This is a genomic window from Tropicimonas sediminicola, from assembly GCF_900188335.1.
In the GTDB taxonomy this organism is placed as follows: Bacteria; Pseudomonadota; Alphaproteobacteria; order Rhodobacterales; family Rhodobacteraceae; genus Tropicimonas; species Tropicimonas sediminicola.
The window spans coordinates 169,377-500,863 of sequence record NZ_FZOY01000004.1 but is presented as its reverse complement, the minus strand read 5'-3'; the positions used below and the strand labels follow the sequence as shown (position 1 = coordinate 500,863).

348 protein-coding genes and 1 tRNA gene (1 of these 349 only partly in view) are annotated in these 331,487 nt (G+C 67.3%); 199 read left to right on the top strand and 150 right to left on the bottom strand.

Annotated features, from left to right (window positions below; translation table 11 throughout):
- The first annotated feature begins 286 nt into the window (after positions 1 to 286).
- From serB to CHB86_RS13470, 5 genes are all read left to right on the top strand, one after another.
- The gene (serB, locus tag CHB86_RS13490) at positions 287 to 1,165 is read left to right on the top strand and encodes a phosphoserine phosphatase SerB (RefSeq protein WP_089233564.1); all 879 of its coding nucleotides are present in this window, start codon (positions 287 to 289) and stop codon (positions 1,163 to 1,165) included.
- A 71-nt stretch (positions 1,166 to 1,236) separates the two neighbouring features.
- A complete protein-coding gene (locus CHB86_RS13485) occupies positions 1,237 to 1,560 on the top strand; it encodes an ArsR/SmtB family transcription factor (RefSeq protein ID WP_089233563.1) in 324 nt (107 codons plus the stop codon).
- Positions 1,560 to 1,997 carry an SRPBCC family protein gene (locus CHB86_RS13480; protein WP_089233562.1) on the top strand — a complete coding sequence of 146 codons (438 nt, stop codon included), beginning with the start codon at positions 1,560 to 1,562 and terminating at the stop codon, positions 1,995 to 1,997. Before CHB86_RS13485 ends, CHB86_RS13480 begins: the two co-directional genes overlap by 1 nt.
- 39 nt (positions 1,998 to 2,036) lie before the next feature.
- On the top strand, positions 2,037 to 2,351 hold the full coding sequence (locus CHB86_RS13475; RefSeq protein WP_089233561.1) for a YciI family protein: 315 nt from the start codon (positions 2,037 to 2,039) through the stop codon (positions 2,349 to 2,351).
- 108 nt (positions 2,352 to 2,459) lie between these two features.
- The gene (locus CHB86_RS13470; protein ID WP_089233560.1) at positions 2,460 to 2,693 is read left to right on the top strand and encodes a hypothetical protein; all 234 of its coding nucleotides are present in this window, start codon (positions 2,460 to 2,462) and stop codon (positions 2,691 to 2,693) included.
- A 33-nt stretch (positions 2,694 to 2,726) separates the two neighbouring features.
- Here CHB86_RS13470 and CHB86_RS13465 read toward each other — a convergent pair whose 3' ends face one another.
- On the bottom strand, positions 2,727 to 3,722 hold the full coding sequence (locus tag CHB86_RS13465; RefSeq protein WP_089233559.1) for an asparaginase: 996 nt from the start codon (positions 3,720 to 3,722) through the stop codon (positions 2,727 to 2,729).
- Positions 3,723 to 3,887: 165 nt separating this feature from the next.
- Here CHB86_RS13465 and CHB86_RS13460 point away from each other — a divergent pair, with 165 nt between their 5' ends.
- Positions 3,888 to 4,415, top strand: a complete 528-nt coding sequence (locus CHB86_RS13460) for an invasion associated locus B family protein (RefSeq protein WP_089233558.1) — start codon at positions 3,888 to 3,890, stop codon at positions 4,413 to 4,415.
- Between the two features lie 53 nt (positions 4,416 to 4,468).
- Here the strand turns inward: CHB86_RS13460 and CHB86_RS13455 are convergent, their stop codons facing one another.
- Positions 4,469 to 5,515 (bottom strand): NAD(P)/FAD-dependent oxidoreductase, encoded by a 1,047-nt coding sequence (locus CHB86_RS13455; RefSeq protein WP_089233557.1) that lies wholly within the window; start codon positions 5,513 to 5,515, stop codon positions 4,469 to 4,471.
- Positions 5,516 to 5,566: 51 nt separating this feature from the next.
- Here CHB86_RS13455 and mnmC2 point away from each other — a divergent pair, with 51 nt between their 5' ends.
- Together mnmC2 and CHB86_RS13445 are read left to right on the top strand one after the other, a co-directional pair.
- Entirely contained in the window at positions 5,567 to 6,244 is a 678-nt protein-coding gene (gene mnmC2 / locus CHB86_RS13450; RefSeq protein WP_245837955.1) for a tRNA (5-methylaminomethyl-2-thiouridine)(34)-methyltransferase MnmC2, read from the top strand.
- Entirely contained in the window at positions 6,241 to 7,113 is an 873-nt protein-coding gene (locus CHB86_RS13445; protein WP_089233556.1) for a DMT family transporter, read from the top strand. Before mnmC2 ends, CHB86_RS13445 begins: the two co-directional genes overlap by 4 nt.
- Positions 7,114 to 7,314: 201 nt before the next feature.
- Here the strand turns inward: CHB86_RS13445 and CHB86_RS13440 are convergent, their stop codons facing one another.
- Entirely contained in the window at positions 7,315 to 9,261 is a 1,947-nt protein-coding gene (locus CHB86_RS13440; RefSeq protein WP_176442868.1) for a lytic transglycosylase domain-containing protein, read from the bottom strand.
- A gap of 187 nt (positions 9,262 to 9,448) precedes the next feature.
- On the opposite strand from CHB86_RS13440, the gene dapA reads away from it, so the two are divergent.
- Both dapA and CHB86_RS13430 read left to right on the top strand, forming a co-directional pair.
- The gene (dapA, locus tag CHB86_RS13435; RefSeq protein ID WP_089233554.1) at positions 9,449 to 10,324 is read left to right on the top strand and encodes a 4-hydroxy-tetrahydrodipicolinate synthase; all 876 of its coding nucleotides are present in this window, start codon (positions 9,449 to 9,451) and stop codon (positions 10,322 to 10,324) included.
- A 27-nt stretch (positions 10,325 to 10,351) separates the two neighbouring features.
- Positions 10,352 to 10,732, top strand: coding sequence for a GFA family protein (locus tag CHB86_RS13430; RefSeq protein ID WP_089233553.1), 381 nt, complete (start codon positions 10,352 to 10,354; stop codon positions 10,730 to 10,732).
- Between the two features lie 9 nt (positions 10,733 to 10,741).
- Here the strand turns inward: CHB86_RS13430 and CHB86_RS13425 are convergent, their stop codons facing one another.
- Positions 10,742 to 11,311, bottom strand: a complete 570-nt coding sequence (locus CHB86_RS13425; protein ID WP_089233552.1) for an NYN domain-containing protein — start codon at positions 11,309 to 11,311, stop codon at positions 10,742 to 10,744.
- Between the two features lie 131 nt (positions 11,312 to 11,442).
- On the opposite strand from CHB86_RS13425, the gene smpB reads away from it, so the two are divergent.
- The 4 genes from smpB (at position 11,443) to CHB86_RS13405 (ending at position 14,607) form a co-directional block, all read left to right on the top strand.
- Positions 11,443 to 11,916, top strand: a complete 474-nt coding sequence (gene smpB, locus CHB86_RS13420) for an SsrA-binding protein SmpB (protein ID WP_089233551.1) — start codon at positions 11,443 to 11,445, stop codon at positions 11,914 to 11,916.
- An 83-nt stretch (positions 11,917 to 11,999) separates the two neighbouring features.
- Entirely contained in the window at positions 12,000 to 12,851 is an 852-nt protein-coding gene (gene sseA / locus CHB86_RS13415; RefSeq protein ID WP_089233550.1) for a 3-mercaptopyruvate sulfurtransferase, read from the top strand.
- Positions 12,848 to 13,414, top strand: a complete 567-nt coding sequence (locus tag CHB86_RS13410) for a GNAT family N-acetyltransferase (RefSeq protein ID WP_089233549.1) — start codon at positions 12,848 to 12,850, stop codon at positions 13,412 to 13,414. The genes sseA and CHB86_RS13410 overlap by 4 nt, the downstream gene beginning before the upstream one ends.
- An 8-nt stretch (positions 13,415 to 13,422) precedes the next feature.
- Positions 13,423 to 14,607, top strand: coding sequence for an amino acid aminotransferase (locus CHB86_RS13405; protein WP_089233548.1), 1,185 nt, complete (start codon positions 13,423 to 13,425; stop codon positions 14,605 to 14,607).
- Positions 14,608 to 14,791: 184 nt separating this feature from the next.
- Here CHB86_RS13405 and CHB86_RS13400 read toward each other — a convergent pair whose 3' ends face one another.
- Entirely contained in the window at positions 14,792 to 16,144 is a 1,353-nt protein-coding gene (locus tag CHB86_RS13400) for an ammonium transporter (protein WP_089233547.1), read from the bottom strand.
- A gap of 33 nt (positions 16,145 to 16,177) precedes the next feature.
- The gene (locus tag CHB86_RS13395) at positions 16,178 to 16,516 is read right to left on the bottom strand and encodes a P-II family nitrogen regulator (protein WP_089233546.1); all 339 of its coding nucleotides are present in this window, start codon (positions 16,514 to 16,516) and stop codon (positions 16,178 to 16,180) included.
- A 266-nt stretch (positions 16,517 to 16,782) separates the two neighbouring features.
- Here CHB86_RS13395 and CHB86_RS13390 point away from each other — a divergent pair, with 266 nt between their 5' ends.
- Complete coding sequence (locus tag CHB86_RS13390) at positions 16,783 to 19,026, top strand: transglycosylase domain-containing protein (RefSeq protein WP_089233545.1); 2,244 nt, start codon at positions 16,783 to 16,785, stop codon at positions 19,024 to 19,026.
- Positions 19,027 to 19,091: 65 nt separating this feature from the next.
- A complete protein-coding gene (locus CHB86_RS13385; RefSeq protein WP_217898306.1) occupies positions 19,092 to 19,652 on the top strand; it encodes an MOSC domain-containing protein in 561 nt (186 codons plus the stop codon).
- A gap of 18 nt (positions 19,653 to 19,670) precedes the next feature.
- Here the strand turns inward: CHB86_RS13385 and CHB86_RS13380 are convergent, their stop codons facing one another.
- Complete coding sequence (locus CHB86_RS13380) at positions 19,671 to 20,300, bottom strand: MlaC/ttg2D family ABC transporter substrate-binding protein (protein ID WP_425445424.1); 630 nt, start codon at positions 20,298 to 20,300, stop codon at positions 19,671 to 19,673.
- Positions 20,269 to 21,126 (bottom strand): MlaA family lipoprotein, encoded by an 858-nt coding sequence (locus CHB86_RS13375; protein ID WP_089233544.1) that lies wholly within the window; start codon positions 21,124 to 21,126, stop codon positions 20,269 to 20,271. The genes CHB86_RS13380 and CHB86_RS13375 overlap by 32 nt, the downstream gene beginning before the upstream one ends.
- A gap of 131 nt (positions 21,127 to 21,257) precedes the next feature.
- Between CHB86_RS13375 and CHB86_RS13370 the strand changes: the two genes are divergently transcribed.
- The 8 genes from CHB86_RS13370 (at position 21,258) to rsmD (ending at position 28,992) form a co-directional block, all read left to right on the top strand.
- Positions 21,258 to 22,994 carry a type I secretion system permease/ATPase gene (locus tag CHB86_RS13370; protein WP_089233543.1) on the top strand — a complete coding sequence of 579 codons (1,737 nt, stop codon included), beginning with the start codon at positions 21,258 to 21,260 and terminating at the stop codon, positions 22,992 to 22,994.
- Entirely contained in the window at positions 22,991 to 24,292 is a 1,302-nt protein-coding gene (locus CHB86_RS13365) for an HlyD family type I secretion periplasmic adaptor subunit (protein ID WP_089233542.1), read from the top strand. The genes CHB86_RS13370 and CHB86_RS13365 overlap by 4 nt, the downstream gene beginning before the upstream one ends.
- Positions 24,293 to 24,317: 25 nt before the next feature.
- A complete protein-coding gene (locus tag CHB86_RS13360; RefSeq protein ID WP_089233541.1) occupies positions 24,318 to 24,782 on the top strand; it encodes a RidA family protein in 465 nt (154 codons plus the stop codon).
- 30 nt (positions 24,783 to 24,812) lie between these two features.
- Positions 24,813 to 25,568, top strand: coding sequence for a glycerophosphodiester phosphodiesterase family protein (locus tag CHB86_RS13355; protein ID WP_089233540.1), 756 nt, complete (start codon positions 24,813 to 24,815; stop codon positions 25,566 to 25,568).
- Between the two features lie 53 nt (positions 25,569 to 25,621).
- Positions 25,622 to 26,812 (top strand): GNAT family N-acetyltransferase, encoded by a 1,191-nt coding sequence (locus tag CHB86_RS24905; RefSeq protein ID WP_217898305.1) that lies wholly within the window; start codon positions 25,622 to 25,624, stop codon positions 26,810 to 26,812.
- On the top strand, positions 26,809 to 27,093 hold the full coding sequence (locus tag CHB86_RS24900; protein WP_217898304.1) for a 4a-hydroxytetrahydrobiopterin dehydratase: 285 nt from the start codon (positions 26,809 to 26,811) through the stop codon (positions 27,091 to 27,093). Before CHB86_RS24905 ends, CHB86_RS24900 begins: the two co-directional genes overlap by 4 nt.
- A gap of 103 nt (positions 27,094 to 27,196) precedes the next feature.
- Positions 27,197 to 28,408: an NAD(P)/FAD-dependent oxidoreductase gene (locus tag CHB86_RS13345; RefSeq protein ID WP_089233539.1), complete on the top strand. Its 1,212-nt coding sequence runs from the start codon at positions 27,197 to 27,199 to the stop codon at positions 28,406 to 28,408.
- Entirely contained in the window at positions 28,405 to 28,992 is a 588-nt protein-coding gene (rsmD, locus tag CHB86_RS13340) for a 16S rRNA (guanine(966)-N(2))-methyltransferase RsmD (protein ID WP_089233538.1), read from the top strand. Before CHB86_RS13345 ends, rsmD begins: the two co-directional genes overlap by 4 nt.
- A 148-nt stretch (positions 28,993 to 29,140) precedes the next feature.
- On the opposite strand, the gene CHB86_RS13335 is transcribed toward rsmD, so the two are convergent.
- The 3 genes from CHB86_RS13335 to sfsA all read right to left on the bottom strand — a co-directional run bounded on the left by CHB86_RS13335 (position 29,141) and on the right by sfsA (position 31,962).
- Positions 29,141 to 30,202 (bottom strand): TRAP transporter substrate-binding protein, encoded by a 1,062-nt coding sequence (locus tag CHB86_RS13335; RefSeq protein WP_089233537.1) that lies wholly within the window; start codon positions 30,200 to 30,202, stop codon positions 29,141 to 29,143.
- 147 nt (positions 30,203 to 30,349) lie between these two features.
- Positions 30,350 to 31,159: a type I methionyl aminopeptidase gene (gene map, locus CHB86_RS13330; protein ID WP_089233536.1), complete on the bottom strand. Its 810-nt coding sequence runs from the start codon at positions 31,157 to 31,159 to the stop codon at positions 30,350 to 30,352.
- 74 nt (positions 31,160 to 31,233) lie between these two features.
- Positions 31,234 to 31,962 (bottom strand): DNA/RNA nuclease SfsA, encoded by a 729-nt coding sequence (gene sfsA / locus CHB86_RS13325; protein WP_089233535.1) that lies wholly within the window; start codon positions 31,960 to 31,962, stop codon positions 31,234 to 31,236.
- A gap of 49 nt (positions 31,963 to 32,011) precedes the next feature.
- Here sfsA and CHB86_RS13320 point away from each other — a divergent pair, with 49 nt between their 5' ends.
- Genes CHB86_RS13320 through CHB86_RS13305 form a run of 4 tightly spaced genes read left to right on the top strand, consistent with a single transcriptional unit; the run spans position 32,012 to position 34,996 of the window.
- On the top strand, positions 32,012 to 32,743 hold the full coding sequence (locus CHB86_RS13320; RefSeq protein ID WP_089233534.1) for a competence/damage-inducible protein A: 732 nt from the start codon (positions 32,012 to 32,014) through the stop codon (positions 32,741 to 32,743).
- Positions 32,740 to 33,453, top strand: coding sequence for a GNAT family N-acetyltransferase (locus CHB86_RS13315; protein WP_089233533.1), 714 nt, complete (start codon positions 32,740 to 32,742; stop codon positions 33,451 to 33,453). The genes CHB86_RS13320 and CHB86_RS13315 overlap by 4 nt, the downstream gene beginning before the upstream one ends.
- 26 nt (positions 33,454 to 33,479) lie before the next feature.
- The gene (locus CHB86_RS13310) at positions 33,480 to 34,046 is read left to right on the top strand and encodes a peroxidase-related enzyme (RefSeq protein WP_089233532.1); all 567 of its coding nucleotides are present in this window, start codon (positions 33,480 to 33,482) and stop codon (positions 34,044 to 34,046) included.
- Complete coding sequence (locus CHB86_RS13305; RefSeq protein ID WP_089233531.1) at positions 34,043 to 34,996, top strand: OmpA family protein; 954 nt, start codon at positions 34,043 to 34,045, stop codon at positions 34,994 to 34,996. Before CHB86_RS13310 ends, CHB86_RS13305 begins: the two co-directional genes overlap by 4 nt.
- 181 nt (positions 34,997 to 35,177) lie before the next feature.
- Here CHB86_RS13305 and CHB86_RS13300 read toward each other — a convergent pair whose 3' ends face one another.
- The 5 genes from CHB86_RS13300 to ilvD all read right to left on the bottom strand — a co-directional run bounded on the left by CHB86_RS13300 (position 35,178) and on the right by ilvD (position 41,599).
- Positions 35,178 to 36,083: a LysR family transcriptional regulator gene (locus tag CHB86_RS13300; protein ID WP_089233530.1), complete on the bottom strand. Its 906-nt coding sequence runs from the start codon at positions 36,081 to 36,083 to the stop codon at positions 35,178 to 35,180.
- A gap of 261 nt (positions 36,084 to 36,344) precedes the next feature.
- Entirely contained in the window at positions 36,345 to 38,369 is a 2,025-nt protein-coding gene (locus CHB86_RS13295; protein ID WP_089233529.1) for an FAD-dependent oxidoreductase, read from the bottom strand.
- A gap of 90 nt (positions 38,370 to 38,459) precedes the next feature.
- Positions 38,460 to 39,104: a DUF6478 family protein gene (locus tag CHB86_RS13290; protein WP_089233528.1), complete on the bottom strand. Its 645-nt coding sequence runs from the start codon at positions 39,102 to 39,104 to the stop codon at positions 38,460 to 38,462.
- 130 nt (positions 39,105 to 39,234) lie between these two features.
- Positions 39,235 to 39,885 carry a hypothetical protein gene (locus tag CHB86_RS13285; protein ID WP_141134894.1) on the bottom strand — a complete coding sequence of 217 codons (651 nt, stop codon included), beginning with the start codon at positions 39,883 to 39,885 and terminating at the stop codon, positions 39,235 to 39,237.
- Positions 39,866 to 41,599 (bottom strand): dihydroxy-acid dehydratase, encoded by a 1,734-nt coding sequence (ilvD, locus tag CHB86_RS13280; RefSeq protein WP_089233526.1) that lies wholly within the window; start codon positions 41,597 to 41,599, stop codon positions 39,866 to 39,868. The genes CHB86_RS13285 and ilvD overlap by 20 nt, the downstream gene beginning before the upstream one ends.
- Before the next feature lie 138 nt (positions 41,600 to 41,737).
- Between ilvD and CHB86_RS13275 the strand changes: the two genes are divergently transcribed.
- The 5 genes from CHB86_RS13275 (at position 41,738) to CHB86_RS13255 (ending at position 47,292) form a co-directional block, all read left to right on the top strand.
- Complete coding sequence (locus CHB86_RS13275) at positions 41,738 to 42,628, top strand: CPBP family intramembrane glutamic endopeptidase (protein ID WP_176442867.1); 891 nt, start codon at positions 41,738 to 41,740, stop codon at positions 42,626 to 42,628.
- 67 nt (positions 42,629 to 42,695) lie between these two features.
- Positions 42,696 to 43,628, top strand: coding sequence for a CPBP family intramembrane glutamic endopeptidase (locus tag CHB86_RS13270; RefSeq protein ID WP_089233524.1), 933 nt, complete (start codon positions 42,696 to 42,698; stop codon positions 43,626 to 43,628).
- Positions 43,629 to 43,695: 67 nt separating this feature from the next.
- Complete coding sequence (accD, locus tag CHB86_RS13265; RefSeq protein WP_089233523.1) at positions 43,696 to 44,679, top strand: acetyl-CoA carboxylase, carboxyltransferase subunit beta; 984 nt, start codon at positions 43,696 to 43,698, stop codon at positions 44,677 to 44,679.
- Positions 44,676 to 45,968: a bifunctional folylpolyglutamate synthase/dihydrofolate synthase gene (locus CHB86_RS13260; protein WP_245837954.1), complete on the top strand. Its 1,293-nt coding sequence runs from the start codon at positions 44,676 to 44,678 to the stop codon at positions 45,966 to 45,968. Before accD ends, CHB86_RS13260 begins: the two co-directional genes overlap by 4 nt.
- A 100-nt stretch (positions 45,969 to 46,068) precedes the next feature.
- Positions 46,069 to 47,292, top strand: coding sequence for a DUF1963 domain-containing protein (locus CHB86_RS13255; protein ID WP_089233522.1), 1,224 nt, complete (start codon positions 46,069 to 46,071; stop codon positions 47,290 to 47,292).
- Here CHB86_RS13255 and zapE read toward each other — a convergent pair.
- Complete coding sequence (zapE, locus tag CHB86_RS13250; protein WP_089233521.1) at positions 47,270 to 48,388, bottom strand: cell division protein ZapE; 1,119 nt, start codon at positions 48,386 to 48,388, stop codon at positions 47,270 to 47,272. The two genes, CHB86_RS13255 and zapE, sit on opposite strands and share 23 nt — an antisense overlap.
- A 134-nt stretch (positions 48,389 to 48,522) precedes the next feature.
- Here zapE and CHB86_RS13245 point away from each other — a divergent pair, with 134 nt between their 5' ends.
- Positions 48,523 to 49,767 carry an MFS transporter gene (locus CHB86_RS13245; RefSeq protein WP_089233520.1) on the top strand — a complete coding sequence of 415 codons (1,245 nt, stop codon included), beginning with the start codon at positions 48,523 to 48,525 and terminating at the stop codon, positions 49,765 to 49,767.
- A 122-nt stretch (positions 49,768 to 49,889) separates the two neighbouring features.
- On the opposite strand, the gene CHB86_RS13240 is transcribed toward CHB86_RS13245, so the two are convergent.
- The 4 genes from CHB86_RS13240 to CHB86_RS13225 form a co-directional block, all read right to left on the bottom strand.
- Positions 49,890 to 50,510, bottom strand: a complete 621-nt coding sequence (locus CHB86_RS13240) for an HAD family hydrolase (RefSeq protein WP_089233519.1) — start codon at positions 50,508 to 50,510, stop codon at positions 49,890 to 49,892.
- A gap of 29 nt (positions 50,511 to 50,539) precedes the next feature.
- On the bottom strand, positions 50,540 to 50,998 hold the full coding sequence (locus CHB86_RS13235) for a YaiI/YqxD family protein (protein WP_089233518.1): 459 nt from the start codon (positions 50,996 to 50,998) through the stop codon (positions 50,540 to 50,542).
- Entirely contained in the window at positions 50,995 to 51,828 is an 834-nt protein-coding gene (gene fghA, locus CHB86_RS13230; RefSeq protein WP_089233517.1) for an S-formylglutathione hydrolase, read from the bottom strand. The genes CHB86_RS13235 and fghA overlap by 4 nt, the downstream gene beginning before the upstream one ends.
- 68 nt (positions 51,829 to 51,896) lie before the next feature.
- Positions 51,897 to 52,823 (bottom strand): AEC family transporter, encoded by a 927-nt coding sequence (locus CHB86_RS13225; RefSeq protein WP_089233516.1) that lies wholly within the window; start codon positions 52,821 to 52,823, stop codon positions 51,897 to 51,899.
- Between the two features lie 146 nt (positions 52,824 to 52,969).
- Between CHB86_RS13225 and CHB86_RS24640 the strand changes: the two genes are divergently transcribed.
- Both CHB86_RS24640 and CHB86_RS13220 read left to right on the top strand, forming a co-directional pair.
- Positions 52,970 to 53,146, top strand: coding sequence for a hypothetical protein (locus CHB86_RS24640; protein WP_176442866.1), 177 nt, complete (start codon positions 52,970 to 52,972; stop codon positions 53,144 to 53,146).
- Positions 53,147 to 53,225: 79 nt separating this feature from the next.
- The gene (locus CHB86_RS13220; RefSeq protein WP_089233515.1) at positions 53,226 to 53,843 is read left to right on the top strand and encodes a TetR/AcrR family transcriptional regulator; all 618 of its coding nucleotides are present in this window, start codon (positions 53,226 to 53,228) and stop codon (positions 53,841 to 53,843) included.
- Positions 53,844 to 53,891: 48 nt separating this feature from the next.
- On the opposite strand, the gene CHB86_RS13215 is transcribed toward CHB86_RS13220, so the two are convergent.
- The 4 genes from CHB86_RS13215 to CHB86_RS13200 form a co-directional block, all read right to left on the bottom strand.
- Positions 53,892 to 55,073, bottom strand: coding sequence for a hypothetical protein (locus CHB86_RS13215; protein ID WP_089233514.1), 1,182 nt, complete (start codon positions 55,071 to 55,073; stop codon positions 53,892 to 53,894).
- Between the two features lie 327 nt (positions 55,074 to 55,400).
- On the bottom strand, positions 55,401 to 56,585 hold the full coding sequence (locus CHB86_RS13210; protein ID WP_089233513.1) for a hypothetical protein: 1,185 nt from the start codon (positions 56,583 to 56,585) through the stop codon (positions 55,401 to 55,403).
- A gap of 129 nt (positions 56,586 to 56,714) precedes the next feature.
- Complete coding sequence (locus tag CHB86_RS13205; RefSeq protein ID WP_089233512.1) at positions 56,715 to 57,437, bottom strand: NYN domain-containing protein; 723 nt, start codon at positions 57,435 to 57,437, stop codon at positions 56,715 to 56,717.
- A gap of 105 nt (positions 57,438 to 57,542) precedes the next feature.
- Entirely contained in the window at positions 57,543 to 58,655 is a 1,113-nt protein-coding gene (locus tag CHB86_RS13200; RefSeq protein ID WP_089233511.1) for an S-(hydroxymethyl)glutathione dehydrogenase/class III alcohol dehydrogenase, read from the bottom strand.
- Between the two features lie 73 nt (positions 58,656 to 58,728).
- On the opposite strand from CHB86_RS13200, the gene CHB86_RS13195 reads away from it, so the two are divergent.
- Entirely contained in the window at positions 58,729 to 59,193 is a 465-nt protein-coding gene (locus CHB86_RS13195; RefSeq protein ID WP_141134893.1) for an I78 family peptidase inhibitor, read from the top strand.
- Positions 59,194 to 59,206: 13 nt separating this feature from the next.
- On the opposite strand, the gene CHB86_RS13190 is transcribed toward CHB86_RS13195, so the two are convergent.
- From CHB86_RS13190 to rnr, 3 genes are all read right to left on the bottom strand, one after another.
- Positions 59,207 to 60,886 carry a thiamine pyrophosphate-binding protein gene (locus CHB86_RS13190; protein WP_089233509.1) on the bottom strand — a complete coding sequence of 560 codons (1,680 nt, stop codon included), beginning with the start codon at positions 60,884 to 60,886 and terminating at the stop codon, positions 59,207 to 59,209.
- A 622-nt stretch (positions 60,887 to 61,508) separates the two neighbouring features.
- Entirely contained in the window at positions 61,509 to 62,777 is a 1,269-nt protein-coding gene (locus CHB86_RS13185; protein ID WP_089233508.1) for a lytic murein transglycosylase, read from the bottom strand.
- A 111-nt stretch (positions 62,778 to 62,888) separates the two neighbouring features.
- A complete protein-coding gene (gene rnr, locus CHB86_RS13180) occupies positions 62,889 to 65,195 on the bottom strand; it encodes a ribonuclease R (RefSeq protein ID WP_089233507.1) in 2,307 nt (768 codons plus the stop codon).
- Between the two features lie 233 nt (positions 65,196 to 65,428).
- Between rnr and CHB86_RS13175 the strand changes: the two genes are divergently transcribed.
- A complete protein-coding gene (locus CHB86_RS13175; protein ID WP_089233506.1) occupies positions 65,429 to 67,105 on the top strand; it encodes a Y-family DNA polymerase in 1,677 nt (558 codons plus the stop codon).
- Positions 67,106 to 67,195: 90 nt separating this feature from the next.
- Positions 67,196 to 67,813 (top strand): GNAT family N-acetyltransferase, encoded by a 618-nt coding sequence (locus tag CHB86_RS13170; protein ID WP_217898303.1) that lies wholly within the window; start codon positions 67,196 to 67,198, stop codon positions 67,811 to 67,813.
- Positions 67,814 to 67,822: 9 nt separating this feature from the next.
- On the opposite strand, the gene CHB86_RS13165 is transcribed toward CHB86_RS13170, so the two are convergent.
- Both CHB86_RS13165 and rbfA read right to left on the bottom strand, forming a co-directional pair.
- Positions 67,823 to 68,596: a phosphodiester glycosidase family protein gene (locus CHB86_RS13165; RefSeq protein WP_089233505.1), complete on the bottom strand. Its 774-nt coding sequence runs from the start codon at positions 68,594 to 68,596 to the stop codon at positions 67,823 to 67,825.
- On the bottom strand, positions 68,580 to 68,999 hold the full coding sequence (gene rbfA / locus CHB86_RS13160) for a 30S ribosome-binding factor RbfA (protein WP_089233504.1): 420 nt from the start codon (positions 68,997 to 68,999) through the stop codon (positions 68,580 to 68,582). Before rbfA ends, CHB86_RS13165 begins: the two co-directional genes overlap by 17 nt.
- Positions 69,000 to 69,096: 97 nt before the next feature.
- Here rbfA and dapB point away from each other — a divergent pair, with 97 nt between their 5' ends.
- Positions 69,097 to 69,906: a 4-hydroxy-tetrahydrodipicolinate reductase gene (gene dapB, locus CHB86_RS13155; RefSeq protein ID WP_089233503.1), complete on the top strand. Its 810-nt coding sequence runs from the start codon at positions 69,097 to 69,099 to the stop codon at positions 69,904 to 69,906.
- 7 nt (positions 69,907 to 69,913) lie between these two features.
- Here dapB and CHB86_RS13150 read toward each other — a convergent pair whose 3' ends face one another.
- Positions 69,914 to 70,228, bottom strand: a complete 315-nt coding sequence (locus CHB86_RS13150) for a hypothetical protein (RefSeq protein WP_089233502.1) — start codon at positions 70,226 to 70,228, stop codon at positions 69,914 to 69,916.
- 85 nt (positions 70,229 to 70,313) lie between these two features.
- Positions 70,314 to 70,511: a DUF1674 domain-containing protein gene (locus tag CHB86_RS13145; protein WP_089233501.1), complete on the bottom strand. Its 198-nt coding sequence runs from the start codon at positions 70,509 to 70,511 to the stop codon at positions 70,314 to 70,316.
- Between the two features lie 73 nt (positions 70,512 to 70,584).
- On the opposite strand from CHB86_RS13145, the gene CHB86_RS13140 reads away from it, so the two are divergent.
- From CHB86_RS13140 to CHB86_RS13100, 9 genes are all read left to right on the top strand, one after another.
- Entirely contained in the window at positions 70,585 to 71,868 is a 1,284-nt protein-coding gene (locus CHB86_RS13140) for an RsmB/NOP family class I SAM-dependent RNA methyltransferase (RefSeq protein WP_089233500.1), read from the top strand.
- A gap of 72 nt (positions 71,869 to 71,940) precedes the next feature.
- Positions 71,941 to 73,704, top strand: a complete 1,764-nt coding sequence (locus CHB86_RS13135; protein WP_425445423.1) for a heparinase II/III family protein — start codon at positions 71,941 to 71,943, stop codon at positions 73,702 to 73,704.
- An 11-nt stretch (positions 73,705 to 73,715) separates the two neighbouring features.
- Entirely contained in the window at positions 73,716 to 75,305 is a 1,590-nt protein-coding gene (purH, locus tag CHB86_RS13130) for a bifunctional phosphoribosylaminoimidazolecarboxamide formyltransferase/IMP cyclohydrolase (protein ID WP_089233499.1), read from the top strand.
- Between the two features lie 3 nt (positions 75,306 to 75,308).
- Positions 75,309 to 75,791, top strand: a complete 483-nt coding sequence (lspA, locus tag CHB86_RS13125; RefSeq protein WP_089233498.1) for a signal peptidase II — start codon at positions 75,309 to 75,311, stop codon at positions 75,789 to 75,791.
- 53 nt (positions 75,792 to 75,844) lie between these two features.
- Positions 75,845 to 76,378 carry a DUF3035 domain-containing protein gene (locus tag CHB86_RS13120; protein ID WP_245837953.1) on the top strand — a complete coding sequence of 178 codons (534 nt, stop codon included), beginning with the start codon at positions 75,845 to 75,847 and terminating at the stop codon, positions 76,376 to 76,378.
- Positions 76,379 to 76,472: 94 nt separating this feature from the next.
- Positions 76,473 to 77,828 (top strand): M16 family metallopeptidase, encoded by a 1,356-nt coding sequence (locus CHB86_RS13115; RefSeq protein WP_089233496.1) that lies wholly within the window; start codon positions 76,473 to 76,475, stop codon positions 77,826 to 77,828.
- A gap of 11 nt (positions 77,829 to 77,839) precedes the next feature.
- Entirely contained in the window at positions 77,840 to 79,150 is a 1,311-nt protein-coding gene (locus CHB86_RS13110; protein WP_089233495.1) for a M16 family metallopeptidase, read from the top strand.
- Between the two features lie 86 nt (positions 79,151 to 79,236).
- Complete coding sequence (gene mutL, locus CHB86_RS13105) at positions 79,237 to 81,099, top strand: DNA mismatch repair endonuclease MutL (RefSeq protein ID WP_089233494.1); 1,863 nt, start codon at positions 79,237 to 79,239, stop codon at positions 81,097 to 81,099.
- Positions 81,096 to 82,289, top strand: coding sequence for a DNA recombination protein RmuC (locus CHB86_RS13100; RefSeq protein WP_089233493.1), 1,194 nt, complete (start codon positions 81,096 to 81,098; stop codon positions 82,287 to 82,289). Before mutL ends, CHB86_RS13100 begins: the two co-directional genes overlap by 4 nt.
- Before the next feature lie 150 nt (positions 82,290 to 82,439).
- Here the strand turns inward: CHB86_RS13100 and CHB86_RS13095 are convergent, their stop codons facing one another.
- Both CHB86_RS13095 and CHB86_RS13090 read right to left on the bottom strand, forming a co-directional pair.
- A complete protein-coding gene (locus CHB86_RS13095) occupies positions 82,440 to 83,090 on the bottom strand; it encodes a ChrR family anti-sigma-E factor (RefSeq protein WP_089233492.1) in 651 nt (216 codons plus the stop codon).
- Positions 83,090 to 83,743 (bottom strand): sigma-70 family RNA polymerase sigma factor, encoded by a 654-nt coding sequence (locus CHB86_RS13090; protein ID WP_089233491.1) that lies wholly within the window; start codon positions 83,741 to 83,743, stop codon positions 83,090 to 83,092. Before CHB86_RS13090 ends, CHB86_RS13095 begins: the two co-directional genes overlap by 1 nt.
- Before the next feature lie 116 nt (positions 83,744 to 83,859).
- Between CHB86_RS13090 and CHB86_RS13085 the strand changes: the two genes are divergently transcribed.
- The 4 genes from CHB86_RS13085 (at position 83,860) to CHB86_RS13070 (ending at position 87,061) form a co-directional block, all read left to right on the top strand.
- Positions 83,860 to 85,164, top strand: a complete 1,305-nt coding sequence (locus CHB86_RS13085) for an NAD(P)/FAD-dependent oxidoreductase (RefSeq protein WP_089233490.1) — start codon at positions 83,860 to 83,862, stop codon at positions 85,162 to 85,164.
- On the top strand, positions 85,161 to 85,922 hold the full coding sequence (locus CHB86_RS13080) for a DUF1365 domain-containing protein (protein WP_089233489.1): 762 nt from the start codon (positions 85,161 to 85,163) through the stop codon (positions 85,920 to 85,922). The genes CHB86_RS13085 and CHB86_RS13080 overlap by 4 nt, the downstream gene beginning before the upstream one ends.
- On the top strand, positions 85,919 to 86,647 hold the full coding sequence (locus CHB86_RS13075) for an SDR family NAD(P)-dependent oxidoreductase (protein ID WP_089233488.1): 729 nt from the start codon (positions 85,919 to 85,921) through the stop codon (positions 86,645 to 86,647). The genes CHB86_RS13080 and CHB86_RS13075 overlap by 4 nt, the downstream gene beginning before the upstream one ends.
- Before the next feature lie 87 nt (positions 86,648 to 86,734).
- Positions 86,735 to 87,061, top strand: a complete 327-nt coding sequence (locus CHB86_RS13070; protein WP_089233487.1) for a DUF3775 domain-containing protein — start codon at positions 86,735 to 86,737, stop codon at positions 87,059 to 87,061.
- A 12-nt stretch (positions 87,062 to 87,073) separates the two neighbouring features.
- Here CHB86_RS13070 and CHB86_RS13065 read toward each other — a convergent pair whose 3' ends face one another.
- Positions 87,074 to 87,607: a peroxiredoxin gene (locus CHB86_RS13065; RefSeq protein WP_089233486.1), complete on the bottom strand. Its 534-nt coding sequence runs from the start codon at positions 87,605 to 87,607 to the stop codon at positions 87,074 to 87,076.
- A gap of 173 nt (positions 87,608 to 87,780) precedes the next feature.
- Entirely contained in the window at positions 87,781 to 88,563 is a 783-nt protein-coding gene (locus CHB86_RS13060) for a ZIP family metal transporter (protein ID WP_089233485.1), read from the bottom strand.
- A gap of 224 nt (positions 88,564 to 88,787) precedes the next feature.
- On the opposite strand from CHB86_RS13060, the gene CHB86_RS13055 reads away from it, so the two are divergent.
- On the top strand, positions 88,788 to 89,585 hold the full coding sequence (locus tag CHB86_RS13055; RefSeq protein WP_089233484.1) for a DUF6635 family protein: 798 nt from the start codon (positions 88,788 to 88,790) through the stop codon (positions 89,583 to 89,585).
- 12 nt (positions 89,586 to 89,597) lie between these two features.
- Here CHB86_RS13055 and CHB86_RS13050 read toward each other — a convergent pair whose 3' ends face one another.
- The 4 genes from CHB86_RS13050 to CHB86_RS13035 form a co-directional block, all read right to left on the bottom strand.
- Positions 89,598 to 90,305: a dimethylsulfonioproprionate lyase family protein gene (locus CHB86_RS13050; RefSeq protein WP_089233483.1), complete on the bottom strand. Its 708-nt coding sequence runs from the start codon at positions 90,303 to 90,305 to the stop codon at positions 89,598 to 89,600.
- Between the two features lie 30 nt (positions 90,306 to 90,335).
- Positions 90,336 to 91,328: an acrylyl-CoA reductase (NADPH) gene (gene acuI / locus CHB86_RS13045; protein ID WP_089233482.1), complete on the bottom strand. Its 993-nt coding sequence runs from the start codon at positions 91,326 to 91,328 to the stop codon at positions 90,336 to 90,338.
- A gap of 10 nt (positions 91,329 to 91,338) precedes the next feature.
- Complete coding sequence (gene acuR, locus CHB86_RS13040) at positions 91,339 to 91,986, bottom strand: acrylate utilization transcriptional regulator AcuR (RefSeq protein WP_089233481.1); 648 nt, start codon at positions 91,984 to 91,986, stop codon at positions 91,339 to 91,341.
- A 190-nt stretch (positions 91,987 to 92,176) separates the two neighbouring features.
- Positions 92,177 to 93,313, bottom strand: a complete 1,137-nt coding sequence (locus CHB86_RS13035; protein WP_089233480.1) for an NAD(P)/FAD-dependent oxidoreductase — start codon at positions 93,311 to 93,313, stop codon at positions 92,177 to 92,179.
- Between the two features lie 131 nt (positions 93,314 to 93,444).
- Between CHB86_RS13035 and CHB86_RS13030 the strand changes: the two genes are divergently transcribed.
- A complete protein-coding gene (locus CHB86_RS13030; protein WP_089233479.1) occupies positions 93,445 to 94,341 on the top strand; it encodes a cation diffusion facilitator family transporter in 897 nt (298 codons plus the stop codon).
- A gap of 2 nt (positions 94,342 to 94,343) precedes the next feature.
- Here the strand turns inward: CHB86_RS13030 and CHB86_RS13025 are convergent, their stop codons facing one another.
- The 7 genes from CHB86_RS13025 to CHB86_RS24635 all read right to left on the bottom strand — a co-directional run bounded on the left by CHB86_RS13025 (position 94,344) and on the right by CHB86_RS24635 (position 99,726).
- On the bottom strand, positions 94,344 to 94,859 hold the full coding sequence (locus CHB86_RS13025) for a DUF3299 domain-containing protein (protein ID WP_245837945.1): 516 nt from the start codon (positions 94,857 to 94,859) through the stop codon (positions 94,344 to 94,346).
- A gap of 13 nt (positions 94,860 to 94,872) precedes the next feature.
- Positions 94,873 to 95,946, bottom strand: coding sequence for a hypothetical protein (locus CHB86_RS13020; RefSeq protein WP_089233477.1), 1,074 nt, complete (start codon positions 95,944 to 95,946; stop codon positions 94,873 to 94,875).
- Positions 95,947 to 95,960: 14 nt separating this feature from the next.
- Complete coding sequence (locus tag CHB86_RS13015) at positions 95,961 to 97,208, bottom strand: ABC transporter permease (RefSeq protein WP_089233592.1); 1,248 nt, start codon at positions 97,206 to 97,208, stop codon at positions 95,961 to 95,963.
- Positions 97,208 to 97,927, bottom strand: coding sequence for an ABC transporter ATP-binding protein (locus CHB86_RS13010; RefSeq protein WP_089233476.1), 720 nt, complete (start codon positions 97,925 to 97,927; stop codon positions 97,208 to 97,210). Before CHB86_RS13010 ends, CHB86_RS13015 begins: the two co-directional genes overlap by 1 nt.
- Positions 97,928 to 97,933: 6 nt before the next feature.
- A complete protein-coding gene (locus CHB86_RS13005) occupies positions 97,934 to 98,524 on the bottom strand; it encodes a DUF2796 domain-containing protein (protein WP_089233475.1) in 591 nt (196 codons plus the stop codon).
- 92 nt (positions 98,525 to 98,616) lie between these two features.
- A complete protein-coding gene (locus CHB86_RS13000; RefSeq protein WP_089233474.1) occupies positions 98,617 to 99,561 on the bottom strand; it encodes an endonuclease/exonuclease/phosphatase family protein in 945 nt (314 codons plus the stop codon).
- 12 nt (positions 99,562 to 99,573) lie between these two features.
- Positions 99,574 to 99,726, bottom strand: coding sequence for a hypothetical protein (locus CHB86_RS24635; protein WP_176442865.1), 153 nt, complete (start codon positions 99,724 to 99,726; stop codon positions 99,574 to 99,576).
- Between the two features lie 241 nt (positions 99,727 to 99,967).
- On the opposite strand from CHB86_RS24635, the gene CHB86_RS12995 reads away from it, so the two are divergent.
- From CHB86_RS12995 to rplP, 16 genes are all read left to right on the top strand, one after another.
- Entirely contained in the window at positions 99,968 to 100,906 is a 939-nt protein-coding gene (locus CHB86_RS12995) for a DMT family transporter (protein ID WP_089233473.1), read from the top strand.
- A gap of 226 nt (positions 100,907 to 101,132) precedes the next feature.
- Positions 101,133 to 101,504 (top strand): 30S ribosomal protein S12, encoded by a 372-nt coding sequence (rpsL, locus tag CHB86_RS12990; RefSeq protein ID WP_008182915.1) that lies wholly within the window; start codon positions 101,133 to 101,135, stop codon positions 101,502 to 101,504.
- A gap of 12 nt (positions 101,505 to 101,516) precedes the next feature.
- Positions 101,517 to 101,987 carry a 30S ribosomal protein S7 gene (gene rpsG, locus CHB86_RS12985; protein ID WP_089233472.1) on the top strand — a complete coding sequence of 157 codons (471 nt, stop codon included), beginning with the start codon at positions 101,517 to 101,519 and terminating at the stop codon, positions 101,985 to 101,987.
- Between the two features lie 27 nt (positions 101,988 to 102,014).
- Positions 102,015 to 104,138 (top strand): elongation factor G, encoded by a 2,124-nt coding sequence (gene fusA, locus CHB86_RS12980; protein ID WP_089233471.1) that lies wholly within the window; start codon positions 102,015 to 102,017, stop codon positions 104,136 to 104,138.
- Between the two features lie 61 nt (positions 104,139 to 104,199).
- Positions 104,200 to 105,375 (top strand): elongation factor Tu, encoded by a 1,176-nt coding sequence (tuf, locus tag CHB86_RS12975; protein ID WP_089233262.1) that lies wholly within the window; start codon positions 104,200 to 104,202, stop codon positions 105,373 to 105,375.
- A gap of 133 nt (positions 105,376 to 105,508) precedes the next feature.
- Complete coding sequence (rpsJ, locus tag CHB86_RS12970) at positions 105,509 to 105,820, top strand: 30S ribosomal protein S10 (RefSeq protein WP_068118569.1); 312 nt, start codon at positions 105,509 to 105,511, stop codon at positions 105,818 to 105,820.
- 15 nt (positions 105,821 to 105,835) lie between these two features.
- A complete protein-coding gene (gene rplC / locus CHB86_RS12965; protein WP_068118568.1) occupies positions 105,836 to 106,573 on the top strand; it encodes a 50S ribosomal protein L3 in 738 nt (245 codons plus the stop codon).
- Complete coding sequence (gene rplD, locus CHB86_RS12960) at positions 106,570 to 107,190, top strand: 50S ribosomal protein L4 (protein ID WP_089233470.1); 621 nt, start codon at positions 106,570 to 106,572, stop codon at positions 107,188 to 107,190. Before rplC ends, rplD begins: the two co-directional genes overlap by 4 nt.
- Entirely contained in the window at positions 107,187 to 107,483 is a 297-nt protein-coding gene (locus CHB86_RS12955; protein WP_089233469.1) for a 50S ribosomal protein L23, read from the top strand. Before rplD ends, CHB86_RS12955 begins: the two co-directional genes overlap by 4 nt.
- A gap of 197 nt (positions 107,484 to 107,680) precedes the next feature.
- Positions 107,681 to 107,971, top strand: a complete 291-nt coding sequence (locus CHB86_RS12950) for a hypothetical protein (RefSeq protein WP_141134892.1) — start codon at positions 107,681 to 107,683, stop codon at positions 107,969 to 107,971.
- A gap of 51 nt (positions 107,972 to 108,022) precedes the next feature.
- Positions 108,023 to 108,646 carry a sulfotransferase gene (locus tag CHB86_RS12945; RefSeq protein WP_089233467.1) on the top strand — a complete coding sequence of 208 codons (624 nt, stop codon included), beginning with the start codon at positions 108,023 to 108,025 and terminating at the stop codon, positions 108,644 to 108,646.
- A gap of 316 nt (positions 108,647 to 108,962) precedes the next feature.
- On the top strand, positions 108,963 to 109,805 hold the full coding sequence (gene rplB / locus CHB86_RS12940; protein ID WP_089233466.1) for a 50S ribosomal protein L2: 843 nt from the start codon (positions 108,963 to 108,965) through the stop codon (positions 109,803 to 109,805).
- A gap of 3 nt (positions 109,806 to 109,808) precedes the next feature.
- On the top strand, positions 109,809 to 110,087 hold the full coding sequence (gene rpsS / locus CHB86_RS12935) for a 30S ribosomal protein S19 (RefSeq protein WP_089233465.1): 279 nt from the start codon (positions 109,809 to 109,811) through the stop codon (positions 110,085 to 110,087).
- Between the two features lie 6 nt (positions 110,088 to 110,093).
- Positions 110,094 to 110,474, top strand: a complete 381-nt coding sequence (gene rplV / locus CHB86_RS12930; protein ID WP_089233464.1) for a 50S ribosomal protein L22 — start codon at positions 110,094 to 110,096, stop codon at positions 110,472 to 110,474.
- Positions 110,474 to 111,211: a 30S ribosomal protein S3 gene (gene rpsC, locus CHB86_RS12925; RefSeq protein WP_089233463.1), complete on the top strand. Its 738-nt coding sequence runs from the start codon at positions 110,474 to 110,476 to the stop codon at positions 111,209 to 111,211. Before rplV ends, rpsC begins: the two co-directional genes overlap by 1 nt.
- A gap of 12 nt (positions 111,212 to 111,223) precedes the next feature.
- Positions 111,224 to 111,637: a 50S ribosomal protein L16 gene (gene rplP, locus CHB86_RS12920; protein ID WP_089233462.1), complete on the top strand. Its 414-nt coding sequence runs from the start codon at positions 111,224 to 111,226 to the stop codon at positions 111,635 to 111,637.
- 79 nt (positions 111,638 to 111,716) lie between these two features.
- Here rplP and CHB86_RS12915 read toward each other — a convergent pair whose 3' ends face one another.
- Positions 111,717 to 112,160, bottom strand: coding sequence for a hypothetical protein (locus CHB86_RS12915; protein ID WP_089233461.1), 444 nt, complete (start codon positions 112,158 to 112,160; stop codon positions 111,717 to 111,719).
- Positions 112,161 to 112,328: 168 nt separating this feature from the next.
- On the opposite strand from CHB86_RS12915, the gene CHB86_RS12910 reads away from it, so the two are divergent.
- Complete coding sequence (locus CHB86_RS12910; RefSeq protein WP_089233460.1) at positions 112,329 to 112,949, top strand: 2OG-Fe(II) oxygenase family protein; 621 nt, start codon at positions 112,329 to 112,331, stop codon at positions 112,947 to 112,949.
- A gap of 92 nt (positions 112,950 to 113,041) precedes the next feature.
- Here the strand turns inward: CHB86_RS12910 and CHB86_RS12905 are convergent, their stop codons facing one another.
- Complete coding sequence (locus tag CHB86_RS12905) at positions 113,042 to 114,478, bottom strand: alanine/glycine:cation symporter family protein (protein WP_089233459.1); 1,437 nt, start codon at positions 114,476 to 114,478, stop codon at positions 113,042 to 113,044.
- Between the two features lie 301 nt (positions 114,479 to 114,779).
- On the opposite strand from CHB86_RS12905, the gene CHB86_RS12900 reads away from it, so the two are divergent.
- From CHB86_RS12900 to CHB86_RS12735, 34 genes are all read left to right on the top strand, one after another.
- Complete coding sequence (locus tag CHB86_RS12900) at positions 114,780 to 115,007, top strand: hypothetical protein (RefSeq protein WP_089233458.1); 228 nt, start codon at positions 114,780 to 114,782, stop codon at positions 115,005 to 115,007.
- A gap of 261 nt (positions 115,008 to 115,268) precedes the next feature.
- On the top strand, positions 115,269 to 115,475 hold the full coding sequence (gene rpmC / locus CHB86_RS12895; protein WP_089233457.1) for a 50S ribosomal protein L29: 207 nt from the start codon (positions 115,269 to 115,271) through the stop codon (positions 115,473 to 115,475).
- A 4-nt stretch (positions 115,476 to 115,479) separates the two neighbouring features.
- Positions 115,480 to 115,713 (top strand): 30S ribosomal protein S17, encoded by a 234-nt coding sequence (gene rpsQ / locus CHB86_RS12890; RefSeq protein WP_089233456.1) that lies wholly within the window; start codon positions 115,480 to 115,482, stop codon positions 115,711 to 115,713.
- A 76-nt stretch (positions 115,714 to 115,789) separates the two neighbouring features.
- Positions 115,790 to 116,158 carry a 50S ribosomal protein L14 gene (gene rplN, locus CHB86_RS12885; RefSeq protein WP_005621870.1) on the top strand — a complete coding sequence of 123 codons (369 nt, stop codon included), beginning with the start codon at positions 115,790 to 115,792 and terminating at the stop codon, positions 116,156 to 116,158.
- 1 nt (position 116,159) lies between these two features.
- Positions 116,160 to 116,465 carry a 50S ribosomal protein L24 gene (gene rplX, locus CHB86_RS12880; protein ID WP_089233455.1) on the top strand — a complete coding sequence of 102 codons (306 nt, stop codon included), beginning with the start codon at positions 116,160 to 116,162 and terminating at the stop codon, positions 116,463 to 116,465.
- Entirely contained in the window at positions 116,465 to 117,028 is a 564-nt protein-coding gene (gene rplE, locus CHB86_RS12875) for a 50S ribosomal protein L5 (protein ID WP_089233454.1), read from the top strand. The genes rplX and rplE overlap by 1 nt, the downstream gene beginning before the upstream one ends.
- A gap of 12 nt (positions 117,029 to 117,040) precedes the next feature.
- Positions 117,041 to 117,346 (top strand): 30S ribosomal protein S14, encoded by a 306-nt coding sequence (gene rpsN / locus CHB86_RS12870; RefSeq protein WP_089233453.1) that lies wholly within the window; start codon positions 117,041 to 117,043, stop codon positions 117,344 to 117,346.
- Positions 117,347 to 117,358: 12 nt separating this feature from the next.
- The gene (gene rpsH, locus CHB86_RS12865) at positions 117,359 to 117,748 is read left to right on the top strand and encodes a 30S ribosomal protein S8 (protein WP_089233452.1); all 390 of its coding nucleotides are present in this window, start codon (positions 117,359 to 117,361) and stop codon (positions 117,746 to 117,748) included.
- A gap of 14 nt (positions 117,749 to 117,762) precedes the next feature.
- Positions 117,763 to 118,296: a 50S ribosomal protein L6 gene (gene rplF / locus CHB86_RS12860; RefSeq protein WP_089233451.1), complete on the top strand. Its 534-nt coding sequence runs from the start codon at positions 117,763 to 117,765 to the stop codon at positions 118,294 to 118,296.
- 11 nt (positions 118,297 to 118,307) lie between these two features.
- Positions 118,308 to 118,667 (top strand): 50S ribosomal protein L18, encoded by a 360-nt coding sequence (gene rplR / locus CHB86_RS12855; protein WP_089233450.1) that lies wholly within the window; start codon positions 118,308 to 118,310, stop codon positions 118,665 to 118,667.
- Positions 118,668 to 118,784: 117 nt separating this feature from the next.
- A complete protein-coding gene (gene rpsE / locus CHB86_RS12850; RefSeq protein WP_089233449.1) occupies positions 118,785 to 119,354 on the top strand; it encodes a 30S ribosomal protein S5 in 570 nt (189 codons plus the stop codon).
- 12 nt (positions 119,355 to 119,366) lie between these two features.
- On the top strand, positions 119,367 to 119,555 hold the full coding sequence (rpmD, locus tag CHB86_RS12845) for a 50S ribosomal protein L30 (RefSeq protein ID WP_089233448.1): 189 nt from the start codon (positions 119,367 to 119,369) through the stop codon (positions 119,553 to 119,555).
- A 142-nt stretch (positions 119,556 to 119,697) separates the two neighbouring features.
- A complete protein-coding gene (locus CHB86_RS12840) occupies positions 119,698 to 121,545 on the top strand; it encodes a glycerophosphodiester phosphodiesterase family protein (protein ID WP_089233447.1) in 1,848 nt (615 codons plus the stop codon).
- Positions 121,532 to 122,113, top strand: a complete 582-nt coding sequence (locus CHB86_RS12835; RefSeq protein ID WP_245837936.1) for a hypothetical protein — start codon at positions 121,532 to 121,534, stop codon at positions 122,111 to 122,113. Before CHB86_RS12840 ends, CHB86_RS12835 begins: the two co-directional genes overlap by 14 nt.
- 82 nt (positions 122,114 to 122,195) lie before the next feature.
- Positions 122,196 to 122,882, top strand: a complete 687-nt coding sequence (locus tag CHB86_RS12830; RefSeq protein WP_245837934.1) for a MarC family protein — start codon at positions 122,196 to 122,198, stop codon at positions 122,880 to 122,882.
- A 162-nt stretch (positions 122,883 to 123,044) separates the two neighbouring features.
- Positions 123,045 to 123,530: a 50S ribosomal protein L15 gene (gene rplO / locus CHB86_RS12825; RefSeq protein WP_089233445.1), complete on the top strand. Its 486-nt coding sequence runs from the start codon at positions 123,045 to 123,047 to the stop codon at positions 123,528 to 123,530.
- A gap of 100 nt (positions 123,531 to 123,630) precedes the next feature.
- On the top strand, positions 123,631 to 124,986 hold the full coding sequence (gene secY / locus CHB86_RS12820; protein WP_089233444.1) for a preprotein translocase subunit SecY: 1,356 nt from the start codon (positions 123,631 to 123,633) through the stop codon (positions 124,984 to 124,986).
- Between the two features lie 166 nt (positions 124,987 to 125,152).
- Positions 125,153 to 126,100 carry a RadC family protein gene (gene radC, locus CHB86_RS12815; protein WP_089233443.1) on the top strand — a complete coding sequence of 316 codons (948 nt, stop codon included), beginning with the start codon at positions 125,153 to 125,155 and terminating at the stop codon, positions 126,098 to 126,100.
- A 303-nt stretch (positions 126,101 to 126,403) separates the two neighbouring features.
- Entirely contained in the window at positions 126,404 to 126,772 is a 369-nt protein-coding gene (gene rpsM / locus CHB86_RS12810; RefSeq protein WP_089233442.1) for a 30S ribosomal protein S13, read from the top strand.
- Positions 126,773 to 126,787: 15 nt separating this feature from the next.
- Positions 126,788 to 127,177 (top strand): 30S ribosomal protein S11, encoded by a 390-nt coding sequence (gene rpsK, locus CHB86_RS12805; RefSeq protein ID WP_089233441.1) that lies wholly within the window; start codon positions 126,788 to 126,790, stop codon positions 127,175 to 127,177.
- 118 nt (positions 127,178 to 127,295) lie between these two features.
- A complete protein-coding gene (locus CHB86_RS12800; protein ID WP_089233590.1) occupies positions 127,296 to 128,312 on the top strand; it encodes a DNA-directed RNA polymerase subunit alpha in 1,017 nt (338 codons plus the stop codon).
- Between the two features lie 116 nt (positions 128,313 to 128,428).
- Positions 128,429 to 128,842: a 50S ribosomal protein L17 gene (rplQ, locus tag CHB86_RS12795; RefSeq protein WP_089233440.1), complete on the top strand. Its 414-nt coding sequence runs from the start codon at positions 128,429 to 128,431 to the stop codon at positions 128,840 to 128,842.
- 165 nt (positions 128,843 to 129,007) lie between these two features.
- Positions 129,008 to 129,619, top strand: coding sequence for an autoinducer binding domain-containing protein (locus CHB86_RS12790; protein ID WP_089233439.1), 612 nt, complete (start codon positions 129,008 to 129,010; stop codon positions 129,617 to 129,619).
- A gap of 110 nt (positions 129,620 to 129,729) precedes the next feature.
- Positions 129,730 to 131,040: a replication-associated recombination protein A gene (locus CHB86_RS12785; RefSeq protein WP_089233438.1), complete on the top strand. Its 1,311-nt coding sequence runs from the start codon at positions 129,730 to 129,732 to the stop codon at positions 131,038 to 131,040.
- A gap of 131 nt (positions 131,041 to 131,171) precedes the next feature.
- Positions 131,172 to 131,627, top strand: a complete 456-nt coding sequence (locus tag CHB86_RS12780) for a c-type cytochrome (protein WP_176442864.1) — start codon at positions 131,172 to 131,174, stop codon at positions 131,625 to 131,627.
- 5 nt (positions 131,628 to 131,632) lie between these two features.
- Complete coding sequence (locus CHB86_RS12775; RefSeq protein WP_089233436.1) at positions 131,633 to 132,304, top strand: cytochrome b/b6 domain-containing protein; 672 nt, start codon at positions 131,633 to 131,635, stop codon at positions 132,302 to 132,304.
- A 51-nt stretch (positions 132,305 to 132,355) separates the two neighbouring features.
- On the top strand, positions 132,356 to 132,739 hold the full coding sequence (gene crcB / locus CHB86_RS12770) for a fluoride efflux transporter CrcB (RefSeq protein ID WP_089233435.1): 384 nt from the start codon (positions 132,356 to 132,358) through the stop codon (positions 132,737 to 132,739).
- On the top strand, positions 132,736 to 133,785 hold the full coding sequence (locus tag CHB86_RS12765; RefSeq protein ID WP_089233434.1) for an RluA family pseudouridine synthase: 1,050 nt from the start codon (positions 132,736 to 132,738) through the stop codon (positions 133,783 to 133,785). The genes crcB and CHB86_RS12765 overlap by 4 nt, the downstream gene beginning before the upstream one ends.
- Positions 133,782 to 134,468, top strand: a complete 687-nt coding sequence (locus tag CHB86_RS12760; protein ID WP_089233433.1) for an HAD-IA family hydrolase — start codon at positions 133,782 to 133,784, stop codon at positions 134,466 to 134,468. Before CHB86_RS12765 ends, CHB86_RS12760 begins: the two co-directional genes overlap by 4 nt.
- A complete protein-coding gene (locus tag CHB86_RS12755) occupies positions 134,469 to 135,185 on the top strand; it encodes an ATP12 family chaperone protein (RefSeq protein WP_089233432.1) in 717 nt (238 codons plus the stop codon).
- 240 nt (positions 135,186 to 135,425) lie between these two features.
- Complete coding sequence (locus tag CHB86_RS12750; RefSeq protein WP_089233431.1) at positions 135,426 to 136,442, top strand: amino acid ABC transporter substrate-binding protein; 1,017 nt, start codon at positions 135,426 to 135,428, stop codon at positions 136,440 to 136,442.
- A 135-nt stretch (positions 136,443 to 136,577) separates the two neighbouring features.
- Positions 136,578 to 137,897: an amino acid ABC transporter permease gene (locus tag CHB86_RS12745; protein ID WP_089233430.1), complete on the top strand. Its 1,320-nt coding sequence runs from the start codon at positions 136,578 to 136,580 to the stop codon at positions 137,895 to 137,897.
- Position 137,898: 1 nt separating this feature from the next.
- Positions 137,899 to 139,191, top strand: coding sequence for an amino acid ABC transporter permease (locus CHB86_RS12740; RefSeq protein WP_089233429.1), 1,293 nt, complete (start codon positions 137,899 to 137,901; stop codon positions 139,189 to 139,191).
- Between the two features lie 10 nt (positions 139,192 to 139,201).
- Positions 139,202 to 139,993, top strand: a complete 792-nt coding sequence (locus CHB86_RS12735) for an amino acid ABC transporter ATP-binding protein (protein WP_089233428.1) — start codon at positions 139,202 to 139,204, stop codon at positions 139,991 to 139,993.
- A gap of 63 nt (positions 139,994 to 140,056) precedes the next feature.
- Here the strand turns inward: CHB86_RS12735 and CHB86_RS12730 are convergent, their stop codons facing one another.
- The 3 genes from CHB86_RS12730 to argB are packed head-to-tail and all read right to left on the bottom strand — an operon-like array spanning position 140,057 to position 142,169.
- A complete protein-coding gene (locus CHB86_RS12730) occupies positions 140,057 to 140,557 on the bottom strand; it encodes a SixA phosphatase family protein (protein WP_089233427.1) in 501 nt (166 codons plus the stop codon).
- Positions 140,554 to 141,237, bottom strand: coding sequence for a ferredoxin (locus CHB86_RS12725; RefSeq protein WP_245837933.1), 684 nt, complete (start codon positions 141,235 to 141,237; stop codon positions 140,554 to 140,556). Before CHB86_RS12725 ends, CHB86_RS12730 begins: the two co-directional genes overlap by 4 nt.
- Before the next feature lie 44 nt (positions 141,238 to 141,281).
- On the bottom strand, positions 141,282 to 142,169 hold the full coding sequence (argB, locus tag CHB86_RS12720; protein ID WP_089233426.1) for an acetylglutamate kinase: 888 nt from the start codon (positions 142,167 to 142,169) through the stop codon (positions 141,282 to 141,284).
- Between the two features lie 117 nt (positions 142,170 to 142,286).
- Between argB and CHB86_RS12715 the strand changes: the two genes are divergently transcribed.
- A complete protein-coding gene (locus CHB86_RS12715) occupies positions 142,287 to 143,027 on the top strand; it encodes an SDR family NAD(P)-dependent oxidoreductase (protein ID WP_089233425.1) in 741 nt (246 codons plus the stop codon).
- 109 nt (positions 143,028 to 143,136) lie between these two features.
- Here CHB86_RS12715 and yihA read toward each other — a convergent pair whose 3' ends face one another.
- From yihA to CHB86_RS12680, 7 genes are all read right to left on the bottom strand, one after another.
- On the bottom strand, positions 143,137 to 143,790 hold the full coding sequence (gene yihA, locus CHB86_RS12710) for a ribosome biogenesis GTP-binding protein YihA/YsxC (RefSeq protein WP_089233424.1): 654 nt from the start codon (positions 143,788 to 143,790) through the stop codon (positions 143,137 to 143,139).
- Positions 143,787 to 144,548: an MOSC domain-containing protein gene (locus tag CHB86_RS12705; protein WP_089233423.1), complete on the bottom strand. Its 762-nt coding sequence runs from the start codon at positions 144,546 to 144,548 to the stop codon at positions 143,787 to 143,789. The genes yihA and CHB86_RS12705 overlap by 4 nt, the downstream gene beginning before the upstream one ends.
- A complete protein-coding gene (gene yidC / locus CHB86_RS12700; protein ID WP_089233422.1) occupies positions 144,545 to 146,362 on the bottom strand; it encodes a membrane protein insertase YidC in 1,818 nt (605 codons plus the stop codon). The genes CHB86_RS12705 and yidC overlap by 4 nt, the downstream gene beginning before the upstream one ends.
- 150 nt (positions 146,363 to 146,512) lie before the next feature.
- Complete coding sequence (locus CHB86_RS12695) at positions 146,513 to 148,051, bottom strand: putative bifunctional diguanylate cyclase/phosphodiesterase (protein WP_089233421.1); 1,539 nt, start codon at positions 148,049 to 148,051, stop codon at positions 146,513 to 146,515.
- Between the two features lie 93 nt (positions 148,052 to 148,144).
- Positions 148,145 to 148,990 carry a tRNA 2-thiocytidine(32) synthetase TtcA gene (gene ttcA, locus CHB86_RS12690; protein ID WP_089233420.1) on the bottom strand — a complete coding sequence of 282 codons (846 nt, stop codon included), beginning with the start codon at positions 148,988 to 148,990 and terminating at the stop codon, positions 148,145 to 148,147.
- Positions 148,991 to 149,035: 45 nt separating this feature from the next.
- Entirely contained in the window at positions 149,036 to 150,445 is a 1,410-nt protein-coding gene (locus CHB86_RS12685; RefSeq protein ID WP_089233419.1) for an FAD-binding oxidoreductase, read from the bottom strand.
- A gap of 22 nt (positions 150,446 to 150,467) precedes the next feature.
- Positions 150,468 to 151,106 (bottom strand): arylesterase, encoded by a 639-nt coding sequence (locus CHB86_RS12680; protein WP_245837932.1) that lies wholly within the window; start codon positions 151,104 to 151,106, stop codon positions 150,468 to 150,470.
- Positions 151,107 to 151,170: 64 nt separating this feature from the next.
- Here CHB86_RS12680 and CHB86_RS12675 point away from each other — a divergent pair, with 64 nt between their 5' ends.
- Both CHB86_RS12675 and CHB86_RS12670 read left to right on the top strand, forming a co-directional pair.
- Positions 151,171 to 151,872, top strand: coding sequence for an ABC transporter ATP-binding protein (locus CHB86_RS12675; RefSeq protein ID WP_089233418.1), 702 nt, complete (start codon positions 151,171 to 151,173; stop codon positions 151,870 to 151,872).
- Positions 151,869 to 154,403, top strand: a complete 2,535-nt coding sequence (locus CHB86_RS12670; RefSeq protein WP_089233417.1) for an ABC transporter permease — start codon at positions 151,869 to 151,871, stop codon at positions 154,401 to 154,403. The genes CHB86_RS12675 and CHB86_RS12670 overlap by 4 nt, the downstream gene beginning before the upstream one ends.
- Before the next feature lie 18 nt (positions 154,404 to 154,421).
- On the opposite strand, the gene CHB86_RS12665 is transcribed toward CHB86_RS12670, so the two are convergent.
- Positions 154,422 to 155,318, bottom strand: a complete 897-nt coding sequence (locus CHB86_RS12665) for an isopenicillin N synthase family dioxygenase (RefSeq protein WP_089233416.1) — start codon at positions 155,316 to 155,318, stop codon at positions 154,422 to 154,424.
- Between the two features lie 349 nt (positions 155,319 to 155,667).
- On the opposite strand from CHB86_RS12665, the gene mnmH reads away from it, so the two are divergent.
- Positions 155,668 to 156,735: a tRNA 2-selenouridine(34) synthase MnmH gene (gene mnmH, locus CHB86_RS12660; protein WP_089233415.1), complete on the top strand. Its 1,068-nt coding sequence runs from the start codon at positions 155,668 to 155,670 to the stop codon at positions 156,733 to 156,735.
- Here mnmH and selD read toward each other — a convergent pair.
- Positions 156,719 to 158,896 (bottom strand): selenide, water dikinase SelD, encoded by a 2,178-nt coding sequence (gene selD, locus CHB86_RS12655; protein WP_089233414.1) that lies wholly within the window; start codon positions 158,894 to 158,896, stop codon positions 156,719 to 156,721. The two genes, mnmH and selD, sit on opposite strands and share 17 nt — an antisense overlap.
- A 150-nt stretch (positions 158,897 to 159,046) precedes the next feature.
- On the opposite strand from selD, the gene CHB86_RS12650 reads away from it, so the two are divergent.
- Positions 159,047 to 159,123: transfer RNA gene (locus tag CHB86_RS12650), tRNA-Met, on the top strand.
- Positions 159,124 to 159,340: 217 nt separating this feature from the next.
- On the opposite strand, the gene gndA is transcribed toward CHB86_RS12650, so the two are convergent.
- The 6 genes from gndA to CHB86_RS12620 all read right to left on the bottom strand — a co-directional run bounded on the left by gndA (position 159,341) and on the right by CHB86_RS12620 (position 164,466).
- The gene (gene gndA, locus CHB86_RS12645) at positions 159,341 to 160,750 is read right to left on the bottom strand and encodes an NADP-dependent phosphogluconate dehydrogenase (RefSeq protein WP_089233413.1); all 1,410 of its coding nucleotides are present in this window, start codon (positions 160,748 to 160,750) and stop codon (positions 159,341 to 159,343) included.
- Positions 160,751 to 160,831: 81 nt separating this feature from the next.
- Positions 160,832 to 161,794, bottom strand: a complete 963-nt coding sequence (locus CHB86_RS12640; RefSeq protein ID WP_089233412.1) for a pirin family protein — start codon at positions 161,792 to 161,794, stop codon at positions 160,832 to 160,834.
- Between the two features lie 35 nt (positions 161,795 to 161,829).
- Positions 161,830 to 162,507 (bottom strand): cupin domain-containing protein, encoded by a 678-nt coding sequence (locus CHB86_RS12635; RefSeq protein ID WP_089233411.1) that lies wholly within the window; start codon positions 162,505 to 162,507, stop codon positions 161,830 to 161,832.
- A gap of 43 nt (positions 162,508 to 162,550) precedes the next feature.
- Positions 162,551 to 162,850, bottom strand: coding sequence for a GNAT family N-acetyltransferase (locus tag CHB86_RS12630; protein WP_089233410.1), 300 nt, complete (start codon positions 162,848 to 162,850; stop codon positions 162,551 to 162,553).
- Between the two features lie 35 nt (positions 162,851 to 162,885).
- Complete coding sequence (locus CHB86_RS12625) at positions 162,886 to 163,506, bottom strand: alpha/beta hydrolase (RefSeq protein WP_089233409.1); 621 nt, start codon at positions 163,504 to 163,506, stop codon at positions 162,886 to 162,888.
- Between the two features lie 27 nt (positions 163,507 to 163,533).
- Entirely contained in the window at positions 163,534 to 164,466 is a 933-nt protein-coding gene (locus CHB86_RS12620; protein WP_089233408.1) for a VOC family protein, read from the bottom strand.
- Between the two features lie 115 nt (positions 164,467 to 164,581).
- Between CHB86_RS12620 and CHB86_RS12615 the strand changes: the two genes are divergently transcribed.
- Positions 164,582 to 165,496 (top strand): LysR family transcriptional regulator, encoded by a 915-nt coding sequence (locus CHB86_RS12615; protein WP_089233407.1) that lies wholly within the window; start codon positions 164,582 to 164,584, stop codon positions 165,494 to 165,496.
- A gap of 138 nt (positions 165,497 to 165,634) precedes the next feature.
- Here the strand turns inward: CHB86_RS12615 and CHB86_RS12610 are convergent, their stop codons facing one another.
- Positions 165,635 to 165,913 (bottom strand): DUF6525 family protein, encoded by a 279-nt coding sequence (locus tag CHB86_RS12610; RefSeq protein ID WP_089233406.1) that lies wholly within the window; start codon positions 165,911 to 165,913, stop codon positions 165,635 to 165,637.
- A gap of 121 nt (positions 165,914 to 166,034) precedes the next feature.
- Positions 166,035 to 167,231, bottom strand: a complete 1,197-nt coding sequence (locus CHB86_RS12605) for a GTP-binding protein (RefSeq protein WP_089233405.1) — start codon at positions 167,229 to 167,231, stop codon at positions 166,035 to 166,037.
- A 634-nt stretch (positions 167,232 to 167,865) separates the two neighbouring features.
- Here CHB86_RS12605 and CHB86_RS12600 point away from each other — a divergent pair.
- Positions 167,866 to 168,117 (top strand): hypothetical protein, encoded by a 252-nt coding sequence (locus CHB86_RS12600; protein ID WP_089233404.1) that lies wholly within the window; start codon positions 167,866 to 167,868, stop codon positions 168,115 to 168,117.
- Between the two features lie 167 nt (positions 168,118 to 168,284).
- Here CHB86_RS12600 and CHB86_RS12595 read toward each other — a convergent pair whose 3' ends face one another.
- From CHB86_RS12595 to CHB86_RS12570, 6 genes are all read right to left on the bottom strand, one after another.
- Positions 168,285 to 170,081, bottom strand: coding sequence for a sodium:solute symporter family transporter (locus tag CHB86_RS12595; RefSeq protein ID WP_089233403.1), 1,797 nt, complete (start codon positions 170,079 to 170,081; stop codon positions 168,285 to 168,287).
- Between the two features lie 556 nt (positions 170,082 to 170,637).
- Positions 170,638 to 171,150, bottom strand: a complete 513-nt coding sequence (locus CHB86_RS12590; RefSeq protein ID WP_245837930.1) for a GNAT family N-acetyltransferase — start codon at positions 171,148 to 171,150, stop codon at positions 170,638 to 170,640.
- Positions 171,147 to 172,022, bottom strand: a complete 876-nt coding sequence (locus CHB86_RS12585; RefSeq protein WP_089233402.1) for an ABC transporter permease subunit — start codon at positions 172,020 to 172,022, stop codon at positions 171,147 to 171,149. Before CHB86_RS12585 ends, CHB86_RS12590 begins: the two co-directional genes overlap by 4 nt.
- Positions 172,019 to 172,804 (bottom strand): taurine ABC transporter ATP-binding protein, encoded by a 786-nt coding sequence (locus CHB86_RS12580; RefSeq protein WP_089233401.1) that lies wholly within the window; start codon positions 172,802 to 172,804, stop codon positions 172,019 to 172,021. The genes CHB86_RS12585 and CHB86_RS12580 overlap by 4 nt, the downstream gene beginning before the upstream one ends.
- Before the next feature lie 59 nt (positions 172,805 to 172,863).
- Positions 172,864 to 173,862 carry a taurine ABC transporter substrate-binding protein gene (gene tauA / locus CHB86_RS12575; RefSeq protein WP_089233400.1) on the bottom strand — a complete coding sequence of 333 codons (999 nt, stop codon included), beginning with the start codon at positions 173,860 to 173,862 and terminating at the stop codon, positions 172,864 to 172,866.
- A gap of 78 nt (positions 173,863 to 173,940) precedes the next feature.
- Positions 173,941 to 175,308, bottom strand: coding sequence for an aminotransferase family protein (locus CHB86_RS12570; protein WP_425445425.1), 1,368 nt, complete (start codon positions 175,306 to 175,308; stop codon positions 173,941 to 173,943).
- A 268-nt stretch (positions 175,309 to 175,576) separates the two neighbouring features.
- Between CHB86_RS12570 and CHB86_RS12565 the strand changes: the two genes are divergently transcribed.
- The 12 genes from CHB86_RS12565 to CHB86_RS12510 all read left to right on the top strand — a co-directional run bounded on the left by CHB86_RS12565 (position 175,577) and on the right by CHB86_RS12510 (position 190,477).
- Complete coding sequence (locus CHB86_RS12565) at positions 175,577 to 177,079, top strand: aminotransferase-like domain-containing protein (protein ID WP_089233398.1); 1,503 nt, start codon at positions 175,577 to 175,579, stop codon at positions 177,077 to 177,079.
- Between the two features lie 40 nt (positions 177,080 to 177,119).
- Positions 177,120 to 177,860, top strand: coding sequence for a sulfite exporter TauE/SafE family protein (locus CHB86_RS12560; RefSeq protein ID WP_089233397.1), 741 nt, complete (start codon positions 177,120 to 177,122; stop codon positions 177,858 to 177,860).
- Positions 177,861 to 178,090: 230 nt separating this feature from the next.
- A complete protein-coding gene (locus tag CHB86_RS12555) occupies positions 178,091 to 179,362 on the top strand; it encodes a hydroxymethylglutaryl-CoA reductase (RefSeq protein ID WP_141134891.1) in 1,272 nt (423 codons plus the stop codon).
- A complete protein-coding gene (locus CHB86_RS12550; RefSeq protein ID WP_089233396.1) occupies positions 179,359 to 180,273 on the top strand; it encodes a UbiA family prenyltransferase in 915 nt (304 codons plus the stop codon). The genes CHB86_RS12555 and CHB86_RS12550 overlap by 4 nt, the downstream gene beginning before the upstream one ends.
- A gap of 3 nt (positions 180,274 to 180,276) precedes the next feature.
- Positions 180,277 to 182,733, top strand: coding sequence for a PEP/pyruvate-binding domain-containing protein (locus tag CHB86_RS12545; protein ID WP_089233395.1), 2,457 nt, complete (start codon positions 180,277 to 180,279; stop codon positions 182,731 to 182,733).
- On the top strand, positions 182,720 to 183,811 hold the full coding sequence (locus tag CHB86_RS12540) for a BtaA family protein (RefSeq protein ID WP_089233394.1): 1,092 nt from the start codon (positions 182,720 to 182,722) through the stop codon (positions 183,809 to 183,811). Before CHB86_RS12545 ends, CHB86_RS12540 begins: the two co-directional genes overlap by 14 nt.
- Entirely contained in the window at positions 183,811 to 185,136 is a 1,326-nt protein-coding gene (locus tag CHB86_RS12535) for a hypothetical protein (RefSeq protein ID WP_089233393.1), read from the top strand. Before CHB86_RS12540 ends, CHB86_RS12535 begins: the two co-directional genes overlap by 1 nt.
- Positions 185,133 to 185,981, top strand: a complete 849-nt coding sequence (locus CHB86_RS12530) for a hypothetical protein (protein ID WP_089233392.1) — start codon at positions 185,133 to 185,135, stop codon at positions 185,979 to 185,981. The genes CHB86_RS12535 and CHB86_RS12530 overlap by 4 nt, the downstream gene beginning before the upstream one ends.
- Positions 185,965 to 187,386, top strand: a complete 1,422-nt coding sequence (locus CHB86_RS12525) for an AMP-binding protein (RefSeq protein ID WP_089233391.1) — start codon at positions 185,965 to 185,967, stop codon at positions 187,384 to 187,386. Before CHB86_RS12530 ends, CHB86_RS12525 begins: the two co-directional genes overlap by 17 nt.
- 24 nt (positions 187,387 to 187,410) lie before the next feature.
- Positions 187,411 to 188,175 carry a hydroxypyruvate isomerase family protein gene (locus CHB86_RS12520; RefSeq protein WP_089233390.1) on the top strand — a complete coding sequence of 255 codons (765 nt, stop codon included), beginning with the start codon at positions 187,411 to 187,413 and terminating at the stop codon, positions 188,173 to 188,175.
- Positions 188,176 to 188,376: 201 nt separating this feature from the next.
- A complete protein-coding gene (locus CHB86_RS12515) occupies positions 188,377 to 190,170 on the top strand; it encodes a Na/Pi cotransporter family protein (protein WP_089233389.1) in 1,794 nt (597 codons plus the stop codon).
- Between the two features lie 49 nt (positions 190,171 to 190,219).
- Positions 190,220 to 190,477 (top strand): hypothetical protein, encoded by a 258-nt coding sequence (locus tag CHB86_RS12510; RefSeq protein WP_089233388.1) that lies wholly within the window; start codon positions 190,220 to 190,222, stop codon positions 190,475 to 190,477.
- Between the two features lie 66 nt (positions 190,478 to 190,543).
- Here CHB86_RS12510 and CHB86_RS12505 read toward each other — a convergent pair whose 3' ends face one another.
- From CHB86_RS12505 to speB, 7 genes are all read right to left on the bottom strand, one after another.
- Positions 190,544 to 191,548, bottom strand: coding sequence for an ABC transporter ATP-binding protein (locus tag CHB86_RS12505; protein ID WP_089233387.1), 1,005 nt, complete (start codon positions 191,546 to 191,548; stop codon positions 190,544 to 190,546).
- Positions 191,549 to 192,385 carry a sn-glycerol-3-phosphate ABC transporter permease UgpE gene (ugpE, locus tag CHB86_RS12500; protein ID WP_089233585.1) on the bottom strand — a complete coding sequence of 279 codons (837 nt, stop codon included), beginning with the start codon at positions 192,383 to 192,385 and terminating at the stop codon, positions 191,549 to 191,551. It abuts the gene before it with no gap.
- A gap of 17 nt (positions 192,386 to 192,402) precedes the next feature.
- A complete protein-coding gene (gene ugpA, locus CHB86_RS12495; RefSeq protein ID WP_089233386.1) occupies positions 192,403 to 193,284 on the bottom strand; it encodes a sn-glycerol-3-phosphate ABC transporter permease UgpA in 882 nt (293 codons plus the stop codon).
- Between the two features lie 46 nt (positions 193,285 to 193,330).
- Positions 193,331 to 194,641: a sn-glycerol-3-phosphate ABC transporter substrate-binding protein UgpB gene (gene ugpB / locus CHB86_RS12490; protein WP_089233385.1), complete on the bottom strand. Its 1,311-nt coding sequence runs from the start codon at positions 194,639 to 194,641 to the stop codon at positions 193,331 to 193,333.
- A gap of 111 nt (positions 194,642 to 194,752) precedes the next feature.
- Positions 194,753 to 195,661, bottom strand: coding sequence for an HAD-IIA family hydrolase (locus CHB86_RS12485; RefSeq protein WP_089233384.1), 909 nt, complete (start codon positions 195,659 to 195,661; stop codon positions 194,753 to 194,755).
- Between the two features lie 58 nt (positions 195,662 to 195,719).
- Positions 195,720 to 196,529, bottom strand: coding sequence for a DeoR/GlpR family DNA-binding transcription regulator (locus CHB86_RS12480; RefSeq protein ID WP_089233383.1), 810 nt, complete (start codon positions 196,527 to 196,529; stop codon positions 195,720 to 195,722).
- Positions 196,530 to 196,759: 230 nt separating this feature from the next.
- Complete coding sequence (gene speB / locus CHB86_RS12475; protein WP_089233382.1) at positions 196,760 to 197,728, bottom strand: agmatinase; 969 nt, start codon at positions 197,726 to 197,728, stop codon at positions 196,760 to 196,762.
- A 298-nt stretch (positions 197,729 to 198,026) separates the two neighbouring features.
- On the opposite strand from speB, the gene CHB86_RS12470 reads away from it, so the two are divergent.
- Positions 198,027 to 198,860: a 3-oxoadipate:acetyl-CoA acetyltransferase gene (locus CHB86_RS12470; protein WP_089233381.1), complete on the top strand. Its 834-nt coding sequence runs from the start codon at positions 198,027 to 198,029 to the stop codon at positions 198,858 to 198,860.
- Here CHB86_RS12470 and CHB86_RS12465 read toward each other — a convergent pair.
- From CHB86_RS12465 to CHB86_RS12435, 7 genes are all read right to left on the bottom strand, one after another.
- Positions 198,857 to 199,132 (bottom strand): hypothetical protein, encoded by a 276-nt coding sequence (locus CHB86_RS12465; RefSeq protein ID WP_089233380.1) that lies wholly within the window; start codon positions 199,130 to 199,132, stop codon positions 198,857 to 198,859. The genes CHB86_RS12470 and CHB86_RS12465 overlap by 4 nt on opposite strands.
- Complete coding sequence (feoB, locus tag CHB86_RS12460) at positions 199,129 to 201,639, bottom strand: ferrous iron transport protein B (RefSeq protein WP_089233379.1); 2,511 nt, start codon at positions 201,637 to 201,639, stop codon at positions 199,129 to 199,131. The genes CHB86_RS12465 and feoB overlap by 4 nt, the downstream gene beginning before the upstream one ends.
- A complete protein-coding gene (locus tag CHB86_RS24895) occupies positions 201,632 to 201,967 on the bottom strand; it encodes a FeoA family protein (RefSeq protein WP_217898301.1) in 336 nt (111 codons plus the stop codon). Before CHB86_RS24895 ends, feoB begins: the two co-directional genes overlap by 8 nt.
- A gap of 175 nt (positions 201,968 to 202,142) precedes the next feature.
- Positions 202,143 to 203,297 (bottom strand): N-acetylglucosamine-6-phosphate deacetylase, encoded by a 1,155-nt coding sequence (nagA, locus tag CHB86_RS12450; RefSeq protein WP_089233378.1) that lies wholly within the window; start codon positions 203,295 to 203,297, stop codon positions 202,143 to 202,145.
- Positions 203,294 to 204,325, bottom strand: a complete 1,032-nt coding sequence (locus tag CHB86_RS12445; RefSeq protein WP_089233377.1) for an SIS domain-containing protein — start codon at positions 204,323 to 204,325, stop codon at positions 203,294 to 203,296. The genes nagA and CHB86_RS12445 overlap by 4 nt, the downstream gene beginning before the upstream one ends.
- Before the next feature lie 12 nt (positions 204,326 to 204,337).
- Entirely contained in the window at positions 204,338 to 205,099 is a 762-nt protein-coding gene (locus tag CHB86_RS12440; protein ID WP_089233376.1) for a GntR family transcriptional regulator, read from the bottom strand.
- A complete protein-coding gene (locus CHB86_RS12435; RefSeq protein ID WP_089233375.1) occupies positions 205,096 to 205,974 on the bottom strand; it encodes a glucosamine kinase nucleotide-binding domain-containing protein in 879 nt (292 codons plus the stop codon). The genes CHB86_RS12440 and CHB86_RS12435 overlap by 4 nt, the downstream gene beginning before the upstream one ends.
- A 162-nt stretch (positions 205,975 to 206,136) precedes the next feature.
- Here CHB86_RS12435 and CHB86_RS12430 point away from each other — a divergent pair, with 162 nt between their 5' ends.
- The 6 genes from CHB86_RS12430 to CHB86_RS12405 all read left to right on the top strand — a co-directional run bounded on the left by CHB86_RS12430 (position 206,137) and on the right by CHB86_RS12405 (position 212,377).
- Positions 206,137 to 207,030, top strand: coding sequence for an N-acetylmuramic acid 6-phosphate etherase (locus tag CHB86_RS12430; protein WP_089233374.1), 894 nt, complete (start codon positions 206,137 to 206,139; stop codon positions 207,028 to 207,030).
- A 44-nt stretch (positions 207,031 to 207,074) separates the two neighbouring features.
- Positions 207,075 to 208,331: an ABC transporter substrate-binding protein gene (locus CHB86_RS12425; RefSeq protein ID WP_089233583.1), complete on the top strand. Its 1,257-nt coding sequence runs from the start codon at positions 207,075 to 207,077 to the stop codon at positions 208,329 to 208,331.
- Between the two features lie 255 nt (positions 208,332 to 208,586).
- Positions 208,587 to 209,504, top strand: coding sequence for a carbohydrate ABC transporter permease (locus CHB86_RS12420; RefSeq protein WP_089233373.1), 918 nt, complete (start codon positions 208,587 to 208,589; stop codon positions 209,502 to 209,504).
- A gap of 10 nt (positions 209,505 to 209,514) precedes the next feature.
- On the top strand, positions 209,515 to 210,354 hold the full coding sequence (locus CHB86_RS12415) for a carbohydrate ABC transporter permease (protein ID WP_089233372.1): 840 nt from the start codon (positions 209,515 to 209,517) through the stop codon (positions 210,352 to 210,354).
- Positions 210,351 to 211,385, top strand: a complete 1,035-nt coding sequence (locus tag CHB86_RS12410) for a Gfo/Idh/MocA family protein (RefSeq protein ID WP_176442863.1) — start codon at positions 210,351 to 210,353, stop codon at positions 211,383 to 211,385. The genes CHB86_RS12415 and CHB86_RS12410 overlap by 4 nt, the downstream gene beginning before the upstream one ends.
- Positions 211,382 to 212,377 (top strand): ABC transporter ATP-binding protein, encoded by a 996-nt coding sequence (locus tag CHB86_RS12405; protein WP_089233371.1) that lies wholly within the window; start codon positions 211,382 to 211,384, stop codon positions 212,375 to 212,377. Before CHB86_RS12410 ends, CHB86_RS12405 begins: the two co-directional genes overlap by 4 nt.
- A 6-nt stretch (positions 212,378 to 212,383) precedes the next feature.
- On the opposite strand, the gene CHB86_RS12400 is transcribed toward CHB86_RS12405, so the two are convergent.
- On the bottom strand, positions 212,384 to 213,040 hold the full coding sequence (locus CHB86_RS12400) for an NnrU family protein (RefSeq protein WP_089233370.1): 657 nt from the start codon (positions 213,038 to 213,040) through the stop codon (positions 212,384 to 212,386).
- A 142-nt stretch (positions 213,041 to 213,182) separates the two neighbouring features.
- Here CHB86_RS12400 and CHB86_RS12395 point away from each other — a divergent pair, with 142 nt between their 5' ends.
- A complete protein-coding gene (locus tag CHB86_RS12395; protein ID WP_176442869.1) occupies positions 213,183 to 214,556 on the top strand; it encodes a phosphohexomutase domain-containing protein in 1,374 nt (457 codons plus the stop codon).
- Here CHB86_RS12395 and CHB86_RS12390 read toward each other — a convergent pair.
- The 6 genes from CHB86_RS12390 to CHB86_RS12365 all read right to left on the bottom strand — a co-directional run bounded on the left by CHB86_RS12390 (position 214,553) and on the right by CHB86_RS12365 (position 220,160).
- Positions 214,553 to 215,284: a class I SAM-dependent methyltransferase gene (locus CHB86_RS12390; protein ID WP_089233368.1), complete on the bottom strand. Its 732-nt coding sequence runs from the start codon at positions 215,282 to 215,284 to the stop codon at positions 214,553 to 214,555. The two genes, CHB86_RS12395 and CHB86_RS12390, sit on opposite strands and share 4 nt — an antisense overlap.
- A gap of 145 nt (positions 215,285 to 215,429) precedes the next feature.
- Positions 215,430 to 216,494 (bottom strand): DUF1513 domain-containing protein, encoded by a 1,065-nt coding sequence (locus tag CHB86_RS12385; protein ID WP_089233367.1) that lies wholly within the window; start codon positions 216,492 to 216,494, stop codon positions 215,430 to 215,432.
- Between the two features lie 14 nt (positions 216,495 to 216,508).
- Positions 216,509 to 218,053: a di-heme oxidoreductase family protein gene (locus CHB86_RS12380; protein WP_089233366.1), complete on the bottom strand. Its 1,545-nt coding sequence runs from the start codon at positions 218,051 to 218,053 to the stop codon at positions 216,509 to 216,511.
- A 64-nt stretch (positions 218,054 to 218,117) separates the two neighbouring features.
- On the bottom strand, positions 218,118 to 218,603 hold the full coding sequence (gene bfr, locus CHB86_RS12375) for a bacterioferritin (RefSeq protein WP_089233365.1): 486 nt from the start codon (positions 218,601 to 218,603) through the stop codon (positions 218,118 to 218,120).
- Positions 218,590 to 218,844: a (2Fe-2S)-binding protein gene (locus tag CHB86_RS12370; protein ID WP_089233364.1), complete on the bottom strand. Its 255-nt coding sequence runs from the start codon at positions 218,842 to 218,844 to the stop codon at positions 218,590 to 218,592. Before CHB86_RS12370 ends, bfr begins: the two co-directional genes overlap by 14 nt.
- Before the next feature lie 62 nt (positions 218,845 to 218,906).
- The gene (locus CHB86_RS12365; RefSeq protein WP_089233363.1) at positions 218,907 to 220,160 is read right to left on the bottom strand and encodes an imelysin family protein; all 1,254 of its coding nucleotides are present in this window, start codon (positions 220,158 to 220,160) and stop codon (positions 218,907 to 218,909) included.
- Between the two features lie 528 nt (positions 220,161 to 220,688).
- On the opposite strand from CHB86_RS12365, the gene CHB86_RS12360 reads away from it, so the two are divergent.
- From CHB86_RS12360 to CHB86_RS12340, 5 genes are all read left to right on the top strand, one after another.
- Entirely contained in the window at positions 220,689 to 222,305 is a 1,617-nt protein-coding gene (locus CHB86_RS12360; RefSeq protein ID WP_089233362.1) for a peptide ABC transporter substrate-binding protein, read from the top strand.
- Between the two features lie 63 nt (positions 222,306 to 222,368).
- A complete protein-coding gene (gene oppB, locus CHB86_RS12355) occupies positions 222,369 to 223,292 on the top strand; it encodes an oligopeptide ABC transporter permease OppB (RefSeq protein WP_089233361.1) in 924 nt (307 codons plus the stop codon).
- Positions 223,293 to 223,300: 8 nt separating this feature from the next.
- A complete protein-coding gene (locus CHB86_RS12350) occupies positions 223,301 to 224,245 on the top strand; it encodes an ABC transporter permease subunit (protein ID WP_089233360.1) in 945 nt (314 codons plus the stop codon).
- Positions 224,246 to 224,248: 3 nt separating this feature from the next.
- On the top strand, positions 224,249 to 225,217 hold the full coding sequence (locus CHB86_RS12345; protein WP_089233359.1) for an oligopeptide/dipeptide ABC transporter ATP-binding protein: 969 nt from the start codon (positions 224,249 to 224,251) through the stop codon (positions 225,215 to 225,217).
- On the top strand, positions 225,214 to 226,224 hold the full coding sequence (locus CHB86_RS12340; RefSeq protein WP_089233358.1) for an oligopeptide/dipeptide ABC transporter ATP-binding protein: 1,011 nt from the start codon (positions 225,214 to 225,216) through the stop codon (positions 226,222 to 226,224). Before CHB86_RS12345 ends, CHB86_RS12340 begins: the two co-directional genes overlap by 4 nt.
- 103 nt (positions 226,225 to 226,327) lie before the next feature.
- Here the strand turns inward: CHB86_RS12340 and CHB86_RS12335 are convergent, their stop codons facing one another.
- Positions 226,328 to 227,821, bottom strand: a complete 1,494-nt coding sequence (locus CHB86_RS12335; RefSeq protein ID WP_089233357.1) for a mechanosensitive ion channel family protein — start codon at positions 227,819 to 227,821, stop codon at positions 226,328 to 226,330.
- 176 nt (positions 227,822 to 227,997) lie between these two features.
- Between CHB86_RS12335 and CHB86_RS12330 the strand changes: the two genes are divergently transcribed.
- The 4 genes from CHB86_RS12330 (at position 227,998) to CHB86_RS12315 (ending at position 232,643) form a co-directional block, all read left to right on the top strand.
- Positions 227,998 to 228,687 (top strand): paraquat-inducible protein A, encoded by a 690-nt coding sequence (locus tag CHB86_RS12330; protein ID WP_245837928.1) that lies wholly within the window; start codon positions 227,998 to 228,000, stop codon positions 228,685 to 228,687.
- Complete coding sequence (locus tag CHB86_RS12325; RefSeq protein WP_089233356.1) at positions 228,680 to 229,327, top strand: paraquat-inducible protein A; 648 nt, start codon at positions 228,680 to 228,682, stop codon at positions 229,325 to 229,327. The genes CHB86_RS12330 and CHB86_RS12325 overlap by 8 nt, the downstream gene beginning before the upstream one ends.
- The gene (locus CHB86_RS12320; RefSeq protein WP_089233355.1) at positions 229,324 to 231,717 is read left to right on the top strand and encodes an MlaD family protein; all 2,394 of its coding nucleotides are present in this window, start codon (positions 229,324 to 229,326) and stop codon (positions 231,715 to 231,717) included. The genes CHB86_RS12325 and CHB86_RS12320 overlap by 4 nt, the downstream gene beginning before the upstream one ends.
- A gap of 368 nt (positions 231,718 to 232,085) precedes the next feature.
- The gene (locus CHB86_RS12315) at positions 232,086 to 232,643 is read left to right on the top strand and encodes a PqiC family protein (RefSeq protein WP_089233354.1); all 558 of its coding nucleotides are present in this window, start codon (positions 232,086 to 232,088) and stop codon (positions 232,641 to 232,643) included.
- Positions 232,644 to 232,693: 50 nt separating this feature from the next.
- Here the strand turns inward: CHB86_RS12315 and alc are convergent, their stop codons facing one another.
- Positions 232,694 to 233,704: an allantoicase gene (alc, locus tag CHB86_RS12310; protein ID WP_089233353.1), complete on the bottom strand. Its 1,011-nt coding sequence runs from the start codon at positions 233,702 to 233,704 to the stop codon at positions 232,694 to 232,696.
- Between the two features lie 331 nt (positions 233,705 to 234,035).
- On the opposite strand from alc, the gene CHB86_RS12305 reads away from it, so the two are divergent.
- Positions 234,036 to 235,277, top strand: a complete 1,242-nt coding sequence (locus tag CHB86_RS12305; protein ID WP_425445422.1) for a urate hydroxylase PuuD — start codon at positions 234,036 to 234,038, stop codon at positions 235,275 to 235,277.
- A 265-nt stretch (positions 235,278 to 235,542) separates the two neighbouring features.
- On the opposite strand, the gene CHB86_RS12295 is transcribed toward CHB86_RS12305, so the two are convergent.
- The 3 genes from CHB86_RS12295 to CHB86_RS12285 are packed head-to-tail and all read right to left on the bottom strand — an operon-like array spanning position 235,543 to position 237,846.
- Positions 235,543 to 236,268 (bottom strand): lysophospholipid acyltransferase family protein, encoded by a 726-nt coding sequence (locus CHB86_RS12295; protein WP_089233350.1) that lies wholly within the window; start codon positions 236,266 to 236,268, stop codon positions 235,543 to 235,545.
- 1 nt (position 236,269) lies between these two features.
- Positions 236,270 to 237,172, bottom strand: a complete 903-nt coding sequence (locus CHB86_RS12290; protein ID WP_089233349.1) for a cell division protein FtsX — start codon at positions 237,170 to 237,172, stop codon at positions 236,270 to 236,272.
- Positions 237,169 to 237,846: a cell division ATP-binding protein FtsE gene (locus tag CHB86_RS12285; RefSeq protein WP_089233348.1), complete on the bottom strand. Its 678-nt coding sequence runs from the start codon at positions 237,844 to 237,846 to the stop codon at positions 237,169 to 237,171. Before CHB86_RS12285 ends, CHB86_RS12290 begins: the two co-directional genes overlap by 4 nt.
- A 174-nt stretch (positions 237,847 to 238,020) precedes the next feature.
- On the opposite strand from CHB86_RS12285, the gene CHB86_RS12280 reads away from it, so the two are divergent.
- From CHB86_RS12280 to CHB86_RS12255, 6 genes are all read left to right on the top strand, one after another.
- Positions 238,021 to 238,992 (top strand): zinc-ribbon domain-containing protein, encoded by a 972-nt coding sequence (locus tag CHB86_RS12280; RefSeq protein WP_089233347.1) that lies wholly within the window; start codon positions 238,021 to 238,023, stop codon positions 238,990 to 238,992.
- A gap of 190 nt (positions 238,993 to 239,182) precedes the next feature.
- A complete protein-coding gene (locus CHB86_RS12275; protein WP_089233346.1) occupies positions 239,183 to 240,139 on the top strand; it encodes an L-malyl-CoA/beta-methylmalyl-CoA lyase in 957 nt (318 codons plus the stop codon).
- 214 nt (positions 240,140 to 240,353) lie between these two features.
- Positions 240,354 to 241,313: an acetyl-CoA carboxylase carboxyltransferase subunit alpha gene (locus CHB86_RS12270; RefSeq protein WP_089233345.1), complete on the top strand. Its 960-nt coding sequence runs from the start codon at positions 240,354 to 240,356 to the stop codon at positions 241,311 to 241,313.
- A 225-nt stretch (positions 241,314 to 241,538) separates the two neighbouring features.
- Positions 241,539 to 242,543, top strand: a complete 1,005-nt coding sequence (dgcN, locus tag CHB86_RS12265) for an N-acetyltransferase DgcN (RefSeq protein ID WP_089233344.1) — start codon at positions 241,539 to 241,541, stop codon at positions 242,541 to 242,543.
- 104 nt (positions 242,544 to 242,647) lie between these two features.
- The gene (gene dgcA / locus CHB86_RS12260; RefSeq protein WP_089233343.1) at positions 242,648 to 243,613 is read left to right on the top strand and encodes an N-acetyl-D-Glu racemase DgcA; all 966 of its coding nucleotides are present in this window, start codon (positions 242,648 to 242,650) and stop codon (positions 243,611 to 243,613) included.
- Between the two features lie 9 nt (positions 243,614 to 243,622).
- Positions 243,623 to 244,483, top strand: coding sequence for a D-amino-acid transaminase (locus CHB86_RS12255; RefSeq protein ID WP_089233342.1), 861 nt, complete (start codon positions 243,623 to 243,625; stop codon positions 244,481 to 244,483).
- A 90-nt stretch (positions 244,484 to 244,573) separates the two neighbouring features.
- Here the strand turns inward: CHB86_RS12255 and CHB86_RS12250 are convergent, their stop codons facing one another.
- The 3 genes from CHB86_RS12250 to CHB86_RS12240 all read right to left on the bottom strand — a co-directional run bounded on the left by CHB86_RS12250 (position 244,574) and on the right by CHB86_RS12240 (position 246,273).
- A complete protein-coding gene (locus tag CHB86_RS12250; RefSeq protein WP_089233341.1) occupies positions 244,574 to 244,966 on the bottom strand; it encodes a hypothetical protein in 393 nt (130 codons plus the stop codon).
- A 197-nt stretch (positions 244,967 to 245,163) separates the two neighbouring features.
- Complete coding sequence (locus CHB86_RS12245) at positions 245,164 to 245,484, bottom strand: DUF1244 domain-containing protein (protein ID WP_089233340.1); 321 nt, start codon at positions 245,482 to 245,484, stop codon at positions 245,164 to 245,166.
- A gap of 21 nt (positions 245,485 to 245,505) precedes the next feature.
- Positions 245,506 to 246,273 (bottom strand): N-formylglutamate amidohydrolase, encoded by a 768-nt coding sequence (locus tag CHB86_RS12240; protein ID WP_425445421.1) that lies wholly within the window; start codon positions 246,271 to 246,273, stop codon positions 245,506 to 245,508.
- 119 nt (positions 246,274 to 246,392) lie between these two features.
- Here CHB86_RS12240 and pyk point away from each other — a divergent pair, with 119 nt between their 5' ends.
- From pyk to CHB86_RS12215, 5 genes are all read left to right on the top strand, one after another.
- Positions 246,393 to 247,841, top strand: a complete 1,449-nt coding sequence (gene pyk / locus CHB86_RS12235) for a pyruvate kinase (RefSeq protein WP_089233339.1) — start codon at positions 246,393 to 246,395, stop codon at positions 247,839 to 247,841.
- Positions 247,842 to 247,873: 32 nt separating this feature from the next.
- On the top strand, positions 247,874 to 248,104 hold the full coding sequence (locus CHB86_RS12230) for a hypothetical protein (RefSeq protein ID WP_245837926.1): 231 nt from the start codon (positions 247,874 to 247,876) through the stop codon (positions 248,102 to 248,104).
- Between the two features lie 174 nt (positions 248,105 to 248,278).
- Positions 248,279 to 248,479: a 50S ribosomal protein L35 gene (gene rpmI, locus CHB86_RS12225; protein ID WP_089233338.1), complete on the top strand. Its 201-nt coding sequence runs from the start codon at positions 248,279 to 248,281 to the stop codon at positions 248,477 to 248,479.
- Positions 248,480 to 248,492: 13 nt separating this feature from the next.
- Entirely contained in the window at positions 248,493 to 248,855 is a 363-nt protein-coding gene (gene rplT / locus CHB86_RS12220) for a 50S ribosomal protein L20 (RefSeq protein WP_089233337.1), read from the top strand.
- A gap of 200 nt (positions 248,856 to 249,055) precedes the next feature.
- Positions 249,056 to 250,129 carry a Hint domain-containing protein gene (locus CHB86_RS12215; RefSeq protein ID WP_089233336.1) on the top strand — a complete coding sequence of 358 codons (1,074 nt, stop codon included), beginning with the start codon at positions 249,056 to 249,058 and terminating at the stop codon, positions 250,127 to 250,129.
- Positions 250,130 to 250,132: 3 nt separating this feature from the next.
- Here CHB86_RS12215 and CHB86_RS12210 read toward each other — a convergent pair whose 3' ends face one another.
- Positions 250,133 to 251,395 (bottom strand): SulP family inorganic anion transporter, encoded by a 1,263-nt coding sequence (locus tag CHB86_RS12210; protein WP_089233335.1) that lies wholly within the window; start codon positions 251,393 to 251,395, stop codon positions 250,133 to 250,135.
- A 171-nt stretch (positions 251,396 to 251,566) separates the two neighbouring features.
- Between CHB86_RS12210 and pheS the strand changes: the two genes are divergently transcribed.
- Positions 251,567 to 252,637 (top strand): phenylalanine--tRNA ligase subunit alpha, encoded by a 1,071-nt coding sequence (gene pheS, locus CHB86_RS12205; protein WP_089233334.1) that lies wholly within the window; start codon positions 251,567 to 251,569, stop codon positions 252,635 to 252,637.
- A 101-nt stretch (positions 252,638 to 252,738) separates the two neighbouring features.
- Complete coding sequence (locus CHB86_RS12200; protein ID WP_089233333.1) at positions 252,739 to 253,167, top strand: ASCH domain-containing protein; 429 nt, start codon at positions 252,739 to 252,741, stop codon at positions 253,165 to 253,167.
- A 3-nt stretch (positions 253,168 to 253,170) separates the two neighbouring features.
- On the opposite strand, the gene CHB86_RS12195 is transcribed toward CHB86_RS12200, so the two are convergent.
- Positions 253,171 to 253,431 carry a hypothetical protein gene (locus tag CHB86_RS12195; protein WP_141134890.1) on the bottom strand — a complete coding sequence of 87 codons (261 nt, stop codon included), beginning with the start codon at positions 253,429 to 253,431 and terminating at the stop codon, positions 253,171 to 253,173.
- Between the two features lie 288 nt (positions 253,432 to 253,719).
- Between CHB86_RS12195 and pheT the strand changes: the two genes are divergently transcribed.
- The 3 genes from pheT to CHB86_RS12180 all read left to right on the top strand — a co-directional run bounded on the left by pheT (position 253,720) and on the right by CHB86_RS12180 (position 257,281).
- On the top strand, positions 253,720 to 256,128 hold the full coding sequence (gene pheT, locus CHB86_RS12190) for a phenylalanine--tRNA ligase subunit beta (protein ID WP_089233331.1): 2,409 nt from the start codon (positions 253,720 to 253,722) through the stop codon (positions 256,126 to 256,128).
- Positions 256,129 to 256,204: 76 nt separating this feature from the next.
- The gene (locus CHB86_RS12185; protein WP_089233330.1) at positions 256,205 to 256,804 is read left to right on the top strand and encodes a protein-methionine-sulfoxide reductase heme-binding subunit MsrQ; all 600 of its coding nucleotides are present in this window, start codon (positions 256,205 to 256,207) and stop codon (positions 256,802 to 256,804) included.
- A gap of 27 nt (positions 256,805 to 256,831) precedes the next feature.
- Positions 256,832 to 257,281: a YtoQ family protein gene (locus tag CHB86_RS12180; protein WP_089233329.1), complete on the top strand. Its 450-nt coding sequence runs from the start codon at positions 256,832 to 256,834 to the stop codon at positions 257,279 to 257,281.
- A gap of 12 nt (positions 257,282 to 257,293) precedes the next feature.
- On the opposite strand, the gene CHB86_RS12175 is transcribed toward CHB86_RS12180, so the two are convergent.
- Together CHB86_RS12175 and rpsU are read right to left on the bottom strand one after the other, a co-directional pair.
- Positions 257,294 to 258,019: a glutathione S-transferase family protein gene (locus tag CHB86_RS12175; protein ID WP_245837924.1), complete on the bottom strand. Its 726-nt coding sequence runs from the start codon at positions 258,017 to 258,019 to the stop codon at positions 257,294 to 257,296.
- Positions 258,020 to 258,238: 219 nt separating this feature from the next.
- Complete coding sequence (rpsU, locus tag CHB86_RS12170; RefSeq protein ID WP_005614280.1) at positions 258,239 to 258,445, bottom strand: 30S ribosomal protein S21; 207 nt, start codon at positions 258,443 to 258,445, stop codon at positions 258,239 to 258,241.
- A gap of 117 nt (positions 258,446 to 258,562) precedes the next feature.
- On the opposite strand from rpsU, the gene CHB86_RS12165 reads away from it, so the two are divergent.
- From CHB86_RS12165 to aqpZ, 3 genes are all read left to right on the top strand, one after another.
- Positions 258,563 to 259,330 carry a COQ9 family protein gene (locus CHB86_RS12165; protein WP_089233328.1) on the top strand — a complete coding sequence of 256 codons (768 nt, stop codon included), beginning with the start codon at positions 258,563 to 258,565 and terminating at the stop codon, positions 259,328 to 259,330.
- Between the two features lie 63 nt (positions 259,331 to 259,393).
- Entirely contained in the window at positions 259,394 to 260,383 is a 990-nt protein-coding gene (locus tag CHB86_RS12160) for an NAD(P)H-quinone oxidoreductase (RefSeq protein WP_089233327.1), read from the top strand.
- 111 nt (positions 260,384 to 260,494) lie between these two features.
- Complete coding sequence (gene aqpZ / locus CHB86_RS12155; protein WP_089233326.1) at positions 260,495 to 261,229, top strand: aquaporin Z; 735 nt, start codon at positions 260,495 to 260,497, stop codon at positions 261,227 to 261,229.
- Between the two features lie 10 nt (positions 261,230 to 261,239).
- Here the strand turns inward: aqpZ and CHB86_RS12150 are convergent, their stop codons facing one another.
- Both CHB86_RS12150 and CHB86_RS12145 read right to left on the bottom strand, forming a co-directional pair.
- The gene (locus tag CHB86_RS12150; protein ID WP_089233325.1) at positions 261,240 to 261,827 is read right to left on the bottom strand and encodes a rhodanese-like domain-containing protein; all 588 of its coding nucleotides are present in this window, start codon (positions 261,825 to 261,827) and stop codon (positions 261,240 to 261,242) included.
- Positions 261,828 to 262,025: 198 nt separating this feature from the next.
- A complete protein-coding gene (locus CHB86_RS12145; protein WP_089233324.1) occupies positions 262,026 to 262,655 on the bottom strand; it encodes a ribonuclease T2 family protein in 630 nt (209 codons plus the stop codon).
- Between the two features lie 122 nt (positions 262,656 to 262,777).
- On the opposite strand from CHB86_RS12145, the gene CHB86_RS12140 reads away from it, so the two are divergent.
- Positions 262,778 to 263,545: a DUF1013 domain-containing protein gene (locus tag CHB86_RS12140; protein WP_089233323.1), complete on the top strand. Its 768-nt coding sequence runs from the start codon at positions 262,778 to 262,780 to the stop codon at positions 263,543 to 263,545.
- A 105-nt stretch (positions 263,546 to 263,650) separates the two neighbouring features.
- On the opposite strand, the gene idi is transcribed toward CHB86_RS12140, so the two are convergent.
- Positions 263,651 to 264,184, bottom strand: coding sequence for an isopentenyl-diphosphate Delta-isomerase (gene idi / locus CHB86_RS12135; RefSeq protein ID WP_089233322.1), 534 nt, complete (start codon positions 264,182 to 264,184; stop codon positions 263,651 to 263,653).
- Between the two features lie 338 nt (positions 264,185 to 264,522).
- On the opposite strand from idi, the gene CHB86_RS12130 reads away from it, so the two are divergent.
- The 5 genes from CHB86_RS12130 to CHB86_RS12110 all read left to right on the top strand — a co-directional run bounded on the left by CHB86_RS12130 (position 264,523) and on the right by CHB86_RS12110 (position 269,798).
- Positions 264,523 to 264,945 (top strand): c-type cytochrome, encoded by a 423-nt coding sequence (locus tag CHB86_RS12130; protein ID WP_089233321.1) that lies wholly within the window; start codon positions 264,523 to 264,525, stop codon positions 264,943 to 264,945.
- Between the two features lie 116 nt (positions 264,946 to 265,061).
- Positions 265,062 to 266,534 carry an ABC transporter substrate-binding protein gene (locus CHB86_RS12125; RefSeq protein WP_089233320.1) on the top strand — a complete coding sequence of 491 codons (1,473 nt, stop codon included), beginning with the start codon at positions 265,062 to 265,064 and terminating at the stop codon, positions 266,532 to 266,534.
- 183 nt (positions 266,535 to 266,717) lie between these two features.
- Positions 266,718 to 267,761 (top strand): hypothetical protein, encoded by a 1,044-nt coding sequence (locus CHB86_RS12120; protein WP_089233319.1) that lies wholly within the window; start codon positions 266,718 to 266,720, stop codon positions 267,759 to 267,761.
- Positions 267,762 to 267,901: 140 nt separating this feature from the next.
- Complete coding sequence (locus CHB86_RS12115; RefSeq protein ID WP_176442862.1) at positions 267,902 to 268,669, top strand: DeoR/GlpR family DNA-binding transcription regulator; 768 nt, start codon at positions 267,902 to 267,904, stop codon at positions 268,667 to 268,669.
- The gene (locus CHB86_RS12110) at positions 268,662 to 269,798 is read left to right on the top strand and encodes an MFS transporter (protein ID WP_089233317.1); all 1,137 of its coding nucleotides are present in this window, start codon (positions 268,662 to 268,664) and stop codon (positions 269,796 to 269,798) included. Before CHB86_RS12115 ends, CHB86_RS12110 begins: the two co-directional genes overlap by 8 nt.
- Before the next feature lie 16 nt (positions 269,799 to 269,814).
- Here the strand turns inward: CHB86_RS12110 and CHB86_RS12105 are convergent, their stop codons facing one another.
- The 3 genes from CHB86_RS12105 to cobD form a co-directional block, all read right to left on the bottom strand.
- A complete protein-coding gene (locus CHB86_RS12105; protein WP_089233316.1) occupies positions 269,815 to 271,026 on the bottom strand; it encodes an aminopeptidase P family protein in 1,212 nt (403 codons plus the stop codon).
- A 148-nt stretch (positions 271,027 to 271,174) separates the two neighbouring features.
- A complete protein-coding gene (cbiB, locus tag CHB86_RS12100) occupies positions 271,175 to 272,092 on the bottom strand; it encodes an adenosylcobinamide-phosphate synthase CbiB (protein WP_089233315.1) in 918 nt (305 codons plus the stop codon).
- The gene (gene cobD / locus CHB86_RS12095; protein WP_089233314.1) at positions 272,089 to 273,066 is read right to left on the bottom strand and encodes a threonine-phosphate decarboxylase CobD; all 978 of its coding nucleotides are present in this window, start codon (positions 273,064 to 273,066) and stop codon (positions 272,089 to 272,091) included. The genes cbiB and cobD overlap by 4 nt, the downstream gene beginning before the upstream one ends.
- A 189-nt stretch (positions 273,067 to 273,255) precedes the next feature.
- Here cobD and CHB86_RS12090 point away from each other — a divergent pair, with 189 nt between their 5' ends.
- Both CHB86_RS12090 and CHB86_RS12085 read left to right on the top strand, forming a co-directional pair.
- Positions 273,256 to 273,621 (top strand): response regulator transcription factor, encoded by a 366-nt coding sequence (locus CHB86_RS12090; RefSeq protein ID WP_089233313.1) that lies wholly within the window; start codon positions 273,256 to 273,258, stop codon positions 273,619 to 273,621.
- 143 nt (positions 273,622 to 273,764) lie between these two features.
- Positions 273,765 to 274,118: a hypothetical protein gene (locus CHB86_RS12085; RefSeq protein WP_089233312.1), complete on the top strand. Its 354-nt coding sequence runs from the start codon at positions 273,765 to 273,767 to the stop codon at positions 274,116 to 274,118.
- 54 nt (positions 274,119 to 274,172) lie between these two features.
- Here the strand turns inward: CHB86_RS12085 and CHB86_RS12080 are convergent, their stop codons facing one another.
- Together CHB86_RS12080 and CHB86_RS12075 are read right to left on the bottom strand one after the other, a co-directional pair.
- The gene (locus tag CHB86_RS12080; protein ID WP_245837922.1) at positions 274,173 to 274,715 is read right to left on the bottom strand and encodes a L,D-transpeptidase family protein; all 543 of its coding nucleotides are present in this window, start codon (positions 274,713 to 274,715) and stop codon (positions 274,173 to 274,175) included.
- Entirely contained in the window at positions 274,715 to 275,884 is a 1,170-nt protein-coding gene (locus CHB86_RS12075; protein WP_089233311.1) for a MalY/PatB family protein, read from the bottom strand. The genes CHB86_RS12080 and CHB86_RS12075 overlap by 1 nt, the downstream gene beginning before the upstream one ends.
- Before the next feature lie 113 nt (positions 275,885 to 275,997).
- Between CHB86_RS12075 and def (CHB86_RS12070) the strand changes: the two genes are divergently transcribed.
- The 4 genes from def (CHB86_RS12070) to fmt are packed head-to-tail and all read left to right on the top strand — an operon-like array spanning position 275,998 to position 278,416.
- The gene (gene def, locus CHB86_RS12070) at positions 275,998 to 276,519 is read left to right on the top strand and encodes a peptide deformylase (protein ID WP_089233310.1); all 522 of its coding nucleotides are present in this window, start codon (positions 275,998 to 276,000) and stop codon (positions 276,517 to 276,519) included.
- Between the two features lie 4 nt (positions 276,520 to 276,523).
- Positions 276,524 to 277,018, top strand: coding sequence for a peptide deformylase (gene def, locus CHB86_RS12065; RefSeq protein ID WP_089233309.1), 495 nt, complete (start codon positions 276,524 to 276,526; stop codon positions 277,016 to 277,018).
- Positions 277,015 to 277,512, top strand: coding sequence for a peptide deformylase (gene def / locus CHB86_RS12060; protein ID WP_089233308.1), 498 nt, complete (start codon positions 277,015 to 277,017; stop codon positions 277,510 to 277,512). Before def (CHB86_RS12065) ends, def (CHB86_RS12060) begins: the two co-directional genes overlap by 4 nt.
- Positions 277,513 to 277,516: 4 nt before the next feature.
- Positions 277,517 to 278,416, top strand: coding sequence for a methionyl-tRNA formyltransferase (gene fmt, locus CHB86_RS12055; protein WP_089233307.1), 900 nt, complete (start codon positions 277,517 to 277,519; stop codon positions 278,414 to 278,416).
- Between the two features lie 106 nt (positions 278,417 to 278,522).
- On the opposite strand, the gene rnhA is transcribed toward fmt, so the two are convergent.
- From rnhA to CHB86_RS12030, 5 genes are all read right to left on the bottom strand, one after another.
- Positions 278,523 to 278,975 (bottom strand): ribonuclease HI, encoded by a 453-nt coding sequence (gene rnhA / locus CHB86_RS12050; protein ID WP_089233306.1) that lies wholly within the window; start codon positions 278,973 to 278,975, stop codon positions 278,523 to 278,525.
- A 69-nt stretch (positions 278,976 to 279,044) separates the two neighbouring features.
- Positions 279,045 to 279,497, bottom strand: a complete 453-nt coding sequence (locus tag CHB86_RS12045; RefSeq protein WP_089233305.1) for a DUF3429 domain-containing protein — start codon at positions 279,495 to 279,497, stop codon at positions 279,045 to 279,047.
- Positions 279,494 to 280,108, bottom strand: coding sequence for a LysE family translocator (locus CHB86_RS12040; RefSeq protein ID WP_089233304.1), 615 nt, complete (start codon positions 280,106 to 280,108; stop codon positions 279,494 to 279,496). The genes CHB86_RS12045 and CHB86_RS12040 overlap by 4 nt, the downstream gene beginning before the upstream one ends.
- Positions 280,105 to 281,058, bottom strand: a complete 954-nt coding sequence (gene ispH / locus CHB86_RS12035; protein WP_089233303.1) for a 4-hydroxy-3-methylbut-2-enyl diphosphate reductase — start codon at positions 281,056 to 281,058, stop codon at positions 280,105 to 280,107. Before ispH ends, CHB86_RS12040 begins: the two co-directional genes overlap by 4 nt.
- Positions 281,059 to 281,207: 149 nt before the next feature.
- Entirely contained in the window at positions 281,208 to 281,786 is a 579-nt protein-coding gene (locus tag CHB86_RS12030) for a LabA-like NYN domain-containing protein (protein ID WP_089233302.1), read from the bottom strand.
- A gap of 132 nt (positions 281,787 to 281,918) precedes the next feature.
- On the opposite strand from CHB86_RS12030, the gene folK reads away from it, so the two are divergent.
- The 4 genes from folK to CHB86_RS12010 are packed head-to-tail and all read left to right on the top strand — an operon-like array spanning position 281,919 to position 285,799.
- The gene (gene folK, locus CHB86_RS12025) at positions 281,919 to 282,503 is read left to right on the top strand and encodes a 2-amino-4-hydroxy-6-hydroxymethyldihydropteridine diphosphokinase (protein ID WP_342747464.1); all 585 of its coding nucleotides are present in this window, start codon (positions 281,919 to 281,921) and stop codon (positions 282,501 to 282,503) included.
- A 38-nt stretch (positions 282,504 to 282,541) separates the two neighbouring features.
- Positions 282,542 to 282,898 carry a DNA-directed RNA polymerase subunit omega gene (gene rpoZ / locus CHB86_RS12020; protein ID WP_089233300.1) on the top strand — a complete coding sequence of 119 codons (357 nt, stop codon included), beginning with the start codon at positions 282,542 to 282,544 and terminating at the stop codon, positions 282,896 to 282,898.
- A 35-nt stretch (positions 282,899 to 282,933) separates the two neighbouring features.
- Entirely contained in the window at positions 282,934 to 285,051 is a 2,118-nt protein-coding gene (locus tag CHB86_RS12015; protein ID WP_089233299.1) for a RelA/SpoT family protein, read from the top strand.
- Between the two features lie 34 nt (positions 285,052 to 285,085).
- Positions 285,086 to 285,799: a DUF2062 domain-containing protein gene (locus tag CHB86_RS12010; protein ID WP_089233298.1), complete on the top strand. Its 714-nt coding sequence runs from the start codon at positions 285,086 to 285,088 to the stop codon at positions 285,797 to 285,799.
- 69 nt (positions 285,800 to 285,868) lie between these two features.
- On the opposite strand, the gene CHB86_RS12005 is transcribed toward CHB86_RS12010, so the two are convergent.
- Positions 285,869 to 288,217, bottom strand: a complete 2,349-nt coding sequence (locus CHB86_RS12005) for a DNA topoisomerase IV subunit A (protein ID WP_089233297.1) — start codon at positions 288,215 to 288,217, stop codon at positions 285,869 to 285,871.
- Positions 288,218 to 288,366: 149 nt separating this feature from the next.
- Between CHB86_RS12005 and CHB86_RS12000 the strand changes: the two genes are divergently transcribed.
- The 7 genes from CHB86_RS12000 to CHB86_RS11970 all read left to right on the top strand — a co-directional run bounded on the left by CHB86_RS12000 (position 288,367) and on the right by CHB86_RS11970 (position 293,358).
- On the top strand, positions 288,367 to 289,005 hold the full coding sequence (locus CHB86_RS12000; protein ID WP_089233296.1) for an SH3 domain-containing protein: 639 nt from the start codon (positions 288,367 to 288,369) through the stop codon (positions 289,003 to 289,005).
- Between the two features lie 121 nt (positions 289,006 to 289,126).
- Positions 289,127 to 289,702, top strand: a complete 576-nt coding sequence (locus CHB86_RS11995; protein WP_141134889.1) for an SH3 domain-containing protein — start codon at positions 289,127 to 289,129, stop codon at positions 289,700 to 289,702.
- A gap of 60 nt (positions 289,703 to 289,762) precedes the next feature.
- A complete protein-coding gene (locus CHB86_RS11990; protein WP_089233294.1) occupies positions 289,763 to 290,593 on the top strand; it encodes an SDR family oxidoreductase in 831 nt (276 codons plus the stop codon).
- Positions 290,594 to 290,653: 60 nt separating this feature from the next.
- Positions 290,654 to 290,857, top strand: coding sequence for a twin transmembrane helix small protein (locus CHB86_RS11985; RefSeq protein WP_089233293.1), 204 nt, complete (start codon positions 290,654 to 290,656; stop codon positions 290,855 to 290,857).
- A gap of 1 nt (position 290,858) precedes the next feature.
- Complete coding sequence (locus CHB86_RS11980; RefSeq protein ID WP_089233292.1) at positions 290,859 to 291,431, top strand: cob(I)yrinic acid a,c-diamide adenosyltransferase; 573 nt, start codon at positions 290,859 to 290,861, stop codon at positions 291,429 to 291,431.
- Between the two features lie 239 nt (positions 291,432 to 291,670).
- Positions 291,671 to 292,432 carry an electron transfer flavoprotein subunit beta/FixA family protein gene (locus tag CHB86_RS11975; RefSeq protein ID WP_089233291.1) on the top strand — a complete coding sequence of 254 codons (762 nt, stop codon included), beginning with the start codon at positions 291,671 to 291,673 and terminating at the stop codon, positions 292,430 to 292,432.
- The gene (locus CHB86_RS11970) at positions 292,432 to 293,358 is read left to right on the top strand and encodes an FAD-binding protein (protein WP_089233290.1); all 927 of its coding nucleotides are present in this window, start codon (positions 292,432 to 292,434) and stop codon (positions 293,356 to 293,358) included. The genes CHB86_RS11975 and CHB86_RS11970 overlap by 1 nt, the downstream gene beginning before the upstream one ends.
- Positions 293,359 to 293,413: 55 nt before the next feature.
- On the opposite strand, the gene CHB86_RS11965 is transcribed toward CHB86_RS11970, so the two are convergent.
- Entirely contained in the window at positions 293,414 to 294,259 is an 846-nt protein-coding gene (locus CHB86_RS11965) for a DUF6473 family protein (protein WP_089233289.1), read from the bottom strand.
- Between the two features lie 182 nt (positions 294,260 to 294,441).
- On the opposite strand from CHB86_RS11965, the gene CHB86_RS11960 reads away from it, so the two are divergent.
- Positions 294,442 to 295,317 carry a 3-hydroxybutyryl-CoA dehydrogenase gene (locus CHB86_RS11960; RefSeq protein WP_089233288.1) on the top strand — a complete coding sequence of 292 codons (876 nt, stop codon included), beginning with the start codon at positions 294,442 to 294,444 and terminating at the stop codon, positions 295,315 to 295,317.
- Positions 295,318 to 295,384: 67 nt separating this feature from the next.
- Here the strand turns inward: CHB86_RS11960 and CHB86_RS11955 are convergent, their stop codons facing one another.
- The 7 genes from CHB86_RS11955 to CHB86_RS11925 form a co-directional block, all read right to left on the bottom strand.
- On the bottom strand, positions 295,385 to 296,239 hold the full coding sequence (locus CHB86_RS11955; protein ID WP_245837920.1) for a lysophospholipid acyltransferase family protein: 855 nt from the start codon (positions 296,237 to 296,239) through the stop codon (positions 295,385 to 295,387).
- 84 nt (positions 296,240 to 296,323) lie between these two features.
- Positions 296,324 to 296,602, bottom strand: a complete 279-nt coding sequence (locus CHB86_RS11950) for an HPr family phosphocarrier protein (RefSeq protein ID WP_089233287.1) — start codon at positions 296,600 to 296,602, stop codon at positions 296,324 to 296,326.
- A complete protein-coding gene (locus tag CHB86_RS11945; RefSeq protein ID WP_089233286.1) occupies positions 296,603 to 297,004 on the bottom strand; it encodes a PTS sugar transporter subunit IIA in 402 nt (133 codons plus the stop codon). It abuts the gene before it with no gap.
- A 1-nt stretch (position 297,005) separates the two neighbouring features.
- Positions 297,006 to 297,938 carry an RNase adapter RapZ gene (rapZ, locus tag CHB86_RS11940; RefSeq protein WP_089233285.1) on the bottom strand — a complete coding sequence of 311 codons (933 nt, stop codon included), beginning with the start codon at positions 297,936 to 297,938 and terminating at the stop codon, positions 297,006 to 297,008.
- Entirely contained in the window at positions 297,935 to 298,408 is a 474-nt protein-coding gene (locus tag CHB86_RS11935) for an HPr kinase/phosphorylase (protein ID WP_089233284.1), read from the bottom strand. Before CHB86_RS11935 ends, rapZ begins: the two co-directional genes overlap by 4 nt.
- Positions 298,409 to 298,424: 16 nt before the next feature.
- The gene (locus tag CHB86_RS11930) at positions 298,425 to 300,113 is read right to left on the bottom strand and encodes a sensor histidine kinase (protein WP_089233283.1); all 1,689 of its coding nucleotides are present in this window, start codon (positions 300,111 to 300,113) and stop codon (positions 298,425 to 298,427) included.
- Between the two features lie 22 nt (positions 300,114 to 300,135).
- The gene (locus CHB86_RS11925; protein ID WP_089233282.1) at positions 300,136 to 300,837 is read right to left on the bottom strand and encodes a response regulator transcription factor; all 702 of its coding nucleotides are present in this window, start codon (positions 300,835 to 300,837) and stop codon (positions 300,136 to 300,138) included.
- Between the two features lie 417 nt (positions 300,838 to 301,254).
- Between CHB86_RS11925 and CHB86_RS11920 the strand changes: the two genes are divergently transcribed.
- Positions 301,255 to 303,117 carry a phosphoenolpyruvate carboxykinase (GTP) gene (locus tag CHB86_RS11920; RefSeq protein WP_089233281.1) on the top strand — a complete coding sequence of 621 codons (1,863 nt, stop codon included), beginning with the start codon at positions 301,255 to 301,257 and terminating at the stop codon, positions 303,115 to 303,117.
- Between the two features lie 229 nt (positions 303,118 to 303,346).
- Positions 303,347 to 304,945, top strand: coding sequence for a phosphoenolpyruvate carboxykinase (locus CHB86_RS11915; protein ID WP_089233280.1), 1,599 nt, complete (start codon positions 303,347 to 303,349; stop codon positions 304,943 to 304,945).
- 75 nt (positions 304,946 to 305,020) lie between these two features.
- Here the strand turns inward: CHB86_RS11915 and CHB86_RS11910 are convergent, their stop codons facing one another.
- Positions 305,021 to 305,794 (bottom strand): sulfite exporter TauE/SafE family protein, encoded by a 774-nt coding sequence (locus tag CHB86_RS11910; protein ID WP_089233279.1) that lies wholly within the window; start codon positions 305,792 to 305,794, stop codon positions 305,021 to 305,023.
- Positions 305,795 to 305,945: 151 nt separating this feature from the next.
- Between CHB86_RS11910 and CHB86_RS11905 the strand changes: the two genes are divergently transcribed.
- The gene (locus tag CHB86_RS11905) at positions 305,946 to 307,643 is read left to right on the top strand and encodes an acyl-CoA dehydrogenase family protein (protein WP_089233278.1); all 1,698 of its coding nucleotides are present in this window, start codon (positions 305,946 to 305,948) and stop codon (positions 307,641 to 307,643) included.
- Positions 307,644 to 307,757: 114 nt separating this feature from the next.
- Here CHB86_RS11905 and CHB86_RS11900 read toward each other — a convergent pair whose 3' ends face one another.
- The 8 genes from CHB86_RS11900 to lepB form a co-directional block, all read right to left on the bottom strand.
- Positions 307,758 to 308,378 (bottom strand): NUDIX hydrolase, encoded by a 621-nt coding sequence (locus tag CHB86_RS11900; protein WP_089233277.1) that lies wholly within the window; start codon positions 308,376 to 308,378, stop codon positions 307,758 to 307,760.
- Between the two features lie 66 nt (positions 308,379 to 308,444).
- Positions 308,445 to 309,110, bottom strand: coding sequence for a DNA-3-methyladenine glycosylase I (locus CHB86_RS11895; protein WP_089233276.1), 666 nt, complete (start codon positions 309,108 to 309,110; stop codon positions 308,445 to 308,447).
- Complete coding sequence (gene recO, locus CHB86_RS11890) at positions 309,107 to 309,841, bottom strand: DNA repair protein RecO (RefSeq protein ID WP_089233275.1); 735 nt, start codon at positions 309,839 to 309,841, stop codon at positions 309,107 to 309,109. The genes CHB86_RS11895 and recO overlap by 4 nt, the downstream gene beginning before the upstream one ends.
- Positions 309,842 to 310,001: 160 nt before the next feature.
- Entirely contained in the window at positions 310,002 to 310,328 is a 327-nt protein-coding gene (locus CHB86_RS11885; protein WP_089233274.1) for a DUF1491 family protein, read from the bottom strand.
- Positions 310,325 to 311,233: a GTPase Era gene (gene era, locus CHB86_RS11880; protein WP_089233273.1), complete on the bottom strand. Its 909-nt coding sequence runs from the start codon at positions 311,231 to 311,233 to the stop codon at positions 310,325 to 310,327. The genes CHB86_RS11885 and era overlap by 4 nt, the downstream gene beginning before the upstream one ends.
- A 93-nt stretch (positions 311,234 to 311,326) precedes the next feature.
- On the bottom strand, positions 311,327 to 311,818 hold the full coding sequence (locus CHB86_RS11875) for a bacterioferritin (protein ID WP_089233272.1): 492 nt from the start codon (positions 311,816 to 311,818) through the stop codon (positions 311,327 to 311,329).
- 112 nt (positions 311,819 to 311,930) lie between these two features.
- Positions 311,931 to 312,611: a ribonuclease III gene (gene rnc / locus CHB86_RS11870; protein ID WP_089233271.1), complete on the bottom strand. Its 681-nt coding sequence runs from the start codon at positions 312,609 to 312,611 to the stop codon at positions 311,931 to 311,933.
- Positions 312,608 to 313,384, bottom strand: coding sequence for a signal peptidase I (gene lepB / locus CHB86_RS11865; RefSeq protein ID WP_089233270.1), 777 nt, complete (start codon positions 313,382 to 313,384; stop codon positions 312,608 to 312,610). The genes rnc and lepB overlap by 4 nt, the downstream gene beginning before the upstream one ends.
- 255 nt (positions 313,385 to 313,639) lie before the next feature.
- Here lepB and CHB86_RS11860 point away from each other — a divergent pair, with 255 nt between their 5' ends.
- Positions 313,640 to 314,419, top strand: coding sequence for a calcium-binding protein (locus CHB86_RS11860; protein ID WP_141134888.1), 780 nt, complete (start codon positions 313,640 to 313,642; stop codon positions 314,417 to 314,419).
- 4 nt (positions 314,420 to 314,423) lie between these two features.
- Here the strand turns inward: CHB86_RS11860 and acpS are convergent, their stop codons facing one another.
- The 3 genes from acpS to CHB86_RS11845 are packed head-to-tail and all read right to left on the bottom strand — an operon-like array spanning position 314,424 to position 316,072.
- On the bottom strand, positions 314,424 to 314,834 hold the full coding sequence (gene acpS, locus CHB86_RS11855) for a holo-ACP synthase (protein ID WP_089233268.1): 411 nt from the start codon (positions 314,832 to 314,834) through the stop codon (positions 314,424 to 314,426).
- Positions 314,835 to 315,302, bottom strand: a complete 468-nt coding sequence (locus tag CHB86_RS11850) for a nucleoside deaminase (RefSeq protein ID WP_089233267.1) — start codon at positions 315,300 to 315,302, stop codon at positions 314,835 to 314,837.
- Positions 315,299 to 316,072 carry a pyridoxine 5'-phosphate synthase gene (locus tag CHB86_RS11845; protein ID WP_089233266.1) on the bottom strand — a complete coding sequence of 258 codons (774 nt, stop codon included), beginning with the start codon at positions 316,070 to 316,072 and terminating at the stop codon, positions 315,299 to 315,301. Before CHB86_RS11845 ends, CHB86_RS11850 begins: the two co-directional genes overlap by 4 nt.
- 134 nt (positions 316,073 to 316,206) lie before the next feature.
- On the opposite strand from CHB86_RS11845, the gene CHB86_RS11840 reads away from it, so the two are divergent.
- The 4 genes from CHB86_RS11840 (at position 316,207) to tuf (CHB86_RS11825) (ending at position 319,522) form a co-directional block, all read left to right on the top strand.
- Entirely contained in the window at positions 316,207 to 316,758 is a 552-nt protein-coding gene (locus CHB86_RS11840; RefSeq protein WP_089233265.1) for a hypothetical protein, read from the top strand.
- 85 nt (positions 316,759 to 316,843) lie between these two features.
- Complete coding sequence (locus CHB86_RS11835) at positions 316,844 to 317,491, top strand: sulfotransferase family 2 domain-containing protein (RefSeq protein WP_089233264.1); 648 nt, start codon at positions 316,844 to 316,846, stop codon at positions 317,489 to 317,491.
- Positions 317,492 to 317,537: 46 nt separating this feature from the next.
- Positions 317,538 to 318,185 carry a sulfotransferase family 2 domain-containing protein gene (locus tag CHB86_RS11830; RefSeq protein WP_141134887.1) on the top strand — a complete coding sequence of 216 codons (648 nt, stop codon included), beginning with the start codon at positions 317,538 to 317,540 and terminating at the stop codon, positions 318,183 to 318,185.
- A 161-nt stretch (positions 318,186 to 318,346) separates the two neighbouring features.
- Positions 318,347 to 319,522, top strand: coding sequence for an elongation factor Tu (gene tuf / locus CHB86_RS11825; protein ID WP_089233262.1), 1,176 nt, complete (start codon positions 318,347 to 318,349; stop codon positions 319,520 to 319,522).
- Positions 319,523 to 319,583: 61 nt separating this feature from the next.
- Here the strand turns inward: tuf (CHB86_RS11825) and CHB86_RS11820 are convergent, their stop codons facing one another.
- The 5 genes from CHB86_RS11820 to CHB86_RS11800 all read right to left on the bottom strand — a co-directional run bounded on the left by CHB86_RS11820 (position 319,584) and on the right by CHB86_RS11800 (position 324,906).
- Positions 319,584 to 320,780: a class I SAM-dependent methyltransferase gene (locus CHB86_RS11820; protein ID WP_089233261.1), complete on the bottom strand. Its 1,197-nt coding sequence runs from the start codon at positions 320,778 to 320,780 to the stop codon at positions 319,584 to 319,586.
- A 179-nt stretch (positions 320,781 to 320,959) separates the two neighbouring features.
- Positions 320,960 to 321,757: an FAD binding domain-containing protein gene (locus tag CHB86_RS11815; protein WP_089233260.1), complete on the bottom strand. Its 798-nt coding sequence runs from the start codon at positions 321,755 to 321,757 to the stop codon at positions 320,960 to 320,962.
- A 13-nt stretch (positions 321,758 to 321,770) separates the two neighbouring features.
- Positions 321,771 to 324,131: a xanthine dehydrogenase family protein molybdopterin-binding subunit gene (locus CHB86_RS11810; RefSeq protein ID WP_089233259.1), complete on the bottom strand. Its 2,361-nt coding sequence runs from the start codon at positions 324,129 to 324,131 to the stop codon at positions 321,771 to 321,773.
- Between the two features lie 58 nt (positions 324,132 to 324,189).
- A complete protein-coding gene (locus tag CHB86_RS11805; RefSeq protein ID WP_089233258.1) occupies positions 324,190 to 324,660 on the bottom strand; it encodes a (2Fe-2S)-binding protein in 471 nt (156 codons plus the stop codon).
- A 60-nt stretch (positions 324,661 to 324,720) separates the two neighbouring features.
- Complete coding sequence (locus tag CHB86_RS11800) at positions 324,721 to 324,906, bottom strand: hypothetical protein (protein WP_089233257.1); 186 nt, start codon at positions 324,904 to 324,906, stop codon at positions 324,721 to 324,723.
- A 292-nt stretch (positions 324,907 to 325,198) separates the two neighbouring features.
- Between CHB86_RS11800 and CHB86_RS11795 the strand changes: the two genes are divergently transcribed.
- Both CHB86_RS11795 and CHB86_RS11790 read left to right on the top strand, forming a co-directional pair.
- A complete protein-coding gene (locus tag CHB86_RS11795) occupies positions 325,199 to 326,203 on the top strand; it encodes a class I SAM-dependent methyltransferase (protein WP_089233256.1) in 1,005 nt (334 codons plus the stop codon).
- A gap of 52 nt (positions 326,204 to 326,255) precedes the next feature.
- Positions 326,256 to 327,077, top strand: coding sequence for an SDR family NAD(P)-dependent oxidoreductase (locus tag CHB86_RS11790; RefSeq protein ID WP_089233255.1), 822 nt, complete (start codon positions 326,256 to 326,258; stop codon positions 327,075 to 327,077).
- 22 nt (positions 327,078 to 327,099) lie between these two features.
- Here CHB86_RS11790 and CHB86_RS11785 read toward each other — a convergent pair whose 3' ends face one another.
- The gene (locus tag CHB86_RS11785) at positions 327,100 to 327,504 is read right to left on the bottom strand and encodes a hypothetical protein (protein WP_089233254.1); all 405 of its coding nucleotides are present in this window, start codon (positions 327,502 to 327,504) and stop codon (positions 327,100 to 327,102) included.
- A 105-nt stretch (positions 327,505 to 327,609) separates the two neighbouring features.
- On the opposite strand from CHB86_RS11785, the gene hemF reads away from it, so the two are divergent.
- The gene (gene hemF / locus CHB86_RS11780) at positions 327,610 to 328,500 is read left to right on the top strand and encodes an oxygen-dependent coproporphyrinogen oxidase (protein ID WP_089233253.1); all 891 of its coding nucleotides are present in this window, start codon (positions 327,610 to 327,612) and stop codon (positions 328,498 to 328,500) included.
- On the top strand, positions 328,491 to 329,222 hold the full coding sequence (locus tag CHB86_RS11775; protein WP_089233252.1) for a GNAT family N-acetyltransferase: 732 nt from the start codon (positions 328,491 to 328,493) through the stop codon (positions 329,220 to 329,222). The genes hemF and CHB86_RS11775 overlap by 10 nt, the downstream gene beginning before the upstream one ends.
- Before the next feature lie 6 nt (positions 329,223 to 329,228).
- On the opposite strand, the gene hemE is transcribed toward CHB86_RS11775, so the two are convergent.
- Complete coding sequence (gene hemE / locus CHB86_RS11770; protein WP_089233251.1) at positions 329,229 to 330,263, bottom strand: uroporphyrinogen decarboxylase; 1,035 nt, start codon at positions 330,261 to 330,263, stop codon at positions 329,229 to 329,231.
- 104 nt (positions 330,264 to 330,367) lie between these two features.
- On the opposite strand from hemE, the gene hemC reads away from it, so the two are divergent.
- Positions 330,368 to 331,330 (top strand): hydroxymethylbilane synthase, encoded by a 963-nt coding sequence (hemC, locus tag CHB86_RS11765; RefSeq protein ID WP_089233250.1) that lies wholly within the window; start codon positions 330,368 to 330,370, stop codon positions 331,328 to 331,330.
- 54 nt (positions 331,331 to 331,384) lie between these two features.
- Here hemC and yidD read toward each other — a convergent pair whose 3' ends face one another.
- On the bottom strand, positions 331,385 to 331,487 hold the end of the coding sequence (gene yidD, locus CHB86_RS11760; protein WP_089233249.1) for a membrane protein insertion efficiency factor YidD. It continues 152 nt past the right edge of the window; only the last 103 of its 255 coding nucleotides appear in the window; its start codon lies beyond the right edge, outside the window; its stop codon occupies positions 331,385 to 331,387.

The following is a 331,487-nucleotide window of genomic DNA, read 5'->3' as shown; positions in this document are numbered from 1 at the left end:
GCTATACGAGGAGCACGTTTGCCAAGGCGACGGTCATGCCCAGACTGGCCGACTTTTGCTCCGCCCAGTGGTCGGTTTTTGCGCCGCCGTTGACAGGTCCTGTGGGACGAGGCCGTTTCGGCACCGCCGGGAATGTCCATCGCGACCGCGGACAAGATCTGCATGGAAGAGGGCCGTCGCCGGGCCGGCAGGTAAGCGGTCTGCCGTTGTGCGGGGCTGAGGGGGCTGGCGAAGGCCGGCGGTTCCTGCTTTATGCCCGCCAGATCCCGTGCCGCAGGAGCCTCGCATGTATGTCACCACGCTGCTGACCAATCCCGAACGGCCCCGCCTCGAGCCGGCGGCCATCGAGGCGCTGCGCAATGCCTGGGGCGGTGGAGCGGCGGTCTGGCTGGCGCCCGGGGCGGCGGCGGAGTTCCCGATGGAGGCGCTGCCCGAGAACCGCTGGCAGGTCTGGGAGGACATGCAGGTGCTTGGCATCGACCTCGTGGTGCAGCCCGCCGAAGGGCGGCGCAAGCGGATGCTGCTGGCCGACATGGACAGCACCATGATCGGCCAGGAATGCATCGACGAGTTGGCCGACGAGGCCGGCGTCGGCGCACGCGTGAAGGAGATCACCGCGCGGGCGATGAATGGTGAACTCGATTTCGAAGGCGCGCTGCGCGAGCGCGTGGGACTGCTCAAGGGACTGCCGGAGAGCGTGATCGCCAAGGTACTGTCCGAGCGCATCACCTTCACACCGGGTGGCCGCCAACTGATCGCAACGATGAAGGCCAATGGCGGCTATGCCGCGCTTGTCTCCGGCGGTTTCACCGCCTTCACCGCGCAGGTCGCAGCCGGGCTCGGTTTTGACGAGCACCGGGCCAACACCCTGCTGGTCGAGAACGGCGTGCTGACGGGCGTGCCATCCGAGCCGATCCTCGGGCGGGAGGCCAAGGTGACAGCGCTCAGGGAGATCACAGCCCGGCTCGGCATCACGGCCGCCGATGTGCTCGCGGTGGGGGACGGGGCCAACGACCTCGGCATGCTCGAACTCGCGGGGGCCGGCGTGGCGCTCCACGCCAAGCCGAGCGTCGCGGCGCAATGCGACATCCGCATCAACCACGGCGACCTCACGGCGCTGCTGTTCATCCAGGGATACTCGGTCGACGAGTTCGTCGAGGTCTGAGGATCGGCTGAAATTCACCGTAACGTTAATTAACATTTGCGTTAATAATGGAATCGGCGCAGGCTGGTTGCATGACACCGCTGCCCGAGACCTTTGCCGCCCTGGCCGACGACACCCGCTTCGCCATCGTCGAGCGTCTTCTGACCGAGGGCGCACGCACCGCTGGTGAATTGTCGGAGGTCGCGCCGATCTCCGCGCCGGCAATCTCGCGCCATCTCAAGGTGCTCCGCGAGGCCGGTGTCATCGATCAGCGGGTGCAGGGCACGAAACGCATCTATTCCGTGAACCCCGAGGCGCTGCGGGCCATTTCCGCCTGGACGATTTCGCATCGGGCCTTCTGGGAGGGCAGCCTCAACCGGCTCGAGCAGGCATTGCAGAGCAAGGAGGAGATCTGATGGAAACGCTTGAAGACGTCCGGCTGGAACGGGTCTTCCCGGTCAGTGCCGAGACCCTGTACCGCTATGTCAGCTCGCCCGAAGGCCTGGCCCGATGGTGGGGCCCCGATGGCATGACGGTTCCGGAACATGCGCTGGATTTCACCCGCAAGGGGCCTTGGTTCTCGGTGATGGAGAACGGGGAGGGGCAGCGCTTCAAGGTCTCGGGGCATGTCACCCATGTCGACCCGCCGAAGTCGGTGGGCTTCACCTGGGCCTGGCATGATGACCAGGGTCGGCGCGGCGCCGAAAGCCACGTTACCTTCACCGTGACCGAAACCGACCGCGGCGCGCATCTGGTGATCGACCATCTCGGCCTGCCAGACGCCGAAGCCGCGGAAAACCATACGAGGGGCTGGACCTCGTCGCTCGTCAAGCTGGAGCGGCTGGCCGTCTGAAAGCCATTTCCCCGCATCTCAACAGGAAAGGAAACCGGGATGCCAAAGTATTTATTTGCCTATCATGGCGGGAAGAAACCCGAGACCGAGGAGGAAGGCGCCAGGGTCATGGCCGAATGGACGGCCTGGTTCGAGGCGATGGGCGACGCGGTCGTCGACGGGGGCAACCCGGTGGGCCAGTCCTGGACGGTGCATTCCAAGGGCGTGGACGACAACGGCGGCGCCAATCCGATCTCCGGTTACACGCTGATCCAGGCCCCGGACATGCCGGCCGCGATCGCTCACGCCAGGGGCTGCCCGATGGTCAAGGATGGCAGCGGGACGGTCGAGGTGGCGGAAACCTTCGACATGTGACCACGGTCGGCCCTGTGCCGGAGCACGGCGAGGGCCGTCACCTTGCCGCCTTACGCCGGCCATACCCGTCCGCCAGGTTGAGCCGGGGCGAGTAACCGGGAGCCGGCGATGGTTGGACGAATGGCGGGAGTGCTTGCGTGGATATGCTGGGTCGCTGCCCTGCTGACGGTTCTGTTCGGATTCAGCCTGCCTGATCCCGAGGCCGGTTTAGCCGCGCTCGGCCTGTGGGTGGCGGTCGTGCTCATGGCCTCGCCCTTCCTGATCGCGGGCACGGTGCTGAGCCTGATTTCCGCGATGCTCCGCAGGCGCGCCTTGCGCAGAGAGGCCAGCGCGCGCGCCTGACGCGCCGCCCGGCCCCTCCGGCGGGGTCCTCTGTCAATCAAACAGGCCCGGCACCGGACGCATCTGCCCCGTATCGAGCCCCCGTCGGCTGAGCAGCCGCGGGTTGCGGAGCCGTTGCGCCACCGGGTGCTCCGGGCTGAGGACGCCTAGGCGCACCAGGATCGCGGTGATGACGCATTCGCTGGCGCGGGTCGTTCCGTCCTCGACCTTGAGCGCCACGCCGATCTGCCGTTCCGGCAGGATCGCGATGTAGAACCCCTCCGCCCCGGTCTTGACCACGCCCGCGCCGCCGAGCGTGCGGGTCAGATCGGTGCAGGCCCGGCCCTCGCCGGCGATCAGCGCCGGATGCGCCATCATCGCCTGCACCAGCCGCGCCTGCGCGCCTTGCCGGCGCCCTCGGCCCTCTCGCGCCGCCGCGTAGCCCGCCATCGCCCGGCCAATGCCGGCGAGGCTGGCGGCGAAGTTCGGGGCAGAGCAGCCGTCGATGCCGAAGCCGGGGCAGGTCTCTCCGGTGACCTCCTCCCAGGCCGCCCGGACGGCCAGCTGCACCGGATGGTCGGGTTCGGTGTATTCCGGCCCCGCCCCAATGTGCCGGTTCAGCGTCAGGAACCCGCAATGCTTGCCGGAGCAGTTGTTGTGCACCTGGCAGGGGCTTTCGTCGGAGCAGAGCAGGCGCTTGTGCTCGGCCGGGTCTTCGGGGTCCTGCGGGCCGCAGCGCAGGTCGCTGTCTGTCAGCCCGAGATCCGCAAGCCAGCGCTCCGCCCGACCGGTGTGGATCGCCGCCCCACTGTGGCTGGCGCAGGCGAGCGCGAGCTGTTCGGTAGTCAGCCCGGCAGCATCGGCGGCCCCGCTCTCCAGCAGCGGCAGCGCCTGCACCATCTTGGCCGAGGATCGCGGCAGAACGATCTTGTCGGCGTCTCCCCAGGCCTCGATGACGGCGCCCGAACCGTCGCAGATCACCGCATGTCCGCGGTGCACGGACTCGCGGATGTCTCCGCGCCAGAGTTCAACCAGTTCCACGGCGCTCATTTCGTCTCTTCTCCCGGCAAATTTCCGCCGTCAGGGCTTCACCCTCCCGGCACATCTGCGTTACCATGCAAAACAGCAGGTTGAAATTCCATCCGCTTTCCGAAGAGTCCATCAAGGGCCAAGAGCGGCTAGTGTGAGGCAGAGACAGCTGGAGGCTGCAGACAGATGAAATCCTGGATCACGACCGGACTGGCGGCCGGTGCACTCGTTCTTTCGGGGGCCGTTGCCGGTGCGCAGGAATCCTCGAACCGGGTCGCCGCCAAGACCGACTGGAGCGTGTTCGTCGAGGAAAACCCGACGGAATGCTGGGGCGTGTCCTCGCCCAAGGAAACCGTGAACAGCCGCGATGGCAAGCCGGTCTCGGTGCAACGCGGGGATATCCTGCTGTTCGTCACCTTCCGTCCGGGTGCGGGTGCGGCGGGCGAGGTGTCCTTTACCGGCGGCTATCCCTTTGCCGGGGGCTCGACCGTGACGGTCGAGGTGGGCGACAGCAGCTTCGAGCTGTTCACCGAGGGCGAATGGGCCTGGCCGGCATCGCCGGAGGACGACGCCAAGCTGGTGACGGCGCTGAAGCGCGGTGCGGAAGCCAAGCTGACCGCACGTTCCAGCCGCGGGACACGAACCGAGGATACCTTCTCGCTGATGGGGTTCACCGCGGCGATGGAAGAGGCCGAGCAGCGCTGCGCCCAGTAGGGCGCGACGCCTGATCCCGAAATCGCTGACGGCCGGCGGACCGGCCGCGCAGATCATAGATTGTCCTCGACGCGGAAGCCGTCGGGGATGCCTTTCGCGTGGCCGTCCAGGATCAGGTCGGCCATCACCTGGGCCACCTTGGGCGCCATCCCGAAACCGATCTTGAAACCGCCATTGGCGACGAAGTGGCCGGGCCGCCCGGGCCAGGGGCCCAGCATCGGCGCCCGGCTTCGCGCTCGCGGCCGCAGCCCGGCCCATCTCGCGATCACCGGCGCATCGGCCAGGGCCGGGCAGGCGGCCCGCGCCCGCGCCACGACCTCGTCGATCTGGCAGTCCACCGTGTCGGGAGCGTCGAACTCCCGCTCGGTGGTGGAGCCGATCGCGAGGGTGCCATCGGCATGCGGGATCGCGTGGACGCCGCCGGCGAGGTATTGCGGCGCATCGGGGCGGTCGAGCTTCAGAAGCGCGGCCTGCCCCTTGATCGGCGTGCCGACCGTCTTGCCCAGATCTTTGCCCAGGGCGGCCAGCCCCCAATGCCCGGTCGCCCAGAGCACCGGCCCTGCGTCTTCTGCCTCGCCGATCACCACCTCGCCCCCGGCGGCTTCGATCGCGGCCACCAGCGCGGCAGCGGCCTGCCGCGGATGGAGCCGTGCGGTCAGCGTGTCATGGATCAGCCAGCCGGTTGGGCTCAGCGGCGCCCAGTCGCCGAAGCCCTCGGCCGGCACCACGCGCCACTCGGCCTTGCCCTGCCAGAGCGTCTCGGCCTCCACCCCGCGCTCCCGCGCTCGTTCGAGTCCGGCGGAATTCTCCACCGGCTGGAGCCGGCCGCTGCGCAGGTAGCCCGGATCGCGGCCCGACGCCTCGGCCACCCCCGCCCAGAACGCCCCGGCCATGACAAGGCTTTCGAACTGGAACTGCTTCTTCGGATTCCAGTTCTCCGGCACATGCGGCGCCAGCGCGCCCACCAGCCCGCCGGAGGAGCCGGCGCCGATCCGCTCCCGTTCGATCAGACGGACTTTCGCCCCGCGGCGGGCCATTTCCCAGGCACAGGCGAGGCCGAAGATTCCGCCCCCCCGCACCGTGCAGTCGATCCTTGCCAAGGTCTCACCTCTCGCCCATTGTCCGCGCGCTTGAAGAGGGGTCTAGACCAGGTGCAGCAGAGTGACCAGAAAGACGGGTTGATCTGGCGGGACGGCAATGTGCCGGTCTCCGCACGGTTCGACGATCCCTATTACTCGCTCGACGACGGGCTGGCGGAGACCAGCCACGTCTTTCTCGACGGCAACGACCTTCCGGCGCGGCTGTGGCCAGGCTTCCAGGTGGCCGAACTCGGCGTCGGCACCGGGCTGAACCTGCTGGCGCTGGCCGATTGCGCGGCGCGGGCCGGGGTGGACGGGGTCCGCTATGTCGGGTTCGAGGCCTTCCCGCTGGAGGCCGGCGACCTCGCCCGCGCGCTGGCGCCCTTCTCCGGGCTCGAGGCCTTCCGCGAACCGCTGCTCGCCGCCTGGGATCCCGCCGGGTTCGAATCCCGCATCGGTCCGGTCTCGGCGGTGATGATCCGGGGCGACGCGCGCGACACTCTCCCGGCCTGGCAAGGCGCGGCCGATGCCTGGTTTCTCGACGGCTTCGCCCCGGCGCGGAACCCCGAACTCTGGCAGGACGACCTGATGGCGGAGGTCGGGCGCCGCACCGCCCCGGGTGGCAGTTTTGCGACCTACACCGCCGCCGGCGCTGTCCGGCGTGCACTCGCCGCGGCCGGTTTCACGGTGGAGCGGCGGGCGGGGTACGGGCGCAAGCGGCACATGAGCTCCGGGAGGATGCCGGCATGACCGCGGGCACCGACAACAACCGCCTCGGCATCATGCTGATGATCCTCACGACCTTCGTCTTTGCCATGCAGGACGGGATTTCGCGGCATCTGGCGGCCGAGTACAACGTCTTCATGGTGGTGATGATCCGCTACTGGTTCTTCGCTGCCTTCGTGCTGACCCTCGCCCGGCAGCGCTCCGGCTCAATCGTGACCGCGGCGCGGACGACGCAGCCGCTGCTGCAGATTGGACGCGGCGTCCTGCTGGCGCTGGAGATCTGCGTCGCGATCCAGGCCTTCGTGTATCTCGGGCTGGTGGAAAGCCACGCGATCTTCGCCTGCTACCCGCTGATGATCGCCGCGCTCTCCGGCCCGATCCTGGGGGAAAGGGTCGGCTGGCGCCGCTGGGCCGCGATCGGCGTGGGCTTTGTCGGCATCCTCGTGATCCTGCAGCCGGGGCGGGCGGTGTTCTCGCCCTATGCGCTGGTGGCGCTCGCCTCGGCGCTGCTCTTTGCCCTGTACGGGCTGATGACCCGCTACGCCGCCCGGCGCGACACCAGCGCCACGAGCTTCTTCTGGACCGGCGTGTCCGGCGCCGTGGTGATGACGATCGTCGGCGCCTCGCACTGGCAGCCGATGGCCTCCGGGGATTGGGCCTGGATGGGCCTTCTGTGCCTGACGGGGGCCTCCGGGCACTGGCTGCTGATCCGCGTCTACGAAGTCGCCGAGGCCAGCGCCGTGCAGCCATTCGCCTATTTCCAGCTGGTCTTCGCCAGCGCCCTCGGCGTCCTGGCCTTCGGCGAGACGATTCGCCCGAATGTGCTGGTCGGCGGCATGATCGTGATTTCGGCCGGGCTGTTCACCCTCTGGCGTCAACGCCGCGCCAGCTAATGTTGCGAGCCATGAGAGCGGGGCGCTCCCGCCCCCGGAGCTGCGCCGCAAGCGGCTTGTCCGGCGTTGGGCCGGGCCGCGCCTTCGGCGCGGCAGCTGCGCCTGGCCCGGGGTCTGCGCCAGCACGCCGAAGGCGTGCCCGGCCCAACGCTTTCCTGCCCCGCAAGGGGCCGGAAAGGGGCGGGAGCGCCACCGGATCGGTCAGCCGTTGCGAAGGAAGTCGATAACCTTGGGCGGGGCATCGCCGGTCTCGCCCGACAGGCGGGCGCGGTAGATCAGGATACTTTCCGTCACGCGCATCACGTAGTTGCGGGTTTCTCGGAACGGGATGTGCTCGATCCAGTCGATCACGTCCACCTCCTCCGACCGCGGATCGCCGAAGCGCGACACCCAGTCGAGCGAGCGCCCCGGCCCGGCGTTGTAGCCCACGGAGACCAGCACCGGGGCCGGGCCGAACACCTCGATCAGCCCGGCGAGATAGGTCGAGCCCAGCGTCACGTTGTAGGTCGGATCTCCGGTCAGCCCGTCGCGGTCGTAGGGGATCTTCAGCTCCGCCGCCACGTCGCGGGCTGTGCCCGGCATCAGCTGCATAAGCCCACGAGCGCCTGCGGGGCTCACGACCCGAGGGTCGAACTCGCTCTCCCTTCGCGCAATCGACAGTGCGAGGGCCTTCGACACGGGCAGGTCGCGTTCCATCAGCGGGCTGAGCGGGTAATAGGCGGCCGGGAGCACCATCCCGCCTTCCGCCGCGCGCTTGGCGATCATCAGCGCGATGTGCGTCTCGCCCAGCTCCAGCATCAGGTTCGCCAGCGTGCCGGCTTCCTCTCGCGGCAGCCCTTCGACCAGATGCGACAGGAAGCGCTCCGCCAGTGGGTCGTCGCCGGCGTCGAGCAGCAGGAGACCGGCGGTCAGGACCGAGCTCTGGCGCAGCGGGCTGTCTTCGAGCTTCGGGAAGACCTCGCGGCCCGACAGGGTGGGATCGAAGGGCAAACCGCCGGCCTCGGCGGCCAGCAACCCGTAATAGCTCGACTGGTAGAGCGCCCCGTCCGCATAGGCCGCGCTCGCGCCCGCCGTGTCGCCAAGCGCCTCCAGCGCGCGCCCGCGCCAGTAGCCGGCGCGGCCAAGGCTGATCGGCGTCTGCACCCCCGCGGCGAGCCGGTCGAAGTGGAACAGCGCCAGTTCCGGGTCGCCGAGCTTCCTGAGCGCGATATAGCCGGCCAGCCATTCCAGGTCCGCGAAGTTCCCGCCTTCCACGAGGAAATGCTGGCTGGCGAGCGAATAGGCCGCGACCGCCTCGCCGTCCCGCATCAGCTGCCGTGCGTAGATCCGTCGCCAGTTCGCCCAGTGCTCCGGTCGCCCGAGCGACTCCGGTGCGATCGAGCGCTCGACCATCAACGCGATGGCGTCCTCGCTGCGCCCCTTGCGAACCCGCCAGTTGAACCGTTCATAGGCCAGCCCGGCATCCCCGGCGAGCGCCTCCGGCACGGCCTCGATCCGGCTGTCGACCCCGGGCGCCTGCGCCGCCAGCGCCAGGCGGGCCTCCGCGAGCTTCTGCCAACCTTCGGGGACGAATTGCAGCATCCGCCGCGCGGCGGTCTCCTCGCCGCGCCAGAGCAGGTCGTCGAGCCGCGCCGTGTGGTGCTCCGACAGCAGCGCGCGATAAAGGCCGAGCAGGCTGGTCTCGATCTCGGGCGACAGGGTGCGGGTGCGCCAGGCCATGACCGCGATCGCCTCGGCGTCGCCGGCATGCCCGAGGGCGCGATGCGCCTCGACCAGCCGCAACACGCCGGTGCCGGTCTCGGGCAGGCGCTCGCCGAAATAGGCCACGACCTCGGCCGGGTCGGCATCCTCCGGGATCGACCCCTCGCCGCGGGTCTGCAGCAGGTCGAGCCCAGGCCAGTCGGGCCTGCGCGCGAGGAAATCGCGATAGGCGTCGAACGGGGCCTGTCCGCCCTGCCGCAGCCGGTGCCATTCGATGATGTCGCGCCCCTCGTCGCCGGCCGGCCGCACGGCGACGGCCGCGCCGCGCCAGTTGCCGGTGCGCATCTGCTGCAGGGCATCGGCAAGCGCCGCGCCCTGCGCCGACGGCGCAGCATCGACCTGAAGCGGCAGCATCAGGAAGAGGAGCATCAGAGAGACGAATCGCAAGGTATCTGCCCGGTTGTTCTTGTCGGTCCGAATTCGATCGCACCGACCCTAAAGGACATGTATCTCGCCGCAACTCACAAACTTGGCAATTCCCTTTCGGCCATATAGGGTCCGCCGCGTTTTGACGATGAGCGACTCGGGCTGCGGCCCGGTCAGGCGCGCCGCGGCGCGGGAAACGGAGGAAATCATGTTCAAAGGCTCAATTCCCGCTCTGGTCACTCCGTTCAAGGACGGCAAGGTGGACGCGGAAACGCTTGATGCGCTGATCGAATGGCACATCGCAGAGGGCAGCAGCGGCTTCGTTCCGGTGGGAACCACCGGCGAAAGCCCGACCCTCAGCCATGCCGAGCACGGCGAAGTGGTGGCGCGCGTGGTGCAGGCCGCCGCCGGCCGGGTTCCGGTGATTGCCGGCGCGGGGTCGAACAACACGGCCGAGGGCATCAACCTGATCCGCCACGCGGAAACCGTGGGCGCCGATGCGGCGCTGGTGGTCACGCCCTATTACAACAAGCCGACGCAGGAGGGCCTCTACGCCCACTTCAAGGCGATGCACGACGCCAGCAACCTGCCGATCATCATCTACAACATCCCCGGCCGTTCGGTCGTGGACATGTCGCCCGCGACCATGGGCCGGCTCGCCGAGCTTCCCCGAATCGTCGGGGTGAAGGACGCCACCGGCGACATCACCCGGGTCAGCAAGCAGCGCCAGACCTGCGGGCCGGATTTTATCCAGCTTTCGGGCGAGGACGCCTCCGCGCTCGGGTTCAACGCGCATGGCGGCGTCGGCTGCATCTCGGTCACCGCCAACGTCGCGCCGAAGCTTTGCGCCGAGTTCCAGGCCGCGACGCTGGCCGGCGACTACGCCAAGGCGCTGGAATACCAGGACCGGCTGATGCCGCTGCACACGGCGATCTTCCTCGAGCCTGGGCTGGCGGGCGCAAAATACGGCCTGTCGCTGCTCGGCAAGTGCTCCGAAGACGTGCGCCTGCCGCTGGTCGGGCTCACCGACGGCACCAAGGCGGCGATCCGCGACGCGATGGAATTCGCAGGCCTCCTCGACTGAGGCCGGCGCTGGAGAGGGGACGGCAGGATGGCCCCTTTCAGCGGTGGATGCCTCTGCGGCGAAGTCCGCTTCGTGGCCAGAGGCCGGCCGGATCGGGTCGGCCTGTGCCATTGCCTCGATTGCCGCAAGCACCACGGCGCGCTATTCTACGCCGCCGCGATCTTCTCCGCGCAGGCCGTTACCGTGCAGGGCGAGACCCGGAGCTACGCTGGGCGGCATTTCTGCCCGCGCTGCGGCGCCTCGGTCTTCGCGTGCAGCGGTGACGAGATCCAACTGCAGCTCGCGGCGCTCGACGACACCGCCGGCCTTGTCCCCGATTACGAATGCTGGGCGGTTCGGCGCGAGGCCTGGCTGCCGCCCTTCCCGTTTCAGAGCTTCGAGCGGGACCGGGAGGAACCCGAGGGCTAGGCCCGCGGCCTAGCCGATATCGAGCCAGAGCTTGCCATTGCGATATCCGCCCCGGATCAGGTGGCCGGGCTCCCGGATCTCGGGGTGATCGAAGGCCCAGTCGCGGAACTGGTCGTTCGACACCACCCGCGCGCCCAGATCGCGCGCCACTTCCAGCAGGATCGGATCGGCCGGCGTCCCCTTGTCGACCACGATCACGTTGTCCCTGGGCAGGGAAAGGCGCCGCGCCAGCGCCCGCTCGTCGAGATACTTTCCCGCAAGTTTGTAGCCGGCATTGGCGTCGAACACGACGCCGGCCTTGAAGCCCCGGTCGGAAAGGTGCCGAATGACCTCGCGAAGCGTGTCCATCTGCGGGGTCTCGTCCCGCCAGTGCATGACGTTCGAGCCGTCGATCACCACCGGCCCGGCCGGTGCGCGCGGCCCCTCGCGCCAGCGCCGCAACCCGGTGCTGAGCAGCAGCCAGAGGCTCGCCAGGGTCGCGGGAACGGCAAGCAGGAACAGATCCGCCAGGTCCGCGAAGAGATAGGACACGGCGAGCATGGAAACGGAAAGCGCAAACAGGATGAACGGTAATATCATGGCCTTAGACTAGGTCCGCCGCCCGTTGCCGTCATCCGGATTTTGACTGAGGCGTCAAGGTGCATGGCGCTATGCGGCACGCCTGCCATAGCGCTTGGAAGTTGCCGGTAAAGCGCCTATATCCGCCCTCCATGGCTAAACCGAAGGACAACCCGAATTACAAGGTGATCGCCGAGAACCGGCGGGCGCGGTATGACTATGCGATCGAGGACGATCTCGAATGTGGCATCATGCTCACCGGCTCCGAGGTGAAGAGCCTGCGCACCACCTCCGCCAACATCGCCGAGAGTTACGCGGCGGTGGAGGACGGCGAGTTGTGGCTGGTGAACAGCTACATCGCCCCCTACGACCGCGCCATGTTCGGCCACGAGGAGCGGCGGCGGCGCAAGCTGCTGGTCTCCCGCAAGGAACTGTCGCGGCTCTGGAACGACACGCAGCGCAAGGGCATGACGCTGGTGCCGCTGGTGCTCTACTTCAACCACAAGGGCATCGCGAAGCTGAAGATCGGCATCGCCAAAGGCAAGAAGACCCAGGACAAGCGCGCCACCGAGGCCAAGCGCGACTGGAACCGCCAGAAGCAGCGCCTGCTCCGCCACGGCGGCTGAGTCGCGCACCCGCCTTGTTAGGCTTGCGTCCCGCCCCGGCGGCGGGTAGCCCTTTCGGACAAGATGCTTGCGTGGAGGGCCGGATGGGCAGAGACGATCCGAAAACGCTTGTCAGCACCGACTGGCTGGCAGCCCACCTGAACGATCCCGACCTGCGGGTGCTGGACGCGTCGTGGTACCTGCCGGCGATGAACCGCGACGCCAGGGCGGAATATGACGCCGGCCACATTCCGGGCGCGCGCTTCTTCGACATCGACGAGATCAGCGATCTGCGCTCGGACCTGCCGCACATGGTGCCGCCGACAGAGAAATTCATCAGCCGGATGCGCAAGCTCGGGGTGGGCGACGGTCACCAGGTCGTCGTCTACGACGGTATGGGGCTGTTCTCGGCCGCGCGGGTCTGGTGGCTGTTCCGCCTGATGGGGCATTTCGACATCGCGGTGCTCGACGGCGGCTTCCCGAAATGGCAGCGCGAGGAACGCCCGGTGGAGGACGTGCCGCCGCTGATGCGGGACCGGCACATCACCGTGCGGCGCCAGTCGGACATGATCAAGGACGTGACCCAGGTCGCCCAGGCCGTGAAGCTCAAGGACTGGCAGATCGTCGACGCGCGCGGCCCCGGCCGGTTCCGTGGCGAGGAGACGGAGCCGCGGCCCGGGCTGCGCCCCGGACATATTCCCGGCTCGCTGAACGTCCATTGGGAGACGCTGACCAACGAGGACGGCACGGTGAAATCCGATGCCGAGCTGCGGAGCCTGTTTGCCGAGGCTGGCGTGGATCTCGACCGTCCGATCATCACCACCTGCGGCTCCGGCGTGACCGCGGCCGCGCTCACGCTCGCCCTGACCCTGCTCGGCCACGGGCGCAACGCGCTCTATGACGGCTCCTGGGCGGAATGGGGCATGTATCCGGATCTGAAGGTAGAGATCGGATGAGCCTGACCCCCGCCGGAACCGAGATCTCCTACACCGTCACCTGGCTCGAGATGACCAAGCGGCCGACTTTCGGCTGGCCTCACCAGCCCGTCGGCGCGCCCTCGGCGCTGCTGAAGGCGGACACGCCTCCGGCCTGGTTCTTTCTCGGCCTCTACGATGCGGTCGGCCGGGACTATGCCTGGGAGGACATGCACGACCGCAGCGAGGAGGAACTGGCCGAGTGGCTGGCGAGCGACAGTACCTCGCTCTACACGCTGATGCGCCAAGGCTGGCCGCACGGGTTCTTCATGCTCGACCATCGCAAGCCGGGCATCTGCGACCTCGCCTATTTCGGCCTTGTGCCGCAGGCGATCGGCCGTGGCCTCGGGCGCTTCCTGCTGGAAAGCGCCGTGCTGACCGGGTGGGACATTCCGGGCGTCGAGAAGATGACGGTCAACACCAATACGCTCGACCATCCGCGCGCCCTCGGGCTCTACCAGCGGATGGGTTTCGAGGCGGTGCGGCGGACCGATCACACCCGGGTTCTGAAGCGGGCGCATGACGCCGGCCGTATCCCGGACTGACCCGGACCATGTTCAAGGATCATCGGGCCCCGGCGCCTGACCCCATTCTGGGCGTGATGCAGGCCTTCGCCGAAGACATGCGCGACGGCAAGATCGACCTGGGCGTCGGTGTCTACCGGACGGCCGACGGGCGCACGCCGGTGATGCAGGCGGTCAAGGCCGCGGAGCGGGCGCTGCTCGAAAGCCAGGAGACCAAGGGCTACGTCGCGCTGTCCGGCGATCCTGCCTTCCATGCCGCCATGCGCGATCTCGTCCTGGGGGGGGTCGTCCCGTCCGACCGTGTCGCGGCGCTGGCGACCCCGGGCGGCACCGGTGCGGTGCGGCAGGCGTTTGAACTGGTGCGCCGTGTCCGGCCCGAGGCAATTGTCTGGACGCCGTCGCCGACCTGGCCGAACCACCTCGCCATTCTCGACGGGCTCGGCATGAAGCGCCGCAGCTACCGCCATTACGACGCGGAGACCGGCGGCCTGGATCGCGAGGGCATGCGGGCCGATCTCGCGGAGGTGGCGGCGGGCGATCTCGTGCTTCTGCACGGCTGTTGCCACAACCCCACCGGCGCCGACCTGGCGCCGGACGACTGGCGCGACATCGCGCTTTTGCTTGCCGAGCGTGGGGCCGTGCCGATGGTGGATCTGGCCTATCTCGGTTTCGGCGACGGGCTGGAGCAGGATGCGGCCGGTTTGCGGCTGATGGCCGGGGCGCTGCCGGAAATGCTGATCGCCATCTCGGGTTCCAAGAACTTCGGGCTCTACCGGGAGCGCGTCGGCCTCGTGCTCGCGCTCTGCGACGGGCCGGGCGCGGCGGCTGCGGTGCGGGGCACGCTGGCCTGGCTCAACCGCCAATCCTATGCCTTCCCGCCCGACCATGGCGCGCGGGTGGTGACGACGATCCTGACCGACCCGGCGCTGCGCGCGCTTTGGGAGGAGGAGCTGACCGGGATGCGGGAACGGATCGATGGCATGCGGCGCGGGCTCGCCGATGCGCTGCGGGAGGCGTCCGGATCGGACCGCTTCGGCCACCTGGCCGGCCATCGCGGCATGTTCTCGCTGCTGCCGGCCACGCCGGAGCAGGTGGAGACCCTGCGCCGCGAACATGCGCTCTACATGATCGGCGACGGGCGGATCAACGTGGCCGGCCTGACGCCGGAAACCCTCGCCCCGGCCGCGCGCGCGATCGCCACCGTGCTGCGCTGAGCCTCGCCCGGGCGGGCTTGCGGCGCGTTCCCTTCAGATCTTTCTTCCAACTGGGTCACTGATGGCGCGGATGGTGCCCTGCGGCACCTTCACGTCGGCGGGAATCGCTCATGAGGGGTGCGCAAAGAAAAAGCCCCGGGCGCTGTCGCGTCCGGGGCCAGGGTCGGGCTGACTGGAAGGGAGGTCAGCCTTTTGCGAACTCGGGGTAGGCTTCCATGCCCAGCTCGGCGGTGTCGAGACCGGTGATCTCGTCCTCGGCCGGCACCCGGATGCCCATGGTCATCTTGAGGATGTACCAGACCACCGCGGAGACGACGAAGACGAACACGCCGACGATCACGATCGAGATCAGCTGGCCGCCAAGGGTCGCATCGGGGTTGGTCAGAACGACCGCGAGCGTGCCCCAGATGCCGCAGACGAGGTGCACCGGGATGGCGCCGACAACGTCGTCGATCTTGAACTTGTCGAGCAGCGGCACGGTGAAGACGATCAGCACGCCACCCACGGCACCGATCAGCGTCGCAGCCCCGAGGGAGGGGGTCAGCGGCTCGGCGGTGATCGACACCAGACCGGCCAGGGCGCCGTTGAGCACCATGGTGAGGTCGACCTTGCCGTACATGACCTGGGTCATGATCAGCGCGGCGATCGCGCCACCGGCAGCGGCGGTGTTGGTGTTGGCGAAGATGCGGCTGACGTCGGCGGCATCACCCACGGTGCCGATGGCGAGCTGGGAGGCGCCGTTGAAGCCGAACCAGCCGAGCCACAGGATGAACGTGCCGAGCGTGGCGAGGGCCAGGTTGGAGCCCGGGTAGGGATGCACGCGGCCGTCCTTGTACTTGCCGATACGCGGGCCGAGGATCAGCGCGCCTGCAAGAGCGGCCCAGCCACCCACGGAGTGCACCACGGTCGAACCGGCGAAGTCGAGGAAGCCGTACTGGCTGTCGAGGAAGCCGCCGCCCCACTTCCAGGAGGCCTGGATCGGGTAGATGAACGCGGTCAGAACGATCGTGAAGATCAGGAAGGGCCACAGCTTGATGCGCTCGGCCAGGGTGCCGGAGACGATGGAGGCGGTGGTGGCGCAGAACATCAGCTGAAAGAAGAAGTCCGAGCCGGTGGAGGCGTAGCCGTAGTCGTCGGCGGCGTCGCGGGTGATCCCCACGGCTTCCAGAACGGCCGGGCCGAAGGCGCCGAGGTAGCCGCCGGTCTCGTCAGAGCCGATCGACCAGTTGCCCAGCGGGTACATCAGGTTGTAGCCGACCAGGTAGTAGAAGATCGCGGCGAGCGAGAAGAGCGCCACGTTCTTGGTGAGCTGCATGGTGACGTTCTTCTGGCGCACCAGGCCGGCCTCGAGCATGGAGAAGCCCGCGGCCATCCACATCACGAGGAAGCCGCCGATGAGGAAGAGCAGCGTGTTGAAGATGAAGATGCTGTCGGTCGAGGCGTCGACCCCCGGAACCGGCGCGTCCTGCGCGAGGGCCACCGTCGGCAGCGCAACAGCGGCCGCAGCGATGGCAGGAATGAACTTCTTGAGCGTCATGTCTTTTTCTTTTCCCCTGTAGGACCCGGGCTCTCAGAGCGCGTCGTCATTGATTTCGCCGGTCCGCACGCGGACGGCCTGGTTCACGTCGAGAACGAAGATCTTGCCGTCGCCGATCTTGTCGGTCTTGGCGGTCTTCTGGATCGTCTCGACCACCTGGTCGGCCATCGCGGCGTTGACCACGATTTCCAGCTTGACCTTGGGCACGAAATTCACGGCGTATTCCGCACCGCGATAGATCTCGGTGTGTCCCGACTGCGAGCCGAACCCCTTGATCTCGGTAACCATCATGCCGCGGACGCCGATGGCGGTGAGCGCTTCGCGCACCTCCTCGAGCTTGAACGGCTTGATTGCTGCAATGATGAGTTTCACTTTGCTCCCCTTCCGCTTGGCCGGGGGGAGGTCCCCGGCGGGTCTACGCAGGCAGACAGCCGATGGAACGGGGCAGGTTCAAGAAATCCGTGGCCGGATCCGCGGGCAGATTCCGGATATTTTGCACAATATTTGCACAATGGAGCGGTGCTGCATAATTTTTAAGCGATCTCAAGACGCGCCATCGGCACGTCCGCTCTCCCAATTGATTGCCATTCGGGGTATCAACTCGGAAAAACGAGCAGGTAAACGGTCCAGAGGCTCCCATGAGCTCCAAAGGCGGAAAGCGCCCGGTCCTTCGGGCCGACAAGCGCCCCACAAAGGCTACATCGCGCGGCACAACGGCAAAAAAACCGGCCGCGAGCGCCAGCAAGGTCAGCAAGCGCAAGGCTGCACCGCGCAAATCGCGGCGCGTCGGCGCGACCGCACGTCCGCGCGGTCCGATCGGCTGGTTGCGCCGACTCATCGGCTTTGTCCTTGGCCTGATCTGGAGCCTGACCTGGCGCAGCGCGGCCGTGGTCGGCCTCGTGCTCGGCGGGGCGGTGCTGTATTTCTATGCACAACTGCCGCCTTTCACCGACCTGATCGACGGGCGCACCCGCGGCTCCGTGACCCTGATGGATCGGGAGGGCGATGTCTTTGCCTGGCGCGGCGAGCAGTTCGGCTCGATCACCGACATCAACCAGGTCTCCCCGAACGTGAAGAACGCCGTGGTGGCCACCGAGGACCGTCGCTTCTACTGGCACCTCGGCGTCAGCCCGCGCGGCGTGGCCTCCGCCATCCGGATCAACCTGTCCGAGGGGCGCAGCGCGCTGTCAGGCCACGGCGGCTCGACGCTGACCCAGCAGACCGCCAAGCTGCTATGCCTCGGCGTTCCCTATGATGCCAGCGTCTGGAAGACCGAGGCCGCCTACGAGGACGACTGCCGGCGCACGACGATCTGGCGCAAGGTCAAGGAGGCCATCTACGCGATGGCCATGGAGGCGAAGTACACCAAGGACGAGATCCTGGTGATCTACCTCAACCGGGCCTACCTCGGCGCCTCCGCCCGCGGATTCGAAGCCGCCGCGCAGCGCTATTTCGGCGTTCCGGCCTCGCAGCTCGACCCCGGTCAGGCGGCGATGCTGGCGGGCCTGCTCAAGGCGCCGACCCGTTACGCCCCGACCAACAACCTGCAACGTGCCCAGGACCGTGCCGACACGGTGATCAAGCTGATGTACGATCAGGGCTACATCACCGCGGCGGAGCGGGACCGTGCCTGGGACCGGCCGGCGACGTTGAGCGCCGCGGCCGAATCCAACACCGGCGGCTATTTCGCCGACTGGGTCATGGACACCGGTCCGAACTTCCTGACCCGCGACACCACCGAGGACGTGCTGCTCTTCACCACCATCGACCAGCGGATCCAGAAGGCGGCCGAAGGCGCGATGCGCGATGTCTTCGAGAGCAAGCTGAAGGAGGGTTCCGAAGCTCAGGCCGCGATCGTTGTGATGTCGGCCGACGGGGCGGTGCGGGCCATGGTCGGCGGGCGCGAGACGCAGGTTTCGGGCGCCTTCAACCGCGCCACGATGGCCAAGCGGCAGACCGGCTCCTCGTTCAAGCCCTTCGTCTATGCCGCCGCAATGGACCTTGGCTATACGCCGCTGGCCACCGTGGTCGACGAACCCTACTGCATCAACGTGCCCGGATCGGGCGACTACTGCCCCAAGAACTACAGCCGCGAATTCAAGGGCCGTGTCACACTGAGCGACGCCCTGAAGGAATCGCTCAACATCCCGGCGGTGAAGGTCTCCGAGGCGGTCGGCCGCGAGAACGTGCGCAAGATCGCCACCGAGTTCGGAATCGACAATGCGCTGGCCAACGGCCCCGCGCTGGCGCTCGGCGTTTCCGAATCGACCCTCGTGGAAATGACCGGCGCCTATGCCGGTATTCTGAACGGCGGCCGCTCGGTGACGCCCTACGGGCTGAACGAGCTGCGCCTGCAGGGGGAGAACGAGACGCTGATGGGGCAGGGCGGCGGTTTCGGCGAGCGGGTGATCTCGGAACAGGCGGCGCGCTACCTCGTCTACATGATGAGCCAGGTGATCGACGGCGGCACCGGCCAGCGCGCCAAGCTGGGCGACCGCCCGGCCGCCGGCAAGACCGGCACCACGCAGGCCGCGCGCGATGCCTGGTTCATCGGCTTCACCGCCGATTACGTCGCCGGGGTCTGGATGGGCTATGACGACAACACGCCGCTCAGCGGTGTGACGGGTGGCGGCCTGCCGGCGGACATCTGGCGCGAGACCATGCTGCGCGTCCACGAGGGCGTGCCGATCTCGCCGTTGCCGATGGATGTGCCCCAGGCCCCCGCGGGCGTCGCGGCGCCGCAATACCAGGGCAACACCACCACCGCGAACAGCAACGGCGCCGGACGCCAGCAGGCACCCGCCCAGGCCGAGCAGAAGGACAACCTCGCCGAGCGGGTGCTGCAGGACGTGCTCGGCAACCTGTTCGGCCGCCGGAACTGAGATCGCGCTTTGCCGGGGTGACGATCCGGTGCAGGCTGCGGCCTGACGGATCAGGGGATTGCACCATGCCCGCAGAAAACCACCGGAGCCGCGCCGAACTTGGCGCGGCCTTGCCGCATATCCTGGCCGGCCCGAAGGACGCGGGGCGGCTCGACATGATCGTCGTGCGTCCGGAAAAGGGCGCGCGCCTCTCGCCGGCGACGGTCGGGATCAGCGCCAAGGGCGGCGTCGACGGCGATCACTGGGCCAAGGGGTGCTGGAAGACCACCGCGGACGGGGCCCCGCATCCGGACGTGCAGATCTGCATCATGCCGTCCCGCTGCATCGAGGCCATCGCCGGCGACCGGGAGAGCTGGCCGCCCGCCGGGGACAACCTGTTCATCGACATGGATCTCACGCCGGAGAACACGCCACCGGGCACGAGGCTGGCCATCGGCAGCGCCGAGATCGTGATCACCGAGGAGCCGCATACCGGCTGCCAGCAGTTCATCGAGCGGTACGGCCGGGATGCCTGTGTCTTCGTGAATACCGGGCCGGGCAAGCAGCACCGCCTGCGCGGCATCTATGCCCGCGTCACCCGTGACGGGGTGGTCTCGGTCGGCGACAGGGTGCGCAAGCTCGGCTGAGCCGACCCCATGCCGGCGTCAGCTCAGGGACTGGAGATCCTGGGTCAGCGCGTCGATCCGGCCGCCGCGACGGTCCAGCATGGCGCCGATCTCGGTGCGTTCGGTGAGCAGCATGTTCACGCCCTCGATGAACATGTTGAAGAACTTCGCGCTGCCGGAGCGATCCGAGACGAGGAAGGTCACCTCGAACGGGTCCTCCCCGCGCAGGTAGGCGATGGTCTTCACCTCGATGAAGCTCTTCACCGGCTTGGATCCCTGCACCTCGAGCCGTCCGCCGATGAACTCGCGGAACCGCTTGCCGTACTTGCGGGAGATGTAGCCGGTGTAGGCCTTGGTATAGGCATTGATCTGCGCCGAACTGGCAGAACGCGCCGCGGCGCCCAGCGAGTAGCGGGCGATGGTCGGCACGTCGGCGTAGCGCAGGAAGATCTTCTCGAAATCGCGGTACATCGAGCTCTCGGACTTGCCCGAGGCGATCACCTTGTTGATGTCGTTGACTGCGGCCGTGACCAGCTGCTCCGCGCTGCCGGCGCTCAGCGCCAGGGCCGGTGCGCCCGGCACGGCCGCCAGAGCGACGCCCCCGAGAAGCATCCCCAGCACCTTGCGCCGGGTGGGTTCACTCGCCAGTGCCAGAGATGTCGTCGCCATAGATATCCTCGTAGGGGTCAAAATAGTCTTCTTCTGCAACTTCGCCGCGCCCAAGCTCGAAGCGGCGGTTCTGGAGGTAGATCAGCCGGGTCTGGGCGTAGCTGTCGGCCGAGTCGTAGAGAACGGAATCCACCGTCTCGGAATACCGCAGCCGGTCTGTCGCCTCGCCGGCCCAGGTGAAACCGTTGGCGACGAGGTTCTGCGGCCACGGGAACAGATACCACAGCGGATTGCCCGCGAAGTCCACCGCCATTCCCACGGTGTCACGCCGAGTTGAGGGGCCGATCACCGGCAGCTCCTGGTAGGGACCCTCGGGCACGCCCCAGACGTGCAGCGTCTCGCCGAAATCGGTGTCGATCTCGGGCAGGCCGGCGGCGCGGGCCACGTCGAACAGGCCGAACACGCCGATGGTGGAATTGATGCCGAGCCGCAAGGTGTTGTGCGCCGCATCGCCCGGGCGCACCTGCAGCAGGCTGTTGGCGATGCGCCGCGGGTTGTCGAGGTTGGCGCCGAAGTTGGCGACCATGATCAGCAGCGGCCCGGGCCCCTCCAGCGGCGCCTCTTCCGCGGCGACCACCGTGCTGTCGTCCACCGCCGCGGGCGCGTCGCCCACGACCGGCGCCGGGCTCTCGGCCTCCGGCCCGCCGCCCAGCACGCGCTCGTCGAGCCGCTTGTTGAACTCGTGGACCTCGCGATTGCTGGCCTCGTTGGGATCGTTGATGCCGCTGGGGATCGCCGCCGGGCCGCATCCCGCCGGAACCAGCAGGAGACCGGACAAAGCGATTGCACTCAGACGGCGGGGAAAATATCCGGTGTGAAACTTCATTGGAATTATCAAACGCTTCATCATAGTTTGCCATCCGAGGCTGACCAAAGACCCGCCGGCCCCACTGTTCGTGCAACGTAGCGGTGGGGATGATGGGTGACAACCGGCCGAAAACGAGGAGACCGGCGAGAATGCGCGCACCTGACACAAGAGCCGGACGGCAGGAGCTTCAGCAGGCCCGGGCCGAGAGTCGAAGCCTCTTCACATCCGCCTTCGTGTTCTCGATCTTCGTCAACCTGCTTATGCTGACCGGCCCGCTCTACATGCTGCAGATCTACGACCGGGTGCTCGGCTCGCGGTCCGAGGAGACGTTGCTGGCGCTGTCGGTTCTCGTGGCCTTCCTCTACCTGATGATGGGTCTGCTGGATTATGCGCGCGGCCGGGTCATGGCCCGGGCCGGGGCGCGCTTCCAGACGCTGCTGGACAGCCGCGTGTTCTCGGCGGTGCTGCGCAGCGAGACCGGCCGTCCCGGCGCCGAAGCCGCGCAGACCGGCCTGCGCGATCTCGAGATCGTTCAGCGGTTTCTCGGCTCGCCCGCGCTCCTCGCCTTTTTCGACATGCCGTGGACGCCGATCTTCCTGTTCGCGATCTTCATCTTCCATCCCTGGCTCGGAGCGCTGGCCGTCGCAGGTGGCATCACGCTGGTCTGCGTGACGCTGCTCAACCAGTGGCGCACCCGGCAGCCTGCGCTGGAAGCCGCCGGGATGGGCCAGCGCGCGGAGCGGATGTCGGACCAGATGCGCGACGAGGCCGAGGCTGTCGAGGCGCTCGGGATGCGCGGTTCCACCTTCGACCGCTGGCAGATGGCCCGCGGCACGGCGATGGACCTGCAACTTGCCGCCTCCGACCGCGCCGGCGCCTTTACCTCGGCCACCAAGTCGCTCCGCCTGTTCCTGCAATCGGCGATGCTCGGTCTCGGCGCCTACCTGGTGCTGCAGAACGAACTGTCCGCCGGTGCCATGATCGCGGGCTCGATCCTGCTCGGCCGGGCGCTCGCCCCGGTGGAGCTGGCGATCGGCCAGTGGGAGCTGCTGCAGCGCGCCTCGCGCGGCTGGCAAAACCTGACGCGGCTGCTTTCGGACGTCCCGCCGGAGATTCAGCGCACGCCCCTGCCGCGCCCTGCCGCGCGGCTCGAGGGCCAGCAGGTGACGGTGGTGCCGCCCGGCGAGAGCCAGGCCTCGCTCCGGATGGTCAGCTTCACGCTTCCGCCCGGCAAGGCGATGGGCGTGATCGGCCCCTCCGGCTCCGGCAAGACGACGCTCGCCCGCGCCATCACCGGGGTCTGGCGTTGCGCCGGCGGCAAGATCCGCCTCGATGGCGCGGCACTCGATCAATACGATCCGGACGTCCTCGGCCAGCACATCGGCTACCTGCCGCAGCGGGTGACCCTCTTCGACGGCACCATCGCCGAGAACATCGCCCGCCTGTCCACCCAGCCGGACCCTAAGAAGGTGGTGGAGGCGGCGCAGAAGGCCGCCGCGCACGAGATGATCCTGAAGCTGCCCCAGGGCTACGACACGCCGCTGGTTTCGGCCTCCAACCGGCTTTCCGGCGGGCAGGTCCAGCGGATCGGCCTGGCGCGTGCGCTCTACGGCGATCCGGTGATCCTCGTGCTCGACGAGCCCAACTCGAACCTCGACAACGAAGGCTCCGAGGCGCTCAACCGGGCGATCCGGCAGATGAAGTCCGAGCAGCGATCGGTTATCATCATGGCGCACCGCCCGGCGGCGATCCAGGAATGTGAACTCCTGCTCGTCCTCGATGGCGGCATCCGCCGCGCCTTCGGACCGCGCGACGAGGTTCTCTCCGAAGTGGTCCAGAACGCGGCCCAGATTCAAAGCTCCAAGGGGCAGGGAGGTGTCTCGTGAGCACGCGCAAAATTCCGTCGGCCCGCGGGCCGCTGATCGTCGGCTTCGTTGCCCTGCTGATCCTCGTGGGCGGCTTCGGCACCTGGTCGGTGATGACCTACATCTCCGGCGCCATCGTCGCGCCGGGCCAGCTCGAGGTGGAGCAGAACCGCCAGGTCGTCCAGCACCTGGACGGCGGCATCGTGGATGAGGTGCTCGTCGAGGAGGGCGACATGGTCGCCGCCGGCGACGTGCTGATCCGTCTCGACCCGACCGACCTGAGCTCCGAACTGGCCATCGTCGAGGGTCAGCTCTACGAACTGATGGCGCGCATCGGCCGGATGGTGGCCGAGCGCGACGGGCTGGACGAGATCGAGTTCCATCCTGAGCTCGCGGAAGTCGCCGCCGAGCGCGAGGAAGTGGCCGAATTGCTCGAAGGCCAGGAACGGCTGTTCGACGCGCGGCGCACAACGCTGGAGAAGGAATCCGAGCAGCTCGCCCGCCGTCGGGACCAGATCCAGTCGCAGGTCGAGGGGATCGATTCCCAGAGCGCGGCACTCGGCGAGCAGCTGGAGCTGATCGACGAGGAACTGACCGACCAGCAGTCGCTGCTCGACCGTGGCCTTGCGCAATCCGCCCGTGTCCTCGCCCTGCGCCGCGAAAAGGCCGGGCTTTCCGGCACCATCGGGGAGCTGACCGCGAGCCGCGCCGAGGCCCTCGGGCGGATGACGGAAATCGACATCGAGATCCTCAAGCTCGAAACCTCCCGCCGCGAGGAAGCCATCACCCGGATGCGCGACCTGCAATACAACCTCGTGGAGCTGATCGAGCGCCGCCAAAGCCTGCGGCAGCGGCTGGCGCGCATGGAGATCACGGCGCCGGCGTCGGGCATCGTCTACGGCATGGTCGTCAACACCCCGCGTTCGGTGGTGCGGCCGGCGGATCCGGTGGCCTATATCGTGCCGCAGGACCGCCCGCTGGTGATCGCCACCCGGGTCGAGCCGATCCATGTCGACGAGGTGCACGTGGGCCAGGAGGTCGTGCTGCGCTTCTCGGCCTTCTCGTCGCGGACCACGCCGGAGATGAACGGTGTGGTGGCCAAGATCTCCGCCGATGCCTTCACCGACGAGCGCACGATGGTGTCCTACTACCGTGCCGAGATCGAGCTGAAGGAAGGCGAGCTGGACAAGCTCGAAGGGCTGGAGATCATCCCCGGGATGCCGGTCGAGGCCTATATCCAGACCAACCAGCGGACGCCGATGGCCTACCTGCTCAAACCCTTCACCGACTATTTCAACAAGGCGTTCCGGGAAACCTGACGCCCTCTCCAAAGGAGCGATGCCCATGCCAGGCGTCATCGAAACCCGCCTCGCCGAACTCGGCGTGACCCTTCCCGACGCGCCCGCTCCGGCGGCGAACTACGTGCCCTACGTGGTGGTCGGAGACCTCGTCTTCGTCTCCGGCCAGATCAGCGCCGGACCCGACGGGCTCGTCACCGGCAAGCTCGGCGCCGACATGGGCGTGCCGGAGGGCGCGGCTGCGGCCAAGCTCTGCGCGCTCTCGCTCCTCGCCCAGTGCAAGGCCGCCTGCGGCGGCGACCTCGACCGACTGAAACGGGTGGTCAAACTGACCGGTTTCGTCAATTCCACGTCCGATTTCACCGATCAGCCCAAGGTCGTGAACGGGGCGTCGGACTTCCTCGTCGAGGCGCTTGGCGACGCCGGCCGTCACTCCCGGTCCGCGGTCTCGGCGGCGGCCCTGCCCCTGGGCGTGGCGGTCGAGATCGAGGCGATCTTCCAGATCGGCTGACCCAGGCAAACCATCACAGGCAGGCCCGCCATGACGCTCCATGCGGATTTCCTTTCACGCCCGATCGCGCACCGGGCGCTCCATGACCGCGCGGCCGGCCGGCCGGAGAATTCCCGCGCCGCCGTGCGCGCCGCGATCGCCGGGAATTACGGGATCGAGATCGATCTGCAGCGGTCGTCTGACGGGCAGCCGATGGTGTTTCACGACGACGACCTGAAGCGGCTGACCGGCGAGCACGGCCTGCTTCGGGAGCGCAGCGCCACCGAACTCGGCAAGATCGGCCTTCTCGGCGGCGAGGAGGGGATTCCGACCTTCGCCGAGATCCTCGACCTGGTCGCCGGGCAGGTGCCCCTGCTGGTCGAGATCAAGGACCAGGACGGCGCGCTCGGGCCCGACGTCGGTCCCCTGGAGGAAGCGGTCGCGGAGGTCGCGAAGGGCTATTCCGGCCCCATCGCCTTCATGTCCTTCAACCCCCACTCCATGATCGCCTTCGCCGCCCATGCGCCGGAATCGACACGGGGCCTGACGACCTGCGCTTTCGAGGCGGCGGATTGGCCCGCGGTGTCCGAGGCAACCCGGACCCGGCTGGCCCGGATCGCCGATTTCGATGCGGCAGGCGCCAGCTTCATCAGCCACCACGCCCGCGATCTGGGCAATCCCGCCGTCGAGGCGGTGCGGGCGCGCGGCATGCCGGTGCTATGCTGGACGATCCGCTCGGCCGAGGCCGAGATGGAGGCGCGCCGGCTTGCCGACAACGTGACCTTCGAGGGTTACATGGCGGCTTGATCCCGGCCCGGCCAGCGCCAAGTGTAGGGCCGCAACCAGATCCGAAAGGCGCCATGAGCCAGTCCGAGACCGCCATCGAGATACAGGTCCTCCCCTCGCTCGCCGTGATCCCGGCGGCCGAGTGGGACGCCTGCGCCTGCCCCGAGGCGGCCGACGGATTCCGCCCGCTCGACCCCTTCACCACGCATCGGTTCCTCACGGCTCTGGAAGACAGCGGCTCGGTCGGTCCCGGCACCGGCTGGCAGCCCTCCTATCTCGTGGCTCGGCTCGACGGCGAGATGATCGCCTGCGCGCCGCTCTACGCCAAGCAGCACAGCCAGGGCGAATACATCTTCGATCATTCCTGGGCGCAGGCCTACGAGAACGCCGGCGGCGATTACTACCCCAAACTGCAGATCGCGGTGCCGTTCACTCCGGCCACGGGCCGGCGTTTCCTCGTCCGGCCGGGGTTCGAGCAGATCGGCATGGGCGCCTTGGTCCAGGGCGCGGTGAAGCTTGCCGCCGACAACGGCGTCTCCACCTTGCACGCGACCTTCTGCACCGCCGACGAGGCGGCGGCGGGTCGGCAGATGGGCCTGATGCACCGCATCAGCCAGCAGTTTCACTGGGAGAACGCCGGCTACGAGGATTTCGACGGCTTCCTCGCCGCGCTTTCCTCCCGCAAGCGCAAGAACATCCGCAAGGAGCGCGCGACCGCGCAGGGCTTCGGCGGGCACATCCGGGCGCTCACCGGCGACGAGATCGAACCGCATCACTGGGACGATTTCTGGGTTTTCTACCAGGACACCGGCAGCCGCAAATGGGGCCGACCCTACCTGACCCGCGCGTTCTTCGAGATCGCCCACGAGACCCTGCGCGACGACATCCTGCTCGTGCTCGCCGAACGGGAGGGGTTCAACGTCGCAGGCGCGCTCAACTTCATCGGCCGGCGCGCGCTCTACGGCCGTTACTGGGGCGCCCTCGAACGGCACCCCTGCCTGCATTTCGAGGCGTGCTATTATCAGGCCATCGACTACGCGATCGCCCACGGCCTGGAGACCGTGGAGGCCGGGGCGCAGGGCGAGCACAAGCTGGCGCGCGGCTACCTGCCGGTGACCACCCATTCGCTGCACTGGGCGGCGGACCCGGGCTTTGCCCGCGCCATTGCCGAGTTCCTGAAGGCCGAGGCGCGTGCCGTCGACGAGGAAATCGAGATCCTGACGAGCTATGGCCCGTTCAGGCGAACCGGGGAGGACCACGATTGACCGATACCATCGAACCCGCCGCACTGGAGCGGCTCCGCGACGCGGGCTGGACCCTGGAAGAGGGCGGCAAGGCGATCACCCGAAGCTTCCGCTTCGCCGATTTCGTCGAGGCCTTCGGCTGGATGACCCGCGTGGCGATCCACGCCGAGAAGCTGAACCACCATCCCGAGTGGAGCAATGTCTACCGCACGGTCGAGGTGCGGCTGACCACCCATGACGCCGGTGGGCTGACCGAGCGGGACCGCAAGCTCGCCGAGGCGATGGACCAACTGGCCGGCTGATCCCACCCCCGGACGGCCGGGCGCTGCCCGCGTCACCAATTGCCTTTCGCCGCCCGGCGGCGATAGGGTGCGCGCGCGATCACGCCAGTCCAAGGAGGAGCCCATGTCGGGTATTGTCGTCGTCGGGGCCGGTCAGGCCGGCTCCTCGCTCGTGGCCAAGCTCCGGGCGGAAGGGTTCACCGGCAAGCTGACGCTGATCGGCGAGGAGCATGCGCCGCCTTACCAGCGCCCGCCGCTCTCCAAGAAGTACCTTCTTGGCGAGATGGAGCTGGAGCGCCTCTACCTGCGTCCCGAGGCCTTCTATGCCGAGAACGACATCACGCTGCTTACCGACCGCCGGGTCGACGCGATCGACCTTGCGGACAGAACGCTGGTGCTCGGCGGGGAGACGCTCGCCTACGACCAGCTTGCTCTGACCACCGGCTCCATCCCGCGGCGCCTGCCGCCGGCGGTCGGCGGGCTTCTTGGGGGTGTGCACGTGGTCCGTACCCTGCGCGACGTGGACCGGATCGCCACCGAGATCCGCCCCGGCGCACGGGCGCTGATCGTCGGCGGCGGCTACATCGGGCTCGAAGCCGCGGCGGTGGCCTCGAAGCTGGGGCTGGACGTGACGCTGGTCGAGATGGCCGACCGGATCCTGCAACGCGTCGCCGCGCCCGAGACCTCCGATTACTTCCGGGCGCTCCACCGCGGTCATGGCGTCGACCTGCGCGAAGGCGTGGGGCTGGAGCGGCTCACGGGAGAGGATCGTGTCACCGGCGCGCGCCTGACCGACGGCACGGACCTGACGGTGGACATGGTGATCGTCGGCATCGGCATCAGCCCGGCCACCGAGCTGGCGGAAGCCGCGGGGCTGACGGTCGACAACGGCATCGCGGTGGACGCGCAGGGCCGCACCTCCGACGCCAGCGTCTGGGCCGCGGGCGATTGCGCGTCCTTCCCCTGGCGCGACGGCCGGATCCGGCTGGAAAGCGTGCAGAACGCCATCGACCAGGCCGAACTCGTGGCGCGCAACATGCTGGGTGCGCAGGAGGCCTATGACCCGAAGGTCTGGTTCTGGTCGGATCAATACGACGTGAAACTCCAGATCGCGGGGCTCAACACCGGCTACGACCGGGTCGTCATTCGCCGCGGCGAGCGCGATGGCGTGGTCTCGCACTGGTATTTCGCGGGCGCGAGACTGCTCGCCGTGGACGCGATGAACGATCCGCGCTCCTACATGGTTGGCAAGCGCCTGATCGATGCCGGCAGATCCGCCGACCCGGCCGCCATCGCGGACCCGGCCACTGACCTGAAGGACCTGATGAAGGCATGAGGATCATCGCCGGACGGAACCGCGGGCTCGCGCTCGCGTCGGTGGGGAAGGGGGATACGGCCGCGCATCTGCGCCCGACCTCGGACCGGGTGCGCGAGAGCCTGTTCAATCTGCTCGCCCACAGCCATGGCGACCCGGTGGAGGACGCCCGCGTGCTGGATCTCTTCGCGGGGACCGGTGCGCTCGGGCTGGAAGCCCTGTCGCGCGGGGCGTCGCACGTGACCTTTGTCGACGACGGCGGAAAAGCGCGCGCGTTGCTGCGGGAGAATATCGAGAAGATGCGCGCACAGGGGGTGACCAAGGTCTTCCGCCGCGACGCGACACGGCTCGGAGAAGCGCGCGGCCCGGCCTTCGATCTGGTGTTTCTCGACCCGCCCTACGGCAAGGGCCTGGGCGAACGCGCCATCGCTTCGGCGCTGGCCGGCGGCTGGCTTGCATCTGGCGCCCTGGTGGTCTGGGAAGAGAACGCCCCGATGGACCCGCCGGAGGGCTTCGAACTGGAGGATCGCCGCAACTGGGGCGACACCCATGTCACGCTGCTGCGCGGCCCGGAGCGTGTGGGCAGCGCTACGTCCGAAAGCTGACGGTGCGCTGCCACTGAACTTGGGGAAAGAGGTATTTTCGCCAAGAAGACAAGCGAAACGGCGCGTCGTCTTCTTGGCTCAAATACCCTTGTTCCAGCACCGGATACTTGGTGCTGCCTGAAGAGGGTCCGCGAGGAGACCGGAGCCGTTACTGCTCCACCGCAGCCGCGACCATGGCGCGGGCGTCCTCGACCAGCGCCGCGCCGTCCAGGCCGCGGGCGGTGACTTCCGCGATCCACTCGGCGGTGACGTCCTCGCCGAGCGCCTCGATGCGGTCGGTTTCCTCGGCGCTGATCTCGCCGATCTCGTTGCCGGCCGCGGCCATGGCGTCGCGCCCCTCCACGTCGCCGGTGTCATGCGCCTTGCCGGCCCAGGCCGAGGCCATCAGGCCGGAGTTGGCGTCGATCACCGCCTTCAGGTCATCGGGCAGGCTCTCGTACTTCGCCTTGTTCATCGCCCAGATGAAGTAGAGGTTGTAGAGCGCCCGGTCGCCCGCGACGTCGGTGTGGCTGTCGGTCAGTTCGTCCAGCTTGAGAGAAGGCGACATCTCCCAGGTGATCACGCCGCCGTCGAGCACGCCCTTGGCCAGCGCCTCGGGGAAGCCGGGTACCGGCATGCCGACCGGCGTCGCGCCGAGTTTCTCCAGCAACAGAGTCGCCGGGCGCGACGGGCCGCGCAGCTTGAGGCCGTCGAAATCCTCGACCGAGGTGATCGCCGGACCCTTCTTGTGGACCAGCCCCGGGCCGTGCATGTGGGCGGCGATCAGGTGCACGTCGGCGAAATCGTCCATCAGGTGCTTCTGGGTGAAGTTCCAGGCGGCGACGGAGGCAACCTCGCCGGACTTCGGCATCATGAACGGCAGTTCCAGCGCCTCCGCTTCCGGGAAGCGGCCGGGCTGGTAGCCGGGGATCACCCAGCCGCCGTCGATCACGCCGTCGCGGATCAGGTCGTACTGGCTCTGCGCCTTGCCGCCGAGAGCCATCGCCGGATAGAGCTCGACCTTGATGCGCCCTCCCGACTGCTCCTCGATCGCCTTGACCCATGGATCCATGAAATAGGTCGGGTTGGCGGATTTGGGGGAGACGAAGTGCTGGAAGCGCAACGTCACCTCCTGCGCAGTGGCGAGGCCGGCCAGGGAGGCGAGGCCTGCCGCGAGGGCGAGGCTGCGTAGGGTGATGGGCACGAGACGGATCTCCTGTCGTGATGTCATCCATGGCGCTCCTTATGAAGCGCTCGCAGTGGCATACAAAACGGTCGGAGGGGCGACAACCGGCCTCGGGACATGCAAACGCCCACGGCGCGGACCATTTTCCCGGTTTGATTGACCTATCGGAAACCTGCGTTCCGATCCGGGGCGTTATTCCCAGGTCGGGTGGAACCGGTTGGCGGGAGAGAGGGTGAAGATCTCGCAGCCGTCCGCCGTCACGCCGATCGAATGCTCGAACTGCGCGGAGAGCGACTTGTCGCGGGTGACGGCCGTCCAGTCGTCGGAGAGCACCTTGGTCTCGGGGCGGCCGAGGTTCACCATCGGCTCGATCGTGAAGAACATGCCTTCTTCGAGGACCGGGCCGGTGCCCGGGCGCCCGTAGTGCAGCACGTTGGGCGGCGCGTGAAACACCTGGCCGAGACCGTGGCCGCAGAAGTCGCGCACCACGCTCATCCGGTGCGCTTCCACGTAGGTCTGGATGGCGTGGCCGATGTCGCCGAAGGTGTTGCCGGGGCGGACGGCCTCGATGCCCTTGAAGAGCGCGTCATGGGTGACCTGGACCAGCCGTTCCGCCTTTCGGGGCAGCTTGCCGGCGACGTACATGCGGCTGGTGTCGCCGAACCATCCATCGACGATGACGGTCACGTCGATGTTTAGGATGTCGCCCTCGCGAAGCTTCTTGTCGCTGGGAATGCCGTGGCAGACGACGTGGTTCACGCTGATGCAGGTCGCGTGCTGGTAACCTTTGTAGCCGATCGTGGCCGAGGTCGCCCCGGCCTGGACGACCATGTCCTCGACGGCCTTGTCGATCTCCGCCGTCGTCGCGCCGGGCACCACCAGGGGCGCAACCCTGTCAAGGATGTCCGCCGCGAGCCGGCCGGCTGCGCGCATGCCTTCGAAATCACTTGCCTCATGCAAGCGGATGCCATCTCTGGTCAGCCGGGTGCGGGTCTCGTCCACGTCGCGGGTCTCGTCTGGTTGGTTTTGCTTGCCGCCAACATAAGGACGTTGCCGGGGAAATGCCAGAACACGGGTCAGGCTTCTGCGGCTTGCGGGCGCGTATCCACCGGCAGCGGTTCGCCGATCCTGACACCGGCCCTGTCGATCACCGTGCCATGGCAGATCGCTTCCACCCCGGCGGCGCGGGCGGCGTCGAAGGCGGCGGCATAGGCAGGGTCCAGATCGCCGGCCAGCCGGAAGCGGGCGCAATCCGTGCGTTGCACCAGATAGAGCATCACCGCGCGGTCCCCGGAGGCGACCATGCGGGACAGTTCCCGCAAGTGTTTCGCGCCGCGGGCGGTGACGCTGTCGGGGAATTCCGCCCAGTCGTCGGTGCGCCGCAGGTGGACGTTCTTCACCTCGACCCATGCGTCGGGAAGCCCGGGTTCGTTCAGCAGGAAATCCACCCGGCTTCCCTCGCCATAGCGTACCTCGGGGCGGACCTGTGAATAGGCGGCGAGCGCGGGGATGGCGCGCGCCTCCAGCGCCTCACGGACCACGCGGTTCGGCACTGCGGTGTCGATCCCGGCCCAGTGCCCGCCAGGCAGCTCCGCCAGCCGCCAGCCGAACTTGAGCTTCTTTCGGGGATCGTCGTTGGGCTCCACCCAGATCCGCATGCCGTCGTCCTGCAGACCCATCATGGAGCCGGGGTTCGGGCAATGGACAACCACCTGCTCGCCGGTGTCTTCCAGCACGACGTCGGCCAGAAACCGTTTGTAGCGGCGAAGCAGCCGGGCGGGTACGAGCGGGGTTTGAAAGCGCATGGTGCGGGCCTATACCCCAATACGAGGCCCGACAAGAAGGAGAGAATCGATGCCCAATCCCACCGCCGCAATGCTGGTGATCGGCGACGAGATCCTCTCGGGGCGCACCCGCGATTCGAACATGCACTTCCTCGCCGGCGAACTGACCAAGCGGGGCATCCGGTTGGCCGAGGTCCGGGTCGTTCCCGATGACAGCGAAGCCATCGTCGCTGCCGTCCGCGCGCTGTCGAAAGCCTATGATTCGGTGTTCACCTCCGGCGGCATCGGCCCGACTCATGACGACATCACCGCCGATTGCATCGCCGCCGCCTTCGGGGTGACCATCGGCGTGCATCCCGAGGCGCGGGACCGGCTCGCCGCCTTTGCCGAGGCGCGCGGCAACGAGCTGAACGAGGCCCGGCTGCGGATGGCCCGCATCCCCGACGGCGCCACCCTGATCGACAACCCGATCAGCGCGGCCCCCGGCTTCACCATCGGCAATGTCCACGTGATGGCCGGTGTTCCGACCGTCTTCGAGGCGATGGTCGCCGGGGTTCTGCCGACGCTGGTGGGCGGGGCGCCGCTGCTGTCGCAATCGCTCACCATACATCGGCCGGAAGGCGAGGTCGCCGGGCCGCTTGGCAAGCTGGCGACGGAGTATTCCGACCTCTCCATCGGGTCCTACCCATTTTCACGCGAGGGGATCTTCGGCACAAACATCGTCATCCGCGGCACGGAACCCGGCCGGGTCGACGCCGCTATGTCGGATCTGGCCGAGCTCTTCCCCGAGGCCGTTCGGTGAGCAGACCGGAACGCGAGGCGCTCTTTTCCACCATAGACGCGACCTGGCCTGCCGCCCGCTACATCGACATCGACGGATGGCGCCTGAGGGAGGGCGCGGGTGGTGGCAACCGGGTGTCTGCCGCCACGGCCGCGGGCGACGCGCCGGAGATTGCGGCGATGGAGGCGGCGCAGGCCGGACTGGGGCAGGATCCGCTGGTCATGGTCCGTCCAGGGGAAGAGGCGCTCGACGCACGGTTGGAGGCGGCCGGCTACCGGGTGAAGGACCCGGTCGTGCTGCTGGCCTGCCCGGTGGAGCGGCTCGCCAAGGCGCCGCCGCCGGTTACCGCCTTTCACGTGGCCTGGCCGCCGATGCAGGTTCAGGCCGAGATCTGGGCCAAGGGCGGCATCGGACCCGCGCGGCTCGCGGTGATGGACAGGGTCATGGGACCGCGCCTGTCGCTACTTGGCCGCGCCGGGGATCAGCCCGCCGCCACCGGCTTCGTCGCGATCCACGGCGATATCGCCATGCTGCATGCGCTGGAAGTCGCGCAGGAACACCGCCGGAGGGGCGTCGCCCGGCACCTGATGCAGGCGGCCGCGCTCTGGGCCCGCGACGAGGGGGCCGCATGGTTGGCCGTGCTCGTCACGCTGGCCAACCCACCGGCCCGCGCGCTTTATACTTCGCTGGGCATGGAAGCTGTGGAAGAGTACCACTACCGCACCAGGTAACCCGCGGGTCCGAGGGAGGAACGTTCATGTCGGACACCCCAACCGCGCTCGATCTGCCGCCGGTTGAGCCGCTGCCGGAGCGCACGCAGGCCTATTTCGACCTCTGCGAGGAGAAACTCGGGCTGGTGCCGAACGTGCTCCGGGCCTACGCCTTCGACATCGAGCACCTCGACGCGTTCATCGGCATGTACAACGTGCTGATGCTGGCCGAGAGCGGGCTGAGCAAGCTGGAGCGCGAGATGATCGCCGTGGCCGTCTCCTCCGAGAACCGCTGCTATTACTGCCAGGTGGCTCACGGGCAGGCGGTGCGCGAGCTGTCGGGCGACCCGGAGCTGGGCGAGCGGATGGTGATGAACTATCGCACCGCCGACCTGGAGCCGCGCCAGCGCGCGATGCTCGATTTCGCGGTGAAGCTCACCCGCGCCAGTGCCGAGGTTACGGAGGCAGACCGTCAGGCGCTCCGCGAGTTGGGGTTTACGGACCGCGATATCTGGGACATCGCCTCGGTCGCCGGTTTCTTCAACATGAGCAATCGCATCGCCTCGGCCGTCGACATGCGCCCCAACCCGGACTACCACGCCCGCAACCGATGAGACGGCTCCTGCTACACTTCTGCGCGGCCTGCGCCGTTGCCCTGCCCGCGCAGGCGGTGGAGCTGACCCTGCCCGCCACCGCCCGGCTCACCGCGTCGAAGAGCGAGGCGATGGGCAGCGCCGATCTGCCGGTCGCCGGTTGGGTCGATGGCGGGGTCGAGATGGTGCGTGCCGAAGGGGCGGTCATCCGGCAGGCCTGGCAGATCCAAGCGTCCGACCTGACCACGCTTCAGATCCTCGTGCCGTTGCGGGATCAACTTGTCGACGCAGGGTTCGAGCCGGTCTTCGAATGCGAGGCGCGGGCCTGCGGCGGCTTCGATTTCCGCTATGTGATCGCGGTGTTCCCAGAGCCGGAGATGCACGTCGACCTTGGCGATTTCCGCTACACCCTGCTGCGGCGCGACGGGGAGGTCGGTCCAGAGCATGTAAGCCTGCTGGTCAGCCGCTCGGCCGTTCGCGGCTTTGTCCAGATCACCCGCGTCACCGCGGGGCCAGAGGATGCGGGGGCTCTGTCCGGCGTGACCGTCGGGGTCGGACCGGCGCCACCGGTCGGCAACGGCGCCGCCTCGGCTGGGCGGCTGGTTTCGGATCTGGAGGCCAAGGGCCGCGCGGTACTGGGAGACCTGACGTTCCAGACCGGCTCGTCGCAACTGGCCGAAGGCCCCTTCGCGACGCTCGACGAACTGGCCGCCTATCTCGCGGCGCATCCCGGGCGCGGGATCGTCCTCGTTGGCCATACCGATGCCGAAGGCACCCTGGCCGCCAACGTGGCGCTCTCGCGCAAGCGGGCGCTTGCGGTTCTGCAGCGGCTGTCGGAGCGCCACGGCATTGCGGAGTCGCGAATGGCGGCGGAGGGCGTCGGCTTCCTCGCGCCGCTCGCCAGCAACGCGACCGAGGCCGGCCGGACCCTCAACCGGCGAGTCGAGGTTATCGTCTCCGATCCGGACTGAGAGGCCCCGAGGCGCCAATCGGGGCGCAGCCCCGCGCGCGGCACGCGCGCCACCGCCCAAAGGGCTCCGCCCGAGGGCAATCCCCCGCCCGCCACGCAGCGATACCCCTCCACCAGAAAAAATGGCCGGAGCGGGAAGCTCCGGCCAGTCCTGATGCTTGAGACCAGGTGGGGGAAAACTCTTACCAGATATCCGGGCCCTTTTCGGAGAAACTCCGGACCAGGAAATCGATGAAGGCGCGCACCTTGGGCTGGGTGAAGCGCCCCGGCGGATAGACGGCATAGATGCCGAGCGGGTCGACCGGGAGATCCGGGATCGCCTCCTGAACCAGGCCCTGCTTCAGCGCGTCGGCATAGAGAAAGCTCGGCAGATAGGCGATGCCGAGCCCGGAGATCGCGGCGTTCAGCAGCGACTGGCCGTCGTTCACCGTCAGCCAGCCGGCGGTGCGCACCTGGCGCTTCTCGCCCGACGGCGCGGTGAGCTTCCAGACGTTGCCCGAGGACTGGTTGGAATAATGCAGCAGCTTGTGCTCGTTCAGGTCGTCGATCTTCTGCGGGCGGCCGTATTGCTCGAAATAGGCCGGGCTCGCGATCATCCGCTTGGTGGTCTCGGTCAGCTTGCGGGCGCGCAGCGTGCTGTCTTCCAGCTCGCCGATCCGCACGGCCATGTCGAAGCCCTCGCTGATCAGCTCCACGTAGCGATTGTTGAGCACCATGTTGACGGTGATCTCGGGGAATTCCTGCAGGAACTCGCCGAGAATCGGAGACAGGTGGTTCACCCCGAAATCCGTCGCGACCGAAATCCGGAGCAGACCGGAGGGCGCGGATTGCATCGAGGTTACAAGTGCGTCGGCCTCGCCCGCATCGTTCAACACCCGGCGGGCGCGATCGTAATAGGCCAGGCCGATCTCGGTGGGCGAGACGCGCCGCGTGGTGCGGTTGAGCAGCCGGGCGCCGAGGCGCGCTTCGAGGGAGGAAACATGCTTGGAGACCGCAGATTTGGAGATGCCCATCTTCTTGGCAGCGTCCGTGAATCCGCCCTGGTCCACTACCGTGGCGAAGGCTTCCATCTCGGTCAGGCGATCCATAGCAGCGGTCCTCATGAACTCATCATTGATTACGCTCCGGGTATCGAGGGAAATTCCGGCAAGACTGCGGCGAGGGGCCGACAATGTCAGGAAATTCTCCGGCACCGTTGTGGCGGTGGAAACACTGCCCGCCCACTCCTATATCGCAACTCCCTAAAATTGGGGAGATTTTTCCGGCGTTGGGCTGCCTCAATCGTTAAATTGACGCAATGGAAATCTCGAACAGGCTCCGATCCGGAAACAGTCACGCCCCCTTCGGCGTCAGAGTCGCGCTGCCAGACGTGTGCCCTGGTCGATGGCGCGTTTCGCGTCGAGCTCCGCTGCAACGTCCGCGCCTCCGATCACATGCACGCTGCGCCCCGCGGCCTCCAGCGCGTCGGCGAGGTCGCGCTGCGATTCCTGTCCGGCGCAGAGAACGACCGTGTCGGCCTCGATGAGCGATGGCTGAGTTCCGTCGGCCGACGAGACCTCGATCCCCTGGGGCGTGATCCGGTCATAGCCGACGCCGCCGCGCATCGCCACGCCCATCATCTGCAGTTCGGCGCGGTGGATCCAGCCTGTGGTCTTGCCCAGCCGTTTGCCCGGCCGCTCGGCCTTGCGCTGAAGCAGGGTGATCTCGCGGGCGGCCGGGTCCGGCTGCGGCCCGTCCGGTGCGAGACCGCCCGGCGTGACCTCCGGATCGCCCACGCCCCAGAAGCTGCGCCAGTGCGGCGGGTTCTCGGTGGCGCTTTCGCCCGCGTGCGCCAGGAACTGCGCGACGTCGAAGCCGATGCCGCCCGCACCCACGATGGCGACCTTCCGGCCAACCTCCGCTCCGTCGCGCAGGACGTCGATATAGCCGAGCACGTTGGCGCCCTCCTCGCCCGGGATGCCGGGGTCGCGGGGGCGGACGCCGGTGGCGATGATGATCTCGTCGAACCCGTCCAGCATCTCCGGCGCAACCTCGGTGCCGAGCCGCAGGTTGATGCCGGATTTCGCGACCATGGTTTCGAACCAGGCAATGAGCCCGTGGAACTCCTCCTTGCCGGGGACCTTCTTCGCCATGTTGAGCTGCCCGCCGATGCGGTTGTCGCGGTCGAAGAGCGTCACGGCGTGGCCGCGCTCCGCTGCCGTCAGCGCCGCGGAAAGCCCGGCCGGCCCCGCGCCGACCACGGCGATCCTCCTTTGCGCGGCGGCCGGCTCGATCCTGAGTTCGGTTTCGTGGCAGGCGCGCGGGTTGACGAGGCAGGAGGTCAGCTTGCCGCTGAACGTGTGGTCGAGGCAGGCCTGGTTGCAGGCGATGCAGGGCGCGATCTCGTCGGCCCGGCCTTCCGCGGCCTTGTTGACGAAGTCGGCATCGGCAAGGAAGGGACGCGCCATCGAGACCATGTCGGCGCAACCATCGGTGAGCACCTGCTCCGCCACCTCGGGCGTGTTGATACGGTTCGAGGTGACCACGGGGATCGAGACCTCGCCCATCAGCTTCTTCGTCACCCAGGTGAAGGCGCGGCGCGGCACCGAGGTCGCGATGGTCGGAATCCGCGCCTCGTGCCAGCCGATGCCGGTGTTGATGATCGTGGCGCCGGCGGCCTCGACCGCCTTCGCCAGCATCACCACCTCGTCCCAGGTCGAGCCCTGGGGCACCAGGTCGATCATCGACAGGCGATAGATCACGATGAAGTCCGGCCCCACCGCCTCGCGCACCCGGCGCACGACCTCGACCGGCAGGCGCATCCGGTTCTCGTAGGACCCGCCCCAGCGGTCGGTGCGCTTGTTGGTGTGGCGCACGAGGAACTGGTTGAGGAAGTAACCCTCGGAGCCCATCACCTCGACGCCGTCATAGCCGGCCTCGCGGGCGCGGGCGGCGGCGGTGGCGATGTCGGCGATCTGCTTCTCGATACCCGCCTCGTCCAGTTCCTTCGGCGGGAAGGGGGAGATCGGCGACTTGACCGGGCTCGGCGCGACGCAGTCGGGGCTGTAGGCATAGCGGCCCGCGTGCAGGATCTGCATCGCGATCTTGCCGCCGCTTTCGTGCACGCGGTCGGTCACGATGCGGTGGTTGGAAATGTCCTGCTCGGTAAAGAGCCCTGCCGCGCCGGGAAAGACGCCGCCCTCGCGGTTGGGGGCCATGCCGCCCGTCACGATCAGCCCGACGCCGCCCGCGGCCCGCTCGGCATAGAAGGTCGCGACGCGGTTCCAGTCCTTCGTCTCCTCGAGCCCGGTGTGCATCGAGCCCATAAGCACGCGGTTGCGCAGCGTCGTGAAGCCAAGGTCCAGCGGCGCCAGAAGACGTGGGTACGCGGTCATGTGATCCTCCCTGTTCCGCGGGAGACTGCCGGGCGCGTGGGGAGATGTCACGCGCAACGCGGCGTCAGACCTCGGGCGGCCGGGCCCGGCTCAGAGCTGCGCCCGCGGCCGGCGATAGAGCACGAGGTCGTCGATCCGGAATCCCGTCTGCGCGGGCTGCTGGAAGATCACGTCGACCCAGGCGGCGGTCACGCGCCGCTCGTTCATCTCGATATAGGCGAGGTCGAATTCCACCGGGATCCGCCCGGTGGCCTCCCGGGTCTCGGGCAACTCGCGCAGCCGGGTCTCGGTGTTCGGCCCGTGCTTCAGGTTGAACCGGGCAAAGACCTTGGCCGCCGGAGGCGCATCGAGGCGAAAGGAGACGCCGAGCAGGTGGCGGCGCGAGATCCCTGAGATCCCGCCGGCGGGCAGGTCGAGCGCGAGCGACAGGAACGAGCCGTCGAAGGCGCCCACGTCCATCGCAAGCCCGTGCGGCGCGTCGGCGTCCGGCGTCGCGGTCTGGACGATAGTGGCGGAGGCTGCGGTGGCGTCGTGGAACAGGGAGACGCCCGGCACGAGCGTCTGGCCCGTGCCTTCGACAGGGACGGGGCCGGAGAGGCAGGGCCTGGTCCAGAGGTCCGGCCGCCAGAGCCAGTCGGCGCAGAGCGGCCGTTCGAACCCGGGAAGGTCCGCCGAGGTTGCGATGCGCTCAACGGGCGTGCGCGCCCTGGCGCGGAGGCCCAGCCTTGTCAGCAAGCCGCTCGGCTCCCCCGCGTATGCCCGGTCGGATGGCCCACGCCCCTGTCCTGTCATCGCCACCGCTCCGTTGACCTGCCTGCGACCCTTCTAGGAGAAAAGCCGCGCGCTCTGCAAATCCCGTGCGGGATCAGGGTGCGGCAGGACTGGCGCGGCGGATGTCGCGGGCGAAGCGTTCCACGGTGCGGAAGCCATCGTTGGAGTTGATCGGCGCCTCGGCGACCTCCCGCAGGGTCGCGGTGACCATGCGGCCGTTGACCGAGAAGACCGCCCGCCAGCTTTGCGCGCCGAGAACCTCCGAGCCGCCCCTCTCGCGGACGTTGATCATGTAGGTGCCGTCCCGGAAACGGCTTTCGCCGAGCGTCACCGCGTCCGGATCGCCCTCCTGCGACAGGGCGGAGCGCCCGACGGAGGAGGCGAAGAACTTCTCGATTTCCGCCTGCGGCGGCATCCCCGCGGTGTTGGTGCCGTCGACGCTGGCCATCAGCAGGCCGGGCGTGGATGGCGCGGGGGCACCGTCGTCTCCGGTGATCGCGCGGCAGGAGGCCAGCAGAACGAAGGCGTCGCGCCGTTCCGACCGACTGCCGGACATGTCGATGCAATAGCCCGGAGGGGCTGCGATCACCACGGCGTTGTCGAGGACGGGGAGTTTTCGAAGCGCCGGCGCGGTGGGCGCGGCGCGGCTGACCGGGGTCTGCGTCGTGCAGGCCGATATCAGCAACATGGCGGCGCCCGAAAGCGCCGCCGTGAACAATGCAGGGTTAAAGATCCATGTAGACATGCCGCTCTTCTTTGCCACCCGGATGGGTCACGGCCCCGAGCCTTGCCCCACCCACAAGCTGCGCGTATTTCCACAGCGCGCCGGTGGCGTAAATGGTCTCTCGCGGTCCTGCCCAACTCTTTTTGCGTTCAGCGAGTTCCTCGTCGCTCAGCGCAACCGAGATCTCGCCCTTGATGGCATCGATGGTAATCATGTCGCCGTTCTGGAGCAACGCAATCGGGCCGCCGTGAGCGGCTTCCGGCCCGACATGGCCGATACAGAATCCGCGGGTGGCGCCGGAGAAGCGGCCATCGGTGATGAGTGCCACTTTCTTGCCCATGCCCTGACCGGAGAGCGCGGCCGTGGTGGCGAGCATCTCGCGCATGCCGGGGCCGCCGGCGGGGCCTTCGTTGCGGATGACGATCACTTCGCCTTCCTTGTACTCCCGCGCCTTGACGGCCTCGAACGCCTCTTCCTCGCATTCGAACACGCGGGCGGGGCCGGTGAAGACGCGCTGTTCATCTTCCATACCGGCAACCTTCACGATGGCGCCCTCGGGGGCCAGGTTGCCCTTGAGTCCCACGACACCGCCGGTGGGGGAGAGCGGGGTCTCGACCGGGTAGATCACTTTGCCGTCGGCCTCGCCCTCGATCCGGTCGAGCGCCTCGCCCATGGTCTCTCCGGAAGCGGTCATGCAATCCTCGTGCAGCAGGCCCGCCTTGCGGAGTTCCTTCAGCACCACCGGAACGCCCCCGGCCTCGTAGAGATCCTTGGCGACGTACTGTCCGCCCGGCTTCAGGTCGACGAAATACGGCGTGTCATGGAAGATGTCGCAGACGTCGAAGAGGTCGAAATCGATCCCTGCCTCGTGGGCGATCGCGGGCAGGTGCAGGCCGGCGTTCGTCGATCCGCCGGTGCAGGCGACGATGCGCGCCGCGTTCTCGAGGCTCTTGCGGGTGACCACGTCGCGGGCGCGGATGTTCTTTTCCAGCAGTTGCATCACCGCTTCACCGGAGGCGGTGGCGTACTGGTCGCGGCTTTCGTAGGGCGCGGGGGCGCCGGAGGAGTTGAGCAGCGCGAGGCCGATGGCCTCGGAGACGCAGGCCATGGTGTTGGCGGTGAACTGGCCGCCGCAGGCGCCGGCGGAGGGGCAGGCGACCTTTTCCAGCGCGCGCAGTTCCTCGTCGGTGTTGGCGCCGGCCTGGTGGCGGCCGACGGCCTCGAACACGTCCTGAACGGTCACGTCGCGGCCCTCGAAGCGGCCCGGCATGATCGAACCGCCGTAGATGAAGACGGAGGGCACGTTGAGCCGGACCATCGCCATCATCATCCCCGGCAGGGACTTGTCGCAGCCGGCGAGGCCGACGAGCGCGTCGTAGCCATGGCCGCGCATGGTGAGTTCAACGGTGTCGGCGATCGCCTCGCGGCTGGCCAGCGACGAGCGCATGCCCTCGTGGCCCATCGCGATGCCGTCGGTGACGGTGATGGTGGTGAACTCGCGCGGCGTGCCGTCGCCCGCCTTGACGCCCAGCTTCACCGCCTGCGCCTGCCGGTTCAGCGCGATGTTGCAGGGGGCGGCCTCGTTCCAGCAGGTCGCGACGCCCACGAACGGTTGCGCGATCTCTTCCTCGGAAAGCCCCATGGCGTAGTAATAGGAGCGGTGCGGCGCCCGCGCCGGCCCTTCGGTGACATGGCGGCTGGGCAGTTTGGACTTGTCGTACGGACGCTTCAGCATGGCTTTCCCCTGTCTGGCTTGCCGGTTGGAATAGACCCCGGGCCGAAAGGGAGCAAGGTGCTTCGCGCCGGCGGAGTCCGGCAGGGCGATTGCGCCGGGTCGCCCGACGGCCTACCTCTTCGCGGGAAAGGACGCCCGATGAGCTATCGACCGCACCTGAGTTATGTCGCGCCCGCGCGGGGAGCGCCCGAACTGTGGCGCACCCTGGCCGGTGCGGTGCTGACCGTCGTGGCGGGGATCGCGCTCTACCAGGCGGGCTTCGCGCTGGTGTCGAACCTGGTGGGTCTGGAGACCACGGATGCGATCCTCGAGGCCACCGACAGCAACAACGCGACGGCCTTCGCGGCGCTCTATTCCCTGTTCACCTTCGGGTTTTTCGCGGTCGGGCTCGCCCTTGCGGTCAATGCGCTGCACGGCCGCCACTCGGCGACGCTCTTCGGCCCGTGGGAGGCGGTGGTCTCCGATTTCCTGCGGGTGCTGCTGACGGTCGGCGGGCTGTTGCTGCTGCTCTGGGTGGTGCTGCCGCAGGATTACGAGACGGTCCGCAACACGGCGATGCCGCGCGGCACCTGGGTGCTGCTGTTGCCGGTCTCGATTGCCGCGATCCTGGTGCAGGCCGGCACCGAGGAGCTGTTCTTTCGCGGCTACCTCCAACAACAGCTCGCCGCCCGGTTCCCGACCCTGCCGCTGTGGCTGATCGTACCGTCGCTCGCCTTCGGCCTGCTGCACCTCGCTCCCGGCGCGGCCGGGCCAAATGCGCCGCTCTATGCGCTCTGGGCCACCTGTTTCGGGCTGGCGGCCTCCGACCTGACGGCTCGCACCGGCGCAATCGGTGCGGCCATCGGGTTCCACGCCGCCAACAACATCGCCAGCATCCTGCTGGTCTCGGTCGCCGGGCCGGGATCGGGCCTGGCGCTCTGGCACATCCCGATCCGGCTCGACGATCCCGCCATCGCGGCGCTGATGCTGCCGGAGTTGCTGACCACGTTCTGCTGCTGGCTGGCGGCGCGGCTGGCGCTCAAGGTCTGACCGAAAACCACCCGATTGCAGCACCCGCCATCGCAGGCTAACACCTTCAGGACAGGAGCCTTGACCAATGCGCGCATCAGCCTTCGAAGCGTCGCTGGCGGAAGCCAGGGACTACCCGCAACTCTGGCGGCTGGGTCTCGGCCTGGTGTTCATCGCCTTCATGTACGTGGCGATCGTGATCCCGATCACGGTGGGGGCGATCTTCATCCGGGCCCGGCAGATCGCCGCGCCGGAGGATCCGACGCCGCTGCACCTCGTCTCGGCCCTGGGCAGCCTGCAGGCCGAACTGACCGGCGCCACCGGGATCGCGACGCCGGAATCGGTGTTCTTCCTCCTCGCGACGTTCCTCGGCCTCTTCGTCGGCCCGCTGCTGGCCGCCGCGGCGTTCCATTTCCGGGGGCCGGGCTCGCTCTTCGGTGACCTGCCCGAGTGGACCGAGGGCTTCCTGACCGCGCTTGCCATGCTTGTCCCGGTCTACGCGGTGATGATCGGGCTGGGCTTCCTTGTCGATGCGCCGGTGCCCGGCCTGCCGCTTGCGGAGTGGCTTCGGTTCCTGCCGTTCGCGCTGGTGATGATCTTCATCCAGATCGGCGCCGAGGAACTGGTGTTCCGCGGTTACCTGCAACAGCAGCTTGCCGCCCGGTTCGCCGCCCGCTGGATCTGGATGGGGCTGCCCGCCGTATTGTTCGCGGCGCTCCACTGGTCGCCGGTGGCCGGGGCAAACATGCCGCTGGTGCTGCTCTCGGCGCTGGTCTTCGGCCTGCTCGCCGCCGATCTGACCGAGAAGACCGGCAGCCTCGGCGCGGCGATGGGGCTGCACTTCGGCAACAACGCCGTCGGCATCCTCGGCGTCGCCACCGCCAACACGATCACCGGGCTCGCGCTCTACGTCACGCCGGAGCCGATCAGCGCCGGCGGAGCGCAGACGCTTTCCATCGTGGTCTCGATCGCTGTGCTCGTGCTCGTCTGGTGGCTGACCCGGCGGCGCCTCACCCGCTGAGCGGGCAATTGCATTTGCCGGTCAGGCGGCATATCTCAGGCCCCGCAACTGGCGCGAAGGACCCTCCATGAACTGGATCTCCAACTACGTCCGGCCCAAGATCAACTCGCTGTTCTCCCGCCGCGAGGTGCCGGAGAACCTGTGGACCAAGTGCCCGGAATGCGGGACGATGCTGTTCCACCGGGAGCTGAAGGACAACCTGAACGTCTGCACCAGCTGCGACCACCACATGCCGGTGACCCCGCGGGAGCGGTTCGCGGACCTGTTCGACGGCGGCATCTTCACCGAGGTCGCGGTGCCCGAGCCGGTTCAGGACCCGCTGCATTTCCGCGACCAGAAGAAATATCCCGACCGGATGAAGGCCGCGCAGAAGGCCACCGGCGAGAAGGAGGCGATGCTCGTTGCCGAGGGCGAGATGGGCCGCACGCCGATCGTCGCCGCCGCGCAGGACTTCACCTTCATGGGCGGGTCCATGGGGATGTATGTCGGCAACGCGATCATCGCCGCCGCCGAACGGGCAGTGGAACTCAAGCGGCCGCTGATCCTGTTCTCCGCCGCCGGGGGCGCGCGGATGCAGGAAGGCATCCTGAGCCTGATGCAGATGCCCCGCACCACGGTCGCGGTCGAGATGCTGCGCGAGGCCGGCCTGCCCTATATCGTCGTGCTGACCCACCCCACGACCGGTGGCGTCACCGCGAGCTACGCCATGCTGGGCGACATCCACATCGCCGAGCCGAACGCGCTGATCTGCTTCGCCGGCCCGCGGGTGATCGAACAGACGATCCGCGAGAAGCTGCCCGAAGGCTTCCAGCGGGCCGAGTACCTGCTGGACCACGGGATGCTCGACCGGGTCACCGACCGCCGCAAGATGCGCGAGGAACTGGTGACGATCACCCGGATGCTGCTCGGCCTGCCGCCGGCGGTGATGGGCGAGCTGCCGAGCCCGTCGGACGCCGAACTGATCCCCGCCGACGTGCCGGCCGAGGCCAAGGCGCCTGCCGAGCCCGCACCCAAGGCCGACGAGGCCAAGAAGGCGAACAAGGCACGGTGACCGCCACCGACGATGCCCCCGTGACCGGCAGCGACGCGCTGCTGGCGCGGCTGAGCGGGCTGCATTCCACAGAGATCGACCTGTCGCTAGACCGGACGTGGCGCCTGCTCGCCGCGCTCGGCAATCCGCAGGACGCGCTGCCGCCGACGATCCACATCGCGGGCACCAACGGCAAGGGCTCGACCCTGGCCATGCTGCGGGCGGGGCTGGAAGGCGCGGGCCTGCGTGTGCACGCCTATACCTCGCCGCACCTCGTGCGGTTCCACGAGCGGATCTACCTCGCGGGCGCGGATATCTCCGAACCGACGCTCTCGGCGCTGCTGGCGCGGACGCTCGATGCCAATGGCGACGCGCCCGTGACCTTCTTCGAGGCCACGACCTGCGCCGCCTTCGCCGCCTTTGCCGAGATCCCGGCCGACGCGCTGCTGCTGGAGGTCGGCATGGGTGGGCGGATGGACACGACCAACGTGATCGCCGAGCCGCGCCTGACCGTCATCACGCCGGTCGCGATGGACCACCAGGCGTTTCTCGGCGACACCCTCGAGGCGATCGCCGGCGAGAAGGCCGGGATCCTGAAGCGCGGCGTGCCTTGCGTCGTCGGCCGCCAGGAAGAGGCGGCGCTCGAGGTGATCGAGGCGCGTGCCGCGCGGCTCGGCGTGCCGCTGCTCGCCCAGGGTCAGCACTGGCACACATGGGAAGAGCGGGGGCGGCTGGTCTATCAGGACGAGACCGGGCTGCTCGACCTGCCGTTGCCCGCGCTCGCCGGCCCGCACCAGATCGACAATGCCGGTATCGTCATCGCCGCGCTGCGTGCGCTCGGCCACGACGAGGCCGCCTGCGAGGCGGCGATGACGGGCGCGCGCTGGCCGGCCCGGATGCAGCGTCTCCGCCGTGGCCCGCTGGTCGAGGCCGCGCCGGACGCGGAAATCTGGCTCGATGGCGGGCACAACGCCCACGCCACCCGCGCTGTCGCCGCCACGCTCGACACCCTGCCGAAACGGCCGACCCGGCTGATCTTTGCCCTGCTCGCCAACCGCGATCCCGAGGCCGTGCTGGCGCCGCTGGCCGGGCGGGCCGACGGCCTGATCGCGGTGCCAATCCCGGGCGAGAGCGCCGCCGCCGATCCGCAGGTGCTGGCAGACGCCGCGCGCAGGCTCGGCATCCCGGCAGAGGTGGCGACCGATGTGGCCACGGCCCTTGCCTCCATCCGTGCCGAGACCCCGGCGGCGCGCGTCGTGATCTGCGGCTCGCTCTACCTCGCCGGCACGGTGCTGCGCGACAACGGCTGAGACCTGCCCGCAACACATCGCCCGGCACCCCCCTCGGGGCGTGGGAGACTGACCCCTCTCGTGCAAGGGTTCCGGTGAGTTCTGCGAGGGGAAACGGCTGATGTTCAAGTGGTTGCGCAAGGGGAAACGCCCTGAAAGGAGGGCGTCGATCGATGTCGACCAGATCCTCGCCGAGTTGGAGGCCCGCACCGGCAGCGCCGACCGGGCGAGCGAATTGCCCGCATGGGCGCTGATCCTGCGGTCGCCTTTCCGTCCCTGGCAGAACGCCACTTCCTGGCTCGGTGGCACGCCCCGCGCGCCGCTCGAATTCGTCTGGCCCCTCGGGACGGACGGTGCACCGCTGCACTTCCTCGCGCAGATCGACCTCGGGGCGTTGCAGCCCTGGCCGGAAACCGGAAGCCTGCCGCCGGGCCTGCCGGACGGCGGCGCGATGCTGGTGTTCGTCGGGCTTCATGACTACGCGGTCCGGATCATCGACGCCAAACGGATGCGCGTCGCCTCAGGTATCCCGGTGCCTCCCACGCTCCCGCCGGTCAGCGAGATCGGATATTTCAGCGAGGAGCCGACCTTCGGCCGCTGGCCCGTCGATCCGGTGGCCTTTCTCGATCACGGCAAGGAACGCCCGGCCGACTTTCCGGAACGCTTCGCCGATCCCGCGGCGTGGATCGACACCTGGGCCGTGGCCGAGATCGACGCGCGCCTGCTGGTGCAGGCGATGCGGCGCGAGATCGGCTTCGCGGAGCAGTTCTTCAACAGCAAGGCGCACTGGCCCGACCCTCCCACCAGGGTGATCCTCGACAAGCAGGCGTTCTACGGTGCGCTGTTGCAGGAGGCGCCGACGCTTCTGCCGAAGCTCGAGGCCTGGCAGGCACGCGCCGCGGCGGAGCCGCAGGCCGGTGCCGTGGATGCCACGGCGCTTCGCGCTATGCTGGCCGAGCGGCTGGCGTTTGCGGAGGGCAAGCCGAACTACCCGGTCTTGCCATTGCTGCGCGGCAGCGCCCACGCGGTCTGGGGCGAGGTGCGCCGGCAGTATCGCGACGCCTTTGCCGCGGAGGCGTTCCAGTCGATCCCGGAGGGACTGCGCACCTTCATCGACGCCCGGATCACCGATTGGCGCCGCCATCGGCTGTTCGGGCTGGAGCCCGAGTTCCCCAACAATTCGGAGGACCGGCGCGGGCAGGACGTGCTGATCAGCATCCATGCCGACGAGCTTCTGAACACGATGTCAGAGCACGACTACGGCATGTCGATCTGGTGTGACCGCGCGGCGCTGGATCAGGGCCGTCACGAGGAAGGACAGCTCATCCGGCATTGCGCCGTGTGATTTCCTCCGGCGCTGCCCAGTCGGCCGACTGCATCTCCCGCAGCCGGCTCGCCGTGCGCTCGAACTCGAACGAGCCCTCGCCTTCGAGGTAAAGCAGCTCCGGCTGGGCCGCGGCGGAGCAGATCAGCCGCACCTTCGCTTCGTAGAGCGCATCTATCAGGGTCACGAAGCGGCGCGCCTCGTTGAAGTTGGACCGGCCGAGGCAGGGAATGTCGGTGAGCACCAGCACCTTGGCGACCTCGGCGATGGCGAGGTAGTCGGCCGGGCCCAGCGGGTGGCCGCAGAGGTCGAAGAAGCCGGCCCGCGCAACGCCGTTGCGGAACGCCGGGATCTCCACCGGGCGGGCCTTGACCGTCAGCACCAGCGGCGGCGCGTCACCGCCCGAGAGGTCGTCCCAGATCTGCTGGATCGCCGACCGCGCGGCGTGATCGTTCGGCGTGAAATAGACCGGCGAGCCGGCGAGCCGATCCTGCCGGTAATCCGTGTCCGACGCCAGTTCGCGCACCACCATCCGTTCCTTGATCATCTCGATGAACGGCAGGAAGAGCTGGCGGTTCAACCCGTCCTTGTAGAGATCGTCCGGCACCCGGTTCGACGTGGTCACCACCACCACCCCGGCCGCGAACAGCCGCTCGAACAGCCGGCCGACGATCATCGCGTCGGTGATGTCGGTGATCTGCATCTCGTCGAAGCAGAGCAGGTCGACATGGGCGATCACCTCGTCCGCCACCGGAAGGATCGCGTCCTGCACCCCGCGCTTGCGGGCCTCGTGCAGGCCGGCGTGCACCTCCTGCATGAAAGCATGGAAATGCACCCGCCGCTTGCGCTCGTTGCGCACCGCTTCGAAGAACATGTCCATCAGCATGGATTTGCCCCGGCCGACGCCGCCCCAGAGATAGAGGCCGCGCACCGGTTCCGGCGCTGCAGGCTTGGAGAACAGCCCGCGCAACCCGCTCCGCGCGGGGGCGGCGGGCCGGTGTGCAAGCTCGTGGCGCACCCGCTCGAGCTCCGGCAAGGCGGCGGCCTGTGCCGGGTCCGGGGTCAGCAGCCCGTCGGCGGCGCGCTCGTTGTAGATGTCGATCAGCGTGCGGGTCATTTCTGGGTGTTTAGGCGGCACGGACGGGTTTGAAAAGCGCGCAGCGGCAGCGGCCGCCGGACTTCACGGATGTTGATGAATAGCATCACCTTTCTGCGATTGACCGTGTCGGGCCGGCTCTGCACCTTGCCGCAATGGAAACGCGCGCTCCCCTTCTCACGCCCGTGCTCGTCGCGGGCTGCCTCATCATCCTGGTCAGTTTCGCGATCCGGGCGTCCTTCGGGGTGTTCCAGATCCCGATTGCCGAGGATTTCGGCTGGCTGCGCGCGGAGTTCTCGCTGGCGATCGCGATCCAGAACCTCGCCTGGGGCATCGGCCAGCCGATCTTCAGCGCCATCGCCGAACGGTTCGGCGACCGCCGCGCGATCATCGCCGGGGCGCTGGTCTATGCGCTCGGGCTGGTGCTCTCCGCCCTCGCCACGACGCCGCTGCAGCACCAGATGCTCGAGGTTCTCGTGGGCTTCGGCATCGCCGGCACCGGCTTTGGCGTGATCCTCGCCGTCGTGGGCCGCGCCGCCAGCGACGAGAACAGGTCCATGGCGCTGGCCATCGCGACCGCCGCCGGCTCCGCCGGACAGGTCTTCGGCGCGCCGGTGGCCCAGTGGTTGCTCTCCGTCATGCCCTGGCAGAGCGTCTTCCTCGTGTTCGCCGCCGCGGTGCTGGCGAGCCTTCTGGTGCTGCCGATGATGCGGACCCCCGCGCCCGCGACCCGCGCCGAGCTCGAGGAGAGCATGGGCGAGGTCCTGCTCCGCGCCTTCCGCGACCCGTCCTTCGCGATGATCGCCGTAGGGTTCTTCAGCTGCGGCTACCAGCTCGGCTTCATCACCGCGCATTTCCCCGCCTTCATCACCGAGATCTGCGGCCCGATCCAGACCGGCGGCGTGCTCGACAGCCTCGGGGTGAGCACCACCAGCGCGCTCGGGGCCGTCGCCATCAGCCTCATTGGGCTCGCCAATATCGGCGGCACGCTCTACGCCGGCTGGCTCGGCAAGCGACACTCCCGGAAATACCTGCTCGCCGGTGTCTACACCGCCCGGACGCTGGTTGCCGCGGCTTTCATCCTGGTGCCGATGACGCCCGGAACCGTGGTGATCTTTTCCATCGCCATGGGGGCGCTGTGGCTGGCGACCGTGCCGCTGACCAGCGGCCTCGTCGCGCATATCTACGGGTTGCGCTACATGGGCACGCTCTACGGCTTCGTGTTCCTGTCGCACCAGATCGGCTCGTTCCTGGGCGTCTGGCTGGGTGGCTGGATGTACGACCTGACCGGCAGCTACACGGGTGTCTGGTGGATCGGCATCGGCGTCGGCGCCTTCTCCGCGGTGATCCACCTGCCGGTGCGGGAAGAGCCCCTCCGGGTCCGGATGCAGCCCGCCTGACCCTGCCGCAGGCAGACGCGCCGAAGGCGCGCCACGCCCCGAACGGCCGGAGGCGCGTCAGCGCCGGAGCCGGAGGGGGAGCCCCCTTCCGGTTCCGGATGTAGTTCGAACTGGCGTCTGGCCTATGCCGCCTCCTCGACGCTCAGCAGGCCTTCCGCCACCAGCCGGTCGGCCCAGCCTTGCGGTCCCTCGAACAGGTGGGTCTGCCAGCCCCGGGCCTCGGCCGCCGCGATATTGTCGGCCCGGTCGTCGGTGAAGAGGATGCCGTCCGGCGCGCAGCCGCAAGACGCCTCGACCATCTCGTAGATCTTTGCGTCCGGCTTGATCACACCCATGTGGCCCGAGATGTGCCGCGCGTCGAACTCGTTGAGGAAGTCGTAGGCGCCGGAGGCGACCTCGAAGGTGCCGATGCCGAAGTTGGTCAGCGCATGGACCGGCACGCCCCGCGCCCTCAGCGCCCGCAGGAGCCGCACCGAATGGTCGATCGGCGGCTGGGCGAGGTCGATCCAGCGGTCGTGCCACATGCGGATCTCGTCGCGCCACTGCGGATAGGTCTCTGCCGTGGCATAGATCACCTCGCGGAAATCGCCGCCCCGGTCGACCTCGTCGTTCATGCCATGCAGGTCGACCTCGGCGAACATCGCCTCGCGGCGGTCGCGGCCGATCACGGCATCATAATAGCGTTCGGGTTGCCATTCGATCAGCACGTTGCCGATGTCGAAGATCACGAGGTCCACGGGCATGGGGGAGCTTCTCCAAATCAGGGTCGCGCCTACCCTCGCCGTTTGGCCTCCCGTGTCAACGCCCGGTCCAGCGCCTGGGTGAAGCGGGACCGGTCTGCCTTGGAAAACGGCCGTCCGCCGCCGGGGCGCAGCGGATCTGCGCTGCGCAGGTCGGTCATCAGGTTGCGGGTGGCGAGCACGTTGCCGATGTTGCGGTCGGTCAGCTCTTCGCCGTCGGGTTTGAGCACCAGCGCGCCGGCGGCCACGCAATCGGAGGCGAGCGGGATGTCGGCTGTGATCACCACGTCGCCGGGCCCCGCGTTGGCGGCGATCCACCGGTCGGCCACGTCCAGCCCCTCGTCGACATAGACCACCCGCACCAGCGGGTTGTCCGGTGCGCGGATGCCGCCGTTGCACACCAGCACCATCGGAACCTGGTAGCGGGTCGCCACCCGCTCGGCTTCCGCCTTCACCGGGCAGGCGTCGGCGTCGACATAGACCGTCGTCACGCCAGCCCCAGGGCGTCGGCGTGGAAGGCGACGTGGTCGCCCATGAAGGTCGAGACGAAGAAATAGGAGTGGTCGTAGCCCTTCTGCATCCGGAACTGGCCTGGCTGGCGGCGGGCGGCCATCGCCTCGGCCAGCGCTTCCGGCTTCAGCAGGTCGAGGAACTGGTCCTCGTTGCCCTGGTCCACCAGAACCGGCCCGCCGAACCCGCTCTCGCGCATCAGCAGCGTCGCATCATGGGCGGCCCAGGCGCTCTCGTCGTCCCCGAGATAGGCGCCGAGCTGCTTGCGGCCCCAGTCGGACTGCGTGGGGTGGGCGATGGGCGCGAAGGCCGAGACCGATGCGAACCGGCCCGGCAGGTTCATCGCGAGGGTGAGCGCGCCATGCCCGCCCATGGAATGCCCGGTGATCGCTTGCCGGTCGGGGTCGATCATGAAGGCGTTGTCGAGCAGGCGCGGCAGTTCCTCGGCCACGTAATCCCACATGCGGAAATGCGGGGCCCAAGGGGCCTGCGTCGCGTTGACATAGAAGCCCGCGCCCTGGCCGAGGTCATAGGCCTCGTCGTCGGCCACGTCCTCGCCGCGCGGCGAGGTGTCGGGAAAAACCAGCGCGATCCCGGCCCGGGCGGCGTGCTGCTGGGCCGCCGCCTTCACCATCGCGTTCTCGTGGGTGCAGGTCAGCCCCGACAGGTACCACAGCACCGGCACCGGCGCGGTCGCGGCCCTGGGCGGCAGGTAAAGCCCGAAGGTCATCGGGCAGCCGCAGCTGTCGGAATGATGCCGGTAGACGCCCTGAACGCCGCCGAAGCTCCTGTTCTCGGAAATCGTGTCCATCGCCGCCTCCTTGGGTTTCCCGTCAGCCCTACCGCGCACCCGGAGGCCGGACAAGGGCCGCGGCCGACCTATTGGCCGACCCAGGCGATGATGGTCGAAACCGTCAGCACCGACGCGGCGGTCGAGACGAGGATCGCCGTCGAAGCCCGGTGCGGCGCCACCCCGTAGTGCCGCGCGAGGATATAGACATTGCCCGCCACCGGCAGCGAGGTCGCGGCGATCATCACGCTGGCGGAGTAGGGCTCGACCGGGAACAGCCAGAGCGCGGCCACAGCCACCGCGGCGGGGTGCAGTACCAGCTTGCAGACCGACAGCCATACCGCCACCGAGAGCCGCTCGGCCGATTTCGAGGCGAGCGAGGCGCCGATGGCGAAGAGCGCACCGGGTGTGGCGGCGGCGCCGAGCAGGGTCAGGAACTCGTTCATCGGGGCGGGGATCGGGATCTGCAGTGCCGCCCAGGTGAACCCCGCGGCGATCGAGACGATCATCGGGTTGCGCAGCAGCCCGCGCGCCACCGACATCAGCACGCCCAACGCGACGCGGCCGTCGCGGCTGGTCGTGATGATGATGACGATGAGGCTGCTGAAGACCAGCAGGTCCACCGCCAGCACCAGCATCACCGGGCCGATCGCCGCCTCGCCCAGCAACAGCACCAGCATCGGCACGCCAAGGAAGCCGACATTGCCGATCACCGCGCATTGCGCCTCGACGGCCGCCTCGTCCATCGGCCGCTTCCGGATCAGGGCGACGCCGGTGGCGAGGATGTAGACCACCAAGGTTCCGGCGAGGTAGGCCGTGACGAAGGTCCAGTCGAGCACCTCGCCCAGCGACAGGTTCGCGGAGAATCGGAACAGCATCGCAGACAGTGCGAAATAGAAGACGAACTTGGTCAGCCAGGCTGTCGCTTCATCGGGAAAGAACCGGATCCGCCCGGCGCCGTAGCCGAGAGCAATCAGACCGAAGAAGGGCAGGGTTTTCAGAAAGATCGGCAGCATGATCTGCCCCTAGCACGCGCCCGTGCCGCCGTCACCGTCGGGATTGCGGGATCGCATTCGAAGCGCTCCGAAAGTACCGCAAGCTTCCGTAAGGTAAGTGTGCTATGATCCCAGCGTTCCAAAGTCGTTTTTATAGGAGTTTTCCCATGTTCAGGTTTGTCTTCGTGTTGACGGTTGCGGCCGCGCTCTGGTCATCGCCTTCTGCCGCCTATTTCGCATTCGAGATGCCGCATCTGAGCTTCCCGTCCGAAGAGCAGGGCAGTTCGGCGCCGGTCACCCGCGGTGCGGGATCGGTCGTGACCCAGGCGACCCCCGGACAGTAGCGACACCGCCGGCAGCGGGCCCCACTTGCGGAAACTGAACCGAACGGTTTAAACTCTGCTCGCACGAGGAGGGCCGCGTATGAACGTCGCTGCGAACCGTATCAGGCGTGGGCGCAAGTACGACCAGGTGGTCGGCGGCGCCCGCGAAGTCTTTCTTCAGTATGGGTTCGAAGGCGCCAGCGTGGACGACATCGCCCGCGCGGCTGGCGTCTCCAAGGCGACGCTCTACAGCTACTTCCCGGACAAGCGGTTGCTGTTCCTGGAAGTGGCCAAGGTCGATTGCTGCCAACAGGCTTACGACGCGGTCGAGGAGATCGACCCGACGCTGCCGGTTCGCGACGTCCTTGCCGCGACCGCGACACAGATGATGTGCTTCCTGCTGTCGGACATCGGTCGGGCCGTGTTCCGGATCGTGATCGCCGAGGCGGAAAGGTTTCCCGAGCTCGGCCGCGAATACTGGCGCAACGGACCGGCGCGGGCGCGTCACATGCTGATCGGCTATTTCCGTCATGCCATCGCGCGCGGCGAGTTGAAGATAGACGATCTCGACCTCGCGGCGGACCAGTTCATCGAATTGTGCAAGGTGGATCTTTTCCCGCGTCTGATGCTCGGTGTGGATACCGAGTTCGAGGCGAAGGACTACGACCGCATCGCGCAGGGAGCGATCGAGATGTTCATGGCGCGCTACGGCGCCTGACGCGCCCCCGCGCCAGTGGCGCAGGGGCGACAATTCATTTCCGGTCGATCAGAGGATGAAGTCGGACGCCGTCAGCGTGCCGTTGAACCCTTCGAGGAAGATATCGGAGTCGTCGTTGAGCGTTACGAGCGTTCCGCCAGCCTCCTTCGTGATGGTCAGCTTGGACATGGAATTCGCTTTCGCGATCACCATCTTGTCTTCGGATTGCGTGAAGTCGGTGATCGTGTCGGAGCCGAACTTCGACCCCTTGAAGATGAACTTGTCCTTGCCGTCCCGGCCGCGGAAGGTGTTGTCCTGGTTGTTCGAGATGAAGCGGTCCTTGGTGTCGGTGCCGATGACATACTCGATACTCTTGAGCGTGTCCGTGGTCCCGAAGCCATCCCGCACTTCGCCCTTGTACATGTTCGCGACGATCCCGTCGTAGCCGCCGCTGCCGCTGTCGCGATGGTACTGAACGCGGTCAAATCCGCCTTTCCCATCGAACGTGTCGTTGCCACGAAGACCGATGAAGATGTTGTCATCGCCGTTGCCGACGAACGTGTCGACATAGTTGGTCCCGATGATCCGGTCGATGAGCAACAGCTTGTCGACCTTGCCGTCCGGACCGATCACCTTATCCTGCGTCAGGTCGACCTGGATACCAACACCCGTCGGCCGCAGATCGGTGTTCCACATCTCGTAGGTCACGGTGTCGGAATAGACGCTGTTCGTTCCCTTGTATGTATCAGCGCCGCCCATATCCTTGATGTAGCTGCCGCCCTCACCGGCGTTCACGATGTCTCGCTTGCTGCCGGTCGTGACATCGATGCCGCGGTTCGGGCTGGTCGGCCCGTTGAAGATCGAATTCTCGGCCACGAGCTGTTCATAGAGCGATTTCGGATCGTGCTTGAGGTAGGTGTGGAACACGCCCGCATCGAGACCGATCTTGGTCATCGCGGTTTCGAGGGCGCCGCTCTTGTCGTACCAGCGGATGCTCTTGACCGTTCCGGACAGGATCGAGGCCTCGCCCGCGTCCGGGCCGTTTTCCGGCTTGTAAGTCTCGAGGTCGTCAAACTTGATGGTAATTTTCCAAGGGGACCGCTGGGCGTTGAATGCCACGCCGGAGCCCTTTGCATCGTAAACCAGCTTCATCGTGCCGGTGCTTACGTTGAAGTTTGCCACCTTGTAGAGCTCGAAGTCGCCGTACCCGTAATGGTAGTTGTGCGCTTCTGTGAACTTTACCGTTGCCATGTGTTGTTCCCCCAAAAAACTGTCAAAACAGGTACGGCCAGCCGTCGTGAGTGATGCCGTCGAAAAGGCACCCTATCAGGGAGCACAAGCTTGTGGGAAGGCCTCCCCCGCTGCCGTCGATCACATCTTTGCAGGTTCCAGGCGGGGTCGTCGCTCGGGGTGAGCACAGAAATTTCTTGTGGAGAAACGGTGGGCTCCGCGAAATTCGACTAATAATTCAGCATTTTGAAGATCTTCGGAGAAGAGCCGCTCGGTCCGGACCGTCCGTTGAGGGACGGCCCGGCCGGCTTTTGCATTGTGTCCTGCTGATTGACGGTCAGTTTCCGCTCAGAAAATGAAGTCGCTCCCGCGAAGATCCGCGGTCCAGTCGACGAGAAAGATTTTCGAATCGTCGTTCAGCTCGATCCAGGTGCCCGAACTCTGGTGGGTGATCGTCAGGTCGCGGATCCTGCCGGCGGCCGCGATCTCGATCTTGTCGCCGTCGCTCCGGGAGAAATCGTCGACGTAGTCTGTCCCGAAATCCTTTCCGCGGAAGACGAACCGGTCGGCGCCGTCGCGGCCGCGGAACCAGTTGTCGACGTCGTTGCCGATGAAGATGTCGTCGGTGTCGGTGCCCTCGACCTCCTCGATCTTCTTGACCTGGTCGAGCGTGCCGAAGCCGTCCCGGATCTTGCCGGTGATCAGGTTGGCGACGATCCCGTCATATCCGCCGGCGCCTGCGTCCTGGTAGTACTGCACGCGGTCGTCTCCGCCGCGGCCGTTGATCACGTCGCGGCCGCGCAGGCCGACAAAGGCGTTGTCGTCGCCGTCTCCGTTCAGGCTGTCCTTGCGGTTGGTGCCGATCACGCGCTCGATGTCGACCAGCTTGTCGGCCTTGCCGTCCGGTCCCACGGCGCGCTTCTTGGCGAGGTTGACGTCCACGCCCCGGTTCAGGGGCTGATCGGTCCGGTTCCATTGGTCGTAGGCGACCGAGTCCCAGCGGTCGCTGTCCGTGCCGATAAAGCGGTCCGCGCCGCCGGCATCCTTGATGTAGCTGCCGCCGGGGCCCGCGTTCACCACGTCGTTGCCGGCGCCGGTGGTCACGTCCACGCCGCTGTTGGCCGACTTCGGCCCGGTGAAGGTGCTGTTTTCGGCGACAAGGTTCGCATAGAGCTTGTTGGGGTCCTCGCGCAGGTACTGGTGGAACAGGCCGGCCTCGAGGCTGATGTCGGTCATCTTGACCTGGATCTTGTCGGCCTTGTCGAACCACTCGATGCGGTTGACCTTGCCGCCGGTGATGAGCGTCTGGCCGGCATAGTCGCCATGGTCGGGCTTGTAGGTGTCGAGCTTCGAGAGGGTGATCTTGACCGACCAGGCCGACCGTTCCGGATCGAAGGTGCGCCCGGCCGCATCCTTGTCATAGACCAGCCTGATGACCCCGTCCTTCGCGTTGAACTTGGCAACCCGGTAGTCTTCGAAGTCGGAATACCGCCCGAGGTAGCTCTGATTGTTCGTGAATGCGACCTTCGCCATGGCCTGTAACCCCCTGCAGAATAAACGTGTTCGACTCTCGAAATGGCCGCCGGAATCGCACCCATACGCGACGACCCCGGGGAGGCTATCAGAATTTCTTTTTGGAATCGACGCTTACGGCTGCGTGTATCAATCCAGCCTGCGCACCTGCAGCTGATTGCCCGGACCGCGGCGCGTTTCGAAGATCTTGATCGATTCCACGAGGTCCGAGAGCTTTTTCTTGCCGTAGGTCCGGGTGTCGAAATCCGGGTTGGCGGAGACCACGAACTGACCGAGCTGGCCGAGGGTATACCAGTCGTCGTCCTGGTCGATGCCGTCCATCGCCTTGAGGATCATGTCGCGCGCCTCGGTGAGCGGCTTGGCCTTCGCGGAATCCTTCCGTGTGCTGGCGGGCTCGGCGTCGCTTGCGGCGCGGGTGTCGATGTTCTCGAGATAGATGAAGCGCTTGCAGGCCTTGCGGAAGGCCTCCGGCGTCTTGCGTTGCCCGATGCCGTAGACGTCGAGGCCCTGTTCGCGGATGCGGCTCGAAAGCCGGGTGAAATCGCTGTCGGAGGAGACCAGCACGAAGCCGTCGAAGCGGCCGGTGTGCAGAAGGTCCATCGCGTCGATCACCAGCGCGATGTCGGAGGCGTTCTTGCCCACGGTATTGGCGGGCTGGTGATGCGGCACGAGGCCGAACTCCGCCTGGACCTTGGACCAGCCCTTCATCTGGCTGGACGAGAAGTCGCCGTAGACCCGGCGGACGGAGGCTTCGCCATAGGCGGCGATCTCGTCGAAGATCGCCTTGGCGAATTGCGGCGAGGTGTTGTCGGCGTCGATCAGGACGGCGAGGAGCGGTTGTTGGTCGGGCATGTTTGCCTTTGTTGGTTGGCGGCGGACCGGGGATCTTTCTCCCCCGGACCCCCGCAGGATGTTTCCAGACAGAAGAAGGGGCCCGTCTGTTCAGACTTCAAGGGGTCAGTAGACCACCACCGAGCGGATCGATTCGCCGGCGTGCATCAGGTCGAAGCCTTTGTTGATCTCGTCGAGGCTGAGGGTGTGGGTGATCATCGGGTCGATCTCGATCTTGCCCTGCATGTACCAGTCGACGATCTTGGGCACGTCGGTGCGCCCGCGTGCGCCGCCGAACGCGGTGCCTTTCCAGACCCGCCCGGTGACCAGCTGGAAGGGCCGGGTGGAGATCTCGGCGCCGGCCGGCGCCACGCCGATGATGATCGACTCGCCCCAGCCCTTGTGCGCCGACTCGAGCGCGGTGCGCATGACGTTGACGTTGCCGGTGGCATCGAAGGTGTAGTCGGCGCCGCCCTTGGTGAGGTTCACGAGATAGGCGACGAGATCGCCGTCGACCTCGGCCGGGTTCACGAAGTCGGTCATGCCGAAGCGCTCGGCCATCTCGACCTTGGCGGGGTTGAGATCGACGCCGACGATCTGGTCGGCGCCCGCGAGCCGCAGCCCCTGGATCACGTTGAGCCCGATGCCGCCCAGCCCGAAGACGATGGCGCGGCAACCGATCTCGGCCTTGGCGGTGTTGATCACGGCGCCGATGCCGGTGGTGACGCCGCAGCCGATGTAGCAGATCTTGTCGAAGGGGGCATCCGGGTTGACCTTGGCCAGCGCGATCTCCGGCAGGACCGTGTGGTTGGAGAAGGTCGAGCAGCCCATGTAATGCAGAATCGGGTCGCCATCGAGCGTGGAGAAGCGCGAGGTGCCGTCCGGCATCAGGCCCTGGCCCTGAGTCGAACGGATCGACTGGCAGAGGTTTGTCTTGGGGTTGAGGCAGTATTCACATTCTCGGCATTCGGGCGTGTAGAGCGGAATGACGTGGTCGCCCGGCTTCAGGCTGGTGACGCCCTCGCCGACTTCGAGCACGATTCCGGCGCCCTCGTGGCCCAGAATCGCAGGAAACAGGCCTTCGGGGTCGGCGCCGGACAGGGTGAACTCGTCCGTGTGGCAGATGCCCGTGGCCTTGATTTCCACGAGCACTTCGCCGGCGCGGGGCCCCTCCAGGTTGACCTCCATCACCTCCAGCGGCTTGCCAGCCGCCAGTGCAACCGCTGCGCGCGTTTTCATCGTCGTTTCCTCTCGTTAAACTGCGGGCAAACCGTGGGCGATGCGCCCGGACAATGCAACCTGCGAGGATGAGATGCGTTTGAAATTTGCCGCGCTGCCCGCCTGCCTTCTGGGGCTGGCCGCCTGCGACCCCGTCGTGACCGATCCGATCACCGAGTCGACCTTCGTCGCCAACCCGGCGCCGCCGCCGGTGATCGACCCGATCCCGCCGGCGGACCCGGTGGCGGTCTCGCCGATCGACGGTGGCGGCAATGCCCAGCCCGGTGTCGACCCGGCGCTGGAGATGGTCGAGGTCAATCCCTACGGCGAGGTGCGCGAGGGCGCCGGTGGGCTGACGGAGCGCCTGCCGGACACCTGCAAGCTCGGTGAGGTGCAGCAATATATGGGCCAGAGCGGTGCCTCGGTGGAAGCGGGCGGGCTGACCATGCCGTACCGCGTGGTCGGGCCGACCGATATCGTGACCCAGGAATACAATCCGACGCGGATCAACTTCTTCGTCGACTCCGCCGGGCAGGTGACTCGGATCTCCTGCGGCTGAGGCCGGCGGCCGGTCAGTCGCCCGTCGCGGCGGCGAGCCCTGCGGCGCGCGTGGCGTCGAGCGTGCTCGCGGGCGAGAGCGCCTGCGGGTCGACCTGCAGGTCGATCAGGGCCAGCGTCCCGGCGGCGCGCGCGGCATCGAAGGCGGCGGGCAAGTCCTCGTCGCGGGTGACGGTGGTGCCCCAGCCGCCATAGGCGCGGGCCAGCAGCGGCAGGTCGGGGACGTGCAGATCGGTGCCGATGACCCGGCCCGGATAGCGGCGCTCCTGGTGCATCCGGATCGTACCGTAGCGGCCGTTGTTCACCACCAGCACCACGATCGCTGCGTCGTTCTGCGCCGCGGTCGACAGCTCGTTCACCGTCATCTGCAGGCAGCCGTCGCCGACGATGCAGACCACGCAGCGCTCCGGGTGCTCGATCTTGGCGGCGATGGCCGCTGGCAGGCCGTAGCCCATGGAGCCGGAGGTCGGGGCGAGCTGGGTGCCATAGCGCTTGTAGCGGAAATAGCGGTGCACCCAGGCCGCGAAATTGCCGGCGCCGCTGGCGACGATCGCGTCTTCCGGGAGATTGTCGGACAGCCAGCGGATCACCGCCTCCTGCCGCAGGGCGCCGGGGGTCTGCACCGGTTCCTGCCAGACCTCGAAATCGGCACGCGCCTCGGCGGTCCATGTCCGGCTGGTGATCAGCGGCGCGGCATGGGCCGCGAGCGCCGATATGGCGTCTGCTGTGGGTGCGGCGAGCGCAAGCTGCGCGGGGTAGAGACGCCCGAGTTCATCGGGATCGGGATGCAAATGGATCAGCATGCGTTTCGGGTCGGGGCGCGCCGGGTCGAGGAGTTCGAAGCCGCCGGTCACCGTTTCGCCCAGCCTCGTGCCGAGTGCGAGGATCACGTCGGCCTTCGCGAGCCGTGCGCCCAGCTCCGGGTTCATGCCGACGCCGAGGTAGCCCACGTAGTTCGGATGGCGGTTGTCCATGAAGTCCTGCCGCCGGAAGCTGACCGCGACCGGAAGGTCGAGGGTCTCGGCGAAGATCTCGAGATCGCGGGTCGCCTGAGCCGACCAGCCCGGGCCGCCGGCGACGACCAGCGGCCGCCGGGCGAGGCGCAACGCCCGCATCACGGCGGTGGCGAAGGCTTCGCGATCGGGCGACGGCGCGAAGGTGGTGGGCGGAATGTCCGGCACCGCCGCGCTGGCGGAGAGCATGTCCTCGGGGAGCGCCAGAACCACCGGGCCGGGGCGGCCCGAGAGCGCCACGTTCCAGGCCCGCGCGATGTATTCCGGCAGCCGATCGGTCTCGCGCACCTCCGCGGCCCATTTGACCAGCGGACCGAAGAAGGCGGGCATGTCGACTTCCTGGAAGGCGTCGCGGTCGCGATGTTTGCGGTCGATTTGGCCGACGAAGGCGATCATCGGGGTGCTGTCGTGCTGCGCGATGTGCAGCCCGGCGCTGGCGTTGGTCGCCCCGGGGCCGCGGGTGACGAAGAGGATGCCGGGGGTGCCGGTGAGCTTGCCGTGGGCTTCGGCCATCATCGCCGCGCCGCCCTCCTGACGGCAGGTGATGGTCTCGATGCCGCTCTCATGGAGCCCGTCGAGCGCAGCGAGGAAGCTCTCGCCCGGCACCGAGAAGACCCGGCGGACGCCGCGGAGCTTGAGTTGATCGACAAGTATCTGCCCGCCGTGTCGTGCCGGTGTCATGGCTGCCCTCCTCGTTCGCCCTGCGTCGCGGCCGGTTCCTGGCCGCGCGGAGCTTGTGTCCCCGCCGCCGAGGATGCCGCCGTGCGGGGGCACAGGCAAGCGCGGGCTCCCGCCCGTCGTCGCCGCATCGAAGATGCGCCTCCTCCCGTTGGGCCGGGCCGTGCGCTGGCGCGCGCGGGGGGACGGATGACAGCGGTCGGGCCACCCGCGTGGCGGTTGCGCTCCATCCCGGCTGGCGTAACGTCAGATGGGGGATGGTGCATTGGGCCTGTCTTGCAATGTGGACGGCTTCCTGAATCCCGCGCGCGGCGGCGCTGCATGCCACGCTGGGATGAGAGGGCTGGCCGCCCGGAGCGGGCGATGCTCTGCCGCCGTTCTTCTACCATGCCTGCTTCCGTGGGGCGGTTGGGACCTTGGCGGCGAGAGGCTCGCGCCGGTTCAGGCCCGAGTCCTCGCGCTCAACGCGCAGGCGGCGTTGCGGCTATCTCAGCCTTTGGCCTCGTGTCCCCCGGGGACGGCGCCGTGGCGAATGCACGCGACGCCGATTTCTGGGTCCGCAACGGCACGGGCGAGCTGGTGTTGCGCGCCAGGGCCGGGTGGTCAGCCCGGTCCTACCTTCCGGTCAGCGCAACCGTTCCAGCACGTCGGTCGAGGCGTAGCCGTCCGGGCGCATGCCGACGGATCGCTGGAAGCCCCGGATCGCCGCGATCGTGTTCGGGCCGATCCTGCCGTCGATGCCCTGGGTGTCGAAGCCGGCCCGCGTGAGCCGCTCCTGCATCTCGATCCGTTCGGCCAGCAGCAGCGCGCGCAGATCGCGCGGCCAGTCGCCCTGGATCGCGGGGCCGCCTCGGATCCGGTCGGCGAGATGCCCGACCGCGATCACATAAGCATCGGCGCTGTTGTAACGCTCCAGCACGTTGAAGTTGCGGAACACCATGAAGGCCGCGCCCCCGGCGCCGCCGGGCAGCAGGATCGCTGTGGTGCCATGGTCGGGGACCGGGTCGCCATGGATGTCCCGCACCCCGAGCGCCGCCCATTCGGTGGAGGGTTTCTTGACCGGGTGGCCGGTGAGCGAGACGTCGAATCCCTCTGGCAGGATGACCTCCATGCCCCATGGCTGCCCCTCGACCCAGCCCGCTTCCGCGAGGTAGGAGGCGGTGGAGGCCAGCGCGTCGGTCGGGTCGTCGGACCAGATGTCGCGTTTGCCGTCGCCGTCGAAATCGACCGCGTGGGCGAGGTAGGAGGTCGGCATGAACTGGGTATGGCCCATCGCGCCGGCCCAGCTTCCTGTCATGCCCCGGGGCGTCACGTCGCCCGAGTCGAGGATCTGCAGGGCGGCGATGAGCTGTGCCTCGAAGAACGCCGACCGCCGTCCGTCGAAAGCGAGGGTGGCGAGCGATTCGATGGTGGGTTCGGAGCCGCGGAAGCTGCCGTAGGCGCTCTCCAGCCCCCAGATCGCGGTCACGATCTCGGCCGGCACCCGGTAGCGCTCCTCGATTTGCGCCAGAACGGCCGCGTGCTCGCGCAGAGCCTCCTCGCCGTTGGTCACGCGCAGCTCCGAGGCCGCGGTCTCCAGGTATTCCCAGATCGTCTTGGAGAACTCTGCCTGGTTGCGGTCGCGCTTGATCGCGTCGGTGTTGAAGCGGATGCCGGAAAGGGCGCTGTCGAGCGTTGCCGACGAGATGCCCTGTTGCGCTGCCCGTTCCCGGAACGCGGGGATCCATTGTTCAAAAGCGATGTTGGACACCTGCACCTCCGACGCCTGCGCCGATGCGAGAATCGGCCGTGCCTCGGGCCGGAGGGATATCTCGATTGCGTTCATGCCGGCGCTTGATTCCACCGGAATGGCCAGCGCCAATGACGCTGCCAGTATACTTGCTTTGCCTGTCATGGTGGCTCCTGCTCGCCATCCGTTGTTTTGCAGGAGTGTACTCCCGTGCGCCCATTCGGCAAAGGGATTTGCCGGGGGCTGCACGGAGATTCGCCGATCGGCCCGACGGGCTCACTTGCGCTTGCGGGTGACCTTGCGCTTGCTGCGGGTCGGGCGGCCGCCGCCCGGCGGGCGCTTGGACTTGTCGCCGAAGGAGCGCTCGCGGGCCTTGGTCTTGCCGGGCATCCGCCGGGTCGGCTTGCCGCGGTTGCGGGGCGCGGAGGAGGGGGCGATCTGTTCTCCGTCGAGCGACAGCAGTTCCAGCATCAGTCCGCCGGTCACCGGCACGGCCTCGGTCAGGCGGACCAGAACGCGCTGACCGAGGGAGATCACCCGGCCGCTGTCGGAGCCCATCAGGGTTTGCGCCTCGCGGTCGTAGTGGAAGAACTCGTTGCCCAGAGAGCGGATCGGGATCAGCCCGTCGGCGGCGGTCTCGTCGAGCTTCACGAAGACGCCGAAGCGGGCGATGCCGGAGATCCGACCGGGGAACTCGTTGCCCACGCGCTCGGAGAGGTAGGAGGCGAGGTAGCGGTCGGTGGTGTCGCGTTCTGCGGCCATCGAGCGGCGCTCGGTCTCCGAGATGTGCTCTGCGGTGGCCTCCAGCCGGTCGATGTCGTCCGGCGACAGCCCGTCCTTGCCCCAGCCATGGCCCGAAATCAGACCGCGATGGACGATGAGGTCCGAATAGCGGCGGATCGGCGAGGTGAAATGGGCGTAGGTCTTCAGCGCCAGGCCGAAATGCCCGAAATTCTCCGGGTTGTAATAGGCCTGAGTCATCGACCGCAACGTGCTGAGGTTGATCATCTCGGCCAGGTCGGTGCCGGCGGCGTCGTTCAGCAGCTTGTTGAGGTGGCTGGTGTGCAGCACCTGCCCCTTGGCAAGCGTGAAGCCGCTGGCCTGCGCTGTCTCCCGCAATGCATCGAGCTTCTCGGGGTTGGGCTCTTCGTGCACCCGGAACACCAGCGGCGTGCGCTTGTGGGTCAAGGTCTCCCCAGCGGCGACGTTGGCAAGCACCATGAATTCCTCGATCAGGCGGTGGGTCACCAGCCGGTCGCGGAAGTTGACGGAGAGCACCTCGCCCTTGTCCGACAGAACGATCCGGCGTTCCGGCAGGTCGAGATCCAGCGGCTGGCGCAGGTCGCGGGCGCGGGCGGCGGCGAGGTAGGCGGCGTGAAGCGGTTGCAGCACGTCCTCGAGCAGCGGGCCGCACTTGTCGTTGGGCTCGCCGTCGAGCGCCTGCTGAACTTCCTCGTAGCTGAGCGAGGCGATGGAACGCATCAGGCCGCGGTGGAAGCTGTGGCCGATCTTCTGGCCCTGCTCGTTCAGCCGCATCCGGACGGCGATACAGGCACGCGGCACGCCTTCGTGCAGCGAGCAGAGGTCGCCCGACAGACGGTCCGGCAGCATCGGCACGACGCGGTCGGGGAAGTAGGTGGAGTTGCCGCGCAGCCGCGCCTCCGCGTCCAGCGCCGTGCCGGGGCGGACATAGTGGGCGACGTCGGCGATCGCGACCCAGACGACATGGCCGCCGGGGTTCTTGGGGTCGTCGTCGGCATGGGCATAGACGGCGTCGTCATGGTCGCGCGCGTCCGACGGGTCGATGGTGATGAGCGGCAGATCGCGCAGGTCCTCGCGGCCGGAGAGGCCGGCGGGCTTCATCCGGTCGGCCTCCTCGATCACCTTGTCGGGGAAATCGTCGGGGATGCCGTGCTGGTGGATGGCGATCAGCGAAACCGCGCGCGGCGCCGAGGGGTCGCCCAGGCGTTCGATGATGCGGGCGGTCGGCAGGCCGAGCTTGCCGCGCGGGCTGGCCTGTTCTGCCTCCACCAGTTCGCCGTCCTTTGCACCGTGGGTGGCGCCGGCGGGCACCTGCCATTCGCGGTCCGCGCCCTTGTCGATCGGGGTGATCCGCCCGCCCTCGGTGCGCTTGCGATAGATCCCGAGGATCTTGTGCGGGTTGTGGCCGATGCGGCGGATCAGCCGGGCCTCGTACTGGTGCCCGTCGGCACGCACCTCGGTCATCCGGCCGAGGATGCGGTCGCCCTCGCCGAGCGCGGGATCGGCCTCGCGGGGAATGAACAGCACCCGCGGCTCCGGACCCTCGCCGTGCCATTCGAGCGGCTTGGCGAAGAGATCGCCGTTGGCGTCGGGGGCGAGCACCTGCAGCACTGTGACGGGCGGCAGCTTGTCGGGGTCGCGGTAGTGCTTGCGGGCCTTCTGCAGATGGCCCTCCTCCTCCAGCTCCTTGAGCATGCGCTTGAGGTCGATCCGAGCCGCTCCCTTGACCCCGAAGGCCTTGGCGATGTCGCGCTTGGAATTCTGCGTGGGGTTCTGCGCGATCCAGTCGAGGACCTGCGCCTTGGTGGGAAGCTCTGCCATGATCGCGAGGTAGCATGGGGGCGGGGGGCTGTCACCTGTGGAAACGGGGGCGGCCGCCGGGCGGAGCCCGAGCGGCGGTGGCGCCGCTGCGCGGCGGCGAATTTTCGTCCGAAAATTCGTGGCTCCGGCGGGGATACCTGCCGACAGAAGGCGCCGGATTCGACTCCCGGAGGGTTGGGAGTCGGTGTAGAACAAAAAAGGAACAAACTGTCGCGATTCTCCAGGAGTGACGGATGTCGTCGGTTCGACGGATACTTTCGCTGTGGTTTCCGCGGCTTGCCGCCGAGCGGCTGCTGCGCGTCGATGGTGTGGGCGTGGACGCGCCCTTTGCCGTGGTGCGCGACAGCGGCAACATGCAGCTTCTCGCCTCGCTCGACCTGGCGGCGTCGCGGGCCGGGCTGTCTGTCGGGCAGCCGCTTCGGGATGCGCGGGCGGTGTGTCCCACGCTGGTGACGCGGCTGTGCAATCCGCAGGCCGAGGCGGCGTTCCTGACCGTGCTGCGACGATGGGCGGGGAAGTTCTCGCCCTGGGTGTCGGAGCTGCCGCCCGACGGGCTGACGGTGGACCTGACGGGGTGCGCGCACCTGTTCGGGGGCGAGGCGGCGCTGCTGGAGCAGATCGAGACGGACTGCGCGGCGCTCGGGCTGAGCGTGCGGGCCGGGATTGCCGACACGGTGGGCGCGGCCTGGGCGCTGGCGCGCTATGCCGGGCGCGGGGCGGAGGCGGCGCGGTCGGGCGACGCGATCGACCAGGAGGCGCGGGCGACGCGGTCGCGGGCGGCCAAGCGGCGGCACTGGGAGCGGGGCGGCGCAGCGCCGGTACGGGCGGCCGCCGGCTCCGGCGAGCGGATCGCGGCGCCGGGGCAGACGCGCACCGCACTGGGGCCGTTGCCCGTGGCCGCGTTGCGGCTGCCGCCCGAGGTCGTGGCTCAGCTCGGGCGGCTGGGCCTCCGGCGGATCGACGAGCTGGCCGGCCAGCCGCGGGCGGCGCTGTCGCGGCGCTTCGGCAAGGAGCTGGTGCTGCGACTCGACCAGGCGCTCGGGCTGGTGCCGGAGCCCGTCTCGCCCGCGAAACCGCCGGACCATTTCGCCGTGCGCCTGACCCTGCCCGAGCCGATCGGCCTGCTGGACGACCTGCGCGCCGGGCTCGACCGGCTGCTGCCGGCGCTGGCGGAACGGCTGCGCGAGAAGGGGCGGGGGGCGCGGCGGGTGCGGCTGCAGGCGTTCCGCTGCGATCACACGATGCAATCGGTGGAGGTGGGGCTGGCGCGGCCCTCGGCCGAGCCCGACCGGCTGCTGCCGCTGCTGCTGATGAAGCTCGACGAGATCGACGCCGGCCCCGGCATCGACGTGCTGCGGCTGGAAGCGCATGTGACCGAACCGGTGCATGCCAGCCAGCACCGCGGCCACCTTGGCGCAGCCGCAGACGGCGCAGCGCGGATGAAGAAGGACGGTGGCGCGGCGCTCGACGACCTGATCGGCAAGCTCGGTGCACGGGTCGGGCTGGAGGCGATCACCCGGCTGCACCCGGCCGACAGCCACATCCCCGAGAAGACGGCGAAGGTGCTGGCCGCCGCCTGGTCGGAGCCGGCGCGAAACTGGCCGGCGCGCCCGGCCCTGCCGCGTCCGCTGCTGATGTTCCGCCCCGAGCCGGTGCACGTGGAGGGCGAGACGCCCCTGCCGCCGCGCCCGCCGGCGCGGTTTCGCTGGCGGCGGCGCGACCTGGTGCTGCGCAGCGCCACCGGGCCGGAGCGGATTGCCCCGGAATGGTGGATGGACGATCCCGAGTGGCGTTCGGGCGTGCGTGACTACTGGCGCGTCGAGGTGGCGGGCGGCGAACGGCTGTGGCTCTTCTATGCCCACGGCGGCGCGCTGTCGGCGGGCTGGTTCTGCCAGGGGCGGTTCGCCTGAGGGAGGAATGCCGACAACGGTTCTTGCCCTGCGCAGGCGACTGCCCGATCATCGCGGACGGACCACGGAACAGGGGAAAGGACGCGCCAGGTGACGCAATCCGAAGGGGAGCACAGGGCAGATTACCAGCGTCTTGCCGAGGCGCTGTACGCCGCGCTTCGGCCAGATCCGTTCTATGCCGCGCTCGAAGGCGGCGTCGCGGAGCCGGCGCGGGCCCGGCAGGCCATGCTCCACTATTACGAGTATTCGATCCGGGAAGCGGTCGCCCATGGCCTTGCGGTCGTTCCCGACGAGGGAGATGTCGGCGTGTCGATCTGGGCCGTTCCCTTGGCTCCGGAGCAGGAACGGGAGCTTTCCCGCCGCAAGAAGGAGATGATCGCCCACCGGATGGGAGACATCTGTCTGCGGATCTATGCCGGGATCTGCGAGGTCATGGCCGAGGCAACGTCGCGGGTGACTTCGAACCAGGACTGGTACCTGTCGATTCTCGGCGTGGATCCGGAACACCAGGGGCGGGGGCTTGGCGCAGGGTTGCTCGAACCGGTGCTGGAAAGGGCGGACCGGGCCGGGGTCGCGACCTACCTCGAGACCTTCACACCGGGCAACATGCCGTTCTACCGCCGCCTGGGATACCGCGACGTGGGCCGGTTCCATGAGCCGATCACCGACGGCCCCTACTGGGTGATGCGCCGCCCGCCGCCCGGCTGAACAGCCGGTCTACATCTGGTCGCTTGGCACCGCCGCACCGACAATCGGGCCGAGCGGGAAGCCGGTGTCGGACCGGCCCAGCGAAGGCGCGAAGAGGCGGGAGACCTTGCCGTCGAAGTAGAGCGCGTTGGGCGTCTCCAGCACGTCGCGGAAGAACCGGCCGAAGGTGTGGAAGTTCACCCGGTTGTCGGAGATCACGAAATGCACCGTCACGCCGTCTTCTGCCACGCCGACCCCGTTGCGGATGTAGCGGCTGTCGCTGTTGACGAGGAACCGCGGGTGCAGATCGCCGTCGATCACCAGCATCGGGCCGGACTGGCTGGCGTAGCGGCAATCGGGCGGGTTGGCCGCGAAGCTCCGGCTCTCGATCACCGAGGCGGTGCGGGTGCCGATGCAGAAGACGCCATTGGGCAGCAGGCCGAAATTGCCGGGGCCGTCGCTGGTGACCAGCGGTCCGCCCTGCACGCCGTTCTCGAGGTAGAGACCGACCGGGCTGCGGTCCTCGTGGTACATGCCGCCGTTCATCGCGAAGACGAGCCGTTTGCCCTCGGCCTTGAGCGCGCTGTCGATGGCGGTGAAGCCGCCATAGAGCCGCCCGTCGGCGTCGCTGTGCCAGAGGCGGATCTCGTCGCGGTCGGCGCGAAGGGTGCAGACCGAGAAGCGGTCAGCGCCCTGGCTCATCTTGCGGCAATCGGGCTCGGCCGTCGCGACAGCAGGGGCCAGCAGCAAGGCCAGAAGCGCCAGCAACCGCCGTGCAAGCCGTGGCTCAAACGGCATCGTCATCCTCGTGGCTGGCCGCGATGTCGCGCTGCACGCGGTCGTCGGAGAACATCTTCCGGGTCGCGTCCATCCGGTCGAACGTATCGTCCAGAACGAAGCGCAGCTGCGGCGCGTATTTCAGCGCCAGCCCCTTGGCCACCATCCGGCGCAGCTCGGACCGGTTGCGGTTGAGCGCCTCGAGCGCCTCCGGCGCATGGTCGCCGCCGAGCGGGAGCACGAAGGCGGTGGCGATCTTGAGATCGGGCGATGTGCGGACCTCGGCCACGGTGATCGACATCCGGTTCAGCTCCGGGTCGTGCACGTCGCCTTGCGCGAGCACTTCCGACAGCCGCCGGCGGATCAGTTCCCCGACCCGCAACTGGCGCTGCGATGGGCCGGCGCCGGTATGAAACTTGTTCTTTGCCATCCTTCCCACGTAGGGCGGCTTGCGGGTTTGCGCAAGCGGGCTTTGCCTGTGACGGCGGGCTCGGCTACACCGGCACCGCAAAGATGGAGACAGGCAGATGAGCGACACACCGGGTATCGTTGTCATGGGCGCGTCGGGCCGCATGGGCCAGATGCTGGTGCGCGAGGTGCAGGCGCATCCCGCGATGCGGCTGGTGGGCGCGGTGGAACGGTCGGGCCATGACTGGGTCGGCAAGGACATCGGCATCGCGATGAACGGGCCGGCGGCGGGGGTCTACGTGACCGACGACCCGCTGGAGGCGATGGCCGGCGCGCAGGGGGTGATCGATTTCACCACGCCGCAGGCGACGATCGAGCTGTCGGTGATCGCCGCGCAGGCGCGGGCCGTGCATGTGATCGGCACCACCGGAATGACCGACGAGGACCTCGCCAAACTCGACGCCGCCGCCCGGCACGCCGTGATCGTCCGGGCGGGGAACATGAGCCTCGGCGTCAACCTGCTGACCCAGCTTACAAAGCAGGTCGCGGCGGCGCTGGACGAGGAGTTCGACATCGAGATCGTGGAGTCGCACCACCGTCACAAGGTCGATGCTCCCTCGGGCACCGCGCTGATGCTGGGCGAGGCGGCGGCCGAAGGGCGCGGGCTCGACTTCCGCGAGGCCTACGTGGCCGCGCGCGACGGCATCACCGGCGCACGCGCGCCGGGCAGCATCGGCTTCTCGGCCATCCGGGGCGGCGACATCATCGGCGAACATGACGTGATCTTCGCCGGCGCCGGCGAGCGGATCGTGCTGCGCCACGTGGCCAGCGACCGGGCGCTGTTCGCCCGCGGCGCACTCAAGGCCGTGCTCTGGGGGCAGTCGCAGACCCCGGGCCATTACTCGATGCTGGACGTCCTGGGGCTCTGATCCCGGATCAGCGGCGGCGGCTCCGCAGCCGCCGCGCATTGCTGCGCGTCTTGGCTTCGATCGGGCGGATCGAGGCCAGCGCCGCGGCGGCATTCCCGCTGCTGGTCGCCATGGCGACCGCGGCCTTCTCGGCGGCGCGGGCAAAGGCCGTGGGTTTCTCGAACACCATCTGCGCGGCTTCCTTCGGCGTCATGGTGCCGAGCGCCATCATCATGGAGCGCGTCCAGATCACCTCGGAGGCGGAAAGCCACATGCGGGTATAGGCGAGCGAGGCCTGCTGCCAGGTCTGCATCGCACGGCTGACGGCGCGAGGGTCGTACATCGGATCTCTCCAGCTCGGGGCGGTTCGGGAATCAGGGGATTGGCGCCATCATAGCATCCCCGCGGCGTCCCGGCGCCCGCGAACGTCAGAAGTCGATCGCGAGCCCCTTCTTTTCCCAGTCGCCGTAGCGCACCGGTTCCAATCCCTTGATCCGCCCGCCCAGTTCAATGGGCATCGCCTTGGCTTCGGCCTCGGCCTTCTCGCGGCGCTCGGCGGCCTCGGCCAGCGCGCGCAGGGCGGCGGGCGGGAGGTCCTTGGCGGGCTCTGCACTCTCGTCGTACATGCTGTTTTCCTTGTCGCTGACCCGTGGGTGATATACGCCGCGCGGGTCTGAAAGCAATGGGAAGGGCCGTCGCATGGGCCAGCAACAGGCCGGGGGAACCGCCGCACGCCGTCTGGCGCTGGAACTCGTCCAGGGGGTCTGGCAGGAGCGACTGACGCTCGCCGAGATGGAGGCTCATCCGCATTTCACCGAGGCCCCGCCCGAAGTTCGGGCCCGCGCCGGGCGGCTGGCCCGCACCGCGCTACGGCTCGCCGGGCGGGCGGATGCGGCGCTCAAACCCTGGCTGAAGCGCAACCCGAAGCCGGGCGTGCGGGCGATCCTGCGGCTGGCGACGGTCGAACTGCTGGCCGACGGCGCAGCCGCGCATGGCGTGGTGAACGCCGCCGTTGCGCTGGCGCGAGAGGAAGCCGCCTCGACGGCGCCGATGGTCAACGCCGTGCTGCGCCGCGTCGCCGAAGAGGGCCGTGCCGGCTGGGAGGCGACCCAGCCGCAGCGCCTGCCGAACTGGCTGCGCGGCCGGGTGGGCAGCGCCTATGGCAACGCACGGGTAGCGCGGATGGAGGCCGCTTTCGAGCAGGCGCCGCCGCTGGACATCACCGCCAAGGCGCCCGACGCCGCGCTGGCCGAGGCGCTCGGCGGGACGATCCTGCCCACCGGGTCCATCCGGCTGGAGAAGGCGGGGCAGGTTTCGGCGCTGCCGGGATACGAGGCCGGGGATTGGTGGGTGCAGGACGCCGCCGCCGCGCTGCCGGCACGGGTGCTGGCGGCACGGGCAGGCGAGCGGGTGCTCGACCTCTGCGCCGCGCCGGGCGGCAAGACGCTGCAACTCGCGGCAACCGGGGCTGCGGTGACGTCGCTCGACGTGTCCGAGGCGCGGCTTGAACGGCTCCACGACAACCTGAAGCGCACCGGTCTCGCAGCCGAGGTCGTGGCGGCGGATGCGCTGGAGTGGGAGCCGGACGCGCCGTTCGACGCGATCCTGCTCGACGCACCGTGCTCGGCAACCGGCACGATCCGCCGCCACCCCGACCTGCCTTTCGTCAAGGATGCCGCCGACATCCGCCCGCTGGTGGAGCTGCAGGCCGCCATGGCCGACCGGGCGGTCGCGATGCTGGCCCCCGGAGGGCGTCTCGTCTTCTGCACCTGTTCGATCCTGCCGGAGGAGGGCGAGGCGCAGCTCGCCGCGCTTCTGGAGCGCCACCCCGACCTGAAGCCCGATCCGGAGGCCGTCTCCGCGCTGCCCGGCGTCGAGGAAGGCTGGCACGCCGGACCCGGCGCCCTCCGGACGACACCGGAAATGTGGCCCGAACGCGGCGGTCTCGACGGGTTTTTCATCGCCGCGCTGCGCAAGGCCTGACAGCGGCTGCGACGCTGCCTAGACTCGGCGGCGAGGGAGATACCGAGAGGGGCCGGTTCCGCGAAGATGATGATGGGGAAAGTCGAGGGCAGACTGAGCTGGGACGAGCGGCGCAACCGGTTGATGAACCGGTGGCAGGCCTATCGGGCGACCCATGCGCGCCCGGCAACGGGCTTCGTCTCGCAGCCGGAGCCGCGGGCGATCGGCACGGTGGCGCGTGGCCGCCAGCTGGTGGCGGGCAACTACTTGTTCGCGGGCTCGCTGGTCGAGGCGCCGGACAAGGCGATCTGGGACCTCGACATGCCCTCGCCGCGCTTCGAGGAAACGCTGCACCAGTTTCGCTGGCTCGACGATCTCGCGGCGCTGGGCGACGGCGCGGCGCGTGCCCGCGCGCAGGACTGGACCTGGGGCTGGATCGAACGGTACGGCCGCGGCGCCGGGCCGGGCTGGACGCCCGAGCTGACCGGGCGGCGGCTGATCGGCTGGATCAACAACGCGATCTTCCTCCTGCGCGGCCGGGACCGGGCGGCCTCGGAGGCGTTCTTTTCGTCGCTCGGTGCGCAGACCCTGTTTCTCGGGCGCCGCTGGCAATCGGCGCCGGAGGGGCTGGCGCGGTTCGAGGCGTTGACCGGCCTGATCTATGCGGGCCTCGCGCTGACCGCGATGGACGCCCATGTCGAGCCGGCGATCCGGGCGCTCTCCCGTGAATGCGAGAGCCGGATCGATTCCCACGGCGGCTTGCCGACGCGCAACCCGGAGGAACTGCTCGAAGTCTTCACCCTGCTGATCTGGGCCGCGCAGGCGATGCTGGATTCCGGACGCGATCCGACGCCCGAACTGGAAGCCGCGATCATCCGCATCGCGCCGACGCTCCGCGCGCTCCGTCATGCAGACGGCGGGCTGGCGCGGTTCCATGGCGGCGGGCGCGGGGTTCAGGGGCGGCTCGACCAGGCGCTGGCAGCGGCCGGGATCCGACCGGAGCCGCACGAGGGGCTGGCGATGGGCTTTGCCCGCCTCGCCGGCGGCCGCACCACGGTCATCGTCGACGCCGCCCGGCCGCCATCCGGCACGGCCTCGGTCAACGGTCACGCCTCGACCCTGGCTTTCGAGCTGACCTCCGGGCGGCGGCCCTTGGTGGTCAGCTGCGGGCCGGGGGCGACCTTTGGCGAGACATGGCGCCGCGCCGCCCGCTCCACGCCCAGCCACTCGACACTGGCGATCGACGGCTTTTCCTCCTCGCATCTCGGGGTGGTCGGGCTGAGCCGTGGCCGCAGCGGCGAGATCCTCTACGACCTGCCCAAGGACGTGCGGGCCCAGCCCTCGACCGCGCCGCGCGCCACCCGCCTGCTTGTGGGGCACGACGGATATGTGGAAAGCCACGGGCTGACCCATGTGCGGCAGCTCACCCTGACCCGCGACGGACGGGAGCTCACCGGCGAGGACACGCTCGGCGCCCTGACCGAGACCGACCGGCGGACCTTCGACCGCCGGATGACCGGCTCGCAGCTCCAGGGCGTGGCATTTTCGATTCGGTTCCACCTGCATCCGGACGTTGACGCGGCGCTGGACATGAACGGACAGGCCGTGTCGCTCGCGCTCAAGAGCGGCGAGCTCTGGGTGTTCCGGCAGGCCGGGGCCTCGAAACTCGCGCTCGAGCCGAGCGTTTACCTCGATCCGAGCCGTCTGAAGCCCCGCGCGACGAAGCAGATCGTACTTTCCGGCCGTGTTCTGGACTCCGCATGCCAGATCAACTGGACCTTGGCGAAGGCACAGGATACCCCGCAGGCCATCCGCGACATCCTGCGCGATGACGACGATCACCTGCCTTACGACTGAGGAAAGCTGCCATGTCCGACGCCCGCCCCATTCGCCGCGCCCTTCTCTCCGTATCCGACAAGGAGGGGCTCGTGGATCTCGGCAGGGCCCTTGCTGCACGCGGGGTCGAGCTGCTGTCGACCGGCGGCACCGCCCACAGCCTGCGCCAGGCGGGGCTCGAGGTGGTGGACGTCGCCGAGGTCACCGGCTTCCCCGAGATGATGGACGGCCGGGTCAAGACGCTGCACCCCAAGGTGCACGGCGGCCTGCTGGCGCTGCGGGACAATGACGAGCACGTCGCCGCGATGACCGAGCACGGGATCGTCGAGATCGACCTGCTGGTGGTGAACCTCTACCCGTTCGAGGCGACCGTCGCGAAGGGCGCCGACTACGAGACCTGCATCGAGAACATCGACATCGGCGGTCCGGCGATGATCCGGGCCGCGGCCAAGAACCATGCCTACGTGACCGTTGTCGTGGACGTCGAGGATTACGAGAAGCTGCTGGGCGACATGGACCAGCACGACGGCGCGACCTGCCCGAAGTTCCGCAAGAAGCTGGCGCAAATCGCCTATGCCCGGACGGCGGCCTATGACGCCGCGGTCTCGACCTGGATGGCGCAGGTGATCGGTGTCGATACCCCGCGCCGCCGCGCCGTGGCCGGCACGCTGGCGCAGACCATGCGCTACGGCGAGAACCCGCACCAGAAGGCGGCGTTCTACCGCGACGGCTCCTCCCGCCCCGGCGTCGCCACGGCGGTGCAGCACCAGGGCAAGGAGCTGAGCTACAACAACATCAACGACACCGACGCGGCTTTCGAGCTGGTGGCGGAGTTCGACCCGGCCGACGGCCCGGCCTGCGCGATCATCAAGCACGCCAACCCCTGCGGCGTGGCCCGCGGCGCGACCCTGGCCGAGGCCTATTCCCGCGCGTTCGACTGCGACCGCACCTCGGCCTTCGGCGGCATTATCGCGCTGAACCAGCCGCTCGACGGGCCGACGGCGGAGAAGATCGCGGAGATCTTCACTGAGGTCGTGATCGCCCCGGATGCGGATGAGGCAGCGAAGCGGGTGTTCGAGGCCAAGAAGAACCTGCGCCTGCTGACGACGGGCGGCCTGCCCGACCCGCTGGCGGCGGCCACCACGATCCGGCAGGTCTCGGGCGGCTACCTCGTTCAGGACAAGGACAACGGTCATATCACCGCCGAGGATCTGAAGGTGGTGACGAAGCGCGCGCCGACCGAGGCGGAGCTTCGCGACCTGCTCTTCGCCTGGAAGGTCGCCAAGCACGTGAAGTCCAACGCCATCGTCTACGTCAAGGACGCCGCGACCGTCGGTGTCGGCGCGGGCCAGATGAGCCGCGTGGATTCGACGCGGATCGCTGCCCGCAAGTCGCACGACATGGCCGAGGTGCTCGGCCTCTCCGCGCCGCTGACCCAGGGCTCCGTCGTCGCCTCCGACGCCTTCTTCCCCTTCCCCGACGGTCTGCTGACCGCGGCCGAGGCCGGCGCCACCGCAGTGATCCAGCCCGGCGGTTCGATGCGCGACGACAAGGTGATCGCGGCCGCCGACGAGGCCGGCATCGCCATGGTCTTCTCGGGCATGCGTCACTTCCGGCACTGAACCATGCGTCTTCTCTGGGTTACGGCGCTGGTCGCCTTCCTGATCGACCAGGCCTCCAAGTTCCTCGTCTTCCGGATGATGGACCAGGCGCAGGTCGGGCAGATCGAGGTCTTTCCGCCGCTGCTGATCTTTCGCAAGGGGCTCAACACGGGCGTCAACTTCGGCCTGTTCGCCGACAGTTCGCCCGCCCAGAGATGGTTCCTGATCGGGCTCACTGGGATCCTGTGCACGGGGCTGGTGATCTGGGCCATGCGCAGCTTCGAACGCCGGATCGAATTTTTCTGCGTCGGACTGATCGTCGGGGGGGCGGTGGGCAACGCGCTGGACCGTTTCCTGTTTCCCGGAGTGAGGGATTTTCTCAACATGTCCTGCTGCGGAATCAATAACCCCTATGTTTTCAACGTGGCGGATGTTTTCATATTTGCCGGGGCGATCGGGCTCGTTCTGTTCGGCAAGGAACGGAGCGACCGTAAAAAGGCCTCGTGACGTCGTCGGAAGCTTGCGATACACAGGCCGAAAGTCGAGGCGGGAGACAAGTGATGCTGGCATCAAGGATGACACGGGCAGGCGTGACGCTTGCGCTTGTGCTCATCGTGGCGGCCTGCAGCCCTGACCCGCGCATCATGCATATCGAACGCGGCCAGGTCACGCCCGACGAATTCTCCATCCTGCCCAGCAAGCCAATCGAGATCCCGACCGACCTGTCCACCCTGCCGCCGCCGACCCCGGGCGCCGCGAATCGCACCGATGCGACGCCGCGCGAGGATGCGGTTGCAGCCCTTGGCGGGGATCCGTCGAGGCTGCGCACGGACGGCAGGCTGTCCGACGACGGCGCGCTGATCCGGCAGACCACCCGCTATGGCGTCGATCCGAACATCCGCAACGACCTCGCCGTCGCCGATGCGGAGTTCCGCCGCAAGAACAAGGGCCGCCTGCTGGAGCGCTGGTTCCGGGTGCCGACCTACTACGACGCCTACAGCGCTTCCGAGCTGAACCAGCACAGCACGCTCGACGCCTATCGCCGGGCCGGGGTGCCAACCCCCGCCGCGCCGCCCATCGTGGCCGCCGAGTAAGGCAATCACTGCACGCTCACATCCCCGTTGCCCCGCTTGAATGCGGGGTCTCCGGCTGTATCTTCGGCGGAGCATCCAATTGAGGGGGACACCCATGTTTCGACGGATCGGCCTTGCTCTGACCCTGGCATCGGCGCTCGCGGCGTCGGCACAGGCGGAAGAGGTGACGAGCTTCACGCTCGACAACGGCATGGATGTGGTGGTGATCGAGGATCACCGGGCGCCCGTGGTCGTGAACATGGTCTGGTACCGCGTCGGCGCGGCCGACGAGCCGGCAGGCAAGTCGGGCATCGCGCATTTCCTCGAACACCTGATGTTCAAGGGCACCGAGACGCTGGAGCCCGGCGAATTCTCCGCCACCGTGGCGCTCAACGGCGGCTCCGACAACGCTTTCACCAGCCAGGATTACACCGCGTATTTCCAGCGCGTCGCTTCCGACCGGCTCGGGCTGATGATGGAAATGGAGGCCGACCGGATGACCGGCCTCGTGCTGTCGGACGAGGTCGTCGATCCGGAGCGGCAGGTGATCCTCGAGGAGCGCAACCAGCGCACCGAGAACAACCCCGGCGCGCTCTTTGGCGAGCAGCGCAGCGCCGCGCAGTATCTCAACCACCCCTACGGCACCCCGATCATCGGCTGGCGCCACGAGATCCGCGAACTCGGGCTGCAGGACGCGCTGGATTTCTACCGCCAGTATTATGCGCCGAACAACGCCGTGCTGATCGTCGCCGGCGATGTCGAGCCGGAGGAGGTCCGGGCGCTGGCCGAGACGCATTTCGGACCGATCCCGGCCAATCCGGAACTGGGCGAGCGGGCGCGCCCGGCCGAACCGCCGCAGCGCGCCGAGCGCCGGCTGTCCTACGAGGACCCGCGCGTCGCCCAGCCCTATGTCATGCGCAGCTACCTCGCGCCGGAGCGCGATCCGGGCGCGCAGGAGGATGCGGCGGCGCTGACCTTCCTCGCCGAACTGCTCGGCGGCTCCGGAGCGACCTCGCTGATGGGGCGCAAGCTGGAGTTCGAGGAGAAAACGGCGCTCTACACGGCGGCCTTCTATGACGGCATCTCGCTCGACGACACGACCTTCTCGCTGATCGTCATGCCGGTGCCCGGCCGCAGCCTCGAGGAGGCTGAAGCCGACATGGACCGGATGATCGCGACCTTCCTGGAGGAAGGTGTGGACGTGGCGGCCTTCGAGCGGCTGAAGACCCAGCTCATGGCGGACGAGGTCTACCGCAAGGACAACCTCCAGCGGCTGGCGCGCCGCTATGGCGAGGGGCTGACCAGTGGCCTGACGGTCGAAGATGTTCAGGCCTGGCCGGAGATCCTGCAATCCGTCACCGCAGAGGACGTGATGGCCGCCGCCGAGCGCGTGTTCGACAGGCGCAACGCCGTGACCGGCTATCTCGAGCGACCGGCCAGCGAAACCCAATCCGAGGAGGTGACCCAGTGATCCGACCCGCCATGCGCGCCTTCGTTGCGGCGCTGACCCTCTTCACCCTCGTCCTGCCGGCGCAGGCCGAGATCGAGATCCAGGAAGTCACCTCGCCCGGCGGTATCAAGGCCTGGCTCGTGGAAGAACCCTCGATCCCCTTCATGGCGCTGGAACTGCGGTTCCGTGGTGGCGCCAGTCTCGATGCGCCGGGCAAGCGCGGGGCGACCTACCTGATGACCGGTCTTCTGGAGGAAGGCGCGGGCGAGATGGACGCGCAGGCGTTTTCCATCGCGGTCGAGAGCCTCGCCGCCGAGTTCCGGTTCGACGCGCACAACGACGCGGTCTCCATTTCGGCCAAGGCGCTGACGGAAAACCGCGACGAGGCGATGGAATTGCTGCGGCAGGCGCTGGTCGAGCCGCGCTTCGACGAGGACGCCATCGAACGTGTGCGGGGACAGGTGCTCTCGGGGATCGATGCGGACACCCGCGACCCGGACGCGATTTCCGCCAACACCTTCTACAGCCTCGCCTTCGGCGACCACCCCTATGGCACATCCCTCGAGGGCACGGTCGAGAGCGTCACCGCGCTGACCCGCGACGACCTGATCGAGGCGCGCGACCGGACGCTTTCCCGTGACCACCTCTACGTCGCCGCGGTGGGGGACATCACCGCCGAGGAACTCGGCGACTTGCTTGACCGCCTGCTTGGCGAACTGCCCGAAACCGGCGCGCCGCGCCCGGAACGGATCGACTACACGCTCGCCGGCGGCACCACCGTCGTCGATTTCGACACGCCGCAATCCGTCGTCACCTTCGGCCAGCGCGGCATCACCCGGCACGACCCGGATTTCTTCCCCGCCTATGTGCTCACCCACATCCTCGGCGGCGGCGGGTTCTCGTCGCGGCTGATGGAAGAGGTCCGCGAGAAGCGCGGTCTGACCTATGGTGTCGGGGCCTACCTTTACCCGATGGATTACTCCGAGATGCTGGTCGGCAATGTTTCCACGGTGAATGCCAGGGTCGGCGAGACCATCTCGGTGATCCGGGACGAATGGGCGAAGCTCGCCACCGAGGGCGTGACCGAGGAAGAGCTGGAGCGGGCCAAGACCTATCTGACCGGCGCCTACCCGCTGCGGTTCGACGGCAACGGCCCGATCGCGAACATCCTCGTCGGCATGCAGATGGATGACCTGACACCGGAGTATGTCGTCACCCGCAACGACAAGATCCGCGCCGTCACGCTCGAGGACGTGCGCCGGGTGGCCTCCGAACTGATCGATCCCGATGGACTTCATTTCATCGTGGTGGGCCAGCCGGAAGGGCTCGACGCAAGCAACTGACCGCCTCGGCCGGGCCGCGGATTTCCCGACCCGGCGATGCGGATAACCAGTGGTCGAATCCGAATGTCCATGCTACCCCTTGTGGCATGACGATCGCACACCGCAACATGAGCGCAAATCCGGCGCAGCCCCCGGTTATCCGGCAACTCGACGAGACGGTCATCAACCGCATCGCCGCCGGCGAGGTCGTGGAGCGGCCGGCCTCGGCCGTGAAGGAGCTGGTGGAGAATTCGCTCGATGCTGGCGCGCGGCGCATCGAGATCGCCATCGCCGACGGCGGCAAGAGCCTGATCCGGATCACCGACGACGGCTGCGGCATCCCTGCCGCCGACCTGCCGCTGGCGCTGTCCCGGCACGCAACCTCCAAGATCGACGGCTCCGACCTGCTCGACATCCGGTCCTTCGGGTTCCGGGGCGAGGCGCTGGCCTCGCTCGGCGCGGTCGGACGGCTCAGCGTCACCAGCCGGGCCGCGGGCAGCGCAGAGGCCGCCCGGATTACCGTCACCGGCGGGACGATGGCGCCGGTCACCCCCGCCGCGCTCACCCGCGGGACGGTCGTGGAGCTGCGGGACCTGTTCCACGCCACCCCCGCGCGGCTCAAGTTCATGCGCTCGGACCGGGCCGAGACCCAGGCCATCGGCGACGTCGTCAAGCGCCTCGCCATGGCCGAGCCTTCGGTGGCCTTTACCCTGCGCGACGTGACCGGTGACGGCGAGGGCCGGGTCAGCTTCCGCGCCGATGCCGAGACCGGCGATCTCTTCGACGCCCTGCGCGGCCGGATCGGGCGGATCCTCGGCGCCGAGTTCGTCGAGAACGCGATCTCGCTCGACATCGAGCGCGAAGGCCTGCGCCTGACCGGCCTCGCCGCGCTGCCGACCTATTCCCGCGGGTCCTCGGTGGCCCAATACCTGTTCGTCAACGGCCGGCCGGTGCGGGACAAGCTTCTCGTCGGCGCGCTCCGGGCGGCCTACATGGATTTCCTGTCGCGCGATCGGCACCCGGCGGCGGTGCTGTTCATCGACTGCGACCCCCAGCTGGTCGACGTGAACGTCCACCCCGCCAAGGCCGAGGTGCGGTTCCGCGAGCCGGGGCTGGCCCGTGGCATGATCGTCTCGGGCCTGCGGCACGCGCTCGCCGGCTCCGGGCACCGCGCCTCCTCCACCGTCGCCGGGGCGACGCTCGGCGCGATGCGCCCCGAACCCGCCGGCCCGCCGCGCGTCTACCAGATGGACCGGCCGAGCCCCGGCAAGCTGGGCGCGGCCTTCGCCATGCAGGCGCCGCTGGTAGAGCCGCAGGGCTTCGCGGAGGCCGCCGCGCCCTCGGCCCGGATCGACCCCGAACCCGCCGCCGACACCGAGCCGCAGCGCGATCTGCCCCTCGGGGCCGCCCGCGCGCAGGTGCACGAGAACTACATCATCGCCCAGACCGCCAATGGCATGGTGATCGTCGACCAGCACGCCGCCCACGAGCGGCTGGTCTACGAGAAGCTCAAGCGTCAGATGGCCGAGAACGGCGTCGCGGCGCAGGCGCTGCTGATCCCCGAAATCGTCGATCTCTCGGAAGGCGACTGCGCGCAGCTCATGGCCGTGGCCGAGGACCTCCGCCGCATGGGGCTGACGCTGGAACCCTTCGGCGGCGGGGCCGTCGCGGTGCGCGAGACGCCCGCGGTGCTTGGCGAGATCGACGCCGCCGGGCTCGTGCACGACATCCTCGACGAGATCGCCGACCTCGGCGACAGCACCACGCTGGGCGCCCGCATCGACGCGGTGCTGAGCCGCGTCGCCTGCCACGGCTCGATCCGCTCCGGCCGCCGCATGCGCGCCGAGGAGATGAACGCCCTGCTGCGCGAGATGGAAGCCACGCCGCATTCCGGTCAGTGCAACCACGGCCGGCCGACCTATGTGGAGCTCAAGCTCGCCGATATCGAGCGGCTCTTCGGGCGCACATGATCCAGCTGGGCGACATCCGGATCGACCTGAACGACCCCGCCACGCTGGCCGCCCTCGCCGCCGCGGCGCTCCTGCTCCTGCTGACGGTGTTGCTGGTCATGGCGGTGCGCAGGGCCGGGGCGGCGGCGCGCATCGGCGAGCCGATGCTGCAGCATGTCTCCGCGCTCGGTGCCCGCGTGCAGGCACTTTCCGACGGGCAGCAACAGCTCGCGGGCGGGTTGACCCACGTCTCCGAGGCGCAGACCCAGGCCCAGGCCCGGATGCTGCAACTGATGGAGGCGCGGCTCGCCGAGGTCACCGCTCGGATGGGAGAAAGCCTGCAGGGCTCCTCCACCCGCACCGCGCGCTCCCTGGGCGAGCTGCAACAGCGCCTGGAGACCATCGACCGCGCGCAGGCCAAGATCGAGAAGCTCTCCGGCGACGTGCTCAGCCTGCAGGATATCCTGTCCAACAAGCAGACCCGCGGCGCCTTCGGCGAGATCCAGCTGCAGGACATCGTCTCCAAGGCGCTGCCGAAAGACAGCTATTCCTGGCAGGCCACGCTCTCGAACGGCAAGCGCGCCGACTGCCTGATCCACCTGCCGAACCCGCCCGGGCCGATCGTGATCGACAGCAAGTTCCCGCTGGAAGCCTACGAGGCGCTGCGCAACGCCAACACGCCCTGGGAGCAGAACGAGGCCGCCAAGGCGATGCGCACCGCGGTCAAGACCCATATCCGGGCGATCACGGAGAAATACCTGATCGAGGGAGAGACGGCCGATGGCGCGCTGATGTTCCTGCCGTCAGAGGCCGTCTACGCGGAACTGCATGCCAACTTTCCCGAGCTGGTCCGCGAGGGCTTCGCGGCGCGGGTCTGGATCGTCTCTCCAACCACCTGCATGGCGACGCTCAACACCATGCGCGCCGTGCTCAAGGACGCCCGCATGCGCGAGCAGGCCGGCACGATCCGCCGCGAGCTGGCGCTGCTCCATGGCGATGTCGAGCGGCTGACGACCCGGGTGGAGAACCTCGACAAGCACTTCGGGCAGGCCAGCAAGGATCTCGCAGAGATCCGCGTCAGCGCGGAGAAGGCAGGCAAGCGCGCCCGGCGGCTCGACAGTTTCGATTTCGATGAAATCGGCGACCCGCCCCGCGATCCGAAGGCCCCACCGGCCCGTCCGCCGGTTCAGATCGTCCGCCAGGACGTCTGAAGGCAGCGCTCACTGCGATTGGCTGGTCAGACCGCATCCGGTACCACGATCTTTCGTCCGAAAGATCGCCCGCGCGCCTCGCGCGCGGCCCCGCCCAACCGTCAGGCACGCATCTTCGATGCGGGCAGGGCGGGCGGGAGACCTCCGGGCTCAGATCTTGAGGAACGGCTGGAACAGGCGCGGCAGCACGCCGGTAAACTTCAGCGGCGCGTCGGTGGCCGCGAGGCAGATGCAATCCTCGCCCACGTCGGCCACCGGCATGTGTTCCAGCTCCTCGCCGGCGATCTCCACGTCGCCACGTGCAAACCGTTCCTCTCCGTCGAGAAAGGCCCCCTGCAGAACCAGCGTCATCTCCATGCCGCGGTGGCCATGATCCGGCATCTCGCAGCCGGCGGGGATGTACAGCAGCCTCGCGGTCGCCTCGGGAGAGGTCTGCAGGATCGCCTGCTTGACGCCCATGCCGACCGACCGCCAGCGCACCTTGTCCACGTCGCCCCCGATGTAGTCCCGGATCGGCGCAGGCAGCACCGAACCCCGAACGGGTGTCTGGGTCACGATCGGCTCCGCCGGCGCGCCGCTGGCGATCAGCGCAAGCGTCGCTTCCAGGCTGCCTTCGGACATCGGTGCCACGTCGCAGCTCTCGAGGATCGCGCCGCCGACGCATTCCAGCTCGTCCAGGCGCTCACGCGATTCCTCGCACAGCGACACGTGGCTCGCCACGACCAGGTTGAAGGCCTCGGCCAGGTTGCCGGCCGCGTAGTCGGCCAGGATATCGTCGGTTATGCGGTGTTGAACGCCCATCAGCTCATGCTCTTCATCTCGTGGCGCAGGCGGTCCAGCGCCAGTCTCAGTCTCGATTTGATCGTCCCCAGCGGCAGGCCCGTCCGGGCCGCGATCTCGCTGTGGGACAGATCGCCATAATAGGCCGCTTCCACCAGGGCCCGCTGCTTGTCGGGCAACGCCGCGATGGCCTTGCCCAGATGCTCGGCCTCCTGCTGTCTGGCCAGTGTCTCTGTCTGTTCCGGTTCCGGCTCTGGCCCCCAGGGCAGATCTTCCGGTTCCGGACGTCGCTGCTTGCGCAGCATGTCGGTCTTCTTGTTCCGGGCGATGGTGAACACCCAGGTGGCCACGCTCGCCCGGCTGGGGTCGAACAGATGCGCCTTGTGCCACAGCGTCGCCATGACCTCCTGGCTACATTCTTCCGCCATGGTCTGGCTCGCACCCGACCGGATCAGGAACGCCTTGACGCGCGGCGCGAAATGCCGAAACAGCTCGGCAAACGCAGCTTGATCGCGATGGTCCCGGATACGGATCACGTGACCCGACCAGTCAGGCGCTTCTGCTGTTGTTTCCGGCACTTCGACCTTCCCGTCACGTCCCCCGTCGGGCCGACTATAAGCAGTCGCACCCGGTAGGGAAGGCGTATCCGGCAAGGAGATCGTTTCCGTCAACATGTGAGGTTTACGCAGCCCGATCCCGGGTGGATCACCTGCGGGAATTTTTTTTCGTTTGATCCGCTGCGGTCGCGAGGGCGTAGTGCAGGGCAAGAAAATTTCTGGAGGACGTGTAGATGCCATTGGATCGCGCCGGGCTGGCGCCACGCAGGATCGCCGTGATCGGGGGAGGCATCTCCGGCATGGGCGCGGCGCACCTTCTGGCGGATCACCACGAGGTCGTTCTGATCGAAGCGGGTGCGACGCTCGGTGGGCACGCCCGCACCCGTCTCGCCGGCAAACGGGGGGACCAGCCGGTCGATACCGGCTTCATCGTGTTCAACAAGCCCAACTACCCGCGGCTCGACGCCCTCTTCCAGCGGCTTGACGTGCCTGTCGTGCCCTCGCAGATGACCTTCGCCGCCTCGATCGACGGCGGTCGGGTGGAGTACGGGTTGAAGGACCTTTCCACCGTCTTCGCGCAGAGCCGCAACATCGCGCGGCCGGCCTTCCTGCGGATGATCCGCGACATCCTCCGCTTCAATGCCCGAGCCGAGGCGACGGCCGCGTCCCTCGGGGGCGCCGCGACCATCGGCGAGCTTCTGGAGGCGCTCGGCACCGGCGACTGGTTCCGCGATTACTATCTCGCGCCGCTGTCCGGCGCGATCTGGTCGACGCCCGTGACACGGATCATGGAGTTTCCGGCCCGCGCCATGATCGACTTCTTCCGCAACCACGCGCTCCTGCATCACACGGGCCAGCACCAGTGGTACACTGTCGAAGGCGGTTCGGTTGAATACGTGCGCCGGCTCGAGGCCGAGATGCGCCGGCAGGGCGCCGAGATCCGGCTGGCCACGTCGGTCGCTGGCGTGCGGCGGCAATTCGAGCGGGTCGAGCTCCGGTGCGAGGGCGGCGACTGGGAGAGCTTCGACGAGGTGGTCTTCGCCACCCATTCCGACGACACGCTGCGCCTGCTGACCGACGCCGCGCCCGCCGAGCGGAGCGCGCTTTCGGCCATCGCCTACCAGCCCAACGAGGTCATCCTGCACGCCGATCCTTCGGTCATGCCGCGCCGCCGCCGCTGCTGGTCGGCCTGGAATTATGCCGAGACCCGGGAGCGCGACACCGACCGGATCGACCTGACCTACTGGATGAACGCGCTGCAGCCGATCCCGGCCGACGACCCGCTCTTCGTGACGCTCAACAGCACCCGCCCGATCCGCGAAGATCTGATCCACGACCAGACGGTCTTGCGCCACCCGGTCTACGATCTTGGGGCCTTCGCCGCGCAAAAGGAGCTGGCGGAGCGAAACGGCACCAACCGCACCTGGTTCTGCGGCGCCTGGATGAAGAACGGGTTTCACGAGGACGGGCTGGCCAGCGCCGCCGAGGTGGCCGAGGCGATCCTTTCCGAGGCCTCTCTGGAGGTGGCCGCACAGTGACCGGCGTCGAACATATCGCGGGCCATACCTGGCACGGACGTCGCGGCGCGGTGTCGAACTCGTTCCGCTACGGGGTCGACTACCTGATGCTGGACCCGGAAGCCCCGGTCGAGACCCCGCGCCTGTTCTCGCGAAACCGGTTCAACCTCGCCGCGCTGCACGACATCGACCACGGCGGCGCGCCGGGCAAGGGCGAGGGCGCGGCCTGGGTGCGGCGGGTGCTTGGCGACCACGGGCTTGCGGAGGCCGGCGCGGGCCGGATCCTGCTGCTCGCCCAGCCCCGTATCCTCGGCCACGTCTTCAACCCGGTCAGCTTCTGGCTCTGCCATGACGCGGAAGGGGATCTGCGCGTCGTGATCGCGGAGGTGACCAACACTTTCGGCGACCGGCATTCCTATCTCTGCCACCGGGACGATACCGGGCCGATCCAGGCGGGCGACACGATCGAGGCCGTCAAGCTGTTCCACGTGTCGCCGTTCCAGCCGGTCGATGGCGGCTATACCTTCACCTTCGACATCCGCCCCGATCACATCGGGATCCGCATCGACTATCGCCATGCGAAGGGCGGGCTGATGGCGACACTGACCGGTCCACGCCGTCCGCTCAGGACCACGGGTCTGCTGCGGGCCTGCCTTCGGCGTCCGTTCGGCTCGGTTCGCGTGCTGGCGCTGATCCACTGGCAGGCGCTGAAGCTCTGGTCGAAGGGCGCCCCCTTCCGTCCCCGCCCCGAACCGCCGATGCAGGAGGTCTCTCGATGAGCGGCCGCGGGCGGTACTGGCTCGTCGGCGCCAGCGAAGGGCTGGGCCGTGCGCTGGCCAATGCGATGAGCCGGGCCGGCTATGAGCTCGTGCTGAGCGCCCGCTCCACCGAGCGGCTGGAGGACCTCGCCGCCGAGCTCCCGGGCCCGGCCGAGGTGGTGCCGCTCGACGTGACCGACCCCGTGAGCTGCGCCGAGGCCGCGAAGGCCGCCGGGCATGTCGACGGGCTCGTCTACATCGCCGCCGTCTACTGGCCGATGAGGGCGCAGGATTGGGACGGCGGGAAGGCCGCCGCCATGTGCGACGTCAACCTGACCGGCGCCATGCGCATCCTCGACCCGGTGCTGCCGGAGATGATCCGGCGCGATTCCGGGCACCTGCTCTTTGTCGGATCGCTGGCCGGCTTTCGCGGCCTGCCCGGCGCCATCGGCTATGCCGCGTCCAAGGCCGGGCTGATGGGGCTGGCCGAAAGCCTGCATGCTGACCTGCACAAGACCGGCGTGCGGGTGCAACTCGCCAACCCCGGTTTCATCCGCACCCGCCTCACCGATCTCAACGATTTTCCCATGCCCTACATCATGGAGCCCGAGGCCGCGGCAGATCGCATCATGGCCCACCTCGAAAGCCGTCGGTTCGCCTGCAGCTTCCCGCGCCCCTTTTCCTGGCTGTTCCGCGCAGCCCAGTTCCTCCCGGAAGGTCTGTACTTTCGCCTGTTCGCCCGGTAGCGGCTTGCTTCGGCACAAATCCTGTCGGTTTCGCTTGCCACGGCAGGCGGGTTGCGTGAAAAATGGGCCAGAAGGAAGTGGATCCCGATGCTGGACATAAGCACTGGAAAAATCGTCAGAGTGATCGCGCTGACCCGTGAGTACGGGCCGGACAGCCCCTATCTGCGGGATTACATCTCGGGGTTGAACGAGGATGAGCAGATCAGCCTCGTGGCCTGCATGTGGATCGGCCGGGAGAGCTTCTCCGCCGACGAGATCGACGAGGCGCTGGAAACCGCGCGGCAGGAGCGCACCGCTCCCACCGAGGATTACCTTGCGGGAATGCCGGAACTCGCGAGCTTCCTCGAAGACGGCATGGATGCGCTCGGCATCAACGTGGCCGACGAGGAAGACCGTCTGCGCGAGCGCGGCTGAGCCACCGCGCCCTTACCCCAGCGACGAGCGCAGGTAATCGAGCATCGTCTCGGCGTCGGAAACCTCGACGGGTACGCCCGGCGGCTCGTCCCGCAGGCCCGGTTCGGCGAAGATCTTGCGGATCGCGCCATCCTCCACGTACATCGAATAGCGCCAGCTGCGCCGGCCCATGCCCTGGGCGGTGCGGCTGACCAGCATCCCCATCCCCTCGCTGAACTCGCCATTGCCGTCCGGCAGCATCCGCACCTTGGCGATGCCGAGCGCCTTGGCCCATTGGTGCATGACGAAGGCATCGTTGACGGACAGGCAGATCACCTCGTCGATCCCGAGCGCAAGGAAGCTCTCGTGATGGGCCTCGAACCCCGGCAGGTGGGTCTCGGAACAGGCCGGGGTGAAGGCGCCGGGCAGGGCGAAGAGCACGATCCGCCGACCGCCGAAGATCTCGTTGGAGCTGACGTCCTTCCATTCGAACGGGTTCGGGCCGCCGAGGTCCGCGTTGCGGACACGGGTGTGAAAGATCGTCTGCGGAATGCGTTCCGGGTGCATGGCCTTCTCCCTGTCGCGGCGGCATCTGCGCCGCCGTCCTGCCGTGATCCTGCGCCCGCCATCCCTCTCCTCCGGGCGCGAAGGTGCAGGGAGCGACGGGCCCGACCCGGAAGGTAGGCCACCGGCCGCCGGGAGCAAAGCGCCCAGTTGGGTCACGAACGCCGAAGCGGGCTTCAGCCGAGCGTGACGTCCAGGAAGAGCATCGTCACAAGTCCCACGCTCAGGCCGAGCGTCGCCTTGTTCTGGTGACCGCTGCGATGGGTGTCTGGGATGATCTCGTGGCTGATCACGTAGATCATCGCGCCGGCCGCGAAGGCGAGGCCCCAGGGCAGGAACGGCTCCGAGACGCCGATGATCCCGGCGCCAAGAAGCCCGCCAATCGGCTCGACCATGCCGGTCAGGGCGGCAATCGACCAGGCGCGCCAGCGCTCGTAGCCCTCGCCAAGCAGCGAGACCGCGACCGCCAGACCCTCCGGGGCGTTCTGAAGCCCGATCCCGACGGCGAGCGGAAAGCCGCCCTCCATCCCCCCGGCGCCGAAGCCCACCCCGACGGCGAGCCCTTCCGGGAAGTTATGGATCGTGATGGCGAAGATGAACAGCCAGACCCGCCGCAGCGAGGCGGCTTCCGGTCCTTCGCGACCGATCCGGAAGTGTTCGTGCGGGAGCTTCTCGTTGATCAGCGCAACCGCCCCCATGCCGAGCAGGATCGCCACGCAGACGATGGCGGCAGGCGTGGAGGGGGAGGTGAACCGTTCCCCCGCCGCATCCAGAGCCGGGATGATGAGGGAGAAGAACGAGGCCGCCAGCATGACGCCCGCCGCAAACCCCAGGGACATGTCGCGGAACGCGCGGCCGGGAACGCGCCCGAAAAGCACCGGAACCGCCCCCACCGCCGTCATCATGCCGGCGGCGAGACTGCCGAGGAATCCGAGAAGAATTGGAGACATGCCGTCCATGCTCTGGCCTTTCCGCTGTGGTTCGCGCCGCGTTCCCTGACCGACGCACCGGCCGCTCCGGCGCCACCATTCAGGCAGTCGCCCGCCGATGCAAGGGCATGCTCGCTTGGATGCGGGGGGCATCGCAGGTAAACTTCCCGCTCTGTGGAATCGGCTGCTTTGCGGTTTCACGGGTAGGCGGCTTGCACCGGTCGACGGGACCGGTGGAGCCCGATGGGTTCAACATGACGATGCGCAACGACCCCGATCTGATCAGGACAGACCTCTTCGTGCGGCGCCATTTCGGCTTCCGGGGCTCTCTCAGGCTGCACCGTGCCGCCCTGGGCTGGGACCTGCTGGCCGCGCCGGTCAACGTCGTGCTCGCCCCGGTCTTCCTCCTCTCGCGCCTGATCGCCCTGGCTTTCCGGGCCATCGGTCTTGGCGGTGCCAGCCGCTGGCTGCTCGACCGGCCGATCTTCATTCATTCGTCGCTCGCGCGGGCCGTCGAGGCGCTGGTGGAAGCGGAGCTCTGGCAATCGGAGGAGCCGTTGAACGACCGGCAGCACGGGCTGCTGCGGGATTACACCGCCGTCCGCACCTCGGTCTCCGAGATCTTCACGACGCTCGTGGTCCTGTCGCTCGGCATCTTCGTCTTCCGTCACGCGACCCCCGGGATCGTGTCGCTCGCACCGCTCGTCTCGGACTACGTCTCGCATTCGGCGGCGGTTGCGAACTTCCCGCTCGGCCGCGGTCTCGGGCAGGCGTGGTATGCGGCGTTTCCGCCGGCGATTCCGGTCTGGAAGGTGCTGGCCGTCGGGGTCGGGCTCGCCGTCGTCGCCTCGCTGGTCACAACCTTTGCCGGCATCCTCGCTGATCCTATCCAGGCGCGACTGGGCATCCACCGGCGGCGCCTGCTGCGGCTCCAGTATGCGCTCGCGGCCAGCGACGACAGCGCCCCGTCGCTCGCGCGCGAGCACGCCCTCGCCCGGCTGGCGGACATCACCGATGCCGGTGTCAGCCTGTTCCGGTTCCTGCGCGGCTGACCGCGCGGCCGGTCAGATCCCCTGGGACATCCGCGCCTTGCGGTTCGAGGACAGCTTCATCCCCGGCGTGTGCAGGCGCGTCTCCGGGCCGATCCAGGCATAGGCCAGCAGGCAGGGCTCCAGATCGGCGGTGGTGATGCGGTGCTCGTCCCCGGGCCGGTTGAGGATCAGCGATCCCGGCGCGTGCACGGCGACATCGTTTTCCGACCAGGCGCCCGAGACGGAGACATAGCTCTCCTCGATCTCCTGGTGGCTGTGCTGCGGATAGGTGGTGCGGGGCGCGAACAGCACGAAGCCAAGGATCAGCCGTTCGGCCAGCACCGGCCCGCGCGGGCCGAGCACTTCGCAATAGGCATACTTGCGCTCCAGCGCCTTCGGCACTTTCTCGTAGCCGTATTCCCAGGTCAGCTGGCCGGCCACCCGCGAGAGCGCCCGCGCCATGCCCTGAACCACGGTCTTTTCACCGAGGTCCAGGGCGCGGTTCAGGTGGGCCGAGACCGGCTTTTCGGCCGGCGGGCGCGGCAGCACTGTCGGGTTGGCGCCGAGGATCGAGGAAAGCGCGTCGCGCACCCGCTTGCGGTGCGAGCGGATCAGGCGGCTGCCGCCGTCCGACCCGTAGCGGTAGAGGCTGTCGAACTCCCGCAGCAGGTAGAGCCAGCTCGGGCAGTCGGTCAGCGTCAGGGCCGGCTGGGCCGGGGTGCTGTCGATCGTGTCGGACATGCGGCGCGCTCCCTTGATCGGCCCGTTGCGTCAGTCGGCCTTCGGCGCGACGGGCACCACGATCCGGCCGCGGATCTGGCCGTCGAGGAACTTCGGCGCCGTGTCGATCACCTCGGAAAGCGGGATCTCCGTCACCATGGCGTCGAGCTTGGCCAGGTCGAGGTCGCTGGCGAGCCGCTTCCAGGCCCCGACGCGCTCGGCCTTCGGGCACATGACGCTGTCGACCCCCACCAGCGTCACGCCGCGCAGAATGAAGGGCGCGACGGTGGCGGGCAGGTCCATGCCGGCGGCAAGGCCACAGGCCGCAACCGCGCCGCGGTACTTGATGCTGGCCAGCATGTTCGCCAGCACGGTGCTGCCGGCCACGTCGATCCCGCCGGCCCAGCGTTCCTTGGCCAGCGGCCGACCCTTGCCGGAGAGTTCCGCGCGGTCGACGATCGAGGCGGCGCCGAGCGAGCGCAGGTAATCGGCCTCGGCCGGACGGCCAGTGACAGCGGCGACCTCGTAGCCGCGGGCGGCCAGCAGCGCGGTCGCCACGCTGCCGACACCCCCGGCGGCGCCGCTGACGACGATCTCGCCCTTGTCCGGGGTGATCCCCTGGGTCTCCAGCGCCAGCACGCAAAGCATCGCTGTGTACCCGGCGGTGCCGATCGCCATCGCCTGCCGCAGGCTGATCCCGTCGGGCAGCGGCACCAGCCAGTCGCCCTTGACGCGCGCCTGACCGGCAAGCCCGCCCCAGTGCTTCTCGCCCACGCCCCACCCGTTCAGCACCACGCGGTCGCCGGGCTTGTAATCGGCATGGGCGCTCTCCACGACGACGCCGGAGAAATCGATCCCCGGCACCATCGGAAAGCTGCGCACGACGGGCGAGGCGCCGGTGATCGCCAGCGCGTCCTTGTAGTTGAGGGTGGAATAGGCGACGTCGACCAGCACATCGCCCTCGGGGAGCTGGTCCGGGCTGACGTCGGAAAGGGTGACGGTCTGTGCGTCGTCGGTCTTGTCGATGAGGATGGCGTCGAACATGGGAAGTCCTTCAGGGGGTTATGGAGGTGAAATAGCTGTCGGCGAAGCGCTGAAGCGGCTCCGCCCGACGTTCGAGTTTGGCGCGGAGGACGGCGCCCTCCCAGCCGATCCAGAAGAAGGCGGCAAGTGCCTCGGGGTCCTGCGCCGGGCCGATCTCGCCGGCCTGCTGCGCAAGCTGCAGGCAGCGCTCGGTGCGCCGCTGCCATTCCTCGAGCACGGAGACGAGGCGGTCGCGGAACTCCTCCGGCAACGCGCCCATTTCCTGCCCGAGATTGCCCACGAGGCATCCGCGCCGGAACCCATGCCGCGCCATCCCGCGCTCCGCCTCGGCCGCAAAGGCACGCAGCCGGTCGAGCGGGGTCATCCGCTCATCCAGCAGGGCGCGGTCGAGCAGCTCGCAGAAATAGGCGTTGTAGGCGTCGATCAACGCGGCGCCGAACTCGGCCTTGTTGCTGAAGTAATGGTAGAAGCCGCCCTTCGGCACCGAGGCGGCCTTTAGGATCTCGTCCAGGCCGACGGCGGAATACCCCCGCTCCGTCAGGTGGGCGAGGCCGGTGCGGATCAGCCTCCGGCGCACCTCGGAGGTCGCGGGATCGCGCTTCGGGCGTCCCCGGCGCGGGGGGCTGTCTGCTGCGGATCTGGCGGCATGTGAGTCCATGGCAATTTATTAGACCTATCGGTCTAGTAAATCAACGCGGAGGTTTGCGCGCTACGCGTCTGCCTGCGGCATGCGTCACGCGAAACTGGGCGAGACCCCTCGATTTCGTCCGTATTTGAGTGGCTTGCAGAAGCCCAGCCCCTGCGCTCCCCGTATTTTGCATGGCGGGAATGCCTGAAACCGGGGGCGGTCAGGCGCTCTCGATCTCCGGGCGCAGCGCCTCGCGCACCGACTCACCAATCGCCAGCGCGGAGGTGAGCGCCGGGCTCTCCATCCCGAAGAGGTTCACCAGACCGGGGATGCCGTGCGCCTCCGCTGTCTGGATCGAGAAATCCGCGGCCGGCGCGCCCGGCGGGCTCAGCTTGGGACGGACGCCGGCATAGTCGGGATAGAGCGCGCCCTGCAGCAGTCCGGGCCAGTAGCGCCGGATGGCCGTCTCGAATGCGCGCGCCCGCTCCGGCGGGACGCTGTAGTCGAGGGCGTCGGGCTCCGTGCCGGGCGGAAGCCATTCCACGTCCGGCCCGAACCGCATCCGGCCTCCGATGTCGAGCGTCGCGTGAATCCCGAGGCCCCCGTCGACCGGCGCCGGATAGACGAGGCGCCGGAACGGCACCCGGCCGCGAAGGCAGAAGTAACACCCCTTGGCGAAGCGCATGACCGGGATCGCGTTGCCGGGCATTCCGGCGATCCGGCGTGCGACCTCCGCCGCGTGAAGGCCGGCGGAATTGATCAGCACACGCGCCGTGACCTCCGCGGGGTCGCTCCCGCCGGTCCAGACCCGGAAACCGCCCGCCTCGGCCTCGGCCCGCAGAAACGGCGCGCGCAGGGCGACATGCCCGCCGCCCGCCTCGATCTGCGCGATCAGGGCCATCATGAAGGCGTGGCTGTCGAGGATGCCCGTCTCGGGCGACAGCAGCGCGGCCGTCGCGGTCAACTCCGGCTCCAGCGAGCTGACCTCGGAGCGTTCGAGCATCCGAATGCCTTCCACCCCGTTCTCTTCGGCCCGTCGCGCCAGGTCTTCGATCCAGGGTATTTCCGCCGCATCGGTGGCAACGACGATCTTGCCGCATTTGCGGTGCGGGATCTTCCGTTCCTGCAGGTAATCGTAGAGCAGCCTCCGCCCGCGCACGCAGAGCCGGTGCTTCAGGCTGCCGGTCGCGTAATAGAGCCCACCGTGCACGACCTCGCTGTTGCGGGACGAGGTGCCGGTGCCGGCGTGTTCCGCCCCTTCCAGCACGAGGGCCGGCCGCCCGGCGTCGCAGAACGCCGCGGCACAGGCGAGTCCGACGACCCCGCCGCCGACCACGATGGCATCGAAATCGGGCATCCTGACCTCCGACCCTTTGGGGCTTTGCTGCTGCACTTTGTCTATGGCCGTCAGGGCGTCGCTATGCAAGGAAGCCGCCGGAGGCCGGACGCCGGCTGGCGGTGCCGGGCGGAACGTTGAAGGATGGCAGAATGACCGACAAGGCATCCTCCCAGGGACTCGCGCTCGCCTCCATCGGCGTGGCGCTGCTGGTGCTCGCCCTCAAGTTCGTTGCCTGGTGGCTGACCGGATCGGTCGCGCTCTATTCGGACGCGCTGGAATCCTTCGTCAACGTGGCGGGGGCGGTGCTGGCCTGGATCGCGATCCGGATCGCCGAGCGGCCTGCGGACACCAATCACCCTTTCGGCCACCACAAGGCGGAGAACTTCTCGGCCATCGCCGAAGGCACGATGATCCTGCTGGCGGCGCTGCTGGTGATCCAGGAGGCGGTCGGCGCGCTTTGGAACCCAGGTCTCGACCGGCTCGGGCCGACGGGGATGATCGTCAACGCCGTCGCGATGGTGATCAACCTCGTCTGGGCGCGGCTGCTCATTCGCATCGGCACGCGACGCCGCTCGCCCGCGCTGTCGGCTGGCGGGCGCCACCTCATGGCCGATGTCTGGACCTCGGCCGGCGTGCTTGTCGGCCTGGTCCTGGTGCTGCTCACCGGCTGGGCAATCCTCGACCCGATCCTCGCGCTGATCGTGGCCGCGAACATCCTGCGCGAGGGCTGGGGGGTGGTGTTCGCCTCGGCGGGAGACCTGATGGATTCGGCCGCCCATTCCGACGACCGCGAGATCATCACCGACGCGATCCGTGAATCCGCCGCCGGGGCGATGCAGATTCACGACCTGCGCACCCGCCGCGCCGGCAAGGTGCTGTTCATCGAGTTCCACCTTGTCGTGGACCGCGAGATGACGGTCGGAGAGGCGCACGAGATCTGCGATGCCATCGAGGACGAACTCGAGCGCCGCATTCCCGAAGCGCGCACCACGATCCACGTGGAGCCCGACGACAAGCTCAAGAAGAAAGGGCTGGAGCCCGCCTGACCCTAGAGGCCGTAGGGCGCGACCTGCTCCGCGGCGATCACGTAGCCCACGTCGGCCAGCTCGGTCTCGGAGGCCGAAGTGCCGAGCATTCCGGTCACGATGACCGGTTCGAACAGCCCGCCGAACTCCTTCGGCACCTCGGAGTTCACGAGGATAAGCTGGTTCGAGGGCGGCGGCGGAACGTGGATGCAGGCGCCGACATAGGGCACCAGCAGGAAGGTCGTGACGCCCTCGCTGCCGTAGTCGAGCGGCACCACATAGCCGGGAATGCGCACCAGCTTGCCGTCGAGATCGCTCCGGACCGGCGCAAAGCCGCTCTCGGCCGGGGCCTGGCTGATCTGGTCGTGGGAGATCACGCCGAGCGCCTCGTAGGCGCTCTTGGCCTTGTCGTCGCCCTCCGGGATCAGGTCCTCCCAGTCGAGGTCCAGCACCTCCGAGGCCCAGGCGAGACGCGCGCCGGCGGTGGCACAGGCGACGGCGAGCAGGGCGCAGAACATGCGGCGGGTCAATGCGGGCATTCTCTTCTCCCCCTCACTGGAATTCGGTCATCATCGTCTGGTCCTGCCGCGCCATCATCACATAGGTCGAGACAGGGATCAGCACCTTCGCCGACCGGATCGTGCCGCTTTCGAGCAGTTCCGCCAGCGCATCGGCCATGCCGAAGTCGTAACGGATCTGGAACTGCCGCGCTACCGCGTCAGCCCGGTCCGGCCGCAGCGTCGCGAAATCGGCGAGTGCCGAGATGATCCGCGCCCGCATCTCCGGCGTCGAGGAAACGGCATGGATCGCCAGCGCTTCCACCACGAGTTCCTGCGCCTCGGCGGAGGCGCCGGGCTCGGACAGGAACAGGGTTTCCAGCTCCGCGATCCCCTCCGCTCCGTCCAGTTCTACAAGGGCCGTGGCTAGCGGGCCGAGGCGAAAGGCTGTCGGGCGCAGGCGTTCGGTTTCCAGCCCGCGCCGGATCTCGGCGCGCGCGGCGTCGCTGTCGCTCAGGCCGAGGAGCAGCAGGCGGATCGGCACGTAGGGCGCTTCGTAGATCTGCCAGAGGTCACGCAGGATCGCGTCCGTGTCGACGGTCAGATCCACGGCGCGCAGCAGGTCGTAGGGCGCCGTGTCGAGCTCGCGCAACGCCAGAGCCCGGATCGTGGGGTCGGAGTGGGAGAGCAGGTCGGCGAAGAACTGGTAGCGACCGAGATCGTCGCCCATCACCCAGTCTTCCTTGCGCTCCATGATCGTCTCGACGATCTCGCGGTAGGGCCCATCGAGATAGGCCAGCCGCACGAAGGGGCCGTATCCGCCCCCGTCCCGGGCAAAGAGCACCACGTCCTCCGGATTGGCGGACATCTTGCGGCGGGTCGTGCTGTCCACGAGGGTCGGCAGGGCGGCCTGTTCCAGCGTGCCTTCCAGCGCGGCAACGGCGGTGAAGCGGAAGGGATCCTCCGAGTCGGGCCGGGCAAGGACGACGTTCTCCGTCTCCAGCAGCATGTCCACCACGGTCCGTTCCGGCAGGTAGGTATGAAACGCGCAGGCGGACGCTTCGCCGGCAGGGAGCGAGATCGTGGCGGCCAGCGCGAACGGCGCGGCGAGGCGCTTGAAAGACTGCATCTCCTCCTCCTCTCCTAGCTGCGGACGGTCATGCCATCGGCAAGTGAGATCCGGTAGGCCCGTATCGCCGGAATCGTCCCGACCAGCGTGCCGCCAATCACCACGGCAATCAGACCCGCGGTTTCGCGGCCGGTCAACGGGGCGATGGGCAGGTACAATCCGAATGCGGCATCGACATGGGGCCGTGCAATCCACAATCCCGTGTAGAGCAGGATGACGCCAAGCGCCGCCCCCGCGGTGGCCATCAGCGCGGCCTCCAGCGTGAGCATCCCGAGAATGGTGCGCGGCCGTGCCCCGACGGCGCGAAAGATCGCCATCTCGCGGCGTCGTTCGTTGAGGCCGGAAAAGATCATCGCCGTCATCCCCAGCAGCGCCGTGGCGACCACCATCGCGGAAACGCCCAGAAGCGCGGTTTCGGCGACGCCGACGATCTCCCAGAGTTCTTGCAACGCCACGCCCGGGATCACCGCCATCAGCGGCTCCTCGGGATATTCGTTGATCGCGCGCTGGAGCTTGAACACCTGCAGCGGCGAGCTGGTGCCGATCATCGCCGCGGTGATGGCCCTCGGAGACAGGTCGAGCTCCCGGACCTGCGCAGCCGAGATCGGGGTTCCGGAGCGCCCGCCGCCCTGCCAGTCCGCGTGGATCGCCTCGATCGCCTCGAGGCTGACGATCACCGTCCGGTCGACCGGCGTGCCGGTCTTCTCGAGGATGCCGGAGACGCGGAACGGCTTGTCGTCGTGGTCCGTGAAGGAGGCCAGCCCGTGCGCCACCACGATCTCCTGGCCGAGCCGGTAGCCCAGTTCGCGGGCCACATCGGCGCCGACGGCCGCGTCGAACAAGTCGGCCGGGCGCCCTCCTTCGGCAAAGCTCAGCGCCCGCCCGCCGCGATACTTGTAGCGATCGAAATAGTCCGTGGTCGTGCCCATCACCCGGAAGCCGCGGTGGCTGTCGCCGAGCGAGATCGGCACCGCCCAGTCGACTTCGGGCCGGCTGGCGAGGTCCTCGAAGCTCTCCCAGGTCACGTTGTTGGTGGCGTTGCCGATCCGGAAGACGGAGTAGAGCAGCAATTGCACGCCGCCGGTGCGGGCGCCGAGGATGAGGTCGGTGTCCGAGATCGTGTCGGCAAAGCTCGCCCGCGCGCCGGTTCGTACCTTCTCGACGCCGAGAAAGAGCGCCGTGGAAAGCGCGATGGCAAGAACGGTCAGCCCGACGGTCACCCGGCGGCTGATCAGCGAGCGGAGGGCAAGGCGGAGCAGGATCATGCGGCCTCGCTCCGGGTGACGGTGGCGATCTCTTCCAGTCGGACCGCGCGGTCGAAATGACCGGAAAGCCGGTCGTCATGACTCACCATGAGCAGGCTCGCGCCGGCGGCCCGAACCTGGTCGAACAGGAGATCGACAAAGGCCGCCTGCGCGCCTGCGTCGAGCGCGGAGGTCGGCTCGTCGGCCACGATCAGGGGGGGCTGCCCGATCAGCGCCCGCGCCACCGCGACGCGCTGCTGCTGGCCGACGCTGAGGTCCGCGGCAGTACCGTGCTCGATGAGTTCGCGCGGCAGGCCAAGCGTGTCGGTCAGGTGCAGCGCGGCCTCCCTCGGCGCGCCGCAGCGGGCCCGGCGCTCTGGCGCGAAGTGCAGGGGCAGCAGGATGTTGTCGAGCGGGCTGGCATAGGGCAGCAGGTTGAACATCTGGAAGATCACGCCGATCCGCTCGGCGCGGAACCTGTCGCGGGCGCCGCCGCGGAGCGCCCCAAGGTCAGTGCCATCGACCCGCACATGGCCCGCCGCCGGGCGGTTGATGCCGCAGATCAGGCTGAGCAGCGTGGTCTTGCCGCCGCCGCTCTCGCCCTGGAGAAACACTGCCTCCCCCCGGCGCAGCTCGAACCGTTCGACCGCCAGCGAGAACGGCCGCCGCCCGCCCCAGGCGAAACGGAGGTCGCGCAGGTCAATCGCGGTATCGACGGGGTCCCCGGTCTTGGTCACGGTGTCTCACAGCTTGCCGTCCAGTTGCAGCACCGGCTGGTCCCGGACCACCTCGGCGCCGAAGCCACCCTTGTCGGAAACCGCCTGAACCTCAAGCTCGCGCGCATTGGGGAAATGCCCGAAGTAGGGCAGGTCGATCCGGTCGAGCGCCTCGGGATTGGAGCAGGTGTAGATCGCGTGTGCATGGAACTCTGTGTGACCGGCGGCAGCTTCCTCGTGGTCGTCATGCTCGTCATGCTCGTCGTGCTCGAGCATTCCAGCTTCGTCCTCGTGCTCGTCGCTCATTGCGACCAGGATCGCTGTTGCCTCCTGAGGCTCGCATCCTGCCGCGTCCGATAAGGCGAGAATCGTCTCGGGTTTCGAAAGCATTTCGATGGCCGCGGCGACGGCCATTTTGTCTTCCTCCGAGGTCGCGGCGTGCTCAAAGCCGACGATATCTGCGCCGGGGGCGCGCAGTTCGAACTCCAGGATGTTGCCGGAACGGGCGAGGTCCAGGGTCCCGGCGCCATGCTCATGGGCGTCCAGCTGGCGCTGCTGGGCGATGGCGGTTGGCGCGGCGCAGATGAGCGCGCCGGCAATGAGCAAACGGAGGGGCATGAGGAATCGCTCCACGGCGGATGTGAAATGTTATCTCATAACAATAATGCCCGTGCGCGGCTGTCAACAGGGTGTCCGGCGGATCGGTGATGTCAGGCCCCGATCCCCTCGAGATCCACCATGATGGCGGCGTGGTCGCTGGCATGGGGACGGTGTTCGCCCACCCCATGCAGGCGCGGGCCGGGATAGGCGGTGGCCTCGCGGCCCATGCCTTCCCTCACGAGGCGGGGCATGGCGAGCGGGCAGGCGGCCGCCAGCGCCGGCGAGGCCAGCAGCGCGTCGGGCCGCGAATAGGTGCCGCGACGCGGCTCGTGATAGGACCAACGCTGCCCCCGCGGGCGGCGCTCCAGAAGGTCGATGGCGAAGTCGTCGAGCAGGGGCGCGGTCGCCTTTTCCGCCAGCGGCACCTGCGCGTCGGGCTCGTTGAGATCGCCAAGGATCATCCACATGGCGCGCTCGGGCCGAGCGAAGCGGTTCTCGATCAGGCGTCGCACCCCGAGCGCCTCAAGCCGGCGGGCCGGGCGGGTCGCGTCGGCGTCGGGGTAGGGGGCCTTGAAGTGGCAGAGGTAGAGGGTGATCCCGGGCAGATCGACCATCAGGCAGTCGCGGCAGAACAGCGGGCGATCCGGCGCCACGCCCTCCAGCGGCGCGAGTCCGAGGTCCGACGGGCGAAGGCCGGCGTGGCTTTGCAGGGCGCTGGGCGGCAGGCGGCTCAGAAGCGCGAGGTTGCGCCCCATGCCGTCGTTGCCGGGCAGGCAGATCCGGTGCGGATAGGGCCGGAGCCCGGTGCGCACGAGGAACCGCTCGTGGAAGTAGTCCAGCGTCTCCTGGTCATGCACCTCCTGAAGCGCCACGACATCGGCGTTCATGTCGTGGAGGACCGCCGCGGTCAGGCGCCGGTCCGCCTTGTCGAAGGCAGGCGCGTCCTCGTCGGTGTCCGTCGGCACGTCGCCGTCACGCGCTCCGTCGAGCGCCGCCTCGCCACCGGCCAGTTGCCGGAGGCGCAGGTTCTGCACGTTGAACGTGGCGATGCGCACCCGTCCGGCGGATCAGGCCGCCTCGGCGCATTGCTGCACCGAGAGGTCCTGAACCGGATCGTCCGGCCCGCATTCCTCGCCGGTGATCGGGTAGTGTTGCGTGTCCGTGCAGGCGAATCCAAGCACCGCGAGGCCAAGGATGGCGAGCAGAGTTCTGAGCTTCATGGGTCCCTCCATTGTCTCCCTCCCCGGAAGCCCCGGCGTCCCTGCTGGCAGGATGACATGACCGGGACGGGGCAGGTCAATACGCTCGTCGACAGGATACCGCCGATCGTGAACGTTGTTCTTTGACCCGCATCAACATGGCCCCGCCCGATGCCGCGAGGTCATTTCCCGCCTGCCGCGTTGACAAAGCCCGCGCGCTCCCGCATCGCGGGCTTGCATTTCTCCGAAAGGCGCCCATTCCATGTCTCCCAATTTCAAGGCCGCGGCGCTGATGGCGGCGTCCATGGCGTCCTTCACCATCAATGATGCGCTCATGAAGTCGGTGTCGGGGGACATGTCGATGTTCCAGGCGGTGTTCCTGCGGGGAATCGGTGGCTCGGTGATGATTCTCGTCGCCGCCGCCGTGACGGGGTCGCTGCGACTGCGGCTGCCGCGCCGCGACCGGGGGCTCGTGGTCTGGCGCACCCTGGCGGAGATCGCGGCGGCCTATTGCTTCATCACCGCGCTGTTCCACATGCCGATCGCCAATGCCACGGCGATCATGCAGGCCATGCCGCTCTCGGTGACGCTCGCGGCGGCGGCGTTTCTCGGCGAGCCGATCGGCTGGCGGCGGCTGCTGGCGATCCTCGTTGGGTTCGCCGGGGTCATGCTGATCGTCCGTCCCGGCGCAGAGGGTTTCACGATCTATTCGGTCTACGTGGTGGGAGCGGTGATCTTCGTCACGGCCCGGGATCTGACCGCGCGCATGGTCTCCATCGAGACCAGCTCGATGACGGTTGCGGTGGCTGCGTCCCTTGGTGTCATGGCCTTTGGCGGCCTTGGCCTTGTCTTTGGCCCGGACAGCTGGCGCCCGGTGCCGCCCGATGCCTGGCTGGCCCTCGGCGGGGCCTCGCTGATGATCACCTTCGCCTACCTGTTCTCGATCGCGACCATGCGAGCGGGGGATATCGCCTTCGTGGCGCCGTTCCGCTACACGTCGCTGCTCTGGGCGCTGCTGCTCGGCTGGCTGGTCTTCGGTGAATGGCCGGACGGGATGACCCTGATCGGCGCGGGGATCGTCGTGGCGACCGGCATCTTCACCTTCCACCGGGAGCGAAAACTGGCCGAGGATGCGGCCCGCGACGCAGCGCGGAGCCATATTTCCCAAGCGTCTGTTGACAAGGCTGGCGATTCTATCTAGAGCACGCCCACTCGGTCGCGGGGATTCCGTTTGACCGGACCTACAGAACTGAAGTGGTCAAGATCCGGGCCCCGGCCCCGATCCTCTGTAATCCCACCCGCGTCGTTTCCGCGTACGAGGAAACGCCAGCGGTTTTTCGCGCTTTGCGGACGCGTGAAGCGCGCGATTTGATGAACAAACCCTCGCGGCACGCGCGAGAAGAAGAAAGCTAGACTGGGGAACCGGAATGCCGACGATCCAACAGCTGATCCGCAAGCCGCGGCAGCCCAAAGTGAAACGATCCAAGTCGCAGCACCTCGAGAGCTGCCCGCAGAAGCGTGGGGTTTGCACCCGCGTCTACACCACCACTCCGAAGAAGCCGAACTCGGCCATGCGGAAGGTGGCCAAGGTTCGTCTGACCAACGGCTTCGAGGTGATCAGCTACATCCCCGGTGAAAGCCACAACCTGCAGGAGCACTCGGTGGTCCTCATCCGCGGCGGTCGTGTCAAAGACCTTCCGGGTGTCCGCTATCACATCCTGCGCGGTGTTCTGGATACCCAGGGCGTCAAGGACCGTAAGCAGCGTCGCTCGAAATACGGCGCCAAGCGTCCCAAGTAAGGAGAGACAGAGATGTCCCGTCGTCATGCTGCTGAAAAGCGCGAAGTGCTGCCCGACGCCAAATATGGCGACGTGGTGCTGACCAAGTTCATGAACAACCTGATGATCGACGGCAAGAAGTCGGTCGCCGAGCGGATCGTGTACAGCGCGCTCGACCGGGTCGAGAGCAAGCTGAAGCGCTCCCCGATCGAGGTGTTCACCGAGGCCCTCGACAACGTCAAGCCGTCGGTCGAAGTTCGTTCCCGCCGCGTTGGCGGTGCGACCTACCAGGTGCCCGTCGAGGTTCGGACCGAGCGCCGCGAGGCCCTCGCCATCCGTTGGCTCATCACCGCGGCCCGCGGCCGCAACGAGAACACGATGGAAGAGCGTCTGGCCGGCGAGCTGGTCGATGCCGTGAACTCGCGTGGCACTGCCGTGAAGAAGCGCGAAGACACCCACAAGATGGCCGACGCCAACAAGGCGTTCAGCCACTACCGTTGGTAATTCAAATCTACGCCTGAGGACCCCCCCATGGCCCGCGACTATCCTCTCGACCATTACCGAAACTTCGGCATCATGGCGCACATCGATGCCGGCAAGACCACGACGACCGAGCGTATCCTGTATTACACCGGAAAGTCTCACAAGATCGGCGAAGTTCATGACGGCGCCGCGACCATGGACTGGATGGAGCAGGAGCAGGAGCGGGGCATCACCATCACCTCGGCTGCGACCACGACCTTCTGGCGCTGGCAGGAAGATCCGACCGCCGAAGGCACGGACGACACCAAGTTCCGGTACAACATCATCGACACCCCCGGCCACGTCGACTTCACCATCGAGGTGGAGCGGTCGCTGGCCGTGCTCGACGGCGCCGTGGCGCTGCTCGACGGTAACGCCGGTGTCGAGCCGCAGACCGAGACCGTGTGGCGTCAGGCCGACCGGTACAAGGTTCCGCGTCTCGTGTTCGTCAACAAGATGGACAAGATCGGCGCCGACTTCTTCAACTGCGTGAAGATGATCAAGGACCGCACCGGCGCGACCCCCGTTCCGGTGAACTTCCCGATCGGCTCCGAGGACAAGCTCGAGGGCATCGTCGACCTGATCACCATGGAAGAGTGGGTGTGGCAGGGTGAAGACCTGGGCGCCTCCTGGGTGCGTCAGCCGATCCGTGACGATCTGAAGGACCTCGCCGACGAATGGCGCGGCCACCTGATCGAGCACGCGGTCGAGATGGACGACACGGCGATGGAAGCCTACCTCGAAGGCGAAGAGCCCGACGTGCCGACCCTGCGCTCGCTGGTTCGCAAGGGCTGCCTGTCGATGTCCTTCGTGCCGGTCCTCGGTGGTTCCGCGTTCAAGAACAAGGGTGTCCAGCCGCTGCTGAACGCCGTGATCGACTACCTGCCGAGCCCGCTCGACGTGGTCGACTACATGGGCTTCAAGCCGGGCGACGAGACGGAAACCCGGAACATCGCCCGCCGCGCAGACGACAACATGCCGTTCGCCGGCCTGGCGTTCAAGATCATGAACGACCCGTTCGTCGGTTCGCTGACCTTCACCCGGATCTACTCCGGCGTGATGAAAAAGGGCGACTCGATCCTGAACTCCACCAAGGGCAAGAAAGAGCGCATCGGTCGTATGATGATGATGCACTCCAACAACCGCGAGGAGATCGAGGAAGCCTTCGCCGGCGACATCATCGCGCTCGCGGGCCTGAAGGAGACCACCACCGGTGACACGCTCTGCGCCGTCGCCGACCCTGTCGTGCTCGAAACCATGACCTTCCCCGACCCGGTCATCGAGATCGCGGTCGAGCCGAAGACCAAGAACGACCAGGAGAAGATGTCCCAGGGTCTGGCCCGTCTGGCCGCCGAGGACCCGTCCTTCCGCGTCGAGACCGACCTCGAGTCCGGTCAGACTATCATGAAGGGCATGGGCGAACTTCACCTCGACATTCTGGTCGACCGGCTGAAGCGGGAGTTCAAGGTCGAGGCGAACATCGGTGCGCCGCAGGTGGCCTATCGCGAGACCATCTCGAAGCAGATCGAGCACTCCTACACCCACAAGAAGCAGTCGGGTGGTTCGGGTCAGTTCGCCGAGGTCAAGCTGGTCATTACCCCAACCGAGCCGGGCGAGGGCTACTCCTTCGAGAGCAAGATCGTCGGTGGTGCGGTGCCGAAGGAATACATCCCCGGCGTCGAGAAGGGTATCAAGTCGGTTATGGACTCCGGTCCGCTTGCCGGCTTCCCGGTGATCGACTTCAAGGTCGCGCTGATCGACGGTAAGTTCCACGACGTGGACTCCAGCGTTCTCGCGTTCGAGATCGCCGCTCGCATGGGCATGCGCGAAGGCATGAAGAAGGCCGGAGCCAAGCTGCTCGAGCCGATCATGAAGGTCGAGGTGATCACGCCGGAGGAATACACCGGTGGCATCATCGGTGACCTGACCTCCCGTCGTGGCCAGGTGACCGGCCAGGAGCCGCGCGGCAACGCGGTGGCGATCAACGCCTTCGTGCCGCTGGCCAACATGTTCGGCTACATCAACACGCTGCGCTCCATGTCCTCGGGCCGCGCGCAGTTCACGATGCAGTTCGATCACTACGATCCGGTGCCGCAGAACATCTCGGACGAGATCCAGGCCAAGTACGCCTAAGAGCAAATCGGGATTTGGGGGCGGCGTCGAAACCGCCCCCGCACAGAACAAGGAGGCCATCATGGCAAAGGAAAAGTTTCAGCGTAACAAACCGCATGTGAACGTCGGCACGATCGGTCACGTTGACCACGGCAAGACGACGCTGACGGCTGCGATCACGAAATACTTCGGCGACTTCAAGGCCTACGACCAGATCGACGGCGCGCCGGAAGAGAAGGCCCGCGGCATCACGATCTCGACGGCGCACGTCGAGTACGAATCCGACGCGCGTCACTACGCGCACGTCGACTGCCCCGGCCACGCGGACTACGTGAAGAACATGATCACCGGTGCCGCCCAGATGGACGGCGCGATCCTGGTGTGTTCGGCCGCCGACGGCCCGATGCCGCAGACCCGCGAGCACATCCTGCTGGCCCGCCAGGTCGGCGTGCCTGCGCTGGTGGTGTACATGAACAAGGTCGACCAGGTCGATGACGAGGAGCTGCTGGAGCTCGTCGAGATGGAGATCCGCGAGCTGCTCTCCTCCTACGACTTCCCGGGCGACGACATCCCGATCATCAAGGGCTCGGCCCTGGCCGCGATGGAAGGCAACAACCCGGAGATCGGCGAGAACTCGATCCGCGAGCTGATCGCCGCGGTCGACGAGTACATCCCGACCCCGGACCGTCCGGTCGACCAGCCGTTCCTGATGCCGATCGAGGACGTGTTCTCGATCTCCGGCCGCGGCACGGTCGTGACCGGCCGTGTGGAGCGCGGCGTGATCAACGTGGGCGACGAGATCGAGATCGTCGGCATCCGCGACACCAAGAAGACGACCTGCACCGGCGTCGAGATGTTCCGCAAGCTGCTGGACCGCGGTGAAGCCGGCGACAACATCGGCGCGCTGCTGCGCGGCGTCGACCGTGAAGGCGTCGAGCGTGGCCAGGTTCTCTGCAAGCCGGGCTCGGTGACCCCGCACACCAAGTTCGAGGCCGAGGCCTACATCCTGACCAAGGAAGAGGGTGGCCGTCACACGCCGTTCTTCGCCAACTACCGCCCGCAGTTCTACTTCCGTACGACGGACGTGACCGGGACGGTGACGCTGGCCGAAGGCACCGAGATGGTGATGCCGGGCGACAACGTGTCGTTCACCGTGGAGCTGATCGCCCCGATCGCGATGGAAGAGAAGCTCCGCTTCGCCATCCGCGAAGGCGGCCGCACCGTCGGCGCCGGCGTCGTCTCCAAGATCATCGAGTAATCACTCTCGAGATCGGAATTTCGGGGTGGGCCGAAAGGCCTGCCCCACCCTCATTGAACGGGTTCGATGTGGGGTGCGGAATGAGCCGCATTCCACCTCTCAACTCCAATGCCGAGAACAAGGCTGACTGACAATGCAAAGCCAGAACATCCGCATTCGGCTGAAGGCGTTTGACTATCGTGTGCTGGACGCCAGCACGCAGGAGATCGTCAACACCGCCAAGCGGACGGGCGCCCAGGTGCGTGGCCCGATCCCGCTGCCGAACAAGATCGAGAAGTTCACGGTCCTCCGTGGACCGCACATCGACAAGAAGTCGCGCGACCAGTGGGAGATCCGTACCCACAAGCGTCTGCTCGACATCGTCGACCCGACCCCGCAGACCGTGGACGCGCTGATGAAGCTCGACCTCGCCGCCGGCGTCGACGTCGAAATCAAGCTTAACTAAGGGGGCATGAATCAGATGCGCTCTGGAGTTATTGCCAAGAAGGTGGGCATGACCCGCCTGTTCCTGGAGGACGGGAAGCAGGTTCCCGTGACCGTCCTTCAACTCGACAACCTGCAGGTCGTCGACCAGCGCACCGTCGAGCGGGATGGCTACACCGCCGTTCAGCTCGGTGCCGGTTCGGCCAAGGCCAAGCGGACCTCCCAGGCCATGCGCGGCCACTTCGCCGCCGCCAACGTTGCGCCCAAGCGCAAGGTGGCCGAGTTCCGCGTGGACCCGGAGAACCTGATCGAGGTCGGCGCCGAGATCTCTGCCGAGCACTACGTTGCCGGCCAGAAGGTCGACGTGTCGGGCACCTCGATCGGTAAGGGTTTCGCCGGTGCCATGAAGCGCCACAACTTCGGCGGTCTGCGCGCCTCGCACGGTGTGTCGATCTCCCACCGTTCGCACGGTTCCACCGGTCAGTGTCAGGACCCGGGCCGCGTGTTCAAGGGCAAGAAGATGGCCGGTCACATGGGTGCTGCCCGTGTCACCACCCAGAACCTGGAAGTCGTTCGCATCGACGCCGACCGTGGCCTGATCATGGTCAAGGGCGCCGTGCCGGGCTCCAAGGGTGGCTGGGTCACCATCAAGGACGCCGTGAAGAAGAAGCTGCCCGAAGGCGTGCCGTTCCCGGCCGCGATCAAGGCCGCTGAAGCCGCCGCCGTCGCCGAAGCTCCGGCTGAAGCGCCTGCTGAAGGGGGTGCGGAAGAATGAAACTTGATGTGATCAAGCTCGACGGCGGGGCCGCCGGCGACGTGGAACTGGCCGAGGACATCTTCGGCCTGGAGCCGCGTGCCGACATCCTGCACCGCGTGGTCCGCTGGCAGCGCAACAAGGCGCAGGCCGGCACCCACAAGGTCAAGACCCGCTCGGAAACCAGCTACTCGACCAAGAAGATCTACCGCCAGAAGGGCACCGGTGGCGCTCGCCACGGCGACCGCAACGCGCCGATCTTCCGCAAGGGTGGTATCTACAAGGGCCCGACCCCGCGCAGCCATGCCCACGACCTTCCCAAGAAGGTCCGCAAGCTCGGCCTGAAGCTCGCGCTGTCCTCCAAGGTGGCGTCCGGCAACCTCGTTGTCCTGGACTCGGCCGCGATGGACGAAGCCAAGACCAAGATCCTTGCCAAGCAGGTCAAGGAGCTGGGCTGGAAGCGTGCGCTGATCATCGACGGCGCCGAGGTGAACGAGAACTTCGCTCGTGCCGCGGCCAACATCGAAGGTCTGGACGTGCTGCCCTCGATCGGCGCCAATGTCATGGACATCCTGAAGCGTGACACCCTGGTGATCACGAAGGCGGGTGTCGAAGCACTGGAGGCTCGCCTGAAATGAGCGTCAAAGCCGAATACTACGACGTGATCCGCAAGCCCATCATCACCGAGAAGGCCACCATGGCCTCCGAGGCGAATGCGGTGGTCTTCGAGGTCGCCATCGACGCCAACAAGCCCCAGATCAAGGAGGCCGTCGAAGGTCTGTTTGGTGTGAAGGTGAAGGCCGTGAACACGACCGTCACCAAGGGCAAGGTCAAGCGTTTCCGCGGTCAGCCCGGCAAGCGCAAGGACGTCAAGAAAGCCTACGTGACCCTCGAAGAGGGCAACACGATCGACGTGTCCACCGGCCTCTGAGGCTCCGGACAGGATCGAAGAAAGAAGGCCCCTGCCACCGCGGGGGCCTTTTTCGTTTTCGGTGGCTCGGAAGGAAGGGGAAATGCCCGGAATTTTGAGCCCGTCCTGCCGTGGAATGTGCTGCCTTCGGGGTGGTCGGCCCCTGTCTTCATGCTAGGCTTCTCCTGCGCGGCTCTCGCACAGGAAAGGACACGAAGGTGAAACCTAATCGCTTCATGATCAGCGCCTTGCTCGTCGGCGCCCTGCTCGCCGGGTGTACCCCCACGACGCCACCGGACAAGAACGGCGGCACGGAACAGCTCCGCTCTTCCATGACCAGAGCCCTCCGGAATGCCGATGTGCCGGACGCCTGTATCGCGATCATGTCCCGGCAGACGCTCGTCGAGGTGAAGGCCATCACCGACCAGAGCGCACGGTCAAGCATCGGGATCCTGCAGCAGCGGCAGCAGATCCAGACGGCAGCACGCAGGGATTGCGGCGACTTCTGAGGGCCGGCCCGACCCTGCGGACGCAGCCAATACGATAGGGAAAGAGCGAAGATGGACGGTGAGGACGAGCTCCGCGTCAAGGCATGCACCATGCGGCTTTTCGAGGACGTTGCCTCCCAGGAGGCGCCTCAGCGGACGTTCCACATTTTCGGTGTCAACCGAGGCGGCACGACCGCTGTCGCCGGAGTTCTGTCTGGTCTCGGCATCCCCCTGGGGACGGAGACAGGCACCAATCTCGAGGACAGGGACTTCCGCCTTAAGCGCGGACTCGGGGCGATCGTCGAGACGGTGGCGCGCCGAAACGAGGCATTCGACGTCTGGGGATGGAAGCACCCGCATTCCAACGGCTACATCGAGGATCTGCTTCCGCATCTCAGGAATGTCCGGTTCATCGTCACGACCCGGGACCTTGGGGCGAATGCCCTCGGCATGTATGCCCGGGGCGACGAGAACGCGGTCATGTCGCTGCGCGCGTCGATGAAGCAGACCCGGCGGAACCTGAATTTCGTTCTGGAGCACAAGCGTCCGACGCTGATCGTGAGCTACGAGAAACTGCTCCTGCGGACGGAGCAGACCGTGTCCGAGATCGCGCGGTTCTGCGGGGTCGAGATGACCGCCGATCACATGCGCAAGATCAACGAGTTCGTTCAGCCGGGGCGCTACAAGACGGACTGACCCCGGAGCGGCAAGGCACCGGTGGCCAGTGTTCCGGCCGGTATCCGGCCATCGCCGGCGGCGCCGTCGCCCGCCTGAACCGTTTGACTGGCGTTTCCTCTTGTTTTGTAGGCCGATCAAGGGTGGGAATCGCTTGACCGCCCGTCGCCGCTCCCATAAGAGAGCCCATCCGCCGAGCCCCGGATTCGTCCGGGGCTTTGGCTTTGTTCGCAAGAACGGATAGCCGGGGACCTCTGCCGAGGGCCCTATACCCAGGCCGAAAGGCCCACACATAGCGGGGCGACAAGCCCTGCAAAGCTAACGGAAGACAGAAAGCATGGCACTCAAGTCGTACAAGCCGACGACGCCGGGCCAGCGCGGGCTGGTGCTGATCGACCGTTCGGAGCTGTGGAAAGGACGCCCCGTCAAGTCCCTCACCGAGGGTTTGACCAAGAAGGGCGGCCGGAACAACACCGGACGTATCACCGCACGACGCCGCGGTGGCGGGGCGAAACGCCTCTACCGGATCGTCGATTTCAAGCGCAACAAGGTCGACGTGGCGGCCACCGTCGAGCGGATCGAATACGACCCGAACCGGACCGCCTTCATCGCGCTGGTGAAATACGAAGATGGCGAGCAGGCCTACATCCTGGCCCCGCAGCGCCTCGCTGTTGGCGACAAGGTCGTCGCCGGCTCCAAGGTCGACGTGAAGCCGGGTAACGCGATGCCGTTCTCGGGCATGCCGATCGGCACGATCGTCCACAACATCGAGATGAAGCCCGGCAAGGGCGGCCAGATCGCACGCGCCGCGGGCACCTACGCCCAGTTCGTCGGCCGTGACGGCGGCTATGCACAGATCCGCCTGTCCTCGGGCGAACTGCGCATGGTGCGTCAGGAGTGCATGGCCACCGTCGGTGCCGTCTCGAACCCGGACAACTCGAACCAGAACTTCGGCAAGGCCGGTCGGACCCGTCACCAGGGCAAGCGCCCCGCCGTCCGCGGCGTCGTGATGAACCCGATCGATCACCCCCATGGTGGTGGTGAAGGCCGGACGTCCGGTGGTCGCCACCCGGTTACCCCCTGGGGCAAGCCGACCAAGGGTGCGCGTACCCGCAACAAGAACAAGGCGTCGCAGAAGCTCATCCTGCGCTCGCGTCACGCCAAGAAGAAGGGCCGCTAACACATGTCGCGTTCCGTTTGGAAAGGCCCCTTCGTCGACAGCTATGTCCTGAAGAAGGCCGAGAAAGCCCGCGAGTCCGGTCGCAACGAGGTCATCAAGATCTGGTCGCGCCGCTCCACCATCCTGCCGCAATTCGTTGGTCTGACCTTCGGTGTCTACAACGGCCAGAAGCACATTCCGGTCGCCGTTTCCGAAGACATGATCGGCCAGAAGTTCGGCGAATATGCTCCGACCCGGACCTACTACGGTCACGCGGCGGACAAGAAAGCCAAGAGGAAGTAATTCGCCATGGGCAAGGACAAGAATCCCCGCCGCGTGGCGGACAACGAGGCGATGGCCAAGGTGCGCATGCTGCGGACCTCTCCTCAGAAACTGAACCTGGTTGCGGCGATGATCCGCGGCAAGAAGGTCGAGAAGGCCCTCACGGACCTGACCTTCTCCAAGCGCCGGATCGCCGAGGACGTGAAGAAGTGCCTTCAGTCCGCGATCGCCAACGCCGAGAACAACCACAACCTGGACGTCGATGAGCTGATCGTCGCGGAGGCCTATGTGGGCAAGAACCTGACCATGAAGCGCGGTCGCCCGCGTGCCCGTGGCCGGTACGGACGGATCATGAAGCCGTTCTCCGAGCTCACCATCAAGGTCCGCCAGGTCGAGGAGCAAGCCTAATGGGTCATAAAGTCAATCCGATCGGCATGCGTCTGCAGGTGAACCGCACCTGGGACAGCCGCTGGTACGCCGACACCAAGGACTATGGTGATCTCCTGCTCGAAGACATCGCGATCCGCGAGTACATCGAGAAGGAATGCAAGCAGGCCGGTGTGTCCAAGGTGATCATCGAGCGGCCGCACAAGAAGTGCCGCGTCACCATCCACACCGCCCGTCCGGGTGTCATCATTGGCAAGAAGGGCGCCGACATCGAGGTGCTTCGCAAGAAGCTGGCCGCGATGACGGATTCCGAGCTGCACCTCAACATCGTCGAGGTCCGCAAGCCGGAGCTGGACGCTGCGCTGGTCGGCGAGTCCATCGCCCAGCAGCTGGAGCGCCGGGTGTCGTTCCGTCGCGCCATGAAGCGCGCGGTGCAGAACGCCATGCGCATGGGTGCCCTGGGCATCCGGGTGAACGTCGCGGGCCGCCTCGGCGGCGCCGAGATCGCCCGGACCGAGTGGTATCGCGAGGGCCGGGTGCCGCTGCACACGCTGCGCGCCGACATCGACTACGCCCACGCCGAAGCCACCACGCCCTATGGCATCATCGGCATCAAGGTCTGGATCTTCAAAGGCGAGATCATGGAGCACGACCCGTCGGCTCGTGATCGCCGCGCCCAGGAGCTCCAGGATGGCCCCGCGCCCCGTGGCGCAGGTGGCGGCCGTCGCGAGCGCGGCGACCGTGACCGTGACCGGTAAGGAGTAAACGAGATGCTGCAACCGAAGCGCACGAAATTCCGCAAGCTCCACAAGGGCCGGATCAAGGGCGAAGCCAAGGGTGGGTTCGATCTCGCCTTCGGCCACTACGGCCTCAAGGCCACCCAGCCCGAGCGGGTCACCGCTCGTCAGATCGAAGCCGCCCGTCGGGCCATGACGCGTCACATGAAGCGTCAGGGCCGCGTCTGGATCCGGATCTTCCCGGATACCCCGGTGACCTCCAAGCCCACCGAAGTCCGGATGGGTAAGGGTAAGGGTTCGGTCGACTACTGGGCCGCCAAGGTCAAGCCGGGCCGGGTGATGTTCGAGATCGACGGCGTCAGCGAAGACGTGGCAAAGGAGGCCCTGCGCCTCGCCGCGATGAAGCTGCCGATCAAGACCCGCGTGGTTGTCCGCGAGGACTGGTGATCTTTGGGGTAAAACCCAAGGATACAATGGATAACGGAGCCCCCGCTCATGACAGCGGGGGCTTTTTTCATTGCTGGCGTCACTTGCCTTGCAACCTGTAGTCCAGCGGCGGCCAGTCGCGACCTGACAGCCACGCCGACAGCTCATCGCGGAACCTGTCGTCGTGGACTCCATTGCCGGGGCGCCACCACCAGTGAACATCCGCCGCGTCTTCTCCGGAAATCGACGGATAGACATAGAGACAGCCGAGATAGGTGCCGTCGGCATCTTCGATGATCCAGGCGAAGCTGCGGCGATTCCGAAACTCTGTCTGATGCCATGCGAGATCCGTCAGGTTCTCTTCCAGGGTCAGTCCTTCCGGCCAGGTCATCGATGGGTTTGCAGCCTTGATGTCTGCGGCGCTCTCCATGACCGCACAATAGTCTCTCACCAAGTCGTCGACGCTCAGCGCCTTCAACCGGAATATTCCGAGAGCATGGATGCGCGGAATTTCCCTGTCGCGGAAATGCGGGTGCGGTTTCATCCAGAATACTCCTTGCCGGTCGGATGTCCCAACCATGATCGGCGAAACCGAGGCCCGATCAAGACACGCCATCCCTATCCGCCTGTGACGGGGAAATACGGGACAGATGTTTTCTTTGACGCCGGTTCCTTCTATTGCGGGTCCGACATGTTTCCAACGGAGCCCGTCATGCCGCAGATCGAGTCGCTCTTCGTCACCCGCCTGTACCGCGCCGCACTCTCCGAGTTCGGGCCCGCAATCGACCCTGCCGAACTGGAGAACTCCTGTCTGGTGATTGCCGAAGACGACGAGGCGGGCCAGGAATGGTGTGAGCAGAACGGCTATCCGGGCTACACGTCCTATGCCTCGCTCACCGATCTGCCCTGGCGGTTCCCGATCTTCGGCAATCTCGTCGAGGCGCTTGACGCCCATGTCGCCGCCTTTGCCGAGGATCTGGAGTTCGATCTCGACGGCCGGGCACTCAAGCTCGAGGATCTCTGGATCAACATCCTTCCCGAAGGCGGGATGCACGCCTCGCACATCCATCCGCACAGCGTGATCAGCGGTACGACCTATGTCTCGATGCCCCAGGGCACGAGCGCGCTGAAGCTGGAGGATCCGCGCTCGGCGCGGATGATGGCCGCGCCGGCCCGGAAGAAGGGTGCGCGGCGCGAGATGCAGGGGTTCATCTACGTGGCGCCCGAGGTCGGCGACGTGCTGCTCTGGGAGAGCTGGCTGCGCCACGAGGTGCCGATGAACATGGCCGAGGACGAACGCATCAGCGTGAGCTTTAACTACGCCTGGGCCTGACGCCCGCGGAAACGGCCCGCCCCGATCGATCAGGGCGGGCCTTGCTCATTCCCGGCAGCGATGCGGGCAGCCGGTCAGGGTGCCGCGTGTGCTCAGTCCGAGCTGTCCGGCTTGGCCGTCCAGGCGGTGCGGTCGAGGTCGAGATCCGGGAAGTTGTCCGGGTTGAACACGGGCCGCACGACGCCCTCCGACAGCTGCTGACGGAAGTCCCGCAGGATCCGCAGGCAGGTCGGCAGCAGCATCATGATCACCACGAGGTTCACCACCGCGAGGATCCCCATCATCGGGTCGGAGAAGAAGAACACCGAGGTGGCGCGCGGCGCGGTGGCGCCGAGGAAGACGATGCCGATCACGACGATCCGCAGGGCGTTCTCCGCCATCGGGTGCTTGGTGATCACCGTCAGGGCGTTCTCACCGAGGTAGTAGTTGTAGATGATGGAGCTGAAGGCGAAGAGCAGGATCATGAACGACAGCAGGTATTGCGACCAGTCCCCGAGGTGGGAGACCAGCGATTGCTGGGTCAGCGCGATCCCGTCGATCCCTTCGGCGCCCGGCACGTAGACATCGCCCAGCAGGATGATGAAGGCGGTGCAGGAGCAGATGAAGATCGTGTCGATGAAGACGGAGAAGGACTGCGTGATGCCCTGACTGATCGGGTGACGCACGTCCGCCGTGGCGGCGACGTTGGGGGCCGAGCCGAGACCGGCCTCGTTGGAGAAGAGCCCGCGGCGCAGGCCCTGCGCGATGGCCGCGCCCATGCCGCCACCCACCGCTTCCTGGAGGCCGAAGGCGTTCGCGACGATCGAGACGAGCACGCCGGGCACCGCGGTGATGTTCATCAGGATGACGATCAGCGCCATCAGGATGTAGCCGACCGCCATGATCGGCACCACGACGTCCGCGGCCTTGGCGATCCGGTGGATGCCGCCAAAGACGATGAAGCCGGCGACCACGGCCAGCAGGGCGCCGGTAATCGTCCGGTTGATGCCGAGGCTGTCCTGAACGGCGCCGGCGACCGTGTTGCCCTGGAAGGCGTTGAACCCGAGCGCGAAGGAGGCGATCAGGCAGACCGCATAGAGCACGGCAAGCCAGCGGAAGTGTTCACCGAGCCCGTGCAGGATCGACCGGGCCGGGCCGCCGCGGAACATGCCGTCGGGCTGCCGGCGCTTGTAGAGCTGCGCCAGCGAGCATTCGACGAGGCTAGTCGCCATGCCGACGATGGCGATCGCCCACATCCAGAACACCGCGCCGGGGCCGCCGAGCGTGATGGCCACGGCGACGCCTGCGATATTGCCGCCACCGACGCGGCCGCCGACCGAGATCAGCAGCGCCTCGCGGGCCGAGATCGCATTCGGGTCGCCCGACTGGTTCTTGGATGACAGGACGCGGAACATGCGCTTGAAAAAACGAAACTGGACGAAATCGGTCAGTAAGGTGATGAAGACACCGAAGACCACGAGGAGCGGGATCAACGCCCAGCCCCAGGTGAGATCTCCGATCAGGCCGAACAGGCTTTCCAGTGCGCCCATGGCATGTCCCTCTCTGTTTTTACTGTTGCGTAATCGTTCCAGCGTAGCCCGCCGCTTGCCGCTGGGTCACGAGAAATGATTGGATTAACGGAATTATCTCCATTCTGCTGAATGCCGAGCCGGGGGTGGGGGCCGGCGCGGCATTGCGCGGCGGTTCGTGATGTCCGGCGTTCGGTTGCGTTGACGGCCTTGCCGATCCTGCAAGGCGGCAATGCCGGCGCGCCTCTGGCTCGTCCATTCCCCATGTCCTATCAGGTCAGGCAGGGGGAGACGCAATCTGCCCATATCCGGAGGTGAAAGCATGCTCCTTCAATCCACGGCCTCTGCCGAAGCAGAGAGCGAAGCCCGGCTTCGCGTCGTGCGGTATTTCTCCGATGTCTGTTCCGAACTGGTGCCCGCCGCGGTGCGGGATCAGCATCTCGCCCAGGTGCGGGAGCTGGAGGCCAAGAGCGACGATGAACTCGCCGCGATGGGCCTGCTGCGCGAAGACATCGTAGACCACGTCTTCCAGGAAGCCCACTACGTTTGACCCCGCACCGGCGGGCTCTGTGGCGCCGCTCCGGCGCTCCAACCGATTCGTGCCGCGACACCTCCAGGCCGCGCTGATCCAGGGCGAATTTCCGCCCGAATGGTACGGATAGAGGGGCGGTTGTGCCAAATGCGGCCTTTTCGCCAGACAGGCCTTGCTTTGCAGGGCTTGCAGGCGTAAAGGGGCCGCTCATCTTCGAACTCCGCTGGAATCAGGGTGACCCTGCAAGGGGCCTGCCGGCGATGTGGAAAGGAAAAGGCGATGAACGCCAAGGAACTTCGGGATCAGACTCCGGACCAGCTCCGGGAAAAGCTGATCGACCTCAAGAAAGAAGCCTTCAACCTGCGTTTCCAGCAGGCCACCGGCGCCATGGAGAACACCGCGCGCATGCGTGAGGTTCGCCGCAACGTGGCCCGCGTGAAAACCGTACTGAACGAAAAGGCGGCCGCTGCCGCATCGGAGGCCTGAGCCCATGCCCAAGCGTATCCTGCAAGGCACCGTCACCAGCGACCAGAACGAGCAGACCGTCACCGTCCTCGTCGAGCGCCGCTACAAGCACCCGCTTCTGCACAAGACCGTGCGGAGCTCCAAGAAGTATCGGGCCCACGACCCGAAGAACGAGTTCAAGGTTGGCGACACCGTCCGCATCCAGGAATGTGCGCCGATTTCGAAGACCAAGCGCTGGGAGGTGGTGACGGCCGTCTGAGGCCAAGCCACACCTGGTTTGAACGAAACCCTGGGGGGAACAACGAGAACACCCTCCACAGGTCGGGAGTAACCCCATGATCCAGATGCAGACCAATCTGGATGTCGCTGACAACTCCGGCGCCCGCCGGGTTCAGTGCATCAAGGTCCTCGGCGGATCCAAGCGGAAATATGCTTCCGTGGGCGACATCATCGTGGTGTCGGTCAAGGAAGCCATCCCGCGTGGCCGCGTGAAGAAGGGCGACGTCCGCAAGGCTGTCGTCGTGCGGACCGCCAAGGAAGTGCGTCGCGAGGACGGCACCGCCATCCGCTTCGATCGCAACGCCGCCGTCATCCTCAACAACAACAACGAGCCGGTCGGCACCCGTATCTTCGGGCCGGTAGTTCGTGAGCTGCGCGCGAAGAACTTCATGAAGATCATCTCGCTCGCCCCGGAGGTGCTGTAAGATGGCTGCCAAACTTCGCAAGGGTGACAAGGTCGTCGTGCTTGCCGGCAAAGACAAGGGCAAGACCGGTCAGATCGAATCCGTCGATCCGAAATCCGGAAAGGCCGTCGTCGGCGGTATCAACATCGCCATCCGTCACACCCGCCAGACCCAGAACAGCCAGGGCGGCCGCATTGCCAAGGCGATGCCGATCGACCTGAGCAACCTGGCCATCGTCGATGGCAAAGGCAAACCGACCCGCGTCGGCTTCCGCGAGGAAGATGGCAAGAAGGTGCGTTTCGCCAAGACCACGGGAGACGCGATCTGATGCTCGACACTGCTGATTACACCCCGCGCCTCAAGAGCCACTACCGCGACGTGATCCGGGCGGCCCTGAAGGAAGAGTTCGCCTACAAGAACGACATGCAGATCCCGCGTCTGGAAAAGGTCGTTCTGAACATCGGCGCCGGCACCGAAGCCGTGAAGGACTCCAAGAAGGCCAAGTCGGCCGCGGACGACCTCACCGCCATCGCCGGCCAGCAGGCCGTCGTGACCAAGGCGAAGAAGTCCATCGCGACCTTCCGTGTCCGCGAGGGCATGCCGCTTGGTGCCAAGGTGACCCTCCGTGGTGACCGGATGTACGAATTCCTCGATCGCCTGATCACCATCGCTCTGCCCCGCGTCCGCGACTTCCGCGGCGTGTCCGGCAAGTCCTTCGATGGCCGTGGCAACTACGCCATGGGACTCAAGGAACACATCGTCTTCCCCGAGATCGATTTCGACAAGGTCGACGAGGCATGGGGGCTGGACATCGTTATCTGCACCACCGCGCCGACCGACGCGGAAGCCAAGGCGCTGTTGAAGCATTTCAACATGCCGTTCAACAGCTGAGGAACTCGACCGATGGCTAAAAAATCCATGATCGAACGCGAGAAGAAGCGCCAGAAGCTGGTCGAGCAATATGCCGCCAAGCGTGCCGCGCTGAAAGAGATCGCGAATGACGAAGAGCGCCCGATGGAAGAGCGGTTCAAGGCCCGGCTGAAGCTGGCCAAGCTGCCCCGCAACTCCTCGGCCACGCGCCTGCACAACCGTTGCCAGGTCTCGGGTCGTCCGAAGGCTTACTACCGTAAGCTGAAGATGAGCCGGATCGCGCTGCGGGACCTCGCCTCCCAGGGCCAGATCCCCGGCATGGTCAAATCGAGCTGGTAAGGAGGAATTGAAATGAACGATCCTCTTGGTGATATGCTGACCCGCATCCGCAACGCCCAGATGCGCGGCAAGTCCACCGTCCGCACGCCGGCCTCCAAGCTTCGCGCCTGGGTTCTCGACGTGCTGGCCGACGAGGGCTACATCCGCGGCTGGGAAAAGGTCGAGGATGCCGAGCACCCCGAAATCGAAATCAGCCTCAAGTACTTTGACGGCACCCCGGTCATCCGCGAACTGAAGCGGGTCTCCAAGCCGGGCCGCCGCGTGTACATGAGCGTGAACGACATTCCCTCCGTCCGTCAGGGCCTGGGTGTCTCCATCGTCTCCACGTCCAAGGGCGTGATGTCGGATGCAGCGGCTCGCTCCAACAATGTTGGTGGCGAAGTTCTCTGCACCGTCTTCTAAGGAGGGCCTGATCTATGTCTCGTATTGGCAAGAAACCGGTCGAGCTGCCGTCGGGTGTCTCCGCGTCGCTCTCCGGCCAGACCATCGAGGTGAAGGGCCCGAAAGGCACCCTGAGCTTCAACGCCACCGATGATGTGACCATCACGATCGACGGCAACACCGTCTCGGTCGATCCGCGCGGCAAGTCCAAGCGGGCGCTCCAGCAGTGGGGCATGTCCCGCACGATGGTTGCGAACCTCGTCACCGGCGTCACCGAAGGCTTCAAGAAAGAGCTCGAGATCCAGGGTGTCGGTTACCGCGCCCAGATGCAGGGCAACACCCTGAAGCTGAACCTCGGACTCAGCCACGACGTGGACTTCACCGTCCCCGCCGGCGTGTCCGTGACCTGCCCGAAGCCGACCGAGATCGTCGTCGAAGGCATCGACCCGCAGCTTGTGGGCCAGGTGGCGGCGAACATCCGCGAGTGGCGTGCGCCGGAGCCCTACAAGGGCAAGGGCATTCGCTACAAGGGCGAATTCATCTTCCGCAAGGAAGGCAAGAAGAAGTAAGGACGAGAAAGATGGCAAACAGCAAACGGGACCTGTTCCTCAAGCGCCGCCTGCGCGTCCGGAACAAGCTTCGCAAGATCAACCCGGGCAAGGTGCGCCTCAGCGTGCACCGCTCCAGCAAGAACATCAGCGTTCAGCTGATCGACGACGTTCAGGGCGTGACCCTCGCTTCGGCTTCGTCGCTGGAAAAGGATCTGGGCATCATCGGCAAGAACAACGTGGAAGCCGCCGCCAAGGTGGGTGCTGCGATCGCCGAGCGCGCCAAGAAAGCCGGTGTCGAGGAGTGCTACTTCGACCGTGGTGGCTTCCTGTTCCACGGCAAGGTGAAGGCCCTGGCCGACGCCGCGCGTGAAGGCGGCCTGAAGTTCTGAACCCTGTGGGCGGCCTCCGGGCCGTCCCGATGATCCGGGGGCGCAGCCGCCAGGCCGCGCCCACCAGGATTGAAGAAACCTGTGGCCGTGAGCGGCCCATGAGTAAAGGAAAGCCGTATGGCAGAACGTGAGAACCGCCGGGGCAACCGTCGCGACCGCGAGGAAACCCCGGAATTTGCCGATCGCCTTGTCGCGATCAACCGTGTGTCCAAGACCGTCAAGGGCGGTAAGCGCTTCGGCTTCGCCGCGCTCGTGGTCGTGGGCGACCAGAAGGGCCGCGTGGGCTTCGGCAAAGGCAAGGCCAAGGAGGTCCCCGAGGCCATCCGCAAGGCCACCGAGCAAGCCAAGCGCCAGATGATCCGCGTGCCGCTGCGCGAAGGCCGCACCCTGCACCACGACATCGAAGGTCGCCACGGTGCCGGTCGCGTCGTGATGCGCACCGCCCCGCAGGGTACCGGTATCATCGCCGGTGGTCCGATGCGTGCCGTGTTCGAGATGCTCGGCGTCCATGACGTCGTCGCCAAGTCGATCGGGTCGCAGAACCCCTACAACATGATCCGCGCCACCCTGGACGGTCTCAAGAAGGAAGCCAGCCCCCGCCTGGTCGCGCAGCGTCGCGGCAAGAAGGTGGCGGACATCCTGAAGAAGCCGGAAGAGGCGCCGGCCGAAGCCGCAGCCGAAGCGTAAGGAGACGGACACATGGCCAAGACCATCGTCGTGAAGCAGATCGGCTCGCCGATCCGCCGCCCCGCCATCCAGCGCCAGACGCTGATCGGGCTGGGCCTCAACAAGATGCACAAGACCCGCGAGCTGGAGGATACTCCTGCGGTCCGCGGCATGGTTGCCAAGATCCCGCACCTCGTCGAGATCGTCGAAGAGCGCGGCTGATCCGCAGCCAGCACCAGAAATCGAAGCGCCCCGGGTCCCGCCCGGGGCGTTTTTCTTTGCCCGAGAGCGAGGTGCGGTGTGGGCCCGCCCCTCGACACAGCCCCGTTCCGCGGTAAGCTGCGGGAAAGGGGAAGGATTTCACATGCTGAACATGCCGATGCGCGCCGCGGGAGACGCCTTTCACGAAGCCTGGCGGCTGCGCTGGCCGTTTCTGCTGTCCCACCTCGTGTTCAGCCTCCTCGTCGCGGCGCTGCTGGCGCCGGTGACGGCACTGGCGCTGCGCGCGGCGATCGCGCTCTCCGGCCAGCCGGCACTCTCGGATTTCGACATCGCGATGTTCCTGCTCTCGCCCGCGGGCTTCGCGGCAGCGCTGATCGTGGCGAGCCTGCTGCTGACCACCGCCGTGCTGGACATTTCCTTCATGATGGCGATCGCCCGCGATGCCCGCCGCCACCGCGAACGGCGGTTCGAGGCCGGCGTGGCCGCGATCCTGCCGCAGGTGCCACGGATCATCGGCTTCTCGTGGCGGCTGCTGCTGCGGATCGTGGCGATGGTCGCGCCGTTCGTGCTGATGGCACTGATCGTGGCGCAGAACCGGCTGACGGAATACGACATCAACTACTATCTCGCCGAGCGTCCGCCGGAGTTCATCCAGGCCGCGACGATCATCGGGATCCTTATCCTCGGGATGGTCCTCCTGGTCGCCTGGAACCTGCTGGGCTGGGCCCTGGCCTTGCCGCTCGTGCTGTTCCAGGACGTGCCGCCCTCCAGGAGTTTCCGGGAGAGCGCCGAGCGGATGCGCGGCCAGCGGCTGGATCTGTTGGCGGCCCTGCTGGCCTGGGGCGCGGTTTCGCTGCTGGTCGTCGGGCTTGCCTTCGGCGCGGTGGGGATCGCTGCAGACCTGATCGCGGGCACCATCGGCGCCAACCTGCGGCGGCTGGCGGCGGCCTTGCTGGTGCTCGCCGCAATCTGGTCGGTAGTGAACCTGCTGGTCACGACGCTGACCACCGGCGCCCTCGCGGCGCTGCTGATGGAGCGCGCGGGCTGGCCGGGGACCTCGGGGATCGACATCGACATCGCACCGGCCCGGCGCCTGCTGCGTCTTGCGCTCGTCGGCGGGCTCGCGGTGGCGGCGGTCGCCGGAGGGCTCGGGGCTGCGGATCTTGGGGCGCGGCAGGTCGAGGACGACGTGCAGGTCATCGCCCATCGCGGCGCGGCGGGCGCGCGGCCGGAAAACACCATGGCCTCCTTTGCGCTGGCCATCGAAGAGGGCGCGGACTGGGTCGAGCTCGACGTGCAGGAAAGCGCCGAGGGCGAGGTGATCGTCGTCCACGACAGCGACTTCATGAAACTCGCCGGGGTCGAGCTGAAAGCCTGGGACGCCACGGCCGCCGACCTCGCGGAGATCGACATCGGCAGCTGGTTCGGCGCGGACTACGCCGGGGAGCGGACGCCGACCCTGCGGCAGGCGCTGGAACTGGCCAGGGATTCCGGCTCCGGCGTGCTGATCGAGCTCAAATACTACGGTCACGACGAGATGCTGGAACAGCGGGTCGCCGACATCGTCGCCGAGACCGGGATGGAGGACCAGATCCGCGCGATGAGTCTGAAATACGAAGCGGTCCAGAAGATGAAGGCGCTCCGGCCGGACTGGACGGTGGGCCTGCTGGCGGCGCAATCCGTCGGCCGTCTGTGGGAGCTGGAGGCCGATTTCCTCGCCGTGAACATGGCGATGGCCTCGCCCAAGCTGGTTCGGCATGCCCGCGAGGCGGGCAAGCCGCTCTACGTCTGGACGGTCAACGACCCTCTGTCCATGTCGCAGATGCTGAGCCTCGGGGTTTCCGGGCTGATCACGGACGAGCCGGCGCTGGCGCGCGAGGTTCTGCGTCAGCGGGAGGAGTTGAGCAGTGTCGAGCGGCTGGTGCTGGCGCTCGGCAACCGGCTCGGCATGACGGTGAGCGACAAGGTGTACCGCGATGGCTCTCCGTAGCGTGCTGGCGGGCGCGGTGCTGTGCGTCGCCGTTGCCGCCCCCGCGCTGACGGAGGACGCGGAGGGTTGGCAGGCGCAGTTGTCGCGTTCCGTCGAACTGCCCGCGCACGGTTGGCTGGCCGAGGTGCGCGACGCTCCGGAGACGGTGCTCTCGGAGTTCACCACCGACGGCTGCAGCGGCGGCATGTCGAGCCTCTGGTCCTTCATGGCCGAGCGCTTCCCCGCCTTTGCCGAGGCGCACGAGGGCACGCCGCCCTGGGAGGGCTGCTGCGTGGTGCATGACCGCGCCTACCATTCCGCCGGTCCGGATTCGGCGCCCGAGGCGAGCTATGACGCGCGGCTGCAGGCCGACGAGGCGCTACGGACCTGTGTCGAGCAGACCGCGGATAGCCGGGATGCCGTCCTCAGCGAGATCTATGCGCTCGACGCCCAGCAGATCCGCCAGGTCTATGCCGCGATTGCCGCCGGCATGTTCCAGGCCGTCCGTCTCGGCGGCGGGCCCTGCACGGGCCTGCCCTGGCGGTGGGGCTATGGCTATCCGCAGTGCTGGCAGAAAACCGGCGGCTGAGCGGAGAGGCGCCTTTCCGCCTTGCAGGCGGCGGTCGCGGGCGCTGCCGGCGATTGCCCTGAAGTCGGGATTTTGCCACTAGGTGCCCGACCGCCCTCTCGCTCCGGAATACATCCCCGTGCCTGTCCTCGATCCCGCCACGCTGATCCGCGAGTTCATCACGCTGTTCGTGGTGATCGACCCCATCGGCTCCCTGCCCGTGTTCTATTTCGCCACGAGGCGCGTCCCGGAAGAGCTTCACTGGCGGTTCGCCGCGCGGGCCGTGGCCGTCGCGGGCATCGTCCTGCTGCTGTTTCTTGTCGCGGGGCAGATCCTGATCGAGGGGATCGGCCTGCGGCTTGGATCGTTCCAGATCGCCGGCGGGATCATCCTGTTCCTCTTCGCTCTGACGATGATCTTTGGCGAGGCCAAGGCCGACCGGGAGATCGAGGAGGCCGAGCGCGATCACCTCTCCGGCGCGGTCTTTCCGCTGGCCATGCCGTCCATCGCCTCGCCGGGCGCCATGCTCGCCATCATCATCCTGACCGACAACCACAAGAACTCCGTGCCCGACCAGATGGTGACCGCCTGCATCCTGCTCGTCGTCCTGCTCCTGACGCTGGTGCTGTTGCTGCTGGCCGGGCGACTCAAGCGGGTGATCGGCAACACCGGCGCCAACGTGGTCAGCCGGATCATGGGCATCATCCTGGCCACGGTCGCGGTGGATTCGGTGCTCAACGGGCTGGAGACGGTGGGGCTGATCTCGATTCCGGGCAACTCGCTGCTCTAGGGGCTGCCACGCGGGACCATTACGCCTTGATAGGCGTCGCCGCATCGCATAAGACGCCCCATGGCCTGACAGGGCCGATTCACGTCAACCGACGAACCAACAAGAAATGCCGAGTTCGGCCGCTCCCGTCGCTGGGGGCCGCATCCGGCAAGGAGAAGCGACATGAAACTGCATGAACTCAGCCCCGCCGAGGGCTCGACCCCGAAGAAAAAGCGCATCGGCCGTGGTCCCGGCTCCGGCAAGGGCAAGACCGCCGGTCGCGGTATCAAGGGTCAGAAGTCCCGTTCGGGCGTGGCGATCAACGGCTACGAAGGCGGCCAGATGCCGCTTTACATGCGGCTGCCGAAGCGCGGCTTCAACAAGCCGAACCGCAAGTCCTGGGCCGTTGTGAACCTGGGCATCCTCCAGAAATTCATCGAAGCCGGCAAGATCGACGCGAAGAAGCCGATCACCGAGGACGTGCTGCTCGAATCCGGCCTCGTGCGCCGCAAGCTCGACGGCGTCCGCGTTCTCGCCAAGGGCGATTTCGGCTCCAAGGTCGAGCTGTCCGTCTCCGGCGCGTCCAAGTCGGCGGTCGAGGCTGTCGAGAAGGCCGGCGGCTCGCTGACGGTCACGTCTGCGAAAGCCACCGAGGCCGCGGCCGAATAAGAGGTTGTGAGGGGCGGCAATGCCCCTTACTTAACTTCCAGTTTTCCAGCGCCGCCGACGGGAAAACCGTTCGGCGGCGCATGCATGAGAGAGACCACGAATGGCATCTGCAGCAGAGCAAATGGCGGCCAACATGAGCTGGGCCGCCCTGGGCAAGGCCACCGAGCTCCGACAGCGCATCCTGTTCACCCTGGGTCTGCTCATCGTCTATCGACTGGGCACCTACATTCCGGTTCCGGGGATCGACGGGCAGGCGCTGCGCGACTTCATGGAGCAGGCGTCGGCCGGTATCGGCGGCATCCTGACCATGTTCACCGGCGGCGCGCTCGGTCGCATGGGGATCTTCGCGCTCGGCATTATGCCCTACATCTCTGCCTCGATCATCGTCCAGCTGATGACCGCCATGGTCCCGCAGCTGGAACAGCTGAAGAAAGAGGGCGAGCAGGGGCGCAAGAAGATCAACCAGTACACCCGCTACGGCACCGTGCTCCTGGCGACGTTCCAGGCTTACGGCCTGGCCGTGAGCCTCGAAGCCGGCGGCCTGGCCCATGATCCGGGCTGGTTTTTCCGCGCGGCCGTGGTGATCACCCTGGTCGGCGGCACGATGTTCCTGATGTGGCTGGGCGAGCAGATCACCGCCCGCGGCGTCGGCAACGGCATCTCGCTCATCATCTTCGTCGGCATCATCGCCGAGGTTCCGGCTGCCCTTGCGCAGTTCCTGGCCTCCGGCCGCTCCGGCGCCATCAGCCCGGCCGTGATCATCGGGGTCCTCGTGATGATGATCCTGATCGTCGGCTTTGTGGTCTTCATGGAGCGAGCGCTGCGCAAGATCCACATCCAGTACCCGCGCCGGCAGGTCGGCATGAAGGTCTATGACGGCGGCTCCAGCCACCTGCCGATCAAGGTGAACCCGTCGGGCGTGATCCCGGCGATCTTCGCCTCGTCGCTGCTGCTGCTGCCGACCACGATCGCCACCTTCTCCGGCGGCAATACCGGTCCGGTGATGTCGACCATCCTGGCCTATTTCGGCCCGGGGCAGCCGCTCTACCTGCTGTTCTTCGCGTCGATGATCGTGTTTTTCGCCTACTTCTACACCGAGAACGTGGCGTTCAAGACCGAGGATGTGGCCGACAACCTGAAGAACCAGAACGGCTTCGTGCCGGGCATTCGTCCGGGTCCGAAGACGGCGGAATATCTCGACTACGTCGTGCGCCGCGTGCTGGTCCTCGGTTCGGCCTACCTGGCCGCAGTCTGTCTCTTCCCGGAGATCTTGCGCAACCAGCTGGCGATCCCCTTCTACTTCGGCGGGACCTCGGTACTGATCGTCGTCTCGGTGACGATGGACACCATCCAGCAGGTTCAGTCGCACCTCCTGGCGCACCAGTACGAGGGCCTGATCGAGCGGTCGCAGCTGCGCGGCAAGAAGCGCTCGCGCAAGGCGCCCGCCCGTCGCTGATCGCGCGGCAGGAATCATGGAACCATGGCGGGCGTCCTTCGGGGCGCCCGTTTTGCGTTTGGCGCTCCCGAAATGCCGTTCCTGCCCCTGGATACGGCCCGCCCTTACACTCTGTTAACCACTTCCGGGCAAGCTCGGGCCCCGTAAGCCGGGGAACGAGGAACCGATGGTCAAGATCTGGGATCGCATTGCCGGTATCGGAGCGCGGCGGCCTGACGCCGAGAGCCAGCAGGGCCATCTTTTTGCCGATACAGCGCCAACGGGGACCCGGGGCTTCTCCGAGGCGGCGCTCCGCGGGCTCGAGGAGCTGGAGGCGCGGCTGCCGCCGCTTGGCGCGGCGACCCGGCCGGCGAGCGAGCCGCGCTACCGGCAGACCGACCGGCTGAAGCCCGATGCCGCGGCGGGCGGCGGGCTGGTCGTCGGCGAGGACGGGCAGGCCCGCCCGCACTACTGGGGCCACCGCGAAAGGCTGCGGCAACGCTTCCTGTCCGGCGGACATGCGGCGATGCCGGAATACGAGCTGCTGGAGATGCTGCTCTTCAACGCGATCCCGCGGATCGACACCAAGCCGCTGGCCAAGCGGCTGCTCGCGGCCTTCGGGGATCTCAACGGCGTCATCGCGGCCCCGCAGGCCCGGCTGCTGGAGGTCGAGGGTGCGACGGAAAAGGTCTATTACCAGCTCCGCCTCGCCGAGGCCTTCGCCCACCGGATGGCGCGGGCCAAGGTGCTGCAACGCCACGTGCTGTCTTCCTGGGACACGCTGATGGAGTACTGCAAGACGGTGATGGCGCACCGCGACACCGAGCAGTTCCGGGTGCTCTATCTCGACCGCAAGAACAACCTCGTCGCCGACGAAGCGCAGGCCGAGGGAACGGTGGACCACGTGCCGGTCTACCCGCGCGAGATCGTCAAGCGCAGCCTGGAGTTGAACGCCAGCGCGCTGATCCTGGTGCACAACCACCCTTCCGGCGATCCCGCGCCCTCGAACGAGGATATCATGATGACCGACCGGATTGCCGAGGCCTGCCGGGCGGTTGGTATCACCATCCACGACCACGTCGTGATCGGGAAGGAACAGGATGCTTCCTTCCGGCAGCTGGGTTACCTGACATGACCCTGGCGGCCGCGGCACAGCCACCGGTTGACGCCCTCCGAAAAATCGCGGAATCTGCACCGGTTGGACGCGATGTCTCGGGCCGCATGATATCCCTTGACAGATCGTGAACGGGGCCCTTGACGGGCCCCGGCTTTGGCATTACTTCACACGCTCTCATTGGAGAATCGCCGTCGAATCCCTGCGCGTGTCGCAATGGTCGATCGGCGGCTAACCTGGCCCGGTGGCGAATGAGCTGTCGGGCCTCTGTTGTGAAAAAAGGTTCTGGAACTACGGAACCGCAACCATGAAGGAATATCCCTCTTGGCACGTATCGCTGGGGTCAACATCCCGACAGCCAAGCGCGTCCCGATCGCGCTGACCTACATCACCGGAATCGGCAACACCTCCGCGCAGGCGATCTGCGAGGCGGTTGGCATCGACGCGACCCGCCGGGTCAACGAACTGTCCGACGCCGAAGTTCTGGCGATCCGCGAGCACATCGACGCGAACTACACCGTCGAAGGCGACCTGCGCCGTGAGACGCAGATGAACATCAAGCGCCTGATGGACCTCGGCTGCTACCGCGGCCTGCGCCATCGCCGCAACCTGCCCGTGCGCGGCCAGCGCACCCACACCAACGCCCGCACCCGCAAGGGCCCGGCGAAGCCGATCGCCGGCAAGAAGAAGTAAGGGGAGGCAGGACAGATGGCTCGCGACAAGCGTCAAACCAAGCGCAAGGTTTCCAAGAACATCGCCACCGGCGTTGCTCACGTGAACTCCTCGTTCAACAACACCAAGATCCTGATCTCCGACGTGCAGGGCAACGCGATCTCCTGGTCGTCCGCCGGCACGATGGGCTTCAAGGGCTCCCGGAAGTCGACCCCCTACGCCGCTCAGATGGCCGCCGAAGATGCCGGCCGCAAGGCGCAGGAGCACGGCGTCAAGACCCTCGAGGTCGAGGTGCAGGGCCCCGGTTCCGGCCGTGAGAGCGCGCTCCGCGCCCTGGCCGCCGTCGGCTTCAACATCACCTCGATCCGCGACGTCACGCCGATCGCGCACAACGGTTGCCGTCCTCCGAAGCGCCGCCGCGTCTGAGGATCAGGGCTTACTCTTTCGGATCGCGCCGCTACAGGCGCGGTCCGTTCTGGCATTTTGAACCTCGGGCGTCCGTTTCCACGGACATGGGAGACGGACAGGTATGGAGGCGATCTACATGATCCACAAGAACTGGCAGGAACTCATCAAGCCGACCCAGCTGGAGGTCAAGCCCGGCGCCGACGCGAGCCGCAAGGCGACCGTCGTGGCCGAACCGCTGGAGCGCGGCTTCGGTCTGACGCTCGGCAACGCGCTGCGTCGCGTGCTGCTGTCCTCGCTGCAAGGCGCGGCGATCACCAGCGTCCAGATCGACAATGTTCTGCACGAGTTCTCGAGCGTTGCCGGCGTCCGCGAGGACGTGACCGACATCGTCCTGAACCTCAAGGGCATTGCCATCCGGATGGATGTCGACGGACCCAAGCGCCTGTCGGTTTCCGCCAAGGGCCCGGGCGCCGTCACCGCCGGTGACATCTCGGAGACCGCCGGCATCGAGATCCTGAACCGCGACCACGTGATCTGCCACCTCGACGACGGCGCGGATCTCTACATGGAACTGACGGTCAACACCGGCAAGGGCTATGTCGCGGCCGACAAGAATCGTCCCGAGGACGCCCCGATCGGCCTGATCCCGATCGACGCGATCTACTCGCCGGTCAAGAAGGTCTCCTACGACGTTCAGCCGACCCGCGAGGGCCAGGTTCTGGACTACGACAAGCTGACCATGAAGATCGAGACCGACGGCTCGGTGACCCCGGACGACGCGCTGGCCTATGCCGCGCGCATCCTCCAGGACCAGCTGAGCATCTTCGTCAACTTCGAGGAGCCGGAAGCCGCCGGCCGCCAGGAAGAGGACGACGGGCTCGAGTTCAACCCGCTGCTTCTGAAGAAGGTCGACGAGCTGGAACTGTCTGTCCGCTCGGCCAACTGCCTGAAGAACGACAACATCGTCTACATCGGCGACCTGATCCAGAAGACCGAAGCCGAGATGCTCCGCACCCCGAACTTCGGCCGCAAGTCGCTCAACGAGATCAAGGAAGTGCTCTCGGGCATGGGCCTTCACCTCGGCATGGATGTCGAGGAGTGGCCGCCGGAGAACATCGAGGATCTCGCCAAGAAATTCGAAGACCAGTTCTGATCTTCGACCGGGCGCGCCCGCGTGGCGCGCCCGAATTACCGGGCAATCCCGCCCCAAGGAGAGCGGCCCGCACGCATGGGCTGCCGGACAAAGCAAAAGCTAGAAGGAACTGAGATATGCGTCACGCCCGCGGATACCGCCGCCTGAACCGCACCCACGAGCACCGCAAGGCGCTCTTCGCCAACATGGCCGGCTCGCTGATCGAGCACGAGCAGATCAAGACGACCCTGCCCAAGGCCAAGGAACTCAAGCCGATCGTCGAGAAGCTGATCACGCTCGGCAAGCGCGGCGACCTTCACGCCCGCCGTCAGGCCGCTTCGCGCCTGAAGCAGGACAAGCACGTTGCGAAACTGTTCGAAGTGCTCGGCCCGCGGTACGCCGAACGCCCGGGCGGCTGCGTCCGTGTTCTGAAGGCCGGCTTCCGCTACGGCGATATGGCTCCGATGGCGATCATCGAGCTGGTCGACCGTGACCCGGCTGCCAAGGGCGCCGAGGATCGCGTCCGGGAAGAGGCCACCGACGAGGCGTAAGCCCGACAGGCCGGAACCACAGGGCCCTCGCATCGCGGGGGCCTTTTGTTTTTGGGGATGGCCGATCATTCGCGACCGGGGTGCCGAAAATGCGGCAAGACGTGACGAGCCGCCATCTCGATCCGTATACTAGGGGTGACATGTCCAGTAGGGCTCTCTTTCACCATGGCTGACCGCGCGGCTGTCGATCGTGAACTTGCAAAGCTGGCGGCGATGTCCCCGGCGGGATATTTCGTCGGCCTTCACATCCGTTTTGCCTCGCCGCTGCTGACGATCCAGACCTATGACCCGGCCTGGATCGAGCATTACACGGCCAACGCCTATGTGATGCGCGATCCCGTCACCGCCTGGGCCTTTTCCACCACCGGGTACGCGCGCTGGAGCGAGCTGGGGATTCCCGACCCGTTCGGGATCATGGAGGAGGCGGCCGGGTTCGGCTTGCGGTTCGGGGTCGCGGTCTCGGCCGGGCCGGTGTCGTCGCGCACGATTGCGGGGGCCGCCCGGTCCGACAGGGAGTTTACCGACTCCGAGATGGAGCAGATCTCCCGGATCATCGACCGGCTTCACCAGTTGACCGAACCGCCCGAGAAGCTGACTGCGGCGCAGGCACAGGCCTTGCGGCTGATCGCTGCGGGCGACCGGCATGCCGCCGCGGCAGCCAAGCTCGGGATCTCGGAGAGCGCGCTCAAGGCCCGGCTGACCGCGGCGCGGCAGCGGCTGATGGCCCGCACGACGGCCGAGGCCATCCAGCGGGCCAAGGACGCTCGGCTGCTTTGAGGCGCCGTGTCTTTCAGGCGGGTCGCGACGGGGCGATCCGCAGGGATCTCTTCTGTTTTTTGCGTCGGGATCGGCTTTCGCTCCGCTCGACCCGGACCTAGGCTGCGCCCATGCCGGACCTTTTCGACTCGCCCACCGACAGAACCGAGAGCGACGCGCCGCGTCCGCTTGCCGACCGGCTGCGCCCCAGGACCCTCGGCGAGGTCATCGGGCAGGATCACCTGCTCGGCCCCGACGGTCCGCTGGGCGCGATGCTTGCGGCGGGCTCGCTCTCCTCGCTGGTGCTCTGGGGGCCGCCCGGCGTCGGCAAGACAACCATCGCGCGGCTGCTGGCCGATGTGACCGACCTCCACTTCGTGCAGATCAGCGCCATCTTCACCGGAGTGCCCGAACTCAGGAAGGTGTTCGAGGCGGCGCGCCTGCGGCGCAGGAATGGGCAGGGCACGCTTCTCTTCGTCGACGAGATCCACCGCTTCAACAAGGCGCAGCAGGACGGGTTCCTGCCGCATATGGAGGATGGCACGATTGTCCTTGTCGGGGCGACGACCGAGAACCCGAGCTTCGAGCTCAACGCGGCGCTTCTGAGCCGTAGCCAGGTGCTGGTGCTGAACCGGCTGGACGAGACGGCGCTGGCGGCGATGCTCGCGAGGGCCGAATCGGAACTGGGGCGCGCGCTGCCGCTGACGGATGCAGCGCGCATGTCGTTGTTGGCAATGGCCGACGGCGACGGGCGGGCTTTGCTGAACCTGGTGGAGCAGGTCTCGGCCTGGAAATCCGACGGCGTGATCGACACCGACGCACTGACCGCGCGGCTGACCCAGCGGGCCGCGCAATACGACAAGTCGGGCGACGCGCATTACAACCTGATCTCGGCTCTCCACAAATCCGTCCGCGGCTCGGACCCGGACGCGGCGCTCTACTGGCTGGCGCGGATGCTCAAAGGCGGAGAGGACCCGCGTTACCTCGCGCGCAGGATCACCCGAATGGCGGTGGAGGACATCGGCCTGGCCGACCCGCAGGCACAGGCGCTCTGTCTTCAGGCCTGGCAGGTCTACGAACGTCTCGGCAGCCCGGAGGGCGAGCTGGCGCTGGCGCAGGCGGTCGTTTACCTCGCGCTCGCCCCCAAGTCGAACGCTGCCTACGCGGGCTACAAGGCTGCCATGAAGGCGGCGGGCCAGACCGGCTCCGAGCCGCCGCCCAAGCACATCCTGAACGCGCCGACCTCGCTCATGAAGGAGCAGGGCTACGGCGAGGGCTACAGCTACGATCACGACGCGGAAGACGGCTTCTCGGGCCAGAACTACTTCCCGGAGGGGATGAAGCGCGGCATCTACTATTTCCCGGTCGAGCGCGGCTTCGAACGCGACCTGAAACGCAGGCTCGACTATTTCGTCAAGCTCCGGGCGAAACGCGGCGGATGACCTAAATTTGATAAGGGCTACAGACAATCATCTTAAACTGTGAATGCAGCCGTGCGATGCCTTACGTAGGAGCGCGAATCTCGCAACCCTGTGACCGGGTTCATCAAACTGGCCATTTCAGGAGACCAGCCATGAAAAAGACCATTCTAGCCGCCATCGCCGTTTCCATCCCCTGCATTGCTCTTGCCGACGCCGCCACGGACGCCGTCAAAGCCCGTCAGGACCACATGAAAGGCTTCGGCAAGCAGGTCGGTACCTTCGCCGCTGTCGCCAAGGGCGAAGCGGAATACGATCCGGCCGTCGCGCAGGCCGCCGCCGACATGCTGGTGGAACTGGCCAATGCCGACCAGTCCGGTTTCTGGTTGGAAGGCACCTCGATGGACGATCTGCCGGGCGTCTCCTATGCCAAGCCGGCGCTTTGGGAGAACACCGACCAAGTCACCGCGATCATGGCCGATCTGCAGGCCGCTGCCGCCAACATGCAGGCCGTCGCCAGCGACGGCAAGGACGCCATGGTCGCGGCGATCGGGCCGATCGGCCAGCAGTGCCAGGCCTGCCACAAGGAATTCCAGGCCAAGAAGGACTGAGGCGCGTGTCTGACGGCTCGCCTGAAACCGACCAGCTTCGCCGCGTCCGCCTCTGGGATCCGGGCCTTCGCCTGTTCCACTGGGCGCTGGCGATCTGCGTCTGTACGGCATGGTACCTGGGCAAGTTCGGCCCGGGTATCATGACCCTGCACTTCTACTTCGGCTATGCCGTGATCGGGCTGCTCGTCTTCCGCGTGGTCTGGGGCCTGTTCGGCCCCTGGCCCGCCCGCTTCCGGGACTTCGTCTACGCGCCGGGCACGTTCCTGCGCTATTCGAGCGGCATCTCGAAGCGCAAGCCGAGCCACTGGGCCGGGCACAACCCGGTTGGGGCGCTGTCGGTCTTTGCGCTGCTCGGGGTCCTGGCGTTTCAGGCCTTCACGGGGCTGTTCAGCGATCCGGACGACTTCATCAACAAGGGCCCGCTTGCCGATTCTGTCAGCGGATCCTGGGTTGGCTGGGCGTCGGGCTGGCACAATACGCTGCCCCCGATCATCCTGGCGCTGGTCCTGCTGCACATCGCGGCGATCCTTTTCTACAAGGTCTGGAAGGGCGAGAACCTGGTGCCGTCGATGATCCACGGCAAGAAGATCGTGCGCGGGCCGGTGCCCGAGGATCGCGTGATCGAGGTGATCGCCGCCAACGGCGACAGCCCCGCCGGCGCGCGCAAATCGGCCTGAGCGCAAGGCCGGGCCCTTGACATTGCGCCGGTGGCACAGGACATCGGCGCAATGATCCTCACCGCTCTCCAGGTCGCCCTCGGCGGCGCGCTCGGCGCAACCTGCCGATACCTGACAAACGTCGGAATGAAGGCCCTGCTGGGCATCGGCTTCCCCTGGGGGACATTGACGGTGAACGTGGTCGGTTCCTTCCTGATGGGCGCGCTCGTCGTCCTGCTGGAGCGCAAGGGCGCCAATTCGCTGGCCCCGGTCCTGATGACCGGCTTCCTCGGCGGCTTCACCACCTTCTCGGCCTTCTCGCTGGACGCGATCTTCCTGATGGAGGAGGGCCGGACTGAGATCGCGCTGGTCTATATCACCGCATCGGTGCTGGTCTCGCTCGCCGCGCTTGTCGTGGGGCTTGCCTTCGCCCGTGGTGTGGTGCCGCTGCCATGAGCCGGGTGCAGCAGATCGAGATCGCGCCGGACGAGGCGGGGCAGCGGCTCGACCGTTGGTTCCGGAACCGGTTCCCGCATGTCGGCCAGGGCCGGATCGAGAAGATGTGCCGCAAGGGCGAACTGCGTCTCGACGGGGCGCGGGTCAAGACTTCGACGCGGATCGAGGCCGGGCAGATCGTCCGCGTGCCGCCACTGCCCGATCCGGAGAGCGAGCCGCCGCGGCAGGAGCGGAGCGGCGTCTCCGAGGCCGACGCCAGGATGATCCGGGAGACCGTGATCTACCGGGACGACCACCTGATCGCGATCAACAAGCCCGCTGGCCTGCCCACGCAAGGCGGCAGCAAGCAGACCCGCCATGTCGACGGGCTGGCCGAGGCGCTGCGCTTCGGGCTGGACGAGAAACCGCGGCTGGTTCACCGGCTCGACAAGGACACCTCCGGCGTGCTGCTGCTGGCGCGGACCCGCGCGATGGCCGGCGCCCTGACGGAGGCCTTCCGCGCCCGCGACACCCGCAAGATCTACTGGGCCGCCGTCGCCGGCGTGCCCGCGCCGCAGATGGGCACGATCCGCTTCGGCCTGGTAAAGGCCGGTGGCCACGGGGCCGGCGGCGAGGGCGAGAAGATGCGCTGCGTGCATCCGCGCGAGGTCGACGCGACCCCCGGTGCCAAGCGCGCCACGACCGACTACGCCGTGCTCTCGGGGCTCGGCGGGCGGGTGAGCTGGGTGGCGCTGGTCCCGGTCACGGGGCGCACGCACCAGCTGCGCGCACACATGGCCGAGATCGGGCATCCGATCGTTGGCGACGGCAAGTATGGCGGTTCCGGGCAGGAGAACCTGGGCGACGGCTGGGGCGCGGGTCTGGGCGGCGCGTTGTCGCGCAAGCTGCACTTGCACGCCCGGTCGCTGTCGCTGACCCACCCGGTGACCGGCAGCCGCCTGGTGCTGACCGCGCCGCTGCCGGAACACATGGAACGGACCTGGGAGATGCTCGACTGGCGCGCCGCTGACGTGCCCGCCGATCCCTTCGAGGAGCAGGACGGATGAGCCATTCCCCGCTTCGGCTCGTGATCTTCGACGTCGATGGCACCCTCGTGGACAGCCAGGCGCATATCGTCGCCGCGATGGACGCCGCCTATGGCGGGCTCGGGATGCAGCCGCCGCCGCGCGAAACGGTGCTGTCGATCGTCGGCCTGTCGCTGCCGGTCGCGATGGCACAGCTTTCTCCCGAGCTCGACACGGAGGCGCAGGAGGCGCTGGTCGAGGGCTACAAGAACAGCTTCTCCAGCCTTCGCAGCACCGGTGCGCCGGAGCAGATGTCACCGCTCTATCCCGGTGCGCGGGAGGTGATCGACGCGCTGCTCGCTCGCGACGACGTTCTGGTCGGCATCGCCACCGGCAAGTCCCGCCGCGGGCTGGATCACCTGCTGGCGGCCCACGGGCTGACCGGGGCCTTCGTCACCGAGCAGGTGGCCGACCACCACCCCTCCAAGCCGCACCCCTCGATGGTGCTGACGGCGCTTGCCGAAACCGGCGTGGAGGCGCGGGACGCGGTGATGATCGGCGACACGAGCTTTGACATGGAGATGGGCCGCGCCGCCCGCGTCCGGACGCTTGGCGTGAGCTGGGGCTACCATCCCACCGAAACCCTGACGCGGGCCGGGGCCGGCGCGATCGTCGATCGCTACGCCGATCTGCCCGCCGCGATCGAACGAATCTGGGAGAGCTGAATGGCCGAGTGGAAGGCGAAACGCTTCTGGAAGCAGGCCGAGGCCGTCGATTCCGGGGCGGGCTGGAGCGTGGCGCTCGACGGCCGCCCGGTGCGGACGCCCAGCAAGGCGACGCTGTTGCTGCCGACGCGCCTGCTGGCCGAGGAGATCGCCGCCGAGTGGAACGCGCAGGAAGGCGAGATCGACCCGCTGTCGATGCCCTTCACCCGGTCCGCCAATTCCGCGATCGACAAGGTCGTTCCGCAGTTCGCGGAGGTCGCGGCGCTGATCGCGGCCTACGGCGAAACCGACCTCTGCTGTTACCGCGCTGACGGACCCGAGCTGCTGGCGCAGCTGCAGGCCGAGGCCTGGGACCCGATGCTCGACTGGGCGCGCAGCGCACTTGGCGCCGCGCTGGAGCTGACCGTGGGAATCGTTCCGGTGGCCCAGTCGGAGGAGAGCCTCGCGACCCTGCGCCGCCGGGTCGAAGATTCGGATCCGTTCGCGCTGACTGCCCTGCATGACCTGGTCAGCCTTTCAGGCTCGCTCCTGATCGGCCTCGCCGCTGTCGACGAAGTTTTTTCTCCCGAGGAGCTCTGGCGGCGTTCGCGGGTCGACGAGACCTTCCAGGAGAGCCAGTGGGGCGTTGACGCAGAGGCGGCCGCCGATGCGGCGATCAAACGGCAAGCGTTTCTGCACGCAGCGAATTTCCACCGCCTGTCTCGCCCGGCCGTCTAAATCCTGTCTGCTCCACGGCTGGCGCTGCCCAATTTTTCAACACATGGACACGGGCTGCGCGCCAGCAAAGGTGACGCTAGGGCCACTTCCGGAGCCGCACTTGACCTTTATTTAGGAATTTGCCCAAAGTTGGGGCGCTGAGGGGGCGGCGCCCTCTCGCAAGAGTTTCGCTCGGGTCGAGAGGCCCACAAAATAAAGGATCACCACCGGAACGGGTGGGACCATCAGGAAGAGGTACTCATGAAAAAGACCGTACTCGTTGGGGCACTGGCCGTGGCTGGCCTGTCGGCCGGTGTCGCGGGGGCTGCTACCCTGGACGACGTCAAGGCCCGCGGCAAGCTGAACTGCGGCGCGAACACCGGCCTCGTCGGCTTCGCCGCTCCCAACGCGAATGGCGAGTGGGAAGGTTTCGACGTTGCGTTCTGTCGTGCCGTAGCGGCCGCCGTGCTCGGGGATCCGACCGCTGTCGAGTTCATCCCGACCACCGGCAAGACCCGCTTCACCGCCCTGGCTTCGGGCGAAGTGGACCTGCTCGCCCGCAACACCACCTGGACCTTTACCCGCGACATCGACCTCAAGTTCGAGTTCGTCGGCGTGAACTACTACGACGGCCAGGGCTTCATGGTTCCGAAGGAGCTCGGCGTCTCCTCGGCCAAGGAACTGGACGGCGCCACCGTCTGCATCCAGACCGGCACCACCACCGAGCTGAACCTGGCCGACTTCTTCCGCGCCAACAACATCTCCTACGAGCCGGTGCCGGTTGAGACCGACAACGAGGCCCAGCAGCAGTACCTCGCCGGTGCCTGCGACGCCTACACCACCGACGCCTCCGGCCTCGCCGCCGTTCGCGCGACCTTCGAGGCGCCGGGTGACCACATCCTGCTGCCGGAGATCATCTCCAAGGAGCCGCTCGGCCCGCTCGTTCGCCACGGCGACAACGACTGGGGCGACATCGTCCGCTGGACGCTGAACGCGCTGATCTCGGCCGAAGAGCTCGGCATCACCTCGGCCAACATCGACGAGCTGTCCTCCGGCACCGACAACCCGGAGATCAACCGTATCCTCGGCACCGAAGGCTCGCTGGGCGAAATGCTCGGCCTCGACGCCGAATGGGCCAAGCGCGCCATCAAGGCGGGCGGCAACTACGGTGAGCTGTTCGAGAAGAACGTGGGCGAGACCACGCCGATCGGCCTGGCGCGCGGCCTGAACGCGCAGTGGACCAACGGCGGCCTGCTCTACTCCCCGCCGTTCCGCTAAGATCGACTTAGCAAGGGCGCGGCAAATGTCGCGCCCTTCGCGTATCTGCACTTCAACGAAAATATCCGGGCCAATGGACGGGGAGAGCAAACCCCGCCGATGAAAGAAGCCCGGAGCGCTGCAGGGAACATTGCCATGAGCACAATGACCGACCCGCCGAAGGAGTCGTTCAAGCTCGGCATGCTGATCTACGACACCCGCTACCGCTCGATCACCATCCAGATCGTCGCGCTCATCGGGTTCCTGATCCTGGCAGGCTGGCTCATCAACAACACGATCAACAACCTCGCCGTCCTCGGGAAGCCGATCGACTTCACCTTCCTTCGGGATCCGGCCGGCTATGACATCAACCAGAGGCTGATCGACTACAATTCGCAGTCCAGCCACTGGCGGGCGACCGTCGTCGGCCTGCTCAACACTCTGCTGGTGGCGGTGCTCGGCTGTATCACGGCGACGGTGGTCGGCGTGATCGTCGGCGTTCTGCGGTTGTCGAACAACTGGCTCGTGTCGCGCCTGATGACCGTCTATGTCGAGATGTTCCGCAACGTGCCGGTGCTGCTCTGGATCGTCTTCACCATGGCGATCCTGATCGAGACCCTGCCCGCCCCGAGGGATTTCCGCGGCGAGGACCCCGAAGCCAGCATGCTGCTCTTCGACTCCGTCGCATTGACCAACCGTGGCGTCTATGTCCCCGAGCCGCTGTTCAGCCGTGGCCTCGGCGACCTGCCGATCCTGCCCGATACGGACAGCCCGGCCTGCGCCATCCCCGAAGACGGTGGCCCGGTCAGCGATTCCTGCGGGATGTTCCAGATCAGCCTCGACTTCCTGCTCATCGCCGCCGTGTTCCTTGCCGGTCTCTATGCGTCCAGCAAGATCCGCCAGCGCGCGGACCGGATCCAGAATGAGACCGGCGACCGGCCGACCACCTGGTACCTGCGCCTCGGTGTCGTGCTGATCCCGACCCTCGCGGTCCTGGCCGCCCTGGGCTTTCACCTCGGCATGCCGGAGCTCAAGGGGTTCAACTTCCAGGGCGGTATCTATCTCCGCAACTCGCTGATCGCGCTCTGGCTGTCGCTGTCGCTCTACACCGCGGCCTTCATCGCCGAGATCGTGCGCGCGGGTATCCTGGCCATCTCCAAGGGGCAGACCGAGGCCGCCGCGGCGCTCGGGCTCTGGCCCAACCGGATCATGAGCCTCGTCATCCTGCCGCAGGCGTTGCGGGTCATCATCCCGCCGCTGATCTCGCAATACCTGAACCTGACCAAGAACTCCTCGCTCGCCATCGCCGTGGGCTACATGGATCTGACCGGCACGCTGATGGGGATCACCCTCAACCAGACCGGCCGCGAGCTGGAGACGGTTCTGATGGGGATGCTCGTCTATCTGTCGATCAGCCTGGCGATCTCGGCGGGGATGAACCTCTACAATCAGCGCGTCAAACTGGTGGAGCGGTAAGATGAGCAACACGCATTACGTCCGCTCCGAGATGCTCTCCGAGCAGGAGCCGCCCGCGGCGACAACCGGCGCGATCGGCTGGGTGCGGGAGAACCTGTTCTCCTCCGCCTTCAACTCCGTCGTCACGCTGCTGGCGCTGGCCTTCATCTACTGGCTGCTGGCCCAGGCGCTGCCCTGGATGGTCTCGCCGACCTGGCACGCCTCCTCGCTGACCGAATGCCGCGAGATCATCGCGGAACTCGGCTATGGCGGGGCCTGCTGGGGCATCATCCGCGAACGCTGGCTGCAGTTCATGTTCGGCTTCTACCCCAAGGAACTCTACTGGCGGGTCGTGCTGGACTTCATACTGCTCTTCGTCGCGCTCGCGCCGGTGCTCTTCACCCACCTGCCGCGCAAGATGCTCTACTTCTCGGCGATCTACCCGTTCCTGATGCCCTGGCTGCTCTGGGGCGGCACGATCTGGAACCCGGTCATGGCGGCGCTCGGTTTCGTCATCGGCTATCTCGCCTCCCGGCACCTTGCGCCGGTGCTCGGCAACCTCGCGGCGACGATCCTGGCCTTCGTCCTGCCGGTGATCTGGTGGATTTTCCTCTCCGGCCCGGTGGCCGACGGTATCGCCTCGGTTCTGCCGCTGGCAATCCAGTCGGTCGAGAGCCGCGCCTTCGGTGGCTACATGCTCTCGATCACCATCGGCGTGGTCGCGATCGCGCTGTCGCTGCCGATCGGCATCCTGCTGGCGCTCGGGCGGCAGTCCAACCTGCTGATCGTCCGCTCGCTCTCGGTGGGCTTCATCGAGTTCATCCGGGGGGTGCCGCTGATCACGCTGCTCTTCGTGGCCTCGACACTGCTCAACATCTTCATGCCGCCGGGCACCGATTTCGACATCATCCTGCGGGTCATCATCATGGTGACGCTCTTCGCCTCGGCCTACATGGCCGAAGTGATCCGCGGCGGTCTCGCGGCGCTGCCGCGCGGTCAGTACGAGGCGGCCGACGCGCTCGGGCTCGACTTCTGGATGGCGCAACGGCTGATCATTATGCCGCAGGCGCTCAAGATCTCGATCCCCGGCATCGTCAGCACCTTCATCGGCGTGTTCAAGGACACGACGCTGGTGTCGATCATCGGCCTTCTCGACCCGCTGGGCCTGTCGCGCGCGATCCTCGCCGACGCGGCCTGGAACGGCCTTGTCTGGGAGATCTACGGCTTCATCGCCGTCATGTTCTTCATCTTCTGCTTCTCCATGTCCCGGTACTCCATGTACCTGGAGCGCAAGCTCCAGACGGGCCATCGCTAAGGAAACGCTCATGTCCGAAATGTCCGCCCAACGCGAAATCGACCGCTCGCACATGCAGGTGTCCGACGAGGTCGCGATCCAGATCACCCACATGAACAAGTGGTACGGGAACTTCCACGTGCTCCGGGACGTCAACCTCTCGGTGCACCGGGGCGAGCGGATCGTCATCGCCGGCCCCTCGGGATCCGGCAAGTCGACGCTGATCCGCTGCATCAACCGTCTGGAGGAGCACCAGTCGGGCGAGATCATCGTCGACGGAACCGAGCTCAGCTCGGATCTCAAGAACATCGACAAGATCCGCTCCGAGGTCGGGATGGTGTTCCAGCACTTCAACCTGTTCCCGCACCTGACGATCCTCGAAAACTGCACCCTGGCCCCGATCTGGGTCCGCAAGGTGCCGCGCAAGGAGGCCGTCGAGACGGCCATGCACTTCCTCGAGAAGGTGAAGATCCCCGAGCAGGCCAACAAGTATCCCGGCCAGCTTTCGGGCGGTCAGCAGCAGCGGGTGGCGATCGCCCGGTCGCTCTGCATGAAGCCGCGGATCATGCTCTTCGACGAACCGACCTCGGCGCTCGACCCGGAGATGATCAAGGAAGTGCTCGACACGATGGTCGAGCTGGCCGAGGAAGGCATGACCATGCTCTGCGTGACCCACGAGATGGGCTTTGCCCGGCAGGTCGCGAACCGCGTGATCTTCATGGACCAGGGCCAGATCGTGGAACAGAACGAGCCGGAAGAGTTCTTCAACAACCCGCAGCACGAGCGGACGAAGCTCTTCCTGAGCCAGATCCTCGGCCACTGAGGCGATTGGTATCGCGAGAGTTCAGCGCCCCGGCATCACCGCCGGGGCGTTCGCGGTTTCGGCCTACTCTTCGGCCGGAACGAGATCGTGCGGCGTGAGAAAACTCCGCACCTTGCCTTTGCCGGGGCCGGCCTTCGACCAGGTCTTGATGTCGAAATCGAGCACCAGGAGCGCCCCGGTCGGGTAATCGGAGAAGCGTGGATGCTCCGGCGGGGTCTCGGTCAGCATCTGGGCAAAGGCCGCGATGCCGGGGTTGTGGCCGATCATCAGGACGGATTTTCCGCCGGCCTTGCGCAGCACCTCGAGCATCACCTCGGGCTCGGCGTGATAGAGATCCTCCCGGAGGTCCGCCCCGACGGAGAGCTTCAACCCTTCGAAGGTCTCGCGGGCGCGCCGGGCGGAGGAGCACAGGACCTCGTCCGGCTTCAATGCGCTGTCGCGCAGCCACTTGCCGAGCGCCTTGGCACTGCGTTTGCCGCGCTTGTTGAGCGGGCGGTCGAAATCGTCGACGTCGGGGTTCACCCAACTGGATTTCACGTGGCGGAGAAGAATCAGGTGTCTCATGAGGATCCGTGAAAAGCGCGCATGTGAAACGCGGATTGAGCGGGCAGGCGCGGATAGCCCTGGCTGACCGGGCAGGCGCGCCGAACGGCGCATCCCAGGTCCATGCAGTCGGCGTCTGCGGTGTCGATGTAATCGTGGCAATTGCCGGTGTCATAGCCGCCAGCGCCGAGCGCGGAGACCGGGCAGGCAGTCAGGCACGGGCGGGCGTCGCAGCTCTCGCAGGGGCGTTCCAGGGGGGCGGGAAGCGCGATATTCTCCCGCAGGCCGAGCGCGCCGCGGACCGAGAGGAAAAGCCCCGCCTCGGCATGCACGACCAGCCCCACAGGCGAGGTCCAGGCGCGCCCGGTCCGGGTGAGCCAGTTGAGAAACGGCAGGAAGGGCGGGCCACCGAAAGGAAAGAGCGCCTCTGCGCCGATCCGCGCCGCCCAGTCCCCGATCACCCGCCGCGACCAGCGATCCAGCGGGTCGGGAGCGGCGTCGGAAAACTCGGGGTCGGCGGTCACGCTGGGCCAGAAGCCGGGCTCGGCCGGGCCGAGCAGCAGCAGGGTGCGCACGCCCTCCGGTATGCCCTCGTCCGACGGCGCGACGTGGAGCCCGCCGAGGATCGAGAGAGACAGGCTCCCCGCCTCGTGCTCCAGCGACTCGAAATCCGGTCCGGCTGACTGGGGAGCGGTGCACATGACGGCCCGATCATAGGACAGGTTTCGCCGATGCGAAGCCCTTTTCACATCTTGCGCGGTTCCTGCTCGAACGGCACCCGGATCAGCGAACCGGCGCCGTGGTCGGTGAACAGTTCCAGCAGGCAGGCATTTGGCGCCCGGCCGTCGAGGATCACAACGGCCCGCACCCCGCCGGCAATCGCATCGAGCGCCGTCTCGGTCTTGGGGATCATGCCGCCGGCGATGACTCCGCTGGCGGTCAGCTCGCGCACCTGGTCTGGGCTGAGCTGTGTGACCACGGAACCGCTGGCGTCCTTCACGCCCTCGACATCGGTGAGCAGCAGCAGGCGGTCGGCCTTGAGCGCGGCGGCGATGGCGCCGGCGGCGGTGTCGCCGTTGACGTTGAAGGTCTCGCCGTCGCGGCCGGCGCCGAGCGGGGCGACCACGGGGATGATCTTGTGCGCATGCATCTGGTGGATGAGGTCGGGCGAGACCTCCACCGGCTGGCCGACCAGCCCGAGCGCCGGATCGACCGGGTCGCAGACCATCATGTTGGCGTCCTTGCCGGAGATGCCCACGGCGCGGCCGCCCTCCTGGTTGATCGCCTGGACGATGCGCTTGTTGACGAGGCCGGAGAGCACCATCTCCACCACTTCCATGGTGGCGGCGTCGGTCACCCGCTTGCCCTTCACGAACTCGCTCTTGATGTCGAGCTTGGCCAGCAGCTCGTTGATCATCGGCCCGCCGCCATGGACGACGACCGGGTGCACGCCGACCTGGTTCATCAGCACGATGTCGCGGGCAAACTGCGCCATCTGCTCGGCGTCGCCCATCGCGTGGCCGCCAAACTTGATGACAACGGTGGCGCCGCTGTAGCGCTGGAGGTAGGGGAGGGCCTCGGAGAGGGTCCGGGCGGTGGCAATCCAGTCGCGGTTCATGACCTGTTTCTTCATCTGTCGGCTCGGTGATGCATTGGTCTCCCGTGTTAGGGCCTGACCGACCGCGTGCCAAGGGCGATTGTGTTTGCCGCCGCTTTGCGTATGGCTTGGGCCAGAACGCGGGAGCACAGCATGGCCGACGAGAACCGACAGAAGACATTGCTGCTGACCGGGGCGAGCCGCGGGATCGGCCACGCCACCGTGCGCAAGTTCAGCGCCGAGGGGTGGCGGGTGATCACCTGCTCCCGTCAGCCCTTCTCCCCCGCCTGTCCCTGGCCCGGTGGCGAGGAGAACCATGTCCAGATCGACCTGTCGGACCCTGCCGACACGATCAACGCCGTGGGCGTGATCCAGGAGAAGATCGGCGGACGGCTGGACGCGCTGGTCAACAATGCCGGGATCTCGCCGAAGGGTCCGAACGGCGAACGTCTGAACACGATCGACACCGATCTTCTGGATTGGGGGCGGGTGTTCCACGTCAACTTCTTCGCGTCCGTCGTGCTGGCGCGCGGCCTGATCGAGGAACTGACCGCCGCGAAGGGAGCGGTGGTCAATGTCACCTCCATCGCCGGCTCGCGCGTGCATCCCTTTGCCGGCGCGGCCTATGCGACCTCCAAGGCGGCGCTCAAGGCGCTCACCCGCGAGATGGCGCATGATTTCGGGCCGCATGGCGTGCGGGTCAACGCGATCGCTCCCGGCGAGATCGAGACCTCGATCCTGAGCCCGGGCACCGAGAGGATCGTGAACGGGCTGCCACTGCGGCGTCTCGGCCAGCCCTCGGAAGTCGCGGATGTGATCTATTTCCTCTGCACGGAGCCATCGAGCTACGTGACCGGTACCGAGATCGAGGTGAACGGCGGGCAGCACGTCTGAAGGCGGACCGGCAGCAGGGGCGCCGCTGCGCGGCGGACGATCTTTCGTCCGAAAGATCGCGCCTCCGGCGGGGTTTTCTGGAGAGAAGAAGCGGAGCGGCGCGCCTGGTTCAGTCGAGGCCGGCGATAGTGGCGCGCAGGGTCTCGATCCCCTCGCCCTTGTCGGAGGAGGTGACGAGCAGCTCGGGGTAGGCGGCCGGGTGCGGCTGCAGCTTGCCGCGGACCTGGGCCAGTACCTTGTCGAGCTCGGCCGCCTTTACCTTGTCGACCTTGGTCATCACCACCTGGAAGGGCACGGCGGCCTTGTCGAGCAGCGTCAGGATCTCCTCGTCGACCGATTTGACGCCATGGCGGGCGTCGATCAGCACGAAGGCGCGGCGCAGGGTGGCGCGACCGGACAGGTAGGCCTTGAGCAGTTTCTGCCATTTCTCGACCACGGCGACAGGGGCCTTGGCAAAGCCATAGCCGGGCAGGTCGACGAGGTAATGGCTGTCCTGCAGGGTGAAGAAGTTGATCTCCTGCGTCCGGCCCGGCGTGTTGGAGGCGCGGGCCAGCGCCTTGTGCCCGGTCAGCGCATTGATCAGCGTCGACTTGCCGACGTTCGAACGCCCGGCGAAGCAGACCTCGATCCGGTCAGCCGACGGCAGGCCGGACATCGCGACCACGCCCTTGAGGAATTCGGTCCGGCCGGCAAAGAGCTTGCGGCCACGCTCCATCGTGGCGTCGTCCGGGGTCGGGGCGAGCGGAAAGGGCAGGGCACTCATGGGCAGGGCTCCACTGGGTCGCCGATGCGGATCGGCCCGCCTTCGATGACGGTGGCGAAGACGCCGAAGTCCCGGTGGCCGAAGGCGGCTTCCAGCGCCGCGAGGGTGTCGCCGTCGTCTCGGCCGGTGTCGGGATTGGCGCGGGTGGCGTTGCAGCGGGTGATCGGTTCGACAACGCGGAGCCGGGTCGCGCCGATGGCGAGTTCGCGCCCGGCCCAGTCGGCTTCTTCCCAGGCGGGGAGGCCGTCGAACCATAGGTTGCCGCGGAAACGGTGGATCGAAAGATCCTTGTCCATGCGTTGCCCGAGGTCGCGCAGCGAGGCGAGGCTCAGCACCGAGACGAACGGGTCCGGTGCATCGGTCATGGCCTGCGCGCCGGCAGTGACGAGGCGTGCCGGTTCGGGCCGGTTGGCGGGCCATAGCGGCGCGACCCAGTCGGTCAGAGCGGCCGAGGCTGCGCCGCCATCCGGAACGATCTCGAGCGCCGGGCGCTCCGGGTGGGTCAGCGTCACGCGGCTGGCGTCGGGCGACAGGTTCGCCCGGATCGCCATCAGCGGGGCCGAGGCCACGCCGCGCACGAAGTTGCGCTTGGCATACCAGCCTTCGGGGTTGCCCTCGAAGGCCGCAGCCTCGTGCGCCAGAGCCCAGTGGCGATCGTAGGGCAGCACTTTGCCGGCGGTCAGCTCGACCGCCGGCAATTCCTCCCATCCGAGCGACTTGATCGGATGGCGAACGATATGCGCAAGTCGGCCGGTCACTCGGCGTCTGGTTTCTTGCGTCTGAAGCTCGACGTGATGTTGCCGAAAATATCCGGCTTGTAGCCGTGCGAGCGCATGATCAGGTACTGCTGGATGAACGTGATGGTGTTGTTGGTGATCCAGTAGAGCACCAGCCCGCTGGCGAAGCTGCCAAGCATGAACATGAAGATCCACGGCATCCAGGCAAAGATCATCTGCTGCGTCGGATCGGTGGGCGCCGGGTTCAGCTTCTGCTGCATCCACATCGAGATGCCGAGCAGGATCGGCAGGATGCCGAGCGAGATGATCTGCAGCGCACCGAGATCCGGAACGCCCCAGGGGAGCAGGCCGAACAGGTTCAGGATCGACGACGGGTCCGGCGCCGAGAGGTCGCGGATCCAGCCGAGCCAGGGCGCGTGGCGCAGTTCGATGGTGACGAAGATCACCTTGTAGAGCGAGAAGAAGATCGGGATCTGCAGCAGGATCGGCAGACAGCCGGAAGCCGGGTTCACCTTTTCCTTCTTGTAGAGCTCCATCATGTCCTTCTGGAGCTGCATCCGGTCGTCGCCGGCCTTCTCCTTGAGCTTCTCCATCTCCGGCTGAAGCTCTTTCATCTTGGCCATCGAGGAGTACGACTTGTACGCCAGCGGGAAGAGCAGCGCCTTGATGATGACGGTCAGGGCGATGATCGACCAGCCCATGTTGCCGATCATGGCGTTCAGGAAGTGCAGGACCTGGAAGATCGGCTTGGTCAGGAAGAAGAACCATCCCCAGTCGATGGAATCGATGAAGCGGTAGACGCCGCCCTCGTTCTGATAGTCGCGGATCGCCTCCCATTCCTTGGCGCCGGCGAAGAGCCGGGAGGAATGCTCCACCGTCTGGCCGGGGCCGATCTCGACCGTCGGATAGATCGTCTGGGTCTGGTAGATCTGCGACTGCGGCTGGAACAGCATGACCTGCTTGAAGGGCTCCCCGTTGTTGGGGATCAGCGTGGTCATCCAGTACTTGTCGGTGAAGCCGATCCAGCCTTCGGTCACGTCTTCGATCGTTTCGGCCTGCGCGCCCATGGCCGGATCGACCGCGAAGTCCTCGAAATCACCGTAGTCCATCTCGGTGAGCGAGCCGTTCGCCATCGAGACGACCCCCTCGTGCAGAATGAAGAATCGGCTGGTCTCGGGCAGGCCGTGCCGCGCGATGATGCCGTAGGGCGCGGCCCGAACGGCTGCTTCGGTCGGGTTCTCGACGGTCTGGGCGACCGTGAACATGTAATCGTCATCGATCGACAGCTCGCGGCGGAAGATCAGGCCCGAAGGGCTGTCCCACCGCAGCGAAACCGGGTTCTCAGGCGTCAGCGTTTCGCCACTCTCGACGGTCCAGACCGTGTCGGTGCCGGGCACGTCGGCCGGCGTCAGCCCGCCGCCGGGGGCCCAGCCGAAGAGCGCGTAGTAGGAGAGCGGGTCCCCGACCGGCTCCAGCAGACGGACGTTGGGCGAGTTGGTGTCCAGCGTCTCGCGGTAGTCGTTCAGCAGAAGGTCGTCGATCCGACCGCCTGCGAGCGAGATCGTACCGGTCAGGCGCGGGGTCTCGACGTTCAGGCGCGGGGCGTCGGCGGCAGGGGCGACCTCGGTCGTCGCCGTGGTCGCGCCGGGATCGGCGGCCTGCGGAACGGAGGCGATCGGGGCGCCGTTTGCATCGGTCTGGCCGATCGTCTCGGTCGCCGCGGGCGGAGTCTCGGTCACGCTCGGTTCCGGTGGTGGAAACAGCACGAACCAGACCAGGATCACGAGAAAGCTGAGCGCGGTGGCGAGAATGAGGTTCTTGTTCTGATCGTCCATCAGGGGATCACCGACGTCCTTTGGTATCCGGGGTTGGCGCCGGTTCAATCCGGCGCGGGCCGAAACGTCAAGCAGAATCCCGTTTTTCAAGCCCGCGCGGGGCTGCGACCATCCGGCGACGGTGCGGCAGTTGCACCCCGATCGGCCGGATCAGCTCGTCGGGCGTCCGATCTGCGGAGTGTGGCCGAGCTTCGCGAGGTGCCGGTCCATCCAGCCCATGGTTTCCTCGAAGGGCATCGGCAATGCGACGCCGAAGCCCTGGACATGGCCGCAGCCCAGTTGCGCCATCATGGCGTGTTCGCCAACGGTCTCGACCCCTTCGGCCAGCGTGTCCAGGTCGAGTTGATCGGCCAGAGACAGGATCGCGGCGATCATCTTTTGCTGGCTCTGGTCTCCGTCCACGCGGGCGACGAAGGAGCGGTCGATCTTGATACGGTTCACGGCGAAACGCCGGATATTGCTGATCGAGGCATGGCCGGTGCCGAAATCGTCGAGGTCGATCTGGCAGCCCAGGGTTGCAAGCGCCGCGATGTTGGCGGTGATCGTGTCGTTCGAGCTGTCCGCGACCACGGTTTCGAGCACCTCGACATTGAGCCGGTCCGGGGTCAGGTCGAACCGGTCGAGCTCCCACTTCATCTTGTCCACGAGGCGCGGGTTGCGCAGCTCGGCGGCCGTGAAGTTGAGCGCCACGCGCGGCACCCGGTACCCCGCCTTGTCCCACATGCGCAGCGCGGTCAGGCTGCTGAAAAGCATCACCTCGCCGAGGCGCTCGAGGAGCCCGGCGCTTTCCGCCGCCTCGAGGAAATCCGCCGGCAGCAGGGTGCCGCGCGTGGGATGGTCCCAGCGGGCCAGCGCCTCGAAGCCGGACACGAGGCCGGTGTCCGTGGAGATTTGTGGTTGAAACCAGGGACGGATCTCGCCTTCGTCGAAGGCGCGCGCGATCTCTTCCGACAGGGAGTGCCTGTTTTCGATCGCTGCGCTCATCTCGCGGGAATAGGCCCTGATCTGAGAGCGGCCGGCGCGGCGGGCCGCGTCCATCGCGATCTCGGCGGCTTCGAGCATCGCCTCTGCGTCCCGTTGTGGTGCCCGGCGCGCGAGGCAGAAGCCGATGGAGGCGGAAACGTGCACGGTCGTCGCGTCGAGACTGATCGGTTCGGCGATCGCCGTCTGGATGCGCTCGCAGACCCGAAGGCCAACCTCCATGTTCGCCTGCCGCACCGGGCCGAGCGCAAGGCCGAAGCGGTGTTCGACCAGCCGGGCTGCCACGTCGCCGGGGCGAATGGCGCCGTGGATCCGGTCCGCGGTGCGGCGGAGCACTTCTTCAGTGCCGGCGCTCCCGAGCGCCTCCGCCACCTCGGCGAACTCGTCGAGCTGGATCACGAAGGCGATGGTCGATTGCCCCTGTCCCTCGTAGTGCGACAGGAAATCCTGCAGCGTGTCGAGCAGGTGCGTGCGGTTGGCGAGTCCGGTCAGCCCGTCCAGACGCTCGAAATTGCGGTCCCCCTCGAACAGCCCGCCCAGCATGAGCACCATGGGAAAGGTCACCGCGGTGATCATCAAGACGCCCTCTCCGCCGAACCAGTAGCCGCCGAACATCAGCGCCGGGACGAAGGCGAGCGTTTGTGGGCGGATAAAGGCGTGGTTCAGCCGCCGCCGGATCTGGCGTAAGCGGAGTGCGGGCCGTTTCATGCGACATGTTCCTCGGTTTGGCTCTTCGCCGGTCGGGAACGACGCTAGAGGATGCGACTCAGCATCCCCTTAATGCGAGTCCGGAATCTCGGTTCAATTTTCGTCGATTTGTCCGGACTTGCGGGAAAGCCCTGCGAAATCGAAGAGTTCCGGGTCGAGCAGGTGCGAGGGGCGCGCGTTCATCAGCGCCCGGAACATCTTTTGCCGGCGGCCGGGGTGGTTGGCTTCCCAGCCGTCGATCAGCGCCTTGACCTGCTGGCGCTGCAGCCCGTCCTGGCTACCGCAAAGGTCGCAGGGGATGATTGGGTAGTTCATGGCCCGGGCAAATTTCTCGCAATCCTCCTCGGCCACGTGGGCCAGCGGACGATAGACGAACAGGTCGCCTTCCTCGTTCACCAGCTTGGGCGGCATGGTGGCCAGCCGGGAGCCGTGGAAGAGGTTCATGAAGAAGGTCTCGAGGATGTCGTCGCGGTGGTGGCCGAGAACGACCGCCGAGCAGCCCTCCTCGCGGGCGATGCGATAGAGGTTGCCGCGGCGCAGGCGAGAGCAGAGGGCGCAATAGGTGCGCCCCTGGGGCACCTTGTCCATCACGATGGAATAGGTGTCCTGATATTCGATCCGGTGCGGCACACCCATGCGCTCGAGGAACTCCGGCAGCACCGTCGCCGGGAAACCCGGCTGCCCCTGGTCGAGGTTGCAGGCGAGGATATCGACCGGCAGAAGCCCGCGCCACTTCAGCTCGTAGAGCGCGGCGAGCAGCGTGTAGCTGTCCTTGCCGCCGGACAGGCAGACCAGCCAGCGGGCGTCCCGCTCGATCATGCCATATTGCTCGACCGCCTCGCGCACGTTGCGCACGATGCGTTTGCGGAGCTTCTTGAACTCCGTTGTCGAGGGGGCGCCGTGGAACAGCGGGTGGATATCGTCGAGATCGTCGAACATGGGGCTGCTATGTCAGATACCGCGTGCCGAGGGAAGCCGTGGCAATCAGTCTGGGATCACCTTGCCGGGGTTCATCAGGCCCTGCGGGTCGAGCGCGGCCTTGAGCTGCCGCATCACGGCGAGCGCCGCGGGGTTCTTGCGCCGCCGCATGGAGGCGAGCTTCGACTTTCCGATACCGTGCTCCGCCGAGAAGCTGCCGCCGAGGGAAAGGGCCACGTCCTCCACTGCCTCCAGAACCCGGTCCAGCAGCGCGGGATCGTCGCGGGATGGCCGGGCGGTGTAGTGGACGTTGCCGTCGCCGAGGTGCGAGACCCAGAGCGCTGTAACCTCGGGGTCGAGCCGGCGCAGGCGCTCGGCGATCTGGTCGAGAAACGCCTGCACCGCGTCGACGGGCACCGAGACATCGGCGTTGACGAAGGGTTTGCGGCTGAGCGCGACTTCGGCAACGCCTTCGCGGATCGCCCAGAACGCCTTTCGCTGGGCCGCGTTCATGGCGATGACGGCATCCAGCACGTCGCCCTCCTCCATCAACTCGCCCAGCATCTCCTCGAGGCGGCTGACGACGGGCAGGGTGCCGTCGGCGCCGGGAGTGGCGTCGCGCGGCGCGGTGGCGCCGATCTCGAGCAGGATGTTGACGGCGTGGGACTCGGCGAAGGGTGCGCGCAGGGCGTCGAAATGGGTGACGATCGTGTCGAGCGTGTCTCCGGGGAGGTATTCGAACGCTTCCACCGCGCCGCCGGTCTCGGATTGCAGCCGGTTCAGCAGGCCGAGCGCGGCGTCGAGCGAGGGCATCGCGATCATCGCGGTGGCATGGGCGACCGGCGCCGGGACGAGCTTCAGCGTTGCGGCGGTAATGATGCCGAGCGTGCCCTCGGCGCCGATGAACAGATCCTTCAGATCGTAGCCGGAATTGTCCTTGTGCAATGCCGTCATCAGGTCCAGCACCTCGCCCGACGGCAGCACGACCTCCAGCCCCAGGCAGAGCCCCCGGGTGGAGCCGTGGCGCAAAACGTTGGACCCGCCGGCATTGGTCGAGAGACAGCCACCGATCATCGCGGAACCGCGCGCGCCGAAGGTGAGCGGGAAGGCGAGACCGTGTGCGGCGGCGGCCGTGTGCAGCGTATCGAGCACCACGCCGGCCTCCACCACGGCGATGCGGGCGCTGTCGCGGATCTCCCGGATCGCGGACATTCGCTCCAGCGAGATCATCAGCGCCCCCGGCGCGTAGGTGCCGCCGCAGAGCCCGGTGTTGCCGCCGACGGGGACCACCGGCGTGCCGGTCTCGGCCGCCAGCCGCACTGCCGCCGCGACCTCCGCCGTCGATCCGGGGCGCAGCACGGCCAGCGGTTCGGCGGCATAGACGCCGGTCCAGTCGGTCGCGTAGCGGGCCGTCTCCTCGCCGGTCAGGACATTGGGCGCGCCCAGCACGTCGCGCAGCCGTTCGATCAGGGTCATGCCGCTTTCCTCCCTGCCGCGTCTAGTTCGACGCGGTCTCCACGCGCCCGATCAGCGCTTCCACCCGGGGTCCGAGCGTCGCGACGATCTGCGCCACGCCCTCCGCATTGGGGTGCAGCCCGTCGGGCTGCATGTACCGGCCCATCGCCTGCGCGTCCGACGGATCGCCGGTGAGCCCTTCGAAGAAACTCGGCGCCAGCAGCGCGCCGAACTCCTCGGCGAGCTCGGGATACATCGTGTCGAAGGCCTGCTTGTAATCCGGCCCGTAATTGCCCGGCGCCTGCATCCCGACCAGCAAGACAGAGACATCGGCCTCGGAGGCCGCTTCCAGGATGCCGCGCAGGTTGCCGCGGCTGCTGGCCGGGTCGATGCCGCGCAAAAGATCGTTACCGCCAAGCGCCACGATCATCGCGTCGACCTCCGGCGTGAGCGTCCAGGCCACCCGCGAAAGCCCGCCTGCCGTGGTGTCGCCCGAGACCCCGGCATTGATCACCGTCACTTCGTGGCCGCGGCTCTCAAGCCAATTCTGTAACTGCGGGACGAAGCCATCCTCGGGCGGCAGGCCGTAGCCCTGGGTGAGGCTGTCGCCGAGCGCGGCGAGTGTTACCGGTTCCGCCAGGGTGGCTGTTGGCAGGGCCAGGGCAAAGGCAAGGCCAGGCAATGCCTTGTTCGCCCGGGCCAAGGCCCCATATCGAGAACCGTGCACCCAGACGGAGACCCGCCCGATGCCAGACCCGATTCTCTCCCTCAGGGACGTGACCCTTGCGCTCGACGGCAATGCCGGTCGGGTGGAGATCCTGCGGGGCATCTCGCTCGATGTCGCGACGGGCGAGACGCTGGGGCTGATCGGGCCAAGCGGTTCGGGCAAATCCTCTCTCCTCATGCTCATGGGCGGGCTTGAGCGCGCGACCACCGGGACGATCACGGCGGCCGGCCATGACCTCTCGGCGATGGGCGAGGACGCGCTGGCCCGCTTTCGTCGACATCATATGGGGGTAGTCTTCCAGAGCTTCCATCTGATTCCGACGATGACCGCGCTGGAAAACGTGGCGACGCCGCTGGAACTGGCCGGGGCGGGCGATGCATTCGACCGCGCCGAGCAGGAATTGCGGGCGGTCGGGCTGGGAGATCGGCTCGATCATTACCCGGCACAGCTTTCGGGCGGCGAGCAGCAGCGGGTGGCGCTGGCTCGTGCCGCTGCGCCGCGTCCGCGCCTGCTGCTGGCCGACGAACCCACCGGCAACCTCGACGGCTCCACCGGCGAGGCGATCATGGAACTGCTGTTCGGCCTGCGCGACCGCCATGGCGCGACCCTGGTGCTGGTCACCCATGCGCCGGAACTGGCGGAGCGCTGCGACCGGGTGCTGCGGCTGGTCGACGGCCGGCTGGACGGCGCCGCCGAGGCCGGCGCGAGGGCGGCGGAATGAGTCTCTCCACTGCCGCGAAGATCGCCCGGCGGGAGCTGCGCGGCGGGATCTCCGGCTTTCGCGTGTTTCTCGCCTGCCTCGCGCTGGGCGTGGCAGCCATCGCCGCCGTCGGCTCGGTGCGGACCGGGATCGAGGCCGGTCTGGCGCAGGAGGGCGCGGTGCTGCTCGGCGGCGATGCCGAGATGTCCTTTACCTATCGCTATGCCGACGACGCCGAGCGCGCCTGGATGGAGGCGCAGGCGGAGACAATCTCCGAGGTGGTCGACTTCCGCTCCATGGCCGTCGTGGGCGAAGGGGATGGTGAGGAACGCGCGCTGACCCAGGTGAAGGGCGTCGACGATGCCTGGCCGATCTACGGCACAGCCGGGCTCGCCCCCGACATGCCGCTCGATCAGGCGCTGGCGGTCGAGGGCGGGCTGCCCGGCGGGGTGATGGAGCGGGTGCTGGCCGAGCGGTTGGGGCTCGACACCGGCGACGTGTTCCGCCTTGGCACCCAGGAGTTCCGGCTGGCTGCGATCCTGGAGCGCGAGCCGGACGACGCGGGCGACGGCTTCGGCCTTGGCCCGCGCACGCTGGTCCGGACCGAGGCGCTGGCCAATTCCACCCTGCTGGAACCCGGGACGCTGTTCGAGACCCATTACCGGCTGGCATTTCCCGAAGGCACCGACATCGAGGCCGCCAAGACCGAGGCGCGCAGGCTTTTCCGGGACAGCGGCATGCGCTGGCGCGACAGCCGCAACGGCGCGCCGGGCGTGGCCGCCTTCGTCGACCGGCTCGGGGCGTTTCTGGTGCTGGTGGGCCTTGCCGGGCTGGCGGTCGGGGGCGTCGGCGTCTCGGCGGCGGTGCGCGCCTATCTCGACGGCAAGCGCGAGGTGATCGCGGTGCTCAAGACCCTCGGCGCCGACAGCCGCACGATCTTCGCCGCCTACCTGATGCAGATCGGCGCGCTGTCGATCCTCGGCATCGCGCTCGGGCTGATGCTGGGCGGGCTTGTACCGCTGATCTTCGCGCCGGTGATCGAGGCGCGCCTGCCGGTGCCCGCGAGCTTCGGGATCTATCCCGGCCCGCTGGCCGAAGCCGCGCTCTACGGCGCGCTGACGGCGCTGATCTTCACCCTCTGGCCGCTCGCGCGCACCGAGGAGGTCCGCGCCGCCTCGCTGTTCCGCGATGCCGTTTCCGGGCGCTGGCGGCTGCCCCGCCCGGCCTTTCTCGTCGTGACCGCCCTGCTGGTGGCGCTGCTGGTCGGCGCGGCGGCGTGGTTCTCGGGCGTGCCGGAGCTCGCCTTCTACTCGGCGGCGGGGGTGGCGGGATCGCTGCTGCTGCTGGTGCTGGCCGCCACCGGGATTCGCCGCCTGTCGCGGCGGCTGGCGCGGGCGCGCGCCCTGCGCGGCCGGACCGCGCTGCGGCTGGCGCTCGGCGCGGTGGGCGGGCCGGGGGGCGAGGCGACCTCGGTGGTGCTTTCGCTCGGCCTCGGCCTCACGGTGCTTGCCGCCGTGGGGCAGATCGATTCGAACCTGCGCGGCGCCATTGCCCGCGACCTGCCCGAGGTCGCGCCCTCCTATTTCGTGGTCGACATCCAGCCCGACCAGCTCGACGGATTCCTCGAGCGGGTCGAGGGCGATCCGGGCGTGACCCGTGTCGAGACCGCGCCGATGTTGCGCGGGATCATTACCCGCATCAACGGCCAGCCGGCGCGCGAGGCGGTGGGCGACCACTGGGTGCTGCGCGGCGACCGGGGCGTGACCTACTCGGCTCGGCCGACGGAGCAGACAACGGTCACCGCCGGGGAATGGTGGCCGGAGGATTACACCGGCCCGAACCAGGTCAGCTTCGCCGCCGAGGAGGCCGAGGAGATGGGCCTGCAACTCGGCGACGCGATCACCGTCAACATCCTCGGCCGGGACATCGATGCCGAGATCACCAGCTTCCGCGAGGTCGATTTCTCGACTGCCGGCATCGGCTTTGTCATGTCGATGAACCCGGCCGCGCTGGCCGGCGCGCCGCACAGCCACATCGCGACGATCTATGCCGCGCCGGAGGCCGAAGCCGCGATCCTGCGCGACCTGGCGCGCAGCTATCCCAACATCACCGCGATCCGGGTGCGCGACGCCATCGACCGGGTGACCGAGGTGCTGGCCGGGATCGCGGCCGCCATCACCTATGGCGCGGCGGCGACGCTGGTGACGGGTGTGATCGTGCTGATCGGTGCGGCGGCGGCCGGCGAGCGGATGCGGGTGTTCGAATCGGCGGTGCTCAAGACGGTCGGCGCGGCGCGCGGCCAGATCCTCGGCTATTTCGCAATCCGCTCTGCGCTGCTCGGGGCGGCGGCGGGGATCGTGGCGATCTTCTGCGGCGGGCTTTCCGGCTGGGCGGTGACGACCTTCGTGATGGAAACCGATTATGCCTTCGAGCCGGTCTCGGCCCTGCTGATCGTCACCGGCGGCGTGCTGGCGACCCTGCTCGCCGGGCTCGCCTTTGCCTGGCGGCCGCTCGCGGCGCGGCCGGCCCGGGTGCTGCGGGCGCGGGAGTAGCCGCGCGCGCCCGACCGGTCAGGCGTTCGCGTGCCGCCCGGTGGCTTCGGGCGCCCAGGCTTGCAGGCTGCTGCGCTCGCTCTGGTGAACTTGCGGCGCGCGCTTCTCTGGACGCAGGAAGAACGCTACCGACCGGCGATCCTCGCGCGGGGGCAGGACCCGGTGCAGCGGTGCGGCATAGCGCCCCCCGGACCAGTCCTGCAGGCAAGTGCCGACATTGACCACGATCGCTCCCGGCACATGCGGCACGTCGATCCAGTCGTTGGCCTCCGCGGACCAGACCTGCAGCCCCGGCTCGTCGTCGGTCAGAAGCAGCGTGAGGGCGTCCTGGTCGACATGCGCCCCGGCGCCCATCTCGCCTTCGAGCCCGCGCGCGGGCGGGTAGTGCATCAGGCGCAGGCTCGCGTCCGGCTTGCGGAACCGCGCGTCGAACCAGCCCTCGGGAAAGCCGAGATCGGCGGCGATGGCCCAGTGCAGCGCCAGAGACAGCGCCTGTGCGGCGCCGAAGTATTTCAGCATGACATCCCGGAAACCGGGCATGTCGGGCCAGACATTCGTGCCGCGATAGGGGGTGCCCCAACGCATCTGCGGCGCGTTGCCCAGCGTTTCCGGGCCGATCCCGAAGGTTTCCCGCCGGTCGGGATGCGGGCTGTCCGCGGTGCTGCTCTCGGTGCCGATCTTGGACCAGCCGCGATCCTTTGGCCGCGATGGCAGCGCAAGCGTGCGTTTCTCTGCCTCGGTCAGGTCGAACAGCCCGTCGGCCGCGGAAAAGACGGCGGAAACCAGCGCCGGGTCGATACGGTGGCCGGTCAGCAGGAAGAAGCCCGGCGCCTTGCAGGCCGCTCCGAGATCCGCGATGAAACCTGACCTGTCGCTTCCGGTCGAGAAACGCCTCCAGTCGAGTGTCGGGATCATACGGGAGCCTCCTCTGTCCGCCGTTGGACCTGACGCAATCCGGACAGCGAGTGGCGGCAGGCAGGAAGGGAGTTGTCCCGCCCGCCGCGGTCGGCCTTTCGGCCGAGTGTCACTAACGGAGGTCTACTGACGCGCTGTCCTCGTACGCACCAAGTCTATGCGCTCAGGATAGCGCAAACGGCGCGATTTGAGGCAATCGGAAGTCCTCCGGCCGAGGCGGAATTTTCGCACGGCCCTCAAGTTGTGCAGGTCCGCCCTTGTATGGCGCACACATTGGGCGAAGTTTGTCCGGCGCGGACGCGTCAGGATCGCTTTTGTCCGCCTCGAAGCTGCGCTAGATACCCCTGACATGGCCCATGACCTGCCCGATCTTTCCCGCCCGCTCGATCTGCCGTTCGACACGGTGATCGACGTGCGCTCGCCGGCCGAGTTCGCCGAGGATCACGTGCCCGGCGCGATTTCACTGCCGGTCCTGTCGAACGAGGAACGGGCCGTCGTCGGCACGATCTACAAGCAGGAAAGCCCGTTCCGCGCCCGCAAGGTTGGGGCCGCGCTGGTCGCGCGCAATGCGGCCGGCCACATCGAGGGTCCGCTGGCGGAGAAGGACGGCGGCTGGCGGCCGCTGGTCTATTGCTGGCGGGGCGGGCAGCGCTCGAATTCCTTCGCCTCGATCCTGAGCCAGATCGGGTGGCGCGCCGACGTGCTCAAGGGCGGCTACCAGAGCTACCGCCGCGCGGTCGTTGCCACGCTCTATGACCGGCCGCTGCCGCACCGGCTGGTGCTGATCGACGGCGACACGGGCACCGCCAAGACCGAGCTGCTGCACATGGTGGCGGCGCGCGGCGGGCAGGTGCTGGACCTCGAAGGGCTGGCCAATCACCGCGGCTCGGTGCTGGGGCCGCGCCCTGGCGGCCAGCCCAGCCAGAAGATGCTCGAAAGCCGGTTGGTCGAGGCGCTCGCCGCGCTCGACCCTGCCCGCCCCGTGCTGGTGGAGGCCGAGAGCAGCAAGGTGGGCGACCTGCTGGTGCCGCCGTCCATCTGGAGCGCGATGCGCGCCGCGCGTCGCATCCGGATGCAGGCCAGCGTGGAGGACCGCGCCCGCTACCTTGCGCGGGCCTATTCCGACATCTCGCAGGATCGGGAGGACCTCAAACGCATCCTGGGGCAGCTCGTCCGTCTGCAGGGCCGCGAGCGGGTCGCGGAATGGCAGGGGATGGTCGATGCCGGCGCTTTCGAGGCGCTGGCCTTCGAACTGGTCACGCGCCATTACGACAGCCGCTATGCCAAGTCCCGCAGCGACGCGGGCGAACCGGCGGCGCGGCTCGACATCAGGCTCGACCCGGACGGGCTGGCGGGGGCGGCGGACCGGTTGTTGCCACTGGTGGACGAGGTCGCGGCGCTCACGTCACCGCAATGAACGGCGGGCCTTCCACGATCCGGCCGATCCGCGCGGCCGGAAAGCCCGCCGCGTCCAGCGCGCAGAGCAGCTCGGTGGCATCGGCCTCGGGCACCGCAGCCAGCAAGCCTCCCGCCGTCTGGGGATCGAACAGAAGGTCGGCGCGCGGCCCCTCGGGCAGGACCATCCGCCCGGCGACCTCGCGGTTGGCCGGGAACAGCGTGGAACGCACACCGGCCCCGGCGAGCTCTTCCGCGCCCGGGTAGATCGGCACCGCCTCGAGCGTGATCTCGGCGCCGACGCCCGAGGCCTCGCAGATCCCCATCAGGTGCCCGGCGAGGCCGAAGCCGGTGACGTCGGTCATCGCATGGGCACCGTCCAGGATCGCGGCCGCCGCGCCCTGCGGCCGTGCCATCGAAGCCAGCGTGGCCAGCACATGGCGCCCCTGCGCCTTGCCCTGCATCTCGCCTGCCAGGACCGTCCCGGAGCCGATCGGCTTGGTCAGCAGCAGCACATCGCCGGGCCGCGCGCCCGCCAGCGTGATCGGCCTTTCCGACGCGAGCCCGGTGAGGGTGAAGCCCACCGTCAGCTCCGCGCCGACGCTTGTGTGCCCGCCCACAAGTTCCGCGCCCTCGGCCCGGAACACCTCCGAGGCGGTGTCGAGGATCTCGCGCAGCGTCGCCTCCTGCATCTCGTCGCGCATCCGCGGCAGGGTAATGCTGGCCAGCGCCGCCTGCGGCCGGGCGCCCATCGCCCAGATGTCGCCGAGCGCGTGAACCGCGGTGATGCGGGCCAGCGCGACCGGATCCTCGGTGAAGGCGCGGATATGATCGGTGGTCAGGACCTGCCGCGCGTCGCCGATTGCCAGCACCGCCGCGTCATCGCCGGGCAACGAGAGCACGTCGGACCGCTCGGGCGGCGGCAAGCCCGCCAGCGCCGCACGGAGCCGCGCCCCTGCCACCTTGGCCCCACAGCCACCGCACAGCGGCTTGTCTCCCAGCACGGCCTCGACGCCCTTTGCATGGACAGGCGGCAGCGGCGGCGGCGCCATCGCCGGCAGGTCATGAAACTTGCGCATGAAACTGCGGTCGATGTGATCCTTCCAGCGCCAGAGCCAGCCGCCCGAGACGGTGATGCCGTTCTTGTCGGCCACCGCTTCCTTGCCGCCCATGGAGATCAGCTTGAGGTAATCCTTCTGGGGCCGGAAGCGCCGGGGCCGGGTCCCGGCAAGTTCCGCGCGCAGGTTGGCGAACAGGATCGGCGCGGCGCGCACCGCGTAGACCCCGGCCTTGGGGCGCGGCGCGAACCCGAGATGGGCGCAATCCCCGCAGGCAAGGATCGCCGGGTCCGAGACGCTCCGCAGCGATGCATCGACGGTGATGTAGCCCTCGTGAAGCTCGAGCCCGGTGTCCGCGATCCAGCCATGGGGCCGCGCCCCGGCAACCCCCAGCGTGAAACCGGAGGGAAGCGTGGTGCCATCCCCGAGCCGGACTGCGTCCCGCGCGACCTCGGCCACCTCGACATGTTCATGGAGCGCGACGTATTCATGTGCGAGACGGTCGAGCAGAAGGTTGCGCGTCCGTCGCGGCATCCCGTCCAGCGCCGACCCGGCATCGACCAGCCCCAGCCGCGGCTTGGCTCCAAGGGTCCGCAGCCGATGGCTCATCGCCAGCGCCAACTCCACCCCTGCCACGCCCGCGCCGATCACGCAGGCCTCCGGCGTCGCATCGCCAGACGCGACCTCCGCGCACCAGGCCCGCCAGGCCTCCGCGAACCGGTCGAGCGGCTTTGCGGCGATCCCGTGCTCGGCGAACCCGGGCAGGTCCGGCATCCGGGTGTGGATGCCGATGTCGATGGAACAGATGTCGTAGCGGACGTCGGGGTGGCCGGCGAGCTTCACTCGCCGCGCCGCCCGGTCGATACCGACAGCCGCTCCGGCCACGATCCGCGCGCCGGCAAAGCGCGCCAGCTTCACCAGGTCGATTTCCAGTTCATCAAGCCCGTAATGCCCGGCCACATGCCCCGGAAGCATCCCGGAATAGGGCGCTGTGGGGCCCGGGTTGATCAGCGTCACGCGCACGCCCGGCAACGGGCGCATCCCCCACATGCGCAGGACCAGCGCATGGGTGTGCCCTCCACCGATCAGGACGAGGTCGCGGGTCAGGGGCAGGGCGGCGTGCATGGGCTCTCCTCGGGCTTCGGCGCATATCAAGCGAAGCCCGGTTCAAAGGTAAAGGGCAACCCGCGCAACGCCCGTCCGGCAGTGCCGGAAAATGGGCCGAATCCGCTTGACGCCCCGCGCCCCGTCCATTAAGTCCCGCCCACGCTTCGGGGCGGAGTAGCTCAGTTGGTTAGAGCAGCGGAATCATAATCCGCGTGTCGGGGGTTCAAGTCCCTCCTCCGCTACCAAAATTTCCCCATCATTCGAGTGGTGTTCACCGGTTCCTGTCGGGATCGGCGCTTCGACCCGCCCGTAGTGGCGGCGCGTCGGGTCGTTCTGCATTCGCAGCATGGAGGCCCCGTCGGGCGAGAGCCGCGTGAAAGGGGCGGAGCGACGAGGCATTCCGCTCCGGCCTGTTGAGATCGGTTGGCGGCCTCCCGGACAGCGCCCTGAAACAAGACCGGTTCAGCTGCTGCCCCATGGGCCGTGATGCGCGCCCGCGGCATCGATCCGTTCGAAGCCGTGGGCGCCGAAGAAATCTCGTTGCGCCTGAAGCATGTTGGCGGTCGAGCGCTCGGTGCGGATCATGTCGAAATAGCTCAGCGCGGCGGAGAGGGCGGGCATGGGCAGGCCGTGAAGCGCGCCCGTCGACACGACCTTCCGCAGCGCACCGTGGTTGCGCGCAACGAGATCGGCGAAATAGTCCGCAAAGATCAGGTTGCGCTCGGGCTCGCCGCGCAGGGCCGCGGCCATGTCGTTCAGCATGTCGGACCGGATGATGCAGCCTTCCCGCCAGACCTCGGCGATCTCGGGCATCGGCAGCGCCCATCCGTGCTGCGCCCCGGTGCGCGCGAGCAGGTCGAAACCCTGCGCGTAGCACATGATCTTGCCCGCGATCATCGCGGCTTCGAGGTCGTCCAGCGAGAGCGTGCCGTCGGGCAGGGACTGGGGCGCCGCGCCGAACAGTTCTTGCCCGGCGCGGCGGGTTTCCAGTGCCGCCGACAGGTTGCGCGCCGCGACGGCCGCCTCGATCACCGGCACCGGTGCGCCAACCTGCTGGCTCTCGATCACCGTCCAGCGCCCGGTGCCCTTTTGTCCGGCCCGGTCCAGGATGACGTCGAGCATCGGCGATCCGGTTTCCGGATCGAGGGCGGCCGAGACCCTGGCCGAGATTTCCACGAGGTAGGAGCGAAGCGGGCCATCGTTCCAGCGACCGAAAACCTCGCCGCATTCGGCTGCGGAGAGGCCCATGCCATCGCGCAGCACGCCGTAGGTCTCGGCGATGAGCTGCATGTCGGCGTATTCGATGCCGTTGTGGACCGTCTTGACGAAATGGCCGGCACCGCCCTCGCCCATCCACGTGGCGCAGGGCTCTCCCTCGTACTTGGCGCTGATCGCCTCGAGAATGTGCGAGACCCGGTCCCAGTTGGCGCGGTCCCCGCCGCCCATGATCGACGGCCCGTGCCGTGCGCCCTCCTCGCCGCCAGAGACACCGATGCCGAGATAAGGCACACCCTGCGCCACGGCCTCGGCGGCGCGGCGGTTGGTGTCGTGGAAGTTGGCATTGCCGGCGTCGATGATCAGGTCGTCCGGCCCCAGCAACGGGCGCAGGGCCGCGATCTGCGCCTCCACCGCTTCGCCTGCTGGCACCATGAGAATGATCGCGCGCGGCTCTGCCAGCGAGGCGACGAAATCCTCGAGCGAGCGGGTCGGCGTGATCCGCTCTGCCAAGGGGCCGGCCTCGGCCAGGAAACCGTCCACCCGAGACACCGTGCGGTTGAAGACAGAGATCCGGAACCCCTTCTCCGCGATGTTAAGTGACAGGGCCGCGCCCATGGTGCCAAGGCCGATCAGGCCGATTTCGGAAAGGTCCATCTTGCCCTCGTTCCGTTTGAATGTCCGGTCTTGCTGGCAGCCGGCAGGGGGGCTGAAATGGCCCGCCCGCCCGCGCCATCCCTAGCGCTTGATCCTGAGCCGATCCAGTTCGGGGGAGATTGGAATGAACTCCTCCGCATCCCCCGGCGGCAGGTGGAACGGTCCCTTCTCCCAATCCGCCGCTTTCCAGGCTTCCTTGGCCTCTTCGATCCGGTCCGGCGAGGACGAGACGAAGTTCCACCAGACATAGCGCGGCCCGTTCAGCGTCTCGCCGCCAAGCGCCATCAGCCGCGCCCCCTGCGAGCCCGCCCGCACCGATAGACGGTCGCCCGGACGGAAGACCATCATCTGGCCTGCCTCGAAGCTCTGCCCGGCGATCTCGATGGAGCCCTGCGTCACGTAGATACCGCGATCCTCGTGGTCATCCGGCAGGGGAAACTGCGCCCCCGGGGCCAGGGTGACATCGGCGTAGAAGATCTCCGACTGCATGGTAACGGGCGAGCGCTCGCCCCACGCGGTGCCGAGAATGAGCCGCGCCTGCGCGCCGCCCTCGTTCAGGTCCGGCAGGGCGCCTGCCTTGTGGTGCTCGAAATCCGGCGCCATGTCCTCGCGGTCCTCCGGCAGAGCGACCCAAGTCTGGATGCCGAACAGCTTGTGCCGCGTGGCGCGGGTCTCGGCGCTGGTGCGCTCCGAATGCGTCACGCCCCGCCCGGCGAGCATCCAGTTCACCTCGCCGGGATAGATCATCTGGTGCGTGCCGAGGCTGTCGCGATGCTCGAACTCGCCCTGGTAGAGATAGGTCACCGTGCCGAGGCCGATATGCGGGTGCGGGCGCACGTCGATGCCGCCATCGGTGATGAACTCTGCCGGGCCCATCTGGTCGAAAAAGATGAAGGGGCCCACCATCTGCCGCTTCGGCGAGGGCAGGGCCCGCCTTACCTCGAAACCGCCGATATCGCGGGCGCGGGGGATAATGAGCGTCTCGATCGCATCGGCGCTGACGTGATCGGGGCAATCCGGGGCGAGGGTCGGGTTCCAACTCATGGGTCTGGTCCTTGTCTCGGGGAAGGGGCTAAGGGTCAGGCTTCGGGCGCGCGGACATCCAGAAGATGCCCGGTCTTGATCCAGAGCCGCGCGCCCTCGGGGCCGGCGGTCAGGGCAATGTCGTGGCCGTCGGCACGGCGGATCCACGTCCAGGGCGAGAGCGCCGCGCCGTCCAGGCGCAGGCTGCCGGAGAGCAGCAGGATCTCCGCACCGCCCTCCGCCATGACGGCCGCGGACGTCCCGGCCGACCATTGCTCGATCCGGACATCCTCGTGCGCGTCGCGATAGAGCGGCGAGACCGCGACGCCGGGGCGGGACGCGTCCGCCACGCTGCCGAGCTTGCCGGTCGCCACGCGCACATGGGTGCGGTCCTCCGGCTGGAACTGCCAGAGCTTCACGAAGATCACGCAGCCCGGCTTCGAGCCCGGCGTGTGGCGCGAGGTCGGCGGATTCCGGATGTAGGCGCCTTCCGGGAAGGCCCCGTGCTCGTCCTCGAACACGCCGTCGAGCACGATGAACTCCTCGCCGCCGCCGTGGGTGTGGGGCGAGAAGTGGCTGTCGGGAGCATAGCGCACGATGGTCGTGGCGCGCGCCACCTCGTCGCCGATCCGGTCGAGCATCATCCGGTCGACCCCTGGCATCGGCGAGGCGACCCAGCGGTTGTCTTCTGGCCGGACGATGACATCCTGGGTGAAATCCGCGTTCAGGCTCATGGGGCGTTCCTTGATTTCTGGCGTGCAGTTTGCGGGGCCGGGATCACCACTGGATGACATCCGCCAGCGCCTCGCGCCGCTTCTCGGCATAGGCGCGCACGAAGGGGCAGAGCGGCACGATCCGCTGGCCCGCCACGCGGGCATCCGCGATCAGGCGTTCGGCGAGCGCCGCCGCGACGCCCTTGCCGCGCATGGTGTCGGGCACGCCGGTGTGATCGGCGATGATGAGCTTGTCCGTCACCTTGGAGAGCGTCAGTTCGCCTTCGCCTTCCACCCCGGCGACCCTGGCGGCATAGCGTGCCTTGCTGTCGGTATCCGTGCGCGTGATCGTAATGCTTTCCATGACCAATTTTCCTTGTTGAAATGCCGCGGCCAGCTTCAGGCCGCGGTTTTCGCCTGGTTCAGAAACAGGGCGAGCGCGTCGATTTCCTCGGGGCGCACCTCGTGGCCTCCGTCGTGAATGCGGGTCGAAACCGTTGCGCCTTGCTCGGAGAACCAGTCTATCAGCTCCTCGCTCATCGGCCATGGACATATCGGGTCGCGGCGCCCGGCCGTGACGAGCAAGTCGCGCCCCGCCAGCGCCGGAACCGGTTCTGGTGTCCACGGGATCAGCGGGTGCAGCAGCCCGATCCGGTCGAACAGCTCCGGATGCTTGAAGGCGACCGCGGCAAGGATATTGGCGCCGTTGGAATAGCCGAAGCCATAGACCGGCGAGCCGGGGTTGGCCTTCCGATGGGCGGCCACGAAACCGGCCATCTTCTCGGTCCGCGCCGCGAGATCCGCCATGTCGTAGACGCCCTCGCCGGTCCGCCGAAAGAACCGCGCCGCGCCCCTTTCGGAAACGTCCCCACGGGGAGAGACGACCCCGGCCTGCGGCATGAGTTGCCGCGCGAGGCCGAAGAACTGGTTTTCGTCGCCGCCCGTGCCGTGAAAGGCAAAGATCAGCGGCGCGCCGGGCGCGGGCGCGTGAACGAGCGCCGTGTAGGCATCTGTCGACATGGCGACCTCCTTGGTGTTGCGCTTGATCTAGTCCGAGATCGGGACCAGTCCCGCCTCGATGCGCGACCGGATCGGCTCGTAGCGCGTGGGCAGCTTCAGCGCCTCGCCCAGATGCGCGGTGTCTTCGTCCCGGTCGAAGCCGGGCTCGTTGGTGGCGACCTCGAAGAGGATTCCGCCGGGGGTGCGGAAATAGATCGCCCAGAAGTAATCCCGGTCGATCACCGGCGTGACCTGGTAGCCGGTGTCCATCAGCGCCTTGCGCACCTCCAGCTGCGCCGCACGGTCCTCGACCGCAAACGCGATATGATGCACGGAGCCCGCGCCTTGGGACGCGACCCGCGCAGTCGGAATGGCCTCGATGTCGATCGTGTCGGCTGGGTTGCCACCCTCGATGACGTAGCGGGTCAGATTGCCCGAGGTCTCGGCCTTCTGGTAGCCCATGAACTCCAGCAACTCGCCTGTGGCGGCGGCATCCCGAAGCCGGAAGCGCGCACCGTGAAAGCCCAGAACCCCTGTTTCCTCCGGCACATCGCCACCGGTCCAGGGCGTGCGGCCGCGCAGCGCGTCCTCGACCAGCGCGAAGCTGTCGCCATCGGGGCCGTCGAAGAGCAGACGGTCCGCACCAAAGGCGCTGTCCTCGGACAGGCCGGTTGCGCCGTGCGTCGAAAGCCGCTCCTTCCAATAGCCGAGGCTGCCCTTCGGCACGGCAAACTCGGTCACGCCGACCTCACCGATCCCGCGCCGTCCCGGCGGCGTCTGGCCGAAGGGGAAGTAGGTCATCACGCTGCCGGGTGTCCCGGCTTCGTCGCCGTAATAGAGGTGGTACACCTCCGGCGCGTCGAAGTTGACGGTCTTCTTCACCCGCCGCAGGCCGAGCGTCTTCGTGAAGAACGCGTTGTTGGCATTGGCATCTCCGGCAAGCGAGGTGACGTGGTGCAATCCCTTGATCTGGTCGATCATCGTTCGCGCCTCTCTGGTCCTGTTCATTGCGTCGGGACAGATTTTGGCACGAATGTTCATTGAGACAATCGGCATCAATATTGCCTAATCTATTGCGTCAAGCGTAATAATAACCATGGACGATCTCGGCCCGATCCGGGTGTTTCTGGAAGTTGCCCGCCAGAGCAGTTTCACCGGCGCCGCGCGGGTGCTCGGCACGACGCCTGCCAGCGTGACCCGCGCGGTGGCGCGGCTGGAGGAGGCTCTGGGTCAGCAGTTGCTGCTGCGAACCACCCGCAGGGTGTCGACAACCAGCGCCGGGGCGATGATCGCCGCGCGCTACACCGGGCTGCTGGAAGAGTTCGATGCGGCGACCGAGCAGATCCGCCAGGAAAGCCTGCCGGATCGGGGCCAGTTGCGGCTGAATGCGCCGATGTCGCTGGGGCTGCGCCTGATGCCCGGACTGGTAGAGAGCTTCCGCCTGGCCTACCCGCATGTGCAGTTGCAGATCCGCCTGACCGACCGCCTGATCGACATCATGGAAGAGCCATGCGACGTGGCGATCCGGATCAGCCAGGCGCCTGCCGACAAGTCGACCATCTGGCGCAAGATCTGCGAAGTGCCCCGGCACGTGGTGGCCGCGCCCGCGCTGTTCGAACGCGTTTCCCGGCCGCAGACACCCGACGAGATCGACCGGTTCTCCTGTCTGTCCTACGGCGATACGTCCGAGCCGGAGACATGGACCTTCCAGAAGGACCGAAGCCGGCGGCAGGTGCAGGCGCGGGGGGATGTGATCTCCAACAACGGGGACCTGCTCTACGAGTTGGTCCTGAAGGGCGGGGGCATGGCGCTCCTGCCGGATTTCATCACGTCGGAAGGAGTCGCCTCCGGCGCTGTCGAGACGGTGCTGGACGACTGGCCCGTGCCGATGCTGTGGCTCACGCTGTTCTACCCGCCCTACGAGAAGCTTCCGCCCCTGGTGGCGACCTTCACCGACTTCTTCGAGGTCTACCTGGAGGAGAACGCATCCGGGGCGTTTCGATGGAGCTAGGAAGCAAGATCATCGGGTAGGGCGTCCATTGGCTGCACGAGATCCCGCCGGATTGAAACCTGTCCGTGCAATGGCGCGACTGGCCAAACGGCACCGGGGCGATGCGTACACGGTGTTTTGCGCTGCGCTCTCAGCGTTCTACCGCGTGGCCGACGGGTGGTTCTCGCCCCAGACCTTGCGCGCATCCCGAGCTATGAGCGTCTCCTGCATTCGGTCCAGCTCGTCGATGGCCTGCGCCTTGTCCTTGGTGCGGGACAGAGCTCGCTCAAAGGCGCGTTGGGCCGATTTCGGCCGCCAGGGCAGGAGCGCCGAGGCCAGCCATGCCCGAACCTCCGGCGAGAGCCGGTCGTAGTCGCGCATGGGATCGCCCGTCCGGCGCTTCCTGGGGAGACGTGTCGCGCCACGATTGCCACGCATCAGAGGTCCCCTGCCGGATTGGGGCTTCCGGCGGCGTCGCAAGAATGGGCAACGACGGCGCGCCCCGCCTTCGGGCGCGCATTCGGTAGAGGTGACCAGTTTCGGAATCCGGGCCACGCCATCAGCGCGGCCCCCAATGCGGGAACGGATCGGGCAGCGCTTCCCAGGCCGCAGGTGTGAAATCCCCGGCGTCGAGCAATGCAGCGTTCAGGGTGGCGCAGATCGCTTCCCGGTCGAGCCCGACGCCGATGAAGACGATCTCCTGCCGCCGGTCTCCCCAGGGTTCGGCCCAGTGGCGGGCGATCTCGGCTTGCGCCTCGGGATGCGTCGGCAACCTGTCTTCCGGCACCGAGGCCCACCAGCGCCCCAGCGGCGTCACCGAGGACATCGCGCCGGCGAGGCTGAACTCCACCGCCCAGTCCGGCCGCGAGGCGATCCAGAAGTGGCCCTTGGCGCGGATCGTACCGGGCAGCGGGCCGTTCAGCGCCGCGTGCAGCCTGGCGGGGTCGAAGGGCGCGCGGGCGTGGTAGACGAAGGAGGTGATCCCGTATTCCTCGTCCTCGGGTACATGATTGGCAAAGCCGTAGAGCTCCTTGGCCCACATCGGGTGCTCATGCGCGCTGTCGAAATCGAACAGCCCGGTGTCGAGGATCGCGCTCGCAGGCACGTCGGAATGGTTGGTCTCCATGATCCGGGCGTCGCCGTTCAGGCTGCGGATGATCGCGCGCGCGGCCTCGGTGGCGGCGGGGCCGGCATCGGCCACCTTGTTCAGGATCACCACGTCCGCAAACTCGATCTGCTCGGTCAGCAGCGTCACAAGGCTGCGGTCGTCGCCGTCGCCAAGGGACTCGCCGCGATCGCTGAGGAAGTCATGGCTGGAGAAATCCTTGAGCAGGTTCACCGCGTCGACCACGGTCACCATCGTGTCGAGCCGGGCGACATCCGAAAGGCTCTGCCCGGCCTCGTCGCGAAAGTCGAAGGTGGCAGCGACGGGCAGCGGCTCGGAAATGCCCGTGGATTCGATCAGCAGGTAGTCGAAGCGCCCCTCTTCGGAAAGCCGCCGCACCTCCTTCAGCAGATCGTCGCGCAGCGTGCAGCAGATGCAGCCGTTCGACATCTCCACCAGGGTTTCGTCGGAGCGCGACAGCTCGCTGCCCTGGCGGACGAGGTCGGCGTCGATGTTTACCTCCGACATGTCGTTGACGATCACGGCGACGCGGCGGCCGTCGCGGTTGTTCAGCACGCGGTTGAGCAAGGTGGTCTTGCCGGCGCCGAGGAAGCCGGAGAGGACGGTGACGGGAAGGCGGGTGTCGGTCATGGGCAGGTCGTTCCGATGTATGCGGGGGATCGCGATGGCGTGTCTTGGTTCATGGGAGGGGCGCGGCCCCTGTGCGGGTGGCGGGCGTCTGCCAGCCTCGAGGTGTCTCATGGAGATCCTCTGTTGATTAGTTATGATATAACGTATCAGTGGTTGTCCAGAGGTTGATACATCATAACATTGAGGGCGATGTGCGGGCTTATCCGCTGCCTTTGAAAGCCTCTGTCGTCAGACTCGAAAGGTTCGCCGGTCTGGGCGCGTCATCTGCAAGGTTCGACATCCCGTCAGCACCTTCACTGGTCGCGATGGGCGTGGGGTTGAGTGGGGGGGCGATTGAACGTCCGAACTCAAGCTCCCCCGACGGTGCTCCGTATGAAAAGCATCCTCATGCTGAGGCCTCGCATGATCCCGATGGACGAGGCCTGCCGCCCACGCGGTCGTGGCGTACTCAGCCCGCAAGGCTTCGCCGGGGGCGCAGAATTCCAGCGGAGCGGCCAAAGCTGCCACAAAACCGCGCACCCATGGTATTTCCGCTTGCGCATGCCGCAACGCAGCAATGCAGAGGTGTCGGTGGAAGTGTTGGCGCTAACAGGTATCTTGGTCCTGCGACGAATTTTCTGAAAAGGAGCTTGATATGTCGAAAGAAAATCTGAAGATCACCGAAACGCCCGTCGATCGCCGCCAGATCGAACTCGAATCGCAGGCCGCTCAGGCCAAGGCAGCGCGGGCCGCGATCTCCTGGATGGCGCGGGCTGCCGTTCGGCTTTTCAACGCGCCGACCACGGTGTTCGAAGGAGCCGAGGGTAAGGGCGTGTCCGTCGGGCGCAGCTATCGCAAGCGCCTTCGCACGATGAAGCGCGACAGCGTCTCGACCTCGACGTTCTGAGGGACGGGGCGAGGCCGCCGCGGCGCCCGCCTGTTCCATCCCACTTCGACGGGAAGGCCGCTTTCAGCCCAGGGACATCCACTCAAGTCCACCGGTGAAAGCATCATCCCGAACCAGAAAGGGGAGGCCAAATGGCCTCCCCTTCTTCTTTTGTCTTGCGGTCGGTCTCAGGCGCGCGCGGCGCTGGCCTTCCGGGCTTTCGACGGACGGGCCGAGAGCTTCAGCAGCGTGCCGATGACGAGCACGATGCCGCCGGTCAGGCCGAAGCCGAGGATGGCCGGAACCTGGCTGCCTTCCTGCGGGATGAGCGGCAGCAGCAGGATCGTCGCGCCGTAGATCATCGCCAGGGTGCCGAGCTTGTTGCGCTGCTCGAGATCGGTCTCGCTGACCTCTTGTTCGGAAACGACCGGGGTGGTCACGTCCTCGAAGAAGGCATCGACCTCCGCCAGCCGCTTCTCGCTCAGGCCGGCATAGAAGCGCCGCGACCAGAAGAAGAAGCCGGTGGTGACCGTCAGGTGCAGGAACATCGACACGATGAACACCAGGTCGCTGCTTTCCCGGCCGGTGAATTCCATGCTGGTGAAAGAGCTGATCAGGTCCGGCGTCAGCACGTACTTGGAGACCAGCGACACGCCGACACCCAGCACAACCGTCGCCCAGGGCGCCCAGTCCGGGACCTTCTTGACGAAGACGGCCAGGAACAGCGGGATCAGGATCGGCATCTGGATGAGGCTGCCCATCTGCAGCATGATGTCGAACAGGCTGAGCTGTTTCAGCGAGGCGATGAACAGGCCGACACCCACGATCACCAGGCCGAACAGGAAGGTGATGACCTTGCCGACGATCATCAGTTCGGCGTCGCTGGCGCGACCGCGCTTGATGACCGGCTGGTAGAAGTTCATGCACATGATCCCGGCAGAGCGGTTCAGGCCCGAGTCCATCGAGGACATGGTGGCCGAGAACAGCGCCGCCATCATGATCCCCACCATGCCCACGGGCATCGCGAAGTCGACGAAGGCGAGGTAGGCGGCGTCGGTCGCCTTGGAGCCGAGCGTCGGGTAGGCCTCGGTCAGGTTCACGCCCATGACGGCCGTGGCCATCGGCGGCAGGAACCAGATGAAGGTACCGGCCAGCATCAGAAGCGAGGCGAGCAGCGCGGCCTTCTTGGCATTGAGGCTGTCCTTCGCCACCAGGTAGCGCGAGGCGTCGTACATGTTGTTGGTCGAGAAGATCTGCTTGGAGATCGACATCAGCGACCAGACGAAGAACAGGCCGACGTAGTTCATGTTGTTGGTGAACAGGTCGTTCGGGAACTCCGCGATGACGTTGCTCACGCCGAACTCGGCCGCCACGAACACGGTCGCGGTGACGGAGATCGCCATGATGACGAGCATCTGCACGTAGTCGGAGGCCACGACCGCCCAGGCGCCGCCGGTGAGCGAAACGAACATGACGACGAGGCCGGTGATCACGATGGTCCATTCGATCGAGATGCCGAACACAGCCGAGGTGAAGATCGCAAGGCCGTTGAGCCAGATCCCCGCCTGGATGACGCCCAGCGGCACCTGCGCCCAGGTGAAGAACTGTTCGTTCACAGGGCCATAGCGGCGCCGGATCGCGTCCACCGGGGTAATGCAGCGGGTCTGGCGGAACATCTCGGCGACCAGCAGGAACGACACGAAATAGCCGATCGAGTTGCCGATGAAGATGACCGCGACGGCAAGACCGTCGTTATAGGCCTTGCCGGCGGCGCCGGTGAAGGTCCAGGCGGAGAATTGTACCATGAAGGCCGAGGCACCGGTCATCCACCACAGCAGCTTGCCGCCACCGCGGAAGTAGTTGCTGGGGTTGTTGGATTTACCACTGAACAGAAAGCCGATGGCGACGATGAACACGAGGTAGAGCGCGACGAGCGCGAAATCGACCCTGCGTTCGAGCAGTGAGGCGATGAGTTCGGTTTCCATGAATGCTCCTGTAACCGAAGGGGTCACGAACGCGTCTTGGATAGCTTTCGCATGTCGAAGCTACGGGCGGCGCCCTGGGTGACCTGTGGGTGATGGGATGTCATCAAACTGACGCCGGGCCTAAAGAATTTGGCAAAAGTTGTAAAGCTGAACAGCCTGTCGCAGGGGGGCATCGCGGCCCTCGGAAGACGTCGATTTGTGGCAGAACGACCGGGGGGCGACGCGAGTTGATCAAACGCCCCGGGAGAAGGAGGAATATGCTGGGTGGGCGTAAAAACTAATATCTCACATAAGCTTACGCAAATGGAAATTCGGGCGAGATCGGCTGAAAGCCGCGTTCTGACGAGGGTTTGATGCCTCGGTGGCGTCTCAGATGTCGGCTGTTGCGCTAACAGGTGCGGCACAATGTCGGACGTGCCGGGGCGCGGGTTTCGTGTCTGAAAAATGACAAATCCGCCGCACGGGCAGTGCCCGATCGGGCCTTTGCCGCGAAGGAATCAGGCGGTCGCCTCAGGGCGGTGCCGCCCGCGCGCCATGGTGGGCCCGAGTGGCCCGATCAACCGGTCTCGGGGGACAGGCGCTTTTCAAAGAAGACCCGGTCGAAGCCGTCCTGCCGGTGCCTGCCGGTCTCTCGGAATCCGAGGCGCGGGTAGATGGTGAGATTGTCGGTCATCTTCGCGTTGGTATAGAGCCGCACGGCGCCGAACCCGGCCCGACGGGCCGTCTCCTCGCAGAACCCGATCAGCGCCCTGCCGATGCCGCGCCGTTCGGCGTGGCGTGCGACGGCGACGCTGTCGAGGTGCATTGCACTGCCGTCGGGATAGAAGACGACGAAGCCCAGGAAGCCTCCGTCCGTGGCCGTCGCGACCCAGGTCTCGCCGGCGGCGATGTGGCGGGCGTAGTCGGCCTGCATCGGTGCGGGCTCGCGGCCTATGTCGGCGACATACCGGCCATAGGCTTCGCGCACGCAGGCACGGATCGCCGTTTCGTCCGCCGTTGTCGCACGGCGAATCCCGCAAGGCAGGGCCTTGCGGGATGTCCGGTCGACAGGGTCGCCTGTTGCAGTCACATCCGTCCTTTCCAGGGCACCAGCCGCTTCTCCACCCACCGCATCGCCAGATCGAAGATCCAGGCGATGCCGCCGATGAGGATGATGCCCACAAGCACAGTCGATGTCTGCAGGAACTGGCTCGCCGAGAGCACCATGTAGCCGAGCCCCTGGGTCGCCGCGACCATCTCGGCGGCGACCAGCGTGGTCCAGCCGAAACCGACGCCGATGCGCATGGCGGTCAGGATCTCGGGGAAGGCCGAGGGCAGCACCACCTCGCGCAGGACCTGCGACCGGGTGGCCCCCAGTGAATAGGCGGCATGGATCTGCTCGATGGCGACGGACCGCACCCCGGCCCGCGCCCCGAGCGCCACCGGCGCCAGAACGGAGAGGAAGATCAGCAGGATCTTGGAGGTCTCGCCGATACCGAACCAGATGATCATCAGTGGCAGGTAGGCCAGCGGCGGGATCGGCCGGTAGAACTCGAGGAAGGGGTCGAAAAGCCCCCGCAGGGTCGGGCTCATCCCCATGCCGAGGCCAAGCGGAATGCCGATCACGCAGGCCAGCGCGAAGGCGGCGAAGACCCGGGCTGCGGAGACCAGGATGTGCTGCAGCAGCGGCGCGTTGGTGTAGCCGTTCTGCACGAGGGCGAAGAACTTCTCCGCCACGGCGACCGGCGAGGGCAGGAAGAGCGGCGCGATCAGCCCGCTCGCGGTGACGATCTGCCAGAGCGCCAGCACGGACAGCACGGCCGCGACCGAGATCCGGATCGTGTTGCCCTCGCCCGGCACGCCATAGGTCTGGCCCGGCTTGGTCGGCGCCTGCCGGAAGACGTTGCGCAGGAGGGCGCCGCGCGGGGCGCCCGGGATCGCGTTGTCGGCTTTCATGGTCATGCCGCCTTCTCCTCGTCTGCGAAGATGATGCTCAGCACGGTTTCGCGCATCGCGATGAAATCGGGGGAGGCCTTCACCTCGCGGCCGGACATGCCGGAGAGGTGCTGGCGCGAGAAGGGCAGGTCGAAGCGATGCGTGATCCGGCCCGGGCGGGGCGACATGACGATCAGCTTGGTGCCCATGAACAGCGCTTCTTCGACGCTGTGGGTGATCAGGAAGACGGATTTCTTCTGCGCTTCCCAGATCCGGAGGATCAGTTCCTGCGCCCGCTCGCGGGTCAGCGCGTCGAGCGCGCCGAGGGGTTCGTCCATCAGCAGGATGCGCGGGTCCGCCGTCAGCGCCCGGCCGATGCCGACGCGCTGCTGCATCCCGCCCGAGAGCATGTAGACCGGCGAGGTCTCGAAATCCTCGAGCCCGAGCAGTTCGAGGAATTCCCGGGCGATCCTGTGCCGTTCGGCTTTCTCGACGCCCTGCAGCTTCAGGCCGAAGGACAGGTTGTCGATCACGTTCATCCACGGCATCAGCGCGTGTTTCTGGAACACCACCGCGCGATCCTGTCCGGGGCCGGTGACCGGCGCGCCGTCGAGCCGGATCTGGCCGGAGCTGGGGGCGAGGAAGCCCGCGATCAGGTTGAGCAGGGTGGATTTTCCGCAGCCCGAGGCGCCGAGGGCCACGACGAACTCGCCGGGTTCGATGTCGAGTTCGATGCTGCGCAGGGCTTCGACGGGGTCGGCCCCGTCACGGCCGGGATAGAGGACGGAAGCGCGGCGGATTTCGAGCATGTCTTTCTCCGTTGCGTGGGGTGGGGGTGCGGCGCGTCGGCGGCGCCGCACCGGGAAGCTCACTGCGCCGTCGCGTCCTCGAGCGGCTTCAGCGTGATGAACTGGGAGTAGTCGTCGGCCACCATGTCGATCCGGCCGGCTTCCTTCAGAAACTCCGAGGTCGCCTTGATCGCCGGCGCCATCGTGCCGCCGAGCCAGGCCTCGCCGGCCTGGTCGGCGGCGGGGAGGAAGGTGAAGCCCGAGAGGATCACCGGAACCTGCTCCGGATCGGCGCCGGTCGCTTCCGCGATCGCCAGAACCGGCGCGCTGTCCGGCGTCCAGGCCGCGGGATCGGCGAGGTAGGCGAGGTTTGCCTCGTCGCTGAGCTTTACGAAGGCGGCCAGCGCCTCGGGGTTTTCCTCGGCCCATTCGGCATTCACCACCCAGCCGTCGAACGTGGGGTAGCCCCATTGGGCGGTCTCGTCGGCGCCGAGAATCCGGGTGCCGGACTGCAGGATCTGGGACTGGACCGGCTCCCAGATGAAGGCGGCGTCGATGGCCGATTGCTCCCAGGCGGCGGCGATCTGGTCGGGCGGCATGGAGAGGATGGTCAGTTCGTTCTCGGCGATGCCGGCATGGGCCAGCGCGCCGACCAGCGAGAAATGCGCCGTGGAGCCCACCGGAACGGCCACGCGCTTGCCCTTGAGGTCCTCGAGGGTCTCGACGCCCGAGCCGTCGCGGGCGATCAGGCTCTCGGCCTCGCCGATCACGGCGCCGATGGAGAACAGCTCGATCGGCACGCCCTGGCTCGCGGCGATGGCAAACGGCGAGGAGCCGAGCGCGGCGAGTTTCACGTCACCCGAAGCCATGGCGGCGATCACGTCGGTTCCGGAGGCGAACTTGCGCCACTCGATGTCGAAGCCCATCGCCTCGGAATAGGCGCCGGAGGCGAGGTCCTTCATCATCGGGATCGGGATGCCGAAGTTGCCGACGATCAGGCTTTCGGCCTGCGCCGTGCCGACCAGGGGCGCGAGGCCGATAAGGGTCGCGGCGATGCGGGTCGCGGTCTTGTTGAGCATGTCTTTCCTCTTTCCTTGCTGGACTGAGATCTTCTTGGTTCTTGTGGAGACGGCGGGCGGGGGCCGCCCGCCACGGTGTCAGGCAGCGATCTTGCCGAGCACGCGATCGAGCGTTTCGGTGATCCGGGTGATCTCGGACGAACCGACGATCAGGGCGGGGCTCAGGCAGAGCGTGTTGTTGAAGCCGGGCAGCGCCCGCGCCGTCCGGCCGATGATCACGCCCTCGGCGTCGCAGCCGGCGACGACGGCGTCGACCAGCGGCTCGGCCAGCGGTTCCCTGGTGGTGCGGTCGGCCACCAGCTCCAGCCCGCAGAACAGGCCCTTGCCGCGCACGTCGCCGACGATGGCGTGTTTGTCCTTGAGCTCCTGCAGGCGGTCCATCAGCAGCGCGCCCATCGCGAGCGTGTTGTCCAGCAGCGCCTCCTCTTCGATGATGCGCAGGTTCTCCAGCGCCGCCGCCGGGCCGCCGGTGCAGCCGCCGAAGGTGGATATGTCGCGGAAGTGGCTGAGCTTGTCGCCGGGGTCGGTCCTGAACTTGTCAAAGACCTCCTCGGTCGTGATCAGGCAGGAGATCGCGGCATAGCCGGAGGCCAGCCCCTTGGCGCAGGTCACGAAGTCGGGCTTGATGCCGTAGTTCTGGTAGCCGAACCACTGGCCGGTCCGGCCGAGGCCGCAGACGACCTCGTCGATGTGGATCAGGATGTCGTATTTGCGGCAGATCTCCTGCACACGCTCCCAGTAGCCCTGCGGCGGGGTGATGACGCCGCCACCGGCGGTGATCGGTTCCAGGCAGATCGAGCCGACGGTGTCCGGGCCCTCGCGCAGGATCACCTCCTCGATGGCATCGGCGGCGCGCTGGCCGTATTCCTCCACGTCCCACTGGGCGCGGTACTCGAGGCAATGCGGCACCTGGACGAAACCGTCGGGGAAGGGACCGAACTGGTCATAGCGCTCCTGCTGGCCACAGGCGGCCAGCGCACCGATCGAGGTGCCGTGGTAGTCGCGCTCGCGATAGAGTACTTTCCACTTCTTGCCGCCGTGGTGCTTGTGGGCAATCTGGCGGACCATCTTGAAGGCCTTCTCGTTCGCTTCCGAGCCGGAGTTGGCATAGAACACGCGGGTCAGCCCCGGCGTCTTCTCGGTCAGCCGCTGGGCGAATTGCGCGGCCGGCACGTTGCCGGCGTTGCTGGCAAAGAAGTTCAGCTTGAGCAGCTGGTCGCGCACGGCGTTGGCGATGCTTTCGCGGCCGTAGCCGACGTTGACCGTCCAGACGCCGCCGGAGACCGCGTCGAGATACTCGCGGCCGGCCTGGTCCCAGAGGGTCATTCCCTTGCCTTCGAGGAAGATGCGCGGATCCTGGGTTTCGAGCGCGGCGTGCTGAAAGAGATGGTGCCAGACATGTGCGCGGTCCGCCTCGACGGTGGCGCAGATGTCGTTGGGATACATGCCGTCCATGGAGTTTCCTTCTCGAACTCGATTTGGCGGCCAACCAATCACTTCTGCACCGCAGCGAAACAGGGCCAGCGCGGCAGATCAGTTGGGGCCAGTTCCGCGCCGTCATCCTCGAAGGTTGTCGATTCCGGGCCGGCGGAATGCGGCGCTGATGAAACTTTGGGCGCTAACGGGATGCGTGGCGCCGGATCGGGGCCGATCGCTTGCCAAGCGGCGCGGCTGGCTCCAGCAGAAGGCTCAGGACAGCCGGAGCCCCCACCCGATGCAGAGCGTGCCCGTTTCAGTCGACCGAAGCAGTTCGGAGCCGCTTCAGCGGCAGCTTCGGCGCGGGCTCATCGCGGCGATTCACGAGGGCACGCTTCAGCCGGGGCAGAAGATCCTCTCCTCCCGCGCCCTGGCCGAGAAACTCGGGATCGCGCGCAACACCGCGACCGCAGTCTATGATGAACTGATCGCACGCGGCTATCTGGAGTCGCTCCCCCGGCGCGGCTGTTTCGTGGCGGCGCGCGGCCGCGCGGCGGAGAGGCCTGCGGGATTGAAGTCGGTGGTGGACTGGGACGCGCGGATGGCGGTGCACCCGTCGCGGCTCAACCACATCCGCAAGCCGCAGAACTGGCACGACTACCCCTATCCCTTCATCTTCGGCCAGGTGGACCGCCAGCTCTTTCCGCTGAACGCCTGGCGCGAATCCTCGCGCGATACGTTGGGACGGGCGGCGCTGGACTGGTGGTCGGCGGACAGGGCGGTGGACGACGACCCCATGCTGATCGAGCAGATCCGCTCGCGGATCCTGCCCGAATGCGGGATATATGCCCGGCCCGAGGAGATCCTGATCACCCTCGGCGCGCAGGAGGGGTTCTACCTCCTCGCCCAGTTGCTGGCCGGCCCCGGCCGGCGGGTTGGCTGCGAGATGCCCGGCTATCCAGATTCGCGCTTCATCTTCGAGCTGACCGGCGCGGAATCCGTGCCGTTGCCGGTGGACGAGCGGGGCGCGCGAATTTCGCCGGGCTCCAACCTCGACCTGGCGATCCTGACGCCGGGGGCGCAATGCCCGACCATGACCGTCATGCCCGGCGGACGCCGCGACGAGATCCTGGCCCGCGCCGCGCAGGACGATTTCCTGATCGTGGAGGACGACCACGAGGGGCTGGTTTCCTTCTCCGGCGAGCCGTCGCTCAAGTCGCGCGACCGCGACGGGCGGGTGATCTATCTCGGGACGCTTTCCAAGGTGCTGGCGCCCGGCGTGCGGTTGGGCTTCATGATCGCGCCGGAGCCGCTGGTGACCGAGGCGCGCTGGCTGCGCCGGCTGGTCCACCGCTCCGTGCCGCTCAACAACCAGCGCACGGCGGCGATCTTCCTGGCCGAGGGGCATTTCCTGGCGCTGATCCGCAAGCTCCGCGCGGCCCACGCGGACCGTTGGTACCGGGTGATCGAGCATCTGCCGGAGCTGCTCCCCGGCTTTCGGACCCCGGATCCCTGCAACGGCGGCGCCAGCGTGTGGCTGGAATGTCCAGAGGGCGTGGATGCCCGCGTTCTGAACCGGGTTGCGCTCGAGGCGGGCGTTCTGTTCGAGAGCGGCGACCCCTTTGTGCCGCCCGAGCAGGCGGGGCGATATCTGAGGCTCGGGCTGTCCCTGATCCAGACGGAGGCCATCGTTCCGGGGATGCGCAAGCTGGGGGAACTCGCGGCCGAGCTTGCCGCCGCGGGCCCTGGCCCCATCGAAAACGCAGAACTGGCCCAATCCTTGCTGCAGCGCAGCGGATAGGCGGGCGGGGACACCAAACTCGCCCGGGACGACACCCAAGATGCTCTCCACTACAACCCTCCTCGTGATCTGCGCCGTCTTTTTTTCGGCCTTCCTGCGCGGCATGGCAGGCTTCGGCTTCGCGCTTGCGGCCGTGCCGATCGTCTCGCTCGTCCTGCCGCCGGTCGAGGCGGTGGCGATCGGTGTGCTGTTGCAGGTGGTGGTGGGGCTGCGCGATGTTTTCGTCCTGCACGCCGACATTCACCGGCCCTCGCTGGTTCGGCTGTCGCTCGGCTCGTTGCTGGGGACACCCGTGGGGATCCTCGCGCTGACCGCGCTCAGCCCCGATGCGGCACGGATCCTGATCGCGACCGCCATTCTGGTCGGGCTGGTGATGATCCTGCGCTACAAGCCGACGGAGCAGCGGGCCCACAACGGCCTCGCCCTGGCGGCCGGCGTCGCCTCCGGCGCGTTCTCGGGGCTCGCAGCGATCCCCGGCCCGCCGGCCGTGGCCTATTACCTCGGCTCCGGCATCAACTCGGTCCAGACCCGTGCCTCGCTGCTGTTCTTCTTTTTCATCGCGGCGCTGATGGCCACGCCCGGCCTGTTCGTTGCGGGGGCCGTGAACAGCCACACGCTCTGGTTGAGCTTCGTCTCGATCCCCGCGCTGGCGCTCGGCACCTGGCTGGGTACCGAGGCCTTCAGCCGACTCGACAACACCCAGTACCGGCAGCTTGCCATCGCCGTCATGGGGCTCTCCGCCCTGCTCGCGGGCTGGCGCGGGCTCTCCGCCTACATCTGAGGCGCCGCACCGCCCGAGCCGTCCATACCGTGGCATCCGGTGCAGTGCGCGCCGGATGCCACAGCATTGTCCTGTCGGCGCTTTCTTCCGGTCAGACCAGTCCGCCACATTGTGAGACAGCGAGTGGCGCGGGGCCTCGCGGTCGGATTGTCTGTGTCCGGTCCGGTCTGTAGTCTCGCCCCATTCTTAATGCGCGCCAACCGGGCGCGAGCGAATTTGGGGGGCTTCGCTTGATCGTTCCGAACCATGTGCTCGAGATGCTCCAGCGGGTGCGCGAGCTGTACTTCCGGCAGGGCCGCGAGGAACGCATGCTTCCCAGCGACGCCGCGCTCTCCCGCTTCCGCGGGGCGCAATCGGCCTCGGCGGAGTCGATCAGGGGGCTGTGGGAGGCGCTGCGCGGGCAGGGGCACGCCCCGTCCGAGAGCGAGGCGGTGCTCGCCGACCCTGAGACGCTCGCCACCGCCGAATGCTACTCCACCAATATCGAGAACATGATCGGCACGGTGAAGCTGCCGGTGGGCGTCGTCGGTCCGTTGCGCGTGCGGGGGCTGCATGCAGACGGGGATTTCCACCTGCCGCTCGCCACCACCGAGGCCGCGCTTGTGGCTTCCTACGCGCGCGGCGCCTGGGCGGCGACGCGGGCCGGCGGGATCAGCACCGCGGTGCTCTACGAGGGCGTGCTGCGGACCCCGGCCTTCGTCTTCGAGAGCCTGCTCGACGCCGGACGCTTCGTCGAATGGGCGGTCAGCCATGTCGAACGCCTCAAGGCCGCCGCCGAGGCGACGACGTCTCACGGCAAGCTGGTCTCGTTGGAGCCGGTGATCGACAACAACGTCGTCTTCCTGCTCTGCCGCTACACGACCGGCGAGGCGGCAGGGCAGAACATGGTGACGATCGCCACCGAGGCGCTCGGCAAGGCCGCCGTGGCCGAATGCCCGACGAAGCCGCTGCGCTGGTATGTCGAGGGCAATTTCTCCGGCGACAAGAAAGCGACCTCGCTGGGCACGATCACCGGCCGTGGCCGCAAGGTCAGCGCCTCGGTCATCCTGCCGCCGGAGGTGGTGCGCAGCGTGTTGCGGACAGACATCGATGCCATGCTCGATTACGGCCGCGTCGCCGGCCTCGGCGCGCTGCTCTCCGGCCAGTTCGGGGCGCAGGCGCATTACGCCAACGCGCTCGCCGCCTTCTACATCGCCACCGGTCAGGACGCTGCCTGCGTGGCGGAAAGCGCGGTCGGCTTCACCCGGATGGAGCGGCGCGAGGGCGGGATCTTCTGCTCCGTGACCATGCCCAACATTCTCGTGGGCACCGTCGGCGGCGGCACCCGCCTGCCGAGCCAGCGCGCCGCGCTGAACCTCGTCGGGCTCGAGGGGCCGGGGAGTGCCGCCGCGCTGGCAGAGGTCACGGCGGCGCTCTGTCTGTGTGGCGAGATCTCCATCGTGGCCGCCATGGCCGCCGGGCATTTCGCCTCCGCCCATGACAAGCTGGCGCGCAAACGATGACCCAAAGCCTTCCCCGCCGCCTCTGGACCTACCAGGCAGAGCGCTTCCCGCTGGTACAGACAGTGCCGTTGCTGACAGTCTTCGCCGCCGCCAGCGTCAATGTCTCGGCGTTTCTGGCGGGGCGTCCGCTGCCCGGGATCTGGGCCTATGTCGTCGCGGCGCTGCTGGCGCTCGGAATCTTCTTCCAGATGCGGGCCTTCGACGAGGCGAAGGACCTTGAGGACGACCGGCGCTATCGCCCCGAGCGGCCGATCCCGCGCGGGCTGGTGAGCCTGCGCACGATCCTCGGCTTGGCCGCGCTGGTGGGCGCGGGGATGCTGGCGCTGGCCTGGGCCTGGAACCCGGCCACGCGGGGTCTGCTCCTGCTGGTCTGGCTCTGGCTCGCGCTGATGACAGCTGAATTCGGCGCACCCGCCTGGCTCAAGGCGCGGCCGCTGGTCTACCTGCTCAGCCACATGGTGATCATGCCGCTGATCGACCTGATGTTGACCGGCATCGAGTGGACCGCAGCCGGCGCCGCGCCAGCACCCGCGCTCGGCTGGTTCCTCGCGCTCAGCTTCGCCAATGGCTGCGTGCTGGAGATCGGACGCAAGGTCTGGGCGCCTGAGAGCGAGCGCGAGGGGGTGGATACCTATTCCGCGCTCTGGGGGCCGCGTCGCGCGGCGGCTGTCTGGCTGGCGACGGCCGCGGTGGCCTATCTCCTGCTCGTCGGCCTCGGGCAGGCGCTGGGGGCGGTCGGGGTGATCTCGGCGGTTGGCGGGATCGGGCTGCTGCTGGTCGCCCTCTGCGCATGGCGGTTCCGTGCCGACCCGAGCCCGGCCTGGCAGGGGCGGGTGGACAAGATGTCGGGCCTCTGGCTGCTGGTCTGCTACCTCGCCGCCGGATTCCTGCCCCTGGTCGCGGGGATCTGACCCATGGGACCGATCCTGACACCGGCAGAGATCAGCGTCGAAACGGCCGGCGGCAAGGGCGCGGCTCTGCACAGGCTGGCGGAGGCGGGGTTCGACGTGCCGGCCTTCTTCGTCGTCTCCGCCGCGGCCTGCCGCCGGGAGGGTGCGCGCGTGATCGCCACGCCGGAACTGCAAGCTGCGCTCGGTCCGGCGCTCGACGCTCTCGGCCCCGGACCCTACGCGGTGCGCTCCTCCGGCCGGGCCGAGGACGGCACCGCTCACAGCCATGCCGGGCAATTCCACACCGCGCTCGACGTGCCGACCGAGGGCGTGGAGGACGCGATCTGCGCGGTCTGGGCCTCGGGCGCCTCGGAGACGCTGGAGCGCTACCGGCAGGCCACGCGGGCCGCCGCGGCCGAGGCGCCGGCGATCGTGGTGCAGCGCATGGTTCCCGCCCGCACCGCCGGCGTGGCCTTCTCCGCCGACCCGGTGAGCGGGCTGCGGGACCGGCGCGCCATCTCGGCCATCGCGGGGTTGGGCGAGGCGCTGGTTTCCGGCGAGGCGGACAGCGAGGACTGGCAGGTCGGCACCGGTGGCGCGGTGGTCGCCGCGCCGGAGGCCCCGCAGGTTCTCACCCCCTCCGAGGCGCAGGAGGTCGCTGACCTCGCCGCGCGCGCCGAGGCCTTCTTCGGCCTGCCGCAGGACATCGAATGGGCCTATGACGGCACGCGCCTGCTCCTGCTGCAGTCGCGTCCGATCACCACGCCGCTGCGCCCGGCTCCGATGCCGGACGACACGATGGTCGTGCTCGACAATTCCAACATCGTCGAGAGCTACCCCGGCATCGTCAGCCCGCTGACCTACAGTTTCGCGGTTCATGTCTACGGCCGGGTCTACCGTGCTTTCGTCGCGCTTCTGGGGCTGCGCCCGTCGCTGATCGCGGCCAATGCGCCGGTCTTCGACAACATGCTCTCCCGGGTCGAGGGGCGGGTCTATTACAACCTGGGCAATTGGTATCGCACGCTGGCTCTGCTGCCCGGGTTCTCCCGCAACCGCGACCACATGGAGACCATGATGGGCGTGGACGAGCCTCTGCCGGCCGAGCTGCGAGACTCCATCGGGCCGCCGCCGGCGACCGGCTTGCGGCGGCTCGCGGAGTCCGCGCGGACGGCGCGGGTGGCGGCGGGGCTCGGCTGGGCGGCGTTCCGGCTGCCGGCGACGAAACGGCGGTTCGAGGCGCGGCTGGAACAGGCGCTGGCCACCGGACCGCATCCTGACCGGGCGAACCTGACCGAGCTCGCGGCCATCTACCGGACGATCGAGGCCGATCTGCTCGACCGCTGGGACGCGCCGCTCATCAACGATTTCCTGTGCATGATGGCCTTCGGCGGCTCGCGGAAGCTGCTGGAACGCTGGGCCGGTCCGGCGGGGCTGGCGCTGCACAACGACGTGATGATCGGGCAGGGCGACATCGTCTCGGCGGAGCCGTCGCGGAGGATCGCGCGGATGGGGCGGATGGTGGCCGAGGCGGGGCTTGCCGATCCGCTGGCCCGGGACGGACGCGAGGCGCTGGCGGCGCAGTCGGAGATCGCGGCGGAGTTCGATGCCTATATCGACCGCTTCGGGGATCGCTGCACGCAGGAGCTGAAGCTGGAATCGATCCCGCTCGACGAGGATCCATCGCAGCTGCTCGCCGCCATCGTCGCCAGTGCCCGCCGGCCAGAGGGCGCCGCGCCGGAACGTGCCGAACCCGACTGGCGGGCGCTGATGCCGGAGAGCCCGGTGAGGCGTTGGATCGCTCGGCAGGTCACGGCCTATGCCAAGGCACGGGTGCGCGACCGGGAGAACCTGCGGTTCGAACGCACCCGGATCTTCGGCCATGCCCGGCGTGTATTCCTCGCGATGGGGCGCGAGTTCTGGGCCGCCGGCCGGCTCGATGCTCCGCGCGATATCTTCCTGCTCACCGTGGAGGAGGTGCTCGGTGCCATCGAGGGCAACGGCCTGACGCAGGACATCCGAGCCATCGCCGCAGCGCGCAAGGCCGAGCAGGCCCGCCACGAGCATCTGCTGGACCCGCCGGAGCGGATGGTGGGGCGCGGTGCGGCGCTGCTGGTGGAGACCGGTGCGGTCGCCTCCGCGGAGCCCGAGACCGGGACGCTGCGCACCGGCACGGGCTGTTCCGCGGGTCAGGTCACCGCCCGGGCGCGGGTGATCCGCGACCCGCGCACCGAGCATCTGGCCGCCGGCGAGATACTCGTTGCGCGCAACACCGATCCGGGCTGGATCGCCGTCTTTTCCAACGCGGCGGCCATCGTCGTCGAGCGCGGCTCGCTGCTGTCGCATTCGGCCATCGTGGCGCGGGAACTCGGCATCCCCTGCGTCGTCGGGATCAAGGGTGCGACCGACTGGGTGCCGGACGGGGCGATGCTCTCCGTCGACGGCGAGACTGGGGAGGTGCGGCTGGCCCATGACCCGCAATGACATCGCCGAGCGCGCCCGGTTCGACATCATCCGTTACGCCCAGCTCTGGGAAGACGCCGATGTGCTCGTCGCCGCGATGCGCCCCGATGCCGGGCAGCGCTTCCTGTCGATCTGCTCGGCGGGCGACAATGCGCTGGCGTTGCTGACGCTGGACCCGGAGGTCGTCACGGCGGTCGATCTCTCGGCGGCGCAGCTCGACTGCCTGCGGCTGCGGATCGGGGCGATGCGGGCGCTGGATCAGCCCGAGTTCCTTGAGCTCATGGGCTCGCGCCCCAGCGAGCGGCGCGACGCGCTGCTGGACCGCGCCATCGCCGGCCTGCCGGAGGAGACGCGCGCCCGCTGGCAGGCGCTGCGCCCGGAGGTATTGGCCCATGGCGCGGGTGGGGTCGGGCGGTTCGAGCGGTACTTCCGCATCTTCCGCCGCTTTATCCTGCCGCTCGTCCATTCGCGCCGGACCATCGACGACGCCTTCGTCTCCCGCCCGACGGCCGAGCGCGCGCGGTTCCTCGACGAGCGCTTCGTCACCTGGCGCTGGCGGCTGATGCTGGAGCTGTTCTTCTCCCGCTTCGTCATGGGGCGGATGGGGCGGGACAAGGCGTTCTTCGACCATGTCGAGGGATCGGTCGCCGACCATGTCGCGCGCCGCATCCGCCATGCCGGGGTGACCTGCGACCCGGCAGAGAACCCGTACCTGCACTGGATCCTCAAGGGTGGTCACGGCGCGGCGCTCCCGATGCCCTGGCGGCCCGGCCCCTACGAGGTGATCCGCGAACGGCTCGACCGGCTGGAGCTGGTGCAAGGCCCGCTCGAAGCCGCAGCTGGCCCGCCGGTGGACGGGTTCAACCTCTCGGACATCTTCGAGTACATGTCCCCCGAGGCGGCGGAAGCGGCCTATCGGCAGGTGCTGGACCGCGGCAGGCCGGGCAGCCGGATGGTCTACTGGAACATGATGGCCCCGCGCCGCGTGCCGGCTTCGCTGGCCGAAAGGGTGACAACCCTGACGGTGCTCGAAGACCGGCTCAAGGCGCAGGACAAGGCGTTCTTCTACTCCGATTTCGTGATCGAGGAGATACGCTGATGCAGGTCCTCGGCCCGTTGCTTGTCGCCGCCGCGTCGATCCTTGGCCTGCTCGGCTTCATGACGCTGGTGCGGCGCCGGGCAGAGGCGGCCGGCTGGAGCGCCGAGGTGCAGCGCAAGCTGGTCCACGTGGCCACGGGCCTCTTCGCCATCTGCCTGCCGTTCCTGTTTGCCGAGAATTGGCCGGTCTACATGCTCCTTGGCTTCACCGTCCTGGTGATGGCCGCAATGCGCGCGCCGATCCTGCGCGGCAGCGGCGCCTCGGCCGCGCTCCACTCGGTGGACCGGCAATCCTACGGCGATTTCCTGCTCGCCGCCGCGGTGGCGCTCGTCCTGCTGCTCAGCCAGCGCGACCCGCTGCTCTACGTGCTGCCGCTGGCCGTCCTGACACTTGGAGATGCCGCTGCGGCGCTTGCGGGCAGCACCTATGGCCGGCGGCATTTCACCGTGGAGGACGGGCTCAAGAGCGTCGAGGGCAGCGCGATCCTGTTCATGGTGACCGTGATCCTCTCGATGGTCTGCCTGCTCCTGCTATCGGAGATCCCGCGGCAGAACGTGGTGATCCTCGGCTTCCTTATCGCCACCCTCGGCACGCTGGTCGAGGCCGACAGCTGGCGGGGGTTCGACAACCTGTTTCTGCCGCTGGCGGTGCTGATCATCCTGCGCGAGCATGGCGCGAGCCCGACCTCCGAACTGCTGGCGCTGGCCATCGTCTTTGCCGGCGCCTTCGCGCTGTTCCACATGCTGGCGGACCGGCTCGGTCTGTCCCGGCACGTGGCGCGGGTCTATCTGCTGGCGATCTTCCTGCTGCTGTCGGTGACCGCGATGCAGAACACGGTGCTCCCGCTCGCCATGCTGGTGCTGCACGTTCTGGCCGAACGCCGAGCGCCGAGCGCCGACCGGCACCCGGAGCTCGATGCCGTTGCCGCGCTGGCGGTGCTGAGTTTCGGCTGGCTGGCGGCGGGCCATGCCACGGGGCTCAACGCGCTCGACTTCTTCGGTGCGACCATGGCCGGGCTCTGCATCGCGCTGGCGGCGCTGGCGCTCGCGAGGGCAGCGCTTGTGGTGCGCCTCGGAGGGCTCGCGTTGCTTGCGGCCGGACTCTGGGCGTTCTGGCTCTGGCTGATGCAGGCCAACCTGCCCGCCAAGCACTGGGCGCCCCATGTCGGGCCCCTGCTTCTGGCCACTCTGGCGCTCTGCGGGTTGGTCGCGCTGCGCTGGCCCGGAGCCTTCCGCCGCCAGCGCATGGCCCGTCTCGCCGGGCTGAGCGTCGCCTTGCCGGCGCTGGCCTATGCCACCTTCGCCCTGATCGGAGTTTCGTCATGACCGAAATCCTTGCCACGGATGGCGCCCGCGTCACCCTCTTCCACGACGCGCCCTCCTGGGACGGGAAACCGACGATGGCGGTGGGCAAGTTCACCTGTGAGAGCGCCGAGGCCGGCCGCGCGGTGCTTGCGCAGGCCGAGACTGCCGCCCGGGACGGGGGAGCGGCGCGGTTGCTCGGCCCGATGGACGGCAATACCTGGCACAGCTATCGCCTCGTGACCGAAAGTGACGGCTCGCCGCCCTTCCTGATGGAGCCCAAGTCCGGCCCCGCGGACCTGCCCGCCTTCACCGCCGCCGGCTTCACGCCGATCGCCCGGTATTTCTCCGCCCGCGTCGAGCTTGCCGGCATGGACAACCCGCCGCCGTTCGACCCGGAGATCACCGTCGAGACATGGGACGGAACCGACCCGGAGGCGCATTTCGGACAGGTCTATGATCTGTCGCTTGCGGCCTTTGCCGGCAACGCGTTCTACACACCGATCACGCGCGAGGATTTCCTCGGCATGTATCTTCCTTTCGTCCCGATGCTGCGGCGCGAGTTCGTTCTGTTTGCCCGGAACGGCGAGGGCGCGCTGGTGGGGTTCCTGTTCGGCATCCCGAACTACGGCTCCGGGCCATCCCCCGACACGGTGATCCTCAAGACCTACGCCAGCACCCGGCACGGTGCGGGACAGGCGCTCGCCTCGGTGTTTCACGACGCGGCGCGCAAGGCGGGGTTCACCCATGCGATCCACGCGCTGATCCACGAAACCAACGTTTCCGCCCAACGCAGCGAACAGCTCGGGGGCCGCCTGTTCCGCCGCTACGCGCTGATGGGCAAGGTACTCGATGACGACGCTCGTTGAGGCCTTCGCGGAGAGGGTCGCGCGGAGCCCCGATGCGCCGGCGATCCTCGATCCCTCGGGGGAGCTGACCAGCTTCGGGGAACTCGACCGGCGGGCCAGCGCCTTTGCCGCGCAGATCCGTGCGCGCGGGCTGGGCAAGGGGGACCGGGTGCTGGTGGCCGTTCCGGTCTCGGCGGCGCTCTACGTGACGCTGGCCGGGATCTGGAAGGCGGGGCTTGTCGCCGTTTTCCCGGAGCCGGCGATGGGGCTGCGCGGACTGCTGCACGCGGTGCGGACGACCCGCCCCACGGCCATCGCCGCGAGCGGGCCATATCGGCTTCTGCGCGCCCTGCCGGCGCTCTGGGGGCTGACCGGTCTCTGGCCGGGGGACGACGAGGCAGGCAACGTGCCGCCGGTTATGCTCGACCCCGACGACCCGGCGCTGATCTCCTTCACCTCGGGCACAAGCGGCGCGCCCAAGGGGATCCTGCGGAGCCACGGGTTCCTGATGGCCCAGAATGCCGCCGTTGCGCCGCTGCTCGCCGCCAGTGGGCCGGAACGCGACCTCGTGGGGTTCCCGGTCTTCGTGCTGGTGAACCTCGCGGCTGGGCGCTGCTCGGTCTTGCCGAACTGGAAGCTCACCCGGCAGGACCGGGCCGACAGAGGACGGATCGGCGCATGGATCGCCCGGAGCGGCGCGACCCGCCTGCTGCTGCCGCCCTCGATTTGCGAAAAGCTGGCCGAGGCTGGCGTACCGGCCGGTGTCACGACGATCTTCACCGGCGGCGGGCCGGTCTTTCCGGACACGCTCCGGCGCCTGCTGGAGGGGCGTCCGGGCTTGCGGGTTGTGGCCGTCTATGGCTCGACCGAGGCTGAGCCGATCGCTGAGATCGGCACAGCGGAGATCGCCGCCGAGGATTGGGCCGAGATGGAGGCCGGCGGCGGGCTGCTGGCCGGTCTGCCGGTGCCGGAGATCGAGCTGCGGCTGGTCGAGGGCGAGGTTCAGGTCGCCGGGGCGCATGTCAACCGCGGCTACATCGACCCGGCGCAGGACGCCGGCAACAAGGTCCGGGAGGGCGAACGGATATGGCATCGTACCGGCGATGCGGCGCGGCTCGACGTGCATGGCCGGCTCTGGCTGCTCGGGCGCTGGAAGCCGGGGGCGCAGGATGGGCCGATGCCGCTGCAGGTCGAGACGGCCGCGCGGTTCTGGCCGGGTGTCCGTCGGGCCGCGCTGGTGCGTATGGAGCAGGGGGCGGTGCTGGCCATCGAAGGAGACGTCCGCCATCTGGCACATTGGCAGGCGGCCGCAAGGCGTCTCGGGATCGACCGCGTGGTCGAGGTCCGGCGGATGCCGATGGACCGGCGCCACGCCTCCAAGATCGACGAGCCCCGCCTGCGCCGCCAGCTTGGGGCCGGACAGTGAAACCAAGGGGCTGAAGAGGCACGCATGACGACATTCTCTGCCAATCTCGGGTTCCTCTGGGCGGACCGGCCGCTGCCCGATGCCATCCGCACCGCTCATGCGGCGGGTTTCGACGCCGTGGAATGCCATTGGCCCTTCGACACCCCGCCGGAGGAGATCGTTTCGGCCCTGCGCGAGACGGGGCTGGAGATGCTCTCGCTGAACACCCGGCGCGGCGACGTGGCGGCGGGCGATAACGGGCTCCTTGCCCTGCCGGGTCGCGAAACGGAGGCGCAGGCGGCGATCGACGAGGCGATTGCCTATGCCCATGCCATCGGCACCCGGCGCATCCACGCGATGGCCGGGGTGGCCGAAGGTCCGCAGGCGCGGGAGACCTACGTGGCGAACCTCACAGAGGCCTGCGGAAAGGCCGCCGCCCACGGGATCACGCTGCTGATCGAACCGCTCAACCGGCACGACGCGCCGGGCTACTTCCTGACCACCACGGATCAGGCGCGCGCCATCATCGAGGAGGTCGGCGCGGGTAACCTGATGCTTATGTTCGACTGTTACCACGTGCAGCGGACGGAGGGCGACGTGACCGGCCGGCTGGCCGATCTTCTGCCGCTGGTCGGGCATATCCAGTTCGCCTCGGTGCCCGACCGCGGCGCGCCGGACCATGGCGAATTGTTCTATCCCTTCGTCTTCGAGCGGATCGCGGCGCTCGGGTGGTCGGCGCCACTCGGGGCCGAATACCGGACCGGCGGCGATACCGGTGCGACTCTGGGCTGGCTCCGCGCCATGCGGTGAGCGCGCGCGGCGGAGGCGCTTGCCCGCGATCGCCCCGTTGGCGTAGGTTCGTGGGACGCGCCGGCGGGCGGGGGCCGCGAAGACCGGCTCTGGCCGGTCGGGTGCGAAAGAAATGGAGAGGAAACTCAAAATCTTGAACAGACCGTCACCGCTTCCCGAAACGGAGCGCAGACCGGAGATGACCACCTTGGCGGATCGCCCGTGAAGACCGTTCTGCTGCCGCTCGCCATCGGCACGCTGCTTCTGGCTTTCTGGGCCAGCGCGGATTTTCAGGAGATCGCCGCGGGCGTCGCCATCTTCCTGTTCGGGATGTTCATGCTCGAAGACGGGTTCAAGATGTTCTCCGGCGGCTTCCTCGAGCGCATGCTGGCGGCGACCACGGATTCGCTCGGCAAGTCGCTCGGTTTCGGGATCGTCTCGACCACGCTCATGCAGTCGAGCTCGCTGGTCTCGGTGATCACCATCTCCTTTCTCAGCGCGGGGCTCATCACGCTGGCGGCGGGGGTCGGCATCATCTTTGGCGCCAACATCGGTACCACCACCGGCGCCTGGCTGGTCGCCGGGCTCGGGCTCAAGGTGAATATCTCGGCCTACGCGCTGCCGATGCTCGGGGTCAGCATCATCTTGGTGTTCCAGAAATCGAAATACCTCCGCGGCGCGGGCTATATACTCGCCGGGCTCGGTTTTCTCTTCCTCGGCATCCACCACATGAAGGAGGGGTTCGACTCCTTCAAGGAACAGTTCGACCTCACCCGGTTCGCGATGACGGGCGTGCTCGGGCTGGTGGTCTATACGCTCATCGGGGCGGCGGCGACGGTGGTCATGCAGTCGAGCCACGCGACGATGGTGCTGACGATCACCGCGCTGGCGGCGGGGCAGGTCTCCTACGAGAACGCCATCGCGCTGGCGATCGGGGCAAATATCGGCACCACGGTCACCGCCATCATCGGGTCGCTCACCGCGAATTTCCAGGGCAAGCGGCTGGCGCTGGCGCACCTGCTGTTCAACCTGGTGACCGCCGGGGTGGCGCTCGTCCTGATCAACCAGATCGTCTGGGCGGTCGACGAGATCAGCGATCTCGTCGGGATCGATGCGGAGGATTACGCGCTCAAGCTCGCTGTCTTCCACACGATCTTCAACGTTCTCGGCGTCGCGATCATGGTGCCGCTGATCGGTCGGCTGATCGCCCTGCTGGAGCGGACGATCCCCGAGCCGGAGCCGGATGTCAGCAAGCCCAGGTATCTCAGCGAGGCGGTGGACGGCTTCCCCGCGACGATCGTAGCAGCCATGCGCAACGAGGTCCGGCACCTGCAGGACAACGCCATCGCCCTCATCGCCCACGGCCTGAACCTGCACCGCGAGGAGATCTACGCCAGCGACGACATCGCCGCGACCGTGGCCGCCAGCACCGAACCGATGGAGCTGGAGTTCGACGAGCTCTACGAGACCCGGGTCAAGTCGCTCTATGCCGCAATCGTGGAATTCGCCACGCGGGCCGGGACGCAGAGCCTGCCAAAGGACACGATGGAGCAGGTTCACCTGCTCTGGGACGCCGCGCAGCGCACGGTCCGCGCGGTCAAGGCGGTCAAGCACATGCGCCGCAACGCCAGCGCCTACACCACCCACCCGAAGGGGACGGCGACGGATCTCTACAACGGTCTGCGCACCGAGATCGCCCGCATCCTCGTCGAGATCGACGATCTCGAGCGGAGCGACCCGGAGATGCGGTCGAGCCTCTGGCTGGACGACGAACGGATCCAGGTGGAGCGCGACCGCAAGAACTCGACGCGGCTGGTCGAGGAATTGATCCGTGACCGCAGGATCGGCGCCGCCACGGCGACCTCCTTCCTCAACGATTCCGATTATGCCTATGCGGCAATGACGGACCTGATCGAAGCGGCCCGGGTGTATTATATCGAGACTGAGGGCGCGGTTGCCGAGGTTGAACGGATCCTCGCCCTCGAGGAAGACGAGATTCAGGAGTTGTCGGCCTGAGCGGGGCGATCCGCCGAAGGCTGCAACGGCACATCCGGAGGATGGCACGATGGCCCTGGAAAAGACGATTGCCCGGCTGGACGACTATTACGCCAGGCTGAAGAGCGACAAGGCTGACCGGATCAAGGTCCGTCATGTCGAGAAGGTCATCCTCAAGCTCGAAGCCAAGCAGGAGGCGCTTCGCAAGGACCTTGAGAAGGCGACCAAGCCGTCGAAACGGGAACGTCTCGAAGCCAAGCTCAAGATCGTTCACGACCAGATGGCCCGCGCCCGCTGGCTGCGCAAGCAGATCACCAAGTCCGAGTGACCTGCGCGGCCCGCTCGGGTCCTTGGTGACGGTCGCCCCGCGCCGCGTCGGCGCAGGGCGCAAGGCTCAGCCGGCGCGCCGGCCGTCCGCGCCGAAGACCATCTGGTGCTCCGGGCTCCAGTCGAGGTGGAGCGAAGCGCCCTCCGCGGGGATCGGCTCCCCTGCGTCCTGGCGAACGGTGATCGCCGCGCCGTCCTCGGTGCGCAGATGGACCAGCGTTTCGGCGCCAAGCGCCTCGGCATAGGCGACCGTGGCCGCGAGCTTGCCGGTCGCCCCTAGCCGGACATGCTCCGGGCGGATGCCCACCTGCGCGCCCGCCGGCCCGCCGCCGACGCGTCCGGCATCGAGGAAATTCGTCGGCGGCGAACCGATGAAGCCGGCGACGAAAGCGGTCTGCGGGTTGGCGTAGACCTCCAGTGGCGCGCCGACCTGGTCGGCGACCCCGTCGTGCATCACGATCATGCGGTCGGCCAAGGTCATCGCCTCCACCTGGTCATGGGTGACATAGAGCGAGGTGACCCCCAGTTCGCGCTGCAGCGCCTTGATCTCCAGCCGCATCTGCACCCGGAGCTTGGCGTCGAGGTTGCTGAGCGGTTCGTCGAACAGGAACACCGCCGGCTTGCGCACGATCGCGCGCCCCATGGCGACGCGCTGGCGCTGGCCGCCCGACAACTCGCGCGGGCGGCGCTTGAGGTATTCCTCGAGCTGCAACATCCGCGCGGCCGTCTGAACGCGCGCCTCGATCTCCGCCCGCGGCACCTTCGCGATCTTGAGCCCGTAGGCCATGTTGTCGAAGACCGACATGTGCGGGTAGAGCGCGTAGTTCTGGAACACCATCGCGATGTCCCGGTCCATCGGCTCGACCTCGTTGACCCGCGTGCCGCCGATCCGGACCTCGCCGCTGGTCACCGTCTCCAGCCCCGCCACCATGCGCAGCAGGGTGGACTTGCCGCAGCCGGAGGGGCCGACGATGACGATGAACTCGCCATCCTCGATCTCGATGTCGACGCCATGGATGACGTCCGTCTTGCCGAAGCTCTTCTTCAGGTTTTCGAGCGAAACTGTCGCCATCTATTTCTCACTTTCCACAAGGCCGCGGATGAACAGCCGCTGCATTCCGATCACCACGATGATCGGTGGCACCATGGCCAGGATCGATGTCGCCATGATCACCGGCCAGTCGGCGATGTCGTCGCCGGAGGGGAACATCTGCTTGATGCCCATCACGATGGTATTCATCTCCGGATCTGTCGTGATCAGCAGCGGCCAGAGATACTGGTTCCAGCCGTAGATGAAGAGGATCACGAAGAGCGCGGCGATGTTGGTGCGGCTCATCGGCAGCAGGATGTCGAGGAAGAACCGCATGGGCCGAGCGCCATCGACTCGGGCGGCCTCGGCCAGCTCGTCCGGAACGGTCATGAAGAACTGCCGGAACAGGAAGGTCGCCGTGGCCGAGGCGATCAGCGGGAAGATCAGGCCGGAGTAGCTGTTGAGCATCCCGAAATTGGCCGCCACCTCGTAGGTCGGCACGATGCGCACCTCCACGGGCAGCATCAGCGTCAGGAAGATCAGCCAGAAGAAGACCTTCCGGAGCGGGAAGCGGAAGTAGACGATCGCGAAGGCCGAGAGCAGCGAGATCACGATCTTGCCGAGTGCGATCCCGAGCGCCATCACGCCCGAGTTCACCAGCATCCGCGCCACCGGCGCGTTGACGCCCGAGGTCAGCGCGCGGGAGTAGTTCTCGAAGAACTGGTCGCCCGGCAGCAGGGGCATCGGCGGGCGCACGATGTCCTGCTGCTCGACCGTCGATGCGACGAAGGCGAGCCAGATCGGGAAGAAGATGAAGGCGACGCCGATGATCAGGCCCAGATGGGTGAGCCAGAGCCCGGCGCCGCGCTTTTCGACCATGCCGTTGTGCTGTGCCATCAGTAGTGCACCCTGCGTTCGATGAACTTGAACTGGACCACGGTCAGGATCGACACGACGACCAGCAGGATCACGGATTGCGCCGCCGAGGAACCGAGGTCCTGGCCCACGAAACCGTCGGCATAGACCTTGTAGACGAGGATCGTCGTCGCCTGCTGCGGCCCGCCGCTGGTGATCGTGTGGATGACGCCGAAGGTCTCGAAGAAGGCGTAGATGATGTTGACCACCAGCAGGAAGAAGGTCGTGGGCGACAGCAGCGGGAAGACGATGGTGCGGAACCGCGTCCAGAACCGCGCGCCGTCGATCGCCGCTGCCTCGATCACCGATTTCGGGATCGCCTGCAGTCCGGCGAGGAAGAACAGGAAGTTGTAGCTGATCCGTCCCCAGGCCGAGGCGACGACGACAAGGCCCATGGCCTCGCCCTCGTTCAGCACGTGGTTCCAGTCGTAGCCCAAAAGGCCGAGATACCAGGTCACCACGCCGACGCGGGTGTTGAACATGAAGAGCCACAGCACGCCGGCCACCGCGGGGGCGACCGCATAGGGCCAGATCAGCAGCGTGCGATAGGTCCCGGAGCCCTTGATCAGCCGCTCTGCGAGCACCGCGAGGTAGAGCGCGACGGCCATCGAGACGATGGTGACCAGCGAGGAGAACACCGCCGTGGTGGCGAAGGAGGCGCGGTAATAGGGATCGCTCAGCAGGAACTCGAAGTTCCCCAGACCCACGAACTGCATCGACAGCCCGAAGGGATCGGGGATGAACAGCGACTGCCAGATCGCCTGCCCGGCCGGGTAGAAGAAGAACACGGCCGTGATCAGGATCTGCGGGAAGACCAGCAGGATCGGCAGCCAGATGCCCTTGAAGGTGACGCGTTTTTCCATCTGAGATGCGCGGCGCTCCCGTTGCCCGGGAGCGCCGCCTTTCCGTTTACTGCGAGGCTTGTTCGAAGCGGCGCAGCAGGGCGTTGCCCCGCTCCACGGCGCTGTCGAGCGCGGCCTGGGCGTCCTTGTCACCCGACCAGACGGCTTCCAGCTCCTCGTCGATGATCGTGCGGATCTGGTCGAACGACCCCAGGCGCAGGCCCTTGGAGTTCGCGGTGGGCTCCTTGGCCGTCATCTGGATCACGGCGATGTCCGTGCCCGGGTTCTCGTCGTAGAAGCCCTGCTCGCGGGTCAGGTCGCCGGCCTCGGCGGTGATCGGCAGATAGCCGGTGTCCTGGTGCCACTTGGCCTGGATCTCGGGCGAGCTGAGGAAGTTCAGGAACGCCGCGACGCCCTGGTAATCCTCGGCCTCGTGGCCCTCCATGACCCAGAGCGAGGCGCCACCGATGATGGTGTTCTGCGGCTCCGCGGTCACCGCCTCCCAATAGGGCAGCGGACGCACTTCGAAGTCGAACTGGGCCTCGGACTTGATGCCCGCGTAGCCGGCCGAGGATTCGGTGAACAGCGCGCATTCACCGGCGCGGAAGTTGGCGCCGCCCTCGTTGCGACGGCCGGCGTAGATGAACTTGCCGTCCTTCGCCCACTCGCCCATGGCCGAGATGTGCGCCACCTGGGCTTCGCCGTTGAAGGCCAGTTCGGTGTCGGTGCCGGCGAAGCCGTTGTCCTGCGTCGCGAAGGGCACGTCGTGGTAGGCCGAGAGGTTCTCGAGGTGGATCCAGCTCTGCCAGGCGGTGGTCATCGGGCATTGCACGCCGGCTTCCTTGAGCTGGTCGAGCACCGCGCCGACCTTTTCCCAGGTCGAGAGATCGGTGTCGGGGTCGATGCCGGCCTCGGAAAGCATGTCGCGGTTGATCCAGAGAACCGGGGTCGAGGAGTTGAACGGCAGCGACAGCATGTTGCCGTCGGGCGCGGTGTAGTAGCCCTTGACCGAGCCGATGTACTTGGACTGGTCGAACTCGGCGCCGGCTTCCTCCATCACCGTGTAGACCGGCTTGATGGCGCCCTTGGCGGCCATCATGGTCGCGGTGCCGACCTCGAAGACCATCAGGATTTCCGGCTGCTCGCCGGCGCGGAAGGCGGCGATGCCGGCGTTCAGCGTCTCGGAGTAGTTGCCCTTGTGGGTCGCCTTGACGACATAGTCGCTCTGGCTGCCGTTGAAGGTCTCGACCTGTTCGGCGACGAGGTCGCCGAGGCGGCCTGTAAAGGCGTGCCAGAACTCGATTTCGGTTTGCGCGGCGGCCATCTGGGCGGAGCCGAGGCTGGCGGCCAGCGCCAGCGAGGACAGTGCGTATTTCATTGGTGCGTTTCTCCCAAAGTGATTTCGTCTTTCCTGCGCCGGGCACGGTCTCGGGCAGGGTCGTTCTTTGCTGGTTTCAATGGTCCGTGCGTTATCTCTCACTGCTTCCCCTCATGGCCTCCGGATGATGAAATCCGGAACGATCGCGGTGCGGGCGATCGCGTTCGGGATGTCGAGCCCCTCGAAGAAGCCGAACTCCGCCACCAGGGCGGAGGCGACGCCCGCGGTCTGGGCTCCTAGGATGTCGGTGTGGAGGCTGTCGCCCACCATCAGCACCCGCGACGGCGGCACCTCCCGCCCGATCCGGGCGAGGGCGAGGTCGTAGATGTTGGCGAAGGGCTTGCCGTAGAACGCGGGCTCGATGCCGAGCCTGTCTGCGATGCGATGCGCGAAATAGCCGGGCTCGGCAGAGAAGCCCTCGTCGCGCGGTGCGATGATGTCGGGGTTGGCGACCAGCACCGGGCGCGGCGCGGCGCGCAGGCTGTCTTCGAGCAGCGCCTGCCGCGTTTCCGTCCACGTGTCGCTGCCAACCAGCAGGAACCCGTCCGCCTCGGCGTAGGCGGCGGGATCGTCCTCCAGCGATATCATCCGTGCGTTGCACAGATCGTCGAGCCGGGCTTCCGGGGGGGCCATCACGCCCCAGCACCGAGGCGCCTGCGCCTCCAGCGCGACCGCGAGGGCGGCCCGGCTGGACACGATGTCGGCCAGATCGAAGTCGTAGCCGAGACGGTGGTATTTCTCGCCGAGGTCTTGCCGCGTCAGGCTCGCGGCGTTGGACACAACGAGCACGCGCTTGCCGCCCTGCCGCAGTGCCTCGATCCGTTCCGCCGTCCCGGGAATGGCGTTGTTGCCGATGTTGAGCACCCCGTAGGCGTCGAGCAGGAAGACGTCGAACCGGTCGGCGATCTCGGCCAGCGTTGCGGCTTCGACGGGCGCCGCGGAACTCTGGCGCGGAGCGGGCAGGCGACCACGCGCGCGCTCGTAGGCCTCGAAAGCCTCGGCAGAGGTCAGCCGGATCATGCGAGCCTCCCGGCGTCTGCGCGACAGGCAATGCGTTCTCGGTATGCGTTCTGTCCGGTCATTGCGCCACCAGGATGTCGGTACCGCTGACGGCAAGCGCCGCGGCGAGCTCGCCTTCCGGCGCGCGATCGACCACGATGCTGTCGAGATCGGCGAAGCCTGCCACACGGGCCAGCCCCTTGCGGCCGAACTTGGCGCTGCCGATCAGGAGGTGCCCGCACGCCGCGCGTTTCAGCATCCGGCGTTTGACCGCGGCAAAGCCCTGCACGGCCTCCGACGGGCCCTCGGCCGAGATCGCGGAGGCGCCGATGAAGCAGCGGTCGACGTTGAAGCGGTCGATGAAGTCGAGCGTGTCGGTCCCGACCAGCGCCGACTCGGCCGGCAGGTAGTCGCCCGGGCAGAGCCGGATCGCGATGCCCTCGCCGGTGGCCAGCGTCATGGCCACGGGGATCGAATTTGTCAGCACCGTACAGCGCGTCCCGAGAATGGCCAGCGCGCGGGCAAAGGCGATGGTGGTGGAGCCGGAATCCACCATGAGCGTTTCGCCATCGGCGACCAGCGCGGCGGCGCGACGGCCGATCCGGTCGCGTTCCGCGACATGGGCGGCGCTGCGTTCGTCGAGGCTGGGGTGGTGGCCATGGGCGGGCGCGTAGGCACCGCCGGTCGCCCGCTGGATCAGCCCTTCGCCGCTGAGCGCGTCGAAGTCGCGCCGGATGGTCTCGGACGAGACGCCGAAACGCTCTGCAAGATCACCGTTGCGGACGTGGGGCTGCAGTTTCAGCTCGAGCAGAATCTGCCGCCGCCGCTCCGACTTCTTGAGTCGAAGCGGCACGGCCTCGCCGCGCCTTTCTGCAGATCCAGTGGTCATTGTCAGCCCGTCTCCCCGCGAACCGCGTTGAAATCATGTGGCTGATCGCACAGCAACGCAACAGTTTTGTGGCAAATCCATCGTTCCCTAAGGGAAGTGCGAGGGTTTGGCGATTTTCGGGAGCGGAAGGGGCCGGTGGACACGGGGGGCGAAATGCAAAGGCGCACCCGGCGTCGAAGCCGGATGCGCCCTGGTCACCATAGCTATCTGCGGCGCGGTGCGCCGGTGGATCAGCCCGTCGCGCCCGGTCGGGCGGCGTAGAGCGCGAGCATGTCGCTCAGCAGCGTCGCCGCGGCGATGCTTGTGATCTCGGAATGGTCGAAGGGCGGCGAAACCTCGACGAGGTCCATGCCGACGATGTTGATCCCGGCGAGGCCGAACAGCATCTCCTTGGCCTGGTGCGTGGTAAGCCCGCCGATCACCGGCGTGCCGGTGCCCGGCGCCGCGGAGGGATCGAGCGCGTCGATGTCGAAAGTGACGTAGCAGGGCGCGTCGCCCACGATCTCGCGGATGCGGCGGGCGGTGGCCTCGGGGCCGTCGCGGTGCACGTCGCGGGCAGAGATGATGTTGAAGCCGAGCGGGTCGGGGTTGTGGGTGCGGATGCCCACCTGCACCGAATGCTCCGGCACCACGAGGCCCTCGCGGGTCGCGTGCCACAGCATGGTGCCGTGATCGATCCGGTCGGGTTCGTCGGCCCAGGTGTCGCTGTGGGCGTCGAACTGGATCAGCCGCAGCGGCCCGTGTTTCTCCGCGTGGGCCTTGAGCAGCGGCCAGGTGACGAAGTGGTCGCCGCCGATCGACATCAGCGCGGTATCGGTGGCGAGGATCTTGCGGGCGGTTTCGGTGATCCGCTCCGGCACCTCCATCGGACGGCCCGGATCGAACTCGCAATCGCCGTAATCGACGATGGCGAGGGTCTCGAACGGATCGCTTTCCCAGGGCCAGGGGCCGGACCAGGCGATGTGGCTGGAGGCGGCGCGCACGCCGCGGGGGCCGAACCGCGTCCCTGAACGCCCGGAGAGCGCGAGGTCGTAGGGGATGCCGAGCACGGCGACATCCGCCGCAGCGAGGTCGCGCGTGAAGCGGCGGCGCATGAAGGACAGCGCGCCGGCATAGGCGGCCTCGGGTACGGTGCCGCGCAGGTCCTCGCGGGTAAAGGCGAGATCGCCGGCGACGGGGGTGACGCTGCTGTCTGTCATGTCGTTGGCCTTTCGGGATCGGACGAGCGTTGCCTCTCGGTAGGGGGCGGCGCGGCCAAAGGCAACCGGTGTCGCGCACCGTCGGCGACCGGGGCGCCGCCCCCCTGGCCCCGGGGTATTTCGGCCAGGAAGAGCGGGGCCGGCGGGGAGACGATGTGAGGCAGGCGAGCATTCTTGCCCGCCCGGCGACACCGGACCACAATGCCGACAGGGGGCGAGTTCGTCCTCGGCAGATCATTTCCGCTGACCCGCCCTTGCGAGAGGGCCGGGCAAAGGCGGAGCAACCGGGAAGAGCCCCATGACCAAGCCCTGCATAATCTGCGTTGCAATCACCGGATCGGTCGCCACCAAGAAGGACAACCCGGCGGTGCCGATCACCGTGTCGGAACAGGTGGAGAGCGTGCAGGAATCCTTCGAGGCGGGGGCGGCGATCGCGCATTGCCATGTGCGCAACGATGACGGCACGCCGAGCTCGGACCCCGAGAAGTTCGCGCGGCTCAAGGAGGGGCTCGAGGCGCATTGCCCGGGCATGATCATCCAGTTCTCCACCGGGGGACGTTCGGGGGCGGGGTCGGCGCGCGGCGGGATGCTTCCGCTGAGGCCCGACATGGCATCGCTTTCCGTCGGATCGAACAACTTCCCGACGCGGGTCTACGAGAATCCCCCCGATCTGGTGGATTGGCTGGCCTCTGAGATGCGGACCTATGGCGTGAAGCCCGAGATCGAGGCCTTCGACCTGTCGCACATCCACCAGGCGGTGGCGATGAACCGCGACGGGCGGATTCCGGGCCGACTCTACGTCCAGTTCGTCATGGGAGTGAAGAACGCGATGCCGGTGGATCGCGATGTCTTCGACTACTACGTCCGGACGATGGAGCGGCTGGCGCCGGAGGCCGAGTGGTGCGCCGCCGGGATCGGCCGGCACCAGATCACGTTGAACGAATGGGCCGTGGCCGCGGGTGGGCATACGCGCACGGGGCTGGAGGACAACGTGCGCCTCGACCGGGAGACGCTTGCGCCGTCGAATGCCGCGCTGGTTCGCCGGACGGTGGAGATCTGCGAGAAACACGCGCGCCCGGTGGCGACCTGGGCGCAGGCGCGCGAGATCCTCGGTCTCGCGATGCCGGGCTAGGCGGCGCGTCTTCGCGGTTCGGCCTTGGCGTCTGGGCTATCGTTGATCTCGAAGGGCTTCCGGCTTGCGCTCGGGCAGCCGCCGGAGGCGGGGCAACCCGCGCATCCCGGGCAGCCGCCGCCCGATCCGCTGCGCGCCTTGCGGCGCAGGAGCCCGCGCAGCAGGTAGGCCAGCGCCAGCCCGGCCAGAAGCGCGACCAAGGCGTATTCCACCGGTGCGATCCCGGCCTCGCGACCAAGATCCACCATCGGTTGGGCCATGTCCCCGTTCATTCCGCGGCCTCCACTGTCGGCTGTGCGCCGAGCCGCGCGAGCCAGGGCTTGGGCAGCGCCACGAGGATCAGGACCCCGAGCGCCAGCGCATGCACCGCCGCCATGGCCTGCAGCCCGGTCAGGCCGAGCGCGCTGGCCAGGGTGAACACCGCCGATGCGGTGGCCAGGCCCAGCAGCGTCGGAAAGGCGATGGAGAACAGCATCCAATTGAGCGAGCCGGTCTGCATCCGTACCGCGATCACCGTGGCGAGGCAGGGCGGATAGAGCGCGAAGAACAGCAGCAACGCCACGGACGAGACGGCGCTGCGCCCTTCGGCCAGTTGCGTGGCGCCCATCCGCTCCTCTAGCGAGAGATTCTGGCCGTCGTCCTGGTCGTAAAGCACGCCGAAGGTGGCGACCGAATTCTCCCGCGCGGCGAAGGAGGTCAGCAGGGCGACGTTGATCTTCCAGTCGAAATCCGCAAAGCGGGTCACCGGCTCGAGCCCGCGCCCGACGTAGCCGAGGAAGCTGCTTTCCAGCCGGTCGCGGCGCAACTCCCGGCGCAGTTCCGCGCGCGTTTCGGACAGCGTCTGCAGTGCGGCATTGGCCGCCCGGGCGTCGGGCGTGGCGTCAGGCAGCAGGAAGAGGGCGGCGTCCGGGTGATCCCGGCGCAGCGCATCGGCGAGGGCGGCGCGGGCGGCCTGGGTCTCCGCGGACTTTATCTCGGCGGCGAAGTCGGTCTGGAGCGTGACCAGTCGCACGAGGCGGGCCGGTTCCTGCACCTCGGTGCGGAGCGGGTTGGTGGCCATCTCGGCATAGAAGCGGGCGATCGCAGCCTCTGCCTGCGACTGGTAGTCCAGCTGGCGTTCGGCCGGCACGCCGGGGAATTGCAGCAGCGCGTAGATCACCGTCGCCACGGCCAGGACCACGGTGGCCACCTTGCGGATGTAGAGCCAGGTGCGGCTGAAGGCGCGGTGCATCACGCCGGATATCGTCGGCAGGTGATAGCTTGGCAGTTCCATCACGAAGGGCGCGGTCTCCTCCTTCCGCAGGAGCGAGGTGGTGAGCAGCTTGGCCACCAGCAGCGCCGCGATCACGGTGAAGGTCGACAGGTAGAACAGCATCAGACCCTTGGCCTGCGGGAACCAGATGTTGATGATCAGGGCGTAGAGCGGGATCTTGGCCATGCAGTTCATGAAGGGCACGGTCAGGATCGTGGCGAGCCGGGCGCGCGCATCGGGGATGCCCTTGGTTGCCATCACGCCCGGCACGGCGCAGCCGCCGGCAAAGACGCCCGCGAGGATGAAGGGCAGGGTGGACTGCCCGTGCAGGCCGAAGCGGTGCAGGATACGGTCTAGGATAAAGGCGATGCGGGCCATGTAGCCGGAATCCTCCAGGATCGCGATCAGGGCGAAGAGGATGAGGAAGATCGGCACGTAGCTCAGCAGCGTGTTCATCGAATCGACGGTCCAGAGGCCCATGGCGCGGAGTTGCGGATCGGTGAGGAAGCCCGGATCCGGCAGCAGCCCGCCCACGAAGCTGCGAAAGGTTGCGAGGATTGGCCATGTGACCTCGGTCAGCTGGTATCCCTGGACGATGGAAAGCTGGTAGATCGCCCAGATCGTCGCGACCAGGAAAACCGGGGCGAGAAACCGGTTGAGCAGAACCCGGTCGATCCGCTCGGAGACGGGCACCTCGCCGGCGCGGGTGTCGGTGACGCAGGCGGCGGCGATCTCGGCGGCATGGCTGTCGCGGCAGGCGCAGATATGATCCCCTGCGCTCAAGCCGTGCTGCGTCTCGAAGGCGCTGCGGGCGCGGTAGAGCTCGTCGAGCAGCCCGTGCGGATTCTCCATCCGGTCGGCGAGCAGCGCTTCGGCCTCGCTGTCGCCTTCCAGCAGTTTGACGGCAAGCCAGCGGGCGGAGATGCCGTAGAGCGCCGGTTCGGCGGAGAGCGTGGCCTGGATGCGGGCGACCTCCTTCTCCAGCGGGCCGTAGTTCAGCGTGGCGGGCACGACCCGTCCGGCCGCGGCGGTTTCGGCGATGGCGCTGCGCAGCTCTGCCTCTCCCACTCCCCGCCGTCCGACGACGGGCACGACGGGAACGCAGAGCCGGCGTTCCAGCGCGTCGAGGTCGATCTCGAGTCCCCGCCGGTCCGCCGCGTCCATCATGTTGAGTGCGACGACGACCGGCGCGCCCATCTCGAGCAGCTGAAAGGTGAGCGGCAGCGCGCGGCGCAGGTTGGTGGCGTCGAGCACGTTGACCACCACGTCGGGCGCCTCGGTCAGCAGGAAGCTCCGGGCCACCCGCTCTTCGAGCGAAAAGGGCGAGAGGCTGTAGGCGCCGGGCAGGTCGACGACATCGAAGCGCCGGCCTCGCGCGGTGTAGCCGCCGTATTTCTTGTCGACCGTCACGCCGGGGTAGTTGGCGATATGCTGTTGCAGGCCGGTCAGCAGGTTGAAGAGCGTCGACTTGCCGGCGTTCTGCTGACCGGCGAGGGCGACGAGGGACGGGGTCCGCGGCTCAGTCATGGCGCACCTGGATCTGAGCCGCCTCGCGCCGGCGGAGCACGATGAAGCTGTCGTCCAGTTGCAGCTCGATCGGGTCGAGCAGCGGTGCATTGCGCACCATCCGGACCTCCCGTCCGGGTTGGAAGCCGAGGTCGAGCAGCCGCTGGCGCACCGGTCCGCATCCACAGAGCCGGCGGATCGTGCAGCGCTCGCCCGGTTCCATCGCGTCGAGCCCGCAGCGGCATTCCCCCGTCGCACCTGCACAGCAGCGGCGGCGTCCCTTGCCGCAGCCGGTCCCGCGGGGCTTGCCGCGCCTCAGGCCGATTTTGTCGAAGATCGCGTATCTCATCGCGTCGCATCCCTTTTATCCCAGGGCGGAGGCGATCTTGTCTCATGGGCGCCCGGGCGGGGCCGCGGGCAAAGGTCGTCCCGTCGCGACCGGGTCTATCATCCCGAGTGTTTTTCTCAAGATAGGGGCGGCGTGACAGGGCGTCGCGCCGGGCCAGCGCATGGCGCCTGCGGGTTCAGATCGCTGCGCCGCCCATCCAGACACCGGCCAGGTGGCACGCGCGGTCGAGATGCACCATGTCCGCGACCCGCCCGGCGGCAAGGTGCCCGTGCCGCGCGGAGAGCCCGGCAACGGCTGCCGGCACCGAGGTCGCCATCGCCAGCGCCTCCGCCCGTGTCAGGCCGAGGGTGCCGGTGAGGTTGCGGATCGCGGTTGCGAGGTCGAGGTCGGCCCCGGCGAGCGTGCCGTCGGCGAGGGTCAGCCGGCCGTCCTGCCGCTCGATCCGCCGCCCGTTCAGGATGAAGCCGTCGAGGTCGGTACCCGCCGGCGCCATCGCGTCGGTGACGAGAAAGATCCGTCCCGGGCCCTGCTTGGCGGCAAGCGCGACCCGGATCGCGGCCGGGTGCACATGCACGAAATCGGCGATCAGCCCGGCCGAGAGCGCGCCCTCCGTCAGCGCGGCGCCGACCACGCCGGGCTCGCGGTGCCCCATCTGGCTCTGGGCGTTGTAGAGGTGGGTCACGCAGCGCGCCCCGGCCCGAACCGATGCGCGGCAGGTTTCGTAGCTGCTGTCGGTGTGGCCGAGCGACACGATGGCACCGGCGGCGGCCAGCGCGGAGATCTGGTCGTTGCGCACCGATTCCGGCGCGACGGTCGTCATCAGCGCGGGAAGCCGTCCGGCGGCATCGCAGAGCAGCGCGAGATCGGCATCCTCCATGGGCCGGATCAGCGACGGGTCATGCGCGCCCTTACGGGCCAGCGACAGGTGCGGCCCTTCGAGGTGCAGGCCGGCGATGCCGGGAACGCCCTCGGCGATGGCCTCGACCGCGGCCTCGATCGCGGCGCGGGTCCGCTCGGCGGTGTCGGTGATCAGCGTCGGCAGGATCGTGGCGGTGCCGAGCCGGGCGTGGGCCTCGGCCATGCAGCGCAGGGTCTCGACGCTCTGCGCGTCGTTGAACATCACCCCGCCGCCGCCGTTGACCTGAAGATCGACGAAGCCCGGCGCCAGCGTGCCGCCGTCCAGTTTGTGGCGGGGTACGCCCTCCGGGATCTCGCCCTCGGCGACAATTGCCGAAACGCGCTCTCTTTCGACCAGCAACGCGCAGCCGGCGTGCATCGAGACGCCGTCGAAGATCTCCGCCCCGACGAAGGCGGTGGGGCCGGAGGTCATAGCGTTTCGGTCACTTTCTGCAGGTGACGGGGCGTATCGGGGTCGATGCCGCGCTCGACGGCGAACCGCTCGACCATGGCGTAGAACGAGACGATCAGGCTGATCGGATCGGTCAGGGGATGGTCGGTGCGGACATGGTCGATGGCGGTGGCATGGCTGACCTTCGGTGAGGTGATGAAGACCTTCGCCCCCTTCTGCGCGATCTGGTCGGCGATCTCGGCCACGGCCCGTTCGGCCCGGTCCTCGGCGGCGAAGCAGATCACCGGGAAGCCCTCGCCGACAATCGAGACCGGCCCGTGCAACACCTCGGCAGAGGAGTAGCTCTCGGCGTGCAGCTGGCAAGTTTCCTTGAACTTCAGCGCCGCCTCGTTGGAGATCGCCCAGGCCGGGCCGCGGCCGAGCGTGAAGAGCGAGCGGTCGCCGGTGAGGTTCTCGCGCACCTCCGGCCAGTCGAGCTTGGTCGCACCGTTGAGCAGGTCCGGCAGGCGGTGCAGCGCGGCGATGAGTTCCGCGTCCTGCTTCCACTCGGCCAGTAGCAGGAGCGCGGTGACGACCGAGGTCACAAAGGTCTTGGTCGCGGCGACCGACCGCTCCGGGCCCGCGCAGATGTCCAGCGTGTGCGAGCTGCTCTCGGCCAGTGGGGAATGCCGGTTGTTGGTGATCGCGACAGACAGCGCCCCGTCGAAGCGGGCCATGCGGGCGAGCTCGACGATGTCCGGGCTCATGCCGGATTGCGAGACGGCGATGCACAGGCTCTGCTGCAGCCGCAGGTGCGCGCCATATATCGAGGCGACCGAAGGGCCGACCGAGGCGACGGGCAGGCCCAGCATCAGTTCGCTGGCGTATTTCAGATAGGTGCAGGCGTGGTCCGACGTGCCGCGCGCGATGGTGATGGCAAAGGCCGGGTCGCGGGCGGCGGCGGCGCGGGCCGCATCCTGGATCGCCAGCCGTCCCTTCGACAGCAGGCGCTCCACCGCCGTCGGAATCTCGTCGATCTCGCGCCGCATCTGGGTCTGGGGATGTTCCATGCTGTTTCCGTCCTACTTGCTTGCCAGGCGCAGTTCGGCCACGAAATTGTAGGCATCCCCGCGATAGGTGGATCGGGTGAATTCGGCCGCACGGCCGTCCTTGAGATAGCTCATGCGTTCGATCTTGAGCCCCGCATCGTTGGGCTGCAGGCCGAGCAGGCGCGCCTCCTCGGGGCCGAGGTTGATGGCCGAGATCTTCTGGATCGCCCGCACCGGGTGCTTGCCGGTGCGTTCCAGAACCTCGTAGAGCGAGCGCCCGACCGATTTCGGGTCGGGCAGGATCTCCAGCGGCAGCGAGGCCCGCTCGATCGCCATTGGCCGGCCGTCGGCCAGCCGCAGGCGAGACAGTCGCGCCACCGAGTCGCCGGAGGACAGGGCGAGCGCCACGACCTCTTCGGGCGAGGGGAAGAAGATGCCTCGTTCAAGCCAGGTCGCCGTCGACTCCATGCCGCGCCGGGCCATGTCGTCGGTGAAGGAGGTCAGCCGGGACAGGGATTGCTCGACCCGCCGGTCATCCGGGCCGGTCACGAAAGAGCCCGAGCCCTGCCGCTGGACGATCACGCCCTTCTCGGCCAGCTCCTGGATCGCCTTGCGGACGGTGACCCGCGACAGGCCGGTGAGCGTGGCGATCTCGCGCTCGGGCGGAAGCGGCGCACCGGCCGGGAAGGTGCCCTCGGCGATCCCCTCCTCGATGCGGCGGCGCAAACGGACGTAGCGCGGACCGCTGCCGCTCTGCATCCAGTTCTCGGGATCAAGGAAGGTTGCGACGCTCATGCCCGCACCTCCCCGCCGACACGGGCGGCCAGCGTCAGCGCGCCGTCGAGCGCCGTGCCCTGCGGCGGATGCAGGTCGCGCGCCATCGCTTCCGGCAGCACGCTGGCATAGGGGGCCGCGAGCCCGCCAATCAGGCAAAGCCGCTCGCCCTCCTGCCAGCCGAGCGCCCGGACCGACCGTTCCAGGTGGTTGGCGCCATCCGTCATGAGGCCTTGGGCCACCGCGTCGCCCGCCCCCGCCGCTGCCACGATGCGCGGGGCGAAGGCCCCGTAATCGCCGGGCCGTGCCCGCAGGCTGAACCGGACCACGCCCGGCGGGCCCTCGAATTCGTCCATGATCTCGCGCGTCAGCGGCGAATGCTCGAGCAGCCCGTCATGGGCATGCAGGCTCCGCGTCAGCAACCCGCGCCCCAGCCAGGCGCCGGAGGCCTCGTCGCCGAGCGCGAGCCCCCATCCACCGATCAGCATCAGCGACTCGCCCCGGCTGCGGGCCATGAACGATCCGGTGCCGAGCCCGGCGACCGTTCCGTCCTGCCCGGCCAGCGCACCGATCACCGCGGCCGGCCTGTCGTCGGCCACCGCGATCCTGTCGAAGGGCATCCTGTCAGCCACGAAGTCGGTTTCGCGCCGGTCGATTGCGCCGGCGAGCCCGACGAAGGCCTGCCCGCGCGCCATCTGCTCCGGCGACAACCCCGCCGCGCGCGCCGCGTCGTCCAGCCCTTCGAGGATGGTCGAGATCGCGGCCTCGGGGTCGGTGGAGACATTGGCGGGGCCGCACCGGACCTCGCTGCGGCGCCCGTCATGCAGCACTGCGATGCGGCAGGAAGTGCCGCCGCCGTCAATGCCGATGAGTGGTCTGGGTGCTGCCTCCGTCATGTAGATACCTATATGATACCTATTCATCCAACGGAAGAGAAAAGCGCGTAGTTGGTATGCAACTTGTGTGCTGAGTTGCCATTTTGGAGCGGCTTGGCAAATTGCGGTAGACAAGAGGTATTAGAAAGGTATCGTGTTGAGGTGCGTGTCAGGGGGAATCAGATGGCGACTCCGGAAACGGAAGGACTGCATCCCGAGGCCCGGGGGCTCGATGCGCGGGCGCTGCCCGAGATTGCCGCATTGATGCTGTCGAGCCAGCAGGCTGCGCTCGCCTCCGTCGCCGGTGCCCTGGATCAGATTGCCCGGGGCGCGGAGCTGATGGCGGAGGCGATCCGCTCTGGTGGGTCCCTTGTCTATGCCGCCGCCGGCTCGTCCGGCCTGATGGCGCTCGCTGATGCCGCAGAGCTGGAGGCCACCTTCGGTCTGCCCGCCGACCGCATCGCGCTCCACATGGCAGGCGGCATTCCCCAGGGCGCCAACATGCCCGGCGCGACCGAGGACGACGCGCAGGCCGCGCTTGTCGCCGCGTCCGGCGTGCAGCACGGCGACGCCGTGATCGCGATCAGCGCCAGCGGCACCACCCCCTATCCGCTCGCCTTCCTCCGCGAGGCCCGTGCGCGGGGCGCCCGCACCATCGCGATCGCCAACAACCCGGGCACGCCGATGCTGGAGGAAGCCGAGGTCGCGATCCTGCTCGCCACGCCGCCCGAGGTGGTCTCCGGTTCGACCCGGCTGGGCGCCGGAACGGCCCAGAAGGCGACGCTCAACATGATGTCGACATTGATGGGCATCGCGCTCGGTCATGTGCATGACGGGATGATGGTCAATCTCCGGGCCGACAATGCCAAGCTCATCGACCGGGCCACCGGCATGATCGCCCGGATCGCGGACGTCTCCGAGGCACGCGCGGCTGCCTGCCTGGAGGCGGCGGGAGGCGAGGTGAAGCCGGCCGTCCTGCTGGCCGCCGGCGCGTCCGCGGAAAAGGTGCCGGCGCTGCTCGAGACCCACCAGGGAAACCTGCGCGCCGCGCTGGCCCGGATCGCAGAAGAAACATGAAACCGGCGGCAATGATCGCCGAACCAACCAAGAGGGAATGGACCATGACACACAAGATCATCGGCGCGGCGTTGCTCGCCACCACCGCGATCGTCGCCGGCCCTGCCGCGGCGCAGGACGTGACGCTGACCATCGAGAGCTGGCGCAACGACGACCTGACGCTCTGGCAGGACCAGATCATCCCGGCTTTCGAAGCGGCCAATCCGGGCATCAAGGTGAACTTCACGCCCTCCGCGCCCGCCGAGTACAACGCGGTGCTGAACTCCAAGCTGGATGCAGGCAGCGCGGGCGACCTTATCACCTGCCGCCCGTTCGACGCCTCGCTGGCGCTGTTCGAGGATGGCAAGCTGGCCGACCTCAGTGATCTCGAGGCGATGGCGAGCTTCTCCGACGTCGCCAAGTCCGCCTGGCAGACCGATGACGGCTCGGCCACCTTCTGCGTGCCGATGGCGAGCGTGATCCATGGCTTCATCTACAACAAGGAAGCCTTCGAGGAAGTGGGCGTCGAGCCTCCCGCAACGGTCGACGAATTCTACGCCGTGCTCGACAAGCTGAAGGAGGACGGCAGCTACATCCCGATGGCGATGGGCACCAACGACCAGTGGGAAGCCGCCACAATGGGCTACCAGAACATCGGCCCGACCTACTGGAAGGGCGAGGAAGGCCGGCTGGCACTGATCGCCGGTGAGCAGAAACTGACGGACGAGCCCTGGGTCGCGCCCTATCGCGAGATCGCCAAGTGGAAGGACTATCTCGGCGACGGTTTCGAGGCGCAGACCTATCCCGACAGCCAGAACCTCTTCACCCTCGGCCGCGCCGCGATCTACCCGGCCGGCTCCTGGGAGATCTCGGGCTTCAACGCCCAGGCCGATTTCGAGATGGGCGCCTTCCCGCCGCCGGTCGTGAGCGCCGGCGACACCTGCTACATCTCGGACCACACCGACATCGCGATCGGGCTCAACGCCGCCTCGCCGAACGCAGAGGCCGCGAAGACCTTCCTCAACTGGGTCGGCTCGGAAGAATTCGCCCAGATCTACGCCAACGCGCTGCCGGGCTTCTTCTCGCTCTCCAGCCATGACGTGGCGATGGAGGATCCGCTGGCGCAGGAATTCGTTTCCTGGCGCGGCAAGTGCGAACCGACGATCCGCTCGACCTACCAGATCCTGTCGCGTGGCACGCCGAACCTCGAGAACGAGACGTGGAACGCCTCGGCCCAGGTGATCAAGGGTGCGGAATCGCCAGAGGATGCCGGGCAGCGGCTGCAGGACGGCCTCGCGAGCTGGTACGAACCGCAGCAGTAACCCGTGGCGGCGGGCCGGTTGATGCCGGCCCGCCCGCGGACACTTCGGGAGCCTCCGACGGGGATATTTCCGGACAGAAGAAGTCGCAGCCGTCCAAAGTGACCTGATCTGGTGACCTGGTCCGGCGGATTCCGCGCCTTCCGTCTCGCAAGTACCCGCGCCGCAGGCGTCCGATAGAGGCCAGGCGGGGTCCGATTTGACGGGCGCGCCGGCGACCCCCAAAAAGCAGACCGAGGCACCGGGAGGGTGACCACCATGTCCGACAGACTTCGACCGCGCTGGCACATCCTCGTGTTCCTCGCGCCCGCTGTCCTCGTCTACACGGCGGTGATGATCTTTCCGCTGTTCAACACCCTGCGCCTTTCGCTCTTCACCGAGGTCGAGCAGGAGCGGGTGTTTGTCGGCCTCCAGAACTTCCGGACGTTGTTTGGCGACGCGATCTGGTCGGAGCAGTTCTGGAACGCCCTTGGCAACAACTTCTGGTTCTTCTTCATCCACATGGTGGTGCAGAACCCGATCGGCGTGATCCTGGCGGCGATCCTGAGCCATCCGCGGCTGCGTTTCGCCCATCTCTACCGCTCCGCGATCTTCATCCCGACGATCCTGAGCTTCGTGATCGTGGGCTTTGCCTGGAAGCTGATCCTGTCGCCGATCTGGGGCATCGCGCCGTCGCTGCTCGACGCGGTCGGTCTCAAGTCGCTCTTCGCCCCCTGGCTGGGCAAAGAGGAATACGCGCTGACCACGCTGGCGCTGATCTCGGTCTGGCAGTTCGTGGGCATCCCGATGATGCTGATCTACGCGGCGCTGCTGTCGATCCCCGAGGAGATCCTGGAAGCGGGAGAATGCGACGGCATCACCGGCATGTCCGCTTTCTGGAAGATCAAGCTGCCGCTGATCCTGCCCTCCATCGGGATCATCTCGATCCTGACATTCGTTGGCAACTTCAACGCCTTCGACCTGATCTACGCCGCACAGGGGGCGCTGGCGGGGCCGGATTTCTCGACCGATATCCTCGGCACGTTCCTCTATCGCACCTTCTTCGGCTTCCAGTTGCAGCTGGGCGATCCGCACATGGGCTCGGCGATTGCCACGGCAATGTTCGTGATCATCCTGATCGGGGTGTGCATCTACCTCTTCGGCATCCAGACGCGGCTGCGCCGCTACCAGTTCTGAGGGGGACGCCATGAACAAGGCACGCCGCAACCCGCTCAACACCGCCGCCGCGCACCTGATCCTGCTGACCTATACGGTGATCGCGCTGTTCCCGGTCTTCGTGATCCTGATCAACAGCTTCAAGACGCGAAAGGCGATCTTCCGCGAGCCTCTTGCCCTGCCGTCGGCCGAAACCTTTTCGACCATCGGCTACGAGACCGTGTTCAAGCAGGGGGATTTCTTCCTCTATTTCCAGAACTCGATGATCGTGACGGTCTGCTCGCTGTTCTTCATCCTGCTCTTCGGGGCGATGGCGGCGTTCGCGCTGGCCGAGTACCGGTTCCGGGGCAACACGCTGATGGGGCTCTACCTCGCGCTCGGCATCATGATCCCGATCCGGATCGGCACGGTGGCTATCCTGGAAATGATGGTGGCGACCGGCCTCGTGAACACGCTGTTGGCGTTGATACTCGTCTACACGGCCCAGGGCCTGCCGCTCGCCGTGTTCATCCTTAGCGAGTTCATGAAACAGGTGAGCGACGATTTGAAGAACGCCGGACGAATTGACGGGCTCAGCGAATACACGATCTTCTTCCGTCTCGTCCTGCCGCTGGTCCGGCCGGCGATGGCCACGGTCGCCGTGTTCAACATGATCCCGATCTGGAACGACCTGTGGTTCCCGCTGATCCTCGCGCCGGCGGAGGCCACCAAGACGCTGACGCTTGGAAGCCAGGTCTTTATCGGGCAGTTCGTGACCGACTGGAACGCCGTCCTCTCGGCGCTGTCGATGGCGATCCTGCCGGTGCTCATCCTCTACGTCATCTTCTCGCGGCAGCTGATCCGCGGCATCACCTCGGGAGCCGTCAAATGATCCGCACCCTCATCGCCGGTCTCGGCAACATGGGACTGAGCCATGCGCTCGCCCACCACGAACATCCCGGCTCCGAGATCGTGGGCCTGGTCGACCGGTCCGGGCGCGACCTGCCCGAGCCGCTCGCCGGCTATCCCCGGTTTCGCACCTTCGAGGAAGGGTTGGCCGAGGCGCGGCCGGACCTGGTGTGCATCGCGACCTATTCCGACAGCCACGCCGACTATGCTTGCGCTGCCATGGAGGCGGGGGCGCATGTCTTCGTCGAGAAGCCGCTGGCGACGACCGTGGCCGATGCCGAGCGCGTGGCCGAGACGGCAGCGCGGACCGGGCGCAAGCTGGTCGTCGGTTATATCCTGCGGCACCATCCCTCGTGGCAGCGGCTGATCGCGGAGGCGCGCGGCCTGGGCGGGCCGTATGTCTTCCGGCTGAACCTCAACCAGCAGTCCGACGGGCCGACCTGGGAGACCCACAAGCAGCTGATGCAGACCACCTCGCCCATCGTCGACTGCGGCGTGCACTACGTCGACGTGATGTGCCAGATCACCGATTCCGCGCCGGTGCGGGTGCACGGGATGGGGCTCAGGCTCTCCGACGAGATCGCGCCGGACATGTACAATTACGGGCAGTTCCAGGTGGTCTTCGCGGACGGATCCGTCGGCTGGTACGAGGCCGGCTGGGGGCCGATGATGTCGGAGACCGCGCATTTCGTGAAGGATATCGTCTCCCCCAACGGGGCCGTGTCGATCGTCAGCCTGACGGATGAGGGATCCGACGACGTGGAGGGACATACGAAGGTCGGGGCGCTGAAGATCCATCGGCTCTCGGGCGACGAGATCGTCGACTTCCCCGGCGAGCCGGGCCACCAGAAGCTCTGCGATGCCGAGCAGGCGTTCATGATCCGCGCCATCGTCGAGGATATCGACCTCGCCCGCCATGCCCAGGATGCCGTGCAGTCGCTCCGCATCTGCCTTGCCGCCGACGAGTCCATCCGTACCGGGCGGGCTATCGACCTCACGGGAGACGCCGAATGACCGCCCTGAAACTTTCGAACGTCTGCAAGTCCTTCGGCAAGACCGAGGTGCTCCGGAACATCGACCTGGAAGTCGACGAGGGCGAGTTCGTCGTCTTCGTCGGCCCGTCGGGGTGCGGCAAGTCCACGCTGCTGCGGGTGATTGCCGGTTTGGAGGACGCCACCGAGGGAAGCGTCGAGATCGGCGGGGAGATGGTCAACCAGGTCCCGCCCGCCAAGCGGGGCATCGCGATGGTGTTCCAGTCCTACGCGCTCTACCCGCACCTGACGGTGGAGGGGAACATGGCGCTCGGCCTCAAGCAGGAGGGTCAGCCCCGCGCGGTGATCGAGGAGCGGGTCGCAAAGGCCAGCCACATGCTGTCGCTCGAGGATTATCTCAAGCGCCGCCCGTCCGAGCTGTCCGGCGGTCAACGCCAGCGGGTCGCGATCGGGCGGGCCATCGTGCGCGAGCCCAAGCTTTTCCTGTTCGACGAGCCGCTCTCCAACCTCGATGCGGCCCTGCGCATGAAGACCCGGATCGAGATCGCCAGCCTTCACAAGGCGCTCGACGCCTCGATGATCTATGTCACCCACGATCAGACCGAGGCGATGACGCTGGCCGACAAGATCGTTGTCCTTCGGGACGGGGCGGTGGAGCAGATCGGCGCGCCGATGGAGCTCTACAACAACCCCGCGAACCGCTTCGTCGCCGGGTTCCTCGGCGCGCCGTCGATGAACTTCCTGCCGGCCGAGACGCTCGGCGGGGCGGCCGGGCACACCATCGGCATCCGGCCCGAGAACCTGCGGATCGCCGAGGACGGGCAGATCAGCGGGACCGTGGCGCATGTGGAGCGGCTGGGCGGCGACACACACCTGCTGGTGCGGACCCCGGCGGGGGACGAGGTCACGGTGCGGATCTTTGGCCAGTCCCAGATCCAGAGAGACGCCGAGGTCACGCTCGCCTATGACCCGGCGGAGGCCTACGTCTTCGACGCCGACGGTGCGCGGGTCTGACGTCGCTCAGATCATCGGCTGCACGCCGATGACCGGTCGGTGGAGCACCAGCAGGACGGCATAGGCGATGGCCCCGAGCCCGAGGCGCAGCAGCCCTGCGCGGGTCGGCGTGATCCGACGGTCCCGGCGGGCGAGCCTTTCCCAGGCCTCCGCCCCCATCTCCCGCCGCTTGCGCCGGTCGATCATCCGCATCCCCAGAACCGAGAACCCGGCAAAGGTGCCGAACAGCAGCACATGCGCCAGGTCGCCATTGGGCAGAAGGTGCGCCAGCGACCAGAGCAGCAGCGCCAGCAGCAGCGGATGGCGCGTCCAGCCGACGATGCCGGGATGCACCGGATCGAAGGCCGCGTTGCGCGCACCGCCGAACGAGAGCGGGTTCGGCCGGCCGATGGCAAGCGCGGCGAGCGCCACGGCCAGTCCCATGGCGGCAAGGGTCACATGGTCCTGCCAGAGCGCGCGGTCCCAGAGCAGCACCACCGGCGCGCGCCTCGCCGCACCGATCAGCCAGACCAGCGCCGCGAGCGACAGCACGGAATAGGCGAGCGTGAAGCCATGCGGCCCGAGCGCCGCCACAAGCCGCGCCTTGTTGGCCGGGCGGACGGGGAGCGAATGGCTCAGCAGGAACACCGCAAAGGCCGCCGCCAGCTCTGCCCAGTCGCCCATTCCCGATCTCCCTCCTTGCCCAGTGCGGCGATCCTGCAACGTGGTGTTTCCGAGGCCAAGTCATCGCGTCGATTCCGATGGTCGCAGGGCTGGCGGTCTCGCGGCTTGCCCCCTAAGGTCGCGGCGAATTCGGCAGGAGTGAATTATGAGACTGGCCTGTTTCAAGGGATACGACGTGCGCGGCCGCGTCGGTGAGGAATTGACCGCAGAGACCTGCCGCGCCATCGGCCGCGCCTTTGCCGCGGTCATGACGCCGGGCACGGTCGTGATCGGTCGCGACGTGCGGGCTACGTCGGAGGACTTCGCATCGGCGCTCGCGGAGGGCCTGCTGGAGAGCGGCGTCGACGTGATCGACATCGGGCTTTGTGGCACCGAGGAGGTCTATTTCGCCACCGATCACTACGGCGCGGGCGGCGGCCTGATGGTCACCGCCTCGCACAACCCGATCGACTACAACGGTATCAAGCTCGTCGGTCCCGGCGCACGCCCGATCCCGCCTGCGGAAGGCTTCCAGGAGATCCACGACCGCGTCGCGGCCGGTGCCGAGGCCCCCACCGGCCCGCGCGGCACCCTGCGCCGCGAGAACCCGCGCCCGGCCTATGTCGAGCGCGTGCTCTCCTTCATCGAACCGACCGCGCTCAAGGGCCTGAAGATCCTGGTCAACCCCGGCAACGGCTGCGCCGGCCCGACCTTCGATGCCATCGCCGGGGCCCTCGCCGAACGTGGCGCGGAGATCACGTTCTCCCGCCTTCACCACACGCCGGACGGCAGCTTCCCGCATGGCATCCCGAACCCGCTGCTGCCGGAGAACCGCCCCGTAACCGCCGAGGCGGTCAAGGCAGAAGCCGCCGATTTCGGCGTTGCCTGGGACGGCGACTTCGACCGCTGCTTCCTGTTCGACGAGACCGGCAGCTTCATCGACGGCGAATACCTCGTCGGCCTTCTCGCCACCGCCTTTCTCGGCAAGGTGCCGGGCGCAAGGATCGTTCACGATCCACGCATCATGTGGAACACGCAGGAGCTCGTGGCGGCGGCGGGCGGCGAGGCGGTCGCCTCCCTCACCGGTCATGTCCACGTAAAGGCCGCGATGCGCCGGGTCGATGCCGTCTATGGCGGCGAGATGTCCGCGCATCACTACTTCCGGGACTTCATGTATTGCGACAGCGGCATGATCCCCTGGCTGCTGATCGCCGAACATGTCTGCCGCACCGGCCAGCCGCTCTCGGCGCTGATCGGCGACCGTCGGGCTGCCTTCCCGTCCTCGGGCGAGATCAACTTCCGGGTCTCCGATCCGGCCGCCGCGATGCAGACCGTCGAGGCGGCCTATGCCGGCGACGCCCCGGAGCTCGACCGCATGGACGGTCTCGGCCTCGCCTTCCCCGACTGGCGGCTCAACCTGCGGCGCTCGGCCACCGAGCCGGTGTTGCGGCTCAACGTGGAAACCCGGGGCGACCGGGTCGCGCTCGAGACGCGCACCGCCGAGGTCACCGGCCTGATCTCCGCCTTCGCCTCCTAGCCGAAGGCCTTCCGCACCAACCGCTTCGCCCGCGCCTTCCACCCCCGTCCGCCCGGGGGCGGGGGCATCTGCGCCAGCACATCGGTCGGCCCGTAGCGCCCGTCCGGGTCGCGCAGCGCGAAGCCCGGGCGCGCCAGATCCTTGCGGATCAGGAACTGGTGGTGCGGCAGCGCAAGGATCGGACATTGCACCGCTTCGGCGAAATGGACCGCCCAGGGAAAAACCATGGTCGGCTCGAACTCCGCCCGGTGCTGCCAGATCGTCGGGCTGAAATCGTCGCCCATCAGCCAGCCGCCGTCGCGCAGCTTGGGCCAGACGTTCAGCAGGTCGACGGTGATCCCGCGCAAGGTGTGATCGCCGTCGACATAGGCGAAATCGAGGTTGCCGTCCGGGATCTCCCCGATCGCCTCCACGGTCGTTCCGCGCAGCACCCGGCGCCGGTCGCCGGCGAACTCCGTCGCCGCCATCGCGGCGGCAAAGACCTCGTCGAACTCCGCATCCGAGACGTTCCAGGGCTTGTTCCACCCGTCCAGCCGGCGCCAGGGGTCGAGCATCCAGTAGGTCTCGATCCCCGAACAGGCCCGCAGCATCGCCGCCGCGAAATCGCCACGCCAGACCCCGAGTTCCAGGACCTCCCGCAAGCCGAGGCCGTGCACCAGCCGGGCGGCCATCTCCTGCCGCCCCTCCGCGCCGTCCAGAAGCGCGCCCGCCTCGTCCAATGCCGTCATCGCCTGTCTCCCGACCCGGTTACAGTCCCGCGCTACCACGCAGTTCCTGCGACCGGCTGCGTTCACCTGTCCAGAAATATCCTCATGGGGCGCGGCCAGGGCCGCCCAGGGGCAGACAGCCCCCTCCGCACTCTCCGCCCGTTCCTCAGCCGATGACCACCAGGTGATTGTCCCAGGACCAGTCGCCCGGAACCGGCACGAACCGGCTGCTCCGGCTGTCGCCAAAGGCGAGCCCGCCGGCAACCGTGATCGCCATGCCTTCGGCAGCCGGCGCCGCCCCGGCAGCCACCTCCAGGTCGCGGCCGGGGATCGGGCTGCCACTGGCGGCGTCGAAGAAGATCACATGCCCGCCCTTCGGCCCGGTCACCACGATCTCGCGCCCGTCCACAGCCAGAGCGATCGAACCGGCATATTGCTTGAGCCGCCGGGTCTCCGGGTGGTCATGGTACTGCAGCGCCTCGCCCCGCCGATGGGTCGCCATCAGCGGCACCTGCTCCAGCGGATTGCCCTGCCATTGCAGCGCGATCGCCACCTGCGCGCCGCTGGCCGCGATATGCCGGATCGAGTTCAGCCGCATCGCCTCAGGCGGCTCGACGCTCTCGTCGATCTGGCCCGCCTCGGACAGGTAGGTCAGGTTCGGCCGCATCGTCGGGATGTTGAGCATCCGCCGCTCGTAATCCGGGTGGGTCTGGATGCCGCCGTTGGCGACGCAGAACCCGCCGTCCGCGAGCCGGATGATCTCGTGCGGGCCGATCCCGCCCGAGGGCAGGTCGTCGACCCGGGCATAGCCGGCTTCGGCATCCCAGACACCCAGCCGCCCCTCCGGCACGTCATAGGCGTTCTCGGTGGTCAGCAGATAGCGCCCGTCCGCGGTAAAGGCGCCATGGCCGTAGAAGTGCCGCCCCTCGGGCGAGGCCAGCCGCGTGATCTCGCGCCCGTCGGTGCAATCCATCACGACGGCAAAGGTGCCCGGGCGGCGCGCCATGGCGATCGCCTCGGCGCGGGAAGGGTGCAGGGCGGCGGCATGGCCGCGGCCGGGGATCGGGAACGCGAAGCGCTGCGTGCCGGCGGCGCTCAGCCCCACGATCCAGGTGCTGCCGTCCGGCCGCGAGGCAGCGGTGACATAGGCCGGCGCCCCGGCATCGGCCTCTGCCCAGGCCGGTGCTGCGAGGAAGGCGGTGGAAGTGGCGAGGAACTGGCGTCTGTCCATGTCTCGGTCTCGTCTCAAAGGGAGTTCAGGAACTTCAGAAGGGCATCGCGCTCGGCGGCAGGCATCTCGCGCACGGCGTCGCGGGCAGGTTCCGCCTCGCCACCATGCCACAGGATCGCCTCCAGGAGCGAGCGCGCCCGCCCGTCGTGCAGATAGGTCTCGATACCGGACACACGGGAGGTCAGCCCGATGCCCCAGAGCGGCGGCGTACGCCACTCGCGCCCGGTTGCGGCGGCTTCCGGCCGGTCGTCGGCCAGGCCCGGCCCCATGTCGTGCAGCAGCAGGTCGGTATAGGGCCAGATCAGCTGGAAACCCTGCTCGGGCTGGCCGTCCAACCTGTGGGTCACGAATTTCGGCCGGTGGCAGGACGCGCAGCCCGCCTCGTGAAACAGCCGCTTGCCTTCCAGCACCTGCGGATCGTCCACGTCCCGCCGGGCCGGCACCGCGAGGTTGCGGGTGTAAAGGGTCAGCAGGTCCATTGCCGCGGTCGGGATCTCGCGGCCCTCGTCATTGCCGCTCTCGCCATGCGGTGCGGCGCGGCAATCGGCCTGGGCCTCGGTGCAATCTCCCCAGCCGGCGGCCAGCAGCGGGGTCGAGATCCCGACGTCATGGAGGAAGGCATCGGAATTCTGCTGCGTCAGCGTCGGTTGCCCGGCCTTCCAGCCGAAGCGCCCGAGCATCCGCTGCCCGTATTCTATCGACCAGACCACGTTCGGACGCCCGGAAATCCCGTCGCCATCTGCATCCTCGGGATCGGCATTGGCCAGGATATCCGCCTCCGGAATGGCTTCCAGCAGCCCGAGCCCGATCATCGGCAGGGCGACGCGCGGGCTGGTCTGCACCTCGGGGTGCAGCGGGCCATAGGCCAACCGGTGAATCGTGTAGGTCGGCCGGCGCAGCTCCACCGCCGTGCCGTCGGCGAGGGTGACGGTTTCCGGCGCATAGTCCACCCGCACCCGCCCCTCGGCGGCCAACCCGGCCACCGACTTGTCCTGAAGCTGGGCGCCATAGACCGGCTCCGGCGCGGTGTTGAGATGATCGAGGATCTCGGCGGGAAGGTCCGAAGCCGCCTCGGGCACCGACAGGCGCAGCACCATAGACACCCCGAAATCCTCGGCGTTCTCGGGCGGGTGGCCGCGGCCGTCGCGGATGTGGCAGGATTTGCAGCCGCGCCCGTTGAACAGGGGGCCTAGCCCGTCGCTCGCGGTCGTCGCCGTTGGCGACTCGACCCAGAGCTTCTCGAACAGCCCATTGCCGACCCCGAAATCGAGCCCGAGATCGGGCCGCAGATTGGCGGAGGGCAGGGAAAACGGCACCCGGGTCAGGCTGTCGAAATGCGTCGCCGCCCCGGCCGACCGCGTCTCGAACGGTTCGGGGGCGGTGAAATCCTGCGCCGGCGCCGTCACCGCTGCGACGCGCGCAGCCTCGGCCTCGGTTCGCGGCAGGATGGGCAAGTGAGGCTCGCCCCAGCCCTGCACAGGTTCGGCCGCCCCGGCCAGCGCCGGGATCGTTGCCCATGCCAGGGCGCAAGTCGCGAGATAGCGGCTCGCCGCTCTCATGTTCTTCTGTCCCAAAATATCCCGGGGGTCCGGGGGCTGGCCCCCGGTGCCTGGCGGGCCGTGCTCAGTCGGCCTCGTCCATCGTGCCCGCGTTGAGCTGGGCATAGCGCTCCGCGCCGATCCGGTCGTGCAGGTCGAGCTGGGTCTCGAGGAAGTCGATATGCCCCTCCTCGTCCGTCAGCAGTTCCTGGAAGATCTCCATCGACACGAAATCGCCGATCGACTGGCAATAGGCGCGCGCCTCCTTGTAGAGCGCCTGCGCCTCCTGCTCGGCGGCGAGATCGCATTCCAGCGTCTCCTTCGGCGTCTGGCCGATCCGGAGCGGGTCGAGCGTCTGCAGGTTGGGGTGGCCTTCGAGGAACAGGATACGCTCGATCAGCTTGTCGGCGTGGTTCATCTCCTCGATGCTTTCCTCGCGGCTCTTCGCCGCCATCCGGCTCAGGCCCCAATCGTCCTGAAGGCGGTAGTGCAGCCAGTACTGGCTGACGGCGGTCAGCTCGCTGCGGAGTGCCCTGTTGAGGTAGTCGATAACCTTGTCATCGCCCTTCATGACCAATTTCCTTTGCTTTTCCGAACACCGGCGTCCGGAGATCCGCTGGGACTTCCATGTTGGCATTCCGGCGCATGGTGGACAAGAAAAGCGGCATGCAGCCGCCGCACTTCGCCCTCTTTCCAAGCGCGCGGTACACTTTTCCGGGCGTGATGATCGTTTCGGGGTCGGCGGCGCGCATCCAGTCGACGGCGGCGTGGATGTCATGATCCGAAATTTTCTGGCAGTGGCAGACGATCATGGCCAGGGCTCCGTGTGTCAAAATGCCGGGGGCACCTTCGCCGGTGCCCCCGACCGAGGGATCTACTGGAAGACCGAGCTGGGGGAATCGAGGCTGTCGGAGCCCTCGACGCTGATCGGGTCGAGGCCTACGGCCGCGACCGCGCGCTCGATGTTGCGCGTCTGTGCGACCAGCGCGTCGATGGCGTCCTGCACCAGCTGGTTGCCCTCGGCATTGCCGGCGGCGATCAGCTGGTCATACGCCGTGCCGGCCTCGGCGGCGGCGACGATGGCGCTCATCTTTTCCATCGTGGCGTCGAGATCGGCCAGCAGCGCATCGGCCAGCGCCGGGTCGCGTTCCTTGACCACGTCGTAGAGCGACGGGCCCTCGACCATGCTGCCGTCAACCCGCTCGTATGTGCCGGTGTAGACGTTCCGGATGCCCTGCGCGTCGTAGTAGTGGCTGATGTGCGTGTTGTCGGAGAAGCAGTCGTGCTCTTCCTCGGGATCGTGCAGCAGCAGGCCGAGCTTCATGCGCTCGCCGGCCTGTTCGCCGTAGGAGAGCGAGCCCATGCCGGTGAAGGCCATGACCATGCCGGCCTGCGGGTCGGCGGTCACCTCGGTGCGGCCCTGGCCGCCCTCGGACCACAGCGCCACGGCGTCTTCGAGGTCGGTCACCAGAAGGTCGGCCGCGGCCAGCAGGTACTGGACCCGACGGTCGCAATTTCCGCCGGTGCAGTTCGCCGTATCGAAATCGGTGGCCGGACGGTTGCCCGCGCCGGGGCCGGTGCCGTTCAGGTCCTGCCCCCAGAGGAGGAATTCGATGGCGTGGTAGCCGGTGGTCACGTTGGCCTCGATACCGTCGATCTCGTGCATCTCGCGCAGGACGGCGGGCGTGATCTCGGTGGCGTCCAGCGTCGTGCCGGAGACCTCGAGCTGCGGATTGGCAATGACGTTGGCGCCGGCCAGCGGGTTGGCGTCGTTCAGGCCGTGCTCGCCGTCGACATAGTCGATCAGGCCCTCGTCCAGCGGCCAGGCATTCACCTTGCCTTCCCACTCGTCAACCACCGGGTTGCCGAAGCGGTAGGCCTCGGTCTGCTGGTAGGGGATACGGGCGGCCTTCCAGGCCTCCTTTGCGGCCTCGAGCGTGGCATCCGACGGCTCGGCGGCGAGCGCCTCGACCGCAGCCTTCAGGGCGCGCGCGGTGTCCAGGCTGTCCTCGTAGCCGGCAAGCGCGATGTCGGCATAGGTGACAAGCACCTCGGCCGGCTCGGCGGCCTGCGCGGCCAGCGCCGTGCCGGACAGGAGGGCCGCGAGGGCGGTGGTTCGAATGATCATCGGAAATCCTTGTTTCTTGCAGTCTGGGTCATGCGCGCCGCGGCACGTGGATCGCCGATACCATTAACATATGAAATTTGTCGGACAAGATACCTGACTAAATTAATAGGAAAGAGGGGCCCTGGTATTCCCGCGGTGCCAGCGCGTGCCACGACGCCGACCGTTGGATGTGAGAGATCCAGGCAGAGGGGCCCAGGCTCTCCGGCTGACGTCGCCGAATCGCGCTTTGAGACGTGGAATCCGGGCTTGCGGAGGCCGTAAATGGCCCATCAGAGCGCCCCGCGACCATTTAGCGCCAACGCCGGCCGCGTCGTCGCGCAAGCGCGTGACTTGCAACGATCTGCGCCCCCCGGCAGGTCTCGGCACCTGCATGTGGCCTCCGCTGCGTATCGCTACGTCAAGCTTGCGACCGTCAATCAGGAGAAAATATTGGCGCGACCAATCGGCGAGGGTCATAGTGCTCGAAGTGTGAGCCCTCGTCGTCCAGGCGCCGAGAGGGCCAAAAATCATTCAACTGGGAGTCTGCCAATGAACATCAAGGCAACCTTGAAGCTTTCCGCCGCCGCGCTGGTATTTGCCACCGCCGCGCTGGCCGAGGGCACCCATCCGGTGACCGGCGAGGCACTCGCCGACAACCAGACCTTCTCCTATCGGCTTCTGGACCAGTTCCCGACGCTCGATCCGCAGCTCAACGAGGAAACCGCCGGTCACCACGTGATCCGCGACCTGTTCGAAGGCCTGATGATCCAGGACGCCGACGGCAACCTGATCCCGGGTGTCGCCACCGGCTTCGAGGCCTCCAACAACAACCAGACCTACACCTTCACCCTGCGCCCCGAGGCGAAGTGGTCGAACGGTGACCCGGTCGTGGCCGAGGACTTCGTCTACGGCTGGCAGCGCGCGGTCGATCCGGCCAACGCCTCGCCCTACGCCTGGTACATGGAGCTGGCGTCCATCGTGAACGCCAAGGAGATCGTCGCGGGCGAGATGGACCCGACCGAGCTCGGCGTGAAGGCGATCGACGACCACACGCTCGAGGTGCAGCTGACCCAGCCGCTGCCCTATTTCCCGGCGATGACCACCTATGCCACGATGATGCCGGCCCATCGCGCCACCATCGAGGCGCATGGCGCCAAGTGGACCGATCCGGAGAACATCGTCTCCAACGGTGCCTACGTGCTGACCGAGATGGTGCTGAACGAGTACCACACCCGTGAAAAGAACCCGATGTACTGGAATGCCGACAGCGTCATCATCGAGAAGACGACCGGCTACGTCATCAATGACGTGAACCAGGCGCTGACCCGCTACAAGGCCGGCGAGATCGACCACCTGGAGCCGCTGCCCGACGGCCAGTTCCCGGTGCTGCAGGAAGAGCGCCCGGACGAGGCGACCTCGGTGCCGCGCCTGTGCTCCTACTACTACGCGTTCAACCTGCGTGACGGCGCCAAGCCCGAGCTGCAGGACCCGCGCGTCCGGCAAGCGCTGGCCTATGCCATCGACCGCGACGTGATCGTCAACCAGATCCTCAAGGGCGGCCAGTGGCCGGCCTACAACTTCGCCCATCTCAAGACCGCGGGCTTCGAGATGCCCGAGATCGAATACGCCTCCATGAGCCAGGCCGATCGCGACGCGAAGGCCAAGGAGCTGATGGAAGAGGCGGGCGTTTCCGACCTGCAGCTCAAGCTGATCTACAACACCTCGGACAGCCACAAGGCGATCGCGACCATCGTCGCGGCGATGTGGAAGCAGAAGCTGGGTGTCGAGACCACGCTCGAGAACATGGAGTGGAAGACCTATCTCGACGTGCGCCGCGACGGCCAGTTCGACGTTGCCCGCGGCGCCTGGTGCGCGGATTACAACGAGGCCTCTACCTTCCTCGACCTGCTGACCACGCCGCACGGCTCGAACGACGCGAAATACTCCAGCGCCGAGTATGACGAGCTGCTGTCGACCTCGAAGACCTCGGACAACCCGAACGAGATGTACACCAAGGCAGAGAAGCTGCTGTCGGTCGACATGCCGATCGCGCCGATCTACCACTACGCCAACACCTTCCTGCTGTCCTCGGACGTCAAGGGCTGGCCGTACAACAACGCCGAAAACAACTGGTACTCGAAAGACCTCTACCGCATCGAGAAATAACCAGACCTTCAGGCAGGGCGCGCGGCAAGGGTCGCGCGCCCGACCCATTTGCAGGCTTCCCCCATGCTGTCCTTCATCATCCGGCGCCTCGCGGTCGCCATCCCGACGCTCCTGTTCCTCGTCGTCCTGTCCTACCTGATCATGTATGCCGCGCCCGGCGGGCCCTTCGACATGGAACGGCCGCTGCCGCCTGCGATCATGGCCAACCTCGAAGCCAAGTACGGGCTCGACAAGCCGCTGGTCGTGCAGATGTTCAACTATGTGTGGAACGTCGTGGTGCACTTCGATTTCGGGCCGTCCTTCATCTACAAGGACCAGACGGTGAACGACATCATCGCCCAGGGCTTCCCGGTCACGCTGACCTATGGCTTCTGGTCTTTCGTCGTGGCCTCGGTGGTCGGCATGTCGCTCGGGATCCTCGCGGCCGTCTATCACAATTCCTGGCTCGATTACCTCGCCGTCGGCATCTCGGTCGGCGCGCAGGTGCTGCCGAACTTCGTCATGGCGCCGATCCTGGTGCTGGTGTTCACGCTCTGGCTCGGCTGGCTGCCTGGCGGCGGCTGGCAGGGGGGGCAGTGGCAATACATCGTGATGCCGGTGATCGCGCTCTCGACCTCCTTCATGGCCTCGATCGCGCGGCTCACCCGCTCTTCGATGCTGGAAGTGCTCAACGCCAACTACATCCGCACCGCACGGGCCAAGGGTCTTCCGATGCGGCGGGTGATCTTCCGCCACGCGCTCAAGCCCGCGCTGCTGCCGGTGATCTCCTACCTCGGGCCGGCCTTCGTCGGCATGATCACCGGGTCGGTGGTCATCGACATGTATTTCTCCACCGGCGGCATCGGCGTCTTCTTCGTCAATTCGGCGCTCAACCGGGACTACTCGGTGATCATGGGGATCACCATCCTGACCGGCGCGCTGACCGTCCTGTTCAACCTCGTGGTCGATATCCTCTACGCCTGGATCGACCCAAAGATCCGCTACTGAGGCCGCCCATGCTGCTCAACCGCAAGGCCGCCGCCGACCTCGCCAGCGCCGACATGGCGCCGGCCATCGAGGGCCGCTCCCTCTGGGCCGACGCCCGTATCCGCTTCTTCCGCAACAAGGCGGCCGTCGCCGGGCTTGTCGTGCTGATCCTCGTGGCCCTCTTCGCCGCCTTCGGCAGCCACCTGTCCGCCTGGTCCAACGAGGAGGTCGACTGGTCCGTCCTCGGCCAGGTCGAGACCATGGGCAAGCCGAGCCTGTTCGGCGGGCCCGCCGGCGACAGACCCCATTTCTTCGGGACCGACGAGCTGGGCCGCGACCTCTTCGCCCGCACCGTGCAGGGCACCCAGATCTCGCTGATGGTCGGCCTGATCGGCGCGCTGATCGCCGTGTTCGTAGGCACGATCTATGGCGCCACGGCCGGCTATTACGGCGGGCGCACCGACAGCGTGATGATGCGCATCGTCGACGTGCTGATGTCGGTGCCCTACATGTTCGTGCTGATCCTGCTGCTGGTCGTCTTCGGCCGGTCGGTGCTGATGCTCTTCGTCGGGATCGGCCTGATCTCCTGGCTCGACATGGCGCGGATCGCCCGCGGCCAGACGCTCTCGATCAAGAACAAGGAGTTCGTGGAGGCCGCCCACGCCATCGGCGTCCGCCCCTCGACCATCATCCGCCGCCATATCGTGCCGAACCTGCTCGGCGTGGTGATCGTCTATGCCACGCTGCTGGTGCCCTCGATGATCATCTACGAGAGCTTCATCTCCTTCCTGGGCCTCGGCGTGCAGGAGCCCAACACCTCCTGGGGGGCGCTGATCAGCCAGGGCGCGAGCCAGATGCAGTACGGCACGCTCTGGATGCTCGGCTTCCCTCTCTTCTTCTTCGTCATCACGCTCTTCGCCTTCTTCTTCGTCGGCGACGGTCTGCGCGATGCGCTCGACCCGAAGGATCGCTGACCCATGGCGCTGCTTGAGATCAAGGACCTCAGCGTCAAGTTCGAGACCAACGACGGGATCGTCTCGGCGGTCAACGGGGTCTCCTTCAACGTGGATCAGGGCGACACGCTCGCCATCGTCGGCGAGAGCGGGTCGGGCAAGAGCCAGACCGCCTTCGCCGCCATCGGCCTGCTGGCCCGCAACGGGCGCTCCGCCGGTTCGGTCAAGTGGGACGGGCAGGAGATCCTGAACCTGCCGGAAGCAAAGCTGAACCGGATCCGCTCCTCCGAGATCGCGATGATCTTCCAGGACCCGATGACCTCGCTGAACCCGTTCCTGAAGGTCTCCGAGCAGATGGAAGAGGTGCTGACCCTGCACCGCGGCATGTCGCGCAGGGAGGCCCGCGCCGAATGCATCCGGATGCTCGACGCGGTGCGCATCCCTGACGCGGCGGCGCGGATCACCATGTATCCGCACGAGTTCTCCGGCGGCATGCGGCAGCGGATCATGATCGCCATGTCGCTGCTTTGCCGTCCGCGCCTGCTGATCGCCGACGAGCCGACCACGGCGCTCGACGTGACCGTGCAGGCGCAGATCATGGACCTGCTGCGCGACATCAAGAACGAGTTCAACACCGCGCTGATCCTCATCACCCACGACCTCGGCATCGTCGCCGGCTCCTGCGAGCGGACGATGGTGATGTATGGCGGGCGGATCATGGAGCGCGGGCTGACCTCGGAGATCTTCGAACATCCCACGCATCCCTACACCCTCGGCCTGCTGGAGGCGGTGCCGCGGCTCGACCGCAAGGAAGAGGTGCTGCCGACCATCCCGGGCGAGCCGCCCGACATGTTGAAGGGCTTCAAGGGATGTCCGTTCGAGCCGCGCTGCCCGCTGCGCATGGAGCATTGCGCGACCGAGCCGCCGGCACTGGAACGCCTGTCGGAGACGCGCGTGCGCGCCTGTCACCGCAACCCGGAGGAGGTGGCATGAGCGATGCGCCCCTGCTGAAGGTCGACGATCTTCAGGTCACGTTCGACGTGCGCCCGCGCGGCGCCTGGCCCTGGACCCCGTCGCTCAAGCTGCACGCCGTGGGCGGCGTGAGCTTCGAGCTGGAGAAGGGCGAGACGCTGGGGATCGTGGGCGAGTCCGGCTCCGGCAAGTCTACCGTGGCCCGCGCCATCATCAACACCATCCCCGCCTCCGGCGGCCGCATCCTCTGGAAGGGCCAGGACCTGCTGACGATGAACGCCACCGAGCGGCGGCGGCACCGGCAGGTCGCGCAGATGGTCTTCCAGGACCCGCTCGCTGCGCTGAACCCGCGAATGAAGGTCGGCGAGATCATCGCCGAGCCGCTGGTGACCCACAAACCCGAGACGAAGAAGGCCGAGGTCAAGCGGCGTGTGGGCGAGCTGATGGAGCGCGTCGGCCTGCTGCCGAACCAGATCAACCGCTACCCGCACGAGTTTTCCGGCGGCCAGTGCCAGCGGATCGGGATCGCCCGCGCGCTGATCCTGAACCCGGAACTGGTGATCTGCGACGAGCCGGTCTCGGCGCTCGACGTCTCGGTGCAGGCGCAGGTGATCAACCTGCTGGCAGAGCTGCAGCGCGACCTCGGGCTGTCGCTGATCTTCATCGCCCACGACCTGAGCGTCGTGAAGCACATCTCGGACCGCATCCTGGTGATGTATCTCGGCCGGGTGATGGAGACGGCCCAGGCCGACGAGCTGATCGAGCACCCGGTCCACCCCTACACCCGCTCGCTGGTGCAGGCGGTGCCTATCCCCGATCCCAGGGTCGAGCTGGCCCGCGAGCATCCGGTGCTCGAAGGCGATCTGCCCTCGCCGCTCAAGCCGCCGTCCGGCTGCGTTTTCCGTACCCGCTGCCCGCTCGCGAAACCGGCCTGCGCCGCGGGGCTGCCGGAGATGCTGCCAGTCGGGCCCGGACATCACTCCGCCTGTCCGGTGACGGCGATGGAGGGCCGGGCGGAGCTCGCCTGACACCTTGTTCGGACATGAAAAGGGCGCGCCGGAGGATCCGACGCGCCCTTTCTGCAGGATACGAAACAGCGGAGCGGGCCGCGCCACCCACCGCTGGGTCGGCTCAGGTCTCGTCGTCCTTCGCGCCGTCGTCCCCGGTCGCATAGTCCACGGGGGCCTCTGCGCTGCTGCCGGACCCGCCAGAGGCCAGCATCGGGACCGCGGCGGCGCCGGCCGGCATCTTGATGTGCATGTCCGTCTGCGGGAACGGGATCGAGATGCCGTTGGCGTCGAAGGCCTCCTTCACCGACCGGTTCAGGTCCCACAGCACCGACCAGTAATCGGCGCTCTTGGTCCAGGGCCGGACGATGAAGTTGACCGAGCTGTCGGCCAGCGCACCGACCCGGATCACCGGCGCGGGGTCCTTCAGCACCGCCGGATGCGAGGTCACGACCTCCTCGAGCACCTGCTGGGCCTTTTCGATGGAATCCTCGTAGCCGATACCGAACTGCATATCGACGCGGCGGATGTCGGAGGCGGTGGTGTTGGTGATCACGTCGCCCCAGACCTTGGAGTTGGGGATCACGATCACCTGGTTGTCGGGCGTGGTGACCGTGGTCGAGACAACCGAGACCGACTTGACCGTGCCCGAGGTTCCGCCCGCGGTGATGTAGTCGCCCTCGTCGAAGGGCCGGTTGATCATGATCATCAGGCCGGCGGCGAGGTTGCCCAGCGTGTCCTGCATCGCGAAGGCGATGATGAAGGAGGCACCACCGACGACCGCGAAGAGCGGCGAGATGTCGACGCCGAGCGCCGAGAGCACGATCATCAGCCCGATCGCCACGGTCACCCAGTAGACCACCATGGCCAGGAAGGCCTGCAGAAGCTTGGACAGGTCCGGGATCTTGCCGAACAGGCGCCTTGCATAGGAGCGGACGAACCGGGCGACGATCAGCAGCGCCAGGAAGGCCGCGCCGATGATTGCCACGTTCTTGGCGATCCGCAGGCCGCCGTCTTCGGAGGTCGTCCAGTTGGCCGCCATCCGCAGCAGCGCCTGCCAGTCGGCCCGCTGCGTCTCCTCGACGAGGATCGCGCTGCGGTAGTTGCGGAGCGACGCGACGGTTGCCTCATCCCCGCCCTTTTTCTCGAGCGCGTCGACCACGGCGCTGTAGCGGTCGAAGCCGTCTCCGCGCAGGTCATTGAGCTCCACGATCGAGTCGATATCCGCCTCGGACGCCTCCTTGCCGCCGCTGCGCGAGGCGATGGTGGCCTCCACCACGGCCGAAGTCTGCTCCTGGACGATGCCCTGCCAGGTTTCCGCCAGCGCGGCCAACTGGTCCGCCGTGAGCGGCAGCAGGCGCAGCTCGAATTCCTCGAGATCCATCGCCAGGTTGGTCAACTCCTCGGGATAGATCGGTGCTTCTTCGGTCGCTGCTTCGTCGGTCGCGGCCTCTTCCGCCGCCGGCGCTTCGGCGGGGGTCTCCGTTGCCGTGTCCTCGGCAGCAGGTTGGGTCTGGGCCGCCAGGGGCAGCGCCCAGGCCAGGGCGACCGCCACGGTCACGCAGGCCAGCAGCGCCAGGATCCGGCTCGCCACGGTCCGTGTTCCGGAGTGGATCATCAATCGTCTCCTCGATCTCTGCAGTTCGGGCCGATCCCGTTCGCTTGTCGGCCCGGCGCCACCTTGCACAGGTCGGGACCGAGACGAAAGGCCCAGTCTCCCGCAGCGCACGTGTGGCCATTGCGCAAGCCGCAGCGAATGGTAGGGTGCGCTCCGAATTAGACCAGCGAGAGCCCGTGACGCATTCCCCGACAATCGGCGACGATCTGGAAGACCTGATCGCCTGCCCCACCTGCGATGCGCTGTATCGCGTGGACGCGCCGGGCAATGGCGAGCGGGCGGTGTGCTCGCGCTGTCACCACGTGCTGATCGCCCCGGTGGAGGGCGCGATCCTGAGGGTCGTGGCGCTTGCGCTGACCATCGTCATCCTGCTGGTGACGGCGCTCTTCATGCCGTTCCTGAGCATCGAAGCCTCGGGCCTGCACAATGCGACCTCGATCTTCGAGGCGGGTCTGGCGTTCTCGCGGGCCCACATGGTCATTCTGTCCCTGGCGGTGATCTCGCTCATCATCTTCATCCCGATCCTGCGGGCGCTGCTGCTGATCTACGTCCTGACACCCCTGATGCTGCGACGCAGGCCCTGGCCGGGCGCGCATACCGCGTTCCGGCTCTCGGAACACCTCCGGCCCTGGTCGATGGCCGAGATCTTCGTGCTGGGCGTCGGGGTGGCGCTGGTCAAGATCACCGCAATGGCCCATGTGGAGCTCGGCATGGCTTTCTGGCTCTTTGCCCTTCTGGTCGTGGTGACGGTATTCCAGGACGGGTATCTCTGCCGCTGGTCGATCTGGCATGCGCTGGAAGAGTCGCCGGAGCCGGGAGCCCCGCCGTCGCTCGCGCCGGCGGAGGAGGCGCCAGCCCATGGCTGAGGCCCATCCGACGCACCTGCTGACGGCCCGCGATGCGGGGATGGTGGCCTGCACCGATTGCACGCGGGTCTGGCCGCTGGAAACCGAGCGCTGCCCGCGTTGCGGCGCCAAGCTCGTTTCGCGCGACGGCCACAGCCTCAGCCGGGTCTGGGCCTGGTGGGTCGTCGGGCTGATCTGCTACATCCCGGCCAACCTGTACCCGATGCTCAACACGACCTTCATGGGCAAGACATCGGGCGACACGATCGTCGGCGGCGCCGTGACGCTGGCCATGCATGGCGCGATCGCGGTGGCGCTCGTCATCCTGATCGCCTCGGTGGCGATCCCGATGGGCAAGTTCGTCGCCGTCGCCTATCTTGCGCTGTCGGTGCAGCGCGGCTGGCACACCAGCAAACTCCGTCGGACACAGCTCTACGAGATGGTGGAATTCATCGGCCGGTGGTCGATGATCGACGTCTTCGTCGTCGCGGTGCTCTCGGCCCTTGTACAGCTATCCGTCGTGGTTTCGATCCAACCCGGCCCGGCGGCCCTGAATTTCGCGCTTTCGGTGGTGTTCACCATGCTCTCGGCCCGGTCCTTCGACAGCCGGCTGATCTGGGACAGCATCGAACGCGACGGTGAAGAGGAAGACCTGACGTGACCGACCACATCCCCCAGACCCCGGTAAAGCCGGCCAAGCGCAGCCTGCTCGACCGGGTGTCCATCGTGTGGGTCATCCCGATCGTTGCCTTGGCGATCGCGCTCGGCATTGCCTGGAACAGCCTGCAGAACCGTGGCGCGCTGATCGAGATCGCCTTTGCCGACGCCTCTGGCATCGTGGCCGAACAGACCCACCTTCGCTATCGCGAGGTTTCGGTCGGGGTCGTCGAGGAAGTGACTTTCACCGAGGATCTAAGCGCCGTCGTCGCCCATGTCCGGCTCGACAAGGAGGTGGAGCCCTACGTCGATTCCGGCGCGGTCTTCTGGGTGGTCGAGCCGGAAGTCTCGGCCCGCGGCATCTCCGGGCTCAATACCGTGCTGAGCGGGGTCTACATTGAGGGCAGCTGGGACGGTGTGCCCGGCGGACTTGAGAGACATTTCACCGGTCTCGAGCAGCGCCCGGTGTCCCGCCCGGACGAGAAGGGGCGGCGGATCGTGCTGACCACCAACACCGGCAAGGGCCTGAGCGAGGGCACGCCGATCCTGTTCAAGGGGCTGGAGGTCGGCCGCGTCGGCCGCCCGCAGCTTTCCTCCGACGGGGTGACGATCACCGCCGAGGCCTTTGTCGCCGCGCCTCATGACCAGCTCCTAACCAGCCGCAGCCGCTTCTGGGACGCCTCGGGTTTCTCGTTCAACCTAGGCGCTGGCGGCGCGACGGTCGATGTCGAGAGCATCTCGGCGCTGATCTCCGGCGGCATCAGCTTCGAGACCGTCGTCTCGGGCGGGGCGCCCGTGGCGGATGGTGCGCGCTTCGCGGTCTTCGGCAACCAGGACGACGCGCGCACCAGCCTGTTCGACGGGACGACCGCCGACGGCGGCACCCTGGAGATCGCGATGGTCTTCGAGGAGAACGTGAACGGGCTCACCGTTGGCGCGCCGGTTACCCTGCGCGGGCTCCAGATCGGCGAGGTCGTCGGGCTCACCGGCAAGGTCGATCCGGAACAGTTTGGCGACGACCGCGTCCGGCTGGTCGTTGTCCTGGCGATCGAACTGGAGCAACTCCAGCTGGGGCAGGATGCAACGGAGGACGAGGACGTGCTCGATTTCTTCGAGCAGGCGGTTTCCGAAGGCTGGCGGGCCCGGCTCTCCAAGGCTTCGCTGCTGACCGGCGGACTGAAGATCGAGATGGTCCAGATCCCCGACGCCGCGCCCGCGACCTTCATGCGCGAGGCCGAGCCCTATCCGATCTTCCCAAGCGTCGAGGCGGATCTGACCGGCGTGACGGCATCGGCAGAAGGCCTGCTGAAGCGGGTCAACGAGCTGCCCATCGAGGAGCTCCTGCAATCCGTTTCGACTTTCATGGAGAATGCCGCCGCGCTGGTGTCGAGCGACGACATCCAGTCGCTGCCCGCCGAAGTCCGCGGCGTCGTGACCGACGTTCGGGGGGTGATCGGCTCCGAGGCGCTGAAGGAATTGCCGGACCGTCTGACCGGCATCGCCGACCAGATGATCGCCGTGCTCGACGATCTGCAGGAGCGTGAAGGCGTTGCCAAGCTGATCGACGCGGTGGACAACGCCAGTGCCGCGGCGGCGAGCGTTGCCGATGCGGTGCAGGACGTGCCTGCTCTGCTGGAGCGTATCGAGGGCGTGGCTGCGAAGGCCGAGGCGCTGGACCTGGAGGCGCTGCTGGCGCAGGCGACCGGGCTCGTGGAGAACGCGAACGGCATTCTCGGGACAGAGGCCGCCAAGGCATTGCCCGCGCAGCTGACGCAGGCACTGGGAGAGGTCGAGAAGGCGGTCACCGAAGCCACCTCGCTGATCGCGGAATTCAACGAGGCCGATGCAGCGGCGCAGCTCAACGAGGCGATCGCCGCCGCTGGCCGCGCGGCCGACGGCGTGAGCGCCGCGGTCGAGGGCGTGCCGGCGCTCGTCGAGCAGATCGAGGCCGTGGCCGCCAAGGCCGAGGCGATGGAACTCGACGCGCTGGTCAACGAGGTGACTTCGCTGGTCGAGAGCGCCGAGGCGCTGATCGGAACCGAGGCCGCGCAAGCGCTGCCGCAGAGCCTCAACGCGGCACTCGACGAGATGGGCGCGGCACTGGCCGAACTCCGCGAGGGCGGCACCGTGGAGAACGTCAATGCCACTCTCGCGTCCGCGCGCGAGGCGGCGAGCTCGGTGGCGCAGGTCACGGACGATCTGCCCGGGCTGGTGCAGCAGACCGAACAGGTGTTGCGCGAGGCCCAGCTGGCGCTGGCGGGCCTGTCGGACACCGGCGCGCTCAACCGCGACGCCCGCGAGGCATTGCGCCAGGTCGCCCGCGCGGCGGATTCGGTGCGTTCGCTGGCCCGGATGCTGGAGCGCAAGCCGAACGCTCTGGTCACCGGCAAGTAGGGCAGGGCTCCCGCCCGTCGTCACCGCATCGCAGATGCGGCTCCTCCCGTTGGGCCAGGCCGCGCGCGTTCCGCGCGCGGCGCCTCCGGCGGGGATGTTTCGAGGCTGGTGAAATGGCGGCGCGGCTCGGCTGGAGGTGGTTGCTGAAACCTAGGGTGGTGGGCAAGCAGGCGAAGCCTGCCTGGCCCAACGGGATGAGATGCCGCAAGGCATCGAAGACGGGCGGGAGCGCCGCTTTGCAGCTTTCAGTTGCCCGGGGTCTGGCCCTGTGTTCCATCCCGATGAAATGCGCCGTCGCAGCATCTTGCCGCCACCCGCCGCGCCGCTATGCTGCGCCGAACGAAAAATCTCAGACCGATCGGACAGTCATGCGCCTCGTGCTTCCCGCTCTCGCCTTTTCGCTGTTGCTGACCGCATGCAGCGCCCCGCCCGTCCGGTATGCCGCGGCGCCCGTCGCTTCGGGGGATCGCATCGGGATCTCCGTGTCCCAACTGGAGGTGCGGGAGGTCTCGCTGCCGACCTACGCCCAGTCCGAGGAAATCTGGCGCGAGGGCGAGGGGGGCGCGCTCGAGGCGGATGCCTCGGCGCTCTGGGCCGATGATCCGGCGCGCGGCGTGACGATGGAGCTCAGCCAGCATCTCGCCGCCTTCACCGGCGCACGGGTGGCTGCCGAGCCCTGGCCCTTCGAGGACCTGCCGCAAGCGCGGCTGATCGTGCGCGTCAGCGAGATGGTCGCCGGCGCCGATGGCCGCTTCCGGCTTTCGGGGCAGTACTTCGTTTCGCGGCTCTCCGCCGGGCGCGACTACTCCGGCACGTTCAACGTCAGCGCGCCGATCGCGCCCGACAGCGGGTCGTCCGGCATTGCCGCCGCGCGGGCCGTCGCCGTGCGCGACCTGGCGCGGCTGATCGCGTCCCGCGGGATCTAGGTCAGGGGCCCGGCGCCGGAGCCGTGAACGGCGCGGCGCCGGTCCTTGGCTCAGGCCGGCCGTCCGAACAGGCGCAGCCGGCTGACCCCGCCATCGGGGTGGATGTTGAAGCGCACGTGGGTCACCGGGCCGAGCGCTTCCAGCCCTTCGCGGAAGTCGTGAATCGCGTCGGGGCCGAGCTTGCGCTCCGGCAGCAAGGTTTTCCAGAACATCGAGTCGGTGACCAGCGCATCGGTCAGCCCGTCGCCGAAGTTCAGCATGTCCGCCGCCTGAAGCGAGCAGCGGTCGGGGTAGTTGCCCTTGAAATGCGCCGTATCGACCTCGATCCGTTCGACGACGCCACGCGCCCCGAGCGCGATCACCATCCAGTCGTACCCCGGCTCGCGCCGACGGCGGGTTTCCCAGCCGTCGCCCATGTTGGTGCCGCGCCCGGGCGCGAGCAGGCGGTTGTAGTCGCCGTAATGGGCGTCCGACATCGCCAGGATGCGGCCGCCGTTCAGCGAGGCGGCAAGGTCGATCTCCTGCCCGTCATGCGTCGGGTCGAGTTCCGGCACGCCGAAGACGCGCAGCCGCGCCACGCCGCCATCGGGGTAAATGTGCAGCCGGATGTGGGTCCAGCTTTCGAAGCTTTCGCAGCGGAAGAAGTGATGTCCGTCCGGCCCGAGCGCCCGGTGCGGCAGGATCTGCGCCCAGCTGGTCTCCTCGGTGACCTCGCGGGTGCTGGCGGCCTCGATCCGGCAGGCCGGGGCGTAGTTGCCGGTGAAATGCCGCGTGTCGACGTCGAAGCCGAGGATGCGGCCAGGTGCGGCGAGCTTGATCACGGCGTGATCGTGGCCGCCATCGCGCCGCCGCTGGGTCTCCCAGCCGTCCATCCACTTGCCGTGGTCATCGAACTTGCCCTCGATGAAGACCGGCTCGCCGTCGGCCAGCATGCGTTCCAGCGGCGCGAAGAACTCGTTGGTGGAGGACAGTCCGCGCGCGCCGAGACCGGCGGACGCGAGGTTGATGCCGGTCCGGGCGTAGAGCGGAACGTCGGCGTTGAGGGATTCGATCGTGGGCATCGGGGTGTCTTTCGGTCGTTGGCGGGGCCGGTCCGGCACGTTCCGCCCCTCTGCCTCGGGGGCCATTCGCGGCTTCGGAGGGACGTCGGGGCCGAACGGTATCGTCGCGGTCTGGTTGTCGGATGTTCTGGCCCGCGGCTGCAGGCAAGACAAGAGGCCGCGCGACGGATGTGGGCCCGCTGCCGGGAGTTCGCACCGCCGCCGCGTGGTGCGCCCAATTCCTAGTCGAATGCCGAACGATCGCGCAACAGGCGGCGCGAGGAGGCGGTTTCGGTTTGATATCGGGGCGGGTTTGCTGAACTCTTCGTCAGACAGGATCTGGAGGCGCATCTTGGTTGAAACGACTTTTCTCATGGCGTGGGCGGAACTTGCCGTTCGATGGCTGCATGTGATCGCGGGCATCGCCTGGATCGGGTCATCCTTCTATTTCATCGCGCTCGACCTCGGGTTGAGGAAGGCGCCGGACATGCCGGAGGGCGTGGGCGGCGAGGAATGGCAGGTGCATGGCGGCGGATTCTATCATCTCCAGAAGTACATAGTCGCCCCGGCGCGGCTGCCCGAGCACCTGATCTGGTTCATGTGGGAGAGCTATACGACCTGGCTCAGCGGATTCGCGATGCTGATCCTGGTCTATTACCTCGGCGCAGACCTGTTCCTGGTCGATCCGGAGGTGCTCGACATGCCCTCCTGGCTGGCGATCCTGATTTCGGTGGCCTCGCTCGGCCTGGGCTGGGTGGCCTACGACCGGATCTGCAAGTCACCCTTCGGCGAGGACAACACCAAGCTGATGCTCCTGCTCTACCTGATCCTCGTCGTCATGGCTTTCGCCTATACCCACGTCTTCTCGGGGCGGGCGGCGATGCTGCATCTCGGCGCGATCACGGCCACGGTGATGTCGGCCAATGTGTTCTTCATCATCATCCCGAACCAGAAGATCGTGGTGGAGGATCTGAAGGCCGGGCGCGTGCCGGATGCGAAATACGGCAAGATCGCCAAGCAGCGCTCGACCCATAACAACTACCTGACGCTGCCGGTCCTGTTCCTGATGCTGTCCAACCACTATCCGCTGGCCTTCGCGAGCGAGTGGAACTGGGTGATCGCCAGCCTTGTCTTCCTGATGGGGGTGACTATCCGGCACTATTTCAACTCGTTCCACGCCAGCGACTTCCCCAAGAAGGGCCCGCTCTGGACCTGGGGTGCAACGGCGCTGCTCTTTGCCGCGATCGTCTGGCTCTCGATGGCGCCGATCTATGGCGAGGATGGCGGCTGGGAAGAGAGCGCGCTCAGCCCGGCCCAACAGCGGTTCGTGGAGGCCGAGGGCTTTGCCGAGGTCTACGACATCGTGCAGGGCAATTGTTCGATGTGCCATGCGCCGGAACCAGTGTGGGAGGGCATTCCGGTCACGCCACGCGGCGTGAAGCTGGTGACCGAGAGCGACGTTGCGCGGCACGCGACGGAGATCTACCTGCAATCTGGCGTGACGCGCGCAATGCCGCCGGGACGCGCCTCCTTCATGGAACCGGCCGACCGGGCCACGGTTGTCCGCTGGTACGAGGCCGGTCTTGAGGGCTGAAGTCGTTCTGGCGAGGGGCAGAGGCTCCCGCCCGTCGTCAGCGCATCAAAGATGCGCCTCCTCCCGTTGGGCCGGGCCGCGCGCGCCGCGCGCGGTGCCTCCGGCGGGGATATTTCCATACAGGTGAAGGTGGCCGCGGCGCACGGATGCTCGAGCTTGCTGAGGTCGCTTCAGGGAGTGGATGCAGGCGAAGCCTGCCCGGCCCAACGGGATGAGATGCCGCAAGGCATCGAAGACAGGCGGGAGCGCTCCGTCGCTGGCCTTTTCAGGGGAGTGGCGTGAAGCCTGCGTCTGCCATAAGGCGGTCGGAAGCGGTCTCGACCACGCTTTCAAGCTTCTTCATGAACTCCGTCTGGGGCAGGCCGGGGCCGATCGGATCGAGGAACTCGACCACCGCGAGGCCGGGTTTGCGACCGATCCCGGTGCGCGGCCAGAAGACGCCGACGTTCGTGGCCGCGGGCACGCACCCCTGTTCAAGCTCTTCATACAGGATTCCCGCGCCGATCTTGTAGGGCCTCGAGACGCCGGGCGCGACCCGCGTCCCTTGCGGATAGATGATCAGCTGGCCCGGCTTGGCCCGACCCGCCGCGACCCCCTCTTTCATCTGGCGGATCGCCTCGGTGCGCCGGCCGCGATCCACCGGAACGCAGCCGATCCATTTCGCGTACCAGCCGACGATCGGCACCCATTGCAGTTCGCGTTTCATGATGAATTTCGGCCGGGGCACCTCGGAGACGATCAGGATGATGTCGAGGAAGGACTGGTGCTTCGAGGCGATCAGGCATTCCTGCGTCGGCACCTCGCCCCGCACCTCGGTGCGCAGGCCGACCATCCAGGCGGCGCTCCAGCGGACCCAGCGGCACCAGGTGCGGCAGGCGGTGTAGGCGAGCGGCCGGTAGAACAGCACGAAGGGCGTGAAGGCAACGGCCATCAACGCCATCATCAGGTAGATCTGGCCCACGAAGATGAGCGAACGCAGGTACTGGATCATGTCAGGGTGTCTCCCGCAATTGCCGGAAGGCGGCGAAGCGCGTGGCGGCGAAGGCGACCAGCGCCACGATGGGCGGCACGAGCAGCGGCAGCGCCCACTGCGGCCCGACGAAGCCCAGGCCGGTGAGGAAGCCGCCGGCCGCGTCGGCCCGGGGCAGGGCGGCGATGGCGAGCAGGCCGAGCAGGCTGCCGGCCAGCGCGCCCATCAGCGCCCGCAAGGTATAACGCCGAACGAAGGCGCGGGCGATATAGGTGTCCAGCGCGCCGACCAGGCGCAGCGCGGCGATCACCCGGGCATTGGCGGCGAGCGCGGCCTGGGCGGCCAGCGTGATCATCGCCGCCGTGGCAGCCGAGATCAGCAGCAGCGACAGCAGCCCGAGCGTGCGCAGCCGGTTGGCGGCGCGGACCAGCGGCTCGCGCCATTGGGTGTGGTCGTCGAACAGCGCCCCGGGGGCCTCGCCGGCAAGGCGGGCGCGCAGGCCGGTGGCGTCGATGCCCTCCGAGGTTTCCACCACCTCGATCAGCGCCGGGATCCGCAGCCGTTCGATCGGCAGGTCGGGACCGAACCAGGGCTCGAGCAGGGCGCGTCGCTCGGCATCGGAGAGGGGGCGGGCCTCGGCCACGCCCGGCGTCGTGCGAAGAACTTCCAGCGCCGCGGCGAGCTGGGCCTCGACCTGGCCGGCAGGGGCCGAGATCCGCACCGTCGCCGTCCGGGCCAGCGCTTCGGACCAGCGGGTCGCCAGCCGGTCGGTGGCGAGCGAAAGGGCGAGAGCGAACACGGCGAGGAACGCCATGGCGGCCGAGGTGAAGACGGTGAGCCGGGCGGTGAAGCCGGTCGGCGGCACGACGCGGTCGGCGCCGAAGCGGCCGCTCACGAGGGCAAGAATGTCGGCAAGGCGGCTCACAGGTCCGCCCCCGCCAGGTGAAGCCCGCGATTGGCGATCCGCAGCACCCGCGCCGGAACTTGGGACTTGGCGGCGCGGATCAGGTTCAGGTCGTGCGTCGCAACCAGCACAGTCTTGCCGAGGCGGTTGAGCTCCACCAGCAGCTGCAGCAGCCTGAGCGACATCTCCCAGTCGACGTTGCCGGTCGGCTCGTCGGCCAGCAGCAGTTCCGGGTCCATGATCACGGCGCGGGCCAGCGCGGCCCGCTGACGTTCGCCGCCTGACAGTTCCGGCGGCGTCGCGCCGGCGCGCGCGGCCAGACCGACCCAGCCCATCAGGTCGCGGATGTTGCCGGCCTCGGCTTCCGGATCGCGGCCCGCGACGGTGAGCGGCAGGGCGAGGTTCTCGGTCAGCGGCAGGTGGTCGAGGAACTGGCAGTCCTGGTGCACGACGCCGATCCGGCGGCGCGTACGGGCGATGTCGTCCCGGCTCATGCTGCGCACTTCGCGGCCGAAGACATCGAGTTGTCCGCTGCTGGGCATCAGCTCCATGTAGCAGAGCTTGAGCAGCGTCGACTTTCCAGCACCCGAGGGGCCGGTGAGAAAGTGGAACGAGCCCGGGGCCAGATGCAGCGAGACATCCCGCAGGAGGGCGTCGCTGCCGTAGGAATAGGCGACGTTCTGGAAGTCGATCACGCGTGGGGTTTCCCTGCCATTTGTGCCCGTTCTGCCCGAGGCGGGAAGCGGTTTCAACGGGTCGCAGCCAGCAATGGGCTGCATTGGCTTTGAGTTTTCACTTGCCGCTGCTACAAAACCGCAAAACAACACCTTAGACGGGCGGCGGTTTTTTGCCCGGGTCGAGAGGACGCCATGAAGCTCATCTGTCCGAATTGCGGGGCGCAATACGCGGTTGACGACCGGGTGATCCCGGAGACCGGGCGGGATGTGCAATGTTCGAGCTGCGGGCACACCTGGTTCCAGCGGCACCCCGATCACGATCCGGAACTGGCCGAGGAACTTGGCTGGGAGCAACCCTCGCGGGGGCTGCAGTCGCCATCGCCAGCCCCGGAGCCTGAACCTGAGCCCGTGGCTCGGCAGGCGGACACGGCCGAGGAGACCGTGGGGGAGTACGAGGACGCGGCCCCGCAGGCAGACGAAATCGACGAAGCGCCGGAGGAGCCGGACTACAGCGCGGAATTCGGCGCCGCGCCCGAGCAGGCCCCGATGGATGCAGCCACCGAGCCGGTGGCCGAGGAACCGGTGGAGGAGCCTGCGCGGCGCCGGGTCGACGAAGACGTGCTGTCGGTTCTGCGGGAAGAGGCGGAGCGTGAGCAGGCCGCCCGCCGCGCCGAAACCGCGATTCCGGAGTACCAGCCTGAACTGGCGATGCCCGAGCCCGAGCCGACGCCGAGGCATGGCACCGCCGACTATGCGGAAAAGGCTCCGGAGCGGGACGAGTTCGCGCCCTACGGGTATACTTCCGCCGGGTATCCTGCACCGGCGCCTGTATCGTCGCGCCGGGAGCTGCTGCCGGATGTCGAAGAGATTTCCCCCTCGCTGGACGGGGACGAGGAAGGCTACGACGGTCGCGGCTACGTGGATTACGAGACCCGGCAGATGCGCAAGCGCGGCTCGCGGATCGGTGTCGGGCTGGCCTTCCTGATCTTCGGCGCACTCGCGCTGGTCTATGCAAGGTCGGACAAGATTGCCGAGTCGATCCCCTCTTCGGCGGAGCCCCTCGCCGGGTATGTCGCCACGGTCGATGCCGGGCGGGTCTGGCTCGACCGGACCCTGCGCGACATCGTGTCCGGCTCGCCGCAGGACGGCGGAACCGAGGGCTGAAGCGCGCCCGAGAGCTTCGGGAGACGGTTCATTTCTTAATTTTTCTAATGGGATGCGGCCCTTTGAGGTCGCCTGTGATACCGTCCCTGCAGGCCGGAATGCTGCTTGTGCGAAAAGACACTTGCCAGCAGGCGAGCAATAATCTACCCAATTCCGGACCCAGAGCGAAATATCGTTGCCGGAGAGATATATGAGTTTCCGCATTCAGCCCGCTGCCCCCGCCCGCCCGAACCGGTGTCAACTGTTCGGTCCTGGGTCGCGCCCCGCGATCTTCGAGAAGATGGCAGGCAGCGCCGCCGACGTGATCAACCTCGATCTCGAGGACAGCGTTGCGCCGGACGACAAGGCGGAAGCCCGCAAGAACATCATCCAGGCGATTGGCGATGTGGACTGGGGCAACAAGACGCTGAGCGTGCGGATCAACGGGCTCGACACGCCGTATTGGTACCGCGACGTGGTCGACCTGCTGGAGCAGGCCTCCGACCGGCTGGACCAGATCATGATTCCGAAGGTCGGTTGCGCGGGCGATATCTATGCCGTCGACGCGCTGGTGACGGCCGTCGAGCGGGCGAAGGGGCGCACCAAGCCCATCGCTTTCGAGGTGATCATCGAGAGCGCCGCCGGCATTGCCCATGTCGAGGAAATCGCCGCCGCCTCGCCGCGGATGGAGGCGATGAGCCTCGGCGCTGCGGATTTCGCGGCCTCCATGGGCATGCAGACCACCGGTATCGGCGGCACTCAGGAGAACTATTACATGATCCGCGAGGGCGTGAAGCACTGGTCGGATCCATGGCACTGGGCGCAGGCGGCGATCGTGGCGGCCTGCCGGACCCACGGCGTGCTGCCGGTCGACGGGCCGTTCGGCGATTTCTCGGACGACGAGGGCTACGTTGCCCAGGCGCGGCGCTCGGCGACGCTCGGCATGGTCGGGAAATGGGCGATTCACCCCAAGCAAGTGGTGCTGGCCAACGAGGTCTTTACGCCCTCGGAAGAGGCCGTGACCGAGGCCCGCGAAATCCTTGCCGCCATGGAAAAGGCCAAGGCCGAGGGCGCGGGTGCGACCGTCTACAAGGGGCGCCTGGTGGATATCGCCTCGATCAAGCAGGCCGAGGTGGTTGTAAAACAGGCTGAACTGATCGCCGGCTGACCGGCCGTATCGTTCTGCCCAGCCGGCCGGGAGAGGGGAGGCTCCCGGCCGGTGCTGTTTTCAGGCGGTGTGCCGTGCAATCGGCGCGGCTTTGATACGGGTTCGCGGGCACGCGAGGGGCGGGTCGCGATAACCAGATCCTGCGCTATGGCGGTCGGTTGCAAATCCGCTGCCTCGGGGGCATATGAGATCCGTTCACATAGGGAGCCGCCGCATGAACTATCTGGAGTTCGAGAAACCTCTGGCCGAGATCGAAGGCAAGGCGGAGGAACTCAGGGCATTGGCCCGGTCGAACGAGCAGATGGACGTGGAGTCTGAGGCCGCCGCGCTCGACGCCAAGGCGCAGGCCATGCTCAAGGACCTCTATGGCAAGCTCTCGCGCTGGCAGAAGTGCCAGGTCGCCCGTCACGCCGAGCGGCCGCATTGCCGGGACTACATCAAGTCCCTCTTCACCGAATACACGCCGCTCGCCGGTGACCGGAACTTTGCCGATGACCACGCCGTGATGGGCGGGCTGGCGCGGTTCCAGGATCGCCCCGTGGTGGTGATCGGTCAGGAAAAGGGCGACGACACCGCCAGCCGGATCAAGCACAACTTCGGCATGGCGCGGCCCGAGGGCTACCGCAAGGCAATCCGCCTGATGGAGATGGCCGACAAGTTCGGCCTGCCGGTTGTGACGCTGGTCGACACGCCCGGCGCCTACCCTGGCAAGGGCGCGGAAGAGCGCGGGCAATCCGAGGCGATCGCGCGCTCGACGCAGGCCTGCCTGCGGATCGGTGTGCCGCTCGTCTCGGTGATCATCGGCGAAGGCGGGTCCGGCGGCGCGGTGGCCTTCGCAACGGCCGACCGCCTGGCGATGCTGGAGCACTCGGTCTATTCGGTGATCTCGCCCGAGGGCTGTGCGTCGATCCTGTGGAAGGACGCGGAAAAGATGCGCGAGGCTGCCGAGGCGCTGCGCCTGACCGCGCAGGACCTCAAGGAGCTTGGCGTCACCGATCGGGTGATCCCGGAGCCGCTGGGCGGCGCGCATCGCAATCCCGCGCGCGCCATCGAGGGGGTCGGCAAGGCTGTCGGTGCGATGCTCGCGGAACTCGACGGCCTCGACCGCAAGGCCCTCGTCGCGCAGCGCCGCAAGAAATACCTCGGCCTTGGCGCCAAGGGGCTGGCGGCCTGATCAGGCGCCGCCCGGCAGCATCCGGGCGGCAGGCGCGACCTCTGGTCCGAATCAATCGCTTTCCGACGAGTTTTCAAACTGCACAATAGGCGGGCATTGGAATCCTGTTCGAAATTTGCTTCGCCTGATCGGAAAAAATCGCTCTTCTGGCGTCGATCTGCGCAACTGCCGAAAAATTTCGCGTATCGCCCTGTGCTAGCGTGCCCCGAAATTGGAGATGCGAAGATGATCGAAACCCCCTACCTGCTGTTCCTCGGCGATGCGCCGGACCAACTCGCCGCCAAGGTGGCCCAGGGCATCAAGGATTGGCGCCCCGAGTTCGCCGTCGGCCAGTTCCGCATGGAAGGCTGCAAGGCCGACATGCGCCTCCCCGACATGAGCCTGCAAGAGGCGTTGGACGCCGGCGCGAAGACGCTGGTGATCGGCGTCGCCAACCGGGGCGGGGTGATTTCGCCGGAATGGCGCCATGTGCTGGCCGAGGCGCTGCTGGCCGGCTTCGACCTGGCTTCGGGCCTGCACAACCTGCTGCGGGACGAGCCGGAGCTGGTGGAGATTGCCAAGGCCGAGGGTCGGCTGCTGCACGATGTGCGGATCCCGTCGGTCAAGTACCCGATCGCCAACGGCAAGAAGCGGACCGGCAAGCGCTGCCTTGCGGTCGGCACCGATTGCTCGGTCGGCAAGATGTACACGGCGCTCGCCATCGATGCCGAGATGCAGAAGCGTGGCCTGAAGTCGACCTTCCGCGCGACCGGCCAGACCGGCATCCTGATCACTGGCGACGGTGTCCCGCTCGATGCGGTGATCGCCGATTTCATGGCCGGGTCCATCGAGTACCTGACGCCGGACAACGATGACGACCACTGGGACCTGATCGAGGGCCAGGGCAGCCTGTTCCACGCCTCCTATTCCGGTGTGACCCTGGCGCTGGTCCATGGCGGCCAGCCCGACGCTCTGATCCTCTGCCACGAGCCGACCCGGGCGCATATGCGGGGCCTGCCGGATTACACGCTGCCCTCGCTGGAGGAACTGCGCGACCTGTCGCTGACCCTCGCCCGCCGGGTGAACCCGGATGTGCAGGTGGTGGGCATCTCGGTCAACACGCAGCACATGTCGGACGACGAGGCGAACGCCTATCTTGCCGGGCTCGAGGCCGAGTTCGGACTGCCGGCGGTGGATCCTTTCCGGCATGGCGCGGGCAAGCTCGTGGACGCGCTGGTCGCGGTCACCTGAGCGCGCCGCTTGCGAAATCCGGAGGCGTGAGTCTTCATGCCTCCGGCGGGGATATTTCCGGACAGAAGAAGCCGGGCGGCGTTCGGCAGAGGAAAGGCGTGAATATGGAAGTGACGATACGGCCGGACGTTTTCCGGCTGGCCCAGGTGTTCACCATAGCACGAGGTTCCAAGACGGAGGCGCAGGTCATCACCGCCGTCCTGAAGGAGGGCGAGACCGAAGGCTGGGGCGAGTGTGTGCCCTATGCTCGCTATGGCGAGACCCTGGAGAGCGTGACCGCCGAGATCGCGGCGCTGCCCGAGCGGTTCGACCGTGCAGGCTTGCAGGAACTGATGTCGCCCGGTGCGGCGCGCAACGCGGTGGATTGCGCGCTGTGGGACCTCGAGGCGAAACGTGCGGGCAAGCGGGTGTGGGAGCTTGCCGGGCTCGCCGCGCCGGGGCCGCTGGAAACGGCCTACACGCTGTCGCTCGACACGCCGGAGGCGATGCAGGCCAGCGCCGCCGCCAATGCGCACCGCCCGCTGCTCAAGATCAAGCTGGGCACGCCCGACGACATGCCACGGCTCGAGGCCGTCCGGGCCGGCGCTCCGGCGTCGAAGATCATCGTGGATGCCAACGAGGGCTGGAGCGCCGAGGTCTATTCCGACCTCGCGCCGCATCTGCTGCGCCTCGGGGTGGCGATGGTGGAGCAGCCGCTGCCGGCCGGGGCGGACGACGACCTTCTGGGCCTGGAGCGGCCGGTGCCGCTCTGCGCCGACGAGAGCGTGCACGACCGCGCCTCGCTGGCGGCGCTCAAGGGCAAGTATGACATGATCAACATCAAGCTCGACAAGACCGGCGGGCTGACCGAGGCGCTGGCCCTGCGGGCCGAGGCCGAGGCCGCCGGGTTCGAGATCATGGTCGGCTGCATGGTGGGAAGCTCGCTGGCGATGGCGCCGGCCGTGATACTTGCGCAAGGCGTGGCCGTCGTGGACCTTGACGGCCCGCTGCTGCTGGCCGAAGACCGCGGCACGCCGCTGATTTATGACAGCGAGGGCGTACACCCGCCGTCGCGGGAATTGTGGGGATAGGAGACCGCCATGAGCCGGATCGTTTACGTCAACGGAGAATATCTGCCGGAGGAGGAGGCCAAGGTCTCGGTCTTCGACCGGGGGTTCCTGTTCGCGGACGGGGTTTACGAGGTGACCTCGGTGCTCGGGGGCAAGCTGATCGATTTCGCCGGTCACGAGGCGCGCCTGCGCCGTTCGCTGAACGAGCTGTCGATGCCCGAGCCTGCCGCCATGGGCGAGTTGCTGGAGATCCACCGGGAGCTGGTGGCGCGCAACGAGATCGACGAGGGTCTCGTCTATCTGCAGGTCACGCGCGGCGCTCCGGCCGACCGTGATTTCGCCTTCCCCGGTGAGGAGGTGCCGCCGACGCTGGTGCTGTTCACCCAGTCCAAGCCCGGCCTTGCCGACAGCCCGCAGGCCCGTAAGGGGATCAAGGTGATCTCGGTCGAAGACATTCGCTGGGGCCGTCGCGACATCAAGACGGTGCAGCTGCTCTACCCCTCGATGGGCAAGATGATGGCCAAGAAGGCTGGCGCCGACGATGCCTGGATGGTCGAGGACGGGTTCGTCACCGAGGGGACGTCGAACAACGCCTACATCGTCAAGAACGGCAAGATCATCACCCGCAACCTCGGCACCGAGATCCTGCACGGGATCACCCGCGCGGCTGTGCTGCGCTTCGCCCGAGAAGCGCAGATGGAGGTCGAGGAGCGTCCCTTCACCATCGAGGAGGCGCAGCAGGCGGACGAGGCCTTCTTTACCTCGGCCTCGGCATTCGTGATGCCGGTGGTGGAGATCGATGGCTCGGTTCTGGGCGACGGAACGCCGGGTCCGGTGTCGCAGCGGCTGCGCGAGATCTATCTCGACGAGAGCCGCAAGGTCGCGGTCTGAGGCCGCACGGCCGGCTGTGAGTGGCGGCAAGGCGATACGGACAGGAGAGGGCGGGGATTCCCCGCCCTTTTTCATACGTGATGGAAGGGGTCAGGCGGCCGGTGTTTCGAGATACAGGTCGAGATCGCTGTCGGCGGGCACCCCGGGGAGCCGCACGAGCACGCGGCCGAGAAACAGGACCTCGAGCCCCCGGCCGCGCGCATCCGGCTGGATGGCGAAGCCCGCGTCCTCGTTGTCGGACGAGGCGACGCGGGACAGTTGCACCACCAGCGCTTCGTGCCGCGGGTCGAAGCCGTGCAGGGTGACGGGCACGCCCCGCGACAGGTCCAGCGCCACGCCCGGCGTTCTGCGCGGCGCGCCGGCGGCGTCCCTGTGGGCGGATGTGGTGATGGAGAGCGAGACATCGCGCGTGGAGCGCAACAGGTCCGTGTAGGCCAGGACGATGGCGACAAGGATGATGCCAAGTGCGATGATGTTCAGCATGCTCTTCCTTTCGCCCCCGAGGAAAAGCTAGCCAGCCACCGCAATTCGGTCAAACTTCTGCCGAATTCCGGAAATTTCCGACAACAGTTCTCGCCCGGGTCCCGCTCTGTTGCCGGGGATTGGTCAATTCCGGTCGAGAAGGGCCAAAAGGAGGCGAGAATCGGTCATCGCCCGTCGGGCGCTGGCTCGCCCCGAGCTCAGACCTTGTCTGCGGGGCCGACGTTGTCGCGGAACGCCTTCTCGAACTCGGCCTGTTTCTCGGGGCTGGCCGGGCTCTGGTTGCGCGCCTTCCACGAGTCGTAGGGCATCCCGTAGAAGATCTCCCGCGCCTCGGCCTGGTCAATCTCCAGCCCGCGCTCGGCGGCGGCTTCCTGATACCAGCGGGACAGGCAGTTGCGGCAGAAACCGGCCAGGTTCATCAGGTCGATGTTCTGCACGTCGACGCGATCGGTCATGAGGTGCTTGCGGAGCCGGCGGAAGGCGGCGGCTTCGAGTTCGATGCGGGTCTGGTCGTCCATGGTCGGTCCTCCTCCGGGAATTCAGATCTTGCAGTCCTGCAGCGCGCCCTGCAGCAGCGGAGCCAGCCTGCGCCCCCAGGCCTTCTGCTGCTCCACCGTCTCCAGCAGATCCTGCCGCAGTTCCAATAGCACGTGGGGCCGCCGGTGTTGCAGGGCGTGACGGTCGATGGAGTCACCGGGCTGGTGTCCGGCATAGGGCTCGTTGTCGCCGACGCAAAGCTCCGGATCGGTACGCAGTCTGCGGATAAGGCTCACGGACAGGGCATTGTGGGGCGGCGAGTGCAGGATCGCGACATGCCAGGGCCGGGGCGGCCGGCCGCGCAGCTGCGGGGTGAAACTGTGCACCGCGACGATCACACGGTCGGCGCGGGAGGCCGCAAGGCGGCCGAGTTCCGCGTGGTAGGGGCGGTAGCAAAGCTCCATGCGGCGTTCGGTCTCGGCTGCGTCGGCATGGCGGTTCTGCGGGATGATCGTGCCGTCATAGAGCCGCATCAGCAACGTCGGGTCGTCCTCGCCGCGGTTCGGATCGATCACCAGCCGGGAGAAATTCGAGGTGATCAGCGGCGCGCCGAGATTGTCGGCCAGCGCATGCGCCACCCCTGCTGCACCGGGGTCGTAGGCGATATGTCGGGCCATGTCCGCCTGCGGCAATCCGAGCGTGCCGCCGCCGATCTGCGGTGGTACGGTATTGGTGGCGTGATCGCAGGTGATCAGCCAGCGGCTGTCCCGGTCTTCTCCGGCGGTATGAAAGGCGTGATATGTCATGGTGGTGTCGTGTGTTCCGCGCATGGGTGTAATGCGTCCTGCGGCGAAGAGCCAGAGCCCGACGCTCTGGCAATTTGGGAACTTTACCGCTAACTGTCCCGCGCGACCCAGCACCAACCCTGCACCATACGAAAGGTTGTCCGATGAGACGGATGCGAAATGTGAAAATCGTGGCCACCCTTGGCCCCGCCTCGGACGACTACGACACGATACGACGGCTCTTCGAAGTCGGGGCCGACGTGTTCCGCCTGAACATGAGCCACGGCAGCCACGACGAGATCCGCGAGCGCCACACGATCATCCGCCAGATCGAGCGTGAACTCGGGCGGCCGATCGCCATCCTCGCCGATCTTCAGGGCCCGAAACTCCGCGTCGGCGTGTTCGCCGGCGATTCCGAGGAACTGGTCGAAGGCGCGGCCTTCCGGATGGATCTCGATCCCACCGAGGGCGACTCGAGCCGCGTGTGCCTGCCGCATCCCGAGATCTTCAAGGCGCTGCGTCCCGGCGCGAGCCTGCTGGTCAACGACGGCAAGATCCGACTGCGGGTCGAGAAGTGCGGCGACGACTTCGCGAACTGCACCGTGGTGACGGGGGGCACGATTTCCAACCGCAAGGGCGTGAACGTGCCCGACGTGGTGCTGCCGGTGGCGGCCCTGTCGGACAAGGACAAGGCGGACCTCGAGTTCGTCTGCGAGCTGGGCGTGGACTGGGTGGCGCTCTCCTTCGTGCAGCGTCCGGACGACGTGCTGCAGACCAAGGAACTGGTCAACGGCCGCGCTGCCGTGCTCTCCAAGATCGAAAAGCCGGCCGCCGTGGAAGCCTATGACGATATCCTCGCGGTCTCCGACGGGATCATGGTGGCGCGCGGCGATCTGGGCGTCGAACTGCCGGTGCAGGCCGTTCCGCCGATCCAGAAGCGGCTGATCCGCGGCGCCCGCGCTGCTGCCAAGCCGGTGATCGTCGCCACGCAGATGCTGGAATCGATGATCGAGAGCCCGATGCCGACGCGGGCCGAGGTCTCCGACGTGGCCAACGCCATCTACGAGGGCGCCGACGCGGTGATGCTGAGCGCGGAATCGGCTGCCGGCGAGTACCCGCTGGAAGCCGTGCGCACGATGGATGCGGTCGCCGTCGAGGTCGAGAAGGGCCAGATGTATCGCGACATCATCGAGGCCGCACGCGTGGTCGACCGGACATCGACCGCTGACAGCATCGTCGCCGCGGCACGCGAAATCGCCGAGAACACTGGCGTCAAGGCGATCTGCTGCTTTACCCATTCCGGCACCACCGCGCTGAAGACGGCGCGCGAGCGTCCCCGCGTGCCGATCCTCGCACTGACGCCCTTCACGTCGACTGCGCGGCGGCTGTGCCTGTCCTGGGGCGTGAACTGCTTCATGACCCATGGCGACGTGAGCCGCTTCAAGATGGCGGTGGTCTCCGCGGCGCGCGCAGCCCGTCAGGGCCAGTTCGCGGATTCCGACGACAACGTCGTTGTCGTTGCGGGCGTTCCGTTCAACATCCCCGGCTCCACCAACATCCTGCGTGTGGCTCCGTGTGATGAGAGGTTGATCTTTAACACCGATCCCGAATAATCGAAGGATTGAATTCCTCGGAGGGACGGCGCTTGATACTCGATTCCGATCTGATCTTCACCATCGGTATCTTGATGGGTCTCCTGGCCTTTCCGTCCCTTCTCAGCGCCTTCTCGGGTGGCCGCTCGCCTCGCACGGCGGCCGTCCTTTTCATGATCTGCATCGGTCTGATCACCACCGCCGTCATCATGAAGCCCTCGGGCTATTCGGTGGCCGACGCGCCCGATGTCGTGGTGCGCGTGTTCAACCGCCTGCTGAACTGATCCCACCTCTGGCAATGCGCGCACGGGCAGGGTGCTCTGTCGCGCCCTGAAGGGCCGATTTCCCCTTGCCTGTCGACGCATCTGCGCCTATACGCCCGGCTTCAGCCGTTGCGGCGGGCCGAAAGTGGCATGCCTGTCGGGACGGAACGACCGATCCAGTCAAGGAGTAGGCAAATGCCCAAGATGAAGACAAAGTCCGGCGCCAAGAAACGGTTCAAGGTGACCGCGACCGGCAAGATCAAATCCGCCCAGGCCGGCAAGCGCCACGGCATGATCAAGCGCACCAACAAGTTCATTCGCGACGCCCGCGGTACCACGGTTCTTTCCGAGCCGGATACCAAGATCGTCAAGAAATACATGCCCTACGCGCGCTGAGGAGGCTTGAGATATGTCCCGAGTTAAAGGCGGAACCGTCACCCACGCACGTCACAAGAAGGTCCTGAAGGCCGCCAAGGGCTACTATGGCGCCCGGTCGACCAACTTCCGGACTGCGACCCAGGCCGTCGACAAGGCCAACCAGTACGCGACCCGCGACCGCAAGGCCCGCAAGCGCCAGTTCCGTGCGCTGTGGATCCAGCGAATCAACGCGGCCGTTCGTGCCCACGACGAGGCGCTGACCTATTCGCGCTTCATCAACGGCCTGGCCAAGGCCGGCATCGAGGTGGACCGCAAGGTGCTGGCCGACCTGGCCGTGCACGAGCCGGAAGCCTTCGGCACGATCGTGGAAAAGGCCAAGGCCGCGCTGGCCTGAGCCTGACCGCAGCCACAAGATCAAAGCCCCGCCGGCGACGCCGCGCGGGGCTTTTTCGTGTCCGATGGCTGGCGGATGGCGCCATTGTTGCCCGTTTCGCCTCAAAATCGCCGTCAGAATGAAGGAATTTCTTCGGATTTTTGCGCGAGGGTGACCGCTGTGCCCGGGGTGTGCGGGGCTTTGGTTGTCAGGGTTGCTTTGTGGCGCGTATCAGCGAACTTCACTATTCGAACGCCTATGCGGCCAGTTCCGGGATCGACGAGTTCCTGGAGGTCGCCCTGTCCCCGGACGAGGATCCGGCGGACTTTACTGTTGCGTTCTACGAGGCGGACGGCGCGGTCGGGCTCGTCGTCGATCTGACCGACCCGCGGGTCTGGGTCAGCTATGACGCGCAGGCGAACGAGTATGTCTATGTCCTGTCGTCGGAGAATCTGCCTCTTCTGCTGACAGATCCCGACAGCAACGCCGCCGGAAATTTCGAGGCGGCGGCGCTGGTCAACAGCAGCACGTCGGAGGTGCTGCAGTTCTACGACATCGGCGGCGGCACGACGAACATCACCGCGCTGAACGGTCCGGCAGCCGGCGCGGTGTCGGAGAATATCCCCGTCCCGACCGAGCCGAATGCGGCGACCTACACGATCCAGTTCAACCAGCCGAACCCGGACACCGTGACCCTGACCTCGGTGAACCCGGCGTCGAGCGGCATGATCTGCTTTGCCTCCGGCACCATGATCACCACACCGCTGGGCGAGCGCCCGGTGGAGGACCTGCGGGTCGGCGACCTGGTGCTGACGCTCGACAGCGGCGCCCGGCCGATCCGCTGGATCGGGGCGCGCGAGGTCGAGGCGACGGGTGAGATGGCGCCGATCCGCTTCGCGCCCGGGGCGCTCGGCGCGGAGCGGGAGCTGCTCGTCTCGCCGCAGCACCGGATGCTCGTCAGCTCGGCGGACCTGGAGCTGGCGACGGGCTCCTGCGAGGCGCTGGTGGCGGCCAAGCACCTGGTCAACGGGCGCGATGTCGCCCGCCAGGAAGGGGGCACCGTCACCTACCACCATTTCATGTTCGACCAGCATGAGCTGGTCTGGGCCAACGGCGTCCCGGCCGAGAGCTTTCTGGTGGCCAGCAACAGCGTCTCGGCGATGACCCCGGAGATGCTTGCGGAGTTCAAAGTGCTCTTTCCGGAGCTGATCACCGATCATGCCCGGCAGGGAGACCTGGCCCGTCCGGTTCTCAGGGGCTGGGAGGCGCGCGCCATGTTCGGGTTGGCCGCCTGACGCCTACCGTTCCGGCGGCGTCCATTCGGCTTCGGGCACATGGCGTCGGCGCAGGCGCAGGGCGAGGCCAAGTGCGATTCCGACGCCGATCGCAACCGTCAGGTCCGCAACGACCGTCAGCACCAGGGTCAGCACCAGCAGCACCTTGTCGGATGTCCGCTGTTGCAGGTGGTGCCGCCACTTGTGCGGCTCGCTCATGTTCCAGGCGGTCAGCATGAGCAGCCCGGCGAGCGCCGGCATGGCGAGGTGACCCGCGAGCGGGGCGGCCAGCATCATCACCGCGAGGATGGTGAGCGCATGCACGAGGCCCGCGACAGGGGTCTTGCCGCCGGCGCGCACGTTGGTCGCGGTGCGCGCGATTGCGCCAGTCGCCGGCAGGCCGCCGAACAGCGCCGAGCCGATATTGGCCGCACCTTGTGCGAGCACCTCGGCATTCGGGCGGTGGCGGCCGCCGATCATCCGGTCGGCGACCATCGCGGAGAGCAGCGACTCAACCCCGGCGAGAAAGGCGATCACGAAAGCCGAGGGCAGGAGCTCGGTGACCCGCTGCAGGCTCAGGTCCGGGAGCTTCGGCATCGGCAGGTGATTGGGCAGCGCCCCGAAGCGGCCGCCGATCGTGTCGACCGGCAGGGCCAGCAGGGCCGCCGCGACCGAGGTGAGCGACACCGCGACGATCAGGCCCGGGAAGCGCGGGAACAGGCGCCGCAGCAGCATGATCAGCACCATGGTAGCCAGGCCGATGCCGAGGCTGGCGGGGGCCAGCGTGTCGCGCGCCGCCCAGAGCGCCGGGACCTTTTCGAGGAAGTCCGCCGGGACCTCGGCCATGCTCAACCCGCAGAGATCCTTGATCTGGCTGGCCGCGATGATGACCGCGATGCCGATGGTGAAGCCGTCGATCACCGGTTCCGGCACGAAGGCGATGAGATTGCCCGCCCGGAACGCCCCGGCGGTCAGCAGGATCAGGCCGGCGAGGAAGGTGGCGAGCACCAGCCCGTCGTAGCCGTATTGCGCGATCACCCCGTAGACCACGACGATGAAGGCACCGGTCGGCCCGCCGATCTGCACCCGGCTGCCGCCGAGCAGCGAGATCAGGAATCCGCCGATCACGGCCGTCACCAGCCCGACGCCGGGATCGGCGCCGGAGGCGATGGCTATGGCAAGGCTCAAAGGAATCGCGACCATCGCCACCGTCACCCCGGCCTGGAGATCGGCCAGGAAGAGCGCGCGGTCATACGACTCCAGCGTCGTAATGATTTTGGGCTTCATATGAGCGTCTTAAGCTCTCTGCGCCGCAGCGAACAAGGGGGGCACATGCCCGCGCCGACAGGTCGCAGGACGCGGGCGCCCTTGCCTTTGAACGCCGGTGTGATACCCACGCGCAGGATTTTCGGCGCTGCCCGGTGCGGGCGGTGCTGCGCGGAGTGACGGGAGCCAGCCATGGAAGAGCTGAGGCAGAAATACATCGCGGCGATTGCCGAGGCGGCCGACGAGGGCGCGCTGGAGGCCCTGCGGGTGCAGGCCGTCGGCAAGAAGGGCGAGGTGAGCCTGAAGATGCGAGAGCTGGGCAAGATGAGCCCGGAGGAGCGCCAGGTCGCAGGCCCCGCGCTGAACGCGCTGAAGGACGAGATCAACTCCGCCCTGGCGGCCAAGAAGGCGTCGCTGGCCGACGTGGCTCTGGAAGAGCGGCTGCGGGCCGAGTGGCTCGACGTGACGCTGCCCGGCCGGCCGCGCCGACAGGGCACGATCCACCCGATCAGCCAGGTGACCGAAGAGGTCACCGCGATCTTCGCCGACATGGGCTTTGCGGTGGCCGAAGGCCCGCAGGTCGAGGACGACTGGCACAATTTCGACGCGCTCAACATCCCGGGCCACCACCCTGCGCGGGCCGAGATGGACACGTTCTACATGGCGCGCGCCGAGGGCGACAATCGTCCGCCGCACGTGTTGCGCACGCATACGTCGCCGGTGCAGATCCGCTCGATGATGAAGCACGGTGCACCGATCCGGATCATCTGCCCGGGCCGGGTCTATCGCTGCGACTACGACCAGACGCACACTCCGATGTTCCACCAGGTCGAGGGGCTGGCGATCGGCAAGGATATCTCGATGGCCAACCTGAAGTGGGTGCTCGAGGAGTTCTTTTCCGCCTTCTTCGGCACCCATGTCGAGACGCGGTTCCGCGCCTCGCACTTCCCGTTCACCGAGCCCTCGGCCGAGGTCGACATCCGCTGCTCCTGGGAAGGCGGCACGGTAAAGGTCGGCGAGGGTGACGACTGGCTGGAAGTTCTGGGCTCGGGCATGGTGCACCCCAAGGTACTCACCGCCGGCAATATCGACCCGGTGGCCTGGCAGGGCTTTGCCTTCGGCATCGGGATCGACCGGCTCGCGATGCTGAAATACGGCATCCCGGACCTGCGCGCCTTTTTCGACAGCGACCTGCGCTGGCTGCGCCACTACGGCTTCGCCACGCTCGACATGCCGACAGTGCACGGCGGGCTGAACCGCTGACCCACGGCGGCCGGGGGTGCCCCTCGGCCGACAATGCCAAAGGCATCGACGACCCTTGGGGCCGGGCGCCGCTGCGCGGCGGGGTGACGGGAGGAGGGGGCATGCTCGAAGAGATCGGTCAGCGCTATCCGGGAGCGGAAACCTTCACCTTCGGCGACAGCCGCGCTCTGTGCGACCGGCTGCTGGCGCTGGTGCGCGCCGGGGTCAAGACGGCGACCTGCGGGGCCTTGCGGGATTTCGAGGCGGGCGGCGAGGCGCTTCCGTCACCGGGGCGCAAGGATATCGCGCTGGACTGGGATGGCCGGCCGGCGCTGGTGATCGAGACGCTGAGCGTGGAGATCCTTGCATTCAACGAGGTGACCGAAGACTTCGCCCTCGCCGAGGGCGAGGACGACAGCCTTCAGGGCTGGCGCGACGGGCATCGCGCCTATTTCACCCGCAATGGCGGGTTCGAGCCGGAGATGGCATTGGTCTGCGAGCGGTTCAGGCTGGTCGAGGATCTCGCGCCGTCCCGAAGTCCGACAGGCTGACCGTCACGATCCCGGCGCAGGCTCCTTGGGCGCCAGCCAGGGCACCAGTTCCACGACCGGGGTGTTCCAGATCCGGGACGGGCTGAACCGGCAGATGGTGCGGTTCAGTTCCGGACTGTCGGTGAAACCCCGGCAGTCGAAGCCGGTGGCGCCACGGTTCCCCGACGCCGGGTCGCTGGACAGAAGCCCCAGAGCGACCAGCATGATCAGTCCGAGAACCAATGGCTTGGCCAGGTTACCAAGAGTTGTGGCAATCGCTCCCATAGCGTGCCTCCAATCGTTACGTACACAGTTCCGGCCCCCACCGGCAACGTGTTCAGGATAGGGCTGAAATGTGGCGAAAACGGGGCAGTTGACGCTCAATTGCGGCGACAATCGGGGCGGCCTGTTCTCGATCGGGCAACCTCTTTCCAAAGTGTTGACATCCGTCCCGGTCCAGGAAACAGCGGCCCAAGCCTTGCGCTTCTGTACCCTTCCTCGCGGTCGGGCCTTCACGCTCCGCGCGGGATGGGCTAAGCACACGCGACTTTCGAATGCTGCAGGGGCCGACCCATGAAATTCACGCTTTCCTGGCTCAAGCATCACCTGGACACCCAGGCGACGCTCGACGAGATCCTCGATGCCCTGACCGACCTCGGGCTGGAGGTCGAAGGGGTGGAGAACCCCGCGGCGAAGCTGGGCGCCTTTACCATCGGCAAGGTGCTGAAGGCGGAGAAGCATCCCGACGCCGACAAGCTCCGGGTCTGCATCGTGCAGACCGACGAGGGAGAAAGCCAGATCATCTGCGGTGCGCCCAATGCCCGCGAGGGGATCACAGTGGTGGTCGCCAAGCCCGGCACCTACGTCCCCGGCATCGACACCACGATCAGCGTCGGCAAGATCCGCGGCATCGAGAGCCACGGCATGATGTGCTCCGAGCGCGAGATGGAGATGTCGGATGAGCACGACGGCATCATCGAGCTGCCCTCGGGCGAGGTCGGGCAGAGCTTTGCCGACTGGCTGGCCGAGAACCGTCCGGAAAAGGTCGACCCGGTGATCGAGATCGCGATTACCCCCAACCGGCCCGATGCGCTTGGCGTCGAAGGCGTTGCGCGTGACCTCGCGGCCCGCGGGCTCGGCACGCTGATCCCGCGCGAGGTGGAGCCGGTGCCGGCCGCTTTCGCCGCGCCCTTCACGGTGACAATCGACGAGGACACGCTCGACGGCTGCCCGCTGTTCGCCGGCCGGCTGATCCGGGGGGTGAAGAACGGCCCGTCGCCGCAATGGCTGCAGGACGCGCTGCGCGCCATCGGCCTGCGCCCGATCAGCTTTCTCGTCGACGTGACCAACTTCTTCACCTACGACCGCAACCGGCCGCTGCACGTCTTTGACGCCGACAAGGTGAAGGGCAACCTGCGGGTGCACCGGGCCAGGGGCGGCGAGACGCTCGTGGCGCTGGACGACAAGGAATACACGCTGCAGGCCGGGCAGATGGTGATTTCGGACGATGAGGGTCCGGAGAGCATTGCCGGGATCATGGGCGGGGCCGCCACGGGCTGCACCGAGGAGACGGTGAACGTCTTTGTCGAAAGCGCTTACTGGGATCCGATCCAGATCGCCTACACGGGCCGCGCGCTCAAGATCAATTCGGACGCCCGGTACCGGTTCGAGCGTGGCGTGGACCCGGCGTTCACCCCCATCGGGCTGGAGCATGCGGTGCGGATGATCGTCGACCATGCGGGCGGCGAGGCATCCGAGCTGATCGTGGCCGGCGCCGTGCCCGACACGGACCGCGCCTATCGGCTCGACACCAAGCGGGTCGAGAGCCTGGTGGGGATGGAGATCCCCGACGCCGAGCAGCGCGCGACGCTGGAGGCCCTTGGCTTCCGGCTCGAGGGCGACATGGCCCATGTGCCGAGCTGGCGGCCGGATGTGCAGGGCGAGGCCGACCTGGTGGAAGAGGTGGCGCGCGTCGCCTCGCTCACCAAGCTGCAGGGCGTGCCGATGAGCCGGGCGACGCCGGGCGTGCCCGAGCCGGTGCTGACGCCGATGCAGCGCCGCGAGTCGATGGCCCGGCGTACGATGGCGGCGCTCGGCTACAACGAATGCGTGACCTATTCCTTCATCGACCAGGCGGCAGCGGAGCTGTTCGGCGGTGGCGGGGATGCCACGAAGCTGGAGAACCCGATCTCCTCCGAGATGAGCCACATGCGGCCCTCGCCGCTGCCGGCCCTGCTGCAGGCGGCCGCCCGCAACCAGGCGCGCGGCTTTGCCGACCTCGCCCTGTTCGAGGTCGGCCCGGCCTTCCACGGCGGCGAGCCGGAGGAGCAGAACCAGGTGGCCGTTGGCCTGCTGGTGGGGCACACCGGCCCGCGCGACGTGCACGGCACGCGCCGCGGCGTCGATACCTTCGACGCCAAGGCCGACATAGAGGCGGTGCTGGCCGCGGTCGGCGCCCCGGCCAAGGTGCAGATCCGACGCGACGCTCCCGGCTGGTTCCACCCGGGGCGCTCCGGTGCGATCTGCCTCGGGCCCAAGAACGTGCTTGGCGTGTTTGGCGAGGTGCACCCCAAGGTGCTCGCGGCGCTGGATGTGAAGGGGCCGGCGGTGGCCTTCACGGTCGACCTGGCGGCGATCCCCTTCCCCAAGGCAAAGAGCGCGAGCCGCGGTGCGATGGAATTGTCGGACCTGCAAGCGGTGGAGCGCGACTTCGCCTTCGTGCTCGACGCCAATGTTGAGGCGCTGGACCTCGTGAATGCCGCGGCTGGCGCCGACAAGGCGCTGATCGAGGAAGTGCGGGTCTTCGACGAGTTCCACGGGCCCAAGGCCGAGGCGCAAATGGGCGAGGGCAAGAAGTCGCTCGCCATCACCGTTCGCCTGCAGCCCAAGGTGAAGACCCTCACCGAAGAGGAGATCGAGGCCGTGGGCAAGAAGGTGATCGAGAAGGTCGCCAAGGCCACTGGCGGCACGCTGCGCGGCTGACAATTCGCGCGGCGCGACGGAAATCCCGGCCGACCCCGTTTCAGTGGCATTGCCCAGTCACCGAAACGGGGTCGCCATGCTCAAACGTTTTTCTCCCTACCTCCTCTGGGGTCTTCTCGCACTGCCCGCCGCGGGAATCCTGTGGGAGCTTTCAACCTCCACCAATTCGCGCATCCTGCACATCCTCGTGCACCCGACGGGCGAATTCGCAGCGCGCTTCATGATCATCGCGATGATGGCAACGCCGCTGACGCTGCTGCTGCCGGGCTGGCGTGGTCCGCGCTGGCTGGTGAAGAACCGGCGTTACTTCGGCGTCGCGGCCTTCGGCTACGCGGCCCTGCACACGCTGTTCTACGTGATCGACAGGGGAACGCTGGAGACCATCCTTGCGCAGGTCGGCCGGTTCGACATCTGGACAGGCTGGCTCGCCTTCGCGATCTTCATCCCGCTGGCCGCCACGTCGTTCAACGGCGCGATCCGGCGCATGGGGCCGAAGCGGTGGAAGGCCATGCAGCGCTGGACCTACCCGGCCGCCGTGCTGACGCTGCTGCACTGGGCCGCGCTGCACAACTGGGAGCACCCCGCAGCCGCGCTGATCCACTTTGCCCCCCTTGCCTTGCTGGAGCTCTATCGTATGTGGTGGAACCTGAACCGGCACCACCCCGTGGCCGCCTGATCCAGAGACGCAATCGAAGGAAGATCCATGCCCCTCAAAATCTATCTCTCCGGCGAGATTCACACCGATTGGCGCGAACGCATCATCGCTGGAGCCGAGGGGCTGGATGTCAGCTTCGACAGCCCGGTGACCGACCACGCCGCCAGCGACGATTGCGGCGTGGCGATCCTTGGCGCGGAGTCGGACAAGTTCTGGCATGACCACAAGGGCGCCAAGCTCAACGCGATCCGCACGCGCCGCGGTATCGAGGCGGCGGATGTGGTCGTGGTGCGCTTCGGTGAGAAGTACAAGCAGTGGAACGCCGCCTTCGACGCGGGCTATGCCGCGGCGCTCGGCAAGTCGCTGATCGTGCTGCACGGCGCCGACCATCAGCATGCGCTGAAGGAGGTCGACGCCGCCGCGCTTGCGGTTGCGGAGACGCCCGAGCAGGTCGTCCAGATCCTGACCTACGTGCTCACGGGCGCGCTGCCCGGCTGAACCGGCGGAGTATCAGTCCCGCGGCGGGGTGTTCAGGCCCCGCTGCACCGCCGGACGCGCAAGGAAGCGGTCGCGCCAGGCGCTGACATTCGGGAAATCCTCCATCCCGACCAGTTCAAGCGCGTTGTAGGTCGTGCCGAGCGCCCGCAACCAGGGGACCATGGCGATGTCGGCGATCGAATACTCGCCGGCGATCCATTCCTTCCCCTCGAGCGCTTCGTCGAGCACGCCAAGCAGGCGCTTTGCCTCGTCGATGTAGCGCTGGCGCGGGCGAGGGTCCTCGATCTCGCTGCCGGCAAAGGAATGGAAATACCCGAGCTGCCCGAACATCGGCCCGACGCCGCCCATCTGGAACATCAGCCATTGGGTGACGAGCTGCCGCTCCCGCGCGCTGCCCCCGGCCAGTTGGCCGGTCTTTTCCGCGAGGTAGAGCAGGATAGCGCCGGATTCGAACAGCCCGATCGGTGCGCCGTCCGGTCCGTTGGGGTCGATGATCGCGGGGATCTTGCCGTTGGGATTGAGCGACCGGAACTCCGGGCTCTTCACGTCCTCCGGGCGGAGCCGCACCTGGTGCGCCTCGTAGGGCAGTCCGAGCTCCTCGAGCGCGATGGACACCTTCACGCCGTTGGGGGTAGGCCAGGAGTAGAGCTGGATCCGGTCGGGGTGCCGCGCCGGCCAGCGTCGGGTTATCGGAAAGTCCGCAAGCTCGGGCGCAATCGCCGGGGTCTGCATGTTCATGTCTGATCCTTTTCGTTTCCGGATCGATCTATGCATTCCCGGCCCGGAAGGAACCCCGCTGCCTGTGCGCCGCGCCACCGCTCCCCTGCGCCAGCGAACCGAACGCGCGGTGGCGGTTGCGCAAAATAAAACCCCCGACGTGGCCGGGGGTTTCGTGACTGGCGTCCGCCATGTCAATTCAGTCGCGCCGGAGATGGCGCCGTGGGTCTCTTCTCTTACTCAGAGGAGCCCTTCGCGCTGCGCCTTTTTCCGCGCCAGCTTGCGTGCACGGCGAATCGCCTCGGCTTTCTCGCGCGCCTTCTTCTCGGAAGGCTTCTCGAAGTGCTGCTTGAGCTTCATCTCGCGGAAAACGCCTTCCCGCTGCAGCTTCTTCTTCAGAGCGCGGAGCGCCTGATCGACATTATTGTCGCGAACACTGACCTGCATGTGGTTGTCACCACCTTTCCTGTTAGAGTTGCATCTGATTGCAGGAGTGGGCCGTATAGCAAAGGCAAGCGGCCATGTCCATCAGCACGTGCCGAAAACCCGAACACGAGGTATCCGATGACCCAGACGCTCGTCCGGACCACCAGCGAACCCCATCCCGAGATCAAGGAACGGCTCCTGGACGCGGCGCTGATCCATGTCGCCTTCGACGGCTGGAGCGACGCCACCTTCCGCGCTGCCTGCCGCGATGCCGGGGTCGACCTGGCCGTCGGCCGGGTGATCTGTCCGCGTGGCGGGGTGGACCTCGCCCTAGCCTACCACGAGCGGGGCGACCGGATCATGCTGGAGCAGCTGGCGCTGGAGGACCTGCCGACGATGCGCCTGCGCGATCGGATCATGCTGGCCATCCGCCTGCGGATCGAGGCGATCGACGACAAGGAGGCAGTGCGGCGCGGCTCCACGCTCCTGACCCTGCCGCAATACGCCGCCGACGGCGCGCGTGCGATCTGGACCACCGCCGACCGGATCTGGAGCGCGCTCGGCGACAGTTCCGACGACATCAACTGGTATTCCAAGCGCGCCTCCCTCTCGGCGGTCTACAGCAGCACGGTACTGTACTGGCTTGGGGATGACAGCGAGGGCAACGAGGCGACCTGGGCGTTTCTGGAACGGCGCGTCGAGGACGTGCTGCGGGTGGAGAAGATGCGCGCGCAGGTGACGGGAAACCCGGTGCTCAAGCGGCTCTTCGCCGGTCCGAACTGGCTCCTCGGCAAGGTCCGGGCACCCGGCGCGGGAGTGACGGACGAGCACATGCCGGGCCACTGGTCCGAACCCGGCGAGAGCGACGAGGGCGTGAGGGGCACGGCGGCCTTCCGTCCGCGCTGAGCGCCGATTGCATCCCGGGCGGCGTCGGTCCAGAAACGGGCGAGTCCAAGGAGGAGCCCGGTCATGACCCTGCCCGAAACCATGCGCGCCATCGAAATCAGCGAACCCGGCGGGCCCGAGGTGCTGACCCCGGCGACCCGCCCGGTGCCGCAACCCGGTCCGGGACAGATCCTGATCCGCAGCGCCTATGCCGGGGTGAACCGGCCCGATGCGCTGCAGCGGGCCGGCAGCTACAACCCGCCGCCGGGCGCGAGCGACCTGCCGGGGCTGGAAGCCGCCGGCGAAGTGGCGGCGGTCGGCCCCGACGTCTCGGGCTGGCGGGTCGGCGACGCCGTCTGCGCGCTCCTTCCCGGCGGCGGCTATGCCGAGTACGTGGTCACGCCGGCCGCCCATGCGCTGCCCGTCCCGAAGGGCATGACGCTCCGCGAGGCGGCCTGCCTGCCCGAGACCTTCTTCACCGTCTGGAGCAACGTGTTCATGCGCGGCGGTCTTCGCGCGGGCGAGCGGTTTCTCGTGCACGGCGGCAGCTCCGGCATCGGCACGACGGCGATCCAGCTCGCCAGGCATTTCGGCGCGAGGGTCTTTGCGACCGCCGGTTCGGACGACAAATGCGCTGCCTGCCTGCGTCTGGGCGCCGAGCGGGCGATCAACTACCGCGACGAGGATTTCGTGGAGATCCTGCGCGCGGAGGGCGGTGCGGACCTGATCCTCGACATGGTCGGTGGCAGCTACCTGCCGCGCAACGTCAAGGCGCTCGCCGACGACGGGCGGCTGGTGCAGATCGCCTTCCTGCAGGGGCCCAAGGTGGACCTTAACTTCGCGCAGGTGATGACGCGCCGGCTCACGATCACCGGCTCGACCCTCCGCCCGCAATCGGACCTCGCCAAGGCCCGAATCGCCGAGGCGTTGCGCGCGCGGGTCTGGCCGCTGCTGGAGGCGGGCCGCGTCGCGCCGGTCATGGACTCGGAATTCCCGCTGGAAGAGGCCGCCGCCGCCCATGCGCGCATGGAGAGCTCCGGCCACGTCGGGAAGATCGTGCTTCGGATCTCCTGAGGCCTGCAAAATTTTTCGTTTCGTGATTGTCACGGGCCGTGCGTAGATTTTCCGCGCAGGCCCGGCCATGTCGGTGCGGGCGCATTTTTCTTGCAAGCGGATTACTTCGACATGTCCAAAAAACTCATCGCGGAATTCATCGGCACATTCTGGCTGGTCCTTGGCGGCTGCGGCGCGGCGGTTCTCGCTGCGGGCGTCCCCGATGTCGGCATCGGCTTTCTCGGTGTCTCCCTTGCCTTCGGTCTCACGGTCATGACCATGGCCTACGCGGTCGGCAACATCTCGGGCGGGCATTTCAACCCCGCGGTGTCCTTCGGGCTGATGGTTGCCGGCAAGTTCGACGGCAAAGACTTGCTGCCCTACTGGGCGGCGCAGGTCGCGGGCGCGGTCACGGCGGGCCTGGTCCTCTGGATCATCGCCCATGGACAGGACGGCTTCTCCTCGGCGGGCAATTTCGCCCTCAACGGCTACGGCTCGGCCTCGCCCGGCGGCTATGGCTTCTTCTCCGGGCTGGTGACCGAGATCGTGATGACGGCCATGTTCCTCGTGATCATCCTGGGCGCGACCTCCAGGGGCGTGCCGGTCGGCTTCGCGCCGATCGCCATCGGCCTCGGCCTGACGCTCATTCACCTGATCTCGATCCCGGTGACCAACACCTCCGTCAACCCGGCCCGGTCCACCGGAGTCGCGCTTTTCGGCGGCGGCAAGGCGATCCTGCAGCTCTGGCTGTTCTGGGTGGCGCCGCTCATCGGCGGCGCGGTGGGCGCTGTGATCTGGAAGATGCTGGAGCCCGAGGCCTACACCGCCGCCGAGCCGCCGGCGGTGAGCGACGCGCCCGACGCCTGACCCGCGGTGGTTACATCTGGTCGCCGGGGTAGGCCTGCTCCGGCGTGATCTCGTAGCCCCAGCCCAGACCGGCATTCTTCCAGCCATTCAGCACCCGGTGGCCCCTCTCGGGGCCATCGGACGCCTTGTCGCCCTCGAACCCGTCTATCACCGTGTAGACGTTGGAAAACCCGAGGTCATAGATCATGTCCGCGGCCTTGGCGCTGCGTGACCCGGAACGGCAGATCAGGATGATCGGCCTCTCGTCCTCCAGTTCGATGGCTTCCGCATAATCCAGGAAATCGAACTCGAACGCCGCGTTGCTCTCCAGCGCGTAGCTCTGCTTGTCAGGGTTGTAGCTGGCATGTTCAGGCATAACCATCAGCGGGATGTGGACGTTTACCCGCGTCGGGACGCCGACGAAGGTGAGCTCGGAGCGGCTGCGAACGTCCAGCAGAACGACGCTCTCGTCCTTCAGCATCTCGGCCGCTTCGACCGCTGTCAGGTAGAGGCCTGCCTTGGTCTGTTTCTTGGCGGGAACGTTCCGGGCGTCCTCCGCAATGGCCGCGCCTGGCAGCAAAACGAGAAGTGCCGCGGGAAATGTCCACGAAAATCGCATGGTAATTCTCCTGGTTCGTCTGGCGCCGATCCGACCGGATCCAGGCCCGGCCAGGGGCGCAACACAATAGTCGAGTGGTACGGCCCCCAAAGAGGCCGCAGAGGAATCGGTAACGAAAAGTTGACGTAGCGTCAGAATAGCACGGGGTTGCCAGATCGCAAAGCGCCGGGCGCTCGCCCGTCCAAGCCCGAGCCGGACCTAGCGGATCGGGTCGAGAAGCGCGTTCGACAATGTGCAGTCGCGACGGACATCGCTGCCGCAGGCGCGCGGATCGAGGTCCTTCGTCAGGCAGATCCGCGTTTCCATGATCCGCCCGTCGCGGCAGGTGATGGTCACCATGTCGCGGGAAAGCCCCGGATTGGCCTGCAGCCAGGCTTCCTCGACCACCGACGCCGGCAACGCCACCGTCTTGTCCAGCTTGCGCAGAACCGCCGGCGGGGTCACGCTTTCGAAGGCATTCCGCGCGAGCGCGTAATAGGCGTCCGACTCCAGCCCCGAACAGCGTCCGTGCTTCTTCCACTGGTACCAGGCGAGCCCGTCGGACCCCATGATGTCGGCCATTGCCGCGGTCTGGCCCCGCGACGGGTTGCGCGCCGATGTATTGCAGAAGCTCGGCCAGCCAGCCTCGTATTGCGGCCAGAGCCCGTGCAGCACCCAGCCGTGATCCAGCGCGGGGTCGCATTGCTCGGCGCCCTTGGCGTCGCCCTCGATGGCGCAGAAGTTCGGCGACCAGCTCAGGGCCATCACGTAATAGTCGAAATCCCCGGCCCGCTCGCCCTCTGCACAGGCGGTCCCGGCCAGCATGGCCCACAGCAGCATCCAGCGCATTAGGTCTTTCCTTTCCGTCGCCGTCGCCTTATATGCCATGCAATTCCCGAAAACGAGGAAAAGCGGCCCGACAGGCTGCGGCCGTTTCCCGGCCACGGGAGAAATGTGCGAAGGAGGCAGACATGAACAAGCCGCTGATGGCGAAAGCCACCGCCGTCTGGCTGGTCGACAACACGACGATCAGCTTCAAGCAGATCGCCGATTTCTGCGGTCTGCACGAACTCGAAGTGCAGGGCATTGCCGATGGCGATGTCGCTGCCGGCGTGAAGGGCTTCGACCCGGTCGCCAACAATCAGCTCGACCAGGTCGAAATCGACCGGGCAGAGCAAAACCCGCTGCACAAGCTGAAGCTCAAGTTCAACGCCGCCGCCGTGGGCGAGGAAAAGCGCCGTGGCCCGCGTTACACGCCGCTCTCCAAGCGCCAGGACCGGCCGAACTCGATCCTGTGGCTGGTGAAGTTCCATCCCGAGCTCTCCGACGGCCAGATCTCCAAGCTGGTGGGCACCACCAAGCCGACGATCCAGTCGATCCGCGAGCGCACCCACTGGAACATCCAGAACATGCAACCGATCGACCCGGTGGCGCTCGGACTCTGCAAGCAGTCCGAACTGGACGCCGCCGTGCAGAAGGCCGCTGCCAAGAAGGCCGCCGATGGCGAGGTGATGAGCGACGACGAGCGCCGCAAGCTGGTCTCGACCGAGCAGTCGCTGGCCGCCGATCCGGAGCCCCGCATCCCGACCGCCATCTCCGGTCTGGAAACCTTCACGCTCTCCGGCGACCCGCGCGGTGAAGAGGAAGAAGAGGATCGCGATCCGATCGTCGATGCCGACAGCTTCTTCAACCTGCCCTCCGGCGACGACGAGGACGACGAGGACGACAAGCAGCCCTGATCGGGCGCTGCGCGGCGGCCGTTCTGGCCGCCGGTCGTCCTTCTTCTTGGGACATATACCTCCGCCGGAGGCGCGATCTTTCGGCGAAAGATCGTCTCCCGCGCCTCAGGGCCGCATCAGCGTGCCGAAGATCCTGTCGCGGTGCTCGTCAAGGTAGATCCTGAGCCAGGGCGTGAAGCGCTCCGGCCGCCGCGCGATCTCCGCAGTCAGGTCATAGAACCCCACCCATTCCACCTGTGCGACCTCGTCGGGGTTCGGATCCACCTTCATCTTGCGCTCGGCCATCGCCATGAAGATGTCGACGACCTCGTGCTCGATCATCCCGTTCCCCACATCAGCGCGGTACTCGACCCGGTCGCGATGCGCCGGGTAGAGACCGGTCACGCCCAGTTCCTCCCGCAGCCGACGGATCGCGCAATCGGCGGCGGGCTCCATCCAGCGCGGGTGGGTGCAGCAGGTGTTCGCCCAGAGCCCCGGCGTGTGGTACTTGGTGGCGGCGCGGCGCTGCAGCAGCACGTTCTCCCCATCCATCACGAAGACAGACACCGCCTTGTGCCGCAGCCCACGCCGGTGGACTTCCAACTTGTCGACGGGCTTCAGCGTGCCATCGACCCAGGCGGGGATCATTTGGTCGGTCATTCTGTCGGTCTTGGTCGTGAGCGCCTCTGGTCGATCTGTCCGGCCCCGGCCGAAATGCCAAGGTCCGTGCGAGCTTTAGGGTCTGCCCGATCTAAGCCGCGATCGCAGCGCACTTCACCTCGACATGGTGACACAGGGGGCCGCGCATGCTTCCTGAAAGCGGCCGGCCCGGCGCGCCAGGTACTTGACACCTCAGGATTTTCGCTTCGCAAACATGCTCCCGCGATGCGGCTTTTTGCCCGTTGCGTTTGACCCGCCGCGCCCGCGGCGTTACTTCCCGCGCACCTCAGGCGAAGTTCGACGCCCCCACACAGCCAGACAGACCCAGGAGCCACCAAATGATCCGCAAGCTCGCCATCGGTTTCGCGCTGCTGATTTCCGGTGCAGGCCCGTCGCTGGCCCAGGATGCCTCCGAGGGCGCTGCCATCTTCGACGCGCAATGCGCGGCCTGTCACGTCGTGCGGGACGCGGCCGGCCAGACGCTCGCCGGGCGGACGGGGCGGCTCGGGCCCAATCTCTTCGGCATCGCAGGCCAGCCTGCTGGGCAAGATGCCGAGTACCGGTACGGGGCCGGCCTGAAGGCGGCGGCCGAGGATGGGCTGCTCTGGGACGAGGCGAACTTCATCGCCTATCTGGAGGATCCGAACGATTTCCTGCGGAGCTATACCGGCGATCGCGGCGCACGGTCCAAGATGGCCTGGCAGGTCCGGCTCAAGTCGGAAGCGGCGGACCTCTATGCCTTCCTGGCGTCCCTCGACTGAGCGTCGGCGGTCCGGCCTATGGCCGGGATTTTGAGCCGCGTCCCGAATTTCCTTTTACTCTCCGGCCTGTGCCCCTGTAGCCTCGGCGCAATTCCATAACCGGGGGAAACCGACTCATGTTCATCCGATCTCTGCTTGGTGCAGCGGCCGTCTCTCTGGTGGCTTCCGCCAGTCTCGCGGCACAGGAAGACATCACCATCGGCATGGCTCTGGAGCCGCCAAATCTCGACCCGACCGGCGGCGCGGCCGCGGCGATCGACGAGGTGGTCTATGCCAATATCTTCGAGGGGCTGACGAGGTTCGCTCCCGACGGGTCGATCGTGCCTGGTCTGGCCGAAAGCTGGGAGGTGTCCGAGGACGGCAAGGTCTATACCTTCCGTCTTCATGAAGGCGTCACGTTCCACGACGGCAGCGCGATGGACGCCGAGGATGTGAAATTCTCGCTGGACCGGGCGCGGGCGGAGGAATCCACAAACGCGCAGAAGGCGCTGTTCACCGGCATCTCCAAGGTCGAGGTTATCGACCCGCTGACCGTGCAGGTCACGCTTGGCGGCCCAGACGGAGCCTTCCCTTTCAAGATGGCCTGGGGCGATGCGGTGATCCTTGCGCCCGAGACGGTGGGCGACGCGGCCACCGCGCCGGTCGGCACCGGGCCGTTCAAGCTGGTCGAATGGGTCAAGGGAGACCGGATCGAGATCGCGCGCAACGATGCCTATTGGGGCGATGCGCCGGCACTGGCCAGCGCGACGTTCAAGTTCATCTCCGATCCGAACGCGGCCTTCGCGGCGATGATGGCCGGCGATGTCGACGCCTTCCCGAACTTCCCGGCGCCCGAAACCCTGGCCCAGTTCGACGCGAACCCGATGTTCAAGGTGGTCGTCGGCTCGACCGAGGGCGAGACGATCCTGGCGATGAACAACGCCGCCGGCCCGCTGGCGGATGTGAAGGTGCGGCAGGCGATCACCCATGCGATCAACCGGCAGGAGATCATCGACGGGGCCATGTTCGGCTATGGCACGCCGATCGGCACGCATTTCGCGCCGCACAACCCCGACTACGTGGATCTGACCGCGCAATCGGCCTTTGACCCCGAGATGTCGAAGACGCTGCTGGAAGAGGCCGGGCAGACGGAACTGAAACTGCGCCTTGCGCTGCCGCCCCCCTCCTATGCACGTCGCGGCGGCGAGATCCTCGCGGCCCAGTTGCGCAATGTCGGCATCGAGACCGAGATCAGCAACGTGGAATGGGCGCAGTGGCTGGAGCAGGTGTTCAAGGGCAAGGATTTCGATCTGACCATCGTCAGCCACACCGAGCCGGCGGACATTAACATCTATGCCCGGCCCGATTACTACTTCCAGTACGCCAAGCCGGAGTTCCAGGCGCTGGTGAAGGAGCTGAACGCGACCACCGATCCGGAAGCGCGCAGCGCGCTGCTGAAATCCGCGCAGCAGATGATCGCGGATGACTACGTCAACGGCTTCCTGTTCCAGCTCGCCAAGACGGGCGTCGCGAACGCGAAGATCGAGGGGCTGTGGGAGAACGCGCCGACCCAGGCCAACGACCTGACCGGGGTCCGCTGGGTCGAGTGATCCACGTCGCCCGGGCCGGCCTGGGTGCCGGCCCGGGCACAAAATACATTGGCACTCGCCCTGTCGCGCCGGTAGGAGTGACGCCGAGGCGGCAGGTCCCCCGGGTGCTGTGCCGCGCTGCAGGAGGCCGGTCTCGGTTGCTCCGGAGAGACAAGAACAAGAACGCGCAGAGAAGGTCCGAGCATGAAACTGATCGTTCACATTGGCAGCCCCAAAGCCGGCAGCACTTCCATCCAGATGGGATTGCGAAACTGCAGCGAAGCGCTCCAGGCGGCCGGGATCACCTATCTCTCGGGCTCCCGGGAGTTTGCTACGCTCTACCAGCGGATGAAACGTCTTCCGACGCTGTTCGCCACCAGGTTCCAGAGCGTCGAGGAAGCTGAACAATGGAGCCGCTGCTGCTGGAAGGAGTTGGAGGCGCGTCTGGCCAAGGAGAAGCCGGCGGTCTCGGTCATGTCGGGAGAGCAGTTCCTCAGGCTTTCCCATAAGCCCCGGTTTCTCGAGCGGCTTCAGAAGAGCTTCGACGAGATCCATGCAGTCTGCTACCTGCGCGACCCGGTTTCGGACTATGTCTCCAATATCAACCAGCGGATTCGCGGCGGGGCCCGGCTGCGCGACCTGTTTGGCACCTGGGAGATGAACAAGGGCATGTGGCAGGCGGTGGCCCTGGAATGCTGGGAAGAGCAGATCGGGCGCGAGCGGCTCCACGTCCGGGCCTTCGACCGCGCCAACCTCGAAGGCGGCGACGTGGTTACCGACTTCTTGATCCGGCTGCAGGAGATCTCCGGGCTGGACGTTCCGATGCCGGAGAGATCCTTCCGGTCCAACGAGAGCCTCAGCGGGCCGTCCACGGCTTGGCTCATGATGCTCAACGAGGCGTTCCCGCGGGATCTGGAGGGCAAGGATCAGAAGAAGGTGGCGCAGCTCCGCAAGGCCACGATCGACCGCCTGAGGGAGTTCGACGAAGCCTCCGGGGCGCCGTCGCTGAAGCTCGAGCATCCGGCGATCATCGCCTATGTGCGGCACCATACGCGGGACGGCAGCATACTGGTGAACGAGAGGTACCTGGATGGTCAGCCGAAGCTCTCCGTGGGTGAGCCCCTCACTCAGGAGCCGACCCCGACGGAGCTTCGCGAGCACGTGAGGGAATGGCTCATTGCCAGCCTGAACGAGAGATACATCGCCGAGATCGCCCGCGCCGTCACGCTGACAGAAGAGCCGGCCTGAGCCTTCGCCGCTGGCTGCGGCGTAAAGCGATGCGTCCCGACCGCCGGTCAGCGGCGCACGTCCTTGCAGGGGGCGTGGAAGCCTCTTGCGACATTTTGAGAAATATTGCAGAAGTCGGCATAATTTTGCATGAGGCTGCAGTGTCCTCCGATTCTCCGCTCAATTCACCCGAGGCGCGACAGGCCGCGTTGCGCAGCCGCGCGGCCGCAGGTGAGCCCCTGTCGCTCGCCGCGCTGGCCGAAGAGTTCGGTGTCTCGGCCGATACGATCCGGCGCGACCTGCTGGTGCTCGAGGCCGAAGGGGCGCTCCGACGGGTCCGGGGCGGGGCGCTGCCGGTCGCGCCGCCGGCTGAGCCACTCGCGGCCCGGATGCGGCGCCCCAACCTTGCCGCCGGGCGGATCGCCGCCGCCGCCCTGCCGCTCGTCGAGGACGGCATGGTGCTGATGCTCGACGGCGGCACGACCGTTGCGCATCTCGTCGCCGGCCTGCCGCCGCTGCCCCGGGCGCTGGTCGTGACCCCATCGCCCGCAGTGGCGACCTCGACGCTTGCCGCCGGGATCGAGACCGTCCTGATCGGCGGCAAGCTCTCTGCATTCGGCGGGATCTCGACCGGGGCGGACGCATGCGAAGCGATCGCCGGCGTTGCGGCCGATATCTGCTTTCTGGGGGCATGCGGGCTGGAGGCCGGCTTCGGGCTTGCCGCAGACCATCTCGACGAGGCCGCGGTCAAGCGCGCCATGCATGCGGCCAGCGCCCGGAGCGTCGTTCTGGCTGGGGCCGAGAAGCTCGGGCGCCGGGCCCGGCACCGCGTGGCCGCCTGTGCCGAGCTCGACCTGCTCGTGACCGATGCCCCCCCCCAAGACACCGCCGCCCTCGTCGCGACCGGACTGGAGATCCGCCATGCCTGACATCCGCACCCCCTGGCGCGCGGTTGCCGCCGCCTTTGCGCTGAACGGCATCCTGCTGGGAAGCTGGGCCGCGCGTATCCCGGCCGTGATGCAGAGCTACGGGCTGAGCGAGGCGCGCTTCGGCCTGTTGCTGCTGGTCATGGGGCTGGGCGCGCTGATCTCCTTCCCGCTGGCCGGACGCGCCGCAGACCGGTTCGGTGCGGTGCGGCTGACACACGGCATCGGCTGGGCCTATCTGCTCTCGCTGGTGCTGATCGGCATGGCGCCGGGCGTGCCCGCACTGGCCCTGGCGGTGTTCTTCTTCGGGATGTGCCATGGCTCCATGGATGTGACGATGAACAGTTGGGCGACCGAGGTCGAGAAGCACATGGGCCGCTCGGTCATGTCGTCCTTCCACGCCATGTGGAGCCTCGGCGCGGGGATCGGTGCGGCGGCCGGCGCGGGCGCCACGGCGCTGGGGCTTTCGGTGCCGGTGCACTTCCTGCTCGCCGCTCTCGGCTTCGGCGCAGTTTTCCAGTGGTTCGCCTACATTCCCTGGACGTCCAACGTCCGTCCGCATGACCCCGAGGCGCCGGCTTTCGCCCTGCCGCGCGGGGCGCTCCTGCTGGTCGGGCTGATGACGCTGGCCTCCGGCTCGGGCGAGGGCTCGGTGGCGGACTGGAGCGCGGTGTTCCTCGCCGTCGATCTCGGCGTGACCGAGGCGCGGGCCGCGCTCGGCTTCACCGTCTTCTCGGTGGTCATGGTGGTGATGCGCCTGTTGGTCGACCGGCTGGTCATCCGCGCGGGGGCGGTGCAGGTGGCGCGGATCAGCGGGGTCTCGGCGACGCTGGGTCTGCTGCTCGTCATCACTTCCACCGGGCTGGCGCAGGCGCTCGTCGGTTTCGCTCTGATGGGCGTGGGGTATGCGGCGATCGTGCCGCTGGCCTTCAGCCGCGCGGCGCGCGATCCGGTGGTGCCGCCCGGGCAGGCGATCGCCGCGGTCGCGACGCTGGGCTACAGCGCCCTGCTCATGTCGCCGCCTATCATCGGCTTCGTGGCTGAACTCACCTCCCTGCGCATCGCATTCCTGTTCCTTGCGGCGCTGGCGGTGCTGATCTTTGCGCTGGCCGGGGTGCTGGGGCGGGAGTGACCCCGCCCCGCCGGCCCTAGCGGACAACGTTGAAATCGGGGCCGAAGGGATAGCCGGTGATGTCCTCGTTGCCGTCCTCGGTGATGACGAGGATGTCGTGCTCCCGGTAACCGCCGGCGCCGGGCGTGCCTTGTGGCAAGGTCAGCATCGGCTCCATCGAGATCACCATCCCGGGCTCCAGCACCGTGTCGATGTCCTCGCGGAGTTCCAGCCCGGCTTCGCGCCCGTAGTAATGCGACAGCACGCCGAAGGAATGGCCGTAGCCGAAGGTCCGGTACTGCAGCAGGTCGCGCTCGGCGAAGAAATCGTTGATCGCGTGGGTCACCTCGGCGCAGGAGGCGCCGGGCTTCAGCAGCGAGATGCCGAGTTCGTGGGCGGCGACATTGGCCTCCCAGATCGCCCGCGAGGCGTCGTCCACATCGCCCACGAAAAGCGTTCGCTCCAGCGCGGTATAGTAGCCCGAGATCATCGGGAAGGTGTTGAGCGACAGGATGTCCCCGTGCTCCAGCGTCCGCGCGGTGACCGGGTTGTGGGCGCCGTCGGTGTTGAGACCGGACTGGAACCAGACCCAGGTGTCGCGATACTCCGCATCCGGGAAGCGGCGGGCGATCTCCAGTTCCATCGCGTCGCGGCCGGCGATGGCGACGTCGATCTCGCGGGTGCCGGGCCGGATCGACTCGCGGATGGCGTAGCCGCCCACGTCCGCCACCGTCGCTCCGGCACGGATCAGTTCGATCTCGGCCGGGCTCTTGACCATCCGCTGGGCCATGCAGGCGGCGGCGATGTCCTGTGTGCTGGCCGGCTCGAGATGGGCGGCGAGCTTGGCGGATTGCTGGAGCGTCAGGTGATCCTCCTCGATCCCCAGCCGTGCGCCGCTGCCCGTGACCTGGCGGACCGCCCGCCAGAAATTGTCCCGCGTCCAGTCCGTATAGGTGATGTTGTCGCCTACCGAGCGCCGCCAGGGCTGGCCCGCGTCGATGCCGGCGGAGATCGTCACGCAATCCTTCGCGGTCACGACAAGGCCATAGGGGCGGCCGAAGGAGCAGTAGAGGAAGCCGGAGTAGTAGGCGATGTTGTGCATCGAGGTGAAGACGCAGGCATCGAGCCCGGCATCGATCATCGTCTGCCGAATCCCGGCGAGCCGGGCCTCGTACTCGGCCACGGCAAAGGGCAGGGCGGCCTTCTCGCCATTGTGGAACCGGTAGGATTGCGGGCGTTCAGTCGTCATGGTTCGACCTCCGATCGAGGGTCGCACCTGTGCCGGACCCCTCGCAAGAAAGGTCCCGGCGTTCAGGACGAGATGGCCAAGCGATGGGGCGACGCCATCGCCCCGGCCGCCGGCACTCTGGCAGCTTGGCCGGGCGCTGTCGAGTGGCTCAGAGGATCGACAGCACGGCGATGCAAAGGCAGAGGCCGAGCCATGTCCGCCAGAGCGCACGGACCGAGGCGTCGATCTCGGCCGCGCCGATTTCGCGTCGCCCGTCCGGGTTGATGAACGGGAAATCCCGCATCTGTCCGCCGTAGCTGCGTGGCCCGGAAAGCGCGACGCCGAGGCAGCGTGCCATCGCGGCCTCGGGCCATCCGGCATTGGGCGAGCGGTGCTGACGCGCCTCGCGGATCGCCGCGCCCCAGCCCTCGAAGTGGCCGTGCCCCAGCAGGATCAGCAGCGCGGTGAGGCGGGCGGGCACGAGGTTCAGCAGGTCGTCGAACCGCGCCGAGGCCCAGCCGAAGGCTTCGTGCCGCTCGGTGCGGTGGCCGATCATGCTGTCGGCGGTGTTGACGGCCTTGTAGACGAGGATCCCCGGAAGGCCGCCGAGCAGGAACCAGAAGGCCGGGGCGACAATGCCATCCGAGAGGTTTTCGGCCGCGCTCTCGATGGCCGATCGGGCGACGGCGGATTCGTCCATCCCGGCCGTGTCGCGCCCGACGATCATGGCGACGGCGGCGCGGCCTTCGGGCAGGCCCTTTCGCAGCCCTTCTGCCACGGCGGCGACGTGCTCCACGAGGCTGCGCTGTGCGATCAGGATCGCCGCGACGAGGATGTCCAGCAGACCGAAGGGAGAGATCCAGGCGAGCGCCGCTCCGAGGGCCCAGGCCCCGACGACAAGGACCAGCAGCGCGAGGACGCCGCGAAACCGCCGGTGCCGGCCGCGGTTGAGCGCCGTGTCGAGCCAGCCGACCGCGCGCCCCATGAGCACCGCAGGATGCGGCAAGCGCGACCAGAGCCAGCCTGGCTCTCCCATCGCGGCGTCGAGCATCAGGGCAAGGAGCAGGGCGGTCTCGGTGCCGATCATCGCAGCGCCGCGTACAGGCGCTGCCAGCCGTCGTCGGAGCCGGGCAGGCCGAGCCGGAGCCAGCGGTCCGAATAGGGGAAGCGGCGGGTCCAGATATGGGCCTCGGCGAGCCGATCCTGCAGCGCCCGCGCGTCGGCGGTGTCGTAGAGGCGAAACAGGTCGGTGCCGCCAACCACCGGCGCGCCTGCACGGGCGAGGATCCGGTCGAGGCGGGCGGCATCCTCGGACAGGCGCTGGCGTGTCCGGGCGGCCCATGTCGTGTCGGTCAGTGCGGCGGCGCCGATGGCCAGCGCGGGGCCGGAGACCGCCCAGGGGCCGATCATGTCGCGCAGCGCGTCGATCCGCTCCGGCGCACCGATGGCGAAGCCGAGCCGGAGCCCCGCCAGTCCCCAGAACTTGCCGAAACTCTTGAGCACCAGCGTCTCCGGCCGCGATTGGGCGACAGGGAGCAGGCTTTGCTCCGGGCAAACGTCGCAGAAGCTCTCGTCCAGCACCAGCAGACCTGCGCTCGGCAACTCGCGCTCCTGCCAGCCGCGGCCGTCCGGGTTGTTGGGATGCACCAGCACGGCGGCCTCGCTGACCGGCTCGGGAGAGGCGCTGACCTCCCAGCCGGCGGCCCTGAAGGCTGCGGCATGTTCGTTGTAGGTCGGCTGCGGGATGTGGACCCGCTTTCCGCTGGCGAGCGCGGGCATCCGGGCGATGGTGGCCGACGCGCCGGCGGTTGGGAGGATGTCCAGCCCATCCGGCACGCTCCAGAAGGCGCGCGCGGCGGCCAGCAGCGCCTCGGTCGCGGCGGCATCGGGGAGCGCGGTCCAGGCGTCCGCGGGCAGCGCCGGAAGCGGGTAGGGGCAGGGGTTGATGCCGGTCGACAGATCCAGCCAACCCGCCCGCGTGCCGCCCCAGCGGGCCACTGCCGCATCGATCCCGCCGCCGTGGTCGCGCGGCCCGTCATCGCTCCTGAGTAGGTCGGTCATCGGAGAATCGGTCGCCCTGCTTCCACCCGCGCTTTGGTAACCAGGTTGCGCCCTTGGGGTACAGTCGGAAATCCCGCTGGAGTCGGAATGCGTTAACAAAGGTGTCCGCTCGGTTAACCTTTGGTTAGGGAATTTGGCGCAGTTAATGTTCGGAGGAAAGTGCCGATTTATTGGTGGCACGGAGGCGCAATGCGTATTTTGATAGTTGAAAGCAATAGAGACCTTGGCTGGTTGTGGAAGCGGCATCTGGAGCGACAGGGACATTCCGTCCGCCTCGTTCGAGGACAGGAAGATGCCATCGATGTTCTCCGGCTCGATGCCGTCGACGTGATCGTTCTCGATCTTGTTCTGGAGGAAGGGAGCGCCCTCGCGGTCGCCGATTTCGCCTCCTACAGGCATCCGGACACGAAGGTCGTGTTCGTTACCAACACGACCTTCTTTTCGGATGGGTCGATCTTCAAGCTGGCGCCGAATGCCTGTGCATTTCTGCAGTCACAGACGCCGCCCGAGGATCTCACGATGATGGTCGAGCACTACGGCACCTCGGCGCACTGAGCCCGGACCACGGCCCGTCCCGGCTGACTTCACGTCAGTCATGTGATTGAAATGCATCGATTTCCTGTCGCCTGTCGGCCTCGGAGGTTGACAGGCGGGCACCGGTCCGCGCCAATAGGGCGTCCGGTTCGGGAGTCATGGGTATGTCTGAGTTTCTTCCCAAGGAGGTGCGTGAGGAGCTGGAATCCGCGCGCAAGGAGACCAAGCGTCGGCGTTCGCGGATGGTGGTCCGCGTGGGGGACGAGGACTTCACGATCCTGCGCCACTGGGAGGGCGGTTTCGCGCTCGACGTGGCGGATGCGCCGGGGCTGCGCGGGCTGGTCGATCTTTACGACGGCGGGCGGCATCTCTGCCAGGCGCTGATCGTCGCCTCCGCGGAGGCCGATGGCGAACGGGTCTTCGAGGTCAAGCGGACGACCCCTGCAGCGGGCGCCGCTCCGGCTGCGGATTTCGTGCGCGACCGTCCCGAACCCGCGGGCCTTCTGCCCCGGAACTGACCGGCCGCGACATGCCCCGCAATTGCCACAGGTGTTAACGCAGGCGCTGCCGGGTCAGGGCAGGATTTCCACCTCTGTGCCCATCGGCGTGTAGCGGAACAGCTCCTCGATCTCGTCGTCGCTGATCGCGACGCAGCCGGCCGTCCAGTCGCCGCGCAGGTCCGGACGGCCCTTGCGCTGGTTCGGCTGACCGTGGATGAAGATGTCCCCGCCGGGCGAGACGCCGGCCTCGCTGGCCCGGGCGCGGTGCGACCGCTGCGGATAGTCGATGCCGAGCGAAAGGTGATAGGCGCTCTGGTCGTTGCGCCTGTCGATGCGGAACACCCCTTCCGGCGTCCGCCCGTCGCCTTCCTCGAACTTGTCGCCCTCCGGCGCGAAGCCGAGCGCAATCGGGCGATAGACCTTCTGGATCCTGCCGTCGCGATAGACGCGCATGGTGCGGCGCGTCTTGTCCACCACGATGCGGTCTATCTCGGCGGTGAGCTGGCGCGGCGGGGTCATGTCCCAGGGCTGGAAGCGATCCCAGAGGGCATGGCCGGTGGCGCCCGGCGGCCCCAGGATCATCGCCAGCAGCACGGCATGACCCAGCCCCGGCATCACTGCAGGTCCGAGAACGCGCTGGCCAGCCGCTCCATCGCCTCGGCAACCCGGCTGCGGGGCGTCCCGAAGTTGAACCGCAGGAAACTGTCGCCGCCCTTGCCGAAGGTGGGGCCGTGGTTGGTCGCGATCCGCGCGCCTTTCTCGACGCGTGCGGTGAACTCCTCGCGGGCCATGCCGGTGCCGGAGAAGTCGACCCACGCGAGGTAGGTCGATTGCATCGGCATCGAGCGCAGGCCGGGGATCGCGTTGATCGACGAATCGACGAGTTGCCGGTTCCCGTCCAGGTAGGCGACCAGATCGTCGACCCAGGCCGCGCCTTCCGGGGAATAGGCGGCCTCGGTCATGAAGAGGCCGAAGGAGTTCGGCGACTTGCCAAGCCCCGCCATTCGCCGCGCGAAGCGGTCGCGAAGGTTCGGGTCCTCGATGATGACCTGACCGGTATGGGCGCCTGCGATGTTGAAGGTCTTGGACGGCGCGGTCAGCATGATCAGCCGGTCGGCGATGCCGGGCAGGGTGCTCATCGGGATGTGGTGCGCGCCGGGATAGACGATGTCGTGGTGGATCTCGTCCGAGACGATCATCAGGTCATGGCGCCGTGCGAAATCCGCGATGCCTTCGAGCTCGGCGCGGGTCCAGACCCGGCCGCCGGGATTGTGCGGCGAGCAGAGGATCAGCATCTTTTCCGAGCCTGTCATCCGCGCGTCCCAGGCATCGAAATCCATCCGGTAGATGCCGTCCTGGACGGGCATTTCGCATTCCACCACGTTGCGCCCCGCAGCGCGGATGACCCGGGCGAAGGCGTGATAGACCGGCGTGAACAGCACGATGTCGTCGCCCGGCGCGGTGAAGGCCTCGAGGTTGATTGCGACCGCGTTGACCAGCCCGGCGGTGGTGAAGATCCAGGACGGGTCCACCTGCCAGCCATGCCGCTCCTTCATCCACCAGCAGATCGCCTCGCGATAGCTGCGGTCGTCGCCGTGGTAGCCGAAGATGCCGTGATCGACCATGCCCTGAACCGCGTCCAGCACGCAGCGCGGCGGCTGGAAATCCATGTCGGCCACCCACATGGCGATCCCGTCGTCGGCCGGGACGCCATAGAGCTTCTCCATCATGTCCCACTTCACGCAATGAGTTCCGCGGCGGTCGATGATTTCGTCGAATGACATGGTGCACCTCGTTGTTCCTGGAGCGCCAAGCTACCCGCAGGGCGGGCAGGGGCAAGGGGTATACCGCAGTCGTGATATTGCACCGGCCGCACCCTTGCCTTACATCCCCGCGCATGACCCTGCGTTCCATTCTCATTCATCCCGACCCGCGCCTGAAAAAGGTCTGCGAGCCGGTGCCTGACCTCACCGACGAGCTGCGGGAGCTGGCCGACGACATGCTTCAGACCATGTACGATGCGCCCGGAATTGGCCTGGCTGCGCCGCAGGTCGGAATTACCAAGCGCCTGATCGTGCTGGATTGCGTGAAGGAAGAGGGCGCGACCCCGAGACCGCTGGTGATGTTCAATCCCGAGGTCGTGGCGAGCTCGGACGAGCGCAGCGTCTACGAGGAGGGCTGCCTGTCGATCCCGGACCAGTACGCCGAGGTCGAGCGCCCGTCGGAGGTCACCGTGCGCTGGATGGACCGCGATGGCCGGCTGCAGGAAGAGACCTTCGCCGATCTCTGGGCAACCTGCGTGCAGCACGAGATCGACCATCTCGACGGCATCCTGTTCATTGACTACCTCAAGCCGCTCAAGCGTCAGCTGATCACCCGCAAGATGCAGAAGCTCAAGCGCGAGCGCGCGAGGGCCTGACCGCATGCCGAAGCTCAAGATCCAGATGTGGCCGGCACCGGTGCTCGCTCGGGTCTGCGAGCCGGTGGGAGAGATCGACGCCGGCATACGGACGCTGGCCAGCGACATGCTCGAGACGATGTATGCCGCCGAGGGGCGCGGCCTCGCCGCGCCGCAGGTCGGTCATGCCCTGCGCCTGTTCGTCATGGACGCGGCCTGGAAGGAGCGTGCGCCGGATCCGGTGATCTGCATCAATCCCGAGATCACCTGGACCTCGCCGGAACGAGCCGCCCATGACGAAGGCTGCCTGTCGATTCCCGGCATTGCCGCCCGCGTCGAACGCCCGGCGCAGATCCACATGACCTGGACGGACATCGACGGACGTGCGCAGGAGGCGGACCTCGAAGGTTTTGCGGCGATCTGTGCCCAGCACGAGGTCGACCATCTCGATGGCATCGTCACCCTCGACCGGCTTGACCGGCAGACCCGTCAGGCGCTGATAGAGGAATACAGCGCGTGAGCCCCCGGCCCTTTGTGCGCTGGCCCGACAAGCGCCTGCGGACGCCCGCGGCACCGGTCGGGGAGATCACCGACGAAATCCGCGCGATCTGGGACGACATGGTCGACACGATGGAGGCGATGCCCGGCCTCGGGCTCGCGGCGCCGCAGATCGGGGTCATGCTGCGTCTCGCGGTTGTCGACTGCTCGACCGAGCGCGGCCAGGCCGTGCGGCTTGCCGATCCGCAGATCCTGTCCGCCAGCGAGGCGCTGCGCGCCCATGACGAGGCGAGCCCGAACCTGCCCGGCGTGCACGCCCGGCTGGAGCGCCCCGCGAAGGTCGACGTCGCTTTCACCGACGAGACGGGGATGCGGGTGCGCCGGGCCTTCGAGGGGCTTTGGGCGACCTCGGTGCAGCACCAGATCGATCATCTCGACGGGCGGATGTATTTCGACCGGCTGAGCCGGACGAAGCGGGACATGCTGATCAAGCGGGCACGCAAGGCAAGGGAGTGAGGGGATGAAGATTGTCTTCATGGGAACGCCGGACTTCTCGGTGCCGGCGCTCGACGCGCTGGTCGCGGCCGGCCACGAGATCGCAGCCGTCTACACCCAGCCACCGCGTCCAGCGGGTCGCGGCAAGAAGCCCCGTCCCAGCCCGGTGCAGGCGAGGGCCGAGGCGTTCGGCCTCGACGTGCGCCATCCGGTCTCGCTGCGTCCGCAGGAGGAGAAGGATGCCTTTGCCGCGCTTGGCGCCGATGTCGCCGTGGTGGTCGCCTACGGGCTGATCCTGCCCCGCGCCATCCTCGACGCACCAGTGCAGGGCTGCCTCAATATCCATGCCTCGCTGCTGCCGCGCTGGCGCGGCGCCGCGCCGATCCACCGCGCGATCATGGCGGGGGATACAGAGACCGGGATCTGCATCATGCAGATGGAGGCCGGGCTCGACACCGGCCCTGTTCTCTTGCGGCAGGCCACGCCGATCGGGCCGGAGGATACCACCGCGGACCTGCACGACCGCCTTGCCGCCATGGGTGGCGGATTGATCGTCGAGGCGCTGTCCCGCCTCGAGGGGCTCGCGCCCCAGGTGCAGCCCGATGAAGGCGTCACCTATGCCGAAAAGATCGACAAGGCCGAGGCCCGCATCGACTGGTCCCGCCCGGCCGAGGAGGTCGACCGCCAGATCCGCGGTCTGTCCCCGTTCCCGGGCGCATGGTGCGAGATCGGCGAGGAGCGGCTGAAGCTTCTTCGGTCGCGGCTCGCAGTGGGCGAGGGACAGCCCGGCGAGGTCCTCGGCGGATTCCGCATCGCCTGCGGCAGCGGCGCGGTCGAGATCCTGGAAGCGCAGCGTCAGGGCAAACGCCCGATGGCCGTGGAAGAAATCCTGCGCGGCCTGACCCTGCCGGACCGGATCTCCTGATCCTGCCGTGTGAAAGAGCTGACCTGCCTCCGCTTTGATGGCCGGGCGCGCCCGCTGCTTCATCTGTCGAAAATATCCCCGCCGGAGGCATCGCCTGCAGGACGGTTCACTTCTTGAACGGGGCCATCCCTGCGCGGGCCAATTCGTCCGCGCGCTCGTTCTCCGGGTGGCCGGCGTGGCCCTTGACCCATTCCCAGGTGACCTTGTGGCGGGCCTGCGCGGTGTCGAGACGCTTCCAGAGTTCCTCGTTCTTCACCGGCTTCTTGCTCGCGGTCTTCCAGCCGTTCCGCTTCCAGCCGTGGATCCAGCCAGTCACCCCGTTCTTCACGTAGGCCGAATCGGTCACGATGGTGATCGCGGAGGGGCGGGAGAGGCTTTCCAGCGCCGAGATCGCGGCCAGAAGCTCCATGCGGTTGTTGGTGGTGGCCGCTTCGCCGCCGTTGAGTTCGCGTTCCTTGACGACGGTCTCGCCGTCCTTGGCCTGCAGCAGGACGCCCCAGCCTCCGGGGCCGGGATTTCCGGAGCAGGCTCCGTCGGTATAGGCAAATAGCTCGGGCATGCGGGGCGGATACGTCAGTGATCGGGGCAGGGCAAGGGGGCACGACCGGCAGAGCCGGTGCAGGCAGGGTCAGCCAAGCGCCACGACGGAAAGGCAGGCCACGACCACGATGGTCAGCGGCACCCGCAAGGCCATCCACCAGCGCGGGGTCAGGCTGTTCGACCAGAACAGCCAGTCGATTCCGAGCACGCCGAGAAAGCCCGCGATCAGGTAGAGCGAGGTGCTGACTGGCCCGGTGCCGCTGAAGAAGAAGGCCCAGAGCGCCGGGATCACCGATAGCGCATAGCCGAGGCTGGCCGCCTGGCCCTCGGCGCGGGCGGCAAAGCCCCAGAGCACGCCGGACATGAACGCCAGGATGATCGTGCCGTAGTAGAGCAGGATATAGGGCGCGACGAACCTGGGGCCGACGGTGGCCAAGGTCAGGTCCTGCAGCGCAGGTACGAAGCGCGTAAGCACGCCCCAGAGGAACGGCAGCAGCCCGGCGATGCCGAGCACGAGTGCCATGCGGGGAATGTCTCTCATGCCCGCTCCAGTGCGAGGCGCGCGCCAAGGGCGGCGAAGATGGCGGCGAAAGAGCGGTTGAGCCAGCGCATGGCCGTTTCGCTCGACAGGATCAGGTTTCGGGCGGACGCCGCGAAGACCCCGTAGAGGACGAAGACGGCGAAGGTCATCGCCATGAAGACCGCGCCGAGGCTCAGCATCTCGGAAGTTGCCGTGGCTGCGGTGCCGGACAGGAAGGGCGGCAGCAGGGCGAGGAAGAAGATCGAGAGCTTGGGGTTGAGGATGTTGATCAGCGCCCCGCGGCGGGCGATCTGCCAGCCGTTCACGCGCCGCGCGGCGGGCGAGATCGCGAGCGCCCCGCCGGAGCGCAGCGCCTGCCATGCCAGCCAGAGCAGGTAGGCCACGCCGGCAAACTTCACCACTTGGAACAGGAGCGCCGAGGTGTGCAGCAGCGCGGCCAGCCCGAGCACGGCGGCGAGCAGGTGCGGGACGATCCCGAAAGTGCAGCCGAGCGCGGCCCAGATCGCGGCGCGCCGGCCCTGACCCAGCCCGGTTGCCAGCGTGTAGACCACCCCGGTACCCGGGGCGAGCACCACGACGAAGGCGGTAAGCAGGAACTGGACCGAGATCATGCCGTGACCTGGCGGAGCACGCGCGGGACCTTGAACTCGACCCGCTCGACCGCGGTCTCCACCTGTTCGAGCGTCACCTCGTAGTGGTCGCTGACCGCGTCGATGACCTCCCGGACCAGCACCTCGGGGGCCGAGGCGCCGGCGGTGATGCCGAGCGCGCTGATCCCTTCGAGCGCGCGCCAGTCGATGTCGGAGGCGCGCTGCACGAGTTGGGCGTAGCCGCAGCCGGCACGGGCGCCGACCTCGACAAGGCGCCGCGAGTTGGAGGAGTTCGGCGCTCCGATCACGAGGATCGCATCGACCTTGGGCGCCATCGCCTTCACCGCCTCCTGGCGGTTGGTGGTGGCGTAGCAGATGTCTTCCTTGTGCGGTCCGATGATCGCGGGGAAACGAGCCTGCAGCGCGGCGACGACCTCGGCGGTGTCGTCGATCGAGAGGGTTGTCTGGGTGACATAGGCGAGACGCTGCGGGTCGCGCACCTCCAGCGTGGCCACGTCCGCCGCGGTCTCCACCAGCAGCACGTCGCCATCCGGCAGCTGGCCCATGGTCCCGATCGTCTCGGGGTGGCCGGCATGGCCGATCATGACGATCTGCAAGCCTTCCTCGGCGTGGCGCTCGGCCTCGATATGGACCTTGCTGACCAGCGGGCAGGTGGCGTCGACATAGATCATGTTGCGCCGCTCGGCCTCGGCCGGCACCGCCTTGGGCACCCCGTGGGCCGAGAAGATCACCGGGCGATCCTCCGGGCAGTCCTCGAGTTCCTCGACGAAGACGGCCCCCTTGTCGCGCAGCCCGTCGACCACGTAGCGGTTGTGCACGATCTCGTGGCGCACGTAGACGGGCGCACCCCATTTCTCGAGCGCCATCTCGACGATCTTGATCGCGCGGTCGACACCGGCGCAGAAACCGCGCGGCGCGGCCAGGTAGAGGGTCAGGTTCGGTTTGGTCATGCGCTACCTCCGGGCCCCACAGGTAAGGCCACAGCCCGCGCCCGTCCAGCGCTGATGCCCGGGGGCGAGGCACGGCAGGGCAACGCTACAAACGAAAACACGGCCCGCGAGTGGTGCGAGCCGTGTCGAAACTTTCCGAAAAGGTCGGATCAGTCGCGCGCGAATTCCTCGGACTGCGCGGCCTCCTGCGGACGCGGCTCGCGCGGCGGGCGGCCGATCACGTCCTTGAGATCGTCGAGCTCGATGAAATTGTCGGCCTGACGGCGCAGTTCGTCCGCGATCATCGGCGGCTGGCTGCGGATGGTGGAAACCACCGACACCCGGACGCCCGAGCGTTGCAGGCTCTCGACCAGCGGGCGGAAATCGCCGTCGCCGGAGAACAGCACGATGTGGTCGACGCGCGGCGCCAGCTCCATGGCATCGACGGTGAGCTCGATATCCATGTTGCCCTTGACCTTGCGGCGGCCCTGGCTGTCGATGTATTCCTTCGCCGGCTTCGTCACCATGGTGAAGCCGTTGTAGTGCAACCAGTCTACCAGCGGACGAATCGGCGAGTAGTCGTCGTTTTCAAGCAGCGCGGTGTAATAGAACGCCCGCAGCAGCTTGCCCCTGCGCATGAACTCCTGCCGCAGCAGTTTGTAGTCAATGTCAAAGCCAAGGGACTTTGCTGCTGCGTAGAGGTTGGAGCCGTCGATGAAGAGCGCAAGTCGCTCGTCTCTGTAGAACATCAAATATCCTTCCGATATATCTGCCCGGCCTGTGAGTGAGTGGTTGAGTGGTTCGGCCGACCAGCATGGAAAAAATAAGGAAATACGATCCTGCCGCAAGATATATCACGTTACAAAACGGACACAAAGGCGTTGATTTCGATAGGCTCGAATGTCGCAGCCCTGGGGATGTTGCCGAAAGACCTCGCATTTTCCGGCATCGAGGCCCTCGAGGGTGACGGCGTCCGGATCGTGGCGGCGAGCCGTCTCTATGCCACGCCCTGTATGCCGGCCGGAGCCGGACCGGATTACGTGAATGCCGCTGTGGTCGTTGAAACCGCGCTTGCTGCGGGGGAACTTCTGGCGCATCTCCATGCCGTGGAGCAGCGGTTCGAACGCAGCCGGACCCAACGCTGGGGCGCGCGGTCGCTGGATCTGGACCTGCTGGATTTCGGTGGCGTCGTTCTGCCCGACCGGGCTACCTGGGAGCACTGGCGGGCGCTGCCTTTCGAACGTCAGCGCGAGGAGGCGCCGGACCAGCTGATCCTGCCGCATCCGCGCATCCAGGATCGCGCCTTCGTGCTCGTGCCCCTGGCCGAAATCGCGCCCGGCTGGGTGCATCCGGTGCTGGGGCAGAGCGTCACGGAGCTCTGTGCGGGCTTGACCGAGGCGGACATGTCGGGGATTGTCCCGCTGGAATGTTCCGAATCCCTTGCGCTTTTGGCCAAGGGGCGCTAAGGAACGCGCTCCCACCCCTGGCAGGACTGGAGTTTCCCATGGCCCGCGTGACGGTCGAAGATTGCGTTGACAAGGTTCCCAACCGTTTCGAGCTGGTGATGCTCGCCGCTCATCGTGCCCGCGAGATCTCTTCGGGTGCCCAGATCACGATCGACCGTGACAACGACAAGAACCCCGTCGTGGCCCTGCGCGAGATCGCGGACGAAACCCAGCAGGCCAACGACCTGCGCGAGCGGATGATCGAGGCCAACCAGACCCAGATCGAGGTGGACGAGCCCGAAGAGGACTCGATGGCCCTGCTGATGGGCGCCGAGACCCCGGACAAGCCCGCCGACGACGGGATGGACGAGGAGAAACTTCTGCGCGCGCTGATGGAAGCGCAGGAGCCTCGCTGAGGCCCGAGGCGAACATCTGGTGAGACCGGCGCACGATGATTGATGTCGAAGACCTGGTTGCGCTCGTCACCGCCTACAATCCGCACAGCAACACCGACAAGCTCCGGGAGGCCTATGCTTTCGGGGCTGAAATGCATGAGGGCCAGACCCGCCACTCCGGCGAGCCCTATTTCACGCATCCGGTGGCCGTCGCCGCGCTGCTGACCGAGCAGCGGCTGGACGACGCGACGATCATCACCGCGCTGCTGCACGACACCGTCGAGGACACGCGCGCCAACTTCGCCGACCTCGAGCGCCGGTTCGGCAACGAGGTCGCCGAACTGGTGGATGGGGTCACCAAGCTGACCAACCTGCAGCTGACCTCGACCGAGACCAAGCAGGCCGAGAACTTCCGCAAGCTGTTCATGGCGATGTCCAAGGACCTGCGGGTGATCCTGGTCAAACTCGCCGACCGCCTGCACAACATGCGGACGATCAAGTACCAGCGCCCCGACAAGCAGGTGAAGAAGTCCCGCGAGACGATGGACATCTACGCGCCGCTTGCCGGCCGGATGGGCATGCAGTGGATGCGCGAGGAACTGGAGGATCTGTCGTTCCGGGTGTTGAACCCGGAAGGCCGCTCCTCGATCATCCGGCGCTTCATCACGCTGCAGCGCGAAACCGGCGACGTGATCCACAAGATCACCCATGACATCCGGCTGGAGCTGGACCGGGTGGGCATCGAGGCCGAGGTTTTCGGCCGGGCCAAGAAGCCCTATTCGATCTGGCGCAAGATGCAGGAAAAGGGGCAGGGATTCTCTCGCCTGTCCGACATATACGGCTTCCGCGTCATCACCGAGGACGAGCTGGACTGCTACCTCGTGCTTGGCGCCATCCACCAGCGCTGGAAAGCGGTGCCGGGCCGTTTCAAGGACTATATCAGCCAGCCCAAGTCGAACGGCTACCGCTCGATCCACACCACGGTTTCGGGGCGCGACGGCAAGCAGGTCGAGGTGCAGATCCGCACCCGCCAGATGCACGAGGTCGCCGAATCGGGCGTCGCGGCGCACTGGTCCTATCGCGACGGCGTGCGCGCGGAGAACCCCTTCGCCGTCGATCCGGCCAAGTGGATCACGACCCTGTCCGAGCGGTTCGACGATTCCTCGAACACCGACTTCCTCGAGCACATGAAGCTCGAGATGTATTCCGACCAGGTGTTCTGCTTCACGCCCAAGGGCGACGTGATCAAGCTGCCCAAGGGCGCCACGCCGCTGGACTACGCCTACGGAATCCACACCCGCATCGGCGACAGCTGCGTCGGCGCCAAGATCGACGGCGTGCGGGTGCCGCTGTGGACCCGGCTCAAGAACGGCCAGTCGGTGGAGATCATCACCGCCGAGGGACAGCGCCCGCAGGCGACCTGGCTCGACATCGTGGTCACCGGCCGGGCGAAATCCGCGATCCGGCGCTCCCTGCGCGAGGAAAACCGCGAGCGCTACATCAAGCTGGGCTCCGAACTGGCGCGCGTGGCCTTCGACCATGTCGGCAAGAAGGCCACGGACAAGGCGCTGCGGACGGCGGCCCGGCAGATGGGCCTTGAGGACGGAGAGGAACTCCTCGCCCGTCTCGGCAGCGCCGAGCTTTCGGCCCGCGACGTGGTCAGCACGCTCTACCCGGAACTCGCCGCCCGCGAGGGCGAGGAGGTGGAGCAGGAGCGGGCGGTTCTCGGCCTCGCACCGGACCAGACCCCGACCCGTGGCAAGTGCTGCCAGCCGGTTCCGGGCGAGCGGATCGTCGGCATCACCTATCGCGGCCAGGGCGTGGTGGTCCACGCCATCGACTGCCCGACCCTCGTCGATCTCGAGGACCAGCCCGACCGTTGGGTCGATCTGCACTGGCACTCCGGCCTGCACGCGGCCATCTATACGGTGACGATGCAGATGACGATCAGCAATGACGCGGGGGTGATGGGTCGAATCTGCACATTGATCGGCGAGCAGAAGGCAAATATCTCCGACCTGCACATCGTTGACAGGAAACCGGACTTCTATCGCCTCGAAATCGACGTGGATCTGCGCGACGTGGAACATCTGCACATGGTGATGACCGCGCTGGAGGCCGACAATGATGTTGCCGAGGTGTCGCGGGTGCGGAACGTCGACGGTCTGGACTGAGTGCCAGAAAATTTGATGTGGGAGTTCTTGAGGCGTGGTCTTCAAGAGGCGTGAGAAACGGAGCTGGCTGCAGGTCGTGGCCGAAAGTCTCTGGCCGCGGGGCGGCTGGGGGCGCGCTGCGATCTACGTCAAGCACCGCATCCGCCGCCTGCCCGACAAGCCGCACCGCATCGCCCGCGGCATCTTCTCCGGCGTCTTCGTGTCCTTCACGCCGTTCTACGGACTGCATTTCATCACCGCTTTCATGGTCGCCAAGGCGATCGGCGGCAATATCCTCGCCGCGATGCTGGCCACCTTCTTCGGCAATCCGCTGACATTCCCGTTCATCGCGGCGATCTCGCTCAAGATCGGCTACTGGCTGCTGGGGCTCGAACCGGCGCCGGGCGTCCGCCAGGAACTGCAGGAGCGGATCGAGGCCGGCGAGTTCCACCAGCACATGAACCAGAACCTGATGAGCAAGTTCTCTGGGGCCTTCGCCGATCTCTGGGGGAACTTCCGCGCGATCTTCACCGACGACGTGGCGAACTGGGACCGGCTCAGCCTGTTTTACCACGAGGTCTTCCTGCCGTTCCTGGTGGGTGGCATCATTCCCGGGCTGATCGCCGGGCTGATCGCCTATCACGTCACCCTGCCGATCATCACGGCCTACCAGAACCGCCGCCAGAAGCGGATCAAGAAGCGGCTCGTCGAGCTGCGTGCCGCGCAGGCGGCCGCATCCGTCGGCAAGGTCGGCACGCCCGGCCACTGAGTCCAGTATTTGTCCGGAGGTATCGTGTGGGATCGGGGCGGCGCCCCGTTCCACTCTCTCGGCGTACGATCAGGTGAACCTGTTGTCGCGCGGGAAGCCGTAGGGCGGCTGCCGTCCGACCGAGGCGCGCTTGCCGACATAGGGCGATAGGTCTTTCTCGTGGCGCACCTGCCCGTTGGGCATGGTCCACTTCAGCCCGTCCTCGCCGCGGAAGGTCGTGAGGTCCGACAATCCGCCATCCAGCTCCAGCGTGCCCTGCCGGCCGCGGGTCTGGTTGTATTTCTGAATCCGCACGCCCTTGCCCCGGGTCATCTCCGGCAGCTCGGCGACCGGGAAGACAAGGAACTTGCGGTTCTTGGAGATCACCGCCACGTGGTCGCCCTCGACCGGCTTGCAGATCACCGCCGTGACGTCGTCCTTCACGTTCAGCACCTGCTTGCCGGCGCGGGTCTGCGCCAGCACCTCGTCGGACGGAACGACGAACCCGTCGCCCGCCGAGGACGCCACCAGCAGCCGCTGTCCGGCGCGGTGGATCATCAGGTCCACGATCTCGGTCTCGTTCGGCAGGTCGACCATCAGCCGCACCGGCTCGCCCATCCCGCGCCCGCCAGGCAGTTGCGAGGCCGAGAGCGTGTAGAAACGCCCGTTCGACCCGAAGATCAGCAGGCGGTCGGTGGTCTCGGCGTGGAACAGGAAGCGGCCCTCGTCGCCGTCCTTGAACTTGAGCTCGCTGTCGAGCGCGATGTGCCCCTTCATCGCCCGGATCCAGCCCATCTTGGAGCAGACCACGGTGATCGGCTCGCGGTCGATCATCGCCTCGAGCGGCACCTCGGCCACCTCGACGGCCTCGGCAAAGCCGGAGCGGCGTTCGCCGCCCGGGGCCTTCTTGCCGAACTTGGCGCGGATTTCCTTCAGCTCCTCGGCGATCCGGGCCCATTGCAGGCCTTCGTCGTCGAGCAGGTCCTGAAGCCCTGCACGCTCCTCCATCAGGGCCGATTGCTCGGCGAGCAGTTCCATCTCCTCGAGCCGGCGCAGGCTGCGCAGGCGCATGTTGAGGATCGCCTCGGCCTGGACCTCGGACAGCGAGCCCTCCTCGCCCTCCGCCAGCGGCGCCGGCGGCACGTAATCGGCTTCGCTGAGCGCCCGCGGGAATTCCCGTCCCCAGGTCTCGCGCATCAGCGCGTCCTTCGGCGCCTCGTCGTAGCGGATGATCTCGATCACCCGGTCGAGGTTCAGGAAGGCGATGATGAAGCCCTCGAGCACCTCGAGGCGGTGGTCGATCTTTTCCAGCCGGTGTTGCGAGCGGCGCACCAGCACGTTCTGCCGGTGGTCGAGGAAGGCGCGCAGCACCTCCTTGAGCGAGCAGACCTTGGGCGTGCGGCCGTCGATCAGGACGTTCATGTTCATCGAGAACCGCGTCTCCAGCTCGGAGGTGCGGAACAGCATGTTCATCAGCACGTCGGCATCGACGTTGCGCGAGCGCGGCTCCAGCACGATGCGGATGTCCTCGGCGCTCTCGTCGCGCACGTCGGCCAGGATCGGCACCTTCTTGGTCTGGATCAGCTCGGCAATCTTCTCGATCAGCTTCGATTTCTGAACCTGGTAGGGGATCTCGGTGACCACGATCTGCCACTGGCCGCGCCCGGTCTCCTCGATCTCCCAGCGGGAGCGCAGGCGGAAGGCGCCGCGGCCGGTACGGTAGGCCTCGGCAATGTTCTCGCGCGGTTCCACGATCACGCCGCCGGTCGGGAAATCTGGGCCGGGGATATAGTTGAGCAGCGTCTCGTCGCGGGCGTCCGGCGTCTTGATCAGGTGCAGGCAGGCGCCGACCAGCTCGTCCAGGTTGTGCGGCGGGATATTGGTCGCCATGCCAACCGCGATGCCGCTGGCGCCGTTGGCCAGGAGGTTCGGGAAGGCTGCCGGCAGAACCTCGGGCTCGGTCAGCGTGCCATCGTAGTTCTCGCGGAAGTCGACGGCATTCTCCGCCAGCCCCTCCATCAGCGCCTCGGCGGCGGCGGTCAGCCTGGCCTCGGTGTAGCGCGAGGCCGCCGGGTTATCGCCGTCGATGTTGCCGAAGTTGCCCTGGCCGTCGACCAGCGGGTAGCGGATCACGAAGTCCTGCGCCAGGCGGGCCATCGCGTCGTAGATCGCGGCGTCGCCGTGCGGGTGATAGTTGCCCATCACGTCGCCGGAGATCTTGGCCGACTTCCGAAAAGCCCCGGTCGCGGTGAGCCGAAGCTCCCGCATGGCATAGAGAATCCGCCGGTGGACCGGCTTCAGCCCGTCACGGGCGTCCGGCAGCGCGCGGTGCATGATCGTCGAGAGCGCATAGGTCAGGTAGCGCTCGCCGATGGCCCGGCGCAGCGGTTCGGACGTCTCAAGGGGTTGGCTTTCGGGGCGGTCCGCGTCGTCGCTCATGGCCTGCTGTGTAGCCAAGCGCGTGGCGGCGAACAAGCGGTTCCGCAATTCTACCTAATGGGCCATGAGGGCCGCTTCGTGATATGTTCGGAAAACGCTATGTGATTCTGTTGGTAACCCGTGAGATGGTTTGAGAAGGGGGATGGACGATGCTCGGACGCTACGTGGCCGGGACGCTGCTGATACTGGGCGTTGCGATGCTCATGGCGCCGCCGGCGCCTGAAGCCGATGTCGAGGACGTGCAGGTCACCCGCAGCGAGACCTCGCCCACGGCGCTGAACGCGCCGAAACGCGTCGACCTTGCCAAGGCGTCCGAGGCCGCGCCCGTCGCAGTCGCGACTGCCGAAGCCGCGCCGGCCGCCGCTTCGTCCGAGGATGCCGATGCCGTCCACGCCGCGATTCTCGAAGCGCTGAGCCTGGACCAGTCCGAAGATGCTTCCGGCGCAGAGCCGGCAAGCGTCGAGCCTGCGTCTCTTGCCGACACGGATGAACCCGACGGGGAGCCCGTCGGCCTGATGGCCGGGCTTGGCGATCCGGGCTTCCTTGCCGTACCGACCGAAAATGTCCGCGATGCCGAAGCAGAATCCACCGGTTCCTCGCGCTTTCTGGTGACCGGCAACCGCGTCAACGTCCGCTCCGGGCCGTCCACGGCTTTCGACATCGTCGGATCGGTCGTCGCCGGGGATGCTGTCGAGCTTGTTGCCTTCGCTGGCGACGGCTGGGCGCAGATCCGTCTGCCCGACGGGCCGGAAGGCTACATGTCGCGCAGTTTCCTGCAGGAACAGTAACGCCGAAGGACGAGCCGAAAGGCACGCCCACGGAGCCAGCCGCGGATGAGCAATCCGCGGGCTATGGAACTTTTTTCATGCAGGCGCATTGATCTTGCAGGATTTTTCGAAGGAGTTGACGATGCTTGGACGCTATGTTGCCACCACGCTGACGGTTCTCGGTTTCGCCATGCTGGTCGCGGATGACGACACTGCCCCGGGGCCGAGCCTGTCGGAAACGCCACTCCTCGCCCAGTTCGTGGAACGCGCCGACTCGCGATCCGCCTGGGCGGCGCCGGTGTCGCGCGCGGCGTTCGATCCGGCAGAGCTTGCGGCAGACAACGCCGAAGCCGACGCGCCCATCGAGATCGCCTCCGCAGACCTGCCAGAGGAAATGGTCCTGCTCGCTTCCGCCGGGGCGCCTGCCGAACCGGCTGACCGCCTGCCCGCCCGGGCTGCGCAGGCCCCCGCGGCCTCCGCAGGGGCCACCCCCGCCGCGACGCCCGACGCGGATCTGCTGCAGGTGCTGGGCAACCGGGTCAACCTGCGCGCCGGCCCGTCGACGCGGCACCCGGTGGTCGGCTCTGCCGGGCGGGGCGAGAAGGTCGAACTCGTCGCCTACGAAGGACCGGACTGGGCCCATATCCGGCTTTCGGACGGCGAGACGGGGTTCATGTCCCGCCGCTTCCTCGTCCGCGCAGAGGCCGTGGACGGCTGACCACTTGCACCCCTGTCCCGGACGCGCCATGACGCGCGGAAACGGGCAGGAAGGGCAGGCATGGCGCAGAAATCCATTCTCATAACCGGATGCTCCTCGGGGATCGGCCTCGCATGTGCGCATGATCTGAAAGCGCGAGGCTGGCGCGTGTTCGCCACCTGCCGGAGCCAGGAGGATTGCGCCCGGCTCGAGGCCGACGGGCTCGAGAGCTTTCGGCTCGACTATACGGATGTCGACAGCATAAGCGCCGCGGTGGCAGAGGCGACCGCCCGCACCGGCGGGACGCTCGACGCGCTCTTCAACAACGGCGCCTTCGCTGTGCCCGGCGCGCTCGAGGATCTGCCCACCGACGGGCTGCGTGCGATCTTCGAGACCAACTTCTTCGGCTGGCACGAGCTGACGCGGCAGGTGATCCCGGTCATGCGCGCGCAGGGGCACGGCCGGATCGTCCAGTGCTCCTCCGTCCTCGGGCTGGTGCCGCTGAAGTGGCGCGGGGCCTATGTGGCGACGAAATACGCGCTCGAAGGTCTGACTGACGTGCTGCGGCTGGAGATGGAGGACACCGGTATCCGGGTGGTCCTGATCGAGCCCGGGCCGATCACGTCGAAGTTCCGCGTGAACGCGATCCCGCAGTTCGAGCGCTGGATCGACTGGCGCAACTCGCCGCGCGCCGAGCAATACGAGACCAGCCTGCTGCAGCGTCTCTACCAGGATCGCGGCAAGGACCGTTTCGAACTGCCGCCCGAAGCGGTGGCCGCAAAGCTGCTGCACGCGATCGAAAACCCGCGCCCGCGCCCGCGTTACTACGTGACCACGCCCACCTACATCATGGGGGCGCTGCGGCGCCTGCTGCCGACCCCGGCGCTGGACGCGATCATCCGCAAGGGGTGAATTGGGCTTCGCAATCCGGAACGCGCGGGCTATGTCCTGACCAGACCCGGGGGGAAACCGATGCTGAACGATCCACTATTCATCGTTGTCGCCATCGCCGTGCTGTTGGTGCTGGCGATCCTGCTGACCGGCATCGGCGGTTTCGCCAAGGGCGGCGAATTTAACCGCAAGCATGCCAACCGGATCATGCGCTACCGGATCTATGCCCAGTTCGTGGCGATCATCCTGGTGCTGGCGTTCGTCTATTTCCGTCGAGGGGGCTGACATGGTCGTTCTGAACAGGATCTACACGCGCACCGGCGACAAGGGCACCACGGCGCTCGGCAACGGCACGCGGGTGCCGAAACATGCGCTGCGGGTCGAGGCCTACGGCACCGTCGACGAATGCAACGCGACCCTCGGCCTGGCCCGGCTCCATGCCGATGGCGAGCTCGACGCCCGGCTCGCGGCGATCCAGAACGACCTGTTCGATCTTGGCGCCGATCTCTGCCGCCCCGAGATGGAGAAGGATGCCGAGGCCGAGTACCCGCCGCTGCGCATGGTCGCGACCCAGGTGGAGCGGCTCGAGGCCGAGATCGACGCGATGAACGCGGACCTGTCGCCGCTGCGCAGCTTCATCCTGCCGGGCGGCTCGGCGCTGGCCGCGCATCTGCACCTCTGCCGGACAGTCTCCCGCCGGGCCGAACGGCTCGCGGTGGCTCTGGCGGAAGTGGAATCGGTCAACGAGCACGCGGTGAAATACCTCAACCGCCTGTCGGACTGGTTCTTCGTGGCTTCCCGCATCGCCAACGAGAACGGCACCGCCGACGTGCTCTGGGTGCCCGGCGCCAACCGCTGACCTTTTTCGACCCGAACGGTCTGGCTGAATCGCTCCTCCGGCGCTGGCTCGGGGCTCAATCGGCCTGCGAGATGCTCGCGAAACAAAATTACCTGCCGCGACAATAAACGCGGCGTCTCGTGCGTGTCGGGGGTCGCTTTTTGGCTGTCCGAGCGACAGGGGCTCCGTTAGGAAGTGTTCCGATGGTAACGAAATGCAACTTGCCGGTCGCCCCGACCGGCCCAGAAGGAGACACGTGAATGAAGGTCCTCGTACCCGTCAAGCGCGTGATCGACTACAATGTGAAGGTCCGCGTCAAGGCGGACGGAAGCGGCGTCGATCTTGCCAACGTGAAGATGTCGATGAACCCCTTCGACGAGATTGCCGTCGAAGAGGCGATCCGACTGAAGGAAGCCGGCAAGGCCGACGAGATCGTCGCCGTCTCGATCGGCGTCAAGCAGGCCCAGGAAACCCTGCGCACAGCGCTGGCGATGGGCGCCGACCGTGCGATCCTCGTCGAGGCCGCCGATGACGTGAGCACCGATATCGAGCCGCTGGCCGTCGCCAAGATCCTCAAGGGGATCGTCGACGAGGAGCAGCCCGGGCTGGTGCTCTGCGGCAAGCAGGCGATCGACAACGACATGAACGCCACCGGCCAGATGCTGGCCGCGTTGCTCGGCTGGGCCCAGGGCACGTTCGCCTCCGAGGTCGACGTGGACGGCGAGGCTGCCGTGGTGACCCGCGAGGTCGACGGCGGGCTTCAGACCATCAAGGTCAAGCTGCCGGCCGTTCTGACCGTGGACCTGCGCCTCAACGAGCCGCGCTATGCCTCGCTGCCGAACATCATGAAGGCCAAGAAGAAGCCGCTCGATACCAAGACGCCTGCCGATTACGGCGTCGATGTCGCGCCGCGACTCGAAGTGCTCAAGACCAGCGAGCCCGAGGCCCGCAAGGCCGGCGTGATCGTGGGCTCGGTGGACGAGCTGGTGGCGAAACTCAAGGACGAAGCGGGGGTGCTCTGATGGCTGTTCTTCTTCTTGCCGAAGTGACGAATGGCGAGCTGGCGCTGGACGCCACCGCCAAGGCCGTGACGGCTGCGGCGCAGCTGGGCGACGTGACCGCGCTTTGCGCCGGTGCTTCCGCGGCGGCTGCGGGCGAGGCCGCGGCCAAGATCGACGGTGTCGCCAGGGTGCTGGTCGCCGAGGGTCCCGAGCTGGGGCACCGGCTGGCCGAGGCCACCGCGGACCTGATCGTATCGCTCGCCGGTGACTACGACCACATCGTCGCGCCGGCCACCACCGACGCCAAGAACATCCTGCCGCGCGTCGCCGCGCTGCTGGACGTCATGGTGATCTCCGACATCACCGCCGTGGTCGATGCCGAGACCTTCGAGCGGCCGATCTACGCCGGCAATGCCATCCAGACGGTCAAGTCGCGCGACCCGAAGAAAGTCATCTCGATCCGGACGTCGACCTTCGACGCTGCGGGCGAGGGTGGCCCGGCCCCGGTGGAAACCATCGGCGCAGGTGCGGGCTCCGAGCTGTCGGCCTGGGTCGAGGACAAGGTCGCGGCCTCCGACCGGCCCGAGCTGACCTCGGCCGGCGTGGTCGTCTCCGGCGGTCGCGGTGTCGGCTCCGAAGAGGACTTCAAGATGATCGAGGCGCTGGCCGACAAGCTCGGTGCCGCTGTCGGCGCCTCGCGGGCCGCGGTCGACTCCGGCTACGCGCCGAACGACTGGCAGGTCGGCCAGACCGGCAAGGTCGTCGCGCCCGAACTCTACATCGCCATCGGCATCTCCGGTGCGATCCAGCACCTCGCCGGGATGAAGGACAGCAAGGTGATCGTTGCGATCAACAAGGATGAAGAGGCGCCGATCTTCCAGGTCGCCGATTACGGCCTTGTCGCAGACCTCTTCCAGGCTGTGCCGGAGTTGACCGAGAAGCTCTGATCAGGGGGCGCCGGAAATCGACAAGGGGGCGTGCCCGAGCGGGCGCGCCCCTTTTTCATGGCGCACGCCCTTCGGGCCAAGGCGCCTCTATCAGGCCTTCAAGAACCGGGACGAGCGCGGCGGCGGCCTCGATGTGGACGGAGACCCCGGGCGTCTGCCGCGCGGCCTGCGCTTCGAGTTCGGAGAACACCATGCCTTCGGTGTTGAACTCGTTCACCGCCGGCATGTGCACCACCTCGATGATGTCGTCCACGAGCGGGCGGATCTGCTCCAGCATCCGGCGGTCGACGAACAGCGGGTCGAGCACGTGGTCCTCTTCCTCCGGCGTTCGCTCGGAGAGCCAGAGCAGCACCTTGCGGCATTCGAGCGATTCCATCCAAGAGCGCATCCGCGCCACCCAGGCGGCTTTCAGTTCCTCGACCACAAGGTCGAATCGCCGCTCGCAATGGTCCTGGAGCGCCTGCAGCATGTGCCGCGTGAAGGCATATTCGGTGAAATCGACCTCGCGATAGATCGTCTGCATCAACGCCGACGGGCCGATGAACCGATCGTTGCGCCGCGGATGTACCGAGTAGAAACGGTTCGACATGTTCTGCGCCCCCATGACCTGGATCACCGCGACCTCGGCCCGGTTGGCGATCTGCGTCAGGGGCTGGTCTCGCGCGTAGACGTCGATTCCGGCATTGACGCAGCCCATGTTGATCGTCGGGAAGCCGAGCGCATCGCCGACGAGATCGGCAAAGGGGTATTCGATGAACTTGCCGTAGGTCTCGGTTCCGCCGAAGAACACGGCAAAACGCCCCTCAAGCGGCTTCTTCGGCCCGCGAAACAGCAGCCTGGATTTGCCGTATCGACACGGCAGATAGTCAAGGGCACCATCGCCCGGATGTTCGAAAGCCATCCCCACACCTCTTTGATTACTCACCCGAGAGGCAGAATCGGGACTTTGGATTTCGATTTCCCTAAAGGTAAAGGTTGAGACGATTTGGAGCGGCTCGCCCGGGGCGGTCTTTCTGGATCATTTTGCAGGTGCAGCATATGCTCCGCGCAAGAGTCGAAATTCAACCACGGAAGGTGGGACCGATGGACATCAAGACCGTAGGCATCGTCGGGGCAGGCCAGATGGGCAACGGCATCGCGCATGTCTTTGCGCTGGCCGGCTACGACGTTCTGCTGAACGACATCAGCCAGGAGGCGCTGGACCGCGGCCTGGCGGTGATGCGCAAGAACATGGATCGCCAGGTCTCCCGGGAGAAGATCTCCGCCGAGGAGCGGGACGCGGCCCTGGCGCGGATCTCGACAACGCTGACGCTGACCGATCTCGGAAGCTCGGACCTGATCGTCGAGGCGGCCTCGGAGCGCGAGACCATCAAGACCGCCATCTTCGAGGATCTCCAGCCGCACCTGAAGTCCAACACGATCCTGACGTCCAACACCTCCTCGATCTCGATCACCCGACTGGCCAGCCGCACCGACCGGCCCGAGCGGTTCATGGGCCTGCACTTCATGAACCCGGTGCCGATGATGAAGCTGGTCGAGCTGATCCGCGGTATCGCCACCGATGACGACACCTACCAGTCGCTGCTCAAGGTGGTGGCCTCCCTCGGCAAGACCGCCGCGATCGCCGAGGATTTTCCGGCGTTCATCGTCAACCGCGTGCTGCTGCCGATGATCAACGAGGCGATCTACACGCTCTATGAGGGCGTGGGCAACGTACAGTCGATCGACACCGCGCTGAAGCTCGGGGCCGGGCATCCGATGGGGCCGCTGGAGCTCGCCGACTTCATCGGGCTCGATACCTGTCTCGCGATCATGCACGTGCTGCACGAGGGCCTGGCGGATACCAAGTACCGCCCGTGCCCGCTGCTGGTGAAGTATGTCGACGCCGGATGGCTCGGGCGCAAGTCCGGCCGGGGCTTCTACGATTATCGCGGCGAGACGCCGGTTCCGACGCGCTGAGGCAAGTCTGGTGACGGGGCTTCATGCCCCGCACGCACCCCTGTGAGCGCCGGCATCTGGAGGACGTTCAGCTGTCGCGAAGGCTCAGAGTCTGCTCGCGCAGCCAGGACATGAAGCCGCGCGGGTTGCTCGCCCATTCCGCAAGGGCGGGGCGTTCGATCACCGGGCCGACGATCGGCGCCTGCGGCTTGTTGAGGGCGTGGACGACCTCGTACAGCAGAAGGCCCTGGCGCAGGGTCGCGGAGACCCGGTTCGCCATCTGGTACCAGCGCGAATTGCTGCCGGGGAAGAAGATCGGCTGCACGCGGGCGCCCGAGCGCTGGATCATCTTGGCCGTGAAGGGGTTCCACTCTCGCTCGACCGCGGGGCCGAAGAGGTTGTCGGAGGATGCGACAACGCCGGAGGGGAACAGGACAATGCAGCCGCCGTTCTTGAGATGCTCCATCGCGCGGCGGCGCATCTCGAGGTTCTGCTGCAGCGCGTCTTCCTCGTGCGCAAACGGCACGGGGATCATGAATCGGTCGATCTCTCCGACGCCGGTCAGCAGCGACCGGGTGAGGATCTTGTAATCGGTGCGGCGGCGGCCGATCAACTCGGCCAGGACCATGCCGTCGACCAGCCCGTGGGGGTGGTTGGCGACGATCACGAGCGGACCGGTCTCGGGGATGCGCGCGATCTGTTCCGGCGGCGTCCGCAGGGCGATCCCCATCACGTCGAGCGCCTGTTTCCAGAACGCCTGACCGTCGGGCACGCCCATGGCCTCGAACTTGCGGATCAGGCGGAGCAGCCGCAGCTTGCCTGTCAGCGCTTCCATCGTGTGGATGATGCCGACCTGCAGCGGATTTTCGAAGGTGTTGGCATAGGACAGGCGGCGCCGGTCGTAGGGTTGGTCGGCGAGATTGCCGTCTCCCTGTCCGATCAACTGACGCGTCGGACGGCGGCTTACGAGCACGGGCCTATGCTGTGTCGATTCCACCAAGCCGGAAGAACTCCTTGCCGATCCGCCTCACATATCCTCGCCGAACCGGTTGGCGACGAGATCAGCCAGGGCCTTCGCAAGTTCCTCGGCCTGCGGGCCGCTGGTCTCGACCTCAATAGAGGTTCCGCGGGAGCCTGCCAACATCAAAAGGCCCATGATCGAGTCGCCCGCTGCGTCAAGTCCGTCCTTGCGGACTTCGGCCTGGGCGTCGAACGCCTCCACCGTTTCGACGAACTTGGCCGATGCGCGGGCGTGCAGGCCCTTCTCGTTCACGATCTCCAGAACCTGTACAATGCTCTTGGTCATTCAATGTCCGTTCCCGGATGTGCCGTCAAAACTGTTGATATACTTGCGCCCTGCCTTGAGTGCCGAATGGACCGCGTCCTCGACCGACATCTGTCGGGACTTTGCCAGCTTGATCAGCATCGGCAGGTTGGCGCCGTACAGGATCTTGCGATTGGCCTTGTCGCAGGCCCTGAGCGAGAGGTTGGAGGGCGATCCGCCGAACATGTCGGTAACCACGACGACACCGTCGCCGACGTCGACCTCGTTCGCGGCATCGATGATCTCGGTCTGCTTGGCAACACGGTCGTGCTCGGGCGCTATGGCGATCGCCAGCATCCCGTCCTGCTTGCCGACGACATGTTCGACGGCTGAAAGATACTCGTTCGCCAAGCCGCCGTGGGCAACGATCACGATGCCGATCACCTCAAGTCCCCGCTTGCGCTTCGGCGCCGATCTGCGCGTCGCGTCGCTCCAGTTCCCGATGCCTAATTGACACCTGCCAACCGGCATCCGCAAGGGCATTCCCGAGCCGCTCGGCCAGTGTCACGGAGCGGTGTTGCCCTCCGGTGCAGCCAAACCCGATCGAGAGGTGGGATTTGCCCTCCTCTACATAGGCCGGCAGCAGCAGGAGCGTCAGGTCCCGGACCTGGTTGAAAAAGGCGTCGTGCCGCTGGTCGGCGGCGACATAGGCTGCGACCTCCGGTGAGCGGCCGTCGAGGCCGCGCAGGGCCGGATCCCAGTAGGGGTTCCGAAGGAAACGGCAGTCGAACACCATGTCGATGCCGCGGGGCAGGCCGCGCTTGTAGGAGAACGAGTGAATCGACAGCGCAAGGCGGCTGTCCTTGCCGCCGCCGCCGTACCAGCGGCCGATCTCGGCCTTCAGGTCGTGCACCGTCATCTCGGAGGTGTCGATCTTGATGTCCGCCCGCTGCTGGATCGGCTCCAGAAGGTCGAACTCGCGGGCGATCCCCTGGGCGGGGCTTTCAGCCGGGGCCATCGGGTGGCGGCGGCGGGTTTCCGAGTAACGCTTGAGCAGAACGTCGGCGTTGCTGTCGAGATAGAGGATCTCTACCCGGCCCTCGCCGAGGCTGTTGACCAGATCGAGGAAGGCCCCGACGGAGAAGTCGCGGTTGCGGGTGTCGATCCCTAACGCCAGCGCGGGGCCGTGCGGCTCTCCTTCGAGCAACCGGGGCACCAGACTGAGCGGGATGTTGTCGATCACCTCGTAGCGCAGGTCCTCGAGCGCCCGGATCGCGGTGCTGCGCCCGGCGCCGGAGGGGCCGGTGACCAGCACCAGCCGCGGTGCGGCGGGCGGTGGCAGGTCTTCTGGCAGGGTGTCGGATGGGGTGTCGGTCATGGGGTGTCGCGTCGTTCGAGGAGGCATTGAAGCAGGCCGCTGGCAGAGACCGGGCGCGGCGGGCGGTGGAGCAGGGGGATCGTCTGCCCCATCAGGGTGATCTCGCGCAGGGGCGGCAGCCGGTCGGTTTCCTCCCTGTCGAGATCGATTGCAAGGATGACCCGGGCTTCGGACGCGAAGGGCAGGCTCAGGATGCCGATGTGGCGGGCCTCGATGCGGCCAGCGATGCTGTCGGGCGGGGAGGCAAGCAGGATGTCGCCGCGCCTTTCGAGAAACGTGCCGTCGTCGGAGACGAGCGTGGCGCCAAGCCCGACGAGATCGAGCGCGAGGCTGGATTTGCCGCTGCCGGAGCCGCCGAGGATCAACAGCGCGCGGCCATCCATCGCCACGCAACTTGCGCGCACGAGCGTCTTGTCATCGTCGAGAAAGGCGCCGTGGGCGGCCGTGTCGATTTCGCTCTGGGCCGACATGGATTGCCTCCCCGGCTCAGACCGGCAGGCCGACCACGAAGCGGGCCCCCAGCGGTTCGGAGGTGATGTCGGCATCTGTCGGGCGGATGTTTTCCGCCCAGATAACTCCACCATGGGCTTCTACGATCTGCTTGGAGATCGCGAGGCCGAGGCCCGAGTGGTCGCCGAACTGCCCCGGCGGGCGCTCGGAATAGAACCGGTTGAAGATCTTGGTCAGCGCCTGCTCGGGGATGCCGGGGCCGGTGTCCTCGAACACCACGAGCACACGGTTCTCGCGCTTGCGGACCCAGACGCGCACGGCGTCGCCTTCCTCGCAGAAGCTGACGGCGTTGGTGATCAGGTTGACGAAAACCTGCGCCAGCCGCGCCTCGAGCCCGTAGACCATGATCGGCTGCTTGGGCAGGTCGGTGATGAACTCGACCCCTTTCGACTTGGCGTCCTCGCCGAGATAGTCGGTGAGGTTGTGCAGCATGTGCAGCAGGTCGAACTGCTCCTCATCCTCCTTGACCAGTTCACTGTCGAGTCGGGAGGCGTTGGAGATGTCGCTGACCAGCCGGTCGAGGCGGCGAACGTCGTGGTCGATGACGTCCAGCAGCTTCTCCCGCTGATCTTCCCGCTTGGCCACCCGCATCGTGCCGACAGCGGAGCGCAGCGAGGCCAGCGGGTTCTTGATCTCGTGGGCGACATCGGCGGCGAATTGTTCGTTAGCGTCGATCCGATCGTAGAGCGCGGCAACCATGCCGCGCAGTGCGCCGGAGAGCCGGCCGATCTCGTCGGGGCGGCCGGTCAGATCGGGGATGCGCACCCGGCCCGGCGCCATCTTGCGGGCGTTGCGGTCACGCCCGATCTCGGCCGCGGCGGCGAGATCGGAGAGCGGGTTGGCGATGGTAGAAGCGAGAACGAGGCTCAGGCCGATCGAGACCAGGATCGCGATCACGAACATCTGGAGCACCTGCTCGCGCTCCTTGCGGACGAGGTCGTCGACCTCTCCCGCGGCGGAGGCGGCGGCGACGATGCCGACGATCCGCTCGCCCTGCAGGATCGGGCTGGCGACAGCAAAGAGCGTTTCCCCGTTCGCGTCGACACCGGTGGCCATCGGAGCGTTGCCGGCCTCCACACCCTCCAGCAGGGCCTCGGCGAGGCGCTCGCTGTCGGCGCCGGGAACGTCCGGGGCGCCGGGGGTCAGCAGGCGCGAGGTGCCCTCCCAGACGGAGTTCAGGAAGTCGGTAATGACGGTCGAGCCGTCAGGCGTTTCCAGGTCGAGAGCCGGGCCGGAGCGATGCGCCACCTTCTTGCCGGCGGTGTCGTAGACGAAGACTTCCACCCCGTGCGACAGGGTCAGATTGTCCAGCGTTGATTGCGGATCGATCCCGTCGCCGCCGGCGAGACTGACCGGCGCGTTGCGGGGGATCTGGACCTCGAAGACATCGGCTATCAGCCCGGCTTCGGAGTGCAGCCCGTTGACCCGCTGCTCCGTCAGGCTGTCCCGGAACGGATTGAGATAGAAAACCCCGCCGACCAGTATGAGGAGGCCGATCAGGTTGAAGGTAATAATCTTCCGCGCCAGCGGGGACCGGTTGAGCGTCAGATACCCACGCCGTTCGCGCTTGCGTCGAACGTCGGCGTCCGAGGTCTCGGGCGTTACCCAGTCTTCGCCCAGAACAACGTCACTATTTACTTCGTGCCTTGTGTCGCGCACACGCATGGTCCCTTTCGGGGGCAGAGGGTCACTCTTCGTTATAACGATACCCGATTCCGTAAAGCGTTTCGATGGCGGAAAACTCCGGATCGACGCTGCGCATCTTCTTGCGGAGGCGCTTGATGTGGCTGTCGATCGTGCGGTCGTCCACGTAGACCTGATCGTCGTAGGCGACATCCATCAGCTGGTCGCGGCTCTTGACGAACCCCGGACGCTGCGCGAGCGCCTGCAGCAGCAGGAACTCCGTCACGGTGAGGGAGACGTCCAGGCCTTTCCAGCTCACCGAATGGCGCAGCGGGTCCATGGTCAGCTCGCCGCGCACCAGCACCTGCGAGGTCTCGGGCTCCCCGGCCTCGTCGGCGGAGATCGCTTCCTGCCGGCGCAGCAGCGCGCGGATGCGTTCCACCAGAAGCCGCTGGGAGAAGGGCTTCTTGACGTAGTCGTCCGCGCCCATCCGCAGGCCGAGCACCTCGTCGATCTCGTCGTCCTTCGAGGTCAGGAAGATCACCGGCATCGAGGTCTTCTGGCGCAGGCGCTGCAGAAGGTCCATTCCGTCCATCCGGGGCATCTTGATGTCGAGCACGGCCATGTCGGGGAGCCTTCTGTTGAAGGCGTCCAGGGCGGACTGGCCGTCGTTGTAGGTTTCAACCTCGAAACCCTCGGCTTCGAGGGTCATGGAAACGGAGGTCAGGATGTTCCTGTCGTCGTCAACAAGCGCGATGCGCGACATGGCGGGTATTCCTCGTACTGCTCATGTTCCACTTTTGTCACATTTTCATGTGTCGCCGCACAGGAATCAACAATGAATGCGAATCGTGCATGTTTGGCGGGCTCAGGTGACCGCAATTTCGGAAACGAATGACTAAATTACATCACATGGCGGCCACGGCATGGCGGACATGCAAAAAGTATACCGTGGCATGTAATGCGCGAAACCCCGTCATTCAGAACCGGAAACAGCGACATGGTGGCGCTAACAATCGGGCCCTGTGACGGTTCATTTGCGTCTGGCAGGTGATATATGAGCGGCAGGCGGCGCAGGGATATGCGGCCCGAGGGGAACGCGCTCCGGATGAGCCACCCCCACGCGATTGGGGGAGCAATCGGAGCAAGCCTGCGCAGCGTTGCTGCATCCTAGGAGGAAAGCATGGAAGCTCTCACGGCCAAACCGACCAAAAATGCCCGACTGCTTGAGTGGGTCGAAAAGATGCAGGCCCTTTGCAAGCCCGACAAGGTCGTGTGGTGCGACGGGTCTCAGGAAGAGTACGATCGGCTCTGCCAGGAGATGGTGGATGCAGGGACCTTCATCCGACTGAACCCCGAGAAGCGCCCCAACAGCTATCTCGCCCGGTCTCACCCGTCGGACGTCGGTCGTGTCGAGGACCGGACCTTCATCTGCTCGAACAGCAAGAACGACGCCGGCCCGACCAACAACTGGGCCGACCCGTCCGAAATGCGCGAGACCCTGAACGGCCTGTTCGACGGCTGCATGAAGGGGCGGACGATGTACGTCATCCCGTTCAGCATGGGTCCGATCGGCTCCCCGATCGCGAAGGTCGGCGTCCAGATCTCCGACAGCGCCTACGTGGTCACCAACATGCGCATCATGACCCGCATGGGTCAGGCCGTCCTCGACTCGCTTGGCGAGGATGGTGATTTCATCCCCTGCATGCACTCCGTCGGCGCGCCGCTCGAGCCCGGCCAGGCAGACGTGCCGTGGCCCTGCGAAAGCGACATCCAGAAGAAATACATCGTCCACTTCCCCGAGACCTACGAGATCTGGTCCTACGGGTCGGGTTACGGTGGTAACGCCCTGCTCGGCAAGAAGTGCCTGGCGCTGCGCATCGCTTCCGTGATGGCCCGCGATGAAGGCTGGATGGCCGAGCACATGCTGATCATGGGCATCGAGTCTCCCGAAGGCGAGAAAACCTACCTCGCCGCCGCCTTCCCGAGCGCCTGCGGCAAGACCAATCTCGCCATGCTGGTGCCGCCGAAGGGCTTCGAAGGCTGGAAGGTCACGACCGTCGGCGACGACATCGCCTGGATCAAGAAGGGGCCGGGCGGCGAACTCCGCGCGATCAACCCCGAGGCGGGCTTCTTCGGCGTGGCCCCGGGCACGAACGAGGCTTCCAACCCGACCGCCGTCGAGACGATCAAGAAGGACGTCATCTACACCAACTGCGCGCTGACCGACGATGGCGACGTCTGGTGGGAAGGCATGACCAAGGAGCCGCCGGCGCACCTGATCGACTGGAAAGGCAACGACTGGACGCCCGACAGCGATACCCCCGCGGCGCACCCCAACGCCCGCTTCACCGCGCCTGCCGCGAACTGCCCGTCCATCGATGACGAGTGGGAAAACCCGGCCGGTGTGCCGATCGCCGGTTTCGTGTTCGGCGGACGGATGAGCAAGGACATGCCGCTGGTGTTCCAGTCCTTCAACTGGAGCCACGGCGTCTACCTCGCCGCGACCATGGGCTCGGAAGCCACTGCCGCCGCGATCGGCCAGGCCGCGATGCGGCGCGACCCGATGGCGATGCTGCCCTTCTGCGGCTACAACATGGCCGACTACTTCGGGCACTGGCTGAACATCGGCCGCCGCGTGTCGAACCCGCCGCGGATCTTCCGCACCAACTGGTTCCGCAAGGACGACAACGGCAAGTTCATCTGGCCGGGCTTCGGCGAGAACATGCGGGTGCTGAAGTGGATCGTCGATCGCGTCCACGGCCGTGGCTACGCAGTCGAAAGCCCGATCGGCTGGATGCCGCGTCACGAGGACCTCGAATGGGCCGGGCTCGATTTCCCGTCCGAGAAGTTCTACCAGCTGATGGAAGTCGGCCGCGAAGCCGGCGCCAAGGAAGCCCACGCCCACGAAGAGCAGTTCGACAAGTTCTTCGACCGGCTTCCGAAGGAGTTCATCTTCGAACGCGAACTCCTGCGCTCGCGGCTGTGGCGCTCCCCCGACCAGTGGGAACTGGCGCATGAGGACGTGGTTCGTCCCGAAGCGTGACCGCATTGAAATGAGGAAGGGGGCGGTTTTTACCGCCCTCTTTTTTTTGCGCGCGGCAAACGCCTTGAAATGTTCGCGCTAACCAGTGGCACTTGTCGCAGTCCAAGATCGAATTCCCGGTGTTATACGAATCTTGCGGGGCCGCATCGGCCTTGCTGGCAGGCACGTCGCCTGCCGTTTGTTTTGCAAGGAACTGGACGACCGCGAAGGCGGTTTTGGGAGCGAGCGAATGACGACTGGACGTGTTAACCAGGCGATGCGCCTTGAGGATCAAGGTATTACCGGGGTCGGCGCCATCCACTACAACCTGCTGGTCAGCCAGCTGATGGAAGAGGCCATCCGGAAGGGCGAGGGCAGGATCGGCCTGGGCGGTACGATACTGGTCAGCACGGGCAAGTTCACGGGCCGCTCGCCCAAGGACAAGCACGTGGTGCGCGACGAGGTGACCGAAGACACCATCTGGTGGGACAACAACGCCGCCATTTCCGAGGAGGGTTTTGCCAACCTCAAGGCCGACATGCTGGAGTTCATGAAGGGCGGTGAATACTACGTCGAGGATCTCTACGGCGGGGCCGATCTCGAACACCGGCTGAACGTGCGGATGATCACAGAATACGCCTGGCACGGCATCTTCATGCGTCACATGCTGCGCCGCCCGGCACGGGTCGAGCTGGACGGCTTCGTTCCTGAGCTGACGGTCATCAACATCCCCTCCTTCAAGGCCGACCCGGAACGCCACAACTGCCGCTCCGAGACCGTCATCGCGCTGAACCTCAAGGAAAAGCTGATCCTGATCGGCGGCACCGAATATGCCGGCGAGAACAAGAAATCCGTCTTCACCACGCTCAACTACCTGCTGCCCGGCAAGGGCGTCATGGCCATGCATTGCTCTGCCAACCACGCGCCGGGCAAGCCCGAAGATGCGGCGGTTTTCTTCGGCCTCTCCGGCACCGGCAAGACGACGCTCTCCGCCGACCCGAACCGGGTGCTGATCGGCGACGACGAGCATGGCTGGGACAAGAAGGGCACGTTCAACTTCGAGGGCGGCTGCTACGCCAAGACCATCAACCTCTCGGAGGAGGCCGAGCCGGAGATCTACGCGACCACCCGCATGTTCGGCACGGTGATCGAGAACATGGTATATGACGGCGACTCGCTGAAGCTCGATTTCGACGATGACAGCCTGACCCCGAACATGCGCTGCGCCTACCCGCTCAACTACATCGCCAATGCCTCGGCGACCGGCGTCGCGGGTCACCCCAAGAACATCATCATGCTCACCTGCGACGCGTTCGGGGTTCTGCCGCCGATCGCCAAGCTGACCCCGGAGCAGGCGATGTATCACTTCCTGTCGGGCTTCACCTCCAAGGTGGCCGGCACCGAGCGCGGGGTGACCGAGCCGCAGCCGACCTTCTCGACCTGTTTCGGCGCGCCCTTCATCCCGCGCCGTCCGGAAGTCTATGGCGACCTGCTGATGAAGCAGGTGCACGATCACGGCTCCACCTGCTGGCTGGTCAATACCGGCTGGTCCGGCGGCGCCTACGGCACCGGCAAGCGGATGCCGATCAAGGCCACCCGCGGGCTCCTCACCGCCGCGCTCGACGGCACGCTCAAGACCGTCGCCTTCCAGAAGGATCCGTTCTTCGGCTTCGACGTCCCCGTCGAGGTGCCGGGGATCGAGACCGACCTCCTGCATCCGCGCGATACCTGGAAGGACAAGGAGGCTTACGACGCACAGGCCCGGAAGCTGGTCGCCATGTTCAAGGAGAACTTCGAGCAGTACCTGCCCTATGTCTCCGATGAAGTGAAGGCCATCGCCATCGGCTGAGGCGCAAGCTCGGTCACGCTGAAACGGACGGCCCGGGTCACTCCGGGCCGTTCTGCATTTCCGTCCCTGTCGGGATCAGGTGAACGCCCGGCGCAGGAGGTTGAGCCCCGCCAGCACCAGCACGAAGAGTGTCGCCTTGCGGAAGGTCGCCTGGTCGAGCCGGTCCTGCACTCTCTGGCCCAGCCACATGCCGGCCAGGGCCGGCGCGAGCAGAAGCGCCGAGAAGGGGATCGTGCGCGCGTTGAGCACGCCGGTCTGCAGGTGCGTCGCCACCAGAAGCACGGCGCCGAGCGCAAAGGCCACGCCCTGTACCCGAACCTGTTCGGCCTTCGGGGTGCCGATCGCGGTCAGGTAGATCACCAGCGGCGGTCCCCAGACCCCGGACACCCCGCCGATCACGCCGGACACCGTCCCCAGCAGGGCCTCCGCGCGCCGCTGAGCCTCCGGCCGGATACTCACCTGCCAGCCGAGCAGTTGCGCCACGCCGAAGAAGGTGATCGGAACGCCGATCATCGCGTAGATCGCCCGCGGGTCGACCGCCGTCACCAGCTGCCCGGAGAGCACCAGACACACCCCGGCCACGGCGAAATAGCGCGGGTAGTCGCGAACCGCCCCGATGGCCGCCCGCAGGCCATCGCGCAGCGCCTGCATCGCATTCGTCACCAGGGTCGGCAGCATCAGACCGGCCAGCGCCATCTCCGGTGACAGGAACGACGCCAACCCCGAGACCATGATCATCGGCATGGCGAACCCGGTGGTGCCCTTGACGAAGCCGGCGAGCAGCGTGATCGCGCAGGCGAGGGCGAAGAACAGCGGCCCGAGCCCGCCGGGAAGGGAAAACGTATCCATGGGCGTGGCCTTATCCGATCTCGGTCGGGGCGCACAGGCAAATCGCGAGAGACATAATTTGCATGAATGATCTCCCGTATTGAAATTATGTTGCGCTGCACCTGCAAACAGCCTATGCCGGTTCGAAACCCGAAGACGGAGGATTCGAGTCATGCCCCACGATGGACAGGATCTGCCCAAGGCCGAGGCCGGCGGCGCCATTCTCGACACCCTGCTGACGCTGACGGAGAAGTCGCTGGCGCCGGTGGATGCCCTTCTGGCCCAGGCCCGCGAGGCCGTGCGCGATCGCGTGTCCCGGGACGGCCGCGTGTCCGGCGTGCTGCTGGAGCAGAACCAGACCGCCGCCCACGGGCTGGCGTGGCTGGCGACCTATGCCCAGTCGCTCAACCAGATGCAGGCCTGGGCCGAGCGGCTCGACGGCCAGGGCCGGTTCGGCGAGATCGAGCAGCTGATCCACCAGATCGCCTTTGGGGAGTACCTGCAGCAGATCCGCGGCGGAATTCCGATGTCGCAGGGCGAGATCGTCCGGATGCGCGACATGGGGCTCGACGACCGCACGGCGCTCGCTGAACTGGACACGCCGGAGATCGAAGCGCTGTGCCAGAACGGCAACTCGCAGCGCGCCCGCACGCGGCTTGTCGAACTGATGCAGGAGCAATCCGCCAACATCACCGTTGGCGCGACCGGGCTGGACGACGAGCTGGAGATGATCCGCGAGCAGTTCCGCCGCTACGCCGTGGAGCGCGTGGAGCCCAATGCCCACGAATGGCACCTCAAGGACGAGCTGATCCCGATGGAGATCATCGAGGAACTGGCCGAGATGGGCGTCTTCGGTCTGACCATTCCGGAGGAGTATGGCGGGTTCGGTCTCTCCAAGGCGTCGATGGTCGTCGTCTCCGAGGAGCTGTCGCGCGGCTACATCGGCGTGGGCAGCCTCGGGACCCGCTCCGAGATTGCCGCCGAGCTGATCCTCGCGGGCGGTACGGACGCGCAAAAGGAATACTGGCTGCCGAAACTTTCCAGCGCCGAGATCCTGCCCACGGCCGTCTTCACCGAGCCCAACACCGGCTCCGACCTCGGCAGCCTGAGGACCCGCGCCGTGAAGGACGAGAACGGCAACTACAAGGTCACGGGCAACAAGACCTGGATCACCCACGCGGCGCGCACGCACGTGATGACCCTGCTGGCCCGGACCGATCCGAACACCACCGACCACAAGGGCCTGAGCATGTTCCTGGCCGAGAAGACGCCCGGCACCGACGAGGACCCGTTCCCGACCGAGGGCATGACCGGTGGCGAGATCGAGGTGCTCGGCTATCGCGGGATGAAGGAGTACGAGCTCGGCTTCGACAACTTCCACGTCAAGGGCGAGAATCTGCTCGGCGGCGAAGAAGGGCAGGGCTTCAAGCAGCTGATGAAGACCTTCGAGGCCGCGCGGATCCAGACCGCCGCCCGCGCCGTCGGCGTCGCGCAATCCGCGCTCGACATCGCGATGCAATACGCCCGCGACCGCAAGCAGTTCGGCAAGGCGCTGATCGAGTTTCCGCGCGTCTCCGGCAAGCTCGCCATGATGGCGGTGGAGATCATGGTGGCGCGCCAGCTCACCTATTTCTCCGCCTGGGAGAAGGACCACGACCAGCGCTGCGATCTCGAGGCCGGAATGGCGAAGCTGCTTGGCGCCCGCGTGGCCTGGGCCGCGGCCGATAACGGGTTGCAGATCCATGGCGGCAACGGCTTCGCGCAGGAATATGCGATCAGCCGGGTGCTCTGTGACGCGCGGATCCTCAACATCTTCGAGGGTGCCGCCGAGATCCAGGCGCAGGTCATCGCGCGGCGGCTTCTGGGCTGACCTGAGCCACGGCCATCAGGGCGTCGGCCGGCCAGAGTGCCGCCGGCGCCCCTTCTTCTGTCCGGACACATCCCCGGGGCCGGGGCAGCGCCCCGGCTCGCCCCATCGGTGCAATCAATCCCAGTCGGTCAGCATCTGCGGCGCGCGGAGATGCACCAGCGCCCGGGCAACGTCGGCGGGGCTGGAGCGGCCGAGGGACATCGGCGGCAGGTCTTCGGGGTCGAAGAAGCGCGCATCGGTGGTTTCCGGTCCGGCCTGCGGCGGAGCGTCGTCCTCCGGGGTGCACAGGAAGAAGAACTTGTAGAAATCGCGGTAATCCGGCGCGCCGGGCTGCTTGGCGCGGTGGCGGATCTCGTAGAGCTTGCTGGCCTCCACCCTGAGCGTCGCCTCTTCCCAGGTTTCCTTCACCGCGACCTCGCTCGCGGTATAGCCGATATCGGCAAAGCCGCCCGGCATGGTCCAGCGGCCGTCGACTTTCTCCCGCACCAGCAGCACACGTCCCTCGCGGAACACCGCGGCTCGGATGTCGATCTTGGGCGTGGCGTAACCCTCGTGCGGCTCCGCCAGACCCGCAAGCTGCTGCACCGGCACCTGGCCCAGACGCGAGATCATCTCGCGCGCGATCCCGTCGATCTCGGCAAAGCGTTCCTGGTCGAAGGCGTCCGGGGAATAATGCAGCCCGGTGGCGGCCAGCGCCTGCAGGCGCTTGGCATAGGACAGCCAGATATCTTCCATGCATTCCTCGCGAGGCCGGGATTTGCCCCTGTCTCCGACAGGCGCGGCGGCAATGCAAGGCCGGGCTCAGTCCGGGACGGAGAGCGCCAGCGTCCGGCTGATCACGGCATGGCGCGCGCCGCTTTCGGCGTGCCAGGCGTTGAACGCCGCCTGGACCTTGCGCTGAGCTCCCTTGGAGGTCGCCGCGCCATCGATCACGCCATGCGCATTCAGCGCGGCCAGGACGGAGCGCGACAGGATGAAGGCGTCATAGCCGGCGTTGCGCAGCGCGTACTGGCCGGTCACACCGCCAAGTCGCGCCCCGCGCTTCTTCAGCAGGTCGAACAGGCCGATCGTGTCGTCGATCGGCCAGGCGGCGAGGTAGCCCGCGGCCGAGCCGTGGGCGCGGGCGAGATCGGACAGGAAGACCGCATTGTCGCGCACCGTCAGGATCTTGGCCGCGTTTCGCACGATGTCGGTGTTGCGCAGGTGGGCGTCGAGATCCTCGTCCGACATCATCGCGTTGCGGCCAATATCGAAGCCGTGGAAGGCCGCCTCGAACCCCGGCCACTTGCTCTCGATCACCGACCAGTTGAACCCGGCCTGGAAAACCCGCTTGGTGAATTCGGACAACAGCCGGTCGTCCGGCAGCGCAGACATGGGCCAGTCGGGCGGAGCGGGCATCGCGGCCTCGTAAGCGGCCTCGCCCTTGCGGGCGATGGCAAGGTCGCGGATCTCTGCAAAGGTCTTCATGGGTGGACTCCCTGGCGCGCGAGCAGGTCGATGAGCCGCTGGCGGGCCGGTGGCAAGGGGCGGTCGCCGAGCGCCGGCGCCAGCCAGGTTTCAAGGAAGTGCCCGGTGGTCCGAAGCCCTTCGAGAATCTCGGCGGGGCTCTCCGCCGCCTCGCCGCGCAGGCAGGGCGGCAGCGGCAGAAGCCTGTCGGACCAGGCCCCGGCACCCTCGGCGGTCACCGCGCGCCCGGTCCGGGGCGAGACAAAGACGAGGCCCTCGGTCGCGCCGGTCACCGCGCAGGCGCTCAGGTCGAGCGCGAAGCCGAGTTCCTCCATCAGGGCGCGTTCCCAGAGCAGGTAAAGCCCCGGCCAGCGCGGATCGGTCCCGAGCGCGTCCAGCAGGTGCTGGGTGGCAGCATAAAGGCCCGGATGCGGCTCGCGTTCCGGCAGGGCGAAGGACAGGAGCGCGCAGGTCGCGCCCAGGGCCGAGAGGGCGAGGCGGTCGTTCAGGATGGCGGCGCTGCGGGATTTCAGCGGTTCGACCCGGAAGGCCCCGATATGCTCCTGCAGCCGCGCCCGCCATTCCAGCGAGAGCTGTGCGCCGGGCTGCAGCACCGGGGTCAGCTTGCGGCTGGTGCCGCCGCGCACCACGCCGGCATGGCGACCATGCTCTGCGGTGAAGACCTCGAGGATCGCCGAGGTCTCGCCATGCGGTCGCACGGTCAGCACTGCGCCTTCGTCCCGCCAGTCCAATCCAGCGACCTCCGTATCTCCGGCGCGCATCGTGGCGGGGGATGCGGGGGAAGTCCATGGCTGCGCGCGGCTGAAGAGGGGCGGCGAGTCGTCTGCCCTCCACGCCCCGTTCGGGGTCTCTCCCCTGAGGGGCTTTAGGACAGGCGAAAGGGGGGGGGCGTCAGTCGAGACCGGGCTGGTCCAGCAGATGGCGGCCGTCGCGGCTTTCGACCTCGATCACCCAGAGATCGGGATCGGTCTTGCGCTGGCGCGCGATCAGGGCGTCGACCTCCGGCTCGGGACCTTCGGCCAGCACGTCCCACGGGCGGGTGCCGTCCATCGCCATGATGCGCTGGTAGAGCCGTGCGGTGCCGTCGAGCGGGCTGAGCTTGACCATGATCGCCCCGGCGGTGTCGTCGCCATGGGCCAGCACGTAGGCCGGGATGGTCTCGATCTGGAGGCGCATGAGGTAGGCCTGAACCCAGAGGCCCGAGGCCAGCCGGCTCACGAATTGCCGTCCTTGAAGTCGAGGCCCATCTCGGAATAGCGCTCTGCTTCCTCCAGCCAGTTGGGCCGGACCTTGACCTGCAGAAAGAGGTGGACCTTGCGGTCGAGAAATTCCTCGAGCTCGGCGCGGGCGGCCTGCGAGACGGCCTTGATCGTCTCGCCGCCCTTGCCCAGCACGATGCCCTTGTGGCCGTCGCGGGCGACGTAGATCACCTGGTCGATGCGGGCGGAGCCGTCCTTGCGCTCCTCCCAGTTCTCGGTCTCGACCGTGAGCTGGTAGGGCAGTTCCTGGTGCAGCCGCAGGGTCAACTTCTCGCGGGTCATCTCGGCCGCGATCATCCGCATCGGCAGGTCGGAGAGCTGGTCTTCAGGGTAGAGCCAGGGGCCCTCGGGCAGGGCGCCGGCGAGCCATTCGCGGAGGTCGTCGACGCCGTAGCCCTTTTCGGCCGAGATCAGGTAGGTCTCGACGAAGGGATAGGCCTCGTTCATCTCCTTGGTCAGGGCGAGCAGGGTCTCGGACTTGACCCGGTCGATCTTGTTGATCGCGAGCGCCACCGTCTGGCCGGAGCCGCGCTCCTTGAGAGCCTCCAGGATCGCCTTGACGCCCTCGGTCAGCCCGCGGTGCGCCTCGATCAGCAGGACCACGATGTCGGCGTCTGCCGCGCCGCCCCAGGCGGCTGCCACCATGGCGCGGTCAAGCCGGCGGCGCGGGCGGAACAGGCCCGGCGTGTCGACAAAGACGATCTGGCTCTCGCCTTCGAGCGCCACGCCGCGGATGCGGGCGCGGGTTGTCTGCACCTTGTGGGTGACAATGGAGACCTTCGCGCCCACCATGGCATTCAGCAGGGTGGACTTGCCCGCGTTGGGCTCTCCGATCAGGGCGACGAATCCGCAACGTGTGGACATGGCTTCAAACCTCCGGCTCAGAGCCGGGGTTTACGCCATCGGGCGTCCGGGCGCCAGCGGAACGGCAGGCGCGTCCCCGCCCGGCGTGTCGGATCAGGCTTCGGTGTCGCTTTCTTCGGCAAATGAGACCCACTTGGCGCTGTAGGCCTTCTCGCCGAGCCGCTTGATAAGGCTCAGCTGCAGGTCGAGCCAGGCCTTGTGGCCTTCCTCGTCCAGCACGATCTTCTCGAACAGCGTCCGGCTGCCGATATCGCCCACTTCGGCCGCCTGCATGGCGCCGCGGGCATAGACTTCGATGGCCTCCTGCTCGTCTTCGGCGTCCATCCGGAACATCTCTTCAAGGCTATCGGCCTTCTTCGGCTGCTTCTGGAAGCGGATTTCGGGCGTGCCGCCCAGGAACAGGATGCGCTCCATGAACAGGTCGGAATGGCCGATCTCCTCCTGCATCTCCTCGCGCATCTTGTCGGCGAGCAGGTTCAGCCCCCAGTCGTCCAGCACCTGGGCGTGGAGCTGGTACTGGTGACCGGCGGTCATCTCCATTTCGAGGGCGGTCTGCAGGTTCTTGAGGGTCTGATCGTTGGGCATCTGTCTCTCCTGGCTGAGGCTGCGCGGGTAGCTGCCTCGGAGATATATTGCGTATCCGAAATGCAGCAATTGGGCCGCGATGTCGCAGCGCTCTCGTACAGATGCGGCGGGGTCAGGCCTCGAGCCGCTCGAGGAGCGCGGTGGCGGCGGCCTGTTCGGCCTGGCGCTTTGAACCGGCTGTGGCGGTCGCCTCCTCGCCGTTCTCGAGGCGGGCGCTGATGGTGAAGGAAGGGGCGTGGTCCGGTCCGCTGCGCCGGGTCTCGACGTATTTCGGTGGCGCCATGCCGCGGGCCTGGGCCCATTCCTGCAGCGCGGTCTTGGAATCGCGTGCCTGGCTCTCGGCCGCCTCGATCCGCTCGCCCCAAAGGCGCAGCACGATCGGCTTTGCGGCGTCGAGGCCGGCGTCGAGATAGACCGCGGCGATCACCGCCTCCATCGCATCGCCGAGGAGCGCGTTCTTGCGGCGCCCGCCGGACATCATTTCGGATCGGCCGAGCTTCAGCGCCGCGCCGAGATCGATCTGGCGGGCGACGTCGGCGCAGGTCTCCTTGCGCACGAGCGCGTTGTAGCGCGGGGCGAGCTGGCCCTCGTCGGCGAGGCGGTCATGCAGGAAGAGCGCCTCGGCGATCACCAGGTTCAGCACCCGGTCCCCGAGGAACTCGAGCCGCTGATTGGACGGGCGGGTCTCGGAGGCAAGCGACGGATGGGTGAGGGCGCGCAGCAGCAGCTCGGGGCGCCGGAAACGATGCCCCAGACGATCCTGAAACGCTCTCAGTTCCGCCGAAAGCTTCACTCGATCCTCTTGAAGAAGCGGTCCGGGCGCCATGTCCAGACAAAGAACAGCGACTTGCCGGCGGAGGAGAACATGATCCGGTCGGCGCGGCCAATGAGGTTCTCGGCCGGAACCATGCCAACGCCGCGCGCGATCTGGTTGACCCGGCTGTCGGTGGAGTTGTCGCGGTTGTCGCCCATGAAGAAGTAATGGCCGTCGGGCACGGTGAAGATCGGGGTGTTGTCGTTCGGGCCGAGGCCGATGTCGAGGATCGAGTGGCTCGTGCCGTTCGGCAGGGTCTCGATGAAACGTTCCTTTTCGCAGGTGCCGCCCTGGCCGACGGGGTCGTTGGAGCAGCGCGGCAGAAGCTGCTGCGGACCCTGCGGGGCCATGTCCTCGATGAACAGCCCGTCCGGTTCCATTCCTACCGGCTCATCGTTGATGTGCAGCACGCCATCCTTCATCTGGATCCGGTCGCCGGGCAGGCCGATCAGCCGCTTGATGAAATCGGTGCCGTTGACCGGGTGGCGGAACACCACGACGTCGCCGCGCTCGGGCTCGGAACCCATCAGCCGGCCATCGATCGGGCAGAGGCCGAAGGGGCAGGAATACTGCGAATAGCCATAGGCCATCTTGTTGACGAACAGGAAATCGCCGATCAGCAGCGTGTCCTTCATCGAACCCGAGGGAATCCAGAACGGCTGGAAGAACAGCGTGCGGAAGACGCCGGCAATCACCAGGGCCCAGAAGACCGTCTTGATCGTTTCCCAGATGCCTTCGACCGCGTCGCCCATGCCTGTTCCCTGCCGTGCCTGCCTGCGCTCCTTGCGCAAGGCGCTTCATGGTCGGGGGCGGTGGGGGAGTCAAGCCGGTGGCGGGGCGGGCGGCGAGGATCGCCGTTTGACCGAAGTGGTGCGGCACGGCAAGTTGATCTGTGCGTGAGCCGATATTCATTCCCGAAGCAATGATTGGAACTTGAGATGTTTGAAGGCACCAAGGCCCGCTTGCAGGTATTCACACCTGACATGCAAACCCCTTCCAGCCGTCCCGTGACGTCGAGGATCGACGAGGATGCTGTCGAGTTCGACGATGTGTCCTTTCTCGACATCAACGGGGATCCGTATTTCGTCGTGGCCGCCCGCTTCGATCTGACGGGCACGACGGTCCACTACGAGACCTTGCAGGGCGGCGTCTTTGCCAATGTCGACGACGAGACCGGGTTCAACGGCTACAAGCTGACCATGACCGCCTTCGCGGAAGACGACCAGCTGTCGCTGCGCGGGGCAAGCCTCGTCGGCGGCACCAATTCGCTCGATCTTCCGGACGCGAATGTCGAAACCCGGGGCAACGCGATCTGGATCAACGTGGACGGGCTGTTCTTTTCGACGGGCGACGGGTTCAACCTGCGGCTGAACCTGAAATTCGACGGTGACGGAGGGCGGGACGTGTTCCTTGGCGGTGACGGCAAGGACCTCGTGCTGGGTCGCGGCGGCGCGGACGTTCTGGCCGGCGGCAACGGGCGGGACAGCATCAATGGTGGCAAGGGGTCCGACCTGATCGACGGCGGCGCGGGCCGGGACATGCTCACCGGCGGGGGCGGGGGCGACACCTTCGTCTTTTTCGTCTTTGGCGATTATCGCGGGCGCGACACGATCACCGATTTCGATGTCGCGCGCGACAGGCTGCTGGTCGCGGGCGAGGCGGAACGGTTCCGGGATCTCGATATCAGCAACACCAAGGCCGGAGCGCTGGTGACGGCGGGCGCCGGCAAGGTACTGCTGGAGGATGTGCGTGCGGGCGAGCTCGAGGCCGACATGTTCCTGTTCTGAACGGTCAGTCCCGTGCGGCCAGGGGTCTCGCCTCGATCACCACGAAGGCCTGCGCCCAGGGGTGATCGTCGGTGAGCGTGACATGGATGATCGCCTCGTGGCCCGGCGGCGTCATCTCGGCCAGCCGCTCGGCGGCCCAGCCGGTGACGGCCATGACCGGCTGGCCGGTCTCGAGGTTGGAAACGGCCATGTCCTTCCAGGCGATCCCCATGCGCAGCCCGGTGCCGAGCGCCTTGGAGCAAGCCTCCTTGGCCGCCCACCGCTTGGCGTAGGTGCCGGCGGTGTCGGCCCTCCGCTCCGCCTTGCGCTGTTCGATCTCGGTGAAGACGCGGTTGCGGAAGCGGTCGCCGAAACGGTCCAGCGTACCTTGGATCCGCTCGATATTGGCAAGGTCGGTGCCGATGCCGAGGATCATCTACTCGTCGCCCTCGGCGTAGAGGTCCAGCACCTCGGCTTCCAGCACCCCGCCGACCCATTCGAAGGCGCCCTTGTCCGCGCCTTCGAACTGCTCGATCGTCAGCTCGGGAAACACGAAATACTTGGCCGCGACACGCGGCTTGGTCGCGGCGAAGACGACCCTGCGGATACCCGCGAACCGCATCGCCGAGAGGCACATCTCGCAGGGCTGCAAGGTCGACAGCAAGGTGCAGCCCGACAGGTCCGGCGTGTCCAGCGCGGCGGTCGCGCGGGCCATGGCGACGACCTCGGCATGGCGGGTGATATCGTTGTCGAGATGGACCTGGTTGTCACCCCAGGCGATCACCACGCCCTCTTTCAGGACGGCCGCCGAAATCCCGGCCTTGCCATCCACGTCGCTTGCCTCGCGGGCGCGGTGGATGCATTCGGCCAGCGCACTGCGTTCTGCCTCCGTGACCGTGCTCATGCGGCGCTCGCGGGGCTGCGCGCCTCGTCCATCAGCCGGCGCATCTCCCGGATCGAGGCGTCCAGCCCGACAAAGATTGCCTCTCCGACGAGGAAATGCCCGATGTTGAGTTCCACCACCTCGGGGAAGGCCGCGACCGGCTTCACGGTGTCGTAGGTCAGGCCGTGGCCGGCGTGAACCTCGAGGCCGAGCGAATGGCCGAAGGCCGCCATCTCGCGCAACCGCTCCAGTTCGGCATCGCGCTCGTCAAAGCGCCCCTCGGAGTGGGCGTCGCAATAGGCGCCGGTGTGCAACTCGATCACCGCCGCGCCGATCCGGTGTGCGGCCTCGATCTGGCGCCGGTCGGCCGCGATGAAGATCGACACCCGGCAGCCGGCGTCGCGCAACGGGGCGATGAAATGGGCCAGACGGTTTTCGTCCTTGGCGACCTCGAGGCCGCCCTCGGTGGTGCGCTCCTCGCGCTTCTCGGGCACGATGCAGACGGCGTGCGGGCGGTGGCGCAGGGCGATGCGTTGCATCTCCTCGGTCGCGGCCATCTCGAAGTTGAGCGGCACCGAGAGGTTTGCAGCCAGCGCCTCGATGTCGGCGTCGCTGATGTGGCGGCGATCCTCGCGCAGGTGCGCCGTTATGCCGTCGCAACCCGCAGCCTCCGCGATCCTTGCGGCGCGCAGCGGGTCGGGAACGGCGCCGCCGCGGGCGTTTCGCACGGTGGCGACGTGGTCGATGTTCACACCCAGCCGCAGCCGGCCGACGAAATCCGCATCTTGCATCGCAAAACTCCCTGTTGCGCCGCAGACATAGACCCGACGGCAGGCCCGGGAAACCCCGAAGCGAAAATTGCGCGCGCGCCATGGCTCCGCTATGCCAGTGGGACCCTGCGACCAGAACCTGCACGGAGCCCTGGATGACACGACTGACGCGCCGCCTCTTCGCACTCGCCGCTGCCGCGGCGCTCGCCGGTTGCGCCAGCAGCACCGAAACCGCCACCCAGGCCGAACGCATTCCCCTCGGCGAGTTCAAGCTCGGCCACATCGTCGTGGTCGCCGACAACGTCAAGCAGGTTCAGCCCTCGCGCAACGTGTCGGTGGAAGAATGGGAAAGCGCCTACCGGGACGCGCTGGATGCGCGGTTCAGCGGCTACACCGGGGACCAGTTCTACCACATCGCCGTGAACATCCTTGGCTACTCGGTCGCCGTGCCTGGCGTGCCGGTGGTGCTGGCGCCGAAGTCGGCGATGATTATCGAGGCCTCGATCTGGGATGACGAGGCCGGCGGCAAGATCAATGCCGAGCCGAAGCAGTTCACCGTGTTCGAGTCCTTCGACGAGGAGTTCGTCGTCGGCTCCGGCCTCACGAAGTCCCGTGACGAACAGGTCGCCGCTCTCGCCGCCAATGGCGCGAGGCAGATCGAGGAGTGGATGCGCGACAATCCGGAGTGGTTCGCGCGAAAGAATTGATCTTGGTTCAATTCTCTGAAAGTCCTGCGGCCAAACCCTCCCCCGGATACGAGGGGCTGGACACGTTTCCTAGGAGTTCCCGGGCATGACCCTCTACCTCAAGAAGCACAAACTGACTTATGTCAGCGTGCCCAAATGCGCTTGCACGTCCTTGAAGCAGTTCTTCTTCGAGGTTCACAATGGCTTTGAGTTCAAGGCATTTGACATTAACGGGCAGGCCTACGGAATTCACAAGCTCGCAAGGAGCATACCGTTCGAGGATCTCGACCGGAAAATGACCCGGCGCAATCGCACGATCACGGTGGTGCGGGAGCCTGTCGGGCGGCTTGTGTCGTGCTACGCGAACAAGGTCATCGATGCGCGGCTTCTCGAGAAGCCGAAGGCCGCGCAGTTCCTGGAGCAGCGGGGCTTGACCACGACGCCCACGATCCAGGAGTTCGTGCGCGACCTGCCCGCATACCAGGAATCCTCCTATACGCTCCTGCACCACTCGAGGCCGCTGTCCTATTTCCTGGGGCGCGACCCGGCCTTTTTCGACAAGATCTTCCCGCTGCGGGAGCTGTCCACGCTGGTCGAATACGTGGCAGACATGGTGGGCGAAGCTCCCAGCCTGCCGCACACCCAGAAGAGCACGAGCTCGGATGTGTCCAAGCAACTCACGGAAGAGGACCGCGCGCGGATCGAGGAGATCTACGCCGAGGACCGGGAGATTTTCGGCCAGTGGATGAAGTAGGCGACCACGCGGGCTCTGCCCGGCGCCGTCCGGGGCTTTGCGCGCGATGACGGTTCATCTCTACCAGCACGGGTTCAGCTATATCAGCGTGCCGAAGTGCTCCAGCACCTCCCTCAAGTTCCTGTTCTTCGAGATCGAGAACGGACGGCCGTTCGAGCCCTACACCGAGAACGGCACGCATTGGCACATCCACAACGCGGCCTACCCCTTCGTGCCTTTCGAGAAGTTGCCGCATGACCGGATCGCGGGGCATCGCCGGGTCTGCGTGGTGCGCGAACCGGTCTCGCGGCTCCTGTCGTGCTACGCCAACCGGGTCGTGGCGCGCGGAGACCTGAACACGCTCGACCTCTCGCCCGAGCAGCGCGACCGCGGCGTGGTGGAGGCCCCCGACATCGGCACCTTCATCCGGTTCCTGCCGGAATACCGCGCGCTGTCCGGGGTCGTGGCGCATCACTGCGAGCCGCTCAGCCATTTCCTCGGGCGCGACCCCGCCTATTTCGACCGGATCTACAACACCGGGCAGGTGGAGGACTTCGTCGCGGATCTGGCAGAGGCCATCGGCCCGGTGCCCGAGGTCGGCCGCCGCACCACCAGCCGGTCGCGTTCCTTCGCTGGCGACCTCACCCCACAGGATCGTGCACGGATCCACGAACTCTTTGCCGAGGACCTCGAGATCTTCGGCGCCTACATGTGAGATCGGCGGGGCGTCCGGAGCGCGCGGCGCCCGGACCGGCCCCGCGATGCGCCGTTTCGGCCCGGAAGTTTGGAAGGCGCTTGATTTCCGGCGCCAATCGACATACTTCGCGCGCGATGTGCAACGGGCCGAAGGTAGCCCCCAACTCACGAGGCGCCATCATGGCAAAGGAAAAGTTTCAGCGTAACAAACCGCATGTGAACGTCGGCACGATCGGTCACGTTGACCACGGCAAGACGACGCTGACGGCTGCGATTACGAAATACTTCGGCGACTTCAAGGCCTACGACCAGATCGACGGCGCGCCTGAAGAGAAGGCCCGCGGCATCACGATCTCGACGGCGCACGTCGAGTACGAATCCGACGCGCGTCACTACGCGCACGTCGACTGCCCCGGCCACGCGGACTACGTGAAGAACATGATCACCGGTGCCGCCCAGATGGACGGCGCGATCCTGGTGTGTTCGGCCGCCGACGGCCCGATGCCGCAGACCCGCGAGCACATCCTGCTGGCCCGCCAGGTCGGCGTGCCTGCGCTGGTGGTGTACATGAACAAGGTCGACCAGGTCGATGACGAGGAGCTGCTGGAGCTCGTCGAGATGGAGATCCGCGAGCTGCTCTCCTCCTACGACTTCCCGGGCGACGACATCCCGATCATCAAGGGCTCGGCCCTGGCCGCGATGGAAGGCAACAACCCGGAGATCGGCGAGAACTCGATCCGCGAGCTGATCGCCGCGGTCGACGAGTACATCCCGACCCCGGACCGTCCGGTCGACCAGCCGTTCCTGATGCCGATCGAGGACGTGTTCTCGATCTCCGGCCGCGGCACGGTCGTGACCGGCCGTGTGGAGCGCGGCGTGATCAACGTGGGCGACGAGATCGAGATCGTCGGCATCCGCGACACCAAGAAGACGACCTGCACCGGCGTCGAGATGTTCCGCAAGCTGCTGGACCGCGGTGAAGCCGGCGACAACATCGGCGCGCTGCTGCGCGGCGTCGACCGTGAAGGCGTCGAGCGTGGCCAGGTTCTCTGCAAGCCGGGCTCGGTGACCCCGCACACCAAGTTCGAGGCCGAGGCCTACATCCTGACCAAGGAAGAGGGTGGCCGTCACACGCCGTTCTTCGCCAACTACCGCCCGCAGTTCTACTTCCGTACGACGGACGTGACCGGGACGGTGACGCTGGCCGAAGGCACCGAGATGGTGATGCCGGGCGACAACGTGTCGTTCACCGTGGAGCTGATCGCCCCGATCGCGATGGAAGAGAAGCTCCGCTTCGCCATCCGCGAAGGCGGCCGCACCGTCGGCGCCGGCGTCGTCTCCAAGATCATCGAGTAATCACTCTCGAGATCGGAAGAATGGGGGCCGTCCTTCGGGGCGGCCCTTTTTCGTTTCCGGATCAGCGGTAAAGATAGTCCCGCGTCAGCGGCACGGCGTCCTGCCGGCGCGCGAGCTGGAGCTGGAACACAACCTGGTTGTAGTGGCGGAAGGACATCTCGGAGGCCACGAGATAATAGCGCCACATCCGGCAGAACCGCTCGTCGAACATCTCGCGCACCGCGTCGATATTGGCCTCGAAACGCTCCCGCCATTTCAGCAGCGTCTCGGCATAATGCAGGCGCCAGACCTCCACATCGGTGGTCCAGAGCCGCTCCCTTTCCACAGCCGCCATCACCTCGGACAGCGCGGGCACGTAGCCGCCGGGGAAGATGTACTTGGTGATCCAGGGGCTGGTCGATCCGGGCGGCGTGTAGCGCCCGATGGTGTGGATCAGCGCCACCCCTTCCTCGGTCAGACGGTCCCGCACATGGGAGAAGTACTCTCGGTAATGTGGCACGCCCACGTGCTCGAACATGCCGACCGAGACGACCCGGTCGAAGCTGCCGGTCACGGTCCGGTAGTCGGCTAGCCGCAGCTCGATCCGCTCAGCAAGCCCCGCCTCCTGCACCCGCCGGCTCGCGACCCGGTGCTGCTCTTCCGACAGCGTCACGCCGAGCACCCGCGCGCCGTGGTCGCGCGCTAGCGTCAGCGCCATGCCGCCCCAGCCGCAGCCGATGTCGAAGACCCGCATGTCCGGCTCGAGGCGGAGCTTGGCGGCGATATGGGCCTTCTTCTGCGCCTGCGCCGTTTCCAGCGTGTCGTCGGGGTGTCTGAAATAGGCGCAGGAATAGTTGAGGTCCGCGTCGAGGAAGAGATCGTAAAGCGCCTGCGAGATGTCGTAGTGATGCGCCACGTTGGCCTGGGCGCGGGGCAGGGGGTTGGTCTGTGCCGCCCGGCGCAGCATCTGCCGCAGCGCGAGGTTGGCCTGGATCGCCGGGATCGTCCGGCCGTCTCCCCGGTTCATCAGCAGCAGCTCCATGAAGCCCGGCAGGTCGTCCCCCTCGATCGTCAGACGGCCGTCCATGTAGGCCTCTCCCAGGGCGAGATCCGGGTTCCGGAGCAGCTTCTGCGCCAGGTCCGGATCCTTCAGGTGCACGGTGACCTGCGGCGCGTCACCCGCGCCATAGGTGCGCGCGCTGCCTTCCGCATCCACGACCGTGAGCGTGCCGGTGCCCACGAGACGGCGCAGGGATGTATCGAGTACCCGGTTCCACATCGCATGCCTGCCCGCGCCGCCGGGCGTGGGCTCGTCAAGAATCTCGTTTGATACCAGCAGTCTGCCGCATAAGCGGCTTTCTGTCGAGGCAGCGGCCGGAATGGCTGCCGGGGAGGCGCAATGGAAAGGAGCCGGCCCGTGGCCGGGCCGGCTCCCTCATTCCGTGTGATCGGGACGGGTCAGGCCGAGGCGAGGACCGCCCGTTTCGCCATCACCTTGACCAGGTTGGCCCGGTAGGTGGCGTCGCCGTGCAGGTCGGTAAGAAGCCCGTCCGGGCTGACCGGGACCCCGTCCACCGCCTCGGGCGAGAAGCTGGCCGAGAGCGCCGCCTCCAGCCCGTCGTGGCGGAACACCCCGTCCTCGCCCGCGCCGGTGACGGCGACGCGCACACCGCCATTTGTCTTCGCCACAAAGACGCCGACCATGGCGTAGCGCGAGGCCGGGTTGGGGAACTTGGAATACCCCGCCGCCTCGCAGGCCGGGAAGCGGACCGCGGTGATGATCTCGCTCTCCTCCAACGTCGTCGCGAACATGCCGTCGAAGAACTCGTCGGCCGCGATCTCCCGCTGGTTGGTGACAATCGTGGCGCCAAGGGCGAGCACCGCCGCCGGATAATCCGCCGCCGGGTCGTTGTTGGCGAGCGAGCCGCCGATCGTGCCGGCATGGCGCACCGCCGGATCGCCGATCCCGGCGGCAAGGCAGGCGAGCGCCGGGCAAGCGGCCGCGACCACGGCGCTTCCGGCCACCTCGGCATGGGTCGTGGTGGCGCCGATCACCAGCGTGCCGCTGTCGTCGGAGATCCCGTGCAGGGCCGCGATCCCGCGGATGTCGACCACGTCGGTCGGGGCCGCGAGGTGGTTCTTCATCGTCGGCAGCAGCGTGTGCCCTCCGGCGATGATCTTGCCTTCCTCGGACCCCTGCAGCATGGCGACAGCGGTCTCGAGCGTTTCGGGCTTGTGGTAGGTCGTCGGATACATCTCGTCTCCTCCCTTACTCGGCCGCCATGGGCGATTTGGCCGCCTGGATGGCACGCCAGACCGCCTGCGGGGTTGCGGGCATCTGCAGGTCGTTGGTGCCGATGGCATCGGTGATGGCGTTGATCACCGCCGGCGGCGAGCCGATGGCGCCGGCCTCGCCGCAGCCCTTGATGCCGAGCGGGTTGTTCGGACAGACCGTCGTGTTGTGCTCAAGCGTATAGCTCGGCAGGTCGTCCGCGCGCGGCATGCAATAGTCCATGTAGGACCCGGTCAGGAGCTGCCCGTCGGCGTCGTAGCTGACGTTCTCCAGCATCGCCTGGCCCACGCCCTGCGCGATGCCGCCGTGCACCTGCCCCTCGACGATCATCGGGTTGATGATCGTGCCGAAATCGTCGGCGGCGGTAAACTGCACGATCTTTGTGACGCCGGTCTCCGGGTCCACCTCGACCTCGGCAATGTAGACACCGGCGGGGAAGGTGAAGTTCACCGGGTCGTAGAAGGCGCCCTCCTTGAGGCCCGGCTCCATGCCGTCGGGAAGGTTGTGCGCGGTGTAGGCGGCAAGTCCGACCTCGTGCCACAACATCTGCTTGTCAGTGCCGGCGACCTTGACCGCGCCGCCCTCGATGACGATGTCGTCCTCGCTGGCTTCCAGCGTGTGGGCGGCGATCTTCTTCACCTTGGCCTCGACCTTGTCCATCGCCTTGACGATGGCCGACATGCCGACAGCGCCCGAACGCGAGCCGTAGGTGCCCATGCCGAACTGCACCTTGTCGGTGTCGCCATGTACGACCTGCACATTGTCGATCGGGATGCCGAAGCGGTCGGCGACGATCTGGGCAAAGGTCGTCTCGTGGCCCTGGCCGTGGCTGTGCGAACCGGTGAGGATCTCGACCGTGCCGACGGGGTTCACCCGGACCTCGGCCGATTCCCAGAGCCCCACACCGGCCCCGAGCGAGCCGACCGCCTGCGACGGCGCGATCCCGCAGGCCTCGATATAGGCCGAGTATCCCAGCCCCCGGAGCTTGCCGCGCGCGGCGGCCTCCGCCTTCCGCGCCGCGAAGCCCGCGACGTCGGCCGCGGCCATCGCCTTGTCGAGGTTGCCGCCGAAATCGCCGGCGTCGTAGGTCATGATGACCGGCGTCTCATGCGGGAACTGGGTGATGAAGTTGGCCCGCCGCAGCTCCGCGGGATCCTTGCCCATCTCCCGAGCGGCCGTCTCCATCATCCGTTCGATCAGGTAGCACGCTTCCGGCCGTCCCGCGCCGCGGTAGGCGTCGACCGGCACGGTGTTGGTATAGACCGCCCGCACGTTGCAGTGGATGTTGGAGATATTGTACTGCCCCGACAGCAGGGTGGCGTAGAGATAGGTCGGCACCGCGCTGGAAAAGAGCGACATGTAGGCGCCGAAGTTGGCGATCGTGTCGACCTTGAAGCCGGTGATCCTGCCGTTCGCATCGAAGCCCATTTTCGCCGTGCTGACGTGATCGCGCCCGTGGGCGTCGGTCAGGAAGGCTTCCGAGCGGTCCGAGGTCCACTTGACCGAACGGCCGGTCTTCATCGAGGCCCAGAGGCAGGTGATCTCCTCGGGGTAGATGTAGATCTTGGATCCGAAGCCGCCGCCCACGTCGGGCGCGATGACCCGCAGCTTGTGCTCGGGCGCGACGTTGTAGAAGGCCGAGAGCACCAGCCGCGCCACATGCGGGTTCTGGCTGGTGGTATAGAGCGTGTAATGCTCTTCCGCCTCGTCATAGATGGCCACGGCGGAGCGGGGCTCCATCGGGTTGGGCGAGAGGCGGTTGTTGGTGATCTCCATTTCGGTGACATGGGCCGAACCGGCAAGCGCCGCGTCGGTCGCGGCGGCGTCGCCGATCTCCCAGTCGTAGATCAGGTTGCCGGGCGCGTTGTCGTGGATCTGCGCCGCGCCATCGGCCAGCGCATCGCGGGTCGAGACCAGCACGGGCAGTTCCTCGTACTCGACCTCCACGGCCTCCGCGGCCAGGCGCGCCTGCGACTGGCTGTCGGCGATGACCACCGCCACCGCGTCGCCCACATAACGCACCTTCTCCGTCGCCAGCGCCGACCACGCGCCCATGTTCATCGGGCTGCCGTCCTTGCTGGTGATCGCCCAGCCGCAGATGATGTTGCCGATGCCATCCCCGGTCAGCTGCTGGCCGTTCAGCACGGCGACGACGCCCTCCATCGCCTCCGCCGCCGAGGTGTCGATGCCCAGCACCCGGGCGTGGGCGTGGGGGCTGCGGACGAAGGCCGCGTAGGCCTGGTTCTCCATCCGGATGTCGTCGGTGTACTTGCCCTTGCCGGTGATGAAGCGCTTGTCTTCCTTGCGCTTGACGCGCGCGCCGATTCCTTCGCTCATGGAATTCCTCCCTGGATTCAGTGTCTGCCGCGTGAGCCATGCCCCGCGGGCCGGCCGCTCACATCTTGGCGGCGGCGTCCTGAATGGATTTCACGATGTTGTGGTAGCCGGTGCAGCGGCAGATATTGCCTTCCAGCTCGTGGCGGATCGCCTCCTCGGTCAGTTCCCGGCCCGCCGCCTTGTAGCGGTTCACCATGTCGACCCCGGTCATGATCATGCCCGGCGTGCAGAAGCCGCACTGGAGCCCGTGATTGTCGTTGAAGGCGGTCTGCATCGGGTGCAGGCTGCCGTTGGCCAGCCCCTCGACCGTCGTCACCTCGCCCCCGGAAATCGCGGCGGCGAGCACCGTGCAACTCTTCATCGCCTTCCCGTTGACATGCACCACGCAGGCCCCGCACTGGCTGGTGTCGCAGCCCACGTGGGTGCCGGTGAGGCGTAGAGTCTCCCGCAGGAATTCGGAGAGCAGGGTGGTGTCGGGCACGTCGCGGCTGACCGCGCGCCCGTTCACCGTGAGTTTCACGTTCGCCATTCTTGTCCTCCCTGGCCGATGCGGGCTCTTTCCCCGCATCCGTTCAATGTCGATGCCGCGTCAGCTGCGCCCCGCTTTGCGGGTGGTGGCCGTCTGACGGGCGCTGAAATCGTCGAAGCAAAAGGTCGCGCGGGTCCCTGAAATGTCTTTGGCGTCTCGGTTCTTGCGCCACACCGGCCCCACTTGGGCCCGGGCGCGCGGCAGATCCGCCATCTCGTCCAACCGGGTTCCGGCGTCGCCGGCCACCTCCCTCCCCGCAGGTTCCTCCTCCTGTCCGCCCGGGAAAGATTACTGCCGAAGTGCCACAAAGCAACCGTTTTGACGCCAGTAAACCATTCGAATCATTTGCGTTTGCAGCATTCGAACGCTGCGGCGCAGCGACGCCCGGCGTGCCGGTCCGGGCAGGCTGCCGCGCGCGCAGCGCGCGGCCGGGCCCAACGGGCCGGACGTCATCTCCGATGACGTGCGGGCCGGCGGGAGCCCATCGGCGCATTTTTCGCGTGACGCGGCTTGCCGGGCAGGCTAGAACCTGCCGCCCATGTCCGATAGCCGCCTCAGCCTCGCGCTCCAGTCCGGAGCCATCCACCTGCCGCCCTCCGGGACGATTGCCGTGTTCCGCCCGCGCGAGACCGCCGATCTCTCGGCGCTGCCGCGGGAACGGGTGCAGATCGTGCAGGGCAGCCGTCCGGACCACGACGCCTGGCTGCAACGCGGCTACCGGGTCGGAACCGCCGCGCCCGAGGATTTCGCCGCCGCCCTCGTGATGGTGCCGCGCGCCAAGGCCGAGGCCCGGGCGCTGGTGGCCCGCGCGAGCGCGCAGGGCGGCTCGGTGATCGTCGACGGGCAGAAGACCGACGGCATCGATTCCCTGCTGCGCGAGATCCGCGCCCGGGCCGAGGTCTCGGCGCCCTTCGCCAAGGCCCATGGAAAGGTGTTCCAGTTCCAGGCCGCCCCCGGCACCTTCGCCGACTGGGACCTGCCGCTGGTCCAGACCCTGCCGAGCGGATGGGTCACCGCGCCCGGCGTCTTTTCCGCCGACGGGCCGGATCCGGCCTCCGTCGCGCTGGCCGAGGCGCTGCCCGAGAAGCTGCCCGGCCGCGTGGCCGACCTCGGCGCCGGCTGGGGTTATCTCGCCTTCCACGTCCTCGAGCGGCGCGGCGTCACCGAATGCGCCCTGGTCGAGGCGGAGCACGCCGCCCTCGAAGCCGCCCGCATGAACATTCGTGACGAGCGCGCGCAGTTTCACTGGGCCGATGCCACCACCTGGACCGACGCCGGGGCGTTCGACCACGTCGTGATGAACCCGCCGTTCCACAAGGGCCGCGAGGCCGACCCCTCCCTCGGCGCGGCCTTCATCGCCAGCGCCGCCCGGTTGCTCGCGCCCCATGGCACGCTCTGGATGGTCGCCAACCGACATCTTCCCTACGAGGCGCCGCTGCAGGCCGCCTTCCGCGAGACCCGGGAGCTTGCCGGGCCGCCGTCCTTCAAGCTTTTCGCCGCGCGCCGCCCGCAGGGGCAATCCGCCACGCGCTCGCGGCGCTGACTTCGGCTAACATCCCCCCACGCCCCCGAGGCAAGGACCACCAGGACTTCCCATGAGCTTCTCGATCGAAGGAAAGACCGCCATTGTCACCGGCGCCGCCAACGGCGTCGGGCTCGCCATCGCCCGGCATTTCGTCGACCAGGGGGCGAACGTGATGTTCGCCGACATGGACGAAGGCCGGCTCTGCGACGAGCTGGGCGAGGCCAATGGCGACGGCGGCCGCGGCACCGCGCGCGCCTTTGCCGGCGACCTGCGGGAGCGGCTGACCATTGCCAACCTGCTCTCGGCCACGATCGACGCCTTCGAGCGGGTCGACATCCTCGTCAACGCCTGCCGCCAGATGGTGCCATCCGACCCGCTGGACCCGGACAATGACGCCGTGCAGATGTTGCTCGAACAGAACCTGATGACCTCGCTGCGACTCAGCCAGGCAGTGTCGAAGCGGATGATCAAACAGGTGGAGGATCTGGAGCCGGACGAGTTGCCCAGCACCATCGGCTCGATCATCAATCTCTCCTCCATCGCCGCGCGGCGTACCCATCCCGAGCTACTGGGCTACTCCGTCTCGACCGCGGCGCTCGACCAGATGACCCGTTCGCTCGCGGTGGCGCTGGCGCCGCACCGGATCCGGGTGAATGGCGTTTCCTTCGGCTCGGTGTTGTCCAACAGCCTGAAGGGCGCGCTCAAGCAGAACGCCGATTACCGGACGAACATCCGCGATCATACGCCGATGCACCGCATCGCGAAGCCGGGCGAAGTGGCCGAGGCCGCGCAGTTCCTGGCCTCGGACGCGGCGGCCTTCATGACCGGCCAGATCATGACCGTGGACGGCGGCCGCACGCTTCTCGATCCGGTCTCGGCCCCGGCCCACTAGCCCGCGGCGAGCGTTTCGACGGTCAGCCGGCCGGATAGCGGAGGTTGCACTGCTGGAGTGCTGCTTCCGATTCCTTGACCAGCCGGGCGCGGGTCTGCTGCAATTCCTTCAGCTTGCGCTGCTCGGCGGCGCGGTCGATCGCGACAGGCCGGTCGCGGTAACGCGTCGTCGGCGTGTTGCAGTAACTCCAGCCGACGCCCATCCCGCGGCCATAGCCGACCCTGCCGCTGCCGACGCACAGGTCCACCGTACTGGTCACATAGGCTTCGCGATCCAGCGCGTAGCCGCGCGACAGGTTCTCCTGCGTCTCGAGGATCAGCCGGTCGACCACGGCCACATCCTGGGTCGCGGCTTTGAGGCAGGTCTGCCGTGTCGGCGCGCAGGCCACGAGCGCGGGTAGGGCAAGCAGGAGAATCAGGTGTCGCATATCAGAAGCTTAGACCCCCTGCATGGCCGCGCCAATCGCCTCCGGGGCTGGCCCGTTCTCGGCAAAACTGCTAGCGCTCCGATGATCTGCGAGGGAGAGCCTGACATGACCCAGCCATTCGACACGGAAAAGGCGCGTGCCTCTGCCTGGTTCCGCGAGCTGCGCGACCGGATCGTTGCCGCCTTCGAGGCGCTGGAGGACAGCCAGGCCGAGGGTCCGATGGCCGGCCTGCCGGCCGGGCGGTTCGAGGTGACCGAGACGAAACGCGCCTCCGACGACGGTGGCGACGCGGGTGGAGGGCTGATGAGCGTCATGCGTGGCGGCCGGGTCTTCGAGAAGGTCGGCGTCAATGTCTCGACCGTCTACGGCAAGCTTGGAGAAGCGGCGCAGAAGGCGATGGCGGCCCGCGGCGTGCCGGGGATCGAGACCGACCCGAGTTTCTGGGCCTCCGGTATCAGCCTTGTGGCCCATATGCAGAACCCGCACACGCCGGCCGTCCACATGAACACGCGGATGTTCTGGACGCCGCACGCCTGGTGGTTCGGCGGCGGTGCGGACCTCAACCCCTGCATCGAGTATGACGAGGACACCGCCGCCTTCCACGCGGCGCTCAAGACCGCCTGCGATGCGCATTCTTCCGACTACTACGAACGATTCAAGGCCTGGGCCGACGAGTATTTCTTCGTTCCGCACCGGGGCAGGGCGCGCGGTGTCGGCGGGATCTTTTACGACGACCTGAACACCGGCGACTGGGAGGCCGATTTCGCCTTCACGCGGGCGGTGGGAGAGGCCTTCCTGCCCGCCTTCCTGCCGGTGACGGAACGGCGGCGGAACCAGCCCTGGACCGACGTCGACAAGGAAGCGCAGCTCGTCCACCGCGGGCTCTATGCGGAGTACAACCTCGTCTACGACCGAGGCACCAAGTTCGGTCTCGCCACCGGGCACGACGCCAACGCGGTGCTGATGTCCCTTCCGCCGGTCGCGAAATGGCACTGAGGCGGGAGCCGCGGACCAACGCGCTCGGTCAGCCCATCGGCTGGCCGCTCGACGTGGCCCTGCCACGGCCGCGTCCGCACAGGGCCCCGATGCAGGGGCGGTTCTGCACCCTCGAACCGGCAGATCCGGAGGTGCATGCCGCCAGCCTGTTCGAGGCCTTCGCCACCAGCGCCGACCACCGGATCTGGACCTATCTGCCCTACGGACCCTTCGACAGCGCCGAGGCGCTGGCGGACTGGATGCGCGCGACTTGTCTCGGCAACGACCCGATGTTTTTCACCCTCCGCGAGGCGGGGGCGGGGCGGTGCCTTGGCCTTGCGAGCTATCTGCGGATCGACCCCGGCAACGGCTCGGTCGAGGTCGGGCACATCAACTTCTCACCCCTGGTCCAGCGCACGCCGATGGCGACCGAGGCGATGTTCCTGATGGCCGACCACGCCATGACGGACCTCGCCTATCGCCGGTACGAGTGGAAATGCGATGCGCTCAACGCGCCCTCGCGGGCGGCCGCCGAACGCCTGGGGTTTCTCTACGAAGGCACCTTCCGACAGGCGGCCCAGTACAAGGGCCGCAACCGCGACACCGCCTGGTTCGCCTTCACCGACGGCGACTGGCCCCGGGTTCGCGAGGCCCTGGCGGCCTGGTTGGCCCCGGAGAACTTCGATGCCGACGGGCAGCAGAGGCGGTCCCTCGCGGCGATCCGGCAGGCCGGTTCGGCCTAGGCCGGATCAGCCGTTCCTGACGGTCTCGATCATCAGCGCGACGTTCTCGGGGTCGGCATCGGGGGTGATCCCGTGCCCGAGGTTGAAGATGTGCGGGCCCTTCGAGAAGGCCTTCACGATCCGGCGCGTCTCGTCGACGAGCGCCTGCCCGCCGGTGACCATGTGCGTCGGCGCCAGATTGCCCTGCACGCAGCCATCCACCTGCACATGTTCGGCGGCCCAGTCCGCGCTCACCGAGTTGTCGAGCGCCACGCAATCGGCGCCGGTCGCCCTGGCAAATCCGATGTAGCGCTCGCCGGCTTCGCGCGGAAAGGCGATGATCGGTGTGTCGGGGTGGCGCGCCTTGAGTTCGGCGATGATCTTCTTCGCCGGCTCCAGCGCATAGCGGTCGAACGCCTCGCCCTTCAGCGAGCCGGCCCAGCTGTCGAACAGCTTCAGCACCTCGGCGCCTGCTTCGACCTGAGCGGAGAGGTATTCGATCGTCGCCTCGGTCAGTCGCCCCATCAGCGCATCGAACAGCGGCTGGTTCTCGGCCATCAGCGTGTGGGCCGGCCCCTGGTCCGGTGTGCCGCGCCCGGCGATCATGTAGGTCGCCACCGTCCAGGGCGCGCCGGCAAAGCCGATCAGCGTGGTCTCGGAGGGCAGTTCGCGCGACAGGATCCGCACGGTTTCGTAGACCGGCGAGAGCACCTCGTGGATGTCGTCCTTGCCCTTGAGCGCGTCGAACTCCGCCTGCCCGGTCACCGTGGACAGCCGCGGCCCTTCGCCGGTGACGAACCACAGGTCGGCGCCGAGCGCCTGCGGAACCAGCAGGATGTCGGCGAACAGGATCGCGGCATCGAAGCCGTAGCGCCGGATCGGCTGCAGCGTGACTTCGGCGGCGAGGTCCGGATTGTAGCACAGCGACAGGAAATCGCCGGCCAGCGCGCGGGTCGCGCGATACTCCGGAAGGTAGCGCCCGGCTTGCCGCATCATCCAGATCGGCGGGGTGGGCAGAACCTCGCCGGCAAGCGAGCGCAGCAGTTTCTTGGTCTCGGTCATCGGGCCCTCTCCCTCGTCGGCGCTACGCTGGGTGCGGCCTCTGCGACGGGAAGTCAAGTCGCGGGGGAGTTGTCAGTCCGCGGGGCGGCAATTAAGCACGGCCCATGACACAGGCTCTCCCTTCCCCCGACCGACCGCTCCGGATCGGCACCCGCGGCTCCCCGCTCGCCCTTGCGCAGGCCTACGAGACCCGCACCCGGCTCGCCGTCGCCTTCGATTTGCCGGAGACCGCCTTCGAGATCGTCGTGATCAAGACGACGGGCGACGACCGGGCGCTGATCGCGGCCGACCGGCCGCTCAAGGAGATCGGCGGCAAGGGGCTCTTCACCAAGGAGATCGAGGAGGACCTGCTCGCCGGCCGGATCGACATCGCCGTCCATTCGATGAAGGACATGCCGGTGGAGCAGCCCACCGGGCTGACGCTCGATTGCTACCTGCCGCGCGAGGACGTCCGTGACGCCTTCGTCACGCTCGACGGCAAGGCTTTCGGCGATCTGCCGGAGGGCGCGGTGGTCGGGACCTCTTCCCTGCGCCGTCGTGCCCAGCTTCTGTTCCGCCGGCCCGATCTGCAGGTGGTGGAGTTCCGCGGCAACGTGCAGACGCGGATGCGCAAGCTCACCGAGGGCGTGGCCGAGGCGACCTTTCTCGCCTGCGCGGGCCTGAACCGGCTCGGGCTGGACGATGTCCGCCGTACGCCGATCGCCGCCGAGGACATGCTCCCGGCGGTCGCGCAGGGGGCAATCGGCATCGAGCGGCGCACCGACGACAGCGCGGCAGCGGCCCTGCTCGACGCGATCCACGACGGGCCGACCGGCCAACGGCTGGCAGCCGAGCGCGCCTATCTCGCGGCGCTCGACGGCTCCTGCGAGACCCCGATTGCCGGGCTTGCCGAGCTCTCGGGGGGCGAGGTGACCCTGCGGGGCGAGATCCTGCGGCCCGACGGCAGCGAATGCCTCACCGATCACGGCAGCGCGCCGATTGCCGACGGCGCAGCGCTCGGGCGGGAGATCGCGGCCCGCCTTCTTGACCGGGCCGGGCCGGGCTTCTTCGACTGGCGCAAGGCCTGACGGCTGCTTCTGTCTGGAAAGATCCTCGCCGAAGGCACGGCCGCGCTGCGGCGGTCAGTGACGGTGGGCGGCGTCGTGCTCCGGGTCGGTGCCGGGCACGGGGTCGTAGCCGCAGCTGCCGAAAGGGTTGCACCGAGCGATCCGCCGGAGCGCCATC

Coding starts and splice junctions, on each gene's coding strand:
- CHB86_RS11840 (WP_089233265.1), top strand. CDS start 316,207: ATGACACGACTGACGCGCCGCCTCTTCGCACTCGCCGCTGCCGCGGCG.
- CHB86_RS11795 (WP_089233256.1), top strand. CDS start 325,199: ATGTCCGATAGCCGCCTCAGCCTCGCGCTCCAGTCCGGAGCCATCCAC.
- pyk (WP_089233339.1), top strand. CDS start 246,393: ATGAGACGGATGCGAAATGTGAAAATCGTGGCCACCCTTGGCCCCGCC.
- CHB86_RS12470 (WP_089233381.1), top strand. CDS start 198,027: ATGACCAAGCCCTGCATAATCTGCGTTGCAATCACCGGATCGGTCGCC.
- CHB86_RS11845 (WP_089233266.1), bottom strand. CDS start 316,072: ATGCAAGATGCGGATTTCGTCGGCCGGCTGCGGCTGGGTGTGAACATC.
- ispH (WP_089233303.1), bottom strand. CDS start 281,058: ATGACCAAACCGAACCTGACCCTCTACCTGGCCGCGCCGCGCGGTTTC.
- CHB86_RS13070 (WP_089233487.1), top strand. CDS start 86,735: ATGCTGGACATAAGCACTGGAAAAATCGTCAGAGTGATCGCGCTGACC.
- CHB86_RS11785 (WP_089233254.1), bottom strand. CDS start 327,504: ATGCGACACCTGATTCTCCTGCTTGCCCTACCCGCGCTCGTGGCCTGC.
- CHB86_RS12685 (WP_089233419.1), bottom strand. CDS start 150,445: ATGACCCTGATCGAACGGCTGCGCGACGTGCTGGGCGCGCCCAATGTC.
- CHB86_RS13145 (WP_089233501.1), bottom strand. CDS start 70,511: ATGTACGACGAGAGTGCAGAGCCCGCCAAGGACCTCCCGCCCGCCGCC.
- CHB86_RS13175 (WP_089233506.1), top strand. CDS start 65,429: ATGTCGTCGGTTCGACGGATACTTTCGCTGTGGTTTCCGCGGCTTGCC.
- CHB86_RS12530 (WP_089233392.1), top strand. CDS start 185,133: ATGACCGAAATCCTTGCCACGGATGGCGCCCGCGTCACCCTCTTCCAC.
- CHB86_RS12485 (WP_089233384.1), bottom strand. CDS start 195,661: ATGATCCGGCTGACCTCTGCCGAGGCTTTCGAGGCCTACGAGCGCGCG.
- CHB86_RS12630 (WP_089233410.1), bottom strand. CDS start 162,850: ATGGAAAGCATTACGATCACGCGCACGGATACCGACAGCAAGGCACGC.
- CHB86_RS11980 (WP_089233292.1), top strand. CDS start 290,859: ATGGTCGTTCTGAACAGGATCTACACGCGCACCGGCGACAAGGGCACC.
- CHB86_RS12535 (WP_089233393.1), top strand. CDS start 183,811: ATGCAGGTCCTCGGCCCGTTGCTTGTCGCCGCCGCGTCGATCCTTGGC.
- ilvD (WP_089233526.1), bottom strand. CDS start 41,599: ATGCTGAAGCGTCCGTACGACAAGTCCAAACTGCCCAGCCGCCATGTC.
- CHB86_RS11995 (WP_141134889.1), top strand. CDS start 289,127: ATGCTTGGACGCTATGTTGCCACCACGCTGACGGTTCTCGGTTTCGCC.
- CHB86_RS12185 (WP_089233330.1), top strand. CDS start 256,205: ATGCTCAAACGTTTTTCTCCCTACCTCCTCTGGGGTCTTCTCGCACTG.
- CHB86_RS12540 (WP_089233394.1), top strand. CDS start 182,720: ATGACCCGCAATGACATCGCCGAGCGCGCCCGGTTCGACATCATCCGT.
- CHB86_RS13370 (WP_089233543.1), top strand. CDS start 21,258: ATGCGCGCACCTGACACAAGAGCCGGACGGCAGGAGCTTCAGCAGGCC.
- CHB86_RS12075 (WP_089233311.1), bottom strand. CDS start 275,884: ATGTCATTCGACGAAATCATCGACCGCCGCGGAACTCATTGCGTGAAG.
- CHB86_RS11815 (WP_089233260.1), bottom strand. CDS start 321,757: ATGTATCCGACGACCTACCACAAGCCCGAAACGCTCGAGACCGCTGTC.
- CHB86_RS12165 (WP_089233328.1), top strand. CDS start 258,563: ATGACCCAGACGCTCGTCCGGACCACCAGCGAACCCCATCCCGAGATC.
- CHB86_RS13075 (WP_089233488.1), top strand. CDS start 85,919: ATGAGCGGCCGCGGGCGGTACTGGCTCGTCGGCGCCAGCGAAGGGCTG.
- CHB86_RS11985 (WP_089233293.1), top strand. CDS start 290,654: ATGCTGAACGATCCACTATTCATCGTTGTCGCCATCGCCGTGCTGTTG.
- CHB86_RS12945 (WP_089233467.1), top strand. CDS start 108,023: ATGGACGGTGAGGACGAGCTCCGCGTCAAGGCATGCACCATGCGGCTT.
- CHB86_RS13445 (WP_089233556.1), top strand. CDS start 6,241: ATGACCGCGGGCACCGACAACAACCGCCTCGGCATCATGCTGATGATC.
- dapB (WP_089233503.1), top strand. CDS start 69,097: ATGAGCGACACACCGGGTATCGTTGTCATGGGCGCGTCGGGCCGCATG.
- CHB86_RS12525 (WP_089233391.1), top strand. CDS start 185,965: ATGACGACGCTCGTTGAGGCCTTCGCGGAGAGGGTCGCGCGGAGCCCC.
- CHB86_RS12380 (WP_089233366.1), bottom strand. CDS start 218,053: ATGAGAGCGGCGAGCCGCTATCTCGCGACTTGCGCCCTGGCATGGGCA.
- CHB86_RS13295 (WP_089233529.1), bottom strand. CDS start 38,369: ATGACCGCGTACCCACGTCTTCTGGCGCCGCTGGACCTTGGCTTCACG.
- CHB86_RS12015 (WP_089233299.1), top strand. CDS start 282,934: ATGATTGATGTCGAAGACCTGGTTGCGCTCGTCACCGCCTACAATCCG.
- CHB86_RS13390 (WP_089233545.1), top strand. CDS start 16,783: ATGAGCTCCAAAGGCGGAAAGCGCCCGGTCCTTCGGGCCGACAAGCGC.
- ugpE (WP_089233585.1), bottom strand. CDS start 192,385: ATGGTCGAAAAGCGCGGCGCCGGGCTCTGGCTCACCCATCTGGGCCTG.
- CHB86_RS12425 (WP_089233583.1), top strand. CDS start 207,075: ATGACACACAAGATCATCGGCGCGGCGTTGCTCGCCACCACCGCGATC.
- CHB86_RS13205 (WP_089233512.1), bottom strand. CDS start 57,437: ATGCCCGACCAACAACCGCTCCTCGCCGTCCTGATCGACGCCGACAAC.
- rplB (WP_089233466.1), top strand. CDS start 108,963: ATGGCACTCAAGTCGTACAAGCCGACGACGCCGGGCCAGCGCGGGCTG.
- CHB86_RS13065 (WP_089233486.1), bottom strand. CDS start 87,607: ATGCACCCGGAACGCATTCCGCAGACGATCTTTCACACCCGTGTCCGC.
- rplV (WP_089233464.1), top strand. CDS start 110,094: ATGGGCAAGGACAAGAATCCCCGCCGCGTGGCGGACAACGAGGCGATG.
- rpsU (WP_005614280.1), bottom strand. CDS start 258,445: ATGCAGGTCAGTGTTCGCGACAATAATGTCGATCAGGCGCTCCGCGCT.
- CHB86_RS13425 (WP_089233552.1), bottom strand. CDS start 11,311: ATGATATTACCGTTCATCCTGTTTGCGCTTTCCGTTTCCATGCTCGCC.
- CHB86_RS12130 (WP_089233321.1), top strand. CDS start 264,523: ATGATCCGCAAGCTCGCCATCGGTTTCGCGCTGCTGATTTCCGGTGCA.
- CHB86_RS12040 (WP_089233304.1), bottom strand. CDS start 280,108: ATGATCTCGGTCCAGTTCCTGCTTACCGCCTTCGTCGTGGTGCTCGCC.
- CHB86_RS12150 (WP_089233325.1), bottom strand. CDS start 261,827: ATGCGATTTTCGTGGACATTTCCCGCGGCACTTCTCGTTTTGCTGCCA.
- CHB86_RS11775 (WP_089233252.1), top strand. CDS start 328,491: ATGGCACTGAGGCGGGAGCCGCGGACCAACGCGCTCGGTCAGCCCATC.
- CHB86_RS13195 (WP_141134893.1), top strand. CDS start 58,729: ATGCGTTTGAAATTTGCCGCGCTGCCCGCCTGCCTTCTGGGGCTGGCC.
- CHB86_RS12570 (WP_425445425.1), bottom strand. CDS start 175,308: ATGTATCCCAACGACATCTGCGCCACCGTCGAGGCGGACCGCGCACAT.
- CHB86_RS12785 (WP_089233438.1), top strand. CDS start 129,730: ATGCCGGACCTTTTCGACTCGCCCACCGACAGAACCGAGAGCGACGCG.
- rpsQ (WP_089233456.1), top strand. CDS start 115,480: ATGCCCAAGCGTATCCTGCAAGGCACCGTCACCAGCGACCAGAACGAG.
- CHB86_RS13060 (WP_089233485.1), bottom strand. CDS start 88,563: ATGGACGGCATGTCTCCAATTCTTCTCGGATTCCTCGGCAGTCTCGCC.
- crcB (WP_089233435.1), top strand. CDS start 132,356: ATGATCCTCACCGCTCTCCAGGTCGCCCTCGGCGGCGCGCTCGGCGCA.
- CHB86_RS12615 (WP_089233407.1), top strand. CDS start 164,582: ATGGACGATCTCGGCCCGATCCGGGTGTTTCTGGAAGTTGCCCGCCAG.
- pheT (WP_089233331.1), top strand. CDS start 253,720: ATGAAATTCACGCTTTCCTGGCTCAAGCATCACCTGGACACCCAGGCG.
- radC (WP_089233443.1), top strand. CDS start 125,153: ATGGTCAAGATCTGGGATCGCATTGCCGGTATCGGAGCGCGGCGGCCT.
- CHB86_RS12000 (WP_089233296.1), top strand. CDS start 288,367: ATGCTCGGACGCTACGTGGCCGGGACGCTGCTGATACTGGGCGTTGCG.
- CHB86_RS12180 (WP_089233329.1), top strand. CDS start 256,832: ATGCCCCTCAAAATCTATCTCTCCGGCGAGATTCACACCGATTGGCGC.
- era (WP_089233273.1), bottom strand. CDS start 311,233: ATGTCCACACGTTGCGGATTCGTCGCCCTGATCGGAGAGCCCAACGCG.
- CHB86_RS13345 (WP_089233539.1), top strand. CDS start 27,197: ATGTCGGGTATTGTCGTCGTCGGGGCCGGTCAGGCCGGCTCCTCGCTC.
- CHB86_RS12240 (WP_425445421.1), bottom strand. CDS start 246,273: ATGCGCGGAACACACGACACCACCATGACATATCACGCCTTTCATACC.
- CHB86_RS13385 (WP_217898306.1), top strand. CDS start 19,092: ATGCCCGCAGAAAACCACCGGAGCCGCGCCGAACTTGGCGCGGCCTTG.
- CHB86_RS13085 (WP_089233490.1), top strand. CDS start 83,860: ATGCCATTGGATCGCGCCGGGCTGGCGCCACGCAGGATCGCCGTGATC.
- rplX (WP_089233455.1), top strand. CDS start 116,160: ATGGCTGCCAAACTTCGCAAGGGTGACAAGGTCGTCGTGCTTGCCGGC.
- cobD (WP_089233314.1), bottom strand. CDS start 273,066: ATGACCGACCTACTCAGGAGCGATGACGGGCCGCGCGACCACGGCGGC.
- CHB86_RS13165 (WP_089233505.1), bottom strand. CDS start 68,596: ATGACGATGCCGTTTGAGCCACGGCTTGCACGGCGGTTGCTGGCGCTT.
- CHB86_RS13400 (WP_089233547.1), bottom strand. CDS start 16,144: ATGACGCTCAAGAAGTTCATTCCTGCCATCGCTGCGGCCGCTGTTGCG.
- CHB86_RS12915 (WP_089233461.1), bottom strand. CDS start 112,160: ATGAAACCGCACCCGCATTTCCGCGACAGGGAAATTCCGCGCATCCAT.
- CHB86_RS13190 (WP_089233509.1), bottom strand. CDS start 60,886: ATGACACCGGCACGACACGGCGGGCAGATACTTGTCGATCAACTCAAG.
- CHB86_RS13025 (WP_245837945.1), bottom strand. CDS start 94,859: ATGCCCGCATTGACCCGCCGCATGTTCTGCGCCCTGCTCGCCGTCGCC.
- CHB86_RS12105 (WP_089233316.1), bottom strand. CDS start 271,026: ATGACGACTGAACGCCCGCAATCCTACCGGTTCCACAATGGCGAGAAG.
- CHB86_RS24895 (WP_217898301.1), bottom strand. CDS start 201,967: ATGAGATACGCGATCTTCGACAAAATCGGCCTGAGGCGCGGCAAGCCC.
- tuf (WP_089233262.1), top strand. CDS start 104,200: ATGGCAAAGGAAAAGTTTCAGCGTAACAAACCGCATGTGAACGTCGGC.
- CHB86_RS13185 (WP_089233508.1), bottom strand. CDS start 62,777: ATGACAGGCAAAGCAAGTATACTGGCAGCGTCATTGGCGCTGGCCATT.
- CHB86_RS12255 (WP_089233342.1), top strand. CDS start 243,623: ATGAGCCGGATCGTTTACGTCAACGGAGAATATCTGCCGGAGGAGGAG.
- CHB86_RS12200 (WP_089233333.1), top strand. CDS start 252,739: ATGCTCGAAGAGATCGGTCAGCGCTATCCGGGAGCGGAAACCTTCACC.
- CHB86_RS13035 (WP_089233480.1), bottom strand. CDS start 93,313: ATGCCCGATTTCGATGCCATCGTGGTCGGCGGCGGGGTCGTCGGACTC.
- CHB86_RS13115 (WP_089233496.1), top strand. CDS start 76,473: ATGTTTCGACGGATCGGCCTTGCTCTGACCCTGGCATCGGCGCTCGCG.
- CHB86_RS12905 (WP_089233459.1), bottom strand. CDS start 114,478: ATGGGCGCACTGGAAAGCCTGTTCGGCCTGATCGGAGATCTCACCTGG.
- ugpA (WP_089233386.1), bottom strand. CDS start 193,284: ATGGAAAAACGCGTCACCTTCAAGGGCATCTGGCTGCCGATCCTGCTG.
- CHB86_RS12415 (WP_089233372.1), top strand. CDS start 209,515: ATGAACAAGGCACGCCGCAACCCGCTCAACACCGCCGCCGCGCACCTG.
- CHB86_RS12295 (WP_089233350.1), bottom strand. CDS start 236,268: ATGATCCAGTACCTGCGTTCGCTCATCTTCGTGGGCCAGATCTACCTG.
- CHB86_RS13055 (WP_089233484.1), top strand. CDS start 88,788: ATGACGATGCGCAACGACCCCGATCTGATCAGGACAGACCTCTTCGTG.
- CHB86_RS12765 (WP_089233434.1), top strand. CDS start 132,736: ATGAGCCGGGTGCAGCAGATCGAGATCGCGCCGGACGAGGCGGGGCAG.
- acpS (WP_089233268.1), bottom strand. CDS start 314,834: ATGATCCTCGGCATCGGCACCGACCTTGCCAATATCGAGCGGATCCAA.
- CHB86_RS11810 (WP_089233259.1), bottom strand. CDS start 324,131: ATGAGCGAAGGAATCGGCGCGCGCGTCAAGCGCAAGGAAGACAAGCGC.
- CHB86_RS12080 (WP_245837922.1), bottom strand. CDS start 274,715: ATGCCGGGGCTGGGTCATGCCGTGCTGCTGGCGATGATCCTGGGGCCG.
- CHB86_RS13465 (WP_089233559.1), bottom strand. CDS start 3,722: ATGAGCGCCGTGGAACTGGTTGAACTCTGGCGCGGAGACATCCGCGAG.
- dapA (WP_089233554.1), top strand. CDS start 9,449: ATGTTCAAAGGCTCAATTCCCGCTCTGGTCACTCCGTTCAAGGACGGC.
- CHB86_RS12090 (WP_089233313.1), top strand. CDS start 273,256: ATGCGTATTTTGATAGTTGAAAGCAATAGAGACCTTGGCTGGTTGTGG.
- rpsE (WP_089233449.1), top strand. CDS start 118,785: ATGGCAGAACGTGAGAACCGCCGGGGCAACCGTCGCGACCGCGAGGAA.
- speB (WP_089233382.1), bottom strand. CDS start 197,728: ATGACAGACAGCAGCGTCACCCCCGTCGCCGGCGATCTCGCCTTTACC.
- CHB86_RS12995 (WP_089233473.1), top strand. CDS start 99,968: ATGTCTCCCAATTTCAAGGCCGCGGCGCTGATGGCGGCGTCCATGGCG.
- serB (WP_089233564.1), top strand. CDS start 287: ATGTATGTCACCACGCTGCTGACCAATCCCGAACGGCCCCGCCTCGAG.
- CHB86_RS13240 (WP_089233519.1), bottom strand. CDS start 50,510: ATGCCCGTGGACCTCGTGATCTTCGACATCGGCAACGTGCTGATCGAA.
- CHB86_RS13245 (WP_089233520.1), top strand. CDS start 48,523: ATGGAAACGCGCGCTCCCCTTCTCACGCCCGTGCTCGTCGCGGGCTGC.
- CHB86_RS12560 (WP_089233397.1), top strand. CDS start 177,120: ATGCTCTCCACTACAACCCTCCTCGTGATCTGCGCCGTCTTTTTTTCG.
- CHB86_RS12405 (WP_089233371.1), top strand. CDS start 211,382: ATGACCGCCCTGAAACTTTCGAACGTCTGCAAGTCCTTCGGCAAGACC.
- bfr (WP_089233365.1), bottom strand. CDS start 218,603: ATGAAGGGCGATGACAAGGTTATCGACTACCTCAACAGGGCACTCCGC.
- CHB86_RS12005 (WP_089233297.1), bottom strand. CDS start 288,217: ATGAGCGACGACGCGGACCGCCCCGAAAGCCAACCCCTTGAGACGTCC.
- CHB86_RS13090 (WP_089233491.1), bottom strand. CDS start 83,743: ATGTTGACGGAAACGATCTCCTTGCCGGATACGCCTTCCCTACCGGGT.
- CHB86_RS13150 (WP_089233502.1), bottom strand. CDS start 70,228: ATGTACGACCCTCGCGCCGTCAGCCGTGCGATGCAGACCTGGCAGCAG.
- CHB86_RS11900 (WP_089233277.1), bottom strand. CDS start 308,378: ATGGAAGATATCTGGCTGTCCTATGCCAAGCGCCTGCAGGCGCTGGCC.
- CHB86_RS13215 (WP_089233514.1), bottom strand. CDS start 55,073: ATGGCAACGGTAAAGTTCACAGAAGCGCACAACTACCATTACGGGTAC.
- CHB86_RS12335 (WP_089233357.1), bottom strand. CDS start 227,821: ATGATCCACTCCGGAACACGGACCGTGGCGAGCCGGATCCTGGCGCTG.
- CHB86_RS11905 (WP_089233278.1), top strand. CDS start 305,946: ATGCCCCACGATGGACAGGATCTGCCCAAGGCCGAGGCCGGCGGCGCC.
- cbiB (WP_089233315.1), bottom strand. CDS start 272,092: ATGATCGGCACCGAGACCGCCCTGCTCCTTGCCCTGATGCTCGACGCC.
- alc (WP_089233353.1), bottom strand. CDS start 233,704: ATGCCCACGATCGAATCCCTCAACGCCGACGTTCCGCTCTACGCCCGG.
- CHB86_RS13140 (WP_089233500.1), top strand. CDS start 70,585: ATGGGCCAGCAACAGGCCGGGGGAACCGCCGCACGCCGTCTGGCGCTG.
- hemC (WP_089233250.1), top strand. CDS start 330,368: ATGACACAGGCTCTCCCTTCCCCCGACCGACCGCTCCGGATCGGCACC.
- CHB86_RS11895 (WP_089233276.1), bottom strand. CDS start 309,110: ATGAAGACCTTTGCAGAGATCCGCGACCTTGCCATCGCCCGCAAGGGC.
- rbfA (WP_089233504.1), bottom strand. CDS start 68,999: ATGGCAAAGAACAAGTTTCATACCGGCGCCGGCCCATCGCAGCGCCAG.
- nagA (WP_089233378.1), bottom strand. CDS start 203,297: ATGACCTCCGGCCCCACCGCCTTCGTCGGGGCGGAGATCTTCGACGGC.
- sseA (WP_089233550.1), top strand. CDS start 12,000: ATGGGCAGAGACGATCCGAAAACGCTTGTCAGCACCGACTGGCTGGCA.
- CHB86_RS13100 (WP_089233493.1), top strand. CDS start 81,096: ATGATCCAGCTGGGCGACATCCGGATCGACCTGAACGACCCCGCCACG.
- CHB86_RS12420 (WP_089233373.1), top strand. CDS start 208,587: ATGTCCGACAGACTTCGACCGCGCTGGCACATCCTCGTGTTCCTCGCG.
- CHB86_RS13430 (WP_089233553.1), top strand. CDS start 10,352: ATGGCCCCTTTCAGCGGTGGATGCCTCTGCGGCGAAGTCCGCTTCGTG.
- CHB86_RS13275 (WP_176442867.1), top strand. CDS start 41,738: ATGAGCTATCGACCGCACCTGAGTTATGTCGCGCCCGCGCGGGGAGCG.
- CHB86_RS12440 (WP_089233376.1), bottom strand. CDS start 205,099: ATGAGCGTCGCAACCTTCCTTGATCCCGAGAACTGGATGCAGAGCGGC.
- CHB86_RS24905 (WP_217898305.1), top strand. CDS start 25,622: ATGAGCCAGTCCGAGACCGCCATCGAGATACAGGTCCTCCCCTCGCTC.
- rnr (WP_089233507.1), bottom strand. CDS start 65,195: ATGGCAGAGCTTCCCACCAAGGCGCAGGTCCTCGACTGGATCGCGCAG.
- CHB86_RS12160 (WP_089233327.1), top strand. CDS start 259,394: ATGACCCTGCCCGAAACCATGCGCGCCATCGAAATCAGCGAACCCGGC.
- CHB86_RS12480 (WP_089233383.1), bottom strand. CDS start 196,529: ATGACCACTGGATCTGCAGAAAGGCGCGGCGAGGCCGTGCCGCTTCGA.
- rpsS (WP_089233465.1), top strand. CDS start 109,809: ATGTCGCGTTCCGTTTGGAAAGGCCCCTTCGTCGACAGCTATGTCCTG.
- CHB86_RS12545 (WP_089233395.1), top strand. CDS start 180,277: ATGGGACCGATCCTGACACCGGCAGAGATCAGCGTCGAAACGGCCGGC.
- CHB86_RS12565 (WP_089233398.1), top strand. CDS start 175,577: ATGCAGAGCGTGCCCGTTTCAGTCGACCGAAGCAGTTCGGAGCCGCTT.
- CHB86_RS11915 (WP_089233280.1), top strand. CDS start 303,347: ATGACGACTGGACGTGTTAACCAGGCGATGCGCCTTGAGGATCAAGGT.
- rplQ (WP_089233440.1), top strand. CDS start 128,429: ATGCGTCACGCCCGCGGATACCGCCGCCTGAACCGCACCCACGAGCAC.
- rplD (WP_089233470.1), top strand. CDS start 106,570: ATGAAACTTGATGTGATCAAGCTCGACGGCGGGGCCGCCGGCGACGTG.
- zapE (WP_089233521.1), bottom strand. CDS start 48,388: ATGACCCGCACGCTGATCGACATCTACAACGAGCGCGCCGCCGACGGG.
- purH (WP_089233499.1), top strand. CDS start 73,716: ATGTCCGACGCCCGCCCCATTCGCCGCGCCCTTCTCTCCGTATCCGAC.
- lspA (WP_089233498.1), top strand. CDS start 75,309: ATGCGTCTTCTCTGGGTTACGGCGCTGGTCGCCTTCCTGATCGACCAG.
- CHB86_RS12580 (WP_089233401.1), bottom strand. CDS start 172,804: ATGCTCGAAATCCGCCGCGCTTCCGTCCTCTATCCCGGCCGTGACGGG.
- CHB86_RS24640 (WP_176442866.1), top strand. CDS start 52,970: ATGTTCAGGTTTGTCTTCGTGTTGACGGTTGCGGCCGCGCTCTGGTCA.
- CHB86_RS12600 (WP_089233404.1), top strand. CDS start 167,866: ATGTCGAAAGAAAATCTGAAGATCACCGAAACGCCCGTCGATCGCCGC.
- CHB86_RS12610 (WP_089233406.1), bottom strand. CDS start 165,913: ATGCGTGGCAATCGTGGCGCGACACGTCTCCCCAGGAAGCGCCGGACG.
- CHB86_RS11970 (WP_089233290.1), top strand. CDS start 292,432: ATGGCTGTTCTTCTTCTTGCCGAAGTGACGAATGGCGAGCTGGCGCTG.
- dgcN (WP_089233344.1), top strand. CDS start 241,539: ATGATCGAAACCCCCTACCTGCTGTTCCTCGGCGATGCGCCGGACCAA.
- ttcA (WP_089233420.1), bottom strand. CDS start 148,990: ATGTTCGACGATCTCGACGATATCCACCCGCTGTTCCACGGCGCCCCC.
- CHB86_RS12390 (WP_089233368.1), bottom strand. CDS start 215,284: ATGACGGCATTGGACGAGGCGGGCGCGCTTCTGGACGGCGCGGAGGGG.
- acuR (WP_089233481.1), bottom strand. CDS start 91,986: ATGGACTCACATGCCGCCAGATCCGCAGCAGACAGCCCCCCGCGCCGG.
- rpsL (WP_008182915.1), top strand. CDS start 101,133: ATGCCGACGATCCAACAGCTGATCCGCAAGCCGCGGCAGCCCAAAGTG.
- CHB86_RS13200 (WP_089233511.1), bottom strand. CDS start 58,655: ATGAAAACGCGCGCAGCGGTTGCACTGGCGGCTGGCAAGCCGCTGGAG.
- rpsK (WP_089233441.1), top strand. CDS start 126,788: ATGGCTCGCGACAAGCGTCAAACCAAGCGCAAGGTTTCCAAGAACATC.
- CHB86_RS12675 (WP_089233418.1), top strand. CDS start 151,171: ATGCCAGACCCGATTCTCTCCCTCAGGGACGTGACCCTTGCGCTCGAC.
- CHB86_RS13460 (WP_089233558.1), top strand. CDS start 3,888: ATGAAATCCTGGATCACGACCGGACTGGCGGCCGGTGCACTCGTTCTT.
- CHB86_RS12370 (WP_089233364.1), bottom strand. CDS start 218,844: ATGATCGTCTGCCACTGCCAGAAAATTTCGGATCATGACATCCACGCC.
- mnmH (WP_089233415.1), top strand. CDS start 155,668: ATGGCCCATGACCTGCCCGATCTTTCCCGCCCGCTCGATCTGCCGTTC.
- CHB86_RS13485 (WP_089233563.1), top strand. CDS start 1,237: ATGACACCGCTGCCCGAGACCTTTGCCGCCCTGGCCGACGACACCCGC.
- CHB86_RS12045 (WP_089233305.1), bottom strand. CDS start 279,497: ATGAGAGACATTCCCCGCATGGCACTCGTGCTCGGCATCGCCGGGCTG.
- CHB86_RS13135 (WP_425445423.1), top strand. CDS start 71,941: ATGGGGAAAGTCGAGGGCAGACTGAGCTGGGACGAGCGGCGCAACCGG.
- tauA (WP_089233400.1), bottom strand. CDS start 173,862: ATGCTCAACAAGACCGCGACCCGCATCGCCGCGACCCTTATCGGCCTC.
- rapZ (WP_089233285.1), bottom strand. CDS start 297,938: ATGACCGACACCCCATCCGACACCCTGCCAGAAGACCTGCCACCGCCC.
- lepB (WP_089233270.1), bottom strand. CDS start 313,384: ATGGGCGACGCGGTCGAAGGCATCTGGGAAACGATCAAGACGGTCTTC.
- CHB86_RS12550 (WP_089233396.1), top strand. CDS start 179,359: ATGACCCAAAGCCTTCCCCGCCGCCTCTGGACCTACCAGGCAGAGCGC.
- CHB86_RS11875 (WP_089233272.1), bottom strand. CDS start 311,818: ATGCCCAACGATCAGACCCTCAAGAACCTGCAGACCGCCCTCGAAATG.
- CHB86_RS12955 (WP_089233469.1), top strand. CDS start 107,187: ATGAGCGTCAAAGCCGAATACTACGACGTGATCCGCAAGCCCATCATC.
- CHB86_RS12900 (WP_089233458.1), top strand. CDS start 114,780: ATGCTCCTTCAATCCACGGCCTCTGCCGAAGCAGAGAGCGAAGCCCGG.
- CHB86_RS12505 (WP_089233387.1), bottom strand. CDS start 191,548: ATGGCGACAGTTTCGCTCGAAAACCTGAAGAAGAGCTTCGGCAAGACG.
- CHB86_RS13210 (WP_089233513.1), bottom strand. CDS start 56,585: ATGGCGAAGGTCGCATTCACGAACAATCAGAGCTACCTCGGGCGGTAT.
- CHB86_RS12640 (WP_089233412.1), bottom strand. CDS start 161,794: ATGAGTTGGAACCCGACCCTCGCCCCGGATTGCCCCGATCACGTCAGC.
- CHB86_RS12430 (WP_089233374.1), top strand. CDS start 206,137: ATGGCGACTCCGGAAACGGAAGGACTGCATCCCGAGGCCCGGGGGCTC.
- dgcA (WP_089233343.1), top strand. CDS start 242,648: ATGGAAGTGACGATACGGCCGGACGTTTTCCGGCTGGCCCAGGTGTTC.
- CHB86_RS12510 (WP_089233388.1), top strand. CDS start 190,220: ATGGCCCTGGAAAAGACGATTGCCCGGCTGGACGACTATTACGCCAGG.
- CHB86_RS13410 (WP_089233549.1), top strand. CDS start 12,848: ATGAGCCTGACCCCCGCCGGAACCGAGATCTCCTACACCGTCACCTGG.
- CHB86_RS12275 (WP_089233346.1), top strand. CDS start 239,183: ATGAGTTTCCGCATTCAGCCCGCTGCCCCCGCCCGCCCGAACCGGTGT.
- CHB86_RS13225 (WP_089233516.1), bottom strand. CDS start 52,823: ATGCTGCCGATCTTTCTGAAAACCCTGCCCTTCTTCGGTCTGATTGCT.
- CHB86_RS11805 (WP_089233258.1), bottom strand. CDS start 324,660: ATGGCGAACGTGAAACTCACGGTGAACGGGCGCGCGGTCAGCCGCGAC.
- def (WP_089233309.1), top strand. CDS start 276,524: ATGCCGAAGCTCAAGATCCAGATGTGGCCGGCACCGGTGCTCGCTCGG.
- CHB86_RS12410 (WP_176442863.1), top strand. CDS start 210,351: ATGATCCGCACCCTCATCGCCGGTCTCGGCAACATGGGACTGAGCCAT.
- CHB86_RS13305 (WP_089233531.1), top strand. CDS start 34,043: ATGAGACGGCTCCTGCTACACTTCTGCGCGGCCTGCGCCGTTGCCCTG.
- CHB86_RS13310 (WP_089233532.1), top strand. CDS start 33,480: ATGTCGGACACCCCAACCGCGCTCGATCTGCCGCCGGTTGAGCCGCTG.
- acuI (WP_089233482.1), bottom strand. CDS start 91,328: ATGTTCGACGCCATCCTCATCGACAAGACCGACGACGCACAGACCGTC.
- rpsG (WP_089233472.1), top strand. CDS start 101,517: ATGTCCCGTCGTCATGCTGCTGAAAAGCGCGAAGTGCTGCCCGACGCC.
- CHB86_RS12465 (WP_089233380.1), bottom strand. CDS start 199,132: ATGAACGGGGACATGGCCCAACCGATGGTGGATCTTGGTCGCGAGGCC.
- rplN (WP_005621870.1), top strand. CDS start 115,790: ATGATCCAGATGCAGACCAATCTGGATGTCGCTGACAACTCCGGCGCC.
- feoB (WP_089233379.1), bottom strand. CDS start 201,639: ATGACTGAGCCGCGGACCCCGTCCCTCGTCGCCCTCGCCGGTCAGCAG.
- CHB86_RS13285 (WP_141134894.1), bottom strand. CDS start 39,885: ATGTCTACATGGATCTTTAACCCTGCATTGTTCACGGCGGCGCTTTCG.
- CHB86_RS13470 (WP_089233560.1), top strand. CDS start 2,460: ATGGTTGGACGAATGGCGGGAGTGCTTGCGTGGATATGCTGGGTCGCT.
- aqpZ (WP_089233326.1), top strand. CDS start 260,495: ATGTCCAAAAAACTCATCGCGGAATTCATCGGCACATTCTGGCTGGTC.
- CHB86_RS11990 (WP_089233294.1), top strand. CDS start 289,763: ATGGCGCAGAAATCCATTCTCATAACCGGATGCTCCTCGGGGATCGGC.
- CHB86_RS12030 (WP_089233302.1), bottom strand. CDS start 281,786: ATGTTCTACAGAGACGAGCGACTTGCGCTCTTCATCGACGGCTCCAAC.
- CHB86_RS12910 (WP_089233460.1), top strand. CDS start 112,329: ATGCCGCAGATCGAGTCGCTCTTCGTCACCCGCCTGTACCGCGCCGCA.
- CHB86_RS13220 (WP_089233515.1), top strand. CDS start 53,226: ATGAACGTCGCTGCGAACCGTATCAGGCGTGGGCGCAAGTACGACCAG.
- CHB86_RS11850 (WP_089233267.1), bottom strand. CDS start 315,302: ATGAGCACGGTCACGGAGGCAGAACGCAGTGCGCTGGCCGAATGCATC.
- gndA (WP_089233413.1), bottom strand. CDS start 160,750: ATGGACCTTTCCGAAATCGGCCTGATCGGCCTTGGCACCATGGGCGCG.
- hemE (WP_089233251.1), bottom strand. CDS start 330,263: ATGACCGAGACCAAGAAACTGCTGCGCTCGCTTGCCGGCGAGGTTCTG.
- hemF (WP_089233253.1), top strand. CDS start 327,610: ATGACCCAGCCATTCGACACGGAAAAGGCGCGTGCCTCTGCCTGGTTC.
- rnhA (WP_089233306.1), bottom strand. CDS start 278,975: ATGCCCGAGCTATTTGCCTATACCGACGGAGCCTGCTCCGGAAATCCC.
- rplO (WP_089233445.1), top strand. CDS start 123,045: ATGAAACTGCATGAACTCAGCCCCGCCGAGGGCTCGACCCCGAAGAAA.
- CHB86_RS12435 (WP_089233375.1), bottom strand. CDS start 205,974: ATGACGGAGGCAGCACCCAGACCACTCATCGGCATTGACGGCGGCGGC.
- CHB86_RS13005 (WP_089233475.1), bottom strand. CDS start 98,524: ATGCCCCTCCGTTTGCTCATTGCCGGCGCGCTCATCTGCGCCGCGCCA.
- CHB86_RS12120 (WP_089233319.1), top strand. CDS start 266,718: ATGAAACTGATCGTTCACATTGGCAGCCCCAAAGCCGGCAGCACTTCC.
- CHB86_RS13300 (WP_089233530.1), bottom strand. CDS start 36,083: ATGGATCGCCTGACCGAGATGGAAGCCTTCGCCACGGTAGTGGACCAG.
- CHB86_RS12125 (WP_089233320.1), top strand. CDS start 265,062: ATGTTCATCCGATCTCTGCTTGGTGCAGCGGCCGTCTCTCTGGTGGCT.
- CHB86_RS12695 (WP_089233421.1), bottom strand. CDS start 148,051: ATGAAACGGCCCGCACTCCGCTTACGCCAGATCCGGCGGCGGCTGAAC.
- CHB86_RS12385 (WP_089233367.1), bottom strand. CDS start 216,494: ATGGACAGACGCCAGTTCCTCGCCACTTCCACCGCCTTCCTCGCAGCA.
- def (WP_089233310.1), top strand. CDS start 275,998: ATGACCCTGCGTTCCATTCTCATTCATCCCGACCCGCGCCTGAAAAAG.
- CHB86_RS12085 (WP_089233312.1), top strand. CDS start 273,765: ATGTCTGAGTTTCTTCCCAAGGAGGTGCGTGAGGAGCTGGAATCCGCG.
- CHB86_RS11965 (WP_089233289.1), bottom strand. CDS start 294,259: ATGGCTTTCGAACATCCGGGCGATGGTGCCCTTGACTATCTGCCGTGT.
- CHB86_RS12620 (WP_089233408.1), bottom strand. CDS start 164,466: ATGATCGACCAGATCAAGGGATTGCACCACGTCACCTCGCTTGCCGGA.
- CHB86_RS12725 (WP_245837933.1), bottom strand. CDS start 141,237: ATGTGCACCGCTCCCCAGTCAGCCGGACCGGATTTCGAGTCGCTGGAG.
- CHB86_RS12840 (WP_089233447.1), top strand. CDS start 119,698: ATGCTGAACATGCCGATGCGCGCCGCGGGAGACGCCTTTCACGAAGCC.
- rpoZ (WP_089233300.1), top strand. CDS start 282,542: ATGGCCCGCGTGACGGTCGAAGATTGCGTTGACAAGGTTCCCAACCGT.
- CHB86_RS12210 (WP_089233335.1), bottom strand. CDS start 251,395: ATGAAGCCCAAAATCATTACGACGCTGGAGTCGTATGACCGCGCGCTC.
- CHB86_RS11930 (WP_089233283.1), bottom strand. CDS start 300,113: ATGCGTGTGCGCGACACAAGGCACGAAGTAAATAGTGACGTTGTTCTG.
- CHB86_RS12520 (WP_089233390.1), top strand. CDS start 187,411: ATGACGACATTCTCTGCCAATCTCGGGTTCCTCTGGGCGGACCGGCCG.
- mutL (WP_089233494.1), top strand. CDS start 79,237: ATGACGATCGCACACCGCAACATGAGCGCAAATCCGGCGCAGCCCCCG.
- CHB86_RS11925 (WP_089233282.1), bottom strand. CDS start 300,837: ATGTCGCGCATCGCGCTTGTTGACGACGACAGGAACATCCTGACCTCC.
- fusA (WP_089233471.1), top strand. CDS start 102,015: ATGGCCCGCGACTATCCTCTCGACCATTACCGAAACTTCGGCATCATG.
- rplT (WP_089233337.1), top strand. CDS start 248,493: ATGTCCCGAGTTAAAGGCGGAACCGTCACCCACGCACGTCACAAGAAG.
- selD (WP_089233414.1), bottom strand. CDS start 158,896: ATGCACGCCGCCCTGCCCCTGACCCGCGACCTCGTCCTGATCGGTGGA.
- tuf (WP_089233262.1), top strand. CDS start 318,347: ATGGCAAAGGAAAAGTTTCAGCGTAACAAACCGCATGTGAACGTCGGC.
- rplC (WP_068118568.1), top strand. CDS start 105,836: ATGCGCTCTGGAGTTATTGCCAAGAAGGTGGGCATGACCCGCCTGTTC.
- CHB86_RS13360 (WP_089233541.1), top strand. CDS start 24,318: ATGCCAGGCGTCATCGAAACCCGCCTCGCCGAACTCGGCGTGACCCTT.
- yidC (WP_089233422.1), bottom strand. CDS start 146,362: ATGGACGATCAGAACAAGAACCTCATTCTCGCCACCGCGCTCAGCTTT.
- yihA (WP_089233424.1), bottom strand. CDS start 143,790: ATGAGTGCCCTGCCCTTTCCGCTCGCCCCGACCCCGGACGACGCCACG.
- rplR (WP_089233450.1), top strand. CDS start 118,308: ATGGCAAACAGCAAACGGGACCTGTTCCTCAAGCGCCGCCTGCGCGTC.
- CHB86_RS12110 (WP_089233317.1), top strand. CDS start 268,662: ATGCCTGACATCCGCACCCCCTGGCGCGCGGTTGCCGCCGCCTTTGCG.
- CHB86_RS12635 (WP_089233411.1), bottom strand. CDS start 162,507: ATGAGCCTGAACGCGGATTTCACCCAGGATGTCATCGTCCGGCCAGAA.
- ugpB (WP_089233385.1), bottom strand. CDS start 194,641: ATGAAATACGCACTGTCCTCGCTGGCGCTGGCCGCCAGCCTCGGCTCC.
- fghA (WP_089233517.1), bottom strand. CDS start 51,828: ATGGACACGATTTCCGAGAACAGGAGCTTCGGCGGCGTTCAGGGCGTC.
- CHB86_RS12270 (WP_089233345.1), top strand. CDS start 240,354: ATGAACTATCTGGAGTTCGAGAAACCTCTGGCCGAGATCGAAGGCAAG.
- CHB86_RS12350 (WP_089233360.1), top strand. CDS start 223,301: ATGCTGCTCAACCGCAAGGCCGCCGCCGACCTCGCCAGCGCCGACATG.
- sfsA (WP_089233535.1), bottom strand. CDS start 31,962: ATGCGCTTTCAAACCCCGCTCGTACCCGCCCGGCTGCTTCGCCGCTAC.
- CHB86_RS12715 (WP_089233425.1), top strand. CDS start 142,287: ATGGCCGACGAGAACCGACAGAAGACATTGCTGCTGACCGGGGCGAGC.
- CHB86_RS12740 (WP_089233429.1), top strand. CDS start 137,899: ATGAGCAACACGCATTACGTCCGCTCCGAGATGCTCTCCGAGCAGGAG.
- idi (WP_089233322.1), bottom strand. CDS start 264,184: ATGACCGACCAAATGATCCCCGCCTGGGTCGATGGCACGCTGAAGCCC.
- rpmC (WP_089233457.1), top strand. CDS start 115,269: ATGAACGCCAAGGAACTTCGGGATCAGACTCCGGACCAGCTCCGGGAA.
- CHB86_RS12315 (WP_089233354.1), top strand. CDS start 232,086: ATGCGCCTCGTGCTTCCCGCTCTCGCCTTTTCGCTGTTGCTGACCGCA.
- CHB86_RS12595 (WP_089233403.1), bottom strand. CDS start 170,081: ATGGAAACCGAACTCATCGCCTCACTGCTCGAACGCAGGGTCGATTTC.
- argB (WP_089233426.1), bottom strand. CDS start 142,169: ATGAAGAAACAGGTCATGAACCGCGACTGGATTGCCACCGCCCGGACC.
- CHB86_RS13320 (WP_089233534.1), top strand. CDS start 32,012: ATGCCCAATCCCACCGCCGCAATGCTGGTGATCGGCGACGAGATCCTC.
- rpsC (WP_089233463.1), top strand. CDS start 110,474: ATGGGTCATAAAGTCAATCCGATCGGCATGCGTCTGCAGGTGAACCGC.
- CHB86_RS12140 (WP_089233323.1), top strand. CDS start 262,778: ATGAACAAGCCGCTGATGGCGAAAGCCACCGCCGTCTGGCTGGTCGAC.
- rpsJ (WP_068118569.1), top strand. CDS start 105,509: ATGCAAAGCCAGAACATCCGCATTCGGCTGAAGGCGTTTGACTATCGT.
- CHB86_RS11935 (WP_089233284.1), bottom strand. CDS start 298,408: ATGTCGGCCCAGAGCGAAATCGACACGGCCGCCCACGGCGCCTTTCTC.
- CHB86_RS12360 (WP_089233362.1), top strand. CDS start 220,689: ATGAACATCAAGGCAACCTTGAAGCTTTCCGCCGCCGCGCTGGTATTT.
- CHB86_RS13480 (WP_089233562.1), top strand. CDS start 1,560: ATGGAAACGCTTGAAGACGTCCGGCTGGAACGGGTCTTCCCGGTCAGT.
- CHB86_RS12835 (WP_245837936.1), top strand. CDS start 121,532: ATGGCTCTCCGTAGCGTGCTGGCGGGCGCGGTGCTGTGCGTCGCCGTT.
- rpmD (WP_089233448.1), top strand. CDS start 119,367: ATGGCCAAGACCATCGTCGTGAAGCAGATCGGCTCGCCGATCCGCCGC.
- CHB86_RS13335 (WP_089233537.1), bottom strand. CDS start 30,202: ATGACATCACGACAGGAGATCCGTCTCGTGCCCATCACCCTACGCAGC.
- CHB86_RS13020 (WP_089233477.1), bottom strand. CDS start 95,946: ATGCAGTCTTTCAAGCGCCTCGCCGCGCCGTTCGCGCTGGCCGCCACG.
- CHB86_RS12665 (WP_089233416.1), bottom strand. CDS start 155,318: ATGATCCCGACACTCGACTGGAGGCGTTTCTCGACCGGAAGCGACAGG.
- CHB86_RS12585 (WP_089233402.1), bottom strand. CDS start 172,022: ATGACCATGAAAGCCGACAACGCGATCCCGGGCGCCCCGCGCGGCGCC.
- rplE (WP_089233454.1), top strand. CDS start 116,465: ATGCTCGACACTGCTGATTACACCCCGCGCCTCAAGAGCCACTACCGC.
- rplF (WP_089233451.1), top strand. CDS start 117,763: ATGTCTCGTATTGGCAAGAAACCGGTCGAGCTGCCGTCGGGTGTCTCC.
- CHB86_RS13380 (WP_425445424.1), bottom strand. CDS start 20,300: ATGGCGACGACATCTCTGGCACTGGCGAGTGAACCCACCCGGCGCAAG.
- CHB86_RS12175 (WP_245837924.1), bottom strand. CDS start 258,019: ATGAACATGCAGACCCCGGCGATTGCGCCCGAGCTTGCGGACTTTCCG.
- rpmI (WP_089233338.1), top strand. CDS start 248,279: ATGCCCAAGATGAAGACAAAGTCCGGCGCCAAGAAACGGTTCAAGGTG.
- CHB86_RS12670 (WP_089233417.1), top strand. CDS start 151,869: ATGAGTCTCTCCACTGCCGCGAAGATCGCCCGGCGGGAGCTGCGCGGC.
- CHB86_RS11960 (WP_089233288.1), top strand. CDS start 294,442: ATGGACATCAAGACCGTAGGCATCGTCGGGGCAGGCCAGATGGGCAAC.
- CHB86_RS12145 (WP_089233324.1), bottom strand. CDS start 262,655: ATGCGCTGGATGCTGCTGTGGGCCATGCTGGCCGGGACCGCCTGTGCA.
- CHB86_RS13375 (WP_089233544.1), bottom strand. CDS start 21,126: ATGAAGTTTCACACCGGATATTTTCCCCGCCGTCTGAGTGCAATCGCT.
- CHB86_RS12245 (WP_089233340.1), bottom strand. CDS start 245,484: ATGGACGACCAGACCCGCATCGAACTCGAAGCCGCCGCCTTCCGCCGG.
- CHB86_RS13270 (WP_089233524.1), top strand. CDS start 42,696: ATGCGCGCATCAGCCTTCGAAGCGTCGCTGGCGGAAGCCAGGGACTAC.
- CHB86_RS11820 (WP_089233261.1), bottom strand. CDS start 320,780: ATGTGGAACCGGGTACTCGATACATCCCTGCGCCGTCTCGTGGGCACC.
- CHB86_RS11830 (WP_141134887.1), top strand. CDS start 317,538: ATGACGGTTCATCTCTACCAGCACGGGTTCAGCTATATCAGCGTGCCG.
- rsmD (WP_089233538.1), top strand. CDS start 28,405: ATGAGGATCATCGCCGGACGGAACCGCGGGCTCGCGCTCGCGTCGGTG.
- pheS (WP_089233334.1), top strand. CDS start 251,567: ATGGAAGAGCTGAGGCAGAAATACATCGCGGCGATTGCCGAGGCGGCC.
- CHB86_RS13405 (WP_089233548.1), top strand. CDS start 13,423: ATGTTCAAGGATCATCGGGCCCCGGCGCCTGACCCCATTCTGGGCGTG.
- CHB86_RS12605 (WP_089233405.1), bottom strand. CDS start 167,231: ATGACCGACACCCGCCTTCCCGTCACCGTCCTCTCCGGCTTCCTCGGC.
- CHB86_RS12745 (WP_089233430.1), top strand. CDS start 136,578: ATGAGCACAATGACCGACCCGCCGAAGGAGTCGTTCAAGCTCGGCATG.
- oppB (WP_089233361.1), top strand. CDS start 222,369: ATGCTGTCCTTCATCATCCGGCGCCTCGCGGTCGCCATCCCGACGCTC.
- CHB86_RS11910 (WP_089233279.1), bottom strand. CDS start 305,794: ATGGATACGTTTTCCCTTCCCGGCGGGCTCGGGCCGCTGTTCTTCGCC.
- CHB86_RS11790 (WP_089233255.1), top strand. CDS start 326,256: ATGAGCTTCTCGATCGAAGGAAAGACCGCCATTGTCACCGGCGCCGCC.
- CHB86_RS13255 (WP_089233522.1), top strand. CDS start 46,069: ATGTTCAAGTGGTTGCGCAAGGGGAAACGCCCTGAAAGGAGGGCGTCG.
- CHB86_RS13355 (WP_089233540.1), top strand. CDS start 24,813: ATGACGCTCCATGCGGATTTCCTTTCACGCCCGATCGCGCACCGGGCG.
- CHB86_RS12365 (WP_089233363.1), bottom strand. CDS start 220,160: ATGATCATTCGAACCACCGCCCTCGCGGCCCTCCTGTCCGGCACGGCG.
- fmt (WP_089233307.1), top strand. CDS start 277,517: ATGAAGATTGTCTTCATGGGAACGCCGGACTTCTCGGTGCCGGCGCTC.
- CHB86_RS12730 (WP_089233427.1), bottom strand. CDS start 140,557: ATGAGACACCTGATTCTTCTCCGCCACGTGAAATCCAGTTGGGTGAAC.
- CHB86_RS11835 (WP_089233264.1), top strand. CDS start 316,844: ATGACCCTCTACCTCAAGAAGCACAAACTGACTTATGTCAGCGTGCCC.
- CHB86_RS11950 (WP_089233287.1), bottom strand. CDS start 296,602: ATGACCAAGAGCATTGTACAGGTTCTGGAGATCGTGAACGAGAAGGGC.
- CHB86_RS24635 (WP_176442865.1), bottom strand. CDS start 99,726: ATGAAGCTCAGAACTCTGCTCGCCATCCTTGGCCTCGCGGTGCTTGGA.
- CHB86_RS12790 (WP_089233439.1), top strand. CDS start 129,008: ATGGCTGACCGCGCGGCTGTCGATCGTGAACTTGCAAAGCTGGCGGCG.
- CHB86_RS13030 (WP_089233479.1), top strand. CDS start 93,445: ATGACCGACAAGGCATCCTCCCAGGGACTCGCGCTCGCCTCCATCGGC.
- secY (WP_089233444.1), top strand. CDS start 123,631: ATGGCATCTGCAGCAGAGCAAATGGCGGCCAACATGAGCTGGGCCGCC.
- CHB86_RS13120 (WP_245837953.1), top strand. CDS start 75,845: ATGCTGGCATCAAGGATGACACGGGCAGGCGTGACGCTTGCGCTTGTG.
- CHB86_RS12195 (WP_141134890.1), bottom strand. CDS start 253,431: ATGGGAGCGATTGCCACAACTCTTGGTAACCTGGCCAAGCCATTGGTT.
- CHB86_RS13050 (WP_089233483.1), bottom strand. CDS start 90,305: ATGTCCGACACGATCGACAGCACCCCGGCCCAGCCGGCCCTGACGCTG.
- accD (WP_089233523.1), top strand. CDS start 43,696: ATGAACTGGATCTCCAACTACGTCCGGCCCAAGATCAACTCGCTGTTC.
- CHB86_RS12400 (WP_089233370.1), bottom strand. CDS start 213,040: ATGGGCGACTGGGCAGAGCTGGCGGCGGCCTTTGCGGTGTTCCTGCTG.
- CHB86_RS12780 (WP_176442864.1), top strand. CDS start 131,172: ATGAAAAAGACCATTCTAGCCGCCATCGCCGTTTCCATCCCCTGCATT.
- CHB86_RS12445 (WP_089233377.1), bottom strand. CDS start 204,325: ATGGAACATCCCCAGACCCAGATGCGGCGCGAGATCGACGAGATTCCG.
- CHB86_RS12625 (WP_089233409.1), bottom strand. CDS start 163,506: ATGTCGACAGATGCCTACACGGCGCTCGTTCACGCGCCCGCGCCCGGC.
- CHB86_RS12345 (WP_089233359.1), top strand. CDS start 224,249: ATGGCGCTGCTTGAGATCAAGGACCTCAGCGTCAAGTTCGAGACCAAC.
- CHB86_RS13110 (WP_089233495.1), top strand. CDS start 77,840: ATGCGCGCCTTCGTTGCGGCGCTGACCCTCTTCACCCTCGTCCTGCCG.
- CHB86_RS12340 (WP_089233358.1), top strand. CDS start 225,214: ATGAGCGATGCGCCCCTGCTGAAGGTCGACGATCTTCAGGTCACGTTC.
- rpsH (WP_089233452.1), top strand. CDS start 117,359: ATGAACGATCCTCTTGGTGATATGCTGACCCGCATCCGCAACGCCCAG.
- rpsN (WP_089233453.1), top strand. CDS start 117,041: ATGGCTAAAAAATCCATGATCGAACGCGAGAAGAAGCGCCAGAAGCTG.
- CHB86_RS13475 (WP_089233561.1), top strand. CDS start 2,037: ATGCCAAAGTATTTATTTGCCTATCATGGCGGGAAGAAACCCGAGACC.
- CHB86_RS11920 (WP_089233281.1), top strand. CDS start 301,255: ATGGAAGCTCTCACGGCCAAACCGACCAAAAATGCCCGACTGCTTGAG.
- CHB86_RS13095 (WP_089233492.1), bottom strand. CDS start 83,090: ATGGGCGTTCAACACCGCATAACCGACGATATCCTGGCCGACTACGCG.
- CHB86_RS12755 (WP_089233432.1), top strand. CDS start 134,469: ATGGCCGAGTGGAAGGCGAAACGCTTCTGGAAGCAGGCCGAGGCCGTC.
- smpB (WP_089233551.1), top strand. CDS start 11,443: ATGGCTAAACCGAAGGACAACCCGAATTACAAGGTGATCGCCGAGAAC.
- CHB86_RS12325 (WP_089233356.1), top strand. CDS start 228,680: ATGGCTGAGGCCCATCCGACGCACCTGCTGACGGCCCGCGATGCGGGG.
- CHB86_RS12735 (WP_089233428.1), top strand. CDS start 139,202: ATGTCCGAAATGTCCGCCCAACGCGAAATCGACCGCTCGCACATGCAG.
- CHB86_RS11975 (WP_089233291.1), top strand. CDS start 291,671: ATGAAGGTCCTCGTACCCGTCAAGCGCGTGATCGACTACAATGTGAAG.
- CHB86_RS12760 (WP_089233433.1), top strand. CDS start 133,782: ATGAGCCATTCCCCGCTTCGGCTCGTGATCTTCGACGTCGATGGCACC.
- CHB86_RS12750 (WP_089233431.1), top strand. CDS start 135,426: ATGAAAAAGACCGTACTCGTTGGGGCACTGGCCGTGGCTGGCCTGTCG.
- CHB86_RS12800 (WP_089233590.1), top strand. CDS start 127,296: ATGATCCACAAGAACTGGCAGGAACTCATCAAGCCGACCCAGCTGGAG.
- CHB86_RS12280 (WP_089233347.1), top strand. CDS start 238,021: ATGAAGCTCATCTGTCCGAATTGCGGGGCGCAATACGCGGTTGACGAC.
- rplP (WP_089233462.1), top strand. CDS start 111,224: ATGCTGCAACCGAAGCGCACGAAATTCCGCAAGCTCCACAAGGGCCGG.
- CHB86_RS12250 (WP_089233341.1), bottom strand. CDS start 244,966: ATGCTGAACATCATCGCACTTGGCATCATCCTTGTCGCCATCGTCCTG.